This window comes from Emticicia sp. GW821-FHT11C11 (genome assembly GCF_058808615.1).
In genome coordinates this window covers 1,384,118-1,845,490 of record NZ_JBXARV010000001.1, presented here as the reverse complement: position 1 = coordinate 1,845,490, position 461,373 = coordinate 1,384,118, and the positions used below count along the sequence as shown (strand labels likewise).

The following is a 461,373-nucleotide window of genomic DNA, read 5'->3' as shown; positions in this document are numbered from 1 at the left end:
AAGAACTATCACGGTGCATGGTAAACAAAATGTCTGTCAGATTATTGGCAGTAAGCACCCCCGACGGAGACAAGCCGCTGCCGTCGCGCACCATAAATCCTTGCATATCTACTCCTTTTTGAGTCCATAAATTTTTGGTGGCTTTCAAACTGGCTCCAAAATCGGCATCTTTCACCAGTGCATAGCCAACTGTTTTCAGGAAAGCATCGGCATACAGATTAATACTCTGAAAATTACAGTGCTGCGCCAAGGTTGAAATAGCAGGCGAGTCATAACTCAGAATCAGGTTTCTGGGTTTGCCGGCTTCTCTGAATCTGGCTTTATACTGTGCCCAGCTGACTACGCTACCACTCACCTGACCCTGCAGTTCAAAGAATTTTTGCTGCACATGATAGGCAAGAAAATAAGCAGGGTCTGGCAACGAGCCTTTCACTACAAATGATGCCGGACCTAAAGGTACCGTACCTTCGGCAAGAATAGTATTGCTGAGCGGTGTATTATACACAATCACATTATCGCCCGACCCGCGTTCCGCTGTTGTTACTTTATTAATAAAAGTAATATCTGGTACAGCCGGCGAAAGTCTTATCAGCGGAGCATCAGCTTCCAAAGACTTACCCGGTTTGAAATGAATTTCATACAGGTTTTCGTTGATATTAAGGCCACTTACCCCTGCTCCGTAATAATTACCTATGTCGCCCCACACCCATGAGTTCGCCAGCGTGTTTTCCGGAAAAATACTTGCATCACCCAATATCAATCCTTCAATTCTCTTGATTCCGAAATCTCTGATTCTCCGGGCAAACAGACTCACAACCTGATGAAAATCCAGCCCCACTCTGGAAGAACCGAGTGAAGGATCGCCCGTACCTCTGATATAAACATTACCTTTCAACACACTATCCGCAATGAAACCGTCATATTCTACGAAGGTCTGATACCTGTAATTTGCACCCAAGACCGACAAAGCCGAAGCCGTTGAAACCAGTTTGAGTGTTGAAGCTGAATTGACCGACTTATTGGCATTATATTGAACTCTATAGGCACCTGTCTGCACAGAACGGATAGAGACTGCTACGGTACCTGTGCTGATTTCGGGGTCATTCTGAATACTGTCTAATAGTTGCTGAAACTTTTCAAGAGGTGAACCAAGTTGTAGTAGAATAAATAAAATTAGCTTCATCGGAAATACTGCGAGTTTGGGAAAGGCATTTGATAATAACGAATTTAAAAAAAATGCTTAGCAAAAAAAAGATTTCTTTCTGTATTTTTGTGCCTGAATATGAAGCAAAAACTTGTTTGTTTGATATTTTACCATATTCTGATAACATTTTCGTATGAAAATAACTTTTTGGGGAGCGGCAAGGCAGGTAACAGGTAGTATGACCCTACTTGAGTTTGATGATGAATACAGAGTCCTGATTGATTGTGGTACTGATTTAGAAAGAGAAAATAATCCAGAAAAACCTAAGTTTGAATACGGAATTTTTCCGTTCGATCCTTCATTAATCAACTTAGTTATTCTTACTCACGCGCACATTGACCATTCGGGTCAGATTCCGAACCTATATAAAGAAGGCTTTGAAGGGCAGGTATTATGTACCCGGGCCACGATGGATTTAAGTGAGCTATTGCTGCTTGACTCCGCCTCGTTAAACCAGCGTAAATTTAAGCTCATTCATGACAGCAAGAAGCGTTCGAAAAAAAGGAAGGACATTGATACGCGTGAATTATATCTGGACAGACAGGTGAAGGAAGCCATCGGAAATTTTGTTCCGATTCCTTTCGACCAGCGGTTCAGATTTAAAGACAACGGCTTTGTAACTTTTATTCCGGCCGGGCATTTACTAGGCGCTGCGCATATATATATTGAGTTCTGGGAAGACGGACAGAAGAAAACACTCGGGTTTTCGGGCGATATCGGTCGCAAGAATTACCCTTTACTGATTGATCCGCAACCACTCCCACCGGTTGATTATCTGATTACCGAAACCACCTACGGTGACCGCCAGCACATTGACCAGGACGAAGCCGGGAATATTCTGGCAGGTATTATTCAAAAAGCATGTATTGATGTGCCAGGGCGTTTAATCATCCCCTCTTTCAGTGTGGGGCGTACACAGGCAATGTTGTATACACTCAATAAATTGTATACCGAGAAAGGCATTACCCCCATCAAAGTTTTTACAGACAGCCCCTTAGCAAAGGCGAGCTCCAGAGTGTATGAAAAGAGCTCGAAACTACTGAATAAACATGCCCGGTTATTCGTGGAAGAAAATGAGTCTTTGTTTGATTTTGAGAATCTGATATATTTGGAGTCCAATCAGGCAAGTAAAGCCGTCTCTAATCATGCCGAACCCTGCATTATCATATCTGCATCGGGCATGGTACAAGGAGGCCGTATAGAACACCACATAGAGGCCAATATCAGTAATCCATATGCCACTATTCTGATGGTTGGCTATGCGAGTGAGGGCACACTGGGTTGGAAATTACTAAACGGTGAACGAAAAGAGCTGAGCATAAGAGGGCAAAAATACCCGGTCAATGCCACTATTCTTAGAATTGATGCATTCAGCGGACATGGAGATTTCAAAGATTTGACTAATTTCGTGACTTCGCAAGATATTAATACAGTAAAAAAGGTATTTCTGGTACATGGTGAACACAACACCATGAATAACTTTAAAATTACACTTGAACAATTAGGGTATAACCAGATTGAAATACCCGACAAAGGACAAACTTTCGAAATTTAACAAAACCCCATAGAGGTTAATCATTTATGAGAACTCTTCTTGATTTTGAAAAACCCATTGCAGAACTTGAAGCAAAGCTTGAAGATATGAAGCGTCTGGCAGATGAAAACAATGTGGATGTAAGCGAGGCCGTAAGAAGTCTTTCTGATAACATTCTGGATCTGAAAAAAGAGACGTTTTCGAACCTTACACGCTGGCAAAGGGTACAGTTATCGCGTCATCCTGATCGACCATATACTTTAGACTATATTGAAAAGATATGTCAGGAATTTCATGAGTTACACGGCGACCGCACTGTAAGAGATGATCCGGCTATTGTAGGCGGTTTTGCAGATATCGACGGAAAAGCAATCATGTTGATTGGTCAGCAGAAAGGTCGTAAAACCAAAGAAAGACAATACCGTAACTTCGGGATGCCGAATCCGGAAGGATACAGAAAAGCTTTACGACTAATGAAACTGGCTGAAAAATTTAACCGGCCAATTGTAACACTGATTGACACACCCGGTGCATTCCCGGGTCTGGAAGCAGAAGAACGCGGACAAGCCGAAGCTATAGCCCGTAACTTGCGTGAAATGTGCGTATTGAAAGTGCCTGTTATCTGTATCATTATCGGAGAAGGTGCTTCCGGTGGAGCCTTGGGTATTGCCATTGGTGACAAAGTATTGATGCTCGAAAACTCATGGTATTCCGTAATTTCTCCTGAAAACTGCTCTACCATTCTCTGGCGTAGCTGGGACTACAAAGAACAGGCAGCCGAAGCTTTGAAACCAACGGCTACTGATATGCTTGAAAACAAACTGATTGACGGCATTATCGAAGAACCACTGGGCGGTGCTCATCTGGACTGGGAAGATATGTCGCAACGTTTGAAAAGCCGTATTCTGTCAGAAATTGAACAATTAGAAAAACAGACTCCTCAACAAAGAATAGATGCCCGCATAGATAAGTTCTGCGCTATGGGTTACTTTGAAGAAGCGTAAGGAATATTTCTATTATATACAAAGCGGGTAATGGCACAGGCTGTTATCCGCTTTTTTGTTCTAACCGTTAAGGTTGGCAATTATGTAGTAAAGAAATAATTGAAAATGAACAAATTTTATTCATAACCTTTCCAACCTCAAAAGACCTTTTTCTGTCAGTAGAAAAAAACTTTTACTTTACTGTATTGTCATATGAAAAAACTACTCTTCTCTTTTGCAACCTCATTAATGCTCATCAGCTGTGAACCCAGAGAATGCTGTACCAACATTGAAGCATTTGTCGATATTTCGGTTATAGAAAAATCTACCAGTAAAGACCTGCTGAACCAGAGTGAGCCCAACCATATTGATATTAACAATGTAATGCTTGAGTTTTCTACGGCTCCGAAACAAAAGCAAAGCATTGCCTCAATATCGATCAGCAAACCTATATTTTTTCAGAATAATGGCAAGTCTTACCTGAGAATTTTTCCGACTACTTTTGAGCCGATGGGTACTGAACATACGGTAACTATTTACTGGACAGACACCAATATTGATAAGATTAAATTTGAGCTAAAACACCAGAAACAGAACATATACACAGATAGAATTTTTGTGAATGACACCTTAATGTGGGACAAAAGCAAAGGGTATCAGGCAATAACTATTGAGAAATGAGTATTCAACACAGTTGCAGTGGTTCCGGCTGAGTTTCATTGTGGTTTCTTCATTCGAACCGGTAGCTGATTTTTTTTTAATTCTGAACATCCTGCCAACAAAATATTTCAGAAGTGTCAGACGTTTAAAAACAGTTTGACACTTTTTTATTGCCCCATTTCTACTATCCCTCTTATGAAATTCAAAGCCGTTATTTTTGACTTCGGAAACGTAATCATCAACATCGACATTCCCCGCACTTTTCAGGCTTTCGCTCAATTTACCGGAAAAAGGCAATCTGTCATTGAAAAGCTTGTGGCCGACAACCAGTTATTCAGGCGTTATGAAACCGGCCAATTTACTGATATTGAGTTCCGGGAAATTGTCAGACAAACGGTAGGATTCCCCCTAAGCGACCACGAGGTCGACATCGCCTGGAACTCCCTTTTGCTCGACATCCCCGAAGACCGCATCCATCTGCTCAGGGAAATCAGAAAAAAGTATCCGGTTTATCTGCTCAGCAACACCAACAGTATTCACATCGAAGCTTCCAACAGCTATCTCAAAAAGACCTTCGGTTTAGCACATCTCAACGAACTATTTGACCAGCTTTTCTTATCATACGAAATCGGCATGTGGAAACCCGATGCCGAAATCTATCATCATGTGCTAAAGACTATCCAATTAAAGCCTCAGGAGGTGCTATTTCTGGATGACAATGCACACAATATTCAGTCAGCCAATGCGCTGGGTATGCAAACGATTCTGGTAGAGCCGCCAACTTCAATAGTTGAATATTGTAAAACGATTATTTAAATCGTTTCTTTGTATTTCAATGACAACCACTAATGAAACAAAACCGGACATTAATTATACAAATTTCGCTGTTTATTATTACGCTCATCACCACTACTTTTACCGGAGCTGAATGGATATTCGGCAACTCTTTTTTTTTCGGCTCAAGACCAATGGGCTGGGATGAATTCGTAACGGGCTTTCAATATTCTATTCCGTTTCTGGGAGTCTTAACCATCCATGAGTTCGGGCATTATTTTGTAGCCAGAAAACACCGTACAGAAGTAACCTTCCCTTATTACATACCGATGTGGCTGGGTGGGCTTAGTTCAACTTTCGGCACATTAGGGGCTTTTATAAGAATCAAAGACCGGATAAACTCACGGGTAAAATACTTCGATATAGGTATCGCCGGGCCACTGGCAGGCTTTGTAGCTGCTCTGGTAGTATTATGGTATGGTTTTACACATTTACCTAGCCTGGATTACGTCTTCGAGCTTTTTCCTGTGCTTAAGCAATACGGCATGGAATACGGTCATTTTCTGGAAACGAGCCCCGACTACTTTTCAATCAAACTGGGCGACAGCCTTTTGTTCAAGTTTTTTGAGACCTATATTTCTGTCGGCGAACTCCCCCACCCCTATTTGTATACCAATTACCCTATTATTTTCGCAGGCTATTTATCTCTCTTCTTTACAGCTTTAAACCTTTTCCCGATCGGCCAATTGGATGGCGGGCATATTTTGTATGGCTTAATCGGCGACAAAGCCTTTAATATTGTTTCACCTATACTATTCACCGGCTTTGTATTTTATGCGGGTCTTGGTACTTTCAACGCACATGAATTTATGCTGGCCGGGACAGACGTATTCAATGATTTACTTTGGAAGTTTGCCCTGTATATTGTTTTTATCTATCTCTGTTTTTCCAGGATTTCCGGAAATTTGATAACAAATTGGCTGATAACCCTCAGTGTTATTGCGATTCAGTTAATAATCACGTATTTTTACCCAACAGTTGAGGGTTATTCCGGATTTTTGGCTTTTGGTTTAATGATTGGCCGGTTTCTTGGAATTTATCACCCACCAACTCATGACAAGCAGCCGTTGACACTTGAAAGAAAGATTCTGGGCTGGATTGCACTGTTGATTTTCATTCTGTGCTTTACACCAAAGCCCTTTATTATTATACAAAATGTTTAATTGGCTTTTTAAAACTGTTTTCAGATTGGCAGGCTGGAAAACCGTCGATAGTCTTCCTTCCGATTTGAAAAAGGGTCTTTTTGCTGTAGCGCCTCATGCCACCTGGTTCGATTTTCTGGTTGGTGTAGGCACCCGTGCTGATTTAGGAAGATCAATAGTCTATCTGGGAAAAGCCGAGTTGTTCCGCCCGCCGTTTGGCTTTATTTTCAAAGCTCTGGGAGGCACACCCGTTGTGCGTTCGCGCAGCACCAATTTTGTGCAGCAGGTGGCCGACACTTTTAATAAACATGAAAGTCTGCTCGTAGCTATTGCACCCGAGGGAACAAGAAAAAACGTAAAAAAGCTCAAAACAGGCTTTTATTACATGGCTCATACCGCAGGGGTACCTATTGTTATGGTAGGTTTTGACTACCCCCGTAAAACTGTTTTTGTCGACAAACCGTTTTATACCAGTGGAGACTTTGAGGCCGACATGAAAACGTATTTTATCCCGTTTTTCGAAAATATACAAGGCGTAAAAAAAGATTGGCTCGCCAATTATAAAAAAGGGAATTTTTAATAGATAAATAAGTAGGTACAACCGCGTGCAATGAAAAAACAAACGAAAGCGATACGGATTCAGACCAAGCGTTCACAATACAGAGAACACTCTACCCCTTTGTTTTTAACCAGCAGTTTCTGTTTTGAAGATGCTGAACAAGGCAAAGCATTATTTGACGAAACACTCGAAGGCAATATTTACTCCCGCTTTTCTAACCCTTCGGTTCAGGAATTTGTAGATAAGGTATGTATGCTGGAAAACTGCGAAGACGGACTGGCAACAGCTACAGGTATGGCTGCAGTTTTTGCAGGCTTTGCTGCTCACTTGAAATCGGGCGACCACGTGGTTTCATCAAGAGCGCTGTTTGGTTCTGCACATCAGATTCTGACCCAGATATTATCAAAATGGGGCGTAACGCACACATATCTTGATGCTACGGCCTCTGAAAGCGCCTGGGAGGCAGCAGTACAGCCTAACACGAAGATGATTTATCTGGAAACACCATCGAATCCGGGTCTTGAACTGGTCGATATGGCCATGATCGGTCGCATTGCCAAAAAGCATAATCTTATCTATTACGTAGATAATTGCTTTGCTACACCCATTATTCATACACCTACCGATTACGGTGCTAATCTGATTGTGCACTCAGCCACCAAATTTATGGATGGACAGGGACGTGTATTAGGTGGAGTCATTACAGGTACAAAAGAATTGATTGCGCCCATCCGTTTCTTCTGCCGCCATACCGGCCCTTCTATGTCGCCATTTAACGCTTGGGTATTGTCGAAAAGTCTGGAAACGCTGGAAATCAGAATGCAGAGACATTGTGAAAATGCCGTAAAACTAGCCAAAGCGTTAGAGAAAATGGCAGGCATTGTCAATGTAAAATATCCGCATCTGCCGTCGCACCCACAATACCAATTGGCAAAAAAACAAATGAAAGCCGGGGGCTCAATGGTTACGTTTGAGCTGGAAGGCGGCTTTGAGCGTGTCAACCGTTTCACTCAGGCATTGCAGATAGTTTCGTTATCATCTAATCTGGGAGACTCGCGCACCATTATCACCAATCCGAATACAACTACTCACAGCAAACTACCTAAGGAAGACAAAGCCATACTAGGTATAACAGAGGGTTTAATCAGAGTTTCGGTAGGTCTGGAAGATGTAAGCGATTTAATAGCAGATTTTAAACAGGCAGCTAAAAAGAGTATGAAATGAATAACCTGACTGTTGAAAAACAATATATTGCAGAGATAGTTAAAGAAGAGAACATTCATAGTTTTACGCTTCTTAACAAGGTGGCCAATACATTGTTTTTTGAAAACACTCAGGCAAGAGAAGAAATTCAATTGTTGAAAACGCAGATAAACAGTCTGTATAAAATAATAAAAGAGAAGGACGGTGAGATCAAAAAACTGAAAATAAAGCAAACGAATCAAGATTTTATTGAAAAAAACAAAGAAATTAAAAAAGAAAGTGTTAAAATTGTAGCAAATAAAGTACGACAGTCTGAAGAAAAAGCACAATTGAAGAAAACAATAGAAGATTTAATAAAAGAGATTGATGTGTGCGTTGAGTTGTTGAACGAAGAGTAGGTTTACCTAAATAGCCCTGAAGAACAGGCATGCGATGGCAGATAATGAGAAAATAGAAATCAACTTAAGGGTACTTCAGAGGGTTGTTACACTTAAGATTCAGCCGGAGTTAGAGCCATATTTCCGCAATGCGGCTTCCTTTGTCAATCAACGCCTTAATTTCTATATGAAAAATAATAAAGACGGTGTAATGGATTTCCTCGATTTCCTGATCATCGTTGCCATTGAAGGCATAGTTGAAAACCAAAAAAACCAGGATAAATACCACTTGTTGCAACAAGACCTGGATAAACGCCTGGAAGACCTCAGCAACCGCCTTACCCTCAACTAAACGAATCTCGTATTTCTTCAAAAATAGCTTTTCTGCAAGCCTGTCAATCAAATCATTTTTGTTGCGTTTTTATTAAAGCCCACAAGAGTCGGGTGTAGAAACCATTAAAAGCAAAAGTGGTTTTTGTAACATTCATAATTTTTAAACATATAAATTGATGTCAGAAATCATCACTATGCTCTTCTCTGACCTATTAGCTTTGGTAATAGGTTTTTTTGTAGGTAGAGCATTTATTAAGAAAACATTCCAAAGCAAAGAGGCCGACGCCGAAATACGTGCTAATGAATTACTGAGAAATGCCCAACAAACAGCCGAAAACATTAAAAGAGACAAAGTTTTAGAAGCCAAAGAACATTTTTTAAAGCTAAAGTCAGAGTTTGATGAAGAAGCAAACAAGCGCAAGAACATCATCATTCAAAACGAGCAGAAGGTTAAACAAATGCAGCAACAGGCTGCGCAAATGCTGGAACAAAACAAACGCAGAGAAAACGAACTTGACACTTTACAGAACAAGCTGAACGAACAGATTGAAGCGGCTAACAAACGTAAAGAAGAAGCCGAGAAAATGCTCAGCCAACAGGTAGAACAATTGGAAAAAATTGCTAACCTGACCGCCGACCAGGCCAAACAACAACTGATTGATGCACTGAAAGGAGAAGCCGAAACGAAAGCCTCGTCTTATATCAAACAAACGATAGAAGAGGCTAAACTGGCGGCTACCAAAGAATCGAAAAAGATTATTATTGAAACCATACAGCGTACAGCCTCTGAGCAGGCCATAGAAAACTGTGTATCGGTATTCAATATTGAAAGTGATGAAGTAAAAGGTAAAATCATCGGTCGTGAAGGGCGTAACATCCGTGCGCTTGAAGCCGCAACCGGTGTTGAGGTAATTGTAGACGATACCCCGGAAGCAATCGTGATTTCAAGCTTTGATCCGGTTCGTCGTGAAATCGCCCGTTTGTCATTGCATCGTTTAGTGCAGGACGGCCGTATTCACCCTGCCCGTATTGAAGAGGTAGTAGGCAAAACCAAAAAAGACATAGAAAACGAAATTGTCGAAATTGGTGAGCGTACCGTCATCGATTTAGGCATTCATGGGCTTCATCCTGAACTAATCAGAATGATTGGTCGTATGCGTTTCCGCTCTTCATATGGTCAGAACCTCTTGCAACACTCTCGCGAAGTAGCGAAAATGTGTGCCACAATGGCCGCTGAATTAGGCTTAAACGCCAAATTAGCTAAACGCGCCGGTCTACTGCACGACATTGGTAAAGTATGGCACGAAGAGCAGGAGCTTCCACACGCTTTGTTGGGTATGGAACTGGCCAAGAAATACAAAGAGCACCCTGAGGTTATTAACGCTATCGGCGCTCACCACGATGAAATCGAAATGACCTCAATGATCTCTCCTATTGTGCAGGTATGTGATGCCATCTCTGGCTCTCGTCCCGGTGCGAGACGTGAAATGATGGAGTCTTATGTACAACGTTTACGTGATCTGGAAGACCTGGCGCTATCGTTCAACGGTGTTGAAAAATGCTATGCTATTCAGGCAGGACGTGAACTGCGGGTAATTGTTGATTCTGAAAACGTGAATGATGAAATAGCCAGCAAATTATCCTTTGATATTTCACAGCGCATCGAAAAAGAAATGCAGTATCCGGGCCAGATAAAGGTTACCGTTATCCGCGAAATGCGAAGTGTAGCTTATGCTAAATAAAAATTATTAAGTTTCAGAAAAAGGCGTTGTTACCAACGCCTTTTTTTATTGGCCTGCCCTATACCCGAAGCAAAACCGAAACATGGGTTGATTTTTTGAATCTTAACCCCGATTCATTTGTTAAAAATAAAAGCAGAAATTTGAAACTATGTCTATTACCAAAGAAGCCGAACTTGTCGGCATGAAAAGGGTGAGCGAAGCTGTAGCTATTACACTCAAAGAAATGCGGAATTATGCCAAACCTGGCATGACAACCAAACAATTGGACGATTACGGCGCTAAAATCCTGGCTGATTTAGGTGCCAAACCAGCTCCTTCTCTCACCTATGGCTTTCCCGGAGCCACTTGTATAAGCGTCAACCATGAAGTTGCTCATGGGATTCCGTCTGAGAAAACAGTCTTGAAGGAAGGAGATTTAATCAATATTGATGTATCGGCCGAATTGGATAGTTATTGGTCAGACAACGGTGGGTCTTTTGTATTAGGTGCCGACACGCAGAATCACGAGCATTTGGTTGAAACATCAAAACGAATATTAAAAAAGGCTATCAGCCAGATAAAAGGTGGGGTAAAAGTAGCTGATATTGGAAGAATTATAGAAACAGAGGCGAAAAAAGCCGGCTATAAAGTTATCAGAAATCTGACGGGGCATGGTGTAGGCAGAAGCCTGCATGAAGAGCCTTATGAAATTGCCAATTTCTACGACAGATACTACACCGCCAGATTCAGAAAGAACGCTGTTGTAGCTGTTGAAACCTTCATCTCTACCCACTCTACCACCGCTGATACGCAGGCAGATGGCTGGACACTCTTAGGCAACAAAGGAGGCTACGTAGCGCAACACGAACATACCATTGTAGTAACTGCCGACAAACCGATTATTTTGACCGAGATGAACGGAATCTGGTCTTAATACTTATTTAGTGATTTAGCGAATAAGCGATTGTGTGATTATCTATAATTTTTTTAAAATGGAGTATCTTTTTAACTGATTGAACGATTGAAATGAAAATTTGATAGGCATGATTTATGTGCCAAGAGAAAAAATCATATCGCGACGGAAATAAAAAATCAATCATTCAGTAAACATTGCCCGCTTAATCACTCAATAAACAATATTCACTTATTCACCATTCACAATCAAAAAAACACTAAATCACTCATTCACGAAATCACTAAATTATAATATCATGGAATACAGACAACTAGGGGCATCTGGTTTGCAGGTATCAGTATTAAGTTTTGGTACTGCCACGTTTGGAGGTGGAACCGAGTTCTTTAAGGCATGGGGTAGCACACAGGTAGAAGAAGCTACCCGACTGGTTGATTTGTGTCTGGAAGCAGGTATCAACTTGTTCGACACTGCTGACGTCTATTCTCAAGGCTTATCGGAAGAGATTCTTGGAAAAGCTATTGTCGGAAAAAGAGACCAGTTATTGATTTCAACCAAGGCTACTTTCACCTTTGGCGAAGGCCCTAACAATCAGGGGTCAGGTCGTTTTCATTTATTGAAGCAGATTGAAGGAAGCCTGAAACGCCTTAAAACCGATTATATAGATATTTACCACATGCATGGTTTTGACGGCAACACCCCTGTGGAAGAAACCCTCAGAACACTGGATGACCTGATTCAAAGCGGGAAAGTAAGATACATTGCCGCCTCTAATTTCTCTGGCTGGCATCTGATGAAGTCGCTGGCGGTATCAGAAAAATATGGCTGGAATCGCTATGTAGCCCATCAGGTATATTATTCGCTGGCAAACCGGGACTATGAGTGGGAATTAATGCCACTGGGCATTGATCAGAAAGTTGGCGCTATTGTATGGTCTCCATTGGCGGCAGGTTTATTAGGCGGCCGATACAAAAGGAACCAGCCTAAGCCGGCAGATGCCCGTGTAGCACAAGGTGGCAGCCCCATTGCGGCTACAGCTGTTAACGATGAAGTCTTATACAACACATTGGATGTATTGGAAGAAATAGCCAACGAAACCGGAAAAACTATTGCGCAGGTAGCTATTAACTGGGTATTGCAAAGACCAACGGTATCTAGTATTATTATCGGTGCACGCAATGAAGAGCAATTGAAACAGAATTTTGGTGCAGTGGGCTGGAACCTTAACACAGAGCAATTACAAAGACTGGATAAGGCCAGCGACATACCTACGGTGTATCCGTACTGGCATCAACGTCAGAATCTGACGCTGAATCCACCACCGAAATTTTATTGATTATCCATAAGTAAACGTTTTTTTACAATTGCAGCATGATGAGCTGGGCGACCTTTGTATAAACTTTAAATCAATAAGAAAATGTTTACACTTGGTCAGATCAAAGAAGCACATGCAAAAGTAAAAAGTGGTGCCGATTTCCCGAAATACATTCAGGAGCTATCACAATTAGGTATATTAGCTTACACCTCTTACGTAAACGACGGGCATACGGAATTCATTGGTACAGATAGCCAGACTGCTACTTCTGAAGCTAAATATGCAACCCTTGTAATTGCCGGAGAAAGCAATCAGGAACTGTTTGAACAGTATCTGAGAGCACATCAACAAGGACAAAGTGATTATGTTACCTTCTGCAAGCAAGCGGCAGAAACCGGCGTAGAAAAATGGGCGGTAGACATTATAAATATGACCTGCACCTATTACGACCGGAAAGGCAGAGAAATGCTGGTAGAGGCGATTCCCGGCGCGTAATAAACAAAAGGGGCTGCTCTATTAAAAGCAGCCCCTTTATTATTTTGTATAACACTCTTAAAGAGTACGTTTAATCTCCTTGATTTCAAAGCTTTCAATGGTGTCTCCCACTTCAATGTCGTTGAAGCCTTTCACGCTCAAACCACATTCAAAATTGGTTTTAACCTCATTTACATCATCCTTGAAGCGTTTCAATTGAGAAATGTCACCTTCATGCACTACAATACCTTCTCTGACAACACGCACTTTATTGTTACGTTTAATACTACCATCAGTAACATAACAACCGGCAATGGTACCTACTTTGCTAATCTTGAAGATCTCTCTTACCTCAACCGTACCAACAATAGATTCTTCTTCCTTAGGTGCCAATAGACCTTCCATCGCGTCTTTTATCTCGTTGATGGCATCATAGATGATTGAGTACAATCTGATTTCTATTTCTTCCTGATCAGCAATTTTTCTTGCGTTATTCGAAGGACGTACCTGGAAGCCTACGATAATGGCATCAGCCGTTGAAGCAAGGTTCACATCAGATTCTGAAATTTGCCCTACACCTTTATGGATGATACTTACCTGAACTTCTTCAGTAGAAAGCTTCAATAATGAATCAGATAAAGCCTCAACAGAGCCATCCACGTCACCTTTCACAATTACATTGAGCTGATGGAAAGTACCGATAGCCTTACGACGGCCGATTTCTTCCAGCGTAATATGTTTTCTTGCTCTTAGGCTTTGCTCACGGATAATCTGCTCACGTTTGTTGGCAATCTCACGTGCTTCACGTTCCGACTCCATGATGTTGAATTTATCACCCGCCTGTGGCGCACCCGGTAAACCTAAGATCTGTACAGGCGTTGATGGACCGGCTTCTTTTATCTTCATACCCAAATCATCAACCATGGCTCTCACACGACCAAAGTATTGGCCTGCCAGAATAATGTCTCCGATTTTCAATGTACCGTTCTGAACCAGAATAGTGGCCACATATCCGCGACCTTTGTCTAATGACGCTTCAATAACTGTACCTACCGCTGTTCTGTCTGAATTCGACTTCAATTCAAGTAACTCAGACTCCAGCAATACTTTATCTAACAGGTCAGCAATACCAGTACCTTGTTTGGCTGATAATTCCTGCTCCTGATATTTACCTCCCCAGCTTTCAACCAGAATATTTTCTTTCGATAAATCCTCTCGTATTTTGGCAGGATTAGCCCCCGGTTTATCAATTTTATTGATAGCAAATACGATAGGCACACCTGCATTCTGCGCGTGGTTAATGGCCTCACGTGTCTGAGGCATCACGCTGTCGTCAGCAGCTACTACTACAATAACCACATCGGTTACTTTAGCACCTCTGGCACGCATGGCTGTAAAGGCCTCGTGACCAGGTGTATCAAGAAACGTTATTTTCTTGCCTTTATTCGGACCATCTTTCATCTCCACTGAATAGGCACCAATGTGCTGGGTAATACCCCCGGCCTCTCCGGCAGCTACTCGTGTACGACGGATATAATCCAGCAATGATGTTTTACCGTGGTCAACGTGACCCATGATAGTAACAATCGGTGCTCTTGGCTCTGTATCTTCCAGTTGCTCGTCTTTATCAATCACATCGGCCTGTACTTCATCTTCAGCCGAAATAAACTGCACATCAAAGTCAAAATCAAGGGCAATCATTTGAATGGCTTCTGCATCAAGGCGCTGGTTGATTGACACAAACATACCCATTTTCATCGAAGCCGAGATTACCTGTGTAACCGATACATCCATCATTGATGCCAGCTCAGATGCAGAAATGAATTCAGTTACTTTAAGAATATTGCTATCTTCCTTCTCCTGAATAATACGCTGTTCTTCCTGCTCGGCACGCATCTTGCGTTTATCCTTACGGTATTTCGCTCCGAAGTCAGGCCCCTTGGTCTGCATACGAGCCATCGTTTGCTTGATTTGCTCTTTAACAGCAGTCTGAGATACTTCCTCACGACGTTCCTTCTTCTTCTTAACGTCACCTTTTTTAGCTACTGTGCTTCCGGTTGTAGTTGTACCGATACCTGGTGTTTTAGGTTTAGACGCAGCATCATTACTATCTACTTTCTCAGCTCTCTTTACACGCTTGCGTTTACGCTTACGTTTCGCATCGCGGTCATCAGCACTACCTGCCGTTGGTTTTTTCTCAACCGGCAGTTCAATTTTTCCCAGCACTTTCAAACCCTGCAGTTTCTCTCCTCTCGCCTGAATCAATTCAGGTTCTTCTTCCTCTGCCTGTACCGGTGGTGCAGGAGCCGGTTTTTTGAATGGTTGATTCTGTTGAGGTCTTTGATCGGCAGCTGGTCTGTTTTGCTGATATCCTCCCTGACCTTGTTGTGGAGGTCTTGGTGGTCTGTTTTGATCTCTGTTACCCTGACTTTGATTCGGCCGATCCTGGCCGGGTCTATCCTGACTGGGTCTGTCCTGACCGGGTCTATTCTGATAATTCGGGTTGCCTGATTTCTCCTGTCCGGGTCTGTCAGTACGTCCGTCTCTATTCTGATTTGAATCTCTGTTCTGAGGTACGTTGCGATTTTGTTGAAAATCTCTTCTTTGCTGATTGTCTTGTGGTTTCGGCCTCTCTTCGGTTCTTGGTGCTTCAGTTGGTTTCGGCTGCTCGACAACAGTTTTAGGCGATTCTTCTTTCGCTTCTATAGCAGGCTGGGCTTTTTCTTCGGCCTTTGGTATTTCTGCTACAGGTTTTTCAGCAACCGGCGGAACACCGACATTCGGAGTTTCTTCGGTTTTAGGTTTTTCAACAGAGGCAGGTTCAGCTTTCTGAGGTTCTGGTGTTGGTTGCGCTGAAGGTTTTTTGTCTAAATCAATTTTCCCTAATACAGTAGTTCCCTGCAGTTTTTGTTCTGCACGAATCGTTTCTACCTCTTTTTCAGGCGCTGCTTCGGGTGTTTGCTCTACTTTTTTTTCTTCAACTTTCGGGTGGTCTCTAAAATAAAGAATATCCATATTGCCTGATGCAGGTTTGGGTTCCTCCACAGGTTTTGCTACCACACTTTCTTCAAACAATGAAGAATTGTTGAATTCCTTCGACAAGATATTCAATTGCTCAAAGTTAAGTTTGGCGTTAGGATTGTTGTCAATACGATGCCCCTTATTAGCCAGCTTTTCAACGATAGTTGTAATACCAACGTTTAGTTTCTTGGCCGCAAGGCTTATTCGCATTTCTTTTTGTTCTATCATAAAGTAAATTTAAAATCAGTTGAGTTATTTTAAGTTGCCGGATTTATCTAAGAAAAAATTTTAAAGACCTCCACATAATTATTCAACACCATTTTATGGTTTGCTGTTCCATAGTCTCATTCAAATTCTCTGCTCAAAATGTCAAATATCTCGGCAATTGTTTCTTCTTCAAGTTCGGTACGGCGTGCAATATCTTCTTTTGAAAGCGCCAAAACAGTTTTTGCAGTATCCAAACCAATCTTGCGGAACTCGTCAAGAATCCATTCCTCGATTTCATCAGAGAATTCAGATAGATCAACATCTTCTTCTTCTTCTTCTCCTTCAAGGTCGCGGAATACATCCAGTTCCATATTTACCAGCTTTCCGGCTAGTTTAATATTCATGCCACCTTTACCAATAGCCAACGAAACCTGATCTGGTTTCAAATAAACCGCTACTCTTTTCTTTTCGTTGTCAACCTGAATACTGCTGATTTTAGCAGGGCTCAAAGCTCTTGAAATTAAAAGATTCAGGTTATCAGTCCATTGGATAACATCAATATTCTCGTTCTCTAATTCACGCACAATGGTGTGAATACGGGAACCTTTCATACCTACACAAGCGCCCACCGGATCGATACGGTCATCGTATGACTCAACAGCCACTTTGGCTCTTTCACCCGGCTCACGTACAATTTTACGAACTGAAATAAGACCATCAAGGATCTCAGGAATCTCTTGTTCAAATAAACGCTCAAGGAATACCGGTGAAGTACGCGACAACGTAATGCGCGGTGTACCGTTATTCATCTCTACCTTATGAACCACAGCTTTAATGCTGGTTCCTTTTCTTGGGCGGTCTTTCGGAATCTGTTCTGACTTCGGCAACACTAATTCGTTGCTTTCGGCATCCAGACACACCAGTTCCTTCCCTAAAATCTGATACACTTCTACTATGATCAGCTCACCTACCAAATCTTTATATTTGGCATATAACATTTCTTTCTCTAAATCCTTAATTTTCTGGATGAGTGTCTGGCGGGCAGTTTGTACCACACGGCGTCCGAAATCTTCCAGTTTCACTTCATCAGCCACTTCTTCTCCAATTTCAAAGTCAGGCTGAATCTTACGGGCTTCCGACAACATAATTTTGTCCGGATCCCAGATATCTTCAGAGTTGTCATCTACAATTTCACGCGTACGCCACATTTCAAGGTCGCCGCTATCTGCATTAATGATAACATCGAAATTGTGATCAGTACCGAATTTTTTACGAATCATTGTCCGGAACACGTCCTCCAACACCTTAATCATAGTTGGACGGTCAATGTTTTTTTCACGGGCAAATTCTGAAAACGATGCAATTAACTCTCCGCTGTGCATATTCTATTCATGAGTTAGCGATTTTGTTGATTTAGTGAATGATTCATTTCATTCATCAAAACTCATTAAATCAAATTTCTTAATTTTTTATTTAAATGAAATAACTACTTGTGCTTCTTTTATATTTTCAAGTGAAATGTTTATTGGTTCCACAGGTTCATTTTTAGCCTTACCTGTTCGTTTTTTCTCTTCAATCAAAGTAACTTCATGGTTAGCAAGACCCTCCAGTTTACCTTTGATCTCCGTGCCGTCTGTCAAAGTCACCTTCAAAGTGCGGCCTATGTTTTTTCGGTACATCCGCTCACTCCTTAAAGGAAAATCTACACCCGGCGACGACACCTCGAGTGTATACTTATCGGGCATTAGCTCGTCTAATTCTTTACCAAGTTTCCGACTGATTTCGCTGCATTCATCAATCATTATTCCCTCGTCCGAATCAAGCAGTATAGTAACCTTGCTATTGATTCTTGACGTTGAAACTTTGATATCCGCTACAAAAAACTTGTCGTTTTCAAGTAGTGGTTGTAAAAGTTCTTCTATTTTCTGTTTATAATCTGTATTCATTTATTCAATAAATATTCTCCCCGTCCTACTGTAAATTTCCAATATATGGTTAACGAAAAAAGGAGGGCTCCGCTCCTCCTTTTGCACAATTCTTATGCAAAGATAGAAATATTTTTCCTTTTTTACAAATCTGATTATCAATTATACGATTCATTTTCAACCGTAACATCAACAAATTTTCTGCAAGGCAAATATTCCTTCATTACTTTGGTGCAAATCAAAACTCAATTATTGAATATTTTTTGATTTATTTGCACCGATGTGCCTGCCTACAGCAACTGTTTACCGTATTTTTATATAAGTCATTCCATTATTAAATATGAAAAAATTAATTCTCTCGTTTATCATTGTCGGTATGATTGCCTGTAAAGAAACGTCTGAAACCGACAATTCAGCCCAAAAATTAAATCAACTGGCCGAAAAATATATCAGACTTGGGCTTACAATCGGGCAATATGACGCCGACTTTGTAGATGCCTATTACGGCCCTGACTCTCTGAAACCATCGAAACCCGCTAAGGCTACGTTTCCGAAAGACAGTCTGCTAAGAGAAGTAAACGGACTTATCGGGCAATTGATAGACTTTAATTCGTCTGTATCTGACGATACACTGGCCAAACGCGCCAAGTGGATGTCGGGGCAGTTGATAGCTTTTGGCAGACGGATCAATATTTATTCGGGCAAATTCCAGACTTTTGATCAGGAATCAAAAGATTTGTTCGGAGTAGTTGCTCCTTCATATCCTGAAAGCCATTATCAGACACTGGTATCAAAACTTGACAGTCTGCTACCGGGTACCGGGAGTGTGAGCAGTCGTTTTGAAAAACTTGCCAGCCAGTTTATCATTCCAAAAACCAAAGTCGATACAGTATTCAAAGCTACTATTGCCGAAGCACGCAAGCGTACGCTGGCACATTATCAGTTACCTGCCAATGAGAATTTTACACTAGAGTATGTAACCGGTAAGCCCTGGTCCGGCTATAACTGGTATCAGGGAAACTATCAAAGCAAGATTCAGATTAGTATCGATATGCCAATTTTTATTGAAAGGGCTATTGATCTGGCTTGCCATGAGGGGTATCCGGGGCACCATGTATACAATATGCTGCTCGAAAAAAATCTGTATCATGATAAACGTCAGGTAGAGATTTCGCTGTATCCGTTGTTCAGCCCACAATCACTGATTGCAGAAGGGAGCGCCAACTATGGTATTGAGGTGGCCTTTCCGGGTACGGAAAAAAACAAATTTGTGAAAGAAGTATTATTGCCTCTGGCCGGACTCAAAACAGAAAATACTGATTTGTATTTTCAGGCATTAACGTTGAAAGCACAATTGGCCTATGCCCGGAATGAAGTGGCTCGCGGCATTGTTGACAACACCAATACTCAGGAAGAGCAAATGAAATGGTTGAAATCCTATGGTTTAAGAGAAGACAATCTTTCAGAAAAAGATATTGCTTTTATCAAAAAATACAGAAGCTATGTAATCAATTACAATTACGGACAAGACATTATTAAAAATTACATAGAAAGCAATGGTGGAACTGCCGCTGATCAGGACAAACACTGGGAATTGTTCAGATGGATCTTAAGTAATCAGGTTAGACCTGCTGATCTGATTAAGGAAGTAAAATAATAATCATCTATATACAAAAAAGCGTGGCTGTTTCAGAAACAACCGCGCTTTTTGCTTAACTATTATTTGTTACTTATTGGGTTTATAAATCTTGTCATCGTTTGTGTATCCTTCTTTGTTCAGATACCAGTCCGGAAATTCTGTTCCACCACTTTCAGCCCATATGGAGAACTTTTTATAAGCATCAATTATCGGCTTAGTTTCATAAGGGTATTTGAATTCTGAATATAGATTCAAAGCCCAGGGCATTCCGTTTGCAGTTTTATAATAATTCTTACTGCTGACCGACGAACGGTCGTGTCCTGTTCCAAGCAATTTAAGGTCTGCCTTGCTTGTTGGCGCCTGGTTTATCAGGTGAACTTCCTTGCCTCTTTCGTCAGACTTGAAAAGGAACGCGTTATAAGGAGCTGATCCTAATTTGTTCTTATCAACCGGTGAATTGAATTTAATACTCAATTTCAGCGTATCTTTAGTTGCCACAAACGGAACTCCCGGCATCGTATTCACGAAACCTCCGCTTGAGTTCATTTGCTTGAAGGCATTGTCGAATGCGATGAAGGTGGCATATTTCTGTTCGGTTTCAACACCATTGCCGGCCAGTTTCACCACACCTTCTTTTAAGGATGTTCCTGTTACAGATTTAACAAGAGACGGCTCTATAGGCATTTCAAATCCCCATCCGCAGGCAAAAGAAGCTCCGATTGCTTTTACGTATGATTTCACGCTCATTTCAACCACCTCATTCCTTGAATTCAATACTTCGTGAACCTGATAGTTCACCACAAGGTCGTTCATATCATAGTCACCTTTGTATGGCCACAGGTCTTCATAAGCCAGGCTACTGTAAGTATTTTTTGACGGAGAGTAATTGTTGATTGCCCGCGATGCATCTTCAGGGTATTCATCTTCATAATCATTCACGCCATCACCATCTTTGTCAGACACCCCTTCCACCATTGGTATACCATTAGGGTCAAAGGCTTTGACAGGATTAGACATAGCATAGAAAATTGCATCATTGAAGTCCTCATCACTACCTTGCTCACGATTTCTATCCTCAAAAGACAAAATAAATCTGTTAGTGGCCGGATCATTCAACACAATAAAGTGGCGTCTCTTATTAGCAGCCGTTTCAACATTGAAATCATCATGGCCATAAATAGCGTATAATCCATTTCCGACAGTATTTGTAGAAGCCGAATAGGCATTCGATATTAAAACAAATCCGATTGCTGTTCCGGCAGGAAATCTGCCAATCTTCACTCTGTCGCCCAATACCAATCCACCGCCACTATTGGTATAAGACACGTTCGGGAAAATGATATTGATTCGGTTGATATCTTTAATCTTAGTTGGCGGGTTAGCCGGATCAAACGTATAAAATGCCAGGGTATTCAGAAAACTCGCGCCTTCGTGTACAAATGTTATCCATACATCGGCCAGCTCCTTAACATATAAATAGTTACGATTATTTACTGTCAGATTTCCGGGATGTTTTGCCGCATACGATTTACTTTCAGGAAGAGTCTCGTTTACGGTTCTCAGAAATTGTGCCGTAACAATATCTCTGACAGGGTCCAGATAATTAGGTACACCCAGGTTATTCCAGGAGCCTAAATAATTATAAGGGGGGTAATCCTGGGCAGATGCTCTTGCTCCAGCTATTGAAGGTGCAGCATTTTGAGCACTACCATATGTTTTAGGGTTTTTACCACCAAAAATTACTTCTACTTTATTATTTTTAATTTCTGTAATGATTTCAGACGGCAAACCAATGAAGCTCAACTGTAGTGACACTTTTTTTACGTATGTCGGTATTTTCTGAGTCATGGTAAGCAAACCGTTGGAGCCGGTTACTCCTTTAAATAACAACTCATTCTGAGGAGAACTATATACTGAAACTACTATACCTTTGATTGGGGCATCGGAGTTATCGAAGGTGCCAATTTCAAATTTAACATCAGTTGTTGTATTGAACTCAAATCCTGAAGGGATATTCAGTTTATCAATGCCACTTGTGGTGTTATCTGGGACTGGATTAGGTGTGACGTCCTTGAACTCCGGCATACATGAACTCAAGATTACCGTAAGGAGGAATGTCATTAAACAAAAGCTATTCTTCATCGTTCAGAAAATTTATTATGAATTAAGAAACTGCGATTTTTCAGTCTTTATTTACTATACAAAGTTGTAAACAATGAGAAGGGGGCGGCTTTTTTTTCGACGTTTGGAAGAAAAAAAGGGGACATTGGTTAATTTTAACCGATGAATATTTTTGACAAAAACCGTATTGAATTGGGCAGGTCATCTAACGATGTTATTTATACTGGCAATTGAAAATAAAAGGATGCTTTTGTTTTCAAACAGAAAGCCCGATGCAGTGATGCTGCATCGGGCTTTCTTTACTCGACCTCGTTTTACTTAAATATCAAATTTTATTCCTTGCGCCAAAGGCAATTGAGTACTATAGTTAATTGTGTTCGTCTGCCGGCGCATATAGTTTTTCCAGGCATCTGAACCACTCTCGCGGCCACCTCCTGTCTCTTTCTCGCCACCAAATGCACCACCGATTTCAGCACCAGAGGTACCGATGTTCACATTGGCTATGCCGCAATCAGAACCACCGGCCGACAAAAACTGTTCAGCTTCCCGGATATTAAGTGTAAATATAGCTGATGACAAGCCCTGCGGCACTGCATTCTGTATTTCAATAGCCTCGTTGAGCGTTTTATACTTGATCAGATACAAAATTGGCGCAAAGGTTTCATGGCAAACCATAGGCGTTTGTTGTGCCACTTCAACAATAGCAGGTTTTACATAGCAACCTGAGGCATACTCGCCTCCGCTTAATATTTCATTGCCAGCCAGCACACTTCCTCCTTCTGAAAGCACTTTTTCTATGGCCGATTGATAATTGCTCACGGCATCAACATCAATCAATGGGCCAACATGGTTATTAGTATCAAGCGGATTACCAATTTTCAGTTGCGAATAGGCTTTTATCAATCTGTTTTTTACATCCTGATAAATGTTTTCATGTACAATCAGTCGACGAGTAGATGTGCATCTTTGGCCGGCAGTACCGACAGCACCAAACACTACGGCAGGAATCACAATCTGTAAATCAGCATTTTCTGTTAGAATAATGGCATTGTTGCCACCCAACTCCAGCAGGCTTTTACCCAGTCGACCAGCAACTGCCTGCCCTACTGCTTTGCCCATGCGGGTTGAGCCGGTAGCAGAAACTAACGAGATGCGGGTATCATGCGACAGCCACTCTCCTACTTTTCTATTGCCGATAATCAGGCTGGATACTCCCTCGGGAATATTGTTTTTGCGTAATACTGCCTGAATAATATGCTGGCATGCAATGGCTGAAAGAGGTGTTTTTTCTGATGGCTTCCACACACAAACATCACCGCAAACCCAGGCCAGCATCGAATTCCACGACCAGACTGCCACGGGAAAATTGAACGCTGAAATAATGCCCACCACACCCAATGGGTGCCATTGCTCATACATGCGGTGCTGCAAGCGTTCAGAATGCATGCTTAAACCATATAACTGACGCGACAACCCAACGGCGAAATCGCAGATATCTATCATTTCCTGTACTTCTCCCCAACCCTCCTGCAGACTTTTACCCATTTCGTAGCTCACCAATCTACCCAAATTATCTTTGTTGGCACGTAGGGCATCGCCCATTTGCCGCACTACTTCGCCACGTTTAGGAGCAGGTACTTCACGCCAGATTTTGAATGCCTCCTGCGCCTGTGCAATTACCTTTTCATAGTCTTCCTGTGCAGCCTGACGTACCTTGCCAATTAAAGCACCATCAACCGGCGAATAAGAACTTAACAATTTACCTTTACCTGCCCAGTTGTTCAGTCCGGTACTTATGCCATCGTTAATGGCTTTTATCTGTAGTGATTTCAGTACTTGCTTCATTGCTGGTTTTGTTTGTTGATTTTAGTAGACAAATATACAAATACGTGCTCCTTAATAAAGTATTGGTTGTACATTATTTGGGTTATCATCTCTTTAAGACCTTACTTTTAAAAAGAAAAACAAATAGAAACAGCCTCATCGTTAATGAAAGAATGAGGCTGTGTCTATTTTACAAATTATATTTCAGAACTGCTTTACTATAAAACTTTACCGGCATCTTTCTCACTCACGGCGGCTATTAGGTCAGCTACCAGTCCGGTCCAGCCGCATTGGTGCGCAGCACCCAGACCTGCTCCTGTATCACCGTTGAAATACTCATAGAATAGATACAGATCTTTAAAATGGGGATCTTGATCAAACTTCTCGTTGCCATCCATAGCGGGGCGCTTTTTGTCTTGCCCGGCCATAAAAATATTAATCAGTCGCTGGGCAACCAACATGATAGCATCTTTAATAGACATTATATTGCCCGAATTAGTCGGGTACTCAATCTCGAAATCATCGCCATAGTATTCATAAAACTTCAGCATTGAATCTATCAGAAGAAAATTAATCGGAAACCAGATCGGCCCACGCCAATTGGAATTTCCGCCCATAATGCTTAAATCTGACTCAGCAGGTGTGTATTGCACACTGAGAATCTCGCCATGCATATTAAACTTGTAGGGGCTCTCATGGTGAAATTTAGATAATGAACGGATACCGTAGTCTGACAAAAACTCGGCCTCGTCAAACATCCGCTTTACAACCATTTTCATCCGGTGGCCGCGTAGCAATGCCAGCAAATGCGTAGCTCCTTTGCCCGGCTCGTGCCAGCGGGAAATTAAAGAGGCCAGATCGGGGCGATTATTTAAAACCCATTCTACTCTTCTTTTAAAATCAGGTAATTTGTCCAGGGTTTCTTCATTGAGTACTTCAACTGCACAAAGGGGAATAAGCCCTACATACGAACGGATTTTCATGAATATGGTTTCTCCGTTAGGGGCGTGCAACTTATCGTAGTAGAACTGGTCTCCTTCATCCCATAGACCCAGGTCGTTACCCTTAATAGGCCGGTTAATAGCTCCGGCTATATGCAAGAAGTGCTCAAAAAACTTAGAGGCCATATCCTGATACACCGGGCGCTCGAGCGATATCTCGCAGGCAATACGTAACATATTCAGTGTATACATGGCCATCCATCCGGTGGCATCTGCTTGCTCCAGTTTTACGCCGGGAATCTGCGTATTCCGGTCAAATACTCCAATGTTATCAAGCCCAAGGAATCCTCCGCCAAAGATATTGTTTCCCTCTTCATCTTTCTGATTCACCCACCATGTAAAGTTCATCAACAACTTATGAAAAACCTTCTCCAGAAAAAGAATGTCTCCCTTACCGTTATTTTTCTTATCAATTTCATACACTTTCCAGGTTGCCCAGGCGTGCACCGGTGGATTGACATCAGAAAAATTCCATTCATAGGCCGGTAATTGACCATTGGGATGCATGTAATATTCCCTCAAAATTACCGCAAGTTGTCTCTTGGCAAAATCGGGGTCAACACGTGCTAAAGTAAGTGTATGGAAGGCCAGATCCCAGGCGGCAAACCAAGGGTACTCCCATTTGTCGGGCATGGAAAGTATGTTGGCCATGTAGGCGTGTTTCCATGTATGGTTTCGTTGATAGGCTCTCCCCTTAAATTCAAACGGCATTTTAGGGTCGCCGTTTGTCCACTCATTAATATTATAGTAATAAAACTGCTTGTTCCACATCATGCCTGCAAAGGCCTGTCTTTGTATTTTGCGGAGCTCTTCGGTTTTTATATTTTTCTGAATCTCGGCATAAAAATCTTCCGCATCCTGTAATCTCGATGCAAAAACATTATCAAAATCGGCAAAGGGTTCATTCAGCTTGTTCTGGCTGAACCTGAGTTTGACAGTAAATGAGCTTTCACCGGCTATTTTTCTGGTATATTTAGCCGCTGCCTTCGAGCCTATACGGTTTGGGTTTACGTATTTGTCTTTACCGGTAGTTACATAATTACTGATACCGTCTTTCACATACATGGTATTGTTGGGCCGGCCGAAAACGCGCTCCATATTGGTTTCGTTTTCACAGAAAAGCAACTCGTCGGCATCTTCAATATAAAGCTTATACTTACCTATCAGGTGGTGGCTGGCCTCAATCTGAGAGTTGGCAATACCGGTAAGGATTGGTCTTTGCTTGAAATTTTCGTATCCCCACGACCAGGTATTTCTGAACCAGATAGTAGGCAAAATGGTTAGCGGAGCAGCTTTTTTGCCGCGGTTATAGGCAGTCAGCTTTATAAGCACATCGGTTTCATCTGCCTTGGCATACTCTATAACAATATCAAAATACTCGTTGTTATCAAAAACACCTGTTTCTATGAGTTCAAATTCCGGGTCTTTTCTTGATCTTCGCTGATTTTCTTCAATGATTCGCTTATAAGGAAATTCATTATGAGGATATTTATACAACATCTTCATGTACGAATGCGTAGGTGTGCTATCTAAATAATAGTATAACTCTTTTACATCTTCACCATGATTACCTTCCGAACCTGCCAGGCCATATAGCCTTTCCTTTACGATTTTATCCTGATGGTTCCAGAAAGAAAAAGCGATACATAGAAATTGCTTATTATCTGAAATACCGCCGATGCCGTCTTCTCCCCACCGATATGCCCATGAACGAGCCATGTCATGAGAAACGTAATCCCATGTACTCCCATATACGCTATAATCCTCACGCACGGTTCCCCATTGCCTTTCCGAAAGATAAGGCCCCCACTTTTTCCATCCTTTATTATCTTTTCTAAGGTTAAGTCGTATCTTCTCCGCCAATTCTGTCATGTTAGGTTCATTTAGGTGGTATGTGCAAAAATAGAAAAAAATGTATACGATGAAATACCTTGTAATTAATCACTTGTAAAAATTAAACAACTTGTTGTTTAAATGCAATGCTTTATAATGGCTGTTTTTCGTAATTAAAATACATTCTTACGCCTGCTGAATCGATTCAAATGGCGCATAAATTCCCTATCTGAAACCCCGGTTTTCTTTATAGGTATTATAAATTAATGTATGTACCTATTTTTTCAATGCGCAATAATTACAATCCTTGTATAATCACGAGGCTTCAAGACCTGCCTTTTTGCAAATCAGAACTACTTTCTGTTGTTGAAAGTCCTCTGTGGCAAACAGGTACATTTCTCCCCCATCTCTCAGGCCGAGTTTCTTTTTAATTTCTTCCGGTTTCATTGGAAAATTCCTGGTGCTGATGTTGGCCTGGTTAGTGGGTAATCTGGACAGAATTTCTTTTTTATTAAATCTGCAAACAGCCTCACAAACGAAACTACGACCTGGAAAATCTTTTATCAGATGGGCAGACGTGTAAAGATGACTGTTAGGTGCCAGTTTTTCAAGATTAAATACCTGACCAACGCTTCTGAATGCCCCGGCTTTCAGAATAGCCGCATTGGGTTCATAGATGTATTTTTGAGGTACGCTGAATCTTACCTCAGCGCTTTGTTCCAGCTGGTAATTAAAAGTAAATGTTTGCCTGATACCACCAGGCAGAAAATTTACGCAAACTATTTCTGTTGAATCTGATCGCTGATGATTCATAAACAACAGTTCCTTCACTTCATTTTCAACAGCCACTATGTGTACCTCTGCAATTGGCTGCAACTGAGTTATGGCCAGTTTTATATCTAACATAGGCGAATACTTTATCAGAAAATCGCCTAGCAGATGTTTTATGGCAAGTATATCAGGCTCGCAGTCTTCAATTCTGAAAACCTTGTTTTTAGACGCATCTCTACGGGCAGGATCGACATAAAAATGAGTACCTGAATCAATTTTGGCGAGTTGCAAAAAAGCGTTCGCCTCCTGATTTATTATCTCTATATTTTCGAGACCCAGCACCTCAAAATTATGACAGGCAACCAAAGTCAGCGTTTCATTTCTTTCTACATAGATTACATGCTCGTGCTGTCTGGCAAAAGCGGAAGTGTCTACTCCCATTCCACCTGTCAGGTCAATTAGTTGAGGATAATCAGAAAACAGTTCAGCTTTATAATGAGCCGTAGTCTCGGAGGAAGACTGTTCAACTGAAATAGGCGCAGGATAGATGATTTCAGGATTAGCATACCAGGTCGGCAGTTTATACCTGGCTTTCTGACGGGCTATCCATTGATCGGCCACTAAATGCAGAAAATCAGCCTGCATCTTATTCCGGTTTTTCAGAATATAGGTCTGTATATCAGATTCCTGAATCTGAAGCGCTGTATCTCTTGCCTGTAATAATAAATCTATATTCATTAACTATTTTTCGCACCATTTCCGGTCGGTAAAAGTACAACATTTAGCATGCCTCCACAAACCGATAGACTTGTTTACTGATGATTTTCGATATTCTTTTATGCGTGTACTGTTTTTCCTGACTATCTATCGTGATTTTCATTCAAAATCCCTAAATTGCTACATTAGAATTACCCGGTTGACTAATCTACCAAAATATGAAACTGAAACTTACTTTTATTTTACTACTTTATGTTTTATATGCAAAGGCACAAACCAATGAGCCGGAAAAACAGGCATATCTGGCCGAATTAAAGGTTTTAGGCCGTAAATTCAGCGGCAGTTTTTATCCGAACTACGCCCGGATTTATCGGATGCCCGAAAAAGCCTTTATAGCTAAAATAGATTCTGCCCGTGACGAATTCAACCATACACTAAGCCGATTTGAGAGTAAACTGAATCCTGAATATGTGGAGAATCAAAAGCTGGAAATAAAGTATTATTTTGACAAGCTATTGATTGAGTACCCACTTACGCATGAAATATACGCTGACAATGCGTCTCCCCTCTCATCAAAAATACCGGAAAGGTTAAAAAGCAATTTCAAGGATTTTAACAGGCCGGAGCTGCTCTCCAATTCAGATTTTACAGAATATTTCAAGGCTTTCATTTCACTACAGACGAATCTGGAACATAGAAAAGGCACTTATAAAAATCAGGATAATCAGCATTTTCTGGCTACCTGGAAACTGATTCCTAAATATATTGCTAATGCCAAATGCCTGGAATACTGGCAGTTTTATTATCTCTTTAATCAAATAGATAATAATGGTATTAAAGGTATCGGTTCCATTTACAAAAAATTCACTACTACCTGCAAAGACACTGCTTATCTGAATCAGGTGAGTAAATTATATGCCGAAGACATAGCCGGCAAACAAGGGCATGAAATACAGACTTATAAGACAGTCGGGCCTTATCAATTAGACATACATTTGTTTTTACCTGATAAAACCGTTTTTACCGATAAAAGGCCCGCTATAGTCTACTTTCATGGGGGTAGTTGGTCAGAAGGCAAGCCAGACTGGTTTTTCAGTACCTGCCAGAGTTATGCACAAAAAGGATGGGTGGCTTGTGCGGTAGAATATCGCACCTACGGGCGGCACGGCACTTTGCCTTTTGAGGCAGTAAAAGATGCCAAATCGACCATCAGATGGATACGCCAGCATGCCGACAAGTATGGTATTGATGCTCATAAAATAATAGCCTCGGGGAATTCGGCCGGTGGGCATCTGGCATTAGCTACAGCATTAGTAAACAACTGGAATGAAAAAACGGATGATCTTGCGATCAGTGCAAAGCCTGATGCGCTAATCGTTAATGCCGGAGTATATGAATTAAACGACGATCTGACAGCCTGGATCAGTAAAGATTTGCGTGATAAAAATCTGACAAAAGAAATATCGCCCAATTACCTGATTACCGGTAATTTTCCACCGGCACTTATTTTTCATGGCACCAACGACAAAAATGTACCCTTTACCGGTGCACAAAAATTCATTGACCTAATGACTAAAGCCGGAAATAAAAACATAGACTTCTATCCTCTACAAGGTGCAGGGCATTTTATCTGGTTTGACCCGAAGCAGTCTGATACGATGTCTAAGGCCAGAAGCGAGTTTTTGAAGAAAATCGGGTTTTGAACCGCACTGATATCATTCGCTTGTTGACTTATAATAAATAAGTTATACCTTTAAAATGTGAGATATGCTGTTATAATTAAATACGGTAAAGCGTGAGCAAGATGGTTTAAAATTCTACCTTTATACATTATCGCAAAATTAAATTCTTATAAAATCTCCACACAATGCATTTTTTATGGTTTAAGCGTTGTACTTTTGAACGAATATAAATACTTTTTCGTTATTTTGTTATCCTGAAAAGTTTCAGGTCTCAGTTTATGATAAAGAAAATCGCAGTTTTATTCCTGTTTCTGATTATCGAATGTTCGACTTTCAGCGAATACGTCAAAGATTTCTTTGGCGAGGTAATCGCATGCAATTTGGATGTCTGCGAAAGTGATAGTGCTGAATGTGAAAACGAAAATCAGGAAAAGAAAAGTGAAACCAACAAATATTTGATTTCGTTCCAGGGGTTGAACTTCGCATTTAATACAATCTTACAAAAGAAGAGCATCTACTTCTATACAAAATCCTCCGAAAAGTTTCCGTATAGACTAATTCAATCTCCTCCCCCTAAGGCTTAATAACTGGTTTTATTGGCGTAAGCCGGTTGACATTTCTTATTACAAAGTAAAATCCATTTTTCTTTGACAGAATACCTAACGGCTATTCTACACATTTCTATCGGCGGTTCCGGCATGCGTTTAGGTTTGTATTTTAATCATTCATTAAAGTATTAAGCATAAATATATTGTAGAATTTCTGAACAATCATCTATCCAAATCAATGAAATCAACAATAAACTTTTCAAATCTTAAAAGCGATTTTCCGGCCGGTCTTGTGGTCTTTCTGGTGGCACTGCCGCTATGTCTCGGTGTAGCGCTGGCATCAGGAGCTCCACTTATTTCAGGTGTTATTGCCGGTATTGTAGGCGGTATCGTAGTCGGTTCAATCAGTGGCTCTCAATTGGGTGTCAGTGGTCCTGCTGCCGGGCTTACAGTCATTGTACTTAACGCCATTACCGAAATCGGTGCTTTTGACTCTTTCATTCTTGCTGTGGTGCTGGCTGGTGTTATCCAGATTATTCTTGGAGCCCTGAAAGCCGGAGTAATAGGCTACTATTTCCCCTCTTCAGTTATTAAAGGAATGCTCACAGCCATCGGTATTATCATTATCCTGAAACAAATTCCTCACGTGGCAGGTATTGATAAGGATTATGAGGGCGACGAAGCTTTTGCACAAAAAGACGGAGAGAACACTTTCTCTGAGTTATTGAATATAACTGAGTTTTTTAACGAAGGCGCACTGGTAATTGGTGTTGTATCCATTCTGGTTCTGATTCTATGGGATCAGGATTTTATAAAAAAGAACAAAATACTTGGTATTATACCTGGTCCTTTAATTGCCGTATTGTTAGGTATATTTCTGAACAGCGGTTTGAGTATTCTGCCGGTTAATTTTCACCTGCAAAGTAATCATCTGGTGAGTTTACCCATTGCTAAGTCATTCTCTGAAGTAACAAGTTTTTTAGCCTTTCCCAATTTCTCAGCTATTACTAATCCACTCATCTGGAAAACCGCATTTGTAATTGCTGTGGTAGCCAGTCTTGAAACATTGCTGTCAGTAGAAGCAACCGATAAACTGGACCCCCAAAGCAGAATTACACCAACCAACCGAGAGTTGATAGCTCAGGGTTCAGGTAATATTGTATCCGGTTTGTTAGGTGGTATACCTATTACACAAGTAATTGTTCGTAGTTCGGCTAATATTCTGGCTGGCGGTAAATCACAACTATCAACTATTGTACATGGCATCATTCTGATGGTTTGTACGCTTAGTATTCCCGCCGTTCTTAATCTTATTCCGCTTGCTTCTCTTGCCGCCGTATTGATTATGGTAGGTTACAAACTGGCCAAGCCGAAAGTCTTTAAATTAATGTTTAAAGAAGGACATGACCAGTTTATGCCTTTTGTAATCACGGTAGCTGCTGTTGTATTTACAGACTTGTTGACGGGTATCGCCATTGGCACAATGGTGGCCATGGTATATATATTGTATACTAATTACAAAGGCTCGATGTCGGTAGTCCGAGACAAAAAAAATGTATTGATTCAGTTTAACAAAGATATTTTCTATTTCAATAAATCTGAACTGATGCAAAACCTGGCTTCTCTGAAATCAGGCGATGTGGTATTGATTGATGGTAGCAAAACTACCTTTATTGATCACGATATTTTCCTGACACTTGAGGAATTCCAGTCTGAAGCCAAGACGCGACACATTAATATAGAATTTAAAAACATTAAAAGAAGAAAATTAAACTACAGGAAAAGTGATGGAATCGTATCAAAAACTCTTATTAGCTAATAAGGCATGGGCTTCTGAAAAACTTCAGTTAGATCCTACTTATTTCAAAAATCTGGCTGCTGACCAGAAGCCGGAATTTTTATGGATTGGGTGTGCTGACAGCCGCGTACCGGCCGATCAGGTATCCGGCACGCAACCAGGTGAGATTTTTGTTCACCGAAATGTAGCCAACCTGGTGATTCATACCGATATGAGCATGCTCAGCGTATTGCAATATGCGGTAGAGGTATTAAAGGTGAAGCACATCCTGGTAGTAGGACATTATCAATGCGGAGGGGTGAAAGCTTCTATGACTAATAACGACTACGGCCTGATTAATAACTGGCTTAGAAACATTAAAGATGTTTATACCAAATATCAGGACGAATTGCAAGGCATTGAAGATGACCAGGATCGTTTTGATAGACTGGTGGAGGTAAATGTGATTGAGCAAGTGAAAAATGTAGCCAAAACCACTATTGTACAAAATGCCTGGGCTAACAGTGAGTACCCGATGCTTCATGGCTGGGTGGTAGATCTGCACACAGGTCTTATCAAACCCATTATTGAGATTGAATCAAAAGACCATGATGCTTTGGAAGACGTCTACAACTTCGATTTTAACAAGAAAAAGACGAAGAAGGCAGAAGAAGTAGACCATTAATTTGACAGTTTGCGTTTGTTTTTAAAGGCGTTTGTCAGTGGGTATAGCAATATACCCGCTATGATGGACGTCTTTTTTGATTCATATAAACCCTTGAATATCAGATTAAAACGTGATTAAATTAAACGCACTAATAGAACAAAACATATACAAAATAAGATAAAATAAATATTTCCTGCCATTATAAAAAAGTGCCTCTTGCGACATTTTATCGATTCCTTACATTTGTTGAAATAGTTTTGTCTTCTGGCAATAAACTAATTAAATGCTAATTTTACCAATAGTCACCTTCTCAGGGTTAGTGTCGATACTTTTTAAGGTTCGTTTCAATCAGCAGAGGAAAATAGTCCTTTTGAATATATAGCATTCATCTATGACCATTGAGGAGTGTTTGATATACATAAAATTTTATTTACCTGACCAACGCCCTTGCATCTTGGATGGAAAAGGGGCTATAGGGTTTTCATTCAAAGATCAAGGGCGGGTTCAGGTATCCATAATCAATGAACTCATATTTCAGAGTTTCTTTTTCATTGTATTGGGTTTAATATCCAATAGAAATTATTGCTCGGTATAGCCAAAATCTTCTCATAAACTGACGGCTTGCAAGCAGCAAAAACTATCTACAGTAGCATAATTTTCTTAACTTTGAGTTTAATGTGTAACAAGCTTTAAGAAATGCTTTTGCAAACAATACGTTTGTATCGGAGTCTTTTCTTAAAACCTGTACTTAATTAGAATCTCACAAATAATTCACTTTTATGAAATTATCTAAAATAGCCTTATTAGGGCTAATTGTTATTGTATTGCCTTTATTTTCTAAGGCGCAGGTACTGAAAGACGGAAAACTGAGTCTGAATGAAGACGGTTCTCGTTATGTAAAGTTTACGATAGTTAACCAAACCTGGTTGCGCAATACTACTTTCAATGAAGGTTCAACGGTGTTCGGATATGCGAAAAAAGACGGTTGGGATATAGGCATACGTCGTTTCAGAATACAATTCTATGGCCAGCTTACCGACAGAGTGTTTATTTATACACAAATCGGAGAAAACAATTTTAATGGTATTTCAGACCGCAAGTTTGGCTTCTTTGTGCATGATGCCCTGGGTGAATATGCGGTAGTGAAAAATAAACTGTCACTGGGTGGTGGTCTGGCTGCCTGGAGCGGTTTGGCACGTTTTGCGTCTCCGTCGGTAGGCAGTATATTAGGTGTAGATGCACCGCTATATCAACAGTCCACCAACGATGTAACCGATCAGTTTTTAAGAAAACTATCGGTCTATGCCAAAGGTAAATTGGGCAGATTCGATTACCGATTGGCATTATCAGACCCGATGGCATTTCAGAAAGCAGCTTCATACAGTGGGGTTATCAGTCCGGACATCGCTAACTTCTCCTCAAAACCGCCCAAATTACAATGGAACGGATATTTTCAATGGCAGTTTCTTGAGCAGGAATCAAACCTGACGCCTTATATGACGGGTACGTATCTGGGTAAGAAAAAAGTTTTCAATATTGGCGCCGGTTTTGTATACCAGCCTAAAGCCATGTGGAACCTCGCTCCCAACAAAGTAGATACTGTAGAAACCAATATGGTGCAACTATCGCTGGATGCATTTTATGATGCCCCGATTAATGAAGACGGACAGGCCATCAGCGCTTATACATCTGTAGGACATTTTGACTTCGGTAAGAACTATATCCGCAACATTGCAGCTATGAACCCCGCCAATGGTAGCACCATGAAAGACGTAATCAATGGTTCGGGTAATGGATTTCCGGGTTATGGTACCGGTAATGTGATCTATGCGCAGGTGGGTTACAAACTGAAAGATAACCTGATCGGCAAGACTACACTGATGCCTTATGTATCGTTGCAACATGCCGACTATGAACGCTTGCATCAGGATATGAATTACTGGGATTTTGGCATAAACTGGTTGCTGAATGGCCATACGTCTAAATTAACGCTGGCATATCAGAATCGCCCGGTTTTCCTGACAGATGCGAATGGTAAGGGTGAATTCAGTAATAGAAAAGGCTCTGCCATCATACAATATCAGGTATTTTTTAATTAATTGATATCCGGAATTTATTCTAAGTAACCGATTATGCAAAGCCCCTCAGAATCATGAGGGGCTTTTGTGTGGCTTAAAGCCTTTAAAACAGCGTAAAGCATTAATATACAGGTACAATTTTCTCTTTGATTAATATAAAATCTGCGCTCAATTGCACTATGCCTTAAAAAAATTATATTTGCTAAAAAACCCTGACATGCAATGGATTTGCCCCACTGCCCGCATTGTAATTCAACTAATATCTCAAGAAACGGGATTGTCAAAGAAAAGCAGCGTTATAAATGTAAAGAATGCAACTATAACTTTACTGTTGAAAAACTCGGAAAGAATATAGAGAATTACTTGGTTACCAAAGCCTTGCAGTTATATTTAGAAGGAATCAGTTACCGCGAAATTGAGCGGCTTCTGGGTATAAGCCATGTTTCGGTAATGAACTGGGTAAAAAAGTACAAGGTCGTAATGCCCGATCATCCGGAAAAATACAAACCTACTACACAGATTCTGACACATGCTGAGTTGATAGCGTTTTATTCGAATCAGGAAAATCTGAAAGGAATAGGCGTGACAGTAACCGAGGTAAACGATAAGTTTATGCTTATTAAGTGGGAAAGGATGAAAAAATAGCTGAATACAACCAAACCATTATATAATTTCTATTCCCTTAACATATTATAATTTAAAATGTCTGAAAAAAAACAAAGCTTAGGCTACATCATCGGCGCTTCGTCGGTGGGTACGCTTATTGAGTGGTATGACTTTTATATCTTCGGCAGTCTGGCCACAGTGCTGGCCTCCAAGTTTTTTCCTACTGATAACCCTACTGCAGGTTTCCTGAATACACTTGCCACCTTTGCGGCCGGATTTGTAGTGCGGCCTTTTGGTGCACTGGTTTTTGGCCGTTTAGGCGATCTCATCGGCCGGAAATATACCTTCATGGTTACCCTCATGCTGATGGGTGGCGCTACTTTTGCTATCGGGCTCATACCTAGTTATGAAACCATAGGTGCTTTGGCGCCTATATTAGTACTTCTTTTAAGACTTTTACAGGGCCTCGCGCTGGGAGGTGAATACGGTGGTGCCGCTACTTATGTAGCTGAGCATTCTCCTGCCAGTCAACGCGGATACTGGACATCATGGATTCAGACTACAGCCACTGTGGGTTTGTTTGTGTCGTTGGGGGTAATCATGATAACCCGCAAGTCGATGTCGAAAGAGGCATTTGAAGACTGGGGCTGGCGTCTGCCATTTCTGGTTTCTATTCTGATGGTGTTCGTTTCTTTCCTCATCCGCCGGAATATGTCTGAGTCTCCCCTATTTGCTAAGGCTAAAGCTGAAGGCAAGACCTCTGCCAATCCACTCAAAGAATCATTTGGTAATCGGTTAAACTTCAAGTTTGTATTACTGGCACTTTTCGGAGCTACTATGGGCCAGGGGGTTGTGTGGTACACAGGCCAATTCTATGCTCAGAACTTTCTGCTTAAAACCTGTAATATTGACGATGTGCAGGCCAATAGCATTATGATGTGGGCTTTGATATTAGGCACACCGTTCTTTATTGTTTTCGGAGCTCTGTCTGACAAAATCGGCCGCAAGGGCATTATGCTGGCGGGTATGTTTCTGGCTGTGCTACTCTACAGACCTATCTTCGACAAGATATATCAGACAGCGAACGTAGCCAATAAAACCGAAATCAATGCAACTGACAAAACCAGCGTGCAAACTGTATTGATGGATAAAACGCTGGCCGATTCGGTAGTTACAACTACAACCATGCATGATTATGAAGATGGTACTATTATGAAAGAGGTAAAGAAAACAACCATTCTGGCTGATAAATCTGTTGCTCCTCCTAAGTCAGAAACCAGAAAAACCATTACTATCAACAATTCAGATAAATGGACATTGATATTGCTGGTATTCTGCCTGATAATCTTTGTAACCATGGCTTACGGGCCTATTGCGGCGTTTCTGGTAGAGATGTTCCCGACCAAAATCAGGTATTCGTCTATGTCTTTACCTTACCATATCGGCAATGGTGTATTTGGTGGTTTAATGCCTGCCATTGCTACATTTCTGGCTACGCAAGCCAATGATATAAACACAGCAGCTGCAAGCGCAGGGAAAGCTGTGGTATTCGACAAACCGTACCTGCAGGGGCTGTACTACCCGATTATTATTGCCGGTGTCTGCTTCTTTATAGGACTATTTTACATTAACGGCAAAGACAAAAACATTCACGACTAACCCATTCAGCGAAGCAAATGAACTCAATAAGAAAAATATTAGGGATTATCTGGATTCTGGTTGGCATAAGTGCCGGAATCTATCTTATCTATTTTCAGGCCCTGCCATTATGGGAAACCGGTGGCAACGATCTGGTTCCTGCCATTATTTATACTTTTATTCTTGCTCCTATTATTTCTTTAGGAATGTCGATATTCGGCTATTATGCCTGGCAAGGTGATTACAGCACTAAGGACGGCGAAAAACTATGAAAAAACACTGGGTAACTAACCTGAGAGTTTTAGCGACTATTACAGTTGTTTTGTTGCATGCGGCAGGTTACGGCTCTTTGCATGTAAAGAAAATACCGGTAACAGACTGGTGGATTTGCCATATCATTAATGTATTTGGCAGATTTGCTGTGCCTGTTTTCGTGATGCTCTCGGGTTACTTACTCATAGGTAAATATGAAGAATTAAGCAGCTTTATAAAAAAACGATTCAGCCGTATATTTGTACCGTTTCTCATCTGGAGCCTGATATACATCATTTGGTCTAATTTTAAAGGTCTACTGGGCGAGCGAACCCCATGGACGGTAGGCGATTTCATAAAGAAAATACTGACAGGCAATGGTGGCGGATCAGGCCATTTGTGGTTTGTATACATGCTGCTGGGTATTTATGCCATTACACCTGTGATAAGCCGCTGGATAAAAGGAACTGAGGCCAGTGCCTATGCCTCTACTAAACGAAATGAGATTGTCTATTTTCTGTCTTTATGGTTGGTCGGCAATGTAGTTTACACGCTTGTAAACCAATGGTTTGGGTTTGAAATTAAATTCGAAATCAGGTATTTCAGTGGCTTTATCGGATATTTCGTGTTAGGTTATTGGTTAGGAAATACGGAAAGGAAATTCCCCAAAGCCTTACTTATTGTCTCGTTCCTGATATCATGGGCATTAACTGCCTATATATGTTATGCGGTTTCCTGGCAGGCAGGAAAATATGCATATGATTATACCGACTACCTGAGTATAGTGGTTATTCTGATGTCTGTATCCCTATTTTTATTGTTCAAGCAGCATTATGATAAGCCGTTTCTACCTGTAATAATGACTGAACTCGACATAACAAGCTATGGCATGTATCTGGTTCATGCATTGATTTTACGGATATTATCACGGCAGTTCCATCTGAACTTCACGTGGATACATCCACTATTGGGAATAACCGTTCATTTTTTGCTGGGAGCTGTTATCAGTTATCTGATTGTGAAAATAATCAGCAAAATTCCTAAAGTCGGTAGTTGGATTGTAGGTTGATAATCTGCGATATTTGTAACGGCAACATACAGATTGTATGTTGCCCGACCTGGAGTACATTATTACTTTATAAATACCCTCTTATTAAATTATGCTTATTCAAACCTTCGAAGAATACCAAGCGGCCTATGAGGCCAGTGTGCAGGACCCTGAAGGATTCTGGGCTGAAATTGCAGCTAATAATTTTGAATGGAAAAAGCCCTGGAAAAAAGTACTGGACTGGAATTTCAAAGAACCGAAAATACAATGGTTTGTAGGTGGCAAGATGAATATTACCGAAAACTGCCTTGACCGCCATGTAAGAGATAAACCTCAGCAACCGGCTATCATCTGGGAACCCAACGACCCCAACGAAGATAGCATCACACTTACCTACCGGCAGTTGTTCGACCGCGTATGTAGTTTTGCTAATGTGCTAAAACGAAACGGCGTGCAAAAGGGCGACAGAGTATGTATCTATATGCCTATGATACCCGAGCTAGCCATTGCAGTGCTGGCTTGTGCTCGTATCGGCGCTATTCACTCGGTTGTGTTTGGAGGTTTCTCGGCTTCATCTATTGCTGACCGCATCAACGATTCACAATGTGTGGCTGTTATCACTACCGACGGAGCCGTTCGGGGGAATAAAGCCATACCTATGAAGGATACGGTGGACGATGCTCTGATTGGCTGTCCATCGGTAAAAAAAGTAATTGTGGCCACTCGTACCCGTACTCCTGTAAGTATGATTAAGGGCCGCGACGTATGGTGGGAAGAAGAGGTAAAATACGTAAATTCTGACTGCCCGGCTGAAGAAATGGACTCTGAAGACCCCTTGTTTATTCTCTATACTTCAGGCTCAACAGGTAAACCCAAAGGTGTGGTACATACCTGTGGAGGTTATATGGTGTATTCTGCCTATACATTTATGAATGTGTTTCAGTATAAACCGGGCATGGTTCATTTCTGTACTGCCGATATCGGCTGGATAACCGGACACTCGTACATTGTGTATGGCCCATTGGCCTGTGGTGCTATCTCTCTGATGTTTGAAGGTGTACCTACTTACCCTGATGCAGGTCGTATGTGGGACATTGTCGACAAGCACAGTGTAAATATTCTTTATACGGCTCCTACTGCCATCCGCTCGTTGATGGGATTTGGAATTGAATATGTAGAAGGAAAAGACCTGAGTTCTCTGAAAATACTCGGTTCAGTAGGTGAACCGATTAATGAAGAAGCGTGGCATTGGTACTCTAAAAATATTGGCAAAGATAAATGCCCTGTGGTAGATACCTGGTGGCAAACTGAAACGGGCGGTATTATGATATCGGCACTGGCGGGTATTACTCCATTGAAGCCGGCCTGGGCCTCATTGCCATTGCCGGGTGTGCAGATGATGCTGGTAGACGAAAACGGTAATGAGATTCTGGGAGGAAATGTGAGTGGTAACCTGTGCATCAAATTCCCATGGCCGTCTACTATTCGTACTACCTGGGGTGACCATGAGCGCTGTCGCACCAATTATTTTTCGGCATACCCTGACCTGTATTTTACAGGCGATGGCGCCATGCGTGATGAAAACGGATTTTACAGAATCACCGGCCGGGTAGACGATGTACTGAACGTATCAGGCCATAGAATAGGAACTGCAGAGGTTGAAAACGCCATCAATATGCACACGGGTGTGGTTGAGTCAGCAGTGGTAGGCTATCCGCACGACATCAAAGGACAAGGTATCTATGCCTATGTTATCTGCGAAAGTCACCTGAACGATCTGGAGCTGACCAGAAAAGATATTCTGGCTACGGTATCGCGTGTTATCGGTCCGATTGCCAAACCTGATAAAATTCAGTTTGTAAGCGGTTTGCCTAAAACGCGTTCTGGTAAAATTATGCGTCGTATTCTGCGCAAAATTGCAGAAGGAGAAACCTCAAATCTGGGTGATATCTCTACCCTGCTTGATCCAAGTGTGGTTCAGGAAATTAAGGAAGGTGCGCAAGGCTTGAAGTAATGCCGGGTCGTTTGGCAATTCCATTGTGGCAATTCCATTGGGAATGACTATTTTCTCAAACCTGACTATAGATTTATATCAAAAGAAGGTCGTCACGGCGTTGCGGTGACGACCTTCTTTAATCGAAAGACCCTTCCCCCATTACAAATATGGTTCTCGGCATTTTACGCTGTATAATTTCTCTTATCGCAGGTGCCTTTTTCCAACGTCTGGGGCAACGGTCGAATACACTTTTAGCTCGTTGATAAATAGCTGAATTGCTTTCATTCCAAGACATTATACTAGCTAAAACCTGAGCTGATTGATAAGAATCCGGGTATGCTTTCGCAAATTCAATACATACACTGTCTCTAAGAATTGATTCTTGTTTTTCCCTTTCCTCAGCATTTTTTGATAATAGGATAACTTTTTCTTCCGGCCTGCGGTATTCAGGATATTCCTGTATAACACTATTGCGCTTCATAGAAAAAGAAAAACTAAGCACTCGCCTGATTAACTCCTGGCGCTCTTCATTCAATCGAGAATTTTTCACTTCACTGGTGTATATCTGATCATCTGAATATATTGAGAATTCTGCAGGTTCAAGGATAAAAGAAAATCGATTATCTCCATCATATAATTCGTAGTTACTTTCGGATAGATATGCGTAAACCGGGTATTTGAGCTTATTAGAGAATCGAAATCTGCCTCCCTTAACCTGAGCAGAATCAAGAATTCTTTCCCCTGGCACATCATAGGATAAGTAAACCCAGGAACCTTCTTTAAGAGATTTTATCTCTCCATTTAGTCGAAACCGCTGAGCCTGAGCCGATAAGCTAAACAGTAGCAGAAAAAATATAAATGGCAGACGCATTGTATTAATTATCCGGATAAAATAGTAATTGTTGTCAGCTGGTAAATTAGGGAATAATCGATGACTAAAAGGCTTTTTACTTGATTCTTTCATTTGGCCGATTGTCAGATCTACCGCAATAGTAATCAAATTATTACTCGGTTTACAGCAATAATGATTAAGAAATCTTAAAGCCAATTAAATACTGAAAGATACCAAAATATAAATTATCTTCATTCTTCTGTCGAATACTCATACAAGCAGAAAAAACACGTGTAACAAACTTGTAATCAGACAGCCCATCTTTTAATACTTCAATCTACAAAAACACAATTTTATCCTATTCAATAAAAAAATATTACCAATTTATTTGTCATAACAATTAATTTTATTTTATTTGCATAACAATAATTGTTATAGCAAATATGCCTGTTTATCATAAACTCGGGAAAATACCTGCTAAGCGCCATATACAATTTGAAAAGCCGGATGGTGGAGGATTGTATTATGAGCAGTTATTCGGTACCATCGGTTTCGATGGCATGTCGTCTTTGATGTACCATATCCATCGGCCTACGCAGGTGATGCAGATGCTGGAGAGTAAAGACGTAAGTCCGCGTATAGCAAATACACATCAGTTGATGATGCGCAAGCTGATAGGTTTTAATGTGCAGGCCCGGGAAGATTATCTCGACAGCCGTGTACCATTGCTGGTAAACAAAGATTGCATCATAGGTCTGGCGGCTCCGCAAAAGTCATTACGGGATTATTTCTATAAAAATGCCGATTCTGACGAGCTGCTTTTTATTCATAAAGGTACCGGGACGCTACGTACACAGTTAGGTAATATCTCTTTTGAATACGGCGATTATCTGATTATTCCAAGAGGGATAATTTATCAGATCGATTTCGACACGACTGATAACCGCATTTTCTACGTAGAATCTCACGCACCAATCTATACACCTAAACGCTACCGCAATTATTTCGGGCAATTACTGGAACATTCCCCGTTTTGTGAGCGGGATTACAAATTACCTGAACAACTGGAAACACACGACGAAAAGGGAGAGTTTATCATCAAAATAAAAAAACAGAATCAACTTCATAGTCTGGTATATCAGTACCACCCTTTCGATGTAGTGGGTTTTGACGGTTACAATTATCCCTGGGGTTTTTCGATACATAACTTTGAGCCTATAACCGGGCGCATCCACCAACCCCCGCCCGTACACCAGACCTTCCAGACAGATGCCTTTGTGGTTTGTTCGTTTTGTCCGAGGTTGTATGATTATCATCCCAAAGCAGTTCCTGCTCCTTATAATCATTCAAACATTGATTCAGACGAGGTAATCTATTATGTAGATGGTGATTTCATGAGCCGGAATGACATAGCTCAGGGACATATCACGCTGCATCCCGGCGGTATTCCACATGGGCCGCATCCCGGTGCAATGGAGCGCAGTATCGGAAAAAAAGAAACCCAGGAGCTGGCCGTAATGGTAGATACCTTCAAGCCATTGACGCTAACGGAAGAAGCTCTAAAACTGGACGACGGGAAATATTTTCATAGCTGGATAGAATAAAACATCGCAATTATGCTTCATCAACAAAAAAATACAATCGACACAACAGGAAACACCGATTTCCTGCCTATTAACGGAACCGACTATCTGGAACTCTATGTAGGCAATTGCAAGCAGGCAGCACATTACTATCAGTCAGCTTTCGGGTTTCAGCCTTTGGCCTACGCGGGTCTTGAGACAGGCCTGAAAGACCGTGAAAGTTATGTAGTACAACAAGGCAAAATCCGTCTGGTGCTTACATCTCCCCTACATGGTGATACAGAAATTGGCCGGCATATTGACAAACACGGGGATGGCATAAAAGTAGTGGCACTATGGGTAGACGATGCCCGTGATGCTTACTATGAAACCATATCCCGCGGGGCTAAACCTTATATGGAACCCGTGGAAGAAAAAGATGCAGAGGGCACAGTTGTGCGTTCGGGTATACATACTTATGGCGATACTGTCCATATTTTCGTAGAGCGCAGCCGGTACAATGGGGTATTTCTGCCGAATTTCAGAACCTGGACACCCGACTATCATCCTACACCTGTCGGTTTAAAATTTGTAGACCACATGGTAGGTAATGTGGGCTGGAATGAAATGAATGAATGGGTTGACTTCTACGGCCGGGTGATGGGTTTCTCACAACTGGTGAGTTTTGATGACAAGGATATTTCGACAGACTATACGGCTTTAATGAGCAAGGTGATGTCGAACGGAAACGGTCGCATCAAGTTTCCAATCAACGAACCTGCCGAGGGCAAGAAAAAATCGCAGGTAGAAGAGTACCTTGATTTTTATGATGGCGCAGGTGTTCAGCACCTCGCAGTAGCGACAGACGATATCATTACAACAGTAACTCACCTGCGCGAGCGGGGCGTTGAGTTTCTGCGTGTGCCTGATAGTTATTATGAAGAACTGAAAGGCAGAATCGGAGATATTGACGAAGAAATAGAACAGTTAAAAGTGTTGGGTATTCTGGTAGATAGAGACGAGGAAGGCTATTTATTGCAAATCTTTACCAAACCTATTGAACCCAGACCCACTATGTTTTTTGAGATTATTCAGCGGAAAGGCGCCAAATCTTTCGGTAAAGGAAATTTCAAGGCCCTTTTCGAAGCCATTGAACGTGAACAGGTACTGAGAGGTACTTTGTGATAAATATTGAAGATTATGAATCAGTCATATTCATCCTATACGGCAGAAGACCATCAGATGTGGCGGCTATTGTTTGAAAGACAAACACAGAAATTACCGCAACTGGCAAGTAAGGATTATCTGGATGGCATTGAAAAAGCCGGCTTCGTAGCCGACCACATACCCGATTTTGAGCAGGAACTGACACCCCGGCTGCAGATATTGACCGGATGGTCGGTAATTGGTGTGCCCGGGCTGGTACCCATCAAAGAGTTTTTTGAACTGATGGCCGCCAGACAATTTCCTGCGTCTAACTGGTTAAGACGACCTGAGCAACTGGAATATCTTGAAGAACCGGATATGTTCCATGATACTTTCGGACATGTGCCTTTACTAACCAATCAGGCATTTTGCGATTTTCTGACCGAATTCAGTAAAATCTCTTTAAAATATATTGAAGACGAAACTGCCATAAAACTGATGCAGCGCTTATACTGGTATACCGTTGAGTTTGGATTGATAAAAGAAGATGGTCAGCTGAAAATCTATGGTGGAGGGATTTTGTCGTCGAGCGGAGAAAGCGAATACAGCCTGCATAGTGATGCACCCGAAAGAGTACCTTATAATATTGAAGAAATACTTGCTACAGAAGTAAAGATTGACGCGTATCAAAAGAAGTACTTCGTCATTGATTCGTATGAAGCGTTGTATACATCCTTACCCGAATTTGAAAAAGTTTTGGAGCAACAATTATTAGTATGTCAATAATTGAAGGTTTTTCCTACTTTTGTAAAATATTTTGTCGCTAAAATGTATGAATGCAGAATATTCTTTTAATCGATTCGAACCTGCATTCGGCGAAACCCGCGGATTACCAATCCGCGCTACGTACAAAAGGAAGACCTAAAATAAAAAATGACACATTCTGACCAACGTTCTTACTTCTTCAAAATTGATACAACCATTAAGCGCATCCGAAGCTTTATGCAAAAGGGACTTACGGACAATGGCATAGACCTGACGGTTGACCAATGGGTAGTGCTTGATCATATCATGCCTAAACCGGGCGTCAGTCAGAACGACCTCGCTGTAGATACTGCCAAAGATGCCCCGACCGTAACCCGGATATTGGACTTATTGGTTGAAAAAAAATTGGTAAGACGACAAATGGCAGATGAAGACAGAAGAAAGTTTAATATATATCTGACCGAAGAAGGTGAACAATTGCATGCCAGAGCATTGGAAGTAATTGGGGAAATCCGACGGAAATCGTGGGATGGACTGACGAACGCTGACTATGATGAGTTAGTGAGAATTATGAATACGATTCATAAAAACGTCAGTTAATTACCTTCCGACCTTAAATGTTTTGAAACCTGATGAATTCCTGGGTAGATATCTCCGCAAACTCTGATTTCTCTATTTATAATCTTCCCTTTGGTATATTCAGTGCCGGTAAAAATTCTCCGCGGGCAGGTGTGCGGATTGGTGATTACGTAATAGATCTGGAGCAAATGCGAAAATTGGGTATATTAGAAATACCCAGAAACACATGTAACCAACCCTACCTGAATGCCTTCATCAGCTTAGGTAAAAAGAAAACAAACGCTGTCAGGGTACAATTGCAGGATTGGCTCATCAACCCCGGGTCGCCTCTGAAAAAATACTTCAATCAGCTTTTTCACCCGATTGAATCGGTAAAAATGCACCTGCCTGTAAAAGTCGGTGACTATACCGATTTTTATTCCAGCCTTGAGCATGCCACCAATGTAGGCAAACTGTTCCGGCCGGATAACCCGCTGGTTGCCAACTGGAAACATATGCCGATTGCCTATCATGGCAGAGCCAGCTCAATTGTAGTTTCAGGTACTCCGATTACCCGACCCAAAGGGCAGATAAAACCTGTTGATAGCCCAATGCCGGTATTCTCCCCTACGCAAGAGCTTGATTTTGAAGTAGAAATAGGAGCTATTATCGGGAAAAACTCCGGTTTAGGTACAAACATTGACACGACAGAGGCCGAAAATTATATATTTGGTCTGGTACTTTTTAACGACTGGTCTGCACGGGATATCCAACGATGGGAATACCAACCCTTAGGCCCATTTCTCGGTAAAAATTTTGCTTCATCTATCTCACCCTGGATTGTTACGCTTGAAGCATTGGAACACTTCAGAGTCGATACCCCCGTGCAAGACCCTAAGCCTCTTTCCTACCTCCATTTTGAAGGTAAACGTAGCTTTGATATTGGCCTGGAAGTAACTCTGCAATCAGGTGATGGGAAATCGCATCTTATTTCCCGAACCAATTATAGCTCTTTATATTGGAATCTGGCACAGCAGGTGGCTCATCATACTATTAATGGTTGTAACCTGAAAGTGGGTGATCTGCTGGCTTCCGGAACTATCAGCGGACCAGATACGAGTAGTTATGGCTCTCTGTTGGAGCTGAGTGCAGGTGGTAAACAACCAATAGTACTGGAAGACGGACAGCAAAGGACTTTTCTGGAAAACGGCGATACGCTAACTATAAAAGGCAGTAGTATAAAAAATGGTATACGTGTTGGTTTTGGTGAAGTGAGTGGCAAAATACTTGCTGCTAACTGATTTTTTGCTTTATAAACTACTTTTGCCAATTTTGCAGCCAACCATAAATATTGAAACATGCTTACACTTGACCCAAAAGATTTAGAACCACGGGTATTTTACAGTTACCTGACAGGAACAGTCGCTCCTCGCCCCATTGCATTTGTAAGTAGTGTAGACAGCCAGGGGAATGTAAACCTGAGTCCGTTCAGTTTTTTTAATATTATGGGTATCAATCCACCCCTACTGGTATTTGCTCCTAACAACAGAAGCCGGGACAATTCAAAAAAAGACACCACTCTCAATATTAATGAAGTACACGAGGTAGTGATTAACATGATAGATTACCCCATGGTACAACAAATGTCTTTAGCCAGTGTGGAGTATCCGCGTGGAGTGGACGAATTTGTAAAGTCGGGTTTCACACCTGAGCCATCTGTGCTGGTAAAACCACCTCGCGTAAAGGAATCTCCTGCACAGTTTGAATGCAAAGTACTGGAAGTACGTGAAATAGGCACCATGAATCTGTATATATGCCAGATTCTGATGGCGCATATCTCTGAAAGTATCATTGGTGAAAACGGACGAATTGACCAGCGCAAAACCGACTGGGTAGCACGCCTGGGCGCAGATTGGTATGCCCGTGTAAATGAACCGGCGTTATTCGAGGTTGAAAAGCCCAACACCAAAATAGGAATAGGCTATGATGCCATACCCGAGCCCATCAGGCTTTCGAAAATCCTGACAGGCAATCATTTAGGACAATTGGGCAATATTGAAATACTTCCAACCGCGGAAGAAATACTGGAATACAGACAAACGCAAAAAATACAGCAGATACTCAATGAGTCTTTAAACGGTATTGCCTATCTTGATAATCTTTTGCACGACGAGGCTCAAAGGCTTTTAGCACAAAACAAAGTAAAAGAAGCCTGGCTGGTACTTTTACAGAATCAGGAAGACCTCTTTTAATAATTATCTTTCAGACCACGAAATCATTGTTTATTACCTCCTCCAAACATCTTAAACAAGCCGACAATTATCAGAACAATTACAATCAGCACTACTATTACTCCTGCGTTGAAACCTGTTTTAAATATACCGACGATGGCATCGCATGAAGAGACAAACAGAATAAAACAAATGCCCAATAGATAGTTAATCAGTTTCATAATTGATAAAAGTTTTTAGTGAATTATATCCTCTAATCACTAAAAAACTATGCCAGTTAACGTATACACCTTTGCAGAAATATTAAGGAGTGGGTCTCCACCGGAACGACTGCGAATCAACAGCGCGCATGGTACACAAAACACCATTCAGGTGGTCATATTCATGCTGCAGTAGTTCCGATATGGCTCCTTCTGCATGCCAGCTTTGTTCATGCCAGTTTTCATCCAGATATTTCATCACCAATGATTGATGGCGATTTACCCGTACAAGCAGGTTCGGAAAACTCATGCAATCATCCCATAGTTCAAACATTTCCTCACTCATATTCTCAAGAACCGGATTTATAATTATCACCGGTCGGTCAATATTCACGTATATCAGGCGCTTCATAATACCCAGCTGCGGGGCTGCAATACCACGTCCAAATTGATACTTCGCCCGTATTTCTTCCATCACATTGTGCAAATCTTTTACCCATTCTCTCACAAGCGGCAGTTCTTCTCGTTTTACAGGTTCGCATATTTCATACAGCCGGGGGTCACCCAACAAAACCATATCTTCTAAGTGTTTCATTTTAATGGATGGGTATTACGTTTATTATCTGAATTTTCTTATATTCAACTTTGCTTAAGTAGCTTCACATGATTTTAACAAATATTAACGAACCGGTGCAAACAAAAAAAAGTTTGGTTTCGTTAAAATTTGTGCAACAAATGTTTTACCTATGAAACGACTAATATATCTGCTGATTTTTACCCTTTTCGCTGTGGAAAGTTTTGGCCAGATTGTTACTCAATTGCCTGAAATTGATAACCAAAGCAGTTACGAAACTGATATTACTAAAGTTGAACTGCGGAACGAATTTACAATTATCCATTTCAGATACAAATACAGCAGGCGAAGAAGTCAGAACTTTAATTTTCCGCTTCCTTATCAAAGGCGGCAGCCTCTTCAGCAATCTACAACTATTTCTATAAATCCGGATAGTTATCTAAGTAGTAATGGCAAGCGCTTTAAATATATCAGGGCAAGCGGTATTGTAGAACTACCAGATGCACAACCTGTAATACCCGGCGAGATTTATACATTTAAAGTTTACTACGAAAGGCTCGACCCCGGTATTGAGCTTTTTAACCTGATTGAAGGCAAAAACTCCCCGGAACAAAAACTGCAATTCTGGAATTTTACTGGTATACATATCAGGAATCCGTTGAGGAAAACCGCTGTGCCATCGGGCGAGACAGTTTCTTTAATCATCAATGGGCGATTGATTGATGCCCGAACTCAAAAAACTATAGGGGGAAAAGTTGTTTATACCGTTGATAGCGACTCAAAGAAAACAGGCTATAGAGTTGTACAGCCTAATGGTGGTTTCTCATTTACATTAAAACCTGATGTGTATACTTTCAAGGCAACAGCGGAAGGATATGAGCCGGCTGAGACAAATATGGATTTATCGAAGCTAAAAAAAGGACAACAATTTCCTCAGGATATTTATCTGAATCCGGCTGTAAAGACAACTCCATTGAGTGCCGAAACCAAACCGGCACCGCCCAAAACTGAAATAACGCCGGTAGAACCACCCGTGATCACCACTCCGAAAATTGAACCGCCAAGAGAAGAATCGGCCCCTGTAAAAGTTGAAGAAAACAAATTCAGGCTAGACAAAGTGTATTTCAATACAGGCGAATCAGGCATTCTGGCTGAATCGCATGCGCAGTTGAACGGTTTATTGAAGATGATGAAAGACAGCCCAACCATGACTATCGTAATTGAAGGGCATACTGATAATATAGGTGATCCGGCACAAAATAAACGCTTGTCGTTTGAGCGGGCCTTCAAAATACGGGAATATCTGATTAGCAAAGGTATTGTCGGGAAACGCATCCGGTTTAAAGGCTATGGTGACACTAAACCGATTGCAGATAACAGTACTGAAGAAGGCAGACAACAGAACCGACGGGTAGAGTTTGTAATAGTGAACCCTTAATATCAAAACCTGATATTCTCTATGATATCTGAGGCTATCATAGCTGTGGTTCCTTTCAGTTTGGCAGCGAGGTCTCCTGCCAAACCGTGTTCATAAACACCGAGGATAGCGGCTTCCTGCGGAGAATAACCTTGCGCCAGCAAGGCCAGAATCACACCGGTAAGCACATCTCCACTACCGCCTTTGGCCATTCCGGCATTTCCGGTTGAGTTAAAGTGAATCTTACCATCAGGCAGAGCTACTGCAGTAAAAGCTCCTTTCAGACACACTATGCATTGGTGTTTTATGGCAAAATCAGAAAGTATATCTAGTTTTTCATAGTCATCCACCCATTGTTTTCCTATCAGCCTTTGAAACTCTTTCGGGTGTGGTGTCAGCACGGCATCTTTGGGTATCATTGCCAATCTTGTGCTTTTTGCTGCAATGATATTAAGTGCATCTGCATCAATTACAACGGGCACTTTTATATTTTCAAGAAGGGCATCAACCATTGCTGCGGTTAATGGTTTTGTGCCGATACCACAACCAATACCAATAGCCTGATAATTGTTTAGAGGAGGAAGTTCTTCCAGAAATTCTTCATTTACAGCCGGCAGACACATTGCTTCAGGAATAGCCGTCTGTAGAATTTCATACCCACATTTGGGTGTATAAACGGTTACCTTACCTACGCCAGACCGCAAGCAGGCCCTTGTAGAGAGAACAGCCGCGCCGATCATTCCGTAGCTTCCGGCTATCATCAGCGCATGCCCGAAATTACCCTTATTTGCAAATCTGCTTCTTGGTTTTATTAGAGCTATGGCAGCGGAGGCGTCAGTATACTCAAATCTTGAAGAAATACTTTGAATGAAGTCTTCATGCAAACCTATGTTTATGACAGACCAATCACCAACAAAGCCGGCGTTCTGCGGAAGAAAAAAAGCTAATTTAGGCGTTTGAAAAGTAATGGTATGCGCCGCTTGTACAATTACATCAGCTGCATCATTCAGTGTATCGGCATATAGACCAGAAGGGATATCTACCGCTACTACTTCTGCTTTGCTATGATTCAGGCTTTCTACTACATTTTTTATCAGGCCTTCCAATGGCCTCGATAAACCGGCTCCAAGCAGTGCGTCAATATATAAATAACCGGAATTAAACGCCGGAATTTCGTCTGCAGTTTTAATTGATTGAACAGAAATTTTATTAACAAGCCTGTTCAGATTCGTACGGAAATTATCTGTTTGCTTAGGAGAATAATCGAATACAAAAACTTCAATTTCGTATCCTAAGGTATAGAGTATGCAGGCAATTGCCAGGCCGTCACCTCCATTATCCCCCAGTCCGCACAGCACATGCACTTTCTTATAAGAAAACGGGAATCGCTGTATGAAATGACTGACAAACATACGGGCAGCCCGCTCCATTAGGTCTATCGATGCAATCGGCTCATGTGCAATAGTATATTGATCCGCTTCTTTTATCTCAGACACATAATGGCCATCATTCTTCAGTTTTCTTGTTAATAGAATTTTCATCAGCTTTGTTTTTTACAAAATACGGAAAAAACATAATGAACTTCTATACAAACAGCACATAAGAATTAAACTTCCGAGAAAAGGTTTTGTTCAACACTAGACCAACTCCAATTCGAGAGAAGACGTCTGCAATTCAGCAAGAGATTCGCTCAACGCTGCCTTTCGTTCTATTATAAAATCCTCATACATAATCATCATGACATCTTCCTCATAATTCTCAAACTGTTCAGGGTTTTCAATGCCATTCATGTTATTTGAAATGAATTGAAAGAAGTCGACCCCTGCCCCAAATGCATGAGGATAAGCCCCTCCGAATCTCGGATTAATCTCTGATAGATAGTACTGTCCATTTATATAAAACAAGTCCATATCCAAAGGCCCGCAAAACTCAAATTTACTGAGCACTTCTTTGACAAACTCAATCAGTTTTTTGTCTTTAAATGAAACCGTCTTAATAGCCCCACCTATTCTCGATTCCAGTTTTTTCTTTGAAAACATGGCTACTGGTCTGTTGCTGATACAATCTACATATACATCAACGTCGAGGTCATCGCCAATCATCATTTCCTGAATGATGTATTCAAAGTGGCCATTTTTCAGCGCTTCCTTCAGCTCGTTCATGTCGTATATCTTAGCAGATCCAACCCCTCCGCTACCCTTTCTTGGCTTAATAAAAACCGGAAACGAAATTTCTCCTGCTGCAAAGCCGTCTTCAAAACTCTCCAGACTATCATAGGTCAGTATTGTAGGGATATTGTGCTTTCTCAAGTGCTCAAACATTTTGAATTTATCAAAACATATTTCGGCTGTTTCTTTCGACGGAAACAACGGTAAAATTCCGTTTTCGATAAATTTCGCACTATCTCTGGCCAAAATTTCAATCTCAGGATCAATTAGTGTAGTGATGGCTGTTACTCCTTCCGAAACACAAAGGTTTATGAGGTAATCAATGTAGCCGGCATCTTTTATACTTGGAGCTAAAAAATGCTTGTCGGCTGCGAATAATCCGGGAGCAAACGGGTTATTATCTGTAGCAAGAATTCTGACGTCTTCCTGCGACGCCTTGAGGTCCTTTAATAGACGGACTCTCCTGCCTATACAGCAGAATAAAATGGTGTTCATGTTTAGTGCAGTTAGCTTATAATCACTCTGGGATAGCAAGTTCGACAGGTTAGTACATTTCTACTAAGCAAAAAAAATAACTATCAAAAATAGGTATTTGATACTACTTGTGTCTATAGGTCAATACTTATTATAAGTGTTAAAAAATAAAAACTACTTCAAGATAGCGTACAAAACTTAAATAAAAAATTAAAATTAGTTTGTGTCAATAGTTGTAGTTTTCCGATTCCTGTAACTCCATGTTTTACAAAGTATTACTATAATCTTTATTCTTTTTTGTGCAACTATACCTTTCAAAATTAATTGGATTCAGACAGTCTGACCGGTTATTCTATATAGATAAGCCTGTCGCATTTAGCATGCATTATTCCGGGCTTATAATCAATATACTTCTCAATATCATTATTCCCTTTCATCCATTCCAAGTATATAGCTGGTGTATTTACGCCTGCCTGATGAGAAAAAGGATAACCGCCACCAAATCTGGGATTTAATTCCAGTACGTAGTATTCACCATTACGTTCAAAAACATCACAATCCAGATTTCCGATGTGTTTAAGGTGTTCTCCAATTGTTTTACCAATAGTCAGAAGGTCTTGATTGACTACCGATACTGCTTTATCGGTTACTCCCGAACGCATCGCGAGCTTTTTTCTGGCAAAGGTTCCGACATAATTGCCATTGAAATCGTTGAGAACATCCATTCCATACTCTACTCCATCGATTTTTTCCTGAATCAGAATCGCATTCTCCATATCATTTTTGCTTACTGTCGCCAAAATGGTTCTGTTTAACTTCATCAGCAGAAGTTTATAAGTAAGTTCAAGTTCTTCTATATTTTCTACAAAACTCACGCCAATGGATCCGCTTCCCCATCTTGGCTTAATAACTAATGGAAAGTTTAGGGCACCTGCGTTGATTGCTTTTTTTGCTTCTGCTAAATCTATATAAGTATCAGGAGATTTAAGACCTGCCTTTTTAAGTAACTTTACTGTTTCCCATTTATCAAAAGTCTGATCAATTATTACCTGGTCAGAAACTACTACCCGTGCACCAAGGTGTTCTATGGCTCCTTTTGCAGCAGATAAAATAGGCAGTTCTAAATCATTCAGTGGAATAATAGCATCAATAGCATTTTGCTTCACAATATTTAATAAAGTGGGAATATACAAGTCATCATAAATCAAAGGCATCTGTATGGCCTTATCTGCCTCTGCTAAGGCTGGTGCTGTAATTTGATTATCCACTGCCCAGATGCTTCCCTCACCCTTTAGCGCTTGCCTGAAATAATTAATGAGGTAGTTGCGTCTGCCAACACAGGTAAATAATAAATTCATATGATTAAATTAAAAAATTAAACACCCCACCCGTATGCCAGAATAAGATGTTGCTTCCAATATTGTTGTGTTTTATATAATGTTGCATTCCATAGAATGCTTTGCCAGTATAACAAGTATCAAGTGTAAAGCCATACTCCCGGATTGAATTATCAGAAATCCTTTTCAATTCGTCATTGTACTTTTCATACCCTCCGCATAAATAATCATCTAAAACTATCACTTCCCTTTCCGTGCATTCGATTTGGTAATGCACGCATAGTTTCCTGTATGACTCATTCACAATTCTGGTTGCCCGCTTTGATGGTCTGGCAACCGAGATGCCAACCACTTTCGTATTTTTAAAACCGAATTTATCTAACCCTGCCAGAATTCCGGACTGTGTAGAGCCAGTACCTGAAGCATGAAAAATGTAATCCGGCTGCCAATCATTTTCATCACAATAATCCTTCAACTCTTCAATGGCATCTATATATGCTTTTCCACCCTCAAGTGTGTGCCCTCCTCCCCATATATAATAGGGTGAAAAACCTTCTTTTTGATACTGACTCATCGCAAAATCCATCTGCGGGCCAATTTCTTGTGGGTTGTTTACAAATACAATAGCTGCACCCGAGAGCCGCATTATTTTTGCATTACCCGATTGCTCGTAAAATGCACTTTTGTTACCAGATAAAACCAGTGTACATTTCATTTTATGCTTGGCAGCAAAAATTGCAACAGTACGGCAGTGATTAGAATGAATACCACCAGTAGCAACCAGGGCATTCGCCTTCTGAGAGAAGATAGCATGGGCGATGGAGTCCATTTTCCGAGCCTTGTTACCACCGCCTAAAAAGGGATAAAGATCGTCTCTGAATATCTTTATATTTGACGTTATATCTTGAACAAAACTAAATTTCATCTTGCAGGTATTCTTTCCATGCTGCAGCTTCCCACTCTTTTCTTAATAGCCCGTAAATCCTTTTATCTATAAATCTACCATTCTTAGCCTTATGCTCTCTCAGTATTCCTTCCAGAATAAATCCTGCCTTTTCATACATTGTATAGGCAGCAATATTATCATCATTGGTATACAGATAAACCTTATTCAAATTGAGTACAGAAAAGGCATAATTATACATCCATCTGGATATCACTTTACCAAAACCTCTACCATGCAACTCAGGATTAACCATTATGTAAAATTCTGCATTCCGATTTATTTCTATAATATTAGTAAACCCACCCATTCCCACAATTGTATTGGCTTCATCTAAAAAAGTAAAGTCAAGTCTTTTATTACTATTTAAATTGTTTTTATACCAGGCTATCGTACTTTCTACACTTATAGGTAAATCAAAAAACATATTCAAATGGATAGATTCACAATTAATCCAATCTACCCTTGTTTCTATATGTTCGCGGCTAAACCGTCTGGAGATTATTTTCATTTTCTCTTTTTTTATCAAGCGACTGCGAAAACTGTCCGGGAACGACTACAATATCTTTTCTCGTAGCCACATTCTTAACTGTTTTTGCCAAAATCTTTAAATCATTGACAGGCGATAAATTTTCAACATATTGGGCATCAAATTCTAATCTTTCATCCCAATCAAGCATATTTCTTCCATTAACCTGGGCGTATCCAGTGATTCCCGGACGAACCGTATGTCTTAATTTTTCTCTGTCCGTATAAAACGTTAAATATTGTTCTAATAACGGCCTGGGGCCAATTAGGCTCATGTCTCCTTTTAAAACATTAATTAACTGAGGCAATTCGTCCAGTGATGTCTTTCGGATAAACAGTCCCACGCTGGTCATTCTTTGGGCATCAGGTAAGAGATTCCCCTCCTCATCACGATTATCATTCATAGACTTGAACTTAATAATCGAAAAAATCCTCTCACCTTTTCCGGGTCTTCTCTGGACAAAAAAAGGCGTTCCTCTATTCGCGACCAATAACCAAATGGTTATAATAATAAATAATGGACTAAATATTAATAAAGCTGTAAGCGCTATTATTAAGTCAAAAAAGCGTTTAAAAAAAAGTCTATACATTTTACATAAACAATTACTTATGCCCGGTCAGCAACATAAGTTTAATACATAAGGGTAGGTTTTTAATTGTATATCTAAAAAAGGACACCTCAATTCTTTATAAAATTAGGCAAAAAAAAATACAACTGCATGCAGCTAGGCAGAAATCAAAAATAAAAAAACTGAATAGTGCTTTCGCCACTTTTTCAATATCAATGCATAGAAGAAATCAACAAAGCAGAATAAAAACAATTGAAGGCTAAAATTGAATCATAAATAGTACCTTCATCACGGTCTTCAAAGATTGTATATCTGCGTATAAAGCGGCACGTTTTTCAAACCTCTCAAAGTTATCTGCGTCATGGTGATATCCGGGTTATCGTTTCCTTCTACAATTGCAGGTCCTTCGTCAGTATATGCTATGTCCCAGCCAATGACATCATGCTCCGGAAACACTTTGGCTGCGTCTATCACCAGTTGAATCACCTTATCAGGGTATGGTAATCCAGCACCTTCAAAAACAAAACCAGTAGTAGGGTGTTTAAAATAAGACAAACCTCCGCTCTTTGGCAATTTATAAGCTACTTTATCTAATTTATTATTTTCAATGTCATAGTTTAAAAATACACCTCCTGACGAACCATTATCTACATATGAATTACCGGTACCCATCCTGAAAAAGCAACTCGGAATAACTATTTTTCCGTCAATATTTACTGATATAATTCTTAATGTGTTAATACTATGCGGGTTAATTTTATCCAAATCCTTATGCTGAACAAAACCCTTTTCAATTATATATTCCAGACCAGGTACTAATCCTGAAATATCGAAATTACTTTTTTTATCATATTTAAAAATACCTTTCCCACCGTTAGAGTCTACGGGCTTAATGAATACCTGCTTATGCATATCCACCCATTCCATCAGTTTCGATTTTACGAGTGCCATTTCTTTTAATGCCACTGAATTTCCATCAGAGTCAGTCAGTACATCTGACTTAATCATGCCCAAATACAAGGCTATCGGAAGCTTATTATCTTGCATGACTATCCGGAGGATATTCTTATTGTTCAAAACGGGATGCTTCCCATTTTTACGGTGATGCCCATAAATTATATTCAATAAGGTCTTCCTGTTGAAGTAATTTCTGACATCTCCCGCATCTTTTTTGTACATCATACAAGAGATATAATGAACCAGATCTCTATAAGAATTCTCTTTTTTCAGAATTCTTAAATCCGAAAGCATTTCCTTAATCGTCTTTTTGTCTTTGTCCAGTATAAAATTCATGTAAAATCTAAGGACAGATTTTACGGAGACCTCAATTGAGTCCATGTTGTGTCTTTAACTTTGAAATGATATATCTTCGTTTTCCTGATGCCTCCAGTGGAATACTATCTACTTTTATGATATTAATAGTAGCATCCTTTCCGAAAATTTGCTTTAGATCTTCGGTCAATTTCTGTAAATAAAAAACATGCTTGCTTACATCATAATAAACAATCTTCAAATTAAAAACTGTAAGTGTTTCTTGTATAAATTGAAATTGAGCAATACCATCAAATTCCCACATTAAATTAGTGATTACAAACGGAGATAGTACTTTGCCATCACAGTTAAGTAAAAAATCTGTTTTCCGGCCAATTATCTCGGTTAATACTCTTTTACCATTTGTAGCAAACTTATATGTTCCGACATCACCGGTATCATATCTGATCATAGGTATAGCTTTATTAAATAAGTCCGTTATCACAATCCGGGCTGTTTCTCCTTCCTCGGCGGCATCGGTTGACTCAAGCTTCAAAAACTCAAAGTAATAACTCCCTTCGTTTAACCGGAAATAATCTTCGCCAGTAATTGGTTGCTGTGCCAAAACCCCGTTCTCCTGGTTAGAGTATCTTGACATGACAGGACAATTAAAAGTATCCAGCATTTTTTTCTTGGTTTCCTTAATCAGTTCTTCAGCTCCTGTAAAAATGGCTTTAATGTTCCAATTATATTCGCCCGGTTCAATATGTTGCAACAGGCTGGTGAACGACGAAGCATACGCTAACACCACTTTGGGCTTGGTATCTTTTATGAGTGTATTTACAAATGTTTGCGCTCCTTCAACATCCAGATTAGCTGTATCAAACATCTTCAGATTTTCTTTTATCTGCGCTCTTTTCGATTTTCGGTTTAATTTATTCCAGACCCTCATAGAATAAAGCCTGTCTCCTAAATCGTATCCCCCAATTTTATAAAAAAACAATAGGTCGGCCTGGTTCCTTCTTACCTTATCCTGATTCTGATATACTCTAAAGGGTATACCATTCGACCCGCTTGTCATCATTGTCTTCAACGAGTTTTTTTCAGTAAAAAACTCTTTTGAAAACACTGAATCTATATTCTCAACTATTTGCTGCTTAGTTATAACCGGAAATGATTGTAAGTGCTCGGGAGAGCAGTTTCTATAATAGGAAGTATTATTAATTGCGTAGTGTAGAATATCGGATAGTCGTTGCTCTTGTATTTTTAGCGTAGCAGATTTGTCGTAAAAGGCATTCTTAATTTCCTTGTAGTGTTTTCTAACCGGTGAACCTTTGAGAAAATCTAATGTCCAAAAAATGTAATATCGTATGTTCTTCAAATCAACAACAGTCTTTAAAGATTCTTACTTTCTAATGCCTTATTGTATTCCTTTAATAACTCATTCCAGACAAATTTTCTCTCATATTTTTCGGCAATATGCTTCCTGCTGTTAAATGCCATGCTGTTCCGTATTTCCGGGCTTTGGTAAAGATATAGCATTTTCTCGTATAGTGCTTCAAGGTCTTTTTTGGTAATAATAATTCCGTTAATACCGTTTTTAATGATCTCATTGCTACCATTAATGTTAGTGACTATACTTGGTAAGCCCATTGCACCGGCTTCTAACACAACATTAGGGAAACCCTCCCGGTAACTCGGCAAAGCCAAACAGTCTGATATTGCATAGTATAAACGAACGTCTTTCTGACTGCCTGTTGTAATTATACCTGCATTGTTTTCAATCTCATGCAAGGTTGTGGGTAATAGAGGATCCAAATGTTGTTCGTACTTGCCCACTAGCAGCAGCTTTACATTATCATTAAGGCCGCTATTTGCTTTCGACTGCAATCTTTTGAATGCCTCTACTAATTCATTGATTCCTTTATCCTTGACCAAGCGGCCGACGAATACAAATACAAAATCATTTGGTCTAATACCTAACGATTCTCTGAGTTGCTGTTTTTGCTCTGCAGAAACCGAATCGGGATTAAAATATTCAAGATCGACCCCATTTACATTTCCATTTCCTAAAACTTTCAGGGGTTTAGTAGTAACCTTATAATGCAGCAGGTCTTTTTTCACCCCTTCTCCTTCCGGATAAACATGAGTTGCCGCCCAACAAAGTAACCAGTCCATTTTTATTAACAGTTGCTGCATCGGGCCGGTTTTAGTAGGGAAGACGAGACCAGTAAAAGTATGCATACGTATTGGCACTCTAGCCATTTTACCAGCTAACATGGTTAACAAACCTGCTTTAGGGGTAATAGAGTGTACTATTACCGGTTTTTCTTCTTTAAAAAAGCGATATAATCTTACAAGAGAAATTAAGTCTTTGAAAGGAGATATATGCCTTTGCATTTCAACAGAAGATATCCGTATTCCTTCTCTCTCTCTTAAATCATTTAAAGACTCTCCTTCCCCCGATACCCCTATTATATTATAATATTGGTTTAAAAAGGCCAATTGCCCCTTTAACAATCCATTTAGAGAGCTGGGGACTGTACTAGTTCTTATAATTTTCTTTCTTGAGGTTACCATAAAGTAATATCACGTTCGATTCTATCTTCTTTCGGTTCAATTCAACATTGTGTTTCTCAGAATAAGAAACCCCATTGGAAATCCGTATTACGCCAGAAGGTGTATTCTTCTTATTGAAGTTATTAAGATTAAGGCCTATGAATCCGTTCGAAAACTGATCATAAAAATCCTCAAGCTCTATTTTAACAGAATCTGCATATTGCCTTGTATCTGAATTAAACGAAGTTAAATTAATATTAAACGCAGCATTTCTATTATTGTATGAATACAAATTCTTGAATTTAACATTTTCTATGTGTTCACCAAATAAGCTAGGCTCCACATCAACCCCACATTCCGGAAGGGTTCCATGAGTATTGCTTAACAAAACATTAAATATATTTGCATTAATTGCTGAGGTAATTGATATCGCATTTCTTCTGGCCTTATCAATCCAGATATTTTTTACAGTAATATTCTTTGAGACGCCATTATTTTCTGATCCGATAAAAATACCGTCACCCCAGGTGTCATAGATATGACAATTCTCTATATGTACATCGGTAGAATTAAGAATGCATATCCCGGCACTCCATTCACCTTTCTGATCAGGCAACTGTCTTCCGCCCTGAATCTTCGCATTATAGATTTTCACATTAGAGACATCATAAATTTTAATAATGTCATTTAACTTCGTTAAGGCTATCCCTGTATAAACAATTAATGTATTTTTATCAAAGTATATACTTCTGTTGGAAGGAATCCTCAACCCTTGTTTTGAAATTTCTATCTTGGTATCAGGCAATAATACCGACTCATATTTATTGATAATCGCCTGTAAGTAATTTGTTACATCTACCTGCCGGCTTATTTCCTTTTTAGAGATACGGTAGGTGCCATGAGGCAGCTTATACCTGGTATTAGGTTTATAATAATTATAAGCGATACTTTCCGGCACCACTTTCACTTCAAATATTCGTGGCTTTTGCACAAATAAACTCAGCAAAATAAAAAGAAGACTATTCAATATAACTTTCATAAGATAAGCGCTCGTTAAAAATGACCTTATTTCTTTTGTTTACAAGAGTCTGCTCTTTATTGAATAGATTAAACACTCTATAGATAAATTCCACAATTGTATTTTTTATAAAGAACCTTCTCCAGAAATAATTATGCTGATATTTCTCTTCTATTCTCTTTTTACCCCGGCCCGACATGGAATATTTTCTGTAATATCCATTGCCAACTTCTCTGTAGAAAAATAATGGCTGGGTGATTATCACAAAATTAGATTTAGAAGCAGTTCTATACCAAAGTTCAGAATCCGCTATCCGGCCGGTTTTTACATCATAAGGATTATTTCTGAACCATTCAGTTTTACCAGTTACAGTTGGGTGAATAAACGACTTGACTTTTTTTAAGTATGCTTTCTCTTTATAATTACTTCTGGCTCCAATTACCCGATTATGCTCATCGACAGTAAATGCGTTAGTCCCTAAAACATCGATTTCTGGATGTGTCTTTAAAACTTCAATCTGCCTCTGCAAACGCTCCGGGTGCATAATGTCATCAGAATCCATCCTGGCATAATATGGAGTGTTACACCACTCTACCAGTTGATTCAAGCGTGTTTCCAACCCAAGATTCTTTTCCGAAATATAAGTAATCCGATCATCCGGTAAGAATTCTTTTATGATACTGTCACTATTATCAACCGATCCATCGTTAACCACAATCAAATGCCAGTTTTTATATGTCTGATTAATAATTGATTGTATTGCCAGTCTAATATACTTTTCATCATTATAAACCGGCAACCCAATTGTTACTAAACATTGGGAGTCTATACTAAATTTTTGTTCCACGGAAACTATAATATTATTTGAATACTTCTTATCACCCAAAACGCTTAGCCATAGTTTTGAAAAAACAGGAATATGCCTACCAGCATAATAACGGTCATTATCGCTATTTTATAGGGGAATCTTAGAGAAAAAATAGGACTCAATAAAAAAGGTATAACTATCCAGGATATTACCCCCCATCTGTCCGAGTAAGGTATCTGGAATGTCACAAAAAAGAATGAACTCATTAATATATAATACATCAGAAAGAAACGGTATACTTCAGTTTCTTGTAATTTTCTGAATACAAAAGTCGCTATTACTAAGAAGAAAGTATTAAAAATAACAAAATTGGGTCTGAAACCTATTTCGTATTCTGTATCTTCTGCATCCAGATATGCCCCACGCCTATCGTCCATCAAAATCTGACCAACTATACCTAATTGTAAAATACTGATTTCAAGCCTTGCAATAAAAATTGCACCAAAGTATATTACATAGAAATAGAGTAAATTGAATTTTCGGAACCCGGCAACAAATAGAAAAATAAAAGCCGGCACTATAGAAGTAAAGTGAAATCCTACGGAAATAATAAGAGGGAGAATCCAGGACCGTTTTCCTCCTACTTTTAAACAATAATTTGTTATACCCAACATGAGAAAGCCCAATGAAACGGCTTGCCTTATTACATTAATACTTAAGCTAATGAAAAAGAAAAAACTAACAAATGAGAAAAAAACAAGAAACCAATTAGATTGAAAAAAATTTGAAACTCTCCTTAGGGAAATAGTAATAGGAACTAAAAAAGCTACTGCCATAAATAGGAAAAATATTCTCGCATCTGAACTTATCGCATTTAACAATCCTAACACAACTGGTACCAGGAAGTCTGTACCATAATCCATTTTTCCAAAATTAGTATATTGCCATAAATAGATGGGTGTGTCTGTTCCAATACTGTAATCTCTTGTACCAAAAAAATAAATAAAGAACCCTATCATGCAAATCGTAACTATAAAAGGCTCCTTAACTAATCGCTTTTTGCTTAAATCCATTATTAAGGCATTAAGCACCGCAAATAAGATTAGAAACGCATATACTGCATAGAACTTAATCTGAAAATCTATCATACTATAGAATAGGAATCTTATGTGTAAAACACGATTTATTCCGGGCTTATTTTGGTTTTACTTTTATACAATCAAAATTAACTATTTTTTTAATAACCGCTATCTGAAATATTCTTTAAGCATCCCGAAGTTTGACAAAAACTATACTAAAACTCTGAATCTGCTTAAAGAATTGATCTGAAGGTTCTTTGCAGTATTGAACAAAACAATTTCGACATTACTTTTCTTCGCTTTGAAAAGTAATGACTGAACATGATACATCAAGTTATTCTTTGTTCAAAATAAAGAACAACGTAGTTAAAATTTTGGAGTTCACAAAAACTCTGAAAGCCTTCCACTTTAAACTATTATTTTCCGGATGCTTCCTGATTGGGTAAACCGCAAATTGCTTTAGCTGAGTTACAATATTACGAAAATGTTCATTTGATTTAACTTTCGAAACCGCCGTGGCAAGAATGGCAGTAGCTACTACAGTTTGTATTTCATTTATTTTTGATATAATCTTTTTGTCTTGCCCTTCGATAATCACATTCATTTCACCAATGTTGGCAAGCATATCCAGATTTCGCTTCTGCAAGTGCTGTTTGTCCTTTATATTAGTGGTAGACCCTTCTCTTATTGAATGATAAAAATAAAGGCAACTCTTTATCTTCTTATACTTATCAGCATTTAAAAGCGCTTTTAAAACCGGTATGGCTTCTTGCGAAGTTCTATTTAAAGGAAATTCAAAGTTGATATCATTTAGTAGTTGGCGTTTGAAAATGCGATTCCAAACAAACATATTATACCCATATAGTTCAATAGCCTTTTTGCCTGTAATAACGTCTGTTTCTATTGTTGAATAATAAGGATCTAAAAACAGTTTTGTACTCGGTTTTCTGAATCTTTTTGAATAATCAAACTCTAATATATCCAGATCTTCATTTTGTATTTCAGCAAATAAAACACTTAGTGCATTCTCTGCGATCCAGTCATCCGGATCAACAAACCAGATATAATTACCTGTAGCCTTGGTGATTCCGAAGTTTCGAGCATCTGACACCCCTCCGTTTTCTTTAACAAAAGACTTCACAAAACTATACTTTTCTGAATACTGATCTATTATTTCCTGACTGTTGTCTGCTGAGCCATCATTAATTATTAAGATTTCCAGTTTGCTTTTTGTAGCTGGCAATTCAGATTGACTGATAATACTATCCAGGCATTTGGAAATATACTGCTCTACATTATATACCGGAACTATTATAGAAATCTGCATATCTCTCTGATTTTTATAGGGTAATGAAACTAAAAGTTATATGGTAAAAACAAAAACGGCTCGATTTAAAAAAAACAGACAACCTTAATTCTCTCATGTACAAATATTTATACCTTTTCTGCGGTAGAAAAAAATCAGCATAATTCAAACCGCAAGTGACGCCAATGAATGAAATATTTCAATCACCGCCGCTATTACAAATAGTACATTTCAAGACTTCTGCATCTATTTTTTGCCTAAGTCTTGTGACGCAATCAAACATGATTATCCTGCTGGAGTCTGACATAAAGCAACAGCGAGTATATTTTGTAAATAATACAAGAAAGAAGTAATTCATCAGCATTAACGAGAATCAACCAAATCCAGAAGGATTTATTTGTGTGTATTTTTTTTAATATCCGGGCTTCTTTGTATTATCAATTGATTGTCTATATTCTCTCCTGTTTTTTCACACTCTTCACAAGACTTTCAAATGATTAACCGATTATCAAATCAATGTATTTTCTACATGATAACTTTTTATATAACATGCAATGAATTAGTAAGTTAATACTAAATATTAGTATCAATGTATGTCATTGATTTTTCTTTTATCAATTTTAACTTAGAATTTACTTTAATATAATCTATCGGTTCACTTAAAATTGTTCTATCAAAATCCTCAAAATTCTTAATTAATCTGTTTCCTAAACCTAACATATCCAGCAAAGAATAGAAGCGTGACGCCCCTCGCGCCTCATTTACAATAGTAAGAAACGGTTTATTGAATATTATCGAAAAAACTGTACCGTGAAAAGAGTCAGTCACTATGAAATCTGCATCGTAAAATGATTTTACCCAGGATTCTATAGATGGAAACTTATGATCATCAAGACTGTCAAAATCGTAAACCTGCCACAAACCCTTTTGCGGTTCATTGATAAATGGGGCTAAGTTTAAATGGTCTGCTATACTTTTAACCATTTTTTCTTTTTTTCCATCTTTACTAAATATGTATACAAATAATCCACTTCTCTCAGACTTCAGATCCTTAAACAGATTTACATAGTCTTCCTTATCTAATAAAAACGTAGGGTCAGCAACCAGTTCTGCTTCTATATTAAAGTATTTGTTGCAGAGCTTAACTCCTGAAGACTCACGTACAGACACCGCATCGAATTGGCTTATTAGACTCTTGCATTGGGCTGCCTGTTCATCACTATATTCCCATTCTTCCGTTCCAAATGACGATGCATATGAAATTTTTCTAATGGCATTGTTCCCTTCCAGAAAATCAAGGTAGAAGTTATGGATATCGGGTGAATACCTTGGTCTCCAGGCCTGATCACTCCCCACGATAACTATATCAAACGATTCTTTCAAAAAATAGTTTCTAAGTTTTTTTGTAGAATACAACTTCTTAGAAACATTCATTTTTGTATCTAAAAAGCGTTGTGTTTCAGCAGTGATATATCGCAGTTCTTTTTCAGAAAATATTTTCCTGTGTTTTCCTATTAGTCGGTTATATGTTTGATTTTTTATTATTGATAAAGGCTTGCGCAAATAACTAAATCCTTTTTCCCTTGCAGCAGTTATGCACTGAAAGCCCTTATTAGAGAGCACTAGCTGCAGTGCATAGTTCTGCATAATACCTCCATAATTCCTGCCGAGTGGTTGAGTTAAAATAGCAATTTTCTTCATTTATTCTAATACTCTACAAATTTATTATAACAACCTTTGCGACTTTATTTACAGACATCAGATTCAATTATCGAAAGTTGAAATAAGTGAGTTAATTGAATATTATAAGAATAATACCTGCAAAAGTAATTACATGAGACCAATAATGGAATTTAAAGTATATAAAAATTCAAAAAAAACACTGCTTCCGGTGAGAAAACCCTATTCATTCTGTATCATTAAGATGTACACTCGCCACAACCTGTACATAAATGCGCCTTTATAATTTCTTGATACTTACATTCATTTTCTTTTTGTTATTCGATTAAAAAGACCGAACAACAAATTTCTTTCGTTTTTATCAATACCTAAAGTAAAAATGGCACCTATTGTCACTAATAGATAGAGAATTATTTTTATCCAAATTCCTGTTATGGTATCGCTTATATACATATTCATGAATAATCCTGAAATAATTACGACCATCAGTACCAAAGCAATCCGAAATAGAACTTGCGTAAAAAAGGCGGAAACGTTAAGATTTAGTACCTTATGGACGAAAAAAAGTCGGAAGGCAACTATTACAACCGAAAACATAATACTGACAATATATACGCTTTCAGCACCGGCATTATACTTTAATGCTATATAACTCACTGGTAGATTCAAAAAGATTAGTGTACCAACCACTATCTGATACCATTTCACATTTCCTGTTGCCTGAGTACCAACCATTAATGGCCCGGACATAGTATCAATGAGTAAAAAAATCATGCACAATTTAACAAAAACCGGGGCGTTCGGGGGGGTATTGGCCAGCCACAAACCTAATAAATATTCTGTATTTAAAAGTACCGGACTAGCCAATATCAGCATCAAAAAGAATGAATATTTTACACCCTTATAAATCAAATTACCCGTCTGGTCCAAATTGCCCTGCGAATAGCTCTTAATTATCTGAGGGTTCATTGCCAGCTGGAAATTGTTCACAAAACCTATTACCGCAAAATGCACTTGCATTGTTATGCCATAAGCCGCATTTACCATAGTACCAAAAAAAATATTGAGCAAAAGATTGGTACCTTGAATTTTGCCAACTACAGCCATATTACCGAATAAATTCCAACCCGAATATGAAATTAATTTAAAGTAAACTTCTTTATTCTTATAAAATTTAAAACTGCATTCCTCAAAGTTCTTAATACAATATATTCTATAACAAACCGCCTGAACAATAGCAATCAGAAAAATGATAACAGAATACAATTCTAGTTTGTCATAATCAACTACAAATAATATATACACTCCTCCCAGCTTCAATAAAGCATCTAAAATACTGAAGCCTGCATAAATGTTCATTCGTTCTCTTGCTACAATTAAGGCATGAAAAGGTGATTGCATTATGCTGATTAAGGATGTAAATATTGAGAACTGAAAAATCCAGTTAGTTGCTCCTAATCTGGCTTTAGGTACATTCAGATAATTGTTGATATAGAATAACCCTAGTGTTTCTGACAATAAAAGAACTATCAGGGCAATTCCGATGTGCACAATAACCGCCGTGTTAAAGGTTTCTTTTAATTGACTGATGTTGTTTCTGCCAATATCAAAAGCCAAAAAACGTTGAGTTGACGACGACATAGCAAGATTCAAAAAACTGAAGATGGCAACTCCCCCACCTACAATAGTAAATATCCCGTAATCCTGAACTTGCAGAGTCTTTAGTACTAATCTGGAAGTAAATAATGATACACTAAGCGTAAAAAACAAACGGATATATAAGAAAATCGTGTTTGTAGCAATCTTTTCTGAACTAGACAACTTAAATAGTAATTTTGAATAGATTAAAATATTTCACTTTAGCAGTTTTGTCATTGGTACCAATTCAATTGAAAAACAACATGACTGGTATAATATATTTGGTATAGTGTTTATTGATTTGCAATATTAAATATTTTACCTGAATGCCATACAATTAAACCCACATTAACTTGTATTAATATTGATTCCGGAGATATAAGTATAAGGATAGCAATTAATAATATAAACAAATAGCGTATTTGTACCAAAGTATATAGTTCTGCTTGAAGATTGATTTGAGGGCTCTTCACATTATTGTCCAAAAGGATTCGGCATTATTTTTCTTTACTTTGAGAAGCAAATGACTGGATTTATTCTTCATTCAAAATAAAGAATAACGAAGTTAAACTTTTGGAGTTCACAAAAGTTCTGAAGGCCTTCCATTTTAAACTATTATAATCCGGGTGCTTTCTGATTGGGTAAATCGTCAGTTGCTTTAGCTGAGCAATAATAATAAGAAAATGCTCATTTGATTTAACTTTCAAAACCGCCGTGGCAAGAATGGATGTAGCTATATCAGTTTGTATTTCATTTATTTTTGATACAATCTTTTTGTCTTGCCCTTCGATAATCGCACTCATTTCGCCAATGTTGGCAAGCATATCCAGATTTCGCTTCTGCAAATGGTGTTTGGTCTTTATATTAGTGAGAGACTCTTCTCGCATTGAAAGATAAAAATAGAGACAGCTCTTTATCTTTTTATATTTATCAGCATTTAAAAGTGCATTCAAAACAGGTATGGCCTCTTCTGAGGTTCTATTTAAAGGAAAAAAAAAGTTTATACTGGTCAAGAACTCTCGTTTGAACACCCGGTTCCAAACAAACATACAATATCCATATAATTTAATAGCTGTCTTACCAGAGATAATACCCGTTTCTATTTTTGAATAATAAGAATCTAAATTTAATGTATCATCTGCATCACTAACCTTTTTTGAATAATCAAATTCTAAAACATCCAGATCGTCATTTTGTATTTCATCAAATAAAACCTTGAGAGAATTTCCGGCAACCCAATCATCAGGGTCAACAAACCAGACATAGTTGCCTGTAGCTTTAGAAAGACCAAAGTTCCGGGCATCAGATACCCCACCGTTCTCTTTAATAAAAGACTTTATAAAAGTATATTGCTGAGCATACAAATCAACTATTTGCTGGCTATTATCAACTGACCCATCATTGATTACAAGAACTTCCAGATCAGAATTTGCAGTAATTAATTCCAATTGATTAACAATACTATCAAAACATCTTGAAATATATTGCTCTACGTTATATACTGGAATTATTATAGAAATTTTCATTTCATCTAATTTTTACTTTATGGTTAAAATGAAAATAATACAGAATATCCGGAAAGAATTGAAATGAATGTGTCAGATATTATAAGAGCCATTCTTCTCTCCAAAATTCGCCACTAGACTTTCAAAAGATTAATTAAAGGCCAACAGCATCGCACACCGACGCAATACCAGATACTTCAATAATTATCTTATATATTACCGTCAATAAATGCAAACGATTTTTCTCGTACCAATTTTAGCAAGGAATTTACCTTCACATAATCTATCGGTTCACTGAATAGCTTCTCATCAATATTCTCAAAATCTACTACTATCCTATTTTGCAAATTAAACATTTCCAACAAAGAGTAGAATCTTGAAGCCCCTCTTTCATGATTTACTATAGAAATAAAGGGTTTATTAAATATAATCGAGAAAACTGTACCATGAAAAGAATCCGTTACTATGAATGCCGCATCGTAGAATGACTTCAACCAGGATTCCAACGACGGGTACTTATAATTCTCCGCTTCATCATAGTCATTCAATATCCCCATATTCTTTTTGGGTTGAGTGCTAAAAGTTGTTAAACCTAATCTTTTTGCTACCTCTTCAACAAGTTTTAGTTTCTCTTTATCTCTGTCAAAAAGATAATAAAACACTCCCCTTTGCTGTGCTTTCTTTTCGCTTAATAGATTTATATAATCTTCCTTATCTAATAGCAATGTTGGATCAATAACTATCTCTGCTTTGATATTTAAGTATTTTTCGCAAAGCCTGATTCCAGAAGATTCACGTACCGACACCGCATCGAATTGTTTTACTAAGTTTTTACACTTTTTAGTTTCTTTCTCGTTATACTCCCATTCATCCGTTCCAAATGAAGATGCGTAGGCAATCTTTTTAATGACTTTGTTACTCTTCAGGAAATCAAGGTAATAGTTATAAATATCAGGAGAATACTTCGGTCTCCAGGTCTGATCACTACCAACAATAACAACATCAAACGACTCTTTCGCGAAATATGCTTTCAGAGCTTTTGTTGAATATAATTTCTCCGAGATACTCATCTTAGTATCTAAAAAACGCTGGGTTTCAGCGGTAATCTCCTGATACTCTTCTGCTGTAAATACTCTTCTATGTTTTCCGATTGCCCGGTTGTATGTTTTATTCTTAATTCCTGATAAAAGTCTATAAAAGTAATTAAACCTTTTTTCTCTCGCAGCAGTTACAACTTGGAAACCTTTATTGGAAAGTATCAATTGCAATGCATAGTTCTGTATTATTCCTCCGTAGTTCTTCCCAAGTGGCTGCGTTAAAATAGCTATTTTCTTCATATAATTTAATTAATCTCTACAATTCCAGATTACTAATCTAAGTATTTTTACTTATTCTAAACAGATAAAATTCCTTACTATCAAAAGATGACATAATAACTTTTAACTTTATCGAAATTATATATCGACAATTATGCAAAAGTAATTGTATGGAATTGGAATCAATAATGGAGTTTAAAAATGCAGAAGGGTGCACACACTATAGCACAAAATGATATTTCTTCCGTCAGTATACCCAATTGATAATATAAAATAGTTGTAATGAAGTCTTCACTCAAATTTACTACGTAACCTTTTTATGCCCTAATATTTTATACTTAGTATTGCTTTTATGCCATAACAAGAAGCTTCGGCCGTTGAATCCTACAATAAAATAAAAGAACCAATTTCAATCTTTGTTTCTGAATTAAATTAAGATGAATTAAATAAAAGTTTTCTTCTTTTATCAGGAAAAATCACTTTTTTTTCTTCAAAAACACAAACTAAATGCACATAAATTGACCATTATAATATACTGAATGCTAACATTCATTTTTCGCCTGTTTTGAAGAACAAAACCATCTTGTTTAACATAGCATATAAAGCATTCCTTTCACTTTTATCAATTCCTATAATGAATACCACTATTACAGTTACTAAGCTATTTAAAAAAGTCTGTAATAGAATATCTTTGATACTGACCACAGGAGTTTTTGTGAACATGAAAAAAGGAATAAGAATCAATAGCACTAAAACAATCTTCAATATCACTTCAGTAAAAAAAGCATAAACATCCAGGTTAAGAAGTTTTCTCAGAAAAAATATTCTAAAAACTAAGCATACAATTGATACTATAATACTTACAATAAATACGCTCTCAGGAGTAGCTCCTAGTTTCAATACAATATAGCTTATAGGTAAATTTAAAAATAGTACAGAACCCAGAATTATCTGATACCATTTTATTTTTCCGGTTGCCTGCGCACCTACAATTAATGGCCCGGATACAGCATCAATTAACGTACCTATTATAGCCAGTTGAACAAAAGTTACTGTATGAGCGGGAGTATGTCCTAACCATAAATCCAGTATATACTGTTTATTCAAAAAAAAGGGACTAGCCAATAATAGCATTAAAAAAAACGAATACTTTGAACCTTTAAAAATCAGATTATTCGTTTGCACCAGATTTCCCTGAGAATAATTCTTGGTTATTTGAGGATTTAAGGCCGTCTGAAAATTGGTAACAAAAATAGCAACTGCAAATTGGACTTGCATGGTAATACCATACGCAGCATTAACTATCGTACCAAAGAAAATATTAAGCAGAAGATTAACTCCTTGTCCTTTTGCAACAGCTGCAATATTGCCAAAAAGATTCCAGCCGGAAAACGAAATCAATTTGTTATAATAATCCTTATCTAAATAAAGTTCAAATATGCTTTCCTCAAAGTTTTTGTAGCAATACACTCTATAACCGATTGCCAAAACAATGCTAAAGAAAAAAACAAGAATAGCATATAATATCAGCTTATCATAATCAATTATAAATAATAAGAATACGGCGAACAATTTTAAAATAGAATCAACAATGCTGAAAATTGCATATACGTTCATCCGTTCTCTCGCAATAATTAAAGCATTAAAAGGAACTTGCATTATGCCAATTAAAGATGTGAAAATTGAAAATTGATAAACCCAATGAGTTAATCCCAACTTTTCTTTCGGCACATTTAAATAGTTATTGATATACCATACGCCCAGGGTTTCAGACAATAATAAAACCAAAAGAGAAATTCCAATGTGAATGATAAATGTGGTATTGAAGGTTTTTTTAAGTTGGTCCTTGTCTTTTTTACCTATGTCAAAGGCTAAAAAACGATACGTTGCAGTAGACATGGCAGAATTAAAAAATCCAAATAACGCAATCACACCTCCAACAATACTATAAATTCCATAGTCTTCAACATGCAGAATCTTCAAAATAGATCTTGATGTATACAAGGATACACTTAGCGTAAAAAACAAACGGATATATAAGAAAAACGTATTTTTAGCAATCCTTTCTGAACTTGACAACTTAAAAATTAATTTAGAGTAGATTGAAATATTTTCACGAAACCGCCGCTTTTTTTATCGTTAGCGCAGATTCAATTAGCAATTGTATGATAGTTGTAGTTTCTATCAGTTCACAATATTAAAGATTTTATACGAATACGATGTCATAGTCCATATTAATTATGTTATAAAATTTGCCTTAATCAATTTTACTTAAAAAGAAAAAGACATTCATTATACATAATCACACAATATCAAACCGCAATCAGATTAAAGTAGCAGATAGTTGTTCGAACAAATGTTAAATCCAATAAATAACATTCATCTCGCTCCTGATTCCCGAAAAACCCATATAACGTAGCCCTGATGAACTCGTAAAACTACTTTTGCTTTATGTTTCTAATTCAGAAAATTACTTTCTAAAATCTGTTTTGCGTAGCTTTGCAGTATAATTTTTGCTTAGTTGTCAATCAATCTCTTGTATGCCTACAATAGTAAAATTTACACCTAACGAAAATTTTAATTACGTTCATTCAACTTTCAAAGCAGATGTTAAAGAGAATCTTCTTATCGCTAATTACTGTTTTTTTTATCGTAAACGTGCATGCACAAACGACACAGACGATCCGTGGCAGAATAATCGATACAAATAATGAAAAACCACTAGCCGGGGCTAATATAACTTTGAAAAGTACCACACACGGCACTCAAACTGATGAAAACGGATATTTCAAACTAGAGAAAGTATCTCTAGGCCGTCATCAGTTAGAAGTTAGTTCGGTTGGCTTTGAAACCCAGACTATTTCAGAAATACTGGTCGAATCAGGCAAAGAAGTGATTTTGGAAATCCGCCTGCAGGAAGCTACCAAACTGTTAGGTGAGGCTATTGTTAAAGCGCCCTCAAACAACCTGTCCGGCTCTTTAACAAGTATTCATTCTATTACAACTGAACAGATATTCCGTTATCCGGGCACATACCTTGACCCGGCGCGCCTGGCATCTGCTTATGCGGGTGTGGCCAATTCAAATGATCAGGCCAATGGTATGGTTATACGAGGCAACTCGCCTAATGGTATGCAATGGAGACTGGAAGGCGTTGAAATTGTGAATCCGAATCACTTAAGTAATGCCGGCACTTTCAGCGACCGCATTACTCAGAACTCCGGCGGAGTTAATATCCTTTCAGCACAATTACTTGGCAACATGAATTTTCTTTCAGGTGCTTTTCCTGCCGAATACGGCAATGCCTTGTCTGGTGTAATGGATATGCGTTTAAGAAAAGGTAATAATCAAAGACACGAATTTACTGCACAGGCCGGGCTTATCGGCCTCGACTTAGCAGCAGAAGGCCCACTGAATAATACTAAAAAGAATGGCAGCTATCTGGTCAATTACCGTTATTCGTTCACCGGTCTGTTAGGATTGATGGGAGTAACCTTTGGTGGCGAAGATATCACATTTCAGGACTTATCTTTCAACTTAACTTTACCCTCTCGGAAAGCCGGTGTATTTACTGTTTTTGGTATGGGTGGCCTTAGCAGCAATTATTTTGCAGGTAACAGAGACACTACGCAATGGGAAGTACAAAAAGATGGTTATGATATTAATTACACCAATAAAATGGGCGCTTTAGGTGCTACGCATAGTAAAAATATCGGCGATAAACTTTTGTGGCGAACCGTATTAGTAGGTTCTGGTTTAGAAAGTGTCCGTAAAGGATATAAGCTAGATAAAACCACACTTCAAAGACAGTTAACGCAGTCTGATAGTATTACCAAAAGCAGAATATCTCTTTCAAGCTCATTGAGCTATAAGATTAACTCGAAAAACCTATTAAAAGTCGGTGCATTTATTACTCATCAGTCAGATGGTATCTATTCTTTATCAAGCGACAAAACCGCCCGTGGAGAAGGGAAAGGCTATGTGTTGCAGCCTTATGTAAACTGGCAGTTTACTCCGGTTTCTAAACTCACTGCAAATATCGGGCTTCATTATCTCAACTACACGGTAAGCAAAGCTCAATCGGTTGAGCCACGCGTTTCACTCGGCTATCAGTTAACGGGTAATCAGTCTCTGAGTTTAGCTTATGGCCTGCACAGCCAGTTGCAATTGCCACAGGTATATTTTGCGGTTAATCCATTTACACAAACCACCCCGAATCTTGCTTTAGATTTTACTAAAGCACATCATTACGTATTGAGCCACCAGTATTATTTCAAAAGAGGCTCTTATATGAAAACAGAACTGTTCTATCAGAAAATATTCAATGCTCCGGTTACTGCTCCTAATGCAATTGACCCCGGGTTCTCTACTCTCAATCTGGTTGAAGAGTTTTCAGGAGAGCCGTTGCAGAACAAAGGAACAGGGCAGAACTACGGTATTGAACTTACCTATCAACAATACCTAACTAATGGTTTCTATGCATTAGTAAACGGCACATTCTATAACGCAACTTATTTAGGAGGCGATGACATAAAAAGAAACAGCCGCTATAATGGTAAACATATCTTTAACCTCACGGCAGGTAAAGAATGGAACCGCAGCAAAAACCGTATTATAGGAGCAAGTATCCGTGTTATCTGGTTGGGTGGATTCTATGAAACACCAATTGACGAGCAGGCATCACAAGCGGCGGGTCGCGCAGTGTACAGAACCAGCGAGGCCTTTACCATCAAACAACCCGACTATTTCAGACCTGATCTACGTGTTTACCTGAAAAGATCTAAACAGCGTTATTCGAGTACATTAGCATTAGATCTTCAGAATGTTGCGGGTTATCAGAATACAGCCTATAGTTATTATGATGTATATCAGAAAAAAGTGGTTAAGCAGTATCAGTTAGGTCTTATTCCGATTTTGAGTTATCGTTGGGAATTCTGAGCAATCAGGCTTTCCTTTGGTAATTTTTCTCAGAGTAAGATTCCGGTGGTGATATAAATCTGCCACTCTTACAGCGAAGCCAATTTACTCTGGCTGCGGATAAAAGTCCTTATTTTCCATGCTAATGAACCTGTCAGATTAGCTGTCACATTATCAAATTGCCGCCAACGGGTTGGAGCAATATCTTCTGACCCGGAATTGCTTGCTCCGCCCGGCAAGGCTCTTGAATCTCCTGAAACAACAACCCATTCATTCACCCAGTCATCATTGCTATGAAAACTGTCTTTTACAACGATTTCATCTGACTGGAAATCAAGAATCTGAATCCATACTCTCCCATGAGCAGATACCGACTTTTTACATTTCGATACCTTTGCTGTCACTTTCTCATAAACAGGTTTAACATTTACACTGTCAATTTTCTTTTCACCAACCTTTACATCCACATTGAATGTTTCTTCCGAACAGCTCTTTTGTTCCATTCCTACGTTCAGAATCTCGTAGCCAAACCTTACTACATAATCAGGTTTCAGTTGCATTTCAATGGCCTCATCCGGACTATAAAACTGAAAGAACGGCTTTGCTTCTGCAGACACAGGCAATTGTTTCTTCAAACTTTTCTCAATATCTTTCACATAATCCTCGTCATTTTTGTAGTCTCCTTCCAGCACTATTCGCACGGTTCCTTCTGCCAGCGACTCGCTAATCAGTAAATCTAACTCCTTGCGTGAAGGAGATAACTTCTTAGCCATCTGAAAATTATGATAGGCTCTTTGCGCATCTATTTTAGACTCTAAACCCAATGCCACTCGCCCGGCTTCTATCCTGTCTTCGGTAGCAAGATTGCGTGCGGCTCTTTGCTCAACTTCATAAAATACAGGCATTTGTATATGCCTGCATTCAGAACAATTTTCAATTTTCGCAGCCATTTCATTCAGAGTTCGGTATCGGGCATAAACCTCTTCCCAATAGAAAGGCTTCTTTACCTTTTCAAGACTTGCAATCTCTAATAAAATTCTATTCTTCTGTTCTTTATAGGCCAATTGCAGTCGCTCTGTGTATTTTTGTTTACCGGGTTTTCGATTTACTTTTTTTACATAAGTAGTCACGTCTCTGACACTATCTGAATGCCAGTTTTTAGATGTGCAGGCTCCGGTAACAGAAGTCAGCAGTAGAAGTATGAATAGTTTTTTCATAGTGTTGGATTATGCAATAGTAAGATGCTTCTGAAACCACGAGTTTGTAATGGATTATCAAAAAAATCAGCCGAAAAGCTCACTAAAAATCTCTTCCAGCTTACTTGCGGCAAAAATCTCAATCTTATAGTTTTTCGGATTCAGACCTTTCAGGTTGTACTTTGATATAAATATCTTGCTGAACCCTAGTTTTTCAGCCTCTGTAATACGGTTTTCTATTCTGTTTACAGCGCGCACTTCACCACCCAGGCCTACTTCGGCAGCAAAACAGTATAAATGAGGCACACTCAGGTCTTCAAAAGACGATACAAGCGAAGTACAAATGGCTAAATCTATAGCTGGGTCTTCTACTTTTAGTCCACCGGCTATGTTCAGAAAAACATCCTGAGTACCAAGTCTGAATCCCCCCCTTTTTTCAAGTACTGCCAGTAACATCTGCATGCGCCTGCTATCGAATCCATTACTGGTACGTTGAGGCGTGCCATAGGTTGCTGTACTCACCAACGATTGTATTTCTATCAACAACGGTCGGTTTCCTTCCAGCATTGCCGCAATCGTGATACCACTTAAATCTTCTTCTCTTTGCGAAATCAGTATTTCTGACGGATTACTTACCTGTCGCAGTCCCTCGCTCTGCATTTCATAAATACCCAGCTCTGAAGTGCTGCCAAACCTGTTTTTGGTAGTGCGGAGTATCCGATAAGTCATGTGTCTGTCGCCTTCAAATTGCAAAACGGTATCTACCATGTGCTCAAGTACTTTCGGGCCGGCCAGTGAACCGTCTTTGGTAATATGACCAATCACAATCACGGGAGTGTCTGATTCCTTCGAAAACTTCATCAATTCTGCTGTACACTCCTTTACCTGTGACACACTACCGGCACCTGACTCGATCAGTGGCGATGTCAGTGTCTGTATAGAATCAATCACTACAATGTCAGGCTCTGTTAGCTCAATTTGCCTGAATATATTGTCAGTTGCGGTTTCGTTCAATATATAGCATTTATCGTTTGTAAAGTTCATTCGTTCTGCCCGCATCTTTATCTGCTGCTCGCTTTCTTCACCCGATACATACAAAATGGTATAGTCTTTTAAGCTCAGCGCAATTTGAAGCATTAAAGTAGACTTGCCAATGCCGGGTTCGCCACCAATCAATACCAGTGAGCCCGGCACTATTCCGCCGCCAAGCACCCGGTTCAGCTCATTATCGTCAGTAATAATTCTGTATCTTTGTTGTTTCGAAATCTCCGTGAGGGTTTTAGGCTTGTTAGCTGTCTTAGGTGTACCGGACGCCGAGAATTTCCAGTTGCCCTTTTCTGGTTCATCTTTACTGAGAACTTCCTCAACCATGGTGTTCCATTCGCCACACGAAGGGCAGCGGCCCAACCATTTTGGCGAATTGTATCCGCAATTCTGACAGAAATATGCTGTTCTGATTTTTGCCATTAAAAAGTTTTTAAAAATTTGAAGTTGACGCAGATTTGCAGTAAATATATAAAATTTAGAATTGTTTGATACAAATAAAAAATAAGTAACAATCAGAACAGAAAATGTGTTTACTAATACAATTTGGAAACTATTATGCGTTAATCAAAAAACTAACCTGATGCATAACACTCCTCTTGTATTAAATTCATTTAATATTCATTGCTAATACTTTTTAATAAAAAACATTATGAAAAAAATCACAGTCTTAAGTCTTTTCGTGTTGTTATGCTCTTTTACAATTTCCTATGCCCAGTCTGGTTTGGGAATAAAAGGTGGTATCAACTTTAACAAAGTTTATACCGATGCCGGTACTTTACAAAGCAATATCAAAGAAAGCCTTGATACTCAGACAGGCTATGTTTTCGGGGTTTTCGGAAGAATCGGAAACAAAGTTTACCTTCAGCCTGAAGTATTATTTGCCCAAAGGGGTGGTACTATAGAAGTACAGAACATCGGTAAAGTAAAATACAAATACAGCAACATTGATGTGCCGGTGCTGGTTGGGGTCAAAGTTTTAAAATTCTTCCGGATCATGGGTGGTCCTGTTGCCACTTTCAAGGTAGATGAAGATCAGAATCTGCGTGAATCAATAAAAGGTTATTCTTCCGGAAGTTTCGAAGACGCCATGAAAAAAGCAACCTTCGGGTATCAGGTAGGAATTGGTGTAAAAATACTTGGATTTGACATCGACCTGAGAAAGGAAGGCAGTTTGTCAGAAATATCAGGTCTGAATTTACAGAACAATCAGCAATTCAGTCAGAAAGCAAGTGGCTGGCAAGTCACTCTGGCAATGAAAATAATATAACATATTACAGAAATGTAACTGTTGGTTAATCAAAGAAAGTCTCTCCGTCATGAAGAGGCTTTTCTTTTTATATTGATTCAGAAAATAAGCAAAAAATTTTACAACAGTTCTGTTACTTTTCTTTAGTAGCCGGAATATACTTGCTGATCAGTTCTATATTTTCTCTGAAATCAAGTATAAACCTATGAAAATCTCTAAACACTTTCTGCGAAGTATAGTTATTTTAATTTGCCTGCCCTTATATAATTGTTCTGCAGAAAATATTGAATATGGAGAAGAAGTTTCACCAGATATTAATTACTTTAAGAATATCAGAATTACACTCAGTGATGATGAGAATATTGAAGGAGATAATTGCTTACTTAATCTTTCAACTGGTAAAGTTTACCCATTGAAAGACGGAAAGGCTGTATCGTCTGAGATAGATGCAGTTTTCTTCTATTACTGCGGATTCGAGCTGAGCACACCTTACACCATCTCGTGGGATCCTCACGGCTACATCTTTTCAGTTCTCAAAAATCAAAACTGGCCCATTTATAAGAAAGGAACCATTGAATTTAAATCGGGAGATAATCCCGACAACCCTGCCTACATTAATAGTAATAAGTGGCCAGAAATAATGGACTATAATGACATTGACTCTTTGTTCATGCTTCCAAATCCACATCAATTGTTCACTGTTGATGAAACCTTATCCTGGACACAAATCGCTACACCACCAAACGACCCTAATCATAAATGTCAAACGGAAATACTTTGGAATAAAACGCTCTACAGATTTATAACTGCTGAAGGAAAGAGAGGGGTAATGAGACTAAACAAATTTGGAAACGACACAAAAAGCTGGTGGTTGGAACTAGACATTAAGATTCAGAAATAGTATAGTGTTTCTGCTATGATTAAAAAGGGGTTATCAACTCCCAATATTTTGCTCTGACAGTTCAACAAAATCTTTATTCCATAATTTTTGCTCACCTTTTTACATAAAACACTATGAAAAAAATTATCATCCTTAGTTTTCTTGCATTCTTATGCTCTTTTACAATTTCCTATGCCCAGTCAGGGCTGGGAGTTAAAGGCGGCATCAATTTCAATACAATCCGAACAGATGCCGGTTCATTAAAAAATATTATTAATGAAAGTATGGATACCCAAACGGGATACGTTTTCGGCGCCTTCGGACGAATCGGCAATAAATTCTACTTACAGCCCGAGGTATTGTTTGCTCAAAGAGGGGGTACAATTAACCTGCAAAACATTGGCAATGTAAAATACAAATACAGCAATATTGACGTGCCCGTGCTGGTAGGTGTAAAACTGTTTAAATTTCTTCGAATCATGGGAGGCCCCGTAGCGACTTTCAAACTGGATGAAGATCAAAAACTGAATCAAGCCATTAAAGTTTATACATCCGGCAGCTTTGGAGAAGCCATGAAGAAAGCAACCTACGGGTATCAGTTTGGAATAGGTATTAAACTGTTAAGATTCGATATTGATTTACGAAAAGAAGGAAGTCTATCTGAAATTTCGGCGCTGAATCTTCAGAGCAATGAGCAGTTTAGCCAAAAAGCAAGTGGCTGGCAAATCACTTTGGCACTCAGAATAATATAAGTAATGAGAGACTACAGAAATACCGTGATTAACTAATAGCAAATAGCCTCTTATTTCTGAAGAGGCTACTCTTTTACCTTGCTGCCAGTGTCTTTATATCGCTTACTTCCAATATCTGTTTTTCATATCCTTTCGTAACCGTGTTAATCATTGCAATACCAATTTCTTTTAGCTTTACTACAGCATTGGGCGCAAACAGTTTGATAACAGGAAAAAGCCAACTGAAATATTTATAATACGGCAAAACATTTTTTAATCCTTTAGTTGCCTCAATTGCTCCCGGCCTGAAATTATAAACCTTTTTAAACGGTAGTTTAATCAGATCGTTTTCAGTTTTGCCTTTTACCCGCGCCCACATCATTCTTCCTGCTTCAGTGCTGTCAGTACTGGCACCTGAAACATAACAAAAAGTCATGTCCGGATTATGTCTCGCTATGGTACCGGCTACATGCAAGGTCAACGTATAGGTAAGTCGGTAATATTCATCTTCCTTCATACCTACTGAAGACACCCCAAGGCAAAAGAAACAGGCATTATATCCTTCCAGTTGACTCTCAATAGAAGAAAAATCGAGGAAGTCTGAATGTATAATCTCCTTCAGTTTGGGGTGTTGCACACCACATGGTTTTCTGTTAATAACAAGCACTTCTTCTACGTCACTATGCAATAAACATTCATGCAGTACACCTTCACCCACCATACCGGTAGCGCCGGTTACAATTGCCCTTACTTTAATACCTGTTTGATTATCCATTTAAGACCTGATTTAAAATACATAACTCTTCAATAAACATTAAACTTAATAATTACATTCCACCGGCATCAACCTTTTATTATGTTTTTACCCATTACTGATTTTTTTGATTTTACAGAAAAAATATTTTATATTTTGGCAGGTTTCCGGTATTTTATTATGTTTTTAAAGAAAAAACCAATAACTTTGTGCCAAAGAAAATTTTGCACTTCAAATAACTATTAACAATGAGTATTAATAAACTCGATCCAATCGACCATAAACTTCTGGATATTCTTCAGAGCAATGGCAAGATTACCAACGCACAGCTTTCAAAAGAAATTGGATTATCTCCTGCGCCCACGCTTGAACGTGTAAAAAAACTGGAATCGTCAGGAATTATCAAAAGTTATCATGCTCAAATTGACAGAGAAAAGGTAGGGCTGGGTGTTATGACCTTTGTACAGGTTTCTCTATCCGGACACAGAAAATCTATAACTGATGCTTTTGTAGAGAAAATATTACGGGTTCCTGAAATTATTGAATGTCATCACGTGACAGGCTCTTGCGATTTCTTACTGAAAGTAATTGCTAAAGATATAAACTCCTATCAGAAATTGATTATGGAAACCATCAATGAAATTGAAGAAGTAGCCAATACACAAACCATGGTTATTCTTTCCAGTTTCAAAGACAGCCAGGTTTTACCAGTGCCTTGAAAATGAAAATCTTGAAATTAAAAAGGCCATTTACGCTATCGTAAATGGCCTTTTTGATTATCTCTGGATTTACTGAAACCTGTTCATTTATCTTTTCTTTACTCCCTTAATCAGTTTCCTAATTTCTTCAATTTGTTTTTTAGCTTCTTTCTGCGTTTCAGATTTACGCTCGGCATTGTCTGCTACAATTGTAAAATACTGTATAGCCTGTGGGTAATTCTTTTCTGCAACAGCCAATTTACCTAATGCCATATTAGCGCTCAGATAATAGCCTGAGTCTTTAGCCTTGGCTTGCTCGGCATATTCAATTGTTTTCTGGTAATACTCTTTTGCTTTAGGTATGTTACTTCTATAATTCAAATTAATATATCCTAATACATAGGCTGCATATCTGCCTGTTGTAGCCTCATACCCGGTCTTGCCTGAATTAACACCATTCAATAACTCCTGAGCCAACACTTCTGCTTCGTCGGCTTTGCCGATTACAAAGGAAGTACGAGCCGCATAACGATGGAAAAACGAATTATTGGGATACATCTGATGCATTTGTTGGGCCATATAATAGGCCTTCTGATGTTGGTTTTCCATTGAATATATCTGCATCAGAAAATACTTGGCCTCCATGCGTGTATAGAAGGCATTTTGTGATACGTATTCCAACTGTTTAATCCCGTCGTTTTTTATACCTTTCCTGAAGAAAATCAGCATGGGTTTTAAAGAAGGATAATTTTCAGGAATCCATTTCGAATAGTAATTATATAGACCATCGCCAATGGCTAACTCCGGACTGAAATCGCCGAATCCTCTGCATTTTTCAAGGTATTTCATGGCTTGCTTACTCGCCCAGGCCGCTTTGATCCAGTTTTCTCGCTCTGCATGCAGGCGCCCTTTTACTGCATAAGCTGCCGACATAAAAAAGGCAGCTTCTTTATCTTCACTGTCGTCATCCAACATTTCATCTGCCATATCTATGGCTTTATCCATGTTATAAAAACAGGCATCATCATACTTCTCATTCTTACTGTCGGGCAATATCTTCCACCACTCATTCAAACCTATCAGAAAATAACCAATCGGATGCTCAGGGTATTTCACAGTAAGCCATTTAAAATCACGCTCAGCCGCATCATAATTAAAATTATACATGTTATTAATGGCCTCGGTGGCTTCTATCTGTATAGCTCTGTTGGCCAACAATATTTCATGATGCTTCTTTTTTGTGCTACCCCCAAACCAGGAAAATTGCGCTTCAGCAGCCTGACTCATCAGCACAAGTATCAACCAGCAATATTTTAATTTCATTTGATTCAAATTTCCAGATTAACGAAACGAGCAAAAATAAAATTGTAAAACTTAAAATTTTCTTAAAATTAATTTTCTCTGGCAAAATTACTAAATTGTGGCCGAAATACACTCCATGCTTTACGGCAAATCCCTTATTATGAAACATATTAAAGACAAAAACTTTGTTCTGTTTATAGAATCAGAGAAAATTCAGGCCAGAATCAAAGCGCTTGCACACCAAATCAACAAAGATTATGCTGAAAAGAATCCACTGCTGATAGGTGTTCTAAACGGCTCTTTTATGTTTGTAGCCGATCTTTTTAAGTCGATTGAAATTGAGTGTGAGATTACCTTCATCCGTGTGGCATCTTATCAGCAGACTGAATCATCAGGGCATGTAAAACAAATACTGGGGCTGAACGAAGATATTAAAAACCGACATATCATTATTGTAGAAGATATTGTTGACACCGGACTCACCATGAAGGAGGTATTCGGACAACTCGCTTCTCTGGAACCTGCGTCAATTAAAATAATGACCCTGCTATATAAGCCTGAAGCGTTGAAAGTACCACTTAAAATAGATTATACCGGCTTTGAGATTGAGAACAAGTTTGTGGTTGGCTTCGGATTAGATTATGACGGTTTGGGTAGGAATCTGGACGCCATCTATGTATTGGGAAGTTGAAATTACTCGCGTACAAAAAAACCGTAGCCTAACTACGGTTTTTTCTTTCTCAAAGCTTTTACTTCTTCTTCTTTAATGGCATCAGAATTATTTCCGAAATTCGACCTGATAAAAGTCAACACATCGGCTACCTGCTTGTCGGTCAGAAAACTGTGAGAGGCCATCACTCTGTTATAGCTTTCACCGTTTACTTCAATTTCTTCATCCAATCCCTCCAGTATTACTTTTATCAATCTGTTCCTGTCACCATTCACCCAATCAGATTTTCCTAAGGGCGGGTTCAGATTCGGCACCCCTGTGCCATCTTCCTGATGGCAGGGGAGGCAATACTGATTATAAATGGCTTTGCCGTCGGTCAACTTCGGCGTTTGTGCAAAAGCACTGAAACAAATTACACTCAGAAAACCTATAATAATTCTTGTCATACTAATTTTATAAAACAAAACCCTACCCGCATAGTGGAATACGGTTTTGTTGATATAGCTGCTATTATTTGTTATACATTACTCTCCACACTTTTCCTTTTACCGAATCGGTGATGTACAAAGATCCATCGGGGCCTTCTGCCAAACCCATCGGACGAGCCTTAGCATCGCCCGGACTTTTGATTTCGGGTCCTCCGGCAAAGCCTTCAGCGAAAACTTCATATGGGCCAGACGGCACACCGTTTTTAAATGGTACAAAGGCCACAAAATAGCCTGCCTGATTCAATGGTGCACGGTTCCATGAACCATGGAAACAAATAAATGCGCCATTTTTATACTTAACCGGAAACTGGTCTCCATGATAAAACAACAAATCGTTTGGTGCCCAATGCCCCGGAAATGCCATGATTGGTCGCTTCGCTTTTGTATAAATTTTCTTACCGTCACCGCCGTATTCAGGAGCCAGCATTTTCTGTTTCTTTTCCTTGTCGTAATAAGAATACGGCCAACCGAAATCATCGTTTTTCTTGATTAACAGGAATTCTTCTGACGGCAGCTCTGCTCCTTTTTCTGCCGAAAACATTTCAGGATAATGCTGAAACAGCATGTCGCGGCCATGTTGCAAGGCATAAAGGTTTTTTGAGAAAGAATCGTAATCAAGTGCCACCGCATTACGGATCCCACTGGCAAAACGAACGCCGTCTTCCTGTTTCTGGTTCAATTTATCGGCTTTGAACTGCCAGATTCCTCCATGCTTTTCCAGTAAGGGACAAGGATTCATACCAGGTGAGCCTTTCTGCCGGTCTTTTTCCTGGCATACATTAGAGGGGGCTCCTATTGTTACGTAAATATTGCCATTACCATCAAAAGTGAACGGTTTGGCTTCATGCTGGCGTAAATCCGGTAAGCCTGTGATAACCGTTTCAGGATTTTTCCTGTCGATTACATTACCGGTTGCATCCAGCTTATATCTGAACACCTCAGAATTAGACGAAGCATACAAATACCCGTTGTGGATATCAATGCCTGTGCCGTTATACGTTCCGAAGTACTCTGTTACATCTGCTTTGCCGTCACCATTGTTGTCTTTCAGAACGGTTATCCCTTTTTCATCTTTGGCATTACTGTTTTTAATGTAGATAGTGCCATTCGGCAATACTTTGATGTGACGGGCCTTACCGGTTGCTTCAGCTACCACTACAGCCCCAAAACCAGAAGCCAGTTTAATACCTCCGTTGTCTTCATCAGGTCTGATTTCAGGTTTGAACGGTTTAATTAAAAAAGCACTCGTGAGTATAAATACACCGAATGCAAGGCTGAGAGAGAGAAATGTTTTTTTCATATTTGCATCTTAACTTCCTTAAATCAAATGCGGCCTTCGGCATGTAAGGAAGGTGTTTAAGGTTTATCATGTCTCAAGGCATAGAAGACATGAGGCGTTGATTAATTAAATGGCTAACTGATAACAAGAAAGCATTCACATTTGTTACTGTTTCATAATTAAAACCAGCTGATTTTTATCAGCTTTTACAATTTTCTTTTTGAAATCAACCCAATCATTATATGCTGCAGCAGCATGACGCCCCTTAAATATGCTTAACTTACGGTAATAATAAACCGCACCCTCTTTCATTTGTATATTTGCCGAATATACACCGAATTTAGTTTCAATCCTGATTGGTTCCGGCATGTATTCAACTATATAATTTTTAGGAATCCTGAATGAGATACTGTCAATATCCAGATAATTATCATTCAAAACAAGCTCCGTCTTTCTGTTTGCATTGGCAACAGGTATACCCTTTTGCTGGTTTAATGTATTGGGTGTTAAAAACAATCTTGTACCGCTTTTACTAACTGTGTTTCTTAAATGCAATTTTAACTTCTCTTCCATCACCGGCAATTTCCCTTTTTTTTCTGTCAGCGAAAAACTGACTATTTCAACACTTGGTAAGCTTAGTTTTTTATACAGCCATTTCCTTTGGTCTTCACTGCTCAAAGAATTGGCCACATCTGCATAAATCTCTTGCTGTAACCCTGTATACTCTGTTCTGATATTGGCTACTGCCTCGCCATTTTCTTCAATATCAATGGTGGCGGTTCTCAAAAGTTGATTGTCTTCGGCATCATAAGCGGGTGTTCGTATCATTTTCCCACCGTTCTCAGTAATTAACACTACGTTTCTGTCTCCTGTAAAACTTCCCAGATAACCAATGGGATTATGCTGGCTTGTGCATTCCAGCCAAAGCGTATCTTTCTTCATTGGTACGCACAAAATAACATGATTAAACTGAAATGAAGGGAAATCTGCCTGTACCGGGGCACGGTTTCCTGCCCTCACTAGTGCCGCATACGAAGTGATACCCACTTCTTTTAACATTGCCTTTGCAAAATTGGTTAATGCTTTGCAGTCGCCATATCCCTTAATAGCCACCTCCATGGCTTTCATTGATTGCCAACCACCAATGCCTAACTGAATACTTACATATCTGGTATTAGCTTGCAGGTATTCATAAATTTTCCTGACTTTACCAATGTCATCGGCCTCACTTTTTGTTAAATCCCTTAGTTTAGACACTAAGTCGGCAGGTAATTTATCTCTATCAGCATTCAGGGTGTAATAAAACAGTCCGATATCACTCCATGAATTTATTTGTCCGGCATAATCATCTACTTTAAAATCTGTAGGGCCTGTGTAAACCATCGGCATGATTTCTGAATAACCAGGGCTGTTAGTCTCCCTCTCTACAGCCTTTATATTACTTACACTCCAACTATAATTACGACGGTTACTTTCTGTTGTAATAGATACCTTTGCAGGCATATTCTGTTCCTTATACCTCAGTTCAAGACCTTCCGGCATTGCCACTTTAAAGGAAGCCTTTTCAACCGCAGTGAATTCGGCATTATCTACTATGGCCTCCCATACAGGGTAAAACATCATATTCTTTTCTGTATATACGTACGAATAATCAATAGTATACGGATAAGACGTATGCGTTAATGATGCAATTTTCACATAGCTGTCATCAATTTCGTTTCCTCCTGAAGATGTGCTGTACTTATCAATGTCATCCTTTTTCAGTCTTTTTATTTGCTTACCATTCACATCATATAATTGTGCTTCAATGCTATTCACTTTGCTGAATTTGTTATAAAACAAAACAATATTTGTGTGATTGGTACCTTTTTCATCCAAAATCGTGATTGTGCCCTTTACACGCATCACACCCTCGCCTTTATCTTTTACATAAAACTCTGTTTCATGATTACGAACTACTGCATGCGCTTTTTCTTTTAAATCCGGCGAAATATTTAAAGCAGAGAAATCCTGCGCTATTGTCTGAAAGCTTATCAATATTAAAATTATAAACCGCATGTGCTTATTAGTTTTTCTTTAGTACTATCTGTTCATTATGTTTTGCCACCATTTTATCAAAAAATTCCTGTAAAAAAGAGTATTCTTCAGCATAGTATACAGCTTTACGAAATTGTACCCGGCTTGTTACAGTTATTTTGTTGTCTGCTACAGTAATCATATACATAAACCTTCCTGTGTTTTCAGGCAGGCTGATTGAAATATTTCCAGGCACTTCAACAATTGAATACTCTTTAGGAAGCTCATAAGTTGCAATAAAAGTTTCTTCAATAGGAAAAGCGAAGTCAATCGGATAAAGGCGTGCTTTAGCTTTCAGTAAATTCTCTTTTTGTCCCTCAGAAAGCATTGGTTTCAGATAAATTGTATTGCCAGCTTTCGTCAGATAGTCATTCATGGTTAACTGATATTGCGCCTCCATTGACTCCTCAACTGATGTGGTATTGTTATAATTTGCCTTTTCAATTACCCACGAAGTATTATTTTTACCCTCTTCTTCAAGATATTTTTCACGGCCTTTATCCTGAAAATCCTTTTTTTCAATCAAACCTCCGTAGCCTCCGTAATACTTGTTCAAAACTCCTTTTAATTCACCATCTGCATCAATGGTCATATCTGCCTTCTTGTATTTAGAATTTTTTTCAACTGGTAAAATCGAAACAAACCGGGCATTGGTAGGATGAATCAGCCAGCCTTTTTCATTCAGACAGTCAACCGGTAACATACCCGGCTTAAGATATTCATCAGTAGCATCAATCAGAAAATCTTTACCATTACGCTCGATATGAGCGACCAAATAGTTAAATCTCTTTCTTAGTGCATATTGTTCATGAATTTTGCCATGCCCTCTGGTGCTTAAAATGACAGGATTGGCATCGAATCCTATTCTTTTTAGCAAAGCCACTAATAGCAAATTAATATCTGCTACGTCTCCTGTATGTTTATCTAATACTTTTTTAAGGTTATCTACATAAATACCATATCTTTTGTTCCATTTTACATTCTTCTGAATATACTCACACGCTGCTTTCAACCGGGCTGTTGAATCGCTATGCTTGCTCTTAATTTCTTTAGCTATATCATCCAGAAAGCCCGTTCGTTCAAGCTGTCCTCCCAGCGACCCACTTAACATTGTTTGGTTGAGCGAAGCATAATCCAGAGAAAAATTCTGCATCAAAACACCCGGCCACGTAACACTGGTCAACTCAAAATCAATTTTCGAAATGTAATCTCCTGTATATGTTATGTAAGCTTCATTTCTAAAAGGTGGGGCATCTTTAACTACCAATCTTTGAAAAGTTCCGTCTACAGGACTAGTGCCAAGCGACAGATTCACGTGCTTTGTCTGATTATCAGTCAAATCTAAGTAGCCGGACATCAGGGTTCTGTAGTTAAAATATGACGGAATACTGATTTCATAAATACTCCACAACACCGGTCTGGTTCCCTGAAAAATCCAGGAGTCAGGATTAGTAGCAATTGTGAATGGGGTTTCAAGAGTATAGGTATATTCTATCACAGAGCCTTCTTTTACATTCGGCATTGTTATTTTAATATTCTGATTCTCTCCTACAACTTTATCGGTAAAGATAGACTCTCTAGTGAGTTTCTCTTTTTTTACCTCTCCGTTTTCAAAATTATAAGTAAACCCTTTCACATCAGAGATGTACTGACTTTTCTCATTACCATCTTTATACAATTGCAATGAAATTGTTCCTAAATCTAATGCAGATTTTTTGAGGATTTTTATACGCTCGTGGTAGGTTGTGCGTATATAAATGCTTCCTACTTTAAGCTCAAAACTTGTATGACCATAATCATAGAGAACAATTGCATCGGCAGTAGAATCCTTATCATAGACTTTCATCTGAACTTCGGCAGCATTAAGTTCTCCGAATTTAACTTTGGGCTCAGCTACTTTTTGGGCATACAGAAGGTTGGCACAACTAATCAGGCATAGCAGAATTGCATTTTTTTTCATAAACAGCTCGTGTAAATTTTACAGAATTATAATTCAGTTCACAGTTAAAATAATACGGTGCAGAAGTGGTTTAGTTTTTCTTCAATACAATTTGCTCGTTTTGCTTAGCAATCATTCTAGTAAACAATTCTCTTAAATCCTGATAGTCTTCAGCTGAAAAGATTGGTCTTGCCAGTAAGAGTTGGCTCAGCACCTCTACCGTCCTGCCATCAACTTTTACCAGAAAATTATATCGGCCTTTGTTCTCTGCTAAAGCAAATTTAACAGCCGTCGGCACGCTTTCTATTGAATAACCTTCAGGAATAGTGTATTTTCCAACCACAGTTTCTTGAATACTATAGCCTAAGTCGACAGGGTATTGCCGTTCTGCTTTAGCAAAAGGATTTGTTTGCTGGGTTTTCCATAGTAAAGGCTGAATAAATATTCTGTCTCCGGCTATAGTATAGGCCTCATTCACTTTTGTTTCACATTCTATGCGGGCTTCCTTATTTTCACCTTCTTTATACAGGAAAGTGGGGTTTTCAAATGAAGAATATTGACTTTTAAGATTTTCAATATATTTCTCTTTACCTACTCCCTCAATTTCTGCTTTTTTTTCTGTACTGGCATATCCGGAATATGATTCATTAAATTGTCCTTTCAATTGTTGGTCATCCTCTATCGTAAAAGTCAGCAACGTAGTTGTCTGTTTTTTAGCTGCGGGCAGTAACGATACCCATCTTGGCTTTTTAGAAATAAGCCAGCCACGCTCATTCAGGCATCGTTTAGGCAACATATTCATTGTAACAAACTTGTCGGTTGCATCTAAAAGAAAATCCTTTCCATCGACAACCACATGTGCGATGCTATAATTGAATCTATCCAGCAATGCTATGTCCTGAAGCACTTTCCCGTTGGTTCGTGTACTCAAAACTACCGGATTTGCATCAAAACCTAATTCTTGCAAAATGCCAACCAGCATCAGGTTGATTTCTGAAGAATTACCCATTTTCTTTTCATAAATATTCTCTAATTTTTGCGTAGTCATTAATCTGCTTTCCCCATTCCACGCAATGGTATTCCGAACATATTCATAAACATTACTTACAAGTGAAAGCGCATCACTATTAGCAGATTGAGCCGAAATTTCGGCACCTATCTTTTTAGCAGTTTTACCAAATCTCTTAAGGGATATACCAAAATCAGGATACTCTAAAAGCGTTTTTGTCAGGTCTTCATAAGTAATAGAATACGAACGCTCTCCGGTGGTTGGGAAAAAAGTTCTTGCCAATTCAAAATGAATAGCACTTCTGTAATCTTCTACAGTAGTCATATATTCATCTTCTTTAATGGGCGGCAAATCTTTCATGGCAAAATAGTAGGAGAGATACGGATCTTTTATCGGATTCCCGAGCCCGTCAGTTCTGCTCATAAATACATCTCTTCCATTCTTAGTTTCTCTTATAGCAAATGGATAAAATCCAAAATAGGTAAGTTTGTAATCAAAATATCCGGGAATAACAGCCTTTATGCCACTCCAAACGACTGGTATCGACTTTTGGAATCGCCATTTTCGCAGATAATACCACAACGGAGACTCTATTCTATAGCTCAGTTCAATCACAGATCCTTCCTTCACCTGTGGGAAAACAATCTTCGTTTCTCTATACTTGCTTGATGATTTTTCTTCAAAAATAGAAGCCTTGGTAAGTTCTCTGGTTTTTACGTAACCGTCTTCAAAGTTGTAGGTAAATCCTTTAATATCTTTTATTATTTCCTGTCGTTCCGGATCGGAATCCCAATGATATGGAATACTAAAAGTGGCCCAATCCAGAGCTGATTTTTTAAGAATTTTTATGCGTTGGTGAAATGTATACACTACGTGTGGTATACTTGAATTGAAATCATACACGTAGTCTCCAAAGTCATATAATATGACTGCATCAACAGATGAATCTTTGGCATAAGATTTCATCTCTAAATCGGCAAGATTATAAACGCCAAATGTAACTTTGGGCTCAGCTGCTTGCTGGGCAAATAGAATATGCACGCAACTAACGAGACATAGCAGAAGTGTGCTTTTTTTCATAAACAGCTTGTGTAAGTTTTAAAAGTATATACCTGATTAGCATTGAGAGCAACTGAAGAAAAGATAATCAAATCAGTTTTTCTTTAATATAATCTGCTCGTTTTGCTTAGAGATCATTTTTGTAAAAAATTCTCTTAAATCTGCATATTCATCAGCTGCAAAAACTGACTTTGCAATTAACAACTGGTTTGTGAGTTCAATTACCCCATTTTCAGCCTTTATCATAAATAAATACTTTCCTTTACTATTTGGTAAATATATATTGATATAGTTTGGCATGTTTTCTACACTATAGTTTTTTGGAATAGTGTATTTAGCAATAACGGTTTCCTGTATGCCGTAGCCGAAATCAACAGGATATTTTCTTTCCGTATTAACAAATGGATTCTGCCCTTGGGTTTTCCATAGCAAAGGTCTTATAAAAATTCTATCGCCTGATATTGAATAGGCATCATTTACGATAGTTTCACATTGGAGACGCAGTTCTTTGGTGTCACTTTCCTTTAAAGTAAATGCAGGGTTCTCAAACTGTGCAAATTGTCCTTTAAGATTTTCAATATACTTCTCTGCACCTACATTATTGATTTCTGTCTTTTTCTCGGCTTCGGCATACCCATAATAAGATTCTGTATATTGACCTTTTAATTTCTGGTCTTCTTCTATCGTAAATATCAGCTCAGTCGTGCTCTGTTTTCTTTCATTAGCTACTAAAGATACCCACTTAGGGTTTTTCGAAATGAGCCATCCGCGTTCGTTCAGGCATCTCTTAGGAAGCATATTCATCTTCACATGCTTGTCGCTTGCGTCCAGTAAAAAATCTTTACCGTTAACTATTATATGTGCTATTGTGTAGTTAAATCGGTCAATAAGCGCTATTTCTGTTAAAAGCTTGCCATTGGAACGCGTACTCAGTGCAACCGGGTTAGCATCAAAACCCAATTCATTTAATACCGCAATCAGAATCATATTTATTTCAGTGGCATTCCCCTCCTTTTTTTCATACACCTGGTCAAGTTTTGACATCGCAATAAATCTATTTTCCTCGTTCCATTTTAAATCGTTTCTCACATATTCATAGGCACTACTGATAAGCTTAAGCGAATCTTTAGAGTCAGACTTAGCCAATATTTCAGCCGCGATTTTTTTGGCAGTCTTACCGAATTTCCGTATTGCGCCTACATAATTAGCATCCTCAAGAAGTGTCTTGGTTAGGTCTTTGTAAGTGACTGAGTAATTGCGCTCTCCACCGGTAGGTAAAAATGTTCGGGCCAACTCAAAATCTATGGAACTCCGGTAATCTTCTACGGTAGTCATGTAGTCGTCGGGCCGTATGGCAGGTAAATCTTTCATTGCAAAATGATAAGATAAGTAAGGATCTTTTACGTCCTCTCCCTTTCCTGTGATACCCGGAATAAGCGCTTTAATACTGCTCCATACGACTGGTATATCTTTCTGAAAATTCCATGTGCGTAGGTAATACCACAATGGAGACGAAATAGTATAAGAAATGTCAATTACCGATCCTTCTTTTACTTGCGGAAAAACAATTTTTATCTCTCTTACTTCACCTGATGATTTTTCCTGAAATATAGACTTTTTGGTCAGCTCCGTCATCTTCACATTTCCATCTTCTATATTAAAGGTCATTCCTTTAATATCTTTTACGGCTTCCTGTCTGTCGCGGGTCGACTCGTATCTGAAAGGGATGCTTATTGTTCCTCTCTCGAGCCCTGATTTCTTCAGAATTTTTATCCTTTTATGAAAGTAATACACTACCATCGGCGAATTATCATCAAACGAATAAGAATAGTCGGCGTAATCATACAATATCACAGCTTCGGCAGATGAATCTTTGGCATAAGATTTCATTTCCAAATCTGCAAGATTAAATATACCAAACGTTACCTTCGGCTCTGAAACTTGTGAAAAAACATGAAAAGAAGAGAAAGCTAAAAAAAGCGAAAAGGAAAATGTTCTTAGATAGCGCAGCATGGGCTTTTTAGTGAATGGTTAGCAAAGTACAAATATGCGCGAAATATCACATCTCTACAAAATGATTGATGCGTTTTTTTTGCAAACTTCTAACCTATATACGTACAATACGAATAAAGTCATTCCTTCAGCGAAAGAATGACTTTATTTATTGCCAGACAACTTACTACTTTATGATAGCTTTAATAACCACCGGCTGATGATCTGACGGATAACGTTGCTCTTTTGAATCGGTCAACACGCCGTATTTCAAAACACTGATTTTCTTGTCGACAAATATGTAATCAATCCGGTTTTTCATGGGTGCATCAAATTTAAACGCATTGAATGTTCCTTCAGGTCCATAAGGAGCTAAGGCGCTCACACTTTGGGCATCGTTCAATAGGGTCTGCATTTCTTTAATTTGCTCGGTTTCGGGCGTAGAATTAAAATCACCTACACATATAGCCGGTGCATCTTTTGCTATTTCCTGAATTTTCTTTACCATCAGTTTACCTGACTGGCGCCGTGCCTCTACTCCCTGATGATCAAAATGCACACTAAAGAAATAGAAGTTCTTTTTGGTGGCTAAGTCCTGAAATTTAGCCCATGAGCAAATACGGTTGCAGCAGGTAGCATCCCAACCTTTGCCGGGCTTTTCGGGTGTTTCACTCAACCAGAAATCACCGGATTTCAACACTTTAAATCTTGATTTTTTATAAAAAATAGCCGAGTGTTCGCCTGCTTTATCTCCATCGTCTCTACCTTTTCCCAGAAATGTAAAATCTTTCAATTCGGCAATATCATCTAACTGGCCTCTCAGCCCTTCCTGAGTTCCGAAAATATCAAATTCATGAAAACTGATAAGCGCCTTTACAAATTCTTTTCTGTTTGGCCAGGCATTTACACCATCATTGGGCGTATTATAACGGAGATTATAGGTAGCCACCGTAATAGGTGTATTTTTTTGTGCAAAGCCCTCGGAAAAAGACAGAAAACTAAAAAAAAGAATAAGAAAATTTAATTTCATAGCAAATGGTGCTGGTTTTGTTGGTTGAAAATTGAATCAGTTAGCAGGGCTATTAACCTACCTTCACAAAATAAACAATAGATTATCAATTAAGGCACAAAACAGCCTGTAAATTATTACTTCTTAACAATAAGATAAAAAGGGCTGGCAATACTTTCTGCCAACCCTTTATCAAATTATCGAACCTATGAAAAATATTAATTCTTTTTTACGTATAATTTCACCGTATCGGCATTGATACCCGTAAAAACACCCAAACCATTCACGATACTCGACGGCGGGGTACTCAGGTTTTGTGTAGTAGTACCACTCGATTGATACAATGCCGAGTAATCAGGATTGATTCTGTAAAGGATTACGTCATAATTACCAAAGTATTCAAGGCTTTGTGGTTGAATATTACTGTGCACTCCCAACACCGGTTCGTTGGTAAATCTGAATCTGAAAGTCGGGAACTCGGCTCCTGTGGGTGGCACAATGATTTGCACCGGTTCGCTTTCAGTATTTTCTACCGCTATGAAGTGGTACACATTTTCAGGATTAATCCACGAAAGCTCTATAGGCGTATTGTCGATTCCACCGAAACCTCCACCACCCGGAAAACCACCTCCGGATAAATTGATTTGCGTACGAGAAATCTCATGGGTACTAATACCGAAACCTATCGGCTTTTCCGGAATTTCAGTCTCAGCACTGACAACCCTGCCCTTGTATTCAAATTCCATTTTATACTTCACAGGAGATTCTTCTATCAATTCAGCGCTATCTGAGGTGTAAACGCCGCTTGCTGCTGATTTTAAAACAAAAACTTTTCCGTTACTTGCAGTAATTTTAATACTCAAACCATCTATCGGTTCTGATACCCCCTCCGAACTTTCAGCGTAAGGAATTTCCGTAAAAACCTTCATACTTACCGGGTGCCCGGGAGCAAGATATGCTTCTACAATGGGCTTCTCTCCGGGATTCACCACATCGTTTGTTTCTGTGCAACTCATTACACCAGCAAACGTAATGATCGTCAATAGGATGCTATATATATTTTTCATTGTTTCATTCTTATTTAAGTTTCCACGTTACAGTAACATTAGGTGTAAAACCCAGATAATTCACATTCGTTGTCTGAAGAATCGTCAGGTCGTCGTCTGTAATAACCTGGAATCTTTTATACCACACGTTTGTCCGGTTATACAGGTTGAAAACGGAGAATCCTACATTAAACCTGGGACTGAAATTATATGTTGCCGATATATCCATTCGATGATATGCCGGGAAACGATTAGCGTTTTTGTCGGAAGGATTCGTGAAATTCCTGACACTGCCATCAAGCAGCGTAACCTGGTAGGCGCCAAGAATAGAGGTGTATGGCCTGCCACTTGAAAAAATCCAGGTAGCTGCCAGATCCCATTTCTTGTACTTGTAAGAACCAATAATTTTAAACTGATGCCTTACATCCTGGTCTGAATAATAAGATTTGTCAGAAAAGGCGTCTATCTGGCGTTTTGCCTCGGCCAGCGTATAGCCAATCCAGCCATTAAAATCTCCGAATTTTTTCTGAATCAATACGTCAACCCCGTTGATGGTCTCGTCACCGTTAAAGAAAGTCTCACTAGCCGACAACATGCGATTAAGTTGTGGAACGAATCGCAATGTATACTCGGTCACATCTGTACTTTTTTTCTGATAAAACTCCACGTCGAACAGGTAGTCGGAGGTTTCATAACTACCGCCCAGAATCAAGTGTCTGGAATGGGTAACAGGCAGCGTAGATGAATTGGATAATACCCAGAAATTGCGGTTGCCTTGCGAAATATCCTCGCGGTTAATCTGTTTCACAAACTGGTAATAAATACCGGCTGCACCTTTCAGTTTCAACTTGGGCGTCAGATTGAAATTGGCAGAGAACCGGGGTTCAAAATAGCTTTTTTGGGTTACGTCAAAATAAGTGATTCTGACACCGGGGTTGATATGCAGCTTTGACCCAAACAACTTAATTTGGTCCTGAGCATAGGCCGTATAGGTACTTCCGGTATCATTTCTGTCCAGTACCTTAATGGTGTCATTCTGGCTATAGGTATATTTAATGTTGTTCCGGGTTGCCTGCCAGCCAAAATCAAGTTGATTATTTGGCAGCAGTTTCCATTCAAAATCCATCTTGGCAGTTATGTCAGACAAATTATTATCTTCAATCTGCCCTATCCTCACGTCCCGGTCAACACTATCACGGGTTATGGTCATTAAGCGGCTATTATCTCTGTTGCTGTAGTAGTTTGAGTAACTGATTAAAGCGTTACTATAGAACTTCTCACCCCACTGTCTCGACCATTTCAGGCTTCCTCCCAGATTACCCCAGTTTGAAATATCATTAGTTGCCGTATTAAAACCCCGGCCACCCCCAAAACCACCTCCCGGAGGGCCAAATCCTGTAAGATTCGAACTGCTCGAATTATCCATATTATCGGTACCGTTATACAGGCTTAGCGATAGAATATCCTTTTTTGTAGGCTTATAAGTGAGTTTTGAATTTAAATCATAAAAATAAGAACTGGCCACCTGTTCCTGTCCGAATGCGCCAAACGGGTTTCTGCCTGTGCCTCCAGGCAATGCACCCGTTGGTTGATTCTGACTGGAGTTTTCGCCTGTAAAACTCTGAAACAGTTTTTTGTACAAGGGGCCTTTCCACGAACGACGAGCGGCCACCAGAAAAGTAAACTTATCACCTATCGGTGCTTCAATATAACCATTGGTGCTCAACAAACTCACATCTGCACCTGCATTGAATTCCTTTTTGTTCCCTTCTTTTCCGGTAATTTCAGCCACTGCCGATATACGACCACCAAATCGGGCATCGAATCCGCCTTTATATAGCTGAATGTCTTTAATGGCATTATAATTAAAGGCTGAGAAGAATCCAAAAAGGTGATCGACATGGTAAACCGTAAAGCCGTCGTACAAAACCAGGGTTTGGTCGGGCGTACCGCCGCGAACATACAAACCTGATGAAGATTCGTTAGAAGCGCTTACGCCGGGCATCAGCTGAAACGCTCTGAAAGGGTCTCTTTCGCCCACATTGGGCAGCCTAGCTATATTTCTCGGGGTCATTTTAATCATTCCCACTATCTCATTGGCTTTCAGAACTTCGGTTCGTTTTTCCATCACTGTTACCTCTTCCAATGTACCGATGGCAGGATCAATCTCAATCTTTAGGTCTTCCAGATTCAGTTTCGGATTCAGGTGGTACAGACGGGTAATAAAGCCTACATAGCTTACCTCAAGCGTGACAGTATCAGAAGGCACTTTCAATAATGTAAAATGACCGTCAACGTTGGTCTGGCTGCCTGTTTTAGAACCCTTAATAGCCACAGTGGCAAAAGGAAGATTCTCACCATTGGTAGCATCTACAATTCTACCTGTCAAGGTGAAGTCGGTTCGTGTGGGTTGTCCTTCAAATTTGGTATCGGCAATTGTTTCTATCTTCTTATTCTTGCCTATAATATGAATTATCTCATTTTCGTCTAAATAAAATTTCAAAGGCATTTTTTTTAATAGTGCCTTCAAACCATCCTGAAAAGTTTCGTTCGCAAACCAGTAAGTAACGTTATACGATTTCAGTTCAACTTTGTCGTAGATTATTTTGACAGGATATTTCTTCTCCATCTCGACCAATATATCAGCCAGAGGAATATTATTAAAAAATTCGTCTTTAATGAGCGGATTATTGACGGTAGATTTTTTAGCATTTTGGGCATGCGCCTCCCCCACCAAGCCAATCCAGAAAATAATTAAAAGAAAGCGGAAAAGTCTTTTTCTCATACAGGCATTTAAATTAGTTCATCGTCAAGGACGAGCGCACTAAGATTTGGGATGCCAGGCTAATGAAGAGTGTAGAGATTTAACTGATTTGTGTATATAAACCTTTATCAATAAACGAATTTGACTAAGAATCTGAGTATTTCAACTTAAATACTTCCAGAAATGTCCTTCCTACAGGAATTTCCTGCTTATCAATTAACAACCTGGTTTTTTGAAAAGAAGTAATCTTGTCTAAAGCAACAATATAAGACTGATGCACCCGGCAGAATTGGTTATCCGGCAGTTTGCTTTCAATTGCTTTCAAATTCAACCGGGTCAGTATAGGTTTAGGATTATTTCTGACGAATATTTTCACGTAATCTTTCAATCCTTCAATGTATAGCAAATCATCGTAAAACAGCTTTATTTGCTTATACTCAGCATGGATAAAGAAAAAATGTCGTTCATCGGTCGGTAATTGCTCATCGTTTTTTGCTTTGAGCGTAAACATTTCAAAAGCCTTATTGGCAGCTCTCAGAAATCTTTCAAAGGGTACTGGTTTCAGCAGGTAATCTGTAATATTCAGGTCATATCCCTCCAGTGCATATTGCTCATAGGCGGTTGTGAAAATCACCATAGGCGGATCAGGTAATGCTCTTATAAACTGTGTGCCGGATAACGTAGGCATCTGGATATCCAGAAAAATCAGATCTGTTGCATTCTCTTTCAAAAACTGTTCAGCGTCTAGTGCGTTGCTGAATACTCCGATCAAATCCAGAAAGGGTATTTTCCTGATATCATCCGCTATTATTTCTAAAGCGAAAGGCTCGTCGTCTACGGCAATACACCTGATTCTATCTTTATTTCTCTGATTGCCCATAGTTTAAAATAATAGTTAAATCAACACTGAAATACCCACCTATATTTATAATATTCAATTCATGTCTTTCCGGATAATGCAGCAATAAACGTTTTTCCACATTCTGAACTCCTATCCCTGAGTCTTCCGTATTTTCCGGAAAATTATTACCGGAGACAGGGTTCTTCACAAAGAAACGGAGTTTGTTTCCTTCTACTGTCAGACTGATTTCTATTTCACTTTCATTCTGGCTATGTAGCCCATACTTAAAGGCATTTTCAACAAAAGGTATAAATAATAAGGGTTCAATGCTCCATTGTTTAATATCACCTTCGTAGGTAAACTTCACAGAGTTTTTCTCTGATAGCCGCATTTTTTGCAATTCTATGTAGTTTTCCAGATAGTGTATTTCCTGTTCAAGCGGTACTTTATCATGCTTGGCCTGATAAATCATATACCTCAATAACTGTGAGAGTTTCACAACCGAATCTTCCGTAGCATCAGATTTTTGCCTGGCCAGCCAGCGGATATTGTTTAGAGTATTGAATAAAAAATGCGGACTTATCTGCAATTTCAACACGGCCAGTTCAGCTGCTGTTTTCTCAAGTGCTATCTGCTGTTTTTCTTCTTTCTGAATACTCCGCTCTTTTATCAGTGCCAGTAATGAACTGACCAGTATTACCAGCGAAAATGAAATAGTAGTTCTGAACAAAAAAGGAAAGGGAATAAACATCGGACCCGGTGGTGGGAACCTTCGCCGGAATCCCGACAAATCCTGCGGATGTATTCTTAGGAAATCGGGTCTTCTGAAAGTGTCAAAGGTAAACTTATTAAGCAGCAACATTACCAGAAATATCGCCAGCAAATACAATACAAACAACAGCGTATTTTTCCTGATTATTAAATTGGGAGTTATAAAATTCAGATTGAAGTAAAAAACAGCAATCAGCACGATATCGTTTATCAACTGCGATATGACGAACGACGGAAAACCTGTTTGTCTGAAAAAATTAAAACTACCATTTGGTGTGGTAAGGAACGGCATAATAATAAAGATTATCCAGCCTATAATATGTAACCAAACGGAGTAGCGCTTAAGAAAAATCATTGAGTGTAAACCTGAATTGTTGCTTATGAAACCAAAAACTACCGCCAAATGATATAAATATCTGCGTCAAACCGGCCATCTGTATATAATCTACCCGATTGTGTAGACAAGCCTTGCCTAAAATTATGACAAGCCGGCTATGCCGGTAAAATAGCATTTAATTGAGTCTAATCTTTCGTCTGCCACAATATTTTTTCAACTTTGCTGATCGATTGTTCTATACTATTTTTGATACTTGAAAGACCAAACTTTGCTAATAATACAACCGATTATCAGAAGCACAGTGGCCTTAATCTGAGCAACTTTTTAATAATAATCGAGTCCACTATACAATAAATTTCATCCAATGTCCGCTATTAATTAAAGGTGTTATCTGTTAGCCGGCGCGTAAAAATTTGAACATACCCGCTTATAGCAGGCAACATTTAAGTGATTGTACAACAATAAAATAGTGAAATATACCTTCATTCGCTCGCAACAGACTAAAAAATTGTCATTTTTCCATTAATTTTAATGATTTTTTAATAAAAAATTTGTGAGTTTCAATTGAAAAGTCTATTTTCGCAAATTATTGATTATCAACAACTTATCAATAATAAAAAAATTAAGCGCTTAAAAATTAAAGAAATGGATTTCCGTACTGAAATAGAAGTGAGCCCGGCCAGCTTCCGTATCGGCACTGACTCCAGAATAATGACTGTTGGTTCTTGCTTTTCTGAGGTCATTGGAAGCCAGTTAGCCGAGAATAAAATTCAATGCCTGTGCAATCCTTACGGGACTGTTTTCAATCCTTTATCGATATTCAAGTTGATCAGTAATAGCTTGCAGAATAAGCCTATTTTCAAACACATGATGGTCGAAAATTCGGGCATCTGGCAGCATTACGATTATCATTCAAAGTTTTTTGCTAATTCAAGAGAAGAGTTAGAAGAATTACTTTATCAAACAAACAGCACATCACAGCAATTTCTGAAAAAGGCCAACTTTCTGATTATTACCTTCGGAACTGCTATAGTGCACCAATTGAAAGAAAACGGTTCTATCGTTGCTAATTGCCATAAAGCCCCTGCCTCGAATTTCAAGAAAGAAATGCTGAATATGAAAGATATTATTCTGCGTTTCAGGGCTATGTATGAGCAACTGAAAATGTATAATAATAAAATAAAAATTTTAGTAACCGTAAGCCCGGTAAGACACACCCGCGAAACCCTGCAGCTTAATTCGGTTAGTAAAAGTATTCTTCGTACAGCCTGTTATCATATTGAAGAAGAATTCAATGATGTTCATTATTTTCCAAGCTATGAAATCATGATGGATGATTTGCGTGACTATCGCTTCTACAAAGCTGATATGATTCATCCGAATGACCTGGCTGAGAACTATATCTTCGAGAAGTTTTCTGAAACTTATTTCACCGACGACCTGAGCAATTTTTTGCAAGATTGGAATAAGGTAAAGATGTCGTTGAATCACCGTCCGATTCAGACAGATACACCAGCGCATCAAAAATTCCTGACCGATTTACTTGAAAAAATAGATGGGTACAGCGATAAGTTTGATGTTTCAAGCGAACGGGAAAAAGTACTCTCACAATTGGTAGCAGCGTAATCATAAGCCATCCTGCGCCTTTATATCAGGCAATTATTCAATTTTCATTCTCAAATCTCTACCCGGAAAAAGTTCTGTCATTACTTTTTTACGGATATCTGGCTTTCTGGTGCTTAATTCAGGAAACAGATTTGCATTTGTATAAATCATTTTAGAATCAAAGTCTGGCTGACATTCTTCGGCAATAGTCTCAGGTTCCATGTTTTTACAAATTCATTGGTTCGCAATGCTATTTTTGCGAACTTTACAGCGTTGTTTTATCGAATCAGGAAGACAATCCATACCTGGCAAAAGGCATTAATTATATGCTTTTAATAGCCGGATTGTTAAACTAAAAAATGAGAATACTTGTTGTTTTGATAAGTACGACAAAAGTATTTACGAACCAATTACCATTGCATGGGAGAATTTACTATCACCAAAGAAAAAATACTGCAAGCATTAAGTACAGTTGAGGAGCCTGACCTGAAAAAAGACCTAGTGACCCTGAATATGATTCGTGACGTTGTTGTAGGCGTTAATCAGGTCTCATTCACTGTAGTTTTAACTACTCCTGCCTGCCCTCTTAAGGAGCTAATCAGAAAGAATTGTGTAGACGCTATTCATACTCAGCTGAATAAAGATGTACAGGTAACTATCAATATGACCGCCGATGTTACCTCGATCAGAAACAATGCGCCCGTGCTTGACGGCGTAAAAAATATCATCGCTATTTCTTCAGGTAAAGGTGGGGTTGGTAAATCTACGGTTACGGTTAACCTTGCTATGGCACTGAAAAAATCAGGTGCTAAAGTAGGGATTATCGATGCCGATATCTCAGGGCCATCCATACCTTTAATGTTTGGGGCAGAGAACATGCAACCGTTGATTTCGCAGAAAAATGGCAAAAACATGATATCACCTATTATGCAATATGGCATAAAGATGATATCGATCGGTTTTCTTACCCCTCCCGATAGTGCCGTTGTCTGGCGTGGCCCGATGGCCAGTCAGGCATTGCGTCAGTTTTTTGGTGATGTAGACTGGGGCGAGCTGGATTATATTCTGATTGACTTACCTCCGGGTACAAGCGATATTCATCTGACATTAGTTCAGACCGTTCCTCTTACCGGAGCAGTCGTAGTAACTACTCCGCAGAAAGTAGCACTGGCTGATGTAAACAAGGGTATTTCTATGTTTCGTCAACCACAAATTAATGTTCCGATTTTAGGCATTGTTGAAAATATGTCATATTTCACGCCTGCCGAATTACCAGACAATAAGTATTTTCTTTTTGGAAAAGATGGAGGTAAAGAAATGGCTGAGAAGTATAACGTTCCGCTTTTAGGGCAAATACCGATTGTACAGAGCATCAGAGAAGGTGGTGATGAAGGCCGCCCGATTATGATGGAAGATGAACCTATTACAAGCCAAGCCTTCAAATCTACCGCAGAGGCATTGGCACAGCAAGTAGCGATCAGAAATGCATCAGGACAGAGAACCGCAAGAGTAGAAATAAGATAAAGAGAAAAGCCTTCGGATTCACCGAAGGCTTTTGTTTATTCGTCATCTTCTTCTTTTTCTATCGATTGGTTGTTTTCGTCTACTATCACAAAAACCGTCTCTCCGGTTTTTTTCATTAAGTACTTTTCACGGGCAAATTTCTCCATGGCATCGGCATTGCCCATTACTTCTTTTTCTTCGTGCTTCACTTTTTTCAGTGCTTCCACATAATACTCTTTCTCATTTTGAAGGGCCCTATATTTTTGCCAGAGTCTAAACTGAGAAATAAGATTACTCCCATCAAAAAAGGTAATCCAAACTAACAAACCGGAAGCTGTAAGCACATAGAATCGATACTTGTGCAAAAATGCAGGAACGTAAATTTTCATAGACTATACTGAGCTTTTATGGTTCAAGCCTATGCACACAGGCGCAGGCTTTCATTAGGAATGGTAATCGGGCACGATTTCAATCCAAAAATACCAATAACGGGCGTAAAAACAAAAAGCACCGAACAATTTTAATGTCCGATGCTTTTTATTGATGTATTGCTATTTATCAGAATTTCAATCCCGGAAAATAAGCCAGCTCACCCAATTCTTCTTCAATACGAAGCAATTGGTTGTATTTCGCCATACGGTCAGAACGTGAAGCTGAACCGGTTTTAATCTGGCCGGTATTCAAAGCCACCGCAAGGTCTGCAATAGTTGAATCTTCAGTTTCACCTGAACGGTGCGACATAATGCTCTTGTATTTGTTTCTGTGAGCCAGATTAACCGCATTGATTGTTTCTGTCAATGAACCAATCTGGTTTACTTTTACAAGAATTGCGTTCGCTATACCTTTGTCGATACCTTCCTGTAAACGGTTTACATTGGTTACGAAAAGATCATCACCCACTAACTGGCATTTGTCACCAATCAGTCTGGTTTGTTCTGCCCAACCTGCCCAATCGTCTTCAGCCATACCGTCTTCAATTGAAATAATCGGATATTTGTCTACCCAACTTTGCCAGTAAGCAGCCATTTCAGGAGAAGTCAATTGTTTACCGTCTGATTTCTTGAAAGTATAAAGACCTGTTTCTGCATTGTAGAATTCAGAAGCTGCGGCATCCATGGCAATAAATACATCTTCACCGGGTTTGAATCCGGCTTTTTCGATTGATTGCAACACGATTTCGATGGCCTCTTCGTTCGATTTGATGTTTGGTGCAAAACCACCTTCATCACCTACGTTAGTAGAGTAACCTTTCGATTTCAATACTTTTTTCAGGTTATGGAAAATCTCTGTACCCATTTGCAATGCTTGCGAGAAAGACTCAGCTTTAGCAGGCATTACCATGAACTCCTGAAAATCGATTGAGTTATCGGCATGTGAACCACCGTTCAATATGTTCATCATCGGTACAGGAAGCGTATTAGCATTTACACCCCCTAAGTAACGGAACAATGACAGACCTGCTTCATAAGCGGCAGCTTTCGCTACAGCCAAAGAAACACCAAGAATAGCATTGGCTCCTAAATTACCTTTGTTTGGTGTGCCGTCAAGCTCAATCATGATTTTGTCAATCAGGCCTTGCTCAAAAACATTTGCACCTAATATTTCGGGAGCTATCGTATTATTTACGTTAGCAACGGCTTTCAACACACCTTTACCTACGTAAGTTTTAGGATCATCATCTCTTAATTCAACTGCTTCATGTATACCTGTAGAGGCACCTGAAGGTACAGCGGCACGTCCCAAATAACCGTTATCGGTTAGGATATCTACTTCTACCGTAGGGTTTCCTCTTGAATCAAGAATTTGTCTGGCGTGTACTCTAACAATTTGGCTCATAATTCAAAAATAAAATTTAGAGTTATTGGTAAAAAAAATATAAAGTCTATAAAAAATATGTCAATTCCTTAACATTTTGGCACAAAAGTACAGATATTTTTAAACAATGTTCATTGTTTGTTCTTTTATCTTTTCCAGTTCGTCTTTCATCTGAACCACCAGTCGCTGAATCACAGAGTCATTGGCTTTCGACCCGATTGTGTTTACTTCGCGGCCTATTTCCTGCGCTATGAAATTCAGACGTTTACCGTTAGACGATGTTTTCAGCTCTTTGATAAAATATTCCAGATGGTTTTTTAAGCGTACTTTTTCTTCTGAAATATCAAACTTTTCAACGTAATAAATCAACTCCTGCTCAAATCTGTTATTATCAAAGTTCTCGTTCTGCACCCATTCAGATACTGCCTTTTCAATACGCTCGCGTACAATCGGTATACGCTTAGGAGCCTGTTCTTCTACCAATGCAAGCAGTGAGTCTATACTTTCTATATACTCTCTGAATTTCAGTTCTGTATTTTTACCTTCCTGCAAACGGAACTCCTTACACTTGCCAATGGCCAATGCTATGGCATTTTTCATCAGTATCCACTCCTGCTCTGCTTCTGCATCATTAAGGGCATCGGTATTAAAAGCATTCGGCATCAAAGTGGCCATTCTAAGCAACTCTGTCGGGCTGGGCTCAAAACCTAATTCTAGCGACGTTTCCCTTAAATCTTTGAAGTATGCTTTTACTAACGCACGATTTACCGCTGTAGAAACAGACGAATCATCCTTAGGAGTAATGCTCATCATAAACTCTACTTTCCCTCTTTCTAACTCCTGTGTCAGAATATTTCTTATTTCAACCTCACGTTCAGAATAACCCCTTGGGATCCGACAATAGATATCAAAAAATTTCGAATTGAGAGATTTTATTTCGACTGTTACAGAGATTTTGGCGTTTTCAAGAGTGGCAGCGCCAAAACCGGTCATTGATTGTAGCATACTATACGTTATTACAGATATATACCTGCAAAGAACGCTAAAAAACGGGAGTAATTGATGTTTTAAGTATAAAATTCTTATAAAAAAATAAAGGCAGCCACAACCTGTGTCTACCATTCTTTTTTAATAATCTGCAAGGCTTGTTGTATCCAATCATTATCATTATTTAATTCAACATCAGGCTTTACTCCTACATTTTCATAACGCAGCAAGAGTTTACGTGTATCCTTCATATCGGTCAGGTATACCTCAAATTGTTTGCCGGGCAGTTTTTCCCAGTTTCCGTAGTTTGACCCATAGCTAACCACACCTTTGGTTGTTCTGCCCAGAATTTTTACGTTTTTCTGCTTACGTAATTCCAATGCAAATATTTCTCCCTGGCTTATGGTAGCACTGTTTACTAAAACATATACTTTATTCTTTGCTGCATATTTTTTAATCAGATTCATGAATTTTCCGGCGACCTTATCTGCTCCTCCTTCGTTGTTGCGTAAGTCTATTATCAATGACGAAGCCCTTAGGTTATTCCGGATACTATCATAAAAAGCGATTGACTTCTTAATTGTAAAAGAATTTGCTGAAAAGTTTTTGATAAGTAAATACTGAGTGCCTTCATTAAGACTTTTCAGTTGAAACATGGGTGACTCTCCCGGTAATTGCGTATAATCAAATACCGGTGGTTTCTTTTGGTAGATAGTTTCGGAATAAGAAAGATAAAAATGTGAATTAATAAGGCTTTGATATTCGAATCTCTCATTATTATACAGAATGAAATTTTTAAAAAGCGGATGCGCATAAATAGCCTTAAAATAACCGGGCTTATATTCATAGAGGTGTATAGCTATCTGTCCTTTCTCCCACAAATGCATGTCTTCATGTTTATCTACAATTATACCCAGATACTCATCAGATGCAATTCTGAAAACACCAACCGTGTAATACCAGTCATAGTAATAAATGCCCTCTATTGAATCGGCCGGCTTTTCTTTCAGCACTGCTTTCAGGGAATCTATATTAACAGAGTGCACTGGGAAGTCTTTAAATTCCTGAGTTGTGACATACTTCTCAATCGATTCCCGGTCTTTAAAATTTGTAAAATCCGGTACTTGCGCCAGCCCTAAATGTCCATCGTGAATCGGCATCATCAATTTGGCAAGATTAGTAAAATAATGATAGGGTGTTAAGTTGATGGTATCTTTCTGTAAGTCTTCATAAAGCGTATGATATTGCTTAAGTCCGGTGTCCCTCATCTGATCTTTAAAAGATGGCGTTTTCTTCAATAAGGTATAAAGCGCTGATAAGTCTTTCTGATATTGGCCTGGTGTCTGGCTGCGTAACGACCCCAAAGACAAAGAAAAAATGCATATCCAGATGAAGAGCTGTTTCATAAATTGATGATGGAGACTAAATCTCTCCTCCTCATTGCCGGAGGAGAGATTTAGAGAGTGGACTTATTGAACCAGAAAATATTTTAGTTTACTTCAATGGTGCGTCAAGAATGTTTATCACCTTCACGCCTTTCTCTGTGAATATTTTACTCATAATAGCTGCGTGGTTCGAGCCTACTACAATCACAACTTTCTTAAAACCATTGGCTTTGGCTCTGTTGATCGTATTATCGCACATATCGTTATTTCTATGCCACCACCAATGGAACATCCATCCGTACAAATCGGCAGGGAAAACAGACAATTGGCGATACTCTTCAGAAAAGAAGTTAATCCTGAAAAGCCATTCGGTCATTTGCGGGCCATTTAATATTTCTGTTACATGATCTTGTCCATAAATTTTAACGGCATCATTCTGCAGATAGCTCATCCTGTTTTTAACATATTTAGATATCTCTTTGGCTTTTTTCCCTTCTTCAGACAAAGAATCTGCTTTTAGTATATTCAATCTTGTTTTGAATATCGAATCTGCCTTGCTCCAGGCATCGCTCCACTCATTATCCCAGCGTTGTGAATCCATCGGATATATCTTTTTCATACCAAATTCTATCATCATCGGGTGAGCGACATAATCATACTCATCGTCTATATACGGATTAATTGCTTTTTGTACAGAATCAACCGCTGGTGTAAAGAATTTCCTGCGGGCATAGTTAAACACACTTGTATCCGTTGGGTTTTTCTGTAAATGTTTAGCCACATGCCACATCTGGTAATACCCATTGCCCGCATCATAGCTTAAATAATAGGCTACTGCCAAATCAACCCGGTTTTTCATATCATCTGGGTTTTTGTCCAGAACTTTTTCGTAACGGGCTATGGCGGCTGGCAGATCTTTTTCATCAATTTTATTTCGTTGTTTCAAGCGGTCTAAACGCCCTAGTACATTCTCTTTGTTCCAATAGGTTTTAATAGCTTTTTCGTCTTCCGGCGACAACCATTCTCCAAAAACGGCATCCGGTTTAAAGGTTCTTATTTTTGCATGAATATCCGTCATATCCTGCCGCGGTTGCGGGGCATACTGGTGCGAGGCGCCAATCATCAATACCTCTAAATCCTGAGTTGGTGTCTGGGCAAATAGGGTAGAATAAATGACAGTGATTAATAAAGTAGCTAATAGCTTTTTCATATACTGATTATTGGTTTTGATTATGGCTCAAAAGTAGATGGTGGCTCACTAACCCACGTTCTTAAATCGTCGCAGGCACTTTTTTCACCGTCCAACGCCTGAATGGTTCGACAATCCCACTGTAATGGCTTCATCGTTCTCTTAATCAGTTCGACGGTATTTTAAGGGCGTTTGTCGGTATCTGTTTGAGATAATTACCTAATGAACTACCTTCACCACCAAATTTTAATCAGATAAGTATGAACAAGCGTCAGCAGATTGTATTTCACGTCATTTTCTGGCTATTCTTCTATTTTAAAGGAGAATTGCTGAACCTTATCGGAAATACAAATTACAGGTTCGCCTGGGAGAGATACCAAAGCATATTTGTATGGACTTCTATTCTTCTTACCATATTTACAACTTACTTAATCCGGTATATTCTTAACAGGTATTTTTCTACCAAACAATATCTGAACCTTACCATAGCCTTTGTAGTTGTTAGCGCCATTTATATTTTGCTTCGTTATCTGCTTGAAGAGGTAATAATATGGAAACTGGCAGGATATCATAACTATTCGGAAGAATCACGACGGTTTCCTTATTACATAACAGATAATCTTTATAATGTAATTGGTTATTCGTTCAATGCCGTCTTTCTGAAAATGATTGAAGATTTCTTTATCAATGAAAAAGAAAAAACAGCCTTGCTAACCGAAAAACTGAATGCTGAAAATGCTTTCTTGAAAAATCAGCTGAACCCTCATTTTTTGTTCAATACGCTCAACAATATTTATTCACTTGCGTTGAATCAGTCTCCCAAAACACCTGAAGCAGTCATGAAGCTGTCTGAACTGATGCGGTATATGTTATATGAGTCTAATCAGGAGAAAGTGAGCCTTGAAACCGAATTGAGTTATCTGAACAGTTTCATTGAGTTACAAAAATTGCGCTACTCAGGCCAGACATACATTGATTTTGAGGTGACAGGCAATGTATCTTCGCAACTGATAGCTCCGTTGATGTTGATTCCCTTTGTTGAAAATGCATTTAAACACGGTAGCGTACAAGACCCCAATCACCCGCTTATAATAAAACTGATGGTGAACCAAAATAACTTAAGTTTTATGGTGCAAAACCAGCAAGCCAATCAAAACAAAGATAAATTTGGGGGAGTGGGTCTTGAAAATATCAAAAAAAGACTTGATTTGATTTACTCTAAAAATTATAATTTAGAAGTGCAAAATAATGCCGAAAGCTATTCATCTGAACTAAATCTGATATTGTAACATGGAAAAAATACGCTGTCTGGTAGTGGATGATGAGCCATTGGCTTTGGATATTCTGGCGAAATACATCAATCAGACACCTTCTTTAACTCTGATTGCTGCCTGCACTGACGCGCTTGAAGCATTGAGCCTGATACAACAAGGAAAAATTGATCTGGTTTTTCTGGATATCCAAATGCCTAGCCTCACGGGCATTCAGTTTCTTCGTGTAGTAAACGGCAAATGTAAGGCTATCCTGACAACGGCGTATTCAGAATATGCGATGGACGGCTACGAGCTGGATGTAATTGATTATCTGTTAAAACCTATTTCGTTTGAAAGATATCTGAAAGCTATTCAGAAGGCAATCAGCAGATTTCAGTCGGGTGAGAGCCCCGCTTCTGCACCGCTTCCGGAAATTTCTGCACCAGCGGAAGTGAAACCTGTTATTGCTGAACCGCAACCGGATTTTATATTCGTAAAGACCGAATACAAAATTATTAAACTGAACCTGTCTTCCATTATGTATATAGAAGGTCTGAAAGATTACGTATCTATCTATACACCCGAAGAACGGATTCTGACATTACAGACGATGAAAAAAATGGAAGAATTACTTCCATCAGGCAGATTCGCGCGAGTACACAAATCTTACATTGTTTCGTTGGATAAAATCAATTCTATTGAGCGGCAGCGCATATTTATAGGCCGTGCTACCATACCTATTGGTGAGAGTTACTACAAAGAGTTTATCAGACTGATTGGCACCTGAAAACACTTAGTTGTTAACGGCAAGTACTTGCTCTATCTGTTTTATCAGCGTTTTTCCGTCATCATCGCTCGGATCAGCCACTTTAGTCAAAGCAAAATTGCCTTTTTTATCAATCAGGAAATACGTTGGCACGCCCGATACACCATAATTTTTCATTAGCTGACTGTTATCGTCTGTTCTGACATTAATTCCTTTCACATTATATAAATTCAGCGACTCCTTCCATTCATCCTCATCATCTATCGATATCTGTATAAAAACCACATCTTTATTTTTGAAGTGCTCTTTAATTTTTTCGGCAAACTTCATATCAAGAATACAGGGACCACACCAGCTGGCCCAGAAATCGAGATATACCACTTTGCCTTTGTAGTCTTCCAGGGATACGTTCTTCCCATTGGCATCTTTGAGCACAAAGGTCTTTGCAGGGGAGCCCTTCGTAAGGGTCTGCTGCAGGTAAACAAGCTGATTAACCGTATTTTTGAAACTTTTACTTTTTACAAAACCCAGATAATCATAAGAAACGGTTAAAATTTTCGGTGTGAGCCCGTTCGCTTCAATCGCATTTTTCAGTTTAAAACCCAATATCCGTTCTGTTAGCTCCTGCGATATTTGCTTCTTAGCATAGAGAGACTTAATGAAATGATACTCATCTACTTCTGTCAGATCCTTTTTTCTTCTTTGGCCTTCCTTAGCTATATATAAATCTGTCAGATTCAGGAAAGCATTGCCGTATTCCAGAGAAGTCGCCTGTGCCGAAGGCGGTACTTCTCCCACTTTCAGCGCATTGATGATACTGTCAATGGGCCATGTGGCATACTTTGAATCAGACAAGGCTTCCACCTTATAATTCTGAATAGCACCAATGATATCTGCCTTACGGATATCTCTGAAATTCTGAGACAAATTCTGATAGCTTTCAAGAAAGGCCAGTTGTCTGGCCTGTTCTTCATCCAGTTTTCTGAAATAGCTTTTCAAAGGTTCCTTTCTCCACTTTTCAACTTGCAGTTCCCAGTCATTGGTTATTTCAAATTTTTGCTGGTGCTCAATATAATACAGCCCTTTTTCAGAACCCTGCCCTGTCACCTGAAGTGTTTTCCAGAATTTCGAAGGGTCAAACTTAAGTGTTATTTCATCATCAGGCTCTGCAATCCAGAAATGAAAGCTCTGATCGGCATAGTGCAAGTCGAAATAGCCGGTTCCCTTTAGTGTAGTAACAAAGCTGAAGCGGTTATCACTGTTTAATGTAAGTTCGTATTCTTCTTCGTAACTGATCCAATCTCTGTATAAAACAAGAATCGCTTTTCGTTCTGTCGGGTTCTGAACCTCGCCCGATATTCTGAATAGTCCCTGTGCATAAGCACCTGAGGAAATCAATAGTAAGAGAGTAAGAATTCGAATCATAGCATTAAGGATTATATTCTGACCTGAAATAGTGTTTCCTGAAAACTAAAATAATTATACTGAAATTAACCAGTGCCATTAACAATGCAGAAACCCTGAACATTATTAAAAGCAGGTAAAGAATTCCTGTAAAAAAAAGCCTTTGCATGAACGCATCATTAGATACACCGTTGATATACTGCACATGGTGGTTCAGAAATATCATTGACCATATAAAAACCATCAGTAACGCAACGAATCCATAATTTACTTCTGCCGGAAGGTTCCGGATTAATACAATTGATTCCGGCAACAAAAGAATTGCATACGTGAGCGCAAACTGAATAAGCCTCTGTACATAAGTAAACGGCAGATTTCTGGCAATCAATAAAAATCTGTTTTCGAAAACAAAATACTGATGGCAAATTACTGTATGCCCGGCTGCTACAAAGAGCCCTCCTAACGATAACAGACGTTCATCGTAATCGTCGGTCGGATAAAGATTGCAAACACCCATTAGTATCAAACATCCGAAAAGCTTGGTAAGCAGCAGTAATACAGGCTGTTTAGCAAACAGGTATCTTACAAAGAACAGGTAGGCCGGGGTCCGGAATCCTGCCAGAAACTTCTGAATCGGTTTGCTTCTGACCTGCTCGGCATTAGGCCGCTGAATTCTGAATTCGTATATGGCTGCTCCTGCCAGAACGAGTACTACATTAAATAGTATTATATAAACTACTGCCGACCAGTTTTGTTCATCAATACCAAATTTTATCATGGCCAGGGCATACAAAAAAGTTAATTGTATGAGACTCAACTGGACGAGACAAAACACACCAAACCTTTTTATGGCAGGAAACAACCGGGCATGATACAGAAATTCATTCTGTTTAGACTCAAGCAATCGTAGCGTAAATAAAGTTACTTTTAGTGCATGCAATGCCCAGATCAGAAAAACAACACCCAGCAATGAAGGGGAATTCAAAGCATTTTTGATGAACGTTATATGTTCTATGGCTCTTAGAAACCCGAACGCAAACATCATAACGGCAAATACAAAAACGGCGTTCTGACGGTAATACTCCTTCACTATGGAGAGATTAAATATTCTGTACAAGCTTTTCATTGCTGGCTTACGGCTTGGTTCTGTACTAAATAAACGTTTTTAATGGCCAGTTTTTCAAAACGGAAATCCTGATGCGATGATAACAGGAAACTGACACCCTGATTTTCATACCTGTCTTTTACGAGTTCATACACTATTTCCACGCTTCTGTCATCAATAGTAATCAGGGGTTCATCGAGCATAATTAACTCAGGACTTCCCAGGAAAGCCGAAATCAATGAGATTTTCTTTTGCATACCACTGGAATAAGTGCCGATGGGAGATCTCCAATATTGATCTACTCCCAGCATCTCAGCTAACGTATCTAATTGTTTAGGTGTTTCGTGCTTCGCTTCCGCAATAAATTTCAGTAAATCGTATCCTGTTAGGTAATCAGGATATAAGGGCTCAGCCTCGCTTAAGTTAACCAGTAAACGATACGCAACCGCATCCTTGTTGATGTCCAGATTCTTGAATACTATTTCCCCCTTGAAGGGTAATATACCGGCTATCGACCTGAACAGGGTCGACTTGCCCGAACCATTGATACCTTTTACCCAATGGATTCCTTGTGGAATCTCAAGGTTTTCGATTTCTAAAATCTTGTGATTGTTGTAACTTTTCAGAAAGTTTCTGATTGTAAGCATGATTTTCAATTATCCGTTTTTATGTGAACGAAATAAATTTTTATGATTTATTCCCGATTAAATATTTATTTACTCAGAAGCACTAAAACCAGCGATTTTTGGCTCATTTCCGGCTTTTTGTACTATTCATAGCTGCGTTTTCAAGATTTCAACATACGGCAAATTCCTGCTACAAACTTAGTCTACTTTTTTGATAGGATTATTTAAACTTTCTCTTGCAATTTTCCTTAAAACATTGCACTATTCTAATAATGAGGTATACTATTAAAACAACTTTTCGAATTTAACAAATTCTTAATTGACTTGTATTCAATTAGTTACGTAGATTTGCATCAACAAAGGTTTTCGAAGGAGACAATAACAGGTATAACTTTTTTTAGTTTATTCTTTTAATTAATTACTCCAATAGAAAACAAAAACAAAGAAAATTATGAAAGCACTAGTAGTAGCAATCGCAATCATCGCGTCGTCAGCAAGCATCAGCTTTGCACAAAGCACTTCAAACGGTAAAGTAAGTGCATCAGAGAATGTAGCAAACCTTAACGTTCAGAACTTAGGTAGCCTACGTTTCAAATTGTCATTCGAGAACCCGACTAAACAAAAAGCTCAGATATCTTTAGTAGATAACAGCCGTATTGTTTACTATAATGAGTATACATCAGGTGATGCTCAATACGCAAAAGCATTTAACCTTACCAATCTGGTTGATGGTGAATATACTTTTATAGTTGAAACTCCAACAGAAAAAGTTTCTCAAAACTTTGTAATCCGTACAGAAATCAATCGTGGTGCAACATTAGCAAAAAATCGTTAATCTCCATGAAATGCTGTCAAGTAAACAGAAACTTATAGTCCCCACAAAAACCTTTGTCATAAGCAGCATCATTTCTCTTTCGAAGTGATGCTGTTTTTTTTCTTCCCAACTGACCGTTTTGTACTGCCTCTCATTTTCCTTAAACTCTACGCCAGATCAGCATTAGGTTACGTTTACCTTCACTATAAAAGGCTCGTTCGTCTTCAAATATCAGGAAATCACATATTTTATTTGGAATTAGTCTAAATAAACTATTACATTTGTGCATTATTTTTATTAAGTCTAAATAAAACCTTAGATGAAGTATTCTTACCTACTACTTTTTATATACTTATTTACTGCTACCACCTACGCTCAAGAACGCAACGGCAAAATAGAGGGCAAAGTCATAAGCCCTGCCGGTGCAATTGCCGGAGCTTCTGTTCAGGTAAAAAACACTCGCTCAGGAGGATTGACTAACGGCAACGGAAATTTCTCGATAAATGTGCCAGCCGGAAAACAGACCTTAGTTATACAATTTATTGGTTTTTCAAGTATTGAGAAAACCGTTGAAGTAAAAAGCAACGAAACATTGAACCTTGGTGAAATTACTCTGGCAGAAAAATCAAACGAATTGCAGGATGTTGTCATCACAGGTCAGTTCGGGCCACAGTCAGTTCGTAATTCTGTTTACCAGGTTCGCACCATAACCAACGAACAAATAAGACTGAGAGGGGCTACCAATATTCAGAACGTATTGAACACCGAGTTGGGCATGCGTTTTTCGAATGATTTGACTCTAGGTACTACCGATGTACAATTAATGGGGATGTCGGGGCAAAACGTAAAGGTACTTCTGGATGGTGTGCCTTTGGTTGACAGAGGCTCAACCCGTGAAAGTATCGGACAAATAGATATAAACATCATCGACCGCATTGAAATAGTTGAAGGGCCGATGTCTGTCAACTACGGAACCGACGCTTTGGCTGGTGTAATCAACATTATTACCAAAAAAAGTGAAACCGATGCAACCTGGACATTGACTGCCAGAGCGCAAGAAGAAACCGCAGGAGATGAATACGAGGCGTTTCAGGGTAAAGGTACTCACAACGAATTTTTAGGATTGGCCTGGCAAAGAAAAGGCTTGCAGTTAGCCGGTAATTTCAGTCGCAATTTTTTTGGAGGGTGGCAGGGCCTGTCAACCGGAAGAAGCAAGGAATGGATGCCCAAAGAACAATATCTGAGCACAGCAGGTATTACTTACCGCACACAAAAATTCAATGGCTGGTATCGTTTCAATGGTACGACCGAAACACTAAAAAGTTTAGGAAATACCTATACCAACACCCAAACCGGAAATCTTTCGGCTACAGACCAGCACTATATTACGAACAGATGGTTTCATCAGGCACAGGGAGAATATCAGTTTAATGACAAAAACAGTCTTACTGCAGCAGCTTCTTATACAGATTACAGCCGTAAAACAGAAACGACAGATATTGATTTGATAAGAAACCGTAGAACCTTATCACTAACCCAGGGCTCGCAGGACAAAGCCGTTTTCCAGACTACCTTTGTCCGTATCACGGGGCAACACAAGTTCTCTCCGACAATCTCCTTGCAACATGGTTTGGAAGTCAACATCAACTCAAGTTCAGGAGCAAGAATACAAGGTACACCAACCATCAGCGAGTATGCGTATTTTGCTTCATCTGAATTCAAACTGAATCCTGGCATCAATATTCGCCCGGGGTTACGTTTTATCAAAAATTCAGTGTATGATGCCCCTCCGTTGATACCTTCCATCAACACCAAGTTTACTTTGGCCAAGCGCCTGGACCTGAGAGCAGCCTATGCCCGCGGTTTCCGCTCACCGGCCTTGCGTGAATTATACTTTACTTTCTTTGACAGCAATCACTCGATCAGAGGGAACACGAACCTGAAAGCAGAATATTCAAACAGTTTCAATGCGTTTCTGTCATATCAGGCCATTGAAAAACCAAAACTACGTCTTAACTCTACTTTAGGTGGCTTTTATAATGTTTTCGACAATCTGATTTCAATAGGCGTAGACCCGAACGATACGCAGGTATCGACGTACATCAATGTAGACAAATATAAAACTACCGGAACAACCTGGAACAACACACTTTATTGGGAAAACCTGCAGGCAACTTTAGGGTATTCGTACATCGGTCGATTCAACCGTTTTTCAACTACCGAGAGCCTTCCTGAATTTGTGTGGTCAAGCGAAATAAACTCAAATATCAGATATACATTTCCTAAAATAAATGCCAGCATAAGCTTCTTCTACAAGTTTACCGGCAAACAACCTAGCTATCAGGCAGTTAATACTGAATCGGGTGTAAAACCAAGACTGGCACAGACATCCGCGTTCCATACATCTGACCTGACATTCAATAAAATCTTTTACAAGAATTTCTCATTACTGGCAGGCGTTAGAAACCTGTTCAATGTTACCCGGGTTAACAACACGTCTGTCGATACAGGCGGAGCGCACAGCTCTGGTGGAGGCGCAGTACCAATGTCTTACGGTCGCTCTTATTTTCTGGGGCTGACAGCACAACTAACAAAGCATTAATTAATTTCTCACATACATACCAAAGTTTAAACATTTTAATAAAATGAATCGATTACTTAGCAAATTTCTGATTGTATGCAGCATAATTGTAATGTCAGCTTGCAAAGAAGACGTGGAATTGCCAGACAACCTGGCTGGATTTACAGCAACACAACAAGGAATTGAAGGTGAAGAGGCCACCGTTCAGATTGCATTGAGCCGCGCTGCAGACGTAGCTGTACCAATCAGCATTCAGTTGACGCCTACATTGGTTACTTATGACAAAGAATTTGTTACAGAGCCAGCAGCCACCAATAATGTACTTACTGTTACAATACCAAGCGGACAATCAAACGTTTCTTTCAAAGTTAAGAAAAAAGCAAATGTTTTCTTAAATGGTGATGAAACCCTAACTTTGAAAATAACTTCAGTAGGAACCCCTGTTTTAACTAACCAGAATACAGAATTGAAATTAAGCTTTGCTGCTATCACATCAACCGGTAGCACTCTAACACTGGAAGGCAAAACGGCTGAGTCACCTTATGCCAATGCCGTATATGCCGACTTAAGTGCCAATACTGCTACTTCAGTTAGCCGTAAAAGCTGGAACCTTGGTTTCTATCAGGGCGGTCAGTTCCGTGTTATCCTTAACCCGGGCTATCAATCGTCTGCCACTGCCACCACCAAAACAGATATTGCAGCTGTAACTTTGGCCGATGCTGACCTGGTACCAAACCTTAACTTCAGCCCTGGCGGAGAAGGAACTGCAGCTTTGGCTGACTCATGGGATGGTGATCTTACTAAAACCGTATTTGCCGAAGTTTCAGCTACTGAAGCCAACAACAAAGTATATCTTGTAGCTTTTGAAGGAAGCAAAGAAAAAAACCAATGGTATAAAGTAAAAGTAAACCGTAACGGCGAAGGCTATAAAGTACAATTTGCTAAAATTGGTGATGCAACTATCAAAACTGTTGATATCGCTAAAAATGCAGATGTAAACTTCAGCTTCCTTTCATTAGAAAGTGGTAATCTTGTTTCAGTTGAGCCACGTAAAACTAACTGGGATATCTCGTGGGGATATAGCACTTCAAATGCAGGTACGGTTCCTCCTACCCCATATTGGTTCCAGGATTTCGTATTGTTAAACTATTCAGCCGGAGCTGAAGCAGCCGAAGTACTTGAAAGTACTGTAACTTATGATGCGTTTGCAGAAGCTAACATAGCTACTTCTACTTTCCTTAAAACAAGAGATGCTATCGGCAGTAAATGGCGTGTAACCAGCGGTGCAACACTTGGTATCAGACGTGACCGTTTCTACGTTATCAAAGATCCACTTGGCAATGTATACAAATTGAAATTTGTAAGCATGGGCTTAGCATCTGACGGCGGCGAACGCGGTAAACCAGTGATTGAATACAAATTAGTAAAGAAAAAATAAAATAAGTTTAGATTCAGTGCTGAAAAAGGTCATAGAAATTCTATGACCTTTTTTTCATGCTTAGGCTTGTCAGATATAAACCTAGTGTTGGTCTAGCAATAGTATTCAATAGTCTATATTTTGCTTCTCACAGCCGATACCGTTCATTAGTACACCTGTTTTCTCGATATATTTGGTTATTATTTTTGTAAGTATCTCCTAAAATCTATAAATGTATTAAGAAAATTTTCTTATACTTGATAGATTTTAGAACCATCAAAGTCAACCCCCTCAATACTAATGAATAATTTTAATATTAACAGACGCCGGTTTTTACAAGGCGCATCAGCTTCCCTTGCCTTATCTACTTTTGGTGCAAGAGGAATGGACATTACCAATCCACCGGAAACATTTAGAGTAGCCTTAATAGGCACAGGCTGGTATGGCAAGAGCGACTTGTTCCGCCTGATACAGGTAGCACCCGTAGAGGTTGTGGCCCTGTGCGATGTAGATAAGAACATGCTCAATGAAGCAGGGAAACTGGTTAGCCAGCGCCAGAAATCGGGCAAAGTTCCTAAACTCTATACCGATTACCGCAAATTATTGGCCGATAATCAATTAGATATTGTACTAATTGGTACCCCAGATCACTGGCATGCCTTGCAAATGATTGATGCCGTAAAAGCCGGTGCGCATGTATATGTACAAAAACCGATTAGTGTTGATGTAATGGAAGGCGAAGCCATGGTGGCTGCTGCCCGTAAATATAACCGGGTGGTGCAGGTAGGTACACAGCGTAAAAGTACCCCGCATCTTATTGATGCAAAAAAGAATATTGTAGACGCCGGTTTATTAGGGAAAATATCACATGTTGAAATGTGCTGCTATTTCCATATGCGCAATAACGGGAATCCGCCTGTGCAACCTGTGCCTGATTTTCTTGACTATGAAATGTGGACAGGCCCCGCTCCTATGCGTCCTTATGATGGCCTGCCGCACATCAGATGGTGGCGCACATTTGAAGAATACGGCAATGGTATCATGGGTGATATGTGCATCCATATGTTTGACACTGTCCGCTGGATGTTGAAACTGGGTTGGCCTAAAAAGATCAGTTCTACCGGCGGTATTTATGTACAAAAAGACGGAAAATCTAATATTTCAGATACCCAATCGGCTGTTTTTGAATATGACGAACTGAACTGCGTATGGCAACATCGCACCTGGGGAACACCAAACAACCCTGACTATCCGTGGTCATTTACGCTTTACGGCGAAAAAGGAACACTATGGGCCAGTACCATGTCTTATGACTTCGTTCCGCAGGGTAAAGGTGAGAAAATACATAAAGATGTAGTTTATGAGCGTGAAAAATATCCTGAAGATTTAACAGAAGAGAGAATTGAGTTGAATGCAGCTCCGGCAACCCGCCTGCACATGCTCGACTTCCTTTCTGCTATTGAAAGTAAAGGCAGACCTGTAGCTGATATTCAGGAAGGACATATCTCAACAGCAAGTTGCTTATTGGCAAATATTTCGATGAAAATCGGAAGACCGGTTAAATATGACCCGATAAAAAGAGAAATTGTGGGAGACCGCGAAGCGAATGGACTTTTGGCGCGTCAATACCGCCAGCCGTGGAAACATCCGGATCCGAACAAGGTATGATACTAAAACAGAAGAGGCAAGCCAAGGCTTGCCTCTTCTGTTTTTTACTCAGCATTAAGCCTTCCATTTAATATTGCAACCCATACTCGGGTACTGAATTTCGGATATAAGTTGATTAGCCAGAATCGCACTCAATGCTCCACGCAGGTCGCTTCCTGTAACACGCTTTGGATTCGCTTCTCTTGGGCGCGAATCATCCAATCGTCCTCTGTAGCGTAAAGACAATTTCCCATCAAACACATAAAAATCAGGAGTACAGGCCGCATCATAAGCCCGGGCTACCTCCTGGCTTTCATCAAATAAATAGGGAAAAGTAAATCCGGTTTCTTCCGCAAAAACTTTCATCTTCTCCGGGCTGTCTTGCGGGTATTGCACAATATCATTTGAACTGATAGCAATAAAAGAGACACCTTTGGGCTGATAATCCTTCGCCAGACGCACCAGCTCATCTTTTACATGTAATACGTAAGGGCAATGATTGCATATAAACATGATGACAGTGGCTTTATCAGATTGTAAATCCTCTAAAGACACTATTTTATCGGTAGTTGTATCTGGTAATACAAACTGAGGCGCTTTTGTTCCTATAGGAAGCATATTTGATTCAGTGCGTGCCATACTTTATTATAGCAGAAGATTCTGCCACTTTTGATTTAATTTTTAATATCTACCCGGGGGTGACAACGCATTGAGTTGTCATATGTATAAATGGCTTAAACCAATTTGAGTTCAATTGGTCAAAGACACATAAACAGTTATAAAATTATGAAAAAACGATCAAAATTTCGCACAATGACATTAATAGCCATCTTTGCAATTTTAGCTTTATCGCTTTCAAGTTGCGTATACACCGGCAGGCCGGTTCGCTATTATGACAGACCTCCTTATGCGCACCGCCATTATGTAAGGGTTGAACCACGCGTGGTGGTTGTACAAAAACATCATAAACATGGGCACCACGACAGACGCCATCCTAACAAAAGTCGCGGAAGATATTAATTGAAGTTTTGTTTCTTAAACCATTCAATCGATTGAGGGTTTCTCATAGCATCCAAAGAAACCGCTTTTTCAATCGGAGTGCCCATCAGGATTTTCTTGATGGGCATTTCCATTTTTTTACCACTTATGGTATATGGAATCTCAGGAACTTCAAAAATAGCGTCAGGTACATGTCGTGGGCTGTATTGCTTCCGTAGCTGAGATTTGATCTTGGTTTTCAGTTCTTCGCTTAAAGCCCGGCCCTCGTCCAACACCACAAACAAAGGCATAAAAAAACTACCATCGCTTTTTTCTAAACAAATAATCAGGCTATCTTTTACTTCAGGTATGGCCTCTACAGCATTGTATACTTCTGCGGTACCAATTCTTACACCATCGCGGTTCAGGGTGGCATCAGACCTGCCGTAAATAATAATACCCTCATTTTCTGTAATCTTTATCCAGTCTCCGTGGCACCACACACCTTCGTACTTTTCAAAATAACTGCTTCTGTATTTCTCATTGCTGTTGTCATTCCAGAAATATAGTGGCATAGAAGGCATGGGTTGTTTAATTACCAACTCCCCTACTTCTTTGTAAACAGGATGTGCGTCATCATTCCATGCTTCAATAGCTGCTCCCAGCATCCGGCACTGTATTTCACCACTATAAACAGGTAAATACGGGCTACCACCCATAAAAGCACTACAAACGTCGGTTCCGCCACTCAGCGAAATCAGATGCACGTTTTTAGAAACATGCGCATAAATCCACTCAAAAGCTTGTGGAGGTAATGGTGACCCTGTGGAGCCTATGGTCTTCAATTTTACCGGATTTTTCAACAAAAATTCGTCCCCATGCTTCATATAGTTGATATAGAAAGCTGCACCACCCCCAAAGTGGTCAACCTTAGCATCCTTGGCAAACTGCCATAAAACATTAACATCAGGATAGGCCGGAGAACCATCGTACAGACAGAGCGTAGCCCCGCAAGCCAATGATGAAAGTGCGAAATTCCACATCATCCATCCGGTAGTGGAATACCAGAAATACCGCTCACCCACCTGCACATCCTGATGAAAGGCAAGTGCTTTCAGGTGTTCAAGCAGATTCCCGCCTGTGCTATGTGTAATTGCTTTGGGTTTTCCTGTAGTACCAGACGAATAAAGAATCCAGATAGGATGATTGAATTCAACGGGCGTAAATACAACCCTTTTCTGCGCTTTTGCATTGAGTATAGCCTCCCACTCAGCACTATCTACAATAATAGTTGTTTCTAGAGAAGGGAGTTGTTCTGAAAGCGTCTTAATTATTTCTGATTTATCAAAGAATTTTCCGCCATAGTGATAACTATTGCAGGCAAACAATGCTTTAGGTTCTATTTGTTGAAATCGGTCTATGAGGCTCTCTAAACCAAAGTCAGGAGAACAGCACGACCACACTGCACCTAATGCATTTACTGCCAGAAAAATAGCAATGATATCAGGAGTATTGGGGAGATAACCTACTACACGGTCACCTTTCCTGATACCCATTATTTGAAGATAAGCTTGAATGCCTGCTACATTTTCTTCCAATTCTTTCCACGAAATTTCTGTCAGTGGCTGTGTTTCAGACTGAAAAATTATAGCTGGTCTGTCTGAAGACTTGTACCGGAACAGATGCTCTGCATAGCTCAGTGTGGCTCCTGTGAACCACCGGGTTCCTATCATTTCATCAGATGCTTGTTGTAAAACAGATTGGTATTCAGTGTAGCTTTTTATTTCAAAAAAACGAAAAATGGTCTCCCAGAAATGCTCAATATTATCTACAGACCATTGCCATAGTGCATGGTAATCCTTGAATGACAGATTTTCACAATTTTGAAGCCAGGATTCGTATTTTTTTAGATTGGATTGCTCAATATAGCTGAGTGGAGGTGTCCATAATGGAATATTCATGCCCATTTCTTATTTTAAGGCAATAATATGAAGATAATTTTATATTTTAATTGTCATGGCAACTATTTTATCTCCAGTCAAAAGTGTATCTGTTATTTTTATATCCCTTCATTTCCATACTGGCAGCACCAATAGGAAACGCAATTTCAATTCGTATCGGCACCCGGTTTCTATCATCCGACACCCATATCTTTATGGCATCTTCCCCTTTAAACATTTCATTTTTAGGCAAAATAGGTGTCAATTTTATCACATCAATTTTACCGAATTTCGTTTTCACCACGCCTCTGCCATTATATTTTATTTTCATGTTGTAGATTTCATCATCAAAAAACATAGGCGCCTCTACTGTCTCGCCGATTTTCATTCTTGAAAAATCGATGATACGAAGAAAATAATAACCCGATACCACATCCTGAATATTATTAGGTAGATTAAAAGATTTTTTCTCGTTATTCTGTTCTCTTGTAGCAGAATTGTCAGAATGGTCGAAAAGTATTACCTGGTCTTTTTTATAATTGTTTTCCTGCAGGCTCATCAGGAATTTCTGTGGCAGGATGGCTGCCGTATCCAAATAAGTACGATAGGTGTTTCTGACATGAAAAATATCAGTAAGGCCGGTAGTACGCCCGAACACATTTACCCTGAAACACGCCCTATTATTGACAGAATAGATTTGCGGACTAACTTCCACAGTTGCCTCACCTACGGGCAATATGCCAAACTTAACTTTATATTCAAAATATTCCCCTGCTTTAAAGCTCGTATTAGGCACAAAGCGGTAAGAATCACCTACCACAAATGAAGAGGTAATGATTACAAAACCGACAAGCCATATTTTTACCATGTATTTCATCCCTGTTTTCAAATACAAAAAATGTGTGTGTTGCTAAAATACCAGGCTGCCCGAATATTTACTTTTAAGGTAAATCAGATACTTCTTAAAGTCTTTATTGAACTTTGCCTGAAACTCTTCTTCAAATTGATTCTGCTTACTCTGATAGGTCATATATGCTATAAAATATGCATTATTTATCTCGGCAATGGGCCTTGGCTTTCGCCTCAGTGGTTTTATTTCACCTTTCATCAACGTATCTGCAGAAGTCATTATTTTGCTTATCAAATCTAATTTCAATCGTGTCTTTTGTCCGGTAGTAACGTTCTTATTAAAACCGCTGTAAAGACTATCCAGCTTTTTAGCACCTCTTAGCAGGTGATTGCTGTATGCATCGCTGTATTTCTTCGAAAACCTGTATCTTTTCAGTTCTTCAGAATCTTTGCCGAATTTATAGGCAAGAAATCTGATAGCTCCGTAGTCGCCGATAAAATCGGCCAGATTCTCGTTAAACTCCAGATTATTCTTTACAAAAAGTGTTCCATGTGTTAATTCATGAATAATCAATGCCGCCAGCCTTCCATCAGAATGATAAAGCATCGAACTCAGAATCGGGTCTTTTAGATAGCCCAGCGTACTCCAGGCAGAAACTTCATTCAGTTGCGTATCAAGCCCCTCTTTCTTTAATTCTGTAATCTCTGCATCTGCCAGAGTTTTTTCAAAATATCCTTTATAGCTGAAAGTACCTATAATCGGGAAATGCCATTTTTTTGCTTTCAAAGCAAAGGGTTCACAGGCAGTCATTACCCACAAAATAGGTTTACCCTGCTGGTCGTAAAAGGATGTATAGTTTTTCGAAGGATTCAGACCCAGAGAATCAACAGCAAATTTTTTAATTTCCTGAATCAATTCAATTCGTTTTTTTAATGAGTCTGGAAAACTCTTATCGGCCATTACCTCAGTCACCGATCGGGTATTGAACATCACTTTCAACTGCCCTTTTGCCTGCCGGAAACCATATAAAGTGGCATCGAAATTAAACGCAACGAATCCTAAAACAATTACGAAGACTAAAAGAAAAAAATACTTGATAAATCTTTTGACACTTAGCCACATATAAATATCTCTGTTGAACGACCGTTTCCTTTTTAAAGAAAAACTTCCGATTGTATTTGAAACAAAAATAAAAGCCACTCTGTTCAGAATGGCTTTATTATTAACAATTATTAAATATTATCTGCTCAAATACAGGTTTCTTTCTGCATAAACTTTCAGGAAGAAATCGTCTGTTAAGTCCTTAATGAAATAAATACCTTCACCGGTCGATTTCATTTCAGGGCCGAGTTCCTTATTCACATTCGGGAATTTATTGAACGAGAACACCGGTATCTTGATGGCGTATCCTTTCTTGTAAGGTTTGAATTTAAAGTCTTTCACTTTTTTCTCACCCAGCATCACCTTTGTTGCGTAATTCACATAGGGCTCGCGATACGCTTTACAGATAAACGGTACTGTACGTGAGGCTCTCGGGTTGGCTTCAATTACATATACCTTTTCATCTTTAATCGCAAACTGTATGTTAATTAATCCCACTGTATTCAAGCCAACGGCAATCTTTCTGGTATATTCTTCAATCTGTTTAATTACATTTTCGCTTAAATCGAACGGTGGCAGCAAGGCATAAGAGTCACCCGAATGGATACCTGCCGGTTCTATGTGTTCCATAATACCGATGATGTATACATCTTTACCGTCGCAAATCGCATCAGCCTCTGCTTCGATCGCATTTTCAAGGAAATGGTCAATCAGAATGTTGTTATCAGGAATATCGTTCAGAATCTTCACTACGTGTTGCTCCAGTTCCTGCTCGTTAATCACAATTTTCATGCTCTGCCCACCCAATACATAGCTAGGGCGCACCAACAGTGGGAAACCAAGCTCACGTGACACCTCAACTGCTTTGTCGGCTGAACGAACCGTATCAAACAACGGATAAGGTACATCTAATTCTCTCAGACGCTCAGAGAATCTACCTCTGTCTTCAGCCAGGTCAAGGGCATCATAAGAAGTACCAATTATTTTAATTCCGTATTTAGTGAGTTTCTCTGCCATTTTAAGGGCCGTTTGTCCCCCCAGCTGCACAATCACACCTTCAGGTTTTTCATGCAGAATCAGGTCGTATACGTGTTCCCAGAAAACAGGTTCGAAGTATAACTTATCCGAAATATCAGGATCAGTAGAAACCGTCTCAGGATTACAGTTCAGCATGATGGTTTCATAACCACATTCTTTTGCTGCCAATACACCGTGCACGCAAGAGTAGTCGAACTCAATGCCTTGTCCGATACGGTTAGGGCCTGAACCCAACACCAATACTTTCTTTTTATCTGAACGTACCGATTCGTTGTCAGGGTTCTCCTGATTGGCGTTAAAGGTTGAGTAGTAATAAGGTGTTTTAGCCTCAAACTCTGCCGAACAGGTGTCAACACATTTGTATACGCGTTTAATGCCCAGTTCGTTTCTTTTACTAAATACCTGGCTTTCTTTACAATTCAAAAGATGCGCAATCTGGCGGTCTACATAGCCTTTTTGCTTTGCAGTAAGCAGTAAGTCTTTGGGCAGGTCGTCGATTGTAAATTTCTCAATGTCTTTCTCTAACAGAATCAATTCTTCAATCTGGCGTAAGAACCACTTATCTATCTTCGTAAGATTCTGTATGGTTTTGAACGAAAGCCCTGCTTTGAAGGCATCGTAAATATGGAAAAGACGATTCCATGACGGGTTCGCCAATGATTTCTTCAGGGCTTCCTGATCTCTCAATTCCTTTCCATCAGCACCTAATCCGTTTCTTCGGATTTCAAGCGACTGACAGGCCTTTTGAAGGGCTTCCTGGAAATTACGGCCAATACCCATGGTTTCACCTACAGATTTCATCTGCAGCCCTAATGAGCGGTCAGAACCAGGGAATTTATCGAAATTCCAACGAGGAACTTTCACGATTACGTAGTCAATGGCAGGCTCAAAGAATGCCGACGTGCTACCTGTAATCGGATTAATGAGTTCATCCAGATTGTAACCAATCGCCATTTTAGCGGCAATTTTGGCAATCGGATACCCGGTTGCTTTAGATGCCAGTGCAGACGAACGGCTAACACGCGGATTAATTTCTATGGCAATGATTTCGTCTGTATCAGGGTGTAGTGAGAACTGCACGTTACAACCACCTGCAAACTGACCGATACCGTTCATCATCTTAATGGCCATGTCGCGCATTTTCTGATAAATGGTGTCAGGCAAGGTCATAGCCGGAGCTACGGTTATCGAGTCGCCGGTATGGATACCCATCGGGTCGAAGTTCTCGATAGTACAGATGATTACAATATTGCCTTTGTTATCGCGAAGCAGCTCTAACTCGTATTCTTTCCAACCCATGATAGATTGTTCTACCAGTACTTCATGCACCGGCGAAGCATGCAAACCGTGGTTAAGCGCTTTATCGAAGTCTTCCGGATTATGTACAAACCCACCACCGGTACCACCCAGTGTGAAAGACGGACGAATAACCAGCGGGAAGCCTATCTCCTGGGCAATCTCTTTACCTTCCAGAAACGAACGGGCTGTACGTCCTTTACAAACGCCCACGCCGAGTTCCAGCATTTTCAAGCGGAACTTCTCACGGTCTTCGGTAGTTTCAATAGCCTTTATATCAACACCAATAATCTGAACATTGTATTTTTTCCAGACCCCACCTTTATCACAATCAATTGCCAGGTTGAGTGCCGTCTGGCCGCCCATGGTTGGTAAAACAGCGTCAATAGGTTTACCCATTGCCTTGTGTTTTTCCAGAATTTCAACGATTGATTTTTTCTCGAGTGGTTTTAGATAAACGTAGTCGGCGTTGATCGGATCGGTCATGATTGTAGCAGGGTTTGAATTAATCAAACTTACCTCAATACCTTCTTCCTTTAATGACCTTGCTGCTTGTGAGCCTGAGTAATCGAATTCGCACGCCTGACCTATAATAATTGGGCCTGAGCCTATGATAAGAACTGACTTAAGATTGGAATTTTTTGGCATTTTTTCTGTGAAGGGGTTTCGATTCGTTAATCGAAGAACAAAGTTAGTACAGAATTTTGATTTTATCGAAGATGCATCAGAAATAACTTAGAAAAATGCAACTAAAAAGCAAAAATATCTTATTAAACTTAATCACATTAACGGATTTGAAATAATTACCGGATACCGGCACTACCATTGGGCAGCGGTATCGTTGAAGATATTTAATACCAATTGATCAAGAATTTTAGGCACCAGAGAACCCTCAACCTGAGCTAAAGTTTGCTCTTGTGCGAAGTCCTGATAAAAGGAAAATTCTTTCTCAAAATTTTCGTCTTCATTCTTTGTATTGACAAATCTTACCTCTACCCTGATCGTAAGTCTGTTCATGGCTGCTTTATCGCTTGCTGTAGCGGCAACAGGTGTTAACTCATAACCTATAATAGACCCTTCCAGAAATAAATCTCCATCGGTAGGTTTTAATTTCAGGTCGGTGTTACGCTGATAATACTCTTTTAGTTTCTCGGTAAAAGTGAGTGTCAGGTTAGCGGGCCCTCCGGCAGTATTCATTACAAAATTCTGAATCGTGATTGTTTTCAGGTCGGCTGACACCTTCGCACTGGTAAACGAATAGATTTTGCACGAACCTATCAATAAGGATAAAACAAGAAAACCAGACAAAATCAATATAGTCCTGAACCGGGTTCTTTTTATGTTTCCGTTGTTATTCATCTTCAATATCATATTGCTTGATTTTTCTATAAAGCGTTCGTTCTGAAATACCCAGATCGGCTGCTGCATACTTACGCTTAAATCCGTTCTTTTTAAGAGCTTTAATTATCATTTCTTTCTCCTGCTTCTCCAATGAAAACGAATCTTCCTGTGTTTCGTGCGAAATATCTTCTATATTATTCCTATCATCCTGGATTTCGTCTATCTTGATGAAGCCATCGTTATCAACAGGCTGGTAAGACTGGTAAGGAGTCGCAGGAATAGGGCTATACACTGTTTGAGGCACTAATGACACGTTATCATCCTGATTAATGCCGTTAAACAGTTCACTGTGCTGTTTCATCATCTCCGGATTAATCTGCCCTCCCTGCATTAATGACAACACCAGTTTCTTAAGATCGGTCATGTCTTTCCGCATATCAAAAAGGACTTTATACAGCAAATCTCTTTCTGAAACACCACCATCGTTTCCGCCGTTCATACCTTTCAGCAAGGCTGGTAATCCACTGGCTTGTTCACGCGGGAGGTATTTGGCCAGCACCTCAGCAGAAACCAGTCTCTCCGTTTCAAGAATGGTAATTTGCTCGGCAATATTCTTCAACTGACGTATATTACCGGGAAACCGGAAACTCATCAGTAATTGCGTGGCGCTATCTGTCAGTTCAATGGGCTGAATATGATTCTTATCTGCAAAATCGGCTGAGAACTTTCTGAACAGCAAATCAATATCGTAGCCTCTCTCCCTAAGCGGTGGTACATAAATAGGTACTGTATTCAAGCGGTAATATAAATCTTCTCTGAACTTGCCTCTCTCTACCGCTTCAATCAGATTTACATTTGTAGCAGCCACTACGCGTACATCGGTTTTCTTTACCTTTGACGACCCCACCGGAATAAACTCTCCGTTCTCCAATACACGAAGCAAGCGTGCCTGTGTACCAATGGGTAACTCAGCTATTTCATCTAAAAATATGGTACCTGAATTAGTAGTCTCAAAATACCCTTTGCGGTCATCAATGGCTCCTGTAAACGAGCCTTTTACGTGACCGAATAACTCTGAATCTATGGTCCCTTCGGGTATTGCGCCACAGTTAATGGCAATGAAAGGGCCATGCTTGCGTGTGCTGAGCGCATGGATAATTTTTGAGAAAGATTCTTTTCCACTCCCACTCTCTCCGGTTATCAGTACAGTTAAATCGGTTGGCGCAACCTGTATGGCTATGCTCAATGCATAGTTTAATGCCGGAGCATTACCAATTATTCCAAAACGATTCTTGACTGATTGTATTTCTGCGTTGTTGGTCATTATAATTCTAAGCTAAAACTTCCTCTACTGCTTTTCCAATCAAAGTAGCTGCAGTACATTCGGTCACGAGCACATTTACGTAGTCTCCTTTTTTAAAATTTTCTTTCGGGAAAACAATCATTTTGTTCTGGTCATTTCTACCGCAAAGCTGTTCTGCCGAGCGTTTTGAGAAACCCTCAACCAGCACTTTATGCACTTTACCAATGGCCATCTGATTACGTTCCAGCGAATGTTTCTGCTGCTTGTTAATAACTTCTGTCAGGCGACGGCTTTTCACCTCAGCAGGTATATCATCAACCAGTTTTTTGGCAGCCGGTGTGTTGGGTCTTTCGGAATAGGCAAACATGTAGCCGTAATCGTATTTCACAAAATCCATCAATGAAAGTGTATCCTGATGATCTTCTTCCGTTTCAGTGCAGAACCCGGTAATCATGTCTTGAGAAATACCGCATTCCACACCCAGTATCTCACGTATTCTTTCTATTTTGCCCATATACCACTCACGGTCATAGGTACGGTTCATGAGTTCAAGCATACGACTGCTACCACTTTGTGCAGGTAAGTGAATATACTTACAGATGTTCTCATACTTTTTCATGGTATAGAGCACCTCGTCGGTAATATCTTTTGGATGTGAAGTAGAAAAACGCACGCGTAGGTCAGGGTGAACCAGAGCTACCATTTCCAGCAAATCAGCAAAAGTGATTGTGGTTTCAGTCTGATTCTCTTCTGTTCCTTTCCATTTGTACGAGTCTACGTTTTGTCCTAATAGTGTCACTTCTCTATAACCACGTTCAAACAAGTCTGTTGCCTCTTTTACGATAGAGAACGGATCACGGCTGCGTTCACGTCCACGGGTAAATGGCACCACGCAAAAGCTGCACATGTTGTCGCACCCACGCATAATGCTGATAAACGCTGTAACCCCGTTTGAATCCAGACGGATTGGTGTAATATCTGCATAGGTTTCTTCTCTTGATAGAAACACATTAACAGCCTTACGGCCATCTTCTACTTCATTAATCAGGTTAGGTAAGTCACGGTAGGCATCCGGTCCTACTACCATATCCACTATTTTTTCTTCTTCCAGAAACTTAGTTTTCAGCCGCTCTGCCATACAACCCAGCACACCAATCTTCACGTTGTTGTGCTTTTTCTTCATGGGCACTAAATGCTGCAGCCGATTCCTCACCTTTTGCTCGGCATTTTCACGAATGGCACAGGTATTCAGCAGAATCAATTCGGCTTCTTCGATTTTAGACGTAGTGGCAAATCCGTTTTCTCTTAAGATAGACGCCACAATTTCGCTGTCTGCAAAATTCATCTGGCATCCGTAACTCTCAATATACAGTTTGCGTTTGTTCTCGCCGTCTTCATCTACACTGATGCGAGCCATGTCTAAATCTTTCTTATCTTCTTCTTTCAGAATCTCTAATTTGCCTGTTACTAATTCCATGATTGCTAACCTTGATTTATTAATCACAACTCTGCTGATAAAAATAAAGTTCTGGTGCTTATCAGAAGCGTTGCTTAATTCAGACACAAAATTAAGATAATACTGACAGATTGTCAGCAATAAAAGAAATAATTTATGTTAAATCGCTTTATAGCGATTTCCCCTCTATCTAATTTGAATAATCCTTTGTATTTTGCCTGCTATTCAACCTTTAAACTATTGCTCTATGCCTTTGCTCATTACCGTTATTGGGCTTGTTGTACTCATATTGCTCATCTCCTATTTCAAACTGCATACTTTTCTCTCTTTTCTGGTGGTTTCTTTAGGAGTTGGTCTGGCGCTTCAAATGGCACCCGCACAAATTTTAACGGCCGTGCAGCAAGGTATAGGTAGTACATTGGGCTCAATCGTATCAATTATTGCCTTAGGGGCCATGCTCGGAAAACTCGTGGCGCAGAGTGGTGCAGCTCAGAGAATATCCGTAAAAATGATGGAAATCATTGGCACGGGGTATGTCCGCTGGGCATTCATGATCACCGGATTCATCGTCGGTCTGCCTCTTTTTTATTCAGTCGGTTTTATGTTGCTGGCTCCACTGGTTATTACGGTTTCCTATCGTTACAAACTACCCGCTGTTTATATTGGTCTGCCCATGTTGGCTTCGCTTTCTGTTACACAGGGGTATCTGCCACCTCACCCTGCTCCGCTGGCGTTAGTCAAACAATTTAATGTAGATATGGGGCTTACCCTTTTCTATGGTATCATTGTGGCTATACCGGCCATTCTGGTTTCAGGAGCTTTATTTGGTGCTACCGTGAAAAAATACGTTACCCTACCCAATAAAGCATTTATTGCCCCTGATTTACAAGAACACGAAATGCCTTCTACATTCATTAGTTTTATTTCAGTTCTTTTACCTATTTTACTAATCAGCCTTTCAACAATACTTACCTCCTACTTTCCGAAGGATTCTTTTATAGCCAATACCATCGTTTTTATTGGAGACCCTATTGTGAGTATGTTTATCTCAGTTTTATTCGCCGCCTACTTTTTGGGTATTAAGCAGAATAAAAAAATGGCAGAAGTAACCAATCTTTTAGGAGACTCCATCAAAGAAGTGGCCATGTTATTTCTGATTTTCGGAGGTGCCGGGGCTTTAAAACAGGTGCTGACTGATGGTGGTGTGAGCCAGTCAATTGCCAACATGATGCAGGCTTCATCGTTACATCCTTTGGTTCTGGCGTGGGGCATGGCAGCTATTATCCGTGTGGCGGTTGGGTCATCCACAGTTTCAGGTATCACTACGGCAGGATTTGTTGCGCCTTTACTGGCTACTTCGCATACAGAGCCCCATCTGATGGTTTTGAGCATCGGTGCGGGCAGTATGATGTTTTCACATGTGAATGATGCAGGTTTCTGGCTTTTCCGGGAGTATTTTCAATTATCAATGTCCGAGACCCTGAAAACATGGTCAGTAATGGAAACCCTGGTTTCTGTGTCAGGTTTAGCGGGTGTACTGGCATTAAATGCCTTCATTGGTTAATTAAAACGGATAACCAATGGCAAAATGGAAGACCGGATAATATTCGTTACTTCTGCCAAATCTTGTTTTGTCGAGCACAAACCTATCGCCCACGGCTCTCGATGGATCTATCACTTTCACTCCCCAGTCAAAACGGGCTATGAAATAATCGAGGTCAAGACGGATACCCGCGCCTGTGCCCACTGCAAATTCTTTGTAGAATCGTCCCCAATCAAAATTGGCTTCGTTATGTTTAGAGTTAATCTGGTACCATTTCCAGACGTTCCCGGCATCTATGAAGAAGCCCGCATTCCAGTTACCGATAAACCGGAACATAAATTTTCTGTATTCAATACTTCCTTCCAACAGAATATCACCCGGTTGCTGGAAAAATCTATTTCCCACCGTAACACCCTGCGCCGACCCAGGCCCCAAAGCCCTTGGCCGCCAGGCTCTGAGGCTGTTTGGTCCGCCAATAAAGAAGTTCTTCTCAAAAGGTAGTGCCTGATTATCGCCATAAGGATGCGCCACACCCAGATTAATGCGATAAGCCCATGAGTCTCGGGAATTGATGGGGAGATATCTTCTGAAGTCAATATTTACTTTTAAAAACCTGAAATAGGCTCTTTGATTCGTATCAATCGGGAATAGCTGATCTATGAATCTGATTTTGTTTCTGTCTGGAAAGAAATTAATAGCCGTACCGCCCGATTCCACAAAAATTCTCAGGTATTTGGCACTGATGTTTTTCCCCTGCACCTGATTATTAAATATATAACTTCCACTGATACTCGACACAAACTGAGGGTCAAACAATACTTTCAGGTTGTTTCCTCTCAATGATTCTGAAGTAAGAATCGAGTCAAAAGCATGGCTTTTGTATGGAGTGTTTATCAGGTTAATATCAAACGGAGAAATCTGAATGGTTTCATATTTCGACTTCAACCATGAGTAGTTGCCAGTTAGTCGGAACACCTGCCGGCGATACAATTGTTGCGAAGAGTTATTATAACTTAAAGCCACCTGCGTGCGCGGACTTTTCAGACTAAGCAGATTGGCAACCCTGTTAAAGAAAATAATCTTCGGAAAATTAAATGCAAGATTCGCTCCCAGCTCCCGGCTGCGTTGCACGGTAGTATCTAGTCCCGGTTGTCCTTCCAGATTCGCTCGTAGCCCCAACTCAGTGGTTTCCAATGCACTCAGCAAGTTTCTGGCTCTCAGAGACACATTGGCACCCCCACCCAGAATCCCGTTAATGTTATTGACATCAAAATTATAAGAGGCTGTATACTTAGGGTTAGTAGGTGCTATAATTTCGGTGCGTAAGCGGTTATCAGGCAATTGCGTAAAGCGGATGTTGGCAAAAGCAAACTGGTCTAAACCGTACAACTGGCGATTTGTTTCGTTTACCATAGAGATTCTGAAGAGCTGGTCCTGCCTGATCAGAATTTTTTTATCAAGCAGCCGGGTTGGGAATCTTTTTCCAATAAAAGTATAACTGATCCCATTATAAGTTGCCTTGGTAGTATCTCCTCCTGCAACAGGTTCGTTTGAAGGGTCAGCAGAAACAAAGTATACCGAGTCGAACCTGAATTGTTCATGCTGGTTTCTGAACGGAGGATTCCGGACAAGTATTTTTACATTGACTTTATAGTTACGCTTGACGTAGTCAGTCGTATCAATTTCGGCAGCGATCGAATTTTTAGCTACAAAGTTATAGTACCCTTCGTCTTTCAGAAGCAATTCTATTCTTCCTTTTTCAAGGGTTATGTTGTTCATGTCAATCCGCTCACCACTTTTTATTAACCGCGTGTGTGTTGATACTTTTAAGATGCTGTCTACCCTTGTATCTTCAATAGCATAAGTAACCGTATCTATGTAGTAAGCATTTTTTTCTTCGACCTGATACGTCAGTTTAATACCTCTTTTATTTGAGACCGAATCAATCTGATAACTAACCTTGTTGTCAAAAAAACCTTTATTATAAATGTATTTCTCAATGTTATCTGAAGTATGCCTGATAGCCGCTTCGGTAATTTTGGCCGGAGGTTCACCCACATTTTTCATCCACCAGTTTTCTTTGGTTTCGAGCCTGTCTCTATATATCGCTATTTTGCGTTGATATCGCTTTCGCTTTTTTTCTACTTCAATATCAAAATTAACCGGATTGGGCAAAGCCTTCAATCTATTTTCCCATCGGTCAAGGCGACCTTTAATTTTCTGCTCGCTATAAAAAGCTTTTCCCAGATTATATAATCCAACATAAGGTGTTACTGGTAAATTAAATGGGCGGCGGTTTGGCTTTTGTGTAGGAGGAATGAGGTACTCTAATTCCTCAGTTGAAATTTGTTTATTACCTTTGAACGTCAGAGCATGTAAACGGTATTCGTCAGGTGCCAGCTGAACTTCTCTTGAACAAGAAATTAGCAATATAAAAAGCAAAGGCAGAAATTTTACTTTATCAGACAAGACATTTCCTGAGGCTTTTGGAGTTCGTTTATGTCTTGACGATAAATTATAAAAACGCATAAATTATTCGGGTATGTTTTCTAAGCAACAACAAAAATACGTTCAATCCTTACAAATCAAAAAATATCGGCAAGAACACCAGGTTTTTTTAGTAGAAGGCGCTAAAAGTGTGCTGGAACTGCTCGACTCTGATTTCGAGATTGAGTTGCTGCTTTGCACATCTAAATTCTTTGATGAAAACGAAAAAAAACTCGAAAAAATATCAGCAGAGCAAATTTCTCAAGCAGAATTAGAGAAAATAAGCACCCTGCAAAGCAATGATGCGGCCGTGGGCGTTGCCAGAATGAGACCTAACGAATCGTTAGAGATCCTTGCCAATGAATTTGTTCTGGTGCTCGACGACATACGCGACCCGGGTAATCTTGGTACAATTATTCGCATTGCTGACTGGTACGGTATCAAAAAAATAGTTTGTTCAGACACAACTGTTGATTTCTATAACCCGAAAGTAGTTGCAGCTTCTATGGGATCATTTACACGTGTACGAACCTTTTACACAAATCTGAATGAATATTTTGGCCAACAAAAAAATAAGCCTGCTGTAATTGGTACTTTTTTAAACAGTGCCAATATCCATCAGTTTTCATTTCCAGAGTCCGGATATATCGTGTTGGGCAATGAGTCTAACGGTATCGGTGAAAATGTGGAGCAATTTGTAACTGATAAGGTGACGATTCCCCGATTCGGACAGGCGGAGTCTTTAAACGTAGGCATAGCAACTGCCATTGTACTTGACAATTTAATGCGAACCCATCAATAATCTATGAGCACCAACTATTTTGAGGGTAAATCCTTCGAAAAAATTGATTTTAAACTTAATCCTTTACCCAAAGGTGAATATGAAGACTGTAAGTTCAGTAACTGCAATTTTGCTGAGATACATCTTTCTACTTACATTTTTTCCGAATGCGTTTTTAAAGACTGCAACCTGAGTATGGCGCATACCAGAGGAACTTCATTTAAAAATGCAAAATTTATAGACTGCAAATTGCTGGGTGTGCATTTCGACCAGTGCAATCCTTTTCTTTTTGAGGTGGGCTTTCAGAATTGCCAGCTCAACCTCTCAACCTTTCTAGGCCTAAACCTTAAAAAAACAATATTCAAGGATTGTGTATTGCACGAAGTCGATTTCTCAGATGCTGATTTGAATACGGCCGTTTTTGAAAATTGTGATTTAACCAGAGCCGTTTTCGGTAATACCAACCTCGAAAAAGCGGATTTTCGTTCGGCTTATAATTACTCCATTGACCCCGAGCGCAACAAAATGAAAAAGGCAAGATTTTCTGCACAAGGCTTAGCCGGTTTGTTAGAAAAATACGGCATTGTTATCAGCTAAGACTTATTGATGCTGATTTCAAATAATCCGAGAGTAACACCCCAATAGTGTTTAGGTAAATTTCCGGAAGCGTCAACCAACTTTTTGCCTACATAGGCAAATCCGGCATTAATATAGATTTCATGCAGCCGGGCATTATCCTGCCAGGTATCCAATCGCACATAGTCTAGTCGGTTGTTTCGTGCAAAGCCGATTGCCCAGTCGGTAATTATTTTCACAAATCCTCTACCCCTGAAATCCGGGTTGGTACAAATACGATGGATGTAGACAGCTCCGTCTTTGTCTTTTTCATCCCAAATGTCAGGGTCATTCAGTGCTGTCATAAATACACAAGCCACTTGGCCATCAATCATTATTTTCCATTGGCGGCTTTCCTCTATTTCCTTTATTATCACAGGCCTATCAAACCCTTTCCAGACCAGATTACTAACCGCTTTCTGGTGAGCAATGGCATTGTCATAAAAGCGCATCAAGGTTTCTAAATCATTTATCCCGGCATTAACTATTTGCATGCTTATCTATTTTTTCACAAAAATTTGCAAAGAAAAATTATTCTCCAAATATTTGCGTAACTAATTACGTAAATACTTACATAAGATGGATTTAATATCTGATTTAGGCGCACTGGCACTAGGCAGCCGTTTAAAAAGACTAAGCGACCGCATGATGAAGTCGGTTTCTGAGATATATAAAAGTTCTGGAGTTGACTTTGAGTCGAAGTGGTTCCCTATGTTTTATCTGCTGAGCAAAGAAGGCGAGAAAGGAATTATGGAAATTGCCGAAATATTAAATATTACCCACCCGGGAGTTATTCAGATTGCGAAAGAAATGGAAAAAGCAGGTTGGATAATATCAGTAAAATCGGGAGCAGATGCGCGGAAAAGGCATTTAAAGCTTACGGAAAAAGCCTGGCAGCAATTGCCACAACTGGAAGAAATGTGGGTGAGTTTTAAAGAAAACAATGAGAAAATAATTCGTGCTTCTGAACACAACATTCTGCTGGCGATGCAGGAAATAGAGGATTTTCTCGACAAAAACAATTTCAAACGCCAGTATTATGAAACTTTTGAGGAATTGAAACAACCAAAGATTGATATAAAGTTATTCGAAGAAAAATATCAGACACAGGTAGAAGAAATGGTGCTGGGTATTCAGAACGGCGAATTTAACCTGGGCTTAACAGCCCAACGCCAACCGGATTTACATAATCTGAAAGCCTTTTATAATGACCGTGGAAACTGGCTATGGGTAGCCACCAACAACAATGATGAGGTAATCGGCTCTATTGGGTTGGAAAGACTCAACCACGAACAGGCAGTTTTAAGAAAGATGTTTATCAAAAAGGAATACAGAGGTAAAACACTGGGTTTAGCTCAAAAGTTACTCGAAATATTACTTGCTGAAGCCCGCAAACAACATTTAAAAGAAATATTGCTTGATACTCCTCTGGTAACTCATGCAGCCCATCGCTTCTATGAACGCAACGGATTCGAGCTAATCAGTAATGATTCAGTTCCTGCAAATTATTTGCTTCCTAAAGGTATCAAGCTGAAGATTTACCGACTCGTATTATAAAGTAACGCGTTTCACTCTGTATTTAATCAAAAAAATTGCCGCCGAAATACATCAGCGGCAATTTGTCTGTAATCCATTTAGCTATTATTCAATCTCAAATGCACTATTTCCTACATTTTCAAAGACTATCTCACCATTGCTATCCAATTCCATCATGATAACAGAATCTTTAAGCACTTTTCCGGCAAGTATATCTTTCGAAAGTTCATTCAGAATCTTGCGTTGCAACACTCTCTTCAAAGGTCTGGCGCCAAAGCTTGGGTCATAACCTTCTTCTCCGAGTTTCGCCAGCACCTCTTCTGTTGCCTCTAAAGTTATACCCTGCTCAGCAATACGCTCCTGAATCTGTTTAAACTGAATGCCGATAATCTTCTGCAGATTTTGTTTGCTCAACGGTTCAAACAATACAATCTCATCAATACGGTTCAGGAACTCCGGTCTCACATAGGTTTTCAATTGGTCAAGCACGGCATTTTTTGCTTCCTCCAGAATCAAGTGGTAATTCCAACCTTCGTTCTCGGCAAATTTCTCCTGAATAATATTACTTCCCATGTTCGACGTCATGATAATAATCGTATTCTTGAAATTCGCCACGCGGCCCTTATTGTCGGTCAGGCGGCCTTCGTCCAATACCTGCAGCAGAATATTCCAAACGTCGGGGTGAGCCTTTTCAATCTCGTCAAGAAGTACCACACTATAGGGTTTTCTACGGATTGCCTCTGTCAATTGTCCACCTTCATCGTATCCTACGTATCCCGGAGGGGCTCCCACCAGACGGCTTACGGCATGGCGCTCCTGATATTCACTCATATCTATTCTGACCAGTGCATTATCGTCATTAAATAGATACTGGGCAAGCGCTTTTGCCAATTCTGTTTTACCAACCCCGGTAGGCCCTAAGAAAAGGAAACTACCAATCGGGCGTTTAGGGTCTTGCAAACCTGCTCTTGAACGACGCACCGCATCGGCCACTACCTGTATGGCTTCGTCCTGGCCTGCCACCCTGTGGTGTAATTCCGTTTCCAGATGCAGCAACTTTTCACGCTCACTCTGCAGCATTTTGGCTACAGGTATGCCCGTCCATTTAGCTACTACTTCTGCTATATTCTCTGCCGAAACTTCCTCATTCAATAAGGTAGCCTGCTCATTATTGGCTTCTTTCTGAATTTCGTTCAGCCTGTTATTGGCTTCTACCAACTTACCGTAACGAATTTCGGCTACTTTACCGTAATCACCGGCACGTTCGGCCTGTTCAGCTTCCAGTTTCAGTTGCTCAATTTGCTCTTTCAACGAACGCAATTCATTGATAGACCCTTTTTCATTTTCCCATTTGGCTTTCAGTTCATTACGTCTTTCGCTCAAATCGGCAATTTCTTTATTCAGAATGCTCTCTTTATCCTTATTGCTTTCTCTGCGAATCGCCTCTCTCTCAATCTCCAACTGCATAATCTTGCGATTCAGTTCGTCCAGTTCCTCAGGCATTGAGTCCATTTCTAAACGTAACTTAGAAGCCGCCTCATCCATTAAGTCAATGGCTTTATCAGGCAGAAAACGGTCTGATATATATCGGTCTGATAGCTCCACAGCAGCAATCACCGCATCATCCTGAATACGTACCCCATGGTGCAATTCATATTTTTCTTTAATACCCCGTAGAATCGAAATGGCATCCGGCACATTAGGCTCATCAACCATCACTGTTTGAAAACGTCGTTCCAGAGCTTTATCTTTTTCAATATATTTCTGATACTCGCTCAAGGTGGTTGCACCAATCGTATGCAACTCCCCTCTCGACAAGGCTGGTTTCAGCAAGTTAGCGGCATCCATCGCACTTTCACCGCCGGCTCCGGCGCCAATCAGGGTATGAATCTCGTCAATGAAAAGCACCATCTCTCCTTCCGAATCAGTCACCTCTTTGATAACCGCTTTCAGACGCTCTTCAAACTCACCTTTATATTTGGCACCTGCAATCAACAAACCCATATCCAACGATACAATGGTTTTAGATTTCAGGTTTTCAGGCACATCGCCCGATACTATTCTTTGTGCCAGTCCTTCTACAATGGCTGTTTTACCTACACCGGGCTCACCCAAAAGAATCGGGTTATTCTTGGTACGACGCGACAAAATCTGTAAAACTCTTCTGATTTCATCGTCGCGGCCAATCACCGGGTCGATTTTGCCTTGTCGAGCCAAATCATTCAGATTTTTGCTGTAACGCCCAAGGGCTTGATAAGTATTTTCTGCGTTCTGGTCTTTCACTGGATTGTTTTTTCCTCTCAATTCCTGTATAGTGGATTTTAGTTCTTTTTCTTTAAAACCTGTTTCTTTCATCAGGTTGGCCACCGAATCTTTACCCGACAATAAACCCAGATAAAGCAATTCGATACTGACAAACTGATCATTAAATTCTTTCAGATAGCTTTGCGATTTAGTCAGTGCAGCAGAAAGGTCATTTCCCAGATATGCCTGTGCGCCGCTTACTTTCGGATAACCGTTCACGATGTCTTCCAACCGACTGACGAGCAAATCCTGCTTAACATTCAGCTTGCTCAGAATAAACGAAGATGTATTGGCATCTTCCTCCAACACAGCCTTTAGCAAGTGGCCGGTTTCAACCGCCTGTTGCATGTTTCCCTGAGCAATCTGCACTGCCTTCTGGATAACCTCCTGTGCCTTTATGGTATATTGATTAAAGTTCATAATTTCAGAATTTCGTATAGCCCACTATTCACAAAAAGTATGCAGAACGGATGTTTTCGGAAAAATTGACAGAAAAACCACAGAAAATGCGCCAACAACGAAGACAAAACGACCGATTTTAAGTATTTGTTTGAGTTTTTTAGCATTTTTGAAGTCTTATTCTGACAACATGCTTTTCGAAGACACCTACACCACTATAGACAAACCAACCGAAGGACTTTTCAAAGACAGGGGAAGTAAGTTTCTGGCCTTTGCTTTTCCAATCAGTAATGAACAAGAAGTGAAGAAACAGTTAGATACCCTGCGTAGCTTGCACCCAAAGGCCAATCATCATTGTTATGCATATCGCCTGGGCACAGACCGGAATCAATTCAGGGTCAATGATGATGGCGAACCCTCAGGTTCTGCGGGCAGACCGATACTGAATGTGTTACTTTCTAAAGATATAACCAATGTGCTGGTAGTAGTAGTCAGGTATTTTGGAGGTACACTGCTGGGAGTGCCCGGGCTTATTAATGCCTATAAATCGGCTACGGTAGAAGCGCTGGCCGATGCCCAAATGATTGAAAAAACCGTGAATGATATCTATGAAGTCAGCTTTGACTTTGAGTTCATGAATGACGTGATGAAGGTGATAAAAGAATTCTCATTGAAAATAAGTAATCAGGTATATGATAACCGCTGCACACTTACGACAGAAGTAAGAAAGGCTGTCTTGAATCAGGTACTTACAAAAATTGAGAAGATTGATAGCGCTGCAACTAAATATATAACAACCATATAAAAAAAAAGCAAGGCACAGGGCCCCGCTTAATTTTACTTATTTAATTTATAGTTTGTTAGAAGATCCTCGAAAATGCTACTGCAACAAATACAAAGATAGATGCCCACATAGGTACACGGCGTGCTTTGTATACTGCCACTTTAAAAACTTTCAGATACTCAAGTCTTAGCCACACCATTACGGCCAACAACAAAAACATAACCGCACTCGCAAATTTAAAAGCCATTGCGTGCAAAGGATTCTGCGAGAAAAACAGGAAGACATTCACAATCAAAAGTAGGATTCCAAGAAGAATAAATACTTTAGATGTCCAGGTATAAGTTTCTTTGTCTATGTTATTTCTCATGATTTTGTTGTTTAAGTATGCAAATGTAAAATATTTATTAAGTCTGTGTCAAGTATTTTTAAATAAATTTTGTCGCTACTGCATATCACAAAATAATATTCTGACAATGTTCTTATTTACGTACTTTTAAATATTAGAATAATACAATAAATATTTTACAAAACAGACAAAATAAGGATTCAAAAGAGGCTTATTCGCTTCAAAAAAAATAAAAAACCCGAAAAATAGGTTTCAAGAGTATATCATACATACTGATTAAAAATATAACTTTTTCTACATTACTTTGAGTGTACATTTATTTTTCAGCCAATTACCTGCATAACTACCATTTTAAAGAATCAGCAGCACGTGAATGAAAATTAAGCGAATGAGAGAGAGAGAAAGGGGCATTTATTGACCCGAATATAAAACGGAGAATAGAAACAGCATAAAATAAAAAAACAATAGCATTTCATGTCATAACAAGAATGCTATTGTTTTATGGATTAGGGCCGAATGAAAGAAATTCTTATTTCTCTTCAGTCGCAGCCTTTTCGATATTTTCTTTTACTTCACGAGAAGCATCTTTGAATTCACGGATACCTTTTCCTAAACCACGAGCCAACTCAGGAAGTTTTTTCGCTCCGAAGAAGAATAGGACAACGACCAAAATCAAAACCATCTCAGTTGTTCCAAGACCAAACATGATGTAATAAGTTTAAAGTTTTCAACAATTAATTTAACACAAATATAAACGAAATCAGAACAATTAAAAAATTAAATTGCACTTAAAATCCATTACTCAGATTGCGGCACCTTCTTTTTCCACTGTTCAAATTTCTCAATTTCATTGCCGATACTTGTAATAATAAACATCAGCAAAGCGACGTCGTCGGTTAGTCCGACAAAAGGCAACATATCCGGCAGTAAATCTATTGGTGATATAAAATAGACAAACCCGGCTATCACTTTCAGGAGATTCTGAATCTCTATATTTCTATATTCGCCTGTGGCATATGCTTTCAGCAAGCCACCCAACAATACAATTTTATCGCGCAAGATGTCTACCGTGGTGCCCACACCCAGACTCTGTACTTTGACAAGCGCCACTCTTAAAAGTTTAAGCAAGCTATGCGCATTTCTTGCGAGTCTTGGTGCTTTTCTTAACGCAGTTTTATAAAATGCTGATTCCAGCACTTTTGAAAGCAATTGGTTGGTATCTGATGCCATGCAGGGTTTAAAATAGCTATTATACGGTTAATAAACGTATTAATTGTTAAAAAAGATAAGGCTCTAAGAAAAAATACAAAAAAAACGCTTAAAAACCTTGTATTATATTAGTTTTGTCCAATAAATTTGAGCAAAATTTCTTAATCGTCCTTTATTGGGTACGCGTACCGAACAGGTATTTTAAAAACATATGTATTTATACGCAATTGACGGCAATTAAGTTACCTTATTACATTCATTTTTTAACATATTTATGAAACTTCATGTTGCTAAATTTTACCCCAAGGCATGATATGTTTCTAACCAAACTAGCTTTTTACAGAGCAAATTAGGGGTATAATTACCACAATGAAAGTAACCGTAGTTGGTGCAGGTGCTGTAGGAGCAACCACTGCCGATAACATCGCTCGCAAGCAGATTGTCGATGAAGTAGTATTATTAGATATCAAACAAGGAGTAGCCGAAGGAAAAGCTATGGATTTAATGCAAACTGCCTCTTTAGAAGGGTTTGACACTAAAATCATCGGCTCTACAAACGATTACGCCAAAACAGCTAAATCTGACGTTGTAGTGATCACCTCAGGCTTACCTCGTAAACCGGGCATGACTCGCGAAGAGTTGATCGGTATCAATGCAGGTATTGTGAAAGGAGTAGTGACGCAGATCCTTACCTATTCTCCAAAAGCAATCTTATTGATTGTATCTAACCCGATGGATACCATGACTTACCTTGCTTTGCAGGTAGCTCAATCGTTGGGAGTTAACAAAAAACGTGTAATCGGTATGGGCGGCGCGCTTGACTCATCGCGTTTCCGTTATTATCTGTCACAAGCCATGGGTGTTTCTCAAGGCGATTTGCATGCTAACGTAATCGGTGGTCACGGTGATACAACCATGATTCCGCTTACCCGTCTGGCTACATGGAATGGTATCCCTGTCAGCAGATCTTTATCAAAAGAAGCACTTGCTAAAGTAGCTGCCGATACAATGGTTGGTGGTGCTACGCTAACAGGCTTATTAGGTACATCAGCATGGTATGCACCGGGTATAGCTTCGTGTTCAATGGTAGAGGCTATTATCCGTGACGAAAAACGTATTGTGCCTGCATCGGTATCTCTGAACGGAGAATACGGACAAAAAGATATTTGCTTAGGTGTGCCTGTAGTTTTAGGCAGAAACGGTTGGGAAAAAATCGTTAACTACCGCCTGAACAGAGAAGAGCAGGAAGCATTTGCAAAATCAGCCGATGCTGTAAGAAACATGAATAATGTATTGAGTACGCTAAGTATCTGATATAGTATCATAAAAAATTAAAAGATTGCAGAATCTCGCAGTGTAACCACTGCGAGATTCTCTTTTCTATGGGCAAATTATCTATCATATCTGCTAAGATTTGCCGTTTTATTTTTACATTTGACTAAGAATCTCAAAGACAGGATTCAAACGCCCAAGACCTTATTAATGGTGCATTCCGATGCTTGATAAAAATAACTTTATAGACCTCCTCAGCAATCCGCAGTCATTGAGCCTGAACGACACCATGTTTCTTGAAAATGCTACCAAAAAGTATCCGTATTTTCAATTGGGCTATACCATGATTGCCAAAGGCATTTACATCAAAGCTCCGGAGATTGCTCATGATGCCATCCGCAAAGCAGCTATTTATGCTTCAAGCAGAAATGCACTCAGAAAAGTAATTGAAGATGACATGGACTGGAATTTCACTTCAGCCGTTCGGATAAACGAAACGCCTGTTGAGGCAAAATTCACACACGATTCGATAGAGGAAGAACTGAACCGGGAAAAACTCGAAGAAGAATTAATTGAATCTATCGCCAAACCCGCTTTAAGAAACATACAGGACGAGCAACTGGCTATTATTGAGCAGTTTATAAAAAAAGAGCCTCGTATCCAACCTATTCGCACTACGGTGTCAGGCTACGAAGCGGAAGACCTAAGTGAGGTGAGCACCACACTGAAAGGTCCGCTCCTGACCGAAAGCTATGCCAAAATTTTATCGCGTCAGGGTCGTTTCTCGCAAGCAATAGAAGTTTATCATAAACTTATTGCAAAAAATCCCGAAAAAAATACTTACTTTGCAGAAAAAATAGCGGAATTACAAAAGAAGACTCTTTGAGTAAGAGGCTCTGTTTCAGAATAAATCATTGTTCATAGTTAATTTTAATTGAAAAAATGTACACTACAATCTTAGTTTTGATGGTTATTGTTGCCATTTTATTAGTTTTAATCATATTAATTCAGAATCCAAAAGGTGGTGGCATATCAAGCGAATTTAGTGGTGCTGGTTCACAAATGTTTGGGGTTCAACGTACCGGAGATCTTCTGGAACAACTTACCTGGGGATTCTTCACTTTTATCATTGTAGGAGCTTTGGTTTCAGGGATTTTCATTGATAAAACCGCAGGTAATGTTCAAGACAATGGTTTGAATGTTGAAAAAGCACAGACTCGCCCGGCAACAACTCCGGCACCGACGGCTGCTCCAACTCAGACACCAGCCAATACAACACCGGCTCAACCGCAGAAATAATATTGAATAAAGTAAAAAGTCTGATAAACCAATGTTTATCAGACTTTTTTTATGCGTTTCAGATAAGCTATTTCAATTTTCGTCCTTCAAATCTCTCTTCGCCTTCTCTTCATTTTCCTGCTTTAGCAAGGCAATTTCCTGTGTCAGCTTCGTTACGCTCTTTTGCAATTTTGAATTGACTATTGACAGATGCAACAGATAAATCAGTATCAGGAAGATGAATCCTGTAAAAACAAGGTTTGGCGCCTCATACACGCCGAATAATCTGGCTAACACTTCAAGTCCATCACGCCAGATCGAAAAAACCCCCAGCAAAACCGTACAAATCAACCAGACAATGGCGTATTCTTCTCTTAGTTTGCCCTTTAAAACCAGATAGGCAATAGATAACAGAAATGCAAAATTAATGATGATGGTAATAATCTGGATTCTGGCCATAGAACATGACAGGGTGTAGTATAAAAAAACATTTACTTAGCTGTTTGTAAAACAACTAAGTAAATGTAGCAAAATAAATAATCGGGGCTGAAATAATGCCTGTATATTAATTTTTCAAACCTTATGAAGGTGGATTCAGCAGCTAATCCGTTACGTTACTTCTTTTAATTATTCGTATCTCAACGATTCTATAGGATCAAGTTTCGAAGCTTTATATGCCGGATAAATACCCGAAATAATACCTACTACCACGCACACAATAATCCCCATGGTCATCCATCCCCAGGGCACAATAAAGCTGCTTTTATCGCTAATGAGTGAGGCTATCACATTTCCGACTGATATCCCCAGAATGATGCCCCCAATCCCGCCTAAAATACATATCACAACGGCCTCCATTAAAAACTGCAAACGAATCTTGAACGGCGTGGCTCCAATTGCTTTTCTGATACCTATTTCCCGGGTCCGCTCGGTCACCGATACCATCATGATATTCATAAGCGCAATAGAAGCACCTAATAATGTAATGATACCAATACCAAATCCGCCAACCCGCAGATAACCCGTTACTTCTTCAAAATCTTTGGCCAAAGCATCCGACCGCTCCATTTCAAAAGATTTAGGTTTGCTAACAGGGTCTTTTCTTACCCTGCGCATCACAGCTTCAGCTTCACCCATGATATAATCCATATCCGATACATTCTGCACCGAAGTAGTGATATCAAATGTCAGCTTCCTGTTTCCGGCAATTTGTCTCCCGGTTTCAAGAGGCACAAGAGCCACCCTGTCGTCGCCACCGCCATTGATACTCCCTTTTTTCTCCATCACACCAATCACTTTAAATCTTAATCCGAGAAGCGTAATATCTTTATCTATCGGATTCTCTTTCGGGAAGAGTAAGGCAGAAAGTTCATTTCCGAGAATCACTACATTATTGGTAAAATCAATGTCATTTTTATTGATATCTCTCCCCGCCTGTAGTTTATATCCTTTAATGGTCAGGAAATCCTCATCAATACCGCGAATCATAGTATTCGGATTCGTCTTGATTGATTTGTATTTCAACTGTGCGGCTCCTGCCACATTCGTATAAATACTGATAGTGGCCGATGTCTTGCCCTGAAACAGCTCTTTATACAATTTTGCCTGACGGTAATCAATCGGCGGAAAATCCTTCTCCTCTACTCCGCCGTTTCTACGGCGCCATGGTCTTGGGCCAAGAATATCAAATGAGTTGGCTCCCAGCCCGGCAAAACTATTATCAACCGAACTCTGCATGCCATCTATAGCTGTCAGAATCCCTACCAATGAGGTAATACCTATAGCAATAATAAGTGCCGTAAGCACTGTGCGAAGCATATTACCTTTTATAGACCGAAGCCCCTCGCGAACATTTTCTTGTAAATTCATTGAACAAACTGCTTGAGTTTTTGGAGAGATGCATGCCGATATTTCTACCAGACGTTACAATTACAAAGTTCAATAAGAGTTTTGAAACCAGCAAACCAATGAGATAACTGAATCAGCCGTTTATCATTATTTTTAAGCGAATCGTCTCTTTTTCAGTCAAAAGAGAACAAGGTCTTTTACTTTTAAGCAAATTTGAGCAAAATAATTCAGGATTTGCCTAACTTCGGCAGTCCAAATAACCTCATCAAACAAATTTTCTTGTATGAAAAAAACTACCTTACTTGTTATTACCGGCTTAGCTTTATCTACCGGTTTTGGTTATGCCCAAACCAAAGATACGCCAAAAGACCCGGTTATTGCCAACATCATTAAAGAAGCCAACGAAAACTCACAGCTTGAAAAAATAGCCCATGAACTGATGGATGGAATCGGCCCGAGATTAGTAGGTTCTCCTCAAATGGCTCAGGCACACGATTGGGCTATTGCCAAATATAAAGAATGGGGAATACCGGCGAAAAATGAAAAGTGGGGCGAATGGCGTGGCTGGGAAAGAGGCGTTTCGCATATAGATATGGTGCATCCGCGTGTAAAGTCGCTCGAAGGTATGCAATTAGCCTGGAGTCCCAGTACTAAAGAGCAATCGGTAGTTGCGGAAACCATTATTATACCTGATTTGACAGATTCCCTTGCATTCAAGAAATGGTTGCCGACTGTAAAAGGTAAGTTTGTGATGATATCAATGAACCAACCTACTGGTCGCCCGGATTACAACTGGGAGGAGTTCGGCACTAAAGAATCGGTTGAAAAAATGAAAGCCGACCGTAATGCGCAAACCGAAGCATGGACCAAACGCATCAGCAAAACAGGACTGAATACACGTACACTTCCGATAGCTTTGGAAAAGGCCGGCGCAGTGGGTATCGTGATGTGCTATTGGTCAAGAGGTTTTGGCGCCAACAAGATTTTCGGAGCTAATACTAAAACTATTCCGACTATCGATATTTCAGTGGAAGACTACGGCCTTCTATATCGTTTGACAGAATCGGGCATTAAACCTAAAATAAGTGTACGCGCCGACTCTAAGGAACTGGGTGTTGTACCTACTTTTAATACTATTGCTGAAATTAAAGGTACTGAAAAACCGAACGAGTATGTAATGCTTTCGGCACACTTCGACTCATGGGACGGGGGTACCGGCGCAACCGATAATGGTACCGGCACTATTGTCATGATGGAAGCCATGCGTTTGTTAAAGAAATTCTATCCGAATCCTAAAAGAACCATTCTGGTGGGTCACTGGGGTAGCGAAGAGCAAGGCCTGAACGGCTCAAGAGCTTTTGTAGAAGACCATCCTGAAATTGTATCCAACCTACAGGCATTGTTTAATCAGGATAACGGTACCGGACGGGTTGTGAATATTTCAGGTCAGGGTTACCTGCATGCTTATGATTACATTGGCCGTTGGTTGTCTAAAGTACCTGCCGAATATAAAAAAGGACTTGAAACACGCTTCCCAGGATCTCCGGGAGCCGGTGGTTCCGACTTTGCTTCATTTGTAGCAGCTGGTGCACCGGGCTTTTCACTCAGCTCGCTTAACTGGTCGTATGGCACTTATACCTGGCACACCAACCGTGACACATACGATAAAATCGTTTTTGATGATGTTCGCAATAATGCCATTCTTGCTGCTATTCTGGCGTATCAGGCAAGTGAAGATCCAGCCAAGATATCAACCGAAAAAAGTGTTCTGCCTTTGAATGAAAAAGGTGAGCGTGGTTCATGGCCGGCTAAAAGGTCTCCAACCAGAAAAGGTGGTCTGGACTAATATTTCTTTTAAACTAAAAGGCCTTTGAATCATCTCAAAGGCCTTTTAGTTTCTTCTCAATCAATCTCTTTTCCGGCTCTGAAACAACCAGGCTCAAAGCTTTTTCATAACATTGTGCCGCGTTACCCACATCATTCAGCTCGGTATATAAATCTCCTTTAGTAGTGTGATATATATAGTTCTGTTCAAGGCTTTCCAGGTTTTCAATATCTTTCAATGCTATTTCCGGCCCATGAACATATCCTTTCGCAATGGCTCTGCTTAGATGTACAAAAGGTGTTGGCTTTAGCTCTGCCAGAAGATTATATAGTCTCAGAATAACCTCCCAGTTGGTTTGTTCAAATGCAGGAGCCGAAGCATGATACGAAGCAATAGCCGCTTCTAAATGATATTCGCTAATCTCATTGCCGGATGCCGACTGCCTGAAAAACTCATAAGCGCGTGAAATCATGAAACTGTCCCAAAGGTTTCGGTTCTGGTCTTTCAGCAATACAATAGCTCCGTTCTCATCAATTCTCGCCGGGAACCTGGCCACCTGAAAGCACATCAAAGCCAGTAATGCGTTGGTTTTGGGCAGGTTGGTACGCTCGTTTCTGGTCAGGAATAAACCCAATCTAATGGCCTCTTCACAAAGGTCTTGTCTGATTAATTGATTAGGATGCGACGAGCTGTATCCTTCACTGAAAATAAGATAAATGATTTTCAATACTGTGTCCAGCCGCACGGCCAATTCTTTACCTTGTGGTACTTCTAATATTATGTTCTCCGTCCGGATCCTCTCTTTTGCTCTGTAAAGTCTTTTGTTAACTGTGTCCTCATTTGTCAGAAAAGCTCTGGCTATTTCGGCGGCGTTTAGCCCTCCTAAAATTTTAAGGCTCAACGTAATCTGCGCTTCCAATGCTAATGCAGGATGACAACACGCAAACAGCATTCTTAGCTGGTTGTCTTCCATTTCATCGGCCAAAAACATCCTGCCCAGTTTTTCTTCAGGTTCGGCCAGATACGTTAATTCCTCACTTATCTCAGCAAAAAGTTTTTCCCGTCTTATTAAATCAAGCGCATGGTTTTTAGCTACTCTGTAGAGCCAGGCCGACGGATTATCGGGTATGGTTGTACGCCATTCATGTATTGCCTTTAAAAGGGTATCCTGCACAATATCTTCGGCCACTTCGATCCGGTCAAAACCAAACATACGTGCCAACGCGGCAGTCATCTTTCCCGCCTCATGGCGAAAAAGATGACCTACCAGTTGATTAACACGTTGATATTCTGATGGTTCAATCAAATTATTCGTAGTTCTGAATAGGTCTTATTTCTACCACGCTTTCATAGTCGTACATGGGGCAACCTTTAGACAGCTCAATGGCTTCTTCTATTGAGTCTGCTTTTAGCAACATAAAACCACTTACAATTTCCTTCGCTTCGGTATAGGGTCCGTCTGTCACCACATGGCCTGCCCCTTTTACAATCTTACCCGATGCCTGAAGTGCATCTGTGGCAATCAGTTTGCCCTGAGCAGCTATACCGCCAATCCAGGTATTCCATTTCTGAAGTTCAGCCTGCATGTCTTCTGGCGAGAAATTTTCGTACATTGATTCAACTTCCATTTCGTTGCGAAAAATAAGCATGAATTTTTCCATGATTTTTTATTTTTAGATGTTCATAAAACTAATATCACTCAGTAGACGAACCAGTTTTTGCTTTTTGGACACAAATTCATTTTTTTTTCTTAAATTGCTTAAAAGGCAATTTATCCGGCATTCAATAAGGTTATATTTTTTTCGTTAGTGATGTAATGATTGCTGAAATATGAGAAATTAATTTGGTTTTTATCTATGAAGAAATTAGTTATTTTAATACTGTTGTCTCTTTCATTCACCTCTCAGGTATTTGCCAATAAGATATTAATACCAATGGATGAAGGCCAGAAAAACCATCTGAAGGCATACGGTATTGCATTTTGGTTATTGAAAGAACACGAAACAGAAGTAGAGTGGTTGCTGAATTTCAGAGGGGGCAGTTTTTTATTCGGTGCCTCTCAGAATTATATCAACGAGTGTGTGATCAGAGGTGTAAGTTATGAAGTAATTTCTGACGCAGAATCGCAATCTGTTTTAGCTCAGATTGCTTCGCCGGATGCCAACATGGATGCCGTGAAGCTGAATAAGGCGCCAAAAATTGCCGTATATTCTCCTAAAACTACCCAACCCTGGGACGACGCCGTTACATTAGTGCTTACCTATGCCGAGATTCCATACGATAAAATTTTTGATGAGGAAGTACTAGAGAATAAACTTCCGGAATATGACTGGCTGCACCTGCACCATGAAGATTTCACGGGGCAGTTTGGTAAATTTCTGCGTATGCGCGGGCAAGGCTGGTATCAGGAGCAAAAGCTGGAAGCCGAAACCATAGCCAGAAAGTTTAATTTCCAGAAAGTTTCAGAACTCAAACTCGCGGTGTCTAAGAAAATCCGGGATTTTGTATCCGGCGGTGGCTATATGTTTGCCATGTGCAATGCTACCGATACTTTCGATATCGCCCTGGCTGCTGACGGCATAGACATTGTTGAAACCCCATACGACGGAGATGGTGCGGACCCAAACGCTGATAAAAAACTGAATTTCGATAACTGCTTTGCTTTTCAGAATTTCAGGCTGATACTCAACCCTTATGAACTGGAGTTTTCAACTATTGATAACCAACAGGAAGAAAGAGGAGTAAATGAAACCAACGATTATTTTTCCTTATTCCAATTTTCGGCAAAGTGGGATCCGATTCCGACCATGCTCACTCAAAACCACGTGAATCTGATTAAGGGATTTATGGGTCAAACCACCGCCTTTAAGAAACAATACATTAAACCTGAGGCTATTATTCTGGCAGAAAACCGGTCTCTGGGTGAAGCGCGCTATATACACGGTACAATGGGTAAGGGATTCTGGACTTTCTATGGAGGCCATGACCCCGAAGATTATCAGCATTTTGTTGGAGAAGAACCTACTGATCTGAACCTGCACCCTACTTCAGCAGGTTACAGGCTTATTCTAAATAATATTCTCTTTCCGGCTGCAAAGAAGAAAAAATTAAAGACTTAAATATCAGGCATCAAAAAAGCAGCCTGTAAACAGGCTGCTTTCAGTATTCAAAATTCCGGTTAAGAATTCTCTTTCTTAACCTTTTTGCCTCTGTTCTTTGCCCATTCCTCTGCTTTTGACGTTGCAATAGCAATGGCAGAACCTTCCTCTCTCCCATCTTCAAGTAAGGCATTTGCAATTTCAATAGCCTTATTTCTTACCGGTGCCTGGAAGTTCTTCAGAGACTGCGGATAATTTGATTTTGTCCAAGGCATAATATACTTGCTTAAGAAAAGAATATTTTTCTTTTCAGTTTTTACAACTTATCTGTTAATTTCTCGAGCTTCTCAGCTTCTTCTTTATGATGTATCAAGGTAGGAAGTACCTTAGCTGCAAAAGCCTTCAAGTCAGCATCATTAGCGTTATCTGCTATTTTCTGAAATTTTTCAACATCTTTTTTATGGTCATCAAGCATCACGTCCATATATTTTCTGTCAAACTGTTTTCCGGTTTCTTCAGAAACATCATTAACGGTCTTTTGGTGTTTGTCTGCCAATGTTGCGGGCAAAACAATATTTTTACTTTCGGCCAGGCTTTTCAATTCTGCATTGGCTTTAGTATGATCATCAATCATCATTTGGGCAAATTCTTTCACCTTAGCTGATGTTGCTTTTTGCAATGCGACTTTCGCCAACTCAACTTCCATCATTCCGCCGCTTGCTATCTCAACTACTGACTCTGCATCCTCTTTTTGTGCAACTGCCATAGAATCGGTAGAAGCGGTTGCATCAATTGCCTGATTATTAACTTGCTCTGTAGAATCTTTTGAATCTTCGGCAGTTGAATTTGAATTACATGACGCCATTCCCATTATTACGGCAACAGCTAAACCTAATAGAACACTTTTATTTTTCATGATAAAACAGGATTTAGTTACACCTATAAAGGCAAAAAAGCCATGCCATTTATCTGAGCCTATTTAATGGGGTCTATTTTCTACTCTTAATTTTTTTATTTTTTTTTGATTATAAGCATTGGTTATTGGCTCCATTCGGAAAATGGGGATTATATTCCCCAATCTGTTCAAATTATTCCTCTGCCCCCCATTTTACCCGCTATAACCACGAAACAACCTCTACAATTACCTGATTTGAATATAGTGGAGTAAATACCTCAATAATCTATACTAATTACATTTCAGTTGGTTGAATCTCTTATACAAAAAAATGTCCGTTTATCAGAAAAATAGTGACTGACAAACGGACAATTACAGATATTCTGATAATAAATATCTATTTATATTGACTTATAACGAGCCTCAAAATCTTTTATTCTTCTTCTGGAAATACACAATTCTTCTCCGGATTGAAGGAAAACCGAACCAGAAAGTTTATCCAGTTTGATTTTTTCTATATGCATCATATTAATGATTATACCGCGGTGTATTCTGAAAAAATACGGTAATACCATCAATTTATTCTCATAAACCTGCAGATTTCTGGCACTCAGATACGTTCTGCCATTGGTCAGATACAAAATTGTGTAATTGATTTTACTCTCCAGAAATATAACTTCTTCCGGACGAACGAATTTAGACTTGCCTCCTACAAGGAAGCGTAGAGTTAATGATGGATTCATTGGTAAGTGAGTTTTCATGGATGTTTATTTTACTTTCTTATAGATTACTATCAAAAAACTTGATGAAGGTTATAAAAACATTCATTTGCTTTTTAATTAAGATAAAACTTTATGCCACACATTCAATCATGCACCGTTTACGGCATAGAACCGTTTAAAACTTTCTATTACAATTGTAAAAACCGCCTGTATTTCACCAACAAGGGTCTACAAGATAATAGTAGAAGTGAGGCCGATAAGAGGCAATCGGCTGTCAAACCCAAAGTAACTCATGTAAATCCTGAACAAATCATTTTGTTCTCAAGAAAATAAGTAATTTTATAGCTGTAAAATCTCTAAACATTCTCAGCTATACTTATGACTAATTCTCTGCAAGTTGTTCATAACAGTGAAGACAATCTGTTTACCATACACATTGGCGACGACATGGCCTATCAGGAATATATTCAAACCAAAACTGATTTGGTTATTACACACACCGAAGTACCTAAGGAATTGGAAGGCCGGGGTTTAGGTAGTTTACTTGCCAAAAATGCCTTGATTTATGCAGAAGAACATGGCCTGAAAATTATGCCTTTATGCCCGTTTATGGCTGCCTATGTGCGTAAACACTATGAAGAATACAAACACTTACTAGCTCCCGGATTTAACGTCTGATCAACTATGAATATCTCTAGAAAAAACGCACTAAAATCACTATTGGCAACCCTCATTGGCCTGCCTGCATTAGCGGCAAAAGAAAAGGACAATAAAGATCTTCCGGGCTTTAAAGACGAGTTCGCAACAGCCTGGAAAAGCTCGCTGGATTATACATTGAAAATTTTCAATCAAATGCCGGAAGATAAATTCGAGTACAAGTATACGCCGGAGTCTTTTTCGTTCAGAACCCAGTTTGTGCATTGTATTACTTTTACAACAGCACAGCTTTGCGGAAGATTAAACATTCCGAATCCTTATGACGAAAAAGAAAAACAAAACGGTTATTGGGCTAAGTTGTCTAAAGCAGAACTGGAAACTGAACTGAAAGGATTTTATGCCTGGGTTGAAAAAACAGTTTTTGAAACAAAACCTGAGAAACTGATGCAACCGGAAGCTTATGCAGGAGACAAAATTCCTGTGTGGAGATTATTCTATGCACTCGAAAATCATATTATTCATCATCGCGGACAAGCCATTTGTTACCTGCGTTTGAATGGTGTCACACCCATTGGTTATATTGGCTGGTAATATCAATCACTGATAAATAAAAATCCCTGCAAGTTGAACTTGCAGGGATTTTTTACAATTAAAATTTCTTTATGATACAAGAACCCGTACTACAACAACGGCTATATGATCTTCTGAGTCTTCTGTATTGAGTTTCATCAAGCGTTACATATACCTTATTATAGTCGCCAACCATTACGTCCTGCTTTGTGAAATTGTAGCTTAGTGATACCGGAATATTCACATCCAGATCAGGCAATCTATTACCATCAGCATTAGCTACTCTGAATGTCTTTGAAATCGTGCTTGTACCGGTTGTAACTACTTCATAACCAGACTTAACAGGCACCGAATATGAACCTAAGCAAAGATATTTATCTGCTGTTTCGCCCACGGCCAGTTTACCGGTTTTTTTGTATACTCCTATTATTGTTACATTCTGTGAGCTATTTTTAATACTACCATCCTGAATTTCAGATCTTCCAATGAAATTGACTTTTTGGTCAGCACATTGAGTTGCACCTGCTGTTCCGATAGTGGCATCGCCCGGGTTATTCGACAGTATTTTCTTTTCGATTGATTGAGTCGAAGTAGCTACTGCACTTGCAGAAACCGGACAAGATTTATACGCTTTGCTCAATGTTTTGAATTGTTTCTCATCAACATTCAGATATATTTTATCGCCTTCGCCTACACCAATGTCAGATTTTGTAATTCTGTAATCTAAAGTTAACGGTAAAATCAGATTGACAGGAGCAACAGTTTCGTTTCCTGTAACGCATACCGGAATTGTTGTAGTGTACGACGACTCACCTTTTACGCTGTAATCGTACGTAGCGCGATAGTTAACCGGATAAGTGCCCAGGCATAATCCTTTAGTACCGTTTACTGCAACAATTTCCATCGATTTAGTTGCATTTAACACCTCACCGCTTGCAATTTCTCCCTTCGCGGTAATGGTTACCTCTTGCTGCACAACTCTGGTAGGTTCTGCAACAGGCCCAGCCGGAAGATAAACAGGAACGTAAAATGCATTACCGCATTTCTTCATGATATAAATAAAGCAATCGCCGGATTTTGCCGCGAGTTTGAAGGTCTCGAAATTATTCCCTAAAATCGACCAGGTATATTTATGGCCTCGGGCGTAAGCACCCATCCAACCCGTAGAGCCTTTAGGAAGAACCTCCGGAGCGATACTGGCTGCGGTAAATGAAGGGTCATTTACACCTGAATAACCAAGAGCAATCAAAAGGTCGTCCATCTCTTTTTTGATACCTCTTTGATTCCGGACATAAACTCTTTTCAAATGACTGTAGGCTGACTGCGCTGTATGTCTGGGAATTTCCCCGAACTGAGGACTCGTACCTAATCGGTTTACCACAACAGGTGTTTTGTCGGCATTACCTTGAAATACCTGATACGGCAACGAATTACACAGAGAAGATTTTTGATTCGGAGCAGGGTTTTGTTGAGAAAAACCAGCTATTGGTAATAATAATACCACAAGCGCGAGAATCGCAAATGAAGATCTTTTCATTTTCTTAAATTTTAAAAGTGTCTGAATTTGATTTAATTTAAATCCGAACGGATTTAAATATTATACTCCATTAAAGTGATGATAACAGTTTTTCAAAGAAAAAAACTGTACCATCTATTTAGATTTTGTGAGTTGGAGGTTCAGACCATGTATTTCTGAATGGTCTGAATCTCCAACTCACAAAAAGATAAATACTAAATTGAAAGGCAGACATCACAACGTGAAGCGCTCTTATCTGGTTTTGTTGTCTTATTAATCTTGTTATAAGCAGCACGAGCATTTATGCCTGTACTATTATTTACTTGAGAACTTATAAATTGTTGTGGTACGATACGTTTCGCCCGGTTTCAGCACAACTGTTGGAAATGCTTTCTGATTTGGTGAATCAGGGAAGTGCTCTGTTTCAAAACAGAATCCGTATCTCTTTTTATAAACCACACCGTTTTTGCCGGTAATTGACCCATCCAGAAAGTTGCCGGTATAAAATTGTACTCCCGGTTCGGTTGTAAATACTTCCATGAAACGGCCGGTAGTTGGCTCATAGGCAGACGCAGCCAGCGTTAGCGAGTCCTTACCCGGTTTATTCAATACCCAGCAATGGTCGTATCCGCCTCCGGCTTTGATCTGGGCGTCGGTCGTATCATTGATACCCTTGCCAATAGCCACCGGTGACGTAAAATCAAATACAGTACCTTTCACAGGTTTCAGTTCTCCGGTTGGTATCAGGGTTTTATTTACAGGTAAAAAACGGTCAGCATGAATCGTTACCTCATGTCCGAGATGATCCGTTTTTCCGCCAGTCAGATTAAAATAAGAGTGTTGGGTAAGATTTATAACTGTTGATTTATCAGTAGTCGCGTTATAATTGATTTCAAGGGCGTTGTCTTCGGTCAACACATAAGTAATTTCAACACTCAGGTTTCCGGGATACCCCTCTTCTCCGTCTTTGCTCACATAGTTCAGTTTTAGTCCGGTTCTGCCATCTTTCAGTTCTTCGGTTTTCCAGATTACCTTGTCGAAACCGACTTTACCGCCATGCAAATGATTCGGTCCGTTGTTTTGAAGCAGTGAATAGGTTTTTCCGTCAAGTGTAAATTTTGCTCCGCCTATTCTGTTACCGTATCTCCCTACCAGCGCTCCGAAAAACGGACTGGCTTTCAGATAGCCCGACAAAGAATCGTATCCCAGCACCACATCTTCATATTTGCCGTCTTTATCAGGAGCCGTCCAATGTGTAATCAAACCACCATAATTACTTATTTTTATCTCCATGCCTTTGGCATTTCTGAGTGTATATAAATCAACTTTCTGGCCGTCAGGTAATTCTCCCCAGGATTGCTTTGAAATCGATGCTTCAGATTTTGTTGTTTCCATATTGTTTTCATTATTTTTTGATTGACAGGCCATACCTGCGTACATTAGAAGTATTCCTGCCAAAAGGAATCTGGCTTGAGTTTTAAAATTGTCCATAATTATAAGGGGGTTGTTTTTGATTGCCAATATTACACAAAAACTATTAAATTGGAACTTTGTTCGATAAACATTTCTGATTTTTAAGTTCTTCCGGTAAACGAAAGCCATAACTTTACCGTTTAAACTAAACAAATATTCAGTACCGAATTAAAAATACAGATCTGTTCTGTTTTACTAATTCTACAGAGTGTACACAATCAGTTTCAAACCTGAAAAAACGTTCAAACCAGATATGCAATTACAAAAACTGTTTATTGCGAGCCTTATAATTGTTACTCAAATTACACAGGCACAAACACCCGCTGCATCAAAGTACGATCACAGAGATGCATTTAATCCTTTGTTCAATTTTGTGCCGGGCACTGCCTATCGAAGCGGAACAGGAGCACCGGGACCACTTTACTGGCAAAATCGCGCTGATTACAAAATTAACGTTACCCTTGACGAAACGGCCAATACACTGGCCGGTGAAGTTGAAATAACCTATAAGAACAACAGCCCGGATAAACTGCCTTTTGTATGGCTGCAATTAGACCAGAACCAGTTCAACGATAATTCGCGCGGTGGAAAAACAACTACTATTTCCGGTGGTCGTTTTGGAAATACCGGTTTTGACGGCGGCTATTCGATTCAGTTTGTAAGCGCCGAAAAAAAAGTAATTACCGGCAAAAAGAGCATCAACCGCTCAGTATATGCAGAACACCTGACCGACGATACGCGTATGCAGATACGTTTATCGGAGCCGCTTTCGACAGGAGAAGAACTGAAAATAAAAATCAGTTATTCGTTCAAAATACCCCGTTATGGTTCAGACAGGATGGGGAAGCAGGAATCATCAAACGGTACGATATACGAAATAGCGCAGTGGTATCCCAGAATGGCTGTCTATGATGACATTGAGGGTTGGAATACCCTACCCTATCTGGGGGCAGGTGAGTTTTATCTGGAATACGGTGATTTTGATTATAATGTAACTGTACCCTGGAATCACCTCGTGGCAGGCTCGGGTGAGTTACTGAATCCGAATGAGGTATTGACGGCCGAACAGATTAAAAGATTTAATGAAGCCAAAAACAGCGACAAGACAGTTATCATCAGAAGCAAAGAAGAAGTAACAGACGATCGAAGCAGGCCGCGCCAAAACGGCACACTAACCTGGAAATTCAGATGCAAACAAGCGCGTGATATAGCATGGACGTCTTCAAAAGCATTTGTATGGGATGCCGCCCGCATTAACCTGCCAAGTGGTAAAACATCCATTGCCCAATCAGTTTATCCTGTCGAAAGTGCCACTGATGACAGCTGGAACCGTTCTACAGAATACGTAAAGGGGTGTATTGAGTTTTATTCCAGATATATATTCGAATATACTTATCCGTCTGCTACAAACGTAGCCGGTATTGTTGCAGGCATGGAATATCCGGGTATTGTATTTTGCAGCTACAGAGATAAGAACGAAAGTCTTTGGGGAGTAACCGACCATGAATTTGGTCACAATTGGTTTCCGATGATCGTGGGTTCGAACGAAAGAAAATACGGCTGGATGGACGAAGGATTCAATACATTTATCAATACGCTTTCAACCAAAAATTTCAATAACGGAGAGTATTATCAGCCTGAAAATGCACGCCAGTATGCTCCTTACTTTTATGACCGGGATCCCATCATGAATCTTCCTGATGTAATTCAGAACAATAACCTGGGTGTGGCTGCTTATTTGAAGCCCGGCTTCGGTTTAAGCATGCTGCGTGATGTTGTCTTAGGCGAAAAAAGATTTGATTACGCATTTAAAGAATATGTTAATCGTTGGGCGTTCAAACATCCTACACCTTTGGATTTCTTCAGAACCATGGAAGACGCAGCAGGAGAAGATTTAGGATGGTTCTGGAAAGGATGGTATGTAAACGACTGGAAGATTGACCAGGGTGTGAAAGACGTAAGCTATATCCAGCAGGATGTATCCAAGGGGGCAGTAATTACCATTGAGAATCTTGAGAAAATGCCAATGCCCGTAACGGTTGAAATCAGAGAATCAAACGGAAGCACCAAACGTGTCGAATTGCCTGTTGAAATCTGGCAAAGAGGTAGTTCATGGAGTTTCAAATTCCCGTCAACCTCAGCTATTGAAAGTGTAACGATTGACCCGGACTCGAAACTGCCGGATGTAAACTCGAAAAATAATCAGTGGAAGCCTGTCAGATACAATACACAACAGGCCAATTGATATTCGTTTATCACCACTTTGTTATCCTTCTTCTGCAATAGGAAGGCTAAACGGAGTGGTAATTGTTACTTTAGAGCGTTCACAAACCCCACCTATAGGCGGATTAAATTTGGAAACACTCACCGTAATCTGTTGAATCTCAGGAAACTGCGACTTAACAGATTCAATGATTTTATACGCAATATGCTCTAATAGCCGGTGTTTTTCTTTCATAACATCGGCTATCAGAGCATATACTACTTCATAATTTACTGTTAATCTCAATCTGTCTTCCTGCGCTGCCCGATTTAAATCGGCTGTAATGGCAATATCAATCGAGTATTTATTACCTATTTTCTGCTCTTCATCGTAGTACCCATGATACGCAAAAAACTCTACGCCTTCAAGTGAGATTATTCCCATAGATTTAAATCGTCAATTATTGTTTGGTGTGGTTACTTCGGTTATCCGGTAAATTATTTCAGATGTTGTCAAAGAATGAACCGCCGTCGTTATTATTATTATTTTTATTGATTATATCCTTTAAAGCGGGCAATGGTGTTGTATCCTTTCCAGGTTTTTCGTCTTTTTCAACCAATGCTTTTTTAATAGCTGCTTTTACTTTGTTTACTTTTTCAAGCATTTCTTCGGTAATCGCCTCTACATTATTCTCTATAGGCTTGGCAGGTTCTTGGGTGTCCTTCACATCTGCCGGTATTGTTTCAATCTCTTCCTGATTCTCTTCAACTGATTCTATAAATGCTGAAGTATTATCAATTCCTTTTTCTTCTACATCTTCCTCTGCTTTTCCGCCTATCAGCAGGTCTTTCATCTCTTCCAATTCTTCAAAACGCCCTTCTGCAGCCAATAAAGCTTGTTCAACCCAGGTGCTTGGGTCATGCATGGCATAAGCAGGACCGGCATTTTCAAGTATTTCACGAATTCTTGCTACTGGAGTTACAGCCAAATCTTTAAATGTAAAAATACCGGCATCATATAACAACATGGCTATTTTAGGGCCAATGCCTTCAATAATTCCTAATTCATCCGATTTATCAGCCTCCTCAGTTCCTTGTTCAGCAGAAGGCGCTACTTCAGATACCTCTTCAAGTGCCGGCTCATCAATAGAATTGTCAACAGTATATTCAACTGCATTTTCCTGTACGATATTTTCAACCGGTTCCTCAACTATTGCTTCAGGCAAAACTTCTTCATCTTTCTTTTTACTAACTACCGGGGCAACACTTTTATCAGAAAAAATATCAAACGCCTCTTTGATTTTCTCTGCAATAATTTCCTTGTCAAATTTATCCTCAAACCGCTGTACATGTTCCAGAGTGGCCGAAGAAAGATTTTTTAGCTGAACCAATAAATCTGTCTTATGCAGATACATATCCTTAAAGTCCTTCTCGAGGTTCTTCACTTCAGCCAGTACTTCTTCCTTAATATACTTCGCTTTCAACTGTGCTTCCTGAACAAGTTCATCTGCTTCTGCCTGAGCCGTCCGTACAATTTCCTGGCTCTTATGCTTTGCTTCCTGTATATTCTTATCTGCCTGCTGATTCGCCTGTTCGGTAATCATGGTGCTGGTATCTTCAGCAGTTTTCAAGGTCTTAAATAGGGTCATTTCGATCTCCCGAAGCTTGCTTGCTTCCTTTTCAGCCATTTCCAGCTGCATTCTGAGCATCTTGCTTTCATTCAAGATGCGTTCCCATTCCTGCGAGAGATTTGCTAAAAAATTATCAACTTCTTCGATATTGTAGCCTCTGAAAGTTTTTTCAAATTCATGTTGGCGTATTTCGAGCGGTGTAATTTTCATTTCGTCAATGTTTTATAGAAATATTATGGCAAAATTAATAAAAAAACTATGGGTACTCTTTATTTCAATTATTTTCTTCTGTTACAAGCAGTCGGCCAAAGTATTATCTGATCACTCAATTGAGGGTCATTATAAGGGCTTCTGTACAGATAATAGCTCATTCGTTCAATTCCCATACAGAGATGGTGCGGTCGTCGCTGCACGACACAATCTGCTTGCGGTAGTCAGCCCATAAAACCTTATTCACAGAAGTACCATGCCCGGCATGCCTTGCGCGATCTATTACTTTCAATAGCTTCATTGTCTCTGTATCCCAGACTTTTATTGACTTGTCCATGCTGCAGGTTAAAAATCTTTGTCCATCAGGGCTGAAAGCCAGATGATTAATAGCAAAAGTATGGGCCACAATCTCTTCTTCCAGCTGATATCCGCTTTCAACATTCCACAATTTCAGGCGTGCATCTCTGCTGCCGGAGAGCAGTCTGGTAAAGTCAGCAGAATATGCGACAGTAAAAACAGAGTTATTGTGTGCTTCAATTACTCTTTTCAATTCGAAAGTCTTTAAATCAAAAATTTTAATGGTATTATCGCTATATCCGGCTGCCAGTTCACGTTCTACCGGGTTTATGGACAGACATCGCACACTGACATTCGCCGCCTTAATGTGTTTGCGAAAACTCAGTGTTTCAGTGTCTATGACCGATATTACTCCGGTGCTATCAGCTATGAAGGCATTGCCGTCATATATCTGAATATCAAAAAAAAGAGCCGGTGATAATTTTAACGAGCGCAGTTCTTGTTTAGTATCAAGGTCAATCACGTGGATACCCTGCTGATTCTGGGCAACCCATAAATGATTGTGTTGAGGTAAATAGGCAAGCGAATATACAGAATTTTTTACTTTCGCAATCAATTCTCCTACATCAGGTTTTTCAAGATTCCATCTGACCACAAATCCATCACCGGCAGCAGAAAAAAAACGATGCTTTTCTCCGGACCTCTCCAAGGCATAAACGCAATCTCTGTGACCTGTAAAAGTATCTATTTTTTCAACCTGTATCATGGCATTGCATGATTTTTTCAATCATGTAGCTAATTGTTTTCTGACAATATTTAATTTTGCCTGCAAAACTAATCCTTTAATATATCTCTTAATCGTTTCGTCACATGAATTTTTCGGCAGATACAGAAAAAACCGTTGTTTTTACAGAAGTAGAGAACGCAATAACCGATTTAGGTTTTACAATCGCCAATCAGGATCAGAGCCGTCCATGGGGTGGTTTTTTTGTTCTGGATGAATCGCAGGCTCCGAAATTCATAGAAACCTATTTCCCTCACTTAAGCATCGGCGACTTCGGAGTCGGCCGTAAATTAAGTCCGAAAATTCTGGTTGTGGCACCGGAGAAACGCCTTTCGTGGCAGTATCACTTTCGTAGAGCTGAAATCTGGAAAGTAATAGGTGGCATTGCAGGCGTAGTAACCAGTGAAACCGATGAAGAAAATGAATTGCAAACCCTGACACTAGGTGCTATAATAAGCCTTAAACAAGGTGAAAGACACCGCCTGATTGGTCTGAACCAATGGGGGATAATTGCAGAAATATGGCAACATACTGACCCGGAAAATCCATCGGATGAAAACGACATCGTGCGTGTTCAGGACGATTTCGGTCGCTGATACATTCTATTGACCAAATGGTCTTTCAGCATGGCTGAAAGACCATTTGGTATCAATTATTCTACATATAGCACCAATCCTTTCAGATAACTGCCTTCCGGATGAAAAAGATTGACAGGATGATCGGCTCCTTGTGTCAGATGGTGAAGTACTCTTACCTGACGACCCACTTCAAGCGCAGCCGAAACAATAGTATTATAGAATAGTTCTCTGTCAACCACCTGCGAGCACGAAAAAGTAAATAGTATCCCTCCTTTCGCCAATCGTTTAATACCCTCCATGTTCAACCTTTTGTACCCCTGCACTGCCTGATGTCTTTTGGCGATGCTTTTGGCATAAGCCGGCGGGTCTAATACAATCAGATCATATATCTGGTCATTCTGTTTCAGAAAACTCATCACGTCTTCGGCTACAGCCTTGTGGTTATCTACATCACCAAAATTGGCTGCCACATTCTGGTTCACCAGTTCAATTGCTTTTTTTGAAACATCTACCGACTGTACCCATTCAGCCCCGGCATGCAAAGCATAAATAGAGAATCCGCCCGAATAACAAAAGGCATTGAGTACTTTCTTGTTTTTGGCATAATGCGCCAGCAGCGCCCGGTTATCACGCTGATCAAGAAAAAAGCCGGTCTTCTGTCCTGTTTCCCAATCAATCAGAAATGTATTCCCATTTTCAAGAACCGGATGAGGCAAAATAGAGTCTGCAGGGCCTGCCGAATACAAGTAACCGTTTTTGACAGTCTTTGAAAATTCATCAGGCAGGGTTTCGGCACTTTTATCATAGATGGCCAGCAATGCATCCCCGTAAATAATCTTCAATACGGCCACTATTTTTTCTTTTTCACGCCACATGCCAATGGTATGTGCCTGAAAAACGATGACATTCTGGTAATAATCCAGTATCAATCCCGGAAAGCCATCTCCTTCTCCATGTATCAATCGGTAACAGGTAGTAATATTCTCATTCTGCACGGTCTGTCTGACTTCGTATGCCACTTTGAGTTTTTTTAACCAGAAATCTTCATCAACAATACATGGCTCGTACGAAAAAATCTTTACCGCAATACTACCCTTATAAAAATGGCCTGTAGCCAGAAAACCCCCTTTCTTGTCACAAACCTCTACTATGTCACCATCATTAGGTTGGCCTTCTGTTTTAGCTATAGCACCCGAAAATACCCACGGATGCAGTCTCTTCACTACCTGCTCTTTACCTCCTTGTAAAAAAACTTTTGCGTACATAATCTTCTGTTTCGTTCCTGTTGCAGATACAAAATAAGAAAATATAAGAGGCCAAAGAAAACGTTTTTACAATTTTATATTTACATTTACTACGCCTACTAATAATTGTAACATTTGTTTCTTACCCTTAAATAATTCAGATAAGCCCTATGAAACTTGATCGTAGAAATTTCCTAAGAAATACCGGCATTCTGGCAGCCGCACCGTTACTTACCAGCCAGCTCTGGTCTTGTACACCCTCATCAAAAACTGAAGAAAAAACTACCGACTCAACTGCTACAGCAGCTATGTCGGCCGAGCCATCTGTTAAAGAGTTTGGTATTCAGCTCTGGACAGTGAAAGAAGACCTGGCTAAAGACCCTAAAGGTGTATTGAAAGCATTGGCAAGCTATGGATATAAACAAATTGAGAGTTTTCAGGGAGACAAGGGTGTTTTCTGGGGCATGACCGCCAAAGAATTTAAAACACTGATGGATGACATTGGCAGCAAACTGATAAGCACGCATTGTAATCCGGACTATACCATGAAAAAAGAAACGGAAGGAGAATTTAAAAAATTGGTAGACGATGCCGCAAGCATAGGTATGAAATATTTGATTAATCCTTTTCTGGGTAGCCTGACCAAAGCGGATGAATGGAAAAAAGCGGCGGAGGGATTGAATCGTCAGGGAGAAATAGCTGCCAAAGCAGGATTACGCGTAGCCTACCATAATCATAATTTTGAGTTCAAAAAATTTGCAGATGGCACCATGCCTGAAACTATTCTTCTGGAAGGAACCGACCCTGCACTGGTAGATTTTGAAGCAGACCTTTATTGGTTAGTAGCCGCCGGTGAAAACCCAGAAGAATGGCTTACCAAGTATAAAAACCGTTTCCGTCTGGTGCATGTAAAAGATATACTGAATGAAGCCAAGGTGAAAGAAATAACAGAAAAGGAGAAGGTAACGGATCCTTTGTTTTCGTTCTCTACTACTATTGGTACCGGCAGAATTGACTTCCCTCGCCTGCTTAATGTAGCTTCTCAGAATGGAGTTAACTATTTTATTGTTGAGCAGGAGCGTTTTGATGGCACAAACCCATTAAAAGCCGCCGAGACAGATGCTGTTTACATGAAAAACTTAGTATTTGCGTAATATTGCATATTATCCTGATAGTAAAAGAGCCTGATTGAATCAGGCTCTTTTACTATCAGGACTATTTTAAAAACTCCCGATCAGCTCTTTAATAATAAAAGTCATGGCGGGTTCTGCTTTATGGGCAGCTTCCAGAATTCTGCTGAGCTCTGCCTTTTGCAATAGCTCGGGTATACCCATATCAGTAATAACAGAAATGCCAAATACGGGAATATCCATTTGGCGGGCTACAATTACTTCTGGCACAGTGCTCATTCCTACGGCATCGGCACCCAGCACTCTTAGCAACCTATATTCAGCTTTTGTTTCAAGACTTGGACCCGGCACACTTACATATACACCGCGGTGCACTCCCTCTATCCCGTTCTGGGTAGCTATCAGCAGCGCTTTCTCTACTACCTCCATCTCATAGGGTTCACTCATATCCGGAAATCTGTCACCCATAATATTTTCTCCTTTCAGCGGGTTTTCAGGCAAAAACAATGCAATGTGATCTTCTATAATCATCAGATCGCTTTCCTTAAACATTGGGTTTAGTCCACCCGCAGCATTAGAAACAAAGAGTCTTTCAATACCCAGTAGTTTCATTACACGAACCGGAAAAGTGACCTGCTGCATGGTATAACCCTCATAATAATGGAATCGTCCTTGCATGCACACTACTTTTTTACCATTCAGTGTTCCGAACAGTAACCTGCCTTTATGAAATTCGATGGTAGCAATCGGGAAATGCGGTATATCGGAATAGTCAATTGAAAAATCTACCTCTATCTCATCGGCGAGTTTTCCCAGGCCTGTTCCTAAAATAATACCGAACTGCGGTTTGAAATGATCGGTCTGAGACTGGATATAAGTGGCCGCTTCCTGAATAAAGTTAAACATGATGCATGTGAAGATTTATTGGAAAAGCAAGGTACAAATAAAAACAAAAAGCATGACTGCTACAGCCATGCTTTTTATCTACTAACGAGAATATATCTTATAACGCCAATGTACCTTTGCGAGCTGCATCAATCAAAGTAGCTTCTAAGCCTTTTTTGTTGATAGTACGAAGGGCTGAAGTCGAAACTTTCAATGATACCCATACTCCTTCTGACTCTAAGAAGAATTTCTTAGTTTTCAGATTCGGGAAAAATTTACGCTTTGTTTTATTGTTAGCGTGCGATACGTTGTTACCGACTTGTGTTCTCTTACCAGTAATTTGACAAACCTTTGCCATTGTATTATAATATTTTCTATGAAAAAATGGAATTCCTTAAACGGGAGTGCAAAAATCGTAATTATTTCTTAAATAAAAAAACAAGTTTCACTTTTTTTTGAAACTATACGGACAATGCCTGCATCCGTTCTTACAACAATAACCTCTTTTTTTGTGATAAATTGCTGTAAAAACCATCAATTCACCTTCAAAATAATAATCTTCTGCTGTAAGCGCAGGTAAAACAGTTTTGTCTTTACTATTTTTCTGTTCGCCCAATTTTGATATATTCTGCTGTATGATTAAATTTCTTTCTAATTAAACGTTCATCAAAATATGAATTTGACTATCCGTGTGGCAACTATTGATGATGTACCTGCCATTTTACATATTTACGCCCAGGCTCTCGACAACAATAAAGTACTTACAGTTGAAGAAGCGCGGAAAATCTTCATCAAACAAAGTCAATATCCGGACTATCGTGCTTTTATAGCCGAATACGACCAGAAACCTGTAGGAACTTTTGCCCTGCTAATAATGGAAAACATGGCCCACATGGGCACGCCCTCTGCTGTTGTAGAAGATGTTGGCGTATTACCCGGATTACAAGGACAGGGAATCGGCAAAAAAATGATGGAATATGCCCTGCAATATGCCAAAGCTAAAGGATGTTATAAAATGGCACTTTCCAGTAACATCCGCCGGGAACAGGCGCATCAATTCTATGAGTCGCTCGGGTTCAGAAAACACGGATTCAGTTTCCTGATGGAACTAACCTAATGTCACCTTTTTGTGACCAAAATAAGGTCTTAGTACCTTCCGGTCAAAAATCACAAGCATGGCTATTAGATTTATCAACACAATAATTTTAATAAAATCTCCCATTAGAAAATTTCTTACACCCTCAAAACTAGGCAACTGTAAGGTGTCGATATCACCATAGCTTTGGGTTGATAGTAAAGCCACTGTTACTGTTGCCAGTAATGCTATCATGACCAGACCAAAAAATACATAAGAGAGCTTTCCGGTCCATGATTTTTTCCTGAAAACCACTACAACAGGCAACGGAGTCGGAACAGCAGCCAGCACGTTTTCAGTAAAGTCGGCTGACGGTTTCTCCAAAGGCATACTGGCCATATCAAGGTGCAGTGTTTCCAATTCCTTAAAATATTTCTGATAGGCCTCTGAATGCGCTATCTCGTAAGCATGCTGCTGCAGAATATCTTCTGTGGCAGTGCCGTCCAGAATCTCAAATATTTGTTCGTCTTTCAACATCTCTCTTCTTAATTTTTTATTATGAAACCGAAGGCTTTACGTTTATAAATATCTTAGCTCTGTCTCGTATCAACGTAATTATTCCGGTTATAATATAATTCCATGTCTTCCTTTGCTTTCACATCAGGCTTCTCACTTCTTCTTTCAGGTTTTTTCTCATCTCCTCTGCTAATCGTTTTCTTGCTCTGAACAATTTCACCTTGGCGGTTTCTGCACTTATTTTTATAATCTCCGCAATTTCTTCCAGTGTTTGTTCCTGCAAATAGAATAAGGTTATGAGTAGAACATCGTCAGCCGACAGATTTTGCATAGCATATTGAATAGCTTTGCTTCGTTCCTTACTTCTGATATGCTCGGTGGTATCTGTCTGTGAGCTGACCATCAGCGCTTGGGTCGATGTCTCAATATCTTCAGTAAAGATACGAGTTTTTCTTTTTTGCATCAAAGCCGCATTAAAGACTATTCTGTAAAACCAGGTGGTAAATTTAGAATCAAAATTAAAATGATTCATATGCTTATACACCTGCAAAAAGGCATCCTGCGCCACTTCTTCAGCATCTTCTCTGTTATTCAGAATTCTATATGCCACTGTAAAAGCATAGTCTTTATGACGATAGATTAACTCTTTGTAAGCTAACCTATCACCAGCCTGCATGCGTTTCAGTAGGGTAATATCTTTCTGTTCGTTGTTCACTGGTCCATTGGATGCACCATTCTGTTAAACGTTACACTCATTATGAAATATTTTTTTTTCCGTCTGCCTGTAACCTCATTTAAATACGCTGCATCCTATCGCCAGATTCTTATTTCACTATCAAAAAACGTACATAATTATGGATTCTGCTAATGCAATAGTCGCTATCGCTATTCCGGTATCAGCCATTTTCGGACTTGTCGGGCTACTGATTATTTTAAGAAAATTTGACAACGACGAAAAAATGGCCATGATTGAAAGAGGCCTCACTCCACCACAAAAAGAAGGCACTAAGGTAAATCCTGCTTCTGCCCTGCGTTGGGGTTGTCTATTCGTAGGTGTGGGTCTGGGCATTTTTATAGCCAACATGATTGAAAGCATCAAGGACGAATCTGAAGCTCTTTATCCGGCCTTGATTCTGATCTTCGGTGGTTTAGGTCTGCTTGTGTCTTATTACGTTCAATTGCAGCTCGACCGTAAATCTAAAGAATAACCAAACGACGAGGTCTCTTAACGACCTTTCCATTTGGCTAAATTCCCTTTAGCACCAATAGCCCAACAGTCATTTTTATAACATGAAACAGCGTGGAAAGGCTCCGTATCAACGGCTTTCCACGTTTTTCCAAAGTCTTCTGAAATACCCGTACCCGATGTACCTACTACAATCAGGCTTTTATCGGGTAATACCCAACTTGATTCTTTCAAACCATCAGGTTTTGCTTGTCCGGTCAGTGTCCAGGTTTTCCCGCCATCATGTGTGATGGCCACATTATCCGACACTTTCTTATCATCCTTGTAATCGCCACCTGTTGCAATACCATCCTTATCGGTGTAAAAATGTAAACCAAAAATACCTGATGTTTCGCCTTGTTTAAATGGTGTTTCTGCTACCTGCCAGCTTTCTCCTTTATCTGTGGTATAAAAAACACGGCTTTGTGTATTTATCCATGCCAGTTTTTTAGCTCTTGTATTAACGCAGGTACCGCTGGACGCAAAAGAAGCCTCACCTGGTTTGATTGCCGGTAGTTTCTCCGGAGCAATTCGCTCCCATTTTTCACCATCCAGTGTTCTTAATATATATGGTTTATCGTCCACCGGGTCACCGATCAGTATACCCTCTTTTTCATTCCAGAAATCGAACGAATCAAAAAAAGTACCCTTTTCAGTAGTCTGGAATATCACACGCCAGTTTTCACCGCCATCGGTAGTTTTATAAATTTTTGCAGCCCCTTTATCTCCCTCTCCGGCACTCATGGCAAAGGCAGTTTGATCACTTACCCCGTGTATATCTCTAAAATCTAAAGTCTCGGCACCTGTTACTTTTAAAACCTGCCATTGTGTACCGCCATCTATAGTTTTTAATACCGTGCCTTTCGTACCACCGGCCCAGACAACCTTATTGTTTACGGCAGAAATAGAACGGAACGAGGCATCAGTGCCTGCATACTGTTTAATCCATTGGGCTTTGGCGTTTGTGAACGATAAAATTATTAAAAGGTAAAAACGTTTTTTCTTAAAAATAAAGTTAATCATATCAATCATTCAGAATAGAGGTATATTTTTGTAAAATGAAGCAACGAATATACATATTTATTACCACTGTTTTCCTTTTTACTATCAGCTTTTTTGCCATTGCACAGGAAGATGTAAAAATAGAATTTGGGAAAAAGAATCTGATGCTTGACGAGGTTCTGGTGGTCAATGTGATTATAAAAGGGAGCGATAAGTCTACGGTCAGCAATTTTCCTGACATACCGGGTTTCACCAAAACTGATAGAAAAATAACACATGCCAAAGGGCAGCTACATACAATTACTCAGAACTACTCACCGATAAGAGACGGAGTTTTCAGAATTGCTTCTTTTGAACTGACCGTCAACGGCCGAATTTTTGAGTCTGAACCCATAACCGTAACCGTGGCCGCACCTAAAGACGAAGAGGAGGAAGAAAACAATGAGGTAATCAGCCTGGACGACATCAAGGAAAATGCTTTTCTGGCGCTGAATATTGACAAAACTTCGGTTTATGTAAGTGAGGGTTTCAGGGTTTCGCTGGCTTTTTATATTGCCGAAACTAATACCATGCAAATGGTTTTTCCAGATAATTTAAATGCACAGGTGGATGCCATTGCCAAGAAAATAAAGTCGCCGGATTGCCTGGAAGAAAGAATCAATATTACCAATATAGTAGAAGAGCACCGCACGATTAACGATAAGAAGTTTCTGGTTTATAAGTTTTTTGAAGCTATTTACTTTCCTCTTAATGCCCAGCCTGTGGTAATTCCATCAGTCGAATTGAAAATGGAACAGCAAAAAAGGAAAAGTGACGACAAAGAAATTATCAGCTTCGCCAGCAAACCGTTCACCGTCAAGGTAGAGGCTTTGCCTGACCACCCGTTGAAAGATAAAGTTGTTGCGGGAGATTTCGATCTGGTAGAAGAAATTGAGACAAGAAAAATAAATACAGGTAAGAGCTTTAATTACAGTTTCAAAATAGTTGGACGAGGGAATTTTTCCACTATCAATGTTTCATCTCCGGTGAATGATAGCTTCTTCGATTTTTATCCGCCAGAAATCAAGGAAGAACATAACAGAGATTTTACTCTGCAGGAAAAAGAATTCAGATACCGTGTGGTGCCTAAAGATTCAGGACAGCAATCGCTTGACAAATACTTTTACTGGATTTTCTTCAATACTAAAAACAAGGCTTACGATACGCTCAAATCAAAGATAAAAATAAAGGTTTTGGGTAAAGCCATTGATGACAAGGAGTCTGATGCATCTGAAGATATTTTTGCCGGAATCGACAGGCTCGATACTTCACTTATACTGACTAATTATCAGGAAGTTATCAAAAACATATCAAACTTCCTGATAATTTGTATGGTAATGGGTTGTCTTTATCTTTTTAGTTGGAAAAAAAAGGATAAATAGCTTTATAAAACCGGATGTTTTTTATGGAAATCGGTGGCATCCTGATATGCTTTGGCCACCTGCAACAGTTTTGCTTCACCGAACAATTTACCCATAAAAGTAATACTGGTTGGCCTTCCCTCCTGTCTGAAACCATTAGGCAGCACTACACATGGATGCCCCGTCAGGTTGGTTAAGGTCAGGTTTCGTCCGAAAGCCGGAGAAAGATACACATCAATACCTTTCAGCTTGTTTTCCATTTCCTGAATCAACAAAGTACGATGGCGGTTCGCCTGGATATACTCAACCGCCGGAATGAATCTAGCCGAACGAAAAGCGTTGGGCCATGCATTTTTTCCTTGTCTCACCATTAAATCGTCTTTACCCGATAGCGTGAGTTCGTCAAATGCGGCGGCGGCTTCAACTCCCAGCAAAAAACTGATATCGTTAGACGGGAGATCGGGCAATTCTAATGGTATAAGCTCGGCGCCTAGTTTTTTCAGTACCTGCAAACTAAGAGAATCCATCGTTTTAGTTGGATACTTGCGCTCAAAATCACTTTTCAGATAGGCTATTCTGATGCCCTTCAAACCTTTCGATCCATCATAGTTAAAAGGTGCCTGCATACAGGTAAAGTCCTGTCCGTCCGGCCCCTGAATGGCATTGAAAACAATGGCACAATCCTCAACAGTACGGCAAATCGGCCCTAGCTTATCCATGCTCCAGCTCAAAGCCATCGCTCCGGTTCTTGGTACCCTGCCAAAAGTAGGTCTTAATCCGGTAGTTCCGCATTCCGTAGATGGAGACACAATCGACCCCAGCGTTTCGCTACCTATGGCAAAAGGCAAAAGCCCGGCTGCCACTGCCGATGCAGACCCGGCGGAAGAACCACTGGAACCCCGCTTCAAATCCCAGGGATTCAATGTTTTGCCACCAAACCATACATCGCCCATTGCCAGTTCTCCCAAAGTCAGCTTGGCACAAAGCACTGCTCCTGCCTTTTCCAGTCTTTGAATCACCACGGCATCCTGGTCAATTATCTGTTCTTTATATGGCACTGAGCCCCAGGTAGTTTTGTAACCCTTTACGGCTAATAAATCTTTGGCACCATAAGGAATGCCATGCAACAACCCTCTGTATTTTCCGGCTTTAATCTCCTTATCAGCCTGTGCCGCTTGCTTCAATGCCAGGTCTTCTGTAATAGTGACGGCATAATGGAGTTTTGTATCGTATGTTTTGAGTCTTTCAATGAAAAATCGTGTAAGTTCAACCGAAGATATTTTCTGTGTTCTAATCAACTCAGCCAGTTCTCTTACAGAATAATAGGCTAACTCGTCTTTATTGGAAGGTAAACTGACCGCTCCTAATGGAGAGGCTTTGAAGGGCTCGTATTTTTTCTCAAATTCAAAACCAACCGGTAGTGGATTGAAATATAAAGCAGGTGTTACACTATTATCGAGAGGTTTTTTCCTGATGCTTTCAAAATCTTTTCTGTTATCATTCAAATCATTAATCATGGAGTCTGCTTCGGCATCAGTAAAGTCAAGGCCCAGGATTTTCTCAGCCTGATTAATGACCTCTACAGTTATAGGTCGGTTATCTGCCACCTTCATGATAAATGCACCAAGCCCTAGAGATGCAAGGCAGGCAAAGGGTAGTAAAAGTCTTTTCATTGTGAAAGGTAGTATTGTTGATTGTTTAGGATAACAATATAGCTAAATTTCAGAAAAATAGAATTCAATAATCACTGAAAATTGAAAACAAAAGCTTTGAACAATAAAAAGCCAACACTGAAATCAGTATTGGCTTTTTGTCATGCATTTCTTGTCATTTCTGAGCCTTAATAGCATCCTTATAACTTACCAGTTTAATGCCCTTCCGCTCTATGGCTTCTTTCACTTTGTCGCTGGTAAAAATATAAGTTACATCCTGTCTGCCTTGTGCCACATCTTCATAACCGATGTGGTAAATGGCTTTCAGTTCGTCATTATCGAGGCCGGGGTGTTCAACGTATACATAAGTTTTACCATTCTCCAGTTTATCCAGCATGCCGATAAACGCATCTATTCTTTCTTCTGTAGTCTTATTTCTAAAGTCGAATCCGGTGTAACTGATACCAAAATCCTTTTGTGAATCAGCATCAACCAAGGCAAGATTATACTCTTTCGCCACCCGTTTACTCATTTCTTTTACTTCAGGCGTGAAAGCTACACTTCCCATGTGTCCTGAAATATGGCTCAGACGAGGAATATACTTCAAGGCCAATTGAATCTGCGCCCGTAGTTCTTTTTCTATATCAGCCAGTTTCCAGGGGTTATCCATGATAGCCTGCTGAGAATAGTTATTATTGTGGAAGAGCATCGGATAAAAATAACCGTCTTTGTCTCTTAAACTCGGTGCATCTGTTAGTGGTCGCCATTTCACGTTATCCCATTCGCTGGTAATGGCAAAGTGTAATCCCACATCAGTTCTTTTATGCTGCTCCAATAACTTTACAGCCTCCGGAAACCACGGTGACGGAGCAATAACTTCTATAGATGTCTGAATACCTTCTTTGTAAGATTTGATTAATGCTTCATTACCCGAGTGAGAATAACCCATGTCATCGCCGCGAATAATCAGTTTAGGCGCATTATTTCGTTCTTTTCTTAAAACACCCTTCTTGCTCAATTTATTGAAAATACTGGCAAACTCAACTGTCACATTGTCGCCGTCAAAAGCAAATTTGATGGTCTCTGTATGCGGACTTTCAATGTATCTTAAAGTCAGTTCAAGGGTGTTGTCGTCTTGCCAGGTATAGCTGCCTGCTATTTTAAAAGGCGCTAAGTTTGAACGGTTAGCCTTTGCCCGGGCGACAAGATAAGGCCCGAATTTGGTTGTTTCACTATACTCCCATTTACCTGCCCCAAACGGAATACGATGCGTGACAGAATCTGTTTCCAGGCTCAGATAACACACATTGTTTTTAAAATCAAAACCAACGCTGGCAAGTCCTTTGTCTTTAGCTATTACTCCAAAAGTTCTGCCCGATATCTTCGCTTCCAAGGCTGAACCTGCCTTTTTCTGTGAAACCGGCAATGCCAGTTGCTTTGTTCTTTCTCTTAAAGCAGCAAGTGCTTTTGAATTGGCAGGTAATTTTTTAGGCTTAAAAGCCGGAAGAATGTATTTCCAGACCAAATTAATTTCCGACTGCATATCGGGTGCTTCGGCTGTCAATAAAACGACGGCATCCTGCTCGGGCATCACAATGATAAATTGGCCATTGGCGCCATCACCCCGGTAGGCATTATTTCTACAGCGCCACATCTGGTAGCAGTACCCCTGTAGCCAGTCGCTCGAGTCCTTTTTGGCCTGCGGAGCATCCGGGTCTTGCATGATTTTCATGGTTGATGCCTCTTCTACCCATGCAGCGGGCAGTATCTGTTTTCCTTTCCATTTGCCTTTTTGCAAAAACAACTGGCCGAATTTAGCCATGTCTTCGGTTTTAACTCTTAATCCCCACCCGCCTGTATTAATACCGCTAGGATCAACCTCCCAGTCTACGCCTTCAATTCCAAGCGGATCAAATAATCGCGGTTTCAGATAATCAACAATTCTCTCACCGGTCACTTTTTGCACAATGGCCGAAAGCATATAAGTGGCAACAGAATTATACAGGAACTTCGTGCCGGGCTTATTGACGATGGGTGTACTCAAAAAAGTTTTTACCCAATTGTCGCTGATAGCAACGGGTCCAGTTGGGTCAGGGACTTGTCCGGCGCTCATACTCAATAAGTCTTTTACTCTCAGCTCTGCCAGATTAGGGCTTATGGTTTTAGGCAAATCGTTCGGGAAAAATGATATTACCTTATCATCAACAGTCAGTCTTTTTTCTGCTACAGCAAAACCTACGGCAGTGGCTGTAAAACTCTTACTGCACGAATACATGGTATGTTTCAGGTCTGCACGGTAAGGATTCCACCAGCCTTCTGCCACCACTTTGCCGTGACGAAGAATCATGAAACTGTGAAACTCATGTTTACTTTTTGATGCCGCTTCTAAAAACTGGTTGATTCCCTCACTTGAAACCCCTTCGGCTTCGGGGGTACTTCTGGGCAAAGAAGTATTTTGTTGAGCAAATACATACACGCTCAACAAAAGCAGTAGAAATGTCTTTCTCATAGGTAATTTTGAATAGGTATTTTATTGAATATCAGGTTGAAAAACTGATGAAAGGTAAAGAATATCCCGTGATTTTCATAATTTCTTGTTTACGGCCCGTTCTGCGGCCGCCTTAAAACAAAAAAAGAGAGAATTTCCATTCTCTCCCACTATATAATCATTTCTCAATTATTCGCTTTCGTCTTGGGTCTGATAATCAACCTCAACGACTGGTCGTAAGTTACGTAACTCCAAACCCAGTTAATAAACACCATCAGCTTATTTTTAATACCGAGAATCGACATGAGGTGTACAAACATCCAGACATACCAGGCAAAAGCTCCCTGGAATTTCCAGAAAGGTAAGTCTACCACGGCAAGGTTCCTTCCGACAGTAGCCATTGAACCTAAATCGTTATAACTGAAAGGCACCGGTTGCTCATGCTTCATCAGATTGATAATATTCTTCGCCAGTAACTTGCCCTGCTGTATGGCCGGCTGAGCCACCTGTGGGTGCCCGTTAGGATATTTTTCATCTCCGCTCATGACGGCGATGTCACCTACAGCAAAAATATTCTGATAACTTTCCACCTGATTGAACTCATTTACTTTCATACGTCCTGCCCTTCCATAAATTTCAGGAGCAAAACCTTCAATTGTATTGCCTTTCACACCGGCCGCCCATACTACGTTGTTTGTGCGGATTTTCTCACCATTACTGGTATAGGCATGTTTGCCGTCGAAATCGGTAATTCTTACACCCGTCTTAACTATTACACCCAACCGTTCAAGATATTCTTTTCCTTTAGCAGAAGCTTCATCTGACATCACTTCCAGAACTTCCGGTGACGATTCAAACAAATAAATCTTCATTAAGTTGAAATCAAGCTCCGGATAATCTTTCGGCAAGATAATTTTTTTCATTTCGGCGAGCGTACCAGATACTTCAACTCCGGTTGGCCCACCTCCTACCACAACCATATTCATCAGGCCTTCGCGCGTTTCGGCATCTTCTGCGGTCAACGCATCTTCAAAATTCTGCAATACCCGGTTTCTCAGGTAAATAGCCTCCGATACCGATTTCATAGGTATGGCATTTTCAATCATGTTCTGCATACCGAAGAAATTGGTTCCGGCTCCCATCGCCAATACCAGGTAATCGTATGCAATATCGCCCAGTTCTGTTTCAATCCTGTTTTCCGCAGGTACTATTTTGGTAACTTTGGTGATACGAATATGCACGTTTTTCTTTTTCTGGAATATTTTCCGAAGCGGAAAAGAAATAGAGCTCGGCTCGAGACCAGCCATAGCTACCTGATAAAAAAGCGGCTGAAACTGGTGGTAATTGTTTCTGTCTATTAAAACAATCTGAACATCATTTTTAGCGAGTTTTTGTGCTAACGCCAAGCCCCCAAAACCTGCACCCACTATCACGATGCGTTTTTGAGAAGTATCAGGAATATTAGGTTCCATAGTATATAAATGGCCGAAGCCCATTTGGATTTTTCTAATAAGAAAACGCTCTAACCTACTATTTTGTTCAGTTTTTTTAGAATTATTCTGCAGATTTAGCAAATAAAAAAGCCCGCTCAGATATATTTACCGGCGGGCTTTGCTTATGTTAGAATAACATTTCATTAGGTGGTTTAATACCTTTCAGACGGATGTAAATGGTTGTCTGTCCACGATGGTGAGTCTGATGCTCAAATGCCTTCGCAAATATCAGTTCTTTGCTCATTTCGCCTCTGTTTCCAAATGTTACCATCTCTTTCAATTGGGCGTCAGTCACGCCTTTCAATGCATTAATCACGAAATCGTAGCTATCCAAAACCATTTTGGTAGTAGCTGCTTTAGATTTATCCGGAGATTTCTCACAAGCTCCTCTTTCTACCGGACTTTTGATACCACCACCCAATGCGCCAAAATTGTAGTTGGCATCAGCCAGGTGTAATAATTGCTGTGCAAAAGAACGGATATCAGGCGATGCCTTGAAATCGTAGCCATCTTCAGGCATTGTTTCAAGATACACTTTGGTATAGGCTTTTGCCCTCTCCCATTCTTTGATCATCTGCTCTTTATCAATAGCATAGGCGCCCTTAAAACTGAAAACCAGTAAGGCCAGCAGGGTTAATAGTAAAGATGTTCTTTTCATTGTAATAGATGTTTTAAGTTTATGGTAAAAGTAATAAAAAAGAGACTTCCCGATATACAGCAAGTCTCTTTTTAAAGAAATTATTTCATATTAGTTTGCTACAAACTCACCACTCGCTCTCAATTCAACTTCTTCGCTAACAACGGCTGAAGGCATAGCACCTACACCGAATGCAGTACGGTTGATAGTACCAGACGCTTTGAAACCTACTAATTTTTTACCTTGACGGTTAGTGCTGGTACCGATCAATGTAAGGTCGATTGTAACAGGTTTGGTCACACCTTTGATTGTCAAATCGCCACCTAACTGGTATTTTTTTGGTCCTACACTTTTAATAGAAGTACTTTTGAAAGTAATTGTCGGAAACTTCTCAGTATCAAACATATCAGCTCTGTTTAAGTGCGCATCTCTGTTTTCCTGATTAGTGTTTACACTCTTTGCATCGATAGTCAATTCAAAAACGGCATCAGAGAAATCTTCTTTTGATGAAGTAAGTGTAGCATCAAAACTCTTGAAAGTACCGTCAACTTCCGATAGCATCAAGTGAGTTACAGTAAAGTTTACTTTTGCGTGCGCTTTATCCGCTGACCACTTCTGTGCGAATGAACCAACCGATACTAATAGGCCAAGTACCAAAACAACTGCTTTTTTCATTAGTCTAAAATGATTTAATTAATAATAGTGAATTGATTTATAACAAATGTAGATACATTTAATTTAACTACAAGTTTTTTTTCCTGCTTTAACATAACAATAACTTGATTAAGTTCAACAAATATGAGAAAGCGTTTCAAAAAATATCCCGATTAGTCGACATACTCCCCGAATCTCTCGGCATTTTTCTTCAATATGCCGATTTTAGCCCTTGGCTTAAGAATAATGGATAAGCCAAACCGGGCACACTACTCTTTGCCTATTTAAAATCATGTTTCTGAAAGAAATAATTTAAAACGTTTGCATGACAATTTGAAACGTTTGCGAAAATAAATATTTTTATATTTAGTCTTTATATAATACTATTGCAATAGTTATTGGTCATATAACTGTTATTCTTTTAAAGAATCTTGTCTATACAATAGAGTTCTTGTATTTTTGACCTTCACTTGTCTAGACAAGTCATTCCAACAAAAACCGATATAAAGCAATAGTGTGGCGTATGAAATCCCAAAATCTGTTAATCAAACCACAACCTAAACCTGTTTATCAGAATTTTACCGCTGAAGAAGCCGGCTGGAAACATCTGAATTTCGGTGCCCGCCTGATGAAGAAAGGCGAGACCTGGCAATATGATACAACAGGCCACGAAATAGCAATTGTAGTGCTGGGTGGTAATTTCAAGGTGGAGTCTGACAAAGGAAACTGGGAAATAACGAATGGCCGGAAAGATGTTTTTAGCGGCATTGCACATACACTCTATTTATCCCGACATACTAAACTCACACTTACAGCTACAAGTGAAACATTAGATATCGCCTATTCGTGGGTGGTCAGTGATCGTGATTTTCCACCTTATCTGAAACAGCCACATGAGGCAGCCATTGAACTGCGCGGTGGTGATAATGCCAACAGGCAAATCAACAGCCTGATTCAGCCGGGTTTCCCGTGCGACAGGATAGTCTGTGTTGAAGTGTATACACCTTCAGGTAACTGGAGTTCGTTTCCTGCCCACAAGCACGATGAACGAAAAATTGATGCAGACGGGAAACTGATAGAAGCTGAACTGGAAGAAATTTATTTTTATAAATTCCAGTCGCATCAGGCCTATGCTATCCAACAAGTGTATACGTATGACCGTAGTCTGGACGAAATAATCCGGGCAAAAAACAACGAAGCGGTGTTGGTTCCGAAAGGTTATCATCCTGTGGCAGCCTGCCATGGCTACCACGCCTATTACCTTAATTTTCTGGCTGGTAGTGATCAGGTCTTAACTGCCACCAATGACCCTGACCATGAGTGGATATATGACAGCTGGAAAACACAGGATTCCAGACTTCCGCTTGTAACTGCAGACATGAACGTATAAAACCCCGACATGCAAGAAAACAATAAAAAATACGATATTCTGACAATAGGACGCTCTTCTATTGACCTGTATTCTAATGATATTGGCTCTCCTTTTGTTGATATTACCTCTTTTGGAGCATTTGTTGGCGGTTCTCCGCTCAATATTGCCGTTGGTTGCCAGCGATTAGGCTTAAATACCCGATTCCTCACAGCCGTAGGAAACGACCAGGTCGGTAAATTCATTCTTCATTTTCTTGAAAAAGAAGGTATAGATACCACCATCATACCTACACTGACCGGGCCTCGCAGTTCTGCCGTTATTCTGGGCATTGAACCTCCGGATAGATTCCCGCTGGTATATTATCGTGACAATTGCGCCGACATCAACATCAATCTCGAACATATCCGTCAGGCAGATATTTCTCAGTATCGCTCGGTCATGTTTTCGGGCACTGCTTTTAGTAAGGACCCGAGCCGTACAGCTATGTTTTATGCCATTGAAGAAGCAAAAAAGCACAAAGCTGTAACTGCTTTAGATATTGACTTCAGAGCCGATCAGTGGTTTGACCCGCTGGCCTTCGGTGTAACGATCAGAGCCGCCTTACCTTACATGGACTTTGTATTGGGTACAGAAGAAGAAATTCTGGCGGCGTTCATGACCGACCCGAAACAATTAGAGATTAAGCATCAGCAGATTTCCGCACCGGAAATACAAGGGAATATTGATAACGCCATTCAGGAGATTCTGAACAAGGGCGTGAAAACCCTTATCGTGAAACGCGGGGCTGACGGCGCTTCTATTTTTCAACAAGGTAAAGAAGAAGTAAAAGTACCCGGTTTTCCGGTTGAGGTAATTAATGTACTGGGTGCCGGTGATTCTTTCGCTGCCGGATTCATGTACGGATATCTGCAAGGCTGGGAATTATTCAAGGCAGTCCGCATGGCCAATGCCACCGGTGCCATTATGGTAACCAAGCATGGTTGTGCCAACTTTATGGCTACACTGCAGGAAGCAATGGACTTTGCCAATAGCAAAGGAGGTATATAAGATTCAAGAAAATTTCTATTAAATATTATAATGACAAAGTTAAGCAACTATATAGACGGACAGTGGGTAAACGGCTACTCAGGTGAAACATTGAATGTAATAAACCCTGCCAGTCAGGAAGTGATTGCGCTGGTACCACAGGGTTCATTACAGGATGTACAGAAAGCAGCAGAAGCGGCGGCAAAGGCATTTCCGGAGTGGAGAAACGTTCCGGCGCATCGCCGTGTGCAATATTTATTCAAGTTGAAAACGCTGCTTGAAGACCATATCGACGATATTTCAAGAACTATAGTATTAGAAAGCGGCAAAACCTTTGGCGAAGCCAAGGCTGAAATGCAACGCGCCATAGAGAACGTTGAAAACGCCTGTGGCATACCAACCATGATGCAGGGCGATTTCTCAGAAGACATTGCCCGTGGTGTAGATGAATTCATGATTCGCCAACCGATTGGTGTCTGTGCCTGCATTGCTCCTTTCAACTTCCCGGGTATGATTCCATTCTGGTTTTTGCCTTACGCTATTGCCTGTGGTAATACCTATATCATTAAGCCTTCAGAAAAAGTACCCCTAACCATGACCAAGGTGGTGCAACTGATAGAAAAACTAGATTTGCCTGCCGGAGTTATCAATCTGGTTCATGGCACTAAAGAAGTAGTAGACGGTATCTTGCAACATCCGGCCATACGTGCTATCAGCTTTGTAGGGTCGAGCAATGTAGCCCGTTATGTGTATTCACAAGGAGCATTGTATGGTAAAAGAGTACAGGCACAGGGTGGCGCTAAAAACCCGGTACTGGTATTACCTGATGCCGATATTGAAATGACTACGCAGATTATAACCGATAGTGTGTATGGTTGTGCAGGACAACGCTGTCTGGCGGCATCGACCATCATTACTGTGGGTGACCATAAACAGATTACTGAAAGTCTGGTTGAGGCAGCTAAAGGCCGTACCACCGGATTTGGACTGGACGAGAAAAGCCTGATGGGCCCGGTTATTACGCCTGCCAGCAAAACCCGGGTTGAACAACTGATTCAACAGGGTGTACGCGATGGCGGACGATTATTGGTTGACGGAAGCAATGCAAGGGTTTCAGGTTATGAAAACGGCAACTTTATTTTGCCTACTATTATTGAAGACGTACCCCTCAGCAGCCAGGTAACTCAAACCGAGATTTTCGGTCCGGTAATGTCTCTGCTTCACCTGAATGATGTTGACGAGGCCATCAACTTTATCAATAGCGGCAACTATGGCAATGCGGCCTGTATCTTCACCAGCAGCGGAGCCAGCGCAAGGAAATTCAGACATGATGCTGATGCCGGAAACATTGGTATCAACATCGGTGTAGCTGCGCCTATGGCACAGTTTCCTTTCTCGGGCTGGAAAGACAGTTTCTTTGGCGATCTGCACGGGCAGGGCATGCATTCGGTTGAGTTCTTTACCCAAACCAAGGTGGTAATTGAACGCTGGCTGAAAGAATGGACACGTAAATTTTAACTCAACCATTATCAATTGAACTATTTATATACTTACCTATACATTTATTAATGAAGAATACCTTAAAAATCGGCATCGTAGGTCTGGGTCGTATCGGGCAAATTCATTTGGCCAATATAGCTACCCGGGTAAAAAATGCAGAAGTAGTTGCTGCGGCTGACATCACTGAGAATTTGTTGGATTTTGCCAGAAGACACGGTGTTGAAAACGTTTCTACCAACCCTGAATACGTTCTGACACATCCGGAAGTGGAGGCAGTTGTTATCTGTACACCTACTCCTACTCATGTGCCTTATACTATTCTAGCTGCACAACATGGCAAACATATTTTTTGTGAGAAACCGCTTGACCTGAGCATTGAGCAGATTCTTGTGGCTAAAGAAGCCGTAGAATTGGCAAATGTTCAATTAATGCTGGGCTTTAACAGAAGATTCGACGCTAACTTTCTGAAAGTAAAAGAAATGGTGCACAGCGGAATGGTCGGCGACCCGCACATTCTTAAAATCACCAGCCGTGACCCTAATCCACCGCAAATACAGTATGTAAAATCTTCGGGTGGGCTTTTCCTTGACATGGCCATTCATGATTTTGACATGGCTCGTTACGTAATGAACAGCGAAGTAACCGAGGTTTACTCCAAAGCTAAAGTATTGGTAGACTCACGCATCGGAGATGAAGGCGATATTGACACGGCCATTACTACGCTTACTTTTGCCAACGGCGCCATTGGTGTCATTGATAATAGCCGCAAGGCTGTTTACGGTTACGACCAGCGTATTGAGGTCTTTGGTTCAGGCGGTATGACACAAACCAAAAACAATACACCCGATACGCACGAATATTATAATGAAAAAGGCGGTCATCTGTCGTTGCCTCTTAATTTCTTTCTGGAAAGATACGCCGAGGCCTATGTGAACGAAATAAACGTCTTTGTTTCAAGTGTGCTGGCAGGCGAAAATGTGCCCGTAAACGCACACGACGGGCTAATGGCTACTGCTATTGCCATGGCTGCCAAACAATCGTATCTGGAAGACAGACCAGTAAAAATAGATGAGATTTTGAATGCCATTACAGCATAGTTTCGAAGAGTACACCTAACACCAGATTCAACCCTAAACCAGCATATTATCCGAATGGAATCGCCCGGCTTGCATACCCTCGATTACGTAGTTTTCTTTTTTTACTTTGTATTGATAAGTGGCTATGGCTACTGGGTATATCGTAAAAAGAGCTCCGATAACAACACAGCAAAAGGATACTTTCTGGCCGAAGGTTCGCTTACATTCTGGGCGATAGGTGCTTCGTTAATAGCTTCAAATATTTCAGCCGAACACTTTATAGGTATGTCGGGTTCAGGCTTTGCTATCGGGCTCGCTATCTCTTCTTATGAGTGGATGTCGGCCGCTACACTGCTGGTAGTAGCCGTTTTCTTTCTGCCGGTGTATCTCCGGAATAAGATTTATACCATGCCGCAGTTTCTGCGCCAGAGATACAATCCGCTGGTAGCTACTACTATGGCCATTTTCTGGTTGTTACTGTATGTTTTCGTAAATCTTACTTCAATTCTCTATTTAGGTGCGCTGGCATTGGAAGTAACCGCCGGAGTAGACTTTAATATCTCGATTGTTGCACTGGCTGTTTTTGCCATTGTTATCACCATAGGTGGCATGAAAGTAATCGGTTATACCGACGTAATACAGGTAGTTGTGTTGGTTTTAGGTGGATTAGTCACTACTTATCTGGCTATGGATTTAGTCGCCAAACATTTCAATACTCCGAATCTTTTAAGTGCATTTGGTACCCTAAAACAACAGACAGACGCGCATTTCCACATGATTCTTCCAAAGTCAAGTCCTTACTATAAAGACCTTCCGGGCCTAACAGTAATCATTGGCGCCATGTGGATTAACAACCTGAACTACTGGGGCTGTAATCAATACATTGTACAACGTACTTTAGGTGCTGACTTAAAAACGGCCCGTCAGGGTATAGTCTTTGCCGCATTCCTAAAATTATTGATTCCTCTGATTGTAGTAATACCCGGAATCGCCGCTTTTGTATTGTATCAAAACGGTGTATTCCAGAAAGAAATGCTTGATGCTGCCGGTGTTGTGAAACCCGACCATGCGTATCCTGTATTATTGAACCTGCTACCATCCGGTTTAAAAGGCATTGCTTTTGCAGCTTTGACTGCTGCCATTGTGGCCTCATTGGCAGGTAAAGCCAACAGTATCTCGACTATTTTCTCATTAGATATTTACAAGATTTACATCAAACCCGATGCATCTGATAAACATCTGGTAAAAGTAGGCCGCATTGCTGTTTGGGTAGCTATGGGTATTGCTGTACTGATTGCTCCTCAATTAAGAGTGCTCGACCAGGCCTATCAGTTCGTACAGGAGTATTCAAGCTTTATAACCCCGGGTGTATTTGCCATTTTCTTCCTGGGTTTATTCTGGAAACGTACCACCGGCACAGCCGCATTGGTGGCAGCCTTGCTTACTATTCCTTTATCGCTGGCATCAAAAATCTGGTTTGAAGAAATTCCATTCCTTGACCGCATGGGAATCATCTTCCTGATATTAGTTGCCCTGATGGTAGCAATTAGTTTGACCTCTAAAAATAAAGACAATTCTAAAGGCATGGACATCGGTATTCCGAAACCTGACTTTACCATGGGCTTTATTATATGCAGCATTATTATCTGCGGTGTCTTAACTGCTTTATATACCGCTTTCTGGTGAGAATGATATCCAGGCGAACTCAAATTTTGCCCCACATTTATAAATTATTATTGTAATGCTCCTGACAACCAAAGAAATATTCAAAAAGAGTTACGGCAAATACGGGATTCCGGCCGTAAACGTGTTTTTCATGGAAGAAGTCCACGGACTTTTTGCCGCTGCTGAAAAAGCGAATGCTCCGTTTATTGTTCAGACTACCCCATTTGCCCGGGATTACGCACATCCCAAAATGCTGTTAGCGATGATTGAGGCCGCAGCCAAAATATATCCTAAAGTAGTATATGCCGTTCACGTAGACCACGGTGTAGAAGAGCACATCTATGATGCCATTGACAGTGGAGGCTACACCTCAGTGATGATTGATGCGTCGCATGATAATTTTGATACAAATGTGACCCGCACCAAAGCCGTTGTTGAAAGAGCTCATGCCAAAGGTATTAGCGTAGAAGCAGAATTAGGTGTGCTGGCAGGTATAGAAGATGACCTCATTGTGGAAGCAGGTAAATCATCGTACACTAATCCTGAAGATGTAGAAAGATTTGTCAATGCTACCGATTGCGACTGTCTGGCCATTGCGGTAGGCACCAGTCACGGGGCTTATAAATTCAAAGGGAAACAAGGCATACAATTTCATATTCTGGAAGAAATCCAGCGTCGTCTGCCGGAGTTTCCTCTTGTACTTCATGGAGGTTCATCTGTCAATCCGGAAGAAATTCGTCGCATCAACAATGCCGGAGGTGCGCTGAAAGATGATGCTCAGGGGGTTTCAATGGCCGAAATTCAGAAAGCCATCACCTTGGGTGTTTGTAAAATTAATATCGCAACTGACACCCGTTTATTATGGACAAGGGTTGTACGTGAGTTTTTCAGAGATACACCCGACCAGTTTGCTCCTACTACTCCGGGCAAGGTGGTGATGGAAGAATACGTAAAATTCATGCTGAATAAATTTGACGATTTTGGCACCACTGGCAAGGGTGTAGATTTTGGAATTAGTTAATTGAGTAATAAAAATTAAGCACTCATTCACTAATTCACCATTCACTAATTCATCATTGAAATGGCAAATACTATCAAGCTAACCGTTGCTCAGGCAACTATAAAATTTTTAAAGAATCAGTACATCGAAAGAGATGGTGTAGAACAACTCTATTTCGGAGGTTGCTTTGGTATTTTCGGGCACGGAAACGTGGCAGGATTAGGACAAGCCCTGCAACAAAACCCTGACTTCAGATATTATCAGTGCCGCAACGAGCAGTCGATGGTACATACGGCTGTGGCCTATGCCAAAGTTAAAAATCGCCTGGGGGCAATGGTTTGCACTAGTTCTATCGGCCCCGGAGCAACCAACATGATTACCGGAGCCGCACTGGCAACCATTAATCGTCTTCCCGTTCTTTTATTACCCGGTGATATTTTTGCTACTCGTGAGCCTAATCCGGTTCTACAACAATTAGAAAGCAGCAGCACACAGGATATATCGGTGAACGATTGCTTTAAACCTGTCTCAAAATATTGGGATAGAATCAGTCGTCCCGAGCAACTGATCTATTCTTTGCCCGAAGTTATGCGTGTACTTACCTCTCAGGCAGAAATGGGTACAGTTACCCTCTCTATGCCACAGGATATTCAGACACATGCGTATGACTACCCCGAAGAACTATTCAAAAAGAGAGTATGGCATATTGCCCGTCCGAGACCTGATAAAACTGCCTTGCTAAAAGCGGCTGATATTATAAAAAACGCCAAAGCCCCCGTAATTGTGGCAGGAGGCGGAGCTACTTATAGTGACGCTAACTCAGTACTTCACACGTTTGCTACCAAAACAGGCATACCAGTAGGTGAAACCTTTGCAGGCAAGGGGGCAGTGCGTTACGATGCACCTTACGCATTGGGTGGACTAGGCGCTACAGGTACCAAATATGCCATTGAAATAGCCAACGAGGCCGATGTGGTAATTGGTATAGGTACCCGTTACAGCGACTTCACAACGGCATCCAAATCTATTTTCCAGAATCCTGAAGTGCAATTCATCAACATTAATATTTCAGATTTCGATGCCTTCAAGCATGCCGCTTTACCATTGGTTGGAGATGCCAAAGTAACGCTAGAAGAACTGGGTGAATTATTAGGTGATTTTGAAGTGGAGACTTCCTACCGGGCACGCATTGCAGAAATGAACCGTGCATGGGACGAAGAAGTAACTAATATCTATGCAGAAGGTAATGGAACAGTACCTCCTATCGACCAGGCGGTGGTAATCGGTACCCTGAACAGTTTCATGGAAGACCGCGATATTATGATTAATGCTTCCGGCTCTGCTCCCGGCGATTTACATAAATTATGGCGTGCAACTGACCCTAAAAACTTCCACCTGGAATATGGTTTCTCAACGATGGGTTATGAAATTGCTGCCGGTTTAGGAGCGAAAATGGCTGATACTTCACGTGAAATATATGTAATATGCGGTGATGGCGGTTACCTTATGAATAACCACGAAATTGTAACAGCTATTCAGGAAGGATACCGATTTACCATATTGCTTCTCAATAATAATGGTTTTGCCAGTATCGGCGGCTTATCAGAAAGTATAGGAAGCGAGCGTTTCGGAACCAGATATGTTTATCGCGACGAAAATTCCGGACAATTATCAGGTGATTTCCTGCCTGTTGATTTAGCCAAAAATGCTGAAAGCCTCGGGGCAGTAGTGATAAAAGCTACCGACAGAGCATCGTTAGAGCAGGCTTTAGCCGATTCTAAAACTCAGGATAGAGTCACCGTCATTTACATTGAAACCAGCCTGTACAGAACCGTAAAAGGCTACAACGCCTGGTGGGAAGTGCCTATTGCAGAAGTTTCAGAGTCTGAAAGCGTTCAAAAGGCATTCGATACTTACAAAACCAATAAGAAAACACAAAAAATCTATTTATAATCTATTACGCGTTAACCACAGCGTACTAAATGTTACGGCAATGAGTACTAATAATATAAAATTAGGAGTAGCACCTATTAACTGGACTAACGATGACCTGCCAGAACTGGGGGCTGAAAATACTTTTGAGCAATGCATCAGTGAAATGGCATTGGCCGGATTTGAAGGCTGCGAAGTAGGCAACAAATACCCACGCGATACAGAAGTGCTGAAGAAAGCACTGAACCTACGCAATTTGCAGATTGCTAATCAGTGGTTCAGCTACGAGCTTACCACCAAATCATTACAGGAAAACGTAGTTGAGTTTAATAAACTGCTCGACTTTCTGGGTGCTATGGGTTGCACCATAGTTGGTGGCGGAGAAACAGGTAATAGCTGTCAGGGAAAGAATGTTCCGGTTTTTGAAGGCAAAGGTATGTTGCACTCAGCAGCCGACTGGAAAAAGTACGGAGAAAACATGAACGAACTGGGCAAGATAGCATCTGACAGAGGTTTTAAGTTATCGTTCCATCATCACATGGGCACTATCATTCAGACTATAGAAGAGACCGATAAGTTTCTGGAAAACACTAACTCTGATTATGTATTTCTGAATTATGATTGCGGCCATTTCTTCTTTGCGGGTGAAGACCCGGTTACTGCTCTGAAAAAATATATCAGCCGTGTAGGCCATGTGCATCTGAAAGATATCCGCCCGAAAGTATTGCAACAAGTACACAACGAAAAGTGGAGTTTCCTTACGGCTGTTAAGAACGGCGTATTCACCGTTCCGGGAGATATTGAAGGATGTATCAATTTTCCGGCAATATTCTCTATCTTGCAGGAGAATAACTATAAAGGCTGGGCAATTGTAGAAGCTGAGCAAGATCCTGCGAAGGCGAATCCTTTAGAGTATGCCCTGATTGCAAGAAACTATATAAAAAAGAACCTCGGTATATGAGTGGACAGTCTCAAATTACCATTAAAGACATTGCCAGAAAATTCAAGTGTTCGCCCTCGACTGTATCGAGGGCGCTGAATGACCACGATGCCATCAATATTGAAACGCGTAAAACCATTCAGGAATACGCAAAAAAAATGAATTATCAGCGGAATCAGGTTTCGCTGAGCCTGTTGAATAAAAAGACATATTCGCTAGGTGTTGTTATCCCCTCTCTCAAATACAGTAATCTTGAGGCTTCGGTTATTGAAGGTCTGCAATCGGTTTTACAGCCATTAGGTTATACCATCAGTATTTTCATTTCACAGGAAAGCCACGAAATTGAAGCGCAGAATGTAGAACAATTATTAGCGAGCCGGGTAGATGCCATTTTCCTGTCAGTAAGTCAGGAGACCTACAATCTGGGTTTCTATGGCCACTTTGACAGAATCATTAATGCCAATAAAAGTCTGATTTTCATTGACCGCGACTATGAGGGTTTCAAGTCAAGCCGTGTAGTGATTGATGATTATCATGGTGCTTATATTGCAGTAGAACACCTGATAAAGATGGGCTGCAAAAGAATTGCGCATCTGAAAGGGCCAAGTGGCACGTCTGTTTCAGAAAAAAGAATGGAAGGATATATTGATGCTTTAAAAAATAACAATATTCCGGTAGACGAAGATTTAATTCAAACAGCGGGGTTTCTATCAGACAGAGCCATTTTCCCTACCAAGATTCTATTAGACAATCCGAATCGTCCGGATGGAATCTTTGCCGTAAACGACCGGGCGGCTATTGGCGCCATTTCAGTTATCCGTTCAGAAGGATTAAATATTCCTGCCGATATTGCAGTAGTTGGTTTTGATAACGACCCCTCATCGGCCTATATTACGCCATCACTTACCACCATATCTCAGCCAAGTTTTGAAATCGGCAGAGAAGCCGCTCAGCTTTTTCTTAACTCTCAGAATGTAGACAAAGAGGGAGAAGCGAAATTTGAAAAAATTATACTTCCCCCTGAACTGTTGATTCGTGAATCTTCACTAAAAATTTTGTAGATTTTCTATTAAGACAAGGTTTCTTTAAACAGCCCTAATGTTCGTTCCCAAGCCAGTTTCGCAGCTTCCGGACTATATCGTGTCGGTGCTAAATCGTTATTAAAGGCATGATTCGCACCCTCGTATACGTATAATTCATACTTAGTACCAGCCGCCTTCAGCGCCGTTTCGTAAGCCGGAATACCCGCATTCACTCTTTCGTCCAATCCGCCGTAATGAAGCTGAAGTCTTGCTTTTATTTTAGGTACATCTGCAGCATCTGCTTGTCTGCCATAATAAGCTACCGCAGCATTTAATTTCGGATCGTTAACTGCCAATTGGTTTGCCAGCCCACCTCCCCAGCAAAAACCTACACAAGCGGTTTTTCCATTGCTATCCGGTCTGGTTCTCAGATAGTCTAATCCTTTCAGAAAATTATTTATATTTTTCTGATTATCCAATTTACCAAATAAACCTCTGGCTTCCTCTTCATTAGCAGGAGTACCGCCAAAAGGAGACAGTGCATCAATAGCCAGTGCCAGATATCCTTCTTTGGCTACACGCCGTGTTACATCCTTAATATGCGGATTCAACCCTCTGTTCTCATGTATAACTGCTACTGTACCCAGCTTACCTTTTACATTTTTAGGTTTGCACAGATACCCACGCATGGTTACGCCGTCACCTTGGTAAGTTATACTCTCAATAATTAACTCTTCATCTTCTTCGCTTACGGTTGCAGCATACGCATAATTAACTTCCAATAGTGGTAGCACAGCCAATGCGGCAGCGGTACTTCCGGTAAGTTTTATCAGGCGTTTCATAAACTCCTCACGATTGAGTGGCTTATGTGTGTACTCGTCGAACAAATTAATAATTTCTTGATTCATAAACCTTATGTTTAATTTTTGAACTTATTATATTTATACAAGGAGAAAGTGTTTCAGTATTTTTCAGATACGGCAGGTTTCAAAGGTTATATTGTATTCAAATTTACAAAAAAGAAGCTTGTCGCAAAGCAACAAGCCTTTTTATTAACCTAATTTTATATTAAAATCTTGATCTCTTCTTTTATATGAAGAAAGATGATGTAAGTCTGAGTTAAAAAAATCGGATGATGATTCGGTGTATTGGTTACACTCTAAGCAATAGACGAAAAACGATCCCAATGGGTTTCAAAAAAAAACGGTTTTAATATCTATTTAATTTTTCTGCCCTCTATTTTTCTTCAAAACAACTAACAATTAATGTATGTTCAAACACATATTATACCATTGGGCATATTTTCTCGACAAGTAAGCAGATTTATTATAAAATAGTCGAGTTTTTTCTACAATAAGTCGGTAAAACCTCCTAAACTGCATAAAAGCGACGCCTTGCTTTCTGTCATAGATTTGATTATTAAACAATAAGCGTTTATTTCGTTATCATTTTCTCAGAAACATGGCCATCCAATCATTTGTTCAACGGCACCGAATCCTAATAGTCCACCTCATGTTCTGGTGCGCCTATTTCTCTTTTTTCTTTTACCAGATTAGTTTCCAGGATGATGAACAAAGTAGTTATCTGCGGCTCCTTGCCGACGCCTGTGCACACGTGTCTGTCATTGCAACGGCCAGTTATATTAACTACTTTTATTTTCTTCCCCGTTTTCTGAAACATAAAAAACTTTGGCGTTACATCCTTGAGTTTATCATTCCGTTTATCGTCCTGCATATTTTCCTGATTTATCTTAAAAGACAGATTTATGTAGACAGCGGAGACCTGCGCCGTATTGAAGTGGTTTATAGTACCAAGTTCTTTATCAAGAGTTTTATCAGCGCTTTTTTCATTGTTATTTTCGTAGGGATGCTGAAATTCCTGGAAGACTGGTTTGAACTGGAAGGTCAGAAAAAAGAAGTGGAAAATGAAAAACTGACAGCTGAATTAAGATTCCTGAAAGCACAGATAAATCCGCATTTTTTATTCAATACACTCAATAATCTTTATTCGCTGGCTTTTTCAAATTCACCTAATACAACCGAAGTAATTGCCAAGTTATCTAAAATGATGCGGTATATGCTTTATGACTCCAATCATGCAAAGGTGCCTCTTGATAAAGAAATTGAATACATTGAAAATTACATAAGTCTGGAAAAGCTACGTTTGAATCAGCGGATTCCTATAGATTTTGAAGTAAAAGGCCCTACTAATCAGGTTATGATTGTACCTTTGGTTCTGATTACGTTTCTGGAGAATGCCTTCAAACATGGAGTAAACGGCAATGACCCGAGCTCATGGGTAAAAGTGCTGCTGCAGATAGATGGTAAAACCTGTACTTATACAGTAGAAAACAGTACTTTAGCAGCAACCAGCACAATCCGCGAAAGCTCAGGTATAGGCTTGCAAAACCTTAAAAGAAGATTAGAGCTGAGCTACCCGGGTGCACACAGGCTTAGTGTGGAAAACAAAGATAATAAACACAGCATTCAGTTAAAGATAGATTTGAGATGACAATCAGGTGCATAATAGTTGAAGACGAACCTCTGGCCCGTAACCTGCTGGAACAGTACATACATAAAGTACCCTATCTCGAACTGGTTCAGTCATTCCCGAATCCACTGGATGCACTTCAGTTTCTGCACCACAATTCGGTTGATTTACTGATTTCTGATATTCAGATGCCGGAACTCACCGGTATCAGCCTGTTAAAAGTGCTGCCCATCAAACCGCTGATTATACTCACTACTGCGTATCCCGAATATGCATTGGAAGGTTACGAGCTCGATGTAATGGACTATTTGCTGAAACCCGTTACTTTCGAAAGATTCCTTCAAGCCATAGAAAAAGCTGAAAATCGCTTACAAATTATCAGACAGGCAGCAGCGCATGAAGGGCCATCCAACAACAAGTCTTTTTTATTCGTAAAAGACCGGACAAAATTGGTAAAAGTTAAGCTGGATGATATTATTTATGTAGAAGGCCTTAAAGACTATATCATCATTTATACGAAAGACAAAAGGATTGTTCCGCTACAAACACTCAAATCGTTCGAAAGCCAGTTACCGGCCGATCAGTTTATTCGTATTCACAATTCTTATATTGTTTCTTTTGATGCCATAGAAGCCATCGAAAAAGAAAAAGTACAGATTGTTCCTATCACGTATCAGACAGGTACCCCTGCGCGTAACTTCCTGCCTATCAGTGACACTTATCGTAAAGCCTTCAAGGATTTCATTGAAAAAAAGAGCAGTCAGTTTTCAGGTTGATGCGTACTGTCGTGGCTACTGGTATCAACAGCCGGCAAGCTCTTTCTATACAATAGGGAATCGAGCCATGCGGCTTTTTTTGCCTCGGCAATTTCTGTCGTGGCACTTAACAGGCCTACAAGGTATTTCACATTGTCTGACTGTATAAAATCAGGATTTTTTTGAACAGCATCCAGATTCTCCTGCGTAGAATGCGCATCCCAAACCGCCACTCTTACTCCGGCTATATGAGCCGTTTGAATATCTTCAGCAGAAATGAGATTTGTCGAAATAGTTATGCCATAAAACCCTTCCGACCTGGCTATGCTTAGCCCTTCTTCAAAGTTTGAAGGATAAATGAAAAGTTTGTATCTGTCTTTTTTTTGCTGCAAAACTTTAAGAAATGCTACATCGGTCGACTCAATGCAGATTCTCCGTTCCAATTCATATTTTTCAACCAGTTCAACAATGGCATTTGCAAACTTATCCAAATAGGTATCGTCGTCGGTAGTTTCCCTGTACAATTTGCAATCAAAAGTAAATCTGTAGTTATCAACGTTCTTTATGCTACCCAAAATTTGTTCAAGAGATACTACAGCATACCTCATATAAGGTGTTTCATTGTAATACCCATTTTTTACTTCATCCCAAAGCAATGAATTGACTACTCCCTTCAGGTTTGTTTTGGCCGACAAATCAGAATCATGAAAAGCCACCAGTACTCCGTCTTTTGTCATTTGTACATCCAGCTCTGTGCCATCACTGCCTACATTTATGCAATTCTTAATCGACTCAAACGAATTCATCGGGTAAGCAGACGCTATACCCATCCCTCCATGACCCAATACGGTAATCATGTCACGATTAAGATTATTGATTGCAAAAATGATTGCCTCCTTTTCGCAGGAAGCAAAGATGAAAAGCAACAGAAACGGGATGATTTTTTTCATATAAACATGTTTAAAAAAAAGCATAACCTATCGATAACCCATACCAATGCTTTAATGTTGTAGTTGATGAAACAATAGGGCAATAGTTTAATCTGAAAACTAACCCTTTACTGCTCTTCTGATAACGATACCCTATGCTGAGATTGGAGCTTAGTGAATTATCCCGCTCGACCTTAAAATCTACTGCACTCGCTTTTACAATGCTGGCAAATGTCTGCCCTATTGCCACTTCAACATGATGTATTTTACCATAATAGGCATTCAATGAAAACGGGATGGTCACATCGGGATTAACTCTGGTCTCAAAATCTCTTAATCGGTAGGTACCAACGCCAAGCCTTACTCCTATATGAACATTTTCTTTCCTGAATATAAGCCGCTCGTAGTTAACAGAGCCATAACCTCCCATTCCCAGAGCCTCTATGTAGATTGCATTATGAGTCGTCTTATCAGTAGATAGTTGTGCTGAAACGGTTTCATGATAAAAGATTATTACTACTACAGTAAGAATAGTTGTGGTGTTCATGTAATATGCTTATCTGGTTTCGTTAATTAACAAGCATAATAGGTGTAGTAATGAAAGAAAGACGGCACATGCCTCTTTTTGGTTGCATGGAATAACTCCTGATTACTGGTTTGCAGTGGTTATTGTGGCACAAAATCGTGACCCAAATATTGTGTTTCATTAAAAAAGTTTAATTTTGTATTTACAAAACACATTTTAGTATGAGTACTATTTCAAGAGCCTTAAAGCTCGCCCTAAGCTTTATTTGCTTTTTCTTTCTTTCTGTCACTTTCGTTCAGGCGCAGTACTATCCCGGATATGGCCGCAACTCAGGCTATGGTGGAGGGCTGAACAGATATGGCAGTGAATTTGATAATCCGAAGCCCAAGGCTCCGTTAGATCCCGACGAAGTTGCCAAAGAAGAAACCAAATGGATGATAAAGAAGCTCAAATTAACAGATGAGCAAGAAGTGCTGATATCATCATTGAACGAAGACTATGCCTATCAAAGAAAAGACATGTATGAACGGATCAAAAAAGATTTCGGCGACACAAGGCCTACACCTCAGCAAATCAAAGAAGCCAAGGAAAAAATAGCAACACTGGAGGAAAAACAAAATAAGGAGCTCGAAAAAATTCTTACTCCCGAGCAGTACAAGATTTATACTGATAAAAAAGAGGCCGTTAAGAAAAAAGCAAAACAATAAGATATGTATCCTATTATTAAATGCATAATCTTTTCTGCCAGGGCGTGCTAATACCTTTTAGATTACTAATAAAAGATATAAAGTCTCAATACTACTGTATACTGGCAATTGTGTTTTTTGTCGCCGCTTGCCATCTGGGTTCTTATGCACAAAGCACGCATGCATTGCCCGACTCCCTGCTTTTAAAACCGCTTGATAAGCCCCGTACAAGTGCGGGGTTTGTGCTGAATTGGGATGCCCGTAGTTCATTCATAAAAGACAAACGAGTTAATATATGGGGAGTAAACTCCGGCATTTTTTTTGGTCGTAAAAGAAACCAGATAACAGCCGGGTATTATTGGCTCAGCTTCAATTCCTATATGCGGTTGCTCGATTTCCGGAAGAAAACCTCAAAACGGGTTAATCTTGATTATTATACCAAAACCGATTTGTATTTTTTCAGTCTGATGTACTGGAAAAACTTCATCGACAATAAACGATGGCGCGTAAGCATGCCTGTTGAAGTAGGAATCGGCGCCACGAAAAATCAGGAAACAAACCTGCTGACGGAAATACAGGTATGGAAAAGAAAAGATTTCTTTATGCCGCTGCAAACAGGGCTGTATGCCAAATGGAAAGCAACCAGATGGATAGGGCTTTCAGTACAGGGAGGTTACCGCTACGCACTCATATCAAAAAATATTCAGGAAAATTACGACGGCTTCTATTATAGTTTTGGGTTCGAACTTCAACCCGATTTATTTAAGGATATTTACAGGTGGACATTCCGAAAAAGAAAACAGGCAAATCAACTCATGACCGAATCAGCCTTTACTCCGTCTCATTAAAATCAATTTAAAAATTTCAATGTTCCATTAATAGTTTTAAAAAAAATTTATAATATTGACTACATTTGTCTATACAAGTTATTCCGATAGCAATCTGGACGCAAAAAAGTGCAAACCAACCCTAAAGAATCACTTTTTAAAGTATTTTTAACAAAGACAAAAAATTTCGTAGATAAATTTTGTACATTCGTCTAAATATTCGGCATAATATTAATTTTGCACAATAAAAAAAAAGTAATAAATTTGAAATGAAAATCGGATAAAGACGAAGAGGCAACGATAATACTTCAAGAAAATTATAAAATTTCTTGTTTTTTTACCAAAGTTTTTTTTAAATTTGTCCCATAGAAAATAAATAATTGAAGAAATACTTGTTTAGTTATTGTTTTCGTTTTTATATTTGATACCGAAATCTGCGATAAGGAAAAGTGAGGTAAATAAGATATCGGAACAGGACTTAAATTTTAAGTTCTACTGCATTAGAACAAAAATATTAAAGATAAAAGTTGTGTGGATTTAGTAGCGGGAAAGGCTGGAGTAATTACTCCAGTCCTTTTTTTTTATGTGCATGCCTATCTTTTTAATCGCTTTTTAACCCGCTATTAATGACAATTTTAATACCTTCTCATAATTTTGTATCAGAAATTAAAAATATAATAATATAGTTTTTTCATAAAAGTTGTGTGGATTCAATAGGACAAAGGCTGGGCAATTTGACCCAGCTTTTTTTATTTGCGTTTAGCTATGAATAGTCTGTCGGCTCCGCAAAACAGTATCCTGTGTTTTAATTGGTTTTTAATTTCGCATTAAAGTTATATTCATCTCTCCTATTCAACTTTGCAGCGGTAATATTAAATTCTCTGTCCGGTAAAAGGCATCACTCGTGTTGGAATAAAATTTTTCAGAGTTTTTATATTACAGAATTTATTGACTAACTTAAAAATTTAATATAACCATGCCAAACGAGATGAGAGTTTTAGTAGTTGAAGATGAGCCAAAATTAGCCGAATTTGTAAAAAAAGGTCTTGAAGAAAACGCCTGTAATGTAGATATAGCTTATGACGGACAAATCGGCAGAAATATGGCACTCAGTAATCCATACGACGTATTAGTTCTTGATGTAAATTTGCCTAAAATAAATGGTTTCGATCTGGCTCAACAGTTAAGACAGGAGCAATTATCCACCCCGATTCTTATGCTTACCGCTATGGGTAGCATTAATGATAAACTGGTAGGATTCGGAGCAGGCGCTGACGATTATCTGGTAAAGCCGTTTGAATTCAGAGAACTATTAGTGCGGCTGAGAGCACTGCAACGCCGGTCAAGCGACATGATGCCTCAGCAAAATGTACTAAAAATTGCAGATCTTGAACTTGATTTAAACGAAAAGGTTGCCAGACGCAGCCAGCAAACCATAGATTTAACAGCCCGTGAATTTGCCTTGCTTGAGTACCTGATGCGCAACAGAGGCCGGGTGGTTTCGAGAGTTGATATTGCTGAAAAAGTGTGGGACATCCATTTTGACACCGGTACCAATACAATTGATGTTTATATTAATTTCTTGCGCAAAAAAATTGATAAGGATTTCACCGTTAAGCTCATTCATACAGTAGTGGGAATGGGATATATTCTGAAAGAAGATTAAATACGTATAATGAAAATTATAGACAGACAGCCTCTTCGTGCCTCATTAATTGTTTCAATCTTATTTGGGGCTTTTTCGATAGTCATCTATAATTTTTACGCAGACTTCCGTCAGAAAGAATTCCTCAAGATTCTTAAACAAAATGCCATTTCGCGTGAGCGTCTGTTAGCAGACAGTACCAGCCTCACACCTGAAATTCTTGAACGGATCGAAATCAATTCTGAATTCAGAATGACCGGAGAAGCCAACGGTATCTATACCCTGGACGGCAGGACTATTTATGCTTCACCTACCGAACAACAGCTCTCAACTGCCCTTTTAAAGAAAGTACTGAAAAAAAAAGAAGTGGCTGTAGACAGTCTGGACTCAGACCGGATTCTCTTTATATATGAAGTACCAGAAACTCGCCAGAAAGTAATCTTATCGGCAACTGCCATTGATGATTTTGGCTATGCAAAACAGGAAAGACTGAGAGATTTACTGATTGTTGGCACTTTCATAGCCATTATTGTTATTGTTTTGATGATGCGCTTTTTTGTAAAGCGTGATGTGAAGCCCATCGGCCAGATAGCTGACCGGATGGAATTAATAACTGCGCATGATTCCAACCAGCGCTTACCGGAAGCCGATCTGAACGATGAAGTAGGCCAGATGGCCCGTACTTTCAATGATTTGCTTGACCGGCTCGAATTTGCCTATACGCAGCAAAGAAACTTTGTCTCTTATGTAACGCACGAACTCCGCACCCCCCTCACCATTATGCAGGGACAGGCAGAAGTTGCCCTGATGAAACGCCGGACCAGTGAAGAATACCGGCAGGCGCTTGACTCGGTAAAAGCCGAAGTACAGGATATGATTAAGCTGGTAAATGAGTTGCTTGAACTGGTGAGAGCCAATGCTGATGCGCATCTGGTAGATATGCGGGAAGTGAGAGTTGATGACCTATTGTGGCAGGCAAGAGGACAATTGATTCAGAAAAAACCTCATTATGAAATAAATATTGGTTTTGAAGAAGTACCGGAATCTGAGGACATCACTGTGATGGGCAATGCAGCACTTTTGAAAATGGCGTTTATGAATATCATGGAAAATGCCTGTAAATATAGCCTTGAACCTTCGTGTCAGACGCTTATTCATACAAGCAAAAAAGAACTAGAAATACGCTTTACCGACCACGGAACGGGTATTCCGGAAGAAGACCTGGAACATATATTCAAACCTTTTTATCGTTCTGTCAATACGCATGATGTCTCGGGTCATGGTATCGGGCTGCCACTTACCAAAAGAATCGTAGAAATCCATCGCGGAAAAATATCAATTGAGTCAGAAGTAGGAAACGGTTCCACAATTATCATTATATTGCCAACAATTGAATAGCAATATACTTTAAATGAAACTTCTGATTCTGGCGGGGGGCATGTCGTCCCGAATGAAAAAGGCTCTGGCCTCTGATACTTCACTTGACACCAAACTCATTGAACAAGCTAACACTTTACCCAAATGCATGATAGGATTGGGGAAAAACGGCCGGCCGTTTCTCGATTATGTATTATACAATGCATCAAAAGCAGGTATAAAAGAGGTTATTCTGTTGTTAAATCCTAAAGATACAGTTACCCAGGCTCACTATGAGAATCTGACAAAAGCAGATAATAATTGGGGGCTCGACATTAAGTTTGCCCGTCAGCATATACCCGAAAACAGAGAAAAACCATTAGGTACCAGTGATGCTATCGAACAGGCGCTGGCTCAACACCCCTCATGGGCTGAAAGCCGCTTTATAGCCTGCAACGGAGACAACCTATACCCGGTTAAGGCTTTTCAGCTGTTATCAGAAGATGCGCATCCAAATGCCATGCTCGACTGGGACTCTGCCGGAAATACCGTTGAACGGACACGCAACTGTGCCATCATTAAAAAAGATGAAGAAGGTTTTCTGATTGACTTACTTGAAAAACCCACTGATGCCGAATGGGAAGAAATTGTGCGCACCATGCCACGCATTGGTATAAGCTGGAATATCTTTGCCTTTACTGCAAAACACCTTTTGCCATTTCTGCAAAAAACGCCTTTGCATCCGGTTCGTAATGAAAAAGAGATTCCGGTTACAGTCAGGTTGTGGGCAAACGAAACACCCAAAAGCATTTATACTATTCCGATATCAGAAGTATTGCCTGATCTGACCAGTAAAGATGATATTGCTGATATACAGACCATTCTGGAAAACCAGTACGGAGATTTCTAATCCTCTTTTTCAACAACCAGATTTTTAGTAGGATCAATCACAAACCATAGCATAGAGGCAACAATCAGGCAGCCTGCTATCAGAAATAGCGGGTAATTGAAATTAGCTGTCTTCTGAACAATAATGCCGAAGATGATGGTGATGAAAAACCCACCTAGCTGTCCGGCAAAATTCATTGCTCCGGCTACAGTTCCTGAATATTGCTTACCAATATCTACACAGACTGCAAAAGCCACAGGAAGGGTAAAGTCTTTTAACAAAACGCATAAAGCCAATAAATAACCAGCCAATTCATTGTCCGTCGTAAGGCCTGAAGCTAAAAAACAGATGCTTGAACTCCCCAGACCCAATACTCCAACGATTCTGCGGCCTAGTTTCAATCCAAATCTCTTGCTTAACAAATCACTTGCAAAACCACCTGCCAGACACCCGACAGCCCCCAGAAAATAAGATAACGATACAAAGTTTTTTGCCTGCTCTTCGGTCATGTGTCGGCCTTCCTGAAAATAAGTAGACGACCAGTTGGTGAAGAAATAAGAAGCATAAAAAAACAAATGACACATGAGCATTAAAACCCATACGTTCCGGTTTTTAATCACAATTTTCCAGTCAATTTTATGATCTGATGTCATCTTTTTCCGGTTAGTCTCAATTTCTTCTACTTCATCTGCACTGATCCCCGGCATTTCGGCAGGTGTATCTCTAAACCAGAAGTACCAGATTATCGCCCACACTGCACCAACTGCTCCTAATATAAAAAAGGCCATGCGCCAACCGGCTGCATGTACCAATGGTATTACTAATAATGGTGTTAAAGCCCCTCCTAATCTACCCGCTGCCCATATAACCGATTGAGCTCTCCCTACTTCTACCGACGGAAACCATTTCGAAATCACAATAGATGCGTTTGGAAAAGCTCCGGCCTCACCTGCACCGAATAGGAATCTGACAATCAGCAAATACAAAAAATTAAAGGCAGAACCTGTCAATGCCGTAAAGCCCGACCACCATAAGACTACTCTCGTTAAAACTTTCCTAGGGCCAATCCTATCACCTAAAATACCGGTGGGCAATTCAAACAATGCATAGGAAAGAGAAAAAGCACCCAACACATACCCAAACGATTCGTTGTCCAGACCCAAATCTGATTTCACATACTTACTCACCACATTCATACAGACTCTGTCGAGGTAGGTAATAATAGAAAGAAGAAACAAACCAAAGAGAACCCGGTAGCGAACTTTCATAGAAATTTGGTGAGAGTAGTAAATTTAAGCTCAGTAAATATAGAAAAAATAATGATTACTGCCTATTTTTGGGTACTTATTCACCTCCTATCCAAGTAACATGTTTAAAACCGCTTTAGCTGCTAAGCGAGTGCTTACCGGCTTAATATTATTGTTCTGTTTTACAGTTCACTCAACGTCTGCCCAACAAGATACCACCATTGTTATTAAAGTATTAGGAGGACTGCAGTTCGATTTACCCCGTTTTTCAGTACGCCCCAACACCAGAGTAACCATTACGCTGGACAATCATGACGACATGGCGCATAACCTGGTAGTTACCCAACCCGGTGCCCGCCTGAAAGTGGTTGATGAAGCCCTGAAACTGGCCGATAGAGGTGCCAAAATGGATTACGTACCTAACTCACCTCTGGTTATTGCCAATACTAAAATACTCGAACCCGGTCGTTTAGAAAGCATTAGCTTTCTGGTGGGCAAAGAGGGCATTTATCCTTATGTATGTACCTACCCCGGGCATGGATACGTGATGTACGGTGCCATGTATGTAACCAACAAGCCGCTGCCACCTCTTGAAAAAGATCTGAATGTACCCGAAGGGCAGCGACAAAAAACAACGATGCCAGCCAGCCATGCGGGTCATCAGATGGCGGCACCTTCACCTCATCCTTATCCGCTCAAATATCCGATGCATTACCGCACATTCATGCCAGACTGTAGCCCTGCGGCTATTGCCGTTGCTTTGAGTGAAACCGAATCCTATTGCTTCGATGCCGGAAAATGCTATCTAAGATATGCCTGGTCGGGTGGATTTGTAGATAACAGCGAGCAGTGGAAAGGCAATGGCAGCAAACTGACTAAAATTGTGGGCGATGTTTACTGGAGAGATAAAACGGGTTTCCCATTAAGAGTAAGTACTACAGATGCCATTCCCGAAGTTCACTTCAAAGGTTATTCTTTTGTTAACCGTATTCCTACGTTTCGCTACTTCATTAATAACATAGAAGTAAAAGAAACCCTGAAACTGCTCCCGAATAATGCCGGATTACGCAGAACATTCACTTTTAAAAATAACACTAAGTCTCTTCTTTTTGTGACCCAAACAGACGATGGCATTACCTACCAGAGTTCGGTCGGTAAATTTAAAGATGGAATATTGAAGATTCCTGCAGGTACCCAAACAGTAACCATAACCATGAAGAAGTAACATGAAAATATTAAGATATATAGCCCTATTTGCGGTATGCTTGTTTTATTCTGAAGTTTCAACGGCGCAAAATAGTATGCTGAAAGATTCAGCTGCGAACTATTATACGGTTGAAAACATTCCATTGCCTGACGGACTGATTGCCGAAACAGGTGCCATTGGCTTTATGCCCGATGGCCGTTTCATTGCCTGTTTCCACCGAGGCGAAATCATGACCTATAACCTGAAAACCAAAAAGTGGAAACTGTTTGCCGAAGGCCTGCACGATCCATTAGGTATTCTGGTGATTAATAATCGTGAGATTCTGATTATGCAACGCCCCGAACTAACCCGGATAAGAGATACAGACGGCGACGGCGTGGCAGATGATTATCAGACCGTAACCGATGATTTTGGTATGTCTGGTAACTACCATGAATTTGCCTTTGGCCCCGTTGCCGATAAACAGGGTAATTTATACATAGCTCTCAACCTTGCTTCAAATGGCGCCGGAATCAGACCTGAAATCAGAGGCAAGTATGATTCGCTGTCTCGTCCCGGGCGCATGTACTCGTGTGTACCCTATAGAGGATGGATCATGAAACTGACCAAAGACGGCAAGCTACATCCTTACGCAGTTGGTTTTCGTTCACCCAATACAATGGGATTTGATGCGCAGGGCAGACTATTCGTATCCGACAACCAGGGTGACTGGCTGGGAACCAGCAAGTTGTTTCATGTAGAAGAAGGTAAGTTTTACGGGCATCCGGCCGGCTTAATCTGGAAAGAAGATTTTCCGAGAGTAGTTCCTATTACATTGCCTGTAGCAAAACTGGATAGCATGCGTACTAAAGAATCCATACAATTTCCGCACGGCTACTTTGCGAACTCCCCTACTCAACCCATCTGGGATAATACCAAAGGGAAATTCGGGCCATTTGCAGGACAAATGCTTGTGGGAGACATGGACCATAAATATGTAATGCGTACACTTCTGGAAGAAGTAGGCGGAGCCTTACAAGGCGCTTGCATACCTATGAACTTCGGCTCAAAAATGAGAATCGGTAACAACAGGCTTGTTTTTGCATCGGATGGTAGCTTGTGGGTGGGCCAAAACGACCACGGCTGGGCAGGTGCAAGGGGTATACAGCGAATCAGCTGGAAAGGTAAAACACATCTGGATGTGATGTCTATGAACCTCACTAAAACCGGATTTGATTTAACTTTCACACTTCCATTAAATGCAGAAGCAGCAAAAGAAATAACTAATTACAAGTTCAGACGTTATTATTATGAGTATCATCAGGCGTATGGCTCCAAGCAGTTCGATTTGCAGGAGGTACCGGTGAAATCAATTACACTCTCGGCAGACCGCAAAAAAGTATCGATTGAACTGGCCGAAATGAAAGCAGGATATGTATATGAATTGCGCACCGGAGATATAAAAACCGACGACGAAAGATATCTGTTCAATAATCTGATTTGCTATACATTGAACAAATTGCTGTAATTAGAGTTGAACCATTAATCTATTTAGGATATTTAGCAGGCTGATTACTGACCGATGTCATATTCACAGACGGCGTTATGACCGAATTTTGCACCCATAAAAGTTCATAATCCTAAAATGGCAACAATTATTTCAGCAGAAAGAGCCCTTGAATTTATTCAATCGGGCGATAAAATATATGTTCACAGCGTAGCTGCAGCTCCGCAGCATTTATTACAGCAGTTGGTTAAACGCTCGGGCGAATTACAACATGTAGAGCTTTATCACTTGCACACTGAGGGAGAAACACCTTATACCCGGCCGGAGTATGAAGGTATTTTTCATACCAATGCGTTTTTTATCGGTAAAAACGTAAGAAAAGCAATTGCCGAGGGAAGAGGAAGCTATATTCCTGTATTTTTGTCAGAAATCCCTCGGCTTTTTCGTCAGAATATCATCAATCTCAACATAGCTCTGATTTCTGTTTCCCCGCCTGATAAAAACGGATTCTGCTCATTAGGTACTTCATTAGATGCCACGTTGGCTGCGCTGGAATCGGCAGATATTGTGATTGCTCAAGCCAATAAGTATGTCCCGCGTACATGGGGAGATAGTCAGATTCATATCAGTAAGATTAATTATCTGGTTCCTTTTGACGAACAACTACCAACCGTAACATGGAGCAAACCAACCGATATTGAACAGCAAATAGGTAATAACGTCGCCTCACTGGTTGAAGATGGCGCTACCCTGCAAATGGGTATCGGTAATATTCCTAACGCTGTACTAGCCGCTTTGGACAACCACAAAGATTTAGGCATACATACTGAAATGTTTTCAGATGGACTTATTCCGCTGATTGAAAAAGGAGTGGTTACGGGTAAGTACAAGAAAAAACATACGGGCAAAGTGGTAACTACCTTTTTATACGGTTCAGAGCAGCTTTATAAATTTGTAGACGATAATCCGCTGATTAGCATGCTTCCGGTTGATTATGTCAATGATACCTCTATCATTCGTCAAAATCCGAAAGTAACTGCTATCAACAGTGCCATAGAAATAGACATCACAGGCCAGATTTGTGCCGATAGCATCGGGTATCAGATGTATTCTGGCGTAGGCGGACAAATGGATTTTATCAGAGGAGCGGCACTGTCGCAAGGCGGTAAAGCTATTATTGCTTTACCCGCAGCCACAAAAAATTGCGAATCAAAAATTGTAACACACTTGAAAGAAGGTGCCGGGGTAGTTACTACCAGAGCCCACGTGCATTATGTAGTGACTGAATATGGAATCGCTTACCTGTATGGCAAAAATCTGGTTGAGCGCGCCAAAGAATTGATAAAAGTGGCGCATCCTGACCATAGAGAACAATTAGAAAAAGAAGCCTTTGAACGATTCAAACACCAGTCTTCACAAGGTACTTATACCTATATGTAATTGTTTTTGGTTTCATTTTTGTTAATTTTAAGCGTCTTAAATAACAAAAATGAAACCATTACTCTTTCTTTCAGCACTGTTACTCAGTTTTTCCTCCTTTTCTCAGGAAACATTCAAACTGGTTAATCCTTCTTCTGTGGCTACACCCCGCGGATATTCTCAGGTAGCACAGATAGACCTCGGGAATGCCACCATGCTACTCATTTCAGGTCAGGTGCCACTCGACAAACAGGGTAATCTGGTTGGTAAAGACGATTTTGCCAAACAAACCGAACAGACTTTTATCAATATCAGAAACATTATAGAAGAAGCCGGGGGTAACATCAATCACCTGGCAAAACTGACCTATTTCATCAGAGACGTTAGCAAAATTCAGGTTATCAGAGATACCCGGGATAAATTCATCAATGTCAAAAATCCTCCGGCAAGTACTTTAGTTGAAGTCAGCCGATTGTATAGGGATGATGTCTTGATAGAAATAGAAGCGACTGCCATAATCCCTAAAAATTAAGTTTTCCCGGCCATAATTTTTTCTTATTTTCGGCAAAACAAATAAACCTATCCTTTACAAATATGCGTGAGGTGCAATCACTTATTGATTCTATTGTTGATGCCCGGGCTAAATATCTGCTTGAAGTAAACACCCTGACTCCGCATCAGACAACCCATAAAATATCAGACGAAATCTGGAATGCCATTGAAATAACAGAGCATCTGTATTGGGCTGAACAAAACGGGCTGGTAGCTATTTATAAAACGATTCAGGCCAAATCCGAAGGAAAATCAGTCTGGGAAGGAGAACATATCAATAAAGGTTTGCCCATTGAAACCATTATTGAACGCACATGGAAACCCAAAGAAATAGTCCCGGCCAGTGCTGCACCAAGATTGGGAGGGCCGATTGATTTATGGTCAGCCAATCTGCAAAGTCTGGACATCCCATTAAAAGCACTTGCTGATAAACTTACGGATAAAGATTTGGATGTTATCACTTTTCCTCATCCTATTTCGGGCTCTTTTGATATCCGTCAGCGACTGGATTTCCTTAGATTTCATTTAAACCGACACAGAGCGCAAGTATTAGCATTGAAGCTCAATTAGTTCAAATACTCAACCCACAAAGTAACTTATCATGAAAAAAATCTTACTATTTATCTTTTCAATAGTTGTTATGTCTTCCTGCGTTAATAAAGGCGAAGATATTCCTCTTGTAACCCCAACAAAATTTGAAACAGGCGAAACCTATGTTTATGATTACGGCGACGCCAGATATGAAGTGAAGATACTGACTGACAGCACCTTAAACTGGCAATGTGTATTCGGAGAAGAGAAAGGCAGACAGGAAACTGACCGGTTTCATCAGAAAGAACTGGAAGGTAACAATTTGTTTATTACCTGGGCAGAAGCAGACGGTATTGGTGTAAGCCAGCTCATTGACTTTAATAAAAATACAGTGAAATCTTATCTGCTCATTGACAAAAAAATTGAGTTGGCTGAAGCCAAAATAAGCAAAAAGTAGAAAACAACATGATTTTCAGGAAAGCCGTAAGAAGCGATGTTCCGTTTATTGTACAAATGCTGGCCAATGATAAACTGGGTATGCTAAGAGAGAATTATCAGGACCTTTTACCGCAAAATACTACGAGGCATTTGAAAACATCAATACTGACCCTAATCAGGAACTGATAGTAGAAGAGAAAGGTGGAGAATTGATTGGTACGCTGCAACTGAGTTTTATCCAATATTTAACCTATCAGGGTGGTGTGAGAGCACAAATAGAGGCCGTACGGATTCGCGATGATGTAAGAGGTGAAGGAATCGGCCGACAGATGTTTGAATGGGCCATTGATAGAGCCAGGGAAAGAAAAGCGCATATTCTGCAACTGACTACAGACAAAAGCCGCCCTGAAGCCTTGCATTTCTATGAAAAGCTTGGTTTCAAGGCGACTCACGAAGGAATGAAACTTCATCTTTAGAACGTTGATTGACGACAAGATGAAATTGATTATTTCTAATTCTTTTTATCTAAAATAATCCAGCGATTCAGCGTATTATGTGGCATCTCCAGAACCACCTTATAAAATGAAGAATTATATTGACTTACATCGATAGTAGCTTTTTCTGCACTAACCGGCACTTTTTTCACCTGCAAATAGCTATCTGTTTTTCCGGTCTTGAAATCATTAGTGGTGCTCAACCATATCTTGGCGGCACCTTTTTTATCAATGGCTTTCCAGCTTAAATCTATTTTTCCATCTTTAAAAGTTGCAGCAGGTTGCACGGCAGATACCTTTCCGGTGAGTGTCACGCCATCCACCTCAAATAATCGTTCCCGGGGCAAAGTCAAGTCCATGAAAGAAGCAATGGAAGGCATAATGTCAACAATGCCCGGTTGGTATTGCTTGAAATACGGATTCAGATTTTTGGCATTGGTAACAATCCAGGTTCCTCTTTCCCTGTCCGACTGCCCTCCGTGGTTTTTACCCGTTTTGGCATCACGACCGTGGTCAGTCGTTATATAGATTACCCAGTCTTCCTTAAAATTTTTCTGTCTGTACTGTATCGCCTGCCATACACGCCCTACCTGCTTATCCATTTGCTCAATGGCCGAATAAAACTGAGGGCTGTCTCCAAATTGATGGCCCATGTCGTCAGTAAATTCCAGATACACCCATGTTAAATCCGGAGCATCAGTTCTGATAGATTGCGCAGCAGCATCGGCTATTTTCTCATCGATCAGATTAATATACTTGCTGTCTTTGGCATGCGGATAATTAACTGTATCCAGTTCCAGCCCATCCAGATGATAATTGGTCATGATGTTGCCGGTTTGGGGCAGGTCTTCGCCAACCAGCTTGGTGCGGTTATCTAACCAGGTAGAAAAAACGGCAGTTTTCTTTTTGGGATATTGCTCTTTCAGGAATCTGAAGATGGTCCAGTAGTTATAATTAGGAGCCTTTATGTCGTTGCCCCATACATTGTGCTTGTTAACCCAGGTACCTGTCAGCAAGCTGTTATAGCCTACAGCTGAAATAGTCGGTGTTTGCGAATAGGCTTTTTTTTCACCCCCCACATAGGCACGTGCATACCCGCCGATTGCTGCGATAGAGTCCAGATGAGGCTTGTTTATTTTTTCAATCACATCGGCCGGAATCCCATCCACAATAACAAATACGGCTTTTTTCGCAGTTTGTGCTATACTGCTGAAAGCACTACAGAAAATAAAACAAGAAATAAGGATTTTTTTCATCTGGCAGTAATAAGTTGTACGTTAAGAGTTACAAAGATAATCAAACAGTACTGCCGTTTGTTTGAGCAAGTATGAAATATATATTAAATATAAGCGGCGTACTATAATCGCTCAAAAACAAATTCATTGTTTTCAAAATACGATAAAACCAGCCTGGTATCAGAAATCGACTTCACTTTGACCAATGATCCCTGCAAAGATGACATACACATGGCTCTGATTCTTACATCGCCATTTTCAAGTTCATATTTTCCCATTCCACAGCCTAAAAAAGCATGCTCAGCAGGAATCGTTCCTTTATAGTATTCGTTGAATTGTCCTTTATTAGAAAACTCCACAAATACATATTTGTTATCAGGAACCGTTATATTATTACAAGATTTATCTCCGGATGGCTTACAATAAGTCACCAGTTTCCATTTTCCGACAATCTCACTTTCAGGAGTAGTATCGGTATCTTTACAGGCAAAAAGGGAGCAAAAGAGCAGACAAATCAAAACATTCTTCATAAAACCCGGTAGTTAAAGTTGATTATGCTATACAATATTACTTAATTTATTCTGACAAACAAGTCGTTTTTCAAATCCTAAATTGAGACAAACCGTTTTCTTCTATTTATACTGTACTATATATATTTAAATTGAAGCCACGCAATTGTAAATCAAAGATGTTCGATAAATTTATCACAAACAGATAGACAACAGAAATAAATCTTAACCAAAGACCAATAACTTATTAAATGCCCGTGTTATCTGATAAAACCCACATTATGCGAAATACTACATTCTTTTTTGCTTTCCTTTCTTCTTTAATTACCACCGCACAAATCGATTTTGCCAAACCTTTTAAAGATTGCCAGATTGAGGGTAGTACAACAATCTATGATTACAAAAACAAAAAATGGCTGTTCAACAATAAGGCAGATGCTACATTTGAAACGCAACCAGCTTCCACTTTCAAAGTGATTAATTTGCTGATAGCTCTGGAAACCGGAGTCATTAAAGATGAAAACGAGGTAGTTAAATGGGTAGGTAAAACAGATACCACCCTTTACGGTTATCGCCCTGATATCTACAAAGACATGACCGTGAAGGAAGCCTTTGAGGTATCGGCAGGCTGGGTTTTTATTGAACTGGCAAAGAAAATCGGTAAGGAACGATATCAGAAATATCTGAAATTGTGCCGTTATGGGAATCAGAATCTGTCGCATCAAGACGACGACTTCTGGAATTTTGGCCCTTTTGCTATTTCTGCCGCCAATCAGGTTGAATTTTTAATAAAAGTTTATGAAGAAAAGCTACCTTTCTCAAAAAGAAATATGGAGATTCTCAAAAAAGTAATGATTACTGAAAAAACTGACAACTACAGCATCAGATCAAAAACCGGATGGACCCGGGTTGAAGGAAATGACATCGGCTGGTGGGTAGGCTATGTAGAACGGGCTGATAATGTATATTTTTTTGCTACGCGAATCATAAAAAAGCGTAGTACTGTCAATCCGAACTTCAGCCAATGCCGTAAAGAAATCACAAAAAATATACTGAGGCAATTAAAAGCTCTTGATTAATTACTGAATTCGATAAGACCTGCTTATGCCGTCAGCACTTGAAACTTATTATCTGAAACAACCTGAACCTATACAGGGTTGTCTTTTGGCGTTAAAGAATATCATTCTGGGCATCAGTCCTTTCATTACCCATGAACGAAAATTCCAGATACCTTTTTTTCTTTACAAGGGGCGAAAACTGGCATACCTTTGGGTAACCAAAAAGCGCCTGCAAGTAGGTTTTGTAGAAGATAAATGTTTACAGGAACCCATACCGGGTGTCCGATTGAAAGACAGGTATCAGAGTATATTACTTAACCCTGCCGAAGATATTCCTGTAGAAATCATTCTGGAAAATATCAACAGACTTATACATTTGTATGATAGCATAAACTAGTGCGGCAAGCTGCTCTCTCAAAATCGGCCATTCGCTTTTTATGCAAGGGTAGAAAGTTCTTGGTAAAGCAGCAGATAGCAATTTAAGAACCATATGAAAGTTACTCCTGACTCCCAAATGAAAATTATAGTATATTTGAGCAAGAGTATAACTGTAAACGATACTTGAGACCGTTTGCTTCATTTTTCCAATCTTATTCCACTATGCAAAAAATCTTTTCATATTCATTGGTAGCACTTACCGTTGCAATTGCAACGGCTTGCAGTCAATCAGAAAGTTCGTTCGACGAGCAGGACGGCCTGAGTTCGTTTAATCAGGATAGTCTGGTACAGCATATCGTCAAACTTGCTTCAGATGAGTTTCAGGGACGCCGCCCATTTACTGTTGGGGAAACCAAAACCGTAGAATATCTCACCCAGTCGCTCAAAAATATGGGCATTGAACCCGGAAACGGCAACGAGTATTTTCAGAAAGTACCAATGGTTGAGATCACCCCAACCTGTGCCCCAACCATGAGCGTAACCTCAACTAAAGGAAATTTCGCCCTGAAAAACATGGAAGACTATGTTATCTGGACTGAAAATACGGATTCTGTCATAACACTCAATAATGACGAAGTAGTTTTTGCGGGTTTCGGAGTAGTAGCTCCTGAATATAACTGGAACGATTATGCAGGCCTCGATGTAAAAGGGAAAATAGTCTTGGTGATGGTCAATGACCCGGGCTTCAGTACAGGTGATACCACGCTTTTTAAAGGGAAAGAAATGACCTATTATGGACGCTGGACCTATAAGTTTGAAGAAGCCGCCAGACAAGGCGCCAAAGCTTGTCTGATTGTTCATAATGAAAAAGCAGCCTCATATCCTTTCAGTGTGGTACAAAACTCATGGGGCAAGTCTCAGCAACACTTAGATACACGCGGAAGCAAAGAGTATCGTTGTCCGGTTGAGGGATGGATCACAGAGTCTGCTGCTAAAAAGTTATTAAACACAGTGAGTGAAGGCGAATCTCTACTGGCCAAAGCCAATGCAAAAGGCTTCAAGCCGGTTGCGTTGCCCATAAAACTTTCTACTTCCATGAAAGTGAAAGCCGTATTCAATGAATCGAAAAACGTAATCGGAAAAATAACAGGTACCAAACGCCCGAACGAGTACATCATTTATACGGCGCATTGGGATCACTTCGGTATTGGTAAACCTGACGCCAAAGGTGATTCTATCTACAACGGTGCTTTGGACAATGCCAGCGGAACAGCCGCTATTCTTGAAATTGCCCGGGCTTTTAAAAATATGACCAACAAACCGGAGCGCAGCATTGTTTTCTTATTTGTTACCGGCGAAGAACAAGGCTTGCTGGGCTCAGCCTATTATGCGCAGAATCCAGTATATCCGGCTAATGAAACAGTGGGTAATCTGAATATTGATGTTATCAACAATTTTGGCCGCACCAAAGACATCTCCATTGCTGGTGAAGGCCAGTCTGAGTTGGAAGACTACCTGAAGAAAGAAGTAGAAAGCAAAGGTCGTTACATTGCGCCGGAAGCACATCCAGAGGCAGGACATTATTTCCGTTCAGATCATTTCAGCTTCGCCAAAGTAGGTGTTCCTGCTTTAACAACAGGAATCGGGATTGACGAAATTGCTAAGGGTAAGGAATATGGCAAGACACAACAGGAGTTATATACCGAAAAATTTTACCACCAAACCACTGACGAATACAATGCCTCAACCTGGAAAATGGAAGGTGGGTTAGAAGACACTATCTTATTATTCCAGATAGGTAAAAGACTAGCTTTTGAAACCACCTGGCCTCAATGGAAAGAAGGCTCGGAGTTCAAAGCATTAAGAAAAAAATAATTCAGACTATACTATAACATAGTACAATGACTCAATCAACTGAAACAAACAGGCCATCGGCCATTACATTTATCTGTACCGTAGCTTTTGTGTGGGCTTCTTTATCTATACCTCTTATTTTTTTTAGTGAGAGTAAAAAAGTTGGTCCCTGGTACCCACTCTATCTTGCTTTTTCAGTCGTTGTCAGTTATTTAGGCACCGGAGGCATCTGGCTCTTAAAAAGATGGGGACTTTACATTTACCTTGTTTTCAATGTTTTACATCAGATTGTTCTGATCAGCATTGGCTCCTGGACCTTATTCTCAATCACGATTCCGGCCATTATTATCGGAGTTACCTACGCACATTTCAAGAGCCTGAAATAAAAAAGCAGCTATAAAAAATGAGCCGGTCGGGAAAATCCTGACCGGCTCATTTTTTATATATCTATCTGCTCTATTTAGAATCTCATTTATCAGGATTCAACAAATCGTAGAACTGATCCAATTTCGGCATCAAAATGATTCTTGTACGACGGTTAGTTGCACGACCTTCAGCAGTATCATTGCTTGTAAGAACGTTATACTCACCTCTACCAGCTGCAATCAATCTGTTTGGATCAACTTTGAAATTGGCTTGTAGCGAACGCGCTACAGAAGTAGCTCTTTTTACGCTCAAATCCCAGTTATCATTGATACAATCATTGTGGATAGCAACGTTGTCTGTGTAACCTTCAATCATAACCTCAAGGTCAGGACGAGACTTGATGATCTGTGCAATTTTACCTAAAACTTCATTTGATCTGGTCGAAAGTTTGAAACTTCCGCTTGCGAACAACATTTTGTCAGAGATATTAATCATTACAACAGTTTTATCAACTTTAACATCAATGTCTTTGTCTTCAATACCTGAACTCAATACGCGGGTTAAATTAACCGCCAAAGCAAGGTTAATAGAATCGGCTTTAGTTCTGGCAGCATGCAATAAGTTGATATACTTATCTTTTTGCTCCAATTGCGCCAAAGTTTTATCGATGTTGTCGTTAGCTGCTTTTGAAAGAACAGTCAGATTACCTACCTGCTCAATTTGTTTGTCGCGAAGACCTTTCAAATCAGCTACCTGATCTCTCAAATCTTTGATTTGCGCATCGCGTTGTCTGATCTCACCTTGTGATGATGTACCTAAGCTTGCTTTTTCTTGCTCAGATTTCGACAGACGGTCTTTGTAGTCTTGTACGGTATCTCCACATTTTACCAAATCAGCTTGCGCTTTTTCGTACTGTTGTTGAAGACCTGCATACTTCTTTTTCGCCACACACGACGACATTAAAATACCTACTACAATAAAAAATAGAAACTTAGAAGGGGTTCTCATACACTAATCTACTTTGTGTTTAGGGTGAAAAATTTCACAAATTTGAAAAATTATGAATTAATAAAAAATTAAATATGATCTCTCTTTTTGATTTTTAACTATAAATACTAAAACAGAGTGAAAAAGTACTATTTTTCAATAAAAAATGCCTTAATAAAGTGCAAATTTTATTATTTTTTAATTCATTAAGCTATCATTTAGCTTATGAAATCAATTATTAAGCGGCGTTCCGATTGTGCCTGAAATAACCAACGGTTATGTATACACTGAAAACAAAAATACTTTAATTTTTTAATAAAACCTTGATTGCTGTAAATAAAAATGCAAGTCTCTTATTTACCATTCGTGCTGTAATAAAATTCTTAGAATTTCTTCTGTCAGCTTTGTTTCAACATCGATTGTTTTCACTGACAAAATTACTGAGAATATAAAACAAGAGCCTGATAAATATCTCATTATCAGGCTCTTACAATTTTGCTTTTGCAGCGATTTTGTGACCCTAAGGGGAATCGAACCCCTGTTTAATCCGTGAAAGGGACTTGTCCTAACCGCTAGACGATAGGGCCGGCTGGTTCCATTTATCGTCTGCGTTCCAAAATTGTGGTGCAAAAGTACGACCTTTTTTTTACAATGCAAGAGTAGCACAAAAAAAAACTAAAAAAATTTCAAAATCTTTTTTCCGGCTCATTTTCAGAACGAAAAATATTATATTTGATGCTTATATGAAAACCACCTCAAACTAAGACATGAAAAGAATATTTCTGTATTGCCTACTCTTTGTTAATTCTTTATGGGTTCAAGCCCAAAAAACTAAAACACCCGACGAATTTCTTGGCTACAAATTAGGAACTAAATTCAGTTTTCATCATCGCATAGTAGAATATGCCAGATACATAGCCGCTCAGAATCCGACACAGGTAAAAATATTTGACTACGGCACTACATTTGAAGGCCGCCCGCTTATACTGGTTGCAATAGCTACTCCTGAAAACCTACCGAAGCTGGAAGATATCCGTACTTCAAATCTTAAAAACATTGGCTTACTGGAAGGGAAACCCACTGTAAAAGTACCTGCCATTGCGTGGCTAAGTTACAATGTGCATGGTAATGAAGCCGTAAGCTCTGAGGCAGTGATGCAGGTGCTCTATGAAATGCTTAATAAAAGCAATACAGTTACTCAGAATATATTAAAAAACACAGTGGTATTGATAGACCCGTGTATCAACCCTGACGGAAGAGACCGGTACGCTCAATGGTATAACCGTGTATCGAGCAAAGTGTTTAATGCGACCCCTTTTGCTGCTGAACATAACGAACCATGGCCGGGTGGGCGCTTCAACCACTATTTGTTTGACCCCAACCGTGACTGGGCCTGGCAAACACAGGAGATTTCGGCTCAAAGGCTTAAAATCTACAATCAGTGGATGCCACACCTGCATGCTGATTTTCATGAAATGGGAGTAAATAGCCCTTACTATTTTCCACCATCAGCAAGACCTTTTCATGAAGACCTTACTACCTGGCAAAGAGAATTTCAACAGACTATTGGCGAATACAACAAAAAGTATTTTGATAAAAACTACTGGCTGTATTTTTCAAAAGAAAGCTATGACCTGCTTTATCCGAGTTATGGTGATACTTACCCTTCTTATAACGGAGCCATAGGGATGACCTACGAACAAGGCGGTGGCGGCCGGGCCGGTATTGCCATAGCAAAAGACGATGGAGATACCCTGACATTGTCATACCGCATATCGCATCATTTTTCTGCCAGTCTGGCTACATTAGAAGCCATATCATCCAGGGCAGATAAAACTGTCGATGAGTTCGTGAAATTCTTCGAGCGCAACAAAAACAACCCCGTTGGCACTTATAAGTCGTTTGTTCTGAAAAGCAAAGGCAGCGAAGCAAAAGTAAAAGCCTTAACAGGCCTGCTTGATAAACTCAATATTACGTATGGTTTTGCGGGTAAAGAAGCTTCTGCTTCAGGTATTAACTATCAGAATCTGAAAGAGGAAAGTTTCAAAGTTGAAAACAATGATTTGATTGTGAGTACGTATCAGCCTAAAGGTACTTTTGTTAAGATTCTATTTGAACCCAAAACAGTATTGGAAGACTCGCTGACCTATGATATTACAGCCTGGGGACTCCCCTATGCTTATGGCTTAAAGGCTTACGCAACCAAAGAGAAACTATCGGTTGGCAATCCGCAATCAAGTTATACTATCCCGGCATTGAATGTTGACGGCAAGCCTTATGCTTATGTGGCGTCTTATAGCTCATTTGAAGATGTAAAATTCTTAACCCATATTCTGTCAAAAGGTATCAAAGTTCGTTTCAATGAAAATCCTTTTGAAACCGGCGGAAGAAAATTCGATATAGGCTCCATTATCATTACAAGAACCAACAACCTTCGCCTGGAAGATTCGTTCGATAAAATTGTTCAATCGGCAGCCAAAACTTTCGGTATTGATTTACTGGCAACCAACTCAGGTATGGTTACTTCGGGTAACGACTTTGGTTCAAGCTCTGTGAATGTACTGAAAAATCCGAGGGTAGCAGTCATTTCGGGTGACGGCGTGTCTCCTACTGCCTTTGGTGAAGTATGGCATTTCTTTGAACAACAGATCAATTATCCGATTACGGTAATTGAAGGCTCAACTTTTTCACGCGTGCCTCTTGACCAACTGGATGTGTTGATTCTGGCCGATGGCAGCTATGATAAAATTTTTGGCAATGGTGATGCCCTAAAGAAATGGATTCAGGGTGGTGGTAAAGTAATTGCGCTAGAATCAGCTACTAATTACTTTGCAGATAAAGACGGTTTTGGTTTAAAGCGTAAAAAAGACAAAGACAGCGAAGGGAAAGATAAACCAGAATTGAAAACCTACGGCACCCGTGAACGCGAAAGTATTTCAGAACAGGTTGTCGGAGCCATATACAAAGTAGAAGTTGATAAAACCCATCCGTTGGGCTATGGTACTGATGGTAGCTATTACCTGCTTGCACGCGATCCTTACAGTTTTGAATACCTGAAAGAGGGCTGGAATGTAGGCTATTTGAAAGATAATAATTATATCACAGGATTTGTAGGTCAGAAAGCCAAAGACAAAATGAAAAATACGATGATTCTCGGGGTTCATGAATTGGGACGAGGCAAAATCGTATACATGGCCGATGATCCGATTTTCAGAGGTTTCTGGTATGGAGGGAAATTACTATTTGGTAATGCAGTATTCTTAGTCTATTAAAATAACCTAATTTACGTTTAACTCTCATGCATTCAACCCGCCGTTCATTTCTTAAAACCGCCGCACTTGGCAGTGCAGCGGCATGTGCTCCTGCTTTAGCTCAGGCACAACCTGTTGTTCCAGCAGCGGGAAAAATTAAACTAAGTGTGTCAAGCTATTCTTACTGGCATTTTAAAGGTGAGAAATTCCCGATTGAAAAAGTAATTGATGAAGCTGCGAAACTAGGGCTCGAAGGTATTGATGTATTGCATCGCCAGATGGCCGGAGAAGACAACGCTTATCTGCAGAAGCTGAAAAAGCATGCCTTTGTAAATGGTATCGCCATGACCTGTCTGTCGATCCATCAGGGCTTTGTTTCTCCTGACAAAGCAGTATTGAAACAGCACATCGACCACACCAATCATTGCATTGAGTTGGCGTATAAAATGGGAATTCCATGTATGCGCTTAAACACCGGTCGTTGGGGTACAATCAAGTCTTTCGACGATTTTATGGCCAAAAGAGGTATTGAGCCTGCCATAGCAGGTTATACTGACGATGAAGCTTTCAAATGGTGTATCGACAGTATTCAGCAGTGTTTGAAAAAAGCTGAAGAATGTGGTGTGCTGCTGGCTCTGGAAAATCACTGGGGTCTTGGTTCAACACCTGAGGGTATGCTGCGTATTAAAAATGCTATTGATTCTCCGTGGTTAGGATTATTGATGGACACGGGCAATTTTCTTGAAAACCCTTATGATAAGCTTGAAAAAATTGCCCCGCAAACCAATTTTGTACAAGCCAAAACCTATTATGGCGGTGGCGTATGGTACAGCCTTGATCTCGACTATAAACGAATAGCCGATATTCTGAAAAAAGTAAACTACCAGGGATACGTATCTATTGAATTTGAAGGAAACGAAGATCCTCAAACAGGTGTGAAGAAAAGTGTAGATTTACTAAGAAGCGTTTTGTATTAATCTGCCTTATTAGCTATTTCATAAGCGTTCGTAATTCAGCTTGCGAACGCTTATTTTTTACCGGGTTTTTGCTTTTTTCTGCGCCTTACCCAGAGCATGAAGCCAGTAATAGATAGTATACCGGGGGTTAAGCCGGTTATTACATAGATAATTCTGATGGGTAACCCTCCATAACTGCCAATATGCAATGAATAGAACGTAGCTTCAAGTTTATTCCAAACACTCTCATTGGCAATCCGGTTTATTTGTATCAGTTTGCCAGTTAATGCATTGTATTCGACCGAATTACTACCTGCCCAGATTTTCCCCTCATTTTTTATTTGTCCTCTTACTATCAATTTCTTCTGTGGCTGAGTCGGAAGATACACATAGTCAGGCATCAGATCAGGCATTTCTACTAAGGCCTGCTTGTATAATGAATCGAGAGAATACCTGGCAAGTGTATTTGGTTGGGTTGGCACTACCTCTTTAGCCCAAACGTCACTATCAAAAGTAAACAGATTCAGCCAGAACCCGGTAAAAGCAATAATGGCATTGAAAAACAAAGACCATACGCCTACGATCCGATGTAAATCTGATGTAATTGTCCGCCAGTTTTTGCGGTTAACTCTCATCCGGAATGTCAGCACTTTCACTATATGCTTTCTGTAAATGACGATTCCCGTCAGAATTGAAATAAGGATGCCAATTCCCAGCAGCGCTACATAGGCGGCTCCGGGTACACCTAATTGCAAACTGAAATGGTACTGGTATATCCATTCTATAGCACTCGGGTTCAAATCATCTAGTTCTCCTTCGCGTAGAATTCGGCCTGTGTAAGGATCAAAGGTAATAAGGCCTAAGTCATAACTCGTTATCCGTGCATCGTTCAGATATAGCCTGAAATTGTATGCCTTATCAGCGGCATCATCAGGATTCATCCAGGCTATTCCATCAAGTGCCGGATACCGTCGTGTAATATCCTTATAGAAATAGTCTAAAGGCAGGCGGGGTTCCTTTACCGGCACTGTAAGCAGTTCTTTATTTGCCCAATTGTCAATCTCCTTTTTAAATATCAGTGCAGAGCCACTGAGCCCCAGTAGTATCAGAAAAAAGCCATTAATAAGCCCTAACCAACTATGTATCTTAAAAAGCTGCCGTTTAAATTTCATTTTTACTCTGGTAGTATTTCTATCGCAAGTCACCGGATTTTATCCTGCATTCTGATTCAGTATTAACACAGTTTGTAACCTTATTTTTTCCATGAGCCCAGTAAGACTTTTTCTCCGAAAACACTGCCAATCAGCAGTTTATTCCGCCATACTGCCCCTACGCTTGAGCCAGATAAAGGAGTGCCATCGTTCAGGTAAACGCTTTCCAGTTTCGGTTGTTCAGATGCAAAAGAAATCTTAATTACCTCAGACGGCGACAGTTTTGAGTGGTCACGGGCATGTGCTAGAAAAGCCAGTAATTTAGGGTGACATCCTACCCACAAATCTCCCGCTTCATCCGTTTCAATATTATCGGCTCCATTAATAGCAATCTCGCTGTTTTCGGTTAAGTTGCCAGTAGCTATGTCGCGGTCAAATATTACGATTTTCCTTCCTGTTGTAGCTGCTACGTACAATTTCTTTCCATCATAATTTACGTTGATTCCATTGGCATACAACAAATCATATGCCACAATTCTTGTCTTTTTGCCATCAAAATAACCTACATTTCCCATGGGTATCTGTAATAAATCTTTCTTTGAACGCCACCAGGACTTTACTTCATCGTGGTCGTTGGTAAAATAAAACTGGCGCTCACCTACTCCAACAATATCGTTCGGGCTGATGAACAACGCATCAGTTATGGTTTCATTATGAACCAGACTGCTGTCAGTAAACAAAAATATCTCAACCGATGTGTCTGATTTCCGGTGATTAACCACAAACAGCTGTTTTTTTCCATCAGGTAATTGATACAAACTGATACCATGCGGGTGGAAATCATTCAATGGCAGGTTTTGGGTCAGGTTTATCGGTTTCGGGGATGCTTCATTACAATTAAGCAGATAGATATTGCCATTAGGCGCATTCTCTGTATACATACTCGACGACACGAGGGCTAATCCTGTGGTTTTATCTATGGTAATATCTTCTGCCCCGGTAAATCCGTAAATTTCTTTAATTGTCCCATCAAAATGAGCTTCAATATTCGTAAAGGCGCCGGAATTCCAGAGAGTTTTTAATATAAATGCGGCTAAAATAAGCAGTAGCGCCAGGGCAATTTTTATCCAGCGTTTCATAATGATAGATTCGATAAATTCAGGTTGAAATTATACAAATGAACAAAAAGAAATTGAAAATGTAATTTTCGGAGGCAAAATTCGGCTCAATCAATTGTGAGAATAGAATAAATTGTCTTTCCTGCCGAGGGCATCGAATGTTTCAGAGAAATATTTTTCTGATAAGTGATTCATTAATCAGATAAATGCTTAAAATTGCTTTTAAATCTATTTATACCTATGAGAAAACCATTCCTGTTTTGCCTGAGCCTGTCAGTACTCACCCTGTATGTTGCCTGCCAGAAAATCGACACAAAAGAAGCAACTGATCCGCAACCACCTGTATATGTAATTGATGATTCGGCCCCGGTATGGGCAGATGAGTTTAATTATACTGGTTTGCCTGATGCCAGCAAATGGGGCTACGATATCGGAGGACACGGCTGGGGAAATGCTGAAAAACAATACTATACCAAAGATGCCAAAAATGCACGTGTTGAAAACGGTGTATTAATAATAGAAGCAAGAAAAGAAAAATATGAAAATAACGACTACACTTCGGCGCGATTGGTAACCAAAAATAAAGGCGATTTTCTATACGGACGTTTTGAAATAAAAGCCAAGCTACCTAAAGGCAGAGGCACCTGGCCTGCCGGATGGATGTTGGCTACTGATAAATCTTATGGCGCTAATTATTGGCCTGACAACGGCGAAATAGATATCATTGAGCACGTAGGTTTTGATCAGGACCGCGTTCACGGTAATATTCACACGAAAGCGTTTAACCATACCATCAAGACCAATAAAGGTAATAATATTGTTGTGCCGGGTGTATCAGACGGTTTTCACATTTATGCCTGCGAGTGGACACCCGATGCGATTAGTATTGAAATTGATGGCAACAAATATTTCACTTTTCCGAAACAAAGTAATTACGGTTGGGCAGAATGGCCTTTCGACAAGAAGTTTCACTTATTGCTAAATATAGCCATTGGCGGAGGTTGGGGTGGTCAGCAGGGTATTGATGACAGTATCTTCCCCCAACGCATGGAGGTAGACTACGTAAGAGTCTACCGCGCAGTAAAAAAATAAAGTTAAAAGTGGATAGCGGGAAAAGGAAGTTGTAAGGAGTAATTGTGTTAAAATAAGAAAAGCAAGAATCAGATGACTCTTGCTTTTGCTCTCGTCAAACTGCTGTTGATTATTAAAATCATCGAGCCGTTGGTGTTTGCGAACGGGCCGGTGACTTTAGGGCTTTCGCCTTATGCTTTGCATGCATTTATCGCTATAATTGCAACAAAAAACATTACTACAACAATTTCATCGAAATATTCGTAAAAAAACTTCTTCATTTTACTTAATTTTTGTCTTAACTTATGATTCCTAACACTCAAAAAAGGTTGGAATCTGCTATTAAAACTTGTTAAGTTAATTGAATATGAAGAAGGGCGTCTTCATGGCTATAACACTCTCGTGTTTGTAGTGCAAATATCGCAAAGACTATCAAGCATGCCAATACCCACTGCAGGGTATTTTTTAAGATTAACATCCGTACCAGTACGCATATCTTTAAATCAGTTTCCGTTCAACGGCATATTTTATTAACCCAACAATGGTTTTGGTGTTGGTCTTGCGGTAGATATTCTTTCGATGGGTTTCCACTGTTCTTTCAGAAATATACAATTGTTTAGCGATCTCAGCATTGGAATATTCCCTTGCTATGAGCTTTAAAATTTCTATTTCTCTATCGGTAAGACGATACACCTCTTCTTCAAGCTCGCTCCTGTTTGCAAGGCTTCTTAAGATTTCGTTTGAAACTTCCCGGCTAAAATAAACATTCCCTTTAGACACCTCATTAATGGCTTCAATCAGTTCATTACGGCCTATGGTTTTCAATATAAAACCTGATATTCCGGCATCCATTAGGTCATGTACTATCGACACATCATAAGAAACCGAAAGCGCCAGTATTTTTACATGCGGAAATTCCTTTTTAACTTTTTGAGTAAGTTCTATGCCTGTCATTTTAGGCATGTACAGGTCTGTTAGTAGAATATCGACCTTGTTTTCGAGAAGATAAGACAGTGCCAGTTTTCCGTCTAATAATTTACCTACTACCTCAAAATTATCGACATCCTGAAGCATAGCTTCAATACCATCAATCAGAATCTGATGATCGTCAACAATTAAAATTTTGAGTTTGGCAGTCATTAGGTTTAAATCAGACAAGAGGGATTTCAACAATTACACTCGTTCCTCTTCCAATTGCGGAATCAAAATTAACACTTCCATTCAAATATTCTACTCTTGTGGTCACATTTTTAATTCCAATCCCCTGATTTTTTACTTCTGCATTGTCAAAACCTTTTCCGTTGTCTTCTATTATCAGTACTAATTCCTTTTCATGTTTTACGAGTTCAATACTTACTTTGGTTGCTTCGGCATGCCTTATAATATTGCTCAGAACCTCCTGCACAACCCTGTAGAGCATGGTTTCAATTTTTTCATTCAAGCGTTCTTTAAGTCCTATTATCTGTAATTCGATCTGTAGTTCTCCTAAAGAATTGACTTTATTGACAAACTGTTTCATGGCTGTTGACAACCCCAGTTTTGTCAATGCACCCGGCATCATATTATGCGAAATCTCTCTGATTTCCTTGATACTATCTTCCAGCAAATCAAGAGAATTCTGGATATGCTCATTTTCAACTTTTCTTTTTGCCATAAAATTCCCCAATGCCATTCTGGCAGCAGCAAGCATTTGGCCTACTCCATCATGCAGATCACGGGCTATTCTTACTCTTTCTCTTTCTTCTGCCTGTAGAATGGCCTCTGTTCTTTGCTGCTGCGCCACAGCCTTCTCTCTGAAAAGTCGTTCAGATGTATCCTGCATGGCCTTTAATCTGTAGGCGAGTAAAACCATTAAAACGACAATTTCTATAATAAATGCAAAAGCGAAATAATCCATTTCAACTAAACGGCTGCCCTGCACAATTTCATAGTTGCTTAATGCCGAATAGAAAACAATCAGAGCTATAGGAAAATTAGCTAAAAGGAAATAAAAGGCTTCTTTTTTAAAATGGCCTACGTAAATACAATAAATTGAACTGAGAATTACATACGTAGTGGGTATCCAGAATACAACTCCCAGGGCCCGGTTCACTATAGAAAGGTACTTTTCAAATAAGATACCACCCAACAAAAGATTATCTACATACAGACAAATAAGCATGCCTGTGAGTATACCAATTAAACCCCAGGTCAGATTATTCACTACCCGGGTTTTAAGCAGATCCCATCGTAGGTATTTGCGTATAAACAAAAGCCCTGAAATAAGAAATAACAATGAAGCTACATACTTGAGCCTGTTGCCCGGCACACCAAATGAGCCATTCATATAATATCTGATAAAATACGCCTGTGTACTGGCTAAGAATCCCAGGGCCATCCAGACATATATTCCATAATAAAAATAGAGCATGTCTTTAAACGCAAACAACAGAAGAAAAGACAAAATAACCACAAACATTAATATGCCTGTTACCAGCCCCCAGTTATGATAGTCGGTTGAGTAATAATAATAATCGAACGCATTTCTTTCCCAGACAGTTATGGGAGCCCAGATAGACCCGACTTCTTTCTGGAGTTTCAGATAGCATACAACTTCCTGATTGGCTTTCAGTCTAACAGGGAAAAAAAAGTTTCTGTGCTTAACGGGTCTTTCAAGTTGGGGCACTCTCCAGGAAAGAAACTGTTCACTTCGAACTACATTGCTGTCAACCACGTAGAGGTGTCCCACATCGTATAACGGTGTAGGCAAATCAAGAATAAAATTCTGATCTATTTGTGTTGAGTTCTTTAGCTTAAACTTAAACCAGAACGGGTTACCTCTTGCCCAGAAAGTCGGTGCATTGCCTTTCGTCTGCTTGAAGCGGAATTTTTTCGGAGACCTTAGTATTTTTTGAATGGTAAGTTTACGGCTTTTGTCCTGAAAATAATGAAGCCCCGCCGGCATATTTTGTTTCTGCCAACTGCCATCATAATCTAATAAAATAACATTGGTTGTATCTTGTCCCAGCAGCTCAGGACTGATGCTGACAAAGAAAAAAAAACATAAAACACTGCATGCTTTGCTATAGGATTGCATTAATCTTATGATGACTTGCAGTTTCATAGAAATCAATAAAAGAAAATATAAGAAACAATAATAGCAGTAACTACTCCGGCTAAATCGGCCAGTAAGCCTGCAACCAACGTATAACGGGTATGTTTTATGCTAACATAACCAAAGTACAGCGCCAACACATACAGAATAGTGTCTGAACAAGCCTGAAAAACGCATGACAACCGGCCAACGAACGAATCAGCACCATAGGTTTTCATGGCGTCAATCATCATGGCTCTCGACCCACTGCCACTTAAAGGGTGCATCAAGGCTGTAGGAAGCGCATCCGTAAAATCGGTATTAACACCCGTAAGTCCGATCACCCACTTCAAGCCATCAACGATATAGGTCAGAGCACCACTATTCCGAAAAACACTGATGGCTACCAGCATGCCGACCAGATAAGGAATAACTTTTACCGATGTCTCAAATCCGTTTTTGGCACCGTCAATAAATGCCGAGAAAACATCAACCTTTTTGTAGACGGCCCCTCCTATAAAACCCACAATAAAAATCATGAGTATCATATTGCTCACTATCTTGGAAGTAGTTTCGATTTCCTCTTTCGATAAACGCGCAAAATACCAGATGACGAATCCGATAAATGCCGTTAATCCTGCCAGCCACGAAAATAGAGTCTTATCAAAAAAATTGATTCTCTGCTTTATTCCTACAAACAGCATACCTGTTAGTGTTGCTACATATACCGATATAAGCGCCGGAATAAAAATATCTGAGGGATCGGCCGCATTGTATATAGCCCGTTGCGCCATAATACTTAATGGTATCAGTACAGGCCCTGCGCTGTGCAGTACCATAAACATAATCTGGGCATTGCTTGCGGTATCTTTATGCGGGTTCAGTTCCTGCAAACTTTGCATGGCTTTCAGCCCAAAGGGTGTAGCAGCATTATCTAAGCCCAGCATATTGGCAGAAAAATTCATAATCATCTGTCCGTTTGCCGGATGATCCTTGGGTACTTCAGGAAAAAGTTTGCTGAAAAACGGCCCGATAATTCTGGCCATTCTTCTGATTACTCCCGCTTCTTCTCCCACTTTCAGTATTCCCAAAAAGAACGTCATTACACCGGCTAAAGGTAGAGCTATATCCATTACAGCCAGCTTTGCCGAGTCAAACATACCGTCAACCACCAGTTTAAATATTTCGGTGTCTCCGGTAAAAATGACTTTGATCAGGGCAATGACAAATGCTATAAGAAAAAATGCTACCCAAATGTAGTTTAATGCCATAAATTTGAGATTTTAGGGTTAGATTTGTTGGCAAGATATAAATAAACCAAGATTTATAATTGCTTGTACGTCATTTTCTGCAAAAATCTACCTTACAAGCCTAACGAACAATTCAATGACAAAACTAAAGCTAATTTCAGGAATCGCAACTATTGCACTGCTGATAGCAGGTTGCACTTCTACAACCACTACCAAAACAGGTGATAGCACTAAAGTTGATACAGTTCTGGTACCTAAAGATACTATTGTGGCTGTAACAGAAGAAAAAATTCCGGAATTAGAACAGCGCATGATAAACCAGGGGCTGGTAAATTTACAGACCCTCGACTCGACCATTATGGTTGAATTAAAATATTCTACTACTGACAATTTTGTTCATGCCGATGTATACGGTGACCTAACCCGCGCCTATATGCAGCAGAAACCCGCGGAAATGCTGGCCAAAGCCAGTAAGATTCTGCAAAGCCAGTATCCTGATTACAGACTGCTGGTTTATGACAGTTCAAGGCCGCTGTCGGTGCAACACAAATTATGGGCCATGCTAGACACCATACCCCCTGCTAAAAGATCCGACTTTGTAGCGAATCCGGCAGAAGGTTCTATTCATAACTTTGGGTCAGCAGTCGATCTCACTGTTTTTAACACTAAAACCGGAAAACCGCTGGACATGGGCACTAAATATGACTATTTTGGTGATCTGGCCTACCCCATTTATGAAGATCAGATGCTGGTGGAAGGCAAACTCACAGAGAAACAGATAGCTAACCGACTGATTTTACGCAATGCTATGCAAAAAGCGGGCTATATGCGCATTGACAGCGAATGGTGGCATTTTAATGCCATTTCACGTGCCAGAGCCAAAGAACTTTACAAAATTATCGAGTAATTACAGTCCACAGGTTTTAATCTATGTTTGAAGAGATAAATGCTTACATTGCCCGCTATGCCAATTTTACAGCTGATGAAGTAGCCGTGTTTAATGCAATACTTCAACCTAAAAGTGTTGCAAAAAAAACGTTTCTGCTTCAGGAAGGCGAAGTATGCAGATTTGAAGCATTTATTAAAAAAGGGTGTATCCGCACCTATTATTTAGATCCCAGCGGTGCTGAAGTAACGCTGCAATTTGCCATTGAAAACTGGTGGGTGAGCGACATAGCCAGTTTTCATGACCAAAAGCCAAGCCGGATGTTCATAGAGGCACTGGAAGACTGTGAGTTACTTTTACTGACGCCTGAAACCAAAGAAAAATTACTGGCGCAGGTACCCCGGTTTGAACGCATGTTCAGACTGATGGTACAAAGAAACCTTACCCGCCTGCAAGAAAGGCTTTTTCAGACCATTGCCACCACAGCTGTTGAAAAATATCTTGATTTTCTGGAAAGATACCCCACCATCCCTCAAAGGGTAGCCCAGCATTATATAGCCTCTTATCTGGGTTTTTCACCAGAGTTTCTGAGTAAGGTGAGAACCAAGCTGGCCAAAAACAAAACCTGAGCCTCTCTATCACTATCTGCTTCACTTCTTGTCCTAGTTCAATGTTTTTGAATTTTCAAGGCTGCAATTTTGTATCATCAAATCAACAACAAAGGTGTTGCGGTTTGAAACAAAACAATTCTTGAATTATAAAATAAAACAGACAATGGAAAATAACATATTAGGCATACACCACATAACCGCAATAGCGGGAGATGCCAAACGCAATTTCAACTTTTATACAAAAGTATTAGGCCTTCGTTTCATTAAAAGAACTGTGAACTTTGACGACCCCGGTACATACCATTTTTACTTTGCCGATGGCGAGGGTACTCCCGGTTCTGTACTTACTTTCTTCCCTTGGGGTAATGCGGTAAGGCAAGGCAAACGTGGAGCTGGCATGGCCACTGAAATCGGCTATGCTGTGCCTGAGGGCAGTCTGGATTTCTGGGTTGAACGTTTTAAAAAGTACAATGTCATTTATAACAAGCCATCAGAAAGATTCGGCGAAAAGTATCTTACTTTTCTTGATCCGGATGGTTTAAAACTGGAACTGATTGTACCAAAAAAGGCAGACGCCAGAAAACCATATGAAACTGATGAAGTAAAAGCCGATGCAGCAACCAGAGGTTTTTATAACACCACTATTACGCTCAATGACATTAAACCTACTGCAGCGGTATTAACAGAGGTGTTCGGGTATAAACTGATAGCACAGGAAGCTAACCGTTATCGGTATGCAACTGATGCCATTGAAACTGCCAACATTATCGATCTGGTTGAACTACCCAACGAAGCCAGAGGTTTAGGCGCCGGTGGCACGGTGCATCACATTGCATTCAGGGTGAAAGACGACGCAACACAAATGGAATACCACAAAAAAATTCAGGACTTAGGTTTTCATATTACCCCGCAAATAGATCGTAATTACTTCCATTCTTTGTATTTCAGAGAACCGGGTGGCGTATTGTTTGAAATTGCCACTGACAATCCCGGTTTCACGGTCGATGAGTCTTTGGAAGAATTGGGCACTAATCTTAAACTGCCTGCTCAATATGAGTCTCGCAGGAAAGAGATAGAAGCACATTTGGTAAAACTGGATTAAAACAAACCGCTCATTTATTATGGACTTTCAATCATTAAAATATGTATATGAGCCCGCAGGTCAGGCAGGAGCAAACACCTTGTTGCTCCTGCACGGCACAGGCGGCGACGAGCGGGATCTGCTCCCCATTGCCAAAGATTTTGGTAACGATTTCAATATTCTGAGTTTAAGAGGGAATGTATCCGAGAATGGAATGCCCAGGTTTTTCAAAAGATTGGGCATGGGCATATTCGATGAAAAAGATTTAACATTCCGCACACACGAAATGGTAAACTTTATCAAAGAATTATCCGTGAAAGAGCATTTCGATAGCTCGAAAGTAATAGCCTTAGGATATTCGAATGGTGCCAATATTGCCGGAAGCACATTGGTGCTGTATCCTGATTTTCTGGCAGGCGCTATACTCTACAGGCCTATGCAACCTTTTAAAAGTGTTAGTGCTGCGTTAAAAACCATTAAAAACACGCCTGTATTTATGAGCAACGGTATGGTTGACCCTACGGTTAATCAGGCTGATACTGCCCGATATGTCAGTATCCTGAAAAACGCAGGTTTCGATATAGACAGTTATAGTATCCCGACAGGTCATCAGCTTACCAAAAATGATTTGCAGCTTTCTGTTGAGTGGTACCAAAAACACTTTGGTTAAAAAAAGTTAAATGCAAAGGATAACAGCCACAGATAGTATCCGGTTGAAATAGTTTTTTTAGATTTGCAGAAAGATTTTGCCTATCAATCATGAAAAAGACTTTATCGGGTATTTTTATCTTAGCTGTTATCCTTTTTTCCTGTAACAATGCTGAAGAATCTACCTCTGACAAAAAAGAAAGTATCCCCCTACTGCCCTTTCAATTAGTTAACACTTATCCGCACGATACCACTGCTTTCACTGAGGGCTTTTTAGTGCATAATAATCAATTGTTTGAAAGCACCGGTTCACCAGAAGAACTTTCAGAGACTTCATCCGTCATCGGTATTCTGGATTTAAAAACTGGGCAACTTGATAAAAAAGTAAGGCTTGATAAATCGAAATACTTCGGTGAAGGCATTGCTATTCTGAACGATAAAGTATATCAGCTTACTTACAAGTCTAAAACAGGATTTGTATATGACCTGAAGACATTCTCTAAAATAAAAGAATTCGCGTTTAACAACGCTGAGGGCTGGGGATTAACAACCGACGGGCAGTCGTTGATTATGAGTGATGGAACCTACACACTGACTTATCTTGACCCAAGCACCTTATCTGTTATCAAAACACTGCCGGTAAGAGAAAATGGCTATGCCAAAGAACAACTGAACGAGCTTGAGTTTATCAAGGGATTTATTTATGCCAACATCTGGCAAACCAATGAGATTGTTAAAATTGACCCCACTACCGGAAATGTAGTTGCAAAACTAGACCTTGGAACTATAGCGGCCGATGCCCGCACCAAACATCCGAAATCACTTGAAATGAACGGAATTGCCTTCGACTCTACCAACAATAAGATTTATATAACCGGTAAAATGTGGCCAAAGGTTTATGAAATAACATTTAGCCATTAAGAATCTGATTATCCGGTGTCTGATTTGATTCAGACGGTTTTGGCTTGTAGAAAGCGTGTATTTTTTACTTATTACTCGGGTCTATTTAATAGTTTATTGGGCTTATTGATTTGTTTTTCAAAGATTTTATTACAAATTATTAGTTTTTTTCGTATCTTTGCATACTTTTTTGGAAGACACTCCCAAATAAATTATTTTTATCGATATGCGTAAACTTCGTATTCTGTACGTTGCCAGTGAAATAAATCCCTTCCTGCAAATTTCAGAAGTAGCTGAATTTCTTCGTAAACTTCCGCAAGCCATGCAAGAAAAAGGCATGGAAATCAGAATTCTGATTCCACGTTTTGGTTCCATCAATGAGCGCAAAAACCGGCTTCACGAAGTTGTAAGATTATCTGGAATCAATATTTCGGTAGGTGAAGACGAAAAACCGCTTATTATTAAAGTGGCTTCTATACCAAGTGCTAAGTTGCAAGTTTATTTTTTAGATAATGAAGACTATTTTAACAGGAAATACGTTTTCTTAGATAAAGAGGGAAGTTTCTATGATGACAATGATGAAAGAACAATCTTTTTCTGTAAAGGTGTTCTTGAAACTGTGAAGAAACTGGGATGGGCTCCTGACATCGTACATTGCACCGACTGGATGACAGCTCTGATTCCTTTGTATCTGAAAACAACTTATAAAAACGATCCGGTTTTCAAAGATACAAAGTCAGTTTTTACAATTTATAATAATGCTTTTGAGCATAAGTTTGACGAAAACATTCTGGAAAAAGCCAAAGCAATGGACGTATCAGATGAAGCCCTGGCTAATCTACGCTCTGCTGACTTTGAAGGTTTCATCAAAATTGGTTGTCAATATGCCGACTCGATAGTGAAAGCTAACGAGGATATGAACGAAAATTTAAGTAAATTATTGAATGAAATTACAGCTAACAAAATTGAAGCAGGTATTGAAGACGACGACGTTACAGAAACGTACTTTAATCTTTACACAGAACTCGTTCCTTGAAAATAGCGGAAATTTCACACATAAAATGCGGAACGTAGCCCTTATGCTACTTTCCGCATTCTTTTTGTCGTGCGAAGACCCTATCAACATTGCAGTAGACACCCCTTCGGATGGTGGTCAGTTTTCAACTTCATTTACTGATACCCTCACAGTAGCGCGAGCCACAGTGATGATTGATTCTGTCGTGACATCAGAGCAATCGGGTGCAGTTGTAGGGCATTATAAAGATCCTGTTTTTGGAGATGTATCCGCTACTTTATATGCGCAAGTAACGCTACCGATTGATGGTCTCACCGGAGCCTACGCAGCATTGACATTTCCTGAGGCCGATAAAGATAAAGCCGTATATGACTCAGTGTATGTATTCTTAAAGCATAACGGATTTGCGTACGGAGACTCCACCAAACCTGTTACACTTAATATACACCGGCTGACTGAAGACTTCGTTAAAGGAAAAAGATATATCAATACTAATTCTTTAGCTTACAATCCTACTCCTCTGGCCAGTCAGGTACTTACGTATAAAGACTTTAAACGTGCTACTACCAATAGTCTGGACAGTTTGATTAAATTCAAATTGCCCAATACAGTAGGAACCGAAATCTTCTCATTAGTAGGGAAAGACCAGTCATCAGATATTGATAAATTCACTGCTGCTGTAAAAGGTTTTGCCTTAACAATTAATAATGATGCTCAGACTGTCTACGGTGTTTCACTCTCGTTGGATAGCTTCCCGATGATTTATTATCATGCAGAAGGAGATACCGTGGGGAAAGCTTTTTCTTTAACGTTTCTTGGAGAACGTTTCAGCGAAATTAAAGGTAACAGACAGGGCACTGTTGTTCAAAGCCTGAAAGAGTTAGAATCAATCCCTTCTCAGGCAACCGGGAATAAGACCTACATTCAGACAGGAGCCGGTATTACAACCAAGATATCATTCCCTACCCTTGCCAATTTATTGAAAGTAGGAAGCAGCAATATAGCAATTAATAAAGCAGAGTTAATTATTGAGCCTGATTTGGATCAGGTCGCCGGAAATTTACGGCCACCGACGCAATTCGTGCTCGTTGAAATCGGAAAAGATAATCGACTGAAAAAAACAAATAATGTTGAAGATTTCGTAGCGCTTGATGTAGCCACGGGTGTGCAATACGTTTCAGAATACAACAGTACCAACAATAATTACAAATTCAACTTTACCTCTTATTTACAAGATCTTCTGAATAACAAAAAGACTACCGACGGCATTGCGCTTGTACCTAGTCTTGTTAGTGTTGATAATTCTACAGGAGCTTCTACAATTGGCATTTATAATAATAACGTGACTCGAGCAGTTATTAAAAGCATAAAACTGAATGTTTATTATTCAGGCAAGAAATAACATCTGATAGATTTTCGCACAGAAAAGAGGAGACCGAAATCTCCTCTTTTTTTGTTTTATTATTGGATTTTTTTCATAAATTTGAATAGTTATATAGCCAAACGTTGGATTTTTCTAATCTTAAATTTCTTTATTCATAGAAAACTAAAATCATTTTATACTATGTGTGGAATTGTCGCTTATGTTGGGCACCGGGAAGCTGCTCCGCTCATTATCAAAGGACTTAAAAGACTGGAATACCGCGGATATGACAGCGCAGGTATCGCTTTATTAAACGGGCAAGGCCTGAAAATATATAAAAAGAAAGGAAAAGTATCTGACCTTGAGACAGAACTGAAAGACAAAGAATTACATGCCTGTGTAGGTATCGGGCATACCCGATGGGCTACACATGGCGAGCCTAATGATGTAAACGCTCACCCCCATTATGCTACTAATAAGAAACTGGCTATCATCCATAACGGTATCATCGAAAACTATGCAGCAATCAAGCAGAGTTTACTCAATAAGGGTTATACTTTTGAAAGCGCCACAGATACCGAAGTACTGATTAAGTTCATAGAAGACATCAAGGCCAATATGTATTGCTCGTTGGAAGAAGCAGTCAGAATTGCACTTCATGAAGTAGTAGGTGCTTATGCCATTGTGATAATTGATGAAGAAAACCCGACCCAGCTGATAGCCGCACGCAAGGGAAGTCCACTGGTAATTGGTGTAGGTGAAAATGAGTTTTTCTTTGCTTCAGACGCCACACCTATTATTGAATACACGAAAGAAGTGGTTTATCTGGAAGACTATGAAATAGCCATAGTAAAAGACAACGAACTGGTAATTAAAAACCTGGCCAACGAAGATATTTCGCCTTATATAGAAACGGTTGAAATGGAACTGGAAGCCATTGAAAAGGGAGGATACGACCATTTCATGCTTAAAGAAATTTTCGAGCAACCACGTTCAATTGCTGATTCGATGAGAGGCCGGATTCATTTGGACGATGCTACGCTTCAATTAGGCGGTCTGAGAGATTATCTTGATAAAATAGCACAGACCGACCGCATTGTTATTGTAGCCTGTGGAACTTCCTGGCATGCAGGCCTGGTTGGAGAATACCTTTTTGAAGAACTTGCGAGAGTAAACGTAGAAGTTGAATATGCTTCGGAGTTCAGATACAGGAATCCGATCATTAAAGAAGGAGACATCGTCATTGCCATTTCCCAGTCAGGCGAAACAGCCGATACATTGGCTGCGCTTGAACTAGCCAAATCGAAAGGGGCTATTATTCTGGGGGTTTGCAATGTGGTTGGTTCTTCTATTGCGCGTATCACCCATGCAGGTGTATACACTCACGCCGGCCCCGAAATAGGCGTTGCCAGCACCAAGGCATTTACGGCACAGGTAACCGTATTGAGCCTGATTGCCATTGCCACAGCTCAGAAGAAAGGCACTATCAGCCAGAACCTGTACAAAGAGCTTTTACTGGGACTGGATGCCATACCGTCAAAAGTTGAAAAAATCCTGAAAAGTGCCGAGAAAATAAAAGACATATCAAAGCTGTTCACTTTTGCTTCCAATTTTATCTTCCTGGGCCGGGGTTTAAATTTCCCGGTAGCACTTGAAGGCGCCCTGAAACTGAAAGAAATTTCGTACATCCATGCCGAGGGGTATCCTGCTGCAGAAATGAAACATGGCCCTATTGCACTGATTGACGAAGACATGCCAGTAGTATTTATTGCAACCAAGGATGCTTCCTACGAAAAAATTGTATCGAATATTCAGGAAGTAAAAGCACGCAAAGGGCGTGTAATTGCCATTGTAACAGAAGGAGATAGTCTGATACCCAAAATGGTAGATTTTGTAATAGAGGTGCCCCGCACCAACGATCTGTTGATTCCGCTGATAACCTCTATACCATTGCAATTAATTTCTTATTACATTGCCGTAATGAGAGGCCGAAATGTAGACCAGCCGCGTAACCTGGCCAAATCGGTAACGGTAGAGTAAGCCCGGTCATAAAAAAAGCAGTAATCGCCTATCTGAGAGATGATTACTGCTTAACCCCAAAACTCCAAAAAAAATACAGCTCTAACGAGCGAAAAACTTATTTGTTGAAAACTTTGATAAAATTGCTTATCAGCCAGTTTTCATCCGATTTTAATAACGAACTCAATGTATTATCAGCAAAAACTGTTACGGTGCTGATATCATTAACTATTTTCAGAAATTCTTCTTTTTCGGCACTATCAGGCTTTACACTTTCTTTCAAGCCTTCCATTGCTTCAATCAATGGGGTTATTTCTCTTCTCCGGCGTTCTTTTGCAATCTGTTTGGCCACTTTCCATATATCCTTTTCTGCAATAAAATACTCTTTTCTTTCTCCGGGAAGAAGCTGTTTATATATCAGACCCCAATCCATCAGATCGCGCAGGTTCATGTTTACATTTCCCCTCGAAATCTGAAGTTCTGACATAATCTCGTCGGCATTCATAGACTTTGGCGCAAGCAAAAGCAGGGAGTGAATCTGTGCCATAGTGCGGTTAATACCCCACTGCGTGGCAAGAGTACCCCAAGTATGGATAAACTTGTCTTTTGCTTCTTTTAACTCCATCGTAGACATCCTTAACTTTATATTATATTTTGCACGTAAGCGTAATTGTCTCAAAGTAAAATAACAATTTTGAATTTTCAAAATTTTCTGAAAATATTTTGGAAAATTCAACACAAAAACGAATCAAATTTACAATTTCGTAATCGACTGATTAACAGCTATTTATAATTTCACTAAAATCGTTCTTTAAGAAGCCGCAATTGCAGCCTCCTGAAACTGATTCAGAAAAATATTTTAGAGCGTTATTTCATTCATTTGTGCACCATAAATTATTAGACTAAAAGCCTGTAATTTTGAGTCAATTTTACTTATTTCGTATTCTAAACATCAGCAGATAATGTTCTCTACGCAAACCTATATCGAAAGACGCAACACCCTGAAACGTACTGTTGGAAGCGGCCTGATTTTAATAATGGGCAATGAAGAAGCTCCCATGAACTACCACGACAATACCTACCGCTACCGACAAGACAGCAATTTCTTGTATTATTTTGGCATTAGTCTGGCAAACCTGGCTGCAATAATCGATGTGGATTCGGGTGAAGAGATTATTTATGGCGATGAATTTACAATGGACGACATTATATGGGTTGGTCCTCAACCTACATTGGCCGATCAGGCTCGTAAAGTTGGGGTCTATCGAACAGAAGCCTACGCAAAGCTGGCCGAAAAACTGGCTGGTGTAAAAAAAGTACACTATACACCACCCTATCGCTACGAAAACAAATTCAAATTGAGTACTTGGCTGAATATTCCTGTGGATCAGTTAAAAGAAAAAGCTTCTGTTGATCTTATTAAAGCTATTGTCGGCCAACGCTCTTATAAATCGGCAGAAGAAATTGTACAGATGGAAGAGGCTGTAAACATCACGCGTGAAATGCACATAGCAGCCATGCGTGAAACCAAAGCAGGCCGGAAAGAATTTGAAATAGCTGCCCTGCTCCACCAGAAAGCAAGAGAAGGTGGCGGAGACCTTGCTTATCCTATCATTTTCAGCATCAACGGACAAACCCTGCATAATCATTATCATGGTAACACCATGACCGAAGGGCGCCTGGCACTGAATGATTCAGGGGCTGAAAACAGCATGTTCTATGCAGGAGATATAACCCGGACGATTCCGGTAAGTAAAAAATTCACCGGACAACAAAAAGAGATTTACAATCTGGTTTTGCAGATGCAGCTAACGGCCATAAAAGCGCTAAAACCCGGGGTTCTTTATAAAGACGTGCATCTGCTGGCCAACAAAGTACTACTAGAAGGACTAAGCGCCCTTGGGTTTGTAAAAGGGGATATTGATGAAATGCTGGTTGAAGGGGTACAAGGTCTTTTCATGCCTCATGGGCTCGGCCATGCCATCGGATTGGATGTACATGACATGGAAGACCTGGGAGAAAATTATGTGGGTTATAGAGACGGACTGGAAAGAAGCACACAATTGGGTTTGAAATCACTCAGGCTGGCAAAAGAATTAGAATCTGGCTTTGTTGTGACTGTGGAGCCCGGACTTTACTTTATTCCGGACTTAATTGATAAATGGAAAGCAGAGAAAAAATTCACCGACTTCATTAATTATGAACAGTTGGAGAAATACAAAGACTTTGGAGGGGTACGTATAGAAGATAACTGTTTGATAACGGCCGATGGCTATCAGATTTTAGGGAAACCAATCCCGAAAACTACAGAAGAAATAGAAGATTTGAAAAATTAGTTTAAATTGAGGTACATTTTTAGAAAATGTACCTCAATTCTTTTAGAACCATGAAAAAACTTCTCTTCATCTTATATTTCATCCCGCAAATGATGCTCGCACAGAATGTCAATTACGACGAAACTCTGATACCGCCTTATACCTTACCTGATATTCTGACAGGTACTGATAACCAGAAAATCACTTCACCGGCACAATGGGAAGCTAATCGTCCGGCTTTGCTCAGGCTATTTGCCGAAAATGTATATGGAGTTACACCTCGAATTACAACCCGCAAAAGGTACAAACTCATTGAAACAAAAAATGATGCGCTCGGAGGCAAGGCTATCCGCAAACAGGTATTGATTACGTTTGACGACTACCCTCACCTTAGCGGCATCAATGTTTTACTGTATATTCCTAAACATGTAAAAAAACCGCCGGTATTTGTCGGACTCAATTTTGAGGGGAATCACTCCATCGGCAACGACCCTGATGTACTGATTACACAGAACTGGATGATTGATTTTCAGAAAAATCCTGATTACGTATATAATAACAGGGCTCTTTTGGCGTCAAGAGGTAAAGCGGTAGTAGAAAGCTGGCCTGCCGAGACCATCATCAATAATGGTTTCGCTATGGCTACTGCCTATTATGGAGACATAGAACCGGATCATGCCAATGGCTGGCAATTGGCCTTGAGAGGGTCAATTGGTACACCTGACGAAAAACAATGGAGTGCAATGGGTGCCTGGGCCTGGCAGTTAAGCCGGATACTGGATTATCTGGAAACTGACAACGATGTTAACAGCAAAAAAGCCATCGCCATCGGGCATTCAAGGCTTGGGAAAGCTGCTTTTTGGGCAGCAGCACAAGACCAGCGATTTGCCGCTTTTATATCAAACGAATCAGGAGAAGGCGGTGCAGCACTGAAAAGACGTTGGTATGGCGAAACCCACGAGATTATCAACACTAATTTCCCTCACTGGTTTTCAGCAAAATACAAAACCTTTGCAGGTAACATAACTGCTCTCCCGGTCGACCAGCACCAGTTGTTTGGTTTAATTGCTCCCCGGCCTGTGTATGTATCAAGTGCTGAGGGCGATCAATGGGCTGATCCTATGGGCGAATTTCTTTCTCTCAAAAACGCAGAACCGGTTTTTGTTCTCTACGGAATAAAAGGATTAGGCACAGATACGCAACCACCGGCAGATAACCCGGTCGGTAATTACATACGTTACCATTATCGTTCAGGTAAACATCACATGAATGCCTATGACTGGGAGCAATACTTGAAGTTTGCAACCGAAGTAGTCAACAAACCGAGGTGACGGTCATAGTATTTAACACTAATTAGTAAAAGAACCGTTTTTTATAGCAAAATCTTGCCCTTTCATCATAATCGTCAGCATTTTTCAATCTTTTCTCTGTATATTAACAGGTAATTTTTCTATCCTAAACACCTTCTTCATTATGCAACTTGTTATTTCCAATCTCAACAAAACGTATTCCAACGGCGTTCATGCCCTGAAAGACGTTAACCTCACAATCAATCAGGGAATGTTCGGCCTGTTAGGGCCAAACGGCGCGGGTAAATCATCATTGATGCGCACCATAGCCACCTTACAGGAGCCGGATAGTGGAGAAATCAGTCTTGGAAATATTAATGTGCTGGTTCAGAAAGATGAAGTACGTAAAACATTGGGTTACCTGCCTCAGGAATTCGGCGTCTATCCTAAAGTAGATGCACTCACCTTATTGAATCACCTGGCGGTTCTGAAGGGCATAACCAATGCTTCTGAACGCAAGGCAGTTGTAGAAGCCTTATTGCAAAAAACTAATCTCTGGGATGCCCGCAAAAAGAACCTCGGAGGATACTCAGGGGGTATGAAACAACGGTTTGGCATTGCTCAGGCACTCTTAGCTAACCCGAAACTTATTATTGTAGATGAACCTACTGCAGGTCTTGACCCTGCCGAAAGAAACCGTTTTCTCAATCTTTTGTCAGAACTCGGTGAAAACACAGTGGTAATATTATCGACACACATTGTAGACGACGTGAAAGAACTATGTTCGGACATGGCCGTATTTAATAAGGGAGAAATACTTTTCAAAGGCAGCCCCGATGAAGCCCTGAAGGCAATTGCCGGTAAAATATGGGAGAAGCGCATCACCAAAGCAGAGCTAGCTGACTACAAACAGAACTTTAAGGTGATATCTGAAAAACTCATTGCAGGTAACCCGATTATCCATGTTTATGCCGATAGCAATCCGGACGGATCGTTTGAAGCCGTTGAGGGCGACCTGGAAGATGTTTACTTCTCTAAAATATTTGCTTAAACCTTATACACTTCTCTGACATGTTAAAAGAAATACTAAGGTTTGAGTTTTCATACAGAAAAAACCGACCTGCTACTTATATCTACTTCGGTATCTTATTTATACTTTGTTTTGCTGCCGCCACCTCTAAATATGTAAGTTTTGAGGGCGTAGCCGGAGGACAAATCAAAGAGAATTCGCCTTTTTTTCTGGCCACGATGACCATCATCATGACTTTCTTCATGACCTTCATCTGCTCGGCTATTATGGGTGTAGCCATACTGCGAGACTTTGAACACAAAGTGGAGTCGTTAATGTTCAGTACTACCGTATCAAAGTTCGACTACCTTTTCGGGCGATTTGTGGGTTCTTTTCTGGTGATGGTTCTGGTGTATTCAGCCATCTGGATGGCATTGATGTTAGGTTTCAGTATCGGCGAATACCTACCATGGGATCCGTCATGGAAAGGTAAATCAATGCTACCCTTTAATGCCTGGTCTTATTTTCAGCCGTTCTTGTTCTGGGGTATTACCAATATCTTTATTCAGGGAGCCATCTTCTTTGCAGCCGGAGCTTTAAGCCGCTCTACCGTTGTTATTTATACGCAAGGTATCGTGTTATTTGTATTGTATCAGATAACGGATACTATTTTAGGAGATATTGAGAACAAAAATCTGGCTGCCCTACTTGACCCATTCTGCTACAGGGCCTTCAATATCTATACTGAATACTGGACACCCGCCGAGAAAAATACGCTGATTGCCCCTCTTGATGGCGTTCTGCTATGGAACCGCCTCATCTGGGTTGGCATTGCCCTGCTTATTCTGATTGCAACCTATTATTCTTTCAGCTTTAATGTGGTTCGAAGCAGCCTGTTCAAGAAAAAAGCAATGAAAGAAGAAAAATCTGCGATACAACCGGAAGCAGTGCGCATTCCTTTGGTTCACCAGTTTAGCGGCTTCTCAACCAGCCTGAAACAACTCTGGAAAGAATCAGTTTTCTATACAAGAATGGTTGTGCGCGAAATCCCTTTTATAGCCATTATTTTTGTAGGCCTGGCCGATCTGACAATCAGCTCGTTCTACTTTGAAGAAATGTACGGCACAAGTTCCTATCCTATTACGGCCAATGTAATTGGCCTGTTGAATAATTTTGACCTCTATTTTCTGATTATTGTGGTATTCTATTCAGGTGAGCTAATCTGGAAAGAAAGAGTAACCAACATGCACCTCATTATAGATGCAACACCTGTAGCCGATTGGGTGAATCTTTTCTCCAAATTCATTGGTCTTCTGCTCATTTATATAGGTTTGTTGCTTATTCTGATAATATCAGGTGTACTCATCCAGGCGAGTCATGGGTATTTCAATTTCGAGATATCACTTTACTTCAAATCACTTTTTGCTAATACACTTATATTTCTGGTGCTTTATACATTGCTTTCGCTCTTTGTGCAGGTAATGGCCCATAATAAATTTGTAGGCTTTGCCATGATGTTCGTCTTCTTCCTGGTTACTTTCTTTCTGGGGGCATCGGGCATACAGCATCCTTTGTTTTCATTTGGTAGTGGTAGCTTGCGCGACTACTCCGACATGAACAAGTATGGGCACTTCATTACCCGATTCTCCTGGCTAAAACTTTACTGGCTGTCGCTGGTAGCTTTTCTGTTTATAGTAGCGGTTGTATTCTCAGTTCGGGGGTCCGAAGCCGTTATGAAAACACGATTGAGAGTAGGTAAATTGCGCCTGACACGTTCGGTTATTACCATTGGTTTCTTTTCGTTCGTGTCGTTTGTAGCAGTAGGTTTGTACGTATTTTACAATATGAACAAACTGAACACTTACGAAACCCGCGAGGAAGGCGAAGAAAAACGAGTAGCTTATGAAAAAGCCCTGAAGAAATTCGAGCATCTGCCTCAGCCTAAGATAATTGATGTAAACCTGAAAGTGGAGGTATATCCGCTAGACAGGAATTTTACGGCAGAGGGCTATTTTTGGCTGAAAAACAAAACCCAGAAAACGCTGGCGGATGTGCACATACAAAATGACGAGCAGCACAATATGAAGCTTGAGTATCTGAAGTTTGACGGAGGAGCTAAAGAAAACAAAACCTATGCCAAATACGGATACACTATTTATACACTTAATACGCCTCTGGCACCCGGCGATTCGGTGAAAATGTCGTTTAAAACCAGATATGAAACCAAAGGTTTTGTGGCCGGTGGGGGCAATACTGATGTGGTATATAACGGTACTTTCTTTAATAATCTGTATTTCCCAACCATCGGATACTCAGATAATTATGAACTGAGCGATGATGACACCCGTCGCAAACATAAACTACCTGAAAAGGAACGGATGATGGAACAGACAAATCCTGTGGGTTTATCGCAGAGCTTATTCGGTGATGACGCCGATTATATCCGTTTCGAAATGGTTATCGGTACCGAAAAAGACCAGACCGCTATTGCGCCGGGTTATCTGCAAAAAAAATGGAACGAGAACGACCGTCAGTATTTCCATTATAAAATGGATGTGCCCATGTGTAATTTCTACTCTATTGTATCGGCCCGGTATGAGGTAAAAAAAGACAAATGGAAAGGTGTAGACCTGGAAATTTACTATAATAAAGGGCACGAATACAACCTGGATAAAATGATGGCTTCCATGAAAGCCTCTTTCGACTATTTCTCTAAAAATTTCAGCCCTTATCAATACCGCCAGTTGCGAATCATGGAATTCCCGCGTTATTCAGAATTTGCACAGTCGTTTGCTAATACGGTTCCGTTTTCAGAGGGTATCGGGTTTATTCAGAAAGTAGCAGACCCGAAAGAAGACCTTGATATGCCCTATTATGTAACTGCCCATGAATTAGGACACCAATGGTGGGGGCATCAGGTGGCCGAAGCCAACGTGAAAGGCAACGCCATGCTTTCAGAAACACAGGCGCAATACTCTGCACTAATGGTAATGAAACATGCAGTTACACCTGAATTGATGCAGAAATTCCTGAAATATGAACTCAACAGTTACCTGAAAGGACGTGCCACTGAACGCAAAAAAGAACAACCGCTGAATATGGTTGAGGGGCAGGGTTATATTCATTACCGCAAAGGCTCGGTAGCAATGTTTGCCCTTCAGGATTACATAGGTGAAGAAAAAGTGAATCTGGCATTGAGAAACTTCCTGAACGACTGGCAATATCCCGGACCCGATTCAAAAAATAAGAGGTACCCAACCAGTAACGATTTATTGAAGTATTTCAAAGAACAAACACCTGATTCGTTGAAAAGCATTATTACAGATATGTTTGAAACCATCACTTTGTTTGAAAACAAAGTCGAAAAAGTTGAATATAAGCCTTTGAAAGACAAAACCTTTGAAGTAAAAATTACTGCTGTAAACGAGAAATTCAGGGCAGACAGCTCGGGTGTTGAATCACCGATTGCTATTAACGACTGGATTGACGTAGGTGTTTACGGAAAAGACAAAGACGGAAACGATAAGTTATTGTATCTGAAAAAACACAAGATTACTCAAAAGCAGAACACTTTCACGATCATTGTAAAAGAAGAGCCTAAAAAAGCCGGTGTAGACCCGATCAACAAACTCATCGACCGGCATGCAGAAGACAATACCAAAGCAGCAGAAAAAGCAGAAGGTATTTAGATAAGTGCAGAAAGCGGTTATCTTCTATGTTTAAAATCAATACAAAGCTTGTTTTTAAACATAGAAGACAGCCTCTTCTTAATTGATAGATAATCCTAAACTTACACCCCCTCTCAGTTCAAAAGTATGTAAGGCATAAGATGGCGTAAAAGTAGCTCTAAGAAAAAGAACTCTCGGTTTTGGAGGAACGTCAAAAACTATATGCTGCCTGAAGCCCACTATCATAAATATATTACTCCGCAGTTCACCTCCTTTATAAGCACTCAAAGTATAACCAAGGCCCGATTCACCAAAAAATTCCATAGAAACTTTGGAAGGCCTGGTATGCACATTTCTAAAAAGACTTTTGCGCAGATTATTAAAAAGAAAATTATAAGTAGCCGTTAGTGGGAAAGATACGCCTCCGCCATTAGTAGCATCAGGCACGGTTGTTCCATTATTTAGTTTAAGCGAATCTCCGGTACCACTTGGCAGAAACCCCACTCCCCCTCGCAGACTAAGAAAACTGGTTTGCCAGCGAACAGGTAAATGCTCATAATTAACTGAGGCTATGGGGCTTGATGCAAACGATTCAACCATCAAAGCTGAAGTATAACGCGACCGGTACATAAGTTGAGCCTTGCTACTATTAAAAAACAGCAAAACAAATAAAAAGGACAGTAAATATTTCACGATGTATATTAGGAATGACTTTCAATTAAAGCACGATAAAAACGTATTAAAGCGTGTTCATTTCAATAATATTTGCTTAATTCACAGTTTAACTCTAAAATCAGACACAGATTTTGAGAATAATAGGTAAAAAATCAATAAACTGCATTAATATATACAATATACCTAAACTCTATAAACTCTATATGTTACTACTTACAGGCATTTTCAGAGCAACTCTTACTTCAGAAACATTCTGTCAGAAATCAATCTATCAGAAAACCTGTGCACACAAAACGTTCAATATCAGACATTTATTACAATCTTAACAATAGCTTTATCAATTACAGTTCAAGTAATGTCTGTAACTACGAACGCTGGTTTTATGAACTTGGCAAGTTACAAAGATACTTTTATATGATTTTAAAATCAGCTATTGTCTAAAAATTTATTTTAATCAACATTCTATCCCTTTTTTTACAATGAGTATCAGGTTCAGATTAATCGTTATGAATTTCCTCCAGTTTTTTATTTGGGCATGTTGGCTCATTACAATCGGGAGTTACTGGTTTAATAACAAACATTGGTCAGGAGCAGAATTCGGAGCCATTTTCTCTACCATGGGTATCGCTTCACTTTTTATGCCGACACTCACGGGTATCATTGCCGATAAATGGGTAAGTGCCGAAAAACTATACGGAATTCTGCATCTATTAGGAGCGGCAGCTTTGTTATATATTCCACAAGTCAATAATCCCGGCGATTTTTTCTGGGCTATTCTGCTGGTAGTTATTTTCTATATGCCTACCATTGCACTGGCCAATTCTATTGCCTATACCATTCTTAACAATAAACAAAACGATATTGTAAACGACTTCCCTCCTATCCGCGTGTGGGGTACGGTGGGTTTTGTAGTTGCCCTCTGGGTTATCAGTTTAACGGGTAACGAAACCTCACACAATCAGTTTTATATTGCGGCCGGTGCGGCCTTAGTGTTAGCGGTTTATTCGTTTACCTTGCCCAATTGCCCTCCGCCGGCAGCCAAATCAGAGAAAAAGACAATTGCCGAAACATTGGGCTTAAACGCCTTCTTTTTGTTTAAAGATGTGAAAATTGCCATGTTTTTCATTTTTTCCATGTTTCTGGGGGCCTCATTGCAATTAACTAATGCCTATGGAGATACTTTCCTGCACGATTTTGCAAATATCGAAGTTTATAAAGATGCCGTGGCTGTAAAGTATCCTGCTATTATCATGTCGATCTCTCAGATTTCGGAAACCTTATTCATTCTGGCGATTCCGTTCTTTCTGAAAAGATTCGGTATTAAACAGGTAATGCTTTTCAGTATGTTTGCCTGGGTATTGCGCTTTGGTCTGTTGGCTTATGGGAATCCGGGTGATGGACTGTGGATGATTATCCTTTCTTGTATTGTGTACGGAATGGCCTTCGACTTCTTTAATATCTCAGGCTCATTGTTCATTGAAACCTATACCAGCCCTAAAATAAGAGCCAGTGCGCAAGGGTTATTCATGATGATGGTGAATGGCTTCGGAGCCATTTCAGGCAGCTTAATAAGCGGCTATGTGATTCAGAAATATTTCACTCTTCCCGACGGCACAAAAATCTGGAACAGCATCTGGCTTACCTTTTCAATCTATTCATTAGTGGTAGCCATTCTGTTTGCCATATTGTTTAAACACAAGCACGAAAAGAATCCGGCAGAAATAAAGCTAAATCATTAAGCCAAAACGAAGAAAGCTGCAGATGTCTGCAGCTTTCTTCGTTTTATAGATATTCTACTTTTATTTCCTCGAAAATATAAAAAGCCCTACAAAAGTTATAAATCCATTCAGCATCAGTTTTGAGAATCCGAATTCAAACGAAAACACATTCATACTGATTTCTTCCAAAACGTAAGTCAGAAAAGGAGATGCCACACATATAAACGGTACGAATTTATCAATCACCGGGCGTTTCATATATAACCCAAAAGCAAACAAGCCCAACAATGGTCCGTAAGTATAGCCTGCAATATTAAATACAGCCGAAATTACCTCCTGACTGTTCAAAGCCTTGAACACCACAATTACTATAATAAACACAACCGTAAAACCAATGTGTACCCAGTGTTTCAATCTTTGTCTTTCTTTTTCTGTACGATTCTCAAATTTCAGAAAATCCACACAAAACGAGGTGGTAAGCGCTGTAAGCGCCGAGTCAGAACTGGCATAGGTGGCAGCCGTAATACCCAATAGAAACGTAACAGCCGCAAAAGTACCGAAATGATTACCCAAGGCCAGCCCGGGATACAAATCGTCTGTTTTGGCCGGTATGGGCAAGCCCATTTTTTCTGAATAAAAATATAGTAATACTCCCAGGCTCAAGAACAAAAGATTCACAAACACCAGTACTACATAAAACCAGAACATATTCTTCTGTGCTTCGCCTATACTTTTACAGGTCAGGTTTTTCTGCATCAGATCCTGATCAAGCCCTGTCATGGTCATGGCAATAAATGCACCCGACAGGAAATCTTTCACAAAATGATGTTTATTGGCCCAGTCCCATACAAATATTTTAGAGTAAGAGCTGCCGGTAATAGTTGTTAACAATTCACTCCCGGTCAGATTCAGCTGTTTGGATATCAGATAGATAGTCATCACCAAAGCCGCCAACAAAAAGAAAGTCTGAAGCGTATCGGTTATAATAATGGTTTTTACTCCCCCTTTAAAAGTATATACAAAAATAAGGCTCATGGCTATAACTACCGTCAGTTCAAACGGCACACCCAAATCTTCAAAAATAGCCAGTTGTAACACCTGTACTGCTACATACATTCTTACAGCCGAACCCACAGTACGCGAAAGCAGGAAAAAGGCAGACCCAGTTTTATACGACCAGAACCCAAAGCGTTTTTCAAGATAACCATAGATAGAAATCAGATTAAGCTTATAATACATGGGCATCAGAATCGTGGCAATTACCCAATAGCCCACTGCATAACCCAACACTACCTGAAAATACGAAAATTGTATTTTTCCAACAGCGCCGGGTACCGAAACGAACGTTACACCCGAAATTGATGTTCCTATCATACCAAAGGCTACCAGGTACCAGGGCGACTGGCGATTGGCCGTAAAAAAAGTATTAGTGTCGGCGCCTTTGGCGGTATATACAGATATAAGGATCAGAACCAGAAAGTAGATAACCAGAATGGTCAGGGCAAGCGTAGAACTCATTGTACAGGGGTTTATCTGTTTATGTCAATTTAGGTCAAATATCAAAACTTTTTTTGCCATAACAAAACTGCTGTTTTCAAAGAATGAATTATATTAGCATGAAAATAGCAGCTATATACGCACAATAAGTCTGTTTTCTTAGTAGTTAATTGATTGTTAATCAGATTATTACATTAAAATATAGTAAAGTTTATAAAATGACACCATTACCGAATCCGGAGGTTGAAATCATTGAGGAAGTAATTGAGGATATTGCAAGCGTTAAACTATGGGAATTGGTTGTGTATAATGATGACTTTAATACCTTCGACCACGTGATTGAAACTTTGATTGATGTTTGTCAGCATTCGCCCGAGCAAGCCGAGCAATGTACGCTTATCATTCATTATAAAGGGCAATGTGCAGTAAAATCAGGCGATTTTGAAGAATTGGTTGCTATGAGAAACGAAATCTGCAAAAGAGAAATCTCGGCCGAGGTAATGCTGAGATAGAATATTTCTACTCAGTATTCAATCCATTACACTATTTATCTGTTACAATAAAAGGCCTTATTGAATTGAATTTCCCCTCTAAACTAATAGAAGACGCTGTCGTCGAAATCTCTAAGCTACCCGGTATTGGAAAAAAATCTGCATTGAGACTGGTTCTGCATTTATTGAAACGAGAAGAAACGCAGACACAACTGCTGGCCGATGCGCTGATTGCCATGCGCACAAAAACATCCTACTGCCGGCAATGCCATAATATCTCAGATGATGAACTATGTCTGATCTGCGCCTCATCACGCCGCGACAAGCACCTTATCTGCGTAGTGGAAGACACCCGGGATGTACTGGCTATTGAAAACACAGCGCAGTACCGTGGTTTGTATCATGTGCTGGGGGGTATCATATCACCCATGACGGGCATCGGGCCAAACGACCTCAACATCGATTCGCTTCTGAAAAGAATAGAGCACACCGACGAGGCAGACAAAGTTCAGGAAGTGATTCTGGCACTAAGCCCAACCATGGAAGGTGATACTACCGCCTTTTATCTGCAGAAGAAACTAAAAGTTTATCCGGTTAAAATCAGCACTATAGCCAGAGGTATCCCCATTGGTGGTGATCTGGAATATGCAGATGAAGTAACCCTCGGCAGGAGTATCCTGAGCCGCATAGCATATGAGTAAAACCGGCGCAGAATTTTGCACGGAATTCTAAAAAAACATGACACACCCGGAAACACAAAACACAAGCCCTGCTCCGCGACGCATACCACGTGTTAAGATCTGTTGTATCAGTACTATTCAGGAGGCGCAGGACGCCATCAGTTTTGGTGCCTCTGCTTTAGGCCTTGTAGCCAGAATGCCGAGTGGTCCCGGCCCGATAGCAGATGAGTTAATCCGCGAAATTGTAGCGACCATACCACCCCCTATAGCCTCATTTCTGCTTACCAGCCGCACTGATAGTAAAGCAATCATTGAGCACCAGAAACTGGTAAACAGCAATGTGGTTCAGATTGTTGACGCCCTGGAATCGGGTAAGTACGAAGATTTCAGACAGGAAATTCCCGCTATAAAAATAGTGCAGGTTATACACGTAATTGATGAAAAAACCATTGATGAGGCATTGGCAGTTGCCGGGCAGGTAGATGCTCTTTTACTCGATTCGGGTAATCCGAATCTTACGGTAAAAGAATTAGGCGGAACCGGGCGTGTACATAATTGGGCAGTGAGCCGTAAAATTGTAGAACAATCAAAAGTGCCTGTATTTCTGGCAGGTGGATTAAATGCCGGAAACGTAAGAGAGGCCATTGACCATGTTCAGCCTTATGGGCTCGATTTATGCAGTGGTGTCCGAACAAACGGCAAACTTGATTTGTTTAAACTGGAAACATTTTTTAATGAAATTAATAAGATTTAAGTCTTTATATTTGTACATATCAAATTTCAAGTAGACTATTTATTACATAAATCCCCTGCATAAACCATGAACAGAAAAGATTTTATCAAAGCAATTGTCGGAAGCTCCTTTTTATTGAAAATGGGCGATGTCTTTGCAAAACCTGTCAGCTTTGAAGGTATGCATGTCCTGGCTCCGCTTCCTTATCCCAACGATGCGCTTGAACCTTATATAGATAAGCTAACGATGGAGATTCACCACGATCGCCACCATAAAGCATACGTAGACAATCTGAATAAAGCCATTGCCGGCACAGAACTTGAAAAAGCAGCCCTTACAGATTTGCTGAAAGACATAAGCAAGTATCCGGTTGCGGTAAGAAATAACGGCGGCGGACATTGGAACCATACCTTTTTCTGGCAGATATTAGGACCCAATGCGGGTGGTGCACCCACAGGTAAACTGGCCGCGGCTATCAACAGTTCGTTCGGTAGTTTCGATAAAATGAAAGAAGAATTTGCCAAAGCAGCTACCACCCGTTTCGGTTCGGGCTGGGCATGGTTAATAGTAGATGCCGATAAGAAATTAAAAATAACGTCAACACCTAATCAGGATAACCCGTTGATGGATGTAACACCAGACAAGGGAACACCTATACTAGCTATCGACGTTTGGGAACATGCGTATTATCTGAAATATCAGAATAAACGTGCCGATTATATTAACGCTTTCTGGAACGTGGTAAACTGGAATAAGGTGAACGAAAAATTTGCTTCTGCCTGATTATAACTCATTTTATAGCAACGCTTTGAAAAGGATTTACGCATAGTAAGTCCTTTTTTGCTTATTTTCAGGCAATTTTTTGCTATATTTGCTCCCAAATTAATGCTTTCTGAATTGACTCCCATGAATGATGAAAAACCTAAATATGATCCGCTTCATCAAAAAGAAGTTATCGATGACATGTTCGAGAGCTGGTTTCTCGACTATGCATCGTATGTAATTCTAGAGCGGGCAGTACCAGCCATTGAAGACGGTCTCAAGCCCGTTCAGAGACGGGTAATGCATGCGCTGAAAGAGATGGACGACGGCCGCTTCAACAAAGTTGCCAACGTAATAGGCTCTACCATGCAGTTTCACCCCCATGGCGATGCTTCTATCGGAGATGCCATTGTGGCACTGGGTCAAAAAAATCTTTTGCTCGACACCCAGGGTAACTGGGGTGATATACGTACCGGCGACAGCGCCGCTGCTCCGCGGTATATTGAGGTACGTTTGTCTAAATTTGCCAACGATGTGCTGTTCAATGAAGACACCACCGAATGGCAGATGTCTTATGATGGCCGGAAGCGGGAGCCTATCAATCTTCCTTCCAAATTTCCATTGTTACTGGTGCAGGGTGTTGAAGGTATTGCCGTGGGTCTTTCTACCAAAATACTTCCGCACAATTTTATTGAGGTCTGTGAGGCAGCCATAGCATTTCTGAAGAAAGAACCTTTTCAGTTATACCCCGATTTTCTTACGGGTGGTATGATTGACATAAGCACCTATAATGACGGTTTACGTGGTGGTAAGGTAAAAGTAAGAGCCAAAATTATAGAGGCTGATAAAAAAACCCTTATCATCAACGAGATACCTTATGGAACAACAACAACCTCACTTATTGATTCAATCATCAAAGCCAATGATACAGGCAAGATAAAAATCAAAAAAGTAGAGGATAACACAGCCAAAGAAGTATCAATCATTGTGCATCTGGCACCTAATACTTCTCCGGACATCACTATCGATGCCCTGTACGCATTCACAGAATGTGAAGTTTCCATTTCGCCCAATGCCTGTGTTATTATTGATGAAAAACCTCTTTTTGTAACTGTAAGTGAGATTCTCCGTCTTGCCACCCAGCAAACCATGCACTTGCTGAGACGCGAGCTGGAAATCAAAAAACATGAGTTAAAAGAAAAATTACTTTACAGTTCTTTAGAGAAAATATTCATTGAAAACCGTATATACCGCGACATTGAGGAGTGCGAAACTTTTGAGGCAGTAATAGAAACTATAGATAAAGGTCTGGATCCTTTCAAAAAAGACTTCTATCGCGAAATTGTAGAAGAAGACATACTACGCCTGTGCGAGATCAAAATCAAGCGTATTTCTAAATACGACTCATTCAAAGCCGATGAGCTGATGCGTCGCCTGGAGCAGGAACTCGCCGAAGTAGAAGACAACCTGCAGAATCTGGTTCGCTATGCCGTTAATTTCTACAAGGAGATTCTCAGAAAATACAGCAAAGGCCGTGAGCGTAAAACCGAAATCAGACAATTCGGAGCTGTGCAGGCAACAATTGTAGCAGCCAATAATCAGAAACTTTATGTAGATCGCGAAGGCGGCTTTATTGGCTATGGTCTCAAAAAAGACGAATACGTAATGGATTGCTCGGATATCGATGAAATCATCGCTTTCAAACGAGACGGCAAGTACGTAATTACAAAAATTCAGGATAAAGTCTTTGTCGGAAAAGACATAGTCTACTGCTCGGTGTTCCGCAAAAACGATGAGCGGAAAATATACAACGCAGTTTATATAGATGCCAAATCGGGCACCTCTTATGCCAAGCGTTTCTTTGTGGCGGGTATCACACGCGACAAAGAATATGACATAACCATGGGTAGTCCGAAATCGAAAGTATTGTATTTCACTGCCAATGACAATGGTGAAGCCGAAATCGTTACCGTAAACCTGACTGCCAACTCGACTGCCAAAAAGAAACAATTCGATTGGGATTTCTCGAAACTGGCTATTAAAAACAGGAATTCGATGGGTAATGTGCTTACCAAATTCCCGGTCAGGAAAATCATCCTGAAGTCTGCCGGTAAATCAACACTGGGAGGTGTCGATATCTGGTTTGACGCGGTAATCGGTAAACTCAACCGCGATGAACACGGCTTGTATCTGGGTAATTTCGGACCGGAAGATAGAATACTGGTACTTTACAAAGACGGTCAGTATGAATTGACCAACTTTGAGCTCACCAATCGATATGAACCAAAAGAGATCGCCACCGTTGTGAAATTTGTCCCTGAAGGCATCATCTCTTGTTTATACTTTGACGGCGAAAACAAGACCTATTACATTAAGCGTTTCAAAATTGAAACTACAACCATCGATAAGAAGTTTCTTTTCATTACCGATACCAAAAACTCACGGATGCTGACGGTAAGTACCGACAAATATCCGCGCATGCAGGTAAAGACCAAGGCTGATAAAAAATCATCTGCAGAAGACCAAACGATTAATGTTGATGAATTTGTTGAAGTGCGTGGCTGGAAGGCTATCGGTCATAAGCTGAATGTCTTTGAAGTGATAGAAGTACAGATGCTGGAGCCCAAGCCGGAGGAAGTTGAAATAAAACAGGAAGTAGTTGAAGAACCGGAAGAATCATCTGAAACACCAGACACTGCCGAAGACAACGACGGCCAATTAGCTTTATTTTAATAGTGAGTCAATCATAATTTAACAGCATATTGAGGGGAAATTTCGATTTCCCCTTTTATATTTCTGCTACTTTACATCTATTCTATATGCGCTACTTACTACTTATCGTTTTTCTGGGTTTCTATTCCTATTGTGCGGCGCAATCTATTGCCGATAAAATAAAGAAATTAAGACCTGACACCCAGTGGCAACAGGTAGCGGCTATTCCTTTACAATTTCCTGCCTATCACCCGCAGGGCATGGTCAGAATCGACGATTTTTTCTATCTGAGCTCTGTAGAAGTAAAAGCTTCGCCAAAAAATGGAAGTACAGGTGAAGGAACAGGGCATCTTTTTAAATTAGATTCTGCCGGCAAACTCATCGCACAAATCACATTAGGTGAAGGCACCATGTATCACCCCGGTGGTATTGATTATGATGGTACAAATATCTGGATACCTGTAGCCGAATATCGCCCAAACAGCCAATCCATTATTTATAGAGTTGATCCCAACACCCTGCAAGCAAGTGAAGTAACGCGTTTTCAGGAGCACATCGGCGGCATTGTACATAATACCGATACACACTCGCTCTTTGGCGTTAGCTGGGGTTCAAGGAATTTCTACCAATGGACGCTCAAAAAAAATAACACAATAAAAAATACAGGTCTGTCTCCGGAAAAATTACGTATTCCCAACCCTTCATTTTATATCGATTATCAGGATTGCCACTATGTCGGCAATAACCTCATGATTTGCTCGGGTCTGCAACGCTATAGCCACAATGGGCAGACAGTCAGGTTAGGAGGTTTCGACCTCATCAATCTGAAAGACTATCGCCCGGTACACCAGATACCTATCCGCTTATGGTCTCCCACAGGTAATCCTATGACCAACAATCCTTTCTGGGTTGAATCTACTCCTAAAGGAATCAGGGCTTACTTTATACCTGACGATGACAAGGCCGCAACGCTTTTTATCTACGAAGCAGTTTTATAAGCCGGAATAGGTTATTACTTACACCGATACAGTCTATTGAAAAAAAAATCTTCAGAATATTTGGAGGATAGAAAAATAGTGCCTATACTTGCCGAAGGTTTCGGCATAAAAATCCGAAAATATCGGCAACATGAAGACAGGTACTAATAAAACATTGCTTTCAGTCAATATAGCTCACTTAAGGAAGCTAAAAGAACTAAGCCAGGGAGCATTGGCCGAAACGCTCAACGTACCGCGAACCACGCTGGGCTCATGGGAAGAAGGCAAATCGTCTCCTACCATTGATGGTCTGACAAATATAGCCAGGTTTTTTGGAATATCAATAGATGCGCTTGTAACTATTGATCTGACTACAGCAACTGATCCTCAAAGCCTGATTGAAATAGGTGGCAGACGGGTGTTGTTTCCGATGATGGTCGATGAACATGGCAATGATATGATTGAACTGGTACCGGTAAAAGCTTCGGCGGGATACATGACAGGTTACAACGACCCGGGGTTTATTCAGAATCTACCGCGCATCTCTCTGCCTTACATAGCCAACGGCAAATACAGAGGTTTCCCGATTATCGGCGACTCCATGCCTCCGCTTGAAAAAGGCGCTTTTGTGATTGGTAAGTATCTGGAGAATCTGGCTGAAATAAAAGACGGCAAAACTTATGTGATACTGACACAAAACGATGGGCTGGTTTATAAACGAATACACCAGTTTAATAAAGCTGACGGGTATTTAACGCTTCACTCAGACAATACCTATTATGCACCATACCGATTACCATTTAAAGAAGTTTTTGAAATATGGGAGTTTGTCTGCAGCATTAACCCTGCCGACACACAACCTTCGGACTTAATTTTCTCGGTGCTGCAAAGCATACAGAGCGATGTAAACACCATTAAATTGAACATGAAGCTGTGATTTATATCGATAGTAAGGAACTCGACAAAGCTGGCTGATTATTAAAATCATTTTTAACTATCTAATAATTCTAAAACAAAAGAAAAGATGCAAACCGCTAAATTTTTAAGTATGAAAATCTATGAATATATGGCAGAAGGAACCGACTTCAAAATGCATGATTTCCTGCCGGCATCCAATAAAAAGCAAGCGATAAAAAAAGTTAAGGTAACCATAGCCAAAATGGGTTATCAGAAACCCACCTACCTTAACTTAATAGCTATATCAGACAATAAATGATTTTTATGATTGAATCCCATCACATCCCAAGAAGAGCAGCAGCAGAGAAATAGTAAATCCACACAACGTTTTTACTCATAGCAACAATTGTCCTTTCACAGTTACAAACTATTTCTCTCTGTTCTTCTTAAGTTTTTTAACCTTCCTGTTACTGATAATCAAGGAGAGCGAAAGTCCGTATCAGACCGGCATTTCGCAGGTTTATACAAGCTGCCTTATCAGTTGCAAAGTTTTTATATCGGCACGAAAAATATTCTTGTACCTTATGCAAGAAATTTATCCAAAACTTAGTTAATTTCGTATTGTGCTTTAAACAATTACAATACGAATGCTTGAGAACCGAAAAAAAACCATTCTTTTTATCTTCTTTACCATACTTTTCATTTATGTTGTAAGATTACTCTATCTTCAGGTTATTGATGACAAATATCGTTCAGTAGGTTCAACTAACGCTATCAGAAGAGACATCCAGATACCTCTGCGCGGGCAAATCTATGATCGTAATGGTAAGCTATTAGTTGCTAATGTAGAAGTGTATGACATGTACGTAACACCTCGTAAGGTGAAACCTATGGACACGCTCACGTTCTGTCGTCTGTTTGGGATTACACGCAACTATTTCGACAGCACCATGCGAATCGCCAAACAGTACTCAATCAATAGAGCTTCTATTTTTCTACGACAGTTATCGAAAGAAGACTACGCAAAAGTGGCCGATGCAATGGTCAATTTTTCCGGGTTCAATTTTGAACAATCTTTTTTCCGCACTTATCCGGCACATACCATGGCTAATGCTCTGGGGTATATCGGTGAGGTATCTAAGACACAATATGAGGCACAGGGAGAAATTAAATATTATAGAAAAGGAGACTACATAGGCTTAACAGGTCTTGAAAAAGAATATGAGCTTGATCTGCGAGGGCAAAAAGGTACCCGTTTTACGCTGGTAAATGTAAAAGGAGAAGAAAAAGGTTCTTACAGTGAGGGTAGTTACGATACGCTGGCAGTTATAGGTAAGGATTTGCATTCGACTGTCGATATGGAAGTACAGCAGTTTGCCGATAGTTTGTTCCAAAACAAAGTTGGTGGCGTAGTAGCCATAGAACCCAACACAGGTGAAATCATTGCCCTAGGCTCTTATCCTACCTATGACCCTAACGAGCTGTCAGGCAAGCTCTTTTCAGCCAAATTCAGAGAATTGTCTCTAAATCCGGATAAACCGCTAATCAATAGAGTCACTAATTCTTTCTATCGCCCGGGTTCCACTTTTAAACTGGTACAGGCAGCAGTAGCTTTGCAGGAAGGGGTCATTACTCCTACTACTTCTTTTACGGGTTATCCTTCGCCAATGGCCTGCCACGGCCATTCATCACTCCATACGGCCAATTTGCACAATGCCATTCAAAGTTCTTGTAACCCTTACTTTTTTAATGTGTTCAAGAAAATAATTGGCAATAATGATGAATCCAATCCTTTTGTATCTGCCCGCGAGGGGCTGGCTGTATGGCATACCATGATGGAAAAATTTGGGTTTGGCGTTAAATTAGGTGTCGATTTACCGGGTGAAAAAGCCGGACTTTTGCCCAGCGTTGAACGATATGATAAGGTATATGGGAAAAACGAATGGAAATTCTCCAATATCTACTCTTTAAGTATCGGAGAAGGAGAATTAGGGGTAAACGTATTAAAGCTGGCGAATCTGTGTGCCGCTTTGGCGAATCGTGGATACTGGGTAACTCCCCATCTGATCAGAGGAGTCGGACAAACCAAGGGAGGTGTAAAGCCTGATCTAGTTAAGGTACATCAGACAGGTGTAGAATCCAGCTATTTTGAGCCGATAGTAAATGGCATGTATGCCGTGGTTGAAAGTGGCACCGGCCGTGTAGCACGCATAGAAGGTATTGAAATTTGTGGTAAAACCGGCACATCGCAAAACAAAAAAGGTGGTGACCACTCGCTTTTCATCGCATTTGCCCCAAGGGTGAATCCAAAAATTGCTATTGCCGTGGTAGTTGAGAATGGTATCTGGGGAGCCCGCGCGGCCGCTCCGATAGCCTCTCTGATGATAGAAAAATATCTGAACCGTGATATTAAACGCAAGGAATATGCAGTGCAAATCATGAACACAAGCTACCGCACTACAGCCGCAAGCAAAGGACAAGGCCAACAACCAAAGAATTTCAGTCCGGAGAATTAATAATAATTTTTATAAAAGACAGCGCCCTTTCGTAAACGGAAGGGCGCTGTTTTGTTATTGGGTTTTCAACATCGGGAACAGTCTCTTTAAATCATCCTCAGTAGGTCTGGATCCATACTCACAAACTTCGAAAGTCTCGGCGTGTTTTACATTGGCTGCCTGCGTTTTTCCATACCATTTTTCGAGCGATGCTCTCGCTTCCGGTGTAATAGTAACTGCACGGGTCTTAGTCAGCCAGGTTTTTCTTTCTGCATTTCCTTTCGGAACCTGGTCTAAGAACCCGCCAATCCAGGGTAACCATTCGTAGAACTGCGATACGTGGGCATCCAATGCATGAATTTTCTGGTCATACACGCCTGAAATATCAATGGCTACATCCGGTCTGAAGGGGTTTGGCCTCTGAAAGCCATCCTGAAAATACAAAAATACCGGATTCTTCTTCAATGGCGGAACGTCAGGCGCCACATTGGGCACACCCACCATATAAGCGGCATCCTGCACTAAAACACCGGTGTAGCGATGGTCGGGGTGATAATCGTTAGGGCGAGGGGCAATCACCACATCTGCTTCCCACTCTCTTATTTTCCGTATAATTTGTAGTCTTACATTCAGGTTAGGCAATAACTCGCCGTCGTGGTTGTCGAGCACATCATACTCTACGCCAAAGCGCTTACCAGCCTCTTTTGCTTCGGCTAATCTTCTTTTGGCCAGCATGCCACCACCTTCACTCTGGTGCCCCGCATCGCCATTGGTTACAGAAACGAATTTCACGGCATGACCCAATTTAGAGAATAAAATACCTGTTCCGCCCGACTTCAAATCGCAGTCGTCCGGGTGGGCACCAATCATAATAATTCTCAGGGGCTTTTGTGTCTGGCTGTAAGTCGTGGCGCTTACCAGCAAGAAAGCCAGTAAAAATATACCTCTTAGCATAATGGTTTTGTTTAAAGGATTGAATTTTAGTAAATTACGGTTAAAAATATAATATTTTTGTATGGTAAACAATCTATTCAATCTACAAAAAACACAGCTGCACATGCGTACCTTCAATTCTTTTATCATTATCTTGTTTTTGCTTGGCCAAGCCCCTGTTCTACTAGCGCAACAAGGGCAACTTACCGTTTTAAAAACACCTGACTTTGAAGTTGACGGTACGGGTGCCAACAGCCACTGGTCTAAAACCAGTTGGATTTCACTACCTCAACGCCGGGCAGAAGGCAAGGTTTATGCAACCGATGCAAAAGTGTTATATTCAGATACAGGCATCTATTTTCTGTTTCATTGCCAGGACTCCCTCATTACCTCTACCCTTAAAGAAGACTTTGCAAACCTGTATCTGGAAGATGTGGTAGAAGTTTTTCTATGGACTGACGAGAGCGTGCCGCTTTACTTTGAGTACGAACTATCGCCTTATAACTATGAGTTACCCATTCTGGTACCCAATACAAAGGGCACTTTTTTTGGCTGGCGGCCCTGGCACTACGAAGGTGAACGCAAAACCCGCCACGCGGCACATATTGAAAAGAAAGGAAATAACATTACAGGCTGGAACGCCGAGTTCTTCATACCTTATGCTCTGCTGAAACCGATGAACAATGTGCCGCCTAAAAAAGGAACACGCTGGAGAGCCAATATGTACCGGATAGATTATGACAAGAAAAGTTCGGCGTGGTCATGGCAACTCACAAGAACCAATTTTCATGATTACGAGAAGTTTGGCACTTTTATTTTTGATTAATTGAATGAAACTATTGAGGTTAATAATAGTTCATAACTATAGCACCTGAGAATGATTTAGCATTTTTATACTTTTACTACTGATTACATTCGTTGTTTTTAGCTGTAGTGCATATGGAAGATGTAGACCTATTTCCTAAAAACAATACCAAGCGCTTTTCACCGCAATTCCGGAAAGCGTTTCTGTTACTGGTAGCTAATATGATTGGACTAGCTATCATTTTTATACTTCCCCAAAACGTCTCGTTTCTAAAATATAAAGTACAGGGTTTTTACGCTACAAAATCGCGTGTAGGGTATAATTCAGACAGTACTACCCGCTACAACCTTATTTATGCCAAAGAAGCTGCCATTATCAATCTGTTAGATTCAGTACTACAGGAAGACGATATCTTTCTTTTACCCTCGCAATATTATCTGGTAGAAAACGCTTATCGAATTAGTCCCCCTACCGACCCTTATACATGGACATACCCCAGTAAATTCAAGAATTTAGCCATGCACAAGGTAAACTTCGTTGAAATCACTTACCCTGATTCTTTGCTTCAAAAAGCAACACATACTTTTTTAGCCAATAAGAAAGGTCTTCACTTAATCAGTTTTGCCGATTATTCGGCAAAACAAAAAGAAGCCATTATTAGTAAACTGAAAACCTATCAGCCTTTTGGTTTTTTTATACCCCAAACCGCCGTTGATTACCTGAAACAAAAAAACAAAAGCCAATGGAAGCGTTAGCAATTCTGTTACATATTATTACAGGAGCAGGCCTGCTGAGCATTTTCCGCATACACAGGCATCTGATTGCTTTTATATCGCTGGCTTTTTTGTTGGGTATTGGTATAGCTTCTTTTGTTCCTTTTCTGTTAGAACTGGCCCATATCCGTATTAACAAGTCTTCAGTTTTCATTAGTCTGGTAGTTTTAGCACTAGGCAGTCTTATATCCGGTATTCGGAACAAAAACTTTTTAGCTCAAATAGCCACTACTACTAACATGAAAATCAGGTTTTACGAAATACCTTTTTTTCTGATTACGGCCTATTTTATGTATATCAGTCTCTGGAAATGCTATTTCTATCCGAATATTCCTTTTGATACCATTGTCGGGCCAGAACTGATAGCTAAAGCCACTTTTTTTGAAGGCACACTCCGGAATACTGTTTATACCGACTTCTTAACACATACGTATCCGTTAAGTAATCAACCTTACTATGCTCCTTTCATAATGCTGATGCAGGTTATTTATCTATGTCTGGGCTCATTGTTTGGTAAAGTGTGGCTTTCAGGCATGGTGTTGGCTTTCTTTCTTTACTTTTATTTCGAACTACGGCATTATATACACCCCCTGTTGGCTGGATGGCTGCTCACATTGCTGTGGTTGATGCCCGAACTCTATTCTTACACTTATTTAGTACAAACCGATTACCCGAACGCTATATTTTTGTTCATTGCTTTTGCCTGTTTGTATCGGTATTATCTGGCTAAGACTCCCAATCAGTCCGAATTCTGGGTATCCAGCCTGTTCTTTGGTTTTGCCTGTTGGTCGCGTACAGAAACTATTCTTTTTCTGCCGGTTGTACTGTTGTTTTTGCCCAAACAGAAGTTTATTTCCAAAGCAATCTTGTATGGTCTTATCCCCTTAGTTTTGTTTATAGGCTGGAATTACATTTTCTTAGGTATCATTGTTCCCAAGTCCATTCCTTTAGGGAAAATTAATCTCGACTTCAATCACTATTTTTCACGTGGGTGGGCAACATTAATAGGCACACATAAAATCATGTTCGATACTGCTTATTGGGGCTACAGTTTTATTCTATTTTTTATCATTCTGCTTATAAACATTAGCCTCTACCGAAACAAAACCGAGCTGCTTAAGTTAAGTTGGGTAATGGGTATGCATATTATTTTTATGCTTATTGTGTTGCACATTGAGGGCGCCAATATTCCTTTCACTTTCAGAAGAGGCTTTTTCAAAATCATTTTTCTCACCCTGTTTTATACGGGCACCAGTCAGTTATTGATTAATTGTTCGAGATGGATTGATCGAATGACAGGAAACCGGTAATCCAATCAATCGCTAATTACAAATGCCAACGAAGCATCCGAAATCGGTTCTGACATACTTCGGGGGTCGGGCTTCAATTCAACTTTCCGCATGGAATCTACCTCCATTGAGTAAAAACCAAAGTCTTCAATTACTTTGCCACACAGATAATAAATGCCATTCCCACGAAGCGGACTCATCTCTAAAGATTTAGGGAAATGAACTGTATCAAAAAACTTACCTGAATAATCATAAAAATAACCAAAGCCCATCAGTTGCCCGTTTTTGGCGCGTATCGATTTCCAGGTTACCAGATACCCGTATATGTTAATGTTTTTACCCAGCATTTCGTGCAGGTTATCTGATGTCGGGGTGCCTGCCAGTGGCTCAGCACATAAATCAAACGGAGAACCGACGGTAAAATCGAGAAACTCGATTTCATCATACATATCTTCCAGTGGGTCATACGACAAAGCCGGTAGATTGGTCTCCGGCTCAAGGTATTCAAAGAGAGCTTCTTTGTATACCGAAGGCTTAAAATTATTATGTAACAACAGGTGTGCTTCCCACAATAACTCTTTTTTAGTCATTCCAAAACTCCTGAAAGCCCCTATTCTGATTAACACAATAAGTTGCTCAAGCCCTATCGGCACCCGGTGGGCAAAATCGGAGAAGGATAAAAAACGGCCGTTCAGATGTCTTTCATCCAATATACTTTTTACAATCTTTACTTCAAGGCTTTTAATGTGAATCCACCCCAGCCAGATGGTTTTTCCCTTAATGCCGGTAAGTACTCCGCTTTCGTTGATATCGGGTACTTCAACTATAGCACCGCAACGCTTGGCTTCGTGTATGTAAAATTCGGTTTTATAGAATCCACCAAAATTATTGATAACAGCGGTTATGAATTCAAGCGGAAAATACGTTTTCAGATACAAGCTCTGGTAACTCTCAACCGCATACGACGCCGAATGCGCCTTTGAAAAACTATAGCCTGCAAAACTCTCTACCTGCCGCCATACCTCTTTCGCCAGTTCATCACTATACCCCAGATTTTTGCAATTGGCAAACCATTTATCTACTATTTTCTGAAATTCTATTCTGGCTCTGTACTTCCCCGACATGGCACGCCTGAGCATATCAGATTCGCCCAGAGTCATACCGGCAAATTCGTGAGCTACTTTTATCACATCTTCCTGATAAATCATTACGCCGTAGGTGTCTTCCAGCATCTCTTTCATTTTGGGATGCAGGTATTGAATATTATGAGGGTCATGGTGCCGTTCTATATAGGCTTTCATCATGCCGCTGCTGGCTACCCCAGGCCGTATAATAGAGCTGGCGGCCACCAGTGTCAGGTAATTATCGCACCTGAGTTTCCACATCAATTGCCGCATAGCCGGCGACTCTACGTAAAAACAGCCCATGGTTTCGTTAGTCTGTAACTGCTGCCTTATGTGCCTGTCTTCTTTAAATTTCTGCACCTGATGAATATCAATGTTGATTCCGTTGTTTTCACGTACTAAATCAACAGCCATTTTTATATGGCCCAGACCTCGCTGCGACAGCACGTCAAACTTTGCAAAACCGATTTCTTCTGCTATATACATGTCGAACTGACAAATAGGGAAACCTTTGGGCATAGGTTGCAAAGCCGTATAGTTGAACAGTGGTTCCTCTGAAATCAGGATACCCCCCGCATGGATTGAAAGATTATTTGGCATTTCGTCCATCAAGGGAGCATATTTCAGAATATACCGCATGTATTCGTTACTCTGGGCTCTTTCGGGGTATCTCAGATACATATCAACCTCCGGCTTGGGTAGCCCAAACACCTTGGCGAGTTCGCGAATGGCCGAGTTACGCTGAAAGGTATTGTAGGTGGCCAGCAGGCACACATGCTCTTTACCGTATCTCTTAAAAATATACTGGATGATTTCATCACGATCATCCCATGAGAAATCGATATCAAAATCAGGTGGGGAAGTCCGCTCGGGGTTAATGAAGCGCTCAAAGAACAGGTCGAGTTCAATCGGGTCAACATCTGTAATTCCGATGCAATAAGCCACTATCGAATTAGCACCAGAGCCCCTACCCACATGAAAATAGCCTCGGGTTTTGGCATAATTGACAATATCCCAGGTCATCAGGAAGTAAGCGGCAAAATCAAAATCACCTATAATTTTTAGCTCTTTCTCTATCCGTTCTCTTACTACTCCTGCTTTAGAAACATCATACCGTATCTGTGCACCGTTGAATGCAAGCTCACTCAGAAACTCCATATCAGTCTCTTTATTTTTAGTAAAGAACTTTTTATTCTTATCAGTAGAGGGGTCAAACTCAAACTTACAGGCACTAATAACAGAAGCTGTATTCTGCATAAACAGGCGGCAGTTAGTAAATTTTTCTTTGAGCGTGGGGATATCCACAAAAATCTCATCAGGATAGGCCTCTTCACTTTTAGACAGCTTGCTCAACAGCACATTCTTACTGATGGCTCTCAGCAAACGGTGCAGGTTAAAGGTAATTTTATCATGAAACGTAACCGTATGCATGGCCAGCACCTTTTGAATAGCTGGATGTTTCTGATACTTAAAAAGCCGGGTTATTTCCCAGAATCTCACGCCTATGTATTCATGTTCATCAAGTGTCGGGTTCGATTCAAAATAACTCATAGGATAAATAGTGAAGCTATTCCGGAACGGTGGTGCTTTCTGCGGATACGGTTTCCCCGAAGCCAGATACTCCGACAAAAACTGGTTAATCTCATACAAGCCCTGTTGATTTTTTGCCAGCACTATGTATTTCACTTCGTCGCTGTTCCGGAACTCCACCCCCACAATTGGGTTAATGTCGACTTTGCCGCACTCCTTTATGAAATCGAACAGGCCGCTCGTGGTATTGATATCAGTGAGGGCCAGATTATGACAACCGGCGGCTTTGGCTCTGGCAACCAGGTCTTTGACACTAAGCGTGCCATAATTGAAACTAAAGTGACTGTGGCAGTTTAAATACATAATTGATATGTGTTGAACGTTTGATACTTATCTGGTCAATTGTAGCGTTTTTGCTTTCAATGCAGCAGGCTTGTCAAGTTGCATACCATAAGCCCTGCCCACCGTTTTTTCACCATATCTATATTTTACCTTGTCCATAGCCTGATGCAACGAGGCAAACTTAGAAGAGTTATCGAACAGGTTTATTTGCGAATACCCCTGTACCAGCTTGCTCAAACGAACACCTATCAATCTGATTAAAAGCCTTTTGTCGTATAGATTATCAAATAAACTCATCACTTTTTCAATAATCACCTGATCGTCCGAGGTATAAAGCACATGCGTTTGCCGGGTGTAGGTATCAAAATTTGAATAGCGTATTTTCACAGTAATGGTTCCCGCACATTTCACCTGTCTTCGCAAATCGAAAGTCAGGCTCTCTACCATATAGACCAATATCGATTTGAGCCTGGCTATATCGGTGGTGTCTTTATCGAAAGTCATTTCTTTTGAAAACGACTTCTGGTCATGATACGGCACAATGGGCGTATCGTCGATGCCATTGGCTCGCTCCCAGAATAACTTGCCGTGTTTTCCAAAGACCGCATCCATCAGTTTGATTGGCATTGCTGCCAGTGTACCGATGTTCTGTATACCCATGGTTCTCAGTGTTTTGGCAGTGGTATCACCAATCATGGGCAGTTTATTAATGGATAGTGGGTTCAGAAACGATCTTTCATAACCTGTCAATATCTGCATTTTGCCATTGGGTTTGGCCTCATTGGTAGCTACTTTGCTAACGGTTTTGCTGGTACTAAGGCCAAAGGTGACATCAAGATGTGTCTCTTTAGCTATTCTCTTTTTAATCTCTTTCGCCCATTTATAGCAGCCGAAGAATTTGTCCATACCTGTGAAATCACAATAGAACTCATCAATACTGGCTTTTTCTACTATAGGTACTGATTCACATATAATGTCGGTAACCATTTTAGAGTATTTTGAATACGACTCTTGATCGCCTTTTACAAAAATGGCATCAGGGCACAAGCGTCTGGCCAACTGCGACGACATGGCAGAGTGGACGCCGAATTTGCGGGCTTCGTAGCTGGCCGAGGCTACCACGCCTCGCTCGCTCGAACCACCCACAACTACGGGTTTTCCGATAAGTGCTGAATTGTTTAATCTCTCAACAGACACAAAAAAGGAATCAAGATCATAGTGTACTATGGCTTTTTCCATATGATTTTAATAATGTGGATAAAATTTTACCGGGATTCTGGGATAAAATTATAATCATTTTGTGTAATATTGTATAAACAATTCGTGTAGTTCATGAATAATCAATTAGTTAATCAGCTGAAGATAGCCCGTAACATCAAATTACTGCGATTGGGTAAAGGGCTTACGCAAGAGCAACTGGCTGATGCGCTTGCTATTCCCAGCACCCGTTATGCCAATTATGAGCAGGGCACCAGGGCTATACCTATAGACACCCTGGCAGCTGTTTCCTCCTATTTTCATCTGGCGCTGGATGCCCTGGTGAAGTTTGACTTAAGCAAGGTTGATTTGAAAGGATTGATGCGCGTGGGTGAAAACCGATTGCTTTTTCCGATTCTGATTAAAGATGACGGCAAGTTTGAGAGCATAGAAGTGGTACCCGTAAAAGCCTCGGCAGGGTATCTGAGCGGCTATGCTGACCCCGAATTTATAGAGGCTCTACCGAAGGCATCTTTGCCATTTATCGGCAATGGCACACACAGGGGGTTTCCGCTCACCGGAGACTCGATGCTACCTATACCTGACGGCTCTATCATCATCGGGAAATTCGTAGAACGTATCAATGACATAAAAGACGGCCGTACTTACATTGTTGTTGCTACGTCGGGAATTGCCTATAAACGAGTATATGTAAAAACACAGGAAGAAACATTGCTGATGGTATCTGACAACAAGGTTTACAGCCCTTATGAAATACCGCTGGAAAGTGTACTGGAACTGTGGGAGTTCAGATGCTTCATCAGCACCAAGGAATATTCGGCAGAGGAATATTCACTGGAAAATCTTTTTCAACAAATGAGTGGCCTTAGCAAAGGAATTGAGGAAATAAAGCAGAGACTTAGTGATAAGGATTAATTTTCAAAAAAAACTCTAACTATCGAATTTGGAATATATCATCCCTCCGGGATACTCTTAAACGACATAAACACTTTTCTACCGGTATATCGTCCCTGACGGGACTATAAACAAGATAATTCTTATTTTACTTATCACAATTGATTCCCCTTATAAAACAAAAGCGTACTTACGGCAAGCCATAAGTACGCTTTTTATTATCTGTCAACAATCAATTAATCCTGAAACTCAATGGTGTTGATTGCAAACAATGGTTTGCCTTCAGGTTTCGGATTTTTAAATACGAAGTAAATATCCTGCTGACCGGCTGTAGCAACCTTTACTTTAAGCGGAGCCATGCTTGCTTCCTGTACTTCGCCTGTACCTACTACTGTACCCGTTGGTGAGCCCAATCTTACTTCTACAGTACCTCCTACCGTTGTACCTTTCTGCGAGATTGCTCCAATAGCAATGGTTTTAATGCCTGTCAGGTCGATGCCTTTGAAAGCTATGTAACTGTCATTTTCAGAAGCTATGGCTACGTCGCCACCCAGTTGCTCAACTGTAAATTTAGCTACCGACTTAGATTCATCATAAGTAACTGCCTTAATTTTAGGGCTGCGTAAAGCTAAAGATTTGGTGGTTGTCAACGGGCCGATTACTTTACCGCCTTTATCGGTATAAGTAGCCTGAATAATATATGCACCTTCTTTTTTACCTTTATGTGTAGCGCCTTCATACGTACCTGTTACAGGTTGAGACGTTTTTCTGGTATCGTTCAAAGACAAGATATAGTCAACCATGTCTCTTGCATCAGCCGTCGACAATTGCGGGTGAGCAGCCATGGCTTGTTCACCCCATACACCGCCACCACCTTTAATTACTTTCTCAGCCAATTGGTTGATAGCCGTTTGCCCACGTTTGTATTTCTTGGCAACATCTATATAAGCAGGCCCGATTGATTTTTTATCAACCGAGTGACAGGCTTTACAATCGCTCAGGTCAATCAGACGTTTACCTGCGGCAAAGTTCACGTTTTCTTTGTGGCCTTGCTCCAACATAGTTTTGTCGTATCCTTCCAGATAATTGATGTTTACCACTACATCTTCCGGATCAATGCCTTTGCTCAGTGTACCGTCTTCTTTATCGGTTACTTTTACATCGTAGGCAATCTTCTGATTATCGAAGAAGAAGGTCTTGTTACCTTTCACCGAAATGTTTACAGTTGGCTCGGCATTTCCTACCTTCACAATTGTAGTCTGCGACGATTTGTTTCCGGCAGCGTCAGTCACTGTCAATACTACATTATACTCACCCGGTTTAGTGAAAGTAAATTTCGGATTAGCCTGTGCGCTTACAGGTAAACCTTTACCAAAATTCCATGAGTATTTTAAAGCATCTTTATCATAATCCATAGTTCCGGCCGATGAGAACGCAACCGCCAACGGTGCTGCTCCGGCTTTTTTATCGGCTGCCATAGTAATAACCGGCTTTCTGTTACCGGCATTGTATTCAATTACTGATAGCGTGGCATCTTCGTTCTGTGCGAACCAGTTCATTCCATAATCTAATACAAACAAGCGTCCGTCTTTCGAGAAAGCCATGTCCATCGGATGATAGAAACGGGTGTTCGGCATAAATCTTTCCATACCCTGATAGTTGCCTTCTTCGTCCATGCTTACCAGGTAAATCCAGTCGCGCATCCACTCATAAGCAAAGAATTTACCATCAAAATAGCTTGGGAATTTCTTAGGATTATTGGTATGATCTTCTGAATAATATACAGGGCCGGCCATTGGGTTACAACCACCTTTACCGAATTCAGGATATAGTTTCGATGGGCCATAGCCATAGTAAATCCATGCCGGTGTAGTAGGTTTCAGTTCTTTCAGACCTGTGTTATTAGGCGAATCGTTGATAGGCTTAGCCGCATCATATTTCGGGCCTGACTCTTTGGCAGCGAAATCGTAGTGATTATATGCGAAATTATCGCCCGTAAAAATAGGCCAGCCGAAGAAGCCCGGTTTACGCGCCTGATTAAACTCTACGATACCTTCCGGGCCACGTTTGTCGTTACCTTTTCCGGCATCAGGGCCTACATCACCCCAGTATAAATAGCCGTTGCGTTTATCAACCGAGATTCTGTAAGGGTTACGCATACCCATGGCATAAATCTCAGGACGGGTCTTGTCTGTTCCTACCGGATACAGGTTACCTTGCGGAATACTGTAGGTACCGTTATCTTCCGGTTTTATTCTTAGTACTTTACCACGTAAATCATTCGTGTTACCTGATGAACGGAGGGCATCCCATCCCTCGCGACCCGGCTGGAAATCGATTGGGGCATAGCCGTCTGAAGCAAATGGGTTGGTGTCGTCACCGGTAGAAAGGAAAAGATTCCCTTTGCCATCCCAGTCGATTGAACCACCTGTGTGGCAACACTCATCGCGTTTTACCAATACACGTAGCAAAACTTTTTCTGACGACATCACAACTGTGTCTTTCTTATCATCATACTCAAATCTTGAAAGGAAATTATCTTTGGTTACCTCACGGGTTTCGTCTGGTGTGTAATACAGGTAAATCCAGTGATTTTTCTCGTAGTCAGGGTCTGCGCCAACACCCATCAAACCATATTCAAATTTGGTGTACACCGGCATTTGTCCGGCCACTTTTACTTTTTTGGTTGTCGGGTTCCACACTTTCACTACTCCTTTCCGCTCTACAAAAATCACTTTACCATTAGGCAATATAGCTAATTCGGTAGGTTCATTCAAATTACTTGCCAGTGTAATACGCTCAAAACGGTTTTCTTCTGGTGCATGTACCGAGCGGGCTTTCGAGTAGTCAAGCTTGGTAGCCATTACCCATTTCAAGCCCTGCCAGAAATGCTCTGTAATCAACGGTTCGGTGAAGGTTTCAGGGGTATGACCAAAGTTTGAGTAGAAAGCCTTACCGCCGTCATATTCATGGTACCACGCCATTGGGTGGAAGTCTCCCATTTTGCCCATTTCGTAGCTTTTTTCATCCACTCTTACGATAAACTTCAGAATATCTTTTTTCAAAGATTTGAAATCATAGAATTCGTCTGTTTTGTCGAAAGTATCAGGAAAATGCGCTGAAGCGGGGAATGTTTTATCAAGCGTAATCATTTTACCTTTTTGCACGTTTGACACCCTGCCACCCGGATGGCTGGCAAAATAGCCTCCCATCAGGTCGTTATACCAAGGCCAGTTGTATTCAGTATCAGAAGCTGCATGGATACCGAAGTAACCTCCGCCTGCCTGAATATAACGCTCAAAATCAGCCTGTTGTGCTGTATTCAATACGTCGCCGGTAGTACTTAAGAAAACAACAGCATTGTAGTTTTTCAGATTGGCTTCATTAAACTTGGTGGCATCAGTTGTGGTATCTATCACGATACCCTGTTTCTTGCCTAAGTCCAGAAAAAACTGGTTACCTTCCTTAATAGAGGCATGATGAAAGCCTTTTGTTAAAGAAAAAACCAATACTCTTTTTTGCTGTGCAAATGTGCCTGCACTGGCAAATAAGAGTATCATTAAAAGGATAGGATTAAACTGTCGTTTCATTAGAATAAAAACATTTTTTATGAGCAACAAATGTAAACAAAAAGCAAAGAATAAGTGTCAATAACACATTAAAAGTATTTTTTTAAGATTATATATAAGAATTTACCGAATACAATCTCAGAATTTCCATCAAATCTATCGCTATTTTTCTGCCTTAAACTCATAGGTTTCACCTGCCTGTGTCGGGAAATCATACACAATTGTTCCCTTAATGAAATCTGTATTAACTTTCGCTTTGGGCGATACCAACGGCTGCTTGATGGCGGCTGTCTGAAAAAACGGATTAGGGTTTTCGCCTTCGGCTTTTTTCATGGTTACATCGGCTTTCAGAGTATGGTTCACACGCAGGCGGCAGTTGCCGCCCAGAGTAGATTTCAGGCACAACTCTGTTATTTTACCATCTTTCCACGCCATTTTCACAATTTCGAAACCGCCTCTCATTCTTAAACCACTCACGCTGCCTTCGGCCCATCTGTCAGGCAAGGCCGGTAATAAATGAATGGCGCCGTCATGGCTTTGCACCAGCATTTCGGCAATTCCGGCGGTGCAGCCAAAGTTGCCATCGATCTGAAACGGCGGATGTGCATCAAAAAGATTATCGTAAGTACCTCCACCCTGCCGACCGGGAACTTCAGCAGGCGACAACTGGTCGGTTATCAATTTATAGGCTCGGTTACCATCCAGTAGCCTTGCCCACCAGTTGACCTTCCAGCCCATCGACCAACCGGTTGAAACATCACCTCTGTAAATCAACGAATTACGCGCGGCTGCAAATAAAGCCGGATTTTGATAAGGCGAAACCTGATTGGACGGAAAAAGCCCATACAAATGTGAAATATGCCGGTGTTGATCCTGGGGGTCGTCCAGGTCTTCCAGCCATTCCTGCAATTGATTATGCTGGCCTATCTGCATAGGTGGCAACTGATTCAATTTAGCCTCAATCTGATTGACAAACGCCGTATCTATTTTCAGGATTTTCGCAGCATTGATAACATTAGAGAATACATCAAACACCAGTTGATTGTCCATCGTGGCTCCGGCTGTAATAGACGAATTCTGGCGCCCGGCAGGTGAGTTTTCAGGTGAAGTGCTTGGCACCACTACCAACCATTTGTGAGCAGGTTCTGCCACCAGAAAATCATGATAAAATGTTGCTATGCCTTTCAATACCTGATAATACTTCTGCAAAAATGCTTTGTCGCCACTATATAAATACCTTTGCCACAGGTGCTGGCTTAGCCAGGCACCTCCCATTGGCCACATACCCCAGAATGCCCCGTCTACCGCGCCGGTGCTTCGCCATAAGTCTGTATTATGGTGTGCTACCCAGCCATTGGCGCCATACATATTGCGGGCGGTTTCTACACCTGTTTCTGACAGCTCTTTCACCATATCGAACAGTGGCTCGTGCGTTTCAGGCAAATGGGTGAGCTCGGCAGGCCAGTAGTTCATTTCGGTATTGATATTGATGGTATACTTGCTGTCCCAGGGCGGATTCACCCTGTGATTCCAGATACCTTGTAAATTGGCAGGTTGCCCGCCGGGACGGGAAGAGGAAATGAGCAGATAACGCCCGAACTGGAAATATAAGGATACAAAACCGGGGTCATTCCCTTGAGCAAAAGCTTTCAGGCGCTCGTCGGTAGGTAGTTTTGCTGCCTCCGTTGAGCCCAAATCCAATGTCACCCGCTTGAATAAACGCTGAAACTCTCTGATGTGATTATTGAACAATGTGGTGTACGAGATTTTCTCAGCTTTATCGATATACGCTCTGGCCTTTTTATTTTCGTCGGCATTTATGTCATGATAATTCACAAAGTTAGTAGCAATAGAAACCAGAAGTGTTACTGCTGAAGCATTTTCAATATTAATGCTTGAGTCGTTTCTACTTATTATTCCGTCGTTGGGCAGTATTCGGGTAATGGTTTTAAAACGCACCGAACCCTTTACTCCCTCATGGTCTTTCCCTAATCCTGAAACCGACAACTCATTTTTAATTGCAGAAACATTTGTCTTAAAAGGGCTGCTCATTGATAAGCGAAAAGATAAACTTCTGGGTTTATTGGCATTGAGGCGAATGACCATCACCTGATCCGGAATAGAAACAAATGTCGTGCGGGTATATTTTACTCCATTAGCCTGATAGGTAGTAGTCTGTATAGCCTGTTCTATATCCAGTTCTCTTTTATAATTGTCATAGTCTTCATGATCCTTAAAATCTAACCGTAAATTGCCTATCGGTAAAAACATCTGTCCGTGATTCATTTTGGCAATAATACTTTTTTGTGCCAAATCCTGTGCTTCCTGATTTTTGCCTTCAAAAATCAGTTGTCTTATAGCCGGCAAGGCTGCTTTGGCATCAGGATTGTCGTTCCTGCTTGGGCCGCCAGACCAGAAGCTCGATTCATTTAGTTGCAGCGTTTCCTGAGCCACATTGCCATATACCATTGCCCCTATGCGTCCGTTGCCGAGTGGTAAAGCGTTAGTCCATGTAGTGTTTGCAGGTTGTTTGTACCATAGTTTCAAGTTACTTTGCTGGGCGTGTAAGGCCGTAGAAAATACTAAAAGAATGAAAACTATTCTTTTCATAAAAGGGAGTCTTTGGGTTGAAAAATTTACATACACTTTGCCGGGAAGAATGTAGCAGTGATAAGAAGGCAAAGATTAAATTCGGGGACAAAGATAACAGCTTCCGGAAACCTTTTGGTATTTCCCGGATAAAAAAGGAGAAATTGATTTGTTGAGCCGGTAATCAGGTAAAGAAAAGTTTCAGACAGGCAATGATAAGGCCGAAGGCCAGCAGATACCTGAGTGTAGGAATATTGAAACGTTGACTGCCAAAATAAGAACCCAGCAAACCGCCTATAATGGTGGCTCCTACTGCCCATTGCAGGTCTGGTGTAAGGTGGATACCTCCTTTTGATAATTGGCCATACAAACCCGAAAGCGAATTAACGAAGATAAACAGGGCTGATACCGCTGCGGTTTCTTTCAGTTTGGCCCAATGCATCAGCAACATTAATGGACTTAAAATGATACCACCACCAATACCTATCATACCCGATAGCAGCCCGATTGCGGCTCCGGAAAACAGACTTGCCCACAACGGCACTGGGCGGTTGGGGGTTTCTTCGGTGCGGAACTGGTACAACAAACGTGCAATGGAAATAAAAATGCAGGCTGCCAGAATTTTTTTATAGATGTTGTCAGGCAATGTCATGGTTCCTCCAAGATAAGCCATCGGGATACTCGCTAGCGCAAAGGGGAAAAACAGATTGAATTTGAAATGCCCCGCCCTGTAGAACCCTATAAAAGAGAATAGCGAAACCGCCAGATTCATTACCAATGCCGACGATTTCATCATAGACGGTGCCACTCCTATCAATGCCATTACTGCCAGATACCCGCTTGCCCCTCCGTGCCCCACAGAAGAATAAAGAAACGCCACAACGGCCATCAGAAAAAGAAGCAGGTAGAAAGAGGATTCCATTATGGTTGCTAATAAATCGTTATATTTATTGAAACATAACGCAATATGTATATTTTAATTAAGGCCGGAAAATAATCACTCCGATAATTTTTGAGTTTCCTGCCTCATAAATTCTTCGAAACGTACCTGCAATGCCTTATAGGACGCCATGGCTTGCAGGCCCCACTCAGTTACAACGGCTCCACCACCCTGCTTCCCTCCTACCTGAGTAATAACCAGTGGTTGTCCGGACTGCGTGTTCATGGAAGTAATCAAATCCCAGGCTCTTTTGTACGACATCCGCATGGCCAGAGCAGCTTTAGAAATAGAACCATGTTCAATTATCAGTTCCATTAACTGAATACGCCCCTTACCCAGATACCTTTCCGAACCATCGGCTTGCTCAATCCAGATACTTCCGGCTACTTTAATATTTTCAGTAACGGAGAGTAACTCTTTCATTCTTGTCTGTTTAAAATAAAACTCTCTTGCGCAAAAATAGCAGAAAGAAAGATTGAAATCACCTGATTAATTAAAATCATTACCATTATGGTCTTTGCAGGAAAACTTCTATATTTGAACGCTATATTTTCAAAAACATAACGTTTAACTAGTAATCCTACCATGAAGAAACATTTACTTTCCGGCTCTTTCTTTATCCTGGTTATTTTGTTGCTTATTCCGGGTTTTGCATATGCCCAGACAAACACACTAAAAGTAGAAGGAGACATTGAAAAACCATTGACATTTACCGAGAATGATTTCTCGAAATTGCCTCATGTTGAAGTAAAAGGTAAAGATAAAGACGGCAAGGAACATGTGTTCGGCGGTGTTGCTTTATCTGAAATTCTGAAGCAGGCCGGCGCCCCGTCAGGTGGACAGCTCAGAGGAAAAAATCTGACAAAATATGTAATAGCTAAAGCTACTGATGGGTATCAGGTTATTTTTGCCCTGCCTGAATTAGACCCCGAATTTACCGACCAGATTATTATCGTGGCCGACAAAGTAGACGGCCAACCCCTACCAAAAGGCGAAGGGCCTTTCCGTTTTGTGGTGCCTAAAGACAAAAAACATGCCCGATGGATACGCGAAGTGGTAAGTATTAAGGTGTTAGCAGCCACTGAATAAACAATGCCTGCCGGGTTAGCAATTTAAGATTGCTTCACTTAATTTTGCGATATTGATTTATATCCAAAATTGCATGAAGGGTTTCTTTCTTGATTTCTTCCATTCGGTAAGTATCATCATCATTCTTATTGCTGCGTTGATAGTGTCGCAGGTGGCGCGCAAGGCATTAAACAGGTATGCAAGGCGAAATTCGCACAATTTACGCATCAATGCCACTACTTTCAGTTTTCTGAAAAATGCTGCCAGTTTTGTTATTTTCGCTTTGGCGCTCATTGCTGTCGTTCATCTGATACCGGGCTTAGAAAAATTGGCCACTACCCTTTGGGCCAGCGCGGGTATTTTGTCGGTGGTAATAGGTTTGGCAACGCAGCAAACACTGGGCAATATTGTGAGTGGTATTTTTATTATTGTCTCTAAACCTTTCCGCATCGGCGATTCCATCAAACTGCCGAATGGTAATCAGGGCATCGTGGTAGATATCACGATGCAATACACAGTTATCAGTAATCCTGAAAACGGACACATCATTGTTCCGAATGCTGTTATTGCCAGAGATTACGTAATCAACGCTACCATTATAGATGATAAGGCTTGTAATCTTATCAATATAAAAATCATGACCGATGATGTGGATCGCGCCGTAGCTTTGCTTAAGGAAATTGCAATGGCACATCCTGATTTTTATAGCGCGGCTCAAACAGAATTGCCTGAAGAACCCAACAGTGAGTTTAAACCCCTGCTGGTACAGGCAGTTGACCTATCAGACTCGTGGATTACCCTGCGGCTGAGTGTCTGGTGTAAATCTTCTGCCAGAGCCCTAACTATGAAATCTGACTTGCTGCTGGAAATAAAAAAACGATTCGATAGCGAAGGCATTAAAATATAAAAGGCTACCTGTATTGGTAGCCCTTCAACAATCAATCTTTCTTTTCTTTTTTGTGGTGCTTTTTAGCAGTGTCTACTGTTTTCTGATCACTCTTGGCTTCTTTCTTTTCTACTTTAGCCGATTTTTCTTTGGGGATCTGCTGACCTCCCTTGGCAAACGTAACAGGGGCGAAAAGTATAGCAACTGCTAAAGTTGCTAATGAGATTGACTTTTTCATGTTTTTACTTGTTTACGATTGATAGCTTGTTCGTCAGACCGGCGAACTTTCTATAACAAATTTCGTTCGTAAGCATTAAAACCATTATAAGTCAGAATTAAACGAGGATTAAATATTTAACCGCAGATTAAAACTCAAACCAGTGTATCGTCGGCATTCGGTAATTGCACTGTTACCCTGGTACCTGCATTAAGTTCACTCTGAATGCTTATTTTACCTTTATGCAACTCTACTATTTTGCTGCAAACCGAAAGGCCTATACCAAATCCGGAAATATTCAGTGCATTTTTAGAACGATAAAAGGGTTCAAAAATAGAATCCAGGTCTTCCTTTGGTATTCCTATTCCTTCGTCTTTAATACTCACAAGGGTATGCGTTTTGGTAAAGTCTATGCTTATTTCTGCCTGTTGCAACGGCGAATACTTACAGGCGTTATCAATCAGGTTTATAAAGGTGGTTTTCAGTAAGGCTTCATTTCCGAAAACAATAATTGAATACTCATTTTCAGGTTCCTGTGCATACTTCACGGTAATCCGGTACTCCGGCTTACTGAGACTTAATTCATCCTGCGCCTGAAAAATAATATCATCGATACGCACTTCACCAAAATTGATCAGTGGCGACTTAAACGGACGGACAATCTGCAACAAGCCATTCGAAAGGTTGATTAACCTATTAATATCGTGGCGGATATTCTTCAAAATGCCCCTGTGCTGATCAATAGTAAGGTTTTCGTCCAGACTAATTTCTACCTCCGACTTTAACGCCGCCAGGGGTGTCCGTAATTCATGAGATGCATGCGAAACAAAACTCTTCTGTAGTTCAAACGACTGCTCCAGTCTTGAAAGCATCTTGTTAAATGCGGCAGCCAGCAATCCTATCTCATTCTTACTTTCATATCCGTCAATGCGCTGCCTCAGGTTATTAGCCGTAATAGTGCTCAGTTTACTAATAAAAACATTGACCGGCTTCAGTGCATTTCCTGCGAAAAAAACACCTAGAACAATCGTAATCAGAATGCCGCCTATTAAACCTATTACAAGTGTTTCCCGAAGATTCTGCAGCTTACTTTTGCCAAACTTGTCATAAGCAGAGGCCAGAACCACGTAGTTCTGTTTGCGCAGGTTATAAACCAGCCCAATTGATTCATTTTCTCCTTTCGAAAGCTCCAGATATTTTGCTTCCCTTACACGGTCGAGCAGAGCAGCATCATAATCAATCACGATGTCGTCTATGTTACTGTATAGCAGTTCGTCTTTGTCTGAAAAAATCAGTACTTTCTCATCATGCAGTGCTGTCAGGGTATTTTTGTCAATAATCCTCAGCAAGGCCTTGTCAATCTCATCAACCTTGATAAAAAAAGAGGCCGTTGTAAGGGCCTTGTTTTTAAGGCGCTCCAGAAACTCCTCTTCTCTGTATGCAGCCGATTGCTGATAAATTATCCACGAAAACAACGACAATAAGCTCGCAACAATTATTGAGAACTGAATTGCTATTTTGGTTTGTATTTTCATGCACTTTCTCTGATCATATAACCAAGCCCCGGGCGGGTATGAATCAACTTCGGTTCGAAACCTTTGTCTATTTTACGGCGCAGAATATTAATATAAACCTCTATTACGTTGGTACCTGTATCAAAATGTATGTCCCACACATTGGTGGCTATTTCGGGTTTAGAAATAATTCTCCCTTGATTCCTAACCAAAAACAGCAGAAAATCATATTCCCGGGCGGTCAGTCTTATTTCTTTACCGGCTCTTTTCACCAGCTTGCTGTCAAGAAAAATCTCCAGATCTGCAATTCTTACAGTATTTCCTACGTTTTCAGGTTCTGAATTGCTGTGTTTTAAAGCAACCATAACCCGGTGGTATAACTCTCTGAAATCGAACGGCTTTACAATATAATCATCGGCACCGGCTTCAAATCCTTCAATTTTATCTTCAATTTCGCTCATAGCCGTAAGCATCAAAATCGGCAAATTCGGTTTAACAGCCCTAAGATTCTTGCACACATCAAATCCGTTCATTTCGGGCAGATTAATATCTAAAATTATCAGATCAAAATCTATTGATTCTGCTCTTTTTAGCCCCAAAGTACCATTATGTGCCACCTCTATCTCAAAACCCTTGTTGCTTAAGCCACGGGTAAGTAATTGAGCGATTCGTTGATCATCTTCAATTACCAGAATTTTCTTTACCGACATTTCCTTTCTGAATCTTTAAAATTATTCTTTTTTAAATCAATGCTTTAGTCTAATTATGTCAATCTACAGCTTGACTACCATAGGTAAAAGTTTTTCGTGTGGGTGTTATGCTTATTCAAAGATACAACGCTAAAATTATTGATTTAAGCCATTTATTTTTTTTTAATTTATTTCTAAGAAAGAATTAAGGCACATTTCAAGGTCAAAAAGGATTTATAGGCTAACATTGTATGATAGTTAATAGCAATTTAATGCAAGCATTGTAACATTAAAAATAAGTCAGAAAATGATTGAATGTGCAGATAAATAACAGTTTTTATTGTTCCGGACTAATTTCTGCAGCATAAGTTACCACTTTCAATCAGACGGTATTTACATGATGACCTATTTTTATAAAACCGGAATAACCCGCATTTCTTAGCTTTGGGATTCATAATAATAAAATAGGTAAAGATTGAAATTATCTTTACCTATTTCTTTTTTGTTATTTCACATGGCTGAGTACTCTGGGAATCGGAATTATTTCTGTCTGTCGGCCGTCTATATACCTGAATCCTTTATCATCAAAAAATCCGTCTTCTTCCAACATTATTCTGATGGGTTTCTTCCACTCTGTCAAATCGACCGATACATTCAGTTCTATTGAATAGGCAGTGTTGAAATTGAGAGGGTAATCTCCACTTCCAATGGTTTTACCCTGGTTATCCCACATACCAATGGTGGGCCCGGCAGCATGCCCGTGGTTGCCGATAGGATGCGTATAGATAGTCCCTTTCAACCCGGCTTTTTTCGATTGCTCCAGTGCCTTTGCAAGAATCTCGTTTCCTGTTAATCCGGCCTTGAAATTATCTGTCAGATTCTCCTGCAACTGATTGCCTTGTCTGAAAGCCTTCTTCAAAAACTCCGGCACTTCTGTTTCGCCGGGTTTCAGCATATAAGCATGTTGTTGCTGGTCGGTATTCAGGCGCAAATAAGTGATTCCGAAATCACAATGAAGCAAATCTCCGGGCATGATCACTTGCTTTTGTGGTCTTTTTGAAAATGTACGGAGATGGTCGAAATTCTCAGGGTCTAACCGCTGAATATCTACCGTTGGGTGAAACCATGTTTCCAATCCCAAATCTGTTACTCTCTGCCGCATCCACCACACTACATCGTCGGTTGTGGTAATACCCGGCTGAATGACTTTATCTGAAAAAGCCTCCTGAATAATTTCATGCGATATCCGGCATATCTGCTGATAAATTATCATTTCACGCGTTGTGCGGGTTTCCAACCAGTTTACAGCCAGATTCGAGGCTGAAACTATTTTTCCATGCAAATCAGCAGGTAGCTTTTCCATAAACTCCTGATGCTCGGTAAAAGTCAGTCCATCTGCATGCGCATAATATTTCGAAAAATTGAGGCCAATTTTCTTAGGGTTTTTCTCTTTAATTACTTTTATCAGCGCATCCCACTGGTCAGGATTTGTATTCAGGTCCCATTCTCCTTTCAATAAATTGCCCACATCATAGCGCGCAATAGCCAGGCGTTCTACTCCTTCTTTCGGTCCCTTATCAAAGAATACCATCATAGTGCGCCTGCGCGCCGAAAGCCACACAGAAGGCAACATGGTTTTCATAACAGGGTCTTCGTTATATTCTCTCGAAATCAACACCCACATATCAATACCTTCATTCCGCATCAGTTGTGGCAACAGATTGGTCATCCGGTCTTCCAGAATTTCATCTGTTACAATTGCCCGTTCTCGTTCAGTCAAAATACGGGGTATAGAGTTTTGAGAAAAAACGGCAGTAAAAACAAGACAGAAAACAACAAACAGGTAAATTTTTTTCATGATGGTTTAGCGTGGCTGATGTTTAAATTATTCAAAGTGAAATAGCATGGCGTCAGGATATCCTGAAGCGCGCATCGCTAAAAAAAAGAATAATATTCCTATAAAGATTTCTAATATAAAAATCTTTTGAGCCGTTGTCTGTAAGCAATTGTGAAAAGTATTAAGAGTTAGAATGGTAGCCAGAATAGAACTCCAGATTTATTGCAACTCCTCCTTTAACTTCCAGTTTTATTATTTCAGGAGTTACCCACTCTTTTTTTAATTGTGACTTCAAATCTTGTTCAGATGCTGATAATTCTATCTTTTCGACCGTAAGTGCTTTATCCATTTTATTTAAAGATGTATTGAATGTGCAGTTTATATATTAAATGATCCTGCAAAGTAAAAATAAGGGGTTACTTTTTACAATAAAGCTTCACATTTATTTCAGAATAGTCCATCTAAAAATAAAAGGCTAAACGAAGGTTACTATACGCGTATAATATCAGCTTCGTGTTTAAATGTATTACTCCATACGGTCATATACCTGATTAAGAAATATATGAGTACAAGATAGGGTATTATACCAACTCTTAACTAAAATTGCATATTCTAAATTACAATTACACGTAATGTCACATTTTTTTGGAGGCATCTTATTAAATAATTCGCTGAATATAGAAACTATTGCCACACAGATGAACGAAAGTATGGCGTATTTCGGCGGAGATGAAACAGGAGTTTATAAAACCGATAAAATCTACATATATAACAAACTGCTGCACAGCATGCCCGAATCTGTAAATACTCCCTTGATATGCAGAAACGAACGCTATATACTTGCAGCTACCTGCAGGCTTGACAACCGGAAAGAGCTGGCTCTGAAATTAGAATTGACTGATACGCAAAGCGACCATGAATACTTATTGAAAGCATTTGTTTGTTATCAGGAAGACTGTGTCAAACACCTCCTGGGCGATTTTTCGATGGTTGTATGGGATATCCAGGAACAAAAACTTTTCATGGCTAAAGACCCGCTGGGTGTCCGGCCTCTGTTTTATTTTAGAAATGAGAACGTTCTTCTGTTTTCTACAAGCATATCTGCTATTAAGTCAATTAATTCGATTCATTTCAAACTTAATGAATTGCTTATTGCTAAAGAATTGAAACACTTTTATCCCAGCCATGAAGACACCTTTTATAATGATATCAGAAGGTTGAAACCGGCGCATTATATTCTTTTTGATAAAAGCGATGAGTCTCTATCGACAGAAAAACAATATTGGGAACTCAAAGCTATTGATGTTTCGGCTTTTAAGACAGAAGATGATTTTCTTGAAGAGCTACGCAAAAGGCTCACAGAAGCAGTGCTTTGCAGAACAAGAACTATAAAAAATGTAGGCTGTCAGCTGAGTGGCGGGCTCGATTCATCGGCCATCGCTGTGTTGCTGGCCAGACATTATGATACGAGCAGACTCTATACATATTCTTTTGTGTTATCAGACAAAACCAGAGCTTATTCTGAAAAAGGAATCGACGAGCAGGGCACACAACAGGAAATATTGAATCATGCCCCTTTCAGAAAGGAGAATCATACTCCTATTGAAGATTTTTATTATAAAGATGTCTTCGAGCAATTGTCTGTCAGCTATAAGGTCATGGGCGGATACGCAAATTTTGACTGTATCTGGCAGGATTCGCTTTTCGGGCAGGCCTGGCAGCAAAATATAGGAGTTATGATAAGTGGGTTTTCTGGCGATGAGGGCGTGTCAAACTACGGCTCAAGATTCTATTTTGAGTATATGGCTGAAAAAAGATTTCTGAAAGCTTTCCGGATGCTGAATGGTACACAGTGGTTCCGCTTGAAGAAGATAATCCTCTATTACTGGTATAAAATGAATGGAGCTACGCATCTTTCACTTCAAAAAAAGCTAAAAAGACAAAACATGCTGCGTCGTGATTCAGAGTTCCACAGGTTGCTAAAGATGGATAAAAACTATTATAAGTTTCACTCATCTTTCAAGGAATATCTGAAAAATGGCATTTCAAAACCACATCTGTGCCATCGTTTTGAGTCAGAAGGAGCCTATGCGCTCCAATATGGTATGGAAACGGCTTATCCATTGGCAGATATTCGATTACTGGAATTGGTCTACAGTTTACCTATCGAAATGTTTAAGCCGAATCCGCATACCCGTGCCTTATTCCGGAATATATGTCAAACCATCCTACCGGAAAAAGTACGTTTACAGCCAAAATATAATGGAGCCAAAACATTGGCATTCAACGAGTACTGGTATAAGAAGCAATTGGAAGACTTGAAAGACTACAAAGAAAACGATTACCTGCAAATGTTTGAGCCTATTTCAAAACTCAAACTCCAGGCAGATGAGATGGACCATTTTCTATTAAGGCGTTATTATCTTGACTATTTCATTTCATTAGAAACAGAAAAAGATTTAGCTCATGAGTCATAAAAGCCCTCATTACTTTCTACTTGATCACCAGTACCACCTTGAATACTCAGTTTTACAATTTCAGGGGTTGTCCATTCTTTTTTAGGCTCTAACTTTAATTCTTTTGTAGACGAAAATTCATTTGCGTTTTCAGTTGTCCATTCTTTTTTAGGCTGTAACTTTAATTCTTTTGCAGACGAAAATTCATTTGCGTTTTCAGAGGTAATCATTTTATTCATTACAATAAAAAAGTGAATAGTTAATACACAGTTTTAATTCTTAAACGTAGCTTTAAATTAAAAACAAGTAACGGTATTCGCAATATAATATCGATAAATATTTCGAGTAAACAGAATCAATTCTGAATTTTATATCTGGCCACTATTCCATTTTTTCGTCTCGCCCGAATTAAATATATTTGTTTAAAACCTTCTGCTACTCTATGAAATTAAGCTTTACTGTACTTTTAACTTTTTTCTGTTTCACACTGCTTCAGGCACAAGACAAAACACAGGTGGTGCGGGGTAGCGTAATTGACCGCATCACACGCCAGCCTGTTATCGGTGCCTCAGTACAGATTACCGGTACCACACAAGGCGCGGTTACCGATGCCACAGGTCTTTTTTCGATTCCCAATGTAATTATCGGACGACATTCTGTTAAATGTACTTCTATTGGTTATGAGACCTATTCAAGTGAAGAGTTTATTCTGAACTCCGTAAAAGAGGTGGTACTTACCATTGAATTGGCCGAAGCAACAGGAGATTTGCAGGAAGTAAAAATAACTGCCTCTCAGAACACCAGCCGGCCTGTCAATGATCTGGCTTTTGTAAGCTCCCGGTCTTTTACTGTGGAAGAAACCGAGCGGATTCCTGCTTCTGTCAATGACCCGGGGCGGATGGCATTGGCGTATCCGGGTGTAAAACCCGGGCGTGACGAAAATGAAAACAAGATTATTGTAAGAGGTAACTCACCATTTGGCATTTTATGGCGGCTGGAAGGCATCGATATTCCCAATCCCAATCATTTTGCACAACCGGGCTCCGGAGGAGGTGGTATTACTGTTTTTAGTGCTCAGCTATTGAGCCGTTCTGATTTTTTCACAGGCGGAATGCCCGCCGAATATGGAAACGCCATTACAGGTGCTTTTGATATCCGGTTCAGAGAAGGCAATCAACAAAAACGAGAATACCGAACCAAAATCGGGCTGCTGGGTCTTGATTTCTCGACTGAAGGCCCTATTACCAAGGGTCGCTCCTCTTATCTGGTCAATTATCGCTACTCAACTTTAGGTTTATTGAGCCAGATGGGGTTCTATCTGGTAGGTGAGCGGGTATCTAATCTTTTTCAGGATTTATCGTTCAATCTGGCATTTCATAGCAAAGATGGCAAGAAAACCACTACAATATTTGGTTTGGGTGGGCTTAGTACCGAGCACTATTTTCCGGTTGAAAACCCTGAAGATCGGGTAATGGGCAAACCTGACAACTGGGAAGACCGCCTAAGGCCGGCCAATATGGGAGCCCTGGGCTTAACTCATACGAGTAACATCAACGAAAAATCTTCGCTCAAATATGTAGTGTCAGTCATAGGGAGCTCAATCAGGCGCAATTCAGATACACTTAATCTTAACGATGAAAGATTCAGGTATGACACTCAGCAATTCTCTGAATTGAGGCTGGCGGGGTCATTGAGTTACAATTACAAATTCAGCAGCAAAACCAGATTAAAAACCGGTGTTATTCTTAACTACATTGATTTCAATTTTTTTAAAGAAACGGCCCCGCGCAATTCTGTTACTGATATAAATCAACTAAACGCCGGAAGACAGGTTTCAGTTAGTGGTAGCGGAAACACCCAAACAGCTCAGGTCTATGCTCAGCTGGTGCAAAATCTTGGCGAAGGACTAACTCTGAATGCCGGCCTGCATAGTATGTACCTGTTTTTGAATAATACATCGTCGTTAGAACCCCGTCTGTCGATACAATATCGTACGCCCAATGCGCACACAATCAGCCTTGCTTATGGTTTATATGCACAGTTACTACCCATGAGTGCCTATTTTTATACCAAAAGAGATACGGTAGCCGGAGTAATTACCGAGTCCCGACCAAACCGGCATCTTTCTTTCGCGCGTTCCAATCATTTTATTCTGAGCTACAGTTACATTACTCCAAGCCTTTGGAAATTTTCGGCCGAAACCTATTATCAGACACTAAGTAAAATTCCGGTAGAACCCAAAGCCGGTTCATCTTATTGGATGCTCAACTACTCTGACTATTTCCCCGAATTCACTACCGTCAGCAAAGGGAAAGGAAAAAACTACGGTGTCGACTTAGCCATTGAACGATTCTTTTCAAAAAAATACTACTTGCTTGCAACAGGCTCATTATTTGATGCCAGCTATCAAACCATTGATGGCAAAACCTACAATTCGTCATTCAACGATGTTTTCAGTACTGCCCTTACTTTGGGTCGCGAATTCACCTTCAAAAACGGCTCGGTTTTTCAAATTGGAGCAAGATCAATTTACAACGGCGGATTCAGATACACACCACTTGATGAAACGGAGTCTGCTAATCAGAAAGCCTACGTTATGCGTAAAGGCGCCGATTTTTCATTGCAGGCGCCTGCTTATTTCCGTATTGACGGCAGGGTTTCATATCGTTCCAACAGGCGTAAATATGCCACGGTGGTATCGTTGGACGTTCAGAATGCTACCAACAAAATTAATACAACCAGTATACAGTATAATAGCGTGGCAAACAGGCTGGAAACCCGTAAAACTGGCAACGGCTTTGTACCTGTTTTGAGTTTTCAGGCAGATTTTTGACATAACAATACAAAAGAGACTTTTCAACGGCTCATTCAGGCATTTCATCTATTAAATACCCCCGCGGCACATTATTAATTTCTAATCTGTCTTTGAATATTTACATTTGTAATAATTGCATTTCATTTAGTTGATCTTAATTATTGAAATGGTTAGATATTTTAAAACTTTGCTGGTTATTTTGGTGCTAATGACGGCTTCCTGCGTAGAGCCGTTTAAAATTGCAATCCCCAAAGACCGGCAATATCTGGTAGTTGAAGCAACGTTAAATGACATAGATGCTGCTCAAACAATCCGGATTAACCAAACCAATAATTTTTACGACAATATCTATAATACGCCGGTTTCAAAACTAAAAGTTGAGATTATTATAAATGGTACTGAGAAAGTCAGCCTGACTGAACAACAGAGTGGTGTTTATGCATTGCCATTTGGGTTTCGCATCGAAACCGGCAATACCTATAAACTACGATTCCAGAAACCAGACGGGACTATCTATGAGTCGAGTGACGAAAAGACAACCAAAGTGCCTGCCATCGACAGGGTTTTTGATGAATTTGAGGTGGCCGGATTAAAGGGTACCTTCGGCGATATCCCCGCTAATTACGTATTTTTAAACTTTAAGGATAACCCGTCTACAACTGATTTTTACATATGGACATGGAAATTATGGGAGGATCAGAAAATTTGCAGAACAGATTATTACGATTTCCCTTGCAATGCCAAATGCTGGGAAATACTCGCTAACAAAGATTTTAATGTATACAGTGATATTTTTTCAAACGGAAAACAGGTAACAGGAAAATTAATAGCTAAAATACCTTTTTATTCGTACGACGGAGCACTTCTTGAAATCAAACAACAGGCGGTATCAGAAAAAGTGTATAAGTATTTTAAATTATTGGGTGACCAACAACAGACCAATGGTACACTGGTTGACACCCCTCCTGCCGCCATAGTGGGCAACATTAAAAATCTGAGTAATCCCGATGAGCCTGTAACCGGTGTCTTTTCAGTAGCAAGCACTGTAATTAACAAATACTGGATAAGCCGGGAGAATGGCCACGGTAAAGCATCACCAATAGGTTTATTAGGGCGTATTCCCAATATTCCATCAGTTTTTTTTCCTTACCCTTGCATTGAAGGGCCAACCCGCACACCAACAAAACCGGAAGGTTGGATAAATTAACACACAACAGACATTTTTAAAATGATCATTAAAAAAACATGGTTAATTCTGGCGACAGCTTTATGGGCGTGTTCGTGCATAGAGCCATACGAGATAACCTTTCCACATGGAAGAAAAATACTCACGGTAGATGCTACCATTAATGATACGAATGAGGAACAAACTTTCTCTATTACCGAATCTGAGAGCCGCAATAGCGTGGTTTACTCTTTTCCGGTTCGTAATTTAAAAGTTGAAGTGCTGGTTAACAAGTCGGAAAGAATAGTATTGACAGAAAAAAGTCCCGGTATCTATGCACTACCTGTTTCTTTTAAAGTTAAGGTTGGCAGCGTTTATCGGCTTCTGTTTGAGAAATCAGACGGAACTAAATATGAGTCAGGAGAGGAAGTGATGACCACTGTACCTGAAATTACAAGGGTTTATGACGAATTCAGGCGTGACGGACAGGAAACAATGGCCGGTCATGACGCAGCAAGCCTTGTATACATAGATACACAAGACCCTGTAGATGAAAAGAATAATTATGTGTGGTCGTGGACACTATGGGAAAGGCAGATTATCTGTAAATCGTGCAGTTATGGCAGGTATTTCACTTCCCCGCCACCTTATGGCGACTGTGTGAAAGAAGAAAGATATAAAGATGTGCCCTATTTTGATTATGCCTGCGACAACAAATGCTGGGATATTTTTTATAGTCACAACATGAATGTATTCAGCGACATATTCAGTAATGGCAAACCCATTATAGGAAGATTGGTAGCAAAAATACCCTATTATTCAGAAGAAGGCGCATTGCTTGAAATCAAGCAGCAATCGGTTACTCCTGCGGCATACAGGTACCTGAAAATACTGTCAGATCAGACCCAGACAACAGGAAGCCTGGTAGATACTCCTCCTGCTCCGGTGATCGGAAATATCAGGAATGTAACTGATGCTGATGAAGAAATTGCCGGTTTTTTTATGGTAACAGGCGTTCGTAAGGTCAGATACTGGCTGGACCGCAAAAATGCCAAAGATACCGGCGTAGTACCCACAGGTATATTAGGCCACAAGCTCAATTATGAGCCCGGTTCAATACCGCCGGACCCACCCAGGCCACCAATGGCTCCGTGTGTTCCGGGCAGGTACAGGGCCAATACCGAACCAGAAGGTTGGATCAATTAAGAGACAATATATTTATAATTAACACAATGCTAAGAAGCAAAAATTTCGTAACCCTACTATGTATCTGTTTAATGTTTTATGCTTGTGTAGAACCCTACAATCTGAACGTTCAGCAAGAACACAAAATTCTAACAATCGATGCTACAATTACTGATTTAGCCGAGGAACAGACTGTAAAAATCGTAGAGTCACTCAGTAGCAGCCACTCTGTCTATACAATACCTGTGACCGGCGCAAAAGTAGAAATTATCGTAAATGACACCGAAAGAGTTCCGCTTAGTGAACGGGCCGGAGGGATTTATATTCTGCCCATATCTTTTCATACCAGAATAGGCGACAGATATAAATTATCTTTCCAAAAAACTGACGGCACCCGATATGAATCGGCAGAAGAACGCCAGAGTGTGGTTTCTGACATAACAAATGTATATGACGAATTCAGAATCGATGGAATCGAAACACCGTTAGGGACTACCCCGGCTCATTATGTATACATAGATTCAGAAGATCCTGCTGATGAGAAAAACAACTACATGTGGAGCTGGAGGCTATGGGAAAGACAAAGCATTTGTGCCACTTGTATGAATGGTCGTTTTTTCAATACACCATATCCGGGACAATGTAAAATTGAGCCCGCGTTTTCTAATGTAACCTATGATTATAACTGTTTAGGCCAATGCTGGCAGATTTTTTACAATAAAGACCTGAATGTTGCAAGTGATGTGTATTCTGACGGCAAACCGATTATTGGAAGACTGGTAGGAAAAATACCTTACTATGCTTCTTACGGAGCATTGATGGAGATACAACAACAATCTATTTCGGCAAATGCTTATCAATACCTGAAATTACTGGCCAATCAGGTACAAAATAACGGAAGTCTTGTAGACACGCCTCCTGCTGCTATTATAGGTAATGTAAAAAATATTAATAAGTCTGACGAGCCCGTTGCAGGTTTTTTTATGGTAACAAGTGTACGCTCTGTAAGATACTGGTTGGGACGTGAAAATGCCACCGGATTAGCCAGACCTTTAGGACTTTTAGATCGACCAATTGCATTGGAGCCCTCCACCGGTGATCCCCGACGCCCGCCTTTGGCTCCATGTCTAGAAGAAAAATACCGTACACCGTCTAAACCAGATGGTTGGATTGATTGAACAGACTGTTTCAAATAAATGCAAAGTACGCCCCACGAACCGGGCAGGTAGCCGTTGATTTTATGTAATTCAGAGAACAAACCCTGCCTCAAAATAAGGTAAAAACAGGGTATTAAAACTAAAAACTGATTTTTCCCATATTCAATTTCAAACAATGAAAAAACTTTATTTCATAAGTTCATTTCTGCTCTTTAGTATAGCTGCACAGGCCCAGGTCTATTACCGATTTAGTGGCTATGTCAGAGATACTCTTGATGGTAAGCCTCTTGCCAAAGCATCTATCAATGTTGATTATGGAAAATTCGGAGCAGTTACCAATGAAAATGGTTTTTTTGACATAAACATCCCATACGGCGAACACGCCGTAACCGTCAAATTTGTTGGTTATCGCCCGGTTAGGGATGCTTTAAGGATCAATTCAGATATTACCCGCAATTATTATATGGGTCGTGTAGAAAACGAACTGGAAGAAGTAATTGTATCAAGCAAAGGTGTTGAAGCCAATATTCAGCGGCCTTTGCTAGGTGTGACTCAGTTGAACATTAAAACGCTGCGAAAACTCCCTGCGGCTGTTGGTGAAATAGATATTCTGCGAGGTCTGCAAATGCTGCCCGGCGTAACCAGTGTCGGAGAGGCTTCTAACGGGGTTAACATCAGAGGAGGTACTACTGACCAGAATCTGCTATTGTTGGACGACATCCCGATTTTCAATCCTACTCACATGTTTGGATTATTTACGGCGTTCCCGTCTGAGGCGGCTTCAGGCATTGAAGTTTACAAAGGTAATACCCCTGCCCGTTTTGGAGGAAGAGCCGCTTCTGTAATGGATGTGACACTGACCCAACCTTCGTTAGACAAGTTTAAAATGAACGGAGGTATCAGTCTGGTATCAAACCGTTTAACTCTCGATATGCCTGTTATAAAAGATAAATTGGGTATAATTATATCAGGGAGAGCTTCTTATAACGATTTCCTTTTACCTATTGCCTCTAAAAAACTAGACAATATCAAAGCTAATTTTGCTGACTTTGTAGGCAAAGTTTTCTGGCGGGTGAACAGTAAAAATACCTTTACGGCTTCCGGCTACTATAGCAAAGACTTTTTCCAGACCGAATTATTGGGTGGAATTGGTAATATTAATGCTACTTCAACCCAATATGATTACCGAAGCAGAAGTTTCTCAGCCCGTTGGTTTTATGCTATTTCACCCAAAGTGAATCTGCAGACAACTGTGGTTTCGGCATACTACATACCTAAAACCTTATTGCCGGAACTTAACTCTGATAATAAAGTGGTGTTATTGTCTGACATCGATTACAAACAAGCCAAAACCAACATTAATTTTAATTCTGCCAAACACAATATAGAAGCAGGGCTTAGTGCTACTAAATACAAAATCGGCCCCGGAGAATTGCAACCCGGAACCAGCCGTAGTGTTTTAGCATTGAAAACACCTAATGAGTATTCGCTTGAAACAGGAATCTATGCAGAAGATGAAATCACATTTTCACCAAAAGTCACTTTCTCGCTAGGTGTGCGATACTCCCAATTTTATGCCTTGGGGCCTGCCGATGTTCAGATTTATGAACCCAACGAACCTAAAGATGCTTTATCTGTTCGTGATACGATCTCTTATGCGAAAGGCAAGGTCATTCAATCATACGGTGGCTTTGAGCCCAGAGTTGGTTTAAAGTACTCTATAAGTGACAAGACCTCTATTAAGGTGGGCTATAATATTATGCGCCAATACATGCAGGTAGTTACCAATACAACTACGCCGTTGCCTACTTCAAGATGGAAAACTTCTGACCGAAACATCAGTCCGCAGGTAAGTTCATTAGTAGCGGCAGGTATATTCCACAACTTACCGGGTAATATATATGAGGTCTCGATGGAAGGCTATTATCGCCTCACCAACAATATTATTGATTACAAACCGGGTGCCGATTTCTTATTGGATTCTCATCCTGAAATGCAGTTGCTACAAGGTAAAAACCGTTCTTACGGTTTGGAACTGATGTTTTCGAAGAAAAAAGGTGAGCTGACCGGCTGGGTAAACTATACTTATTCGCGCTCATTGAATAGGGTATCGGAAGGAACCACTTTTGGCGAGCAGATAAATTTCGGTAAATGGTATGCGGCCAACTATGACCGCCCGCACTCATTCAATGCTTCAGTTATAATTAATCAGGGTAAACACCACGATTTCTCGTTCAACTTCTCATACAGTACAGGCCGGCCATTCACCATGCCTGAAGGTTTTATAATTTATCAGGGAACAAGCTATCCTTATTATGGTGTGCGTAACAATGCCCGCCTACCCGACTACCACCGCCTTGATTTTGCCTGGAACATCTATCAGCCCAGCATGAAAGATAAACGCTTTAAAGGTAACTGGACATTTACCGTATTTAACCTCTATGGCAAGAAAAACGCCTACTCAGTGTTTATACGTACACAAGGCTCAGCCGTTTCAGCATACAAACTGGTGGTGTTTGGGGCCCCTATTGTATCGTTATCGTACAACTTCAAGTTCATGTAACGTCTGAGTTCATAAAGTCAGTAACGAATAAGTCCTCCGCAAAGAGGACTTATTTTTTTATGACGCAACCCTGCTTTACAAATCTGCATCTACAAATAAACTAACAGATTAAATTCTCTAAAACATTATGAAAAAGCTACAATCATTACTCCTTGCCATTATTTTATTGGGCTCAAATGTTGCCTTTGCCCAAAGTTTAGAATCAAATACCAAATGGCTAAGCAACCAGCTCGACCGACTGGTAAAAGAAGAAGAGGGGCATAACTTGAAAGTTAATGACAACGAAGCCGTACCTTCATTCAAATTCAAAGGCTGCCAGATGAACATGAACGTTGACTCAAGAGATTCTGACCTGAATTTCGGTATGACTATATCATGGTTGCTGAAAGACGTACAGAAAATTTCTTACGCCAAAGAAGACGGTGGAGAATATCAGTTGAAGATGATAGTACCTGCCGACAGAATGAGGATGAAATTAGGCTTTGGCCGGAATCATAACATAGGTGGTTCTTTTAATCTGAAAAGCGGTGATGACAACGAGAGCAAAACGAATTTCTCATTGCATACAAAAGACGAACACCTGGTAAAAGAGATTGTAAATAAGTTTGAAGAATCGGTAAAGATTTGCAAAAACACAAGATAACAAAAGGGGTTAACGCCCCTTTTACTTTTTAAAACTCAATATATGGCTCTATTTTCTGAATAGTGGCGTCATCAAGAACTTTTACCTGGCGCAAATCATCTATCGACTTAAAATTGCCGTGTTGTTCGCGGTAGGCAATAATAGCCTTTGCCTGATGAAATTTCAGATACAAATGTCTGAACTCCGCTACGGGCAACTGATTAATCTTCAGTTTTTTTACACTCCCGTTAACATAACCATATTTCAACAATTCATCGGCCGTTTCAGGTGGCAATCCGTACGTTTCTTTTACCTGCTCTGCTTTAGCAAAACCGCCCAGTGCATCTCTGAACTTAACAATCCTTTTGGCATAACCTGAACCAATGCCATTGATTGCTTTCAGTTGTGTGGTATCGGCAGTATTCAAGTCAAATCTGATAAGCTTATTTTCTTTCTTAAATTCTTTAGCCGGCGTTTCATTTTTATCAGCAACAATAGGCTGAGCTGCCGCCGCAGTTAGCGAAGTATTAAGAGAGGCCTCTTCTGCTGAAGGCAAATCAATATAAGGTTCTAAACGCTCATAGGTTTCAGGGTACAATCCATATATTTTAGCCAGGTCTTCTTTTTTACGAAATTTCCCTCCTTTGCTTCTGTATTTCTCTATACGTTCGGCAATGAACCTGGGTAAACCCAGTTCCTGCAGTTGCGCAACCGTTGCCGTATTAGGATTAAAATTAAAATACTTATAGGTCTTACCTTTCGAGTCGGAGGCCCCTGTTTTGTACGCACGGCTATTGCTATACGCTGCGGCTTTATTATCGAGTACTACGGTCAGGCTATCAAGTACTTTTGGCGATGAAATAACCAGCCTTTGCTCCTTCTGACTAAAAAAGTAATCAGCCGCATACATCATGAATAGCGCAGCAATAATGATAGCAAAAGCCATTAAAACTCCTTTGGCCTCAGCAGAAGACATGCTCAGAGAAGCACGGATGAATTTCAGTATTCGGTTCATAAATAGTGGTCACAGACAAATTACTCCAAAAATAACAAGATAACTAACGTATTTGTCAGGTTTTCGCTAATTTTGTAAGATTTTCAATATCAGGATATAAATCTATTTAAAATAATTAAATGAGCAAACCAGCACTAACTAATTCACTGCAAGATATTATCTCTCATGCCAAAGAATATGGCTTTGTGTTTCCTTCGTCTGAAATCTATGACGGGCTTCAGGCAGTTTATGATTACGGACAGAATGGTGTAGAACTAAAAAATAACCTGAAAACAGCATGGTGGAAAGCCATGACTCAACTACACGACAACATTGTGGGGATTGATGCCGCGATTTTCATGCACCCGCTTACCTGGAAGGCCTCCGGCCATGTGGACGGTTTCAACGACCCGATGATCGACAACAAAGATAGTAAGAAGCGCTACCGCGCCGATCAGTTGTTGGAAGGCAAAGCAGAAGAATATGAAGCAGCAGGTCAGTCGGAAAAAGCACAGGCATTATTGGCAGAAATGGGCCGTCTTTTGGGTGCTGAAGACCTGACAGGTGTACGTGAGTTAATTATTGCCGAAAACATAGTTTGCCCTATTTCAAAAACAGCTAACTGGACAGAAGTACGTCAGTTTAACCTGATGTTTTCTACACAGGTAGGCTCGGTTGCAGAAGATGCAAGCATGATTTACCTGCGTCCGGAAACGGCACAGGGTATCTTTGTTAACTTTCTGAACGTGCAGAAAACAGGCCGTATGAAAGTACCTTTCGGCATTGCACAGATTGGTAAGGCTTTCAGAAATGAAATTGTGGCCCGCCAGTTTACTTTCCGTATGCGTGAGTTTGAACAAATGGAAATGCAGTTTTTTGTTCGCCCCGGAACAGAAATGGAATGGTATAAAGAATGGAAAGAAACCCGTTTGAAATTCCATAAAGCAGTTGGATTGCCCGCAGAGAAATTGAAATTCCACGACCACGAAAAACTGGCGCACTATGCCAATGCCGCAGTAGATATTGAGTTTCAGTTTCCTTTCGGATTCCGTGAAATTGAGGGTATCCACTCAAGAACTGATTTCGACTTACGCAACCATCAGGAATTATCGAAGAAAAAACAACAATACTTTGATGCCGATCTTGATGCCAATGGCAAGCCTTATGGCAATTATATTCCTTATGTAGTTGAAACCTCAGTAGGTGCTGACCGCCTCTTCCTGGCAACTTTCTGTAATGCCTTTACGAGAGAAACCGTAGGCGAAGGAGAAACCGAAAAAGAACGTACTTATCTGAAATTGCACCCGGCTTTGGCTCCTATTAAAGCCGCCATCCTGCCTTTGGTGAAAAAAGACGGACTGGCAGAAAAAGCAGAAGCCATTACACAGTCGCTTAAGTCTTCGTTCAGAACAATATACGACGATGGCGGCGCTATTGGTAAACGCTACACCCGTCAGGACTTAATCGGTACTCCATACTGTATTGCGGTAGATTACCAGACTATGGAAGACGATACGGTTACTATCCGTTACCGAGATACAATGGAGCAGGAACGAGTACCTGTAAGTGCATTGAAAGAGAAAATCGGCTACGAGGTTTCAATGGAGCGTATCCTTGAAAATATCTGATTATAAAGCCTGATACCAATTAAAACAGCATGAATCCAACTGTGTTTCATGTTGTTTTTGTTTTTTGGGGCCAACTATTGTATTTCAATTGAGCTTTTTAAATGACAGTTCCAGCCATCATTTATTTAATATTTCCGATTTTTATTTACATTTACCTAACCAAAAACCTGTTAAACGCCTGACGCTCCTATGGAACTTTCACCAGATAAAACCTTTCTGGAATATCTATATTTCAGAGAAAAAACTCACCCGGATAAAGTATTTCTGAAACAACCCTTTGGAGATACCTACAAAGATTTCTCATGGAAGGAAGTCGGGCAGCAGGCACGCAAAATCGCTGCTTATCTGCGATCATTAAATTTGCCTCAAAAAAGTAATATAGGCCTTATTTCGAAAAACTGTGCCGAATGGCTGATCGCAGATTTTGCAATCGTAATGTCGGGTCATATATCTGTACCTTTTTATGCCACGCTTACGGCAGAACAATTGAATCAGGTAATGACTCACAGTGGCTGCGCGGTTCTTTTCGTCGGTAAAATGGATAACGCCCAAAGTATTGAAGCGGGCATACCTGCCGGTGTTAAATGCATCTCATTCCCTACATATAATCCACAACCGCACCATGTACAATGGAATGACATCCTGAACAATCATGCGCCTCAGGAAGAAAATTATCTTCCTGCTATGGATGATATTTTCAGTATCATATATACTTCAGGCACTACAGGCAACCCGAAGGGTGTAATGGTTACCTACAAAGCCAAAGCCGCCGCTGTATACAGCACCCGTCAGCATGCTAAATTAGACCATCCTAATCCAAGATTCATCTCGTACCTGCCTCTATGTCATGTAGCCGAACGGGTTGTCATAGAATCAGCGGCTACTATTGCCGGAGCCTCGGTTTATTTTGCTGAATCGGTAGAAAGTTTCTCTAAAAACCTGGTTGCAGCAAGCCCGACTCATTTTCTGGCAGTACCACGTATCTGGACAAAATTTCAGTTGGGTATTTTATCGAAACTGTCACAAAGCAAACTGAATATCCTGTTAAAAATACCTATTGTCAATAACCTTATTAAAACAAAAATACGCAAAGGGCTTGGCCTTAATGATGCTGTTATCATTCTTGCTTCGGCTGCACCCATGCCTGTTCTGTTAATTGAATGGTTTAAAAAACTGGACATCATTATTCAGGAAGCCTATGGCATGACTGAAAACATGGGCATTGCAACCATGATGCCACGCGAAAAAATAAAAAACGGAACGATAGGGAAGCCTTACCCGGGTATGGAAATAAAGCTAATGCCGGAAACGAACGAGATATGTACGCGCTCCGCCTGGAATATGAACGGGTATTACCGTGAACCTGAAATGACAGCGGCCACGATTGATTCTGAGGCTTGGATACATACGGGCGATGTGGGTGAAATAGACAATGAAGGGTATCTAAAAATTACGGGTCGGGTAAAGGAAATGTACAAAACATCGAAAGGTGAATATGTAGCTCCGGCACCTATAGAAGCAGGCTTTGCTAACAACAACCTGATAGAACAAATATGCGTAGCAGGAAATAATTTACCACAACCCATTGCTCTGGTGGTATTATCAGACATCGGGAAAGCCGAAGAAAAAGAAAAAGTAAATACAAGCCTGGAAGACACTCTGAACGAGGTTAACCCTACGTTGAAACCTTATGAGAAAGTACGCAGAATTGTGATATTAAAAGAACCGTGGACAGTAGAGAACAATAAACTGACACCCACCATGAAAATAAAAAGAGGCAATATTGAAAAAGAATTTGCTTCACAACTGGAGCCCTGGTATAACAGAAAAGAAACGATAATCTGGGAATAGATAAAAATTATTGAGTCGTGCAACAATTTGCACGACTCAATAATTTTTAAAGCATCATCCCTCCTGATACCTCTATTCTTTGTGCATTTATCCATTGTGCCTCATCCGTACATAAAAATGCTACTACCCCTCCTATATCGTCAGGTAAGCCAACTCGTCCTAAGGCTGTTAAAGAAGATATATGTGCATTTACATCGGCATTGTCTCTTACGGTACCACCTCCAAAGTCAGTTTCAATAGCTCCGGGAGCTACTACATTTACTCTTATTTTACGGCCACCCAGTTCTTTTGCCTGATATTTCGTTAGCGTTTCAATAGCTCCTTTCATGGAAGCATAGGCCGCATAGCCCGGGAAAGAAAAACGTGCCAACCCAGTAGAGATATTAACAATTCCACCACCATCTGCTATGCAATTCAGCGCCTTCTGTGTCAGAAAAAACGTGCCTTTAAAATGAATATTCATCAAGGCATCAAATTGTTCTTCACTGGTTTCAGCAAATGATGCGTGGAGGCCTATTCCTGCGTTATTCACTAAAAAATGAAAATTTTCAGCTTTGAACTCATTTTTCAGAACCAGCTTTACCTCCTCAAAAAAGGCATCAAAGCTTTTAACATCTCCGGTATTCAATTGTAAAGCTGCTGCTTTCCGGCCAAACCCCTCTATTTCTTTTACTGTTTCAAGCGCTTCTTCTTTTTTGCTATTGTAAGTTACAATTACATCAATGCCCTTTTGGGCAAGGTGAAATGCCATATTTTTTCCTAAACCGCGGCTACCTCCGGTAACTAAAGCTATTTTGTTTGTCTGTGCCATTTATTTATCATTTAAATTAATGGTACAAAGGTATAACGCAGGTCTGTGGTCTTACTTATATGTATCAATCCACTATTTGCAAAATTCAAACAATTGGTTCAGACACGAAAATTAAGAGGAGAATAAGAGGTCTGTTTTCTGAAAAAGTTAGAGAAATGCGCAATTTCGTCAAATCCTAATGAATAAGCAATTTCAGAAACATTCCAATCTGTTTGCTTTAAAAGGATTTTGGCCTCTTGTGTAATGCGACCACTGATAATATCTGTTGTGGTTTTTCCGGTATTCTGTTTTAGTACTTTATTGAGATGATTGACATGCACCGATAACCGATCGGCATAATCTTTGGCCGTGCGCAGTGAAAGTTTCTGATGTGGAGATTCTATCGGGAACTGCCTCTCGAGCAACTCAATAAACAAAGAAGAAACCCGCGCCGAAGCATTGTGAGTCGGATGAAGAACTGACAGCGGCTGTAGTTTTTGCCCGTAATGTATCAGTTCCAATACATAATTTCGGAGCAGATCATACTTGTAGATATAGTCTGATGCTATTTCATCAAACATTTTATTGAATACATGCAGAATATCATCTGCTATTTTATCCGATAATTGGAAAATCGGATAGCCACCCGGTCTGAAAATTGGAAGGTCATCCAGCACTACTCCACTTTTACTTTGGGTGAGGAAATCGGCAGTAAAAATACAGAAGTGTCCATGTTGATTGTCATCCTGCGGTAACCAGTGATAGGGAATCTTAGGAGTAGCAAACAGCAGGGCATTCTTTTCAATATCAATTACTTTATCGGCATATTCGGCTCTGTTACGGCCACTGATTAAACTTATTTTATAATAAGCTCTGCGATTATAAGGCATAACCGTACGCTTATTGCCTGCAGCCACGAGCTCATGCAATTTGAATACATTAAAATGTCCTAGCTCTTTGTTGATACCTTCCGGAACAACCAATGACGCCTCTTTATAAAAATCTTCAAGCGTTGTTGTATTCATAATCTCATTTGCAAAATACAAATATACAACACCTGCGCACAATTGTCCAAATAGTTAACAAGTGTAAAACAAAAGAGACGATAAGCCTGAACTCATCGTCTCTTTTCCGGTATCAAGCGGATGTCAGAAAAATAAGAAACTATTTCTTACTTTAAACTCCACAGTTCCTAGATAATCATTATTAGAATAAACCGAGGCTTTATAAATTCCGGGTTTCAATTTCTCCTTTACATCAAACATAAAAGTTGTATTTTGCGGATTCTTCGAAAAGTCAACCATTTGAGTCGCATGAACAGCAACCGGCATTAATTTCTCGCCATTCATAATACTTACTTCCCGCTCTGCACCTTTCACCGGAACGTTTTTATCATCCAGAATAGTGAGATACAACAGCTGCTTACTTTCTGTGTTGGTTTTAATGATTTCAGGCACTACAAATGAAACTTTCAATGTATGTGCTTTCTTAGCTTTCGCCGTTACTTTCGAATTGGGTTTTAAAACCTCAACCTTAAAATTATCGGCCGGAGCATCATATATAATATCGTCAATTCGCTTGTTTAATGATGCAATATGCGTGTTCAGTTCTTCACGTTGGGCTCGTAATTCATCATATTTCACTTTCCATTCTGTATTTTCAGATACCAGATTAGCATTACCTGCCTGCAAATCAGTCAGGTTCCTTTCCATCAGGGCTTTTACATCATTTAATTCTATAATCTGATTATTCAAAATAGCCAGTTGTTCGTCTTTCGATTTATTCTGACTTCTCAAACCTGTTGCTTCTTTATTCAGTCGCGACAACACTCTCTCCTTTTCAGTGAGCAATCCGTTTATATATTCAGTTCTGTTCACCAATTCTGCGTTTTCATCGCGTTCATCGTTTAAATCTTTTGTCAGCCCGCCAATCTCCTCTTCAAGATTTTTCTTTACAGTCATTAATGAATCTGTCTGAATCGTAAATCTGTCCCGATCATCTGATAGCTCACTCGATCGATATGCCTGATATACCCCAAAAGCAGTTGCCAATGTCAGAGCTCCAACCAATACACCTGTAAAAGCTCTTTTTCGTGAATCTGTTAAATGTTCCATAATATGTAAATATTTGTGTAGGATGCTTCCAAAAACAATTTTTAATGAAAAAATGAAAATTTTCATACCAATGTATTCTAAAAGGCTTTTGCTGGGTTTTATCAACTAAATTGTAGAACTTATTACTCAGGCTTGGCCTTCCGCTCCGATTAAGTTATTGTAGAAGTTAAATTTTGTAGCACCTAAACTGAAAAAGAATGTGAGAATTTCTAACTTTGACTTACTAAAGTTTCCTCCTTTTCGTTTTTAAGACTAATAGCCAGCGACACGTAGCTTCTAAACCAGAAATCATTTATGCGCAAACCGTTCAGATACGTAACGATTTCGTTTATATCCTGTATTATCCTTTTGCTGATACTTACTATTGTTTCTTATGTGAAAGTACATCAGACACTGGCTTATATGGAAGATATAGAGCGCAATTATCAGGTGATGATGAAAGGAGAAGAGCTGATTTCAAGAATGAAAGATATGGAAGCGGGGTCGAGAGGATATTTACTGACACAACGCAATATATTTCTGAATCCTTACTATGATGCGTACAGGGTTATAGGTAAGATTATCAATGAGCTGGAAGACCTGGTAGAGCACAACGATGCCCAAACCCAGAGACTCACCCATTTGAAAAAACTGATTGCCGACAAAGTAAAAATTACCGAAGCAAATGTAAAGCTGGCCAGAGCAAGAGAACCCATAAGCTCTGAAAATCTGAAAGACGACAAACTCAAAATGGATGAGATAAGAAATACGATGAATCTCTTCCTCCTTACCGAAAAGCAATTTCTCAACAATAAGTATACCCTCAAAATAAGTAATGACAGGCATCTTCCAAGCTTTATTATAGCGTTGTCGGCTTCCTCAGCTTTGCTCCTGCTTGTTTCGTTTGGTTTTTTAATTTACGAACTCCGCAAGCGTATTAAGTTTCAGAAAGCGTTGGAAAATAACCTCGACAAACTGCAGCACATTAATTCAGAACTGGAACAGTTTGCCTATGTGGCTTCGCATGATTTGAAAGAACCATTAAGGAAAATCCGTGCCTTCAGTGGTATGCTGCAAAAAAGGCACTATGAAACACTTAATCAGGACGGGCAGGAATCACTCAATAAAATAGAGAAATCGGCCGAGCGCATGCAATTACTGATTGATGACTTGTTGACATTCTCAAGGACTGTCAACCATCATGACCAGGAGTTGGAGGTTATGGATCTGAACCTACTATTGGAAGAAGTAGGAAATGATCTTTCTTTGAGTATCGATGAGAAAAAGGCAAGGATTATCACAGAACAACTACCTGTTATTATGGGTATTCCGTTTCAGATTAAACAGTTGTTTTTTAATCTTCTGAGTAACTCTATTAAATTTGCCCGAAACGGAGTTAACCCCATTATTGAAATATCTTCAGAAGAAATGCATGGAAAAGATATTTTCTTTATTGAGGGTATCAGAGAAGAAAGCACTTTCTACCACATCTGTTTTCAGGACAACGGCATTGGCTTCGAGCCCAATTATGCTGAGAAAATATTTATCATTTTTCAGAGGTTACATGGCCGGCAGGAATATGAAGGAACGGGCATTGGCCTGGCTATATGCAAAAGGGTAATGGGGAATCATGACGGTTTTATTTTTGCAGAAGGTGAACTAAACAAGGGTTCCCGGTTCCATCTTTTCTTCCCGAAAACCCTGAACCTTGTAAAAAGCACCAAGATTGAAAAACTCCTTTCTATATAGATAACCGTTATTCCGATTATCTTCTTTATCATAATAGCTTTATAATACAAAAAGGCCGCTTAACGCGGCCTGATGCTAGAGCATAACTCTATTTAAAGTTAAATGTGTTTACCATATTCCGAACGATGCAACACATTTTGTTTTCAATATTTTTGGGTTACGCGATACTCTATAAATTTAATAGTGTATTAACTGATATCACAAGGCTTACATCGGCGTCAGATTTCAGAGCTATACTGCTTATATCAACATTGTTTTTACTCTGAAGATTTAAAAGTGCCTTTAGTCCGAAGAACCCTCCTGTTGGCTTGCTATACGACGCACAGTGTACTTCATAGTCGCCTTGTTCTATAAATGCTGCTTTAAAATTGCCATTGGCATCTACCTTTGCACTAGTTACGGCATTCTTGAACTGTATCTGGCTTTCACCTTGTCCCTGAGTTTCAGTAGCCTGGTTATAAGTACCTTTTTTGTATACGTACACTATCACATTACCCATAGTGGAAGCGTTATAATTATCAATTTTACCGCTGATATCACTTGACGACTTAGTTTCTACTGTACGAACAGACGATTGAATCTCGCCATAACTTACAAAAGAATAATTCGTCTGGCTACCTGAAGTTTCAGATTTAACCGCTTTTCTCAAGTCGAAGTCAAGTACTAAATCTGTTGTTTTTCCTCCTTCTACTGCAAAACTCTTCGCGGTTAATTCTATCGCATTCTGAGTGCTGCCACTCAATTGCAGTTTCTGTTTGGCGTTATCAGCTTTTTGAACATAACACCCCGGTGTTGCCCCCGATGCATCTTTTTCGTAATCTAATACCAGCGTTATTTTACTAAACGAACCGGCATTGAAATTCCCGTCTCCCAGGTTAAGAGAGTTCCCGTTTTGTAATTCTAATACGTTTACGGTTTTGGGTCCTTTGAAACCATCAAATGTCTTTCCATCTACTTTGATTTCGGTTACCGTAACAAAAACAGCTTTTACATCCGGTGAATCAATGGGAGAATCAGTAATACTAACTTTCAGTGTGCCATTTGTGCCATTGGGCGAATTTGGATCCGGGTCATTTGAGGATTCTTCGCAAGACATCTGGAAAAAGCCTATTGTACCAATAAGCACGGCGCTAAAAAACATTTTTGAAACTTTCATAAAATCAGGAATTAGTTAAAAATAAATGATAAAGTACATCGTGCTTCATAATCATTTATTGTGGATTTGTTAATTGTTATTAAATAAAATTACTTATCAGTTACTTGCCCCATCGGCTGAACTATCCTATAAAAACTTTATTCCAATTACAACTAATACAGTTAACGGTAATATAGAGGGTGTAGCTGTAGAATTATTTCCCCGCAATTCTGAAGAATTTCTACAAAACCAATACAATGGCCAATGAAAACTAATTGATAGCAGATTGGAATAGGATTTTAACGTTTATATACGCTAACATTTTATTTTAACTAATTTCACTAAGACCAATGATGCGTAAATTATTTTTGTTAACCGGTTTAGTTATTTTCTCGCTGGCAACAGCCTCGGCACAATCTGATTATAAAACAGGTGTCGGTCTTCGACTAAACTACGGGTATGGTTTGAGTATAAAACACAATATGACCGAGAGGAAATCGATAGAGGGTATTGTGTATACACGCTGGCGTGGAATTAACATTACAGGTTTATACGAGATTCATGCACCTGCATTTCAAACGGCAGGATGGAGATGGTATTATGGTGTTGGTGGGCACGTGGGTGTTTGGGGTAATGGCGCTCAATATGGCAACCCTTGGTTTGATAACGACGATTCGCATGCAATTGTAGGTGCCGACGGTATATTAGGCCTGGAGTATACGTTCAGAGAAATACCGCTCAATTTAAGTATTGACTGGAAACCGGCCATCAATCTGATTGGCTATCAGGGGCTTTGGTTAGACGATGTAGCCCTCACAGCCCGGTTCGCCATTAAATAGACTGTAGAATATCACAACTTTCACAACCACTTCAGGCGCTTATCCATCCCATAAGCAAGCCCCCTGTAATAATTAAATAAGCAGGAATCAAGCGGGTCTGGAGAAGAATGAGCGTAAGAATAATTGTCATAACCGATACTAAATCCACATACATAGGTTGAGACAAAGAAAATGCCGCCGCAGCCGTTAAACCGGTGCTGGCGGCATTTATGCCTTCCAGAGATGCTCTGATACCCCGGTATTTCTTCAGCTGGTCCCAGAAACGAATCACAAAGAATATCAGAAAAGTACCCGGCAGGAAAATACCTACGGTTGATACCAGACTACCCAATAACTCTCCGCTAATGCCCCAGTCACGCATGGACAGCGTACCTACAAAAGAAGATATTGAAAAAACCGGCCCCGGCGCTACTTCTACAATCGCCAGACCCGACAAAAACTCATCGGCTGTCAGATAATGTTTGAACTTCACAAACTCATTATACAAAAGCGGCTTTAAAATATGGCCTCCTCCAAAAGTAAGGCTCCCATTCCGATAAAAATTCTCAAATAAACGAATAGGCAAAGAGTGGGTGATAGCACCTAATGAGGCAGAAAACAATAGCACCCCAATCCATAAAAAGAAGTTACCCCATTGTATACGAATCGGTTCCTTCTGCATTTTTTCATGCTCATTAAATTTTAAAGCAGTAGCAAGGCCACCGAGTAATATCCAGATAGGTGTGATGTAAGGAGAAGGAAAGAGGTATCCGGCAATAGCAGCCAGTATCATTAACAATACACTTACCTGCGTTTTAATTACTTTCATGCCTATTGAATAAGCAGCGAAAATAATAAATGCCACACCCATTGGCTTAATAAATCGGGTCAGGTTAGCTAATTGGCCTTTTTCAATATACGTAATGCCTAGAGCAGCGAGTGTCATCAGAATGGCTCCCGGCAGTACCCAGATAAACAGAGTAACATAGGCAAGATTGGCACCTCCCAGGCGGAATCCTAAAGCGGTAATGGTTTGAGTAGAGGTAGGCCCGGGCAGAATCTGACAAAGAGATTGCAATTCCAGCAGTTCAGCTTCTGTCAGGTAATTTCTTTTTTTCACAAACCTGTCCAGAAACATAGTTAAATGCACCTGTGGCCCGCCAAAACAAGTGAGCGCAAGAATCATTACATCTTTTAAAAAAATGAGGTATCGAATCTGACGGGTTTTGTGCATTAAAATCTACGAGAGGTTTTGTTCAGTAAATAAAATAAAAATAGCACAGAAAACCCATATTATCTGTGCTACCCGGTTTTTTTTAACTACGAACCTTATTTTTTCAATCCCAGCTCTCTCAATCTTTCGTCCAGAAACTCACCGGCGGTCATATTTTCATAACGGCGCGGATTGTTTTCATCAATGCAACTTTCAAGACAGGTCAGGTTTGTTTCAGGTCTGGCATGCATAAAAAACGGAATAGAGAATCTCGAAGTCTTCATTTTTTCACGAGGTGGATTCACCACTCTATGAATAGTCGACTTCAGTTTATGATTAGTGAGGCGATCTAGCATATCACCCACGTTAATAATAATCTGGTCAGGCAATGCCGTTACTGCAATCCATTTGCCATCTAAACGCAACACTTCTAGCCCTTCAGCCGAAGCACCCATCAACAGGGTAATCAGGTTTATATCGCCATGTGCCGCTGCACGTACGGCTCCTTCAGGCAAAACATCAGGATTCTCGATCGGAAAATAATGCAGGGCTCTCAGAATACTGTCGCCGTTTCTTACTTTTCCTTCAAAATAATCTTCCGGCAACTCCAGATAAAGAGCAATGGCTCTCAATAAAGTTTTGCCTGTACTTTCAAAAGTTTTATAAACTTCAAGCGTATATGTTTCAAATGCCGGTACCTCTGTCGGGAAAACATTGCTTGGCATATTGCCTTCTGCAATGGGTTGACCCACATGATAAAACTCCTTTAAATCAGGGCGGTTATGTCCTTTGGCTGTTTCTTTTCCTTTACCCACATAGCCTCTCTGCCCCGCCAGCTCCGGAAACTCATATTTTGTTTTGAGTTCATCAGCCTGATAGAAAAACTTCTGAACAGCATCATAGAGTTTTCCTCTCAGCTCTTCAGTAAGGCCATGATTTTTAACCGCTACAAAGCCAATTGTATTAAAGGCGTTTCCTATATCTTGTACAAATTTAGCCTTACGCTCAGGGTTGCCTGATGTAAAATCAGCTAAATCTAATGACGGTATTTCGTCAAGCAGTGCTTGTTCCATAAGATGAAGTAATTTTTTACAAAATTAAGTATTTTCCTGCGTTTAAGATACAAACTCTACAGCTTTCTGCAAAAAACGGGCTCTTATTGAATGTCAGCGGCAAATAGTCTTTTCTTTACGGGGCGTTTTTAAAGGAAAATCTCCTACCTTTGCAGTATGAAAAATACGATTATAGCCCCCTCAGTTTTGGCGGCAGACTTTGCCAATTTACAAAGAGATGCCGAATTGCTGAATAATTCGGCGGCAGACTGGTTTCATATTGACATCATGGATGGCGTTTTTGTACCGAATATCTCTTTCGGAATGCCCGTATTAGAGGCCATTCAACGCCATGCAAAAAAACCTCTGGATGTACATCTGATGATCGTTCAGCCGGAAAGATATGTGGAAACGTTTAAAAAACTGGGAGCAGAAATCATTACTATACATTACGAGGCCTGCCCGCACCTGCATCGCAATTTACAGCAAATTAAAGCTTTAGGTTGCAAGGCAGGCGTTGCTCTTAATCCTCATACTCCTGTCAGTGTATTGGAAGATATTTTGCATGATATTGATCTGGTACTGATTATGTCGGTGAACCCCGGTTTTGGAGGACAAAAATTTATTGAGCATACGTACGAAAAGGTAAAAAAAGTTCGCAAAATGGCTGATGAACGTGGACTTGATACGATTATAGAAATAGACGGTGGGGTAACTACAGCCAATGCACGCGCTTTGGTAGAAGCAGGAGCCGATGCGCTAGTTGCTGGTAGTTTTGTGTTCAATTCTTCTGATCCTGCACAGACGATTCATGACCTGAAAGCAATTTGCAACACAACCATACAATAGTAACCTTGATATTATGGAAATCTTAACCCGAAAATCAACGTACATCGTATTAGCAGGTATTATGGTACTTGCTTTTTTGTTGCGTTTCTATAATATAGGCAGATACAGCCTGGCGGGAGATGAAAAATATTCGCTTTTTGTAAGCCAGTTTGTGAGTTATGAGGGAAATAACCAAAGGAATTCTGTCAGAAAACCTGACAGCCCCTATTTTACCCCTAAAGAATTCTGGTCTCAAAAAAACATCCATGATTTCTTCGACTCTATTGCTCGTATCGACACCGGCAATGGAGCTCTGTATACTTACTCTCTTCATTACTGGTCGGCATTAGTAGGGCTTGAAGATGGCAACCTCCGGTTCTTATCTCTACTATTCAATTTACTTACAGTCGGTCTGATTTTCGTTTTCGTCAAATCACATTTCAAATCTAACAATCTTGCATTACTGGCAGCTTTTTTATCTGCCATTTCACCTTTTTATATCAATTATTCTCAGATAGCCCGTAACTACGCGATGCTGTTTTTTTTCGCTTTGCTGGCTACCCATTTATTTCTGATAATTATTGAACGAGAAAAAACCAACCGCAGAAACAATGCCCTCTATTTTTTTTATGGGCTTTCTGCACTGGCCTGTGAGCTTTGCCATATATCGGCGTTTCCTATTTTTCTGATTCATGGGCTTTATGTGTTAATTTACGTTCGCCAGCTGAGAGTATGGATTGGTCTTAGTCTGGCTATGTTGATTCCGGCCTTGGGAGTTGTTGCCTGGCTTAAATCAGACGGAGGCAGATGGTTGTTTGACTATGTGCAGAATAGTGTAAAAACCTATAATTACATGGCCCGAACCTCGCCGGACGATTATCTGTCAGTAGCTACTCTGCCTAATATATTGAAACAACTGCGCTATGTAGTATTATCTACTTTGATTAGTGTTGAAGGGCTCTACTTATATTTAGTTGGAATAAAAAATGTTATTGTAGCAATTACAAGTGCTGCTATCGGGCTCGCCTGTTTCCGTTGGATATCATCTGACCGAATCAGGATAATTGTTATCGGTGCCTTATTAGTAATCGACCTCTTTCTTTACGATAAAGCCAGACTTCAGTTTACGGTGGTATCAATGAATATAGTGCTACTCGGCATTCTGATTAATTATCTGATCAAAAAGAATAACGCTAATCACTCATTAGTAGTGTTCCTTTCTTTATTGACGTTTCTGCCTTTCATTTTTTTGATTCTTTTTGCCTTGCAGGACGGCAATACCTTCCGGATTATGCCACGATACATAGGCTATGTATATGCATTTGGCATTATTCTGACAGCATTTCTTGTGAAGCAGATATTTCAGATACAATCAAATACCAAATACATCCTGCTTGCGCTCCTGGGCTTACAACTGCTATTGGTAGGTCGCGTCGTGACGAACATCTGGCGCGATAATCCCCCGCGTTATTTTATGAGTTTCGGCGAACCACGCAAAGAAAATCCTTATAAACTGGCCGCAGATAAAATCCAGAATCTTTATGCAAAAGGTGATACCGTCATTTACTGTTCTTACAAAGATCCTACACCCGGCGGACAAGCAATGCCGGAGTATTCGGCAGTAGATGCTCAGCTGACAAATTTTTACTTACCGAAAGACTCTGAAATCATTCAAAGAATTAATCCTTTCGAGCGGGATAAGATTATCTTGAAAAAGGCCGATGGAAAAGAGCTTGTTATTTTAGATTTGGAAGGATCAAAATACAGATATTGATTATCAAAAAAACCGCTTGTAACCAAGCGGTTTTTTTGATGTATTTAGCTATATCATCTTGCCCCGGGCGGACAATGCTGCTTCAGATAATTAGTAAACATGGTGTTTAAATGCGCTCTGGTTCCAGCGCCTTCATAAATACCGTGCGAGCGGTTCGGATAAGGCATAAACTGAAACTGGCGATTGTGTTTAATGAGTTCGTTAAGCAACACCTCAGCATTTTGATAATGCACGTTATCATCACCGGTGCCGTGGATATACAGCAGATTCCCTATCAGGTTTTTGGCATAAGTAACTGGGGAACCCTTGATGAAATCTTCTTTGTTTTCCTGTGGTAAGCCCATGTATCGCTCCTGATAAATATTATCGTAGTTTAATTGATTGGCCACTGCTGCTACAGAAATACCCGTTTTGTAAATTTCAGGAAATTGGAAAAGCAGATTCAGGGTACAAGACCCTCCCCCGCTCCAACCATGAACAGCTACACGTTCATTGTCAACAAATGGCCATTGCAAAATCTTTTTGGCAGCCATTGCCTGGTCACTCGTGTTTAATACGCCTATCTTTCTGTAGATAGATTTTCTCCAGAGCCGGCCTTTAGGCGCAGGAGTACCACGGTTATCGATAGACAGATAAATGTATCCGTCTGCTGCCATATCACCATTATAGAGTGCGTTACGGCCTACTCCAAAACGATCAGTAACTGTTTGTGATGCCGGTTCGCTGTAAACCATAAACACTATGGGATACTTTTTAGAAGGGTCAAAGTTTTTAGGTTTTGCCATCCATCCGTCCATTTCAACACCCTCTTCGGTTGTTATCCTGAAAAACTCAACATTTGATTTTTTCTTACGCTCAGGGTCTATTTTTTTGCTGATATCATTTTTAGAGTCCAATGGTTGATGCTCAGGTAAAGTAACCCATTCAACGGCAGTAGGTGTATAGTAATTGGAAAAACTATGGTAGGCGAATCTGGCATTGGGCGAAATCTGATACGAATGCGTACCTTCTTCAATGGCAGGGGAAATCCGCTCTGCTTCTCTGGTACCATCCAGTTTTGTACGATACAGATATTTTTGGGTGGCATTGGCAGGAGAAGCTATGAAATACACATATCCTCCGGCCTCGTCAATTTGTTCCGGGGTTATTACATCATAGTCTCCTTTAGTGATTAGCGTTTCTTTCTTTCCATCCCTTGTTATCCTGAACAGATGTCGCCAGCCATCTTTTTCACTTATCCAGACAAATTCTTTGCCATTACTCAACCAGTTCCATCCGGCAGGGTTGTCGTCCGTCCAGTGAGAGGTAATATCGACCCATGCTTCGTCTGTCTCTTCATAAAATGCGTTTACGGCACCCGTTGAGGCATTGGCATACATCAGTTTGCTATGATTCTGTTTGCGGTTGAGTTGTTGCAGAATCAGTTCGTTCGAATTCCCTGCCCAGTCCATTCGTGGAATATAATTCTGGCGGCTGTCACCCGGTACTTTCATCCAGGTTGTTTTGGCTGTCAGCACATTCACAACACCCACTTTGCATGCAGAAGGCGCCTCTCCTACTTTCGGGTACTCAACAGGTACCACAAATGAATAAGTAGAATCGGTATTATTCATCATATAAAAATCACGGACGGTATTGGCATCAATCTGCCAGTAGGCAATAGACTTGCTGTCGGGGCTCCAACGGAAACCGTCTCTGCAATCAAATTCTTCCTCATAAACCCAATCGAAGGTACCGTTAATCAATTTTTTAGTACCATTGGTTGACGTAAGCACTTTTGGTTTTCCTCCTGCCAAATCTTCTACATAAATATTATTCTTGCTCACATAGGCTGCTTTTTTACCATCCGGGGAAATCTTGGCAAACATCAGTGACGATTCAGGCAATGAGCCGCCCAGTTTTTTAAGTTCTTTGGTTGTCAGGTCGAGCACCCAGTAGTCACCTCTGGTTTCGTATCGCCACACGCGCTTTGCGTTTGTAAAAATCAGTAGTTTTTTCTGGTCGGCTGTAAAGCTGAAATCTTTCACAACAAGGGGCGTGATGCTCCCTTTAGGAGTCAGCAAGTCTTTACTAATAATAACACGTGCCTGCTGGGTAAGCAAATCGAATTTTACAATTTGTTGTTGTTCGGCAGAATAGTATCCGTTTCCGTCCGGAGTCCATTTAGAAGATTGACCCGGCTGAGCAGCAGCGTTAACTGCCCATATAATGATACAGATACTCAATAGTTTTCTGAACATAGTCTGATAAATGAAGGTTAATGTCTGAATGCTAAAATACATAAAAAAGCCTGTCTGCCACACAAATGCAGGTCCGATACAGATTAAAAATGCTGCAGAATCAGAAACAAGTATGACTCAGACATTTAGTTTATGTAAACAACGCTCTAAGTTATCGGCTAAATTCCGGCCAATGCTTACCCCAATATGGGTGAAATTACCATAACATTGCGCAGTCAATATCTTATTTCCGGCTGGTAAGCAAGATACCCAACAGGACCAGAGCGCCACCTGCGAGTGTAGGAATGGTGAGTTTTTCATCTAAAAATGTAACAGCAATCAATACAGCAAATACAGGAGTCAGGTTACCAATAATTGCCGATTTGGTAACACCTATTAACCGAACGGCCTCATAATACCAGATAAACCCTAAGGCTGTGGCAGCAGCCCCCATATACACCACAGATACATACGCCTGCCATTGGGCAGTAGCCATACGTGCCAGTAAATCATGCTGCAGGGCAGGGATAATTAAAACTACACAACCAATCAAAGCCGAAAAAGCGCTGAGAGTCAAAGCAGGCATGGTTTTCAATGCCATTTTTCCTGTTAGTGTGTAGGCTGTCCATGAGAATACAGCACCCAGAATAAACCACTCACCTATTCCCCAGGTGCTTTGCGCCAAGAGATTACTGAAGTCGCCTCTTACAATTACAAGCATGGCTCCGGCTATGGAAATCAGAATACCCAGCCATTTTAAAAACGTAACTTTTTCGCCAAAGAAAATGGCACTTCCGAGTGTGATGGTAATGGGTGCAAAAGCAATAATCAACGATGCCCGAACCGTGGGCATGTGTTGAATACCCATAAAGAAGCAAAGATTATAAAGCACTACACCTAAAAGGCCTGATATAGCGGCCCATTTCCATTGCGTGGCATTAAGCCGGGGCACTTTACCTTCCTGCTTATAAAGCATTGCCATTAAAATGGTGGCTCCAACAGTAAAACGCAAAAAAGCGGTTGATTGCGGGCCGAAAGACTGAACGGCTATTTTTCCGGCTGCGAAATTAGAACCCCAGAAAAACACGGTTGCAACCAGTTTAAGATATGTAGTACGCATGAAATTATTAATTCAAATGTTGTAGTCAGATGAGGAGCATTGTATTATTAGATACACTTTCGAAATTCATTTGGTTCGATTCGGTAAAATTTTCTACAGTACTGCCGGTCATGAGTATTTTCTATCGCAATTGGTATACCTTTTTAATCGATTTTAGCAGGAACAACAATTGTATATTGACAGGTATTAAATCTTACGACTATGGATACTACTATGGAACCGAAAAAAGAATATTCGGACAAAAGTACAGAAATGACTACAATGGTGACTATTCTGGAAAAATTAAGAAAGAAAGGCGTGGACAAGGAATTCCGTTGGACAACCAAAGGATTCCATATTGCCGATTCTGATACATATTTTAAACCGGAAGAGTTACAAATTATTAAGACATATCGTTTTGAAGGAGAATCAAGTCCTTCAGAATCATCAATTATTTATATCATTGAGTCGAAAGACGGCACTATCGGTTATACAATAGACGCCTACGGTGCCTATAGCAACCATGAAGATGAGGCAGGGTACGATGATTTTGTAAGGGAGATTCCGGTAATTGAAAAGGATGAGCGACTGATTTTTGAACCTTAATTTGTCTTCCTATATATATTTAATATATCTCAAGCAGGAGTAAGCATTTGATGTTTACTCCTATCTTCGTTCTGGAGTATTGTACTCTCTAATTCAAAAATGCGTAAAACCATTCAGAAATCGACTTGCCTACCGGTGAATGATTAGGAAAATATTTGCTTTTTTGATTTAACAAAATTCCGGCAAGATTCCGCCAGCCTCTCCTTTAATTTAAGATAATTGCCCTTATTCTTTATTATACTATTCCTGTTTATCTTTTGCCCCGATATTGGAAAATCAGCTGTTAATATTCCTTTATTATAATTAATAACATTAAATAGTTCCCTTATTCCCTCTAGTCTGCAGTAACTACTTTCAGATTGATTCAGGTTTTCTACAAATATTACCGGTGTCTCCATCGAAATCGAAGGTAACGCACAATGGATCCGATTAGTAACGACTAATTTCGCTCTCGCAAATCTGTTCAGTAAATAATCAGCATAACTGAATTTATCTTCCTCGGAGGAGAAATCTGATTCATAAGCCAGATTTTGTATATAAACTCCGTTTTCTAAAGTTTCGATGTCAAAAATCGCTTTATACGAATCAAAAAAAGCGGACATTTTTAACATGGACTTCAGGTCATTTTTTTTGTAATAAGAATTTGTTATTTTTCTGATAGCCTTAAAATTTGAAAGCAGAATTTTGAAATACTTAAACATGTTGGCTACATCTTTTTCTACCTCAAAATATGGGTCAACAAATAAAATCTCATCAGTTTTCTCTTCTGACTTATATGTATCTCCTAAAGTGAGTGTAAGACAACCGGAAAAATATGAATCGATTCCGTGCTCTTTTAAAAGCGCTGCGGTTGTTATATCTCTACAGCCTATTGGTTCATGTTTTTTCAGATACTGAATATTTTCAGGAATCAACAACTCTTTTCTAGCAGTAGAATTTAAATGAAATGAGACAAAAAAAGGCTCAATATCATTGCCAGGTGGCCAGTTTTGTGGTTCATGAGTAAACCAACCATTCATAATGAGTTTTATTTTCTCTCCGGCATAGGTATTCAGATTTTCCCGGCAAACAAATTGGTCAATGTCACCTAAGAATTGTTTAGCAGCTAAACTCTGTATATAATCACCGATGTTAATTGCACCATGTTTCCAGGGTACATAAGTTAATAGACCTTTTTTCATTTTTTATATGTAGATTCAATAATTTTTCTTTGGGCGCAGTAGAGTGCAACACTTCAATATCTGAGAAGGCTATTATATAGTCACACTTTAGTCGGTAATAGTCTGACTGGAAATACGAAAAGTGGATTTATACATTTACCAATCACTGCAATTTATTAAAAAAAAATTAAAATTTAAAAAAGGAGGAGTTGGAATGGAGCAAAAACTTTCCGGATCTATTTGCTATGACTTGTACGAAGAATCGAAGTTTTGTTATGATTGGTGTCTGATATTATTATAATATATATCAAGCAAAACGCCTTATAATCGAACGATTATAAGGCGTTTTTTGCTTCTGTGACCGCGAAGGGATTCAAACCCCTAGCCTTCTCATCCGTAGTGAGACGCTCTATTCAGTTGAGCTACGCAGCCATATTCCCGATTTGGGACTGCAAAGGTAGCAAGTCTCTTTATATTTGTCAAATACTTTTTTACTTTTTTAATTCACTCACAGAGTCTAAATCAATATTCTTGAAATAATCATATATTTTCAAAATTATTGCCAATGCTACTGTGATTTCAGCAGCAGCTACCACCATTACAAACAAAGCAAACATCTGTCCCTGCAAACGATCAGGGTCATATTGGCTAAAGGCAACCAGATTCAGATTCACTGCATTCAGCATCAGTTCTATGCCCATCAATACCAATATGGCATTACGCTTGGTTACTGCTACAGCCAAACCAATCGAAAATAATACTGCCCCAATAATGAGGTAATTCTGAATATAAATCATCTATTTATCTTTAACAATCCTGAATGGTGAATTACGGACTAGTGAATTAGCCGTTTCAGGATTATACTTTATCTTTTTTTGCAATATAGGCTGCCCCTACCAGTGTAGCCAGTAAAAGTAAGCCTATCACCTCAAATGTCAGCACATAATTGGTCATCAGTTCTACTCCTATTTTATTGACTGTGCTTCCCTGTAAAGTCCGTTTGTTAATCAAATGAAAATTGGCGGTAAAAATCACTTTCAAAAAGCCCAGAAACAGTAGCCCGGCCACTATTGCCACCCAAAAGCGATTATGATGGCCCACCAGTATTTTATTTAGCTGTCCACTGGTTTGCTGCTCTTTCTTCTTGTTGGTAAGCATGATACCAAAAATCATCAGGATGAGGATTCCCCCGACATAAATCATAATCTGGCTGACGGCCAGAAAATCAGCTCCGGCAAAAACATATAAACCTGCCACTCCTAAAAGTGTTACCAAAAGGCTGAAAGCAGCGTAGAGTACATTTTTTGTAAATAATAAATAGAGTGCCCCGCCTATAGTGACAACCGCAAAACCAAAGAATGAGATTTGCAACACCAATTGCTGATCAATATTTTTAGATATATCTTCCAAATTAACTATTCTGGCTTTTTAGGTTGAATTTTCATCGTTGGCTTGAAAACCGGCTTGGGCTTCGGGGCTTCTTCCTCCTTTTTTTCGTCTTCCTCTGCTGTTTTTCCAAACTCAAGAGATATCTGCTTTGCTTCCGGTTTAACGACAGGTCTGGAAACCGGCTTAGGCTTTGATGCTTTTTCTTCTTTGGTTTCCCCAAGCTCAAACAATGTTGGTTTGGCTTCGCTTTTAAATTCAAGCTTTGGTGCTTCTTCTACAGGTGTTGTTTCCTCCGGAACTATATTTTCAGGCTCAACTATAGCAGGTTTTGATGCTGTTTTGAATACAGGTTTGAACGACGGCTTAGGCTTCGGTGCTTCTTCTATCGGTGTTGCTCCTTCCGGAACTATATTTTCAGGTTCAACCGTAGCAGGTTTCGCTGCCGTTTTGAATACAGGTTTGAATGACGGTCTAGACTTCTGTGCTTCTTCTGTTGGTACCGTTTCTTCCGGAACTATATTTTCAGGTTCAACCGTAGCAGGTTTTGCTGCCGTTTTAAATACAGGTTTGAACGACGACTTAGGCTTCGGCGCTTCTTCTATCGGCGCTGTTTCCTCCGGAACTATCTTTTCGGGCTCAATTGTATCGGATTTTGCTGCTGTTTTGAATACAGGCTTGAACGACGGCTTAGGATTCGGTGCTTCCTCTGCCGGTGTCGTTTCTTCTTCTACCTCTCTTTCAATTTCCGCCGGTTTCTTCATTACCGGTTTAAATGCAGGTTTCGGGGTTTCCTCATTTGCCTTTTCTTTATCTACCGTTTTTTCATCTTCAACGGCAGGCTTCATCACTGGTTTGAAAGCAGGTTTAAAGGCCGGTTTTGGTTTGTCCGTGAGCGGCTGTTCTGCAGGTGCCTTCTCTTTAGGTGCAGATTTTAAAGCTTCCTTCTCTGCTACAAACTGTTCATATAATTTTCTCTTTTCGTCAGCTGCCTGTGGCGACAGGTTCGAAAATTCAAAATTCATCTGGGTGATATCAACCACACTGAAATCATACTCGCTGGTCATGGTCAGGCATTCTGTCGGGCACACAGTGGTGCAGAGTCCGCAGAAACAGCACTTGGCCATGTCGATATCAAATTTGGCTGCGTATAAACGTATCGGCGAACCGTCAGAGGCATAACTGATAATTTCCGAAGATTTAATAGGCTCAATATCAATGCAATCAACCGGACAAATCTTGGCACATTTATCACATACAATGCAATCGTCTATCTCACAATCCAACTGGTATCGTCCGTTATCAGGTACTGCCATCAGCTCATGCGGAAACTGCAGGGTTGCTATTCCGACGTCCTGCAGGAAATAATCCGGGTTTTGTACCGATATAGGTTTCCTGCTATGCCGGGCATTCAGGAAATGCCGGAACGTAAGGCTCATGCCTTTTACCGTGGTTTTTATTCCAAGTTGTATATCTCTAAAATATCCCATTACTATATGCTCCCTATCGGCTAAATCCTAACGCAAATATAAACCCAAATTTGCCATTTAATCTTTAAAACCCTAATTTTGACAAAAAGATTTGCTTCAACAAAATTTACTGCTAAAAGTAAATCTTGTTTTACATACAATTTAAAGGATAAACACCTTTCTGGAATGCGACAATTATTAACACTTACCTTAGAGCCTGAAGTAGCTCTTGACGATACTGCTTTACGCCAGTTCATTCTTCGCCAGGTTTCATTACCTGATACTACCGAAGATGTCTACATTCAGAAACTCCGACAGTCTATTGATGCCCGTAACCGTCAGGTAAAGGTCAACCTGGAGCTAGAGTTATTTGTAGGTGAAAAACCGGTACCGGTAATGGAGTTTCAGAAAAACTATCCTGACGTAAGCAATCATAAACAAGCCATTGTTGTAGGTGCAGGGCCGGCCGGTTTGTTTGCAGCCTTGCGACTGATAGAACTAGGAATTAAACCCATTGTTTTAGAAAGAGGTAAAGACGTGCAGGCGCGACGACGAGACTTGTCTGCCATTAATAAAGAACACATTGTCAATCCTGATTCCAACTATTGCTTTGGAGAAGGCGGCGCCGGTACGTACTCAGATGGAAAGCTTTATACACGCTCAAAAAAACGTGGAGATGTACGAAGAATTCTTGAAATACTGGTGGCACATGGTTCCACTTCTCAGATTCTGGTAGACACGCACCCCCATATAGGTACCAACAAGCTGCCCAATGTTGTGGCCGATTTACGTAACAGCATACTGGCGGCAGGTGGAGAAATTCACTTCAATACAAGAGTAAGCGATTTAAATATTGTCAATAATCAAATAAAAGGAGTTGTTACTTCTGACGGACAGGAGTTTCCGGGTCTGGCGGTGATTCTGGCTACTGGCCACTCCGCAAGAGATATTTTTGAGCTTTTACACAGGAAAAATATTCTGATTGAAGCCAAGCCTTTTGCTATGGGGGTGCGTATTGAACACCCGCAATCATTAATAGACCAACACCAATATCACCGTGCGGAAAGAGGCATTCTACCGGCAGCTTCATACAGTCTTGTAGCACAAACACATTATAAAAATGTGCAAAGAGGAGTATTCAGCTTTTGTATGTGTCCGGGTGGGTTTATAGTTCCGTCAGCAACAGATGAGGGCGAACTGGTTGTAAATGGTATGTCGCCCAACAGAAGAGACTCCAAGTATGCCAATTCGGGTATCGTAGTGGCTATTAATGAAGCTGATTGGCAGAAAAACAAAAGTTTAGGCCCGCTTGCAGGTCTGGAACTACAAAAGGAAGTGGAACAACGGGCTTTTCAATATGCAGTAAAGAGCCGGCAGTTTGCTTTAATGAATCAGGATAAAAGTCCGGATGATACACCACATTGCCAGCTTGCTCCTTCCCAAAGGTTGTTTGATTTTCTGAACGGGAAGATATCAGCTACCCTCAACCCTTCTTCCTATCAACCGGGTTTAACGTCATCAGATATGACAGAAGTGCTGCCTGATATCATCGCCCAACCGCTTCAGGATGGTTTCCGTCAATTCGGAAAGATGATTAAAGGCTATGTAACAAACGAAGCACAACTGATCGGCATTGAGAGCCGAACCTCCTCGCCGGTCAGAATTCCACGAGATAAAGACTCACTTGAACATCTGCAAATCAAAGGACTTTTCCCGTGTGGAGAAGGCGCAGGTTTTGCCGGTGGCATCGTATCGGCAGCGATGGACGGCGAGCGATGTGCTGAGCAATTGGCCCGACTTTATGGCAATTAAGGTTTAATTTTGAAGTTTTTTGCCTATATTGCAAAAACTATATATAAACCTAAAGACCCTATAACACCGTGAATTTCGCTGAATTCATCAGTAAACTTTCCTATCGACTAACCAATCATCCACTGCCGGGTCATGATGAAATCGTGAGAAAGATGTCTCCTAACCGGATGCGACTGAAAGGAGAACCCAATGAAACCACTCGTAGAAGCGGCGTATTGATTTTGTTTTATCCTAAAGGAGAAGACATCTTTGTGCCGCTCATACTGCGACCGCAATATGATGGAGTACATGGTGGGCAAATGGCGTTCCCCGGCGGAAGAGCAGAACTAAAAGACAAAACGATTCAGCATACAGCTCTCAGAGAAGCGCAGGAAGAAATCGGCATTAAGGCATCAGATGTGAAAGTTCTAGGAAACCTGACCGAACTTTACATTGCCCCTTCCAATCTGCTTTGCCAGCCGGTTCTGGGCTATATCAACTATAAACCTGATTTTTATCCCGACGAACGTGAAGTAGCCGCTATTCTTGAAATACCACTATCTGTTTTTACTAATCCTGATACCGTACAAACCCGTATGGTTGAAACCAGAGGATACAAATTTGAAACACCGGGCTTTGTAGTACAAGAACAGATTGTGTGGGGTGCAACAGCCATGATGACAGCCGAATTGGTGGAGATAATTAACGAATTGGAGTAATTGTAATATCTGCAGATTAACATAAAAAGGACTTCCCTGGTTAATTGCCAAGGGAAGTCCTTTTTATGTATTCTATCTGCTATCGTACCGATTACTTATCACGATACAACACCTCGTCAATCAAACCATACTCTTTTGCTTCTTCGGCTTTCATCCAGTAGTCACGGTCTGAATCCAATTCAATTTGTTCCAGAGTTTTACCGGTGTGATTCGCCAGAATTTCATACAGTTCTTTGCGAAGTTTAATGATTTCTTTCACAGTGATTTCCATGTCGCGAGACTGGCCTTGTGCTCCACCGCTTGGTTGGTGAATCATGACACGGGCATGAGGTAAAGCAGAACGCTTACCGGCTGCACCACCTGCCAACAACACCGCACCCATAGAAGCCGCTAATGAAGTACAGATAGTGGCCACATCAGGGCGCACATACTGCATGGTATCATACATACCTAGTCCGGCGTATACCGAGCCCCCCGGGCTATTAATATACATCAAAACATCTTTTTTTGCATCAACCGACTCCAGGAATAACAACTGAGCCACTACTACGTTTGCCACGTAATCGTCTACACCAGTACCAAGGAAAATGATTCTGTCCATAATCAGACGCGAAAACACATCAATGGCTGCAAAACGCATCGGACGCTCTTCAATGATGTTGGGCGTCATGCTAGTAACATTATGTTTCATGTAGTCATCAAGTGCTAAACCACTCATACCCATGTGGTTTACAGCATACTTACGAAATTCTTCTCCAAAATGCATAATAAAATCGTCTATTAATTTTCTGTTTATTTATACTTCAACACGAAACCATAGTGTGAAGTTCGGTTTAAAGAACTTTCTATATTTTCGTTTTGTTCGATACAAAGATGTAATTTCTTTCAGTAAATTGTAGTCAGAAATACAGATATTTTATCGGAAATTCCGATTTCCGAACGCGAATAAGAGCAAAAGGACTATTCTACTACCAATTAAAGATAACATCAGGCTGATTTTGAACACTTTATCATATAAAAAACGTTTATATCAAAAGGTAACTTTCACTACACTATTATCATTGTACCGTTTCTCTTGCAATTACAACTATGAATATAGGAGAAAAAATTCGTCAGGCACGCCAACAAAAAGGATTTTCGCAGGAAAACATGGCCGATATGCTGGGGATTTCTACCACAGCCTATGGCGACATTGAGCGTAACAAAACCGAACTCACTATTGCCCGCGCCACTGAAATAGCCAATCTGCTACAAATAAATATAATGGAACTGATGGGGGTAGAACTACATCCCATTGATTTCAGCATGGAAAAACTCCAACTGGAAAACGACAAGCTCAAAGCTGATGTAGAAAAGTGGCAGTTGGCAGCACACTACTGGCGCGAGAAATTTGATCAACAACGTTTGCTGGGTGATTTGCTGCGCATCGGCACACAACAACCAGAGCAAGAACGACAAAAGATTGGCTTCTGAGAAATTCATCACATTTTCGGGTAGTTTCACAACATTATCGGCTTGAGTAAATGATTGAAACATAGCTTTGTTGAAAAATTAAGAAAAAGCTATGCAATCATTTCAAAAGTTCAGACGCTACGAGTTTTGGTTTATCCTACTGTCATTCATCATTTACATCACGCGCCGTCTGTTTCAAATGGCGGGCAGGTTCGACAGTGATGTCGAACTTGCCGAAAGAGCTGTCCGCAATGCAACTGCCTCTGCCACTCCAAGGTCGATACACACTATCTGGCAAAACCTTGCCCCTTACAATCATGAGTTGAACACCATTTTCCCGACCATTGCCGGGGGTGTATTCTTCTTTCTGGCATGGACTATTTTTCATTATCTGGTGTATCCACGATGGAAAGCCAAACAGGAACAGAATCTGGTTTTCGCTTACCTGTTTCTAACGGTTCTGTTCAGTGCAGCCAGTATTTTTTTCTATGACTACTTCAAGCTTTACTGGCGTTTTAAATTAGACTCCTCAGGGCAAATTTTCGGTTTCAAGGTTTACTCTTTTTTCCGCAAAGCGCATTTGCTGAGCAATATTATTGCCGTTTTGGTTATCATCGGTATGTATGAGGCAGTAGCACAATTCTATTATTTCATTAAAACCAAGCTATCCGAGGAACCAGAGAAAAACTACCAGTATCTTGATTATCTGCTGGTTACCTTTATGTCGATCTCTATTCTGTTTTTTGCACTAACGGGTCAATTGCCCATCAGTTTCTGGGACGGCAACATGAAAGAAATAGTCTATCTATCTATACTTTTGGGTACCATCTACCTGGCTCAGGGAATTTTCCTCAGCAAGGTGATGCCCTACATCTCGAATCCAAATTCTAAAGAATTTACAGCAGGCTTCCTTATTTTTCTGATTACATGTGGCATCGGGAGCCTTGTTTTCTATATTGTTCTCATGATTTACCGCACTTCCCGGGGGTATTTAAGACTCGGTCCTAATATAGAAGAACTATTCCTGACCTTCGTTTTACTGGTTATTTCATCGGCCGTTGTGGCTTTTCTCAGAAGTGTTTTTTTCAAAGAAAAAATACAGTTGACCCAACTTTTTACTCAAAAAACTGCCGAGCTATCATCATTAAGATCTCAGATAAATCCGCATTTTCTGTTTAATGCTTTGAATACTCTCTATTCGGTTTCGCTGAAAGAAAACGCTGAAAAAACGGCCGACGGCATACAAAAACTGGGGGATATGATGCGCTTTATGCTGAACGAAAACAACCAGGATCGTATTCCGCTCAGTAAGGAAATTGAGTATCTGCAAAACTACATTGAGATACAACAGATGCGCATTGCGGAGTCGGACAACATCGAAATAAAAGTGAATATTCAACCGACCGAACGTGAAATATTCATTGCGCCTATGCTACTGAATCCATTCATAGAAAATGCCTTTAAACATGGTATCAGTTTCAGGAATCCTTCATGGATTTATATCACATTGACAACCGATGATACCAAACTGTATTTCAAGGTTCATAATTCGCTTCATGCCAAATCAGAAATTGACCCCGAAAAAGACAGTAATGGAATCGGACTGGAAAACGTAAAAAAGCGATTGGAATTGATTTACAAAAACCGCCATACGCTTGACATCCAGCAAAGCGAACAGGATTTCTTTGTTTCATTAACTATCACCTACTGGTGATTCTATCAAAAAAAATTATGAAAAAGCTAACTATCATCATTACTATTTATTTCTGTGCTTTGGCTCATATACAGGCGCAAAACACCATTAACAAAAAAATTGACTCCCTGTTTACTCACTTAGGTGAAACCGGAGATTTTAACGGAGGGATACTAATAGCCGAAAAAGGTAAAATTGTTTATCAAAAAGCATTTGGTTATGCCGATTTTGCAAACAAAACACCTAACACTGCCGATTCACATTTCAGTCTGGCTTCTATTTCAAAAACTTTCACATCAGTAGCTATTTTACAATTGAAAGAAAAGAAAAAGCTTAAGTTAGAAGACCCGTTCATTAAGTATTTTCCCGGATTCCCATTTCCCGATATCACTATCAAACACATGCTTTCGCACACATCAGGTTTGCCAGATTTAGAACTGTATGAATCTGCAGTAAGTGCCAAACCCGACAGTATTATCCGTAATAAAGATGTCATAGATATTCTAAAAGGCTGGAACAGGGGATTATATTTTGAACCGGGCGAGAAATGGCAATATTGCAACACAAATTTCGCCTTGTTGGGTTTGTTGGTCGAGAAAATAAGTAAAACGTCTTTCAGTTCTTATCTGAAAAAGAACATTTTTGAAGTTGCCGATATGCAGCAAACTTACCTGAAAATGGAAAAACCTGATACTGACTCTAAAAAAGTAGTCAGCCACAGAATGGTAACCTGGTTCGACGACCAATTTAAAAATGTGGATTCCATCAAAACCGGTAGTATTAAATATTGTACTTTCAACTGTGGCGGTACTTACGGCGATAATAATATTATAAGCACCACCACAGATATGTTTAAATATGACCAGGCACTTTATAACGGCAAACTGCTCAGCCAAAGCAGCCTGGACGAAGCCTTTGCTCTTACTAAACTTAATAACGGCAGTTTTTATAATGACGTATTCGGTTCAGAATACACTCAATTAGGTAAAAACTCCTACGGTTTAGGTTGGGGGATTTACGAAGATGATGAAACAGGAAAAGCAGTTGGTCATGGTGGTCGTCTCTTTGGTTTATCGACATTTTTTTATAGAAACCTAAGCAAAAACCAGACAGTGATTATTTATGAAAATCTGGAATTAGAAGGACATGCATTCTACGATAAAATAAAAGCAGCAGTAGATATTCTGAACAATAAAACTCCTAAAAAAATACAATACAAAAAATCATTGGCCCGTAAATATGGAGCTACTCTTAAGCAGTCAGGCATAGACCGTGCCGTAGCAACATTCAACGAGTTGAAAACCGATAGTACCCATTACTATACGTCAGAAAATGAAATGAACTGGCTGGGGTATGACTTTCTTTTTACTGCCCGAGAAAAACAATATTCGCTCGAAACATTCAAAATCAATACATTGCTGTTTCCGAAAAGTTTCAATGTATATGATAGTTATGCCGAAGCACTCAATGCCAATGGCAAACGCGAAGAGGCTATTATAATGTATCAGAAATCAATCTCGATGAATCCGAAAAACGAAGGAGGCAAAGAAATGTTGAAACGAATTTTAGCAAATAAACAATAGAATTATGAAAAAGCTATCTAAAACACTTCTGGTTGTTCTCTCTATTCTTTTTGTTGTCATTATTATCGGTGCATTTTCGGCCAATAAGTACTACGAATCGAACCTCTCACCTGAAATAACAATAGAAGAGGCAATGGATGTAACCGACCTGAACCAGATACTCGACAAACACAAGGGCTCACTGCTGTATGTTGATCATTCATCAGTTAACTGCGGCCCCTGCTTTGTTGAATTGAAAGAATATGCACCTCAGCTGCAGGCACGTTATAAAAACAAGCCCATCACTTTTGTCTATATTTGTTCAGAAAGCAACTACCCACTGAAAAATGTAAGCAACAGTGTGCTATGGCGTAAGAAATTAGCCAACACCAATGCCAAAGGATACCATTATCTGGTGAGTAAGGAGCTTAGCCTCAAAATTTTTGACCAGACCGTCAATAAAGACAAGGGAGAAACACCTTATTATCCCTGGCAGTTTATTGTAGATGAAAACGGCAAGGTCATCAACAGCCATGCTGTCCGTCCTATCCATTTGCCTCAATTGTATCAACAACTGGATAGTTTGTTGTTGACAAGACAACAGAAAAGAATTTAATTTATGTATTATTTTAATAAAGTTACATGCTGACCGCCATAGCCATAGACGACGAACCCCACGCTTTAGAAGTAGTACAAATGCATGCAGCTAAAGTACCGTTTCTGGAACTGAAAGCTTCTTTTACAGATGCTTTTGAGGCTATCCCCTATTTGCAGCAAAACAAGATTGACCTATTATTTCTGGATATAAAAATGCCCGATATCTCGGGCATTGAGTTTATCCATATTCTTCAAAGGCCGCCTTTGGTGATATTCACAACGGCCTATTCAGACTACGCCGTAAAAGGTTTTGAGCTCGATGCCATCGACTACCTGCTGAAACCCTTTTCATTGGCAAGATTCACCAAGGCCTGCAACAAAGCGCTGGAAATCAGCCAGCTCAGCCGTGAATCCCCTTCGGATTTCATATTTCTGAAAACCGGCTATGAGGAAGAAAAAGTGTTTTTTGAAGAAATACTTTATATAGAAGCCGAAGGTAACTACATGGCCTTTGTGTTAAAAAACAAAAAGCTGTTGAGTCGCCTGAGCATCAGCGAAGCGTTGCAGTTATTGCCATCGCAGCAGTTTATCAGAGTCCACCGCTCTTATATCATTAATATCAATAAAATTCAGAAACTCACCCGTCAGTCGGTCTGGATAGCCGACAATGAAATTTTTATCGGAGCATCTTATGAAGACCGCATACCTGAAATAAGAGAGAAGCTAAAAAAATAAAACGAGTCAATCTGACAGCGAATTTATAGTTTTTTCAGGCAGTTTTTCATGCCTTTTTCAATAATGCTGTAGTCTTCAATAACCTTGCCTACGTAAATAAACGCAATATAATACTGTTGGGGCAATTGTACCTTATGGAGCCTGTAAGCTTCTTTCATCCGTCGACGAACCAGATTCCTGTCAACCGCATGCTTGTACTGTCGCTTCGGTACTGAAAAAAGTACCTGAGTGTTTTTTTCTTCCGAATGCCTGAAAACAACCCTGACCGGATAGGCAAAGACACCGTTGTTGGCAGAATCTTTTCTGTCAAACAAGCTATTTATCACCTTAGTGCTGCAAAGTCTTTCGTCTTTTCTGAAAGTTTTCTTCACCATTCAGTAAAAAAGTTTACCTACAAAGCTAATAAAAAAGCCACCGAAAGGTGGCTAAATATCTTGATTACGTCGTATTTACAAATTGTAAAATCGAACTATCAAACTGTTAAAAACGAGATTATTTGTGTTTTTTCTCGTCAGAAACAGTCAATTTCCATCTGCCACGTGCACGACGTGCAGCCAATACGCGTCTGCCATTGGCAGATTCCATACGCTCACGGAATCCGTGTTTGTTACGACGCTTTCTGTTTGATGGTTGGAATGTACGTTTCATTATATTTATCTATTTTTGTTCTTTTAATTCGCAATAACCCGCACCTTTCATAAGGGACTGCAAAAGTACATATTTATTTTTAAATAGCCAATAGCACAACAAAAAATTGTTTCATGCATTATAAAATTTATTCAAAACACCGCGACTCACATTTTATTGATATAGAATGTTTTATCACTGATATTCAGGAAGATACCATTGAACTTCAGCTACCTGCATGGCGCCCGGGCCGGTATGAATTACAGAATTTTGCCAAAAATATTCAGCAATTTGAGGTCATCAATCATGATGGAGAGAAGCTGCCCTGCAAAAAAATAACCAAAGACCGCTGGGAAGTACAAACCAATGGCGCCACAGCCATTACAGCGCGCTACAATTATTTTGCCCACATTGTTAATGCAGGCAGCAGCTATGTAGACGAGCACGTGTTATACGTAAATCCTGTCAATCTATGCCTGTATGCCGAGGGGAAAAAAGATGAAGCCTGTACTATTGAACTGGCATTGAGAGAAAACGAACAAATTGCCGGAATCAACTCAATCAGTAATCAGCCCGGTTCATCTACCTCTCAATTACATTTTGATGATTTTCATCACCTGGCAGACAGTCCTTTCATTGTAAGTGCCAATCTGAAACATGATTACTATGACATTGACAATGTAAAGTTCAACCTATGGTTTGAAGGTAATATCAATCCCGATTTTGAGCGCATCAAGGCCGACTTTAGAAAGTTTACTCAGGCGCAAATCGATGTTTTTGGTGAGTTTCCTGAAAAGGAATATCATTTCCTTACCTGGATACTCCCTGTTCCTTATTATCATGGAGTAGAGCATCGAAGTTCAACCATGCAGGTGCTGGGGCCTGACAGTCAGAATTTTGAAGAACTGTATATCGATTTACTGGGGCTTGCCTCGCATGAACTTTTCCATACCTGGAATATCTGCAAGATTCGCCCCCTTGAGCTCCTCCCTTATAACTATACCAGAGAAAACTACTTCCCGACCTGCTTTGTGGCTGAGGGAGTAACCACCTATTATGGTGATTTAATGTTGAGCCGCTCGGAAGTCTTTAACGAAGCCCAATATCTGAAAGAACTGGAAGTTTGTTTTAAACGCCATTTCGATAATGCCGATAATGCCTCTCAATCGTTAGTGGAATCATCATGGGATTTGTGGCTGGATGGTTATACACCAAGCATTCCGGACAGGAAAGTGTCGGTCTATCATAAAGGTGCTATTGCTGCACAGATACTCGACCTGCATATCAGGAAAATATCAAGCCATACCCGTTCACTAGACGACGTGATGCGCCTGATGTGGGAACAATACGGTAAACATTTCAAAGGCTATTCTTTTGAAGACTATCAGGCTGTTTGCGAAGAAGTAGCCAACGAAAAGCTGGACTGGTACTTTGATTTCTGCATCAAAGGCAACGAATCGATATTTGATTTACTGAACAGGTATCTGCAATTGATAGAGTTAGAGGTTGTCAGAAACGAAGAAGGCATTCTCAGCCTGATTAAAACAACAAATTAGACATATTGCTTGAAAAAAGGACAGCCATTTACATACTTTGCATAAAAAATACCCTTCTATGAGTCTCAACTTCTCAACCTTTACACGTTTGTCAGTAATCGGCCTGGCTTTTGTATACAGCAGTATATCTGCTCAGAAACAGCAAGCGGACCTCATTGTACATAACGCAACTGTTTACACGGTCAACAGCCAGTTTGGCGTGGCAGAAGCCTTTGCCATAAAAAATGGCAAATTCATCGGCATTGGCAGTTCAAAAGATATTCTGGCAGGATACACCGCCAAACAAATGGTAGATGCAGCTAAAAAACCGGTTTATCCGGGTTTTTATGATCCTCACAGCCATTTTCTGGGCCTGGGCCAGATGCTCGGCCAATGTGATCTGGTAGAAACCAAATCTTATGAAGAGATTATTGAAAGACTCAAAAAATTCGCAGCCGAGCACCCTGAAAACCAATGGATTATCGGCCGCGGTTGGGACCAGAACGACTGGGAGGTAAAGGTTTTCCCTACCAAAGATTTACTCGACAAGGCTTTTCCTGACAAACCCGTTCTTCTCACACGTATAGACGGTCACGCTGCCCTGATTAACTCCAAGGCCATTCAACTGGCCAGAATTTCACCGGCCAGCAAAGTAAGCGGTGGTGATGTGGAAGTGATTGACGGTCAGCTGACAGGCATATTGGTAGACAATGCCATGGGTTTGGCCAAAAGGGTGATTCCCTCAACAACCGAAAAGGAAAAGCAAGCGATGTTATTGGCTGCTCAGAAAGAGTGCATAAAGTACGGCCTAACCACAGTTTCTGACGCAGGCTTGAATCAGGACGACATCGAACTGATAGATAAAATGCAGAAGCAGGGTTCACTGAAAATCCGCAATTATGTCATGGTATCTTTAGGCATACGTAACTTAGAGTATTTCATAAAAAAAGGAATTTATAAAACCGACCGCCTGAATGTGCGTTCATTCAAGCTTTATGCCGATGGTGCCTTAGGTTCAAGAGGAGCCAGTTTATTGAAACCTTACAGCGATGAACCATCTAAAACAGGATTCTTACTACTGAGCCCCGCCGAACTGGAACGCAGCCTGACAGCCATTTATAATTCAGGTTTTCAGGCCAATACCCATTGTATTGGTGATTCAGCCAACCGATTGATTCTGAATATTTACGGTAAGCTCTTGAAAGGTAAAAATGACCGTCGCTGGCGCATTGAACATGCACAGGTGGTATCAACTGAAGATGTGCCTAAGTTCGGCAAGTATTCTGTTATTCCATCTATTCAGGCTACACATGCTACTTCAGATATGTACTGGGCTGGCGATCGTCTCGGTAACGAACGCGTAAAAACTGCTTATGCTTTTCAGGATTTACTAAAGCAAAATGGTGTAATAGCTAATGGGAGCGATTTCCCGGTTGAATACGTAAGCCCGCTGTTTGGTTTTCATTCGGCTGTAGCCCGTCAGGACGACAAAAATTATCCAACAGGAGGTTTCCAGATGGAAAATGCTTTAACCCGCGAGCAAGCGTTAAAAGCTATGACCTTGTGGAGTGCCTATGCCAATTTTGAAGAGAAAGAACGAGGCAGTATTGAAACCGGAAAAATGGCTGATTTTGTGATTCTGGAAGCCGATATCATGAAAGAACCGAAAGAAAAATTACGGAATATTAAGGTTACAAACACCTTTATAGGCGGAGAAAAGGTCTATTAAATGTTGATTAAAAAAGACTCGAGTTAGTCTGATTTTTGAACAATCTTTTAAATTTACGCTTATAAATTTACACAATCATTTAAAACTATGGTAAAAGTATTGTTCGTTTGCCTGGGTAATATCTGCCGCTCACCGGTGGCCGAAGGTGTATTGAAAGACCTGATTCAGAAACATGGTTTAGAAGATAAAATCTCCTGCGATTCAGCCGGAACCATGGGCTGGCATGCAGGGAAATCACCCGACCATAGGGCAATTAAAAATGCCTTGAATCACGGTATTGCACTTACCCATAAAGGAAGAGAAATCAAAGCCTCTGACTTTGATACTTTCGACCATATAGCAGTAATGGACGAAAGCAACTTTAAAGATGTACATGAATTATATTATAAGGTAAAGCGCACGCCCCCTCCCGCTGAAAAGCTCTTTTTGTTGCGAGACTACGACCCGAATGTGACAGGTGTGTATGAAGTACCGGATCCTTACTATGGTTCAGATGCAGACTTTGAAGAGGTTTTCAGGATTGCTGAACGTAGTAATGAAGCCTTGCTGAATCACCTGACTGAAAAACATGAGCTTTCTAAACCACAGGAACCATAAAATTCCGTAAATAAATGGAGATTGGAAACGAGCTCGCTAAAGAGTTTTCTAAAGCACAGGTTAAGTATATTGCTGATGCAATTGGCGCCGATGAAGAAAAATTTGCCGAATTGATGCGAATCTTTCTCAGGGGTGAATATATTTTGACGCAAAAAGCAGCCTGGGTACTCAGCGAATGTGCAGACAGATATCCGTTTCTGATTATTCCTTATTTCAGAAGTTTTATCGAAAAACTACATGAGCCTGATGCCTCTGATTCGGTCAAAAGAAACATCATAAGAGTATGGCAATATGTTGATATACCAGAAGAATACGTAGGAGAAGTGTATGACATCTGCTACAAATACCTGAATAGCAATGAAGCCATAGCCATCAGAGCTTTTTCAATTACGGTCTGCCACCATATTGTCAGAAAATTGCCTGAGCTGAAAACCGAGCTAAGACTGACCATTGAAGACCTGCTTATGAAAAACCAGGATGGCTCGCCTGCTATTAAAAGCAGAGCGAAGAAGATTTTAGTACAGTTGAAGAAAAATGAGTAAATTTGCTCTGCAAATAAAGCAAAGAAATTTATGAAGCTTTCATGCCATTAACCATACCCCAGACATGAAAAGTTTCGAATACATCTACCTTAAATACGGGTGCCGGGGTAACATATTATGAACAAGAAAGTAATTTTGATAATCCTTGATGGTTGGGGGATTCCTAAACCGGGCGAAGAATGGCGCTCTGCCATTGACTCAGCTAATGTTCCTTATTTCAGAAAATTAATGCAAGAATACCCCCACAGTACTTTAGAAGCGTGTGGACGTGCCGTAGGTTTGCCGAACGGACAAATGGGTAACTCTGAAGTAGGACACATGAACCTGGGAGCAGGCCGCGTAGTTTATCAGGAATTAGAGAAGATTAATATCGCCGTTGAAGAAGGTCATTTGGCTAAAGAACCTGCTTTGGTAAAGGCTTTTGAATATGCAAAAAATAATAACCGTAAGGTACATTTTATTGGTCTGGCATCTGACGGTGGCGTTCACTCTCATATCGAACACGTAAAAGGTCTTTGTACTGCTGCAGCAAACTTTGGTTTGAAAGATGTGTTTGTTCACGCGTTTACCGACGGACGTGACTGCGACCCTAAAAGCGGGAAAGGTTTTCTGGCCGATTTGCAGGCACATCTGAACGCCACTACAGGCAAAATTGCGAGTGTGGTAGGTCGTTACTATGCCATGGACAGAGACAAACGCTGGGAACGTGTAAAGCTGGCTTATGATGTAATGGTAAAAGGCATTGGCGAAAGCGCGCTTACTATTGAACAGTTGCAGGATGCCATCCAGCTTTCTTATGAGCAGAATGTTACCGATGAATTCCTGAAACCGATAGTAATTACAGAAAACGGTGCTCCTGTTACTAAAATTGAAGAGGGTGACGTGGTGATGTGTTTCAACTTCCGTACCGATCGCGGCCGGGAAATCACTGAGGTGCTTACGCAGCATGATTTTCCTCAATACGAAATGAAAGCCCTGAAGTTGTATTACCTGACGATGACCAACTACGATGACTCGTTCCGCGATGTACACGTAATTTATGATAAAGATAACCTGACCAATACCTTGGGCGAGGTACTTGAAAGAGCCGGTAAAAAACAGATCCGCATTGCGGAAACAGAAAAATATCCGCACGTAACGTTTTTCTTCTCAGGGGGTCGTGAAGAACCATTTGCAGGTGAAAGCCGCTTATTGTGCCCATCACCAAAAGATGTGCCGACTTATGACCTGAAACCTCAGATGGCAGCATTTGATATTGATAATACCATCATACCTGAATTGAAAAAGCAGGAGTCAGATTTCGTTTGTCTCAACTTCGCTAACCCTGACATGGTGGGCCACACGGGTGTGTTTGAAGCCGTAATAAAAGCGGTAGAAGCAGTAGATTACTGTTTAGCACAGGTGGTTGATACTGCCCTTGAAAACGGCTATACTTCTATAGTAATTGCCGACCACGGGAATGCCGACTACATGATTAATGACGATAAAACACCTAATACACAACACTCGCTCAATCTGGTGCCATGTATTGTGGTTGATAAAACAGACAGATATCAGGTAAAAGATGGTAAACTAGGCGACATAGCCCCTACTATCCTGACTTTGATGGGTGTAGATATACCAAAAGAAATGACCGGAAACGTGTTAATCTCTTAAGAGATAAATCCAATCCGTTTAGAAACAAGAATCCCCGTAGTATCAATAATACCACGGGGATTTTCTTTATATAATTATCACAAAAGTTTAGGCGTATACCTCTTCTGCAATTTTATTGAATTCGTCTACCAGAATCGTTTTCTTTTCAACTGTCAGATTCGCTTTCAGGAACTCACGTACTTTCTTGCCAAAAGCACGGTCGGTATAACGACGTACCGCGTTATCCTTGTTCTCTTTAAGTGTTTTGCGAGCCATGTTGTCGATCATATCTTCCAGACCTTCGTATGAATACGCACCAAAGTAATTACGCATTTCTGCTTTCACTTCGTCCACTATATCGTTGTATTCCAACTTGATTTCATTATTGGCAGCCACTTCATTACGGATTAAATCCATACGTAAACCACGTGCAAATGCATCATAATCTTTGTCAATTTCTTCAACTGTAAATTTACCTTCGTTGATAGTCAACAACCAGTCTTTCAAAAACGCATCCGGCAATTCGATAGGAACATTATTCAAAAGTGTTTTCTCAACTTCAAAATCAAGCAGGTAATCACTTTCGCGCTCGTAGTTTTCTTTTACAATCTTCTTAATCTCAGCTCTGAAATCTTCTTCGTTAGAAACCTTCCCTTCGCCAATTGCCTTGTCAAAAAACTCCTGATCAATATCTGCGGCCGCTACTCTGGTGATTTTCTCTACAGTAAACTCAAACTCACCAGCTAAAGCAGCTGCTTCTTCTTCACTTTTACCGGTAGCAAAACCCAGATCTTTAGCATTTGCAAAAATGGTCTGAATATCAAATTTCACGCTGCTTCCCTTTTCCAATCCTTTAAAGATATGGAAAGCATCATCATTTACCCGGCCGGTTGAGATAGTAGCATCTTTAATTTCGGTTTCTGTCGACTCCTGTTTCAATGTACCAAACACCAGGTCTTCTTTCTCTACCTCTTCCGCCTCTGCATCTTTCCCGAAACGGCGACGGATATCTTCAATTGCTTCGTTTACTTTATCTTCAGTCGGCTCAATATCGTAGTTGGTAATGGCAGGTATTACACTTAGATCAACCGTAAAATCAGAAGCCAGACCTAAATCATACTCAAACGCAAACTCTTTACTGTTATCCCAATCTACTTTCGCCGAAAGCTCGTTATCAGGTTTAGGATCACCTACTACACGCAATTTGTTGTTTGTGATGTAGTCGTTAGTTGATTTTGAAACCAGATTAATTACTTCATCAACTAAAATGCTTTTACCGTATAATTTCTGAATATATTCTTTTGGAACCATACCCGGGCGAAAACCTTTCACCTGAGCTGTTTTTGTATATTGCTTAATCTTTTTGTCTACTTCCGGCTTGTAGTCTGCTTCTGTAACATTTACTTTAAGTCTGCCGGTTGTTGCAGAAGTTTTTTCAAATATTGTTTCCATTATGATTGGAATATGAGGTTTAAGAATTAAAATCGCCACATTCAGTACAAAACCTGAATGAAATGAAAGAATAAAGTCTGAAAACTGCTATTATTAAAAAACCCCCTGACCGGGTGAGGTTCAGAGGGTTACCTGTACGGGCGGAGGGACTCGAACCCCCATGCCTTGCGACACCAGATCCTAAGTCTGGCACGTCTACCAATTTCGCCACGCCCGCTTCTCAATTATTCGTTCATTTCTCATTGAACGGGCTGCAAAGGTAATGACGTTTTAAATATTTGTCAAGACTTTGCACAAAAAAAATTAAAGTTTTTAAAACTTTTTTTTCTACCTCCAAAAAAACAGAAATTTACCCCTTGCTTTAAAAATTATTTGCTGTTGCGTTAACGATTAATTATATTAGTCTTCAGGAATACAATAAAATCACGAGAATGTTAGGAGAAGTAGCAGAAAAACTGGAAACCAGAAGTCAGTCTGAGCCAATGATAGATCTTGAGAGAGAAAGAGCAGAGATATTATCGAAGTATCGCCGATTATTAAGGGCTGCCAAACCAACCCTGAAAGGTGACGACGCCAAGCAAATAAAGAAAGCATTTACCATCTCGATGGAAGCCCATAAAGATATGCGGCGCAAATCGGGTGAACCTTATATATACCATCCTTTAGAAGTAGCTCAGATCTGTGTGGAAGAAATAGGTTTGGGAGCTACCTCTATTATATGTGCACTGCTGCACGATGTGGTAGAAGACACAGACATGACTCTGAAAGAAATTGAAAAGGGGTTTGGTACGAAAGTAGCCCGTATTATTGACGGCCTCACCAAAATATCCGGCAACTTCGAACAGGGCACTTCAGCGCAGGCAGAGAATTTCAGAAAGATGCTTATCACGTTGTCAGAAGATGTACGCGTGATTCTGATAAAGCTGGCAGACCGCCTGCACAATATGCGTACGTTGGGAAGCATGGCGCGCAACTCTCAGCTGAAAATAGCTCACGAAACCATTTTCATTTATGCTCCCCTAGCCCACCGTCTGGGTTTATACAAAATAAAGTCCGAGCTAGAAGACCTTTACCTTAAATACACCGAACCGGAGCTGTTTAAAGATATTGCGCAAAAGCTTAAAAGTACCAAAGCTACCCGCGACCGCTTCATTGATAATTTCATTAAGCCGCTTAAGAAAAAACTACAGGAAACCGGGGTGGAGTTTGTTATCAAAGGCAGGCCGAAACATATTTATTCAATCTGGAACAAGATAAAGAAGCATAATACGCTTTTTGAAGAAATATACGATCTGTTTGCCATCAGGATTATACTGACACATGTGCCGCCTGAAAAAGAAAAATCAGCCTGCTGGCAGGTATATTCAATCGTTACTGACCAATACAAGCCTAATCCAGATCGGCTGAAAGACTGGATTTCGATACCGAAAGCCAACGGCTACGAATCTTTGCATACTACTGTAATGAGCCATACAGGCCAGTGGGTTGAGGTTCAGATTCGTACCGAGCGGATGGACGAGATTTCGGAAAGAGGCTATGCGGCCCACTTTAAATACAAGGGCAATGACACTTCGATGAATGCGCCGCTCGACCGTTGGATTAACCAGGTAAGAGAAACATTGCAGTCTGGTGACAAATCGGCTATTGAGTTTCTGGAAGATTTCAGAGGCAATTTCTATAACGAAGAGGTTTTTGTATTTACACCGAAAGGAGACCTGAAAGTATTGAGAAAAGGCGCTACCGTGCTCGACTTCGCCTTTGAAATCCATACGGAAATCGGCAGGAAATGTACAGCAGGAAAGGTAAACAATCAACTGGTACCTATCAGTTATGTATTGCAGAATGGTGACCAGCTAGAGATTCTGACTACAAAAAATCAGAAACCGTCGGAAGACTGGCTGCGTTTTGTAACCACTACCAAGGCAAAGGCGCGTATAAAAGACCTGTTGAAAGAAGAGAACAAGGTCTATTACAGCGACGGTAAAGATATCATTACCAAAAAATTCAAAACGCTGGGTTTGGAAAACAACCTGGAAACACTCAATCAGCTGAGGGCATATTTCAATAAGAAAGATTATAACGACCTCTATTATTCGTTTGGCAAAGCCTATATAATGCCAGATGAAATTAAGAAGTTCAAGAACGAGAGAGACGCCCGCCTTAATAAAAGTGCCAAGATAGAGATTGATAACAAAGCCTTTATTGATGCCAAAAGTTTTGAAAAGGAAATAAAGAAAGTAAAAGGAGACGACACCCTCTTTATCGGCGATGATTTACAGGAGATTGATTTCACACTGGCAAGATGCTGTAATCCCATACCGGGCGACGATGTTTTTGGTTTCTTAACCGTGAATGAGGGTATAAAAATACATCGGAATTCATGCCCGAATGCCCAGCAGCTACTCTCTCAGTATGGCAACCGAGTTATTAAAGCGAGGTGGTCATCTCAGGTAGCCAAGGCATTTGTAGCCACCATCCATCTGGATGGTATCGACAGAATGGGTATGATTCAGGATATTTCCAAGGTAATTTCAAGCGAACTACACATTAACATGCGTTCTTTGGCAGTTGATACAAATGATGGTATATTTACGGGCGTTATAAAACTGTATGTTCAGGATACAAGGCACTTGGAAACCTTGATGAAACAATTGGGTGAAATAGAAGGTGTCCATCAGGTTACGCGCGTAGACGTCGAGTAAAATCTGGAACTGACCTATTAATGACTTAAATCAAAATCGTGTTCTTCAATGAAATCAATAACAGTACTGTTAATTTTGTTATGCATAAGTTTTCAATCTTTTTCTCAGTCATCAGATACGCTTGTTACCAAAAGAGTATTTGTGACCACCCATATTTACAGAAATGGCTTTAAACTTCCGCACAAAAGAGTACAAGAATTGTTTAAAGATACCTGGCAACCAAGGGCAAAATACAACCTTGGCTATTATATAATTCCGGTAGCCCCGGTAATAACAATTGCAGGGGTAGGTATTGCCGCAATTGCTTTGAAGGGAACCGCAGCCACCACAGTAATTAATGGAAAAGATGTCCACTATAAAGTTCGCAGTTTACCGAAACTGATTGCAGGAATCGGTATAGCCGCCGTAGGTATTTGTCTGATAGAATCTTCTAATGAACAAATACAGCGATCGGTAGATATTTATAATGCCCGCCAGAATAACCTGAGAACCAAGACCTCCCTCATTCAGCAAGTAAATATTGGCATTACTGAATCTAACGGTTTAGGAATGACCTTGCGGTTTTGATTCTGCCGTAAATTGACCTTACAATCTCTTCAATATACAGTAATTCTATTTGAATAATTGCTCCGTATAAATTAGAAGAACCATCTATAATTCAAGTTTCAGATACAATATAACCTGAAGATTAGCATGCTTTCTTTCATACCACATTTTTCTTCTTCATCAAATAGCTGATGCCTCTTTCAATGTTAAACTTGCGTCAAATAAAAATAAACACCATTTAATAACAATATCATATACATAAAGTGATAAACCCTTTATATTTGCATTTCTTAATTTTAAGCAAGGATCATAAGCACTTTCATGACGATTTTAGGAATCTCCGCGTTCTATCATGACTCCGCAGCAGCACTTATAAAGAATGGTGAAATAATTGCTGCAGCACAAGAAGAAAGATTTACGAGAATAAAACACGACCCGGCATTTCCTGCAAATGCTGTTAAATTTTGTTTGGATTACAGTGGCGTAACTCTGGCAGAAGTAGATGCCATTGTTTTCTACGATAAACCTCTGTTGAAATTTGAACGTCTCTTAGAAACATACTATGGGTTTTCGCCAAGAGGCCTTAAGTCTTTTCTCACATCAATACCTGTGTGGCTGAAAGAAAAAATGTTTCTGAAAAGAATGCTTCATGAAGAACTGGAGAAAATCGGAAATTACAATAAAGCAAAAGCCAAACTACTGTTTCCTGAGCACCATCTTTCGCATGCGGCCAGTGCTTACTACCCATCTCCTTTTGAAGAAGCAGCTATTCTGACCATAGATGGTGTGGGTGAATGGGCCACCGCTTCGATCTGCTATGGTAAAGGCGGACAGATGTCTATTCTGAAAGAATTGCGTTTTCCGCATTCATTAGGTTTATTATATTCGGCTGTTACTTATTATTGCGGATTTAAGGTAAACTCCGGGGAATATAAGTTAATGGGTCTGGCTCCCTATGGGAATCATGGTTCGGCACAAGTAGCAAAATTTGTAGAGGTTATTAAAACCCACCTGGTTGATATAAAACCAGATGGCTCCATCTGGCTTAATCAGGACTATTTTAATTATGCTACCGGACTTAGAATGGTTTTTGATGATAAATGGGAGAAACTTTTGGGTTTCGGGCGCCGTGAATCCGAAAGCCTTCTGGAACAAATACATTGTGATTTCGCGCTTGCCATTCAGGAAGTCACAGAGGAAGTAGTAATAAAAATGGCAGAAGAAGCCAAACGATTGACAGGCTCGAAAAACCTGTGTATGGCCGGCGGTGTAGCTCTTAATTGTGTGGCCAACGGTAAATTGCAAAAGACCAATATTTTTGAAAATGTTTATATTCAACCGGCTGCCGGCGATGCCGGTGGAGCTTTGGGAGCCGCTTTAGCTGCTCATTACATCTATTTTAATCAGGAGCGAAAACTGACCCCTAATGCACTGGACGAAATGAAGGGCTCGTACTTAGGACCGGAATACTCGGATCTTGAAGTGCAACAAATGGCCAGAAAATATAAAGCACATTATCAACAGTTCAGTGATTTTTCTGAACTGGCAACTCAAACTGCTCAATTGTTGTCAGAGGGTAATGTGATTGGCTGGTTTCAGGGACGCATGGAATTTGGGCCAAGAGCCCTGGGAGGCCGGAGTATTTTAGGCGATGCCCGGAATTCAGAAATGCAGAAAAAGCTGAATCTGAAAATCAAGTATCGTGAAGGTTTCCGCCCGTTTGCACCATCTGTGCTGGCAGAAGACGTTGAAGAGTATTTTGAATGCGAAACGCCATCACCATACATGTTATTGGTACATGGAGTAAACCCAAAACGAAGAACGCCTTTTCCGGATAGTTACGAAAACTTACCTATGATGGAAAAACTGTACTTCTTACGTTCAGACTTGCCTTCAATCACGCATATAGATTATTCAGCCCGTATTCAGACAGTTCATCAGGAGACGAATCCAAGGTACTGGACACTCATCAATGAATTCAAAAAACAAACAGGCTACGGAGTGATAGTCAATACCAGTTTCAATGTTCGTGGCGAACCTATTGTTTGTACACCTGAAGACGCCTACAAATGTCTTATGCGTACCGAGATGGATTATTTAGTAGTAGGCAATTTTCTTTTCGATAAGAATACACAGCCTAAATGGACAGAATCGGAGTCGTGGAAAGAAGAATACAAATTAGATTAACTTTAAAACTGAATCTACATTAAATAAATACCTTTAATATACTATGGACTTTATACAAGACCTCTGGAGTTTCTTAAAAGAAAGAAAAAAATGGTGGCTAATGCCCATGATTGTGATATTGCTCTTGATAGGCGTATTGATTGTCATTGGTGGCGGTTCAGCCATTGCTCCTTTTATTTATACGTTATTCTAGACAATGAAACAACAAAACAACAAAGAGATTGTCCTGACAATTGTGGTAGGATTGCTGGTGTTTTATTTCATATTTAAACTTCAGGGCTTACTAACTGCGGCATTGGTGGTGGGTTTATTAGGTGTATTTTCCAGTTTTGCGGCTGAGAAAATTGCCTGGATCTGGCTGAAATTTGCTGAAATATTGGGTAGAATTAACTCAACAATTTTGCTAAGCCTGGTTTTCTTTATCTTCCTGACCCCACTCGCCTTATTGATGAAAGTTTTCAAAAAAGATGACGCTCTGAAATTGAAAAAGCCGGGTGCCAGTGCCTATGATGACCGAAATCATACCTATACTCCTAAAGATTTAGAAAATACCTGGTAATTCTTTTGTAAGAATACATTATTACAAGCATTGGGCTTACCTCAATGCTTGTATGCCTGTTTTTAGAAATTTATTCTTTCAACAGTATATTTATCAGATTTTATCTATTTTCTTTGTAACTTCACACCAAAATAATAGTCAAATACAGCGAACAATATGGTTCCAAATTCAACAAATTTTGATTCGGCCAAGCGTATTTTCACTGCCTATCTGGAGTCTAAACAATTACGGAAAACGCCGGAAAGGTATGCTATATTGGAAGAAATTTACTCTCGTGACGACCACTTTGAAGTAGAAGATCTGTATATTTCAATGAAAAACAAGAAATATCAGGTCAGCAGAGCAACTGTGTATAATACCCTTGATTTGCTGGTGGAATGCGACCTGGTAACCAAGCATCAGTTTGGTAAAAATCTGGCACAATATGAGAAAGCTTACGGATATCGTCAACATGACCATTTGATTTGTGTAGACTGCCACAAAGTAATGGAATTCTGTGACCCCCGCGTTCAGAACATCCAAAGCATGGTTGGCGACATGCTGCAGTTTAAAGTAATGCACCACTCGCTGATATTCTATGGAAGCTGTCAACGCGAAAAGTGCGAAAACAAGGTTTAGAATTTTTTAATTAAAACAGAAAATATTCTTTCTAACAAATAATGATTGATATACTTTTAGGTTTACAATGGGGCGATGAAGGCAAAGGGAAAATTGTTGATGTGCTTGCCCCGGATTATCAGGTGGTTGCTCGTTTTCAAGGTGGCCCCAATGCAGGTCATACGCTTGAATTTGACGGAATCAAGCATGTTCTCCACCAAATTCCATCAGGTATTTTCCGTGCTGATTGTCTCAATATAATCGGTAATGGTGTGGTGCTTGATCCTATCGTTTTCCGCAGAGAAATTGAAGGGTTAGCCAAATACAACCTTGACTTGAGGAAAAACCTGGTTATTTCAAAGAAAACAGCAATTATTATACCTACACACCGGTTATTGGATGCCGCTCTTGAAAAAGCCAAAGGCGACTCAAAAATCGGCTCAACATTACGAGGTATCGGCCCCGCTTATTCAGACAAAGTGTCTCGTCAGGGTCTGAGACTCGGAGATATTTTATCGCCGAATTTCGAAAAAAAATATACGGGTCTTGTTGAAAATCACAAGCAGGTGTTGGATTTCCACTCCTTTGCTTATGACCTTTCAGAAGCAGAAAAAGAGTTTTTCTCAGCTGTGGAATTCCTGAAAGGATTCAATATTCTTGACAGCGAATATATCGTAAACGATTCACTGAAAAAAGGACAGAAAATTCTGGCCGAAGGGGCGCAGGGTTCTTTGTTAGATATAGACTTCGGTTCTTATCCGTTTGTAACCAGTTCCAACACCACAGCAGCCGGTGTGTGTTCTGGTCTGGGTGTAGCACCACGCCAGATTGGTGAAGTTTTTGGTATTTTCAAAGCCTATTGCACAAGAGTTGGTAGCGGGCCATTCCCAACCGAATTGAATGACGACCTGGGTGAAGCCATCCGTCAGGAAGGAAGAGAATTTGGTGCAACTACCGGTCGGCCTCGTCGCACGGGCTGGTTAGATTTACCTGCGCTGAAATACAGCATTATGCTCAATGGTGTTACACAATTGATTATGATGAAAGTAGACGTACTGAATTTCCTTGATGAAATCCTGGTTTGTACGCACTACCGCTTACCAAACGGTACAGTGACCGAACAAATGCCTTTTGATTTAACTGATATTGAGGTTGAACCTATCTATAAGCCATTCAAAGGCTGGAAATGCTCTTTAGAGAACTTCCATACTTATGATGAAGTTCCGGCTGAATTAGCGGCTTACATCAATTATCTGGAAACAGAATTAGAGATTCCGATCAGTTTCATTTCTACCGGCCCTGATCGTGAAGCCATTATTTTAAAAGAAGCCGTAGTATCTTAATGCAGTATCTTAATATAGAATAATATAGTAAGTCTCATAGCTATACCAGCTATGAGACTTCATTTTTCAGATGAACAGCATCCTTGCCCAATATCTTTTCAACAAAGAAGTCATTTACAGAAATCCGCCTTCAACGGATATCCCTGTAGAAAAAACAGCAGTAGGAAAAATTGCTGTGCCCGTGGCAAATAACACTGTTCCTCCCCCTACTCCGTCACTTATGCCAGATAATGCTGACACTCAAATTCCCAAACCGGTTTCTTTGAAACTTACCAATACGGTTCTTGTTGTAACAGAAACTATATCAATTGACGAAAAAGAATTCCTAACCAAAATTCTGGCAGCGGTTGGTCTGTCTTTATCACAGATAGATTTGGTTGAGATTCAACAAACCGGACATTCTGACTATTCAGCTTTTACTACACAAAAAACCGCCACCAAATTTATAAGTTTCGGCATTGGGCCAAGTAAACTAAACCTGAATCTGGCGCTCACTCCTTATCACATCAAGCACGAGTCAGGGATTGACTTTCTGATGGCCAACAGTTTAAGCGCCATTTCTGCCGATACCACCCTCAAGAAAAATCTATGGGCAGCATTGCAACAAATGTTTGGCAAATAATTTTTTCGTAATTGCTTCCGATACAATTTAGCTGTGTGTCATGCTTTTTAACAATTTTGTCAGTTAATACTGTAAATTTGTCAGAAAAACGTACCTTTGCCGCTCATTGGCAAAAATCTTGTTCAATTGACAACAGTCTAACTATCAGACACATTTGTCTGGTTTTCACATGTACAATTATTAAAACCATAAAAATCAGAAATAACTATGTCAGTAAACGTAAAGCCACTAGCAGACAGAGTATTAATTGAAGCTGCTCCGGCGGAGGAAAAAACGGCATTCGGTATTATCATTCCCGACACTGCTAAAGAAAAACCACAAAAAGGTATTGTAGTAGCAGTAGGTCCAGGCAAAAAAGATGAGCCTCTATTAGTACAAGTAGGCGACAGCGTACTTTACGGGAAATATGCCGGAACTGAAATTACCGTTGATGGCAAAGAATACCTTATCATGCGTGAATCAGACATCTACGCAATCGTTTAATTATCGAACTCCGGGTTCGTTAATATAGTGTGGGTATGGGTACAGCCCGCCTGCAAAAAACCATTCCTATTCAATTCATTTTCATTCATTCACTAATTAGTAATTAGTAAAAACAACATGGCAAAGCAAATCATTTTTGATACAGAAGCAAGAGAAAAATTGAAGCGTGGTGTTGACACCCTTGCAAACGCGGTAAAAGTAACTCTGGGCCCTAAAGGTCGTAACGTTATTCTTGATAAAAAATTCGGTTCTCCGGCAATCACAAAAGACGGTGTAACTGTAGCTAAAGAAATCGAACTGAAAGATTCGATTGAAAATATGGGAGCGCAACTTGTGAAAGAAGTAGCTTCTAAAACTGCTGACCAAGCCGGTGACGGTACCACTACCGCAACTGTTCTGGCGCAATCTATCTACACTATCGGTGCTAAAAACGTAGCCGCTGGTGCTAACCCAATGGATTTGAAACGCGGTATCGACAAAGCTGTTGCTAAAGTAGTAGAAGCTTTGAAAGGTCAGTCGAAAGCTATTTCAACTTCGAAAGAAATTGAACAAGTAGCTACTATTTCAGCTAACAACGACTTTGAAATCGGTCAGATGATTGCTCACGCAATGGAGAAAGTTGGTAAAGAAGGTGTTATTACAGTTGAAGAAGCGCGTGGTACTGAAACAGAAGTTAAAACTGTAGAAGGTATGCAGTTTGACCGTGGTTACCTTTCGGCTTACTTTGTAACTAACGCAGAGAAAATGGAAGTTGAATTGGAGAAACCATTCATCCTGATCTCTGAGAAAAAAATCTCTTCAATGAAAGAGTTACTTCCGGTATTGGAAGGCGTAGCACAAACAGGTCGTCCGTTGTTAATCATTGCTGAAGATGTTGACGGTGAAGCGCTTGCTACATTGGTAGTAAACAAAATCCGTGGTGCATTGAAAATATGTGCAGTAAAAGCTCCTGGTTTCGGTGACCGTCGTAAAGCTATGTTGGAAGACATCGCTATCCTTACAGGTGGTACTGTAATTGCTGAAGAGCGTGGATTCAAACTAGAAAACGCTGATTTGTCTTACTTAGGACATTGCGATAAAATCATTGTTGATAAAGATAACACTACAATCGTTAACGGTTCAGGTGACCAGGAACAAATTGTGGGCCGCGTAAACCAAATCAAAGCTCAAATCGAATCAACTACTTCTGACTACGACCGCGAGAAACTACAAGAACGTCTGGCTAAATTGTCAGGTGGTGTAGCTATCATCTACATTGGTGCAGCTACAGAGGTAGAAATGAAAGAGAAAAAAGACCGCGTTGATGACGCCCTTCATGCCACACGCGCTGCGGTTGAAGAAGGTATCGTAGCAGGTGGTGGTGTAGCGTTAATCCGTGCACAATCAGCTCTGGTAGGTTTGGAAGGTGCTAATGGCGACGAAACAACCGGTATCGCTATCATCAGATCAGCTATCGAGTCTCCATTACGTACAATCGTTGCCAATGCAGGTGGTGAAGGTTCAGTAATTGTACAGGCTGTGAAAGCTGGTGAAGGTTCGTTCGGTTACAATGCCCGTGAAGACAAATATGAAGATATGTTGGCTGCAGGTATCATTGACCCAACTAAAGTAACTCGTTTGGCACTTGAAAACGCCGCTTCTATTGCAGGTTTATTATTAACTACAGAAGCTGTAGTTTCTGATATAGCAGAAGATAAAGCTCCGGACATGGGACATGGACATGGCGGTGGAATGGGCGGCATGATGTAATCATCAAATGCCTGAATCATATACAAAAGCCCCCGGAGCAATCCGGGGGCTTTGCTTTTATATGACATGCGCCGATTTAAACTTTCAGCATCTCTCCTACTTTTAAAGCCTGTAACTCACCATTGATGGCCTCCTCTGACTCCAGTCTTTTCAGTACCCTAAGCGGGTCTCCCAATGGCTCATCGGCCAAATCAAAAGTACCATAATGCATGGGTATCATAACTTTGGCGTGGGTATCATGAAAAGCCTTCACGGCATCGGAAGGTGACACATGGCTTTGCGCCATAAAAAACTCAGGCTTGTAAGCTCCTATACCTATCAGGCAGTAATCTATGTTCGGAAAAACCTCAGCTATATCTTTAAAATGACCTCCATAGCCCGAGTCTCCACTAAAATAAATGGTTTTGCCTGCTCCTTCAATCACAAACCCACCCCAAAGGCGGCGGTTTGTATCGTTCAGGAATCTCCTTCCCCAGTGTCTCGACGGCACATAAGACACCCTGACAGCCGCATCGGTTTTATATTGCTGATACCACCCTGCCGCCTGAACATTGGTACTTCGGGTAAAGACGGGCAACAAGGTGTCTAATTTCAAACCTGTAAGATAAGTAGCATCAGGATTATTGGCCGATAACACTTTCAGGCTGTTTTCATCGCAATGGTCGCGATGATCATGCGAAATCAGAATATAATCAATCCCCTTTATATCCCCAGCCGGAACCGGCAACGCCGATTGGCGTTTCAATACAGAAATATTAAACAAAACAGGGTCTATCAGAAAAGTAACACCTGCCAGCCTGATAAAGAAAGAAGCATGCCCAAGCCATACAATACAATCTTCTTTTGATTCTATAAAACCTTGGTTGTAAACCACTTCCGGTTTCCATGAATCTGTTTTCTTTTCCAGCTTTTGTGGGTTCCGTGTGGTCTGCCACTTTAACACATCCCGGAACGAATCAACAAACGGAAATTCATGGTTTACGAATCTTCCTTTTTCATTGATGGGAGTGCCGTTCCATTCAAATGGCAATGACAGGTTTATTAATTCCGGATTAGAAGTATAAGGCATTTTAGCAGACAGGTTTCTTTTAAAAATACAAAGCCCTTAATAAAAGTTCCATTGCCCGGACACTCATTGATGAGATACAAAATATTAGGTTTGTACGGTTCTTCTCTACAAACTTTTATTCATATTTGCTGAAACAATACTGAATAACATGACAACTTTCCGCGCATTTTATGTCAGCGAAAATGCCGACAAAAGCTACTCAAACCAGATTATCGAACGGTCAACAGATGATTTACCGGCAGGAGAAGTGCTGATACGGGTAAAGTATTCTTCTCTGAATTACAAAGATGCCCTGTCTGCCACAGGTAATCGGGGTGTTACCCGAAACTACCCTCACACGCCCGGCATTGATGCAGCAGGCATAGTTGAAGCATCTGCTTCTCAGGCATTTGCTAAAGGCGAAAAAGTGATTGTAACCGGATTTGATTTAGGTATGAACACAGCAGGCGGATTCGGTGAGTTTATTCGAGTGCCTGCCCAATGGGTAGTAAAACTGCCGAGAGGGTTGCGTCTGAAAGAAAGCATGGTTCTGGGTACAGCCGGTTTAACAGCAGCTTTGTGCATTGATAAACTGGTACAAAACGGACTCACACCCGACAAAGGAAAAGTAATAGTAACCGGAGCAACCGGAGGTGTAGGAACCATGGCGGTAATGATTCTGGCAAAATTAGGTTTTCATGTAGCGGCCGTAAGTGGTAAACCTGAAGGGGCCGCATTTCTGCAAAGCCTGGGAGCCAGTGAGGTAATTTCTCGCGATGCAGTTAACGATCAATCAGGCAAACCCCTACTGAAAGGTCTGTATGCCGGATGCGTTGACACCGTAGGAGGAAACATACTGGCTACTATTCTTAAATCAATGCAATACAATGGGGTTGTGAGTATCTGTGGCCTGGTGCAATCACCTGAACTGCCCACCACAGTTTTCCCCTTTATTCTGAGAGGAGTTTCGATGTTCGGAATTGATTCGTCTGAATGTGATATAGAATGGCGAAAAAAGATGTGGAAGAATCTGGCTAAGAAATGGAAACCGGCAGGTATTCAAAGCATCAGTAAAACTGTAACGCTTAATGGTTTGGCCAAAGAAATAAAAAAGATATTGAAAGGAGGACAAATGGGTAGAGTGATTGTGAGACTTTAAAGCGATGTCCCCTTCCGCGGAAGGGGACATCGTTCATATATTATAGACCGTATTTATCAATCAGATAAACCAACGCAGCCATCGATGCGGCACCCAGTTTCAGTTCTCTTTCATTTACGGCATCCAGATTATCGTTCTGTGCATGATGGAAATCAAAATAGCGCTGTGAGTCAGGTTTGAAACCAATCAGCAAAGTGCCCAGGTTTCCAAGCGGGCCGATATCAGCACCACCACCACCTCTGCCGATTTCAGCCAATCCGTAAGGTGCCAATAATTTTTTATACACTTCTACTTTGGCTATTTGCGCATTGGTACCAACCATACCAAAACCTCTGGGGGTAAACCCTCCGTTGTCTGATTCAATGGCGGCAATGTGGTTTTCGCTATTTTGTTTTGCCAGGTCGGCATATTTTGTTCCGCCTCTCAATCCATTTTCTTCGTTCATAAACATCACGACTCTGATCGTACGCTTTGGTTTTATACCAAGGGCTTTGAGGGCTCTCAATACTTCTATAGACTGAACACAACCGGAACCATCGTCTTGTGCGCCTTCAGCCAGATCCCACGAATCAAGGTGACCACCCACTACAATTATTTCATCCGGTTTTTCAGTACCTCTTATCTCTCCTATTACATTGTGCGAGGGCGCATCAGGTAAGGTCTCACAGTTTTGTTTAAAATAAAATTTCAGTTTCGGATTCTCTTTCAGTAATTTGCTCAACAGATTAGCCCCATTGGTACTGATAGCTGCAGTAGGTATCATCGGAATCCCCGGTGCATATCTCATACCTCCTGTGTGTGGAATATCGTCATGCAGGGTTGTCATAGAGCGAACAATAGCACCTACTGCCCCGTATTTAGCAGCTTCTGAGGCACCATTTCCACGTTGCATTACAGCTCCGGCATATGCCTCAAAGGTATTTATCTTTGTGGGGTCCATCGGGCGGTTAAATAATACAATTTTGCCTTTTACTTTGGCTTCACCCAGTGCTTTCAGCTCTTCAAATGTTTTTACTTCAATTACCTCAGCTCTGACACCCGTTGCCGGAGTTGCTACCGAGCCACCCAGTGCAACAATTGGTACTTTAACCTTTGCTTTTCCGTTTTCAATAAAGGCTTGTTCTTTTGCACCCCGCACCCAATGAGGTACCATCACATCCTGCAAAAACACTTTCTGGAAACCATAATCTTCCATTACTTTTTTAGTGTATTGCACAGCTTTTGCTGCTCCTGCCGAACCGCTCAGCCTGGGCCCGATGTTCTTACAGAGATAGGTTAATGTTTTATAACATTCGCCGTTTGTCAGGATTTCATCATAGATTTTTCTGATTTGCAGAGAATCATTGTTTTGTGCAAAACCAGAGTACGCACAAAAAAGCAGAAAAAAGAGGATTTTCTTCATGTGTTTGTTCGGAAGTGTTTAGAGATTACGTTTTCCAAAAGTACATTTTTTGGATAAAATATCCAACCTAACTTCACAGGTAAACGTGTGTAGTCAACAAAACCCGAGGTAGGAATAGCAATATAAAGGTATGATGAACCGGGAGGTAGTGAAAATAAAGAGTAAATCTTATTTTAAAACTCCCATACTGTAGGATTTTTATGGCGACGCAGGTGCTTGCGCACTTCCATCCAGAAAGCCAGGAAAAGATAAACAATAATAGGAGATCCGAAAGTAAAGAAAGAAGCATATATAAAATACAGCCTTACGCTACTTGTCGAAAAGTTAAGCTTCTCTCCTAATCTGGAGCAAACCCCAAAAAGCTGATTTTCTACTAGGTATCTTAAGCGTATCATTTCTTTTTTCTGCAAAGTTACAACGAAACTACTAATAAACTCCAGATTAACAATAAAACTACAAAAAATTAATATTACGCGGTGCTTTTTTGTGCAAAAAAATATGAGTTTTGTCCTAATATTTTTCTCAAAAAGCTTGCTTTCTCATTTTAATTATGTACATTGCGATTCATTTCTTCATTTTTATTAAAATTAATTTCAATGCAAACAGGTGTAGTAAAATTCTTCAATGAGACCAAAGGCTTTGGATTTATCGTTGATGCAGCTTCTGGTCAAGAGATCTTCGTTCACGTGACAGGCCTCGGCGGCAGAAAGATTCGTGAAAATGATGAGGTAGAATATGAAGTTGTCGAAGGTCGCAAAGGTTTGAATGCAGTCAACGTGAAAAAAATATAATTTTTTTCTAAGTACGATTGATTCAGTTCCAAAACCTCACTATTAACCAGTAATAGTGAGGTTTTCTTTTTTAGTATGCGTAATTTCCCCTGATTACATAGGGGTTTTTACGCATTAATTAAGTAGCGATATAATTATTTGAACGTGATAAGATATATTCCTGAAAGATTTCAAAACACTCCTTAAATAATTTATTTCACCTATTAAAAACAACTTACTACCATGGCACTACATTGGCCTTACTCTCCTGATGAAGCTGTGAAAATCGGAGAACTTTTCCCTGTTTCAGAAGCGCAAGAATATTCTGAAAAATTTAAGACTGTTGTGGGTTCATCAGGCAAAGAAGACCCGCTTGCATCGAAATTCATTGTAGATGGCGTAACCAGAAATGCCGAATTTATTGGTTTGAATGGTATTGAAGAATTAATTGCCCGGGCAAAGAAAGTAGCCAAAGTAGTAGGTATCAGAATCTACTACGGCCTGGCTTACGAATCTTTAAATACAGGCACCGGTATATCTGAAATTTCACCCACCCCTATTAAAGGCGGAGACCCGGTGGAAAGACCGAGATTATTTCTGGTTGCTGTAGACGAAAAGGGCGCAGACATTAAGATTGACCTCACGGGCTTCAAAGATGTGCCTGATGGCAACGGAGTAGGCGGTGGCTCTCCTCAACCTCCATATGGGCAATCATAAACATAAAAGAACCAGAATTATCGAATGAACGGACTCATGCTCTTTTCTACGGTTTCTGAAGTAAGTATTCTTATTCCTGTAGCGATTACATTCATCAAAAGAAAACATCTCAGCACAGAATTAGGAATACTTACTGTATACGTAATGCTTACGCTTATCAGAAACATTATCGGAGTAACCTCAGATATTCTCTATTACTCAGGTCTCAAAAATTTTAATACACTGTTTTTTTATAATTGGCAGTCGGTGCTGGGTTTTTATGCCATCACTTTTTTGTACTTCCGCCTTTTGCAATACAGATACTGGAAAATATTCATTATTATTGCTGCCTGTGTTTTCACACTTTTTTCGATCGCCGAAATCCCCTCAGGCTCTATCACCCAAATTCACACCGGCTCTTTTAATCAATATACCTATACTGCTTCAAGTCTTATTATTTTGATCATTGTGCTCGCTTATTTCTACCAGCTTTTGCAAGATTTAAAAGTCGAAAATATCACAAAATTTCCCTACTTTTGGGTGAGTGTAGGGTTATTATTTTACTTTGGTGGTAGCCTTTTCGTAAATTTATTTCTGGTAAAAGCCTCTGCCAGTATCACTCAAATAACCTGGGGGATTAACTCTGCACTTAGTATTGTATTTCACTTTACTATCTCTCTGGCATTCTGGTATAGTAATTCATTAGAAGACAGGCATTGACAATGAGCGACCTACAGTTAATATTTTTAGGCTCAGCAGGGCTTCTGGTGTTAATTATCTTTTGTATACTGTTTGTTGTTTACTATAAACAAAAACAGGCAGAACAAAAAGTAAGCATGCAGGAACTAAGATCTGAAATGCAAAGAAAATTACTTGAGTCGTCATTAGAAGTACAAGAAGTTGAAAGACGCAGGATAGCAAAAGACCTGCACGATGAAGTAGGAGCCATGTTGTCAGTAACAAAGATGAGTTTTAATCAGCTCCTCAAAAAAATCAACACTTCAGACGAGCTGAAAGAGCACAGTCAGCAAACCAAAGATTTCCTTGAAGAATCAATTAGCCAGGTCAGACGAATATCCCGCGAATTAGTACCCAGCACGCTGGAAGATTTCGGACTGGTTACGGCGATCGACGAGTTTATACAAAAAATCCATATTGCTTCAGGTGTTTTATTTATTTTTAATCATGAAAGTATTGAAGACAGCAGACGGTTCGACAATAAGATTGAACTAACTATGTATAGAATAGCACAGGAATTGGTAAACAATGCCCTGAAGCATGCCGGGGCTACCGAAATCACGCTTAAACTGAGTTATCAGCAGAGCAGTCTTGTGTTCATATTTACTGATAATGGCAAAGGCTTTAACCTGAAAGAAGTAAAAGAAGACTCGAAATCAGGATTAGGCCTCAGAAATATCGAAAGTCGCCTGAGTGTAGTAAATGGCACTTTTATCATTAAATCAGAGCCGGGGCAGGGCACACATTCACAAATAGATATCCCCTTGCCCGGCTAATTTTCCAGCTATGTCAAATATCAGAATTGCCGTTGTAGATGACCATAGCCTGTTCAGAAAGGGTATGATTTCAATTCTGGAACAAGTGCCGGGTCTTGAGGTAGTGATGGAAGCTACCAACGGTCTGGAGCTTATCAACAAGCTCCAGCACACCAGCGTAGATGTTATATTAATGGACTTGCAGATGCCCCAGCTTGACGGCACCAAGGCCACGGAAATCATTAAAGCCAGATTTCCGAAAATCCGTGTGATTATTCTTTCTATGCACGACGAAGACAAATACGTAATGCATTTGATGGAAATGGGGGCAGATGGTTATTTATTGAAAGATAGTGACCCCGAAGAGGTGGAAAAAGCGATCAGAAAAGTGATGGAAACAGGCGCCTATTTCAGCGATTTTGTGAGCAAGGTAATGCTCAGAAAAATGACACGCAAGAACCAGCATGAAAAGAAAATATTCAATTACAAAACGGATTTATCAGACCGGGAAGAAGAAGTACTAAAACAGATATGTGAAGGCCTCTCTACCGTTGAAATAGGTGATAAACTATCATTAAGCCCTCGCACAGTTGAAGGGCACCGACTCCGGATGATTGAAAAACTGGGAGTAAAAAACACAGCAGGCTTAGTGGCCTTTGCTATAAAAAACAATCTGGTGTAATTATTTATCTTCCAATACGGCAGTAAACTCAATCTCAACCAGATACTCTTTATCAATCAGTGCACTCACCTCAACCATCGTAGTGCAAGGTTTTATTGAACCAAAAAACTCGCCATGCGCCTTACCTATGGCTTCCCATTGAGAAATGTCAGTAGTAAAAATACGTGTCCGGATAACATCCTTCAGGTTTGCTCCAAGTTGCCCCAGCACTTTCTCTGCTTTTAAGATAATAAACTTCGTCTGGATATAAATATCGTCTTTGCCAACCAACTCGCCACTATTGTCAGTAGCAACAGTACCGGTTACTTCAATTAAATTGCCAACTTTAACTGCTCTGGAATATCCAACAATATCTTCCCATTTGGCTCCTGTAGAAATATTTATCCGACTCATATATGATTAAATCTTTTGATGGGCAAAGTTAGAAGAAAAAAGGCCTTTCGCAAATTCTGTATCATAATTTGCAATCTCATAATTCTGGCTTAACATTAGCACTAATTTTAACCCCGTATTGAGCGTAAAATAAAGCAGACGCATCAATACAACTTTGAGACGTCTGCTTAAAAAAATCAATACTTATTTGGCTGCATTTCCATTGGTCGCCTTTTGCGTCTGCTGGCGATCATGGAAGTTTATAAAATCTTCCAGTTTTTCTATCGGAATCCGTCTGGCAATAATCCGCTTATCCTTATCTAAAATAAAATTAGTCGGTGTAGAATATACATCAAAATCGTTTCTGAAAACATATTTGCCTTTCGGATCCCAAAGATTGAGTAACTCTTTCGTTTTATACGTATTCACAAAACTGCTGATCTTCTTTTTATCCGGTATGATGCTCACATTGTAAATAGTCACTTTGTCTTTGTTGGCACGATAAAATTCCATCAGCTTAGGAGCTGAATCTCGGCAATGCCCGCATTCAGGATCATAAAAATGAACAATTGTATATTTGGTTTTACTCTGCATAGGAGAATACTCCCGCCCTAAAGAATCTGCAACAATCAATTGAGGAAATACCAGACCTGTGCGTAAAGGTTTCAAAATATCTACCCTTTCCTTAAACTTTGCTCTTTGTGTAGAGTCGAGCCAGGGCGCATTCTTCAAGTAATAGTTTTCAGCTAAATGCACAAATACGCCATCTAAACCCACAATCTCATTGTTTTCGTATTTATTAGTAATTTGCCACAATACAAACCGGTAAACTTCCAGATTAGGCTTGGCTAATTTCAATACTTTGTCGGCATCACGATTAATCGAATCGGTTACCTGATACACCAAGTCTTTAAAGTACCGTTCTAATCTGGTATGCAGAAATGGAGAACGGAGCAGGCGATCGTCAGTGAAATCTATGTGGTCAAAAAAATGTGATTTGTAGTAATTAAACAGATAAGTAGAGTCTGGGCGGCCATTCGCTTTTTTGGGCAAAACGGTAGGTAAAGGAGGCTCTATATTGCTTTTTATTACTTTAGCCACAAAAGTACCTTCATTATTCTTGGTAAAATCTTTCATATAAGTTTCCACCTCCAACTGAATCTGCTCCATTCGTTTTCTGGTAGCTTCCTGAGTAGCAGGGTCATTTTTACCTCTTGCTCCATTATTAACAGCCTCCGCTTCCTTGTTCTTATCTTGCAAAAATTTACGGTAGGCAAAAAGCAAATCGTTTTCCTTCGACCCTTTAAATTTTACGTTCCCTACAAAATCTACCGTATCGCTCTCAATTTCCATAAATTGCTCTTTACCGTCTACTGCAAAATCATAATACTTTGAAGGCGACAACACAATCAGATAAATGCCTCCTTTCAGCGGATTTTTACCACTGAAATCAAGGACACCGTTAGCAACTTTTGCTGAGTCAACTTTAATGTACTGATTATATCCAAAAAAATGCGCCAGATGACAAGTCTTACCTTCGCGTAAACCTTTCAAACGAACCTTGATGGAATGTCCCTCCTGTGCAAACGATACCGTAATTGAAAAGAAAAATGAAATGATGAATAAAAGTGTAAGGCGATATTTCGAGAACATGTTCTTATTTTTTAGTCTTAATCTGTTAATTAGCAAAGATAAGTGCTTAATTTATGAATTCTTGTTAAACGCTTGTTAATATCTGAATAATAGCTCCCATTTTAACGAAAAGATATGTTTCATATTGTTTCTAAAATATTCACGTTCTTCCTGATGCCGGTGGGTATTATATGTATTCTTTTACTGTTTGCGCTACTAACAAAAAACCGAAACAAGTCAAAAAAATCAGTACTGTTTGCCTTGATTCTTTTCTATATTTCTTCAACACCTTTTATTGTTGATGAAGTATTCCGTTTCTGGGAAGTGCCGCCAACTGCTGTTTCAACAGTAAAGCCTCATGACATCGGCATAGTTCTGACAGGCGGAATCATTAATAGTGACAAGGCTCCTGAAGAGAACATTTTTCTGAGCGGAACAAGCGACAGAGCCTGGCAAACGCTTCTACTTTATAAAGAAAAAAAGATACGCAAAATATTGATCAGTGGTGGTACCGTACCTATTTACGGGGAGACTCCGACCAGAGAGATCGATCAGATTGCCCGATTTTTAATTATTAACGGTGTTCCTAAAGACGATATATATCTGGAAGACCGCTCGACTAACACAAGAGAGAATGCATTGTATATTAAAGCAATTCTTCAAAAGCAATTTCCTGCGCAAACATGCATTCTTATTACTTCGGCTTTTCATATGAAACGCGCAGCCGGATGCTTTACCAAGGTAGGGGTTAAAGTTACACCTTATGGCTCCAACTATCTGTCACCGGAACGCATATGGTCTCCGCTTATACTTATTCCAGATGGATTAAGCGCTCAGAAAACACATTTAATGGCAAGGGAGATATTGGGTTTTATAAGTTATAAGCTTTTCGGATGGGTATAAAAAGAGCGAGGTGTTTTCACACCCCGCTCTTTCTATTGTCTAATCTTTATCTGCTCAATTTTGTATAATGCTTGTTATAAATAGCCTCATATTTTTTGGCAGCTGCTTCCTGTCCATTCCGGCTACAAACATTTGAAATTATCTGCAGGTTACGCAGGCTGATTTCAATGAATTGCTGTACGTTATCCGGCATCCATTCTGCGCTGGTTCTGTTGGCTTTCTCTGTAAAATACAAAAGGTTTTCATCAGCACGTTTAGTAATAACCTCTGCTATCTCCATAGCTTTTTTGGCATCGCCTACTTCAAAATAATACATGACGTAGTTGGTACAAAGCTGGTCGTATGGAATAGCTGCATCAGGTAAAACCTTATTGGCATAATCTAATACCTGTTTTGCTTTCTCTTTTTTACCTTCTCTAACTAATTGGTCGGTCAATCGAAGGAAAGCCAGACGAGCCGTAATAACAGGCACCTTCAGATATGTCTCCGAATCATAATATACTTTCGGATTATTCATTTCACGCCACGACATCTTTTTGAGCATGTTGTCATACATCAGGTCTGTGTTTGCAAAGCCATCATCTCCGGCAGCAACTCTGAACGGCATCAGGCGGTAGGCATAACCTTCCAATTGCATATAATCTCTCAGATTCAGGTAATTGTCACTAGCCAGTGTTCCTGCAAAATAGATAGGTCGTTTCCAGTTATTCTGAGCAATCATTTCTAACTGCATCAAATCATTTTTCAACAAATCTCTCTTGCCGATATTCCATACCATCTGCCCGTTCAGATAAGGCTCATATTGTTTGCTCACAAAGCCCAGTTTCTTCACATCGTCAATATTATAGGTCAGGAACAAGCTATCAGAAGGCAAAGAATTAATGCTTTCACCGGTAGTAAGAGGAATCTGGATAGCGGGGTCATTTTTCTTCACCAATTCCAGGAACTCCTTCAGGTTAATAGGTGCCTGCAGACGCTCTACAAACGGAATCTGATCATTAACACCACTCAATAACTGATCGGTTGAGAAAGTAATCGGTAGCGGATCAGACTCGTAAGTCTTGCGTTTCATTTGCTCGCAATACCAGTCAGTGCCCAACAAACTCAGATTACAAACACGTACATCGGTACGGAACCCTTCTACTTCCTGCACATACCATAGCGGGAATGTATCGTTATCGCCACCGGTAAACAGAATAGCATCTTTGGCGCAAGAATTAAGCAGATTCTTGGCAAAATCAATCTGATGATAGCGATTCGAGCGGTCATGGCCTTTCCACGCCTGTGGAAGCATGGTTAAAGGTACTACCAGCCCGATAGCAGTCGCTGAAATAGCTCTTGTCTGTGTATTTTTAATAAATTTAAGCACATAGTCGAACAAGCCCATGACACCGAGCCCAATCCAGATAGCCCAGATGTAGAACGAACCTACATAGATATAGTCACGTTCGCGTGGCTCAACCGGTGGAGCATTCAGGAATACCACCAGAGCGATTCCCGTAAAAAAGAATAATAACAACAAAACGAGTGCATCACGCTCACGACGGAAATAATGATACAACAAGCCCAGAATACCCAGAATTACCGGCAGACCATAGAAATTAGTTCTGCCCCGGTTTTCTTTTACGGCAGGTGGTAAACTGCCCTTGGTTTCAAATATATTGGTTGGGCCGGCTCCTTCAATGTCGCTGGAGCGTCCCCAGAAATTCCACGTAAAATAACGCCAGTACATATAACCCATCTGACGCTTGAACATATACAATACGTTAGTAACTAGCGTAGGTTTCTGCTCAGGAGATAAACCCATTTCCTGACGATACACTGCCTGGTGGTTGGCATCGCTACTCCACATACGAGGCAACAGACTCTCGCTGTTAGGTCCCCATACATAATTGGGTTTATGGTCGTATACCTCATACTTGTCCTTGCCTATTTTGTAAATAGGGTCGCCGTTTTCGATAGACTCCAGCTTGCCTGTAAACACAGGGCCATATAACAATGGGCGGCTACCGTATTGCTCGCGTTTCAGATAAGAAACGTAACTCAATACATTGCTTGGGTTGTTTTCGTTGATAGGCGGATTGTAATTAGAGCGAATCAAGGCAATGGTATAGCTCGAATACCCAATCAGTATAAATGCAAAAGATACCAAAGCGGTATTGGCAATAGCCATACCTTTTTTGTGCGTATAGAAAATGGCATAAGCCAAAGCACCAATTAATAACACCACAAAGAACAAACTACCCGAACTAAATGGAAGACCGAAAACATTCACGAATAATTTCTCGAAGCTGAATGCCAGTGAAGGAATACCCGTGATAACCCCTACATTGACAATACCCAGCACTACCATGCCTATCAGAAAGGCAATGATACCACCTTTCCAGGATACCTTTTTAGTCTTTTTATAATAATAGATTAAAGCTAAGGCCGGGATCGTCACGAGGTTCAGTAAGTGAACGCCAATTGACAAACCTACCAGATAGGCAATGAATATCAACCAGCGGTTGGCATCTGATTCGTCTTCAATTAATTCCCATTTAAACGCCGCCCACACCACGATAGCAGTAAAGAAAGACGACATACCGTATACCTCTGCCTCAACTGCTGAAAACCAGAACGAATCAGAGAAGGCATATACTAAAGAACCTACTGCACTGGCTCCTACTACCAATATCGATTCTGTTGAATCAAGTTCTTCGCCTTTTTTACCGAATACTTTACGTGCCAGCAAAGAGATGGTCCAGAACATAAACAAAATGGTGAACGCACTTGAAATAACCGACACCATGTTTATCATCAGTGCTACTTTGGTTACATCACTGCCTGCCAGTAAAGAGGCCATCCGGCCAATAAGTAAAAATAAAGGCGCTCCGGCAGGGTGTGGTACCTGTAGTTTATAGGCGCAGGCAATAAATTCGCCGCAATCCCAGAAACTTGCCGTGGGTTCAACCGTTAGTGTGTAAGAAATCAAAGAAATGGCAAAAATAGCCCAGCCAACAATATTATTCAGCCTTTTAAAATTGTTCATTTGATAGTAAATAAAGTAGTAAATGCTTTAGTTCAGGATTGAATTCGATTCCCAAATCACAATGTGGCTCAAAAATAGAGAATTTAGGGCAGAGTTTAGAAAAAATCGAACTTAAATTATGTTAAAAGCAAGATTGTCCGACCACAAAAAACCCTTCTCGAATGGAGAAGGGTCCTTTAATTTTCTCTATCAATGAAAGAAATCTTTCATTCTGTCAAAGAAACTTTTATCGTTTTTGGTGGCTCTGGGCTGGAAATTCGGTGCTTCGCGTAGTTTTTCCAGTATCACCTTCTCTTCGGCGCTTATGATAGTTGGCGTATAAATATTTACCTGTACCAACTGATCGCCGGTGCTGTAGCTGTTTATTTCTTTCAAACCTTTGCCTTTTAGACGCAGGATTTCTCCCGGTTGTGTACCCGGCTTAATACTAATCTTCACTCTACCGCCAATCGTAGGTATCTCGGCTTCTTTTCCTAATACGGCGTCGGCAAAGTTCAGTTTCAGGTCATAGATAATATTGCTGCCGTCGCGTTTCAATTCCGGGTGTTCTTCTTCCTCAATTACAATCAGTAAATCTCCGGCTACACCGCCACGGGTCGGCACGTTACCTTTACCTGTCATAGACAATTGCATGCCCTCACCTACCCCTGCCGGTATCTTGATAGAGATCAAATCTTCATTCAATACTCTACCTTCACCAAAACATACTTCACAGCGCTCTACAATTACTTTGCCCTCTCCGTTACAGGTATGACAGGTACTGGTTGATACCATCTGGCCGAGCATGGTGCTCACCACCTTACGAATCTGCCCTGAACCGCTACACGTCTGGCAGGTTTTCTGCGAGTTACCGTTCTTAGACCCGTTACCGCTACAGGTATTACAGGCCACATAGCGTTTTACTTTTATTTTCTTTTCAACACCGTTGGCTACTTCTTCAAGATCAAGTTTCAGCTTTATACGCAAGTCAGACCCCTTTCTCACAGGTTGACCGCCACCACCACGTCTGCCTCCTCCTCCGAAAAAGCTACCGAACGGGCTGTCGTCTCCAAACACACTGCTGAAAATATCTTCCATATTCACTCCTGCTCCACCGTAACCACCGGCACCTCCTACTCCCTGATGCCCGAACTGGTCGTAACGCTGACGTTTTTCGGCATCCGACAACACTCCATAGGCTTCAGCAATTTCCTTAAACTTCTCTTCAGCGGCTTTATCGCCCGGATTCTTATCAGGGTGATACTGGATAGCCAGCTTCCGATAGGCTTTTTTCAGCTCATCTTCCGTAGCATTTTTGCTTACTCCTAAAACTTCGTAATAATCTTTTTTTTGTGCCATAATGATTGTGTATACATGCAATGAGTAAACGGATTATAGAAACATCCATTTACTCATCTATATTTCTCTCCGGAATACCAATTGTTTAGCTACCAACTACAACTTTCGCGTAACGAATCACCTTATCGTTCAGAAAATACCCTTTCTCTACCTCGTCAATTACTTTTCCTTTTTTATCATCACCGGCGGCAAACTGAGTAATGCACTCGTGTAGTTCTACATCAAAATCCTGGTCTTTAGCCTCCATCGGTCTTAAGCCTTTAGCCGCTAACGTTTTCTGAAACTTGTTAAATATTAATGAAATACCTTCTTTTAAAGGTTCAACTTCTGATACACTTTCAAACGATTTATTAGCACGTTCAAAATCATCAATAACAGGAATCAGTTCTTTAATCAAACCCTCTGAAGCATTCTGAATGGTCTCGATTTTTTCCTTAGCTGTACGGCGGCGGAAGTTCTCAAATTCAGCATACAAACGTAAATATTTATCTTTAGCTTCGGCTAACTGGCCTTCTAATTGAGCCTGTCTATCTCCAGTTTCGGCACTATCAGTTACTGTATTTTCTGTTGCTGTTTCTTCTGTCAGATTTTCACTATTTTCTGTTCCTTGTTCGTCAGTTATTTCGTTTCCTTCTTTATTCTCTGCCATTTTTCAAACAATTTTGTTTTTGCAAATTTCATCAATTATTTTGCCAATGCCTAATTTACTGACAAGATGGCAGAGATATAATTATATCTCATATAAAGCCTGCCATCAAACAGATTTTTCATAACTTGCCATCAAAACAAGCGCTATTCCTACCATGCAGACCGTCATTGTTAATGCCACTATTCATACCGGCACTCAGGTACTTGAAAACCATACTATTCTTGTTGAAAACAGAACTATAAAAGCCATTGAGCCTAGGGATGATTCAAGGCATGAAAATGCGCATATAGTAGATTTAACCGGCAGACATATTTCAGCAGGTTTTATAGATACGCATATTAATGGTGGAGAGAAATTCTACTTCACTCAATACCCTACCGAAGAAACCATACAGGATATTTATGAAGCCAGCCTGGCGCTGGGCACTACGCACGTATTACCGTGCCTGATTACCTCTCCGTTAGACAACATTCTGAAAGGCATAGAAGTTACCAAAAATTTCATGCAGAAGAATCCCGGTTCGGGCGTATTAGGCATGCATCTGGAAGGCCCTTTCTTGAATCCGGTTAAACGTGGAGCGCACCTGGCAGCCTATGTCAGAAAACCGACCAATAGCGAACTCGAAGAGATCATCAGATACGGCAAAGACGTGATAAAAATCATGACCATTGCTGCTGAAAACTTTACCGACGACCAACTTGCTTTGTTGCTTGACAGCGGGATAAAATTATCGCTGGGTCACTCCAATGCTACCTATAAACAGGCGCAACATGCGTACCGGAAAGGCATCAGCCTGTGCACGCACCTCTACAATGCCATGACCCAGATGGGGCACCGTGAACCCGGTGTAGTTGGTGCTACTTTTGATAATCCTGATGTGTATGCCCCAATTATTCTTGATGGTTTCCATTGTGATTATGCCGCAGCACGAATAGCCTACAAAATCAAAAAGGATAAATTGTTCCTTATTTCTGATGCGCTTTTTGTGCGCGATAAAGTAACCCGTTTTCAATGGGAGGAGTTTGATGCCTATCTGAACGACGGACAATACCGTAACTCAGAGGGTAATTTGGCCGGCGCAGCCATTTCGATGGCTGATGCCGTAAGAAATGCCGTGCAGCAAGTAGGTATCAGTCTGGAAGAGACAATCAAAATGGCAACCATACGAGCTGCAAAAGCTGTGAATATGGAGCAGTCAGTCGGACAAATAGCAGCAGGATACCCGGCTACATTTGTGGTGTTCGATGAAAAACTTCAGCATTTCGAACCCGTACTAATCAATTAATCACCTAACTATCAGCGCATTAATCAAATGCTGATAAAATATTAATAAAATCATTAGGATATTTTATACCGATTGGTATAAATTTGTAGCGCAATTCAGAACGATATGAGCAAAGCAGCACGCACCAAAGAATTCATTATAGAAAAGACAGCCCCGATTTTCAATGTGAAGGGCTATGCGGGCACATCATTGAATGATATAACCAATGCAACCGGATTAACCAAAGGCAGTATTTATGGCAATTTCATAAATAAAGATGAGGTGGCCCTGGCTGCGTTTGACCATAATTTGAAATGCGTAGATGATATTATCAGACAGGAAATGAGCAAACATACCAGCATACAGGATAAACTGCTGGTTTATGCCAATGTTTATGAAAACTTCCTGAAATACCCGTTTCCAATTGGTGGTTGCCCTATTTTGAACACAGCCATTGAAGCCGATGATACACACCCAGATTTGAAAGAGAAAGCTGCCAATGCTATTCAGGACTGGAAAGGTAAAATCATTTCCTTGATACAAAAGGGCATTGATAAGGGAGAGTTCAGAACTGATATAAATGCTGAACAAACTGCTCTGACCATGATAGCCATGATAGAAGGGGGAATCATGATAACCAAGCTGACCGGAAAATTGAATTACCGGAAAGCAGTGATGCAATCGGTTGAAAAAATAATAAGAGACCTCAGTTAATTTTTTTTGAAAAATAAAATACCAATCGGTATAAAACTATGAGTACTATCAACAGAGAAAGAACTTTCAGTTGGGACAATCCGCTGGACGGAGCCAAACAGGCAATGCAAATGTCTGGTCTGGAATATTTACAAGCCATGGGCGAAGGCAAAATCCCTTTTCCGCCCCTACTCCACACGCTCGATTTCAGGCCTACCCATCTGGAAAAAGGCAAAGTAATTTTCTCGTTCAAGCCTCAGGAGTTCCATTACAATCCCATCGGTTCGGTGCATGGTGGGGTCATTTCTGCGGTTCTTGATTCGGCTATGGGCTGCACTTTGCATTCAGTATTAGAAGCAGGCCAGGGATACACCACTTTAGAACTGAAAGTGAATTTCCTGAAAGCCGTCACCACAAAAATAGATGAACTGCATGCAGTAGGTAAGATTATTCACGCCGGTGGCCGGACAGCCTTAGTAGAAGCACAATTAATTGATAACAATAGTACAGTTTATGCACATGGCGTAAGCACTTGTCTGATTATGAAATATTAAATTAAACCAAAAAAATGAAAACAACACAGAATACCATACTTGTTACCGGTGGAAGTGCCGGAATCGGCTTTGAAATTGCTAAACTTTTCAGCCAGAATAACCATGTCATTATTTTAGGCCGAAACTCCGAACGATTAGCTAAAGCCACAGCTCAATTGACCAATGTAACTGCCATCAACACCGACGTAAGCAAGGCAGAAGACATTGAAATTTTAGTAAAAACGTTGAACGCAGATTTCCCGAATCTGAATGTGGTTATCAACAATGCCGGAAGCGCTTTCCTGAACAACCTGCTGGAAACCGACCGCACTTTTGAAAAAGCGCAGGAAGAAATGCTCACCAATTATCTGTCTATCATCAGACTAAACGAAAAATTGCTGCCTTTACTGCTGAAACAGGATGAAGCCGCCATTGTGAATGTATCGTCGATCGTAGCTTTTTCACCTAATACTGTATTGTCAACTTATGGGGCCAGCAAAGCAGCCCTGCACTCCTACACACAATCGTTAAGATTGTCATTAAGCAAAACTCCTGTAAAAGTATTTGAGCTGATGCCTCCTTTGGTAAATACAGATTTTTCACAGGCCATAGGTGGTGCCAGTGGTATTGCTCCGGCCGTTGTAGCTGCCGATTTACTGAAAGCATTTGAAACCGATGAATACGAAATTCATGTAGGCCGAACTGCCGAATTCTATAAGTTATACCTGAGTTCGCCTGCAGAGGCGTTGTTGGCTATGAATCCTACTTACGCACAAACTGCATAGTATTATGAAACAAAAAATAGCATTTGCCTTGATAATGGGCAGCATAACCACGGGAATCATTTCGTTTACGCTCATTAGCATTAATATTGGTTTCGGGCCGAATTTCCTTAGTATCTGGCTCAGATCATGGGCAACGTCATACATCGTGGTGATTCCCTGTATTCTGTTGATTGGCCCGAAGGTTCAGGCATTTGTCAGTCAGACATTTAAAGACGAAGCAGTGATTGAGGAATGATGAAGTTATTTGATTAACCTTTAACTATAGTATCACCGAATAAATTCGGTGGCTATTTAAACAAAGGTTATGATTTTAGTGCTATACCGACTTAAGTCGGTATGTGATGTAAAAATTATTCCTTTGTTATCTTAGCCACTGACCGCGACGGCGGCCCGTTTCAGTCGTGAAAACATGAAAGCAGAAATATTTCTATTCTTATTCACTACGGGTTAAAATCTTACTACATTATAAAACACATAGGCATTGTAAGTCTATGTGTTTTTATTTCTACATGCTTCTTCTTAATTCACAACACACTAAACTCTCAATTTGCTTGAAAGCTAACTCATATCGCACTATATTTACCTTTCCATCTATTCAGGACACATTCAATCTGAAAACTTATTAAAACTTTACAGGAAATGAGCACTATCTCACGCAGAAACTTACTTAAAAACTCACTGGCAGTCGGTGCAGGCTTGGGTCTGGGTTTACCCGAAGCCATGGCCGAAACCGACAGCAAAGCAAAGCACAATTTCAAATTCTGTTTAAATACAAGCACCATCCGCGAACAGAACCTGGGTCTGGTTGGTGAAATAGAAACAGCAGCTAAAGCAGGTTTTAATGCCATTGAGGTATGGGTAAACACCGTAGAAAAATACAAAGAAAAAGGTGGCAATCTGAAAGATATCAAGAAAAGAGCAGCCGACCTGGGCATAACCATTGAAGACGCCATCGGGTTCTCGAAATGGATAGTAGACGATGCAACAGAGCGCGAAAAAGCACTGGAGCAAAACAAAAAAGAAATGGCTATGCTGGCCGAAATCGGTTGTAAGCGCATTGCTGCTCCACCATTTGGTGCTACTACCGGCGGTGTACTTAACCTACAGGCAGTAGCAGAAAGATATGGTAAATTGCTGGAGGTTAGCGACAATTTTGGTGTCATTCCTCAATTAGAAATGTGGGGATTCTCTACTAATCTTCATCTTGTCGGAGAAGTTTTATTCGTTGCTTCTGAAAGCGGTCACCCTAAGGCTTGTGTATTGACCGATGTCTATCACTTGCATAAAGGAGGCTCCAACTTTAATAGCCTGAAAACCATCAATGGTTCGTCTGTACAGATGTTTCATATGAACGATTACCCGGGCCAACCACCAAGAGAAACTATCAATGACGGTGACCGTATCTTACCCGGTGATGGCATTGCCCCTATGACCCAGATACTCCGCGACCTAAACAGCAAAAATACGCCTATCGTGTTATCACTTGAGTTATTCAACAAAGAATACTGGAAAATGGATGCATTGGTAGCTGCCAAATTAGGTCTGTCGAAAATGAAAGCCTCCGTTGCCAAAGCCATTGCCTGATTTATGAAAAGTTCAGAGGAACTATTACAGTTTGCCCAAAACATATTACAACAAGCCGGACTGGATGAAGAAAAAGCTTTCCATACGGCTGATATATTACTGGAAGGAGACCTATTGGGGCATCGTACACACGGACTTCAATTGTTGCCGGCTTATGTGGCTGACCTCGAGAAAGATACCATGACCAAGCTGGGAGAGCCCGGAATCATTAACGATTTCGGAGCAGTCTTAGCCCTCGACGGTAATTATTTACCCGGCCCATGGTTGGTCAACAAAGCCATTGAAGAAGCAACCAAACGAGCCTCGGCTTACGGTACCTCCATTATCACCATCCAAAAATCGCATCACATTGCTTGTCTGGCTGCTTATCTGGAAAAAGTAGCCCGGCAAGGCTTTATGATTCTGTTGGCTTGTTCAGATCCTCGTAACAAAACAGTAGCTCCATTTGGTGGACTTACACCGGTTTATAGTCCTGACCCACTGGCTATTGGTATTCCCACAGAATCAGACCCCATTATGATTGACGTAAGCATGTCCACTACTTCTAATGGTCTGGTAGCACGTGCCCATCGCAATCAGGAGATGCTGCCTCATAACTGGTTATTGGATGCTAAAGGGAACGCCACTAACGATCCTGCTGCATTCTTTACTAATTCACCCGGTTCAATCCTGCCACTTGGCGGGCTTGATAGCGGCTATAAAGGATTTGGACTCGGGCTTATGGTTGAAGCGCTCACCAGTGCATTGGGAGGGCATGGCCGAGCCGATGAACCTACCCTTTGGGGTGCCTCGGTATATTTACAGATCATAAGCCCGAAGGGCTTTGCAGGTGCAGAAGCGTTTAAACGTGAAGCCGAATATCTGAAAAACCAATGTTTGCAATCGGAAGCGGCTAATCCTGCTCAGCCTGTCAGAATGCCCGGTGCCCGGGGACTCGAACTGAAAAGCCATCAGTTAGAAAATGGCGTTCAACTGCTTGCTGAAACAGAAAAAGCCTTATCACAATTAGGAGAAAAATACGGACTGCGATTGTAAGGAATGATATCGGCATTCGGGAAATTTTTCTACAAAAACAGCAGACTTTCTTTTATTCGTATAGCCAAAATTCAATTTGTGGAAATAACACCCCAATATCTGATAATCCCTCAAAGGATTGATTTTTTTTATCGTATATATATATGACATTATAAACCACAAATCATAGATGCGATATGAATAATTTACTACGAGGATTATTAGCCGGTTACGGTGCAAAGAAATTAGGAGGAGGCTGCTTCGGTACCATCATAGTTTTTGTTATTTTGTGGGCCATTTTAGGCCAGTGCAGTTAAACATCGTCTTATTCCCATAAGGGTCATTTCATAGCAATCCACTATAGAAATGGCCCTTTCTTTTCTACTCCATTAAAAATGTGCTTATTTTCCTGAAATGGAATCAGCGCACAAACCATTTCAGTGTCAAATCCGTTATGCTTATATCAAGCAAAACTACCAGCACACGCATTATGGCATTTGACAAAAACTTATTGAAAATTAAAACCCTGGGCGAACTAAAATCCAGTACTTATCGCCCGAAATCCATCAAACAAGAGCTACGAGACAATCTGATCGAAAAACTTAAAAATAAAGAAGAGGTTTTCCCGGGTATCTGGGGTTATGAAGATACGGTCATTCCGGATGTAGAAAAGGCCATTCTTTCCATGCACCACATTAACTTATTGGGTCTTCGCGGACAAGCCAAAACACGCATTGCCCGCCTGATGGTGAACCTGCTTGATGAATACGTAGCCGTAGTGGAAGGCTCCGAACTGAACGATGATCCTCTCGAACCGCTTTCACGTTTTGCTAAAGATGTAATTGCCGAAAAAGGTGATGACACGCCTGTCAGTTGGCTGTCACGTGCCGAACGCTACAATGAAAAACTGGCTACTCCGGACGTTTCCATTGCCGACTTAATTGGTGATGTAGACCCCATAAAAGCAGCCACATTGAAACTACCGTATTCTGACGAACGTGTAATTCACTTCGGTATGATTCCGCGTTCGCACCGTTGTATTTTTGTGATTAACGAATTACCCGATTTGCAGGCGCGTATACAGGTGTCTTTGTTCAATATTTTGCAGGAAGGCGACATTCAGATTCGTGGTTTCAAACTGAGAATCCCTTTAGATATTCAGTTTGTTTTTACGGCCAACCCTGAAGATTACACCAATCGTGGCAGTATCGTTACGCCATTGAAAGACCGTATCGACAGCCAGATTGTGACCCACTATCCGAAATCGATTGAAACAGGTCGTAAGATCACCCAACAGGAGGCCATTGTTAAGAGCGAACAAAAGAAAATTGAGGTGAATGATATACTCAAAGACCTGATAGAACAAATAGCCGTAGAAGCCCGCCAGAGTGAATATGTGGATGCGAAAAGTGGCGTTTCGGCCCGTATGACTATCTCAGCCTACGAAAACCTGCTAAGCTCTGCCGAAAGACGTTCACTGATTAACGGAGAGAAAAACGTACACGCCCGAGTGTCTGACATTTACGGTGCCATTGCAGCCATTAACGGAAAAATCGAACTGGTTTATGAAGGAGAAGTAGAAGGCCCGGTGTATGTAGCGCAAAGCCTGATTGGCAAAGCCATGCGGACGGAATTCCTGAAATATTTCCCGAATCCGGAGGCATTGAAGAAAAAGAAATCGGGTAAGAATCCGTTTCAGCAGGTATCTACCTGGTTTGGTGAGGGCAATGTGATTGATTTTCTGAACGACCTTACCGACCGAGAATATAAAGCAAGACTGAAAACCATTGACGGTCTGGACGAACTGGTTGAGAACTTTCATCCTCGACTCAACGAAAACGACAAGCTGTTTCTGATGGAATTTGCCCTGCATGGTCTGGCAGAATATTCGTTAATAAGCAAACAAGCACTCGACACCGGTCTGCAATTCAAAGACCTGCTCGACAGCATGTTTGACCCCAACAAAATGAAATTCGACGATGAGGATGAAGACGATGATTTTAAGAGGTATTGACAGATAAAAGCTATACAAAAGCACAGCAGAAACCCTGCTGTGCTTTTTGTTTTTCAGATGATACGCCGAAGCGTTTGGGTATCAGATTTGAGCATATAATCGGCAAGGTCAAGCCCCTGCTTGCGGTCTTCTTCGGTAGCCATTCTTTCCAACACATCCGATACCACACATTTCTTACCCAACCGAAGCTCCTCTGCCTTTGCTTGCCATTTTTCAAAGGCGTTCACGTCAGGAAACAGATATACTTTTCTTCCTTCCAGCACCTTGCATTTGTCGGCAGAAAGGCTATTAAGACTACCCGCTGCCAGCCATGTGTAGCGTGGTTCATACAAACTTGCAATTAACGCCGTTTTTTCGCTTTCCACAATAGCAACCGGCTTTGCGCTGTTGATTAACAGATGGTCACCGAAAAAACATTGCCTGAGGTTGAAATCAGGTAGATTCAAAACACTATGCACCCATGTAATGAGGCTTGTCGGCTCTTTAACTCTTTTGCCCGTGGCAGCATTATAAAGCATAATTTTGCCTGAACGAATCTTACGTTTACTATCTATCTGCCAGAAAACCGTAGCACCTGCCCAATGCTTTGAGGTACCGATAAAATACCGGTCTATAAGCGCGTTGGTTGCTGCCTCACCAAATGTATGCTTCAAGAAAGCGATTAAATTATTAGGCTGATGGGGTTTAAGGCTGGCCAGAAGCAATTCTTTGTCGATATAAGAAACCGGCTTTTGAGGCAATGGTTTGTACGGCCTTACATGCACCGGAAAACTATTGGTGACGTTATCCTGAAAATATTGCCCGGGCGTATAATGATACCCACATTTTACCTCCCGGTTACATCTGCCGGCGTGGTGTGCCAGATGCTCGCCTGTTTCAATGTTGATGTATCGGGTAAAAGCGTGTTTCTCTCCGCAAGCGGGGCAGGTGTAGCGCGTTTTCATGCCCTTGTAAGGCTCCAGCAAAAATTGATAATTCTCCATTTCAAGTCACATCTTCCATTGCTAATATACAACAATTTTAGGTGATTTGGAAGTGGGTTGGGTGGCAAAAGTACTTTCCTTACCACCCGCACTTTCCGCACTTTCCGCACTTTCCGTACCAGTGTACCAAAAGTGCGGAAAGTGCGGGTCGATGTGGTTTTATGATATTGGTTCTATAGAAATTGAAGATAGAAAAAGTACTCTCATTAAGAGCCTGTTTTATTATTTATATATTTATTTGAAGCCTAAAGAAAAATTGATTTTGCGATGGAAGTTTTTTATGTGTGTTTAACTCTAAAAGAATTAAAAAGAGAAATAAAATTTATGGTGACTATATACTACTTGGGTCTAAACAAAGATAGTTGTTAATTTGGATTATTTAAAACAGTCATTTATTTTTAAGGTACTAACCTAATATCTTATATTTATGACTACTAAGAAAGCCATTTCAATTCTAAACCAACAGATTGAGAAGTTTGAGAAAGATAGTAACAATCCCGCGATTTTAATTCAAACAAGAGCTTTTATTAAACAAATATTCGGACAAGATTCGGATGAATACAAGACTATATCAGAATTGGATATACCCTTTGAATCGTTTATATTCGACGAAAAGTCCAAATACAGATTGACTCCTTTCTCAACCTTTAATACCAAGAGAAAAGAATTGAAAGACCTATTGATTAGCTGCATTGATACTTTGGAAAGGAGTGGAATAAGGAAACAACCCAAGCAAAACTTCTTTCATCATTTCGCTGACAGTTTTATTTGGACTGTTATTATTGGATGTGCAACATTTAGTGGATTTCTCGGCAAGTGGTATGCTGAAAGTCAATCTAGAGAAGAAATACTTGAATTAAAGTCACAAATAGAAGTCCTTAGAAATCCTAAATTACTCACCGTTCCTGTCCCTAAACCTGCCATATTTAATACTCAAATAAAAAAGGATACTAATCATAAAAGCAATAGCAAGGACAAATGACACAAAATCTATATTTATGTACATTGTAACTGTTATTGCAATCAAAGTTCTATATCCCAACCAAACATAAGCTACTTTCGTTACTGAATCTTCAAATCTAATAGTATTCTTACTTTTTCGGACATTATAATAATAGCTAAATTCATCACTATATCTATGCAAATGCTTAAAATCGACAATGTTGTAAATAAAGCTACCATATATTCTTTCATTGCTACTCATAAAGTGTTCTCACAAATCCGCACTTTCCCGTACTTTCCGCACTTCTGTACCAAAAGTGCGAAAAGTACAGAAAGTGTGGGTTTTACAACACCTCTTTTTTAAGGATTTTTCTAACGCCACTCTCCGAAAGGCAGAATTTGGAGGCAATTTCAGCGACTGAAATACCCTTTTTCCTCAACTCCATAATATGGCTCGTCCTCTCATCTTTTTCCTTGACGGATACCTCACGCAGGTGCTCCTTTTCATACCCGTAACCGGTTAATTCAAATTGCAGAAAATTATCTGTCTTGGTTATCTGGCATATGGCTACGTTGTCGGTATCATACATAAATTCGCTTTGGCGCACCTTTATCTGCTTCAGGTAGCGGATGCCCTTATCGCGCTGGCTTTCACCAATGGCAAAAGATGAATCGGTAAAGCTCATCAACGCCTTGCTACCCTGCAAATCGTTCTGGCTGATGGGCTTGCTCAAATCTCGTTTGGGGGTATGTGCCAATGCCAGCAGTGAGAGATTAAACTTGCTTTTGAGGGCTTTCAGGTGCTTCATCAGGGGCATGGCATTTACGGCTTTCTCGGTCTCGGTTTTCAGATACGTGAGGTTGTCAATAATAAGCACCTTGGCACCGGTTTCAATCAGGCTCTTTTCAAGGGCATTGCTCAAAAACTCTTCAAAGGTCTGCCTGTCAGGTATCACCGCATCGGGGTTCAATTCTACTCTTTTAAAATTCTCATCAAAATGATAAGGATTCTGGAAATCAACTGAATACCTGTTCTGAAACTGTTTGGCCGACAACTCAAAATCAAAATAAAGTACCATCTGTTTTTGGGCATCAAGCCTGAAACCCCTCACGGCCTCACCTTTACTGATACTGTTACCAATCTGCACTGCCAGAATCGATTTCCCAAGATTGGTATCGGCAAACATAATGCACAACTCTCCTTCAAACCAGAACTCATCAAAAAGCATTTCAGGTTTGGGCTGGCTGGCTGCCAGTTCAAGCCAGCTGTTAGCCGATTTCACAATAAGCAGCCCTGTGTTTTCATCTTCTTCTTCCTCAAAATCAGGCTCTTGCAGCAGTTCGTCAAAATGTGCCCTGATGTGTTTCATGGCGGCCTCCGGGTCTGTCAAAGTAAAAGGGGGCAGGCGGTCTTTTTGAGAATCATTTTTGTGTGGATTTTTCAATTTTTCAATCATAAAAGCATTAACTATAGTAAAACATTAAATAAACTCATGGTCGTATTATTTCAGGGTTAAAATGAACGATGAATCAATTGAGTTATACTTAGTTTTAGAATAGAAACATCACAACAGAACCCTCATCCGGTTGCTGTTGCTCTCTATAAATTTATGAATTTATTCTGAATTATTTTTTACTTATCGGAATATTTTTTGTAGGCAGCCGGATAAAAAAAAGCGGCCGGAAAATGAATCCCGACCGCGTTCTTAATACTTTTTTATGTTGTAATTATTCTGGTTAATCTTACCCCAACTTCGCCAGTGCTTCTTCCAAAGCCTTAATCTTAGCATCGGCATCAGCCAGTTTCTGGCGTTCTTTTTCTATGATTTCCGGCTTGGCGTTTTGTACAAAGCGCTCGTTCGACAATTTAGCTTCGGTTGATTTCTTAAAGCCTGTTGTATAATCGAGCTCTTTTTGCAGATTCACTTTCTCTGCCTCTACATCCATATTGGCTCCTAAATCAATCGTAAATTCGTCGCCCTTAATCACAAAGCTGATACCCTCGGTTTTGTCACTCACATAACGGATTTCCGAAATATTAGCCAGCTTCTGAATCAAACCGGACAGTGATTCGTATCGCGCCAGATTCCCCGTTTTAATGGTTAATGGCAAAGATTCCTTCGGTGAAATCTGCTTGGCATTACGGGTGTTACGAACCGTCGTGATGATTTCTGTCAGGATATCAAAATCGGCCAGAATATCTTCATCTACTGCTCCGGCTGTTGGAAACGGAGCGATACAGATGGAATCATTGGCTTCTCTGGTTTTGATATTCTGCCATATTTCTTCCGTAATGAAAGGCATCCACGGATGCGCCAGTCGCATCAAAGTATCAAATATTTCCAGCGTTGCTTCATAGGTTTGCTTGTCGATAGGCAAGCTCTTGCCATCTACATAGGCAGGCTTAATCATTTCCAGATACTGCGAGCAGAAATCATCCCATATCACATTATAGGTGCTCATCAGGGCATCAGACATCCTGAACTTGTTGTAGTGGTCAAGCGCTTCGGCAATTACCTTGTTCAGCTTAGAGCTAAACCATTGAACCGCCTTGGCAGAAGCCGTATTCTGTTGGGTGGTTTCAGAAACCTCCCAGCCTTCCACCAGTCTGAAAGCATTCCAGATTTTATTATTGAAGTTTCTGCCCTGTTCAACCAGTTTTTCATCAAACGGTAAATCATTACCGGCAGGCGAACTGAAAAGCATACCTGTACGAACGCCATCGGCACCGTATTTTTCAATCAGATCCAATGGGTCAGGCGAGTTACCTAAGGACTTCGACATCTTGCGTCCCTGCTTGTCGCGCACAATACCCGTCAGGTATACATTCTTGAACGGATAAGTACCACGGTATTCATAGCCCGCAATAATCATTCTTGCTACCCAGAAGAACAGAATCTCAGGGGCAGTAACCAGATCATTGGTCGGATAATAATAGTTGATATCTTCGTTATCAGGATTTTTGAAGGCATCAAAAACCGACATCGGCCACAACCATGAGCTGAACCAGGTATCCAGCACGTCTTCATCCTGTGTTAAATCATGCTCGCTCAGGGCAAACAACTGGTATTTGTTGCGGGCTATTTTCAAGGCCTCTTTTTTGCTGGCAGCTACAATACAGGTGCCATCAGGCATATAAAAAGCCGGAATCCTGTGCCCCCACCACAGCTGGCGGCTGATACACCAGTCTCTCACGTTTTCCATCCAATACTTGTAGGTATTCTTGAATTTCGGCGGAATAAACTGAATCGTATCGTCCATTACGTTTTTCAACGCAGGCTCGGACAAGTCTTTCATTTTCAGAAACCACTGCAAAGACACCTTCGGTTCAATGACAGCCCCCGTGCGCTCAGATGTACCGACTGTCGACTTATAATCCTCAACCTTTTCAAGATTACCCGATTCTTCGAGCATCTTGATGATTTTCTTACGAGCCGCAAAGCGGTCTTCTCCTACCAGAATCTTTGCTCTATCGTTCAGCTTACCGTCATCGGTCAATATATCAATCACTTCCAGATTATGTTTCTGGCCCAGTGCGTAGTCGTTCTGGTCGTGCGCAGGAGTTACTTTCAAGCCACCGGTACCAAAATCTACCGTTACGTATTCGTCAGCAATAATGCTGATTTCACGGTTTATCAACGGGATTCTTACTTTCTTACCAATCAGGTGTTTATAACGCTCATCTTCCGGATTCACACAAATGGCGGCATCGGCCATGATTGTTTCCGGACGAACGGTAGCAATGGTTATGCTGCCTTCGTCGCCATCATAGCGGATATACACCAGCTTTTGCTGGATATCCTTCATGATTACTTCTTCGTCAGATACCGTGGTTTTGGCCTGAGGGTCCCAGTTTACCATTCTGTATCCGCGATAAATCTCACCTTTATTATATAAATCAACAAAAACCTCGATAACGGCATCATACAGGTTGGGTTCCATCGTGAATCTCGTACGATCCCAATCGCAGGAAGCACCCAGTTTCCGCAATTGCTGCAGGATTATTCCACCGTATTTCTCTGTCCACTCCCAGCAGTATTTCAGAAATTCGTCACGTGTCAGGTCATTTTTGTTGATTCCTTTTTCTTTCAGCATGGCTACAACCTTGGCTTCTGTGGCAATAGAAGCGTGGTCTGTACCCGGCACCCAGCAAGCCTCTTTCCCTTCCATTCTGGCTTTACGTGTCAACACATCCTGTATGGTGTTGTTGAGCATGTGGCCCATGTGCAAAACCCCCGTTACATTTGGCGGAGGAATAACAATACAGTAAGGCTCTTTATCAGGATTCGGTTTCGAACTGAAGAATTGGTTATCAATCCAGTACTGATACCATTTGTCTTCTATTTCTTTTGGATTGTAGGTTTTGCTTATCATATTTATCTGGTTGCCCATGCGGACAGTAATTTATGTATCTCCGGTTAGCGTTTACTACTATCCGGTGTTCTCTTATCAGAATCTGACTACTTATAAAAAGATTGCAAAATTACGGATTTTTTACCGAATCTGCACTTGTGAACCCCATAAAAAAACCTGCACTCTCTTTCAAGAAATGCAGGCCATTCAGGATAGGTTTAAAGGAAAAAGGGTAATTAGTTGGCATTGATAACTTTACCTGAACCGGTTATACGGTGGCTGACTCTAGGTGCACCTCTGAACCACACCATTCCACTGCCTGAAATGTATACGTCCAGATTGTTATAAGCCGTAGTTTCACATTGACCTGAACCGTTAATCTGTACGTCAGAATTATTGACACGCAGGCCGAACGATTCTATTTTACCGCTTCCTGTCATGGTGTAAATAGCATTTTTAGCGTCTCCTTCCAGATAAATCAAGCCTGAACCGCTCAATTCGGCATCAACATCGTTGGTCATATCTGCGGCTACGTCAATCAGGCCACTTCCTGCCAGGCTCAATTCAATGCTTTTGCCAAATATCTTGTTGTCGCTGATAACCCGGCCGCTGTTCGATACGTAGATTCCGTAAACATCAGGTGTCTGAATCCAGATTTTGATTTTCTTGTTGCTGTACCAGCCGCCATTGCTATCTATAATCAATGTATTACCGCTGATGCGCGTAATAATGCGGGGGATAATGTTGTTTTCCGCTTCAATTTTTATGTCTCTGGCAGGGCCTTGGGTCAGAATCACTTCAGCACCCACGTTTAATTCAATGCGATTGAAATATCCGGCGCGACGATACTCCGTTTCTATAATGCCATTGCCTGTTTCTTCATAATAAATATTGCAGGAAGATAATCCAATCACTCCCAAAAGGATTATGCCGATAAAGATAATTGAGCGTTTCATCTGTAATACGTTTTTAGCTTTTTCAATGTTTTTTTTGTCTTTAACTCTTAGATGCTATAAGTTTGCGTAAAGTTGTCTGACAATATGTTAACGACCTGTTAATGACAATTCAATGGAGTTTTTCCCTTACAACCGAAACACAAAAAATGAAAACACTTTGGGGTATAGACCTGGGCGGTACCAAAATTGAAGGCGTGATAATGAATGCCGATACGAATGAAATTTTATTAAGAAAAAGAATACCTACCGAGGCCAATAAAGGGTATGAGCATATTATTAGTCAGGTAGCACGATTAGTAGACTTACTGAAAGAAGAAACAGGATTAGCGCCTGTAGCCGTAGGTTTCAGTACGCCGGGGGCATTAGACCCTAGTACCCAGACCATGAAAAACTGCAACACCACCTGCATGAATGGCCAGCCCATGAAAAAGGATATTGAAGCAGCCATTGGTGTACCTATTGAAATTGCCAACGATGCCAACTGCTTTGCACTGGCCGAAGCCACTATGGGAATTGTGAAAGATGTAGTACCTGATGCCAAAGTAGTATTTGGTATTATTATGGGTACCGGTGTAGGTGGCGGCGTTGTAATAAACGGACAGGTGCTGAACGGCCGACACGGTATAGGTGGCGAATGGGGACACAATGTACTGGAAGACGACGGCATTGATTGCTATTGCGGTAAAAAAGGCTGTAATGAAACTGTTTTTGCAGGGCCTTCTTTACAACGATACTATGAATATCTAAGTGGCAAAGCGCTTACCATGAAAGAAATATATCAGTTGCATCTGGAAGGCACAGACCCACACGCCACTGCTACGCTTCAACATCTGGTGAAATCGTTCGGAAAAGCCATTTCTTATATTGTGAATGTAATAGACCCCGATGCCATTGTGATTGGCGGTGGTGTAGGCAACATTGACCTGATTTATACCGAAGGGCCTGAAGAACTGAAAAACTGGATATTCAATAGCCGTGTAGTAGAGACTCCGTTCTTAAAGCCTAAGCTGGGCGACAGTGCCGGGGTATTCGGTGCTGCAGAGTTGGTGCGGGGGTACTGATAGTAATCTATCATCATAAAAAAGCCTCTCAGTTGGCTGAGAGGCTTCTTCCTAAACACTTAATTGTGTCCGACGGAAAGTTTTGTTCAGAATCCCGCGATAAATACTTCCGAATTTCTCATAACACCACTTTTTCAATTCACGTATTTCTCGGAGAGACAATAGTTTAAGGGATTTCTTTAACTCTTTTTCAAACAAACTACTTTCAAAACTTACTTTCTCTAGGATCACTTTCACATAGTCTAACATTTTCATAAATCATTGATGGTTAGAATGGTTATTAGCGACTAGTAGGTGTAAATATACTGAATATTTTTTTAATGACTTAATTGGAAAGTTTAATTTTTTATTAAAAAAACATCAATGCTTTTTACGTAATCTTTCTACTTCTAATTCTCTAACGCCTCTACTGCTTCACTTATTTCTTTTGTAATATTAAAAAAAGATGAAATCTTCAGCATCACCGATTCCATCACGGCATCGGGGCAGGAAGCGCCACAGGTAAGCAGAATAGTTGTCTTTTCCTGCTCCTGAATAAACGGGCCAGTTACTTCTTTCTTTGCATGCAGGTCATAATGAGTGATAAGGTTTTTATCAAGAATTTTATCGTGCGACTGAATAAAGAAGGTAGGTAGTTTCTCTTCACAAAGCTCTACGAGATGCGAAGTATTAGAGCTGTTATACCCACCCACTACTACGGCAAAGTCGGCTTCGTATTTCAGGAGTGCGTAGGTTGCTTCCTGATTATCATTGGTGGCATAACAAAGTGTGTCTCTGGTATTAGCAAAATGTTTTTCCACTTCAGGCCCCTGTAATTGATAATGAGTAATCATTACCTGTTTCAGATAATCAGCAATGGCCTGTGTATCAGAAGCCAGCATAGTGGTCTGGTTTACCACGCCTATACGTGCCAGATCTTTTGCAGGATCAAAGCCCTGAGAATACTGACCGGCAAAATCCAGATAAAACTGCTCTTTTGGTAAAGACTGTGTGATATATGCTGCCAGTTTCTGAGCTTCTGCCATATCATTCACTACTATGGTTGGCGCATTTTCTTTACTATGTGAAAACGTTGCACGGGTTTCTTCATGCTTAGGTTTTCCGTGTACTACAATGCTGTAGCCCCTCTCTCCTATCTGTTGTGCCCGGTTCCATACTTTTTCTACAAACGGGCAGGTAGTGTCATACTTATATGGGTCAATCTGCAAAGATTCCAGTTGTTTCTGAATCTCAAGCGTAGTACCAAAAGCCGGTACAATTACCGCATCATCAGGTCTCAATTCGCTCCAGTCAATGAGCTGATTCCCTTTGGTATCCATCAGAAACTGCACCCCCTGCGACTGCAGGTCAGCGTTTACATCAGGGTTATGAATCATCTCGCTCAATAAAAAAATGCGTTTCTCCGGATTCTCATTTACCGTTTTATAGGCAATCTCTACTGCGTTTTCTACACCATAACAAAAACCAAAGTGACGGGCAATCAGAAACTTAACCGGGCCAAAATCTAATTCAGTCGGGGTAAAATCTTTCTTCAGACGATCTCTCAACCGGCGTATCTCCTTAATCCTTCCAATAATATTACTTTTATAAATTTCCGGTATAACGAATGATTTCATAACAGATAAGCGCGATAAAACAATTAATTCAAGCAATGGTGCTCGGCACAAATGGCATTTTTCTCAATAATTTTGCAAAATTATAACATCTGTAATACAAACTAAGGAATTATCTGTATTTTCGCAACCAAAAGCCCTTACAATTGCAAAAACATATTTTAATGCGTTTGAGTTTTATTTTTTTTCTGGGTGTTATCTGGTTCAACTCTTCGGCGCAAAGTTCGTATACTCCGTTGAATAGCGACTACCAGCATCTGATAGAACGGTATGAAATAAAAAGTAATAAACTCTCAAACAAATTCTTCAGCAATGTAAGGCCTGTTTTGCGCAGAGACTTAGTTGGATTAACTACTGCAATTGAGAAGGATTCATCCATAAAGCTTTCGTCAGCCGACCTTTTCAATCTCAGTTATTTACAAAACGACAGTTGGGAGTGGTTGGAAGAAAGTTACCCCGAAGGAATCCCTGACGCGAAGACAGAACAAACCAACTCGAAAAGACCTATCCTCAAACATCTTTTCAAGAAAAAATCTGATTTTTATTCTTATCACGATCAGGATTTCGATATCCATATAAATCCTATTCTGCAGTTGGCTTATGGGAGCGACAACCTTTCTGCCAATCCGGTTTATACTAATACCCGGGGAATAGAGATCAGAGGTAATTTCAGTAAACGGTTAGGATTTTATACCATGCTCACCGAAAACCAGATTGCGTATCCGGCATATGTAAAAAACTATATCAAGCACTATGATGGTTTCCCGTATGAAGGATTCACCAAAATTATTAATGACGATTCAACCAAGCTGACAACTGATTTCTTCTCTGCCAGAGGCTATATCACGTTTAGGGTATTAAAAAACATTACTTTTCAGTTCGGGCATGATAAAAATTTTATAGGATCAGGCATACGCTCCCTTATTCTGTCTGATTTCTCGGCTCCATACTTACATCTGAAAACCACAACACAGGTAGGCAGGTTTCAATACATTAACATTTTTGCACAGACAGTCAATAAGCAGACTACTATAGCCGCCAATGGTACGGAGCGTCGCCCGCCTAAGTTTTTCACTTTCCATCATTTAAGTCTGAACATCGGCAGAAACCTTAATGTAGGCGTATTTGAGACTGTTGCTTACGGGCAAAGAAAAGTAGGTTTTGATATCAACTACATCAATCCTATTATTTTCTATCGCTATGTTGAGGGCCAACTGGGTAGTGTCGACAATTCAATAGTCGGAGCCGATTTCAAGTTTAATTTCTTACGCCGGTTTTCTCTTTACGGACAATTGGTGTTGGATGAATTTAATTTCAAGCATTTCAAGAAAAAAGGCTGGTGGGCAACTAAATATGCCACCCAGATAGGCATGCGCTATATTGATGCACTGGGTATCAGAAATTTAGACCTCCAGGCCGAATATAATCTGGCACGGCCTTATACCTATAGCCATAATTCGACGTACAGTAATTATGCAAATTATAACATACCAATGGCTCACCCATTAGGTTCTAATTTCCGTGAGTTTCTGGTTAATGCCCGATACCAGCCGGTACCAAGGTTGACATTCAATTATAGTCTGATGATTGCACAGCATGGCGAAGATTATAACCTTATTAACTATGGAGGCAATATTCTGCGTAATTATAATCTGCTTCGCCCTTACGAATATAATAATTTCATTGGCCAGGGAAATAAAGCCAGCATCCAACACATGGATTTTGGCGCATCCTATATGCTGTTCCATAATTTCTCTATTGATGCCGGTTTTCAAAGCAGAAATATCAGCTATTCTAAAACACCCGTAAATTTAAAGAGCAATATCTTTTCGGTGGGTGTCAGGTGGAATACTGGCAAAAGACAGCTATTATTTTAACGGTTTCATCTACTTTTAATACTATTCTCACTGGAATTCCATCTTTCTTTATAATTTTGCAACACAATTGCATTTACATATAGATATGACCTGACCGGTTGTATATAATTCTGATGAAGAAAGGCACCTTTATACTCTTGTATTTTATATCCTTTATTTCTTTCTCTCAAACGAAAGATGAGTCACCGACTGCTGGTAATGCCCATTGTGATTGCTTTATACAGGGAGTTGTAAGAGATAACTCCAGCAAAGAACCAATTGTTGGAGCCGTGGTGCTGGTAAAAGAACAGAACAAGGGTACTACTACCGACGTCAACGGCCGATACCGAATCGCCAATCTGTGTCAGGGAACTTATACGGTCATTGGCCGTATTGTCGGTTATCAGGAAAAAACCTATACCATTAAACTGGAACACGGAGCCGAACAGGAAATTAAACTTTCTGAAAGTGAACTGCATCTGGCCAATGTGGATATCAAGGCCGAGAAAATAGATAATCTTACCCAAACCAGAAATGTGCTGGAAAATTCGGCACTAGACCAGACCCGCGGACAATCACTGGGAGAAGCACTGAAACAAATATCGGGGGTAACTACCCTGCAAACCGGTAGTTCGATTGCCAAGCCCGTTATTCACGGCATGCACTCAAACAGGGTTTTGATCATGAACAACGGTGTAAGACAGGAAGGCCAGCAATGGGGTAGCGAACATGCCCCTGAAATTGACCCGTTCGTGGCCAAAAAAATTACAGTTCTGAAAGGCGCAGCAGGTGTAAGATACGGCTCTGATGCCATTGCAGGTGTAATTATGGTTGAGCCTGAGTCTTTGCCAGACTCAACAAAAATCGGTGGTGAAGTGAACACAGTCTATTTCACAAACGGCAACCAGATAGTAACTTCGGGCATATTGGAAGGCGGCCTTCGACCGAAAAAATCTGCTGTTCCAAAGTCATTTGGCTACAGGGTTCAGGGGACATTCAAAAGGGGTGGTGATATTTCAACACCTGACTACAGACTGGCAAACACCGGTGTTTCGGAAATCAATTTTTCAGTAGATGCCAATTACAAAAGAAGAAACTGGCAGTCTGAAGTTTTTTTCAGCCAGTTCAATACAAAAATTGGTGTATTTGCAGGCTCGCATATCGGCAACGTAACAGACCTGGTTCAGGCTATTGAACGCGGCAAACCGCTAAGTATCTATACACCTGACAACTTCACGTATACCATAGGCAGGCCGTATCAGGATGTGCAGCATAACCTGCTCAAGCTTAAGTCTGTTTCACAATTGCAGGGAGGAAAATTATCGCTCACACTGGGTCGGCAATACAATTACCGAAAAGAGGTTGATATACTGCGGGGAGATAAAAATCTTGTACAGCTTTTCCAACTGACCACCTACACAGGTGAGTTGCTGTTTGAGCACAAACCGATTGCCAGATTGTTTACCGGTGCTATCGGAGTCAATGCTAATTTTCAGCAGAACCTTACCACAGGAACACTTCGCGAACCTCGCTCGTCTACCGTTTTGATACCCAATTTTCAGAATTATACAGGTGGTATATTCCTGATTGAACGTGTGGTACGAAATCGCTGGGAAATTGAAGGTGGTATGCGATACGATTTCCGGAATCTGGATGTGTACAGAATTCCAAGAGGACAGCAGGATATAGTTCAGAACAATCAGCAGAACAAGAATTTCACAGGTACTTTCGGTGTCAATTTCAGACCCGGTTCGCAGTGGAATTTCCTGTTTAATCTGACTTCTGCCTGGCGTGCTCCGACTGTCAATGAATTATATAGTGATGGCGTTCATCATGGTGCAGCCAGTTACGAAAAAGGCGACGAAAACCTGAGTCCTGAAGTAGCCACTAACTTGTCGTTCACCACTAATTACATAACCAAGGTGTTCCAGTTGGAATTGCATATCTATCATAATTACATACGCGATTTCATATTTCTGTCGCCGACCGGGCGCCCCACCTTAACTATCAGGGGAGCCTTTCCGGAGTTTCGTTATGCCCAGACCAACGCACGTTTTAATGGTATTGATTTGAGTGGTAATTTCCAGTTGCATAAACGTATTTCGCTTAATTCGAAAGTTTCTTATTTGCAAGCGCAGGATATTACGCATGATCAGCCACTGATTATGATTCCGCCAAACCGGTGGGAAAACACTTTGCACTACGACTGGAAGAAAAGTGGCATTTCATTAACCAATCTCTATGTTGCCAAACAAAACCGGGTACCTTCGAAAGTGATTTTCAGCGATATCCCATCAGAAGAAATAGTGTTTAATCAATACGGTGGTGACTTCGCTCCTCCTCCACCGGCTTACATGCTTTGGTCTGCCGCCTTTAGTCAGCAATTCAGTTTTAAAGGGCATCGTGCGCTTTCAGCATCGCTCACGGTCAATAACCTTTTGAATACGGCCTACCGCGATTACCTGAACCGATTCAGGTATTTTTCAGATGATATAGGCAGAAACTTTGTTTTACGGTTAAAATACGCTTTCTAATGACATTTCCCGGTAATATTTTATTTTTGCAATAGTGTTGCATATTAAATATTGACCTTATATATTTGCACTGTTGTTGCAAATATATACTCATTACTAAATCTGAAAACCATGCAGAAAACTCGTATTGTTCTTTTCAAATGTTTCACTTTAGCTATACTGTTTTCGGTTGTAGCTTGTAAAGACACTTCAGTAGATGTTGAAGAAGAAAACGAAATCATTACAACGGTAAAGTTGAATTTCGCCTCGGGCGGTACTACCAAGACATTTATATTCAATGACCCGGATGGTGATGGTGGAAATGCACCTGTTAAATTCGACAATATTACTTTGGCTCCTAACACATCCTACACACTGACTGTTGAGTTACTGGATGAGTCAAAAACACCTGCTGAAAATATTACAGAGGAAGTAAAAAAAGAAAGTGATGAGCATTTGTTTGTTTACACACCGGCACCTTCAAACCTGTTGATTTATACCTATGGCGATAAAGACGCACGCAATTTCCCAATCGGATTAACGGGAACCGTGCAAACCGGAGCGGCAGGAACGGGTAAGCTGAAAGTACAATTGAGACACCAACCGCCTGTAAATGGTAAGGAAGTAAAAGACGGAACCCCAACACCGGGTAGTGATGACGTAAATCTCGATTTCAACCTGAGTATTCTGTAAGCTTGCATTTCACTCAAAGTTTAGTTTATATATTTAGTTTAGGTTATAAATCCGCCTGTTAATGACCGGCGGATTTTTCATTTGGAAGACAAACGAAGGTTCAGCTCAGTAGGAATTTTAACCGTTTTCACGGCTGTGTCAGGCTGTTTCTTTTCAATGGTATCAAGCAATATTTGGGCTGCGGTTTTACCTATCTCAAAAGCAGGCTGAACAATGGTACTGAGCGGAGGGTCAAGCAGATGAGCAACCCCTAAATTGGTGAAGCCTATAAAGGCCACATCTTCAGGAATACGGATGCCCTTTGCCTTAACAGCTGCAAAACTATCCAGCGCCAGACGGTCACTAGCTGTAAAAATGGCATCCGGTTTTTGTGAATCCAGTATCTCAAAAATTACCTGTCGCGCTTCTTCCGGTGCAAATCCGCAATACCGGACAAGGTTTTCGTCGAACGGTATGTTGTATTTCTCAAGTGCCGCCTTGTAGCCGTCAAGCCTTTCGTGGGTAGTATAAAGCAAAGAAGGGCTGGTTATATGGGCAATTCTTTTTCTACCATTCAGAATCAAATGCTCTGTAGCCTGAAATGCCCCCAGAAAATTATCTGCTATCACCTTATTGGTTTCAATATCATTAGAAATCCGGTCGAAAACCACCAATGGCACTCCTCTTTTTTGTATTTCCTGCAAATGCTCGGTATCAGTCGTTTGTCCTGATAAAGAAATCAGTACTCCATCTACCTTACGCCCTACCAGATGCTGAATATTGCTTCGCTCGCGGTCATAAGACTCATGGCTCTGGAAAATCACCACATGATACCCGCGCTCATAAGCCTCAGCTTCTATGCCGTTAATAGCCTGCGAAAAAAAATGATTGGCTATTTCAGGTACAATTACACCAATGGCCCTGCTCTTGTTTTCCTTTAAACTAAGGGCTATCGGGTTAGGGTGATAATTCATTTTTTCAGCATAGCCCAATACAAGCTTTTTGGTTTCAGGGTTAATCTCATAACTACCTCTCAGCGCTCGTGACACCGTAGAAGTAGACAGATTAAGCGCCTTGGCAATATCTTTGATGGTGATGGCTTCCAAATTAATCGAAAAAATACAATTTCTTAAAATAAGTATGTCCGTCCCAGCAATTAAGCAAGCTCCGGATTGACAACCAAAGATATTAAAATTATCTAAAAGCAGCGTGGCAAAATGCCTTTTTGGTAACGTTCCCGATAACGATTGCATAAATAAAGTCAGGGATATATTTGTTTCTCCCTCTATTCCGTTTGCATCTTCGCATATAGTTTTACTTACAATAACCACACAGTTCTGTGGTTATATCTTAGAATAATTCTATCAAGACAAAATATGTTTAATCTTTCAGGCAAAGTTGCACTGGTAACAGGCTGTAACAAAGGCATAGGTAAAGCAATAGCCATTGGGCTTGCAGAAGCGGGAGCCGACGTCATAGGGGTATCGGCTAGTATAGCTTTAGAAGGCAGCGAAGTAGAAATAGCAGTAAAAGCTTTGGGTGGCCATTTTAAGGCGTATCAGGCAGATTTTGGAGATCGCCACAGCCTTTATCAGTTCATTGGTCAGGTAAAGGCGGACTTTGCTGTGATTGATATTCTGGTGAATAATGCCGGCACCATTATGCGGAAACCCGCAGCTGAACACCCTGATGAATACTGGGACAAAGTGATGACAATCAATCTCGATTCACAGTTCATTCTGGCACGCGAAATAGGAGCTCGCATGGTGGAACAAAAATCGGGTAAAATTATATTCACCGCTTCATTACTTACCTTTCAGGGGGGCATTAATGTACCCGGTTATGCAGCCAGCAAAGGCGCCATTGGCAGCCTTGTAAAAGCATTGGCCAACGAATGGGCTTCCAAGGGCGTGAATGTAAACGCCATAGCTCCCGGCTATATTGCTACTGACAATACCGAGGCGCTCAGAAATGACCCTGAAAGAAGCACTTCTATACTGGCACGTATTCCGGCAGGCCGCTGGGGTGAAACAGAGGATTTTAAAGGTCCGGCCGTTTTTCTTGCTTCGGCAGCATCAGATTATGTGCACGGCACCATTCTGACCGTAGACGGAGGCTGGATGGGGAGGTGAGATATTGAGTGATTTTTTATCTGAACTTTGATTTAACTGATTGATGGATTTCGGTGATTATTACAAAAGTGTCTATTAAATAAATATCCGATAATTCAGTTCATAATCTTATAATGGTATTCATTAAAATGAAATTCTCATTAAAATCATAAAATCAGGTAAATCAAAGTTCAGACAACAATCACTCATTCACTCACTCAATCACTAAATAAAAATCCTGACATTAAATTTAAAAATATATGCAATCAAGATACGAAAGCAGTCCGCGTGAAACAGCCGGAATGAATACAAAAGAGCTTAGAGATAATTTTCTGGTAGATACTCTTTTTACGGCTAATCAGACACATCTGGTATATTCTCATTACGACCGTATGATTCTGGGCGGGATAATGCCAGAGAGCGAACCCGTCATTTTAGAAAATTACGGCGACCTGAAAGCAGATTTTTTTCTGGAAAGAAGAGAGATAGGCATTATTAATGTGGCAGGCGACGGTAAAATTACCGTAGATGGCGAAAGTTTCCTGATTAATAAGCTGGACTGCCTGTATATTGGCAAAGGCGCGCAGAATGTGGCTTTTGAAAGCGTTGACAATACTAATCCGGCTAAATATTTTGTTCTGTCGGCGCCTGCACATGCTACCTACCCTACCCGCCTCATGACCAAAGAAGAGGCTTCTCCGGCAAGCATGGGTGCCGTTGAAACCGCCAATCAACGCGTTATTTACAAATACATTCACCTTGACGGCATCAGAAGCTGCCAGTTGGTTATGGGTCTCACAGTTCTGCAGACAGGCAGTGTCTGGAACACTATGCCCTCGCACACCCACGACCGCCGCATGGAAGTATACTGTTATTTCGATGTACCTGAAAATCATGGAGTGCTTCACCTGATGGGTCAACCACAGGAAACACGCCATCTTTGGGTGAGCAACCATCAGGCCATTATCTCGCCTCCGTGGTCGGTTCATTCGGGTTGTGGTACCTCCAACTATTCGTTCATATGGGGTATGGCCGGCGAAAACCAGTCTTTTTCAGACATGGATTTCATTACCATTCCAGAACTGCGTTAACCTTCTGCTACACACAATAATTGTTTATTTCAACCTTATTTTTAAAATGAAACTCACCACAAAACTTACCGTTGTATTGCTGACCATGTCGACCTTTGTTTTCGGACAAAAGAAGATTGATGTAGCCAAAGCAGCACAGCAATATGAAGGAATGCTTAAAAGCCACCCCGATATTACCAAAACCCCTCAATCAACTAACTCCGACGGTTCACCCAGAGACATGCCAACCAGCTGGTGGTGCAGTGGTTTTTTTGGGGGTTCGTTATGGTACATCTTTGAGCAAACACAAGATACTAAATGGAAAGATGCGGCCCACAAATGGACAATGGCCCTAGAAAAAGAAAAGTTTAACACTGGTACACATGATTTAGGCTTTATGTTGTATTGTCCTTTCGGTAACGGATACAGACTGACCAAAAACGAGCAGTACAAAGAAATCATGCTTACAGGGGCTAAGTCGTTAGCGACACGTTTTGATCCGAAAGTAGGTTTGATTAAATCATGGAATAACTGGAAAGGTTACAAATACCCGGTAATTGTAGATAACATGATGAACCTGGAATTCTTATTCTGGGCAGCACGTGAATCCGGCAACAAAGAGTTTTACAATATCAGCGTAACACATGCCGATAATACAATCAAAAATCATTTCCGCCCCGATGGAAGCAGCTACCACGTAATAGCTTATGGTGAAAACGGAGAAGTGCAGAAAAAAGGTACGCATCAAGGCTATGCTGATGAGTCGGCATGGGCACGTGGGCAAGCATGGGCTTTATATGGCTACATAGACATGTACAGAGAAACCAAAGACAAAAAATATCTGGCACAAGCAGAGAAAATCGCAGATTTCTATCTGGATCATCCGAATCTTCCGGCAGATAAAATCCCTTACTGGGATTTCAACGCACCGAATATTCCAAATGAAGAGCGTGATGCCTCTGCGGGAGCCATCACCGCATCAGCTTTATTAGAATTAAGCACTTATGTAAGCAAAGCTAAAAGTAAGGTATACTTCAATGCAGCCGAAACCATGTTGGTTAGTCTGGCAAGCCCTGCCTACAAAGCAAACTTAGGCGAAAACAACCATTTCATACTGAAACATTCGGTAGGTGCTAAACCTTTAAAATCAGAAATTGATGTACCGTTGGTCTATGCTGATTATTATTTTCTGGAAGGATTGTTACGGTATAAAAAACTGAAAAAGTAATTTTCAGCTTATAGAACTATTATAAGCAAAGAAGCCCCTTATTTAGGGGCTTCTTGCCTTAATGTCTCGTCCTGAAAACAGTTAACAAACCAGTCAATTATATGGAAACTGGGCTAATTGGTATCAATATAGGGTACAGATTTATCCTGACTGCGTGTTTATATTCCATCAATGAAAATACAGGCATCGGCTAATCCTTACGGATTTCAAACAGAAGCTTATGACTTTAAAATAATGCAGCTATTAGTTTTAATCGTGATGAGATTCCTGCAGCATTTTTTCTCTGACTTTATATTCTTCTATATCAATCAGTGAATGGTATTTTCTGATTAGCTCCTCATCAAATTCTGCCTTCTGATTAATTCTGTTAAGGAGTTCCCGTTGATGTTCCAGTAATTGCAGATACACATATTGATAGTTTTTAACCACATTCTCCTGAACCACATCTGTTTCATCAAGGGTCTGATTAAACAATTTCAGCTCTATTCTTAATTTCTCCAGCAAGTCGTTCAGTTGTCTGTTTTGGGCGCCATCCTCTTCATACTTTTTTTCTAGATGCTCAATTGAGTATTGAAGAATTTTCTTTTGTATCAGTATCTCCTGCTCATGTTCGGGTATAGTGGCAAACTTATCGGTTATATTCAGTTTTCTGATAAGCCAGGGCAGTGTAAGTCCCTGAAAAACCAATGTTACCAGAATAACAATAAAGGTAATAAACAGAATCAGGTTACGGTATGGGAACGGCTGTCCTTCGTTGGTCAATAAAGGTATAGACAAAGCAGCAGCCAAAGATACCACCCCTCGCATACCTGCCCAGCCATAAATCAACGGCAACCTCCAGCCCGGATTAGGATCGGCCACTGTAATAAATCTACTTACCCATCTTGTAAAGACAGAGGCACCCAAGGCACAAAATACTCTGATGATAATCAAGACTAATGAAATCGCCAAACCATAGCCTATAGCCTCACTTAGCTTAATAGCTCCTAACTGGTTAACAATTGAAGGCAACTGTAAGCCTATCAGTAAAAAAACCAAACCATTGAGCACAAAAACCAGACTGCTCCAGACATTTACACCCTGAATCCGGCTGGCATAAGTTAATATCCGGTGACGCCTGCTCGATAAGAAAAGTCCTCCTGTTACTACCGCCAGTACTCCTGAAAAATGAAAATACTCTGCAAAATAATACATGCAGTAAGGAGTAATCAGCGTCAGCACAATTTCAATACTCGGCGTAGTTGGCAACCAACGATGTATACCATAGAAAACCAATCCAATCAAAAGGCCAATGACTACACCCATAATCACTACAAGAAAAAAGTTCACGATTGCCGCATGAAAAAAGAACTGCCCGGTTAATACGGCTATCAAAGCAAACCTGAAAACAATCAGTGAAGAAGCGTCATTCAGTAAACTCTCGCCCTCACCAAGACTCAGGAGGGTTCTGGGCACTTTCAGGCGTCGCATAATGGTAGTAGCCGAAATAGCATCAGGTGGAGAAATAATCCCACCTAAGAGGAATCCCAGCGCCAACGTGAATCCCGGAATAATGGCTACTGAAAACAAAGCAATAATGCAGGAATTAATAACAACCACCGGAAAAGCAAAACTCATGATTACTCTACGCCACTTCCAGAACTCTTTCCACGATACATTCCAGGCTGATTCATACAAGAGCGGAGGCAGGAAAATCAGGAAAATTAAATCAGGGTGTATCTCAAGATTGGAGAACAGCGACACAAAACTAAGCGCCAGCCCTCCTAACACCAGCACGATAGGATACGCAAGATGAAGTTTATTGGCTACCATAACCAGCGCCAGTATTATCAGAATCAGATACAGATACTCAATAAATAAATCATGCATAAACTAAAATGAGGAATGATGAACATTAGCAAATTTATTCTTTTTCTTATGAATCCATCTAACGGATAAATGTCAGATTTAATAACCTCACTATAAATCCTATACCTGTAAACCTTACGATCCGGCTACATTTAAAACTCTGGAATAGGCAATCAATTGAACTGCAAAACAAATATGGGGAGTTTCGATGAAATTTAAAAAATGACAACATAGCGCATTTTTAAAAAAAACTTTTTTGAAATTTGAATTAGGTTTAATTACTTTACTAAGCGGTAACAGAGTTTTATATTCTGAAAAGCTCTTTTGAAAAGAAAAATGAGCTTAGCATGAAGATAAAATGTTTACTATCAGTACAAACTGGCGTTGATAACTCAGCACATAAATTCTAAAAATATGCCATTCACTTTGGCAGAGTAATTGCTTTAATATTTGCATAACAATGATGGCATTATATTTAAGGCAATATTTTATAATTCCTTATTTAACGATTTTTCAATAACCGTAATAATGATGAGCAAAAAATTAAAACTTCTGATCATTGATGATGAGGCTAGTATCAGAAAAGTTTTAGAGCATTTTCTTAATAAAGAATTTGAAGTTACTGTTAAAAACGATGGAATGGAGGGAATGAATTGGCTGGAAGCCGGCAATGATACAGACTTTATTATTGCAGATCTGAACATGCCCAATCTTAATGGTAAAGAATTTGTTAAAGTAATAAGAGCCAGCAATCTGTATGCTGACTTGCCGATTATTATCCTGTCAGGAACCGATGAAAGTAAGGAAAGAATTGAGTGTCTGAATCTGGGTGCCGACGATTTCATGTTGAAGCCTTTTAATCCGATGGAAGTACACGCCAAAGTCAAAGCTATTTTGCGCCGGGTAAAACCTACGTTTTCACCCGATTCCCTTTAAAAATCATCTTGTAAATACATGAATAATCCGCTGCCCAATACTCCCATTTTACCGGAAGAAGAAAAACTTCCGATAAAAATAATATTCATAGAAAAAGATGATACGGCTGTTGTGCACTTTCTGAAGAAATTCGGAAAGAAAATTCATATTAAGGTAATGAGTAGCGCAGCAGATTGCCTCAGTTACCTAAAAAATACCTACCCGCCCGATGCCATAGTGATCAGTAAAAACAATGGCGGCCTGAAATTTCTTGAGACGATCCGCGGTGAATCCTGGACTCGAACACTGCCTGTAATTATAACAAGTGAGCACATTACACACGGTTTGATTAAAGAAATACAGGAAAAAGGCGGAGATGACGTTTATCCTGCCGATTTCAGTTCAGGTGACTTACTCGTTCGTCTGGATTATTTCGTCAAGCGTCGTCATTATAAGGCTATGCAGCAAACCAAAGCCAGCATATTGGATGTAAAAATTCCTCTCTGGAAAAGATTCATCGATGTATCTACCACCGGGTTGGCGTTGCTATTGCTCTCTCCTTTATTGATTATTGTAGCGATTCTAATAAAACTCGACTCAAAGGGACCGGTCATTTATTTATCAAAACGGGTAGGAGCCGGATATAAGATTTTCAGCATTTACAAATTCAGAACCATGCGCACAGACGCTGACCAGCTGATTAAAAATATGGGTTCGCTGAATATGTATACCAAAAATGCAGAAGAGAAACATGGAGCAGGACTTTGCGACACATGCCAGGGTATAGGCACATGCCAGCAACAACTCTATATGGACGGTGAAATGATTTGCGAGAAAATGTATTTGTCTGAGAAAAAAGAGAAAGCGGCCTTTATGAAATTTCAGAACGACCCTCGTATCACCAAGCTCGGCGGATTCCTGCGTAATACAAGTATTGATGAATTACCACAGCTGTTTAATATATTTTTAGGTGATATGTCGTTGGTCGGAAATCGTCCTTTGCCATTGTATGAAGCCGAGAAACTTACAACTGACGAATATATTGAGCGTTTTGCAGGGCCGGGAGGCTTAACCGGGCTTTGGCAGGTAACCAAACGAGGTAAAGGAAAAAAAGAAATGACGGAAGAAGAACGAATTCAGTTGGACATTGAATATGCCAGAAATTTCTCGTTCAAGTACGACATGAAAATTTTCTTTATGACATTCCCTGCGTTGTTGCAGTCAGAGAATGTATAAGTCTGCTGCAATTACCGGCTAAAGAATAAATATAGACAATTGCCTGTTTTTTAAACAAAATTTAAAGAGATGAGTACATTTTCCCTGCCTACATGGGTGAAGCAGATACTTGGCAAACCTTTGTTGATTAATCAATACAGCGAAGCAGAAATTGAAGAGCTAAAGAAAAAATTAGCGAAGTTTCATGTTGAAAATCCCATTGCCAGTATCGTAATACCTGCCTGGAATGAAGAAGAAGGCATTTTGCATACATTGATCTCTCTGGCTGAAACCAACACCGAATATCCTACTGAATTGATAGTAGTAGATAATAATTCTACCGATGGCACCAATGCTTTATTGAAGCGTCTGGGGATACATGTTCTTTTTGAAGAGAAACAGGGTGTTGGGCATGCCCGGATTCAGGGCTTGCATACTGCCAAAGGCAAGTACTTATTATCTGCAGATAGTGATACCCTCTACCCTGCCGGCTGGATTACAGCTATGACTGATGCATTGATAGCCGGAGAAAAAGATAATATCTATTGTGTGCATGGTACTTATTCGTTTTTACCAAGTGATTCATCTCCTCGCTGGCAATATAGCATGTATGAGTTTCTGAGCGGTTTTGTTATCCGTAAAAATGAGAAAACCACTCCTTACCTCAATGTGCTAGGCTACAACAGTGCTTTTATCAGACAAAAAGGCGTAGAGGTAAACGGATATGATATTCCTGTTCAGCGTACGTTCAGAGGTATTGCCCGTAATACCGGCGGTTATGCCGCTGTTGACGGAATGATGGCCTACAGGCTATTGGAAGCCGGAGGGAAAATCGGAGTGGTCTCTAATGAAGGCGGTAAAGTATGGACCAACGATCGTCGTATTCAAATTGATGGCGGTATCTGGAAAGCACTGGTATTCCGCATCAAAAAGCATCTTTTCAAAAAGTAATTTCCCGGGTATGTCTATAGTTCAGTTTATTAAAACTAATGAGGGTTTAAAGAAATTCATCCATTGGTGTTTAATACCAAAACATCAGGCAAGACCACGCCTTTGGGTTTCCTGGTTTGTGAATCCTTTCTTTCACAAAAAAGGAAAAGGTGTTACCATTTGCCGAAGAACCCGCATGGACGTACTACCTTTTCAACCATTCAGTATGGGCGATTTCAGCACCATTGAAGATTTCGCTACCGTCAACAACGGTGTCGGAGCTGTAACGATTGGCAACCATACCAGAATCGGGATAGGAAATGTAGTAATTGGCCCCGTTACGATCGGAAACAACGTAATACTGGCACAGAATATAGTTATGAGTGGTTTAAACCATACTTATACTGATATTGAGACACCTATTTCATTGCAACCCGTTACTACAGCAACTATAACCATTGAAGACGATTGTTGGATAGGTGCCAATGTTGTGCTTACTGCCGGAGTTACCATTGGCAAGCATAGTGTAGTTGCCGCAGGAGCCATTGTTACAAAAAGTATTCCGCCATTCAGCATAGCGGTAGGCAACCCCGCAAAGGTTATTAAACAATACAATCCCGATTCGCAAAGATGGGAAAACACCAATAAAAAAGAGCCACTACCTGTTAACGGATAATTGCGAAAGCGTTTTCTTAAGCCCTGTCACCTATGCCCGCCGAATTCCCCAAAGTTTCTATTATTACAATCAACTTTAACGGAACAGCCGTTACAGCCGAGCTGCTGCGGTCTTTAGAAAAGATAACGTATCCTAATATAGAAGTGGTGGTGGTAGATAATAGTACGAAAACTCCCGGGCATGAGTTACCCATACAGTTTCCCTGGATAAAATACCTTGAAACGGGCGAAAACCGTGGCTTTGCAGGTGGCAACAACCAAGGGATAGAAATAGCTACCGGCGATTATCTTTTTTTGTTGAACAACGATACCGAAGTAGCACCTGATTTCCTGGAGCCGCTTGTTTCCCGAATGGAGAGTGACGCTACAATCGGAATAGTTTGCCCGAAAATACGCTACTTTGATGCACCGGATACCATACAGTTTGCCGGTTTTCTGCCTATTAATCCCATTACAGGGCGCGGGTTTTCTATCGGATACCTTGAAAAAGACCACGGGCAATATGAAGAAGCCAGGCCTACTTCAAGAGCACACGGTGCTGCCATGATGTTTTCAAGAACAGCTATGGAAAAAGTCGGACTGATGGCCGAGCTCTTCTTTCTGTATTATGAGGAAATGGACTATTGCGAGCGTTTCAAACGGGCGGGTTACACCATCTGGTATGAACCCAAAAGTAAGGTATGGCACAAGGAGTCTATCAGTACCGGAAAAGGCTCTACTCTCAAAACTTATTATTATAGTCGTAACCGCTTGCTGTACTTACGCAGAAATACTTTTGGTTTCCAAAAACTCTTAATGTATTTGTATTATTTCATTATTGCCGTACCCAAAAATATGCTGGGATACCTTATTAAAGGCGACACCGCACATCTGAAAGCATTCTGGCAGGGTTTAGTCTGGAATTTCAGTAACAGTTCGGTAGATATTCACGATAAAAAGTAATCAGTACAACGATATTATAACATCACTCGACATGCGCATAGGAATAGAAGCTCAGCGGATTTTCCGTAAAAAGAAACACGGAATGGATATAGTTATCCTCGAGGTACTACGTGAATTACAGCACTTAAGTACTCCGCATGAGTATTTTGTCTATGCCCAGCCTGACGAAGACATGCATGCCCTTTCGGCAAATGCTAACATGCATTTACGGACTGCCAATTCAGCATTGTATCCGATTTGGGAACAAAGATTGTTGCCCAAAGCTGGCAAACAAGACAAAATCGATCTACTGCATTGCACAAGTAACACAGCGCCTACCAATATATCGGTACCTTTAGTGGTTACCATTCATGATATCATCTATCTTGAAAAGTGGATGATTCGCGAAGGCTCTTATTATCAACGTTTCGGGAATTTGTACCGACGTTGGAATGTACCAAAAATCGCGTCGAAAGCAGAAGTTATCATCACAGTGAGTGATTATGAAAGAGAGCGGATTATTGAAGGATTGAAGATTCCGGCCGATAAAGTAAGAACCGTTTATAATGCCTGTGGCAAGCATTTTACGCCCGAACGCAACGAAGAAGAATTACAGGCATTCAGAAAGAAAATGGGTCTGCCCGAAAAATTCATACTCTTCCTTGGTAATACTGACCCCAAGAAAAACCTGCCGAACGTGATGAAAGCATTGGATATACTTCATCAAAGAGGGCAACTGGATTTTAAGCTGGTGATGCCTGATTTTGGAAAAGAGAATCTGCATGCTTTGCTGAAATCGCAGAATTGTGAGTATCTGCTTAATCACATTATGCTTACAGGCTATATTCCCAATAAAGAATTACCGAATCTGTATCGCCTTGCAGAACTATTCTTATATCCATCACTCAGAGAGAGCTTCGGAATCCCCATTCTTGAAGCTATGGGCTGTGGTACTCCGGTTATTACCAGTAATACTTCTGCCATGCCGGAAGTGGCTGGTCAGGGTGCATTATTAATAGACCCTACACAACCGGAACAGATTGCTGAAAAAATAATAGAAGTGCTTACCAATACAGAATTGCGCAAAGAAACCATTGCTTACGGAATCAAAAGAGCAGCCGTGTTTTCATGGCAAAAAACCGCCGAACACGTAGTTGAGATTTATAATGAAGTTTTAGGCTGATTTGTAATCCAGCCTAAAATCTCAGTCTGAAGTCGTCACTTTTTCTTTTATAATTCCCAACAAATATCTGTTGGTAAAATCCCACCTCTGTATCAATTTAATGAGCAGCAGAACAATTATAAGTGTGCTTAGGCCTACTCCCATTCCTCCAAGATTAGTAATTCTTTCTTTATCCGGGTCTCCTATGATGCGATATATCAAAAATATGATCATCGGATGATACAGGTAGATACCCAGTGATTGCTTATTAATAAGAAGAATCAACTTATGCTGAAACCAGTGTTGAGGAGCAGCATAAAGTAAAAGAAACAACACCAGACTGGTATTGAACACCATATAAGGAATTACAATGATTGTGTGCGGAACATGTCTGTAAACAAACATGACGCAAGCAACCGAGGCTGTTGATACAAAGAATAAAAGGATAAGCGGAGACGGGTAAAACTTCACCAATCCGTTTCGTAAACTAAAGCCCAGAAAGAAAAAGAATAAATAAGAATAACAACGTTTATCGCCTAAATAATAGAGGGGCTGCTGTTCTACTGCCAGTTTATTATCTCTGAAATAGATATACCAAACAACTGTAATTGCCGCGGTAATAATTAAAACAGGTATATGTGCAATTTTGTATTTGGTTACAAAATAACAAAGCAAGGCACCAAAAATATAGGCAGGTACATACCAAAGATGAAAAAACGGATAAATAAAATCAGTTAAAGTAATTTCTGACAAAGTTCTTTCTCCCAGGCTCAAAGGGAGATAACACAGAGAAGCAATGACCCATGGAATAACCAAACGATGTAACAGCCGCTGCAGATACTTGATTATTCCGTACTTAAATGCAGATTTTTTTATAAGAAAACCACTCACAGCCAGAAATACAGGCATGTGAAAGAAATAATTAAAATAAAGTAACATGCCGTTTGGCAACGAATGCGTAAAGATTACCAACATAATCAGTATACCTTTGGTGGCGTTCAGGCCGGGGTATACTTTAGTATTGATGAGATCTTCTACTACATATAATTCCTTTATGTACTTAATCATATACTGATGTTTTTAAAACTACTATTTCCTGATTTTTGCTAATGCCTGTTGAGAAAATGATTTAATTTCGCTGAAACCTACTGTAAAGAAGCTTAAAAATGTAAAGTCCAGATACTTTTTTAACCAATAGTAGCCAAATAGAACACCGGCCAGAAAAGTGAAAAATGAGGCCAGAGCCACGCCGTTGATATTACCGAAAAGATGCAGGCCGACAAAATCAAGTGTAACATTGGTAGCCAGCATGACCAACACTTTATAAAAGTTGATTCGTGGTTGATGAATAATATCCAATGTAACACCGAGGAACCGGTCTATTGGTAAAAGCATGGCGAACGACATAAAAATACGGTAAACAGTTTCGGCGTCTGTTCCCATATATGTCTTGCCACCCAGCAATCCGATTACATAACCGGCAAGCAAAATGGCTATTATTGACACCGGCACCAGTATCAGTGAAAGAGTACCTGCATATTTCTGCATTATGTACACCACTTCTTCTTTTTTATTCTTGTTAAAGGCAACAGACATGGATGGCATTCCTGTAGCTAAAAAGCTTCTCAGCGGAATTTCTATCACTTCCATAAACCGCATCGGAATGGCATACATAGCAACAGCAGCCGGACCATTCGTGCCCAGCACAAACATAATAATAAAGGTATCGGAGCTTTTTAACAGATTGGAGCTAATCGTTGTACCAACACTATACTTACCAAAATTGAATAAATCTTTGATAATCTGAGAAGAACGCTTCGAGAATGTTCTGATGTGGGTCCATCCACTAAAAACACAAAATGTGCTCACGATAAGAGCGCTTGTTGCATTGATGATAAAAAGCACATCGACATGCAATTTGTTCAGCGCGATGGTAAGCAGTATCATCAGAATAAAAAAGCCCTGATTCAATATACGCAGCACTAATAATCTATCAAACCTTTGGCTAGACTGTAGTATCCAGGATGAAATGGCAGATGGCAGCGTACATATAAATGTGATTCCGAACCATTTTACGGTATTCATCAATCCTGCGTTTCTGGTTAAATCAAATATATATGCACCACCAAAAACCAATACATTAAGTGTAACCAGTATAGCGGTAATGGCAAGCCCTAAATACCATACAGAGCCCAGCACGGCATCACCCCTCTCCTTTTCTGTGCCGGAATAGAATTTTATTAAACCCACCTGCAGAAAACCTGTTCTGAAAGTATCGAGCAATACAAACACCGTCTGAAAGAAAAACCAATAACCAATCTCACTAGCCGGTAAAAAACGAAACAGAATAGCAATAGTTACCATTGATAAAACTGCCATACTTCCATTCGCAAAAAGCGATAAGAAATGTCTGTTTTTCAGTTTTGAGATAGCAACTTTTACTATATTCATCATGTTAGATAAGCGCTTAACGATTTAATTCTTATAATTCATAGGATATTACTCCGATAGCAATTGACGTTGCACTGCATAAATTTTGTCAACACATGCCTGCCATGTATGGCTCTTGGCACAGTCAATCGCCGCATTTTTTTTCTCTTGCGATTGTGGCTCTAAAGCCTTTTCAATCGATTTTATATACTCCTGAGTGCCCACAGCCAATTCTGCATGTGGCAAAAACATTTGCATGGCAATGGTACTAGTAGCAACTGTGGGCTTACCCATAGCCAGATACTCATCAATTTTTCTGGGATAATTACCTATCGTCAGTTCATTGACTAACTGCGGGTTCATGCAGACATCAATGAATTGTATGTAAGAAGGTAATTGGGCAGGTTTTTTAGAGCCAAGAAAATGTACATTGTCCATTTCATGAAGTTTGCTCGCCTGAAACATCGCCTCCTCTGGCCCTATTAATACAAAATTCCAGTCTTTTCGTGTTGTAGCTAATTCCTCTAATAGACTAATATCTAACCTTTTCCCTGTCAGAAAACCAGTATATCCGATTCTTGGTTTAGGAATACTCGTCAAATCATCGGGTTCATTATATTGTTGATTGGGGTCATACATATCAGTTTCACAACCCTGACCAATATCCGTACTGTATTTATGAAACTGGCGCGCATAATCTGCCAGATAGGCCGAATTGGCAAAAACCGCATCCGCTTCTTTGATGGTCAATGGCTCAATTCTGGTTCCATGAAACTTAAAGTACGGGTGTTCAACCAGATTATCCCGTATGTAATAGAAATTTAATAAAGGCTGTAGATATTCTTTGGTAAACAATCCGGTAAACATCTGGCTGTCATTCAGCACAACACATTTTTCTCTATCCCATCCCAGTTGATTCAATGCTTTTTTCAGGCTTCTGAAAAACCCTTTTCCGTTCCTTCTGTTCAGAAAATCATATACTGAAATATTCCGTAACCAGTTAATAGAATAAGATATGGTAGCAGGCGTATGTACCCATAGATTATCAGATACCTTAACGGTGTTTTCTCCAAAACCCAGCGAAAGTCTGAGCCTTTTCTTACCCTCTTTTGAGCTTCTTTGTTTAAATCCGGATTTTATATCAATAGCAGGATTAACATATAAAACAGGTTTGTTTTTGCTGAATTCCATAGCCAGGTTCCGGGCATTACTTCCTAAGTTAAGTTCCCATTCCTGCTGTGCAATAACAATGTATGCTTCAACCTCTTTTACCATGATACTTTTCTTTAGCTTTTAAACCCTGTTTAAAACCCCAGATTAAACACAAAATAGCGGGTATGGCAATAATGTTCCAAGGCATATTATGAATGATCTGCTTCGCCGTGAGGCGTATGAATAAATTTTTTACGCGCTTTGCCGATATTCAGCGTGGCTATTATAATAGAAAAAATAGCCGAAGGTATCTGCAAAAATGCTGAAAGCAATTGTCTGTTATACCATTTTGCCGGAATACCCATCAATAACGAAACCGATAATGCTATAAAGAGACCAATGCTATAAAACAAAAACTGAGGCAGGAACACAACTACAAACGCAACCCATAATACCAGCGCTGCTACCAGCATTACTCTGGGTAATAAATAAGTCTGAAACACTTTATTAAAAAAGGCAACATTACCCTTAAAAAGCTGAACCCATCCCTCAACAAAGTACTTCTCCAGAAACTCAATCTGCATCGCCAGCCAGCGGCTTCTTTGCTTACTGAAAACGTCTGTTTTGGCTACTTTTTCATCAAATACATATCTGCCGTCCAGAAACGCAATTTTTTTATTTTGCTTCATTAACCTGAATTCCAGTTCTTTATCTTCTCCGGAAGTTTCACCAATGTCGGTCATCAGATTTAAAAACAGTTGCCAGTCAAAGGCCATACCGCTGCCTATCAGGGCCGAGGGTAAACCTACTGCCACGTGCCCTCTTCTGAAAATATGATTATTGATTTCTTCGGTGCAGGCATCAAGCAATGCAAAAGGTGTCTGGAGGTTCTTTGCCGTTCTGTGTCCCTGCACCACCTCATAGCCCGCTTCAAAGGCATCATTTACTGCACTTAGAAATCCAGCCGCCATGTGATTATCTGCATCAAGAATAAGCACAATATCAACAGGAACATCAACAGTGGCATCAATCGCTTTTTGCAGTGCTTTCCCTTTTGTACTCTTTTCAAAGCTTACTTCTATAACTTTTATTGGCAGAGCTTTTAGTGTAGTTAAAGTCTGTTCGCTGAAAGAATCAGCAATGATTACTACTTCAAAGAGTTCTTTCGGATAATCTTGTCTGATAGCATCCTGTGCAGTAGCAATAATTACGGCATCTTCCTTATAGCCCGGAATAAACACTCTTATTCTCCTTTTTCGCTTAGTTTCTGTAAATTTTGTTTTTTTTACCAGTTTACCAGCAACAGAAAAAAACAACAGATACAAAACCTGTATAGTAAGGTAAAAAAGAATGGCGTATTGTAAAAAAATGCTCAGGTAGTGCATAATCAGTTCTTTTATCCGATTTTTTCTGTACTTAAACTCAGGTTTTCCGGGGTATCCCATCGGGGACTTAACCAGATCAAAACCCAACTTATATAAACAATTGCCGATGACGGCATGGCATTCATTACTTCGTTCCCATAGCTACACAACAAGATACCTGTTGCCCCGGCACATAGCGATGTCAGCTGATTTTTAAGTACCGGGTCTCGCGTCTTCCAGATTATTCCGAAACATTTACCCGTAATATAAAGCATAATACCAAACCATATTACAAACCCGACGATTCCGTACATACCCCATACTTTTACATAGAGACTGTCCGGAGGAACAGTTGAGATAAATTTACCCGGATTGTATTTCACACCCCAGGTCCCCATTGTACCTACGCCTGTACCAAACGGCTTAGAACTCAGGTAATCTCTTAAAACTTTCTGGTTACGCAAACGAACTTTCAATGAAGCGTCTTCCGGATCCAATGAAGTTCGTAGCCTTACAATCTGGGCATTGCCACTACCTATTGATGTGTATTTCAACATTCCTATAAAACCAAGCCCAACCATTGACCCCAGCACCAACATCTTAATCTGCTTACTTAAGACCAGGAAAACGAACCCTCCACCCACCAGTGCAAACATAGCACCTCTGGTGCCCGATATGAGCATTCCATAAAAAAGGATTAACCCGGCTATCAGGTACCAGATTTTTTTTACTATTCCATAGGGCCCTACAACCAGTATAAGACACATAATGGCCAACTGAGCCTGAGAAGCCCCAAATTGTGCTGCCTCCGAATAATAAGAAAATATCCTTAATTTACCGAATAAAATGTGGGTACGCTTTGCGCCTGCTTCCAGCCATCTTACCTCGGCAGCATCTGGCCCGAAAACCATTTGCTTCATACCATATAATGCTCCTAAAAGAGACATGAAGATAATAACATTCAGAAAAACGTTCACATCTTTTCTCTTGTTCAGAAGCAAAAAGGCCACACCCACCGTTAGTATCCAGTATAAAGTTGCAGACCGCATCTCATAAAACCAGCCTTCAAAACTTGGCCTTTCCGGATTTCCGATTTGTAGTATCGTAATTACAAACCAAACAAAGGCTACCCAGATTAAATCATTATTCAGTTGTCTTAGTCTGAATCTGTTCGAAGTATTGAATAATATACTTAAGGATGTAATCAGCAGGATGCCGTCCATGCCCAAGCCAAATTGAACACCGGATATATGCTTACCCAAGGTAGGCATGAGGAAGCAATAAATCAAAAATACAAAAATCCCGACACGCGGCTTAAAAAAGACGAGTACCAGGAATCCTACTACAAAAGGTAAAACTATAAGCATGACACCGATAGAAGCACCTTTATCGGCGATTGTCCAACCGGCAAAAACAGATATAATAATATAAGGTATTAACCAGATATTATTAATCTTATTTCTATTAGATGTATATAAAACATCATTTCCCATGCAATCAAAGGCACATTTTATCTGGAACTCACTTTGAAATCTGTTCTTTTCAAAGCGCTCTTAATGGATAGTTTTTTTATTGCCAAATTCAAACTTCACGATACTCTTAATAAAGGCTCGTATGGCATTTCTTTTCTTAGGCACTTCTCCAAGATACTCTTCTGCGAAATCTGTTTCTACACCATTCAGAAGAATCGTAGGGTTGGTATTGGTAGTTTTCGAAAACAATGATAAAATCTCCCCATCCTTTTTATCCCAGATACGATTTGCCCGGCACAAAAGAATTGTTTGATGCAAGTGCGGGAAAAGACCCGGCTTTATAATCATTTTTTCAAGAGCCGGAAACTCAATCAAGACAATGTCTCTGTCTTGCCGGGTTGCAAGACTGGTTTCATTATCCCACTGATGTGCAGCCAGGCTCAATGGCATGGTAATGCCCAATTGCTTATATTCAAAGCTTGGCAATAACAGTTGTTTTTCAACATTAAAGGTCAACCCTGTCAATTCTCTCTCCAGCATATCAATAATAGAGCTCTTGCCTTCTCCTTTTTGTATACTTACAAATCCTATATAAATTGGTTTATCGCGTGGATCCACCCTGGAAAGTATCTGTTGAATAAGTCGTATGTTTGCCAGTTCTAAAAATCTTGGATTCTCATTAAGCAAAGGATAAATTCCCATTACCGGAAGACCAATCATCTTTCTGGCGCGTGTAGGCTCTAGTATTGTTTTATTAATGAATGCGTTTCCGATTATTATTGATAACACCATAATAAACCCACCCAAAAAGCCTACCGCTATCAGTATCATTCTTTTAGAAGCATTGGGCTTTAAAGGCAGATAAGGTGGGTCTACAATATTGAGTTTTGATGTTATCTCAGTATTTTGCTGAGATAATTTGGCCTGATTCAAGTCATGCAGCAATTGCAGATACTCTTGCTCATAAACAGATATCTGCCTTTCAATTTTCTTAAGTATAGCACCCAGAGGAGCGAATCTTCTGTATTCTTCATTAAATTCTTTTTTGCGCTTATCCATAACGGTAAGCTTTGCCTTGCTTTGCTCAACAGCAATTGTGGTTCTAAACCATTCATCCAGCACATTTTTTGTTGGAATCCCCTCCGGCGTATTCGTGTTGGCATTTAATTTATCTACAGAGCTTTTCAGTTCGTTCTCTACTGCGGTTGCAACGTTTCTCAAGCTGTCAAGTGCTTTCTTGTTGGCACCTCCCCTGCTAAGTGCTTCTGTCTGAGCTATCTTATTGTAAATATCTGCCAGCTTTTCTCTCTCGTCGATAATAGCACTTCCATACAAAGACTGATACACACGATTTTTAATATTCTCATTTACCTTGTCTAAAGACTTGGTTGAGGCCATCTCGTCCATTTCAAGATTATGATTCAAGGCATATAAATCTTCCCGCTCGCTGGCAACAGCCTTGGTTTGTTCATAATAGTTGATGATATCGTTTCTCTGGTTGAAATCCAGAAATACCCTTTCAACTGAATCTAAACGGGCATACGATTTTCTGGCCTGCTCTTCAAAATAACCAACAACTGATTCAGTCTGGCCGCCTTTCAGTAAACGGTATTTATCCATGAATATGCTTTCGAGCAATTCAAGGGTATGCTTGCATATAAACGGATCGCTGGCTTCATACGATAGCTTTATAAAATCACTGCTGCTTACTCTTGTTGATTTGATACTATTGAGGGCATCAATCGAGTAGTACTGTGTTTTAGCATTAATGATTTTATAAATAACATTGCTGTCGTTCTTCCTCATGTATTCAACAATAGCACGGCGCGTTTCAGGGAATGTAGGTTTCACTACCGTATCAATGACCGGTTGCGGAACCAATATTTTCAGTTCTTTGTAAGACTCCCAGGTAAGTTTAGACGCATCGTGTTCCTTTAGATAAAGGTGCTCAGCCAGCAAACTAATAGCCACATCTTCTTTGGTTTCTCTGGATTGTATAAGAGAAATCAGGTTATCAAAAGCATTATTGGCCGAAAAAAAGTCTGATTTTATATCCCCACTCAGATTATACCCTGAAGCAATACCGGTGTATATGGTAGATTCGGAGGTATACACCTTTTTCTCGTTTCTGGTAAAATAGTAAATGGCAGCAGCTAAAACCAAAGGAACTATAATTAACGCCTTGAGATTCTTGAGAATGATATTTAAGAAATGTAAGAAACTCATTTCACTTGGTTTAATAATGAAGACAATGTAACACCCGTGAAAGATTCTAATTGCATAAGACTGGTCTGAAAACCGTTTAATGTGGTTTCATATTCCATCTTTGCTTTATTAACGAAGTCCAGCATTCTTGAAACTTCTGATACACTCAGCTGCCCTTGCAAAAATTCTTTTTCAGCCAGATTATAATTAACCTGAAAAGACTGTTTGTTACTACTACTCAACGCCAGTAATCTGTGCGACAACTTAAAGGCCTGGTATAGGGTGATCACATCCTGCCTGATAGCCAGGGCAGAAATGTCTTTATCGTTTTCAACCATTTCAATCTGCGCCTTGCTCGACCGAAGAATATGCTTCCTGTTAAGCACACTCGTAATCGGAATACTAAGCCCTACCCCAATATTATAAAAACCTGTTTGTACCATTGTAAGCCTATTCAGTGTGTTTTCAAATGAGGTCTGATCTGAAACAGCCGAATAATTGGTACCATAATGATAACCACCTGCCAGAGATAATCCGTTTAAAATGGCATGTTTGTTTAATTTTAAAGTAGACTCAGCTACTGTTTTATTATTAGAATGTCTTTTTATCTGCGGAGAGTTTTTGATTGCTGCATCAATCAATAATGGTAATAGTTCGTCAGTAGCCAGTGCTTTTGCCAAAGTGGCATCAACCGCCGAAACTTGTGATCGGGTCTCGGAAATATTAAAGAAGAACGTCAATAAAATGCTTAATACAACTAAACCCTTTTTATGTAAAGTCATTTTAATAAGAACAGGTTATTATTTTAAAATATACACTCAATAAAGTCTTTTTGGATAATCATCCTTATTTTCAGTCAATCCCTCAAAAACTATGCCTTTTTAATGCAGCGTACCAAAAAGCAGGTACGTTGAAGCACGCAGTTCTATAACTTCAAATTCAATTATTTATTCTGCCCGTTTGGCCTTTTCCCAGATACCGGAAGTAACACCCTTGCGATATCGGTTATAGCCCGCAATAGCGCAGTAGTTCATGAATGAAAAATAAAAAGGCACAAACAATAATTTCACCCTTATCTTCCGGTTTTCAAGCCAGTATCCTGTTAGAGCCAACAAATAAAAGATTACCTGCGCAGCCAACAGTATTTTATAAAAACTGAAAGGCTCACTTAAGTCTTCCATCAATACCAATGCCAGATTAAGCACAAAAATAAGTGGCAGACAAAAAGGTGCCACGGCCCATCTCATAGCACGATGTGAAACATACTGAAACGATAACCAGCCATATCTGAAAATGTTCCATAAAAAGGCAAGCCGCACAATTGATTGGAATCCTCCGGTAGCAATGCGCACCTTACGTTTCATTTCATCCTGAATAGAAAACGATGGTCTTTCAATAGCATAGGCATCAGGTTCATAAATGACACGATACCCATTGGCAGCTACTCTTAACGACACCATGAAATCGTCAAGCAGCGTATCTTTTTCAACATTGCCATAAAGATTTGTTCTTACAGCAAACAATTCACCCGCCGCACCCACAACCGAATATAATTTAGTATCTAATTTCTTTAAGAAAGACTCATACTTCCAATACAGGCCTTCTCCGGCCCCGGCAGCTGCTTCGCTGTCATCTGTCTGAATACGTTTTTCTCCGGCTACTGCACCTACTTTCTCATCATTGAAATGTCTTACAATATTTTTGATAACCGCTTTATTGAGAGTTGTGTTGGCGTCAGTAAAAATCACTATGGGCGTAGTGATGGTTTTAATGGCCATGTTCATAGCCTCTATTTTGCCTTTGCGCTCTGTACCTCCTATGATGCGTAAGTTCGGATAAGCCTCTTTCAGTGATTCCAGATATTCGGTTGTGCCGTCGTTCGAGCCTTCGGTTACGAACAAAACATCCATCTTATCGGCAGGGTAATCTAACCCGAACGAGTTTTTAACCTTGGCCTCAATACAGCTCATTTCATTGTAAGCCGGTATCACCAACGTGACATGGGGTTGAAAAGCCGGATCGTCGAATGTCGGAAACCGAATACCCAGCCATTGTCTGATTTTCACAAACAGCCATGCCGCAATGCCATAGCCGATGTAAGTATAAAAAACCAAACCAATACAAACCCAAAATAGAATTTCAACAATAGTTTTCATCACAAAGAATAAATCGTTTTGAGCCTTATCTAAAGCAGAAGCGCAAGGTATTCCCTTTTGTAGTATTCCTGAAAGAAATCAGCAGTTTCAGAATCAAATATAATCATCCATTCGTTTCAGATCTTCTTCAATTACCAGTTTTGCGTGATTTACATCAACAGCAATCTGCTGATACTGAGTTAATAGTTCTGCCTGTTCCGGACCCGATTTTGCAAAAGCCTCAAAGGCCTGTATTTTAGGATGCAGAAAAGTAAGCCCAACCATAGAAAAAGACGGTTTAATCTGATGTGCCAGCCTGCCTACTTCATCGTAATTTTTGTTTAAAATCTGCTCCTGCATTTCGTTCCACACAGGAATACTTTCTTCCAGGAACGAGTTAAACATGATCTGTACGATAGATAAATCTCCACCATAAATTTCGTTGATGTAATCGGCATCGAGGTGAGCATTAAACTCAAACATAAGGAAGACGGTTTAGAACAGTAATAAAGCAAAAAAAATACCACACATTTATTTACAAAAAAATATTTATCGCTCCGAACAAATCAGATTTATAAATAGCCGGCTATTATAACATGTTCAGGCGATTCATCAATTCGGGCTTGTTGGCTCTGCTGATCGGAATCACCTTTTTAGCAATTACCAGGTTATTCTCTTCGATGTCAACGATTTTATCCAGGTGAACGATATATGACCGGTGTACCCTCAGGAACTGACTGCCCAGTTTCTCTTCCAGGTACTTCATAGTGGTATGAATAATATATGAATTATCGTGAGTGAAAATCTTCACATAGTCTCCTATGTTCTCAATAAACAAAATATCTGCATAAGGCAGTCTGACGTATCTGCCGTCTGTTTTTACATAAATTTCCTGTCTTTGCTGCGAAACGGTCGTCTTTTTAGAATACAGCTCTACTACCTTTTCAACTGCCATTTTGAACCTTGGCAGCATGACGGGCTTTTTCAGGTAGTCGGTCACCTGGTATTGATATGCGTCGAAAGCATACTCGGTTTTGGTTGTTGTCATGATTATCTGAGGTATAGATGTCAGATTTTCAAGCAAATCAAAACCAGAAAGACCCGGCATCTCTACATCCAGCCATATCAGGTCAACTTTTTCTGTCGACAAGTAAACCAGTGCATCTTCTGCATTTTCAAAAACAGAAACCAGTTCTAATGATTCATGCTGTTCACAAAGCCGCTGTAACGATTTCCGAGACATTACTTCATCTTCAACGATGATACATTTCAATTTCATATTAGTAGTTTGGCTAATTCGTTCCTTATAATCGGAAGGCTTTGATTAATATCTCCAAAAATATCTTTCCAGGTAGTTAACAGTGTTTCTTCTGTTTCAGAAGGTTGCCTTACCTGCTCTTCAAAATCAAACATTCTCTTTTCCAGTTCTGTTAGTCCTACCATACCAAGGGTAGGTTTCAGTTTGTGTACTACTTTGGCAAGCCGTTCTCTTTCATTGCTTTGTATCAACTCTTGCAGGGTATTGAAATCCGGCACCACTTCTGTCAGGAAAGTCTGAAACATATCGGCGGCATATTCCTTATCGTCACCATAAAGCTCTTTTAAACAGGCCCGGTTTAAGTCTGTTTTCCCTCCTGTAGATGCTGCTATTCTTTCAGTTGTTTCATTTTCATTGCTCAGGTATTCCTGTAAAGCACTCAATAAATGAGCAGGCGTAAATGGTTTCGATATAAACCCGTTCATACCAACGGCAAGGGCCTTATTTTTTTGATCGACCATTGCGGAGGCTGTAAGCGCTACTATGGGTGTATTTTTATTAATGTTATCTGTATTTCTTATGTTAATAGATGCTTCGTAGCCATCCATATTAGGCATCTGAATGTCCATCAGGATAATATCGAATTTCTGTTCCATAGCCAGTTCTACGGCTTTTTTACCATCAGCAGCAATCATAAACGGAATATTCCATTTATCCAGTAACTTGATGATGTACTTCTGATTCATTGCGTTGTCTTCTGCAACTAAAACCCTGCCGATTTTCAATGCTTCGGTGGAAGGTTCCTTTTTTTCAATGCTTACTTCTGTCATCTTCTGAAAAGGGAGAACAAAAGTAAAGGTTGACCCTTTGCCTTCCTGGCTTTTCACAGAAATTGTTCCGCCTTGCAATTCCACCAATTGCTTGGTTATGCTAAGCCCTAAACCTGTACCTTTATGTTTGTTGCCATGATAGGTTACCTGTTCAAATTTCTGAAAAATCAGATCTCGTTTTTCTTCAGGAATACCTATGCCCGTATCGGCTACTTTAAACTCAAGCCATATGTTATCGTCTTTCTCCTGTTTTATTTTTACCGAAATATCAATCGCACCTTCAAGTGTAAATTTCTCGGCATTACTAATCAGGTTCAGCATAATCTGGTTAAGTAACAAGTCATCTCCTACATAATTGCCAGAAATCCGGGCATCAATCATCAAATCTATGCGGATGGGTCTGTTTTCCAGTTTGATTTTAAAAACCTGCTGTGTGGCACGAAGTAATCCGACCAGATCAAACGGTTTTCTTTTCACGTCCACTTTTCCGTCTTCAATTTTCGCCATGTCCAGCAGGTTAGATATTAACCCATGCAGAAAATCAGCAGTTGTTTTTAATACCTCTAGGTATTCTTTCTGTTGCTGGCTCGGACGGGTATCAAACAACAGGTGGGTCATTCCTATGATCGCATTGAGTGGTGTACGGATCTCATGGCTCATATTGGCCAAAAACTGTTTTTCTGCCTGACGTGCTTCTTCGGCAATCTGCTTGGCATTTGCCAATTCCTGTTCCAGTTGTTTCCGCTCGGTAATGTCATAATGAACACCTATTGAACCCACTACTATGCCGTTTTCGTCAATAATAGGCGACCCGCTGATAATTGCCCAAAGACTACTTCCGTCTTTTTTAATCATTTTCATTTCATACGAACTCCCCATGCCATACTCTCTTTTGGCCTGCTCAGTGTCCATAATATTTTCATAGCCTTTCGCTACGAACATATCCGAAGCAATTTTACCCACCAATTCTTCTTCAGTGTAGCCGATCATTTTACAAAACCTTTCATACGCACGGGTAATTCTCTGATCGTTATCAACCTCTAAAAGTCCCAGCGCCATGTTATCCATAATTTTGCGGTACTTTTCTTCACTTTTACGGATATTTTCGGCTGTCAGATAACGCTGGGTTATATCTCTTGCTACGGCAGACAGTTCAACAATACGGTTGTTTTCTTTCAAAAGATGCACACTTTGACCAATCCACACAATACGGTCATCTTTTGTCATTGCCGGAAACTCCATATAGGTGCTTTCCTGTTTTTCCTTCATCATGTTCCAGTAAAAACTCACCAGTCCTTCGCGGTATTCAGGCACAACCAGCTCGGTAAAATGTTTTCCTACTATCTCTTCAGGCTCATACCCCAATACCTGTTTCACGATCGGATTCACAAACGTAAAATGGCCTTCGGGTGTAATTTTATAAATGATATCTCTTAATGACTCAATGAGTATCTGATAACGATTTTCTATTTTCTGAATTGCCGCATCCCCTTCTTCACGCTGACGCTCAAAATTGGCATTCGAACTGCTTAATTGTTCATTAAGCTGAGCTAACTGCAATAGCTTCTCTTGAAGAAGCGCTTCAGCATTTAACCTGGCACTGCGTTCCTGCTCTATCTGTTCTTTAAGAAGTTCTATTTCTACCATAATTTCTGGTTGGTGTGACCTAACAATCCACAATTTTTACGTTCACCGCAAAAAGCAGCACATCGCTAAGAGTGTAGCTTAACTATTGTAATTGATTGGTAGCAGTTTTTGAAAAATATAACGAGAGCACTATAAAAAATTATGGTATGAATCAGGCCTAATAATTCCAATAGTTTTCGTATTCACTTGTAAATAGCAACGTTTTTTTAATATATATTTCACATTACCTGTTCTTTATTAAGAAGCCTTAATGTGGTATATTCAGAATTGTTAAATAGCAATAAACATGCCTGTTTATTTAAACCGTAAAAATATAGTTTGTCTTCTGTCCACCTCAGATAATTCAATAAAAATCGATCTAAAAATACCACTATGTAGCATACCGATTTACTTTCCCGATACTAAAAAAGGGCATTTCAGATATTCACAATATAAAAACCAAATATATTTATATTCCTAAGAAAAAAAAGCTACTTGCATGAGTTTTTTAATTTACGCTTACGGTATTGTGACAAAATAGCATATCTGCATTGCTGATGCCCGTATTATTTCAAAAAAACTTGGCGTATCTGAAAAACAGTTCAATCTGGTACAAGGACTATCTTCATTCGGCTACGTCAGCCTATCAACGGGCTTTTTTTTCGATTAATTCTTGAATATTTACAATTCAATTACACCTAAGTACAATTTTGGCAACGTTCCCGATAACGTTTGCATAAAAATATCAATTCGCTGTGAACATTTTCTTTAAAAATAATAGGTACTTTTACCTTCCAGTAAAAGTATAATATATTTACATCCGTCTATTAAACATAAACCATAACCTCTCTCGTGAATACAGCCTTTGAGAAAACGCTGGTAGAAGACCATGACCTACCGTGGGAAATAGTTGATGCGAAAATCAAGCGCAAAATCATGTCTTATTCTAAAGACCTTATGCTGGTAAAAGTAGCTTTTGAAAAAGGTGGCATCGGGGCTGTTCACAAGCACCCGCATCTGCAAATGAGCTACATTGCCGGTGGTGTTTTTGAAATCACTATTAATGGCGAAAGCAAAATTCTGAAAGAAGGAGATGTATACTTTGCACCTTCTGATGTACTGCATGGAGCTGTTTGTCTGGAAGATGGTGTACTGGTTGATGTGTTTAACCCGATGCGCGAAGATTTTATTCATACGTAAACCTTAATCTTATGAAATCATCATTTCTTATTCTGTGCTTTTCTCTGGCCAGCTCATGGGTGCTAGCCCAGTATAACCCCGAAAAACCCGACCTGCGCCAGGGGCGTTTTTTTACGGAAGAGCAAGCCATAAAAGTGCATGAAGACCTGGCAAAGGGATACTCTGATAAAAAAAGTTGGGAGAAGCGCGCCGCTCTTATCCGGCAGGGCATTCTTGATGGTTCGGAATTTAACCAACTCACCTTAAAGAAACCAACCAACATTACTATTCATAGCAAAAAGGAATTCAATGGTTATAGTGTTGAAAACGTCTCTTTCCAGAGCCTGGATGGCATCTATGTAACGGGGAATCTCTATCGGCCCTTAGCACAGAGCAAAAAAATGGCAGGAATCCTTTGTCCGCATGGACACGGCTCAGACCCACGCCTGAAAGAGTATACACAACAACGCTGTGCTACGTTGGCTCGCATGGGTGCGGTAGTTTTTGCCTATGACATGATCGGTATGGGAGATTCGAAACAATGTGATCATAAAATAGCTAAGGCTATAAAGTTACAATTGGCCAATGGCACTGCGACCCTCGAATTTTTGCTTGGACTACCCAATGTTGACAAGGAACGAATAGGCATGACCGGAGAATCAGGTGGTGGTACCCAGACCTTTCTACTAGCTGCCATCGATAGCCGAATTAAAGTGTCGGTACCGGTAGTAATGGTTTCGGCTTATTTCTTCGGAGGTTGTGTGTGCGAAAGCGGTATGCCTATCCACAAACGCCCCACTCATGAAACAACCAATGTTGAAATAGCCGCACTTGCCGCTCCAAGACCTATGCTATTGGTATCTGACGGTGGCGACTGGACCAAAAACACTCCGGAACAGGAATATCCGTTCATTAAACGCATTTATTCATTCTATGGTGCTGAAAACAAATTAGAAAACGTGCACCTGCCTAATGAAAAACACGACTACGGTATTTCGAAACGTCTGGCTGCCTATGCTTTTCTGGCGAAACATTTGAAACTGGATATCGACAAGGTAACGGTAAACGGCAAAATTGATGAAAGTACCAATACCGTACTTACACCTGCCGACCTGCAGGTGTTCGATACCACCCACCCTTTGCCGGGTAATGCATTGAAGGGAGACGAAGCAGTAATGAAACTGTTAAACTAAACCCGGATGAAAAAAGCTTTTTCTATCCTTCTGGCATTTTACTGCATGGCTTGTAATCAGGCGCATGAGAGAAACGATACACAAACAACTATGAAACAGGAAGAGACTTTTGGTTACGATTACGATTTTCTGAAAAAATATAAAGAGGTAGTATTATTGGAGCAGGACAGCATGAAAGTAGCCATTGTAAGCGATTATCAGGCACGAGTAATGACCAGTTCAGCGAAAGGAAATGGCGGTTTCAGCTATGGCTGGATTAACCACGAAGCCATTGCATCAGGCAAATACACCCCGCACATGAACGCCTTTGGCGGTGAAGAACGTTTCTGGTTCGGCCCCGAAGGCGGGCAATATTCTGTTTTCTTTAAAAAAGGCAGCACCTTTGATTTTGAAAACTGGCAAACCCCGGCTGAAATAGACACTGCATCTTATGATTTGATAGAGAAACAGGCCAACAGAGCCGTTTTTACAAAAGCTATGACGCTTGAAAACTACTCAGGTACTCAGTTCAACGTAAAACTGAATCGCGAAATCAGTTTACTGAACCAAACTGATGCCGAAAAACTATTGGGAGTAACACTCAAAGATATAGCGTGGGTAGGCTATCAAACCAGAAACGCATTGACAAATACCGGAACCGACGACTGGGATAAATCGAAAGGAGTGCTTTCTATCTGGCTTTTAGGTATGATGAAAGCCTCTCCCAAAAATATCATCATCATTCCTTATCAGGCAGGAAAAGCAGATGAGATCAATGACAGTTATTTTGGCAAAATACCGGCTGAGCGATTAGTAAAAAAAGAGGATATTCTATTCTTCAAAGCAGATGCACAATCACGCGGAAAAATAGGAATTCCGCCACAGGCTTTAAAACCGATAGCCGGTAGCTATGATGCCGAAAACAAAATTCTTACCATTGTTCAGTTCGATTACAAGGGTGAAACCGACTACGTGAATTCGATGTGGGAAATCCAGAAAAACCCTTATAAAGGTGATGCAATCAATGCCTATAATGATGGTAAGAATGCTACGGGTAACCAGATGGGAGAGTTTTATGAGTTAGAAACCTCCTCTCCTGCCATTGCCCTGAAACGTAACGAAACATTAATTCACACACAACGTACATTTCATTTCGAAGGGCCAGAGAACGCGCTGGATGCCATCAGTAAAAAACTGTTAGGTATTCATCTGGCAGAAGTGCCCAAACTATGAATCTTTTAAATAGCAACTATGAAAAAATACACATTATTACTACTACTTTTCACTATTACAATTGCCGGCTACACACAACCTGACAAAACACTTTGGTATAAAAAACCGGCACAATACTTTGAAGAAACCCTGGTACTCGGCAATGGCAAATTAGGTGCAACGGTTTTTGGAGGAGTGCAGTCAGACAAAATTTATCTGAATGATGCCACCTTATGGTCGGGTGAGCCTGTCAATGCCCAAATGAATCCCGAAGCCTATAAGCATATTCCCGCTATCAGAGAAGCACTGAAAAATGAAGATTATAAATTAGCAGACCAGTTGTACCGCAAAATTCAGGGAAAATACTCTGAATCATTTGCCCCACTGGGTACAATGTACATCAACTTTGCGAACGAAGACAAGGCACAGAACTATTACCGCGAGTTGAATATCGGGGAGGCAGTTTCGAAAACCAAGTATGAAATTGATGGTGTAAAATACACCCGCGAATACTTTGTTTCACATCCCGACCAAATAATGGTCATTAAATTGACAAGCAGCAAAGCAGGAGCTTTAAGCTTTGATGTAAAGTTTAATAGCCTGCTAAAAAACAAGGTTTCAGGCAATGGAAATCTGTTAAGGGCAAACGGATATGCCCCTATCAAAGCGGCACCCAATTATGTAAATATACCAGATGCCGTAGTATTTGATGAATCAAAAGGCACCCGGTTTACTACTTTAGCAAAAATCAAGAATACCGGGGGTACGGTGGTCAATACCGACAGTACCATTGGACTCAAAAATGGAACAGAAGCCTTGATTTTCGTATCGATTGCTACCAGCTTCAATGGTTTTGATAAAAACCCTGCCACCGAAGGGCTGGATAATAATGCCATAGCAACGGCTAATCTGAACAAAGCCTTTAGCAAGACTTATACCCAATTAAAACAGGCGCATATTAAAGACTATCAGTCGTTTTTCAACAGGGTAAGTCTGAATCTTGGGCCTACCCAGGCTCCTATTCTACCAACCGATGAAAGGTTAAGACGCTATGCCGAAGGAAAAGAAGACAAAGTGTTGGAAGTGCTTTATTTTCAGTATGGACGCTATTTACTGATCAGCAGTTCACGCACTAAAGGTGTACCTGCCAATTTGCAAGGCATCTGGAATCCTTACATGCGCCCGCCTTGGAGCAGCAATTATACTACCAACATTAACGCCGAAGAAAACTACTGGCTGGCAGAAAACACTAATCTGTCAGAAATGCATCGGCCGTTATTAGGCTTTATCAGAAATGCATCTGAAACAGGGAAAATTACTGCTAAAACCTTTTACGGTGTCAATGGCTGGACAGTGGCACACAACTCTGACATCTGGGCAATGAGTAATCCGGTAGGTGATTTTGGCAAAGGTGACCCTGTTTGGGCTAACTGGACAATGGGTGGCACCTGGCTAAGCACGCACTTATGGGAGCATTACATTTTCACAAAAGACATTAATTTTCTGAGAAACGAAGGCTATGACATCATGCGTGGCGCAGCACAGTTTTGTCTGGAATGGCTGGTTGAAGATAAAAACGGACATTTGGTTACTTCTCCGTCCACTTCTCCTGAGAATAAATACATCACTTCAACAGGCTATCACGGCGCTACACTTTATGGCGCTACAGCCGATCTGGCCATGATACGCGAGTGCTTTGAACAAACCATTAAAGCCTCTAAGATATTGAATACCGATGCCGGATTCAGAACTAAACTGGAACAGGCTCTGGCTAAACTATACCCTTATCAGATTGGTAAAAAAGGAAATCTGCAGGAATGGTATTATGATTGGGAAGACGAAGACCCTAAGCACCGCCATCAGTCGCATTTGTTCGGTTTGTTTCCCGGTAATCATATCACACCTGAAAAAACACCATCACTGGCAGACGCCAGCCGCAAAACACTGGAAATTAAAGGTGATGAAACCACCGGCTGGTCAAAAGGCTGGAGAATCAATCTTTGGGCAAGGCTTTGGGATGGGAACCATGCTTATAAAATGTATCGTGAATTACTGCATTATGTGGAACCCGACGGTGTAAAAACCAATTATGCGCGTGGCGGAGGCACCTATCCTAACCTGTTTGATGCCCACCCGCCTTTTCAGATTGACGGTAATTTCGGAGGGGCTGCGGCTGTAGCCGAAATGCTTGTTCAATCAGATGAAACACATATCCGGCTATTACCCGCCCTACCAGATGAGTGGAGTACAGGTTCAGTAAAAGGTATATGTGCCAGAGGTGGCTTCGAGATTTCAATGACCTGGGCCGACAAAAACATCAGGACTTTGACTGTTTACTCAAAAAAAGGCGGACAAACCACGATTATCAGTGGCAGGAAATCCCAAAAAATCAACCTGAAAGCAGGACAAAAATTGAACATAGTGTTGTAGTCCATATCTGAGTATTCTATCACTATTAGCTTATTAAGATGATGAGTGTTAAAAAACTGATTGCCATTTTTCTGTTTGCCGGTTTAACAGGCATGGCTCAAAAACCCTATTCGGTGCAGATGGCTGAGTCGTTCATGACCTGGCATAAAGATTCCATTACGGTAAAACCCAACAAACCTGCCGGATGGGATTATGAACAAGGGCTTGTATTAAAAGCTTTGGAAAAAGTGTGGTATCGCACCGGAGACGGGAAATACTTTGAGTATATCAGAAAAGATATGGACCGATATGTTCAAAAAGACGGCAGTATCAGAACTTATCCATATAATGATTTTAATCTGGACAATATTCCCACCGGAAGAGTACTGTTGATGCTGGCTCAGCAAACCCAACCCGACAAAGATAAATACATTAAGGCAGCGCATTTACTGTGGAAACAGATAGAAAACCAACCCAAAACCAAAGAAGGTGGTTACTGGCACAAGCAAAGGTATCCGTATCAGATGTGGCTCGATGGCCTGTTTATGTGTGAACCATTTGCAGCCGAATACAGCCGGATTTTCAATAAACCGGAGCATTTCGATGACATAGCCAGACAATTTTCGCTGATTGAGAAATATGCAGTAGACGAACAAACGGGTCTGGTTTATCATGGTTATGACGAAAGTCGCGAACAGAAATGGGCTGACAAAAAAACTGGTCTTTCGCCGCATTTCTGGAGCCGTGCCATTGGCTGGTATGCTATGGCTCTGGTTGATGTACTCGACTATTTCCCTGATTATAATCCTGAAAAAGCCAATCTTATCAAATACCTGCAACGTTTGGCGCCAGCTCTGGTAAAATATCAGGATGCCAAATCAGGTGTGTGGTATCAGATGACAACACAGGGAACCCGTAAAGGTAATTATTTCGAAGCCTCGGGTTCGTGCATGTTTGTATATGCCTTAGCCAAAGGCGTACGTCAAGGGTATCTGGATGCCAAATATGTGACTGCAGCCAGAAAAGGCTACGCAGGTATACTGAAAGAATTTGTAGAAAAAGAAAAAGACGGCACCATTAGCCTCAACAAAACTGTGAGCGTAGGTGGGCTGGGAGGTAATCCTTATCGTGACGGTTCTTACGATTACTACCTGAGCGAACCTATCCGCAAAAACGACCTGAAAGGTGTCGGGCCGTTCATCTTCGCCAGTGTCGAAATGGAAATCGCCAATGAAAATGCACCGGGCAAGGGCAAAATAGTAGCCGTTGACGGGCATTTTAACAATGAATTCAGAAAAGACCTGAATGGTAACCAAGAGAATTTTCACTATACCTGGGACGACCGCATGCACTCAGGCTTCTGGGTATGGGGCAATATATTCAACGAATTAGGTGCCCGCACCACCACTATTAAAGCTGCTCCAACAGCTGAAAACCTGAAAGATATCGGTGTATACATTATTGTTGATCCGGACACTAAAAAAGAAACAGCAAAACCTAATTTCATTCAGGCAGAAGATATCAAACAGATTAGCAACTGGGTAAAAAGCGGAGGGGTTTTAGTCATGATGGCTAATGATACATCCAATTGCGAGCATAAAAACTTCAATCTACTGGCTAAAGAATTTGGTATCCAGTTCCTGCCGAAAAACATCAATATGGTGCAGGGTACACAATGGGAACAAGGGCGATTGGATATTCCTGTCAACAATCCGGTTTTCAAAAATACAAAGGCGGTTTACATCAAAGAATTATCACCCCTTGAGTTGAGCGGTACAGCCCAATCAATACTGACTGAAAAAGGTGAAGTAATCATTGCAACGGCCAAAGTTGGTAAAGGAATGGTATTTGCCGTTGGTGACCCCTGGTTATACAACGAATACACCGATGGCCGGCGCATCCCGATCGTTTATCAGAATTTCGATGCCGCCAAAGATTTGGCGAAATGGTTGTTGCAGCAAAGTGTGAAATGATAATTAACTAATAAGTATTTTCCCTGATACCGACTTTAGTCGGTATATAAATACTAGAATGACCTTTGTTTAAATAGCCGCCGAATTCATTCGGTGACTTCATCGATGATTGAACATTATTGATACAATCACATACTTCAATTGTCAAAATAGTATTAAAAAAAGAAAAATTAGGGCAGAATAAATCAGATGAAACTGAATAGTTTTGCTGTATCAATATTTTAAATAATACATAAAGGCCGGCAAAGGGCTTAAAATCCTTATGTCAATTTCAAAATTTTAGAATTCAGAGAAGTATGAAACCGTTTTTAGACGAAGATTTTTTATTGCAAACCAAAACTGCGCGCACACTATATCATGAGTTTGCGAAGAATATGCCTATCATTGACTACCATAACCACTTACCACCCGACCAGATTGTGGCCGATAAAGTGTTTAGAAACATCACTGAAATATGGCTTTATGGCGACCACTATAAATGGCGCGCCATGCGTACTAATGGTATCAATGAAAAATATTGTACCGGTGATGCATCCGACTACGAGAAGTTTGAAAAATGGGCAGAAACTGTTCCTTATACCATGCGTAACCCATTGTATCACTGGACGCACCTGGAGCTACAGCGATACTTTGATATTCAGGAGGTACTGAACCCGCAGACTGCTAAGAAGATTTATGACATTGCTTCTGAGAAAATCAACTCTCCTGAGTTTTCGGTTAGAAATCTGCTTCGCAAAATGAATGTAAAAGTGGTTTGTACTACTGACGACCCGCTTGATACCTTAGAATACCATCAGCAATTGAGAGAAGCCGGAGATTTCGAAATAAAAATGCTTCCGGCTTTCAGACCCGATAAATTTATACTGATTGACAACCCTAATTTCCCGACTTATATTCAGAAACTAGGTGCTGTTGTCAATTTTGAAATACAATCTTTTGAAGATTTACTAAAGGCATTGCGTCACCGAGCAGACTATTTTGCTTCACAAGGTGGACAAATCTCAGACCACGGACTGGAGCAAATCTATGCGGCTGATTTCACCCTCGAAACAGCCGACAAGGCATTTAAAAATGCCATTGCCGGAAAGACTCTTTCAGAAACTGATGCCATTATTTTCAAATCGGCCATTCTGCATGAGTTAGGCAAAATATACGCCGAATTGGGTTGGACACAGCAGTTTCACTTAGGCGCTTTGCGTAACAACAATAAACGCGCTATGCGTGTGTTAGGACCAGACACGGGCTGGGATTCAATCGGTGACTGGTCTCAGGCCGCTGCGTTGTCGAAATTCCTGGGCAAGTTGGATGAATACGACCAACTGGCTAAAACTGTTATTTATAACCTGAACCCCGCTGATAATGAACTGATAGCCACGATGGTAGGCAACTTCAACGATGGTTCTATGGCTGGTAAAGTACAGTTTGGTTCGGGTTGGTGGTTTCTGGATCAGAAAGATGGCATGGAAAGACAAATCAATGCCTTGTCAAACATGGGGTTATTGAGTCGCTTTATCGGAATGCTGACCGACTCACGCAGCTTCCTGTCGTTTCCGCGCCATGAATATTTCCGGCGCATCTTATGTAACATCTATGGTAATGATATCGAAAATGGTGAATTGCCTAACGATATACCCTGGATTGGTGAAACCATACAAAACATTTGCTACAACAACGCCAAAAACTATTTCGGCTGGTAATAAGAGCACCCATGAAACGCTTTGTTATTCTTTTCTTACTGATTGCGTCGCAGGTATCAGCACAGGTATCTACCACTAAGCCCTGGGCCTACTGGTGGTGGATGGGCAGTGCTGTTACGAAAGAAGGCATCAGCCAGAATCTGAAAGAATATGCCAAAGCAGGTTTTGGTGGCATGCATATCATTCCTATTTATGGGGTGAAAGGTGAGGAAAGCAAGTTTTTACCTTTCTTATCAAAAGAATGGATGGATATGCTGGATTTCACCCTACAGGAAGCCCGGAAAAACAACCTGGGTATTGACCTGACATTGGGTACAGGCTGGCCTTTCGGGGGCAAAAATGTATCGACTGCAGATGCTGCTCAGGCATTCAAAGTAGTGCAACAGAATGGTCAATACACCCTTACCTTCGCCCCTACGAATCAGAAAGTGAAGCGGGCTGCACCGGGTGGAGAAGGGCTTGTAGTAGACCCATTCAACAAAGCAGCTATCGAGCGTTATCTCCATACATTTCAGGAAGCATTCGGACAAAAGAATTATCCTGTCCGTGCCTTTTATAATGATTCTTACGAAGCCTACGGTGCCAACTGGACTGCTGACTTCTTTCAACGCTTCAAAGAATTAAGGGGTTATGACTTACAAGAACACCTTGATGTGCTGGCCAAAGAAAAAGCTGAAACCGACCGCGAAAAATTGATCTGGGGTGATTATAACGAAACGCTTTCAGATATTCTTCGGGATGATTTCACCAAAACCTGGGTAGGCTGGTCAAAACGGCAAGGTAAAATCACCCGCAATGAAGCGCACGGTTCGCCCGCCAATATTCTGGATTTATACGCTATCGGAGATATTCCCGAATCTGAATTTTTCGGCAGCAAACCTTACGATATTCCGCTATCGCGGATAGACCCTGATTATGAGGAAAAACGCTTTGGAATTCCCGATGCATTGGTACTGAAGCTAGCCTCTTCTGTAGCTCATGTTACAGGTAAAAAGCTGGTCAGTTCAGAAACGGCAACTTGGCTGGGTAATCATTTCAAGGTAGCGCTTTCTCAGGTAAAACCCATTATCGACGAATCGTTTATTGGTGGTGTAAACCATATCTTTTATCATGGCGTTCCCTATTCACCGCCCAATGAGCCATTCCCGGGCTGGTTGTTTTATGCCTCTACCAATTTTAATCAGCAAAGTCATTTCTGGGAATACCTGCCCGAACTCAACAATTACATAGCTCGCTGTCAGGAAAAGCTACAAAACAGCAAGCCTGATAACGACATGCTGATGTACTTCCCTATTTATGACCTCTGGCAATCGGTAGGGAACAAGACTAAAACCCATGCCATTGACGTGCATGCCATTATGAAAGACGGCATGTTGAAATCTGCCTTTGGCGATGCCTGCAAAGTGCTCACCACCAATGGCTATAGTTTCGATTTTATATCTGACTTACAGCTAAAAAGTTCTCAGATAACCAATAAGCAATTAATTACACAAGGAAAGCAAGCATACAAAGCCATCGTGGTGCCGCCTGTACAATATCTTCCTGTTGCTACGCTGGCTTATCTGGAAAAATGCAAACGGGCAGGTATTCAGGTGTTTTTCATTGACCATTTGCCAACCTCAACCACCGGCTTTAAAGATTGGGACAAACACCAAAAGCAATTAGAACAATTGCTGCCCTCATTTAGCAATTCCGTTAGTTCAGACATAACCAAGAGCCTGCAATCGGCTAAAATCAGAAAAGAAAATCTATCGGAATCTGGTTTGTCTTTCATCCGCAAAAAGAATGCAAAAGGCACGCTTTATTTTGTAAGCAATCTGGGCAGTCGGTTTCAGCAGGGCAAAATACAGTTGGCTGTTTCGGCGCAGGCAGTCAGAATCTATGACCCGCTTCATCAAAAAAGTGGGCTGATAAATTTCAAACGCATTAGCCCACAGCTGATAGAAATCCCACTTACACTAACTGGTGGTGAGAGCGTATTCATTGAAGCACTGAATGAGAAGCCCGCTAACGAAAAAATTTATCCCGCAAAAAAGACAGGAGACTTCGTTCTATTGAAAGGTTTATGGAAAGTAGACTTTGTAAAAGGCCAACCTTTTATTCCAAGTTCTTTCCAGACAGACAGCCTGCAATCATGGGTAAATTTGAGTGATACTACCGCTCAGTATTTTAGTGGCACTGCACGTTATACATTGCGCTTTAATCTTGATAAATCACAGCTTAAAAACGGCTATATTGATTTAGGCGACGTACGCGAAATGGCAACTGTAAAACTAAACGGCAAAAAATTGGGCAAATCCTGGTCTTTACCATTCAGAGTACCGTTCACGGCTGACGGGTTAAGCAGTTCCAACCTAATAGAAATAGAGGTCACCAATTTATCAGCCAATCGTATTAGGTATTTAGATAAAACGGGAGTAAATTGGAAGAAATTCTATGATACCAACATGGTAGACATAAAATATCAACCCTTTAACGCTGCCAAATGGGAACCCGTTTCATCAGGTCTGCTTGGCCCCATACGCTTGATTTTTGAAGAATAAATCCATCACAGAAAGGGGAAAGCCCTTTCATGAACCTAAAAATTTAACCCTATAACTATGGAAAAAATCGGAAAGTATCGTTGGACTATCTGTAGTCTTCTTTTTCTTGCCACCACCATTAATTATCTCGACAGGAACGTTATCAGTTATTTAAAGCCTTATCTGGCAGATGCTTTCAATTGGACACCCGAACAGGAAGTAATTGATTATTCGAACATTGAAATTGCTTTTAAGTTAGCTTATGCATTCGGGATGTTCTTTGCCGGAGGTTTCATTGACAAATTCGGAACAAAGATTGGATATGCCATAGCGACAGGTTTGTGGAGTGTAGCAGCAGTAGCACATGCTTTTTGTACCGGAACATTAGGCTTTATTTTTGCCCGTGTATTTCTTGGAGTAACAGAAGCCGGAAATTTCCCTGCTGCTATCAAGTCAGTGGCCGAATGGTTTCCTCAAAAAGAAAGAGCCCTGGCAACCGGTTTCTTCAATTCCGGTACTAACATCGGTGCTATTATTGTGCCTTTATCTGTACCATTAATTGCCGAAAACTGGGGTTGGCAATGGGCATTTATTCTTACAGGAGTGATTGGTTTTATCTGGCTTATTTTATGGTTTATCTACTACGAAGTTCCTCAAAAACAGAAACGCCTGTTAAAAGCTGAATACGAATACATTCACTCTGATAAATCTGAACCTGCATCGCAGGAAAGAGTACCCTGGTCTACCTTATTGAAATTCCGTCAAACATGGGCATTTGCTATCGGTAAATTCTTAACTGATCCTGTTTGGTGGTTCTATCTGTTCTGGTTGCCCGACTTCCTGATGAAAGAGTACCATCTTTCTTCTACCGAAATCGTTTGGCCATCGGCATTAGTTTATATGATTGGCAGTATAGGCAGTATCTTTGGTGGCTGGTTACCTCTGAATTTCATCAACAGAAACTGGCCTGCATTCAGAGCACGTAAAACCAGTATGCTCATTTATGCCTTTGCTGTACTACCCGTATTATTTGCGCAATACATGGGCTCCATTAATATGTGGCTAGCAGTGCTGGTAATTGGCATAGCGGCCTCTGCTCACCAGGCATGGAGTGCCAATATATTCACTACGGTATCTGATATGTTTCCTAAAAAAGCTACCGGCTCTGTTACAGGTATTGGTGGTATGTTTGGTGGTTTGGGGGGTATTCTGCTCACATGGTTAGTACAAAAAAATATGTTTGTTTATTATACCAAAATCGGGCAGATACAAACCGGATACTTCATTATGTTCTGTATCTGCGGAGCGGCATATCTGCTGGCATGGTTAATTATGCACCTGCTTGTACCGAAAATGAAAAAGGTAGAACTATAAACATTCAACCTAAAAATATTTACCATGAAAAAAATAATCGTATTTGGTATTTTCCTGCTTGTAAGTAAACTAGCAACAGGCCAGGATACAAAAGCCATTATCGAAGACCTTGAAAAGAAACGTTTTGCAGCACAGGTTTCGAAAGATGCCGATTTCCTTAACAAGGTATTTGCCGATGATCTGATCTATGTACACTCAAACGGCAAAATGGATAATAAAGAAGCGTATGTTGCTTCGGTACTGAATGGCGGAAGTGTATACTCTAAAATTGATGTAGAAAACATCTCTATAAGATTATATAATAATAATCAGACAGCGGTTGTTAATGGAAAAGTACTTGTTACTCAACCACCTGTTGATGGCAAGCCTACACTCCTACCCTTAACCTACCTGGTTGTGTACGTGAAAGACAAGAAAAAAGGCTGGCAACTGAATTCTTGGCAATCGTTGAAACGGCCTAATTAATTATTCATACAATATTCTGAAAGAATGGTTTAGCAATTGTACATCATGCAATTGCTAAACCATTCTTCTCTATATAGACCATTTGAAACCCTTCACCTATGAAAAAAATAGTATTCCTGTCAGGATTCATTTTGCTTTCGTTGCTAACCACTGTTCATGCCCAGAATCCTCAACAACTAACATCTGTCAAAACACCTGAGGAAGCAGGCTTCTCGACCGAAAAACTGAAAAGATTGGACGCTCATTTTCAGGAAATAGTCGATAAAGGCATTGCGCCTAATGTGGTTACACTGGTAGCCAGAAAAGGTAAAATAGTACATGAAAAAGCCTTTGGCTATAGTAATCTTGAAGCCAGAACACCTCTTAAAAAAGATGATATTTTCAGAATTGCTTCTCAATCTAAACTCATCACTACCATTGGTTTGATGATGCTGTTTGAAGAAGGAAAATTCTTTCTGGACGAGCCTATTTCAAAATACATTCCTGCTTTCAAAAATGCCAGAGTTCTGGTAAGTTACGACGAAAAAGATCGGAATAAATATATTACCCGTCCGGCTAAATCAGCTATCACTATCAGGCAGTTACTAAGTCATTCGGCAGGGATTCCATATGAGCATCCTCTACAGGATTTGCCCGAATTTAAAGTGCCCTTCTTCTGCTCTGTAGAGAAGGATTTGCTGAAAGATGTGGTTGATAAAATAGCGGTCCGCCCGCTTCTGTCTGACCCGGGCACACAATTTACCTATGGATTGAATACCGATGTAATCGGCCGATTAATCGAGGCGCTATCGGGTATGCCGTTTGATGAGTATCTGCACAAAAAAGTATTGAATCCATTAGGCATGAACGATACCTACTTTTATCTGCCCAATGAAAAAGCCGGTCGACTGGTAGAATTATACTCTAAAGGAAGCACCGATGACAAACTAACCTTGCATACGAGTGAAACATACAGAAAATTTGCTGTAAGCGGACAAAGAGCCTTTTTCTCGGGCGGTGCCGGTTTAGTAAGCACCGTTCAGGACTATGCCAGAATATGCCAGTTTATACTAAACAAAGGAGAGTTTAATGGCAAAAGACTACTTAGCAGAAGCACTGTAGAGCTGATGAGCCGGAACCAGATAGGTGAAAGCTTTGTATGGGACAGACAGGATAAATTCGGGTTGGGTCTGCAGATTATCACGCCGGAATCTCATTATGGCGATAACGCAACACCGGGCTCGCTCACCTGGGGTGGTATGTATTGCTCTGAATACACCATCGACCCTAAAGAAGAACTTATCCTGCTGGTATTTACCAATGTTCATCCTTACGCACATTATTCTGAATTTGTGCGCAAATTCAGAATTCTGGTTTATCAGGCACTTTTATGATTTTATCAGGCAAAACGCTGTGAAACGATTTGAGAAATCTTTTTTCAAAGTCCGATTTTCTGACGAACTTTGCCCGACAGTACTATATTATTATTACAACAAAAAATGGCACATCCGTTAGAAGGAGTAGGTGTAGCTTTAATAACACCATTTGACAGGCAGCATGAAGTTGATTTTGATGCTTATGTAAGGCTGCTGGAATTTACAAGCGCAGGGGGCGCAGATTATTTTGTTGTGCAAGGCACAACCGGCGAAACCTCTACTACCTCTGTTGAAGAAAAGACCAAATTATTAAAGCTTGCCAGAGAAAACAACCCACGAAACCTACCCATCATATTTGGTTTGGGTGGTAACAATACAAAATCAGTTTTAGAGACCATCAAAACAACTGACTTAGAGGGCGTTACAGCCATCTTATCGGTTTGTCCTTATTATAATAAACCTTCACAAGCCGGGCTTATTGCACACTTTACAGCTATTGCTGATGCTTCTCCGGTACCGGTTTTATTGTATAATGTACCCGGGCGCACGGTTATTCATCTGCAGGTTTCAACGGTAGTTGAGCTGGCCAAACACCCGAACATTATTGGTATAAAAGATGCCAGTACCATTGAAAATGCACTTGAACTGGCCAAACGTTGCCCTGAAGACTTTTTGCTTTTGTCGGGTGACGATAATCTGGTAACAAGCTCAATCAGCGTAGGTTTTAAGGGTGTTATTTCAGTAATTGCCAATGCATTCCCGAAAGAGTTCAGTGAATTGACCTGGGCGGCTTTGAATGGTGATTTCAACAAAGCTGCCGAATTGCAGAAATGCTTTGTTGATTTCGATACCCTGCTTTATGTCGAATCAAATCCGGTGGGTATTAAGAAATGCCTTGAAATTAAAGGAATTTGCAGCTCAGAAGTACGTTTGCCACTAGTGAAAGCTTCAGCCGAATTAGGTGTAAAGCTTGAAAAAGCAATGATTCGTGAGGGTTTCTGGCAATAAAATAGTCACATATATTATTCTTCTAAAGGTGGGTTTATCTCACCTTTTTCTTTTCTGTAGAAATACAGTGCATCTCGCACCGAAATATTTATCTCAAAGCCCAGTATCAGAATCAGCGCAATCAGGTACAACCATACCATCAGGGCAATCAATGTTCCGATTGAGCCATACAGTTTATTATAAGAATTGAAATTGGACAGATAGTATGAAAAAAGGTTGGTAGCCAGAATGCCTAATAATGATGCAATAAATGCCCCTACATTGAAAAACTTCAGTTTTTTGTGTACGGCTGGTGCGAAATAATAAATCACGCACACACCAAAAAAGAAAATCAGGAAAACCCCTCCATAGCGCACTATCTGCAACAGGTAAAAGGTGAAATTTTCACTGAACAGGTCTTTGGAAAACAGGAAGTCGATAATTATTCTGCCCACCACCAGAAGCACTATGGCACAAACCAAAACCATTACCAGCAGAATAGTCAGAAAAAGCGCCATCATTCTGGCCTTCAGATAGCTGCGTTTTTCTTTTACATGCAATGCCATATTAAAGGCCCGCATGAGCGCCATCATGCCGTTAGTAGCCGCAAAAACCGTAAAAATAAACCCGAAAGAAAGAATATCGCTTCGTTTTCGGCTTACAATTTCAAGAATAGTGACCGATGTGTTCTCATAAATTCCCTGAGGCATTACATCTCTCAGAAAATCCATTATCAACCGGTCGAGGTGATTAATCGGAACAAACGGGATAAGTGTAAATAAGAAAATAACTCCAGGAAAAACCGCCAGCAAAAAGCTATAGGATACTGATGCCGCTCTTTGGTCGATATCAAATGTGATAATCTTTTTCCAGAGAATCACCAACAAATGATACAAAGAAACTGTTGTGTTCCATATATAGATTCGCTGAAGGAAGTGCTGAAGGCGTTTCAAATTAAAATTCTTGGTTCGTTTAATGCAAAAATACAAATTTACTTGATTTTCATGAATTTTACCGATATTGCAAAACGGTGCCTTTCAAGAAAATTCATTTGCGTATAGGCAATAAAAGTAACTTTTTTACATTGTAGCAATACACAATTTTATACATAACAGACAATTTTATGCGATACAACATACTCTGGGCGGACGATGAAATCGACTTACTTAAACCATATATAATTTTCTTACAAGGCAAAGGTTATGATGTAACTCCTGTACCGAGCGGTGCCGATGCCATTGATAAAGTAGAAACCGAACGCTACGATATAGTTTTTCTTGACGAAATGATGCCCGGTATGACAGGTCTGGAAACACTTGCGCAAATTAAGGTTCTGAAACCTAATTTGCCGGTGGTGATGATAACCAAGTCGGAAGAGGAACGTATAATGGAAGATGCCATCGGTTCAAACATAGCCGATTATCTCATTAAACCATTAAACCCCAACCAGATTCTGCTTTCTGTTAAAAAGATTCTTGATAATAAACGGCTCATTTCGGAAAAAACAAATCTGGGTTATCAGCAGGACTTCCGAAATCTGGCTATGCAATATAATGACCGGATCGGGCATCAGGAATGGGCCGAAATCTATAAAAAGCTGGTTTACTGGGAACTACAACTGGACAGGTCGGAAGATAAAAGTATGGAAGAAGTGTTTGGTATGCAAAAATCGGAGGCAAATTCTTATTTCTGCAAGTTTATAGAAGAAAACTATGAAGACTGGCTGAACGACCCGAAAGTAGACAAACCTTTGCTTTCACATCAGTTAATGAAAAAAAAGGTGTTCCCTCTGGTGCAATCCAATTCACCGCTTTTCTTTTTGCTGATTGACAATCTTCGCTACGACCAATGGAAAGTAATTGAAGAAGTGATAAGCGACTACTTTAATGTGGAAGAAGAGAGCGACTACTATGCCATTCTGCCAACAGCTACTTCTTATGCTCGTAATGCCATTTTCTCTGGCATGATGCCTTCTGATATGGCACGGCAACATCCTGACCTGTGGGTCAATGACGAAGGCGAAAATGAAGATGCTCTCAATAATAATGAAGCTGAGTTTTTGAAACGCCAGATTGAGCGCGGACGACTGAACATCAGTTTTTCATACAACAAGATTCTGAATATAAATCAGGGAAAAAGCCTGGTTGATAATTTCAATAATCTATTGAAAAATCAACTTGTGACCATCGTTTACAACTTTGTAGATATGCTCTCGCATGCACGCACCGAAATGGGTATGATTAAAGAACTGGCACCCGATGAGTCGGCCTACCGCTCCATTACCAGGTCGTGGATTGAGCACTCTCCTCTTCTGGACCTGCTGAAAAAGATTGCTGAGAAAAAAGGAAGACTGGTCATTACAACCGACCACGGGATGATTCGCGTAAAGCACCCCAAAAGAATTGTTGGTGACCGGAATGTAAATACTAATTTACGCTACAAACAGGGTAAGAACCTGAATCTTGACGATAAAGATGACCATGTGCTGATTGTAAGAAAACCTGAAATGTTTATGTTGCCCAAACCTAACGTATCAACAGCATACTTCTTTACGATGGAAGACTATTTCTTTGCGTATCCGAACAACTATAATCATTATGTGAGCCATTATAAGGATACGTTCCAGCATGGAGGTGTTTCGATAGAAGAGATGATTGTTCCGTTTGCATATCTGACCGCCAAATAGTGAATCACATGAGAATTCTGTTCTGTTTATTTTTTTGCATAAGCATTTTACCGGCTGTTGCACAAGAGCAACAGCCCAAATATATTGAAGACAAGTATTCCTATTTCCTGAATTTAACCCTCGGCAATGCGCTGGGTAAATACAGAACAGTATTAAAAGAAGGAAACAAAGCAGGTGCTAAATTCGGCGCATCAGGTGGAATTCTGTTTAACCCCTATGGAAGAAAAAGTGCGTCGACAGTTTTTTATGGCGCAGAAATTGGTTTGCAGGGAGACGGAAGAGAGGACGTTAAAACCACTTACAGCGGCGATTTCAGAGTTCTCAATACTTCTTTCTGGCTTAATGGGCTGGCTCGCTACCGCCCTGTTTTGTGGAGTTCTAAGTTTAACCCTTATGCCGATGCTTTTTTTGGAGCAAAGCTTATACAGACCAATCTGCTGGAGCAATTGAATGAGGATGACTCTGAGACACTACAACGCTGGACAAAAGTAACACCCAATTACGGTATTGGTGTGGGTGTAGGCATTAAGCTATTTGGAAACATGAAAAACAGCTATCTTGATATTGGCATTTACTACCAGCAGGCAGAGGCTACCAAAATTGTCAGACCCAATACGGTAGAAATTGACAATAATTTTGAATATAAAAGCAAGCAGGTTTTAACTACCACCAACCAGTTGTTGATTAAGGTGGGTATCACCGGGTTTAATTAAAAACCTTCTGCCAGGTCTCTTACTACGCCCTTGTCGCAATAAAGAGTGCGGTTCGGGAAACGCTCTATCAGTTCGAAATCGTGCGTAGCCATTAATACGGCCGTTTTAGATTTCTCATTAATATCTTTAAACAACTTCAGAATCTCAACCGACATCTCCGGATCCAGGTTGCCGGTAGGTTCGTCTGCCAATAGTATTTGTGGATGATTGAGCAATGCCCTCGCGATTCCTACCCGCTGTTGTTCACCACCTGAAAGCTGATGAGGCATTTTTGAAAGGATATTCGGTAGATTCACCAGATTCAATGCCTCGTCTATTCTCGACTTCATTTCGTCTTTGTCCTTCCATCCCATGGCTTTCAGGTAGAAAACCAGATTTTTTTCTATGTTTCTATCGCTCAGCAACTGAAAATCCTGAAAAACAATACCGATATTTCTTCTAAGATACGGAACTTGCGAACGCTTCAATGAATGCAGTTCATAGCCGGCCACTGTGCCGGTTCCTTTCTCAAGCCAGAGATCGGCGTATAATGTTTTTAAAACTGAAGATTTTCCACTGCCTGTGCGACCGATAAGATAAACGAATTCACCCTGATGGATAGTAAAGTCAACTGATGATAAAATCAGTTGGTCGCGTTGATAAATGTCGGCATTCCGTAAAGAAATAACGGGTTCCATAGCTATGGGGTAAGTGATTATATGCCAATATTAAGCAGTTTTTGCATCATTTCACAAAAACTGCTTAATATAGTATATGAAAGCTTATTTCTGATTCACTTTGGCGTGGTCGGCCAGGAATTTAGCCAGACCGCTGTCAGTAAGCGGGTGATTCAACAACGCAAGAATCGCAGAAAGTGGCCCTGTCATTACATCGGCACCAATTTTAGCACATTGAATAATGTGCATAGGGTGACGAACAGATGCAGCCAGTATCTGCGTTTCGTAACCATAGTTATCGTAAATCAAACGGATATCCTCAATCAGATTCATACCGTCAGTAGAAATATCATCTAAGCGACCTACGAATGGAGACACATAGGTGGCACCGGCCTTGGCAGCCAATAATGCCTGACCTGCAGAAAACACAAGCGTACAGTTGGTTTTAATACCTCTTTCAGAAAAATACTTAATGGCCTTAATACCATCTTTTATCATCGGTATTTTTACAACAATCTGCTCATCTATTTCGGCCAGTTCTTCACCTTCCACAATCATTTCTTCATACTTGGTCGAAATCACCTCAGCACTTACATCACCGTCAACTATGTCACAAATAGCTTTATAATGACGCATCACGTTATCTTTCCCGGCAATTCCTTCTTTTGCCATCAATGAAGGATTGGTGGTTACACCATCAAGCACACCCAGGTCTTGTGCTTCTTGTATTTCTTTAAGAGAGGCGGTATCGATAAAAAATTTCATAGAAATATAACCCCATACCCGTTTATAGGATAATTTGTTAGGACTCTCATGCCTTAGGGGAATTAGCTACATGAAAGCGGTGGTATATTATTGAACAAATGATATAAGCCTAAAACAAAAAAAGGCAAATTCACCGCTCGACCACAATACCCTTGCTTCGGTCAAGACCTGGGGGATTCAGCAGGAGCTGGTAATTTGCCGCTGCAAAGGTATGAAACTTTTCATGTTGCTACAAGTGCTTTTACAAAAAAGCGATAAGTTCACGCCGGCCTGTTATTACCTGCCAAAGATGCGAATGGTATCTCTGAAAAACCAAACTGACTGATACTGAACTTGTAAATGCGGGTATCATGGTTAGAGAAGTTATTATTTGTATGCCTGAAATAGCCTGCAAAATTTTGAAAAAAAATTTCCATAAACCTTCCATTAATAGCTTTTAACTTGACAAAGCCCTTTTTTTTTAGTTGTTTTGGTACACCATTCCTAACCATAAACCTGTGCTATTGATGGCAAAAAAAATCATCCTCTGGATTTTCATGGCTATGTTTGTTTATGCAGCCATTGTACAATACAACGACCCAGACCCGTTTGTTTGGGTTCCCACCTATCTGATCCCCGTTTTCTTATCTTATCATAAACTGAAAGGGAAAGGCGAGCCAATTATGTATTTTACGATCGGGTTATTATATCTGATGTGGTCAATCAATCAGTTTCCACCGCAATGGGAGGGTGTCGTGTTGAATCAGATGGGTATGAAGACTATTAATATTGAGATGGCCCGCGAATCACTGGGCCTGGGAATCTGTTCTTTTGCTATGTGGGTTTGCGCCTTGTTTAAGCAATAAACCTGTAAACAAACTATACTTAGGTGAATATAGATAACCTGACGGATATCTATATTCACTTTTTTTATCGTTGTATTCGCTCCAGATCTTCTACAGTATCAATTCCGAAACTCTCATAGGTTGTTACTACTGCGTAAATTTTGTAACCATAGCCTAACCATCTGAGTTGTTCCAGTTTCTCGGTGTTTTCGAGCGGAGAAAGAGGCATGTGCGAAATCTGCTCCAGAACGTCGCTCCGATAGGCATAAATACCGATGTGTTTATAAAAATCAGCGTGATCCAACCACTCGTCAGGTTCGAAACCTCTTACATAAGGTACCACCTGCCTGCTAAAATACAAGCATTGCTTACGCATGGTGAGCACTGCCTTTACCACATTAGGGTCACGAAGCGTTTCATAATCCTTTATTTTCTTAACCGCTGTTGCAATCTCTGTTTTAAAATCCAGCAAGCTAGAAAGCTGATCAATAGTATCAGGGTCAATAAAAGGCTCGTCTCCCTGTATATTTATTGCATAGTCATACTTAGTAACTCCTCCTACTTTTTCTAATGCTTCAAAACACCGGTCTGTACCTGTCGGATGATCGCTTGAGGTCATCACTGCGTCGCCTCCAAATTCCAACACATGATTTAAAATTCTTGCGTCGTCTGTCGCTATTACCACTCTCTGCAAGCTTTTAGCTTTCAATGCCTGCTCATACACGCGCTGAATCATGCTTTTACCGTTGATTTCCGCCAGTGGCTTACCCGGGAATCGACTTGAAGCATATCTTGCCGGAATTATTCCAAGAATTTTCATAGGTTACAATGTTTTATTCGGGGCGAATTTACACGAAAAAAAAATTATATGCGTTAATCTCTCGCAGAATCATTAAATTTGCGTAAAATTCAATTCGCTTGACTGACATGTTGAGATATTCTTTTATTATAGCTTTCCTTATACTTTATCTGACAAAATCATTCGGTAATCCGTTGCCGAAACTTGTTGACTCGCTGGGTATTGAGAAAAAAAACGGTAAGACATTTGTGCTGCACAGGGTAGAAAAGGGAGAAACACTCTATTCTATTCTGAAAAGATATAATTCCTCCGAAAAAGAGTTTTATACCTCCAATCCTGACTTCAATAAAACCGCCTCAATTACTTCGAATCAGGTCATAACTATACCTGTACAGGTAAAAAGCAAAAGTGTGCCCAGACCTAGAATCATTGAAATTCAGGAGGCAGAACCGGATACTGCACGCCGGAAAGGTACGCTGGATGAAAATGGCATTGAAGTAATTGATATTCCTGAAGCTACACCTAAAGAAACCCCGGGTGTAGTAAAAAACAGTGTCGGTATCAAAACTGAGGCCACTGCTAAAGTAATAGATACGAAATTTAAAACCCATAAGGTAGCAGCCGGAGAAGGGCTTTTCGGTATTGCGTCCAGATACAAGATAAAAGTAGGACAGCTAAGAGAATGGAATAATCTTGCGTCTGATGTTTTACATGTGGATCAACTCCTGATTGTTGAAAAAAACACTGGTACTACACCTGCTAAAGAAGAGAAAAAAGAGCCTGTGATACCCAAAATAACAAGTGTTCCTGCTACTGTTAATAAGCCCAAACCGGTCAGTAGCCCTGCTGCTGAAACAGAAAAAAACAGCCAGCCGGAAACAGTAGTTACCCGGCCTCTTACTGATAATGCACAGACACCTGTTCCTAACGCACCCACCGGTAAAAAATACTCCGAACAAGGTATAGCTGAAGTAATAAATGCCGGTGCTACCACCAACAAATACCTTGCTCTACATAGAACAGCCCCCGTCGGAACGTTGATTAAAATTTCAAATGATGCCAACGGACAAAGTGTATGGGTAAAAGTAATCGGGAAATTGTCAGGCCCGGGCGATGTTCTTATCAAGATTTCGCCCATGGCGTTTCAAAAATTACAGCCGAGAGATAAACGTATCAGGGCATCTCTGAGTTATGTTCTATAAAGAAGAGTACAACAATCACCATTTATTTTTATGCATCCGAATCCGATAGAAAATACTACACCTAAACCGATCGAAGCTACAGCCAAAAACAAAGTCTGGACATTCTTCTTTGCTCTGATGTATCCCATCATTACGATATTCAGTCTTTTGTTCACTGTGGTGGTTGCTGTTTTTTCAGCGATTTCAAATGTATTTGTGTTTTTTCTACGGCTCATAAAGAAATAATTTCAGGTATCCATGTCTGAATACATCATTGATCTGCTGAACGAAAAATACGAACAATTCAATCAACCCGGCTTTATTCCAAACGATCCGATAAGTATACCCCATCGGTTTGCGCTCAGACAGGATATCGAAATCATGGGTTTCTGGGCAGCCACGCTCGCCTGGGGGCAGCGCGTAACCATCATTAACAAATGCAATGAGTTAATAGAATTGATGGACGGCGCACCTTACGATTTCATCCGGAATCACCGGGATTCTGATCTGAAACGTTTCCTTTCATTCAAGCACCGTACTTTCAATACTACCGATACACTCTATTTTATTGAGTTCTTCAAAGATTTTTATGCCAGACACGAATCTCTGGAAGAAGCTTTTATTGAGGGCTTAATGCCTGAATCGACCGACACCCGAACGGTTCTTGAAAATTTCCAGAAACGTTTTTTTAGTCTGGACGACTACCCCGCACGTACCAAAAAACATATTGCCACACCTGTCAGAAACTCAACCTGCAAAAGAATCAACATGTTTCTGCGCTGGATGGTAAGAAAAGACGATAAAGGAGTGGATTTCGGTATCTGGAATCAGATTTCACCGGCGCAACTGGTTTGTCCCTGCGATGTACACGTAGAACGCGTGGCGCGCAAACTGGGTTTAATAACTCATCACAAGGCCGACTGGAAAACGGCAGTAGAACTGACGCAGAATCTTAAATTGCTCGACCCTGCCGACCCCGTCAAATACGATTTTGCCTTGTTTGGTTTGGGAGTAGAAGGTTATATGTAAGAATAAACCAATTTTAGGGATTGACTTAAGAAAGAAATTTTTATTTTTACCTCCCTATTTCAAACCCTATTCTATGCCCTCCACTACTACTCCTGCACGTCTGGCATCGGCCGATGTTTACCGTGGCTTTGTTATGCTGCTCATGATGGCCGAAGTGCTACGTTTTCATAAAGTTTCAGAGGCTCTGCCCGACAGTTCATTCTGGCAATTCATTGCCGGCCAGCAAGACCATGTCAGTTGGGTAGGTTGTTCTTTACATGACCTCATCCAACCTTCGTTTTCTTTTCTGGTAGGTGTGGTGCTACCCTACTCAATAGCTAGCAGGCTTAGCAAAGAGAATAACTTCTGGAGAACGTTCCGCCATGCATTGCAGCGCTCGCTGGTACTGATTTTACTGGGGATATTCCTGCGTTCGCAATGGGCAGATCAGACTAATTTTACTTTCGAAGATACCCTCACCCAAATAGGTTTGGGATACCCTTTCCTGTTTCTGTTGGGTTTTGCTTCTCATCGCGTGCAGGTTGGGGCGCTGGTAGTTATTTTAATAGGCTATTGGGCAGCTTTTGCCATGTACCCTCTCCCAGATGCCAGTTTCGATTACACCAATGCCGGAGCCATAAAAGACTGGGAGCATAACCTGACAGGCTTTGCCGCTCACTGGAACAAAAACACAAACCTGGCCTGGGCATTTGACCGCTGGTTTCTTAATCTATTCCCTAGAGAAGAACCATTCTTGTTCAATGGAGGTGGCTATGCTACCCTAAGTTTTATTCCAACCTTAGGAACCATGCTGCTGGGATTAGTCGCAGGGAATTTCCTGAAGTCAAATAAAAAGCAGCAGGATAAACTAAAGATATTTATCATTCTGGGGGTCTCAGGCCTTGTGTTGGGTCTGTTTCTTCACTGGTCGGGTATTTGTCCGAATGTGAAAAGAATCTGGACACCAACCTGGGTTCTATTCAGCGGAGGCTGGTGCTTCCTGCTGTTGGCATTTTTTTACTGGACTGTCGACATCCTTCAAAAACGTAATTGGTTTTTTCTACTCACCGTTATCGGCATGAACTCTATTGCTGCTTATGTTATTGCTGACGGCTTTAACTCTTATGTTTCCAAATCACTGAGAACTCATTTGGGTCAAAACTACGCCGCTGTTTTCGGGGAACCCTACCAGACACTGGTGCATGGATTTCTGGTTCTTCTGATTGACTTTTTGATACTCAGATGGATGTATAATAAGAAATTATTTATAAGAATATAATTCTGGCGAAGGGATATGATATTTTAAAAATCATATCCCTCCCTTTTAATTATCACTCTCTTTTCTTGCTTCAAATATTCTTTTGAGCCACAGTTTTTTCTCATCTTTTTCGCCTTCCTCTTCTGCTGGTGTAGGTGTGTATTTTTTCAGTATGTCCAAATCAGGTTGGCCGGCATCCACCCAGCAGGTAAACCAGAAATCGCCGATCATTTTAACAGAAGCCCTCATCTGGCGTTCAACCTGGCTCCTGAGCATCTGATGATAGCGTGTTGAAAATGTTCTTGAATACACACGCGTCGTTACGTTATTTATCTCTTCAAAACTGAATTTCTTATCTTCCGAAAACTCAGCGGTTAATTCTCTTTCCAGCACCAATACCGAATCGAGTGCCGTATTTGCCTGGGTCACTGCCAGCCAGGCTCTTTTGTCAGGATGCTCTTCGTAATTAGCCTGACCGAGAAGGAAATCGTACTTATCAGCAAATAATTCAGGCAACCGGCTTTCCCAAAATCCATGTATCCCAACCTGATTGGTTAATTGCCCGTTATAATTTCTGGTAGTATGCAGAGGCACATGTGCATCTGCAATATAATGCCCCATATCTGCCGAAAGGCTCAGTATCTGTTTGATATCCCTTTTTCTGAATGCCTCTGTGAGTCTGTATTTCATGGCAACAATGTGCCAGGGCACAATGCCATGGGCATGCAAAGAGTCTTCTCCTATTTTAGCCACTGCTTCTTTCCATGAATAAAAAGGTAATTGTTTTCTGACAGAATCAGCATAATTATCCAGATCAATGAAATGGCGGGGTGCCTCTCTCTGCACGGCATAGCGCCTGCGGTCGGCATTTACGGCGTTTTCAGTAATATAATCTATGTTCCTTTTATAGAAACCAAACATTTCAGGAGGCAGCATATACACCGCCAGCCGGTTGATTCGCTGATGTGCAAAAAAGCCCCAATACCTGTATTTCTCAGATAAAGGCCCGCTGAATGGCTGAAGATACCCGGGAGACGATCCGGCAAAGCCCGTTTTAAAAACACATGCCAGCCCTATTATATACAGGCCCGGTTTTAATTTACTTTTAAGTCTTGCAAAAGCTTGTATTATTTGCTTCATTAGCAACAATTTAATTATTCCCCTAATATTATACGTATTTCGTTAAAATGAAAAGAATTCTTGTTCTCTTTTGTTTTATTTCTACTCAGGCTTGTGCACAAAACCCACAGAAATTTGCCACGTTGAGCCAGTTCAAAACTCAGGAAGGTAAAATCATACAGAACTGTAAGATCGGTTACAGGACATTTGGTCACCTGAATGCTAACAAAAGTAATGCCATTCTCTGGCCTACCTGGTTTGGCGGTAAGAGCCAGAATCTGATCAATCATGCCGGCACCACCATAGACACCACCCGGTTTTTTCTGATTCTGGTAGATGCCCTTGGCAATGGGGTTTCGTCTTCTCCGTCCAATACACCCGGCTTCCCTGATATTACTATACGAGACATGGTCAACTCAGAGCATGCTTTATTGACACAAAAATTGAACATCAATCATCTATACGCGGTTATGGGTATTTCGATGGGTGGCATGCAAGCATTTGAATGGCTCACGGCTTACCCTACATTTATGGATAAGGTTATTCCGATTGTTGGCACTCCCAAACAGTCATATTACGATGTTCTGCTCTGGAAAACTGAATGGAATATAATAGAACAGGCAGGCAAAAATCCGGAAGCACGAAAAAATGCCATGAGACAGGTGGCTGCAGTGCATACGCTTAATCTGGCTACACCAGATTACTATCTTCGTACGCAAAAAGCAGAAACGGCCTACGACAATATACAAAAAACAGGCGACGATTACATTAATAACAACAACCCTGAAAATTGGATCTGCCAGATAAAAGCTATGTTATCACAGGATATTTATCGCACTTCAGAGAAATCATTGGCTGAAATGCGTAAGCATATTAAGGCTAAAGTATTAGTAGTAGTTGCAACCAAAGATGAAATGGTTAACCCGGCTTCTGCAATTGAATTTGCAAAGACACTGAATACCAATTATTTAGAGCTAACCAGCGATTGCGGACATATTGCTACCGGTTGTGAAGGCGATAAACTCAGAAATGCCGTTAGAGCTTTCTTAAACTGACCCAAATAATATTTTCAAACAACATAAATCAGCATAAAGAGCGATTTTTACTCTTATAATAGATAAAACATATATTTTTATTTACAAAATCTCAAATTTGCAACATGCTTTTTGAGATTTTTTATTTTTCAGGCAAAATCTATCAAAAATCAACACTTATTCTCATTATTCTAAAATTTTTCATAAAATAAAGCAATTCTACAAAATCAATCAAAAACAGAATATTATTCTGTGTAAATATAAATTTATAAAATCAATAAAAGTTTTTCTAAAAAAAGTACAATCATTTCAAATACTTTCCGTTATATTTGCATAGTTATACAAAATATTATTCGGAAAAAGAAAATGAGTCATACACAGAAAAAATCGTTATTGAGATATTTGTTGCCGGCAATTGCTCTGGGAGTTTTTGCTTTTTTAATGGTTGCTTACGGTTCTGCCTACACGCCGCCAAAGGCACAAAAACAACGTATTGTTTGCTTTAAATTTAAGCAAGGTATCTCACAGGAAGCTATCAAACAGCACATGGAACAATTTCAGGGATTGAAACGCGATTTACCTGAAATAGTTAGCTATTCTGCCGGAAATACGCTCACAGAAAAAGGAGCAAATGCAGAATATGATGTAATGCACTATCTGACATTCAGAACTGATAGTGAAATGGAGAAATTCCGCGAAAGTGCCCAATACAAAACATTTGAGAAATCAAATGAAGCCAATTGGGAAAAAGTTTTGGTTATTAATTCAGAGATAAAATAATTTTAGCTCTGCTTATCAAAGATAGCATCAAAAAAAGTACGCTGGTCAGCGTACTTTTTTTATTAACATGAGAGGCACAGACATTTCAGCAATACAAAATACATAGTAAAACACTATATTTTTATTCTTCTGTTTTGTTATTATAAATAAGTTTTTTATTTTTGCACCCTCAATTGGAATTCTACCAAATAAGAACAGACAAATTATAATAATAAAATGGCAAATCATAAGTCGGCATTAAAGCGCATCAGAGCGAATGAGGCAAAACGCTTGAGAAATCGTTACCAACACAAAACAACTCGTACTATTGTTAGAAAACTACGTGGTCTTTCTGATAAAATAGCAGCTACCGAATTGTTTAAATCAGCGGCTTCTATGTTGGATAAACTGGCTCGTAAGAACGTTATCCACAAAAACAAAGCAGCAAACTTAAAATCTGGTTTAGCGAAACACATCAATTCTTTGGCTTAATTGGTGTGAGAAACAATATTTTGCTCATGGAAACAACTCCGTGGGCATTTTTTGTTTAGTATTGTTAAAAAATTAAACGATACACCGCTGTGATGAACAATATACTTTCCTGGGCTGAAGAAGACCGTCCAAGAGAAAAGCTGATGCTGAAAGGCAGAGCGGCTCTTTCTGACGCCGAGCTGATTGCCATATTGATTGGTTCCGGTACAAAAGAGTTATCAGCCGTTGATCTGTCAAAACTGATATTGAGTAGTGTAGGAAACAACTTAAATGAACTAGCCAGGTTGAGTATTAACGACCTGATGAAATTCAAAGGCATCGGGGATGCCAAGGCCATTTCGATTGCCGCAGCGCTTGAACTGGGAAGAAGACGAAAGGAAAGCGAAGTGCTGAAAAAAGCAAAGGTAACATCATCTGCTGATGCGTATCAGGCCATCCGGCCTTATTTACTTGATCTGTCGCATGAGCAATTCTGGGTTTTGCTGCTCAATCGGGCTAACGAAATCATCAGGCCGATTCAGGTAAGTGTAGGAGGCGTGGCAGGAACGGTAGCCGACCCAAAAATAATTTTCAAAAGCGCTATAGAATACCTGGCCTCGGCCATCATTCTGGTTCATAATCATCCGTCAGGGAATCTAACTCCCAGCCAGGCAGATAAAGACCTGACCAGAAAAGTAAAGGATGCCGGACGACTGTTGGATATACCAGTGTTAGACCATCTCATTTTTGGTGACAACGGTTACTTTAGCTTTGCTGACGAGGGAATATTTTAACAATACATACGATCAGTAAAACAATTTTTTAATCAGACATTATAAATTATTCAGATATAAATGCTTACGGTTTCAAATATTTCGCTTCGATTCGGAAAACGCACGCTTTTTGAAGAAGTAAACTTAAAATTCATACCCGGCAACGTTTACGGTCTTATTGGTGCAAACGGAGCAGGGAAATCTACTTTCGTAAAAATACTTTCGGGTGAGATTGACCCAACAACAGGCAATGTGAGTATGGATCCGGGTGAACGGATGTCGGTTCTCAAGCAAAACCAGAATGCCTTTGACGACGAAACCGTATTGAATACGGTTATCAGAGGTAACGAACGCCTGCATGAAATTATACAGGAAAAAGATGCCATCTACGCCAAAGCCGATTTTTCGGAAGAAGACGGTAATCGCGCGGCTGAGCTCGAATCAGAATTTGCAGAAATGAACGGCTGGGAAGCAGAATCAGACGCGGCTTCGTTGTTATCGGGTCTTGGTATCAAAGAAGACCTGCACTACACGATAATGTCTGATATTAACCCGGCAGATAAAGTAAAGGTATTACTTGCACAAGCCCTGTTTGGTAACCCTGATATATTGTTACTCGACGAGCCAACCAACAACCTTGATATCGATTCTATTCTGTGGCTGGAGAACTTCCTGATGAATTTCAAGAATACCGTAATTGTCGTTTCGCATGACCGCCACTTCCTGGATAACGTCTGTACCTACATTGCTGACCTTGACTTCAAAAAAATTACACTCTATGGTGGTAATTACTCATTCTGGTATGAGTCTAGCCAGTTAGCTGCCCGTCAGAAAGCTGACCAGAACAAAAAAGCCGAAGAGAAAAAGAAAGAACTGGAAGAGTTTATCCGTCGCTTCTCTGCTAACGTGGCTAAGTCGAAACAGGCTACTGCCCGTCAGAAAATGATTGAGAAACTGAATATTGAAGAGATTCAACCTTCTTCCCGTCGTTATCCATACATCGGTTTTAAACCCGAGCGTGAGGTAGGTGATCAGATTCTGTTGGTAGAAAACCTGAGCTATCGGTTAGAAGATGGTACTTACCTGTTCAGAAACCTGAACTTTCAGATATCGCGTAATGAAAAAGTTGCCTTTCTTAGCAAAGACGGCTTAGCAGTATCAACTCTTTTTGATATTCTGATGGGTGAACGAAAAGCATCAGGCGGAACATTCAAATGGGGTATTACCATTACAAACAGTTATCTGCCAAACGATAACGCTGAATATTTTTCTGATGGTAATCTTGACCTGGTAGATTGGCTGCGCCAGTACTCTACCGAAAAAGACGAGACCTTTATCAGAGGATTCCTGGGCCGGATGCTGTTTTCGGGTGAAGAAGCACTGAAAAAATGTACGGTGCTTTCCGGTGGTGAGAAACAACGTTGTATGTTCTCGAGAATGATGCTTTCAGGAGCGAACGTATTGCTTTTTGATGAACCAACCAATCACCTGGACCTGGAGTCGATACAGGCGCTTAACAAAGGTATGGAAGATTTCCCGAGCAATATTCTCTTTACCTGCCATGACCATCAGCTGACACAGACTGTAGCCACGAGAATCATAGAATTGACTCCAAACGGCTGTCTGGATAAACTAATGGACTTTGATGACTATCTCACTAATGAGAAAATAAAGTCGCAGAGAGAAGCATTGTATGCCTGATTTGCTTTAAACTCATAATAATATACCCATGCCTTAGAATCAGATTTGAAAGGCATGGGTATTTCTATAAACCAATCCGTAAAATGGCCGACTTCACCGAAATAGCACAACAAGACCTTGAAGCTCTACGGGCCAAACCCGGAACATTGCTTCTCGATGTGAGGGAAATATGGGAATTTGCTGATTTTAATATCGGTGGGATGAATATTCCTCCACACGAAATCACGGAAAGGCTGGAAGAATTAAGCAACTATACTACCATAATTGTTGCCTGCTCGAATGGAACCAGAAGTAGTATCGTAGCACGACTGCTGTCGAAAAAGCTCCCGACAAAAGAAATATTACACCTCGAAGAAGGTATATATTAAATAAGTATCAATAAGTAGTCTTACTTATCGATACTTATTTATTGGTTCAGAATCCTTTATAATCTCTGTCTTTCTTTACAAGCCACTTACCTACTGCAAACGCAAGAACCATTAATACTACGAAAAAAAGAATGGCAACCCAGGTTGGATATTGATAACCGAACATATTCGTTTTAATTTTAAGTTTCTACCCCACAAAAATACAACAAAAACCTATAAGCAGCGGCGATTGTCTGTAAAAAAAACAAAAAAAATACGCGTCTGTTATTTAACTTTGGATAAAGTCATCTCAAAAAACTGTATCCAACTTTGCCCGTCGCGATTGAATTCGCCTTTTTCAACCCATTTGTTATTAACCAGACTGATTGTGTATTTGATTTCTCCTGCCTGTGGACTTTTGAATTTCCACACTATAGCGCCGTCTGCCAGCACCTCACAGTCTGCATCTACATGCCCGCCGTCCGCTCTGATGGCTCTCATCAGATATTTACTGTTATAAGCATCATACGATATGATGGCAAAGGCCTGATGAATAATCTTGTTAGTATCTTCCGAAGCCACTCCCCTGCCTTCAATCTGTATAACAGTACTATTAGCTTTTAGCGATATATCTTCTGTTTGCAGGAAAGTTTCCCGTTTAGGGCCAAACTGAATCCATCCTGCTCCTTTCCATTTACCGACAAGGAAATTCATCTTGCTCATGGCTTCCACCAGTTTAGGGCTTGGCTTCAAAGTAGGCTGAGCCATTGGAGTAAAACCACAGCACAGCAAAAACAATAATAGCAGAGTGATGATATAATATTTCATAATTATAAAGTAGTTTAAAATATAAACTTAATTTTCAAAAAAATCACGTATTCCTGAGATATGCCTGCAGGTCTTTCACATATTTACTGAAAGCCTCGGCACCCTGAACGGTTATTCTGCAGACAGTAAGCGGATATTTACCTTTAAATGTTTTCTCGATACTGATATAATTGGCCTGCTGCAATTTTTCCAGCTGCACACTCAGGTTACCGGCCGTAGCATTGGTTTTTTCTTTCAGGTAAACAAACTCTGCCTGCTCTACTCCTACCAAAATAGACATAATAGCTAACCGCAACTGTGAGTGAATAAGTGGATCTAAATCGTTAAACATCTTTCTGTGCCTTATAATATAAAATATGCCCCGGTATGATATACGCAACGATTACAACTACTGCCATAATCAACAGTTGATACATCATCTCTACTCTGAAAGCCAACAAAGAACCTGTCCAGGCCACAATGGCGCCAACAATCTGAGGGACAAATTTCAGCATTCCGCCATTAACAAACAAGGCTATGCCATACAGCAATAAAATTAAGGGAGTGATCTGAAAATTGATAAACTTCATGTTCAAAACCAGTATTAAAATACAGATCATGAATCCCGACCAGAGGAAGGTCAGCACTTTATCGAAGTAAGTGGTAATCTTCTGGCTGTTTCTCTGCTTAACACCAATAAAAATACTGGCAATTGCCCCTACAATCATCAGGCACCAGGCCAGGTAAGATTGCTGACCATAACCCGCACTGAGCAGATAATAATTCAGAAAACTGGCTATAAGTACCAGATAACCCCACATTAATGAATAATAGCTGTCGAGCCGGGTAATGCGCTTTCTGGTTGTCTCAATCATACTTTCGATGATGAGCAGGCTTTCGTTTTGAGTAATTGGTTTTTCTTCCATTGCTAATTGAGTAAATATTTATGCAATTATAAAGTAGTTTATAATATAAACCAAACTATTCGCCAGATTTTGTAGCAATTTTTCTCATAAGCAATCAGATAAAGGCTTTTACAGCCATGCCCAGCATTGAAACTACTACCAACCAGCCCATTATTTGAAGAAAAACGGAGTGCTTGTAAGTACCCATTAATCTGGCCTGGCGGCTTGCCAACAAAATAATAGCTAACCCAACCGGAAGAATAAACCCGTTTAAAGTACCTACCCACACCAATATGCGAACCGGCTTGCCTACACCTACGAAAACAAGCGTAGAAAAAACGATAAAACCGATAATGATCTGGCGATTATACTTCTCGAAGAATGGATGAAAAGTTCGTAAGAAAGAAACAGATGTATAGGCAGCACCCACCACTGAAGTAATAGCTGCACTCCAGATAACTATGCCGAAAAACTTGTAACCCAGGTTTCCGGCTGCGCTTTGAAACACTGAGGCCGCAGGGTTATTGGCGTTCAGGCTGAAACCTGCTGCTACCACACCCAAAGAGGCCAGAAACAACAGATACCTGACAACCGCTGTAACCAGAATACCTGTAGTAGCACTCTTGTTTACCTGTGGCAGATTCTCCTGCCCGCTTACTCCGGCATCTATCAGGCGGTGTACACCTGCAAAGGTAATGTATCCGCCGACAGTCCCCCCTACCAGTGTAATGGTGGCCAAAGCATCGAATTTCTGAGGGATAATGGTTCTATGGATTGCCTCAAACACAGGCGGTTGAGCAACAAATACTACGTACAGTATGAGGATAATCATCACAAAACCCAGAACCTTGGCAAAACTATCCATTGCCTTACCAGCCTCCTTAGATAAAAATATGCCTATTGCCAGTAAAGCACTAATCACAGCCCCTATTTGGGCATCCATTCCAAACAACACCTCAAAACCCAGACCTGCGCCTGCTACGTTACCTATGTTAAAGGCCAGCCCCCCTATTACAATTAATACCGCCAGCAAGTAACCCAGCCCCGGGAACAAATCATTGGCCAGATCCTGCGCTCTTTTATTACTCACTGCCACAACCCGCCAGATGTTCAACTGGGCGGCTACATCTAGTAGAATCGATATTAAAATAACGAAACCAAAACTGGCCAGAAGTTGCCCGGTAAAAACGGTGGTTTGTGTCAAAAATCCCGGGCCAATGGCAGAAGTTGCCATCAGGAAAGCTGCACCGGTAATAGCGCCTTTGTAGTTATTTTTGGTCATAATAAGGGTATCGGTCTCTCAGGTTAAATACGCATCTGCTAAATGTATTATTAACACGCCAAAGTAGCAATAATTAGCACATCTTCAAACCTAATAACCAACAAAACAAAAGAGCGCATTACATAACTGATGTAATACGCTCTCAATATTATATAAAATCAGAAATACTTATGGTTTTCTGATTCGTTAAGGATATCATCCCTCATACTCCTCAACCGGAGGACAGGCACATACCAGATTTCTGTCACCATAAGCTGAATCAATCCGGCTTACACTTGGCCAGAATTTGTCGGCTTTTACATAAGGTAATGGGAAGGCTGCTTTTTCTCTGCTATATTGTTTATCCCAGTTTTCGGCCAATACAACTGCTGCTGTATGCGGCGCATTTTTCAGTACGTTATTCGCTTTATCAGCATTGCCTGCTTCTATGTCAGCTATTTCTTCTCTGATAGTCAGCAACGCATCACAGAAACGATCCAGTTCTGCTTTTGATTCTGATTCAGTCGGCTCAATCATCAAAGTACCTGCAACCGGGAACGACAATGTCGGTGCATGGAAGTTATAGTCCATCAAGCGCTTCGCTACGTCTTCTGCCTCTACTCCTGCCGATGATTTGAACGGACGCAAGTCTACAATCATTTCGTGGGCACAACGTCCGTTGCTTCCGGTGTACAGAATCGGATATTTTCCATCCAGACGAGCCTTAATATAATTAGCGTTCAGAATGGCATTTTTAGTAGCATTGGTCAAACCCTCAGCACCCATCATGGCAATGTAGGCATAAGAAATGGTAAGAATACTGGCACTGCCATAAGGCCCTGCCGAAACGGCATGGACTCCGTCATAACCAGATACAGGCACTACTTTGTGGTTAGGAAGGAACGGTACTAAATGCTGTGCTACGCCAATTGGCCCCATACCCGGACCACCGCCACCATGCGGGATACAGAATGTTTTGTGCAGGTTCAGGTGGCAAACGTCTGCTCCGATAGATGCCGGAGAAGTAAGTCCCACCTGTGCATTCATATTGGCGCCATCCATGTATACTTGTCCGCCGTTGGCGTGTACAATGGCACATATTTCTTTGATAGACTCTTCAAACACACCGTGTGTAGATGGGTAAGTAACCATCAGACAAGACAGATTATCGGCATATTGTTCAGCTTTAGCCTTTAAGTCTGCTACATCTATATTTCCTCTTTCATCACATTTGGTTACCACCACCTGCATACCTGCCAATACAGCTGAAGCCGGGTTAGTACCATGCGCCGATGATGGAATCAATGCTATATTGCGGTGTACTTCTTCTCTGCTTTCATGATAAGCCCTGATAACCATCAGCCCTGCGTATTCTCCCTGCGCACCTGAGTTAGGTTGTAGCGACATTTTCGCAAAACCTGTAATGGCACACAGCCAATCGTTCAGCTCTTCAAATAATTGCTGATACCCCTGCACCTGGTCTTGTGGAGCAAATGGGTGCAGTTGACCGAATTCGGGCCAGGTTACCGGAATCATCTCGGCAGTAGCGTTGAGTTTCATGGTGCAACTACCTAGTGAAATCATGGAATGCACCAAAGACAAATCTTTGTTTTCGAGTGATTTCAGGTAGCGTAACATCTCATGCTCGGTATGATAGCTACTGAATACCGGATGGCTCATATAGGCCGAAGTACGATTCAGACCAGGTTCAATAACCACATCAATTTCTGATTTCAGATTGATTTTGGCTTCCTTGCCGTTAGCTTCAGCAAAAATGTTCAATAATTGTGTTACATCAGCCAGCGTTTTGGTCTCATCGAATGAGATACTCACATTACCCAGGTCTACATATCTGAAATTCACCCCCTCTCTTTCTGCAATGGCACGAAGAGCAGTACTGTCTTCTGTATGAATAGTAACTGTATCGAAATAGTTACGTGTCAATAACTGGTAATCCAATCCTTCTACCGACTCGGCAAATAATTTTGCCAGACCATGCACTTTACATGCTATGTTTTTCAAACCTTGCGGACCATGATAAATACCATAGGCAGCAGCCATTACTGAAAGCAACACCTGAGCCGTACATATATTAGAAGTCGCTTTTTCACGGCGGATGTGCTGCTCACGTGTTTGCAAAGCCATACGTAATGCGCGGTTACCCTGCGCATCAATGGACACCCCGATAATACGCCCCGGAATCTGACGTTTGAACGATTCTTTTGTGGCAAAATAAGCCGCATGAGGCCCACCATAGCCCATTGGTACACCTAAACGCTGGGCGGAACCTACTACCACGTCAGCACCCATTTCACCCGGAGGGGTCAACAGGGTAAGTGCTAATAAGTCGGCCGCTACAGCTACCGACACATTCAGTTCATGTGCAGAGGTAATCAGGTCTGTATAGTCATATACCTCACCATTGGTGGCAGGGTATTGTAATAAAACTCCGTAAATATCTTCCTGAGTAAGGTCGAAGACTTCGTGATTACCTACTATCACCGTAATACCCAGTGGTTTGGCACGTCCTAATACCACATCGATGGTTTGAGGGTGGCATAGCTCCGATACAAAGAAAGTATTGGCATTTTTCTTGGCAGCAGGGCGTATGTTATGCAGCATAGTCATGGCCTCGGCAGCGGCTGTACCTTCATCAAGAAGAGAAGCGTTGGCAATTTCCATTCCTGTCAGGTCAATTACCATGGTCTGGAAGTTCAACAGCATTTCCAGACGTCCCTGAGCAATCTCAGCCTGATAAGGCGTATACGCTGTATACCAAGACGGATTCTCCAGTATATTTCTCAGAATCACATTCGGAACTACCGTGTCGTAATAGCCGGTACCGATATAAGATTTAAAGATTTTGTTTTTTTGCGCCAGTGCTTTAAAGTCAGCCAGAAATTCGGCTTCTGATTTAGCCTGGGGCAGGTTGAGTGGTGTTTGCAGACGAATCTGTTCCGGAACTGTTTGATTGATGAGTGTGTCAAGAGAATCGACACCGATAGTTTTCAGCATAGCTTGCAAGTCAGTCTCGCTTTTGCCATGGTGTCTGCTTTCAAAGGATTCTTGCGTATTAAGATTGATTTTCATCGGGATTTATAATGTGTTAATGAACGCCCCGCAGTAGCGGTAAATGAGCTATTATTAATACAACAAAAAGTTCGTTGCTGATTGTTCTGCAAATATAATAAAATTAGAAAATACTTGTTGAAACAAATTAATGCAATAGCAGATAATTTTTTGAAGAAAGGAATAGTTTAGTTTCTGTTTTGCCTGATGGCGTTTTATTTCTTAGACAAAATATCTATAAGATTAGTAGAGTATAGATAAACTGACTGTAGTTGCAGAATTTAGCTTTTATTATTATTTCATGATACGCCTTACGAACTCATTGTTCTGAAGATAGCTTTCAAACATGGCCTTTCCTTCGGGCACCGCGCCTTCTATCTGTATACAACCGGTATAACCGATTTCATCAATGCATCGTCTTACTTTAGCAAAATCCACACGTCCCTCACCCAATAAAGAACCATTTTCTTTAAAATGAAACTCGCAAATCTGATTCTGCTTGCCTAACCACCTGATTTCGCTGTAGATATCATAACCCATCTTTTCAGAATTGGCCACATCATAATAACACTTCACCGCTTTAGAGCCCACGGCATCTATAATCTGCATGTGTTCTTCTGCGCTCAGCCATGATTCAATACCCAAAGTGACACCCAGCCTTTCGGCTTTTGGTGCTACTTCCCGCAATTTTTTAATCACTACCTGCTGTCCTTTCGGGTCATCCTTCAAGTCACCTTTGGAGAAAAAGGCCAGCAGAATTACCTTAATGCCCATCGCTTTGGCCACATCGATACTGTCAGAAACCCACTGGTCAGTCCGGTCGTCAGACTTATACGGTACATTATTCAGTTCTCCAATACCCATACCAGTAAACCCGACTTTGAAAATATCAGCCAAAGCTTTATAAGCCTGCTGCACGTCTTTCCGGCGTAAATGCATATCGTTCTCGACAGACCCGAGACTTACCTGCACGCCGTCGAGACCAATTCTTTTAGCCATTTCCATAGCACCTAAGTTGCCGGTATTATTAATAGACCAGTCGCAGGCACCGATTCTGAACGGAGCATCTGCACTTGCATCTGCTCCATTATGGAAAAAGGAGGCTAAAATGCCTCCCCCTATTCCTTTAATAATATTTCGTCGGTTCATAGAATTCAATTAGTGAATTAGTGATTGAGCGAATTAGTGAATAAAATTTTCAGAATAGCGAAAATTCAATCACTCAATCACACACTCGCTCAATCACTCAATTTTTCATTTATATCCCCATTTATTCAGAATCTGAATGTCTTCTTTAATAGCATCAATCGGTGCCTGGCCCTGGTAAGACTCTTGCTCTACGATAAAGTGGGTGGTTCCACCTATTTTTCTGCCTAAGTCAATCACTTCTTTTGTATTGATAATACCTTTGCCCAGAATAGTACTTTCGTATTTTTCGTTGGCACCAGCCACGGCGATTTCGTCTTTCACGTGCATCGATTCGAAACGACCCGGATATTGTTTCAGCAGATCAACGGCTCTTCCGCCACCACCATACATATTACCTATATCCAATTGGTGTACAACCAACTTAGGATCAGTATTCTGAAGGATAATGTCATACACTCTCACGCTACTCAATCTCAGGCTGAACTCAAAGTCGTGGTTATGATAACCGAATTTCATGCCTGATTTCTGGCATAGTTCACCCGATTTATTGAAAACATCCATGAAGCGTTTCAGTCCGTCAAAATCTTTACGAAGGCTTACATCCAACCAGGGGCTGATTACATATTTCTGACCACAAATGGCCGCATCTTCAACGGTTTGTTTCCACAAATCGGTAAATTCGCCTTTGGCCTCATCCCAATGTTGCTTGCCCATTACTGTGTGGCCACTTGGCATTTTAAGGCCCAGGTCATCCAATACTTTCTTGAATTCTGTGGCAGAATAACCGTAAAATTTACGGTTGATATAGTTGGCATGTTCTACATTTTTGTAGCCCATTTCGGCTACTTTTTTCAGGGTTCCTAGCGGGTCATTTTTCATCTCGGCACGTACCGAATAAAGCTGTACCCCTACTATTTCTCCTTTCTTTTTGGCGGCAAATAATTCATGAGATAAGGCTGTGGAAGCGGCAAATGCCATTGCCCCTTTTTGCAAGAAGTCTCTTCTTTTCATAGTAATGCTGATAGGTTTTTGATAGATGTCGGAAGTATTCCGTCTGGTTGAATTCTTAAATTTAATACTTTGGAAACGATAAGCTAAATAAAATATTAAAAAAATTATAAACAATGTAAAATCGCTGTTTCGGGCGCTAATTCTGTAATTCAATACTATCCGTTTATCTACTCTTTGTTCTATTATTTCTATAAAAGATTGTTTGATTAAAATTGTGTTACTATCTTTCTTTAATACCATATTAAAACCCATTCATGACCCGAAATTTCTATTCCTCTGCCATTATATATAGCGCGGTCTATGCCGTCCTAATCTTATTTAAGAGCATTTTGTTTCTGGTACTTGGTGTGCAGGCGAGCAGCCTGCCATCAATGGGTAGCTGGTTTACTTTCGAGTTTTTGGCGTGGCTGGTGTGGTCGGTTATTTTACTGAAATACTTTTACTCCCATAACTATTCATTTGCTTTCAGGGCGCTCATTCTATCTATTGCTGCTTCAGGCTTTCATTTTTTTTCTTTTCTGCAATTACTAAAAACCCGGGAAATACTCAATTATAATCTCCTGGCCATTATAGTTTCTTTAGTCGCGAGTATGTTGTTTGCAATCAGCCTGATAAGTTCTGGCACGGGTAAAAAACGATGGCTGCGAATGGCAGGGATTCTGCTATTGGCAGAAGCAATCATCATGATTTCATCTATCATCACCACAATGCACTCTACCAGTTTTATGCTAAGTGGCATGTTGGGACGTATAGAACAATGGATAGCATTAGCAGGTGTACTGATTCCTGTTGCCTTTATCTTGCACTTCTCAGAAGAAAAGAAAACAAGTATAAATGAATCTGACGCTAGTCAGGAATCATGGGTAGGGCCGATCAATTTTACCTCGTTTATCATAGCAATGGTAGGACTTTATTTAGGTTCAATTTTAATAACGGATAGTCTTGACATCAACAAAAATGCCAGAAGAGTGGATTCCCATCTCAAAAAAATAGCTGAACCCTTTGTTGAAGGAATCTATATTAACAGTCGTAATGATACTTTGCGATACAGATTATTGAAACCGCTGCAATACGACTCAACCAGACAATATCCATTGGTTATCTGTTTGCATGGAAGTTCGGGAAGTGGGATTGATAATACAAAACAGATTGTAGCTTCACTACCTGTGTCTTTGTTGTCAAAACCAGAAAACAGAGTAAAATATCCGGCTTTTCTGTTTGTACCGCAATGTCCTGTGGGCTCAAGCTGGGGAGGAGTCAATAATACTCCTGCTATTGATTCACTGGTTTTTGAAACCATAGCTTCATTGCAGCAAAAACTCCCGTTTGATGCAAATCGTTATTATGTGGCCGGCAATTCCTTAGGTGGTTATGGTGCATGGCATTTTATTGCTACAAGACCCGACCTGTTTGCTGCAGCTATTCCCATCTCAGGAGCAGGCGATGCCTCGCTCGCCAAAAATATGGTAAATATACCCGTTTGGGCTTTTCATGGAGCAAAGGATAGAAATGTTCCGGTGAGCGGCTCCCGCGAAATGATTGAAGCCATGAAAAAGGCAGGTGGGCACCCTCGTTATACCGAATATCCGGATAAAGCCCATAACATCTGGAATCAGGTAAGTGATGCACCGGATTTACTGGATTGGCTTTTTGCACAGCATCGAGAACAGAAAAAAACAAAATAATATACGGTTGTCTAAACAAAAAATCCGGAAGTCAGCAACCTCCGGATTTCAAAATAAAAACATCTATAAACAGTATCTCTACTGATTAAAACCTACCTGTTGGTTTTACAAGCACAAAGGTAGATTGATTTTTTTATTTATGCAACATTGTTGCATAAATATTTTTATCTGTTCATTAGCTGGGAATAGCACCGCCATACGATTCATTAAGTCGCTGAAAAACATTCTTTTGTCGTAGTAAGACAATAGTCTCTTATTTTTTATTTATTTTTAAGAATGTTTTTCCCAAAGAAAGTTTTAATCTGCCCTGCTAAAAGGCAATTCTTATCACCCATATTGGGGGAAATTCAGGAGAAAAATTGGTAAGTGCACAGTTTTTTTTCATTTTTACAAAACAGTATTTCATCTTTCAAACTTCAATCGCTCACCCAATTATGAAAAGACGGGATTTTATCCAACTGTCGGGTATGGGTCTGGGGGCTATGATGGGTTCAACCATACCTGTTTTAGGTAACATAGTCCCTGTCGAACATCTGCTGGAACCCAAGGCTGACGCCGCTGCAAAAAAGAAAATGGCCGATGTTGCTCTCAACGCCGCCAAAGCTAAAGGGGCCACTTATACCGATGTCCGTATAGGCCGTTATCTGCAACAGTTCCTCTTCACTCGTGAAAACAAAGTTCAGAACATTGTCAATGCCGAATCTTATGGTGTGGGTATCAGAGTGATAGCCAATGGTACGTGGGGATTTGCCGCTACCAGCGACGTAAGCAATGCAGGTATTGCCAAATGTGCTGAAACCGCCGTTGCTATTGCCAAAGCCAATGCCAAAATACAAACCGAGCCGGTAATACTGGCACCACAAAAAGGTGTAGGAGAAGTAGCGTGGAAAACACCAATCAAGAAGAATGCCTTTGAGATTCCGGTACAGGAGAAAATCGACTTATTGATGAAAGTCAATAGCGAAGCCATGAAAAACGGAGCAGGTTTTGTAACTTCTAACCTGTTTTTTGTAAACGAACAAAAGTATTTTGCATCTTCTGACGGTTCTTATATCGATCAGGATGTACACCGCATCTGGCCTAATTTTACCGTAACTGCCGTAGACAGACAAGCAGGAAAATTCAAAACCCGTGACGCCATCAGCTCACCGATGGGTATGGGCTATGAGTATCTGGATGGGCTGGCAAGCGAAAAAATTGCAGGGCCAAACGGACTGGTAGGTTATCGTAACTCTTATGACATGGTTGAAGACGCCATTAACGCAGCGAAACAGGCCAAAGAAAAAATGACTGCGAAATCGGTACAGCCCGGAAAATACGATTTAGTACTTGACCCTAATCACCTGGGACTAACCATCCACGAGTCGGTAGGTCACCCAACGGAGCTTGACCGTGTATTAGGCTATGAAGCCAACTATGCAGGAACCAGCTTCGCTACGCTTGATAAATGGAAAGCCAAGGATTTCAATTATGGCAGCAAACTGGTAAATATTGTAGCCGATAAAACGCAACCACATACTTTAGGAACCGTAGGTTATGACGACGAAGGCGTACCGTGTAAAGAGTGGGATTTGATTAAAGATGGTATTCTGGTGAACTACCAGGCCACCAGAGATCAGGTGAATATTCTGGGCGAGAAAGAATCACACGGCTGTTGCTATGCCGACAACTGGAATTCGGTTCAGTTCCAACGCATGCCAAACGTATCTCTTCGTCCGGGCACCAGCAAGCTGAATGTAATGGACATGATTAAAGGTGTAGAAAAAGGTATCTATATCATAGGCCGTGGTTCTTATTCTATCGACCAGCAACGCTACAACTTCCAGTTTGGCGGACAGCTATTCTACGAAATCAAAAACGGTGAAATAGCCGGTATGCTTGATGACGTAGCTTACCAGTCGAATACACAGGAGTTCTGGAACTCATGTGCACAGATATGCGATAAAGACGATTACCGCACTTTCGGATCATTCTTTGACGGTAAAGGTCAGCCATCACAGGTAAGTGCCGTATCACATGGTAGTTCTACTACCCGTTTCAATGGTGTAAATGTGATTAACACCGGTAGAAAAATCGGTTAACCTAAATAAAAGAACATTAACAATGGCTATATTAACAAAAGAAGAAGCTAAAAAAATAATTGATAAGGTGTTAGCCTTTTCAAAAGCTGACGAAATGAGTGTGGCCCTTACCGGTCGCCGCACCGGTAATATACGTTATGCCCGTAATACGGTTTCAACCAGCGGTGAGGCAACCGATCTTTCGCTGGCAGTTACAGCAGTATTCGGCAAACGCAGTGGTACATCAACCATCAATGAGTTTGATGACAAATCGCTGGAAAAAACTGTTCGCAGAGCGGAAGAAATCGCCAGACTGGCCCCCGAAAACCCGGAGTATATGCCTATGCTGGGGTCTCAGCAATACACGGAGTCAAATACTTTTACCCAAAGTACAGCTAACATTGACCCGGCGTTCAGAGCCAAAGCAGCCTTCGACAGCATTGATCCCTGCACCAAAAAGAACCTGGTAGCGGCCGGTTATCTGGAAGACACCTCAGGTTTTTTTGCTATGGGTAATAGCAAAGGTCTTTTCGGTTACAATAAATCAACATCGGTCGATTTCTCTATCACGGTGCGTACAGCAGATGGGCTAGGCTCAGGTTATGCCATCAAAGATTTCAACGATGTATCGAAACTAAACACCAAAGCAACTACTGAGGTAGCCATGCAAAAAGCGATGGCGTCTGTTTCAGCACAGGCATTGGAGCCTGGTAAATACACGGTTATTTTAGAACCGGCTGCTGCAGTAGATTTACTACAGAACATGATGCGCAGCCTGGATGCCCGTAATGCCGACGAAGGCAGAAGTTTCCTGAGTAAAAAAGGTGGTGGCTTACGTTTAGGTGAAAAACTTTTCGACGAAAGAGTAACCATTTATTCTGATCCTACCAATCCGGACGCACCTACATCAGGTTTTGCCGGTGATGGTCGCCCACAAGAGAAAGTAACCTGGATTGAAAACGGTGTGGTGAAAAACCTGACCTATTCAAGATTCTGGGCTGATAAAAAAGGAGTAAAGGCAGTACCGCCACCATCAGGTTTCATTATGGCCGGAGGAACCCAATCGCTTGCCGATTTAATTAAAGGTACAGAGAAAGGTATTCTGGTAACACGTTTGTGGTATATCCGTGCCGTTGATCCTCAAACCCTGCTTTATACAGGTCTTACCCGCGACGGAACTTTCTATATTGAAAACGGCAAAATCAAATTTCCGGTTAAGAACTTCCGTTTCAACGAGAGCCCGGTTATCATGCTCAACAACCTGGAAGCCATGGGCGCACCGGTACGTATAAGCGGTAACATGATACCTCCGTTGAAGATAAGAGACTTTACCTTCTCGTCTCTTTCAGACGCGGTATAAGGATAGTTTTTCATTGGTAATTCACCGAATAAATTCGGCGACTAATATAACAGAGGTATTTTTGCATGTACTAAGCCGACTTGAGTCGGCTTATGCCAATCATAATTCCTTTGTTAAGCTAGACGACGAATTTATTCGTTGTACCCAGCAACCCAAATGGCGCATTTCAGCGGACCTTTTAGCCATTTATTGACCCATTTGTCAAAATCCCCCGTACTGGGTTAGTAGGAAATTCATTTTAATTCTTACTTTTATAGTTCCTGAATAATTATTCTTTCACTCACAAATAAAAACTGAAAAAGCTTTGAAAAGAAGAGACTTTATCCAATTATCTGGAATGGGATTTGGCGCAATGATGCTGCCAGGTATTCCGCTTGTGGGCAATGCGGTTTCTCAAGAAGCCCTACTGGACGGAGGCGTTGACGTGGCTGTAAAAAAACGGTTAGCTGATGCCGCTCTTAACGCCGCTAAAGCCAAAGGCGCTACCTATACCGATGTACGCATCGGTCGATACCTTAACCAGTTTGTCATCACTCGTGAAGACAAAGTACAGAACATTGTCAACACCGAATCGTATGGTGTTGGAGTACGCGTAATTGCCAATGGTTGCTGGGGATTTGCTGCCGTGGTAGACGCTAAAAGTGAAGCCGACACAGCCAGAGCAGCCGAAGAGGCAGTAGCCATCGCAAAAGCCAATTCCAAACTAATGAAAGAGCCAGTACAGTTGGCTCCTCAAAAAGGTTTTGGTGAAGTAAGCTGGAAAGCCCCTATCAAGAAAAATTCGTTTGAAGTCCCTATCAAAGAGAAAGTTGATTTATTGTTGAGTGTAAACGATGCGGCGCTTAAAAACGGAGCCAACTATGTTAATTCAGTACTGTTTATGGTGAATGAGCAAAAGTATTTTGCTTCTTCTGATGGGTCATATATCGACCAGGATGTACACCGCATCTGGCCTATTGCAGCCGTTACTGCCATTGACCCTAAAACGGGCAAATTCGAAACCCGCCAGGCACTTAGTGCTCCGGTTGGTATGGGGTATGAATATTTGCAGGCTAATCCTTCCGACAAAGTTACAGGTGTTACCACCCGTTATAATAAAGGCTATGATATGCTGGAAGACGTAACTGCGGCAGCCAGACAAGCCAAAGAAAAACTAACAGCAAAATCAGTAGAAGCCGGTAAGTACGACCTTGTACTTGATCCTTCTCACTTATGGCTAACTATCCATGAGTCGGTAGGTCACCCGCTTGAACTCGACCGTGTACTGGGCTATGAAGCTAACTTTGCCGGTACATCTTTTGCCACTTTAGATAAATGGCAAAGTAAAAACTTTAACTATGGTAGCAAAGAAGTGAATCTGTTTGCTGATAAAACTCAGGTAGGTTCGTTAGGTGCTGTGGGTTGGGACGACGAAGGTGTAAAAACCAAACGTTGGGATTTAGTAAAAGACGGTACTCTTGTAAACTATCAGGCTATCAGAGATCAGGCACATATTATCGGTGAGAAAGAATCACACGGCTGTTGCTATGCAGATAGCTGGTCGTCGGTGCAATTCCAACGCATGGCCAATGTGTCACTTGCTCCGGGCAAAGCACCTCTTTCAGTAGAGGAAATGATAAAAGATGTAAAGAAAGGAATATATATTATTGGCGACGGTTCATTCTCGATTGACCAGCAACGTTATAACTTTCAGTTTGGCGGGCAGTTGTATTATGAAATTAAAGATGGTAAGATTGAAGGTATGCTGAAAGACGTAGCGTATCAGTCAAATACACAGGAATTCTGGAACTCTTGTGTACAGATTTGCGACGAAAGAGACTATCGCTTAGGCGGCTCGTTCTTCGATGGCAAAGGGCAACCTTCGCAATCAAGTGCGGTGTCACACGGTAGTTCAACTACTCGTTTTAATGGCGTAAACGTCATTAATACAGCCCGTAAAATCTAATGTTTACAGAAGGATGAAGAAAGGAAAACGGAAAAAGGAGAATGCAGAAAGAAATTGAATTTCAGATTACTTGCTCCTTCAACCATGTTTCATTATTCAATCCTTAAAATCAAACCATTTAAAATCTGAAATCAAATGTCTGTTATACTAACCGAAACAGAAGCCAAAACCTTGTTGAAAAAGGTTTTAAGCTATTCTAAAGCAGATGAATGTGAAGTAAATCTGCTTGGCGAAATACGTGGCAATATTCGCTATGCCCGTAATGAAGTTTCAACCAGTGGGTCATTAATCAATGTAAATTTACAGGTACAATCGGCTTTTGGTAAAAAAGTCGGCATCGCCACTATTGATGAGCTGGATGATGCTTCGATCCAAAAAGTTGTTCGTCGCTCAGAAGAATTAGCTCAACTGGCACCAGAAAACCCTGAATATGTAGGTTTATTAGAACCTCAGCAATATCTTAAATCAAGCGGGCATTATGATTCTACCGCGAAAATCACCCCTGCCACACGTGCAGACGCCGTAGACAAAAGCCTGCAGTTATCAAGAGCGCAAAATCTGGTAGCGGCTGGTTTTTTGGAAGACCGCCACGGCTACAACGCTATGATGAATTCTAAAGGACTGTTTGCTTACTATCTTGACTCTAATGTCAACTTCTCACTGACTGTTCGTACTCAGGATGGTACCGGGTCAGGCTATGTTGCCAGAGGTTATAATGATATAAATAAGCTTGATACTGCAGCAGCCACTAAAATTGCTATCCAGAAATCGGTTGGTTCTTCAGGTGCAAAAGCACTGGAACCCGGTAAATATACGGTTATATTAGAGCCTACCGCAGCAGTTGTACTTTTGGAAAACCTCTATTTTGATATGGACGCCCGTAGTGCTGACGAAGGACGTTCGTCTATGAGCAAGACCGGGGGTAAAACCAAATTAGGAGAAAAAATAGTTGACGAACGCGTCACTTTTTATTCAGACCCTCAGCACCCCGATTTACCGGCAGCGGCATGGTCAGGTGATGGTCAGGCACAAAAGAAATTATTCTGGGTAGAAAAAGGAGTGGTTAAAAATCTGGCGTACTCAAGATTCTGGGCGAAAGAAAAAGGGGTAAAACCCGTACCTTTTCCTAATAACATGATTATGGAAGGAGGCACCGCCACACTTGAAGAGATGATTAAGAGTACCAAACGAGGTATCCTGGTTACCAAGCTATGGTATATCCGTTCGGTTGACCCTCAGACTTTATTACAAACTGGCCTTACCCGCGACGGAACATTCTATATTGAAGATGGAAAAATAAAACATCCGATTAAGAATTTCCGTTTTAACGAAAGTCCGATTATCATGCTTAACAACCTTGAAACGCTGGGCAAGCCTGAGCGCGTGGTTAGCACGGAGTCGAACCAGAATTACATTGTACCGCCGATGAAAATAAGAGAATTTACGTTCTCGTCACTTTCTGATGCCGTATAGCGGACTGGTAGTCCGTGATTATGTACTACAAGGGTTAAATATTTAATATTGGATAAATGCCAAATGAAATAGAGATAATAGAGAAAAGTTTTTCTCTATTATCTCAAACATTTTACTTCCAAAGACACAATTTCAGAAAATTAACACTTCATTACACTTGAAACCTTTCGTCTTCACTCGGATTCAATACACTTCGGGGGATTGGGATACAGATCAACGCATGCCTTCCAATATCCTGAATTCGCTGGTAGAATACACTACCATACCTGTTGATGAAAAAGAGAAGGTTGTATTATTGAGCAGCAACGAAATCTTCAAAAGTCCGTTCTGTTACCTTAGTGGCCACAAGTTGGTGGAGTTTTCTAGTCAGGAAAGAGAGCATTTTAGAAAATATGTTGAAAACGGCGGGTTTGTCTTTGTTGACGATTGCAATCATGACATCGACGGACTGTTTGCCAAATCATTCGAGCAGGAAATGGCTCGTACTTTCAGCGCCAAAGCACTACAGAAAATACCCAATACCCATCCTATTTATCACTCTTTCTTTCATTTCGATGGCCCGCCTACCACCAGTTTCGAACTGAACGGCTGGGGTGACGACCTGGTGCACGACTACCTGAAAGCCATTCAGATTAATGGAAGGATAGGCGTGCTATACAGCAATAAAGATTACGGATGTGAATGGGACTACGACTTCAGGAATAAACGCTGGCTAGCCGAAGACAATACCAAATTCGGAGTAAATATCATCAATTACGCATTAACGGTTTAAACATTGGAAACACAAAATCTTAATCACTATAAATCACTGGTATCTAAATTACCACACTTAAAAAAAGAAATCGGTAAAGTTATTGTCGGCCAGGAAGAGGCCATCAATGAAATATTGATTAGTTTACTGGCAGGTGGCCATTGCTTGTTGGAAGGTGTCCCCGGACTTGCCAAAACCCTGATGGTAAAGACCATGTCGGAAGCACTCGATATGAAGTTTAAAAGGGTTCAGTTCACTCCCGACTTAATGCCCGGTGATATTATCGGCACTGAAATTCTGGAGGAAGACCATGAAACCGGCAAGAAGTTTTTCAAGTTCAACAGAGGGCCTATTTTCGCCAATATTGTACTGGCCGACGAAATAAACCGTACACCACCTAAAACGCAGGCGGCATTATTGGAAGCTATGCAGGAATACAAAGTTACTTATGCTGGTACTAACTATGACCTGCCTCTGCCGTTCCTGATTATTGCAACCCAAAACCCGATTGAGCAGGCAGGTACTTATCCCCTACCGGAGGCTCAATTAGACCGTTTCTTGTTGTATATCAAATTGGGCTACCCATCAGAACAGGAAGAACTAAACGTATTGAAAAGTACTACTGGTAGCAACAAACAGACTTTACAGACCATATTGACAGACAATGAGATTATAGATTTACAAAAACTGACCAGACAGGTGCACATCAGCGACGAATTGATTGTGAAAGTTAACCAGTTGGTAAGGAATTCCCGTCCGGCTAACAGCTCATCTGATTTTGTAAAACAATGGTGCAATTGGGGCGCAGGCCCACGTGCAGGACAAGCACTCATTCTATGCTCAAAAGCAAGAGCCGTATTGAACGAACGTTTCTCTGTGATTCCGGAAGATATTGAGACACTGGCGTATCCGGTACTACGCCATAGAATTGCGCTGAACTTCCGTGCCGAAGCCGAAAATATCACTACGGATAACGTGATTGGTGAATTGTTGAAAAAATAAACCTGATGCTCACTAACGAACTCATTAAATTAAATAATCTGCAACTGGCTGGTCGATTAGTTAGTGAAGAAGTGATGCTGGGAATCCACGGAAGCAAGCGTTCGGGTATCGGGACAGAATTTGAACAATACCGACACTATGAACCGGGAGACGACCCCAAAAGAATCGACTGGAAACTATTTGCCCGCACACAAAAGCATCTGGTGCGGGAATCAGCTACAGAAAGCAACCTGCATATCCGATTTGTGCTCGACTTATCAGGTTCAATGAATTATCAGGAGAAGTCAGTAAGCCGATTGCAATATTGCAAAGTCCTGCTGGCATCACTGGCTTATCTGGGGTATCGACAGAGCGACCAGATGAGTTTGTACACACTCCAAAACGGCGACTTGCAAACATTGGTACCATCAGGCAAGCAATCGTTTCAACGGATTCTGTATACACTTGAAAAGGCAGAAGCAGGTGGACAATGGAAAAACAGTAATCCGAAATTCCCCGAATTTCAACAAAAACAAAAGGAATTGATTGTCATTGCCTCAGATTTTCTGCAAGCCGATGACGAGTGGGTACAGTTAATCAAGAACATTGCCAACCCACGACGGGATATCGTAATTTTTCAGGTATTAGGGGAAGATGAAATCAATTTTAACCTGAAAGGCTTTTATCGTTTCAAAGATCTGGAAACACAAAGAGAGATAGAGTTGCAGGCAGAGGCTGTAAAAGAAGAATTTAAAACAGCTGTTTCAGCATATCTTGAAAATCTGGAGATTGCCTTGCGGATACCTAATGTTAATTTAATCAGAGTGAGGCTCAATGAACCCATCGCCAGGGTTGTTGCAGAGTCTCTAAAGAAAAGGAAATTATAAGTATGGAATTGTTAAATCCTCTGATGCTTTGGGGCGGTTTGGCTATTGCCATACCAATTATACTCCACTTCTGGCATCAGAAAAAAGGGAAAGTATTAGAATGGGCTGCTACGCAATGGCTCATAGAAAAGAATCTTCAGCAGTCGAGAGGCATCCGGCTGGATAATATTCTATTACTGCTACTCAGATGTCTGCTTTTACTGCTGTTTTGCTTTCTATTGAGTAAACCTGTGGTAGACTGGTTCAACGGGCAATCATCCGCCAAAAAAATACATCTGGTTCAACCGGACAACCTAATAGTCAGCAATTTTAAGTTTGAATTGCAGGAAGCCCTGAAAAAAGGTGAAAAAATATATTGGATACAATCCAACCCAATTCCTGTTGAGGATATTAACAGCATACCTGCTACAGATGGCATTAATCCACTTATACTGCAGTCAGCCCTGAATAAACTCTCGCAGACAATAGATAAAGAGCATATAGAACTATATCTCATTAATGATCAGGACCTGGCGCAGGTACCCAAAATTTTCGTTCCCTCAACATTCCATCTGCAAACAGTTGTTGATTCAACAAAACAAGTATCAAAACCCTACTTAGCCTTTGGTGAAAATAAACTTTTTGTAAATGCAGCTAACCAACTGACCGGCCAGAACGAATTAGATAAAGACAACAATTATCTGAACAAACCTGCCAATACTACTCCGATCCAAATTTTGGTTCTGAATCAGGACAAAGTAGAAAAACAAACCATCCTGGCCGCATTAAAGGCATTAGAAGAGGTATACAAATTAGAACTGGCCATAGATATCGAGACAGATAAGAACAAAAAATATAATTGGGTTTTCAGTGATAAGCTATTAAAAGCAGGGTCAGAATTCGCTTCTGAATCAACTTTAAGTATTATCTCAGATGCCAACCATACTCCGGCTAATCAGTTGAGTTATCAGAAAAACATAATTCATATTCCTTACAGCCTCAATCCACAATTCTCAGCAGCCGTTTTTAATGGTGAGTTTCCTGAGTGGTTGGGAGAGACATTAGTTAAGTACTACCAGCTAAACCCTGTACGCACTATTTTGAGCCACCAGCAGTTGCAAGGTTTATTTACTCATTACAGCTCCAGCAAAACAACCGAAGAAAGTGAGTTTTCAAGGCTTTTGCTTTTAGCTTTTATCATTATTTTAGGCATTGAACGTTATATAGCTATTCGGAAAAACGCATGAATCAGGTCAAACATATTATATCGGGTGTTCGCTACCAGTTATATGCGGTCGCTTTATTGACGTGCTTTCTGGTAGCTGTATCCGTCTTTTTATTGCTCGCTGTTTTTATTGATTCTGTCTCTCTATTAGTTACTTTCAGTCTGCTTACTTTTGGTATCAGCGCTTACTACACAAAACTCTTTACCGACAAGCAAAATGATGCAGTAAAACTAATACACAAAACTGTTGGAGACACAGAATACAGCCTTCAACTGCTTAGTGTTTCTCAGCCCAATATTGCGGAGCAATTGCAGTTAGAAAGATTAGCTTCTAAATTAGATGGACACAAGATTCCAACAGCAATAGGCTCTAAAATATGGATTCCAATCGCTGCCCTGCTGGTTTCACTGGGTATTTATTGGGGATACCCACTTATCAGACAAAATCAGGAAAACAAAACTTTTAGTACTCAAACAAAGGCCACACCATCGCCGGAAACAATTGCGAAAGCACCGGTTTTCAGTTCGTCACAATTAACCATTACCCCCCCTGCTTATACCAGATTACCGATAAAAACAAGCGAGGATTTAAACGCTTCTGCTATTAGCGGCTCAATACTTAAATGGCAGGTAGCATTTAATCATACCCATAGTCTGGCCGTAAAACTAAGCAATAACAGAGGAGAGGAACTGACATTTAAGAAAGCCGGAGAAGTTTTTGAGTATACCGATGTGCTACATGGCTCAGGTTTATATACCATTAAAGCTTATTGGAAAGACTCATTGGTTTATCAGTCTGATTACTATCGCCTGGAGGCAATACCCGACCTGGCGCCTAAAATT

Annotated in this window: 395 protein-coding genes and 3 tRNA genes (2 of these 398 only partly in view); 221 read left to right on the top strand and 177 right to left on the bottom strand. The window is 40.4% G+C overall.

Annotation, left to right across the window (positions count from 1 at the left end; all coding sequences use genetic code 11):
• Window positions 1–1,183, bottom strand: partial view of a D-alanyl-D-alanine carboxypeptidase/D-alanyl-D-alanine endopeptidase gene (gene dacB, locus AC1RRY_RS07860; RefSeq protein ID WP_492816717.1) — the 5' portion only. 260 nt of this gene lie to the left of the window's left edge; 1,183 of the gene's 1,443 nt are visible here — the first part of the coding sequence; its start codon is at window positions 1,181–1,183; its stop codon lies off the left edge, out of view.
• Window positions 1,184–1,337: 154 nt separating this feature from the next.
• Between dacB and AC1RRY_RS07855 the strand changes: the two genes are divergently transcribed.
• From AC1RRY_RS07855 to AC1RRY_RS07795, 13 genes are all read left to right on the top strand, one after another.
• Window positions 1,338–2,759, top strand: coding sequence for an MBL fold metallo-hydrolase (locus AC1RRY_RS07855; protein WP_492816719.1), 1,422 nt, complete (start codon window positions 1,338–1,340; stop codon window positions 2,757–2,759).
• 26 nt (window positions 2,760–2,785) lie between these two features.
• Window positions 2,786–3,742 carry an acetyl-CoA carboxylase carboxyltransferase subunit alpha gene (locus AC1RRY_RS07850; protein ID WP_492816721.1) on the top strand — a complete coding sequence of 319 codons (957 nt, stop codon included), beginning with the start codon at window positions 2,786–2,788 and terminating at the stop codon, window positions 3,740–3,742.
• Between the two features lie 192 nt (window positions 3,743–3,934).
• A complete protein-coding gene (locus AC1RRY_RS07845) occupies window positions 3,935–4,402 on the top strand; it encodes a hypothetical protein (protein ID WP_492816723.1) in 468 nt (155 codons plus the stop codon).
• A 174-nt stretch (window positions 4,403–4,576) separates the two neighbouring features.
• Window positions 4,577–5,197, top strand: coding sequence for an HAD family hydrolase (locus tag AC1RRY_RS07840; protein ID WP_492816725.1), 621 nt, complete (start codon window positions 4,577–4,579; stop codon window positions 5,195–5,197).
• Window positions 5,198–5,229: 32 nt separating this feature from the next.
• Window positions 5,230–6,378, top strand: a complete 1,149-nt coding sequence (locus tag AC1RRY_RS07835) for a site-2 protease family protein (protein ID WP_492816727.1) — start codon at window positions 5,230–5,232, stop codon at window positions 6,376–6,378.
• Window positions 6,371–6,937, top strand: a complete 567-nt coding sequence (locus tag AC1RRY_RS07830; protein WP_492816729.1) for a 1-acyl-sn-glycerol-3-phosphate acyltransferase — start codon at window positions 6,371–6,373, stop codon at window positions 6,935–6,937. Before AC1RRY_RS07835 ends, AC1RRY_RS07830 begins: the two co-directional genes overlap by 8 nt.
• A gap of 30 nt (window positions 6,938–6,967) precedes the next feature.
• Window positions 6,968–8,140, top strand: coding sequence for a trans-sulfuration enzyme family protein (locus AC1RRY_RS07825; RefSeq protein ID WP_492816731.1), 1,173 nt, complete (start codon window positions 6,968–6,970; stop codon window positions 8,138–8,140).
• Window positions 8,137–8,517, top strand: coding sequence for a hypothetical protein (locus AC1RRY_RS07820; protein WP_492816733.1), 381 nt, complete (start codon window positions 8,137–8,139; stop codon window positions 8,515–8,517). The genes AC1RRY_RS07825 and AC1RRY_RS07820 overlap by 4 nt, the downstream gene beginning before the upstream one ends.
• 34 nt (window positions 8,518–8,551) lie before the next feature.
• Window positions 8,552–8,848: a cell division protein ZapA gene (zapA, locus tag AC1RRY_RS07815; RefSeq protein ID WP_492816735.1), complete on the top strand. Its 297-nt coding sequence runs from the start codon at window positions 8,552–8,554 to the stop codon at window positions 8,846–8,848.
• A gap of 157 nt (window positions 8,849–9,005) precedes the next feature.
• A complete protein-coding gene (gene rny, locus AC1RRY_RS07810) occupies window positions 9,006–10,571 on the top strand; it encodes a ribonuclease Y (protein ID WP_492816737.1) in 1,566 nt (521 codons plus the stop codon).
• Between the two features lie 148 nt (window positions 10,572–10,719).
• The gene (gene map / locus AC1RRY_RS07805; RefSeq protein WP_492816739.1) at window positions 10,720–11,484 is read left to right on the top strand and encodes a type I methionyl aminopeptidase; all 765 of its coding nucleotides are present in this window, start codon (window positions 10,720–10,722) and stop codon (window positions 11,482–11,484) included.
• A gap of 277 nt (window positions 11,485–11,761) precedes the next feature.
• Entirely contained in the window at window positions 11,762–12,799 is a 1,038-nt protein-coding gene (locus AC1RRY_RS07800) for an aldo/keto reductase (RefSeq protein WP_492816741.1), read from the top strand.
• Between the two features lie 81 nt (window positions 12,800–12,880).
• A complete protein-coding gene (locus AC1RRY_RS07795; protein WP_492816743.1) occupies window positions 12,881–13,273 on the top strand; it encodes a DUF1398 domain-containing protein in 393 nt (130 codons plus the stop codon).
• Window positions 13,274–13,330: 57 nt separating this feature from the next.
• Here AC1RRY_RS07795 and infB read toward each other — a convergent pair whose 3' ends face one another.
• From infB to rimP, 3 genes are all read right to left on the bottom strand, one after another.
• Window positions 13,331–16,501 (bottom strand): translation initiation factor IF-2, encoded by a 3,171-nt coding sequence (gene infB, locus AC1RRY_RS07790; RefSeq protein ID WP_492816745.1) that lies wholly within the window; start codon window positions 16,499–16,501, stop codon window positions 13,331–13,333.
• A 116-nt stretch (window positions 16,502–16,617) separates the two neighbouring features.
• Window positions 16,618–17,862: a transcription termination factor NusA gene (nusA, locus tag AC1RRY_RS07785; protein ID WP_492816747.1), complete on the bottom strand. Its 1,245-nt coding sequence runs from the start codon at window positions 17,860–17,862 to the stop codon at window positions 16,618–16,620.
• 87 nt (window positions 17,863–17,949) lie between these two features.
• Window positions 17,950–18,426 carry a ribosome maturation factor RimP gene (rimP, locus tag AC1RRY_RS07780; RefSeq protein ID WP_492816749.1) on the bottom strand — a complete coding sequence of 159 codons (477 nt, stop codon included), beginning with the start codon at window positions 18,424–18,426 and terminating at the stop codon, window positions 17,950–17,952.
• A 319-nt stretch (window positions 18,427–18,745) separates the two neighbouring features.
• On the opposite strand from rimP, the gene AC1RRY_RS07775 reads away from it, so the two are divergent.
• Window positions 18,746–20,062 (top strand): hypothetical protein, encoded by a 1,317-nt coding sequence (locus AC1RRY_RS07775; protein WP_492816751.1) that lies wholly within the window; start codon window positions 18,746–18,748, stop codon window positions 20,060–20,062.
• A gap of 69 nt (window positions 20,063–20,131) precedes the next feature.
• On the opposite strand, the gene AC1RRY_RS07770 is transcribed toward AC1RRY_RS07775, so the two are convergent.
• The 4 genes from AC1RRY_RS07770 to AC1RRY_RS07755 form a co-directional block, all read right to left on the bottom strand.
• A complete protein-coding gene (locus tag AC1RRY_RS07770; protein ID WP_492816753.1) occupies window positions 20,132–22,129 on the bottom strand; it encodes an LruC domain-containing protein in 1,998 nt (665 codons plus the stop codon).
• Between the two features lie 354 nt (window positions 22,130–22,483).
• Window positions 22,484–24,010 carry an L-piperidine-6-carboxylate dehydrogenase gene (gene amaB, locus AC1RRY_RS07765; protein WP_492816755.1) on the bottom strand — a complete coding sequence of 509 codons (1,527 nt, stop codon included), beginning with the start codon at window positions 24,008–24,010 and terminating at the stop codon, window positions 22,484–22,486.
• A gap of 197 nt (window positions 24,011–24,207) precedes the next feature.
• Window positions 24,208–26,862, bottom strand: a complete 2,655-nt coding sequence (locus AC1RRY_RS07760) for an MGH1-like glycoside hydrolase domain-containing protein (RefSeq protein WP_492816757.1) — start codon at window positions 26,860–26,862, stop codon at window positions 24,208–24,210.
• 276 nt (window positions 26,863–27,138) lie between these two features.
• Window positions 27,139–28,332 (bottom strand): THUMP-like domain-containing protein, encoded by a 1,194-nt coding sequence (locus AC1RRY_RS07755; protein ID WP_492816759.1) that lies wholly within the window; start codon window positions 28,330–28,332, stop codon window positions 27,139–27,141.
• A gap of 197 nt (window positions 28,333–28,529) precedes the next feature.
• Here AC1RRY_RS07755 and AC1RRY_RS07750 point away from each other — a divergent pair, with 197 nt between their 5' ends.
• From AC1RRY_RS07750 to acs, 9 genes are all read left to right on the top strand, one after another.
• On the top strand, window positions 28,530–30,014 hold the full coding sequence (locus tag AC1RRY_RS07750; RefSeq protein WP_492816761.1) for an alpha/beta hydrolase: 1,485 nt from the start codon (window positions 28,530–28,532) through the stop codon (window positions 30,012–30,014).
• 765 nt (window positions 30,015–30,779) lie between these two features.
• Window positions 30,780–32,360, top strand: coding sequence for a SulP family inorganic anion transporter (locus tag AC1RRY_RS07745; protein ID WP_492816763.1), 1,581 nt, complete (start codon window positions 30,780–30,782; stop codon window positions 32,358–32,360).
• A complete protein-coding gene (locus AC1RRY_RS07740; RefSeq protein ID WP_492816765.1) occupies window positions 32,329–33,003 on the top strand; it encodes a carbonic anhydrase in 675 nt (224 codons plus the stop codon). Before AC1RRY_RS07745 ends, AC1RRY_RS07740 begins: the two co-directional genes overlap by 32 nt.
• A 761-nt stretch (window positions 33,004–33,764) precedes the next feature.
• Window positions 33,765–35,084: a hypothetical protein gene (locus tag AC1RRY_RS07735; protein WP_492816767.1), complete on the top strand. Its 1,320-nt coding sequence runs from the start codon at window positions 33,765–33,767 to the stop codon at window positions 35,082–35,084.
• Window positions 35,085–35,285: 201 nt separating this feature from the next.
• Window positions 35,286–35,708 (top strand): transposase, encoded by a 423-nt coding sequence (locus AC1RRY_RS07730; RefSeq protein WP_492816769.1) that lies wholly within the window; start codon window positions 35,286–35,288, stop codon window positions 35,706–35,708.
• Between the two features lie 57 nt (window positions 35,709–35,765).
• Entirely contained in the window at window positions 35,766–37,328 is a 1,563-nt protein-coding gene (locus tag AC1RRY_RS07725) for an MFS transporter (RefSeq protein ID WP_492816771.1), read from the top strand.
• A gap of 17 nt (window positions 37,329–37,345) precedes the next feature.
• Window positions 37,346–37,579, top strand: coding sequence for a DUF6814 family protein (locus tag AC1RRY_RS07720; RefSeq protein ID WP_492816773.1), 234 nt, complete (start codon window positions 37,346–37,348; stop codon window positions 37,577–37,579).
• The gene (locus AC1RRY_RS07715; protein WP_492816775.1) at window positions 37,576–38,628 is read left to right on the top strand and encodes an acyltransferase; all 1,053 of its coding nucleotides are present in this window, start codon (window positions 37,576–37,578) and stop codon (window positions 38,626–38,628) included. The genes AC1RRY_RS07720 and AC1RRY_RS07715 overlap by 4 nt, the downstream gene beginning before the upstream one ends.
• Window positions 38,629–38,719: 91 nt before the next feature.
• The gene (gene acs / locus AC1RRY_RS07710; protein ID WP_492816777.1) at window positions 38,720–40,621 is read left to right on the top strand and encodes an acetate--CoA ligase; all 1,902 of its coding nucleotides are present in this window, start codon (window positions 38,720–38,722) and stop codon (window positions 40,619–40,621) included.
• 118 nt (window positions 40,622–40,739) lie between these two features.
• Here acs and AC1RRY_RS07705 read toward each other — a convergent pair whose 3' ends face one another.
• Complete coding sequence (locus AC1RRY_RS07705; RefSeq protein ID WP_492816779.1) at window positions 40,740–41,603, bottom strand: DUF4369 domain-containing protein; 864 nt, start codon at window positions 41,601–41,603, stop codon at window positions 40,740–40,742.
• A 275-nt stretch (window positions 41,604–41,878) separates the two neighbouring features.
• On the opposite strand from AC1RRY_RS07705, the gene AC1RRY_RS07700 reads away from it, so the two are divergent.
• The 6 genes from AC1RRY_RS07700 to AC1RRY_RS07675 all read left to right on the top strand — a co-directional run bounded on the left by AC1RRY_RS07700 (window position 41,879) and on the right by AC1RRY_RS07675 (window position 47,718).
• A complete protein-coding gene (locus tag AC1RRY_RS07700) occupies window positions 41,879–43,039 on the top strand; it encodes a homogentisate 1,2-dioxygenase (RefSeq protein WP_492816781.1) in 1,161 nt (386 codons plus the stop codon).
• Window positions 43,040–43,051: 12 nt separating this feature from the next.
• The gene (gene hppD, locus AC1RRY_RS07695; RefSeq protein WP_492816783.1) at window positions 43,052–44,182 is read left to right on the top strand and encodes a 4-hydroxyphenylpyruvate dioxygenase; all 1,131 of its coding nucleotides are present in this window, start codon (window positions 43,052–43,054) and stop codon (window positions 44,180–44,182) included.
• Between the two features lie 15 nt (window positions 44,183–44,197).
• On the top strand, window positions 44,198–44,929 hold the full coding sequence (phhA, locus tag AC1RRY_RS07690; protein WP_492816785.1) for a phenylalanine 4-monooxygenase: 732 nt from the start codon (window positions 44,198–44,200) through the stop codon (window positions 44,927–44,929).
• Between the two features lie 147 nt (window positions 44,930–45,076).
• A complete protein-coding gene (locus tag AC1RRY_RS07685; protein WP_492816787.1) occupies window positions 45,077–45,508 on the top strand; it encodes a MarR family winged helix-turn-helix transcriptional regulator in 432 nt (143 codons plus the stop codon).
• 32 nt (window positions 45,509–45,540) lie between these two features.
• Window positions 45,541–46,767 (top strand): fumarylacetoacetase, encoded by a 1,227-nt coding sequence (gene fahA / locus AC1RRY_RS07680; protein WP_492816789.1) that lies wholly within the window; start codon window positions 45,541–45,543, stop codon window positions 46,765–46,767.
• Window positions 46,768–46,824: 57 nt separating this feature from the next.
• Window positions 46,825–47,718 (top strand): flavin reductase family protein, encoded by an 894-nt coding sequence (locus AC1RRY_RS07675; protein ID WP_492816791.1) that lies wholly within the window; start codon window positions 46,825–46,827, stop codon window positions 47,716–47,718.
• 23 nt (window positions 47,719–47,741) lie between these two features.
• Here AC1RRY_RS07675 and AC1RRY_RS07670 read toward each other — a convergent pair whose 3' ends face one another.
• Both AC1RRY_RS07670 and AC1RRY_RS07665 read right to left on the bottom strand, forming a co-directional pair.
• A complete protein-coding gene (locus AC1RRY_RS07670; protein WP_492816793.1) occupies window positions 47,742–47,918 on the bottom strand; it encodes a hypothetical protein in 177 nt (58 codons plus the stop codon).
• Window positions 47,919–48,000: 82 nt separating this feature from the next.
• Complete coding sequence (locus AC1RRY_RS07665) at window positions 48,001–48,492, bottom strand: peptide deformylase (protein WP_492816795.1); 492 nt, start codon at window positions 48,490–48,492, stop codon at window positions 48,001–48,003.
• Between the two features lie 151 nt (window positions 48,493–48,643).
• Here AC1RRY_RS07665 and AC1RRY_RS07660 point away from each other — a divergent pair, with 151 nt between their 5' ends.
• On the top strand, window positions 48,644–49,909 hold the full coding sequence (locus AC1RRY_RS07660) for an OmpA family protein (RefSeq protein WP_492816797.1): 1,266 nt from the start codon (window positions 48,644–48,646) through the stop codon (window positions 49,907–49,909).
• A gap of 2 nt (window positions 49,910–49,911) precedes the next feature.
• On the opposite strand, the gene AC1RRY_RS07655 is transcribed toward AC1RRY_RS07660, so the two are convergent.
• The 18 genes from AC1RRY_RS07655 to AC1RRY_RS07570 all read right to left on the bottom strand — a co-directional run bounded on the left by AC1RRY_RS07655 (window position 49,912) and on the right by AC1RRY_RS07570 (window position 72,146).
• Window positions 49,912–51,429, bottom strand: coding sequence for an NAD(P)H-hydrate dehydratase (locus tag AC1RRY_RS07655; protein WP_492816799.1), 1,518 nt, complete (start codon window positions 51,427–51,429; stop codon window positions 49,912–49,914).
• A 96-nt stretch (window positions 51,430–51,525) separates the two neighbouring features.
• Window positions 51,526–52,551, bottom strand: coding sequence for an ATP-grasp domain-containing protein (locus AC1RRY_RS07650; RefSeq protein ID WP_492816801.1), 1,026 nt, complete (start codon window positions 52,549–52,551; stop codon window positions 51,526–51,528).
• A gap of 326 nt (window positions 52,552–52,877) precedes the next feature.
• Window positions 52,878–53,888, bottom strand: coding sequence for an ATP-grasp domain-containing protein (locus tag AC1RRY_RS07645; protein WP_492816803.1), 1,011 nt, complete (start codon window positions 53,886–53,888; stop codon window positions 52,878–52,880).
• Between the two features lie 4 nt (window positions 53,889–53,892).
• Window positions 53,893–54,792: a 1-aminocyclopropane-1-carboxylate deaminase/D-cysteine desulfhydrase gene (locus AC1RRY_RS07640; RefSeq protein ID WP_492816805.1), complete on the bottom strand. Its 900-nt coding sequence runs from the start codon at window positions 54,790–54,792 to the stop codon at window positions 53,893–53,895.
• On the bottom strand, window positions 54,782–55,321 hold the full coding sequence (locus tag AC1RRY_RS07635) for a GNAT family N-acetyltransferase (RefSeq protein ID WP_492816807.1): 540 nt from the start codon (window positions 55,319–55,321) through the stop codon (window positions 54,782–54,784). The genes AC1RRY_RS07640 and AC1RRY_RS07635 overlap by 11 nt, the downstream gene beginning before the upstream one ends.
• Window positions 55,296–55,928, bottom strand: coding sequence for a sugar transferase (locus AC1RRY_RS07630; RefSeq protein ID WP_492816809.1), 633 nt, complete (start codon window positions 55,926–55,928; stop codon window positions 55,296–55,298). Before AC1RRY_RS07630 ends, AC1RRY_RS07635 begins: the two co-directional genes overlap by 26 nt.
• Before the next feature lie 276 nt (window positions 55,929–56,204).
• Entirely contained in the window at window positions 56,205–57,200 is a 996-nt protein-coding gene (locus AC1RRY_RS07625; protein WP_492816811.1) for a sugar-transfer associated ATP-grasp domain-containing protein, read from the bottom strand.
• A gap of 31 nt (window positions 57,201–57,231) precedes the next feature.
• Window positions 57,232–58,242 carry a phenylacetate--CoA ligase family protein gene (locus AC1RRY_RS07620; RefSeq protein ID WP_492816813.1) on the bottom strand — a complete coding sequence of 337 codons (1,011 nt, stop codon included), beginning with the start codon at window positions 58,240–58,242 and terminating at the stop codon, window positions 57,232–57,234.
• A gap of 311 nt (window positions 58,243–58,553) precedes the next feature.
• Window positions 58,554–59,738: a glycosyltransferase family 4 protein gene (locus tag AC1RRY_RS07615; RefSeq protein ID WP_492816815.1), complete on the bottom strand. Its 1,185-nt coding sequence runs from the start codon at window positions 59,736–59,738 to the stop codon at window positions 58,554–58,556.
• Entirely contained in the window at window positions 59,704–60,756 is a 1,053-nt protein-coding gene (locus AC1RRY_RS07610) for a right-handed parallel beta-helix repeat-containing protein (protein WP_492816817.1), read from the bottom strand. Before AC1RRY_RS07610 ends, AC1RRY_RS07615 begins: the two co-directional genes overlap by 35 nt.
• The gene (locus AC1RRY_RS07605; RefSeq protein ID WP_492816819.1) at window positions 60,737–61,582 is read right to left on the bottom strand and encodes a glycosyltransferase family 2 protein; all 846 of its coding nucleotides are present in this window, start codon (window positions 61,580–61,582) and stop codon (window positions 60,737–60,739) included. The genes AC1RRY_RS07610 and AC1RRY_RS07605 overlap by 20 nt, the downstream gene beginning before the upstream one ends.
• Window positions 61,583–61,626: 44 nt before the next feature.
• Window positions 61,627–62,691, bottom strand: coding sequence for an EpsG family protein (locus tag AC1RRY_RS07600; protein WP_492816821.1), 1,065 nt, complete (start codon window positions 62,689–62,691; stop codon window positions 61,627–61,629).
• 265 nt (window positions 62,692–62,956) lie between these two features.
• The gene (locus AC1RRY_RS07595; RefSeq protein WP_492816823.1) at window positions 62,957–63,949 is read right to left on the bottom strand and encodes a glycosyltransferase; all 993 of its coding nucleotides are present in this window, start codon (window positions 63,947–63,949) and stop codon (window positions 62,957–62,959) included.
• 552 nt (window positions 63,950–64,501) lie between these two features.
• On the bottom strand, window positions 64,502–65,629 hold the full coding sequence (locus AC1RRY_RS07590; protein ID WP_492816825.1) for a polysaccharide pyruvyl transferase family protein: 1,128 nt from the start codon (window positions 65,627–65,629) through the stop codon (window positions 64,502–64,504).
• A 282-nt stretch (window positions 65,630–65,911) separates the two neighbouring features.
• Entirely contained in the window at window positions 65,912–67,429 is a 1,518-nt protein-coding gene (locus AC1RRY_RS07585; RefSeq protein WP_492816827.1) for a lipopolysaccharide biosynthesis protein, read from the bottom strand.
• 350 nt (window positions 67,430–67,779) lie between these two features.
• Complete coding sequence (locus AC1RRY_RS07580) at window positions 67,780–68,772, bottom strand: glycosyltransferase (protein WP_492816828.1); 993 nt, start codon at window positions 68,770–68,772, stop codon at window positions 67,780–67,782.
• 188 nt (window positions 68,773–68,960) lie between these two features.
• Entirely contained in the window at window positions 68,961–70,088 is a 1,128-nt protein-coding gene (locus tag AC1RRY_RS07575; RefSeq protein ID WP_492816830.1) for a polysaccharide pyruvyl transferase family protein, read from the bottom strand.
• Window positions 70,089–70,616: 528 nt separating this feature from the next.
• A complete protein-coding gene (locus AC1RRY_RS07570; RefSeq protein WP_492816832.1) occupies window positions 70,617–72,146 on the bottom strand; it encodes an MATE family efflux transporter in 1,530 nt (509 codons plus the stop codon).
• A 528-nt stretch (window positions 72,147–72,674) separates the two neighbouring features.
• On the opposite strand from AC1RRY_RS07570, the gene AC1RRY_RS07565 reads away from it, so the two are divergent.
• Window positions 72,675–75,005: a carboxypeptidase-like regulatory domain-containing protein gene (locus tag AC1RRY_RS07565; protein WP_492816834.1), complete on the top strand. Its 2,331-nt coding sequence runs from the start codon at window positions 72,675–72,677 to the stop codon at window positions 75,003–75,005.
• Window positions 75,006–75,073: 68 nt separating this feature from the next.
• Here the strand turns inward: AC1RRY_RS07565 and AC1RRY_RS07560 are convergent, their stop codons facing one another.
• Window positions 75,074–76,201, bottom strand: a complete 1,128-nt coding sequence (locus AC1RRY_RS07560) for a hypothetical protein (protein WP_492816836.1) — start codon at window positions 76,199–76,201, stop codon at window positions 75,074–75,076.
• Window positions 76,202–76,267: 66 nt separating this feature from the next.
• A complete protein-coding gene (gene radA / locus AC1RRY_RS07555) occupies window positions 76,268–77,647 on the bottom strand; it encodes a DNA repair protein RadA (protein ID WP_492816838.1) in 1,380 nt (459 codons plus the stop codon).
• A gap of 229 nt (window positions 77,648–77,876) precedes the next feature.
• Between radA and AC1RRY_RS07550 the strand changes: the two genes are divergently transcribed.
• From AC1RRY_RS07550 to AC1RRY_RS07540, 3 genes are all read left to right on the top strand, one after another.
• A complete protein-coding gene (locus AC1RRY_RS07550; protein WP_492816840.1) occupies window positions 77,877–78,494 on the top strand; it encodes a porin family protein in 618 nt (205 codons plus the stop codon).
• 184 nt (window positions 78,495–78,678) lie between these two features.
• Window positions 78,679–79,374, top strand: a complete 696-nt coding sequence (locus AC1RRY_RS07545) for a hypothetical protein (protein WP_492816842.1) — start codon at window positions 78,679–78,681, stop codon at window positions 79,372–79,374.
• 113 nt (window positions 79,375–79,487) lie between these two features.
• A complete protein-coding gene (locus tag AC1RRY_RS07540; RefSeq protein ID WP_492816844.1) occupies window positions 79,488–80,105 on the top strand; it encodes a porin family protein in 618 nt (205 codons plus the stop codon).
• A gap of 73 nt (window positions 80,106–80,178) precedes the next feature.
• On the opposite strand, the gene AC1RRY_RS07535 is transcribed toward AC1RRY_RS07540, so the two are convergent.
• Entirely contained in the window at window positions 80,179–80,841 is a 663-nt protein-coding gene (locus AC1RRY_RS07535) for an NAD-dependent epimerase/dehydratase family protein (protein ID WP_492819257.1), read from the bottom strand.
• Window positions 80,842–81,086: 245 nt separating this feature from the next.
• Between AC1RRY_RS07535 and AC1RRY_RS07530 the strand changes: the two genes are divergently transcribed.
• The gene (locus AC1RRY_RS07530) at window positions 81,087–81,557 is read left to right on the top strand and encodes an Lrp/AsnC family transcriptional regulator (RefSeq protein WP_492816846.1); all 471 of its coding nucleotides are present in this window, start codon (window positions 81,087–81,089) and stop codon (window positions 81,555–81,557) included.
• An 87-nt stretch (window positions 81,558–81,644) separates the two neighbouring features.
• Here AC1RRY_RS07530 and AC1RRY_RS07525 read toward each other — a convergent pair whose 3' ends face one another.
• Entirely contained in the window at window positions 81,645–82,859 is a 1,215-nt protein-coding gene (locus AC1RRY_RS07525) for a tetratricopeptide repeat protein (protein ID WP_492816848.1), read from the bottom strand.
• A 139-nt stretch (window positions 82,860–82,998) separates the two neighbouring features.
• Here AC1RRY_RS07525 and hpt point away from each other — a divergent pair, with 139 nt between their 5' ends.
• Window positions 82,999–83,529 carry a hypoxanthine phosphoribosyltransferase gene (gene hpt, locus AC1RRY_RS07520; protein ID WP_492816850.1) on the top strand — a complete coding sequence of 177 codons (531 nt, stop codon included), beginning with the start codon at window positions 82,999–83,001 and terminating at the stop codon, window positions 83,527–83,529.
• A gap of 32 nt (window positions 83,530–83,561) precedes the next feature.
• Here hpt and AC1RRY_RS07515 read toward each other — a convergent pair whose 3' ends face one another.
• From AC1RRY_RS07515 to AC1RRY_RS07465, 11 genes are all read right to left on the bottom strand, one after another.
• On the bottom strand, window positions 83,562–83,954 hold the full coding sequence (locus tag AC1RRY_RS07515) for a c-type cytochrome (RefSeq protein ID WP_492816852.1): 393 nt from the start codon (window positions 83,952–83,954) through the stop codon (window positions 83,562–83,564).
• A 64-nt stretch (window positions 83,955–84,018) separates the two neighbouring features.
• Entirely contained in the window at window positions 84,019–85,296 is a 1,278-nt protein-coding gene (locus AC1RRY_RS07510; protein WP_492816854.1) for a PQQ-dependent sugar dehydrogenase, read from the bottom strand.
• Window positions 85,297–85,440: 144 nt separating this feature from the next.
• A complete protein-coding gene (locus AC1RRY_RS07505; RefSeq protein WP_492816856.1) occupies window positions 85,441–87,333 on the bottom strand; it encodes a DUF3857 domain-containing protein in 1,893 nt (630 codons plus the stop codon).
• Between the two features lie 7 nt (window positions 87,334–87,340).
• Window positions 87,341–89,311 (bottom strand): DUF3858 domain-containing protein, encoded by a 1,971-nt coding sequence (locus tag AC1RRY_RS07500; protein WP_492816858.1) that lies wholly within the window; start codon window positions 89,309–89,311, stop codon window positions 87,341–87,343.
• 70 nt (window positions 89,312–89,381) lie between these two features.
• Complete coding sequence (locus AC1RRY_RS07495) at window positions 89,382–91,379, bottom strand: DUF3858 domain-containing protein (protein ID WP_492816860.1); 1,998 nt, start codon at window positions 91,377–91,379, stop codon at window positions 89,382–89,384.
• Window positions 91,380–91,451: 72 nt separating this feature from the next.
• Window positions 91,452–93,248, bottom strand: a complete 1,797-nt coding sequence (locus AC1RRY_RS07490) for a DUF3858 domain-containing protein (RefSeq protein WP_492816862.1) — start codon at window positions 93,246–93,248, stop codon at window positions 91,452–91,454.
• A 289-nt stretch (window positions 93,249–93,537) separates the two neighbouring features.
• Complete coding sequence (locus AC1RRY_RS07485) at window positions 93,538–94,380, bottom strand: endonuclease/exonuclease/phosphatase family protein (protein WP_492816864.1); 843 nt, start codon at window positions 94,378–94,380, stop codon at window positions 93,538–93,540.
• Window positions 94,381–94,577: 197 nt separating this feature from the next.
• The gene (locus AC1RRY_RS07480) at window positions 94,578–95,426 is read right to left on the bottom strand and encodes a DUF4249 domain-containing protein (protein WP_492816866.1); all 849 of its coding nucleotides are present in this window, start codon (window positions 95,424–95,426) and stop codon (window positions 94,578–94,580) included.
• Window positions 95,427–95,436: 10 nt separating this feature from the next.
• Complete coding sequence (locus AC1RRY_RS07475) at window positions 95,437–98,190, bottom strand: TonB-dependent receptor domain-containing protein (protein ID WP_492816868.1); 2,754 nt, start codon at window positions 98,188–98,190, stop codon at window positions 95,437–95,439.
• A 124-nt stretch (window positions 98,191–98,314) separates the two neighbouring features.
• The gene (locus AC1RRY_RS07470; protein ID WP_492816870.1) at window positions 98,315–99,049 is read right to left on the bottom strand and encodes a LytR/AlgR family response regulator transcription factor; all 735 of its coding nucleotides are present in this window, start codon (window positions 99,047–99,049) and stop codon (window positions 98,315–98,317) included.
• Window positions 99,030–100,073 (bottom strand): sensor histidine kinase, encoded by a 1,044-nt coding sequence (locus AC1RRY_RS07465; RefSeq protein ID WP_492816872.1) that lies wholly within the window; start codon window positions 100,071–100,073, stop codon window positions 99,030–99,032. The genes AC1RRY_RS07470 and AC1RRY_RS07465 overlap by 20 nt, the downstream gene beginning before the upstream one ends.
• 690 nt (window positions 100,074–100,763) lie before the next feature.
• Between AC1RRY_RS07465 and AC1RRY_RS07460 the strand changes: the two genes are divergently transcribed.
• A complete protein-coding gene (locus AC1RRY_RS07460; protein ID WP_492816874.1) occupies window positions 100,764–101,744 on the top strand; it encodes a GSCFA domain-containing protein in 981 nt (326 codons plus the stop codon).
• Window positions 101,745–101,777: 33 nt separating this feature from the next.
• Here AC1RRY_RS07460 and AC1RRY_RS07455 read toward each other — a convergent pair whose 3' ends face one another.
• Complete coding sequence (locus tag AC1RRY_RS07455) at window positions 101,778–101,945, bottom strand: hypothetical protein (RefSeq protein ID WP_492816876.1); 168 nt, start codon at window positions 101,943–101,945, stop codon at window positions 101,778–101,780.
• 198 nt (window positions 101,946–102,143) lie between these two features.
• Between AC1RRY_RS07455 and AC1RRY_RS07450 the strand changes: the two genes are divergently transcribed.
• The gene (locus AC1RRY_RS07450) at window positions 102,144–103,247 is read left to right on the top strand and encodes an Mrp/NBP35 family ATP-binding protein (protein ID WP_492816878.1); all 1,104 of its coding nucleotides are present in this window, start codon (window positions 102,144–102,146) and stop codon (window positions 103,245–103,247) included.
• A gap of 35 nt (window positions 103,248–103,282) precedes the next feature.
• On the opposite strand, the gene AC1RRY_RS07445 is transcribed toward AC1RRY_RS07450, so the two are convergent.
• From AC1RRY_RS07445 to AC1RRY_RS07425, 5 genes are all read right to left on the bottom strand, one after another.
• Window positions 103,283–103,615, bottom strand: coding sequence for an FtsB family cell division protein (locus AC1RRY_RS07445; RefSeq protein ID WP_492816880.1), 333 nt, complete (start codon window positions 103,613–103,615; stop codon window positions 103,283–103,285).
• A gap of 169 nt (window positions 103,616–103,784) precedes the next feature.
• Complete coding sequence (gene eno, locus AC1RRY_RS07440) at window positions 103,785–105,062, bottom strand: phosphopyruvate hydratase (RefSeq protein ID WP_492816882.1); 1,278 nt, start codon at window positions 105,060–105,062, stop codon at window positions 103,785–103,787.
• Between the two features lie 99 nt (window positions 105,063–105,161).
• Window positions 105,162–106,046 carry a YicC/YloC family endoribonuclease gene (locus AC1RRY_RS07435; RefSeq protein ID WP_492816884.1) on the bottom strand — a complete coding sequence of 295 codons (885 nt, stop codon included), beginning with the start codon at window positions 106,044–106,046 and terminating at the stop codon, window positions 105,162–105,164.
• Window positions 106,047–106,156: 110 nt separating this feature from the next.
• The gene (locus AC1RRY_RS07430) at window positions 106,157–107,434 is read right to left on the bottom strand and encodes a S41 family peptidase (protein ID WP_492816886.1); all 1,278 of its coding nucleotides are present in this window, start codon (window positions 107,432–107,434) and stop codon (window positions 106,157–106,159) included.
• A gap of 88 nt (window positions 107,435–107,522) precedes the next feature.
• Entirely contained in the window at window positions 107,523–108,623 is a 1,101-nt protein-coding gene (locus AC1RRY_RS07425; RefSeq protein ID WP_492816888.1) for a DUF5694 domain-containing protein, read from the bottom strand.
• A 239-nt stretch (window positions 108,624–108,862) separates the two neighbouring features.
• Between AC1RRY_RS07425 and AC1RRY_RS07420 the strand changes: the two genes are divergently transcribed.
• On the top strand, window positions 108,863–109,891 hold the full coding sequence (locus tag AC1RRY_RS07420) for a sensor histidine kinase (RefSeq protein ID WP_492816890.1): 1,029 nt from the start codon (window positions 108,863–108,865) through the stop codon (window positions 109,889–109,891).
• A gap of 1 nt (window position 109,892) precedes the next feature.
• Entirely contained in the window at window positions 109,893–110,642 is a 750-nt protein-coding gene (locus AC1RRY_RS07415; protein WP_492816892.1) for a LytR/AlgR family response regulator transcription factor, read from the top strand.
• Between the two features lie 6 nt (window positions 110,643–110,648).
• Here AC1RRY_RS07415 and AC1RRY_RS07410 read toward each other — a convergent pair whose 3' ends face one another.
• Genes AC1RRY_RS07410 through AC1RRY_RS07400 form a run of 3 tightly spaced genes read right to left on the bottom strand, consistent with a single transcriptional unit; the run spans window position 110,649 to window position 113,777 of the window.
• A complete protein-coding gene (locus AC1RRY_RS07410) occupies window positions 110,649–112,046 on the bottom strand; it encodes a TlpA family protein disulfide reductase (RefSeq protein ID WP_492816894.1) in 1,398 nt (465 codons plus the stop codon).
• Between the two features lie 4 nt (window positions 112,047–112,050).
• Window positions 112,051–113,151, bottom strand: coding sequence for a hypothetical protein (locus tag AC1RRY_RS07405; RefSeq protein ID WP_492816896.1), 1,101 nt, complete (start codon window positions 113,149–113,151; stop codon window positions 112,051–112,053).
• Window positions 113,148–113,777, bottom strand: coding sequence for an ABC transporter ATP-binding protein (locus AC1RRY_RS07400; RefSeq protein WP_492816898.1), 630 nt, complete (start codon window positions 113,775–113,777; stop codon window positions 113,148–113,150). The genes AC1RRY_RS07405 and AC1RRY_RS07400 overlap by 4 nt, the downstream gene beginning before the upstream one ends.
• A gap of 430 nt (window positions 113,778–114,207) precedes the next feature.
• Here AC1RRY_RS07400 and AC1RRY_RS07395 point away from each other — a divergent pair, with 430 nt between their 5' ends.
• The 4 genes from AC1RRY_RS07395 (at window position 114,208) to AC1RRY_RS07380 (ending at window position 120,236) form a co-directional block, all read left to right on the top strand.
• A complete protein-coding gene (locus AC1RRY_RS07395) occupies window positions 114,208–114,591 on the top strand; it encodes a hypothetical protein (protein ID WP_492816900.1) in 384 nt (127 codons plus the stop codon).
• A gap of 298 nt (window positions 114,592–114,889) precedes the next feature.
• A complete protein-coding gene (locus AC1RRY_RS07390) occupies window positions 114,890–117,172 on the top strand; it encodes a TonB-dependent receptor (protein ID WP_492816902.1) in 2,283 nt (760 codons plus the stop codon).
• Window positions 117,173–117,215: 43 nt separating this feature from the next.
• A complete protein-coding gene (locus tag AC1RRY_RS07385) occupies window positions 117,216–118,589 on the top strand; it encodes an HmuY family protein (RefSeq protein ID WP_492816904.1) in 1,374 nt (457 codons plus the stop codon).
• Between the two features lie 279 nt (window positions 118,590–118,868).
• Window positions 118,869–120,236, top strand: coding sequence for a Gfo/Idh/MocA family protein (locus tag AC1RRY_RS07380; protein WP_492816906.1), 1,368 nt, complete (start codon window positions 118,869–118,871; stop codon window positions 120,234–120,236).
• A 54-nt stretch (window positions 120,237–120,290) separates the two neighbouring features.
• Here AC1RRY_RS07380 and AC1RRY_RS07375 read toward each other — a convergent pair whose 3' ends face one another.
• The gene (locus AC1RRY_RS07375) at window positions 120,291–120,854 is read right to left on the bottom strand and encodes a thioredoxin family protein (RefSeq protein ID WP_492816908.1); all 564 of its coding nucleotides are present in this window, start codon (window positions 120,852–120,854) and stop codon (window positions 120,291–120,293) included.
• Between the two features lie 174 nt (window positions 120,855–121,028).
• On the opposite strand from AC1RRY_RS07375, the gene AC1RRY_RS07370 reads away from it, so the two are divergent.
• Window positions 121,029–121,235 carry a hypothetical protein gene (locus AC1RRY_RS07370; protein ID WP_492856519.1) on the top strand — a complete coding sequence of 69 codons (207 nt, stop codon included), beginning with the start codon at window positions 121,029–121,031 and terminating at the stop codon, window positions 121,233–121,235.
• Here the strand turns inward: AC1RRY_RS07370 and AC1RRY_RS07365 are convergent.
• The 7 genes from AC1RRY_RS07365 to miaB form a co-directional block, all read right to left on the bottom strand.
• Window positions 121,232–123,154, bottom strand: a complete 1,923-nt coding sequence (locus tag AC1RRY_RS07365) for an acetoacetate--CoA ligase (protein ID WP_492816912.1) — start codon at window positions 123,152–123,154, stop codon at window positions 121,232–121,234. The two genes, AC1RRY_RS07370 and AC1RRY_RS07365, sit on opposite strands and share 4 nt — an antisense overlap.
• Window positions 123,155–123,221: 67 nt before the next feature.
• On the bottom strand, window positions 123,222–124,001 hold the full coding sequence (locus tag AC1RRY_RS07360) for a DUF3108 domain-containing protein (protein WP_492816914.1): 780 nt from the start codon (window positions 123,999–124,001) through the stop codon (window positions 123,222–123,224).
• A gap of 42 nt (window positions 124,002–124,043) precedes the next feature.
• Window positions 124,044–125,183 (bottom strand): aminopeptidase, encoded by a 1,140-nt coding sequence (locus tag AC1RRY_RS07355; protein WP_492816916.1) that lies wholly within the window; start codon window positions 125,181–125,183, stop codon window positions 124,044–124,046.
• 39 nt (window positions 125,184–125,222) lie between these two features.
• Window positions 125,223–128,066, bottom strand: coding sequence for a carbamoyl-phosphate synthase large subunit (gene carB / locus AC1RRY_RS07350; protein WP_492816918.1), 2,844 nt, complete (start codon window positions 128,064–128,066; stop codon window positions 125,223–125,225).
• A 171-nt stretch (window positions 128,067–128,237) separates the two neighbouring features.
• Window positions 128,238–128,777, bottom strand: coding sequence for an LptE family protein (locus tag AC1RRY_RS07345; RefSeq protein WP_492816920.1), 540 nt, complete (start codon window positions 128,775–128,777; stop codon window positions 128,238–128,240).
• Entirely contained in the window at window positions 128,770–130,083 is a 1,314-nt protein-coding gene (locus AC1RRY_RS07340) for a sigma-54 interaction domain-containing protein (RefSeq protein WP_492816922.1), read from the bottom strand. The genes AC1RRY_RS07345 and AC1RRY_RS07340 overlap by 8 nt, the downstream gene beginning before the upstream one ends.
• Window positions 130,084–130,090: 7 nt before the next feature.
• Window positions 130,091–131,539 carry a tRNA (N6-isopentenyl adenosine(37)-C2)-methylthiotransferase MiaB gene (gene miaB / locus AC1RRY_RS07335; RefSeq protein WP_492816924.1) on the bottom strand — a complete coding sequence of 483 codons (1,449 nt, stop codon included), beginning with the start codon at window positions 131,537–131,539 and terminating at the stop codon, window positions 130,091–130,093.
• 226 nt (window positions 131,540–131,765) lie between these two features.
• On the opposite strand from miaB, the gene AC1RRY_RS07330 reads away from it, so the two are divergent.
• Window positions 131,766–133,082, top strand: a complete 1,317-nt coding sequence (locus tag AC1RRY_RS07330; RefSeq protein ID WP_492816926.1) for a gluconate:H+ symporter — start codon at window positions 131,766–131,768, stop codon at window positions 133,080–133,082.
• On the opposite strand, the gene tamL is transcribed toward AC1RRY_RS07330, so the two are convergent.
• Entirely contained in the window at window positions 133,083–135,590 is a 2,508-nt protein-coding gene (tamL, locus tag AC1RRY_RS07325) for a translocation and assembly module lipoprotein TamL (RefSeq protein ID WP_492816928.1), read from the bottom strand.
• Window positions 135,591–135,603: 13 nt separating this feature from the next.
• Between tamL and AC1RRY_RS07320 the strand changes: the two genes are divergently transcribed.
• Both AC1RRY_RS07320 and AC1RRY_RS07315 read left to right on the top strand, forming a co-directional pair.
• Entirely contained in the window at window positions 135,604–136,350 is a 747-nt protein-coding gene (locus AC1RRY_RS07320; protein WP_492816930.1) for a TrmH family RNA methyltransferase, read from the top strand.
• 3 nt (window positions 136,351–136,353) lie between these two features.
• Window positions 136,354–136,926, top strand: a complete 573-nt coding sequence (locus AC1RRY_RS07315) for a pentapeptide repeat-containing protein (protein WP_492816932.1) — start codon at window positions 136,354–136,356, stop codon at window positions 136,924–136,926.
• Here AC1RRY_RS07315 and AC1RRY_RS07310 read toward each other — a convergent pair.
• Window positions 136,923–137,438, bottom strand: coding sequence for a GNAT family N-acetyltransferase (locus AC1RRY_RS07310; RefSeq protein WP_492816934.1), 516 nt, complete (start codon window positions 137,436–137,438; stop codon window positions 136,923–136,925). The two genes, AC1RRY_RS07315 and AC1RRY_RS07310, sit on opposite strands and share 4 nt — an antisense overlap.
• 85 nt (window positions 137,439–137,523) lie before the next feature.
• Here AC1RRY_RS07310 and AC1RRY_RS07305 point away from each other — a divergent pair, with 85 nt between their 5' ends.
• The gene (locus AC1RRY_RS07305) at window positions 137,524–138,501 is read left to right on the top strand and encodes a bifunctional helix-turn-helix transcriptional regulator/GNAT family N-acetyltransferase (RefSeq protein ID WP_492816936.1); all 978 of its coding nucleotides are present in this window, start codon (window positions 137,524–137,526) and stop codon (window positions 138,499–138,501) included.
• Window positions 138,502–138,585: 84 nt separating this feature from the next.
• Here the strand turns inward: AC1RRY_RS07305 and clpB are convergent, their stop codons facing one another.
• A complete protein-coding gene (gene clpB, locus AC1RRY_RS07300; protein ID WP_492816938.1) occupies window positions 138,586–141,204 on the bottom strand; it encodes an ATP-dependent chaperone ClpB in 2,619 nt (872 codons plus the stop codon).
• A gap of 169 nt (window positions 141,205–141,373) precedes the next feature.
• Here clpB and AC1RRY_RS07295 point away from each other — a divergent pair, with 169 nt between their 5' ends.
• Window positions 141,374–141,988 (top strand): IMPACT family protein, encoded by a 615-nt coding sequence (locus AC1RRY_RS07295; RefSeq protein WP_492816940.1) that lies wholly within the window; start codon window positions 141,374–141,376, stop codon window positions 141,986–141,988.
• A gap of 55 nt (window positions 141,989–142,043) precedes the next feature.
• Here the strand turns inward: AC1RRY_RS07295 and AC1RRY_RS07290 are convergent, their stop codons facing one another.
• The 3 genes from AC1RRY_RS07290 to AC1RRY_RS07280 form a co-directional block, all read right to left on the bottom strand.
• Window positions 142,044–142,334 carry a hypothetical protein gene (locus tag AC1RRY_RS07290; RefSeq protein WP_492816942.1) on the bottom strand — a complete coding sequence of 97 codons (291 nt, stop codon included), beginning with the start codon at window positions 142,332–142,334 and terminating at the stop codon, window positions 142,044–142,046.
• A 508-nt stretch (window positions 142,335–142,842) separates the two neighbouring features.
• The gene (locus tag AC1RRY_RS07285) at window positions 142,843–143,019 is read right to left on the bottom strand and encodes a Sec-independent protein translocase subunit TatA/TatB (RefSeq protein WP_101728451.1); all 177 of its coding nucleotides are present in this window, start codon (window positions 143,017–143,019) and stop codon (window positions 142,843–142,845) included.
• A 92-nt stretch (window positions 143,020–143,111) separates the two neighbouring features.
• Window positions 143,112–143,543 (bottom strand): YkvA family protein, encoded by a 432-nt coding sequence (locus AC1RRY_RS07280; RefSeq protein ID WP_492816945.1) that lies wholly within the window; start codon window positions 143,541–143,543, stop codon window positions 143,112–143,114.
• A 348-nt stretch (window positions 143,544–143,891) separates the two neighbouring features.
• On the opposite strand from AC1RRY_RS07280, the gene AC1RRY_RS07275 reads away from it, so the two are divergent.
• From AC1RRY_RS07275 to secG, 3 genes are all read left to right on the top strand, one after another.
• Window positions 143,892–144,836 carry a malate dehydrogenase gene (locus AC1RRY_RS07275; RefSeq protein ID WP_492816947.1) on the top strand — a complete coding sequence of 315 codons (945 nt, stop codon included), beginning with the start codon at window positions 143,892–143,894 and terminating at the stop codon, window positions 144,834–144,836.
• 181 nt (window positions 144,837–145,017) lie between these two features.
• Window positions 145,018–145,680, top strand: a complete 663-nt coding sequence (locus AC1RRY_RS07270; protein ID WP_492816949.1) for a DUF8458 domain-containing protein — start codon at window positions 145,018–145,020, stop codon at window positions 145,678–145,680.
• A gap of 56 nt (window positions 145,681–145,736) precedes the next feature.
• Window positions 145,737–146,093, top strand: coding sequence for a preprotein translocase subunit SecG (gene secG / locus AC1RRY_RS07265; RefSeq protein WP_492816951.1), 357 nt, complete (start codon window positions 145,737–145,739; stop codon window positions 146,091–146,093).
• Window positions 146,094–146,165: 72 nt separating this feature from the next.
• On the opposite strand, the gene AC1RRY_RS07260 is transcribed toward secG, so the two are convergent.
• Both AC1RRY_RS07260 and AC1RRY_RS07255 read right to left on the bottom strand, forming a co-directional pair.
• Window positions 146,166–146,531, bottom strand: a complete 366-nt coding sequence (locus tag AC1RRY_RS07260; RefSeq protein ID WP_492816953.1) for a DUF2304 domain-containing protein — start codon at window positions 146,529–146,531, stop codon at window positions 146,166–146,168.
• Window positions 146,532–146,699: 168 nt separating this feature from the next.
• Window positions 146,700–147,941, bottom strand: coding sequence for an ABC transporter permease (locus tag AC1RRY_RS07255; RefSeq protein ID WP_492816955.1), 1,242 nt, complete (start codon window positions 147,939–147,941; stop codon window positions 146,700–146,702).
• A gap of 262 nt (window positions 147,942–148,203) precedes the next feature.
• Between AC1RRY_RS07255 and AC1RRY_RS07250 the strand changes: the two genes are divergently transcribed.
• Window positions 148,204–149,766: a M20/M25/M40 family metallo-hydrolase gene (locus AC1RRY_RS07250; protein ID WP_492816957.1), complete on the top strand. Its 1,563-nt coding sequence runs from the start codon at window positions 148,204–148,206 to the stop codon at window positions 149,764–149,766.
• Window positions 149,767–149,800: 34 nt separating this feature from the next.
• On the opposite strand, the gene AC1RRY_RS07245 is transcribed toward AC1RRY_RS07250, so the two are convergent.
• Complete coding sequence (locus tag AC1RRY_RS07245; RefSeq protein ID WP_492816959.1) at window positions 149,801–151,051, bottom strand: RNA polymerase sigma factor; 1,251 nt, start codon at window positions 151,049–151,051, stop codon at window positions 149,801–149,803.
• 1 nt (window position 151,052) lies between these two features.
• The gene (locus AC1RRY_RS07240; protein ID WP_492816961.1) at window positions 151,053–151,406 is read right to left on the bottom strand and encodes a YciI family protein; all 354 of its coding nucleotides are present in this window, start codon (window positions 151,404–151,406) and stop codon (window positions 151,053–151,055) included.
• A 195-nt stretch (window positions 151,407–151,601) separates the two neighbouring features.
• On the opposite strand from AC1RRY_RS07240, the gene AC1RRY_RS07235 reads away from it, so the two are divergent.
• Window positions 151,602–152,864, top strand: a complete 1,263-nt coding sequence (locus tag AC1RRY_RS07235) for an asparagine synthetase B (protein WP_492816963.1) — start codon at window positions 151,602–151,604, stop codon at window positions 152,862–152,864.
• A gap of 59 nt (window positions 152,865–152,923) precedes the next feature.
• On the opposite strand, the gene AC1RRY_RS07230 is transcribed toward AC1RRY_RS07235, so the two are convergent.
• The 3 genes from AC1RRY_RS07230 to AC1RRY_RS07220 form a co-directional block, all read right to left on the bottom strand.
• Window positions 152,924–153,118 carry a DUF2188 domain-containing protein gene (locus AC1RRY_RS07230; RefSeq protein ID WP_492816965.1) on the bottom strand — a complete coding sequence of 65 codons (195 nt, stop codon included), beginning with the start codon at window positions 153,116–153,118 and terminating at the stop codon, window positions 152,924–152,926.
• 41 nt (window positions 153,119–153,159) lie between these two features.
• Complete coding sequence (locus AC1RRY_RS07225) at window positions 153,160–153,759, bottom strand: DUF4142 domain-containing protein (RefSeq protein ID WP_492816967.1); 600 nt, start codon at window positions 153,757–153,759, stop codon at window positions 153,160–153,162.
• A 380-nt stretch (window positions 153,760–154,139) separates the two neighbouring features.
• Window positions 154,140–154,481, bottom strand: coding sequence for a LytR/AlgR family response regulator transcription factor (locus tag AC1RRY_RS07220; protein ID WP_492816969.1), 342 nt, complete (start codon window positions 154,479–154,481; stop codon window positions 154,140–154,142).
• Window positions 154,482–154,838: 357 nt separating this feature from the next.
• On the opposite strand from AC1RRY_RS07220, the gene AC1RRY_RS07215 reads away from it, so the two are divergent.
• Both AC1RRY_RS07215 and AC1RRY_RS07210 read left to right on the top strand, forming a co-directional pair.
• Complete coding sequence (locus AC1RRY_RS07215) at window positions 154,839–155,138, top strand: GNAT family N-acetyltransferase (protein WP_492816971.1); 300 nt, start codon at window positions 154,839–154,841, stop codon at window positions 155,136–155,138.
• Between the two features lie 6 nt (window positions 155,139–155,144).
• Window positions 155,145–155,708 carry a DinB family protein gene (locus AC1RRY_RS07210; protein ID WP_492816973.1) on the top strand — a complete coding sequence of 188 codons (564 nt, stop codon included), beginning with the start codon at window positions 155,145–155,147 and terminating at the stop codon, window positions 155,706–155,708.
• 58 nt (window positions 155,709–155,766) lie between these two features.
• Here the strand turns inward: AC1RRY_RS07210 and AC1RRY_RS07205 are convergent, their stop codons facing one another.
• A complete protein-coding gene (locus AC1RRY_RS07205; protein WP_492816975.1) occupies window positions 155,767–157,224 on the bottom strand; it encodes a hypothetical protein in 1,458 nt (485 codons plus the stop codon).
• A gap of 294 nt (window positions 157,225–157,518) precedes the next feature.
• Window positions 157,519–158,643, bottom strand: coding sequence for an aldose epimerase family protein (locus AC1RRY_RS07200; protein WP_492819259.1), 1,125 nt, complete (start codon window positions 158,641–158,643; stop codon window positions 157,519–157,521).
• A gap of 286 nt (window positions 158,644–158,929) precedes the next feature.
• Here AC1RRY_RS07200 and AC1RRY_RS07195 point away from each other — a divergent pair, with 286 nt between their 5' ends.
• Window positions 158,930–160,921 carry a M1 family metallopeptidase gene (locus AC1RRY_RS07195; protein WP_492816977.1) on the top strand — a complete coding sequence of 664 codons (1,992 nt, stop codon included), beginning with the start codon at window positions 158,930–158,932 and terminating at the stop codon, window positions 160,919–160,921.
• 21 nt (window positions 160,922–160,942) lie between these two features.
• Here the strand turns inward: AC1RRY_RS07195 and folB are convergent, their stop codons facing one another.
• From folB to AC1RRY_RS07180, 3 genes are all read right to left on the bottom strand, one after another.
• A complete protein-coding gene (gene folB, locus AC1RRY_RS07190) occupies window positions 160,943–161,323 on the bottom strand; it encodes a dihydroneopterin aldolase (protein WP_492816979.1) in 381 nt (126 codons plus the stop codon).
• Between the two features lie 58 nt (window positions 161,324–161,381).
• Window positions 161,382–162,719, bottom strand: a complete 1,338-nt coding sequence (locus tag AC1RRY_RS07185; RefSeq protein ID WP_492816981.1) for a DivIVA domain-containing protein — start codon at window positions 162,717–162,719, stop codon at window positions 161,382–161,384.
• A gap of 157 nt (window positions 162,720–162,876) precedes the next feature.
• Window positions 162,877–163,782, bottom strand: coding sequence for a WD40 repeat domain-containing protein (locus tag AC1RRY_RS07180; protein WP_492816983.1), 906 nt, complete (start codon window positions 163,780–163,782; stop codon window positions 162,877–162,879).
• Between the two features lie 104 nt (window positions 163,783–163,886).
• Between AC1RRY_RS07180 and AC1RRY_RS07175 the strand changes: the two genes are divergently transcribed.
• Window positions 163,887–164,396: a cupin domain-containing protein gene (locus tag AC1RRY_RS07175; RefSeq protein ID WP_492816985.1), complete on the top strand. Its 510-nt coding sequence runs from the start codon at window positions 163,887–163,889 to the stop codon at window positions 164,394–164,396.
• A 56-nt stretch (window positions 164,397–164,452) separates the two neighbouring features.
• Here AC1RRY_RS07175 and AC1RRY_RS07170 read toward each other — a convergent pair whose 3' ends face one another.
• On the bottom strand, window positions 164,453–165,646 hold the full coding sequence (locus tag AC1RRY_RS07170) for a class I SAM-dependent rRNA methyltransferase (RefSeq protein ID WP_492819261.1): 1,194 nt from the start codon (window positions 165,644–165,646) through the stop codon (window positions 164,453–164,455).
• Between the two features lie 146 nt (window positions 165,647–165,792).
• Between AC1RRY_RS07170 and AC1RRY_RS07165 the strand changes: the two genes are divergently transcribed.
• Window positions 165,793–166,776 (top strand): sugar phosphate isomerase/epimerase family protein, encoded by a 984-nt coding sequence (locus AC1RRY_RS07165; protein ID WP_492816987.1) that lies wholly within the window; start codon window positions 165,793–165,795, stop codon window positions 166,774–166,776.
• Window positions 166,777–166,842: 66 nt separating this feature from the next.
• On the opposite strand, the gene AC1RRY_RS07160 is transcribed toward AC1RRY_RS07165, so the two are convergent.
• The 3 genes from AC1RRY_RS07160 to AC1RRY_RS07150 form a co-directional block, all read right to left on the bottom strand.
• Entirely contained in the window at window positions 166,843–167,658 is an 816-nt protein-coding gene (locus tag AC1RRY_RS07160; protein WP_492816989.1) for a purine-nucleoside phosphorylase, read from the bottom strand.
• Between the two features lie 97 nt (window positions 167,659–167,755).
• A complete protein-coding gene (gene rpmB / locus AC1RRY_RS07155; RefSeq protein WP_101725064.1) occupies window positions 167,756–167,995 on the bottom strand; it encodes a 50S ribosomal protein L28 in 240 nt (79 codons plus the stop codon).
• An 87-nt stretch (window positions 167,996–168,082) separates the two neighbouring features.
• A complete protein-coding gene (locus AC1RRY_RS07150; RefSeq protein ID WP_492816991.1) occupies window positions 168,083–168,253 on the bottom strand; it encodes a C1orf53 family protein in 171 nt (56 codons plus the stop codon).
• Window positions 168,254–168,310: 57 nt separating this feature from the next.
• On the opposite strand from AC1RRY_RS07150, the gene AC1RRY_RS07145 reads away from it, so the two are divergent.
• Window positions 168,311–168,754 carry a GNAT family N-acetyltransferase gene (locus tag AC1RRY_RS07145; protein ID WP_492816993.1) on the top strand — a complete coding sequence of 148 codons (444 nt, stop codon included), beginning with the start codon at window positions 168,311–168,313 and terminating at the stop codon, window positions 168,752–168,754.
• Here the strand turns inward: AC1RRY_RS07145 and AC1RRY_RS07140 are convergent.
• Together AC1RRY_RS07140 and AC1RRY_RS07135 are read right to left on the bottom strand one after the other, a co-directional pair.
• Window positions 168,746–169,249 carry a hypothetical protein gene (locus AC1RRY_RS07140; protein ID WP_492816995.1) on the bottom strand — a complete coding sequence of 168 codons (504 nt, stop codon included), beginning with the start codon at window positions 169,247–169,249 and terminating at the stop codon, window positions 168,746–168,748. The two genes, AC1RRY_RS07145 and AC1RRY_RS07140, sit on opposite strands and share 9 nt — an antisense overlap.
• A 118-nt stretch (window positions 169,250–169,367) precedes the next feature.
• Entirely contained in the window at window positions 169,368–169,943 is a 576-nt protein-coding gene (locus tag AC1RRY_RS07135; protein ID WP_492816996.1) for an RNA polymerase sigma factor, read from the bottom strand.
• 139 nt (window positions 169,944–170,082) lie between these two features.
• Between AC1RRY_RS07135 and AC1RRY_RS07130 the strand changes: the two genes are divergently transcribed.
• A complete protein-coding gene (locus AC1RRY_RS07130; RefSeq protein WP_492816998.1) occupies window positions 170,083–170,436 on the top strand; it encodes a DUF6249 domain-containing protein in 354 nt (117 codons plus the stop codon).
• Between the two features lie 17 nt (window positions 170,437–170,453).
• On the opposite strand, the gene AC1RRY_RS07125 is transcribed toward AC1RRY_RS07130, so the two are convergent.
• A complete protein-coding gene (locus AC1RRY_RS07125; protein WP_492817000.1) occupies window positions 170,454–171,485 on the bottom strand; it encodes a WD40/YVTN/BNR-like repeat-containing protein in 1,032 nt (343 codons plus the stop codon).
• A gap of 26 nt (window positions 171,486–171,511) precedes the next feature.
• On the opposite strand from AC1RRY_RS07125, the gene AC1RRY_RS07120 reads away from it, so the two are divergent.
• Window positions 171,512–172,876 (top strand): BatD family protein, encoded by a 1,365-nt coding sequence (locus AC1RRY_RS07120; RefSeq protein WP_492817002.1) that lies wholly within the window; start codon window positions 171,512–171,514, stop codon window positions 172,874–172,876.
• A 2-nt stretch (window positions 172,877–172,878) separates the two neighbouring features.
• On the opposite strand, the gene AC1RRY_RS07115 is transcribed toward AC1RRY_RS07120, so the two are convergent.
• The 5 genes from AC1RRY_RS07115 to AC1RRY_RS07095 all read right to left on the bottom strand — a co-directional run bounded on the left by AC1RRY_RS07115 (window position 172,879) and on the right by AC1RRY_RS07095 (window position 179,800).
• Window positions 172,879–174,528: an amidase gene (locus tag AC1RRY_RS07115; RefSeq protein WP_492817004.1), complete on the bottom strand. Its 1,650-nt coding sequence runs from the start codon at window positions 174,526–174,528 to the stop codon at window positions 172,879–172,881.
• Between the two features lie 154 nt (window positions 174,529–174,682).
• The gene (locus tag AC1RRY_RS07110) at window positions 174,683–177,016 is read right to left on the bottom strand and encodes a ChbG/HpnK family deacetylase (protein ID WP_492817006.1); all 2,334 of its coding nucleotides are present in this window, start codon (window positions 177,014–177,016) and stop codon (window positions 174,683–174,685) included.
• 164 nt (window positions 177,017–177,180) lie between these two features.
• Entirely contained in the window at window positions 177,181–178,467 is a 1,287-nt protein-coding gene (locus tag AC1RRY_RS07105) for an NAD(P)/FAD-dependent oxidoreductase (RefSeq protein ID WP_492817008.1), read from the bottom strand.
• 148 nt (window positions 178,468–178,615) lie between these two features.
• Complete coding sequence (locus tag AC1RRY_RS07100; RefSeq protein WP_492817010.1) at window positions 178,616–179,146, bottom strand: DinB family protein; 531 nt, start codon at window positions 179,144–179,146, stop codon at window positions 178,616–178,618.
• 90 nt (window positions 179,147–179,236) lie between these two features.
• Window positions 179,237–179,800 carry a YceI family protein gene (locus AC1RRY_RS07095; RefSeq protein WP_492817012.1) on the bottom strand — a complete coding sequence of 188 codons (564 nt, stop codon included), beginning with the start codon at window positions 179,798–179,800 and terminating at the stop codon, window positions 179,237–179,239.
• Window positions 179,801–180,302: 502 nt separating this feature from the next.
• On the opposite strand from AC1RRY_RS07095, the gene iolB reads away from it, so the two are divergent.
• Genes iolB through AC1RRY_RS07050 form a run of 9 tightly spaced genes read left to right on the top strand, consistent with a single transcriptional unit; the run spans window position 180,303 to window position 191,351 of the window.
• Window positions 180,303–181,169, top strand: coding sequence for a 5-deoxy-glucuronate isomerase (gene iolB / locus AC1RRY_RS07090; protein ID WP_492817014.1), 867 nt, complete (start codon window positions 180,303–180,305; stop codon window positions 181,167–181,169).
• Window positions 181,170–181,178: 9 nt separating this feature from the next.
• Window positions 181,179–182,198, top strand: a complete 1,020-nt coding sequence (iolC, locus tag AC1RRY_RS07085) for a 5-dehydro-2-deoxygluconokinase (RefSeq protein ID WP_492817016.1) — start codon at window positions 181,179–181,181, stop codon at window positions 182,196–182,198.
• 30 nt (window positions 182,199–182,228) lie between these two features.
• Complete coding sequence (locus tag AC1RRY_RS07080; protein ID WP_492817018.1) at window positions 182,229–183,695, top strand: CoA-acylating methylmalonate-semialdehyde dehydrogenase; 1,467 nt, start codon at window positions 182,229–182,231, stop codon at window positions 183,693–183,695.
• 50 nt (window positions 183,696–183,745) lie between these two features.
• Window positions 183,746–184,774 carry an inositol 2-dehydrogenase gene (iolG, locus tag AC1RRY_RS07075; protein ID WP_492817020.1) on the top strand — a complete coding sequence of 343 codons (1,029 nt, stop codon included), beginning with the start codon at window positions 183,746–183,748 and terminating at the stop codon, window positions 184,772–184,774.
• Between the two features lie 54 nt (window positions 184,775–184,828).
• On the top strand, window positions 184,829–186,439 hold the full coding sequence (locus tag AC1RRY_RS07070; RefSeq protein ID WP_492817022.1) for a sodium/sugar symporter: 1,611 nt from the start codon (window positions 184,829–184,831) through the stop codon (window positions 186,437–186,439).
• Window positions 186,440–186,494: 55 nt separating this feature from the next.
• A complete protein-coding gene (locus AC1RRY_RS07065) occupies window positions 186,495–187,439 on the top strand; it encodes a class II fructose-bisphosphate aldolase (RefSeq protein ID WP_492817024.1) in 945 nt (314 codons plus the stop codon).
• Between the two features lie 60 nt (window positions 187,440–187,499).
• Window positions 187,500–189,371, top strand: a complete 1,872-nt coding sequence (gene iolD, locus AC1RRY_RS07060; protein ID WP_492817025.1) for a 3D-(3,5/4)-trihydroxycyclohexane-1,2-dione acylhydrolase (decyclizing) — start codon at window positions 187,500–187,502, stop codon at window positions 189,369–189,371.
• A gap of 40 nt (window positions 189,372–189,411) precedes the next feature.
• A complete protein-coding gene (gene iolE, locus AC1RRY_RS07055; RefSeq protein WP_492817027.1) occupies window positions 189,412–190,311 on the top strand; it encodes a myo-inosose-2 dehydratase in 900 nt (299 codons plus the stop codon).
• On the top strand, window positions 190,308–191,351 hold the full coding sequence (locus tag AC1RRY_RS07050; RefSeq protein ID WP_492817029.1) for a LacI family DNA-binding transcriptional regulator: 1,044 nt from the start codon (window positions 190,308–190,310) through the stop codon (window positions 191,349–191,351). Before iolE ends, AC1RRY_RS07050 begins: the two co-directional genes overlap by 4 nt.
• A gap of 8 nt (window positions 191,352–191,359) precedes the next feature.
• Here AC1RRY_RS07050 and AC1RRY_RS07045 read toward each other — a convergent pair whose 3' ends face one another.
• Window positions 191,360–192,220: a dienelactone hydrolase family protein gene (locus AC1RRY_RS07045; protein WP_492817031.1), complete on the bottom strand. Its 861-nt coding sequence runs from the start codon at window positions 192,218–192,220 to the stop codon at window positions 191,360–191,362.
• A gap of 604 nt (window positions 192,221–192,824) precedes the next feature.
• On the opposite strand from AC1RRY_RS07045, the gene AC1RRY_RS07040 reads away from it, so the two are divergent.
• Window positions 192,825–193,823 carry a sensor histidine kinase gene (locus AC1RRY_RS07040; protein WP_492817032.1) on the top strand — a complete coding sequence of 333 codons (999 nt, stop codon included), beginning with the start codon at window positions 192,825–192,827 and terminating at the stop codon, window positions 193,821–193,823.
• Entirely contained in the window at window positions 193,820–194,578 is a 759-nt protein-coding gene (locus AC1RRY_RS07035; RefSeq protein WP_492817034.1) for a LytR/AlgR family response regulator transcription factor, read from the top strand. The genes AC1RRY_RS07040 and AC1RRY_RS07035 overlap by 4 nt, the downstream gene beginning before the upstream one ends.
• Here AC1RRY_RS07035 and AC1RRY_RS07030 read toward each other — a convergent pair.
• Together AC1RRY_RS07030 and AC1RRY_RS07025 are read right to left on the bottom strand one after the other, a co-directional pair.
• Window positions 194,563–195,507, bottom strand: a complete 945-nt coding sequence (locus AC1RRY_RS07030; protein WP_492817036.1) for a glycerophosphodiester phosphodiesterase — start codon at window positions 195,505–195,507, stop codon at window positions 194,563–194,565. The two genes, AC1RRY_RS07035 and AC1RRY_RS07030, sit on opposite strands and share 16 nt — an antisense overlap.
• Window positions 195,508–195,517: 10 nt before the next feature.
• Complete coding sequence (locus tag AC1RRY_RS07025) at window positions 195,518–196,033, bottom strand: hypothetical protein (RefSeq protein ID WP_492817038.1); 516 nt, start codon at window positions 196,031–196,033, stop codon at window positions 195,518–195,520.
• A 200-nt stretch (window positions 196,034–196,233) separates the two neighbouring features.
• Here AC1RRY_RS07025 and AC1RRY_RS07020 point away from each other — a divergent pair, with 200 nt between their 5' ends.
• The 5 genes from AC1RRY_RS07020 to AC1RRY_RS07000 all read left to right on the top strand — a co-directional run bounded on the left by AC1RRY_RS07020 (window position 196,234) and on the right by AC1RRY_RS07000 (window position 201,436).
• Window positions 196,234–196,719 carry a DUF4890 domain-containing protein gene (locus AC1RRY_RS07020; RefSeq protein WP_492817040.1) on the top strand — a complete coding sequence of 162 codons (486 nt, stop codon included), beginning with the start codon at window positions 196,234–196,236 and terminating at the stop codon, window positions 196,717–196,719.
• 110 nt (window positions 196,720–196,829) lie between these two features.
• A complete protein-coding gene (locus AC1RRY_RS07015) occupies window positions 196,830–197,546 on the top strand; it encodes a hypothetical protein (protein WP_492817042.1) in 717 nt (238 codons plus the stop codon).
• A gap of 967 nt (window positions 197,547–198,513) precedes the next feature.
• The gene (locus tag AC1RRY_RS07010; RefSeq protein ID WP_492817044.1) at window positions 198,514–199,191 is read left to right on the top strand and encodes a response regulator transcription factor; all 678 of its coding nucleotides are present in this window, start codon (window positions 198,514–198,516) and stop codon (window positions 199,189–199,191) included.
• A gap of 9 nt (window positions 199,192–199,200) precedes the next feature.
• A complete protein-coding gene (locus AC1RRY_RS07005) occupies window positions 199,201–200,568 on the top strand; it encodes a sensor histidine kinase (protein ID WP_492817046.1) in 1,368 nt (455 codons plus the stop codon).
• 13 nt (window positions 200,569–200,581) lie between these two features.
• Entirely contained in the window at window positions 200,582–201,436 is an 855-nt protein-coding gene (locus AC1RRY_RS07000; RefSeq protein ID WP_492817048.1) for a sugar phosphate nucleotidyltransferase, read from the top strand.
• Here the strand turns inward: AC1RRY_RS07000 and AC1RRY_RS06995 are convergent.
• The gene (locus tag AC1RRY_RS06995; RefSeq protein ID WP_492817050.1) at window positions 201,433–202,683 is read right to left on the bottom strand and encodes an MFS transporter; all 1,251 of its coding nucleotides are present in this window, start codon (window positions 202,681–202,683) and stop codon (window positions 201,433–201,435) included. The genes AC1RRY_RS07000 and AC1RRY_RS06995 overlap by 4 nt on opposite strands.
• A gap of 100 nt (window positions 202,684–202,783) precedes the next feature.
• On the opposite strand from AC1RRY_RS06995, the gene AC1RRY_RS06990 reads away from it, so the two are divergent.
• The 8 genes from AC1RRY_RS06990 to AC1RRY_RS06955 all read left to right on the top strand — a co-directional run bounded on the left by AC1RRY_RS06990 (window position 202,784) and on the right by AC1RRY_RS06955 (window position 208,771).
• On the top strand, window positions 202,784–203,887 hold the full coding sequence (locus AC1RRY_RS06990) for a plastocyanin/azurin family copper-binding protein (protein ID WP_492817052.1): 1,104 nt from the start codon (window positions 202,784–202,786) through the stop codon (window positions 203,885–203,887).
• A 1-nt stretch (window position 203,888) separates the two neighbouring features.
• Window positions 203,889–205,376 carry a DUF7133 domain-containing protein gene (locus AC1RRY_RS06985; RefSeq protein WP_492887555.1) on the top strand — a complete coding sequence of 496 codons (1,488 nt, stop codon included), beginning with the start codon at window positions 203,889–203,891 and terminating at the stop codon, window positions 205,374–205,376.
• Between the two features lie 117 nt (window positions 205,377–205,493).
• Window positions 205,494–206,795 (top strand): acetyl-CoA hydrolase/transferase family protein, encoded by a 1,302-nt coding sequence (locus AC1RRY_RS06980; protein ID WP_492817056.1) that lies wholly within the window; start codon window positions 205,494–205,496, stop codon window positions 206,793–206,795.
• A 49-nt stretch (window positions 206,796–206,844) separates the two neighbouring features.
• A complete protein-coding gene (locus tag AC1RRY_RS06975; RefSeq protein WP_492817058.1) occupies window positions 206,845–207,306 on the top strand; it encodes a RidA family protein in 462 nt (153 codons plus the stop codon).
• Window positions 207,307–207,368: 62 nt separating this feature from the next.
• Window positions 207,369–207,896 carry a DinB family protein gene (locus AC1RRY_RS06970; RefSeq protein ID WP_492817060.1) on the top strand — a complete coding sequence of 176 codons (528 nt, stop codon included), beginning with the start codon at window positions 207,369–207,371 and terminating at the stop codon, window positions 207,894–207,896.
• A 31-nt stretch (window positions 207,897–207,927) separates the two neighbouring features.
• Window positions 207,928–208,314, top strand: coding sequence for a MoaF-related domain-containing protein (locus tag AC1RRY_RS06965; RefSeq protein ID WP_492817062.1), 387 nt, complete (start codon window positions 207,928–207,930; stop codon window positions 208,312–208,314).
• Between the two features lie 8 nt (window positions 208,315–208,322).
• Window positions 208,323–208,481 (top strand): hypothetical protein, encoded by a 159-nt coding sequence (locus AC1RRY_RS06960; RefSeq protein WP_492817064.1) that lies wholly within the window; start codon window positions 208,323–208,325, stop codon window positions 208,479–208,481.
• Window positions 208,454–208,771, top strand: a complete 318-nt coding sequence (locus tag AC1RRY_RS06955; RefSeq protein WP_492819263.1) for a GNAT family N-acetyltransferase — start codon at window positions 208,454–208,456, stop codon at window positions 208,769–208,771. Before AC1RRY_RS06960 ends, AC1RRY_RS06955 begins: the two co-directional genes overlap by 28 nt.
• Before the next feature lie 35 nt (window positions 208,772–208,806).
• Here AC1RRY_RS06955 and AC1RRY_RS06950 read toward each other — a convergent pair whose 3' ends face one another.
• Window positions 208,807–210,045 (bottom strand): alkaline phosphatase family protein, encoded by a 1,239-nt coding sequence (locus tag AC1RRY_RS06950; RefSeq protein WP_492817066.1) that lies wholly within the window; start codon window positions 210,043–210,045, stop codon window positions 208,807–208,809.
• 101 nt (window positions 210,046–210,146) lie between these two features.
• A complete protein-coding gene (locus AC1RRY_RS06945; RefSeq protein ID WP_492817068.1) occupies window positions 210,147–210,554 on the bottom strand; it encodes a lipocalin-like domain-containing protein in 408 nt (135 codons plus the stop codon).
• 260 nt (window positions 210,555–210,814) lie between these two features.
• Between AC1RRY_RS06945 and AC1RRY_RS06940 the strand changes: the two genes are divergently transcribed.
• The 4 genes from AC1RRY_RS06940 to AC1RRY_RS06925 all read left to right on the top strand — a co-directional run bounded on the left by AC1RRY_RS06940 (window position 210,815) and on the right by AC1RRY_RS06925 (window position 214,209).
• A complete protein-coding gene (locus AC1RRY_RS06940; protein ID WP_492817070.1) occupies window positions 210,815–211,612 on the top strand; it encodes a penicillin-binding transpeptidase domain-containing protein in 798 nt (265 codons plus the stop codon).
• 25 nt (window positions 211,613–211,637) lie between these two features.
• Window positions 211,638–211,988: a DUF5655 domain-containing protein gene (locus tag AC1RRY_RS06935; protein WP_492817072.1), complete on the top strand. Its 351-nt coding sequence runs from the start codon at window positions 211,638–211,640 to the stop codon at window positions 211,986–211,988.
• Between the two features lie 203 nt (window positions 211,989–212,191).
• Window positions 212,192–213,844 (top strand): M28 family metallopeptidase, encoded by a 1,653-nt coding sequence (locus AC1RRY_RS06930; protein ID WP_492817074.1) that lies wholly within the window; start codon window positions 212,192–212,194, stop codon window positions 213,842–213,844.
• A 26-nt stretch (window positions 213,845–213,870) separates the two neighbouring features.
• Complete coding sequence (locus tag AC1RRY_RS06925) at window positions 213,871–214,209, top strand: hypothetical protein (RefSeq protein ID WP_492817076.1); 339 nt, start codon at window positions 213,871–213,873, stop codon at window positions 214,207–214,209.
• Window positions 214,210–214,291: 82 nt separating this feature from the next.
• On the opposite strand, the gene AC1RRY_RS06920 is transcribed toward AC1RRY_RS06925, so the two are convergent.
• Complete coding sequence (locus AC1RRY_RS06920; protein ID WP_492817078.1) at window positions 214,292–215,197, bottom strand: OmpA family protein; 906 nt, start codon at window positions 215,195–215,197, stop codon at window positions 214,292–214,294.
• 494 nt (window positions 215,198–215,691) lie between these two features.
• A tRNA-Glu gene (locus AC1RRY_RS06915) sits at window positions 215,692–215,763 on the bottom strand.
• Window positions 215,764–215,943: 180 nt separating this feature from the next.
• Between AC1RRY_RS06915 and AC1RRY_RS06910 the strand changes: the two genes are divergently transcribed.
• Together AC1RRY_RS06910 and AC1RRY_RS06905 are read left to right on the top strand one after the other, a co-directional pair.
• Complete coding sequence (locus AC1RRY_RS06910; RefSeq protein ID WP_492817080.1) at window positions 215,944–218,448, top strand: M14 family metallopeptidase; 2,505 nt, start codon at window positions 215,944–215,946, stop codon at window positions 218,446–218,448.
• Between the two features lie 26 nt (window positions 218,449–218,474).
• Window positions 218,475–219,404 carry a sugar phosphate isomerase/epimerase family protein gene (locus AC1RRY_RS06905; RefSeq protein ID WP_492817082.1) on the top strand — a complete coding sequence of 310 codons (930 nt, stop codon included), beginning with the start codon at window positions 218,475–218,477 and terminating at the stop codon, window positions 219,402–219,404.
• A 50-nt stretch (window positions 219,405–219,454) separates the two neighbouring features.
• Here the strand turns inward: AC1RRY_RS06905 and AC1RRY_RS06900 are convergent, their stop codons facing one another.
• Complete coding sequence (locus tag AC1RRY_RS06900; RefSeq protein WP_492817084.1) at window positions 219,455–220,555, bottom strand: PepSY-associated TM helix domain-containing protein; 1,101 nt, start codon at window positions 220,553–220,555, stop codon at window positions 219,455–219,457.
• Window positions 220,556–220,635: 80 nt separating this feature from the next.
• Window positions 220,636–221,673 (bottom strand): SMP-30/gluconolactonase/LRE family protein, encoded by a 1,038-nt coding sequence (locus AC1RRY_RS06895; protein ID WP_492817086.1) that lies wholly within the window; start codon window positions 221,671–221,673, stop codon window positions 220,636–220,638.
• A 219-nt stretch (window positions 221,674–221,892) separates the two neighbouring features.
• Between AC1RRY_RS06895 and AC1RRY_RS06890 the strand changes: the two genes are divergently transcribed.
• Window positions 221,893–222,744: a glycoside hydrolase family 16 protein gene (locus AC1RRY_RS06890; protein WP_492817088.1), complete on the top strand. Its 852-nt coding sequence runs from the start codon at window positions 221,893–221,895 to the stop codon at window positions 222,742–222,744.
• Between the two features lie 477 nt (window positions 222,745–223,221).
• Here AC1RRY_RS06890 and AC1RRY_RS06885 read toward each other — a convergent pair whose 3' ends face one another.
• The 3 genes from AC1RRY_RS06885 to AC1RRY_RS06875 are packed head-to-tail and all read right to left on the bottom strand — an operon-like array spanning window position 223,222 to window position 227,067.
• Window positions 223,222–223,863, bottom strand: coding sequence for a response regulator (locus AC1RRY_RS06885; RefSeq protein ID WP_492817090.1), 642 nt, complete (start codon window positions 223,861–223,863; stop codon window positions 223,222–223,224).
• A gap of 10 nt (window positions 223,864–223,873) precedes the next feature.
• Complete coding sequence (locus tag AC1RRY_RS06880; protein WP_492817092.1) at window positions 223,874–225,826, bottom strand: sensor histidine kinase; 1,953 nt, start codon at window positions 225,824–225,826, stop codon at window positions 223,874–223,876.
• A 5-nt stretch (window positions 225,827–225,831) separates the two neighbouring features.
• Window positions 225,832–227,067, bottom strand: coding sequence for a nucleoside recognition domain-containing protein (locus AC1RRY_RS06875; RefSeq protein WP_492817094.1), 1,236 nt, complete (start codon window positions 227,065–227,067; stop codon window positions 225,832–225,834).
• 115 nt (window positions 227,068–227,182) lie between these two features.
• Here AC1RRY_RS06875 and AC1RRY_RS06870 point away from each other — a divergent pair, with 115 nt between their 5' ends.
• From AC1RRY_RS06870 to glmS, 8 genes are all read left to right on the top strand, one after another.
• Entirely contained in the window at window positions 227,183–227,953 is a 771-nt protein-coding gene (locus AC1RRY_RS06870; RefSeq protein ID WP_492817096.1) for a M15 family metallopeptidase, read from the top strand.
• 23 nt (window positions 227,954–227,976) lie between these two features.
• Window positions 227,977–228,561: a Crp/Fnr family transcriptional regulator gene (locus tag AC1RRY_RS06865; RefSeq protein WP_492817098.1), complete on the top strand. Its 585-nt coding sequence runs from the start codon at window positions 227,977–227,979 to the stop codon at window positions 228,559–228,561.
• 145 nt (window positions 228,562–228,706) lie between these two features.
• Entirely contained in the window at window positions 228,707–229,645 is a 939-nt protein-coding gene (locus AC1RRY_RS06860) for a ring-cleaving dioxygenase (RefSeq protein WP_492817100.1), read from the top strand.
• Window positions 229,646–229,664: 19 nt separating this feature from the next.
• A complete protein-coding gene (locus tag AC1RRY_RS06855) occupies window positions 229,665–230,294 on the top strand; it encodes an alpha/beta hydrolase (RefSeq protein WP_492817102.1) in 630 nt (209 codons plus the stop codon).
• Between the two features lie 89 nt (window positions 230,295–230,383).
• Complete coding sequence (locus AC1RRY_RS06850; RefSeq protein WP_492817104.1) at window positions 230,384–231,193, top strand: glutaminyl-peptide cyclotransferase; 810 nt, start codon at window positions 230,384–230,386, stop codon at window positions 231,191–231,193.
• 205 nt (window positions 231,194–231,398) lie between these two features.
• Entirely contained in the window at window positions 231,399–232,208 is an 810-nt protein-coding gene (locus AC1RRY_RS06845; RefSeq protein ID WP_492817106.1) for a glycogen/starch synthase, read from the top strand.
• Between the two features lie 43 nt (window positions 232,209–232,251).
• Window positions 232,252–233,589 (top strand): DUF4270 family protein, encoded by a 1,338-nt coding sequence (locus AC1RRY_RS06840; RefSeq protein WP_492817108.1) that lies wholly within the window; start codon window positions 232,252–232,254, stop codon window positions 233,587–233,589.
• A gap of 162 nt (window positions 233,590–233,751) precedes the next feature.
• Window positions 233,752–235,590, top strand: a complete 1,839-nt coding sequence (glmS, locus tag AC1RRY_RS06835; protein WP_492817110.1) for a glutamine--fructose-6-phosphate transaminase (isomerizing) — start codon at window positions 233,752–233,754, stop codon at window positions 235,588–235,590.
• 97 nt (window positions 235,591–235,687) lie between these two features.
• Here glmS and AC1RRY_RS06830 read toward each other — a convergent pair whose 3' ends face one another.
• Window positions 235,688–236,194, bottom strand: a complete 507-nt coding sequence (locus tag AC1RRY_RS06830; protein WP_492817112.1) for a GbsR/MarR family transcriptional regulator — start codon at window positions 236,192–236,194, stop codon at window positions 235,688–235,690.
• A gap of 337 nt (window positions 236,195–236,531) precedes the next feature.
• Here AC1RRY_RS06830 and AC1RRY_RS06825 point away from each other — a divergent pair, with 337 nt between their 5' ends.
• The 4 genes from AC1RRY_RS06825 (at window position 236,532) to AC1RRY_RS06810 (ending at window position 243,871) form a co-directional block, all read left to right on the top strand.
• On the top strand, window positions 236,532–237,905 hold the full coding sequence (locus AC1RRY_RS06825; protein WP_492817114.1) for an aminopeptidase P family protein: 1,374 nt from the start codon (window positions 236,532–236,534) through the stop codon (window positions 237,903–237,905).
• 50 nt (window positions 237,906–237,955) lie between these two features.
• Window positions 237,956–239,215, top strand: a complete 1,260-nt coding sequence (locus tag AC1RRY_RS06820; RefSeq protein WP_492817116.1) for a glucuronyl esterase domain-containing protein — start codon at window positions 237,956–237,958, stop codon at window positions 239,213–239,215.
• Window positions 239,216–239,357: 142 nt separating this feature from the next.
• Window positions 239,358–240,224, top strand: a complete 867-nt coding sequence (locus AC1RRY_RS06815) for an ABC transporter ATP-binding protein (RefSeq protein WP_492817118.1) — start codon at window positions 239,358–239,360, stop codon at window positions 240,222–240,224.
• A gap of 20 nt (window positions 240,225–240,244) precedes the next feature.
• Window positions 240,245–243,871, top strand: coding sequence for an ABC transporter permease/M1 family aminopeptidase (locus AC1RRY_RS06810; RefSeq protein WP_492817120.1), 3,627 nt, complete (start codon window positions 240,245–240,247; stop codon window positions 243,869–243,871).
• 78 nt (window positions 243,872–243,949) lie between these two features.
• Here AC1RRY_RS06810 and AC1RRY_RS06805 read toward each other — a convergent pair whose 3' ends face one another.
• Window positions 243,950–244,480, bottom strand: coding sequence for a hypothetical protein (locus AC1RRY_RS06805; protein WP_492817122.1), 531 nt, complete (start codon window positions 244,478–244,480; stop codon window positions 243,950–243,952).
• A 524-nt stretch (window positions 244,481–245,004) separates the two neighbouring features.
• Here AC1RRY_RS06805 and AC1RRY_RS06800 point away from each other — a divergent pair.
• Window positions 245,005–246,264, top strand: coding sequence for a nucleoside permease (locus tag AC1RRY_RS06800; RefSeq protein WP_492817124.1), 1,260 nt, complete (start codon window positions 245,005–245,007; stop codon window positions 246,262–246,264).
• Window positions 246,265–246,324: 60 nt separating this feature from the next.
• On the opposite strand, the gene AC1RRY_RS06795 is transcribed toward AC1RRY_RS06800, so the two are convergent.
• Window positions 246,325–247,761, bottom strand: a complete 1,437-nt coding sequence (locus AC1RRY_RS06795; protein WP_492817126.1) for a sodium:solute symporter — start codon at window positions 247,759–247,761, stop codon at window positions 246,325–246,327.
• Between the two features lie 197 nt (window positions 247,762–247,958).
• Here AC1RRY_RS06795 and AC1RRY_RS06790 point away from each other — a divergent pair, with 197 nt between their 5' ends.
• From AC1RRY_RS06790 to AC1RRY_RS06750, 9 genes are all read left to right on the top strand, one after another.
• A complete protein-coding gene (locus tag AC1RRY_RS06790) occupies window positions 247,959–248,252 on the top strand; it encodes an ATP-dependent Clp protease adaptor ClpS (RefSeq protein ID WP_492817128.1) in 294 nt (97 codons plus the stop codon).
• A 65-nt stretch (window positions 248,253–248,317) separates the two neighbouring features.
• On the top strand, window positions 248,318–248,932 hold the full coding sequence (gene recR, locus AC1RRY_RS06785; RefSeq protein ID WP_492817130.1) for a recombination mediator RecR: 615 nt from the start codon (window positions 248,318–248,320) through the stop codon (window positions 248,930–248,932).
• A 37-nt stretch (window positions 248,933–248,969) separates the two neighbouring features.
• Complete coding sequence (locus AC1RRY_RS06780; protein WP_492817132.1) at window positions 248,970–249,665, top strand: phosphoribosylanthranilate isomerase; 696 nt, start codon at window positions 248,970–248,972, stop codon at window positions 249,663–249,665.
• Between the two features lie 66 nt (window positions 249,666–249,731).
• Window positions 249,732–250,427 carry a superoxide dismutase gene (locus AC1RRY_RS06775; RefSeq protein ID WP_492817134.1) on the top strand — a complete coding sequence of 232 codons (696 nt, stop codon included), beginning with the start codon at window positions 249,732–249,734 and terminating at the stop codon, window positions 250,425–250,427.
• A 102-nt stretch (window positions 250,428–250,529) separates the two neighbouring features.
• A complete protein-coding gene (locus AC1RRY_RS06770) occupies window positions 250,530–253,139 on the top strand; it encodes a DNA gyrase/topoisomerase IV subunit A (RefSeq protein ID WP_492817136.1) in 2,610 nt (869 codons plus the stop codon).
• 86 nt (window positions 253,140–253,225) lie between these two features.
• On the top strand, window positions 253,226–254,116 hold the full coding sequence (locus AC1RRY_RS06765; RefSeq protein ID WP_492817138.1) for a DUF6454 family protein: 891 nt from the start codon (window positions 253,226–253,228) through the stop codon (window positions 254,114–254,116).
• 130 nt (window positions 254,117–254,246) lie between these two features.
• The gene (locus AC1RRY_RS06760; protein ID WP_492817140.1) at window positions 254,247–255,032 is read left to right on the top strand and encodes a helix-turn-helix domain-containing protein; all 786 of its coding nucleotides are present in this window, start codon (window positions 254,247–254,249) and stop codon (window positions 255,030–255,032) included.
• Between the two features lie 111 nt (window positions 255,033–255,143).
• Window positions 255,144–255,311 carry a hypothetical protein gene (locus AC1RRY_RS06755; protein WP_492817142.1) on the top strand — a complete coding sequence of 56 codons (168 nt, stop codon included), beginning with the start codon at window positions 255,144–255,146 and terminating at the stop codon, window positions 255,309–255,311.
• Window positions 255,312–255,639: 328 nt separating this feature from the next.
• Window positions 255,640–257,508, top strand: a complete 1,869-nt coding sequence (locus AC1RRY_RS06750) for a peptidoglycan D,D-transpeptidase FtsI family protein (protein ID WP_492817144.1) — start codon at window positions 255,640–255,642, stop codon at window positions 257,506–257,508.
• A 54-nt stretch (window positions 257,509–257,562) separates the two neighbouring features.
• On the opposite strand, the gene AC1RRY_RS06745 is transcribed toward AC1RRY_RS06750, so the two are convergent.
• Window positions 257,563–258,441, bottom strand: coding sequence for a PIG-L deacetylase family protein (locus AC1RRY_RS06745; protein ID WP_492817146.1), 879 nt, complete (start codon window positions 258,439–258,441; stop codon window positions 257,563–257,565).
• Window positions 258,442–258,544: 103 nt separating this feature from the next.
• On the opposite strand from AC1RRY_RS06745, the gene AC1RRY_RS06740 reads away from it, so the two are divergent.
• The 3 genes from AC1RRY_RS06740 to AC1RRY_RS06730 all read left to right on the top strand — a co-directional run bounded on the left by AC1RRY_RS06740 (window position 258,545) and on the right by AC1RRY_RS06730 (window position 261,308).
• Window positions 258,545–259,246: a carbohydrate-binding family 9-like protein gene (locus AC1RRY_RS06740; protein WP_492817148.1), complete on the top strand. Its 702-nt coding sequence runs from the start codon at window positions 258,545–258,547 to the stop codon at window positions 259,244–259,246.
• A 113-nt stretch (window positions 259,247–259,359) separates the two neighbouring features.
• Complete coding sequence (locus AC1RRY_RS06735) at window positions 259,360–259,980, top strand: hypothetical protein (protein WP_492817150.1); 621 nt, start codon at window positions 259,360–259,362, stop codon at window positions 259,978–259,980.
• Window positions 259,968–261,308, top strand: a complete 1,341-nt coding sequence (locus AC1RRY_RS06730) for a hypothetical protein (RefSeq protein ID WP_492817152.1) — start codon at window positions 259,968–259,970, stop codon at window positions 261,306–261,308. Before AC1RRY_RS06735 ends, AC1RRY_RS06730 begins: the two co-directional genes overlap by 13 nt.
• Before the next feature lie 5 nt (window positions 261,309–261,313).
• On the opposite strand, the gene AC1RRY_RS06725 is transcribed toward AC1RRY_RS06730, so the two are convergent.
• Window positions 261,314–264,304, bottom strand: a complete 2,991-nt coding sequence (locus tag AC1RRY_RS06725; protein WP_492817153.1) for a DNA polymerase III subunit alpha — start codon at window positions 264,302–264,304, stop codon at window positions 261,314–261,316.
• 27 nt (window positions 264,305–264,331) lie between these two features.
• A complete protein-coding gene (gene dinB / locus AC1RRY_RS06720; RefSeq protein ID WP_492817154.1) occupies window positions 264,332–265,522 on the bottom strand; it encodes a DNA polymerase IV in 1,191 nt (396 codons plus the stop codon).
• Between the two features lie 93 nt (window positions 265,523–265,615).
• Here dinB and AC1RRY_RS06715 point away from each other — a divergent pair, with 93 nt between their 5' ends.
• Complete coding sequence (locus AC1RRY_RS06715) at window positions 265,616–266,416, top strand: XRE family transcriptional regulator (protein WP_492817155.1); 801 nt, start codon at window positions 265,616–265,618, stop codon at window positions 266,414–266,416.
• A 215-nt stretch (window positions 266,417–266,631) separates the two neighbouring features.
• On the opposite strand, the gene AC1RRY_RS06710 is transcribed toward AC1RRY_RS06715, so the two are convergent.
• The 4 genes from AC1RRY_RS06710 to AC1RRY_RS06695 all read right to left on the bottom strand — a co-directional run bounded on the left by AC1RRY_RS06710 (window position 266,632) and on the right by AC1RRY_RS06695 (window position 273,916).
• A complete protein-coding gene (locus tag AC1RRY_RS06710) occupies window positions 266,632–269,985 on the bottom strand; it encodes a ThuA domain-containing protein (protein WP_492856506.1) in 3,354 nt (1,117 codons plus the stop codon).
• Window positions 269,986–270,126: 141 nt separating this feature from the next.
• Window positions 270,127–272,574, bottom strand: a complete 2,448-nt coding sequence (locus tag AC1RRY_RS06705) for a glycoside hydrolase family 95 protein (protein WP_492817159.1) — start codon at window positions 272,572–272,574, stop codon at window positions 270,127–270,129.
• 163 nt (window positions 272,575–272,737) lie between these two features.
• The gene (locus AC1RRY_RS06700) at window positions 272,738–273,475 is read right to left on the bottom strand and encodes a sulfite exporter TauE/SafE family protein (RefSeq protein ID WP_492817161.1); all 738 of its coding nucleotides are present in this window, start codon (window positions 273,473–273,475) and stop codon (window positions 272,738–272,740) included.
• Between the two features lie 75 nt (window positions 273,476–273,550).
• Entirely contained in the window at window positions 273,551–273,916 is a 366-nt protein-coding gene (locus AC1RRY_RS06695) for a winged helix-turn-helix domain-containing protein (RefSeq protein WP_492817163.1), read from the bottom strand.
• 162 nt (window positions 273,917–274,078) lie between these two features.
• Here AC1RRY_RS06695 and AC1RRY_RS06690 point away from each other — a divergent pair, with 162 nt between their 5' ends.
• Together AC1RRY_RS06690 and AC1RRY_RS06685 are read left to right on the top strand one after the other, a co-directional pair.
• Window positions 274,079–274,582, top strand: a complete 504-nt coding sequence (locus AC1RRY_RS06690; protein ID WP_492817165.1) for a molybdopterin-dependent oxidoreductase — start codon at window positions 274,079–274,081, stop codon at window positions 274,580–274,582.
• Between the two features lie 73 nt (window positions 274,583–274,655).
• Window positions 274,656–275,468 carry a mechanosensitive ion channel family protein gene (locus tag AC1RRY_RS06685; protein ID WP_492817167.1) on the top strand — a complete coding sequence of 271 codons (813 nt, stop codon included), beginning with the start codon at window positions 274,656–274,658 and terminating at the stop codon, window positions 275,466–275,468.
• Between the two features lie 31 nt (window positions 275,469–275,499).
• Here AC1RRY_RS06685 and AC1RRY_RS06680 read toward each other — a convergent pair whose 3' ends face one another.
• From AC1RRY_RS06680 to AC1RRY_RS06660, 5 genes are all read right to left on the bottom strand, one after another.
• Window positions 275,500–275,685: a hypothetical protein gene (locus tag AC1RRY_RS06680; protein WP_492817169.1), complete on the bottom strand. Its 186-nt coding sequence runs from the start codon at window positions 275,683–275,685 to the stop codon at window positions 275,500–275,502.
• Between the two features lie 134 nt (window positions 275,686–275,819).
• Window positions 275,820–277,199 (bottom strand): sensor histidine kinase, encoded by a 1,380-nt coding sequence (locus tag AC1RRY_RS06675; RefSeq protein WP_492817171.1) that lies wholly within the window; start codon window positions 277,197–277,199, stop codon window positions 275,820–275,822.
• Entirely contained in the window at window positions 277,196–277,888 is a 693-nt protein-coding gene (locus AC1RRY_RS06670) for a response regulator transcription factor (RefSeq protein ID WP_492817173.1), read from the bottom strand. Before AC1RRY_RS06670 ends, AC1RRY_RS06675 begins: the two co-directional genes overlap by 4 nt.
• Window positions 277,889–278,372: 484 nt before the next feature.
• Window positions 278,373–279,725: a M24 family metallopeptidase gene (locus tag AC1RRY_RS06665; protein WP_492817175.1), complete on the bottom strand. Its 1,353-nt coding sequence runs from the start codon at window positions 279,723–279,725 to the stop codon at window positions 278,373–278,375.
• A gap of 160 nt (window positions 279,726–279,885) precedes the next feature.
• On the bottom strand, window positions 279,886–280,053 hold the full coding sequence (locus AC1RRY_RS06660; RefSeq protein ID WP_492817177.1) for a hypothetical protein: 168 nt from the start codon (window positions 280,051–280,053) through the stop codon (window positions 279,886–279,888).
• A gap of 283 nt (window positions 280,054–280,336) precedes the next feature.
• On the opposite strand from AC1RRY_RS06660, the gene AC1RRY_RS06655 reads away from it, so the two are divergent.
• Window positions 280,337–282,181 (top strand): asparagine synthetase B family protein, encoded by a 1,845-nt coding sequence (locus tag AC1RRY_RS06655; protein WP_492817178.1) that lies wholly within the window; start codon window positions 280,337–280,339, stop codon window positions 282,179–282,181.
• On the opposite strand, the gene AC1RRY_RS06650 is transcribed toward AC1RRY_RS06655, so the two are convergent.
• A complete protein-coding gene (locus tag AC1RRY_RS06650; protein WP_492887559.1) occupies window positions 282,169–282,390 on the bottom strand; it encodes a hypothetical protein in 222 nt (73 codons plus the stop codon). The genes AC1RRY_RS06655 and AC1RRY_RS06650 overlap by 13 nt on opposite strands.
• A gap of 212 nt (window positions 282,391–282,602) precedes the next feature.
• Here AC1RRY_RS06650 and AC1RRY_RS06645 point away from each other — a divergent pair, with 212 nt between their 5' ends.
• The 6 genes from AC1RRY_RS06645 (at window position 282,603) to AC1RRY_RS06620 (ending at window position 291,688) form a co-directional block, all read left to right on the top strand.
• On the top strand, window positions 282,603–284,993 hold the full coding sequence (locus AC1RRY_RS06645; protein WP_492817182.1) for a TonB-dependent receptor: 2,391 nt from the start codon (window positions 282,603–282,605) through the stop codon (window positions 284,991–284,993).
• A gap of 148 nt (window positions 284,994–285,141) precedes the next feature.
• Window positions 285,142–286,182, top strand: coding sequence for a DUF4249 domain-containing protein (locus AC1RRY_RS06640; protein ID WP_492817184.1), 1,041 nt, complete (start codon window positions 285,142–285,144; stop codon window positions 286,180–286,182).
• A gap of 21 nt (window positions 286,183–286,203) precedes the next feature.
• On the top strand, window positions 286,204–287,346 hold the full coding sequence (locus tag AC1RRY_RS06635) for a DUF4249 domain-containing protein (protein WP_492817185.1): 1,143 nt from the start codon (window positions 286,204–286,206) through the stop codon (window positions 287,344–287,346).
• Between the two features lie 26 nt (window positions 287,347–287,372).
• Complete coding sequence (locus AC1RRY_RS06630) at window positions 287,373–288,503, top strand: DUF4249 domain-containing protein (RefSeq protein ID WP_492817187.1); 1,131 nt, start codon at window positions 287,373–287,375, stop codon at window positions 288,501–288,503.
• Window positions 288,504–288,657: 154 nt separating this feature from the next.
• The gene (locus tag AC1RRY_RS06625) at window positions 288,658–291,045 is read left to right on the top strand and encodes a TonB-dependent receptor (protein ID WP_492817189.1); all 2,388 of its coding nucleotides are present in this window, start codon (window positions 288,658–288,660) and stop codon (window positions 291,043–291,045) included.
• 127 nt (window positions 291,046–291,172) lie between these two features.
• Window positions 291,173–291,688, top strand: a complete 516-nt coding sequence (locus AC1RRY_RS06620; RefSeq protein WP_492817191.1) for a hypothetical protein — start codon at window positions 291,173–291,175, stop codon at window positions 291,686–291,688.
• A gap of 28 nt (window positions 291,689–291,716) precedes the next feature.
• Here AC1RRY_RS06620 and AC1RRY_RS06615 read toward each other — a convergent pair whose 3' ends face one another.
• Complete coding sequence (locus AC1RRY_RS06615; RefSeq protein WP_492817193.1) at window positions 291,717–292,682, bottom strand: ComEA family DNA-binding protein; 966 nt, start codon at window positions 292,680–292,682, stop codon at window positions 291,717–291,719.
• Window positions 292,683–292,801: 119 nt separating this feature from the next.
• Between AC1RRY_RS06615 and AC1RRY_RS06610 the strand changes: the two genes are divergently transcribed.
• Both AC1RRY_RS06610 and AC1RRY_RS06605 read left to right on the top strand, forming a co-directional pair.
• Window positions 292,802–294,289 (top strand): glycine--tRNA ligase, encoded by a 1,488-nt coding sequence (locus tag AC1RRY_RS06610; protein WP_492817195.1) that lies wholly within the window; start codon window positions 292,802–292,804, stop codon window positions 294,287–294,289.
• A gap of 189 nt (window positions 294,290–294,478) precedes the next feature.
• Window positions 294,479–296,140, top strand: a complete 1,662-nt coding sequence (locus AC1RRY_RS06605; RefSeq protein WP_492817196.1) for an AMP-binding protein — start codon at window positions 294,479–294,481, stop codon at window positions 296,138–296,140.
• A gap of 46 nt (window positions 296,141–296,186) precedes the next feature.
• Here AC1RRY_RS06605 and AC1RRY_RS06600 read toward each other — a convergent pair whose 3' ends face one another.
• The 3 genes from AC1RRY_RS06600 to AC1RRY_RS06590 form a co-directional block, all read right to left on the bottom strand.
• Window positions 296,187–296,951: an SDR family NAD(P)-dependent oxidoreductase gene (locus tag AC1RRY_RS06600; RefSeq protein ID WP_492817198.1), complete on the bottom strand. Its 765-nt coding sequence runs from the start codon at window positions 296,949–296,951 to the stop codon at window positions 296,187–296,189.
• A 98-nt stretch (window positions 296,952–297,049) separates the two neighbouring features.
• Window positions 297,050–297,955: a helix-turn-helix domain-containing protein gene (locus AC1RRY_RS06595; RefSeq protein ID WP_492817200.1), complete on the bottom strand. Its 906-nt coding sequence runs from the start codon at window positions 297,953–297,955 to the stop codon at window positions 297,050–297,052.
• A 123-nt stretch (window positions 297,956–298,078) separates the two neighbouring features.
• Complete coding sequence (locus AC1RRY_RS06590; protein WP_492817202.1) at window positions 298,079–299,044, bottom strand: DUF8428 domain-containing protein; 966 nt, start codon at window positions 299,042–299,044, stop codon at window positions 298,079–298,081.
• A 294-nt stretch (window positions 299,045–299,338) separates the two neighbouring features.
• Between AC1RRY_RS06590 and AC1RRY_RS06585 the strand changes: the two genes are divergently transcribed.
• Entirely contained in the window at window positions 299,339–300,772 is a 1,434-nt protein-coding gene (locus AC1RRY_RS06585; RefSeq protein ID WP_492817204.1) for a sensor histidine kinase, read from the top strand.
• Between the two features lie 169 nt (window positions 300,773–300,941).
• Here AC1RRY_RS06585 and AC1RRY_RS06580 read toward each other — a convergent pair whose 3' ends face one another.
• Window positions 300,942–301,928 carry a DUF4382 domain-containing protein gene (locus AC1RRY_RS06580; protein WP_492817206.1) on the bottom strand — a complete coding sequence of 329 codons (987 nt, stop codon included), beginning with the start codon at window positions 301,926–301,928 and terminating at the stop codon, window positions 300,942–300,944.
• 329 nt (window positions 301,929–302,257) lie between these two features.
• On the opposite strand from AC1RRY_RS06580, the gene AC1RRY_RS06575 reads away from it, so the two are divergent.
• A complete protein-coding gene (locus AC1RRY_RS06575) occupies window positions 302,258–302,746 on the top strand; it encodes a hypothetical protein (RefSeq protein ID WP_492817208.1) in 489 nt (162 codons plus the stop codon).
• 31 nt (window positions 302,747–302,777) lie between these two features.
• Here the strand turns inward: AC1RRY_RS06575 and chrA are convergent, their stop codons facing one another.
• Both chrA and AC1RRY_RS06565 read right to left on the bottom strand, forming a co-directional pair.
• A complete protein-coding gene (gene chrA, locus AC1RRY_RS06570; RefSeq protein ID WP_492817210.1) occupies window positions 302,778–303,959 on the bottom strand; it encodes a chromate efflux transporter in 1,182 nt (393 codons plus the stop codon).
• Between the two features lie 95 nt (window positions 303,960–304,054).
• Window positions 304,055–305,011 carry an isopenicillin N synthase family dioxygenase gene (locus AC1RRY_RS06565; protein ID WP_492817212.1) on the bottom strand — a complete coding sequence of 319 codons (957 nt, stop codon included), beginning with the start codon at window positions 305,009–305,011 and terminating at the stop codon, window positions 304,055–304,057.
• Between the two features lie 156 nt (window positions 305,012–305,167).
• Between AC1RRY_RS06565 and rpe the strand changes: the two genes are divergently transcribed.
• Both rpe and AC1RRY_RS06555 read left to right on the top strand, forming a co-directional pair.
• Window positions 305,168–305,839: a ribulose-phosphate 3-epimerase gene (gene rpe, locus AC1RRY_RS06560; protein WP_492817214.1), complete on the top strand. Its 672-nt coding sequence runs from the start codon at window positions 305,168–305,170 to the stop codon at window positions 305,837–305,839.
• 13 nt (window positions 305,840–305,852) lie between these two features.
• A complete protein-coding gene (locus AC1RRY_RS06555; protein WP_492817216.1) occupies window positions 305,853–307,592 on the top strand; it encodes a glycosyltransferase family 39 protein in 1,740 nt (579 codons plus the stop codon).
• Between the two features lie 53 nt (window positions 307,593–307,645).
• Here AC1RRY_RS06555 and AC1RRY_RS06550 read toward each other — a convergent pair whose 3' ends face one another.
• Window positions 307,646–309,832: a S9 family peptidase gene (locus AC1RRY_RS06550; RefSeq protein ID WP_492819265.1), complete on the bottom strand. Its 2,187-nt coding sequence runs from the start codon at window positions 309,830–309,832 to the stop codon at window positions 307,646–307,648.
• A 223-nt stretch (window positions 309,833–310,055) separates the two neighbouring features.
• The gene (locus tag AC1RRY_RS06545; RefSeq protein ID WP_492817218.1) at window positions 310,056–310,931 is read right to left on the bottom strand and encodes a DMT family transporter; all 876 of its coding nucleotides are present in this window, start codon (window positions 310,929–310,931) and stop codon (window positions 310,056–310,058) included.
• Between the two features lie 201 nt (window positions 310,932–311,132).
• On the opposite strand from AC1RRY_RS06545, the gene AC1RRY_RS06540 reads away from it, so the two are divergent.
• Window positions 311,133–311,516, top strand: coding sequence for a hypothetical protein (locus AC1RRY_RS06540; protein WP_492817220.1), 384 nt, complete (start codon window positions 311,133–311,135; stop codon window positions 311,514–311,516).
• Between the two features lie 143 nt (window positions 311,517–311,659).
• Here the strand turns inward: AC1RRY_RS06540 and AC1RRY_RS06535 are convergent, their stop codons facing one another.
• The 5 genes from AC1RRY_RS06535 to AC1RRY_RS06515 form a co-directional block, all read right to left on the bottom strand.
• Window positions 311,660–312,697 (bottom strand): polysaccharide pyruvyl transferase family protein, encoded by a 1,038-nt coding sequence (locus AC1RRY_RS06535; RefSeq protein WP_492817222.1) that lies wholly within the window; start codon window positions 312,695–312,697, stop codon window positions 311,660–311,662.
• 337 nt (window positions 312,698–313,034) lie between these two features.
• A tRNA-Arg gene (locus tag AC1RRY_RS06530) sits at window positions 313,035–313,108 on the bottom strand.
• Between the two features lie 59 nt (window positions 313,109–313,167).
• On the bottom strand, window positions 313,168–313,473 hold the full coding sequence (gene nuoK, locus AC1RRY_RS06525; RefSeq protein ID WP_492817224.1) for an NADH-quinone oxidoreductase subunit NuoK: 306 nt from the start codon (window positions 313,471–313,473) through the stop codon (window positions 313,168–313,170).
• Window positions 313,474–313,534: 61 nt separating this feature from the next.
• Window positions 313,535–314,086, bottom strand: coding sequence for an NADH-quinone oxidoreductase subunit J family protein (locus AC1RRY_RS06520; protein ID WP_492817226.1), 552 nt, complete (start codon window positions 314,084–314,086; stop codon window positions 313,535–313,537).
• Between the two features lie 5 nt (window positions 314,087–314,091).
• Window positions 314,092–315,501, bottom strand: coding sequence for a 4Fe-4S dicluster domain-containing protein (locus tag AC1RRY_RS06515; protein WP_492817228.1), 1,410 nt, complete (start codon window positions 315,499–315,501; stop codon window positions 314,092–314,094).
• A 216-nt stretch (window positions 315,502–315,717) separates the two neighbouring features.
• Here AC1RRY_RS06515 and AC1RRY_RS06510 point away from each other — a divergent pair, with 216 nt between their 5' ends.
• On the top strand, window positions 315,718–317,343 hold the full coding sequence (locus tag AC1RRY_RS06510) for an NAD(P)/FAD-dependent oxidoreductase (protein ID WP_492817230.1): 1,626 nt from the start codon (window positions 315,718–315,720) through the stop codon (window positions 317,341–317,343).
• 68 nt (window positions 317,344–317,411) lie between these two features.
• On the top strand, window positions 317,412–318,041 hold the full coding sequence (locus AC1RRY_RS06505) for an NUDIX hydrolase (protein WP_492817232.1): 630 nt from the start codon (window positions 317,412–317,414) through the stop codon (window positions 318,039–318,041).
• 91 nt (window positions 318,042–318,132) lie between these two features.
• Here AC1RRY_RS06505 and AC1RRY_RS06500 read toward each other — a convergent pair whose 3' ends face one another.
• Window positions 318,133–318,807: a ClpP family protease gene (locus tag AC1RRY_RS06500; RefSeq protein WP_492817234.1), complete on the bottom strand. Its 675-nt coding sequence runs from the start codon at window positions 318,805–318,807 to the stop codon at window positions 318,133–318,135.
• Between the two features lie 323 nt (window positions 318,808–319,130).
• Between AC1RRY_RS06500 and AC1RRY_RS06495 the strand changes: the two genes are divergently transcribed.
• The 5 genes from AC1RRY_RS06495 (at window position 319,131) to AC1RRY_RS06475 (ending at window position 324,080) form a co-directional block, all read left to right on the top strand.
• A complete protein-coding gene (locus AC1RRY_RS06495) occupies window positions 319,131–319,514 on the top strand; it encodes a helix-turn-helix domain-containing protein (RefSeq protein WP_492817236.1) in 384 nt (127 codons plus the stop codon).
• Between the two features lie 91 nt (window positions 319,515–319,605).
• Window positions 319,606–321,207: a sensor histidine kinase gene (locus AC1RRY_RS06490; RefSeq protein ID WP_492817238.1), complete on the top strand. Its 1,602-nt coding sequence runs from the start codon at window positions 319,606–319,608 to the stop codon at window positions 321,205–321,207.
• A 17-nt stretch (window positions 321,208–321,224) separates the two neighbouring features.
• The gene (locus tag AC1RRY_RS06485) at window positions 321,225–322,769 is read left to right on the top strand and encodes a serine hydrolase (RefSeq protein WP_492817240.1); all 1,545 of its coding nucleotides are present in this window, start codon (window positions 321,225–321,227) and stop codon (window positions 322,767–322,769) included.
• A gap of 4 nt (window positions 322,770–322,773) precedes the next feature.
• The gene (locus AC1RRY_RS06480; RefSeq protein ID WP_492817242.1) at window positions 322,774–323,364 is read left to right on the top strand and encodes a TlpA family protein disulfide reductase; all 591 of its coding nucleotides are present in this window, start codon (window positions 322,774–322,776) and stop codon (window positions 323,362–323,364) included.
• 26 nt (window positions 323,365–323,390) lie between these two features.
• A complete protein-coding gene (locus AC1RRY_RS06475; protein WP_492817244.1) occupies window positions 323,391–324,080 on the top strand; it encodes a LytR/AlgR family response regulator transcription factor in 690 nt (229 codons plus the stop codon).
• A 23-nt stretch (window positions 324,081–324,103) separates the two neighbouring features.
• Here AC1RRY_RS06475 and AC1RRY_RS06470 read toward each other — a convergent pair whose 3' ends face one another.
• Both AC1RRY_RS06470 and rpmH read right to left on the bottom strand, forming a co-directional pair.
• A complete protein-coding gene (locus AC1RRY_RS06470; RefSeq protein WP_492817246.1) occupies window positions 324,104–324,454 on the bottom strand; it encodes a ribonuclease P protein component in 351 nt (116 codons plus the stop codon).
• Window positions 324,455–324,572: 118 nt separating this feature from the next.
• Window positions 324,573–324,728 (bottom strand): 50S ribosomal protein L34, encoded by a 156-nt coding sequence (gene rpmH / locus AC1RRY_RS06465; protein WP_101725182.1) that lies wholly within the window; start codon window positions 324,726–324,728, stop codon window positions 324,573–324,575.
• 113 nt (window positions 324,729–324,841) lie between these two features.
• Between rpmH and AC1RRY_RS06460 the strand changes: the two genes are divergently transcribed.
• From AC1RRY_RS06460 to gpmI, 5 genes are all read left to right on the top strand, one after another.
• Window positions 324,842–326,263, top strand: a complete 1,422-nt coding sequence (locus tag AC1RRY_RS06460; RefSeq protein ID WP_492817248.1) for a M61 family metallopeptidase — start codon at window positions 324,842–324,844, stop codon at window positions 326,261–326,263.
• Between the two features lie 58 nt (window positions 326,264–326,321).
• Entirely contained in the window at window positions 326,322–327,971 is a 1,650-nt protein-coding gene (locus AC1RRY_RS06455; RefSeq protein ID WP_492817250.1) for an amidohydrolase, read from the top strand.
• Window positions 327,972–328,058: 87 nt separating this feature from the next.
• Window positions 328,059–328,568: a low molecular weight protein-tyrosine-phosphatase gene (locus AC1RRY_RS06450; protein WP_492817252.1), complete on the top strand. Its 510-nt coding sequence runs from the start codon at window positions 328,059–328,061 to the stop codon at window positions 328,566–328,568.
• Window positions 328,569–328,582: 14 nt separating this feature from the next.
• Entirely contained in the window at window positions 328,583–329,110 is a 528-nt protein-coding gene (locus AC1RRY_RS06445) for a HEAT-like fold family protein (protein ID WP_492817254.1), read from the top strand.
• Window positions 329,111–329,227: 117 nt separating this feature from the next.
• On the top strand, window positions 329,228–330,766 hold the full coding sequence (gene gpmI / locus AC1RRY_RS06440) for a 2,3-bisphosphoglycerate-independent phosphoglycerate mutase (protein ID WP_492817256.1): 1,539 nt from the start codon (window positions 329,228–329,230) through the stop codon (window positions 330,764–330,766).
• An 87-nt stretch (window positions 330,767–330,853) separates the two neighbouring features.
• Here the strand turns inward: gpmI and AC1RRY_RS06435 are convergent, their stop codons facing one another.
• Window positions 330,854–332,197 (bottom strand): trigger factor, encoded by a 1,344-nt coding sequence (locus tag AC1RRY_RS06435; RefSeq protein ID WP_492817258.1) that lies wholly within the window; start codon window positions 332,195–332,197, stop codon window positions 330,854–330,856.
• 135 nt (window positions 332,198–332,332) lie between these two features.
• A tRNA-Leu gene (locus tag AC1RRY_RS06430) sits at window positions 332,333–332,414 on the bottom strand.
• Between the two features lie 214 nt (window positions 332,415–332,628).
• Between AC1RRY_RS06430 and AC1RRY_RS06425 the strand changes: the two genes are divergently transcribed.
• The 10 genes from AC1RRY_RS06425 (at window position 332,629) to groL (ending at window position 342,985) form a co-directional block, all read left to right on the top strand.
• Window positions 332,629–334,899 carry a RelA/SpoT family protein gene (locus AC1RRY_RS06425; protein ID WP_492817260.1) on the top strand — a complete coding sequence of 757 codons (2,271 nt, stop codon included), beginning with the start codon at window positions 332,629–332,631 and terminating at the stop codon, window positions 334,897–334,899.
• A 48-nt stretch (window positions 334,900–334,947) separates the two neighbouring features.
• Window positions 334,948–335,466 (top strand): hypothetical protein, encoded by a 519-nt coding sequence (locus AC1RRY_RS06420; RefSeq protein WP_492817262.1) that lies wholly within the window; start codon window positions 334,948–334,950, stop codon window positions 335,464–335,466.
• A gap of 300 nt (window positions 335,467–335,766) precedes the next feature.
• Window positions 335,767–337,632 (top strand): carbamoyltransferase family protein, encoded by a 1,866-nt coding sequence (locus tag AC1RRY_RS06415; protein WP_492817264.1) that lies wholly within the window; start codon window positions 335,767–335,769, stop codon window positions 337,630–337,632.
• A 43-nt stretch (window positions 337,633–337,675) separates the two neighbouring features.
• Entirely contained in the window at window positions 337,676–337,825 is a 150-nt protein-coding gene (locus AC1RRY_RS06410) for a DUF5989 family protein (protein ID WP_492817266.1), read from the top strand.
• Between the two features lie 3 nt (window positions 337,826–337,828).
• Window positions 337,829–338,191, top strand: coding sequence for an SxtJ family membrane protein (locus AC1RRY_RS06405; protein WP_492817268.1), 363 nt, complete (start codon window positions 337,829–337,831; stop codon window positions 338,189–338,191).
• Between the two features lie 156 nt (window positions 338,192–338,347).
• Window positions 338,348–338,809, top strand: coding sequence for a Fur family transcriptional regulator (locus tag AC1RRY_RS06400; RefSeq protein WP_492817270.1), 462 nt, complete (start codon window positions 338,348–338,350; stop codon window positions 338,807–338,809).
• Between the two features lie 41 nt (window positions 338,810–338,850).
• A complete protein-coding gene (locus tag AC1RRY_RS06395) occupies window positions 338,851–340,131 on the top strand; it encodes an adenylosuccinate synthase (RefSeq protein ID WP_492817272.1) in 1,281 nt (426 codons plus the stop codon).
• A gap of 70 nt (window positions 340,132–340,201) precedes the next feature.
• Window positions 340,202–340,753, top strand: a complete 552-nt coding sequence (locus AC1RRY_RS06390) for a hypothetical protein (protein ID WP_492817274.1) — start codon at window positions 340,202–340,204, stop codon at window positions 340,751–340,753.
• 207 nt (window positions 340,754–340,960) lie between these two features.
• Window positions 340,961–341,236: a co-chaperone GroES gene (locus tag AC1RRY_RS06385; RefSeq protein ID WP_492817276.1), complete on the top strand. Its 276-nt coding sequence runs from the start codon at window positions 340,961–340,963 to the stop codon at window positions 341,234–341,236.
• A 117-nt stretch (window positions 341,237–341,353) separates the two neighbouring features.
• Window positions 341,354–342,985 carry a chaperonin GroEL gene (gene groL, locus AC1RRY_RS06380; protein WP_492817278.1) on the top strand — a complete coding sequence of 544 codons (1,632 nt, stop codon included), beginning with the start codon at window positions 341,354–341,356 and terminating at the stop codon, window positions 342,983–342,985.
• 76 nt (window positions 342,986–343,061) lie between these two features.
• Here the strand turns inward: groL and AC1RRY_RS06375 are convergent, their stop codons facing one another.
• The gene (locus tag AC1RRY_RS06375; RefSeq protein ID WP_492817280.1) at window positions 343,062–344,054 is read right to left on the bottom strand and encodes an MBL fold metallo-hydrolase; all 993 of its coding nucleotides are present in this window, start codon (window positions 344,052–344,054) and stop codon (window positions 343,062–343,064) included.
• 148 nt (window positions 344,055–344,202) lie between these two features.
• Between AC1RRY_RS06375 and AC1RRY_RS06370 the strand changes: the two genes are divergently transcribed.
• Window positions 344,203–345,192, top strand: coding sequence for a YhdH/YhfP family quinone oxidoreductase (locus AC1RRY_RS06370; protein WP_492817282.1), 990 nt, complete (start codon window positions 344,203–344,205; stop codon window positions 345,190–345,192).
• Between the two features lie 40 nt (window positions 345,193–345,232).
• On the opposite strand, the gene AC1RRY_RS06365 is transcribed toward AC1RRY_RS06370, so the two are convergent.
• On the bottom strand, window positions 345,233–346,594 hold the full coding sequence (locus AC1RRY_RS06365) for a M20/M25/M40 family metallo-hydrolase (RefSeq protein ID WP_492817284.1): 1,362 nt from the start codon (window positions 346,592–346,594) through the stop codon (window positions 345,233–345,235).
• A gap of 173 nt (window positions 346,595–346,767) precedes the next feature.
• Window positions 346,768–346,989, bottom strand: coding sequence for a PspC domain-containing protein (locus AC1RRY_RS06360; protein WP_492817286.1), 222 nt, complete (start codon window positions 346,987–346,989; stop codon window positions 346,768–346,770).
• A gap of 201 nt (window positions 346,990–347,190) precedes the next feature.
• Here AC1RRY_RS06360 and AC1RRY_RS06355 point away from each other — a divergent pair, with 201 nt between their 5' ends.
• The 5 genes from AC1RRY_RS06355 to AC1RRY_RS06335 all read left to right on the top strand — a co-directional run bounded on the left by AC1RRY_RS06355 (window position 347,191) and on the right by AC1RRY_RS06335 (window position 350,235).
• A complete protein-coding gene (locus tag AC1RRY_RS06355) occupies window positions 347,191–347,385 on the top strand; it encodes a cold-shock protein (protein ID WP_492817288.1) in 195 nt (64 codons plus the stop codon).
• A 222-nt stretch (window positions 347,386–347,607) separates the two neighbouring features.
• Window positions 347,608–348,081, top strand: a complete 474-nt coding sequence (locus AC1RRY_RS06350; RefSeq protein ID WP_492817290.1) for a hypothetical protein — start codon at window positions 347,608–347,610, stop codon at window positions 348,079–348,081.
• Window positions 348,082–348,105: 24 nt separating this feature from the next.
• Window positions 348,106–348,780, top strand: coding sequence for a hypothetical protein (locus AC1RRY_RS06345; RefSeq protein ID WP_492817292.1), 675 nt, complete (start codon window positions 348,106–348,108; stop codon window positions 348,778–348,780).
• Window positions 348,781–348,782: 2 nt separating this feature from the next.
• Window positions 348,783–349,574: a sensor histidine kinase gene (locus AC1RRY_RS06340; protein WP_492817294.1), complete on the top strand. Its 792-nt coding sequence runs from the start codon at window positions 348,783–348,785 to the stop codon at window positions 349,572–349,574.
• A 10-nt stretch (window positions 349,575–349,584) separates the two neighbouring features.
• Entirely contained in the window at window positions 349,585–350,235 is a 651-nt protein-coding gene (locus AC1RRY_RS06335; RefSeq protein ID WP_492817296.1) for a response regulator transcription factor, read from the top strand.
• Here the strand turns inward: AC1RRY_RS06335 and AC1RRY_RS06330 are convergent, their stop codons facing one another.
• Both AC1RRY_RS06330 and AC1RRY_RS06325 read right to left on the bottom strand, forming a co-directional pair.
• The gene (locus AC1RRY_RS06330) at window positions 350,236–350,628 is read right to left on the bottom strand and encodes a RidA family protein (RefSeq protein WP_492817298.1); all 393 of its coding nucleotides are present in this window, start codon (window positions 350,626–350,628) and stop codon (window positions 350,236–350,238) included.
• Between the two features lie 183 nt (window positions 350,629–350,811).
• Window positions 350,812–352,260, bottom strand: a complete 1,449-nt coding sequence (locus AC1RRY_RS06325; protein WP_492817300.1) for a DUF4369 domain-containing protein — start codon at window positions 352,258–352,260, stop codon at window positions 350,812–350,814.
• Between the two features lie 114 nt (window positions 352,261–352,374).
• On the opposite strand from AC1RRY_RS06325, the gene AC1RRY_RS06320 reads away from it, so the two are divergent.
• On the top strand, window positions 352,375–353,142 hold the full coding sequence (locus AC1RRY_RS06320) for a YdcF family protein (protein WP_492817302.1): 768 nt from the start codon (window positions 352,375–352,377) through the stop codon (window positions 353,140–353,142).
• A 46-nt stretch (window positions 353,143–353,188) separates the two neighbouring features.
• Here the strand turns inward: AC1RRY_RS06320 and AC1RRY_RS06315 are convergent, their stop codons facing one another.
• From AC1RRY_RS06315 to AC1RRY_RS06305, 3 genes are all read right to left on the bottom strand, one after another.
• Complete coding sequence (locus AC1RRY_RS06315; RefSeq protein WP_492817304.1) at window positions 353,189–356,173, bottom strand: glycosyltransferase family 117 protein; 2,985 nt, start codon at window positions 356,171–356,173, stop codon at window positions 353,189–353,191.
• A 189-nt stretch (window positions 356,174–356,362) separates the two neighbouring features.
• Window positions 356,363–357,511, bottom strand: a complete 1,149-nt coding sequence (dnaJ, locus tag AC1RRY_RS06310) for a molecular chaperone DnaJ (RefSeq protein WP_492817306.1) — start codon at window positions 357,509–357,511, stop codon at window positions 356,363–356,365.
• An 85-nt stretch (window positions 357,512–357,596) separates the two neighbouring features.
• A complete protein-coding gene (locus AC1RRY_RS06305; RefSeq protein WP_492817308.1) occupies window positions 357,597–358,160 on the bottom strand; it encodes a nucleotide exchange factor GrpE in 564 nt (187 codons plus the stop codon).
• A gap of 154 nt (window positions 358,161–358,314) precedes the next feature.
• On the opposite strand from AC1RRY_RS06305, the gene nagA reads away from it, so the two are divergent.
• From nagA to AC1RRY_RS06265, 8 genes are all read left to right on the top strand, one after another.
• A complete protein-coding gene (gene nagA, locus AC1RRY_RS06300) occupies window positions 358,315–359,445 on the top strand; it encodes an N-acetylglucosamine-6-phosphate deacetylase (RefSeq protein WP_492817310.1) in 1,131 nt (376 codons plus the stop codon).
• A 105-nt stretch (window positions 359,446–359,550) separates the two neighbouring features.
• On the top strand, window positions 359,551–360,138 hold the full coding sequence (locus AC1RRY_RS06295) for a TetR/AcrR family transcriptional regulator (protein ID WP_492817312.1): 588 nt from the start codon (window positions 359,551–359,553) through the stop codon (window positions 360,136–360,138).
• 38 nt (window positions 360,139–360,176) lie between these two features.
• Window positions 360,177–360,671, top strand: a complete 495-nt coding sequence (locus tag AC1RRY_RS06290) for a PaaI family thioesterase (protein ID WP_492817314.1) — start codon at window positions 360,177–360,179, stop codon at window positions 360,669–360,671.
• A gap of 14 nt (window positions 360,672–360,685) precedes the next feature.
• On the top strand, window positions 360,686–361,435 hold the full coding sequence (locus tag AC1RRY_RS06285) for an SDR family oxidoreductase (RefSeq protein WP_492817316.1): 750 nt from the start codon (window positions 360,686–360,688) through the stop codon (window positions 361,433–361,435).
• Window positions 361,436–361,439: 4 nt separating this feature from the next.
• Window positions 361,440–361,670, top strand: coding sequence for a DUF2798 domain-containing protein (locus AC1RRY_RS06280; RefSeq protein ID WP_492817318.1), 231 nt, complete (start codon window positions 361,440–361,442; stop codon window positions 361,668–361,670).
• Between the two features lie 404 nt (window positions 361,671–362,074).
• Window positions 362,075–363,019: a sugar phosphate isomerase/epimerase family protein gene (locus AC1RRY_RS06275; protein WP_492817320.1), complete on the top strand. Its 945-nt coding sequence runs from the start codon at window positions 362,075–362,077 to the stop codon at window positions 363,017–363,019.
• Window positions 363,020–363,022: 3 nt separating this feature from the next.
• Complete coding sequence (locus tag AC1RRY_RS06270; protein WP_492817322.1) at window positions 363,023–364,054, top strand: Ldh family oxidoreductase; 1,032 nt, start codon at window positions 363,023–363,025, stop codon at window positions 364,052–364,054.
• Between the two features lie 433 nt (window positions 364,055–364,487).
• Entirely contained in the window at window positions 364,488–366,047 is a 1,560-nt protein-coding gene (locus AC1RRY_RS06265) for a P-loop NTPase family protein (RefSeq protein ID WP_492817324.1), read from the top strand.
• A 53-nt stretch (window positions 366,048–366,100) separates the two neighbouring features.
• Here the strand turns inward: AC1RRY_RS06265 and AC1RRY_RS06260 are convergent, their stop codons facing one another.
• Window positions 366,101–367,030, bottom strand: a complete 930-nt coding sequence (locus AC1RRY_RS06260) for a DUF6371 domain-containing protein (RefSeq protein ID WP_492817326.1) — start codon at window positions 367,028–367,030, stop codon at window positions 366,101–366,103.
• A gap of 427 nt (window positions 367,031–367,457) precedes the next feature.
• On the opposite strand from AC1RRY_RS06260, the gene AC1RRY_RS06255 reads away from it, so the two are divergent.
• Window positions 367,458–368,012: a hypothetical protein gene (locus tag AC1RRY_RS06255; protein WP_492817328.1), complete on the top strand. Its 555-nt coding sequence runs from the start codon at window positions 367,458–367,460 to the stop codon at window positions 368,010–368,012.
• Between the two features lie 304 nt (window positions 368,013–368,316).
• Here the strand turns inward: AC1RRY_RS06255 and AC1RRY_RS06250 are convergent, their stop codons facing one another.
• From AC1RRY_RS06250 to AC1RRY_RS06240, 3 genes are all read right to left on the bottom strand, one after another.
• Window positions 368,317–369,429 carry an AAA family ATPase gene (locus AC1RRY_RS06250; RefSeq protein WP_492817330.1) on the bottom strand — a complete coding sequence of 371 codons (1,113 nt, stop codon included), beginning with the start codon at window positions 369,427–369,429 and terminating at the stop codon, window positions 368,317–368,319.
• A 286-nt stretch (window positions 369,430–369,715) separates the two neighbouring features.
• Window positions 369,716–372,346 (bottom strand): valine--tRNA ligase, encoded by a 2,631-nt coding sequence (locus AC1RRY_RS06245; RefSeq protein WP_492819267.1) that lies wholly within the window; start codon window positions 372,344–372,346, stop codon window positions 369,716–369,718.
• Window positions 372,347–372,561: 215 nt separating this feature from the next.
• Window positions 372,562–373,281, bottom strand: coding sequence for a head GIN domain-containing protein (locus AC1RRY_RS06240; protein ID WP_492817332.1), 720 nt, complete (start codon window positions 373,279–373,281; stop codon window positions 372,562–372,564).
• A gap of 146 nt (window positions 373,282–373,427) precedes the next feature.
• Here AC1RRY_RS06240 and AC1RRY_RS06235 point away from each other — a divergent pair, with 146 nt between their 5' ends.
• Entirely contained in the window at window positions 373,428–374,342 is a 915-nt protein-coding gene (locus AC1RRY_RS06235; RefSeq protein ID WP_492817334.1) for an ROK family protein, read from the top strand.
• Between the two features lie 389 nt (window positions 374,343–374,731).
• On the opposite strand, the gene AC1RRY_RS06230 is transcribed toward AC1RRY_RS06235, so the two are convergent.
• Window positions 374,732–375,958: a 4-hydroxy-3-methylbut-2-enyl diphosphate reductase gene (locus AC1RRY_RS06230; protein ID WP_492817336.1), complete on the bottom strand. Its 1,227-nt coding sequence runs from the start codon at window positions 375,956–375,958 to the stop codon at window positions 374,732–374,734.
• A 161-nt stretch (window positions 375,959–376,119) separates the two neighbouring features.
• Here AC1RRY_RS06230 and AC1RRY_RS06225 point away from each other — a divergent pair, with 161 nt between their 5' ends.
• From AC1RRY_RS06225 to AC1RRY_RS06215, 3 genes are all read left to right on the top strand, one after another.
• On the top strand, window positions 376,120–377,832 hold the full coding sequence (locus AC1RRY_RS06225; protein ID WP_492817338.1) for a capsule assembly Wzi family protein: 1,713 nt from the start codon (window positions 376,120–376,122) through the stop codon (window positions 377,830–377,832).
• A gap of 113 nt (window positions 377,833–377,945) precedes the next feature.
• Window positions 377,946–380,345 (top strand): TonB-dependent receptor, encoded by a 2,400-nt coding sequence (locus AC1RRY_RS06220; RefSeq protein ID WP_492817340.1) that lies wholly within the window; start codon window positions 377,946–377,948, stop codon window positions 380,343–380,345.
• Between the two features lie 111 nt (window positions 380,346–380,456).
• Window positions 380,457–381,017 carry a hypothetical protein gene (locus tag AC1RRY_RS06215; protein WP_492817342.1) on the top strand — a complete coding sequence of 187 codons (561 nt, stop codon included), beginning with the start codon at window positions 380,457–380,459 and terminating at the stop codon, window positions 381,015–381,017.
• Between the two features lie 77 nt (window positions 381,018–381,094).
• Here the strand turns inward: AC1RRY_RS06215 and AC1RRY_RS06210 are convergent, their stop codons facing one another.
• Window positions 381,095–382,102: a LacI family DNA-binding transcriptional regulator gene (locus tag AC1RRY_RS06210; RefSeq protein ID WP_492817344.1), complete on the bottom strand. Its 1,008-nt coding sequence runs from the start codon at window positions 382,100–382,102 to the stop codon at window positions 381,095–381,097.
• Between the two features lie 270 nt (window positions 382,103–382,372).
• On the opposite strand from AC1RRY_RS06210, the gene AC1RRY_RS06205 reads away from it, so the two are divergent.
• From AC1RRY_RS06205 to AC1RRY_RS06195, 3 genes are all read left to right on the top strand, one after another.
• Window positions 382,373–383,128 carry an SDR family oxidoreductase gene (locus AC1RRY_RS06205; RefSeq protein WP_492817345.1) on the top strand — a complete coding sequence of 252 codons (756 nt, stop codon included), beginning with the start codon at window positions 382,373–382,375 and terminating at the stop codon, window positions 383,126–383,128.
• A 239-nt stretch (window positions 383,129–383,367) separates the two neighbouring features.
• Window positions 383,368–384,198 (top strand): 5-dehydro-4-deoxy-D-glucuronate isomerase, encoded by an 831-nt coding sequence (gene kduI / locus AC1RRY_RS06200; RefSeq protein WP_492817347.1) that lies wholly within the window; start codon window positions 383,368–383,370, stop codon window positions 384,196–384,198.
• A 46-nt stretch (window positions 384,199–384,244) separates the two neighbouring features.
• Entirely contained in the window at window positions 384,245–385,405 is a 1,161-nt protein-coding gene (locus tag AC1RRY_RS06195) for a glycoside hydrolase family 88 protein (RefSeq protein ID WP_492817349.1), read from the top strand.
• 249 nt (window positions 385,406–385,654) lie between these two features.
• Here AC1RRY_RS06195 and AC1RRY_RS06190 read toward each other — a convergent pair whose 3' ends face one another.
• Window positions 385,655–387,274, bottom strand: coding sequence for a Na+/H+ antiporter (locus AC1RRY_RS06190; protein ID WP_492817351.1), 1,620 nt, complete (start codon window positions 387,272–387,274; stop codon window positions 385,655–385,657).
• 510 nt (window positions 387,275–387,784) lie between these two features.
• Between AC1RRY_RS06190 and AC1RRY_RS06185 the strand changes: the two genes are divergently transcribed.
• The 6 genes from AC1RRY_RS06185 (at window position 387,785) to AC1RRY_RS06160 (ending at window position 393,092) form a co-directional block, all read left to right on the top strand.
• Window positions 387,785–388,189, top strand: a complete 405-nt coding sequence (locus AC1RRY_RS06185) for a response regulator transcription factor (RefSeq protein ID WP_492817353.1) — start codon at window positions 387,785–387,787, stop codon at window positions 388,187–388,189.
• Between the two features lie 18 nt (window positions 388,190–388,207).
• Window positions 388,208–389,404, top strand: a complete 1,197-nt coding sequence (locus tag AC1RRY_RS06180; protein ID WP_492817355.1) for a sugar transferase — start codon at window positions 388,208–388,210, stop codon at window positions 389,402–389,404.
• A gap of 69 nt (window positions 389,405–389,473) precedes the next feature.
• The gene (locus tag AC1RRY_RS06175) at window positions 389,474–390,334 is read left to right on the top strand and encodes a glycosyltransferase family 2 protein (RefSeq protein ID WP_492817357.1); all 861 of its coding nucleotides are present in this window, start codon (window positions 389,474–389,476) and stop codon (window positions 390,332–390,334) included.
• Between the two features lie 10 nt (window positions 390,335–390,344).
• Complete coding sequence (locus AC1RRY_RS06170; RefSeq protein ID WP_492817359.1) at window positions 390,345–390,989, top strand: acyltransferase; 645 nt, start codon at window positions 390,345–390,347, stop codon at window positions 390,987–390,989.
• Between the two features lie 32 nt (window positions 390,990–391,021).
• Complete coding sequence (locus AC1RRY_RS06165) at window positions 391,022–391,930, top strand: glycosyltransferase family 2 protein (protein WP_492817361.1); 909 nt, start codon at window positions 391,022–391,024, stop codon at window positions 391,928–391,930.
• 31 nt (window positions 391,931–391,961) lie between these two features.
• Window positions 391,962–393,092: a glycosyltransferase family 4 protein gene (locus tag AC1RRY_RS06160; RefSeq protein WP_492817363.1), complete on the top strand. Its 1,131-nt coding sequence runs from the start codon at window positions 391,962–391,964 to the stop codon at window positions 393,090–393,092.
• Between the two features lie 21 nt (window positions 393,093–393,113).
• Here AC1RRY_RS06160 and AC1RRY_RS06155 read toward each other — a convergent pair whose 3' ends face one another.
• The 11 genes from AC1RRY_RS06155 to AC1RRY_RS06105 form a co-directional block, all read right to left on the bottom strand.
• Entirely contained in the window at window positions 393,114–394,139 is a 1,026-nt protein-coding gene (locus AC1RRY_RS06155) for an acyltransferase family protein (protein ID WP_492817365.1), read from the bottom strand.
• Window positions 394,140–394,160: 21 nt separating this feature from the next.
• Entirely contained in the window at window positions 394,161–395,525 is a 1,365-nt protein-coding gene (locus AC1RRY_RS06150; protein ID WP_492817367.1) for a lipopolysaccharide biosynthesis protein, read from the bottom strand.
• Window positions 395,526–395,570: 45 nt separating this feature from the next.
• On the bottom strand, window positions 395,571–396,776 hold the full coding sequence (locus tag AC1RRY_RS06145; RefSeq protein ID WP_492817369.1) for a glycosyltransferase: 1,206 nt from the start codon (window positions 396,774–396,776) through the stop codon (window positions 395,571–395,573).
• Between the two features lie 86 nt (window positions 396,777–396,862).
• Complete coding sequence (locus tag AC1RRY_RS06140; protein WP_492856501.1) at window positions 396,863–398,038, bottom strand: glycosyltransferase family 2 protein; 1,176 nt, start codon at window positions 398,036–398,038, stop codon at window positions 396,863–396,865.
• Between the two features lie 11 nt (window positions 398,039–398,049).
• Window positions 398,050–399,510 (bottom strand): O-antigen ligase family protein, encoded by a 1,461-nt coding sequence (locus AC1RRY_RS06135; protein WP_492817373.1) that lies wholly within the window; start codon window positions 399,508–399,510, stop codon window positions 398,050–398,052.
• Between the two features lie 60 nt (window positions 399,511–399,570).
• Window positions 399,571–401,715, bottom strand: coding sequence for a GumC family protein (locus AC1RRY_RS06130; RefSeq protein WP_492817375.1), 2,145 nt, complete (start codon window positions 401,713–401,715; stop codon window positions 399,571–399,573).
• The gene (locus AC1RRY_RS06125) at window positions 401,712–402,476 is read right to left on the bottom strand and encodes a TolC family protein (protein WP_492817377.1); all 765 of its coding nucleotides are present in this window, start codon (window positions 402,474–402,476) and stop codon (window positions 401,712–401,714) included. The genes AC1RRY_RS06130 and AC1RRY_RS06125 overlap by 4 nt, the downstream gene beginning before the upstream one ends.
• A 165-nt stretch (window positions 402,477–402,641) precedes the next feature.
• On the bottom strand, window positions 402,642–403,850 hold the full coding sequence (locus AC1RRY_RS06120; protein ID WP_492817379.1) for a glycosyltransferase family 2 protein: 1,209 nt from the start codon (window positions 403,848–403,850) through the stop codon (window positions 402,642–402,644).
• A 93-nt stretch (window positions 403,851–403,943) separates the two neighbouring features.
• Window positions 403,944–404,312, bottom strand: a complete 369-nt coding sequence (locus AC1RRY_RS06115; RefSeq protein WP_492817381.1) for an Hpt domain-containing protein — start codon at window positions 404,310–404,312, stop codon at window positions 403,944–403,946.
• Window positions 404,313–404,418: 106 nt separating this feature from the next.
• Complete coding sequence (locus AC1RRY_RS06110) at window positions 404,419–405,108, bottom strand: LytR/AlgR family response regulator transcription factor (RefSeq protein ID WP_492817383.1); 690 nt, start codon at window positions 405,106–405,108, stop codon at window positions 404,419–404,421.
• Window positions 405,105–407,564 (bottom strand): PAS domain S-box protein, encoded by a 2,460-nt coding sequence (locus AC1RRY_RS06105; protein WP_492817385.1) that lies wholly within the window; start codon window positions 407,562–407,564, stop codon window positions 405,105–405,107. Before AC1RRY_RS06105 ends, AC1RRY_RS06110 begins: the two co-directional genes overlap by 4 nt.
• 831 nt (window positions 407,565–408,395) lie before the next feature.
• Here AC1RRY_RS06105 and AC1RRY_RS06100 point away from each other — a divergent pair.
• The 11 genes from AC1RRY_RS06100 to dapA all read left to right on the top strand — a co-directional run bounded on the left by AC1RRY_RS06100 (window position 408,396) and on the right by dapA (window position 423,909).
• Complete coding sequence (locus AC1RRY_RS06100; RefSeq protein ID WP_492817387.1) at window positions 408,396–408,743, top strand: cupin domain-containing protein; 348 nt, start codon at window positions 408,396–408,398, stop codon at window positions 408,741–408,743.
• 11 nt (window positions 408,744–408,754) lie between these two features.
• Window positions 408,755–409,915, top strand: a complete 1,161-nt coding sequence (locus AC1RRY_RS06095) for an alpha/beta hydrolase (RefSeq protein ID WP_492817389.1) — start codon at window positions 408,755–408,757, stop codon at window positions 409,913–409,915.
• 6 nt (window positions 409,916–409,921) lie between these two features.
• Window positions 409,922–411,127, top strand: a complete 1,206-nt coding sequence (locus tag AC1RRY_RS06090) for a DUF6786 family protein (RefSeq protein WP_492817391.1) — start codon at window positions 409,922–409,924, stop codon at window positions 411,125–411,127.
• Between the two features lie 18 nt (window positions 411,128–411,145).
• Window positions 411,146–413,536, top strand: coding sequence for a glycoside hydrolase family 95 protein (locus tag AC1RRY_RS06085; protein ID WP_492817393.1), 2,391 nt, complete (start codon window positions 411,146–411,148; stop codon window positions 413,534–413,536).
• Between the two features lie 41 nt (window positions 413,537–413,577).
• Complete coding sequence (locus AC1RRY_RS06080) at window positions 413,578–415,488, top strand: glycoside hydrolase family 88 protein (RefSeq protein ID WP_492819269.1); 1,911 nt, start codon at window positions 413,578–413,580, stop codon at window positions 415,486–415,488.
• A gap of 296 nt (window positions 415,489–415,784) precedes the next feature.
• Entirely contained in the window at window positions 415,785–417,185 is a 1,401-nt protein-coding gene (gene uxaC / locus AC1RRY_RS06075; RefSeq protein WP_492817395.1) for a glucuronate isomerase, read from the top strand.
• An 11-nt stretch (window positions 417,186–417,196) separates the two neighbouring features.
• Window positions 417,197–419,728, top strand: coding sequence for a glycosyl hydrolase (locus AC1RRY_RS06070; protein WP_492817397.1), 2,532 nt, complete (start codon window positions 417,197–417,199; stop codon window positions 419,726–419,728).
• Between the two features lie 57 nt (window positions 419,729–419,785).
• Window positions 419,786–421,081, top strand: coding sequence for an MFS transporter (locus AC1RRY_RS06065; RefSeq protein WP_492817399.1), 1,296 nt, complete (start codon window positions 419,786–419,788; stop codon window positions 421,079–421,081).
• A gap of 24 nt (window positions 421,082–421,105) precedes the next feature.
• Window positions 421,106–421,546 carry a nuclear transport factor 2 family protein gene (locus tag AC1RRY_RS06060; protein ID WP_492817401.1) on the top strand — a complete coding sequence of 147 codons (441 nt, stop codon included), beginning with the start codon at window positions 421,106–421,108 and terminating at the stop codon, window positions 421,544–421,546.
• A gap of 98 nt (window positions 421,547–421,644) precedes the next feature.
• Window positions 421,645–422,919, top strand: coding sequence for a serine hydrolase domain-containing protein (locus AC1RRY_RS06055; protein ID WP_492817403.1), 1,275 nt, complete (start codon window positions 421,645–421,647; stop codon window positions 422,917–422,919).
• Between the two features lie 105 nt (window positions 422,920–423,024).
• On the top strand, window positions 423,025–423,909 hold the full coding sequence (gene dapA / locus AC1RRY_RS06050) for a 4-hydroxy-tetrahydrodipicolinate synthase (protein ID WP_492817405.1): 885 nt from the start codon (window positions 423,025–423,027) through the stop codon (window positions 423,907–423,909).
• Window positions 423,910–423,923: 14 nt separating this feature from the next.
• On the opposite strand, the gene AC1RRY_RS06045 is transcribed toward dapA, so the two are convergent.
• A complete protein-coding gene (locus AC1RRY_RS06045; RefSeq protein WP_492817407.1) occupies window positions 423,924–424,841 on the bottom strand; it encodes a YihY/virulence factor BrkB family protein in 918 nt (305 codons plus the stop codon).
• Window positions 424,842–425,011: 170 nt separating this feature from the next.
• Between AC1RRY_RS06045 and porX the strand changes: the two genes are divergently transcribed.
• Both porX and AC1RRY_RS06035 read left to right on the top strand, forming a co-directional pair.
• On the top strand, window positions 425,012–426,574 hold the full coding sequence (gene porX / locus AC1RRY_RS06040) for a T9SS response regulator signal transducer PorX (protein ID WP_492817409.1): 1,563 nt from the start codon (window positions 425,012–425,014) through the stop codon (window positions 426,572–426,574).
• 8 nt (window positions 426,575–426,582) lie between these two features.
• Complete coding sequence (locus tag AC1RRY_RS06035; RefSeq protein WP_492817411.1) at window positions 426,583–427,287, top strand: hypothetical protein; 705 nt, start codon at window positions 426,583–426,585, stop codon at window positions 427,285–427,287.
• Here the strand turns inward: AC1RRY_RS06035 and AC1RRY_RS06030 are convergent.
• Together AC1RRY_RS06030 and fsa are read right to left on the bottom strand one after the other, a co-directional pair.
• A complete protein-coding gene (locus AC1RRY_RS06030) occupies window positions 427,284–427,964 on the bottom strand; it encodes a cell division ATP-binding protein FtsE (RefSeq protein ID WP_492817413.1) in 681 nt (226 codons plus the stop codon). The two genes, AC1RRY_RS06035 and AC1RRY_RS06030, sit on opposite strands and share 4 nt — an antisense overlap.
• Window positions 427,965–428,048: 84 nt before the next feature.
• The gene (gene fsa, locus AC1RRY_RS06025) at window positions 428,049–428,708 is read right to left on the bottom strand and encodes a fructose-6-phosphate aldolase (RefSeq protein WP_492817415.1); all 660 of its coding nucleotides are present in this window, start codon (window positions 428,706–428,708) and stop codon (window positions 428,049–428,051) included.
• Window positions 428,709–429,214: 506 nt separating this feature from the next.
• On the opposite strand from fsa, the gene AC1RRY_RS06020 reads away from it, so the two are divergent.
• The gene (locus AC1RRY_RS06020) at window positions 429,215–429,553 is read left to right on the top strand and encodes a transmembrane 220 family protein (RefSeq protein ID WP_492817417.1); all 339 of its coding nucleotides are present in this window, start codon (window positions 429,215–429,217) and stop codon (window positions 429,551–429,553) included.
• Window positions 429,554–429,617: 64 nt separating this feature from the next.
• On the opposite strand, the gene kdsB is transcribed toward AC1RRY_RS06020, so the two are convergent.
• Entirely contained in the window at window positions 429,618–430,352 is a 735-nt protein-coding gene (gene kdsB, locus AC1RRY_RS06015) for a 3-deoxy-manno-octulosonate cytidylyltransferase (RefSeq protein WP_492817419.1), read from the bottom strand.
• A 107-nt stretch (window positions 430,353–430,459) separates the two neighbouring features.
• Here kdsB and AC1RRY_RS06010 point away from each other — a divergent pair, with 107 nt between their 5' ends.
• From AC1RRY_RS06010 to AC1RRY_RS05995, 4 genes are all read left to right on the top strand, one after another.
• Complete coding sequence (locus AC1RRY_RS06010) at window positions 430,460–431,533, top strand: LysM peptidoglycan-binding domain-containing protein (RefSeq protein WP_492817421.1); 1,074 nt, start codon at window positions 430,460–430,462, stop codon at window positions 431,531–431,533.
• Window positions 431,534–431,563: 30 nt separating this feature from the next.
• On the top strand, window positions 431,564–431,758 hold the full coding sequence (locus AC1RRY_RS06005) for a hypothetical protein (protein WP_492817423.1): 195 nt from the start codon (window positions 431,564–431,566) through the stop codon (window positions 431,756–431,758).
• A gap of 12 nt (window positions 431,759–431,770) precedes the next feature.
• Window positions 431,771–432,541: a TIGR02757 family protein gene (locus tag AC1RRY_RS06000; protein ID WP_492817425.1), complete on the top strand. Its 771-nt coding sequence runs from the start codon at window positions 431,771–431,773 to the stop codon at window positions 432,539–432,541.
• A 73-nt stretch (window positions 432,542–432,614) separates the two neighbouring features.
• Entirely contained in the window at window positions 432,615–433,799 is a 1,185-nt protein-coding gene (locus AC1RRY_RS05995; protein WP_492817426.1) for an acyltransferase family protein, read from the top strand.
• Window positions 433,800–433,844: 45 nt separating this feature from the next.
• Here the strand turns inward: AC1RRY_RS05995 and AC1RRY_RS05990 are convergent, their stop codons facing one another.
• On the bottom strand, window positions 433,845–434,918 hold the full coding sequence (locus AC1RRY_RS05990) for a zinc dependent phospholipase C family protein (RefSeq protein WP_492817428.1): 1,074 nt from the start codon (window positions 434,916–434,918) through the stop codon (window positions 433,845–433,847).
• A 47-nt stretch (window positions 434,919–434,965) separates the two neighbouring features.
• On the opposite strand from AC1RRY_RS05990, the gene AC1RRY_RS05985 reads away from it, so the two are divergent.
• The 6 genes from AC1RRY_RS05985 to AC1RRY_RS05960 all read left to right on the top strand — a co-directional run bounded on the left by AC1RRY_RS05985 (window position 434,966) and on the right by AC1RRY_RS05960 (window position 440,003).
• Window positions 434,966–435,952 (top strand): alpha/beta fold hydrolase, encoded by a 987-nt coding sequence (locus AC1RRY_RS05985; protein ID WP_492817430.1) that lies wholly within the window; start codon window positions 434,966–434,968, stop codon window positions 435,950–435,952.
• A gap of 345 nt (window positions 435,953–436,297) precedes the next feature.
• Window positions 436,298–436,711, top strand: a complete 414-nt coding sequence (locus AC1RRY_RS05980; RefSeq protein WP_492817432.1) for a Dabb family protein — start codon at window positions 436,298–436,300, stop codon at window positions 436,709–436,711.
• Between the two features lie 216 nt (window positions 436,712–436,927).
• Window positions 436,928–437,182 (top strand): 30S ribosomal protein S20, encoded by a 255-nt coding sequence (rpsT, locus tag AC1RRY_RS05975; RefSeq protein WP_492817434.1) that lies wholly within the window; start codon window positions 436,928–436,930, stop codon window positions 437,180–437,182.
• 92 nt (window positions 437,183–437,274) lie between these two features.
• Entirely contained in the window at window positions 437,275–437,955 is a 681-nt protein-coding gene (radC, locus tag AC1RRY_RS05970) for a RadC family protein (RefSeq protein ID WP_492817436.1), read from the top strand.
• A 60-nt stretch (window positions 437,956–438,015) separates the two neighbouring features.
• Window positions 438,016–439,635 (top strand): ABC-F family ATP-binding cassette domain-containing protein, encoded by a 1,620-nt coding sequence (locus AC1RRY_RS05965; protein WP_492817438.1) that lies wholly within the window; start codon window positions 438,016–438,018, stop codon window positions 439,633–439,635.
• Window positions 439,636–439,718: 83 nt separating this feature from the next.
• Complete coding sequence (locus AC1RRY_RS05960; protein WP_492817440.1) at window positions 439,719–440,003, top strand: rhodanese-like domain-containing protein; 285 nt, start codon at window positions 439,719–439,721, stop codon at window positions 440,001–440,003.
• A 264-nt stretch (window positions 440,004–440,267) separates the two neighbouring features.
• On the opposite strand, the gene AC1RRY_RS05955 is transcribed toward AC1RRY_RS05960, so the two are convergent.
• The 7 genes from AC1RRY_RS05955 to AC1RRY_RS05925 form a co-directional block, all read right to left on the bottom strand.
• Window positions 440,268–440,810 carry a hypothetical protein gene (locus AC1RRY_RS05955; RefSeq protein ID WP_492817442.1) on the bottom strand — a complete coding sequence of 181 codons (543 nt, stop codon included), beginning with the start codon at window positions 440,808–440,810 and terminating at the stop codon, window positions 440,268–440,270.
• Window positions 440,811–440,853: 43 nt separating this feature from the next.
• Window positions 440,854–441,141 carry a winged helix-turn-helix domain-containing protein gene (locus AC1RRY_RS05950; RefSeq protein WP_492817444.1) on the bottom strand — a complete coding sequence of 96 codons (288 nt, stop codon included), beginning with the start codon at window positions 441,139–441,141 and terminating at the stop codon, window positions 440,854–440,856.
• Window positions 441,134–441,715, bottom strand: a complete 582-nt coding sequence (locus tag AC1RRY_RS05945) for a hypothetical protein (RefSeq protein ID WP_492817446.1) — start codon at window positions 441,713–441,715, stop codon at window positions 441,134–441,136. Before AC1RRY_RS05945 ends, AC1RRY_RS05950 begins: the two co-directional genes overlap by 8 nt.
• 94 nt (window positions 441,716–441,809) lie before the next feature.
• Window positions 441,810–442,976 carry an NRAMP family divalent metal transporter gene (locus AC1RRY_RS05940; RefSeq protein ID WP_492817448.1) on the bottom strand — a complete coding sequence of 389 codons (1,167 nt, stop codon included), beginning with the start codon at window positions 442,974–442,976 and terminating at the stop codon, window positions 441,810–441,812.
• Between the two features lie 195 nt (window positions 442,977–443,171).
• Window positions 443,172–446,045, bottom strand: coding sequence for an aminomethyl-transferring glycine dehydrogenase (gcvP, locus tag AC1RRY_RS05935; protein WP_492817450.1), 2,874 nt, complete (start codon window positions 446,043–446,045; stop codon window positions 443,172–443,174).
• 273 nt (window positions 446,046–446,318) lie between these two features.
• The gene (locus AC1RRY_RS05930) at window positions 446,319–447,173 is read right to left on the bottom strand and encodes a sugar phosphate isomerase/epimerase family protein (protein WP_492817452.1); all 855 of its coding nucleotides are present in this window, start codon (window positions 447,171–447,173) and stop codon (window positions 446,319–446,321) included.
• A gap of 105 nt (window positions 447,174–447,278) precedes the next feature.
• A complete protein-coding gene (locus AC1RRY_RS05925) occupies window positions 447,279–448,184 on the bottom strand; it encodes a sugar phosphate isomerase/epimerase family protein (protein ID WP_492817454.1) in 906 nt (301 codons plus the stop codon).
• A 254-nt stretch (window positions 448,185–448,438) separates the two neighbouring features.
• On the opposite strand from AC1RRY_RS05925, the gene AC1RRY_RS05920 reads away from it, so the two are divergent.
• The 10 genes from AC1RRY_RS05920 to AC1RRY_RS05875 form a co-directional block, all read left to right on the top strand.
• Entirely contained in the window at window positions 448,439–449,869 is a 1,431-nt protein-coding gene (locus AC1RRY_RS05920) for a carboxylesterase family protein (RefSeq protein WP_492817456.1), read from the top strand.
• A gap of 434 nt (window positions 449,870–450,303) precedes the next feature.
• A complete protein-coding gene (locus AC1RRY_RS05915; RefSeq protein WP_492817458.1) occupies window positions 450,304–451,950 on the top strand; it encodes a TldD/PmbA family protein in 1,647 nt (548 codons plus the stop codon).
• Between the two features lie 22 nt (window positions 451,951–451,972).
• Window positions 451,973–453,289 carry a TldD/PmbA family protein gene (locus AC1RRY_RS05910; RefSeq protein ID WP_492817460.1) on the top strand — a complete coding sequence of 439 codons (1,317 nt, stop codon included), beginning with the start codon at window positions 451,973–451,975 and terminating at the stop codon, window positions 453,287–453,289.
• A 304-nt stretch (window positions 453,290–453,593) separates the two neighbouring features.
• Window positions 453,594–455,234 carry a TldD/PmbA family protein gene (locus AC1RRY_RS05905; RefSeq protein WP_492817462.1) on the top strand — a complete coding sequence of 547 codons (1,641 nt, stop codon included), beginning with the start codon at window positions 453,594–453,596 and terminating at the stop codon, window positions 455,232–455,234.
• Window positions 455,235–455,369: 135 nt separating this feature from the next.
• The gene (locus AC1RRY_RS05900; protein WP_492817464.1) at window positions 455,370–456,707 is read left to right on the top strand and encodes a TldD/PmbA family protein; all 1,338 of its coding nucleotides are present in this window, start codon (window positions 455,370–455,372) and stop codon (window positions 456,705–456,707) included.
• A gap of 157 nt (window positions 456,708–456,864) precedes the next feature.
• Window positions 456,865–457,479 (top strand): DUF4159 domain-containing protein, encoded by a 615-nt coding sequence (locus AC1RRY_RS05895; protein WP_492817466.1) that lies wholly within the window; start codon window positions 456,865–456,867, stop codon window positions 457,477–457,479.
• A gap of 3 nt (window positions 457,480–457,482) precedes the next feature.
• Window positions 457,483–458,460 (top strand): AAA family ATPase, encoded by a 978-nt coding sequence (locus AC1RRY_RS05890; protein ID WP_492817468.1) that lies wholly within the window; start codon window positions 457,483–457,485, stop codon window positions 458,458–458,460.
• Between the two features lie 5 nt (window positions 458,461–458,465).
• The gene (locus AC1RRY_RS05885) at window positions 458,466–459,326 is read left to right on the top strand and encodes a DUF58 domain-containing protein (protein ID WP_492817470.1); all 861 of its coding nucleotides are present in this window, start codon (window positions 458,466–458,468) and stop codon (window positions 459,324–459,326) included.
• A 2-nt stretch (window positions 459,327–459,328) separates the two neighbouring features.
• Window positions 459,329–460,552 carry a BatA domain-containing protein gene (locus AC1RRY_RS05880; protein ID WP_492817472.1) on the top strand — a complete coding sequence of 408 codons (1,224 nt, stop codon included), beginning with the start codon at window positions 459,329–459,331 and terminating at the stop codon, window positions 460,550–460,552.
• Window positions 460,549–461,373, top strand: partial view of a hypothetical protein gene (locus AC1RRY_RS05875; protein WP_492817474.1) — the start only. The gene runs 1,395 nt beyond the window's last position; only the first 825 of its 2,220 coding nucleotides appear in the window; it begins with the start codon at window positions 460,549–460,551; its stop codon lies beyond the right edge, outside the window. Before AC1RRY_RS05880 ends, AC1RRY_RS05875 begins: the two co-directional genes overlap by 4 nt.

Coding starts and splice junctions, on each gene's coding strand:
- AC1RRY_RS07635 (WP_492816807.1), bottom strand. CDS start 55,321: ATGAAAATAATCTCCAGACGGTTTAGCCGCGAACATATAGAAACAAGG.
- AC1RRY_RS06260 (WP_492817326.1), bottom strand. CDS start 367,030: ATGGAGAATTATCAATTTTTGCTGGAGCCTTACAAGGGCATGAAAACG.
- AC1RRY_RS07510 (WP_492816854.1), bottom strand. CDS start 85,296: ATGAAAAAAACATTTCTCTCTCTCAGCCTTGCATTCGGTGTATTTATA.
- AC1RRY_RS07400 (WP_492816898.1), bottom strand. CDS start 113,777: ATGCTTACAATCAGAAACTTTCTGAAAAGTTACAACAATCACAAGATT.
- AC1RRY_RS07425 (WP_492816888.1), bottom strand. CDS start 108,623: ATGAAAAAGCTATTAGCTACTTTATTAATCACTGTCATTTATTCTACC.
- AC1RRY_RS06675 (WP_492817171.1), bottom strand. CDS start 277,199: ATGAAAATACAAACCAAAATAGCAATTCAGTTCTCAATAATTGTTGCG.
- AC1RRY_RS07185 (WP_492816981.1), bottom strand. CDS start 162,719: ATGAAAATTACACCGCTCGAAATACGCCAACATGAATTTGAAAAAACT.
- AC1RRY_RS07720 (WP_492816773.1), top strand. CDS start 37,346: ATGAACTCAATAAGAAAAATATTAGGGATTATCTGGATTCTGGTTGGC.
- AC1RRY_RS07215 (WP_492816971.1), top strand. CDS start 154,839: ATGACTAATTCTCTGCAAGTTGTTCATAACAGTGAAGACAATCTGTTT.
- AC1RRY_RS07495 (WP_492816860.1), bottom strand. CDS start 91,379: ATGAAAAAAAGCACACTTCTGCTATGTCTCGTTAGTTGCGTGCATATT.
- AC1RRY_RS07100 (WP_492817010.1), bottom strand. CDS start 179,146: ATGAAAAGAACATCTTTACTATTAACCCTGCTGGCCTTACTGGTTTTC.
- AC1RRY_RS06030 (WP_492817413.1), bottom strand. CDS start 427,964: ATGGAACCCGTTATTTCTTTACGGAATGCCGACATTTATCAACGCGAC.
- clpB (WP_492816938.1), bottom strand. CDS start 141,204: ATGAACTTTAATCAATATACCATAAAGGCACAGGAGGTTATCCAGAAG.
- AC1RRY_RS06345 (WP_492817292.1), top strand. CDS start 348,106: ATGAACGGACTCATGCTCTTTTCTACGGTTTCTGAAGTAAGTATTCTT.
- kduI (WP_492817347.1), top strand. CDS start 383,368: ATGCAATCAAGATACGAAAGCAGTCCGCGTGAAACAGCCGGAATGAAT.
- groL (WP_492817278.1), top strand. CDS start 341,354: ATGGCAAAGCAAATCATTTTTGATACAGAAGCAAGAGAAAAATTGAAG.
- AC1RRY_RS05985 (WP_492817430.1), top strand. CDS start 434,966: ATGAAAAGAATTCTTGTTCTCTTTTGTTTTATTTCTACTCAGGCTTGT.
- AC1RRY_RS06615 (WP_492817193.1), bottom strand. CDS start 292,682: ATGAACCGAATACTGAAATTCATCCGTGCTTCTCTGAGCATGTCTTCT.
- AC1RRY_RS06355 (WP_492817288.1), top strand. CDS start 347,191: ATGCAAACAGGTGTAGTAAAATTCTTCAATGAGACCAAAGGCTTTGGA.
- AC1RRY_RS06935 (WP_492817072.1), top strand. CDS start 211,638: ATGCCGTCAGCACTTGAAACTTATTATCTGAAACAACCTGAACCTATA.
- AC1RRY_RS07600 (WP_492816821.1), bottom strand. CDS start 62,691: ATGATAGATTTTCAGATTAAGTTCTATGCAGTATATGCGTTTCTAATC.
- AC1RRY_RS06950 (WP_492817066.1), bottom strand. CDS start 210,045: ATGAAAAAAATCCTTATTTCTTGTTTTATTTTCTGTAGTGCTTTCAGC.
- AC1RRY_RS07035 (WP_492817034.1), top strand. CDS start 193,820: ATGACAATCAGGTGCATAATAGTTGAAGACGAACCTCTGGCCCGTAAC.
- AC1RRY_RS07415 (WP_492816892.1), top strand. CDS start 109,893: ATGGAAAAAATACGCTGTCTGGTAGTGGATGATGAGCCATTGGCTTTG.
- acs (WP_492816777.1), top strand. CDS start 38,720: ATGCTTATTCAAACCTTCGAAGAATACCAAGCGGCCTATGAGGCCAGT.
- AC1RRY_RS06375 (WP_492817280.1), bottom strand. CDS start 344,054: ATGCCTTATACTTCTAATCCGGAATTAATAAACCTGTCATTGCCATTT.
- AC1RRY_RS06605 (WP_492817196.1), top strand. CDS start 294,479: ATGGAACTTTCACCAGATAAAACCTTTCTGGAATATCTATATTTCAGA.
- AC1RRY_RS07165 (WP_492816987.1), top strand. CDS start 165,793: ATGAAACTTGATCGTAGAAATTTCCTAAGAAATACCGGCATTCTGGCA.
- AC1RRY_RS05965 (WP_492817438.1), top strand. CDS start 438,016: ATGCTTACGGTTTCAAATATTTCGCTTCGATTCGGAAAACGCACGCTT.
- nuoK (WP_492817224.1), bottom strand. CDS start 313,473: ATGATTTATATTCAGAATTACCTCATTATTGGGGCAGTATTATTTTCG.
- AC1RRY_RS07575 (WP_492816830.1), bottom strand. CDS start 70,088: ATGAAGAAAATAGCTATTTTAACGCAGCCACTTGGGAAGAACTACGGA.
- AC1RRY_RS06365 (WP_492817284.1), bottom strand. CDS start 346,594: ATGAAGAAAATCCTCTTTTTTCTGCTTTTTTGTGCGTACTCTGGTTTT.
- tamL (WP_492816928.1), bottom strand. CDS start 135,590: ATGCGTTTTTATAATTTATCGTCAAGACATAAACGAACTCCAAAAGCC.
- folB (WP_492816979.1), bottom strand. CDS start 161,323: ATGGGAATAATCTCACTTGAAGGCGTAGAGTTTTTTGCGTATCATGGG.
- AC1RRY_RS06230 (WP_492817336.1), bottom strand. CDS start 375,958: ATGAAATCATTCGTTATACCGGAAATTTATAAAAGTAATATTATTGGA.
- rny (WP_492816737.1), top strand. CDS start 9,006: ATGTCAGAAATCATCACTATGCTCTTCTCTGACCTATTAGCTTTGGTA.
- rpsT (WP_492817434.1), top strand. CDS start 436,928: ATGGCAAATCATAAGTCGGCATTAAAGCGCATCAGAGCGAATGAGGCA.
- AC1RRY_RS06550 (WP_492819265.1), bottom strand. CDS start 309,832: ATGTTCAGAAAACTATTGAGTATCTGTATCATTATATGGGCAGTTAAC.
- AC1RRY_RS06240 (WP_492817332.1), bottom strand. CDS start 373,281: ATGAAACGCTCAATTATCTTTATCGGCATAATCCTTTTGGGAGTGATT.
- AC1RRY_RS06275 (WP_492817320.1), top strand. CDS start 362,075: ATGAGCACTATCTCACGCAGAAACTTACTTAAAAACTCACTGGCAGTC.
- AC1RRY_RS07110 (WP_492817006.1), bottom strand. CDS start 177,016: ATGAGAAAGACATTTCTACTGCTTTTGTTGAGCGTGTATGTATTTGCT.
- AC1RRY_RS06745 (WP_492817146.1), bottom strand. CDS start 258,441: ATGCTAAGAGGTATATTTTTACTGGCTTTCTTGCTGGTAAGCGCCACG.
- AC1RRY_RS05925 (WP_492817454.1), bottom strand. CDS start 448,184: ATGAAAAGAAGAGACTTCTTGCAAAAAGGGGCAATGGCATTTGCCGCT.
- map (WP_492816739.1), top strand. CDS start 10,720: ATGTCTATTACCAAAGAAGCCGAACTTGTCGGCATGAAAAGGGTGAGC.
- iolD (WP_492817025.1), top strand. CDS start 187,500: ATGGCAAATACTATCAAGCTAACCGTTGCTCAGGCAACTATAAAATTT.
- AC1RRY_RS07830 (WP_492816729.1), top strand. CDS start 6,371: ATGTTTAATTGGCTTTTTAAAACTGTTTTCAGATTGGCAGGCTGGAAA.
- gcvP (WP_492817450.1), bottom strand. CDS start 446,045: ATGAAAATCAATCTTAATACGCAAGAATCCTTTGAAAGCAGACACCAT.
- AC1RRY_RS06580 (WP_492817206.1), bottom strand. CDS start 301,928: ATGAAAGTTTCAAAAATGTTTTTTAGCGCCGTGCTTATTGGTACAATA.
- AC1RRY_RS06195 (WP_492817349.1), top strand. CDS start 384,245: ATGAAACTCACCACAAAACTTACCGTTGTATTGCTGACCATGTCGACC.
- AC1RRY_RS07545 (WP_492816842.1), top strand. CDS start 78,679: ATGAAAATCTCTAAACACTTTCTGCGAAGTATAGTTATTTTAATTTGC.
- AC1RRY_RS06805 (WP_492817122.1), bottom strand. CDS start 244,480: ATGTACCGGTCGCGTTATACTTCAGCTTTGATGGTTGAATCGTTTGCA.
- AC1RRY_RS06590 (WP_492817202.1), bottom strand. CDS start 299,044: ATGGAACATTTAACAGATTCACGAAAAAGAGCTTTTACAGGTGTATTG.
- AC1RRY_RS07820 (WP_492816733.1), top strand. CDS start 8,137: ATGAATAACCTGACTGTTGAAAAACAATATATTGCAGAGATAGTTAAA.
- rpe (WP_492817214.1), top strand. CDS start 305,168: ATGAAAAATACGATTATAGCCCCCTCAGTTTTGGCGGCAGACTTTGCC.
- AC1RRY_RS06150 (WP_492817367.1), bottom strand. CDS start 395,525: ATGATGAATATAGTAAAAGTTGCTATCTCAAAACTGAAAAACAGACAT.
- AC1RRY_RS07485 (WP_492816864.1), bottom strand. CDS start 94,380: ATGAAATTAAATTTTCTTATTCTTTTTTTTAGTTTTCTGTCTTTTTCC.
- AC1RRY_RS07050 (WP_492817029.1), top strand. CDS start 190,308: ATGAGTGGACAGTCTCAAATTACCATTAAAGACATTGCCAGAAAATTC.
- AC1RRY_RS06485 (WP_492817240.1), top strand. CDS start 321,225: ATGAAAAAGCTAACTATCATCATTACTATTTATTTCTGTGCTTTGGCT.
- AC1RRY_RS06980 (WP_492817056.1), top strand. CDS start 205,494: ATGGCAACAATTATTTCAGCAGAAAGAGCCCTTGAATTTATTCAATCG.
- AC1RRY_RS07675 (WP_492816791.1), top strand. CDS start 46,825: ATGCTTACACTTGACCCAAAAGATTTAGAACCACGGGTATTTTACAGT.
- AC1RRY_RS06540 (WP_492817220.1), top strand. CDS start 311,133: ATGGATACTACTATGGAACCGAAAAAAGAATATTCGGACAAAAGTACA.
- AC1RRY_RS06995 (WP_492817050.1), bottom strand. CDS start 202,683: ATGAAAGTTCGCTACCGGGTTCTCTTTGGTTTGTTTCTTCTTTCTATT.
- AC1RRY_RS06020 (WP_492817417.1), top strand. CDS start 429,215: ATGGCAAAAAAAATCATCCTCTGGATTTTCATGGCTATGTTTGTTTAT.
- AC1RRY_RS06005 (WP_492817423.1), top strand. CDS start 431,564: ATGCATCCGAATCCGATAGAAAATACTACACCTAAACCGATCGAAGCT.
- AC1RRY_RS06295 (WP_492817312.1), top strand. CDS start 359,551: ATGAGCAAAGCAGCACGCACCAAAGAATTCATTATAGAAAAGACAGCC.
- AC1RRY_RS07490 (WP_492816862.1), bottom strand. CDS start 93,248: ATGAAATCTTATGCCAAAGATTCATCTGCCGAAGCTGTGATATTGTAT.
- AC1RRY_RS06330 (WP_492817298.1), bottom strand. CDS start 350,628: ATGAGTCGGATAAATATTTCTACAGGAGCCAAATGGGAAGATATTGTT.
- AC1RRY_RS06545 (WP_492817218.1), bottom strand. CDS start 310,931: ATGCGTACTACATATCTTAAACTGGTTGCAACCGTGTTTTTCTGGGGT.
- AC1RRY_RS07845 (WP_492816723.1), top strand. CDS start 3,935: ATGAAAAAACTACTCTTCTCTTTTGCAACCTCATTAATGCTCATCAGC.
- AC1RRY_RS07255 (WP_492816955.1), bottom strand. CDS start 147,941: ATGAATTTACAAGAAAATGTTCGCGAGGGGCTTCGGTCTATAAAAGGT.
- AC1RRY_RS07835 (WP_492816727.1), top strand. CDS start 5,230: ATGAAACAAAACCGGACATTAATTATACAAATTTCGCTGTTTATTATT.
- AC1RRY_RS07365 (WP_492816912.1), bottom strand. CDS start 123,154: ATGAATATTCCATTATGGACACCTCCACTCAGCTATATTGAGCAATCC.
- AC1RRY_RS06160 (WP_492817363.1), top strand. CDS start 391,962: ATGCGCATAGGAATAGAAGCTCAGCGGATTTTCCGTAAAAAGAAACAC.
- AC1RRY_RS07750 (WP_492816761.1), top strand. CDS start 28,530: ATGAAACTGAAACTTACTTTTATTTTACTACTTTATGTTTTATATGCA.
- AC1RRY_RS06245 (WP_492819267.1), bottom strand. CDS start 372,346: ATGATAAGCAAAACCTACAATCCAAAAGAAATAGAAGACAAATGGTAT.
- AC1RRY_RS06155 (WP_492817365.1), bottom strand. CDS start 394,139: ATGATTAAGTACATAAAGGAATTATATGTAGTAGAAGATCTCATCAAT.
- AC1RRY_RS07380 (WP_492816906.1), top strand. CDS start 118,869: ATGAATAATTTTAATATTAACAGACGCCGGTTTTTACAAGGCGCATCA.
- AC1RRY_RS06610 (WP_492817195.1), top strand. CDS start 292,802: ATGAGCAAACCAGCACTAACTAATTCACTGCAAGATATTATCTCTCAT.
- AC1RRY_RS06060 (WP_492817401.1), top strand. CDS start 421,106: ATGAAAAAAATAATCGTATTTGGTATTTTCCTGCTTGTAAGTAAACTA.
- AC1RRY_RS07010 (WP_492817044.1), top strand. CDS start 198,514: ATGAGAGTTTTAGTAGTTGAAGATGAGCCAAAATTAGCCGAATTTGTA.
- AC1RRY_RS05920 (WP_492817456.1), top strand. CDS start 448,439: ATGACCCGAAATTTCTATTCCTCTGCCATTATATATAGCGCGGTCTAT.
- AC1RRY_RS07435 (WP_492816884.1), bottom strand. CDS start 106,046: ATGCTACAATCAATGACCGGTTTTGGCGCTGCCACTCTTGAAAACGCC.
- AC1RRY_RS06655 (WP_492817178.1), top strand. CDS start 280,337: ATGTCACATTTTTTTGGAGGCATCTTATTAAATAATTCGCTGAATATA.
- AC1RRY_RS07745 (WP_492816763.1), top strand. CDS start 30,780: ATGAAATCAACAATAAACTTTTCAAATCTTAAAAGCGATTTTCCGGCC.
- AC1RRY_RS06250 (WP_492817330.1), bottom strand. CDS start 369,429: ATGATTGAAAAATTGAAAAATCCACACAAAAATGATTCTCAAAAAGAC.
- AC1RRY_RS07565 (WP_492816834.1), top strand. CDS start 72,675: ATGTTAAAGAGAATCTTCTTATCGCTAATTACTGTTTTTTTTATCGTA.
- AC1RRY_RS07320 (WP_492816930.1), top strand. CDS start 135,604: ATGTTTTCTAAGCAACAACAAAAATACGTTCAATCCTTACAAATCAAA.
- AC1RRY_RS06855 (WP_492817102.1), top strand. CDS start 229,665: ATGGACTTTCAATCATTAAAATATGTATATGAGCCCGCAGGTCAGGCA.
- kdsB (WP_492817419.1), bottom strand. CDS start 430,352: ATGAAAATTCTTGGAATAATTCCGGCAAGATATGCTTCAAGTCGATTC.
- AC1RRY_RS06475 (WP_492817244.1), top strand. CDS start 323,391: ATGCTGACCGCCATAGCCATAGACGACGAACCCCACGCTTTAGAAGTA.
- AC1RRY_RS07735 (WP_492816767.1), top strand. CDS start 33,765: ATGAAATTATCTAAAATAGCCTTATTAGGGCTAATTGTTATTGTATTG.
- AC1RRY_RS07125 (WP_492817000.1), bottom strand. CDS start 171,485: ATGATTGATATGATTAACTTTATTTTTAAGAAAAAACGTTTTTACCTT.
- AC1RRY_RS06390 (WP_492817274.1), top strand. CDS start 340,202: ATGAACAGCATCCTTGCCCAATATCTTTTCAACAAAGAAGTCATTTAC.
- AC1RRY_RS06760 (WP_492817140.1), top strand. CDS start 254,247: ATGAAGACAGGTACTAATAAAACATTGCTTTCAGTCAATATAGCTCAC.
- AC1RRY_RS07505 (WP_492816856.1), bottom strand. CDS start 87,333: ATGCGGTTTATAATTTTAATATTGATAAGCTTTCAGACAATAGCGCAG.
- AC1RRY_RS06090 (WP_492817391.1), top strand. CDS start 409,922: ATGAAAAAAGCTTTTTCTATCCTTCTGGCATTTTACTGCATGGCTTGT.
- AC1RRY_RS07500 (WP_492816858.1), bottom strand. CDS start 89,311: ATGAAAAAAAATGCAATTCTGCTATGCCTGATTAGTTGTGCCAACCTT.
- AC1RRY_RS07455 (WP_492816876.1), bottom strand. CDS start 101,945: ATGGAACCTGAGACTATTGCCGAAGAATGTCAGCCAGACTTTGATTCT.
- AC1RRY_RS07740 (WP_492816765.1), top strand. CDS start 32,329: ATGGAATCGTATCAAAAACTCTTATTAGCTAATAAGGCATGGGCTTCT.
- hppD (WP_492816783.1), top strand. CDS start 43,052: ATGCTTCATCAACAAAAAAATACAATCGACACAACAGGAAACACCGAT.
- AC1RRY_RS07640 (WP_492816805.1), bottom strand. CDS start 54,792: ATGAAATTTAGTTTTGTTCAAGATATAACGTCAAATATAAAGATATTC.
- dnaJ (WP_492817306.1), bottom strand. CDS start 357,511: ATGGCACAAAAAAAAGATTATTACGAAGTTTTAGGAGTAAGCAAAAAT.
- AC1RRY_RS06565 (WP_492817212.1), bottom strand. CDS start 305,011: ATGGAACAAGCACTGCTTGACGAAATACCGTCATTAGATTTAGCTGAT.
- AC1RRY_RS06780 (WP_492817132.1), top strand. CDS start 248,970: ATGACACACCCGGAAACACAAAACACAAGCCCTGCTCCGCGACGCATA.
- AC1RRY_RS06765 (WP_492817138.1), top strand. CDS start 253,226: ATGCGCTACTTACTACTTATCGTTTTTCTGGGTTTCTATTCCTATTGT.
- AC1RRY_RS07645 (WP_492816803.1), bottom strand. CDS start 53,888: ATGAATTTATTATTTACCTGTGTTGGCAGACGCAACTACCTCATTAAT.
- AC1RRY_RS05955 (WP_492817442.1), bottom strand. CDS start 440,810: ATGAAATATTATATCATCACTCTGCTATTATTGTTTTTGCTGTGCTGT.
- gpmI (WP_492817256.1), top strand. CDS start 329,228: ATGAACAAGAAAGTAATTTTGATAATCCTTGATGGTTGGGGGATTCCT.
- AC1RRY_RS07000 (WP_492817048.1), top strand. CDS start 200,582: ATGAAACTTCTGATTCTGGCGGGGGGCATGTCGTCCCGAATGAAAAAG.
- AC1RRY_RS07590 (WP_492816825.1), bottom strand. CDS start 65,629: ATGAAGAAAATTGCTATTTTAACTCAACCACTCGGCAGGAATTATGGA.
- AC1RRY_RS06665 (WP_492817175.1), bottom strand. CDS start 279,725: ATGAAAAAAATTTACCTGTTTGTTGTTTTCTGTCTTGTTTTTACTGCC.
- AC1RRY_RS06490 (WP_492817238.1), top strand. CDS start 319,606: ATGCAATCATTTCAAAAGTTCAGACGCTACGAGTTTTGGTTTATCCTA.
- AC1RRY_RS07430 (WP_492816886.1), bottom strand. CDS start 107,434: ATGAAACAGCTCTTCATCTGGATATGCATTTTTTCTTTGTCTTTGGGG.
- AC1RRY_RS06135 (WP_492817373.1), bottom strand. CDS start 399,510: ATGGGAAATGATGTTTTATATACATCTAATAGAAATAAGATTAATAAT.
- AC1RRY_RS06795 (WP_492817126.1), bottom strand. CDS start 247,761: ATGAGTTCTACGCTTGCCCTGACCATTCTGGTTATCTACTTTCTGGTT.
- AC1RRY_RS05980 (WP_492817432.1), top strand. CDS start 436,298: ATGAGTCATACACAGAAAAAATCGTTATTGAGATATTTGTTGCCGGCA.
- rpmH (WP_101725182.1), bottom strand. CDS start 324,728: ATGAAACGTACATTCCAACCATCAAACAGAAAGCGTCGTAACAAACAC.
- AC1RRY_RS06800 (WP_492817124.1), top strand. CDS start 245,005: ATGAGTATCAGGTTCAGATTAATCGTTATGAATTTCCTCCAGTTTTTT.
- AC1RRY_RS07220 (WP_492816969.1), bottom strand. CDS start 154,481: ATGAATCCATCATTAACTCTACGCTTCCTTGTAGGAGGCAAGTCTAAA.
- AC1RRY_RS06125 (WP_492817377.1), bottom strand. CDS start 402,476: ATGACTTTACATAAAAAGGGTTTAGTTGTATTAAGCATTTTATTGACG.
- AC1RRY_RS07065 (WP_492817024.1), top strand. CDS start 186,495: ATGCTCCTGACAACCAAAGAAATATTCAAAAAGAGTTACGGCAAATAC.
- AC1RRY_RS06460 (WP_492817248.1), top strand. CDS start 324,842: ATGCATTATAAAATTTATTCAAAACACCGCGACTCACATTTTATTGAT.
- AC1RRY_RS07445 (WP_492816880.1), bottom strand. CDS start 103,615: ATGAAAATTTACGTTCCTGCATTTTTGCACAAGTATCGATTCTATGTG.
- AC1RRY_RS06405 (WP_492817268.1), top strand. CDS start 337,829: ATGAAACAACAAAACAACAAAGAGATTGTCCTGACAATTGTGGTAGGA.
- AC1RRY_RS06905 (WP_492817082.1), top strand. CDS start 218,475: ATGCATTCAACCCGCCGTTCATTTCTTAAAACCGCCGCACTTGGCAGT.
- nusA (WP_492816747.1), bottom strand. CDS start 17,862: ATGCACAGCGGAGAGTTAATTGCATCGTTTTCAGAATTTGCCCGTGAA.
- AC1RRY_RS06095 (WP_492817389.1), top strand. CDS start 408,755: ATGAAATCATCATTTCTTATTCTGTGCTTTTCTCTGGCCAGCTCATGG.
- AC1RRY_RS06985 (WP_492887555.1), top strand. CDS start 203,889: ATGAAAATATTAAGATATATAGCCCTATTTGCGGTATGCTTGTTTTAT.
- AC1RRY_RS07595 (WP_492816823.1), bottom strand. CDS start 63,949: ATGCAGATTTCTATAATAGTTCCGGTATATAATGTAGAGCAGTATATT.
- AC1RRY_RS06585 (WP_492817204.1), top strand. CDS start 299,339: ATGCGCAAACCGTTCAGATACGTAACGATTTCGTTTATATCCTGTATT.
- radA (WP_492816838.1), bottom strand. CDS start 77,647: ATGGCAAAAATCAGAACAGCATATTTCTGTCAGAATTGCGGATACAAT.
- AC1RRY_RS06265 (WP_492817324.1), top strand. CDS start 364,488: ATGCTTATATCAAGCAAAACTACCAGCACACGCATTATGGCATTTGAC.
- AC1RRY_RS07390 (WP_492816902.1), top strand. CDS start 114,890: ATGAAGTATTCTTACCTACTACTTTTTATATACTTATTTACTGCTACC.
- AC1RRY_RS07755 (WP_492816759.1), bottom strand. CDS start 28,332: ATGAATATAGATTTATTATTACAGGCAAGAGATACAGCGCTTCAGATT.
- AC1RRY_RS06925 (WP_492817076.1), top strand. CDS start 213,871: ATGACTCAATCAACTGAAACAAACAGGCCATCGGCCATTACATTTATC.
- glmS (WP_492817110.1), top strand. CDS start 233,752: ATGTGTGGAATTGTCGCTTATGTTGGGCACCGGGAAGCTGCTCCGCTC.
- AC1RRY_RS07580 (WP_492816828.1), bottom strand. CDS start 68,772: ATGAAAATTTCTATAATAATTCCAGTATATAACGTAGAGCAATATATT.
- AC1RRY_RS06105 (WP_492817385.1), bottom strand. CDS start 407,564: ATGGTAGAAATAGAACTTCTTAAAGAACAGATAGAGCAGGAACGCAGT.
- AC1RRY_RS07340 (WP_492816922.1), bottom strand. CDS start 130,083: ATGACCAACAACGCAGAAATACAATCAGTCAAGAATCGTTTTGGAATA.
- AC1RRY_RS07410 (WP_492816894.1), bottom strand. CDS start 112,046: ATGATTCGAATTCTTACTCTCTTACTATTGATTTCCTCAGGTGCTTAT.
- AC1RRY_RS06640 (WP_492817184.1), top strand. CDS start 285,142: ATGGTTAGATATTTTAAAACTTTGCTGGTTATTTTGGTGCTAATGACG.
- AC1RRY_RS06495 (WP_492817236.1), top strand. CDS start 319,131: ATGAATATAGGAGAAAAAATTCGTCAGGCACGCCAACAAAAAGGATTT.
- AC1RRY_RS06755 (WP_492817142.1), top strand. CDS start 255,144: ATGAAAATCTATGAATATATGGCAGAAGGAACCGACTTCAAAATGCAT.
- rpmB (WP_101725064.1), bottom strand. CDS start 167,995: ATGGCAAAGGTTTGTCAAATTACTGGTAAGAGAACACAAGTCGGTAAC.
- AC1RRY_RS06120 (WP_492817379.1), bottom strand. CDS start 403,850: ATGAAAACTATTGTTGAAATTCTATTTTGGGTTTGTATTGGTTTGGTT.
- AC1RRY_RS07145 (WP_492816993.1), top strand. CDS start 168,311: ATGAATTTGACTATCCGTGTGGCAACTATTGATGATGTACCTGCCATT.
- AC1RRY_RS07020 (WP_492817040.1), top strand. CDS start 196,234: ATGAGTACTATTTCAAGAGCCTTAAAGCTCGCCCTAAGCTTTATTTGC.
- AC1RRY_RS07345 (WP_492816920.1), bottom strand. CDS start 128,777: ATGAATAACAACGGAAACATAAAAAGAACCCGGTTCAGGACTATATTG.
- AC1RRY_RS07730 (WP_492816769.1), top strand. CDS start 35,286: ATGGATTTGCCCCACTGCCCGCATTGTAATTCAACTAATATCTCAAGA.
- AC1RRY_RS06600 (WP_492817198.1), bottom strand. CDS start 296,951: ATGGCACAGACAAACAAAATAGCTTTAGTTACCGGAGGTAGCCGCGGT.
- AC1RRY_RS06180 (WP_492817355.1), top strand. CDS start 388,208: ATGAATAATCCGCTGCCCAATACTCCCATTTTACCGGAAGAAGAAAAA.
- AC1RRY_RS06710 (WP_492856506.1), bottom strand. CDS start 269,985: ATGAAACGACAGTTTAATCCTATCCTTTTAATGATACTCTTATTTGCC.
- AC1RRY_RS06830 (WP_492817112.1), bottom strand. CDS start 236,194: ATGGAGTTAAAAGAAGCAAAAGACAAGTTTATCCATACTTGGGGTACT.
- AC1RRY_RS06325 (WP_492817300.1), bottom strand. CDS start 352,260: ATGTTCTCGAAATATCGCCTTACACTTTTATTCATCATTTCATTTTTC.
- AC1RRY_RS07470 (WP_492816870.1), bottom strand. CDS start 99,049: ATGGGCAATCAGAGAAATAAAGATAGAATCAGGTGTATTGCCGTAGAC.
- AC1RRY_RS06185 (WP_492817353.1), top strand. CDS start 387,785: ATGAGCAAAAAATTAAAACTTCTGATCATTGATGATGAGGCTAGTATC.
- AC1RRY_RS06190 (WP_492817351.1), bottom strand. CDS start 387,274: ATGCATGATTTATTTATTGAGTATCTGTATCTGATTCTGATAATACTG.
- AC1RRY_RS07310 (WP_492816934.1), bottom strand. CDS start 137,438: ATGCAAATAGTTAATGCCGGGATAAATGATTTAGAAACCTTGATGCGC.
- fahA (WP_492816789.1), top strand. CDS start 45,541: ATGAATTCCTGGGTAGATATCTCCGCAAACTCTGATTTCTCTATTTAT.
- AC1RRY_RS07120 (WP_492817002.1), top strand. CDS start 171,512: ATGAAGCAACGAATATACATATTTATTACCACTGTTTTCCTTTTTACT.
- AC1RRY_RS06725 (WP_492817153.1), bottom strand. CDS start 264,304: ATGTATTTAAACTGCCACAGTCACTTTAGTTTCAATTATGGCACGCTT.
- AC1RRY_RS06890 (WP_492817088.1), top strand. CDS start 221,893: ATGAGAAAACCATTCCTGTTTTGCCTGAGCCTGTCAGTACTCACCCTG.
- AC1RRY_RS06445 (WP_492817254.1), top strand. CDS start 328,583: ATGGAGATTGGAAACGAGCTCGCTAAAGAGTTTTCTAAAGCACAGGTT.
- AC1RRY_RS06290 (WP_492817314.1), top strand. CDS start 360,177: ATGAGTACTATCAACAGAGAAAGAACTTTCAGTTGGGACAATCCGCTG.
- AC1RRY_RS07230 (WP_492816965.1), bottom strand. CDS start 153,118: ATGCCTTGGACAAAATCAAATTATCCGCAGTCTCTGAAGAACTTCCAG.
- AC1RRY_RS06695 (WP_492817163.1), bottom strand. CDS start 273,916: ATGAAAGAGTTACTCTCCGTTACTGAAAATATTAAAGTAGCCGGAAGT.
- AC1RRY_RS06680 (WP_492817169.1), bottom strand. CDS start 275,685: ATGAAAAAGTCAATCTCATTAGCAACTTTAGCAGTTGCTATACTTTTC.
- AC1RRY_RS07080 (WP_492817018.1), top strand. CDS start 182,229: ATGACAAAGTTAAGCAACTATATAGACGGACAGTGGGTAAACGGCTAC.
- AC1RRY_RS06895 (WP_492817086.1), bottom strand. CDS start 221,673: ATGAAACGCTGGATAAAAATTGCCCTGGCGCTACTGCTTATTTTAGCC.
- AC1RRY_RS07180 (WP_492816983.1), bottom strand. CDS start 163,782: ATGATACAGGTTGAAAAAATAGATACTTTTACAGGTCACAGAGATTGC.
- AC1RRY_RS07200 (WP_492819259.1), bottom strand. CDS start 158,643: ATGTACGCAGGTATGGCCTGTCAATCAAAAAATAATGAAAACAATATG.
- AC1RRY_RS06420 (WP_492817262.1), top strand. CDS start 334,948: ATGAAATCAATAACAGTACTGTTAATTTTGTTATGCATAAGTTTTCAA.
- AC1RRY_RS07030 (WP_492817036.1), bottom strand. CDS start 195,507: ATGAAAAAAATCATCCCGTTTCTGTTGCTTTTCATCTTTGCTTCCTGC.
- AC1RRY_RS06415 (WP_492817264.1), top strand. CDS start 335,767: ATGACGATTTTAGGAATCTCCGCGTTCTATCATGACTCCGCAGCAGCA.
- AC1RRY_RS07395 (WP_492816900.1), top strand. CDS start 114,208: ATGAAAGCACTAGTAGTAGCAATCGCAATCATCGCGTCGTCAGCAAGC.
- AC1RRY_RS07525 (WP_492816848.1), bottom strand. CDS start 82,859: ATGAAATTAAAATATTGCTGGTTGATACTTGTGCTGATGAGTCAGGCT.
- AC1RRY_RS06740 (WP_492817148.1), top strand. CDS start 258,545: ATGCGTACCTTCAATTCTTTTATCATTATCTTGTTTTTGCTTGGCCAA.
- AC1RRY_RS06205 (WP_492817345.1), top strand. CDS start 382,373: ATGTTTAATCTTTCAGGCAAAGTTGCACTGGTAACAGGCTGTAACAAA.
- AC1RRY_RS07855 (WP_492816719.1), top strand. CDS start 1,338: ATGAAAATAACTTTTTGGGGAGCGGCAAGGCAGGTAACAGGTAGTATG.
- AC1RRY_RS06070 (WP_492817397.1), top strand. CDS start 417,197: ATGAAACGCTTTGTTATTCTTTTCTTACTGATTGCGTCGCAGGTATCA.
- secG (WP_492816951.1), top strand. CDS start 145,737: ATGTACACTACAATCTTAGTTTTGATGGTTATTGTTGCCATTTTATTA.
- AC1RRY_RS06790 (WP_492817128.1), top strand. CDS start 247,959: ATGACACCATTACCGAATCCGGAGGTTGAAATCATTGAGGAAGTAATT.
- AC1RRY_RS07115 (WP_492817004.1), bottom strand. CDS start 174,528: ATGAAAAGACTTTTACTACCCTTTGCCTGCCTTGCATCTCTAGGGCTT.
- AC1RRY_RS07760 (WP_492816757.1), bottom strand. CDS start 26,862: ATGACAGAATTGGCGGAGAAGATACGACTTAACCTTAGAAAAGATAAT.
- zapA (WP_492816735.1), top strand. CDS start 8,552: ATGGCAGATAATGAGAAAATAGAAATCAACTTAAGGGTACTTCAGAGG.
- AC1RRY_RS07700 (WP_492816781.1), top strand. CDS start 41,879: ATGCCTGTTTATCATAAACTCGGGAAAATACCTGCTAAGCGCCATATA.
- AC1RRY_RS07040 (WP_492817032.1), top strand. CDS start 192,825: ATGTTCTGGTGCGCCTATTTCTCTTTTTTCTTTTACCAGATTAGTTTC.
- AC1RRY_RS06220 (WP_492817340.1), top strand. CDS start 377,946: ATGAAGAAAGGCACCTTTATACTCTTGTATTTTATATCCTTTATTTCT.
- AC1RRY_RS05945 (WP_492817446.1), bottom strand. CDS start 441,715: ATGGAAGAAAAACCAATTACTCAAAACGAAAGCCTGCTCATCATCGAA.
- AC1RRY_RS06470 (WP_492817246.1), bottom strand. CDS start 324,454: ATGGTGAAGAAAACTTTCAGAAAAGACGAAAGACTTTGCAGCACTAAG.
- AC1RRY_RS06850 (WP_492817104.1), top strand. CDS start 230,384: ATGAAAAAGACTTTATCGGGTATTTTTATCTTAGCTGTTATCCTTTTT.
- AC1RRY_RS06715 (WP_492817155.1), top strand. CDS start 265,616: ATGAATAATCAATTAGTTAATCAGCTGAAGATAGCCCGTAACATCAAA.
- porX (WP_492817409.1), top strand. CDS start 425,012: ATGCGATACAACATACTCTGGGCGGACGATGAAATCGACTTACTTAAA.
- nagA (WP_492817310.1), top strand. CDS start 358,315: ATGCAGACCGTCATTGTTAATGCCACTATTCATACCGGCACTCAGGTA.
- AC1RRY_RS06620 (WP_492817191.1), top strand. CDS start 291,173: ATGAAAAAGCTACAATCATTACTCCTTGCCATTATTTTATTGGGCTCA.
- AC1RRY_RS07840 (WP_492816725.1), top strand. CDS start 4,577: ATGAAATTCAAAGCCGTTATTTTTGACTTCGGAAACGTAATCATCAAC.
- AC1RRY_RS06690 (WP_492817165.1), top strand. CDS start 274,079: ATGAAGAAACATTTACTTTCCGGCTCTTTCTTTATCCTGGTTATTTTG.
- AC1RRY_RS06315 (WP_492817304.1), bottom strand. CDS start 356,173: ATGAACAATTTTAAAAGGCTGAATAATATTGTTGGCTGGGCTATTTTT.
- AC1RRY_RS06595 (WP_492817200.1), bottom strand. CDS start 297,955: ATGAATACAACAACGCTTGAAGATTTTTATAAAGAGGCGTCATTGGTT.
- AC1RRY_RS07650 (WP_492816801.1), bottom strand. CDS start 52,551: ATGAACACCATTTTATTCTGCTGTATAGGCAGGAGAGTCCGTCTATTA.
- AC1RRY_RS06885 (WP_492817090.1), bottom strand. CDS start 223,863: ATGACTGCCAAACTCAAAATTTTAATTGTTGACGATCATCAGATTCTG.
- AC1RRY_RS06910 (WP_492817080.1), top strand. CDS start 215,944: ATGAAAAGAATATTTCTGTATTGCCTACTCTTTGTTAATTCTTTATGG.
- AC1RRY_RS06130 (WP_492817375.1), bottom strand. CDS start 401,715: ATGAGTTTCTTACATTTCTTAAATATCATTCTCAAGAATCTCAAGGCG.
- AC1RRY_RS06215 (WP_492817342.1), top strand. CDS start 380,457: ATGCAGAAAACTCGTATTGTTCTTTTCAAATGTTTCACTTTAGCTATA.
- hpt (WP_492816850.1), top strand. CDS start 82,999: ATGAAACATATTAAAGACAAAAACTTTGTTCTGTTTATAGAATCAGAG.
- dapA (WP_492817405.1), top strand. CDS start 423,025: ATGGCACATCCGTTAGAAGGAGTAGGTGTAGCTTTAATAACACCATTT.
- AC1RRY_RS06350 (WP_492817290.1), top strand. CDS start 347,608: ATGGCACTACATTGGCCTTACTCTCCTGATGAAGCTGTGAAAATCGGA.
- AC1RRY_RS07205 (WP_492816975.1), bottom strand. CDS start 157,224: ATGAAAAGATCTTCATTTGCGATTCTCGCGCTTGTGGTATTATTATTA.
- amaB (WP_492816755.1), bottom strand. CDS start 24,010: ATGAAGCAAGTACTGAAATCACTACAGATAAAAGCCATTAACGATGGC.
- AC1RRY_RS06775 (WP_492817134.1), top strand. CDS start 249,732: ATGAACAGAAAAGATTTTATCAAAGCAATTGTCGGAAGCTCCTTTTTA.
- AC1RRY_RS06110 (WP_492817383.1), bottom strand. CDS start 405,108: ATGAAATTGAAATGTATCATCGTTGAAGATGAAGTAATGTCTCGGAAA.
- AC1RRY_RS06115 (WP_492817381.1), bottom strand. CDS start 404,312: ATGTTTGAGTTTAATGCTCACCTCGATGCCGATTACATCAACGAAATT.
- AC1RRY_RS06865 (WP_492817098.1), top strand. CDS start 227,977: ATGTTTGAAGAGATAAATGCTTACATTGCCCGCTATGCCAATTTTACA.
- infB (WP_492816745.1), bottom strand. CDS start 16,501: ATGATAGAACAAAAAGAAATGCGAATAAGCCTTGCGGCCAAGAAACTA.
- AC1RRY_RS06480 (WP_492817242.1), top strand. CDS start 322,774: ATGAAAAAGCTATCTAAAACACTTCTGGTTGTTCTCTCTATTCTTTTT.
- miaB (WP_492816924.1), bottom strand. CDS start 131,539: ATGGAATTAGTAACAGGCAAATTAGAGATTCTGAAAGAAGAAGATAAG.
- AC1RRY_RS07850 (WP_492816721.1), top strand. CDS start 2,786: ATGAGAACTCTTCTTGATTTTGAAAAACCCATTGCAGAACTTGAAGCA.
- AC1RRY_RS06660 (WP_492817177.1), bottom strand. CDS start 280,053: ATGGATAAAGCACTTACGGTCGAAAAGATAGAATTATCAGCATCTGAA.
- AC1RRY_RS07385 (WP_492816904.1), top strand. CDS start 117,216: ATGAATCGATTACTTAGCAAATTTCTGATTGTATGCAGCATAATTGTA.
- AC1RRY_RS06235 (WP_492817334.1), top strand. CDS start 373,428: ATGAAAACACTTTGGGGTATAGACCTGGGCGGTACCAAAATTGAAGGC.
- AC1RRY_RS07480 (WP_492816866.1), bottom strand. CDS start 95,426: ATGAAAAATATATATAGCATCCTATTGACGATCATTACGTTTGCTGGT.
- AC1RRY_RS07405 (WP_492816896.1), bottom strand. CDS start 113,151: ATGAAAAGCTTGTACAGAATATTTAATCTCTCCATAGTGAAGGAGTAT.
- AC1RRY_RS06085 (WP_492817393.1), top strand. CDS start 411,146: ATGAAAAAATACACATTATTACTACTACTTTTCACTATTACAATTGCC.
- AC1RRY_RS06730 (WP_492817152.1), top strand. CDS start 259,968: ATGGAAGCGTTAGCAATTCTGTTACATATTATTACAGGAGCAGGCCTG.
- AC1RRY_RS07630 (WP_492816809.1), bottom strand. CDS start 55,928: ATGTATAGACTTTTTTTTAAACGCTTTTTTGACTTAATAATAGCGCTT.
- AC1RRY_RS07685 (WP_492816787.1), top strand. CDS start 45,077: ATGACACATTCTGACCAACGTTCTTACTTCTTCAAAATTGATACAACC.
- uxaC (WP_492817395.1), top strand. CDS start 415,785: ATGAAACCGTTTTTAGACGAAGATTTTTTATTGCAAACCAAAACTGCG.
- AC1RRY_RS06255 (WP_492817328.1), top strand. CDS start 367,458: ATGACTACTAAGAAAGCCATTTCAATTCTAAACCAACAGATTGAGAAG.
- iolB (WP_492817014.1), top strand. CDS start 180,303: ATGAAATCCCAAAATCTGTTAATCAAACCACAACCTAAACCTGTTTAT.
- AC1RRY_RS06870 (WP_492817096.1), top strand. CDS start 227,183: ATGACAAAACTAAAGCTAATTTCAGGAATCGCAACTATTGCACTGCTG.
- AC1RRY_RS06065 (WP_492817399.1), top strand. CDS start 419,786: ATGGAAAAAATCGGAAAGTATCGTTGGACTATCTGTAGTCTTCTTTTT.
- AC1RRY_RS05990 (WP_492817428.1), bottom strand. CDS start 434,918: ATGAAGCAAATAATACAAGCTTTTGCAAGACTTAAAAGTAAATTAAAA.
- AC1RRY_RS07290 (WP_492816942.1), bottom strand. CDS start 142,334: ATGAGAAATAACATAGACAAAGAAACTTATACCTGGACATCTAAAGTA.
- AC1RRY_RS06875 (WP_492817094.1), bottom strand. CDS start 227,067: ATGGCATTAAACTACATTTGGGTAGCATTTTTTCTTATAGCATTTGTC.
- AC1RRY_RS06685 (WP_492817167.1), top strand. CDS start 274,656: ATGAAGGGTTTCTTTCTTGATTTCTTCCATTCGGTAAGTATCATCATC.
- AC1RRY_RS06080 (WP_492819269.1), top strand. CDS start 413,578: ATGAGTGTTAAAAAACTGATTGCCATTTTTCTGTTTGCCGGTTTAACA.
- AC1RRY_RS07285 (WP_101728451.1), bottom strand. CDS start 143,019: ATGTTTGGTCTTGGAACAACTGAGATGGTTTTGATTTTGGTCGTTGTC.
- AC1RRY_RS06650 (WP_492887559.1), bottom strand. CDS start 282,390: ATGATTACCTCTGAAAACGCAAATGAATTTTCGTCTGCAAAAGAATTA.
- AC1RRY_RS07240 (WP_492816961.1), bottom strand. CDS start 151,406: ATGGAAAAATTCATGCTTATTTTTCGCAACGAAATGGAAGTTGAATCA.
- AC1RRY_RS06810 (WP_492817120.1), top strand. CDS start 240,245: ATGTTAAAAGAAATACTAAGGTTTGAGTTTTCATACAGAAAAAACCGA.
- AC1RRY_RS06845 (WP_492817106.1), top strand. CDS start 231,399: ATGCGTAAACTTCGTATTCTGTACGTTGCCAGTGAAATAAATCCCTTC.
- AC1RRY_RS07725 (WP_492816771.1), top strand. CDS start 35,766: ATGTCTGAAAAAAAACAAAGCTTAGGCTACATCATCGGCGCTTCGTCG.
- iolG (WP_492817020.1), top strand. CDS start 183,746: ATGAAGAATACCTTAAAAATCGGCATCGTAGGTCTGGGTCGTATCGGG.
- AC1RRY_RS06705 (WP_492817159.1), bottom strand. CDS start 272,574: ATGAAAAGAATAGTTTTCATTCTTTTAGTATTTTCTACGGCCTTACAC.
- AC1RRY_RS06510 (WP_492817230.1), top strand. CDS start 315,718: ATGCGACAATTATTAACACTTACCTTAGAGCCTGAAGTAGCTCTTGAC.
- AC1RRY_RS06575 (WP_492817208.1), top strand. CDS start 302,258: ATGATGCGTAAATTATTTTTGTTAACCGGTTTAGTTATTTTCTCGCTG.
- AC1RRY_RS07715 (WP_492816775.1), top strand. CDS start 37,576: ATGAAAAAACACTGGGTAACTAACCTGAGAGTTTTAGCGACTATTACA.
- iolE (WP_492817027.1), top strand. CDS start 189,412: ATGAGTACTAATAATATAAAATTAGGAGTAGCACCTATTAACTGGACT.
- eno (WP_492816882.1), bottom strand. CDS start 105,062: ATGAGCCAAATTGTTAGAGTACACGCCAGACAAATTCTTGATTCAAGA.
- AC1RRY_RS07475 (WP_492816868.1), bottom strand. CDS start 98,190: ATGAGAAAAAGACTTTTCCGCTTTCTTTTAATTATTTTCTGGATTGGC.
- AC1RRY_RS07070 (WP_492817022.1), top strand. CDS start 184,829: ATGGAATCGCCCGGCTTGCATACCCTCGATTACGTAGTTTTCTTTTTT.
- AC1RRY_RS07515 (WP_492816852.1), bottom strand. CDS start 83,954: ATGACAAGAATTATTATAGGTTTTCTGAGTGTAATTTGTTTCAGTGCT.
- AC1RRY_RS06500 (WP_492817234.1), bottom strand. CDS start 318,807: ATGCATTTTGGAGAAGAATTTCGTAAGTATGCTGTAAACCACATGGGT.
- AC1RRY_RS07540 (WP_492816844.1), top strand. CDS start 79,488: ATGAAAAAAATTATCATCCTTAGTTTTCTTGCATTCTTATGCTCTTTT.
- AC1RRY_RS07550 (WP_492816840.1), top strand. CDS start 77,877: ATGAAAAAAATCACAGTCTTAAGTCTTTTCGTGTTGTTATGCTCTTTT.
- AC1RRY_RS07825 (WP_492816731.1), top strand. CDS start 6,968: ATGAAAAAACAAACGAAAGCGATACGGATTCAGACCAAGCGTTCACAA.
- AC1RRY_RS06700 (WP_492817161.1), bottom strand. CDS start 273,475: ATGGAATCCTCTTTCTACCTGCTTCTTTTTCTGATGGCCGTTGTGGCG.
- AC1RRY_RS06920 (WP_492817078.1), bottom strand. CDS start 215,197: ATGAGAACCCCTTCTAAGTTTCTATTTTTTATTGTAGTAGGTATTTTA.
- AC1RRY_RS06555 (WP_492817216.1), top strand. CDS start 305,853: ATGGAAATCTTAACCCGAAAATCAACGTACATCGTATTAGCAGGTATT.
- AC1RRY_RS06225 (WP_492817338.1), top strand. CDS start 376,120: ATGCGTTTGAGTTTTATTTTTTTTCTGGGTGTTATCTGGTTCAACTCT.
- AC1RRY_RS05910 (WP_492817460.1), top strand. CDS start 451,973: ATGGCTATATTAACAAAAGAAGAAGCTAAAAAAATAATTGATAAGGTG.
- AC1RRY_RS06370 (WP_492817282.1), top strand. CDS start 344,203: ATGACAACTTTCCGCGCATTTTATGTCAGCGAAAATGCCGACAAAAGC.
- AC1RRY_RS07795 (WP_492816743.1), top strand. CDS start 12,881: ATGTTTACACTTGGTCAGATCAAAGAAGCACATGCAAAAGTAAAAAGT.
- AC1RRY_RS05930 (WP_492817452.1), bottom strand. CDS start 447,173: ATGAACCGACGAAATATTATTAAAGGAATAGGGGGAGGCATTTTAGCC.
- AC1RRY_RS06145 (WP_492817369.1), bottom strand. CDS start 396,776: ATGGTAAAAGAGGTTGAAGCATACATTGTTATTGCACAGCAGGAATGG.
- AC1RRY_RS07315 (WP_492816932.1), top strand. CDS start 136,354: ATGAGCACCAACTATTTTGAGGGTAAATCCTTCGAAAAAATTGATTTT.
- AC1RRY_RS07450 (WP_492816878.1), top strand. CDS start 102,144: ATGGGAGAATTTACTATCACCAAAGAAAAAATACTGCAAGCATTAAGT.
- AC1RRY_RS06035 (WP_492817411.1), top strand. CDS start 426,583: ATGAGAATTCTGTTCTGTTTATTTTTTTGCATAAGCATTTTACCGGCT.
- AC1RRY_RS06515 (WP_492817228.1), bottom strand. CDS start 315,501: ATGAGCCTTACGTTCCGGCATTTCCTGAATGCCCGGCATAGCAGGAAA.
- AC1RRY_RS06970 (WP_492817060.1), top strand. CDS start 207,369: ATGCGTGAGGTGCAATCACTTATTGATTCTATTGTTGATGCCCGGGCT.
- AC1RRY_RS06945 (WP_492817068.1), bottom strand. CDS start 210,554: ATGAAGAATGTTTTGATTTGTCTGCTCTTTTGCTCCCTTTTTGCCTGT.
- AC1RRY_RS05885 (WP_492817470.1), top strand. CDS start 458,466: ATGCTCACTAACGAACTCATTAAATTAAATAATCTGCAACTGGCTGGT.
- fsa (WP_492817415.1), bottom strand. CDS start 428,708: ATGAAATTTTTTATCGATACCGCCTCTCTTAAAGAAATACAAGAAGCA.
- AC1RRY_RS07560 (WP_492816836.1), bottom strand. CDS start 76,201: ATGAAAAAACTATTCATACTTCTACTGCTGACTTCTGTTACCGGAGCC.
- AC1RRY_RS05950 (WP_492817444.1), bottom strand. CDS start 441,141: ATGTTTAACGATTTAGATCCACTTATTCACTCACAGTTGCGGTTAGCT.
- radC (WP_492817436.1), top strand. CDS start 437,275: ATGAACAATATACTTTCCTGGGCTGAAGAAGACCGTCCAAGAGAAAAG.
- AC1RRY_RS06320 (WP_492817302.1), top strand. CDS start 352,375: ATGTTTCATATTGTTTCTAAAATATTCACGTTCTTCCTGATGCCGGTG.
- AC1RRY_RS07105 (WP_492817008.1), bottom strand. CDS start 178,467: ATGGAACCTAATATTCCTGATACTTCTCAAAAACGCATCGTGATAGTG.
- AC1RRY_RS06270 (WP_492817322.1), top strand. CDS start 363,023: ATGAAAAGTTCAGAGGAACTATTACAGTTTGCCCAAAACATATTACAA.
- AC1RRY_RS05880 (WP_492817472.1), top strand. CDS start 459,329: ATGGAATTGTTAAATCCTCTGATGCTTTGGGGCGGTTTGGCTATTGCC.
- AC1RRY_RS07270 (WP_492816949.1), top strand. CDS start 145,018: ATGCTTGATAAAAATAACTTTATAGACCTCCTCAGCAATCCGCAGTCA.
- AC1RRY_RS07095 (WP_492817012.1), bottom strand. CDS start 179,800: ATGAAAAAAGCAGTTGTTTTGGTACTTGGCCTATTAGTATCGGTTGGT.
- AC1RRY_RS07275 (WP_492816947.1), top strand. CDS start 143,892: ATGAAAGTAACCGTAGTTGGTGCAGGTGCTGTAGGAGCAACCACTGCC.
- AC1RRY_RS06930 (WP_492817074.1), top strand. CDS start 212,192: ATGCAAAAAATCTTTTCATATTCATTGGTAGCACTTACCGTTGCAATT.
- AC1RRY_RS07235 (WP_492816963.1), top strand. CDS start 151,602: ATGAAGAAATTAGTTATTTTAATACTGTTGTCTCTTTCATTCACCTCT.
- chrA (WP_492817210.1), bottom strand. CDS start 303,959: ATGCACAAAACCCGTCAGATTCGATACCTCATTTTTTTAAAAGATGTA.
- AC1RRY_RS07330 (WP_492816926.1), top strand. CDS start 131,766: ATGCCTTTGCTCATTACCGTTATTGGGCTTGTTGTACTCATATTGCTC.
- AC1RRY_RS06335 (WP_492817296.1), top strand. CDS start 349,585: ATGTCAAATATCAGAATTGCCGTTGTAGATGACCATAGCCTGTTCAGA.
- AC1RRY_RS05900 (WP_492817464.1), top strand. CDS start 455,370: ATGTCTGTTATACTAACCGAAACAGAAGCCAAAACCTTGTTGAAAAAG.
- AC1RRY_RS06340 (WP_492817294.1), top strand. CDS start 348,783: ATGAGCGACCTACAGTTAATATTTTTAGGCTCAGCAGGGCTTCTGGTG.
- AC1RRY_RS06840 (WP_492817108.1), top strand. CDS start 232,252: ATGCTACTTTCCGCATTCTTTTTGTCGTGCGAAGACCCTATCAACATT.
- AC1RRY_RS07665 (WP_492816795.1), bottom strand. CDS start 48,492: ATGAAACACTTAGAAGATATGGTTTTGTTGGGTGACCCCCGGCTGTAT.
- AC1RRY_RS06670 (WP_492817173.1), bottom strand. CDS start 277,888: ATGTCGGTAAAGAAAATTCTGGTAATTGAAGATGATCAACGAATCGCT.
- AC1RRY_RS06975 (WP_492817058.1), top strand. CDS start 206,845: ATGAAACCATTACTCTTTCTTTCAGCACTGTTACTCAGTTTTTCCTCC.
- AC1RRY_RS06410 (WP_492817266.1), top strand. CDS start 337,676: ATGGACTTTATACAAGACCTCTGGAGTTTCTTAAAAGAAAGAAAAAAA.
- AC1RRY_RS07465 (WP_492816872.1), bottom strand. CDS start 100,073: ATGCCGTTCCTTACCACACCAAATGGTAGTTTTAATTTTTTCAGACAA.
- AC1RRY_RS07195 (WP_492816977.1), top strand. CDS start 158,930: ATGCAATTACAAAAACTGTTTATTGCGAGCCTTATAATTGTTACTCAA.
- AC1RRY_RS06735 (WP_492817150.1), top strand. CDS start 259,360: ATGGAAGATGTAGACCTATTTCCTAAAAACAATACCAAGCGCTTTTCA.
- AC1RRY_RS07130 (WP_492816998.1), top strand. CDS start 170,083: ATGGATTCTGCTAATGCAATAGTCGCTATCGCTATTCCGGTATCAGCC.
- AC1RRY_RS06965 (WP_492817062.1), top strand. CDS start 207,928: ATGAAAAAAATCTTACTATTTATCTTTTCAATAGTTGTTATGTCTTCC.
- AC1RRY_RS06360 (WP_492817286.1), bottom strand. CDS start 346,989: ATGATACGCTTAAGATACCTAGTAGAAAATCAGCTTTTTGGGGTTTGC.
- AC1RRY_RS06400 (WP_492817270.1), top strand. CDS start 338,348: ATGGTTCCAAATTCAACAAATTTTGATTCGGCCAAGCGTATTTTCACT.
- AC1RRY_RS05995 (WP_492817426.1), top strand. CDS start 432,615: ATGCCCTCCACTACTACTCCTGCACGTCTGGCATCGGCCGATGTTTAC.
- AC1RRY_RS07225 (WP_492816967.1), bottom strand. CDS start 153,759: ATGAAAAATAAAAGTGTTCTATTAGGTTTAGCTGTTGCCGTAATAATG.
- AC1RRY_RS07375 (WP_492816908.1), bottom strand. CDS start 120,854: ATGGCACGCACTGAATCAAATATGCTTCCTATAGGAACAAAAGCGCCT.
- AC1RRY_RS07005 (WP_492817046.1), top strand. CDS start 199,201: ATGAAAATTATAGACAGACAGCCTCTTCGTGCCTCATTAATTGTTTCA.
- AC1RRY_RS07420 (WP_492816890.1), top strand. CDS start 108,863: ATGAACAAGCGTCAGCAGATTGTATTTCACGTCATTTTCTGGCTATTC.
- AC1RRY_RS07670 (WP_492816793.1), bottom strand. CDS start 47,918: ATGAAACTGATTAACTATCTATTGGGCATTTGTTTTATTCTGTTTGTC.
- carB (WP_492816918.1), bottom strand. CDS start 128,066: ATGCCAAAAAATTCCAATCTTAAGTCAGTTCTTATCATAGGCTCAGGC.
- AC1RRY_RS07770 (WP_492816753.1), bottom strand. CDS start 22,129: ATGCCGGAGTTCAAGGACGTCACACCTAATCCAGTCCCAGATAACACC.
- AC1RRY_RS07610 (WP_492816817.1), bottom strand. CDS start 60,756: ATGAAAGTTATATTGAATAGTCTTCTTTTTATTTTGCTGAGTTTATTT.
- AC1RRY_RS06825 (WP_492817114.1), top strand. CDS start 236,532: ATGTTCTCTACGCAAACCTATATCGAAAGACGCAACACCCTGAAACGT.
- AC1RRY_RS06140 (WP_492856501.1), bottom strand. CDS start 398,038: ATGCACTACCTGAGCATTTTTTTACAATACGCCATTCTTTTTTACCTT.
- AC1RRY_RS07025 (WP_492817038.1), bottom strand. CDS start 196,033: ATGAACACCACAACTATTCTTACTGTAGTAGTAATAATCTTTTATCAT.
- AC1RRY_RS07460 (WP_492816874.1), top strand. CDS start 100,764: ATGGATTTCCGTACTGAAATAGAAGTGAGCCCGGCCAGCTTCCGTATC.
- AC1RRY_RS07620 (WP_492816813.1), bottom strand. CDS start 58,242: ATGATGACAAGCGGGTCGAATGGTATACCCTTTAGAGTATATCAGAAT.
- AC1RRY_RS07295 (WP_492816940.1), top strand. CDS start 141,374: ATGCTTTTCGAAGACACCTACACCACTATAGACAAACCAACCGAAGGA.
- AC1RRY_RS07775 (WP_492816751.1), top strand. CDS start 18,746: ATGAAAAAATTAATTCTCTCGTTTATCATTGTCGGTATGATTGCCTGT.
- AC1RRY_RS06535 (WP_492817222.1), bottom strand. CDS start 312,697: ATGAAAAAAGGTCTATTAACTTATGTACCCTGGAAACATGGTGCAATT.
- AC1RRY_RS06750 (WP_492817144.1), top strand. CDS start 255,640: ATGCTTGAGAACCGAAAAAAAACCATTCTTTTTATCTTCTTTACCATA.
- AC1RRY_RS07210 (WP_492816973.1), top strand. CDS start 155,145: ATGAATATCTCTAGAAAAAACGCACTAAAATCACTATTGGCAACCCTC.
- AC1RRY_RS06900 (WP_492817084.1), bottom strand. CDS start 220,555: ATGAAATTTAAACGGCAGCTTTTTAAGATACATAGTTGGTTAGGGCTT.
- AC1RRY_RS07660 (WP_492816797.1), top strand. CDS start 48,644: ATGAAACGACTAATATATCTGCTGATTTTTACCCTTTTCGCTGTGGAA.
- rimP (WP_492816749.1), bottom strand. CDS start 18,426: ATGAATACAGATTATAAACAGAAAATAGAAGAACTTTTACAACCACTA.
- AC1RRY_RS06170 (WP_492817359.1), top strand. CDS start 390,345: ATGTCTATAGTTCAGTTTATTAAAACTAATGAGGGTTTAAAGAAATTC.
- AC1RRY_RS06630 (WP_492817187.1), top strand. CDS start 287,373: ATGCTAAGAAGCAAAAATTTCGTAACCCTACTATGTATCTGTTTAATG.
- AC1RRY_RS06010 (WP_492817421.1), top strand. CDS start 430,460: ATGTTGAGATATTCTTTTATTATAGCTTTCCTTATACTTTATCTGACA.
- AC1RRY_RS06165 (WP_492817361.1), top strand. CDS start 391,022: ATGCCCGCCGAATTCCCCAAAGTTTCTATTATTACAATCAACTTTAAC.
- AC1RRY_RS06770 (WP_492817136.1), top strand. CDS start 250,530: ATGCTTTCTGAATTGACTCCCATGAATGATGAAAAACCTAAATATGAT.
- AC1RRY_RS06280 (WP_492817318.1), top strand. CDS start 361,440: ATGAAACAAAAAATAGCATTTGCCTTGATAATGGGCAGCATAACCACG.
- AC1RRY_RS06285 (WP_492817316.1), top strand. CDS start 360,686: ATGAAAACAACACAGAATACCATACTTGTTACCGGTGGAAGTGCCGGA.
- AC1RRY_RS06000 (WP_492817425.1), top strand. CDS start 431,771: ATGTCTGAATACATCATTGATCTGCTGAACGAAAAATACGAACAATTC.
- dinB (WP_492817154.1), bottom strand. CDS start 265,522: ATGGAAAAAGCCATAGTACACTATGATCTTGATTCCTTTTTTGTGTCT.
- AC1RRY_RS06055 (WP_492817403.1), top strand. CDS start 421,645: ATGAAAAAAATAGTATTCCTGTCAGGATTCATTTTGCTTTCGTTGCTA.
- AC1RRY_RS06425 (WP_492817260.1), top strand. CDS start 332,629: ATGTTAGGAGAAGTAGCAGAAAAACTGGAAACCAGAAGTCAGTCTGAG.
- AC1RRY_RS07625 (WP_492816811.1), bottom strand. CDS start 57,200: ATGAATTTTATACTGGACAAAGACAAAAAGACGATTAAGGAAATGCTT.
- AC1RRY_RS06815 (WP_492817118.1), top strand. CDS start 239,358: ATGCAACTTGTTATTTCCAATCTCAACAAAACGTATTCCAACGGCGTT.
- AC1RRY_RS07305 (WP_492816936.1), top strand. CDS start 137,524: ATGGATTTAATATCTGATTTAGGCGCACTGGCACTAGGCAGCCGTTTA.
- AC1RRY_RS06175 (WP_492817357.1), top strand. CDS start 389,474: ATGAGTACATTTTCCCTGCCTACATGGGTGAAGCAGATACTTGGCAAA.
- AC1RRY_RS06395 (WP_492817272.1), top strand. CDS start 338,851: ATGATTGATATACTTTTAGGTTTACAATGGGGCGATGAAGGCAAAGGG.
- AC1RRY_RS06880 (WP_492817092.1), bottom strand. CDS start 225,826: ATGAAACTGCAAGTCATCATAAGATTAATGCAATCCTATAGCAAAGCA.
- AC1RRY_RS06940 (WP_492817070.1), top strand. CDS start 210,815: ATGCGAAATACTACATTCTTTTTTGCTTTCCTTTCTTCTTTAATTACC.
- AC1RRY_RS07800 (WP_492816741.1), top strand. CDS start 11,762: ATGGAATACAGACAACTAGGGGCATCTGGTTTGCAGGTATCAGTATTA.
- AC1RRY_RS06625 (WP_492817189.1), top strand. CDS start 288,658: ATGAAAAAACTTTATTTCATAAGTTCATTTCTGCTCTTTAGTATAGCT.
- AC1RRY_RS05960 (WP_492817440.1), top strand. CDS start 439,719: ATGGCCGACTTCACCGAAATAGCACAACAAGACCTTGAAGCTCTACGG.
- AC1RRY_RS07655 (WP_492816799.1), bottom strand. CDS start 51,429: ATGAAAATTCTATTAACAAGAAAACTGAAGAATGATGGCCATTATGTG.
- AC1RRY_RS06990 (WP_492817052.1), top strand. CDS start 202,784: ATGTTTAAAACCGCTTTAGCTGCTAAGCGAGTGCTTACCGGCTTAATA.
- phhA (WP_492816785.1), top strand. CDS start 44,198: ATGAATCAGTCATATTCATCCTATACGGCAGAAGACCATCAGATGTGG.
- AC1RRY_RS06860 (WP_492817100.1), top strand. CDS start 228,707: ATGGAAAATAACATATTAGGCATACACCACATAACCGCAATAGCGGGA.
- iolC (WP_492817016.1), top strand. CDS start 181,179: ATGCAAGAAAACAATAAAAAATACGATATTCTGACAATAGGACGCTCT.
- AC1RRY_RS06455 (WP_492817250.1), top strand. CDS start 326,322: ATGAGTCTCAACTTCTCAACCTTTACACGTTTGTCAGTAATCGGCCTG.
- AC1RRY_RS07175 (WP_492816985.1), top strand. CDS start 163,887: ATGAATTTTTCGGCAGATACAGAAAAAACCGTTGTTTTTACAGAAGTA.
- AC1RRY_RS07615 (WP_492816815.1), bottom strand. CDS start 59,738: ATGGTAACCTCAAGAAAGAAAATTATAAGAACTAGTACAGTCCCCAGC.
- AC1RRY_RS07370 (WP_492856519.1), top strand. CDS start 121,029: ATGACATTAATAGCCATCTTTGCAATTTTAGCTTTATCGCTTTCAAGT.
- AC1RRY_RS06435 (WP_492817258.1), bottom strand. CDS start 332,197: ATGGAAACAATATTTGAAAAAACTTCTGCAACAACCGGCAGACTTAAA.
- AC1RRY_RS06820 (WP_492817116.1), top strand. CDS start 237,956: ATGAAAAAACTTCTCTTCATCTTATATTTCATCCCGCAAATGATGCTC.
- AC1RRY_RS07250 (WP_492816957.1), top strand. CDS start 148,204: ATGAAAAAAACTACCTTACTTGTTATTACCGGCTTAGCTTTATCTACC.
- AC1RRY_RS06635 (WP_492817185.1), top strand. CDS start 286,204: ATGATCATTAAAAAAACATGGTTAATTCTGGCGACAGCTTTATGGGCG.
- AC1RRY_RS05915 (WP_492817458.1), top strand. CDS start 450,304: ATGAAAAGACGGGATTTTATCCAACTGTCGGGTATGGGTCTGGGGGCT.
- AC1RRY_RS07360 (WP_492816914.1), bottom strand. CDS start 124,001: ATGGTAAAAATATGGCTTGTCGGTTTTGTAATCATTACCTCTTCATTT.
- AC1RRY_RS07280 (WP_492816945.1), bottom strand. CDS start 143,543: ATGGCATCAGATACCAACCAATTGCTTTCAAAAGTGCTGGAATCAGCA.
- AC1RRY_RS06450 (WP_492817252.1), top strand. CDS start 328,059: ATGGTAAAAGTATTGTTCGTTTGCCTGGGTAATATCTGCCGCTCACCG.
- AC1RRY_RS07260 (WP_492816953.1), bottom strand. CDS start 146,531: ATGGCCAGAATCCAGATTATTACCATCATCATTAATTTTGCATTTCTG.
- AC1RRY_RS05940 (WP_492817448.1), bottom strand. CDS start 442,976: ATGACCAAAAATAACTACAAAGGCGCTATTACCGGTGCAGCTTTCCTG.
- AC1RRY_RS06385 (WP_492817276.1), top strand. CDS start 340,961: ATGTCAGTAAACGTAAAGCCACTAGCAGACAGAGTATTAATTGAAGCT.
- AC1RRY_RS07160 (WP_492816989.1), bottom strand. CDS start 167,658: ATGTTTAACTTTATTCAGGAAGCGGCCACTTATATCCAGTCTCAGACC.
- AC1RRY_RS06645 (WP_492817182.1), top strand. CDS start 282,603: ATGAAATTAAGCTTTACTGTACTTTTAACTTTTTTCTGTTTCACACTG.
- AC1RRY_RS07045 (WP_492817031.1), bottom strand. CDS start 192,220: ATGAATCAAGAAATTATTAATTTGTTCGACGAGTACACACATAAGCCA.
- AC1RRY_RS07140 (WP_492816995.1), bottom strand. CDS start 169,249: ATGTTGAAAGACGAACAAATATTTGAGATTCTGGACGGCACTGCCACA.
- AC1RRY_RS06305 (WP_492817308.1), bottom strand. CDS start 358,160: ATGGCAGAGAATAAAGAAGGAAACGAAATAACTGACGAACAAGGAACA.
- AC1RRY_RS06960 (WP_492817064.1), top strand. CDS start 208,323: ATGATTTTCAGGAAAGCCGTAAGAAGCGATGTTCCGTTTATTGTACAA.
- AC1RRY_RS07530 (WP_492816846.1), top strand. CDS start 81,087: ATGAGTATTAATAAACTCGATCCAATCGACCATAAACTTCTGGATATT.